395 protein-coding genes, 6 tRNA genes, 3 rRNA genes and 2 pseudogenes (2 of these 406 cut by a window edge) are annotated in these 461373 nt (G+C 32.7%); 181 read left to right on the top strand and 225 right to left on the bottom strand.

Annotated features, from left to right (window positions below; translation table 11 throughout):
* The 6 genes from QWY99_RS21010 to QWY99_RS20985 all read right to left on the bottom strand — a co-directional run.
* Positions 1-75, bottom strand: the 5' portion of a protein-coding gene (locus tag QWY99_RS21010; RefSeq protein WP_290267764.1) for a class IIb bacteriocin, lactobin A/cerein 7B family. The gene continues 60 nt to the left of window position 1, outside the view; 75 of the gene's 135 nt are visible here — the first part of the coding sequence; the start codon lies at positions 73-75; the stop codon falls past the left edge of the window.
* 17 nt (positions 76-92) lie between these two features.
* The gene (locus tag QWY99_RS21005) at positions 93-260 is read right to left on the bottom strand and encodes a hypothetical protein (protein WP_290267762.1); all 168 of its coding nucleotides are present in this window, start codon (positions 258-260) and stop codon (positions 93-95) included.
* 574 nt (positions 261-834) lie between these two features.
* Positions 835-1008: a hypothetical protein gene (locus tag QWY99_RS21000; RefSeq protein ID WP_290267760.1), complete on the bottom strand. Its 174-nt coding sequence runs from the start codon at positions 1006-1008 to the stop codon at positions 835-837.
* Between the two features lie 10 nt (positions 1009-1018).
* Positions 1019-1636, bottom strand: coding sequence for a CPBP family glutamic-type intramembrane protease (locus QWY99_RS20995; RefSeq protein ID WP_290267758.1), 618 nt, complete (start codon positions 1634-1636; stop codon positions 1019-1021).
* Between the two features lie 27 nt (positions 1637-1663).
* Positions 1664-1852 (bottom strand): hypothetical protein, encoded by a 189-nt coding sequence (locus QWY99_RS20990; RefSeq protein ID WP_290267757.1) that lies wholly within the window; start codon positions 1850-1852, stop codon positions 1664-1666.
* A 66-nt stretch (positions 1853-1918) separates the two neighbouring features.
* Positions 1919-2200 carry a hypothetical protein gene (locus QWY99_RS20985; RefSeq protein WP_290267754.1) on the bottom strand — a complete coding sequence of 94 codons (282 nt, stop codon included), beginning with the start codon at positions 2198-2200 and terminating at the stop codon, positions 1919-1921.
* Positions 2201-2580: 380 nt separating this feature from the next.
* On the opposite strand from QWY99_RS20985, the gene rseP reads away from it, so the two are divergent.
* The 4 genes from rseP (at position 2581) to QWY99_RS20965 (ending at position 4745) form a co-directional block, all read left to right on the top strand.
* A complete protein-coding gene (rseP, locus tag QWY99_RS20980) occupies positions 2581-3924 on the top strand; it encodes an RIP metalloprotease RseP (protein ID WP_290267752.1) in 1344 nt (447 codons plus the stop codon).
* An 83-nt stretch (positions 3925-4007) separates the two neighbouring features.
* Positions 4008-4081, top strand: a tRNA-Asn gene (locus QWY99_RS20975).
* A gap of 39 nt (positions 4082-4120) precedes the next feature.
* Positions 4121-4194 (top strand) — tRNA-Asn (locus QWY99_RS20970).
* A gap of 161 nt (positions 4195-4355) precedes the next feature.
* A complete protein-coding gene (locus QWY99_RS20965) occupies positions 4356-4745 on the top strand; it encodes a helix-turn-helix domain-containing protein (RefSeq protein ID WP_290267750.1) in 390 nt (129 codons plus the stop codon).
* A 401-nt stretch (positions 4746-5146) separates the two neighbouring features.
* Here QWY99_RS20965 and QWY99_RS20960 read toward each other — a convergent pair whose 3' ends face one another.
* The 3 genes from QWY99_RS20960 to QWY99_RS20950 form a co-directional block, all read right to left on the bottom strand.
* On the bottom strand, positions 5147-6343 hold the full coding sequence (locus QWY99_RS20960; RefSeq protein ID WP_290267748.1) for a C1 family peptidase: 1197 nt from the start codon (positions 6341-6343) through the stop codon (positions 5147-5149).
* A 206-nt stretch (positions 6344-6549) separates the two neighbouring features.
* Positions 6550-7125: a DUF4136 domain-containing protein gene (locus tag QWY99_RS20955; protein ID WP_290267746.1), complete on the bottom strand. Its 576-nt coding sequence runs from the start codon at positions 7123-7125 to the stop codon at positions 6550-6552.
* Between the two features lie 287 nt (positions 7126-7412).
* On the bottom strand, positions 7413-7748 hold the full coding sequence (locus QWY99_RS20950; RefSeq protein WP_290267744.1) for a single-stranded DNA-binding protein: 336 nt from the start codon (positions 7746-7748) through the stop codon (positions 7413-7415).
* Positions 7749-7924: 176 nt separating this feature from the next.
* Here QWY99_RS20950 and QWY99_RS20945 point away from each other — a divergent pair, with 176 nt between their 5' ends.
* The 3 genes from QWY99_RS20945 (at position 7925) to QWY99_RS20935 (ending at position 12399) form a co-directional block, all read left to right on the top strand.
* Positions 7925-9454: a bifunctional GNAT family N-acetyltransferase/carbon-nitrogen hydrolase family protein gene (locus QWY99_RS20945; protein WP_290267742.1), complete on the top strand. Its 1530-nt coding sequence runs from the start codon at positions 7925-7927 to the stop codon at positions 9452-9454.
* Positions 9455-9640: 186 nt separating this feature from the next.
* Positions 9641-9988 (top strand): hypothetical protein, encoded by a 348-nt coding sequence (locus QWY99_RS20940; protein ID WP_290267740.1) that lies wholly within the window; start codon positions 9641-9643, stop codon positions 9986-9988.
* 14 nt (positions 9989-10002) lie between these two features.
* On the top strand, positions 10003-12399 hold the full coding sequence (locus tag QWY99_RS20935; RefSeq protein WP_290267738.1) for a M20/M25/M40 family metallo-hydrolase: 2397 nt from the start codon (positions 10003-10005) through the stop codon (positions 12397-12399).
* Positions 12400-12464: 65 nt separating this feature from the next.
* Here the strand turns inward: QWY99_RS20935 and QWY99_RS20930 are convergent, their stop codons facing one another.
* Both QWY99_RS20930 and QWY99_RS20925 read right to left on the bottom strand, forming a co-directional pair.
* Entirely contained in the window at positions 12465-13397 is a 933-nt protein-coding gene (locus QWY99_RS20930) for a DMT family transporter (RefSeq protein WP_290267735.1), read from the bottom strand.
* A 174-nt stretch (positions 13398-13571) separates the two neighbouring features.
* The gene (locus tag QWY99_RS20925; RefSeq protein WP_290267733.1) at positions 13572-13967 is read right to left on the bottom strand and encodes a rhodanese-like domain-containing protein; all 396 of its coding nucleotides are present in this window, start codon (positions 13965-13967) and stop codon (positions 13572-13574) included.
* Positions 13968-14114: 147 nt separating this feature from the next.
* Between QWY99_RS20925 and QWY99_RS20920 the strand changes: the two genes are divergently transcribed.
* The 3 genes from QWY99_RS20920 (at position 14115) to QWY99_RS20910 (ending at position 16362) form a co-directional block, all read left to right on the top strand.
* A complete protein-coding gene (locus QWY99_RS20920; protein WP_290267731.1) occupies positions 14115-15014 on the top strand; it encodes a LysR family transcriptional regulator in 900 nt (299 codons plus the stop codon).
* Complete coding sequence (locus QWY99_RS20915; protein WP_290267729.1) at positions 15002-15451, top strand: GNAT family N-acetyltransferase; 450 nt, start codon at positions 15002-15004, stop codon at positions 15449-15451. The genes QWY99_RS20920 and QWY99_RS20915 overlap by 13 nt, the downstream gene beginning before the upstream one ends.
* Positions 15452-15537: 86 nt before the next feature.
* Positions 15538-16362, top strand: a complete 825-nt coding sequence (locus QWY99_RS20910) for a Rossmann-fold NAD(P)-binding domain-containing protein (RefSeq protein ID WP_290267727.1) — start codon at positions 15538-15540, stop codon at positions 16360-16362.
* A gap of 432 nt (positions 16363-16794) precedes the next feature.
* Here QWY99_RS20910 and QWY99_RS20905 read toward each other — a convergent pair whose 3' ends face one another.
* Both QWY99_RS20905 and QWY99_RS20900 read right to left on the bottom strand, forming a co-directional pair.
* Positions 16795-18855 carry a M13 family metallopeptidase gene (locus QWY99_RS20905; RefSeq protein WP_290267726.1) on the bottom strand — a complete coding sequence of 687 codons (2061 nt, stop codon included), beginning with the start codon at positions 18853-18855 and terminating at the stop codon, positions 16795-16797.
* Positions 18856-19223: 368 nt separating this feature from the next.
* A complete protein-coding gene (locus QWY99_RS20900; RefSeq protein ID WP_290267725.1) occupies positions 19224-21284 on the bottom strand; it encodes a M13 family metallopeptidase in 2061 nt (686 codons plus the stop codon).
* Between the two features lie 222 nt (positions 21285-21506).
* Here QWY99_RS20900 and QWY99_RS20895 point away from each other — a divergent pair, with 222 nt between their 5' ends.
* From QWY99_RS20895 to QWY99_RS20880, 4 genes are all read left to right on the top strand, one after another.
* Positions 21507-22172: an SCO family protein gene (locus QWY99_RS20895; RefSeq protein ID WP_290267724.1), complete on the top strand. Its 666-nt coding sequence runs from the start codon at positions 21507-21509 to the stop codon at positions 22170-22172.
* A 183-nt stretch (positions 22173-22355) separates the two neighbouring features.
* Complete coding sequence (locus QWY99_RS20890; RefSeq protein ID WP_129540266.1) at positions 22356-22586, top strand: FeoA family protein; 231 nt, start codon at positions 22356-22358, stop codon at positions 22584-22586.
* Between the two features lie 8 nt (positions 22587-22594).
* Positions 22595-24694 carry a ferrous iron transport protein B gene (gene feoB / locus QWY99_RS20885; RefSeq protein ID WP_290267721.1) on the top strand — a complete coding sequence of 700 codons (2100 nt, stop codon included), beginning with the start codon at positions 22595-22597 and terminating at the stop codon, positions 24692-24694.
* A gap of 6 nt (positions 24695-24700) precedes the next feature.
* Positions 24701-24823, top strand: a complete 123-nt coding sequence (locus QWY99_RS20880) for a FeoB-associated Cys-rich membrane protein (protein ID WP_290267719.1) — start codon at positions 24701-24703, stop codon at positions 24821-24823.
* Between the two features lie 232 nt (positions 24824-25055).
* Here the strand turns inward: QWY99_RS20880 and QWY99_RS20875 are convergent, their stop codons facing one another.
* From QWY99_RS20875 to QWY99_RS20865, 3 genes are all read right to left on the bottom strand, one after another.
* Positions 25056-25709: a metal-dependent transcriptional regulator gene (locus tag QWY99_RS20875; protein WP_290267717.1), complete on the bottom strand. Its 654-nt coding sequence runs from the start codon at positions 25707-25709 to the stop codon at positions 25056-25058.
* Between the two features lie 77 nt (positions 25710-25786).
* Positions 25787-27658 carry an Nramp family divalent metal transporter gene (locus QWY99_RS20870; RefSeq protein WP_290267715.1) on the bottom strand — a complete coding sequence of 624 codons (1872 nt, stop codon included), beginning with the start codon at positions 27656-27658 and terminating at the stop codon, positions 25787-25789.
* Between the two features lie 84 nt (positions 27659-27742).
* Complete coding sequence (locus tag QWY99_RS20865) at positions 27743-28120, bottom strand: Fur family transcriptional regulator (RefSeq protein ID WP_290267713.1); 378 nt, start codon at positions 28118-28120, stop codon at positions 27743-27745.
* Between the two features lie 84 nt (positions 28121-28204).
* On the opposite strand from QWY99_RS20865, the gene QWY99_RS20860 reads away from it, so the two are divergent.
* The 15 genes from QWY99_RS20860 (at position 28205) to QWY99_RS20790 (ending at position 45208) form a co-directional block, all read left to right on the top strand.
* The gene (locus QWY99_RS20860) at positions 28205-28591 is read left to right on the top strand and encodes a MerC domain-containing protein (protein WP_290267712.1); all 387 of its coding nucleotides are present in this window, start codon (positions 28205-28207) and stop codon (positions 28589-28591) included.
* An 18-nt stretch (positions 28592-28609) separates the two neighbouring features.
* The gene (locus QWY99_RS20855; RefSeq protein ID WP_290267710.1) at positions 28610-29518 is read left to right on the top strand and encodes an NAD(P)/FAD-dependent oxidoreductase; all 909 of its coding nucleotides are present in this window, start codon (positions 28610-28612) and stop codon (positions 29516-29518) included.
* 189 nt (positions 29519-29707) lie between these two features.
* A complete protein-coding gene (locus QWY99_RS20850; protein WP_290267708.1) occupies positions 29708-31984 on the top strand; it encodes a TonB-dependent receptor in 2277 nt (758 codons plus the stop codon).
* A gap of 65 nt (positions 31985-32049) precedes the next feature.
* The gene (locus tag QWY99_RS20845; RefSeq protein WP_290267706.1) at positions 32050-32514 is read left to right on the top strand and encodes a thioredoxin family protein; all 465 of its coding nucleotides are present in this window, start codon (positions 32050-32052) and stop codon (positions 32512-32514) included.
* A 159-nt stretch (positions 32515-32673) separates the two neighbouring features.
* Entirely contained in the window at positions 32674-33849 is a 1176-nt protein-coding gene (locus QWY99_RS20840) for a lycopene cyclase family protein (protein ID WP_290267704.1), read from the top strand.
* A gap of 16 nt (positions 33850-33865) precedes the next feature.
* Positions 33866-34663, top strand: coding sequence for a tetratricopeptide repeat protein (locus tag QWY99_RS20835; RefSeq protein WP_290267702.1), 798 nt, complete (start codon positions 33866-33868; stop codon positions 34661-34663).
* Positions 34664-34762: 99 nt separating this feature from the next.
* On the top strand, positions 34763-35173 hold the full coding sequence (locus tag QWY99_RS20830; RefSeq protein WP_290267699.1) for a BrxA/BrxB family bacilliredoxin: 411 nt from the start codon (positions 34763-34765) through the stop codon (positions 35171-35173).
* 1154 nt (positions 35174-36327) lie between these two features.
* Positions 36328-37686, top strand: a complete 1359-nt coding sequence (gene trhO, locus QWY99_RS20825; protein WP_290267696.1) for an oxygen-dependent tRNA uridine(34) hydroxylase TrhO — start codon at positions 36328-36330, stop codon at positions 37684-37686.
* A gap of 6 nt (positions 37687-37692) precedes the next feature.
* A complete protein-coding gene (locus QWY99_RS20820; RefSeq protein WP_290267694.1) occupies positions 37693-38934 on the top strand; it encodes a peptidase U32 family protein in 1242 nt (413 codons plus the stop codon).
* Positions 38934-39164 (top strand): ferredoxin, encoded by a 231-nt coding sequence (locus QWY99_RS20815; protein ID WP_290267692.1) that lies wholly within the window; start codon positions 38934-38936, stop codon positions 39162-39164. The genes QWY99_RS20820 and QWY99_RS20815 overlap by 1 nt, the downstream gene beginning before the upstream one ends.
* Positions 39165-39459: 295 nt before the next feature.
* Positions 39460-40815 carry a PSP1 domain-containing protein gene (locus tag QWY99_RS20810; protein ID WP_290267690.1) on the top strand — a complete coding sequence of 452 codons (1356 nt, stop codon included), beginning with the start codon at positions 39460-39462 and terminating at the stop codon, positions 40813-40815.
* Positions 40799-41278 carry a gliding motility lipoprotein GldH gene (locus tag QWY99_RS20805; RefSeq protein WP_290267688.1) on the top strand — a complete coding sequence of 160 codons (480 nt, stop codon included), beginning with the start codon at positions 40799-40801 and terminating at the stop codon, positions 41276-41278. Before QWY99_RS20810 ends, QWY99_RS20805 begins: the two co-directional genes overlap by 17 nt.
* An 11-nt stretch (positions 41279-41289) precedes the next feature.
* Entirely contained in the window at positions 41290-43593 is a 2304-nt protein-coding gene (locus QWY99_RS20800; protein ID WP_290267686.1) for a penicillin-binding protein 1A, read from the top strand.
* Positions 43594-43765: 172 nt separating this feature from the next.
* Positions 43766-44467, top strand: a complete 702-nt coding sequence (locus QWY99_RS20795) for a CoA transferase subunit A (protein WP_290267684.1) — start codon at positions 43766-43768, stop codon at positions 44465-44467.
* An 84-nt stretch (positions 44468-44551) separates the two neighbouring features.
* Positions 44552-45208, top strand: coding sequence for a CoA transferase subunit B (locus tag QWY99_RS20790; protein ID WP_290267682.1), 657 nt, complete (start codon positions 44552-44554; stop codon positions 45206-45208).
* A 91-nt stretch (positions 45209-45299) separates the two neighbouring features.
* On the opposite strand, the gene QWY99_RS20785 is transcribed toward QWY99_RS20790, so the two are convergent.
* The 7 genes from QWY99_RS20785 to hemB form a co-directional block, all read right to left on the bottom strand.
* A complete protein-coding gene (locus tag QWY99_RS20785; protein WP_290267680.1) occupies positions 45300-46043 on the bottom strand; it encodes a hypothetical protein in 744 nt (247 codons plus the stop codon).
* 135 nt (positions 46044-46178) lie between these two features.
* On the bottom strand, positions 46179-47618 hold the full coding sequence (locus tag QWY99_RS20780; protein WP_290267678.1) for a nucleoside recognition domain-containing protein: 1440 nt from the start codon (positions 47616-47618) through the stop codon (positions 46179-46181).
* Positions 47619-47727: 109 nt separating this feature from the next.
* The gene (locus tag QWY99_RS20775; RefSeq protein ID WP_290267675.1) at positions 47728-48804 is read right to left on the bottom strand and encodes a winged helix DNA-binding domain-containing protein; all 1077 of its coding nucleotides are present in this window, start codon (positions 48802-48804) and stop codon (positions 47728-47730) included.
* A 1227-nt stretch (positions 48805-50031) separates the two neighbouring features.
* The gene (locus QWY99_RS20770; protein ID WP_290267673.1) at positions 50032-50745 is read right to left on the bottom strand and encodes a 3'-5' exonuclease; all 714 of its coding nucleotides are present in this window, start codon (positions 50743-50745) and stop codon (positions 50032-50034) included.
* A 214-nt stretch (positions 50746-50959) separates the two neighbouring features.
* The gene (locus tag QWY99_RS20765; protein ID WP_290267671.1) at positions 50960-51436 is read right to left on the bottom strand and encodes a methylated-DNA--[protein]-cysteine S-methyltransferase; all 477 of its coding nucleotides are present in this window, start codon (positions 51434-51436) and stop codon (positions 50960-50962) included.
* 238 nt (positions 51437-51674) lie between these two features.
* Complete coding sequence (locus QWY99_RS20760; RefSeq protein WP_290267669.1) at positions 51675-52073, bottom strand: c-type cytochrome; 399 nt, start codon at positions 52071-52073, stop codon at positions 51675-51677.
* Between the two features lies 1 nt (position 52074).
* Entirely contained in the window at positions 52075-53067 is a 993-nt protein-coding gene (hemB, locus tag QWY99_RS20755) for a porphobilinogen synthase (RefSeq protein ID WP_290267667.1), read from the bottom strand.
* 229 nt (positions 53068-53296) lie between these two features.
* Here hemB and QWY99_RS20750 point away from each other — a divergent pair, with 229 nt between their 5' ends.
* Both QWY99_RS20750 and QWY99_RS20745 read left to right on the top strand, forming a co-directional pair.
* Positions 53297-53929: a hypothetical protein gene (locus QWY99_RS20750; protein WP_290267665.1), complete on the top strand. Its 633-nt coding sequence runs from the start codon at positions 53297-53299 to the stop codon at positions 53927-53929.
* 5 nt (positions 53930-53934) lie between these two features.
* Positions 53935-55746, top strand: a complete 1812-nt coding sequence (locus QWY99_RS20745) for a hypothetical protein (protein ID WP_290267664.1) — start codon at positions 53935-53937, stop codon at positions 55744-55746.
* 52 nt (positions 55747-55798) lie between these two features.
* Here the strand turns inward: QWY99_RS20745 and QWY99_RS20740 are convergent, their stop codons facing one another.
* From QWY99_RS20740 to hemA, 8 genes are all read right to left on the bottom strand, one after another.
* Positions 55799-56743: a DUF4421 family protein gene (locus QWY99_RS20740; RefSeq protein WP_290267661.1), complete on the bottom strand. Its 945-nt coding sequence runs from the start codon at positions 56741-56743 to the stop codon at positions 55799-55801.
* A gap of 65 nt (positions 56744-56808) precedes the next feature.
* Complete coding sequence (gene tnpA / locus QWY99_RS20735; RefSeq protein ID WP_290267659.1) at positions 56809-57267, bottom strand: IS200/IS605 family transposase; 459 nt, start codon at positions 57265-57267, stop codon at positions 56809-56811.
* Positions 57268-58079: 812 nt separating this feature from the next.
* Complete coding sequence (gene hemF, locus QWY99_RS20730; protein ID WP_290267658.1) at positions 58080-58985, bottom strand: oxygen-dependent coproporphyrinogen oxidase; 906 nt, start codon at positions 58983-58985, stop codon at positions 58080-58082.
* A gap of 137 nt (positions 58986-59122) precedes the next feature.
* Entirely contained in the window at positions 59123-59497 is a 375-nt protein-coding gene (locus tag QWY99_RS20725) for a hypothetical protein (RefSeq protein WP_290267656.1), read from the bottom strand.
* Positions 59498-59597: 100 nt separating this feature from the next.
* Positions 59598-60623, bottom strand: coding sequence for a uroporphyrinogen decarboxylase (gene hemE / locus QWY99_RS20720; protein WP_290267654.1), 1026 nt, complete (start codon positions 60621-60623; stop codon positions 59598-59600).
* A gap of 48 nt (positions 60624-60671) precedes the next feature.
* Complete coding sequence (locus QWY99_RS20715) at positions 60672-61337, bottom strand: uroporphyrinogen-III synthase (RefSeq protein ID WP_290267652.1); 666 nt, start codon at positions 61335-61337, stop codon at positions 60672-60674.
* On the bottom strand, positions 61337-62263 hold the full coding sequence (hemC, locus tag QWY99_RS20710; RefSeq protein WP_290267650.1) for a hydroxymethylbilane synthase: 927 nt from the start codon (positions 62261-62263) through the stop codon (positions 61337-61339). The genes QWY99_RS20715 and hemC overlap by 1 nt, the downstream gene beginning before the upstream one ends.
* Positions 62264-62385: 122 nt before the next feature.
* Positions 62386-63633 (bottom strand): glutamyl-tRNA reductase, encoded by a 1248-nt coding sequence (gene hemA, locus QWY99_RS20705; protein WP_290267648.1) that lies wholly within the window; start codon positions 63631-63633, stop codon positions 62386-62388.
* A 228-nt stretch (positions 63634-63861) separates the two neighbouring features.
* On the opposite strand from hemA, the gene QWY99_RS20700 reads away from it, so the two are divergent.
* The 7 genes from QWY99_RS20700 to QWY99_RS20670 all read left to right on the top strand — a co-directional run bounded on the left by QWY99_RS20700 (position 63862) and on the right by QWY99_RS20670 (position 70441).
* Positions 63862-64734 carry a helix-turn-helix domain-containing protein gene (locus QWY99_RS20700; RefSeq protein ID WP_290267646.1) on the top strand — a complete coding sequence of 291 codons (873 nt, stop codon included), beginning with the start codon at positions 63862-63864 and terminating at the stop codon, positions 64732-64734.
* Positions 64735-64882: 148 nt separating this feature from the next.
* A complete protein-coding gene (gene hemH, locus QWY99_RS20695; protein ID WP_290267644.1) occupies positions 64883-65902 on the top strand; it encodes a ferrochelatase in 1020 nt (339 codons plus the stop codon).
* A 22-nt stretch (positions 65903-65924) separates the two neighbouring features.
* Complete coding sequence (locus QWY99_RS20690) at positions 65925-66473, top strand: CopD family protein (protein ID WP_129540224.1); 549 nt, start codon at positions 65925-65927, stop codon at positions 66471-66473.
* Between the two features lie 75 nt (positions 66474-66548).
* Positions 66549-68021: an ATP-binding protein gene (locus QWY99_RS20685; protein WP_379690424.1), complete on the top strand. Its 1473-nt coding sequence runs from the start codon at positions 66549-66551 to the stop codon at positions 68019-68021.
* 12 nt (positions 68022-68033) lie between these two features.
* Positions 68034-68816, top strand: coding sequence for an enoyl-CoA hydratase/isomerase family protein (locus tag QWY99_RS20680; protein ID WP_290267642.1), 783 nt, complete (start codon positions 68034-68036; stop codon positions 68814-68816).
* A 654-nt stretch (positions 68817-69470) separates the two neighbouring features.
* Complete coding sequence (locus tag QWY99_RS20675) at positions 69471-69872, top strand: hypothetical protein (RefSeq protein ID WP_290267640.1); 402 nt, start codon at positions 69471-69473, stop codon at positions 69870-69872.
* Between the two features lie 83 nt (positions 69873-69955).
* Positions 69956-70441 carry a hypothetical protein gene (locus QWY99_RS20670; RefSeq protein WP_290267639.1) on the top strand — a complete coding sequence of 162 codons (486 nt, stop codon included), beginning with the start codon at positions 69956-69958 and terminating at the stop codon, positions 70439-70441.
* A gap of 183 nt (positions 70442-70624) precedes the next feature.
* On the opposite strand, the gene QWY99_RS20665 is transcribed toward QWY99_RS20670, so the two are convergent.
* From QWY99_RS20665 to QWY99_RS20655, 3 genes are all read right to left on the bottom strand, one after another.
* Positions 70625-71278 carry an HD domain-containing protein gene (locus tag QWY99_RS20665; RefSeq protein WP_290267637.1) on the bottom strand — a complete coding sequence of 218 codons (654 nt, stop codon included), beginning with the start codon at positions 71276-71278 and terminating at the stop codon, positions 70625-70627.
* Positions 71279-71404: 126 nt separating this feature from the next.
* Positions 71405-72397: an acyl-ACP desaturase gene (locus tag QWY99_RS20660; protein ID WP_290267635.1), complete on the bottom strand. Its 993-nt coding sequence runs from the start codon at positions 72395-72397 to the stop codon at positions 71405-71407.
* 11 nt (positions 72398-72408) lie between these two features.
* Positions 72409-73143 (bottom strand): lysophospholipid acyltransferase family protein, encoded by a 735-nt coding sequence (locus tag QWY99_RS20655; protein WP_290267633.1) that lies wholly within the window; start codon positions 73141-73143, stop codon positions 72409-72411.
* 126 nt (positions 73144-73269) lie between these two features.
* Between QWY99_RS20655 and rnpA the strand changes: the two genes are divergently transcribed.
* Positions 73270-73692 carry a ribonuclease P protein component gene (rnpA, locus tag QWY99_RS20650; protein ID WP_290267631.1) on the top strand — a complete coding sequence of 141 codons (423 nt, stop codon included), beginning with the start codon at positions 73270-73272 and terminating at the stop codon, positions 73690-73692.
* Between the two features lie 98 nt (positions 73693-73790).
* Positions 73791-75428, top strand: a complete 1638-nt coding sequence (locus QWY99_RS20645) for a S41 family peptidase (protein ID WP_290267629.1) — start codon at positions 73791-73793, stop codon at positions 75426-75428.
* A gap of 107 nt (positions 75429-75535) precedes the next feature.
* On the opposite strand, the gene QWY99_RS22300 is transcribed toward QWY99_RS20645, so the two are convergent.
* From QWY99_RS22300 to QWY99_RS20575, 15 genes are all read right to left on the bottom strand, one after another.
* Positions 75536-76198 carry a CPBP family glutamic-type intramembrane protease gene (locus QWY99_RS22300; protein ID WP_353960585.1) on the bottom strand — a complete coding sequence of 221 codons (663 nt, stop codon included), beginning with the start codon at positions 76196-76198 and terminating at the stop codon, positions 75536-75538.
* 75 nt (positions 76199-76273) lie between these two features.
* A complete protein-coding gene (locus tag QWY99_RS20640) occupies positions 76274-77176 on the bottom strand; it encodes an alpha/beta hydrolase family protein (RefSeq protein WP_290267627.1) in 903 nt (300 codons plus the stop codon).
* Between the two features lie 54 nt (positions 77177-77230).
* Positions 77231-78232, bottom strand: coding sequence for an acyl-CoA thioester hydrolase/BAAT C-terminal domain-containing protein (locus QWY99_RS20635; protein ID WP_290267625.1), 1002 nt, complete (start codon positions 78230-78232; stop codon positions 77231-77233).
* A gap of 48 nt (positions 78233-78280) precedes the next feature.
* The gene (locus tag QWY99_RS20630) at positions 78281-79207 is read right to left on the bottom strand and encodes an alpha/beta hydrolase family protein (protein WP_290267623.1); all 927 of its coding nucleotides are present in this window, start codon (positions 79205-79207) and stop codon (positions 78281-78283) included.
* A gap of 113 nt (positions 79208-79320) precedes the next feature.
* The gene (locus QWY99_RS20625) at positions 79321-79767 is read right to left on the bottom strand and encodes a GNAT family N-acetyltransferase (protein WP_290267622.1); all 447 of its coding nucleotides are present in this window, start codon (positions 79765-79767) and stop codon (positions 79321-79323) included.
* Positions 79768-79805: 38 nt separating this feature from the next.
* Positions 79806-80783, bottom strand: coding sequence for a DUF4837 family protein (locus QWY99_RS20620; protein WP_290267620.1), 978 nt, complete (start codon positions 80781-80783; stop codon positions 79806-79808).
* Between the two features lie 55 nt (positions 80784-80838).
* Complete coding sequence (locus QWY99_RS20615) at positions 80839-82680, bottom strand: LysM peptidoglycan-binding domain-containing protein (RefSeq protein ID WP_290267618.1); 1842 nt, start codon at positions 82678-82680, stop codon at positions 80839-80841.
* 107 nt (positions 82681-82787) lie between these two features.
* Entirely contained in the window at positions 82788-83975 is a 1188-nt protein-coding gene (locus QWY99_RS20610; protein ID WP_290267616.1) for a phosphoglycerate kinase, read from the bottom strand.
* Positions 83976-84143: 168 nt separating this feature from the next.
* Positions 84144-85118, bottom strand: a complete 975-nt coding sequence (locus QWY99_RS20605; RefSeq protein ID WP_290267614.1) for a PorP/SprF family type IX secretion system membrane protein — start codon at positions 85116-85118, stop codon at positions 84144-84146.
* A 41-nt stretch (positions 85119-85159) separates the two neighbouring features.
* Positions 85160-99781, bottom strand: a complete 14622-nt coding sequence (locus QWY99_RS20600) for a T9SS type B sorting domain-containing protein (RefSeq protein ID WP_290267613.1) — start codon at positions 99779-99781, stop codon at positions 85160-85162.
* Between the two features lie 155 nt (positions 99782-99936).
* Positions 99937-103959, bottom strand: a complete 4023-nt coding sequence (locus tag QWY99_RS20595) for a PorP/SprF family type IX secretion system membrane protein (protein ID WP_290267610.1) — start codon at positions 103957-103959, stop codon at positions 99937-99939.
* A 1-nt stretch (position 103960) separates the two neighbouring features.
* On the bottom strand, positions 103961-105433 hold the full coding sequence (locus QWY99_RS20590) for a gliding motility-associated C-terminal domain-containing protein (protein WP_290267608.1): 1473 nt from the start codon (positions 105431-105433) through the stop codon (positions 103961-103963).
* Positions 105430-105834 (bottom strand): hypothetical protein, encoded by a 405-nt coding sequence (locus QWY99_RS20585; protein WP_290267606.1) that lies wholly within the window; start codon positions 105832-105834, stop codon positions 105430-105432. Before QWY99_RS20585 ends, QWY99_RS20590 begins: the two co-directional genes overlap by 4 nt.
* Before the next feature lie 92 nt (positions 105835-105926).
* On the bottom strand, positions 105927-107216 hold the full coding sequence (locus QWY99_RS20580; protein WP_290267605.1) for a beta-helix domain-containing protein: 1290 nt from the start codon (positions 107214-107216) through the stop codon (positions 105927-105929).
* 171 nt (positions 107217-107387) lie between these two features.
* Positions 107388-107837 (bottom strand): hypothetical protein, encoded by a 450-nt coding sequence (locus tag QWY99_RS20575; RefSeq protein WP_290267603.1) that lies wholly within the window; start codon positions 107835-107837, stop codon positions 107388-107390.
* A 504-nt stretch (positions 107838-108341) separates the two neighbouring features.
* Here QWY99_RS20575 and QWY99_RS20570 point away from each other — a divergent pair.
* The 6 genes from QWY99_RS20570 (at position 108342) to recA (ending at position 113760) form a co-directional block, all read left to right on the top strand.
* On the top strand, positions 108342-109490 hold the full coding sequence (locus QWY99_RS20570; protein ID WP_290267601.1) for a DNA polymerase III subunit: 1149 nt from the start codon (positions 108342-108344) through the stop codon (positions 109488-109490).
* A 4-nt stretch (positions 109491-109494) separates the two neighbouring features.
* Entirely contained in the window at positions 109495-109878 is a 384-nt protein-coding gene (locus QWY99_RS20565; protein ID WP_290267599.1) for a DoxX family membrane protein, read from the top strand.
* Positions 109879-109963: 85 nt separating this feature from the next.
* Positions 109964-110839 (top strand): WG repeat-containing protein, encoded by an 876-nt coding sequence (locus tag QWY99_RS20560; RefSeq protein ID WP_290267597.1) that lies wholly within the window; start codon positions 109964-109966, stop codon positions 110837-110839.
* 148 nt (positions 110840-110987) lie between these two features.
* Positions 110988-111947 (top strand): WG repeat-containing protein, encoded by a 960-nt coding sequence (locus QWY99_RS20555; protein WP_290267595.1) that lies wholly within the window; start codon positions 110988-110990, stop codon positions 111945-111947.
* Positions 111948-112087: 140 nt separating this feature from the next.
* Entirely contained in the window at positions 112088-112597 is a 510-nt protein-coding gene (locus tag QWY99_RS20550; protein WP_290267593.1) for an acyl-CoA thioesterase, read from the top strand.
* A 155-nt stretch (positions 112598-112752) separates the two neighbouring features.
* Complete coding sequence (gene recA / locus QWY99_RS20545; RefSeq protein WP_129541129.1) at positions 112753-113760, top strand: recombinase RecA; 1008 nt, start codon at positions 112753-112755, stop codon at positions 113758-113760.
* Between the two features lie 299 nt (positions 113761-114059).
* On the opposite strand, the gene QWY99_RS20540 is transcribed toward recA, so the two are convergent.
* Positions 114060-114809, bottom strand: coding sequence for a lysophospholipid acyltransferase family protein (locus QWY99_RS20540; RefSeq protein WP_290267591.1), 750 nt, complete (start codon positions 114807-114809; stop codon positions 114060-114062).
* Between the two features lie 146 nt (positions 114810-114955).
* Here QWY99_RS20540 and trpS point away from each other — a divergent pair, with 146 nt between their 5' ends.
* Together trpS and QWY99_RS20530 are read left to right on the top strand one after the other, a co-directional pair.
* Positions 114956-115930, top strand: coding sequence for a tryptophan--tRNA ligase (trpS, locus tag QWY99_RS20535; protein ID WP_290267588.1), 975 nt, complete (start codon positions 114956-114958; stop codon positions 115928-115930).
* Between the two features lie 15 nt (positions 115931-115945).
* Positions 115946-116359, top strand: coding sequence for a hypothetical protein (locus QWY99_RS20530; protein ID WP_290267586.1), 414 nt, complete (start codon positions 115946-115948; stop codon positions 116357-116359).
* Positions 116360-116491: 132 nt separating this feature from the next.
* On the opposite strand, the gene dprA is transcribed toward QWY99_RS20530, so the two are convergent.
* A complete protein-coding gene (gene dprA / locus QWY99_RS20525) occupies positions 116492-117592 on the bottom strand; it encodes a DNA-processing protein DprA (RefSeq protein ID WP_290267585.1) in 1101 nt (366 codons plus the stop codon).
* A 238-nt stretch (positions 117593-117830) separates the two neighbouring features.
* Between dprA and QWY99_RS20520 the strand changes: the two genes are divergently transcribed.
* Both QWY99_RS20520 and QWY99_RS20515 read left to right on the top strand, forming a co-directional pair.
* Positions 117831-118793 (top strand): HU domain-containing protein, encoded by a 963-nt coding sequence (locus QWY99_RS20520; RefSeq protein WP_290267583.1) that lies wholly within the window; start codon positions 117831-117833, stop codon positions 118791-118793.
* Between the two features lie 166 nt (positions 118794-118959).
* Positions 118960-119403 (top strand): hypothetical protein, encoded by a 444-nt coding sequence (locus QWY99_RS20515; protein ID WP_290267580.1) that lies wholly within the window; start codon positions 118960-118962, stop codon positions 119401-119403.
* Positions 119404-119452: 49 nt separating this feature from the next.
* Here QWY99_RS20515 and QWY99_RS20510 read toward each other — a convergent pair whose 3' ends face one another.
* The 7 genes from QWY99_RS20510 to QWY99_RS20480 form a co-directional block, all read right to left on the bottom strand.
* Positions 119453-121720 (bottom strand): helix-turn-helix domain-containing protein, encoded by a 2268-nt coding sequence (locus QWY99_RS20510; RefSeq protein ID WP_290267578.1) that lies wholly within the window; start codon positions 121718-121720, stop codon positions 119453-119455.
* A gap of 160 nt (positions 121721-121880) precedes the next feature.
* Positions 121881-122468: an OmpH/Skp family outer membrane protein gene (locus tag QWY99_RS20505; RefSeq protein WP_290267576.1), complete on the bottom strand. Its 588-nt coding sequence runs from the start codon at positions 122466-122468 to the stop codon at positions 121881-121883.
* A 1065-nt stretch (positions 122469-123533) separates the two neighbouring features.
* Positions 123534-124382: a class I SAM-dependent methyltransferase gene (locus QWY99_RS20500; protein WP_290267574.1), complete on the bottom strand. Its 849-nt coding sequence runs from the start codon at positions 124380-124382 to the stop codon at positions 123534-123536.
* Positions 124383-124482: 100 nt separating this feature from the next.
* Positions 124483-124944 (bottom strand): GNAT family N-acetyltransferase, encoded by a 462-nt coding sequence (locus QWY99_RS20495; RefSeq protein ID WP_290267572.1) that lies wholly within the window; start codon positions 124942-124944, stop codon positions 124483-124485.
* 398 nt (positions 124945-125342) lie between these two features.
* Entirely contained in the window at positions 125343-127214 is a 1872-nt protein-coding gene (gene mnmG / locus QWY99_RS20490; protein WP_290267570.1) for a tRNA uridine-5-carboxymethylaminomethyl(34) synthesis enzyme MnmG, read from the bottom strand.
* 186 nt (positions 127215-127400) lie between these two features.
* On the bottom strand, positions 127401-127820 hold the full coding sequence (ybeY, locus tag QWY99_RS20485) for an rRNA maturation RNase YbeY (RefSeq protein ID WP_290267568.1): 420 nt from the start codon (positions 127818-127820) through the stop codon (positions 127401-127403).
* The gene (locus tag QWY99_RS20480) at positions 127817-131128 is read right to left on the bottom strand and encodes a coiled-coil domain-containing protein (RefSeq protein ID WP_290267566.1); all 3312 of its coding nucleotides are present in this window, start codon (positions 131126-131128) and stop codon (positions 127817-127819) included. The genes ybeY and QWY99_RS20480 overlap by 4 nt, the downstream gene beginning before the upstream one ends.
* A gap of 155 nt (positions 131129-131283) precedes the next feature.
* On the opposite strand from QWY99_RS20480, the gene gltX reads away from it, so the two are divergent.
* On the top strand, positions 131284-132789 hold the full coding sequence (gene gltX / locus QWY99_RS20475; protein ID WP_290267564.1) for a glutamate--tRNA ligase: 1506 nt from the start codon (positions 131284-131286) through the stop codon (positions 132787-132789).
* A gap of 144 nt (positions 132790-132933) precedes the next feature.
* Complete coding sequence (locus QWY99_RS20470; protein ID WP_290267562.1) at positions 132934-133914, top strand: SPFH domain-containing protein; 981 nt, start codon at positions 132934-132936, stop codon at positions 133912-133914.
* 23 nt (positions 133915-133937) lie between these two features.
* On the opposite strand, the gene QWY99_RS20465 is transcribed toward QWY99_RS20470, so the two are convergent.
* From QWY99_RS20465 to QWY99_RS20445, 5 genes are all read right to left on the bottom strand, one after another.
* A complete protein-coding gene (locus QWY99_RS20465; RefSeq protein WP_290267560.1) occupies positions 133938-134192 on the bottom strand; it encodes a DUF6327 family protein in 255 nt (84 codons plus the stop codon).
* A gap of 3 nt (positions 134193-134195) precedes the next feature.
* On the bottom strand, positions 134196-134546 hold the full coding sequence (locus QWY99_RS20460; RefSeq protein WP_290267558.1) for a competence protein: 351 nt from the start codon (positions 134544-134546) through the stop codon (positions 134196-134198).
* Between the two features lie 142 nt (positions 134547-134688).
* Positions 134689-135018, bottom strand: a complete 330-nt coding sequence (locus QWY99_RS20455) for a YtxH domain-containing protein (protein ID WP_129540347.1) — start codon at positions 135016-135018, stop codon at positions 134689-134691.
* Between the two features lie 81 nt (positions 135019-135099).
* Positions 135100-135579 carry a hypothetical protein gene (locus tag QWY99_RS20450; protein WP_290267556.1) on the bottom strand — a complete coding sequence of 160 codons (480 nt, stop codon included), beginning with the start codon at positions 135577-135579 and terminating at the stop codon, positions 135100-135102.
* A 1437-nt stretch (positions 135580-137016) separates the two neighbouring features.
* A complete protein-coding gene (locus QWY99_RS20445) occupies positions 137017-139131 on the bottom strand; it encodes a glutamine--tRNA ligase/YqeY domain fusion protein (protein ID WP_290267555.1) in 2115 nt (704 codons plus the stop codon).
* A gap of 117 nt (positions 139132-139248) precedes the next feature.
* Here QWY99_RS20445 and folB point away from each other — a divergent pair, with 117 nt between their 5' ends.
* Positions 139249-139605, top strand: a complete 357-nt coding sequence (gene folB, locus QWY99_RS20440) for a dihydroneopterin aldolase (RefSeq protein WP_290267554.1) — start codon at positions 139249-139251, stop codon at positions 139603-139605.
* Positions 139606-139713: 108 nt separating this feature from the next.
* A tRNA-Cys gene (locus QWY99_RS20435) sits at positions 139714-139784 on the top strand.
* Positions 139785-140210: 426 nt separating this feature from the next.
* Here the strand turns inward: QWY99_RS20435 and QWY99_RS20430 are convergent.
* Genes QWY99_RS20430 through rnr form a run of 3 tightly spaced genes read right to left on the bottom strand, consistent with a single transcriptional unit; the run spans position 140211 to position 143780 of the window.
* The gene (locus tag QWY99_RS20430; protein WP_290267553.1) at positions 140211-140888 is read right to left on the bottom strand and encodes a LysE family translocator; all 678 of its coding nucleotides are present in this window, start codon (positions 140886-140888) and stop codon (positions 140211-140213) included.
* Between the two features lie 17 nt (positions 140889-140905).
* On the bottom strand, positions 140906-141574 hold the full coding sequence (locus tag QWY99_RS20425; protein ID WP_290267552.1) for a head GIN domain-containing protein: 669 nt from the start codon (positions 141572-141574) through the stop codon (positions 140906-140908).
* 25 nt (positions 141575-141599) lie between these two features.
* Complete coding sequence (rnr, locus tag QWY99_RS20420; RefSeq protein WP_290267551.1) at positions 141600-143780, bottom strand: ribonuclease R; 2181 nt, start codon at positions 143778-143780, stop codon at positions 141600-141602.
* A gap of 198 nt (positions 143781-143978) precedes the next feature.
* Here rnr and QWY99_RS20415 point away from each other — a divergent pair, with 198 nt between their 5' ends.
* Both QWY99_RS20415 and rpiB read left to right on the top strand, forming a co-directional pair.
* A complete protein-coding gene (locus QWY99_RS20415; RefSeq protein ID WP_290267550.1) occupies positions 143979-144212 on the top strand; it encodes a putative signal transducing protein in 234 nt (77 codons plus the stop codon).
* 783 nt (positions 144213-144995) lie between these two features.
* A complete protein-coding gene (gene rpiB, locus QWY99_RS20410) occupies positions 144996-145427 on the top strand; it encodes a ribose 5-phosphate isomerase B (RefSeq protein ID WP_290267549.1) in 432 nt (143 codons plus the stop codon).
* 853 nt (positions 145428-146280) lie between these two features.
* Here rpiB and QWY99_RS20405 read toward each other — a convergent pair.
* A complete protein-coding gene (locus QWY99_RS20405; protein WP_290267548.1) occupies positions 146281-146589 on the bottom strand; it encodes a DUF1294 domain-containing protein in 309 nt (102 codons plus the stop codon).
* 115 nt (positions 146590-146704) lie between these two features.
* Here QWY99_RS20405 and QWY99_RS20400 point away from each other — a divergent pair, with 115 nt between their 5' ends.
* Positions 146705-148828 carry a Tex family protein gene (locus QWY99_RS20400; RefSeq protein WP_290267547.1) on the top strand — a complete coding sequence of 708 codons (2124 nt, stop codon included), beginning with the start codon at positions 146705-146707 and terminating at the stop codon, positions 148826-148828.
* Between the two features lie 76 nt (positions 148829-148904).
* Here the strand turns inward: QWY99_RS20400 and tatA are convergent, their stop codons facing one another.
* Positions 148905-149090: a twin-arginine translocase TatA/TatE family subunit gene (gene tatA, locus QWY99_RS20395; protein WP_129540358.1), complete on the bottom strand. Its 186-nt coding sequence runs from the start codon at positions 149088-149090 to the stop codon at positions 148905-148907.
* Between the two features lie 208 nt (positions 149091-149298).
* Between tatA and QWY99_RS20390 the strand changes: the two genes are divergently transcribed.
* The 6 genes from QWY99_RS20390 (at position 149299) to QWY99_RS20365 (ending at position 156250) form a co-directional block, all read left to right on the top strand.
* A complete protein-coding gene (locus tag QWY99_RS20390; RefSeq protein WP_290267546.1) occupies positions 149299-149817 on the top strand; it encodes a peptidase in 519 nt (172 codons plus the stop codon).
* A gap of 3 nt (positions 149818-149820) precedes the next feature.
* The gene (locus tag QWY99_RS20385) at positions 149821-151308 is read left to right on the top strand and encodes a GH3 auxin-responsive promoter family protein (RefSeq protein ID WP_290267545.1); all 1488 of its coding nucleotides are present in this window, start codon (positions 149821-149823) and stop codon (positions 151306-151308) included.
* Positions 151309-151337: 29 nt separating this feature from the next.
* Positions 151338-153014 carry a DUF6909 family protein gene (locus QWY99_RS20380; protein ID WP_290267544.1) on the top strand — a complete coding sequence of 559 codons (1677 nt, stop codon included), beginning with the start codon at positions 151338-151340 and terminating at the stop codon, positions 153012-153014.
* 135 nt (positions 153015-153149) lie between these two features.
* A complete protein-coding gene (locus QWY99_RS20375) occupies positions 153150-154133 on the top strand; it encodes a UDP-glucuronic acid decarboxylase family protein (protein WP_290267543.1) in 984 nt (327 codons plus the stop codon).
* On the top strand, positions 154134-155486 hold the full coding sequence (locus tag QWY99_RS20370; protein ID WP_290267542.1) for an exopolysaccharide biosynthesis polyprenyl glycosylphosphotransferase: 1353 nt from the start codon (positions 154134-154136) through the stop codon (positions 155484-155486).
* Entirely contained in the window at positions 155486-156250 is a 765-nt protein-coding gene (locus QWY99_RS20365; RefSeq protein WP_290267541.1) for a glycosyltransferase family 2 protein, read from the top strand. Before QWY99_RS20370 ends, QWY99_RS20365 begins: the two co-directional genes overlap by 1 nt.
* Positions 156251-156288: 38 nt before the next feature.
* Here the strand turns inward: QWY99_RS20365 and QWY99_RS20360 are convergent, their stop codons facing one another.
* Both QWY99_RS20360 and QWY99_RS20355 read right to left on the bottom strand, forming a co-directional pair.
* Positions 156289-156816: an ORF6N domain-containing protein gene (locus QWY99_RS20360; protein ID WP_290267540.1), complete on the bottom strand. Its 528-nt coding sequence runs from the start codon at positions 156814-156816 to the stop codon at positions 156289-156291.
* A gap of 6 nt (positions 156817-156822) precedes the next feature.
* The gene (locus QWY99_RS20355) at positions 156823-158166 is read right to left on the bottom strand and encodes a phenylacetate--CoA ligase family protein (RefSeq protein WP_290267539.1); all 1344 of its coding nucleotides are present in this window, start codon (positions 158164-158166) and stop codon (positions 156823-156825) included.
* A gap of 132 nt (positions 158167-158298) precedes the next feature.
* Here QWY99_RS20355 and purD point away from each other — a divergent pair, with 132 nt between their 5' ends.
* The gene (purD, locus tag QWY99_RS20350; protein WP_290267537.1) at positions 158299-159573 is read left to right on the top strand and encodes a phosphoribosylamine--glycine ligase; all 1275 of its coding nucleotides are present in this window, start codon (positions 158299-158301) and stop codon (positions 159571-159573) included.
* Here the strand turns inward: purD and QWY99_RS20345 are convergent.
* Positions 159565-159795, bottom strand: a complete 231-nt coding sequence (locus tag QWY99_RS20345) for a DUF6341 family protein (protein WP_229989216.1) — start codon at positions 159793-159795, stop codon at positions 159565-159567. The two genes, purD and QWY99_RS20345, sit on opposite strands and share 9 nt — an antisense overlap.
* Before the next feature lie 143 nt (positions 159796-159938).
* Between QWY99_RS20345 and QWY99_RS20340 the strand changes: the two genes are divergently transcribed.
* Complete coding sequence (locus tag QWY99_RS20340; RefSeq protein WP_290267536.1) at positions 159939-160868, top strand: DUF6427 family protein; 930 nt, start codon at positions 159939-159941, stop codon at positions 160866-160868.
* On the opposite strand, the gene upp is transcribed toward QWY99_RS20340, so the two are convergent.
* Positions 160863-161516 (bottom strand): uracil phosphoribosyltransferase, encoded by a 654-nt coding sequence (gene upp / locus QWY99_RS20335; protein ID WP_290267535.1) that lies wholly within the window; start codon positions 161514-161516, stop codon positions 160863-160865. The two genes, QWY99_RS20340 and upp, sit on opposite strands and share 6 nt — an antisense overlap.
* Positions 161517-161629: 113 nt before the next feature.
* Here upp and QWY99_RS20330 point away from each other — a divergent pair, with 113 nt between their 5' ends.
* The gene (locus tag QWY99_RS20330) at positions 161630-162235 is read left to right on the top strand and encodes a DUF4254 domain-containing protein (protein ID WP_290267534.1); all 606 of its coding nucleotides are present in this window, start codon (positions 161630-161632) and stop codon (positions 162233-162235) included.
* Positions 162236-162275: 40 nt separating this feature from the next.
* Positions 162276-163283 (top strand): glycosyltransferase family 9 protein, encoded by a 1008-nt coding sequence (locus tag QWY99_RS20325; protein ID WP_290267533.1) that lies wholly within the window; start codon positions 162276-162278, stop codon positions 163281-163283.
* Positions 163284-163500: 217 nt separating this feature from the next.
* Here QWY99_RS20325 and QWY99_RS20320 read toward each other — a convergent pair whose 3' ends face one another.
* Entirely contained in the window at positions 163501-164553 is a 1053-nt protein-coding gene (locus tag QWY99_RS20320) for a ferredoxin--NADP reductase (protein ID WP_290267532.1), read from the bottom strand.
* Positions 164554-164679: 126 nt separating this feature from the next.
* Between QWY99_RS20320 and QWY99_RS20315 the strand changes: the two genes are divergently transcribed.
* From QWY99_RS20315 to atpG, 13 genes are all read left to right on the top strand, one after another.
* Positions 164680-166149, top strand: coding sequence for a DUF5687 family protein (locus QWY99_RS20315; RefSeq protein WP_290267531.1), 1470 nt, complete (start codon positions 164680-164682; stop codon positions 166147-166149).
* 72 nt (positions 166150-166221) lie between these two features.
* Complete coding sequence (locus QWY99_RS20310) at positions 166222-166917, top strand: ABC transporter ATP-binding protein (protein WP_290267530.1); 696 nt, start codon at positions 166222-166224, stop codon at positions 166915-166917.
* An 87-nt stretch (positions 166918-167004) separates the two neighbouring features.
* Complete coding sequence (gene porW, locus QWY99_RS20305; RefSeq protein WP_446681933.1) at positions 167005-169620, top strand: type IX secretion system periplasmic lipoprotein PorW/SprE; 2616 nt, start codon at positions 167005-167007, stop codon at positions 169618-169620.
* 2 nt (positions 169621-169622) lie between these two features.
* On the top strand, positions 169623-170015 hold the full coding sequence (locus QWY99_RS20300) for a bactofilin family protein (protein ID WP_290267528.1): 393 nt from the start codon (positions 169623-169625) through the stop codon (positions 170013-170015).
* On the top strand, positions 169993-170220 hold the full coding sequence (locus QWY99_RS20295) for an AtpZ/AtpI family protein (RefSeq protein ID WP_290267527.1): 228 nt from the start codon (positions 169993-169995) through the stop codon (positions 170218-170220). Before QWY99_RS20300 ends, QWY99_RS20295 begins: the two co-directional genes overlap by 23 nt.
* Positions 170220-170603 carry a hypothetical protein gene (locus QWY99_RS20290; RefSeq protein ID WP_290267526.1) on the top strand — a complete coding sequence of 128 codons (384 nt, stop codon included), beginning with the start codon at positions 170220-170222 and terminating at the stop codon, positions 170601-170603. Before QWY99_RS20295 ends, QWY99_RS20290 begins: the two co-directional genes overlap by 1 nt.
* Positions 170604-170736: 133 nt before the next feature.
* Positions 170737-171867 carry a F0F1 ATP synthase subunit A gene (gene atpB, locus QWY99_RS20285; RefSeq protein ID WP_290267525.1) on the top strand — a complete coding sequence of 377 codons (1131 nt, stop codon included), beginning with the start codon at positions 170737-170739 and terminating at the stop codon, positions 171865-171867.
* Between the two features lie 40 nt (positions 171868-171907).
* Positions 171908-172111 carry an ATP synthase F0 subunit C gene (gene atpE / locus QWY99_RS20280; protein ID WP_039113322.1) on the top strand — a complete coding sequence of 68 codons (204 nt, stop codon included), beginning with the start codon at positions 171908-171910 and terminating at the stop codon, positions 172109-172111.
* 82 nt (positions 172112-172193) lie between these two features.
* Positions 172194-172685 carry a F0F1 ATP synthase subunit B gene (locus tag QWY99_RS20275; protein ID WP_290267524.1) on the top strand — a complete coding sequence of 164 codons (492 nt, stop codon included), beginning with the start codon at positions 172194-172196 and terminating at the stop codon, positions 172683-172685.
* A 4-nt stretch (positions 172686-172689) separates the two neighbouring features.
* Entirely contained in the window at positions 172690-173226 is a 537-nt protein-coding gene (atpH, locus tag QWY99_RS20270; RefSeq protein ID WP_290267523.1) for an ATP synthase F1 subunit delta, read from the top strand.
* Between the two features lie 9 nt (positions 173227-173235).
* Positions 173236-174765: a hypothetical protein gene (locus QWY99_RS20265; protein ID WP_290267522.1), complete on the top strand. Its 1530-nt coding sequence runs from the start codon at positions 173236-173238 to the stop codon at positions 174763-174765.
* Between the two features lie 28 nt (positions 174766-174793).
* Complete coding sequence (gene atpA, locus QWY99_RS20260) at positions 174794-176371, top strand: F0F1 ATP synthase subunit alpha (RefSeq protein WP_290267521.1); 1578 nt, start codon at positions 174794-174796, stop codon at positions 176369-176371.
* Positions 176372-176462: 91 nt separating this feature from the next.
* Positions 176463-177323, top strand: coding sequence for an ATP synthase F1 subunit gamma (atpG, locus tag QWY99_RS20255; RefSeq protein WP_290267520.1), 861 nt, complete (start codon positions 176463-176465; stop codon positions 177321-177323).
* 450 nt (positions 177324-177773) lie between these two features.
* Here the strand turns inward: atpG and QWY99_RS20250 are convergent, their stop codons facing one another.
* Positions 177774-178409: an ATP-binding cassette domain-containing protein gene (locus tag QWY99_RS20250; RefSeq protein WP_290267519.1), complete on the bottom strand. Its 636-nt coding sequence runs from the start codon at positions 178407-178409 to the stop codon at positions 177774-177776.
* Entirely contained in the window at positions 178396-179298 is a 903-nt protein-coding gene (locus tag QWY99_RS20245) for a hypothetical protein (RefSeq protein ID WP_290267518.1), read from the bottom strand. The genes QWY99_RS20250 and QWY99_RS20245 overlap by 14 nt, the downstream gene beginning before the upstream one ends.
* A gap of 286 nt (positions 179299-179584) precedes the next feature.
* On the opposite strand from QWY99_RS20245, the gene QWY99_RS20240 reads away from it, so the two are divergent.
* The 7 genes from QWY99_RS20240 (at position 179585) to QWY99_RS20210 (ending at position 186675) form a co-directional block, all read left to right on the top strand.
* Positions 179585-180028, top strand: a complete 444-nt coding sequence (locus QWY99_RS20240) for a GNAT family N-acetyltransferase (RefSeq protein ID WP_290267517.1) — start codon at positions 179585-179587, stop codon at positions 180026-180028.
* Positions 180029-180127: 99 nt separating this feature from the next.
* A complete protein-coding gene (locus tag QWY99_RS20235) occupies positions 180128-181588 on the top strand; it encodes a lipopolysaccharide biosynthesis protein (RefSeq protein WP_290267516.1) in 1461 nt (486 codons plus the stop codon).
* A gap of 38 nt (positions 181589-181626) precedes the next feature.
* Complete coding sequence (gene dut / locus QWY99_RS20230) at positions 181627-182061, top strand: dUTP diphosphatase (protein ID WP_290267515.1); 435 nt, start codon at positions 181627-181629, stop codon at positions 182059-182061.
* 143 nt (positions 182062-182204) lie between these two features.
* Positions 182205-183221 carry a sugar phosphate nucleotidyltransferase gene (locus tag QWY99_RS20225; protein ID WP_290267514.1) on the top strand — a complete coding sequence of 339 codons (1017 nt, stop codon included), beginning with the start codon at positions 182205-182207 and terminating at the stop codon, positions 183219-183221.
* 47 nt (positions 183222-183268) lie between these two features.
* Positions 183269-184618 (top strand): tetratricopeptide repeat protein, encoded by a 1350-nt coding sequence (locus QWY99_RS20220; protein ID WP_290267513.1) that lies wholly within the window; start codon positions 183269-183271, stop codon positions 184616-184618.
* A 6-nt stretch (positions 184619-184624) separates the two neighbouring features.
* On the top strand, positions 184625-185404 hold the full coding sequence (lolB1, locus tag QWY99_RS20215; RefSeq protein ID WP_290267512.1) for a lipoprotein insertase outer membrane protein LolB1: 780 nt from the start codon (positions 184625-184627) through the stop codon (positions 185402-185404).
* Between the two features lie 23 nt (positions 185405-185427).
* A complete protein-coding gene (locus QWY99_RS20210; protein WP_290267511.1) occupies positions 185428-186675 on the top strand; it encodes a murein hydrolase activator EnvC family protein in 1248 nt (415 codons plus the stop codon).
* Positions 186676-186741: 66 nt separating this feature from the next.
* Here the strand turns inward: QWY99_RS20210 and QWY99_RS20205 are convergent, their stop codons facing one another.
* Positions 186742-187161 (bottom strand): CBS domain-containing protein, encoded by a 420-nt coding sequence (locus tag QWY99_RS20205; protein WP_290267510.1) that lies wholly within the window; start codon positions 187159-187161, stop codon positions 186742-186744.
* A gap of 230 nt (positions 187162-187391) precedes the next feature.
* On the opposite strand from QWY99_RS20205, the gene rbfA reads away from it, so the two are divergent.
* The 3 genes from rbfA (at position 187392) to QWY99_RS20190 (ending at position 190587) form a co-directional block, all read left to right on the top strand.
* On the top strand, positions 187392-187784 hold the full coding sequence (gene rbfA / locus QWY99_RS20200; RefSeq protein ID WP_290267509.1) for a 30S ribosome-binding factor RbfA: 393 nt from the start codon (positions 187392-187394) through the stop codon (positions 187782-187784).
* Between the two features lies 1 nt (position 187785).
* A complete protein-coding gene (locus QWY99_RS20195; RefSeq protein ID WP_290267508.1) occupies positions 187786-188985 on the top strand; it encodes an ABC transporter permease in 1200 nt (399 codons plus the stop codon).
* Positions 188986-189159: 174 nt separating this feature from the next.
* Positions 189160-190587, top strand: coding sequence for an MATE family efflux transporter (locus tag QWY99_RS20190; protein WP_290267507.1), 1428 nt, complete (start codon positions 189160-189162; stop codon positions 190585-190587).
* A 142-nt stretch (positions 190588-190729) separates the two neighbouring features.
* Here QWY99_RS20190 and dusB read toward each other — a convergent pair whose 3' ends face one another.
* The 34 genes from dusB to flxA all read right to left on the bottom strand — a co-directional run bounded on the left by dusB (position 190730) and on the right by flxA (position 224441).
* Positions 190730-191722 carry a tRNA dihydrouridine synthase DusB gene (gene dusB, locus QWY99_RS20185; protein WP_290268265.1) on the bottom strand — a complete coding sequence of 331 codons (993 nt, stop codon included), beginning with the start codon at positions 191720-191722 and terminating at the stop codon, positions 190730-190732.
* 228 nt (positions 191723-191950) lie between these two features.
* Positions 191951-193243, bottom strand: a complete 1293-nt coding sequence (gene flxY, locus QWY99_RS20180) for a flexirubin biosynthesis putative acyl-CoA ligase FlxY (RefSeq protein WP_290267506.1) — start codon at positions 193241-193243, stop codon at positions 191951-191953.
* Positions 193243-194910 carry a C45 family autoproteolytic acyltransferase/hydrolase gene (locus tag QWY99_RS20175; protein ID WP_290267505.1) on the bottom strand — a complete coding sequence of 556 codons (1668 nt, stop codon included), beginning with the start codon at positions 194908-194910 and terminating at the stop codon, positions 193243-193245. The genes flxY and QWY99_RS20175 overlap by 1 nt, the downstream gene beginning before the upstream one ends.
* A gap of 9 nt (positions 194911-194919) precedes the next feature.
* Positions 194920-196437 carry a phytoene desaturase family protein gene (locus QWY99_RS20170; protein WP_290267503.1) on the bottom strand — a complete coding sequence of 506 codons (1518 nt, stop codon included), beginning with the start codon at positions 196435-196437 and terminating at the stop codon, positions 194920-194922.
* Position 196438: 1 nt separating this feature from the next.
* Positions 196439-200122 (bottom strand): MMPL family transporter, encoded by a 3684-nt coding sequence (locus QWY99_RS20165; RefSeq protein ID WP_290267502.1) that lies wholly within the window; start codon positions 200120-200122, stop codon positions 196439-196441.
* A gap of 2 nt (positions 200123-200124) precedes the next feature.
* The gene (locus QWY99_RS20160) at positions 200125-201306 is read right to left on the bottom strand and encodes a DUF2062 domain-containing protein (RefSeq protein ID WP_290267501.1); all 1182 of its coding nucleotides are present in this window, start codon (positions 201304-201306) and stop codon (positions 200125-200127) included.
* Between the two features lie 17 nt (positions 201307-201323).
* The gene (locus QWY99_RS20155) at positions 201324-201809 is read right to left on the bottom strand and encodes a hypothetical protein (RefSeq protein WP_290267499.1); all 486 of its coding nucleotides are present in this window, start codon (positions 201807-201809) and stop codon (positions 201324-201326) included.
* A 2-nt stretch (positions 201810-201811) separates the two neighbouring features.
* A complete protein-coding gene (locus QWY99_RS20150; RefSeq protein ID WP_290267497.1) occupies positions 201812-202183 on the bottom strand; it encodes an ApeI family dehydratase in 372 nt (123 codons plus the stop codon).
* Positions 202184-202194: 11 nt separating this feature from the next.
* Positions 202195-202839, bottom strand: coding sequence for a porin family protein (locus tag QWY99_RS20145; RefSeq protein WP_290267496.1), 645 nt, complete (start codon positions 202837-202839; stop codon positions 202195-202197).
* Between the two features lie 27 nt (positions 202840-202866).
* Positions 202867-203475, bottom strand: coding sequence for a porin family protein (locus QWY99_RS20140; RefSeq protein ID WP_290267495.1), 609 nt, complete (start codon positions 203473-203475; stop codon positions 202867-202869).
* A 32-nt stretch (positions 203476-203507) separates the two neighbouring features.
* The gene (gene lolB2 / locus QWY99_RS20135; RefSeq protein ID WP_290267494.1) at positions 203508-204146 is read right to left on the bottom strand and encodes a flexirubin biosynthesis protein LolB2; all 639 of its coding nucleotides are present in this window, start codon (positions 204144-204146) and stop codon (positions 203508-203510) included.
* Positions 204112-204747, bottom strand: coding sequence for a flexirubin biosynthesis/transport protein LolA2 (lolA2, locus tag QWY99_RS20130; protein ID WP_290267493.1), 636 nt, complete (start codon positions 204745-204747; stop codon positions 204112-204114). Before lolA2 ends, lolB2 begins: the two co-directional genes overlap by 35 nt.
* Positions 204737-205513, bottom strand: coding sequence for a polysaccharide deacetylase family protein (locus tag QWY99_RS20125; RefSeq protein WP_290267492.1), 777 nt, complete (start codon positions 205511-205513; stop codon positions 204737-204739). The genes lolA2 and QWY99_RS20125 overlap by 11 nt, the downstream gene beginning before the upstream one ends.
* Entirely contained in the window at positions 205500-206570 is a 1071-nt protein-coding gene (locus QWY99_RS20120) for a beta-ketoacyl synthase N-terminal-like domain-containing protein (RefSeq protein WP_290267491.1), read from the bottom strand. Before QWY99_RS20120 ends, QWY99_RS20125 begins: the two co-directional genes overlap by 14 nt.
* The gene (locus QWY99_RS20115; protein WP_290267490.1) at positions 206567-207769 is read right to left on the bottom strand and encodes a beta-ketoacyl-[acyl-carrier-protein] synthase family protein; all 1203 of its coding nucleotides are present in this window, start codon (positions 207767-207769) and stop codon (positions 206567-206569) included. The genes QWY99_RS20120 and QWY99_RS20115 overlap by 4 nt, the downstream gene beginning before the upstream one ends.
* Before the next feature lie 107 nt (positions 207770-207876).
* Entirely contained in the window at positions 207877-208134 is a 258-nt protein-coding gene (locus QWY99_RS20110) for a phosphopantetheine-binding protein (protein ID WP_290267489.1), read from the bottom strand.
* A 2-nt stretch (positions 208135-208136) separates the two neighbouring features.
* On the bottom strand, positions 208137-208769 hold the full coding sequence (locus tag QWY99_RS20105; RefSeq protein ID WP_290267488.1) for a 3-oxoacyl-ACP synthase: 633 nt from the start codon (positions 208767-208769) through the stop codon (positions 208137-208139).
* Positions 208769-209908 (bottom strand): beta-ketoacyl-[acyl-carrier-protein] synthase family protein, encoded by a 1140-nt coding sequence (locus QWY99_RS20100; protein WP_290267487.1) that lies wholly within the window; start codon positions 209906-209908, stop codon positions 208769-208771. The genes QWY99_RS20105 and QWY99_RS20100 overlap by 1 nt, the downstream gene beginning before the upstream one ends.
* Complete coding sequence (locus tag QWY99_RS20095; protein ID WP_290267486.1) at positions 209908-210357, bottom strand: acyl-CoA thioesterase; 450 nt, start codon at positions 210355-210357, stop codon at positions 209908-209910. The genes QWY99_RS20100 and QWY99_RS20095 overlap by 1 nt, the downstream gene beginning before the upstream one ends.
* Entirely contained in the window at positions 210332-211615 is a 1284-nt protein-coding gene (locus QWY99_RS20090) for an ABC transporter permease (protein ID WP_290267485.1), read from the bottom strand. The genes QWY99_RS20095 and QWY99_RS20090 overlap by 26 nt, the downstream gene beginning before the upstream one ends.
* Positions 211605-212303 (bottom strand): ABC transporter ATP-binding protein, encoded by a 699-nt coding sequence (locus QWY99_RS20085; protein ID WP_290267484.1) that lies wholly within the window; start codon positions 212301-212303, stop codon positions 211605-211607. Before QWY99_RS20085 ends, QWY99_RS20090 begins: the two co-directional genes overlap by 11 nt.
* A 60-nt stretch (positions 212304-212363) precedes the next feature.
* The gene (darH, locus tag QWY99_RS20080) at positions 212364-213362 is read right to left on the bottom strand and encodes a BtrH-related acyltransferase DarH (protein ID WP_290267483.1); all 999 of its coding nucleotides are present in this window, start codon (positions 213360-213362) and stop codon (positions 212364-212366) included.
* Positions 213362-213766 (bottom strand): flexirubin biosynthesis protein DarG, encoded by a 405-nt coding sequence (gene DarG / locus QWY99_RS20075; protein ID WP_290267482.1) that lies wholly within the window; start codon positions 213764-213766, stop codon positions 213362-213364. The genes darH and DarG overlap by 1 nt, the downstream gene beginning before the upstream one ends.
* A 60-nt stretch (positions 213767-213826) precedes the next feature.
* Positions 213827-214288 carry a hotdog family protein gene (locus tag QWY99_RS20070; RefSeq protein WP_290267481.1) on the bottom strand — a complete coding sequence of 154 codons (462 nt, stop codon included), beginning with the start codon at positions 214286-214288 and terminating at the stop codon, positions 213827-213829.
* Between the two features lie 8 nt (positions 214289-214296).
* Entirely contained in the window at positions 214297-214728 is a 432-nt protein-coding gene (locus tag QWY99_RS20065) for a hotdog family protein (protein WP_290267480.1), read from the bottom strand.
* Positions 214728-215861, bottom strand: a complete 1134-nt coding sequence (gene darB, locus QWY99_RS20060) for a dialkylresorcinol biosynthesis protein DarB (protein ID WP_290267479.1) — start codon at positions 215859-215861, stop codon at positions 214728-214730. The genes QWY99_RS20065 and darB overlap by 1 nt, the downstream gene beginning before the upstream one ends.
* A 10-nt stretch (positions 215862-215871) precedes the next feature.
* Complete coding sequence (locus QWY99_RS20055; RefSeq protein ID WP_290267478.1) at positions 215872-216774, bottom strand: NADPH-dependent FMN reductase family protein; 903 nt, start codon at positions 216772-216774, stop codon at positions 215872-215874.
* A gap of 53 nt (positions 216775-216827) precedes the next feature.
* Positions 216828-218471 (bottom strand): phytoene desaturase family protein, encoded by a 1644-nt coding sequence (locus QWY99_RS20050; RefSeq protein ID WP_290267477.1) that lies wholly within the window; start codon positions 218469-218471, stop codon positions 216828-216830.
* Between the two features lie 62 nt (positions 218472-218533).
* The gene (locus tag QWY99_RS20045) at positions 218534-219421 is read right to left on the bottom strand and encodes a lysophospholipid acyltransferase family protein (RefSeq protein ID WP_290267476.1); all 888 of its coding nucleotides are present in this window, start codon (positions 219419-219421) and stop codon (positions 218534-218536) included.
* Positions 219421-219675 carry an acyl carrier protein gene (locus QWY99_RS20040; RefSeq protein ID WP_290267475.1) on the bottom strand — a complete coding sequence of 85 codons (255 nt, stop codon included), beginning with the start codon at positions 219673-219675 and terminating at the stop codon, positions 219421-219423. The genes QWY99_RS20045 and QWY99_RS20040 overlap by 1 nt, the downstream gene beginning before the upstream one ends.
* Entirely contained in the window at positions 219668-220903 is a 1236-nt protein-coding gene (locus QWY99_RS20035) for a beta-ketoacyl-[acyl-carrier-protein] synthase family protein (protein WP_290267474.1), read from the bottom strand. Before QWY99_RS20035 ends, QWY99_RS20040 begins: the two co-directional genes overlap by 8 nt.
* Before the next feature lie 20 nt (positions 220904-220923).
* Entirely contained in the window at positions 220924-221655 is a 732-nt protein-coding gene (gene flxB / locus QWY99_RS20030) for a flexirubin biosynthesis SDR family reductase FlxB (protein ID WP_290267473.1), read from the bottom strand.
* Positions 221656-221683: 28 nt separating this feature from the next.
* The gene (locus QWY99_RS20025; protein ID WP_290267472.1) at positions 221684-222886 is read right to left on the bottom strand and encodes a WG repeat-containing protein; all 1203 of its coding nucleotides are present in this window, start codon (positions 222884-222886) and stop codon (positions 221684-221686) included.
* 34 nt (positions 222887-222920) lie between these two features.
* Positions 222921-224441, bottom strand: coding sequence for a flexirubin biosynthesis tyrosine ammonia-lyase FlxA (gene flxA, locus QWY99_RS20020; RefSeq protein WP_290267471.1), 1521 nt, complete (start codon positions 224439-224441; stop codon positions 222921-222923).
* Positions 224442-224542: 101 nt separating this feature from the next.
* Between flxA and QWY99_RS20015 the strand changes: the two genes are divergently transcribed.
* Positions 224543-225805: an NAD(P)/FAD-dependent oxidoreductase gene (locus QWY99_RS20015; RefSeq protein WP_290267470.1), complete on the top strand. Its 1263-nt coding sequence runs from the start codon at positions 224543-224545 to the stop codon at positions 225803-225805.
* 13 nt (positions 225806-225818) lie between these two features.
* Here QWY99_RS20015 and QWY99_RS20010 read toward each other — a convergent pair.
* From QWY99_RS20010 to QWY99_RS20000, 3 genes and pseudogenes are all read right to left on the bottom strand, one after another.
* Positions 225819-226428: pseudogene (locus QWY99_RS20010) on the bottom strand (hypothetical protein).
* Positions 226429-226627: 199 nt separating this feature from the next.
* Positions 226628-226816 (bottom strand): annotated as a pseudogene (locus QWY99_RS20005) (sodium:solute symporter family transporter); the annotation flags it as partial.
* A 61-nt stretch (positions 226817-226877) separates the two neighbouring features.
* Positions 226878-227930, bottom strand: a complete 1053-nt coding sequence (locus tag QWY99_RS20000) for an aldose epimerase family protein (protein WP_290267469.1) — start codon at positions 227928-227930, stop codon at positions 226878-226880.
* 165 nt (positions 227931-228095) lie between these two features.
* On the opposite strand from QWY99_RS20000, the gene QWY99_RS19995 reads away from it, so the two are divergent.
* The gene (locus QWY99_RS19995) at positions 228096-228329 is read left to right on the top strand and encodes a hypothetical protein (protein ID WP_290267468.1); all 234 of its coding nucleotides are present in this window, start codon (positions 228096-228098) and stop codon (positions 228327-228329) included.
* 47 nt (positions 228330-228376) lie between these two features.
* On the top strand, positions 228377-228835 hold the full coding sequence (locus tag QWY99_RS19990) for an OsmC family protein (protein WP_290267467.1): 459 nt from the start codon (positions 228377-228379) through the stop codon (positions 228833-228835).
* A gap of 70 nt (positions 228836-228905) precedes the next feature.
* Here QWY99_RS19990 and pyk read toward each other — a convergent pair whose 3' ends face one another.
* From pyk to QWY99_RS19965, 5 genes are all read right to left on the bottom strand, one after another.
* Complete coding sequence (pyk, locus tag QWY99_RS19985; RefSeq protein ID WP_290267466.1) at positions 228906-230336, bottom strand: pyruvate kinase; 1431 nt, start codon at positions 230334-230336, stop codon at positions 228906-228908.
* Positions 230337-230341: 5 nt separating this feature from the next.
* On the bottom strand, positions 230342-230830 hold the full coding sequence (locus tag QWY99_RS19980; protein WP_264286518.1) for an IPExxxVDY family protein: 489 nt from the start codon (positions 230828-230830) through the stop codon (positions 230342-230344).
* 114 nt (positions 230831-230944) lie between these two features.
* On the bottom strand, positions 230945-231685 hold the full coding sequence (locus QWY99_RS19975; RefSeq protein WP_290267465.1) for a ribonuclease III family protein: 741 nt from the start codon (positions 231683-231685) through the stop codon (positions 230945-230947).
* 7 nt (positions 231686-231692) lie between these two features.
* Positions 231693-232946: a beta-ketoacyl-ACP synthase II gene (fabF, locus tag QWY99_RS19970; RefSeq protein ID WP_290267464.1), complete on the bottom strand. Its 1254-nt coding sequence runs from the start codon at positions 232944-232946 to the stop codon at positions 231693-231695.
* A 193-nt stretch (positions 232947-233139) separates the two neighbouring features.
* Positions 233140-233376 (bottom strand): acyl carrier protein, encoded by a 237-nt coding sequence (locus tag QWY99_RS19965; protein WP_007137004.1) that lies wholly within the window; start codon positions 233374-233376, stop codon positions 233140-233142.
* A gap of 175 nt (positions 233377-233551) precedes the next feature.
* Between QWY99_RS19965 and purN the strand changes: the two genes are divergently transcribed.
* Entirely contained in the window at positions 233552-234121 is a 570-nt protein-coding gene (purN, locus tag QWY99_RS19960; RefSeq protein ID WP_290267462.1) for a phosphoribosylglycinamide formyltransferase, read from the top strand.
* Between the two features lie 474 nt (positions 234122-234595).
* On the top strand, positions 234596-235075 hold the full coding sequence (gene rnhA / locus QWY99_RS19955) for a ribonuclease HI (protein WP_290267461.1): 480 nt from the start codon (positions 234596-234598) through the stop codon (positions 235073-235075).
* A gap of 62 nt (positions 235076-235137) precedes the next feature.
* On the opposite strand, the gene QWY99_RS19950 is transcribed toward rnhA, so the two are convergent.
* Positions 235138-235485, bottom strand: a complete 348-nt coding sequence (locus QWY99_RS19950; RefSeq protein ID WP_290267460.1) for a DUF6249 domain-containing protein — start codon at positions 235483-235485, stop codon at positions 235138-235140.
* Positions 235486-235611: 126 nt separating this feature from the next.
* Between QWY99_RS19950 and QWY99_RS19945 the strand changes: the two genes are divergently transcribed.
* The 4 genes from QWY99_RS19945 (at position 235612) to QWY99_RS19930 (ending at position 239695) form a co-directional block, all read left to right on the top strand.
* The gene (locus tag QWY99_RS19945) at positions 235612-236199 is read left to right on the top strand and encodes an RNA polymerase sigma factor (RefSeq protein WP_290267459.1); all 588 of its coding nucleotides are present in this window, start codon (positions 235612-235614) and stop codon (positions 236197-236199) included.
* A complete protein-coding gene (locus QWY99_RS19940) occupies positions 236183-236584 on the top strand; it encodes a hypothetical protein (RefSeq protein WP_290267458.1) in 402 nt (133 codons plus the stop codon). Before QWY99_RS19945 ends, QWY99_RS19940 begins: the two co-directional genes overlap by 17 nt.
* Before the next feature lie 202 nt (positions 236585-236786).
* The gene (locus QWY99_RS19935) at positions 236787-237710 is read left to right on the top strand and encodes a PfkB family carbohydrate kinase (RefSeq protein WP_290267457.1); all 924 of its coding nucleotides are present in this window, start codon (positions 236787-236789) and stop codon (positions 237708-237710) included.
* An 86-nt stretch (positions 237711-237796) separates the two neighbouring features.
* Positions 237797-239695 carry an amidophosphoribosyltransferase gene (locus tag QWY99_RS19930; protein ID WP_290267456.1) on the top strand — a complete coding sequence of 633 codons (1899 nt, stop codon included), beginning with the start codon at positions 237797-237799 and terminating at the stop codon, positions 239693-239695.
* A 456-nt stretch (positions 239696-240151) separates the two neighbouring features.
* Here the strand turns inward: QWY99_RS19930 and QWY99_RS19925 are convergent, their stop codons facing one another.
* From QWY99_RS19925 to QWY99_RS19910, 4 genes are all read right to left on the bottom strand, one after another.
* Entirely contained in the window at positions 240152-240760 is a 609-nt protein-coding gene (locus QWY99_RS19925) for a superoxide dismutase (protein WP_290267455.1), read from the bottom strand.
* A 141-nt stretch (positions 240761-240901) separates the two neighbouring features.
* Complete coding sequence (pth, locus tag QWY99_RS19920) at positions 240902-241540, bottom strand: aminoacyl-tRNA hydrolase (protein ID WP_290267454.1); 639 nt, start codon at positions 241538-241540, stop codon at positions 240902-240904.
* A 383-nt stretch (positions 241541-241923) separates the two neighbouring features.
* On the bottom strand, positions 241924-242538 hold the full coding sequence (locus QWY99_RS19915) for a 50S ribosomal protein L25/general stress protein Ctc (RefSeq protein ID WP_290267453.1): 615 nt from the start codon (positions 242536-242538) through the stop codon (positions 241924-241926).
* A gap of 93 nt (positions 242539-242631) precedes the next feature.
* Entirely contained in the window at positions 242632-243573 is a 942-nt protein-coding gene (locus QWY99_RS19910; RefSeq protein WP_129540445.1) for a ribose-phosphate pyrophosphokinase, read from the bottom strand.
* Positions 243574-243813: 240 nt separating this feature from the next.
* On the opposite strand from QWY99_RS19910, the gene QWY99_RS19905 reads away from it, so the two are divergent.
* The 6 genes from QWY99_RS19905 to QWY99_RS19880 all read left to right on the top strand — a co-directional run bounded on the left by QWY99_RS19905 (position 243814) and on the right by QWY99_RS19880 (position 249320).
* Positions 243814-243893 (top strand) — tRNA-Leu (locus QWY99_RS19905).
* A 108-nt stretch (positions 243894-244001) separates the two neighbouring features.
* Entirely contained in the window at positions 244002-245786 is a 1785-nt protein-coding gene (locus QWY99_RS19900) for a hypothetical protein (protein WP_290267452.1), read from the top strand.
* 361 nt (positions 245787-246147) lie between these two features.
* The gene (locus tag QWY99_RS19895; RefSeq protein ID WP_290267451.1) at positions 246148-246735 is read left to right on the top strand and encodes a hypothetical protein; all 588 of its coding nucleotides are present in this window, start codon (positions 246148-246150) and stop codon (positions 246733-246735) included.
* 271 nt (positions 246736-247006) lie between these two features.
* Positions 247007-247609: a hypothetical protein gene (locus tag QWY99_RS19890; protein WP_290267450.1), complete on the top strand. Its 603-nt coding sequence runs from the start codon at positions 247007-247009 to the stop codon at positions 247607-247609.
* Positions 247610-248195: 586 nt separating this feature from the next.
* Positions 248196-248711: a hypothetical protein gene (locus tag QWY99_RS19885; RefSeq protein ID WP_290267449.1), complete on the top strand. Its 516-nt coding sequence runs from the start codon at positions 248196-248198 to the stop codon at positions 248709-248711.
* Between the two features lie 6 nt (positions 248712-248717).
* Positions 248718-249320, top strand: a complete 603-nt coding sequence (locus tag QWY99_RS19880) for a hypothetical protein (protein ID WP_290267448.1) — start codon at positions 248718-248720, stop codon at positions 249318-249320.
* 280 nt (positions 249321-249600) lie between these two features.
* Here the strand turns inward: QWY99_RS19880 and QWY99_RS19875 are convergent, their stop codons facing one another.
* The 6 genes from QWY99_RS19875 to QWY99_RS19850 all read right to left on the bottom strand — a co-directional run bounded on the left by QWY99_RS19875 (position 249601) and on the right by QWY99_RS19850 (position 254010).
* Positions 249601-250047 carry a hypothetical protein gene (locus tag QWY99_RS19875; protein WP_290267447.1) on the bottom strand — a complete coding sequence of 149 codons (447 nt, stop codon included), beginning with the start codon at positions 250045-250047 and terminating at the stop codon, positions 249601-249603.
* On the bottom strand, positions 250044-250493 hold the full coding sequence (locus tag QWY99_RS19870; RefSeq protein ID WP_290267446.1) for a hypothetical protein: 450 nt from the start codon (positions 250491-250493) through the stop codon (positions 250044-250046). The genes QWY99_RS19875 and QWY99_RS19870 overlap by 4 nt, the downstream gene beginning before the upstream one ends.
* A complete protein-coding gene (locus tag QWY99_RS19865) occupies positions 250490-250906 on the bottom strand; it encodes a hypothetical protein (RefSeq protein WP_290267445.1) in 417 nt (138 codons plus the stop codon). Before QWY99_RS19865 ends, QWY99_RS19870 begins: the two co-directional genes overlap by 4 nt.
* A gap of 1 nt (position 250907) precedes the next feature.
* Positions 250908-251273: a hypothetical protein gene (locus tag QWY99_RS19860; RefSeq protein WP_290267444.1), complete on the bottom strand. Its 366-nt coding sequence runs from the start codon at positions 251271-251273 to the stop codon at positions 250908-250910.
* A 10-nt stretch (positions 251274-251283) separates the two neighbouring features.
* Positions 251284-251970, bottom strand: coding sequence for a type VI secretion system tube protein TssD (gene tssD, locus QWY99_RS19855; protein WP_290267443.1), 687 nt, complete (start codon positions 251968-251970; stop codon positions 251284-251286).
* A gap of 555 nt (positions 251971-252525) precedes the next feature.
* Positions 252526-254010 (bottom strand): hypothetical protein, encoded by a 1485-nt coding sequence (locus QWY99_RS19850; protein ID WP_290267442.1) that lies wholly within the window; start codon positions 254008-254010, stop codon positions 252526-252528.
* Positions 254011-254068: 58 nt separating this feature from the next.
* On the opposite strand from QWY99_RS19850, the gene QWY99_RS19845 reads away from it, so the two are divergent.
* On the top strand, positions 254069-254761 hold the full coding sequence (locus tag QWY99_RS19845) for a DUF3575 domain-containing protein (RefSeq protein WP_290267441.1): 693 nt from the start codon (positions 254069-254071) through the stop codon (positions 254759-254761).
* Between the two features lie 153 nt (positions 254762-254914).
* Here the strand turns inward: QWY99_RS19845 and QWY99_RS19840 are convergent, their stop codons facing one another.
* The 11 genes from QWY99_RS19840 to metG form a co-directional block, all read right to left on the bottom strand.
* Positions 254915-255412 (bottom strand): hypothetical protein, encoded by a 498-nt coding sequence (locus tag QWY99_RS19840; RefSeq protein ID WP_290267440.1) that lies wholly within the window; start codon positions 255410-255412, stop codon positions 254915-254917.
* Between the two features lie 102 nt (positions 255413-255514).
* The gene (locus tag QWY99_RS19835; RefSeq protein ID WP_290267439.1) at positions 255515-255703 is read right to left on the bottom strand and encodes a hypothetical protein; all 189 of its coding nucleotides are present in this window, start codon (positions 255701-255703) and stop codon (positions 255515-255517) included.
* A 65-nt stretch (positions 255704-255768) separates the two neighbouring features.
* On the bottom strand, positions 255769-256287 hold the full coding sequence (locus QWY99_RS19830; RefSeq protein WP_290267438.1) for a ferritin: 519 nt from the start codon (positions 256285-256287) through the stop codon (positions 255769-255771).
* Positions 256288-256379: 92 nt separating this feature from the next.
* Positions 256380-257816 (bottom strand): hypothetical protein, encoded by a 1437-nt coding sequence (locus tag QWY99_RS19825; RefSeq protein ID WP_290267437.1) that lies wholly within the window; start codon positions 257814-257816, stop codon positions 256380-256382.
* Between the two features lie 180 nt (positions 257817-257996).
* On the bottom strand, positions 257997-258638 hold the full coding sequence (locus QWY99_RS19820; RefSeq protein WP_290267436.1) for a chloramphenicol acetyltransferase: 642 nt from the start codon (positions 258636-258638) through the stop codon (positions 257997-257999).
* Complete coding sequence (locus QWY99_RS19815; protein WP_290267435.1) at positions 258638-259345, bottom strand: HAD family hydrolase; 708 nt, start codon at positions 259343-259345, stop codon at positions 258638-258640. The genes QWY99_RS19820 and QWY99_RS19815 overlap by 1 nt, the downstream gene beginning before the upstream one ends.
* 267 nt (positions 259346-259612) lie before the next feature.
* Entirely contained in the window at positions 259613-260497 is an 885-nt protein-coding gene (locus QWY99_RS19810) for a DMT family transporter (protein WP_290267434.1), read from the bottom strand.
* Between the two features lie 24 nt (positions 260498-260521).
* Positions 260522-261208: an RloB family protein gene (locus tag QWY99_RS19805; RefSeq protein WP_290267433.1), complete on the bottom strand. Its 687-nt coding sequence runs from the start codon at positions 261206-261208 to the stop codon at positions 260522-260524.
* Positions 261209-262573, bottom strand: coding sequence for an AAA family ATPase (locus QWY99_RS19800; protein ID WP_290267432.1), 1365 nt, complete (start codon positions 262571-262573; stop codon positions 261209-261211).
* A 278-nt stretch (positions 262574-262851) separates the two neighbouring features.
* Positions 262852-263127, bottom strand: a complete 276-nt coding sequence (locus QWY99_RS19795) for a hypothetical protein (RefSeq protein WP_290267431.1) — start codon at positions 263125-263127, stop codon at positions 262852-262854.
* Between the two features lie 214 nt (positions 263128-263341).
* Entirely contained in the window at positions 263342-265399 is a 2058-nt protein-coding gene (metG, locus tag QWY99_RS19790) for a methionine--tRNA ligase (protein ID WP_290267430.1), read from the bottom strand.
* Between the two features lie 505 nt (positions 265400-265904).
* Here metG and QWY99_RS19785 point away from each other — a divergent pair.
* From QWY99_RS19785 to rrf, 7 genes are all read left to right on the top strand, one after another.
* On the top strand, positions 265905-267035 hold the full coding sequence (locus QWY99_RS19785; RefSeq protein WP_290267429.1) for a DinB family protein: 1131 nt from the start codon (positions 265905-265907) through the stop codon (positions 267033-267035).
* Between the two features lie 193 nt (positions 267036-267228).
* Positions 267229-267456 carry a CDGSH iron-sulfur domain-containing protein gene (locus QWY99_RS19780; RefSeq protein ID WP_129540459.1) on the top strand — a complete coding sequence of 76 codons (228 nt, stop codon included), beginning with the start codon at positions 267229-267231 and terminating at the stop codon, positions 267454-267456.
* Between the two features lie 913 nt (positions 267457-268369).
* Positions 268370-269883, top strand: a 16S ribosomal RNA gene (locus QWY99_RS19775).
* 120 nt (positions 269884-270003) lie between these two features.
* Positions 270004-270077: transfer RNA gene (locus QWY99_RS19770), tRNA-Ile, on the top strand.
* A gap of 88 nt (positions 270078-270165) precedes the next feature.
* Positions 270166-270239, top strand: a tRNA-Ala gene (locus QWY99_RS19765).
* A 200-nt stretch (positions 270240-270439) separates the two neighbouring features.
* Positions 270440-273325, top strand: a 23S ribosomal RNA gene (locus QWY99_RS19760).
* A 155-nt stretch (positions 273326-273480) separates the two neighbouring features.
* A 5S ribosomal RNA gene (rrf, locus tag QWY99_RS19755) occupies positions 273481-273590 on the top strand.
* The 16S, 23S and 5S rRNA genes sit together here with 2 tRNA genes alongside, the layout of an rRNA operon.
* 115 nt (positions 273591-273705) lie before the next feature.
* Here the strand turns inward: rrf and QWY99_RS19750 are convergent.
* The 3 genes from QWY99_RS19750 to QWY99_RS19740 form a co-directional block, all read right to left on the bottom strand.
* On the bottom strand, positions 273706-274434 hold the full coding sequence (locus QWY99_RS19750; RefSeq protein ID WP_290267428.1) for an ISAon1 family transposase: 729 nt from the start codon (positions 274432-274434) through the stop codon (positions 273706-273708).
* Positions 274427-274771, bottom strand: a complete 345-nt coding sequence (locus tag QWY99_RS19745) for an ISAon1 family transposase N-terminal region protein (protein WP_290267427.1) — start codon at positions 274769-274771, stop codon at positions 274427-274429. Before QWY99_RS19745 ends, QWY99_RS19750 begins: the two co-directional genes overlap by 8 nt.
* 121 nt (positions 274772-274892) lie before the next feature.
* Positions 274893-275795, bottom strand: a complete 903-nt coding sequence (locus QWY99_RS19740) for a PhzF family phenazine biosynthesis protein (protein WP_290267426.1) — start codon at positions 275793-275795, stop codon at positions 274893-274895.
* Between the two features lie 493 nt (positions 275796-276288).
* Here QWY99_RS19740 and QWY99_RS19735 point away from each other — a divergent pair, with 493 nt between their 5' ends.
* The 8 genes from QWY99_RS19735 (at position 276289) to proC (ending at position 284093) form a co-directional block, all read left to right on the top strand.
* A complete protein-coding gene (locus QWY99_RS19735; protein WP_290267425.1) occupies positions 276289-276444 on the top strand; it encodes a hypothetical protein in 156 nt (51 codons plus the stop codon).
* Positions 276445-276531: 87 nt separating this feature from the next.
* Positions 276532-277071, top strand: coding sequence for a DMP19 family protein (locus tag QWY99_RS19730; RefSeq protein WP_290267424.1), 540 nt, complete (start codon positions 276532-276534; stop codon positions 277069-277071).
* 365 nt (positions 277072-277436) lie between these two features.
* Positions 277437-278708, top strand: coding sequence for a serine--tRNA ligase (gene serS / locus QWY99_RS19725; protein ID WP_290267423.1), 1272 nt, complete (start codon positions 277437-277439; stop codon positions 278706-278708).
* Between the two features lie 72 nt (positions 278709-278780).
* Positions 278781-280559, top strand: a complete 1779-nt coding sequence (locus QWY99_RS19720) for a tetratricopeptide repeat protein (protein WP_290267422.1) — start codon at positions 278781-278783, stop codon at positions 280557-280559.
* Positions 280560-280640: 81 nt separating this feature from the next.
* On the top strand, positions 280641-280952 hold the full coding sequence (locus tag QWY99_RS19715) for a DUF4286 family protein (RefSeq protein WP_290267421.1): 312 nt from the start codon (positions 280641-280643) through the stop codon (positions 280950-280952).
* A gap of 77 nt (positions 280953-281029) precedes the next feature.
* On the top strand, positions 281030-281809 hold the full coding sequence (gene rsmA, locus QWY99_RS19710) for a 16S rRNA (adenine(1518)-N(6)/adenine(1519)-N(6))-dimethyltransferase RsmA (protein ID WP_290267420.1): 780 nt from the start codon (positions 281030-281032) through the stop codon (positions 281807-281809).
* Complete coding sequence (mgtE, locus tag QWY99_RS19705) at positions 281799-283205, top strand: magnesium transporter (RefSeq protein ID WP_290267419.1); 1407 nt, start codon at positions 281799-281801, stop codon at positions 283203-283205. Before rsmA ends, mgtE begins: the two co-directional genes overlap by 11 nt.
* Before the next feature lie 111 nt (positions 283206-283316).
* The gene (gene proC, locus QWY99_RS19700; protein WP_290267418.1) at positions 283317-284093 is read left to right on the top strand and encodes a pyrroline-5-carboxylate reductase; all 777 of its coding nucleotides are present in this window, start codon (positions 283317-283319) and stop codon (positions 284091-284093) included.
* Positions 284094-284156: 63 nt separating this feature from the next.
* On the opposite strand, the gene nhaA is transcribed toward proC, so the two are convergent.
* Entirely contained in the window at positions 284157-285308 is a 1152-nt protein-coding gene (gene nhaA, locus QWY99_RS19695) for a Na+/H+ antiporter NhaA (protein ID WP_290267417.1), read from the bottom strand.
* A gap of 170 nt (positions 285309-285478) precedes the next feature.
* Between nhaA and QWY99_RS19690 the strand changes: the two genes are divergently transcribed.
* From QWY99_RS19690 to QWY99_RS19680, 3 genes are all read left to right on the top strand, one after another.
* On the top strand, positions 285479-286423 hold the full coding sequence (locus QWY99_RS19690) for a 2-hydroxyacid dehydrogenase (protein WP_290267416.1): 945 nt from the start codon (positions 285479-285481) through the stop codon (positions 286421-286423).
* 198 nt (positions 286424-286621) lie between these two features.
* Entirely contained in the window at positions 286622-286999 is a 378-nt protein-coding gene (locus tag QWY99_RS19685; RefSeq protein WP_290267415.1) for a DUF4234 domain-containing protein, read from the top strand.
* A 52-nt stretch (positions 287000-287051) separates the two neighbouring features.
* The gene (locus tag QWY99_RS19680) at positions 287052-287438 is read left to right on the top strand and encodes a DUF2752 domain-containing protein (protein ID WP_353960593.1); all 387 of its coding nucleotides are present in this window, start codon (positions 287052-287054) and stop codon (positions 287436-287438) included.
* A 65-nt stretch (positions 287439-287503) separates the two neighbouring features.
* Here QWY99_RS19680 and QWY99_RS19675 read toward each other — a convergent pair whose 3' ends face one another.
* Positions 287504-289306: a GNAT family N-acyltransferase gene (locus tag QWY99_RS19675; RefSeq protein ID WP_290267414.1), complete on the bottom strand. Its 1803-nt coding sequence runs from the start codon at positions 289304-289306 to the stop codon at positions 287504-287506.
* Positions 289307-289424: 118 nt separating this feature from the next.
* On the opposite strand from QWY99_RS19675, the gene QWY99_RS19670 reads away from it, so the two are divergent.
* The 3 genes from QWY99_RS19670 to QWY99_RS19660 all read left to right on the top strand — a co-directional run bounded on the left by QWY99_RS19670 (position 289425) and on the right by QWY99_RS19660 (position 292571).
* A complete protein-coding gene (locus tag QWY99_RS19670; RefSeq protein ID WP_290267413.1) occupies positions 289425-290189 on the top strand; it encodes an exodeoxyribonuclease III in 765 nt (254 codons plus the stop codon).
* A 163-nt stretch (positions 290190-290352) separates the two neighbouring features.
* The gene (locus QWY99_RS19665) at positions 290353-291294 is read left to right on the top strand and encodes an OmpA family protein (protein ID WP_290267412.1); all 942 of its coding nucleotides are present in this window, start codon (positions 290353-290355) and stop codon (positions 291292-291294) included.
* Positions 291295-291533: 239 nt separating this feature from the next.
* Positions 291534-292571: an NADP(H)-dependent aldo-keto reductase gene (locus QWY99_RS19660; protein WP_290267411.1), complete on the top strand. Its 1038-nt coding sequence runs from the start codon at positions 291534-291536 to the stop codon at positions 292569-292571.
* A gap of 208 nt (positions 292572-292779) precedes the next feature.
* Here QWY99_RS19660 and QWY99_RS19655 read toward each other — a convergent pair whose 3' ends face one another.
* From QWY99_RS19655 to QWY99_RS19645, 3 genes are all read right to left on the bottom strand, one after another.
* On the bottom strand, positions 292780-294420 hold the full coding sequence (locus QWY99_RS19655) for a DUF4139 domain-containing protein (RefSeq protein ID WP_290267410.1): 1641 nt from the start codon (positions 294418-294420) through the stop codon (positions 292780-292782).
* A 68-nt stretch (positions 294421-294488) separates the two neighbouring features.
* A complete protein-coding gene (locus QWY99_RS19650) occupies positions 294489-295112 on the bottom strand; it encodes a murein L,D-transpeptidase catalytic domain-containing protein (RefSeq protein ID WP_290267409.1) in 624 nt (207 codons plus the stop codon).
* Between the two features lie 30 nt (positions 295113-295142).
* Positions 295143-296303, bottom strand: coding sequence for a vWA domain-containing protein (locus QWY99_RS19645; protein ID WP_290267408.1), 1161 nt, complete (start codon positions 296301-296303; stop codon positions 295143-295145).
* Positions 296304-296507: 204 nt separating this feature from the next.
* On the opposite strand from QWY99_RS19645, the gene QWY99_RS19640 reads away from it, so the two are divergent.
* On the top strand, positions 296508-298322 hold the full coding sequence (locus QWY99_RS19640; protein WP_290267407.1) for a tetratricopeptide repeat-containing sensor histidine kinase: 1815 nt from the start codon (positions 296508-296510) through the stop codon (positions 298320-298322).
* On the top strand, positions 298319-299068 hold the full coding sequence (locus QWY99_RS19635; RefSeq protein ID WP_290267406.1) for a LytR/AlgR family response regulator transcription factor: 750 nt from the start codon (positions 298319-298321) through the stop codon (positions 299066-299068). The genes QWY99_RS19640 and QWY99_RS19635 overlap by 4 nt, the downstream gene beginning before the upstream one ends.
* A 3-nt stretch (positions 299069-299071) precedes the next feature.
* On the opposite strand, the gene QWY99_RS19630 is transcribed toward QWY99_RS19635, so the two are convergent.
* From QWY99_RS19630 to panC, 5 genes are all read right to left on the bottom strand, one after another.
* Positions 299072-301036 (bottom strand): biosynthetic peptidoglycan transglycosylase, encoded by a 1965-nt coding sequence (locus QWY99_RS19630; RefSeq protein WP_290267405.1) that lies wholly within the window; start codon positions 301034-301036, stop codon positions 299072-299074.
* A gap of 24 nt (positions 301037-301060) precedes the next feature.
* Positions 301061-302422 carry a DNA repair protein RadA gene (radA, locus tag QWY99_RS19625; protein ID WP_195738188.1) on the bottom strand — a complete coding sequence of 454 codons (1362 nt, stop codon included), beginning with the start codon at positions 302420-302422 and terminating at the stop codon, positions 301061-301063.
* On the bottom strand, positions 302422-303573 hold the full coding sequence (locus QWY99_RS19620) for an alpha/beta hydrolase (protein ID WP_290267404.1): 1152 nt from the start codon (positions 303571-303573) through the stop codon (positions 302422-302424). Before QWY99_RS19620 ends, radA begins: the two co-directional genes overlap by 1 nt.
* A 181-nt stretch (positions 303574-303754) precedes the next feature.
* Positions 303755-304105 carry an aspartate 1-decarboxylase gene (gene panD / locus QWY99_RS19615; protein ID WP_129540483.1) on the bottom strand — a complete coding sequence of 117 codons (351 nt, stop codon included), beginning with the start codon at positions 304103-304105 and terminating at the stop codon, positions 303755-303757.
* Between the two features lie 14 nt (positions 304106-304119).
* The gene (gene panC / locus QWY99_RS19610; protein WP_290267403.1) at positions 304120-304998 is read right to left on the bottom strand and encodes a pantoate--beta-alanine ligase; all 879 of its coding nucleotides are present in this window, start codon (positions 304996-304998) and stop codon (positions 304120-304122) included.
* A gap of 78 nt (positions 304999-305076) precedes the next feature.
* Between panC and QWY99_RS19605 the strand changes: the two genes are divergently transcribed.
* The 11 genes from QWY99_RS19605 to QWY99_RS19555 all read left to right on the top strand — a co-directional run bounded on the left by QWY99_RS19605 (position 305077) and on the right by QWY99_RS19555 (position 320857).
* Positions 305077-305883, top strand: a complete 807-nt coding sequence (locus QWY99_RS19605; RefSeq protein ID WP_290267402.1) for a glycogen/starch synthase — start codon at positions 305077-305079, stop codon at positions 305881-305883.
* Between the two features lie 21 nt (positions 305884-305904).
* Complete coding sequence (bamH, locus tag QWY99_RS19600) at positions 305905-307551, top strand: BamH family beta-barrel-assembly machinery protein (RefSeq protein ID WP_290267401.1); 1647 nt, start codon at positions 305905-305907, stop codon at positions 307549-307551.
* Between the two features lie 10 nt (positions 307552-307561).
* The gene (gene glmS / locus QWY99_RS19595) at positions 307562-309409 is read left to right on the top strand and encodes a glutamine--fructose-6-phosphate transaminase (isomerizing) (RefSeq protein ID WP_290267400.1); all 1848 of its coding nucleotides are present in this window, start codon (positions 307562-307564) and stop codon (positions 309407-309409) included.
* Positions 309410-309705: 296 nt separating this feature from the next.
* Entirely contained in the window at positions 309706-312513 is a 2808-nt protein-coding gene (locus tag QWY99_RS19590) for a TonB-dependent receptor (protein WP_290267399.1), read from the top strand.
* A gap of 85 nt (positions 312514-312598) precedes the next feature.
* The gene (locus tag QWY99_RS19585) at positions 312599-314068 is read left to right on the top strand and encodes an SGNH/GDSL hydrolase family protein (RefSeq protein ID WP_290267398.1); all 1470 of its coding nucleotides are present in this window, start codon (positions 312599-312601) and stop codon (positions 314066-314068) included.
* A 234-nt stretch (positions 314069-314302) separates the two neighbouring features.
* Positions 314303-315814, top strand: a complete 1512-nt coding sequence (gene atpD, locus QWY99_RS19580) for a F0F1 ATP synthase subunit beta (protein ID WP_290267397.1) — start codon at positions 314303-314305, stop codon at positions 315812-315814.
* 68 nt (positions 315815-315882) lie between these two features.
* Positions 315883-316164 carry a F0F1 ATP synthase subunit delta/epsilon gene (locus QWY99_RS19575; protein WP_290267396.1) on the top strand — a complete coding sequence of 94 codons (282 nt, stop codon included), beginning with the start codon at positions 315883-315885 and terminating at the stop codon, positions 316162-316164.
* A gap of 213 nt (positions 316165-316377) precedes the next feature.
* Positions 316378-317514 (top strand): aminotransferase class I/II-fold pyridoxal phosphate-dependent enzyme, encoded by a 1137-nt coding sequence (locus QWY99_RS19570; protein ID WP_290267395.1) that lies wholly within the window; start codon positions 316378-316380, stop codon positions 317512-317514.
* A 130-nt stretch (positions 317515-317644) separates the two neighbouring features.
* Positions 317645-318262 (top strand): dethiobiotin synthase, encoded by a 618-nt coding sequence (bioD, locus tag QWY99_RS19565; RefSeq protein WP_290267394.1) that lies wholly within the window; start codon positions 317645-317647, stop codon positions 318260-318262.
* Between the two features lie 94 nt (positions 318263-318356).
* Positions 318357-319634: an adenosylmethionine--8-amino-7-oxononanoate transaminase gene (gene bioA, locus QWY99_RS19560; protein ID WP_290267393.1), complete on the top strand. Its 1278-nt coding sequence runs from the start codon at positions 318357-318359 to the stop codon at positions 319632-319634.
* Between the two features lie 53 nt (positions 319635-319687).
* Positions 319688-320857 (top strand): beta-ketoacyl synthase N-terminal-like domain-containing protein, encoded by a 1170-nt coding sequence (locus QWY99_RS19555; RefSeq protein ID WP_290267392.1) that lies wholly within the window; start codon positions 319688-319690, stop codon positions 320855-320857.
* Positions 320858-320962: 105 nt separating this feature from the next.
* Here QWY99_RS19555 and QWY99_RS19550 read toward each other — a convergent pair whose 3' ends face one another.
* A complete protein-coding gene (locus QWY99_RS19550) occupies positions 320963-321439 on the bottom strand; it encodes a regulatory protein RecX (RefSeq protein WP_290267391.1) in 477 nt (158 codons plus the stop codon).
* 439 nt (positions 321440-321878) lie between these two features.
* On the opposite strand from QWY99_RS19550, the gene QWY99_RS19545 reads away from it, so the two are divergent.
* Positions 321879-326525 (top strand): DUF8693 domain-containing protein, encoded by a 4647-nt coding sequence (locus tag QWY99_RS19545; protein ID WP_290267390.1) that lies wholly within the window; start codon positions 321879-321881, stop codon positions 326523-326525.
* A 113-nt stretch (positions 326526-326638) separates the two neighbouring features.
* On the opposite strand, the gene bioB is transcribed toward QWY99_RS19545, so the two are convergent.
* The 3 genes from bioB to QWY99_RS19530 form a co-directional block, all read right to left on the bottom strand.
* On the bottom strand, positions 326639-327724 hold the full coding sequence (gene bioB / locus QWY99_RS19540) for a biotin synthase BioB (RefSeq protein ID WP_290267389.1): 1086 nt from the start codon (positions 327722-327724) through the stop codon (positions 326639-326641).
* 236 nt (positions 327725-327960) lie between these two features.
* On the bottom strand, positions 327961-328398 hold the full coding sequence (locus QWY99_RS19535) for a hypothetical protein (RefSeq protein WP_290267388.1): 438 nt from the start codon (positions 328396-328398) through the stop codon (positions 327961-327963).
* Between the two features lie 115 nt (positions 328399-328513).
* On the bottom strand, positions 328514-329443 hold the full coding sequence (locus QWY99_RS19530; RefSeq protein ID WP_290267387.1) for a bifunctional riboflavin kinase/FAD synthetase: 930 nt from the start codon (positions 329441-329443) through the stop codon (positions 328514-328516).
* A gap of 193 nt (positions 329444-329636) precedes the next feature.
* On the opposite strand from QWY99_RS19530, the gene QWY99_RS19525 reads away from it, so the two are divergent.
* Positions 329637-332318, top strand: a complete 2682-nt coding sequence (locus tag QWY99_RS19525; protein WP_290267386.1) for a reprolysin-like metallopeptidase — start codon at positions 329637-329639, stop codon at positions 332316-332318.
* Positions 332319-332331: 13 nt separating this feature from the next.
* Here QWY99_RS19525 and QWY99_RS19520 read toward each other — a convergent pair whose 3' ends face one another.
* Positions 332332-333015: a ComF family protein gene (locus tag QWY99_RS19520; protein WP_290267385.1), complete on the bottom strand. Its 684-nt coding sequence runs from the start codon at positions 333013-333015 to the stop codon at positions 332332-332334.
* A 98-nt stretch (positions 333016-333113) separates the two neighbouring features.
* Here QWY99_RS19520 and QWY99_RS19515 point away from each other — a divergent pair, with 98 nt between their 5' ends.
* From QWY99_RS19515 to QWY99_RS19495, 5 genes are all read left to right on the top strand, one after another.
* Positions 333114-334655, top strand: coding sequence for a glycine--tRNA ligase (locus QWY99_RS19515; protein WP_290267384.1), 1542 nt, complete (start codon positions 333114-333116; stop codon positions 334653-334655).
* A gap of 350 nt (positions 334656-335005) precedes the next feature.
* Positions 335006-335821, top strand: coding sequence for a LytR/AlgR family response regulator transcription factor (locus QWY99_RS19510; protein WP_290267383.1), 816 nt, complete (start codon positions 335006-335008; stop codon positions 335819-335821).
* Positions 335822-335994: 173 nt separating this feature from the next.
* Positions 335995-336291, top strand: a complete 297-nt coding sequence (locus QWY99_RS19505) for a hypothetical protein (protein WP_290267382.1) — start codon at positions 335995-335997, stop codon at positions 336289-336291.
* A gap of 96 nt (positions 336292-336387) precedes the next feature.
* Positions 336388-338445 (top strand): ATP-binding protein, encoded by a 2058-nt coding sequence (locus tag QWY99_RS19500; RefSeq protein ID WP_290267381.1) that lies wholly within the window; start codon positions 336388-336390, stop codon positions 338443-338445.
* A complete protein-coding gene (locus QWY99_RS19495; protein WP_290267380.1) occupies positions 338435-339127 on the top strand; it encodes a response regulator in 693 nt (230 codons plus the stop codon). The genes QWY99_RS19500 and QWY99_RS19495 overlap by 11 nt, the downstream gene beginning before the upstream one ends.
* A gap of 65 nt (positions 339128-339192) precedes the next feature.
* Here QWY99_RS19495 and thiL read toward each other — a convergent pair whose 3' ends face one another.
* Positions 339193-340239, bottom strand: coding sequence for a thiamine-phosphate kinase (thiL, locus tag QWY99_RS19490; RefSeq protein ID WP_290267379.1), 1047 nt, complete (start codon positions 340237-340239; stop codon positions 339193-339195).
* A 276-nt stretch (positions 340240-340515) separates the two neighbouring features.
* Here thiL and QWY99_RS19485 point away from each other — a divergent pair, with 276 nt between their 5' ends.
* Positions 340516-340995, top strand: coding sequence for a DinB family protein (locus tag QWY99_RS19485; RefSeq protein WP_290267378.1), 480 nt, complete (start codon positions 340516-340518; stop codon positions 340993-340995).
* A 38-nt stretch (positions 340996-341033) separates the two neighbouring features.
* Here the strand turns inward: QWY99_RS19485 and QWY99_RS19480 are convergent, their stop codons facing one another.
* Positions 341034-342002, bottom strand: coding sequence for a helix-turn-helix transcriptional regulator (locus QWY99_RS19480; protein WP_290267377.1), 969 nt, complete (start codon positions 342000-342002; stop codon positions 341034-341036).
* A gap of 285 nt (positions 342003-342287) precedes the next feature.
* Between QWY99_RS19480 and QWY99_RS19475 the strand changes: the two genes are divergently transcribed.
* Entirely contained in the window at positions 342288-342680 is a 393-nt protein-coding gene (locus tag QWY99_RS19475) for a helix-turn-helix domain-containing protein (RefSeq protein ID WP_290267376.1), read from the top strand.
* A 373-nt stretch (positions 342681-343053) separates the two neighbouring features.
* On the opposite strand, the gene lepA is transcribed toward QWY99_RS19475, so the two are convergent.
* Positions 343054-344850, bottom strand: a complete 1797-nt coding sequence (gene lepA, locus QWY99_RS19470; RefSeq protein ID WP_290267375.1) for a translation elongation factor 4 — start codon at positions 344848-344850, stop codon at positions 343054-343056.
* Positions 344851-345102: 252 nt separating this feature from the next.
* Positions 345103-345636, bottom strand: coding sequence for a CvpA family protein (locus QWY99_RS19465; RefSeq protein ID WP_290267374.1), 534 nt, complete (start codon positions 345634-345636; stop codon positions 345103-345105).
* Positions 345637-345803: 167 nt separating this feature from the next.
* Here QWY99_RS19465 and QWY99_RS19460 point away from each other — a divergent pair, with 167 nt between their 5' ends.
* The 3 genes from QWY99_RS19460 (at position 345804) to QWY99_RS19450 (ending at position 348147) form a co-directional block, all read left to right on the top strand.
* Positions 345804-346160: a hypothetical protein gene (locus QWY99_RS19460; protein ID WP_290267373.1), complete on the top strand. Its 357-nt coding sequence runs from the start codon at positions 345804-345806 to the stop codon at positions 346158-346160.
* A 481-nt stretch (positions 346161-346641) separates the two neighbouring features.
* Entirely contained in the window at positions 346642-347661 is a 1020-nt protein-coding gene (gene pheS, locus QWY99_RS19455; protein ID WP_264286499.1) for a phenylalanine--tRNA ligase subunit alpha, read from the top strand.
* Between the two features lie 78 nt (positions 347662-347739).
* Positions 347740-348147 (top strand): hypothetical protein, encoded by a 408-nt coding sequence (locus tag QWY99_RS19450; protein ID WP_290267372.1) that lies wholly within the window; start codon positions 347740-347742, stop codon positions 348145-348147.
* A 93-nt stretch (positions 348148-348240) separates the two neighbouring features.
* Here QWY99_RS19450 and QWY99_RS19445 read toward each other — a convergent pair whose 3' ends face one another.
* The 7 genes from QWY99_RS19445 to QWY99_RS19415 all read right to left on the bottom strand — a co-directional run bounded on the left by QWY99_RS19445 (position 348241) and on the right by QWY99_RS19415 (position 358651).
* Positions 348241-349380: a cytochrome-c peroxidase gene (locus tag QWY99_RS19445; RefSeq protein ID WP_290267371.1), complete on the bottom strand. Its 1140-nt coding sequence runs from the start codon at positions 349378-349380 to the stop codon at positions 348241-348243.
* A gap of 2 nt (positions 349381-349382) precedes the next feature.
* Positions 349383-350948, bottom strand: coding sequence for a DUF6850 family outer membrane beta-barrel protein (locus QWY99_RS19440; RefSeq protein WP_290267370.1), 1566 nt, complete (start codon positions 350946-350948; stop codon positions 349383-349385).
* A 41-nt stretch (positions 350949-350989) separates the two neighbouring features.
* Positions 350990-352297: a DUF4876 domain-containing protein gene (locus QWY99_RS19435; RefSeq protein WP_290267369.1), complete on the bottom strand. Its 1308-nt coding sequence runs from the start codon at positions 352295-352297 to the stop codon at positions 350990-350992.
* Positions 352298-352313: 16 nt separating this feature from the next.
* Positions 352314-354986, bottom strand: coding sequence for a TonB-dependent receptor (locus tag QWY99_RS19430; protein WP_290267368.1), 2673 nt, complete (start codon positions 354984-354986; stop codon positions 352314-352316).
* Between the two features lie 371 nt (positions 354987-355357).
* The gene (locus tag QWY99_RS19425; protein ID WP_290267367.1) at positions 355358-356353 is read right to left on the bottom strand and encodes an NAD(P)H-dependent glycerol-3-phosphate dehydrogenase; all 996 of its coding nucleotides are present in this window, start codon (positions 356351-356353) and stop codon (positions 355358-355360) included.
* A 284-nt stretch (positions 356354-356637) separates the two neighbouring features.
* Positions 356638-357795: an iron-containing alcohol dehydrogenase gene (locus tag QWY99_RS19420; protein WP_290267366.1), complete on the bottom strand. Its 1158-nt coding sequence runs from the start codon at positions 357793-357795 to the stop codon at positions 356638-356640.
* 88 nt (positions 357796-357883) lie between these two features.
* On the bottom strand, positions 357884-358651 hold the full coding sequence (locus QWY99_RS19415) for a type 1 glutamine amidotransferase domain-containing protein (protein WP_290267365.1): 768 nt from the start codon (positions 358649-358651) through the stop codon (positions 357884-357886).
* Positions 358652-358738: 87 nt separating this feature from the next.
* Between QWY99_RS19415 and QWY99_RS19410 the strand changes: the two genes are divergently transcribed.
* Positions 358739-359635, top strand: coding sequence for a LysR family transcriptional regulator (locus tag QWY99_RS19410; RefSeq protein ID WP_290267364.1), 897 nt, complete (start codon positions 358739-358741; stop codon positions 359633-359635).
* 5 nt (positions 359636-359640) lie between these two features.
* Here QWY99_RS19410 and nadD read toward each other — a convergent pair whose 3' ends face one another.
* From nadD to QWY99_RS19385, 5 genes are all read right to left on the bottom strand, one after another.
* Complete coding sequence (gene nadD, locus QWY99_RS19405) at positions 359641-360222, bottom strand: nicotinate (nicotinamide) nucleotide adenylyltransferase (RefSeq protein ID WP_290267363.1); 582 nt, start codon at positions 360220-360222, stop codon at positions 359641-359643.
* A 119-nt stretch (positions 360223-360341) separates the two neighbouring features.
* Positions 360342-360764 carry a DoxX family protein gene (locus tag QWY99_RS19400; protein ID WP_290267362.1) on the bottom strand — a complete coding sequence of 141 codons (423 nt, stop codon included), beginning with the start codon at positions 360762-360764 and terminating at the stop codon, positions 360342-360344.
* A gap of 66 nt (positions 360765-360830) precedes the next feature.
* Positions 360831-361406 (bottom strand): guanylate kinase, encoded by a 576-nt coding sequence (gene gmk / locus QWY99_RS19395; protein WP_290267361.1) that lies wholly within the window; start codon positions 361404-361406, stop codon positions 360831-360833.
* A 71-nt stretch (positions 361407-361477) separates the two neighbouring features.
* Positions 361478-362338 (bottom strand): YicC/YloC family endoribonuclease, encoded by an 861-nt coding sequence (locus tag QWY99_RS19390; RefSeq protein ID WP_290267360.1) that lies wholly within the window; start codon positions 362336-362338, stop codon positions 361478-361480.
* A 57-nt stretch (positions 362339-362395) separates the two neighbouring features.
* Positions 362396-362749: an arsenate reductase family protein gene (locus QWY99_RS19385; protein WP_290267359.1), complete on the bottom strand. Its 354-nt coding sequence runs from the start codon at positions 362747-362749 to the stop codon at positions 362396-362398.
* 74 nt (positions 362750-362823) lie between these two features.
* Here QWY99_RS19385 and QWY99_RS19380 point away from each other — a divergent pair, with 74 nt between their 5' ends.
* Positions 362824-363279 (top strand): DinB family protein, encoded by a 456-nt coding sequence (locus QWY99_RS19380; RefSeq protein WP_290267358.1) that lies wholly within the window; start codon positions 362824-362826, stop codon positions 363277-363279.
* Here the strand turns inward: QWY99_RS19380 and QWY99_RS19375 are convergent.
* The 14 genes from QWY99_RS19375 to uvrC form a co-directional block, all read right to left on the bottom strand.
* The gene (locus QWY99_RS19375; RefSeq protein ID WP_290267357.1) at positions 363272-363781 is read right to left on the bottom strand and encodes a septal ring lytic transglycosylase RlpA family protein; all 510 of its coding nucleotides are present in this window, start codon (positions 363779-363781) and stop codon (positions 363272-363274) included. The genes QWY99_RS19380 and QWY99_RS19375 overlap by 8 nt on opposite strands.
* Positions 363782-363864: 83 nt before the next feature.
* Positions 363865-364287, bottom strand: coding sequence for a hypothetical protein (locus QWY99_RS19370; RefSeq protein WP_290267356.1), 423 nt, complete (start codon positions 364285-364287; stop codon positions 363865-363867).
* 104 nt (positions 364288-364391) lie between these two features.
* Positions 364392-367232, bottom strand: a complete 2841-nt coding sequence (locus QWY99_RS19365; RefSeq protein WP_290267355.1) for a TonB-dependent receptor — start codon at positions 367230-367232, stop codon at positions 364392-364394.
* A 322-nt stretch (positions 367233-367554) separates the two neighbouring features.
* Positions 367555-369198, bottom strand: coding sequence for a glucose-6-phosphate isomerase (pgi, locus tag QWY99_RS19360; RefSeq protein ID WP_290267354.1), 1644 nt, complete (start codon positions 369196-369198; stop codon positions 367555-367557).
* Between the two features lie 172 nt (positions 369199-369370).
* A complete protein-coding gene (locus tag QWY99_RS19355) occupies positions 369371-370591 on the bottom strand; it encodes a M23 family metallopeptidase (protein ID WP_290267353.1) in 1221 nt (406 codons plus the stop codon).
* Between the two features lie 19 nt (positions 370592-370610).
* Positions 370611-371552 carry a tryptophan 2,3-dioxygenase family protein gene (locus QWY99_RS19350; RefSeq protein ID WP_290267352.1) on the bottom strand — a complete coding sequence of 314 codons (942 nt, stop codon included), beginning with the start codon at positions 371550-371552 and terminating at the stop codon, positions 370611-370613.
* The gene (locus QWY99_RS19345) at positions 371552-372319 is read right to left on the bottom strand and encodes a DUF3108 domain-containing protein (protein ID WP_290267351.1); all 768 of its coding nucleotides are present in this window, start codon (positions 372317-372319) and stop codon (positions 371552-371554) included. Before QWY99_RS19345 ends, QWY99_RS19350 begins: the two co-directional genes overlap by 1 nt.
* A 293-nt stretch (positions 372320-372612) precedes the next feature.
* Complete coding sequence (gene hppD, locus QWY99_RS19340) at positions 372613-373773, bottom strand: 4-hydroxyphenylpyruvate dioxygenase (protein WP_290267350.1); 1161 nt, start codon at positions 373771-373773, stop codon at positions 372613-372615.
* A gap of 89 nt (positions 373774-373862) precedes the next feature.
* The gene (locus QWY99_RS22295; protein ID WP_353960592.1) at positions 373863-374009 is read right to left on the bottom strand and encodes a four helix bundle protein; all 147 of its coding nucleotides are present in this window, start codon (positions 374007-374009) and stop codon (positions 373863-373865) included.
* Positions 374005-374157, bottom strand: a complete 153-nt coding sequence (locus tag QWY99_RS22290) for a four helix bundle protein (protein WP_353960591.1) — start codon at positions 374155-374157, stop codon at positions 374005-374007. The genes QWY99_RS22295 and QWY99_RS22290 overlap by 5 nt, the downstream gene beginning before the upstream one ends.
* Before the next feature lie 189 nt (positions 374158-374346).
* Positions 374347-375504, bottom strand: a complete 1158-nt coding sequence (locus QWY99_RS19330) for a homogentisate 1,2-dioxygenase (RefSeq protein WP_290267349.1) — start codon at positions 375502-375504, stop codon at positions 374347-374349.
* Positions 375505-375717: 213 nt separating this feature from the next.
* The gene (locus QWY99_RS19325) at positions 375718-378102 is read right to left on the bottom strand and encodes a patatin-like phospholipase family protein (protein ID WP_290267348.1); all 2385 of its coding nucleotides are present in this window, start codon (positions 378100-378102) and stop codon (positions 375718-375720) included.
* A gap of 73 nt (positions 378103-378175) precedes the next feature.
* Entirely contained in the window at positions 378176-378676 is a 501-nt protein-coding gene (locus tag QWY99_RS19320) for an XAC2610-related protein (RefSeq protein WP_290267347.1), read from the bottom strand.
* A 4-nt stretch (positions 378677-378680) separates the two neighbouring features.
* Complete coding sequence (gene uvrC, locus QWY99_RS19315) at positions 378681-380480, bottom strand: excinuclease ABC subunit UvrC (RefSeq protein ID WP_290267346.1); 1800 nt, start codon at positions 380478-380480, stop codon at positions 378681-378683.
* Positions 380481-380606: 126 nt separating this feature from the next.
* On the opposite strand from uvrC, the gene QWY99_RS19310 reads away from it, so the two are divergent.
* Together QWY99_RS19310 and QWY99_RS19305 are read left to right on the top strand one after the other, a co-directional pair.
* Positions 380607-381587: a succinylglutamate desuccinylase/aspartoacylase family protein gene (locus QWY99_RS19310; protein ID WP_290267345.1), complete on the top strand. Its 981-nt coding sequence runs from the start codon at positions 380607-380609 to the stop codon at positions 381585-381587.
* Positions 381577-382143, top strand: coding sequence for a 5-formyltetrahydrofolate cyclo-ligase (locus QWY99_RS19305; RefSeq protein ID WP_290267344.1), 567 nt, complete (start codon positions 381577-381579; stop codon positions 382141-382143). The genes QWY99_RS19310 and QWY99_RS19305 overlap by 11 nt, the downstream gene beginning before the upstream one ends.
* Before the next feature lie 1042 nt (positions 382144-383185).
* Here QWY99_RS19305 and QWY99_RS19300 read toward each other — a convergent pair.
* The 8 genes from QWY99_RS19300 to QWY99_RS19265 form a co-directional block, all read right to left on the bottom strand.
* Positions 383186-383935 (bottom strand): tetratricopeptide repeat protein, encoded by a 750-nt coding sequence (locus tag QWY99_RS19300; RefSeq protein WP_290267343.1) that lies wholly within the window; start codon positions 383933-383935, stop codon positions 383186-383188.
* 91 nt (positions 383936-384026) lie between these two features.
* Positions 384027-385781: a BatD family protein gene (locus QWY99_RS19295; protein ID WP_290267342.1), complete on the bottom strand. Its 1755-nt coding sequence runs from the start codon at positions 385779-385781 to the stop codon at positions 384027-384029.
* An 88-nt stretch (positions 385782-385869) separates the two neighbouring features.
* Complete coding sequence (locus QWY99_RS19290; RefSeq protein ID WP_290267341.1) at positions 385870-386652, bottom strand: tetratricopeptide repeat protein; 783 nt, start codon at positions 386650-386652, stop codon at positions 385870-385872.
* A gap of 51 nt (positions 386653-386703) precedes the next feature.
* Entirely contained in the window at positions 386704-387738 is a 1035-nt protein-coding gene (locus tag QWY99_RS19285; protein ID WP_290267340.1) for a VWA domain-containing protein, read from the bottom strand.
* A gap of 73 nt (positions 387739-387811) precedes the next feature.
* Positions 387812-388813, bottom strand: coding sequence for a vWA domain-containing protein (locus QWY99_RS19280; RefSeq protein ID WP_290267339.1), 1002 nt, complete (start codon positions 388811-388813; stop codon positions 387812-387814).
* Positions 388813-390444, bottom strand: coding sequence for a hypothetical protein (locus tag QWY99_RS19275; protein ID WP_290267338.1), 1632 nt, complete (start codon positions 390442-390444; stop codon positions 388813-388815). Before QWY99_RS19275 ends, QWY99_RS19280 begins: the two co-directional genes overlap by 1 nt.
* A 148-nt stretch (positions 390445-390592) precedes the next feature.
* Positions 390593-391456 carry a DUF58 domain-containing protein gene (locus QWY99_RS19270; protein WP_290267337.1) on the bottom strand — a complete coding sequence of 288 codons (864 nt, stop codon included), beginning with the start codon at positions 391454-391456 and terminating at the stop codon, positions 390593-390595.
* Positions 391457-391535: 79 nt separating this feature from the next.
* The gene (locus QWY99_RS19265; protein ID WP_129540550.1) at positions 391536-392540 is read right to left on the bottom strand and encodes an AAA family ATPase; all 1005 of its coding nucleotides are present in this window, start codon (positions 392538-392540) and stop codon (positions 391536-391538) included.
* 212 nt (positions 392541-392752) lie between these two features.
* Between QWY99_RS19265 and QWY99_RS19260 the strand changes: the two genes are divergently transcribed.
* The 3 genes from QWY99_RS19260 to QWY99_RS19250 all read left to right on the top strand — a co-directional run bounded on the left by QWY99_RS19260 (position 392753) and on the right by QWY99_RS19250 (position 395762).
* Positions 392753-393625 carry an aldo/keto reductase gene (locus QWY99_RS19260; RefSeq protein ID WP_290267336.1) on the top strand — a complete coding sequence of 291 codons (873 nt, stop codon included), beginning with the start codon at positions 392753-392755 and terminating at the stop codon, positions 393623-393625.
* 75 nt (positions 393626-393700) lie between these two features.
* A complete protein-coding gene (locus QWY99_RS19255) occupies positions 393701-394486 on the top strand; it encodes an SDR family NAD(P)-dependent oxidoreductase (RefSeq protein ID WP_435387558.1) in 786 nt (261 codons plus the stop codon).
* A gap of 130 nt (positions 394487-394616) precedes the next feature.
* On the top strand, positions 394617-395762 hold the full coding sequence (locus tag QWY99_RS19250; RefSeq protein WP_290267334.1) for an ATP-binding protein: 1146 nt from the start codon (positions 394617-394619) through the stop codon (positions 395760-395762).
* Positions 395763-395968: 206 nt separating this feature from the next.
* Here QWY99_RS19250 and QWY99_RS19245 read toward each other — a convergent pair whose 3' ends face one another.
* Positions 395969-396712 carry a DUF3298 and DUF4163 domain-containing protein gene (locus tag QWY99_RS19245; RefSeq protein WP_290267333.1) on the bottom strand — a complete coding sequence of 248 codons (744 nt, stop codon included), beginning with the start codon at positions 396710-396712 and terminating at the stop codon, positions 395969-395971.
* A gap of 104 nt (positions 396713-396816) precedes the next feature.
* Between QWY99_RS19245 and QWY99_RS19240 the strand changes: the two genes are divergently transcribed.
* Positions 396817-397959 (top strand): cystathionine gamma-synthase, encoded by a 1143-nt coding sequence (locus tag QWY99_RS19240; RefSeq protein ID WP_290267332.1) that lies wholly within the window; start codon positions 396817-396819, stop codon positions 397957-397959.
* A gap of 477 nt (positions 397960-398436) precedes the next feature.
* Positions 398437-399780: an NADP-specific glutamate dehydrogenase gene (gene gdhA, locus QWY99_RS19235; RefSeq protein ID WP_290267331.1), complete on the top strand. Its 1344-nt coding sequence runs from the start codon at positions 398437-398439 to the stop codon at positions 399778-399780.
* Between the two features lie 321 nt (positions 399781-400101).
* On the opposite strand, the gene QWY99_RS19230 is transcribed toward gdhA, so the two are convergent.
* The 8 genes from QWY99_RS19230 to QWY99_RS19195 are packed head-to-tail and all read right to left on the bottom strand — an operon-like array spanning position 400102 to position 407671.
* Positions 400102-400236 carry a hypothetical protein gene (locus QWY99_RS19230; protein WP_290267330.1) on the bottom strand — a complete coding sequence of 45 codons (135 nt, stop codon included), beginning with the start codon at positions 400234-400236 and terminating at the stop codon, positions 400102-400104.
* Between the two features lie 12 nt (positions 400237-400248).
* Positions 400249-401043, bottom strand: coding sequence for a DUF7738 domain-containing protein (locus tag QWY99_RS19225; protein ID WP_290267329.1), 795 nt, complete (start codon positions 401041-401043; stop codon positions 400249-400251).
* A 12-nt stretch (positions 401044-401055) separates the two neighbouring features.
* Positions 401056-401844, bottom strand: a complete 789-nt coding sequence (locus tag QWY99_RS19220) for a DUF7738 domain-containing protein (protein WP_290267328.1) — start codon at positions 401842-401844, stop codon at positions 401056-401058.
* 12 nt (positions 401845-401856) lie between these two features.
* Positions 401857-402636: a DUF7738 domain-containing protein gene (locus QWY99_RS19215; protein WP_290267327.1), complete on the bottom strand. Its 780-nt coding sequence runs from the start codon at positions 402634-402636 to the stop codon at positions 401857-401859.
* 12 nt (positions 402637-402648) lie between these two features.
* Entirely contained in the window at positions 402649-403158 is a 510-nt protein-coding gene (locus QWY99_RS19210) for a hypothetical protein (protein ID WP_290267326.1), read from the bottom strand.
* 59 nt (positions 403159-403217) lie between these two features.
* Positions 403218-403439, bottom strand: coding sequence for a DUF7738 domain-containing protein (locus QWY99_RS19205; protein ID WP_290267325.1), 222 nt, complete (start codon positions 403437-403439; stop codon positions 403218-403220).
* Positions 403436-405859, bottom strand: a complete 2424-nt coding sequence (locus QWY99_RS19200; protein WP_290267324.1) for an HET-C-related protein — start codon at positions 405857-405859, stop codon at positions 403436-403438. The genes QWY99_RS19205 and QWY99_RS19200 overlap by 4 nt, the downstream gene beginning before the upstream one ends.
* Positions 405860-405862: 3 nt before the next feature.
* Positions 405863-407671: a type VI secretion system Vgr family protein gene (locus tag QWY99_RS19195; RefSeq protein WP_290267323.1), complete on the bottom strand. Its 1809-nt coding sequence runs from the start codon at positions 407669-407671 to the stop codon at positions 405863-405865.
* A 467-nt stretch (positions 407672-408138) separates the two neighbouring features.
* Here QWY99_RS19195 and porZ point away from each other — a divergent pair, with 467 nt between their 5' ends.
* From porZ to QWY99_RS19175, 4 genes are all read left to right on the top strand, one after another.
* Positions 408139-410427 carry a type IX secretion system anionic LPS delivery protein PorZ gene (porZ, locus tag QWY99_RS19190; RefSeq protein ID WP_290267322.1) on the top strand — a complete coding sequence of 763 codons (2289 nt, stop codon included), beginning with the start codon at positions 408139-408141 and terminating at the stop codon, positions 410425-410427.
* A gap of 96 nt (positions 410428-410523) precedes the next feature.
* Complete coding sequence (gene recO / locus QWY99_RS19185; protein WP_290267321.1) at positions 410524-411237, top strand: DNA repair protein RecO; 714 nt, start codon at positions 410524-410526, stop codon at positions 411235-411237.
* Positions 411238-411423: 186 nt separating this feature from the next.
* Positions 411424-414825, top strand: a complete 3402-nt coding sequence (gene ileS, locus QWY99_RS19180; protein WP_290267320.1) for an isoleucine--tRNA ligase — start codon at positions 411424-411426, stop codon at positions 414823-414825.
* A 7-nt stretch (positions 414826-414832) separates the two neighbouring features.
* Entirely contained in the window at positions 414833-415213 is a 381-nt protein-coding gene (locus tag QWY99_RS19175) for a TraR/DksA family transcriptional regulator (RefSeq protein ID WP_081912418.1), read from the top strand.
* A 122-nt stretch (positions 415214-415335) separates the two neighbouring features.
* Here the strand turns inward: QWY99_RS19175 and QWY99_RS19170 are convergent, their stop codons facing one another.
* Positions 415336-415716, bottom strand: a complete 381-nt coding sequence (locus tag QWY99_RS19170; RefSeq protein WP_290267319.1) for a hypothetical protein — start codon at positions 415714-415716, stop codon at positions 415336-415338.
* A 29-nt stretch (positions 415717-415745) separates the two neighbouring features.
* Positions 415746-416102 carry a roadblock/LC7 domain-containing protein gene (locus QWY99_RS19165; RefSeq protein ID WP_290267318.1) on the bottom strand — a complete coding sequence of 119 codons (357 nt, stop codon included), beginning with the start codon at positions 416100-416102 and terminating at the stop codon, positions 415746-415748.
* 162 nt (positions 416103-416264) lie between these two features.
* Between QWY99_RS19165 and QWY99_RS19160 the strand changes: the two genes are divergently transcribed.
* The 6 genes from QWY99_RS19160 (at position 416265) to QWY99_RS19135 (ending at position 426086) form a co-directional block, all read left to right on the top strand.
* A complete protein-coding gene (locus QWY99_RS19160) occupies positions 416265-416489 on the top strand; it encodes a hypothetical protein (RefSeq protein ID WP_290267317.1) in 225 nt (74 codons plus the stop codon).
* A 90-nt stretch (positions 416490-416579) separates the two neighbouring features.
* On the top strand, positions 416580-417179 hold the full coding sequence (locus tag QWY99_RS19155) for a lipoprotein signal peptidase (RefSeq protein WP_290267316.1): 600 nt from the start codon (positions 416580-416582) through the stop codon (positions 417177-417179).
* An 80-nt stretch (positions 417180-417259) separates the two neighbouring features.
* Entirely contained in the window at positions 417260-420418 is a 3159-nt protein-coding gene (locus QWY99_RS19150) for a UvrD-helicase domain-containing protein (protein WP_290267315.1), read from the top strand.
* A 70-nt stretch (positions 420419-420488) separates the two neighbouring features.
* Positions 420489-421682 carry a glycine C-acetyltransferase gene (gene kbl, locus QWY99_RS19145; protein ID WP_290267314.1) on the top strand — a complete coding sequence of 398 codons (1194 nt, stop codon included), beginning with the start codon at positions 420489-420491 and terminating at the stop codon, positions 421680-421682.
* A 113-nt stretch (positions 421683-421795) separates the two neighbouring features.
* Positions 421796-423256, top strand: coding sequence for an OmpA family protein (locus QWY99_RS19140; RefSeq protein ID WP_290267313.1), 1461 nt, complete (start codon positions 421796-421798; stop codon positions 423254-423256).
* A 64-nt stretch (positions 423257-423320) separates the two neighbouring features.
* Positions 423321-426086, top strand: a complete 2766-nt coding sequence (locus tag QWY99_RS19135; protein WP_290267312.1) for a PD-(D/E)XK nuclease family protein — start codon at positions 423321-423323, stop codon at positions 426084-426086.
* Positions 426087-426147: 61 nt separating this feature from the next.
* Here the strand turns inward: QWY99_RS19135 and QWY99_RS19130 are convergent, their stop codons facing one another.
* Positions 426148-426294, bottom strand: coding sequence for a hypothetical protein (locus tag QWY99_RS19130; RefSeq protein ID WP_290267311.1), 147 nt, complete (start codon positions 426292-426294; stop codon positions 426148-426150).
* 293 nt (positions 426295-426587) lie between these two features.
* Between QWY99_RS19130 and QWY99_RS19125 the strand changes: the two genes are divergently transcribed.
* Both QWY99_RS19125 and QWY99_RS19120 read left to right on the top strand, forming a co-directional pair.
* Positions 426588-426917 (top strand): roadblock/LC7 domain-containing protein, encoded by a 330-nt coding sequence (locus tag QWY99_RS19125; protein WP_290267310.1) that lies wholly within the window; start codon positions 426588-426590, stop codon positions 426915-426917.
* 17 nt (positions 426918-426934) lie between these two features.
* Entirely contained in the window at positions 426935-427309 is a 375-nt protein-coding gene (locus QWY99_RS19120) for a hypothetical protein (RefSeq protein WP_290267309.1), read from the top strand.
* Between the two features lie 79 nt (positions 427310-427388).
* Here the strand turns inward: QWY99_RS19120 and QWY99_RS19115 are convergent, their stop codons facing one another.
* From QWY99_RS19115 to QWY99_RS19100, 4 genes are all read right to left on the bottom strand, one after another.
* A complete protein-coding gene (locus tag QWY99_RS19115; protein WP_290267308.1) occupies positions 427389-428171 on the bottom strand; it encodes an alpha/beta fold hydrolase in 783 nt (260 codons plus the stop codon).
* A 102-nt stretch (positions 428172-428273) separates the two neighbouring features.
* Entirely contained in the window at positions 428274-429566 is a 1293-nt protein-coding gene (locus QWY99_RS19110; RefSeq protein ID WP_290267307.1) for an aminopeptidase P family protein, read from the bottom strand.
* Positions 429567-430196: 630 nt separating this feature from the next.
* On the bottom strand, positions 430197-430610 hold the full coding sequence (locus tag QWY99_RS19105) for a helix-turn-helix domain-containing protein (protein WP_290267306.1): 414 nt from the start codon (positions 430608-430610) through the stop codon (positions 430197-430199).
* Between the two features lie 275 nt (positions 430611-430885).
* Entirely contained in the window at positions 430886-431296 is a 411-nt protein-coding gene (locus tag QWY99_RS19100; RefSeq protein ID WP_290267305.1) for a helix-turn-helix domain-containing protein, read from the bottom strand.
* 208 nt (positions 431297-431504) lie between these two features.
* On the opposite strand from QWY99_RS19100, the gene QWY99_RS19095 reads away from it, so the two are divergent.
* Positions 431505-431972: a GNAT family N-acetyltransferase gene (locus QWY99_RS19095; protein ID WP_290267304.1), complete on the top strand. Its 468-nt coding sequence runs from the start codon at positions 431505-431507 to the stop codon at positions 431970-431972.
* A 54-nt stretch (positions 431973-432026) separates the two neighbouring features.
* Positions 432027-433376 carry a polymer-forming cytoskeletal protein gene (locus QWY99_RS19090; RefSeq protein WP_290267303.1) on the top strand — a complete coding sequence of 450 codons (1350 nt, stop codon included), beginning with the start codon at positions 432027-432029 and terminating at the stop codon, positions 433374-433376.
* A 336-nt stretch (positions 433377-433712) separates the two neighbouring features.
* Here the strand turns inward: QWY99_RS19090 and QWY99_RS19085 are convergent, their stop codons facing one another.
* A complete protein-coding gene (locus QWY99_RS19085) occupies positions 433713-435074 on the bottom strand; it encodes a hydroxymethylglutaryl-CoA synthase family protein (protein ID WP_290267302.1) in 1362 nt (453 codons plus the stop codon).
* Positions 435075-435393: 319 nt separating this feature from the next.
* Here QWY99_RS19085 and QWY99_RS19080 point away from each other — a divergent pair, with 319 nt between their 5' ends.
* The 3 genes from QWY99_RS19080 (at position 435394) to QWY99_RS19070 (ending at position 438909) form a co-directional block, all read left to right on the top strand.
* On the top strand, positions 435394-436059 hold the full coding sequence (locus tag QWY99_RS19080; protein WP_290267301.1) for a succinate dehydrogenase cytochrome b subunit: 666 nt from the start codon (positions 435394-435396) through the stop codon (positions 436057-436059).
* Positions 436060-436070: 11 nt separating this feature from the next.
* A complete protein-coding gene (locus QWY99_RS19075) occupies positions 436071-438071 on the top strand; it encodes a fumarate reductase/succinate dehydrogenase flavoprotein subunit (RefSeq protein ID WP_290267300.1) in 2001 nt (666 codons plus the stop codon).
* 91 nt (positions 438072-438162) lie between these two features.
* On the top strand, positions 438163-438909 hold the full coding sequence (locus tag QWY99_RS19070) for a succinate dehydrogenase/fumarate reductase iron-sulfur subunit (protein ID WP_290267299.1): 747 nt from the start codon (positions 438163-438165) through the stop codon (positions 438907-438909).
* A 70-nt stretch (positions 438910-438979) separates the two neighbouring features.
* On the opposite strand, the gene QWY99_RS19065 is transcribed toward QWY99_RS19070, so the two are convergent.
* Entirely contained in the window at positions 438980-441280 is a 2301-nt protein-coding gene (locus QWY99_RS19065) for a family 20 glycosylhydrolase (protein WP_290267298.1), read from the bottom strand.
* Positions 441281-441498: 218 nt separating this feature from the next.
* Between QWY99_RS19065 and QWY99_RS19060 the strand changes: the two genes are divergently transcribed.
* Positions 441499-442272, top strand: coding sequence for a DeoR/GlpR family DNA-binding transcription regulator (locus QWY99_RS19060; protein ID WP_290267297.1), 774 nt, complete (start codon positions 441499-441501; stop codon positions 442270-442272).
* Here QWY99_RS19060 and QWY99_RS19055 read toward each other — a convergent pair.
* From QWY99_RS19055 to QWY99_RS19010, 10 genes are all read right to left on the bottom strand, one after another.
* The gene (locus QWY99_RS19055) at positions 442269-443339 is read right to left on the bottom strand and encodes a dipeptidase (protein WP_290267296.1); all 1071 of its coding nucleotides are present in this window, start codon (positions 443337-443339) and stop codon (positions 442269-442271) included. The genes QWY99_RS19060 and QWY99_RS19055 overlap by 4 nt on opposite strands.
* Before the next feature lie 15 nt (positions 443340-443354).
* A complete protein-coding gene (locus QWY99_RS19050) occupies positions 443355-444470 on the bottom strand; it encodes a D-TA family PLP-dependent enzyme (protein ID WP_290267295.1) in 1116 nt (371 codons plus the stop codon).
* Positions 444471-444474: 4 nt separating this feature from the next.
* Positions 444475-445125 (bottom strand): bifunctional 4-hydroxy-2-oxoglutarate aldolase/2-dehydro-3-deoxy-phosphogluconate aldolase, encoded by a 651-nt coding sequence (locus QWY99_RS19045; protein WP_290267294.1) that lies wholly within the window; start codon positions 445123-445125, stop codon positions 444475-444477.
* Between the two features lie 18 nt (positions 445126-445143).
* Positions 445144-446175, bottom strand: coding sequence for a sugar kinase (locus QWY99_RS19040; protein WP_290267293.1), 1032 nt, complete (start codon positions 446173-446175; stop codon positions 445144-445146).
* A gap of 11 nt (positions 446176-446186) precedes the next feature.
* Entirely contained in the window at positions 446187-446654 is a 468-nt protein-coding gene (locus QWY99_RS19035; protein WP_290267292.1) for a RidA family protein, read from the bottom strand.
* Positions 446655-446659: 5 nt separating this feature from the next.
* Positions 446660-447979: a GntP family permease gene (locus tag QWY99_RS19030; protein WP_290267291.1), complete on the bottom strand. Its 1320-nt coding sequence runs from the start codon at positions 447977-447979 to the stop codon at positions 446660-446662.
* Positions 447980-447996: 17 nt separating this feature from the next.
* Positions 447997-449526, bottom strand: a complete 1530-nt coding sequence (locus QWY99_RS19025; protein WP_290267290.1) for a SusD/RagB family nutrient-binding outer membrane lipoprotein — start codon at positions 449524-449526, stop codon at positions 447997-447999.
* Between the two features lie 38 nt (positions 449527-449564).
* Positions 449565-452726 carry a SusC/RagA family TonB-linked outer membrane protein gene (locus QWY99_RS19020; RefSeq protein WP_290267289.1) on the bottom strand — a complete coding sequence of 1054 codons (3162 nt, stop codon included), beginning with the start codon at positions 452724-452726 and terminating at the stop codon, positions 449565-449567.
* A 512-nt stretch (positions 452727-453238) separates the two neighbouring features.
* Positions 453239-454741 carry a SusD/RagB family nutrient-binding outer membrane lipoprotein gene (locus tag QWY99_RS19015; protein ID WP_290267288.1) on the bottom strand — a complete coding sequence of 501 codons (1503 nt, stop codon included), beginning with the start codon at positions 454739-454741 and terminating at the stop codon, positions 453239-453241.
* An 18-nt stretch (positions 454742-454759) separates the two neighbouring features.
* Complete coding sequence (locus QWY99_RS19010) at positions 454760-457993, bottom strand: SusC/RagA family TonB-linked outer membrane protein (protein ID WP_290267287.1); 3234 nt, start codon at positions 457991-457993, stop codon at positions 454760-454762.
* Positions 457994-458476: 483 nt separating this feature from the next.
* Between QWY99_RS19010 and QWY99_RS19005 the strand changes: the two genes are divergently transcribed.
* Complete coding sequence (locus QWY99_RS19005; protein WP_290267286.1) at positions 458477-459247, top strand: nitrilase family protein; 771 nt, start codon at positions 458477-458479, stop codon at positions 459245-459247.
* Positions 459248-459250: 3 nt separating this feature from the next.
* Here QWY99_RS19005 and QWY99_RS19000 read toward each other — a convergent pair whose 3' ends face one another.
* Complete coding sequence (locus tag QWY99_RS19000; protein WP_290267285.1) at positions 459251-460930, bottom strand: Ig-like domain-containing domain; 1680 nt, start codon at positions 460928-460930, stop codon at positions 459251-459253.
* A 205-nt stretch (positions 460931-461135) separates the two neighbouring features.
* Here QWY99_RS19000 and QWY99_RS18995 point away from each other — a divergent pair, with 205 nt between their 5' ends.
* Positions 461136-461373, top strand: the 5' portion of a protein-coding gene (locus QWY99_RS18995) for a hypothetical protein (RefSeq protein ID WP_290267284.1). 767 nt of this gene lie beyond the right edge of the window; 238 of the gene's 1005 nt are visible here — the first part of the coding sequence; its start codon is at positions 461136-461138; the stop codon falls past the right edge of the window.

The raw sequence follows: 461373 nt of genomic DNA, 5'->3' as shown, positions 1-461373 counted from the left end.
ATACATTGGTCCAAAACCTCCCTCAATTTCAATTAATTCCTTTTGACTCAACTCTTTTAATTCGATTGTTTTCATAATAATAAAATTAATGATTATTTTCCCGCTAAATATTTACCATAAGCTTCTCCTTTATCGAAAACCCATGCAGCACCTGCGCCACACATTCCTATTATAGTTAAGGCATATGCAAAATTCCCTCCTTCAAATTCCTGTACTTCTTGAGCATTCAGCTCTACTAAATTCAAATTTTCTAAATTCATAACTTTAATTTTAAAACATTGATTAATAAGTCTTTACAAAATATTTGTCTCGAGAACTTTTTTGTTATTACAAAACTATCATAGTTGCGTCCAATAAAATTGGATTAAAATATGATCCATCAAAAATTTCTTTTGTCTCTCCCTCAATAATTATCTTAAGCGAGTAATTTAATTCTATATCAAAAAAGGTTTCATAATAATAATTGTTATCGGGATTCGGGAATATCGATACTATTTTCAGGAATTGTAATACAATAGTAATTGCAAAAAAAATTATATGTCAATTAAGGGAACTGGATTGTATGTATTATAGCTAGAAGGATTTTTTAAACAAGTTAGTAACATAGACTAGCCAAGATTATTTAGATGTATTACCCTAAGAGAAACAAGATACTTGGGTGCTTTTTATTGATATATATAGGAAAATTTAAACTACAAATAAATAGCTATTTAAAATGGCAATAATTAAATAACTAATAAACTTAATTAGTGTAGAATAAACACTTTTGTTTTTCATTCTTTCCTTTTTAAGAAAGCTGATTGTTACTTGTAACAATCAGCTTAACTCTAAAAATTAAATTCCTTGACGACTGTGTGATTTCAAATTAGGATGTGAATTAAAGAAATCGTTTACAGAATTCCACGCTTCGTGCGCAGCAACCCCCATGTCATAAAAAAAGCCTCCCCCAGTAATTTCTTCTAATTCTAAATTACTTAATTCTTCTAAATTTATTTCAATTTTTTTCATAATAATGATTTTAATAATTAAATAATAATGCTAATGACAAAATAAAAAAATTATAGAATGAATGAAAGATAATCGAATTCAAAAAACATGTTTGTAACCTTATTTTAGTTATTATCAAACCTATAACAAATTGAGGAAGAAAAAGCATTAAAAGATCTAAACTACCTAAAGCTCTTAATTCGTTCTCGTTGTAATTATCAAAATGCACGCACAAAAATGTGAGTACAGACAAGACAATAGCAATATCTTTAATTAGATTCGTTTTATTATTAAATTGATGCAAAATTGTAATCCCAATGTATAGTAAACAAATAATTTTTGTTACCATAAAATTAGTTGATAAGAGAAACACCAAACAAAAAACAATACTTAACCAATAATGTTTATTTCTTTTTAATGAAAGCCTAAAACCGACTTCTTCTATTATTGGACTTAAAATTACAGCACTAAAAAAAGCAAAAGTAAAATTAGACAGAAAAGCATCTTTTAGCTTATTACTATCAGGATCTTTAATATCTAGCAAATACCTCACTAATTCTATTCCTAATATAAATACTAAGGCTAAAATTAAATATATAAATAGGTATGCAATATTTTTTTTTGATAAAACTTCCGATTTATAAATCATTTCATTCTGTTAGTTTCTGACTTTAAATTACCAGCTTCCTTGAGCTCCTCGTTGTGTGGATGGAACAGAATTCCATCCTTCTTTAAAATCACTAACTGCATCATAAATTGATGCAAACTCAAGTAAGTATTGTACAGCTCGAAAAATATTACCTCCTTCAACTTCTTGTACTTCTTGAGCATTTAACTCTACTAAATTTAAATTTTCTAAATTCATAATCTCTAAATTTTTAAAATATTAATAAATTCTAACAAAATCTTTGTCTCGAGAACTTTTTTGTTATTACAAAATTATCATAGTTGCGTCCAATAAAATTGGATCGAAATGTGATCCACCAAAAATTTTCTTTGTCTCCTCCACTATAATTATCTTAAGTGAGTAATTTAATTCTATATCAAAAAAGGTTTCATAATAATAACTCTCCCTCTTTTTGCAGTATTTAATAGGAGCATCAAAATCTTTAATCAAATCTAATTCATTATACAGCTGACTTCTGCTCAAGCCTAATTTTCTCGCAAAAGCACTTGGAGTTCCTGTTTTTTCAGTAGTAATTAATCGATGCATTTTTTTGATACGCTCTATATGTTTAATAAAATTCATAACTAGTATTAAATAAAGATAATAGACATTGAAATTTTTAAAATAATATTCCGATTTTTATATTAAAACTAAATTCTATAAAATTTTACAATAAACCGATTGTGATAAATTTAAAAAATATCATGATAAGCCATATCTCGCTTTAAGATTGAACAAAAGCAAAGAACACTACGAGAAATCAATGGCTATTAACCTTTTTCTTCGCAGAAACACTATTAATTAAGCCTAAAACAAATAAGACCAAATTATTAACAAATATTTAAAAACTTAATAGATTATCTTGCGCTACGAATTAAAATAGAAAACGTTACTTTTGTGCGTTATTTAAGAACAAAAACTAAACAATGGATATAGTTATCAAGCTTTCTCAATTTTTATTGAGTTTATCATTACTTATTATTCTTCACGAATTAGGGCATTTTATCCCTGCAAAACTATTTAAAACAAGAGTCGAAAAATTCTATTTGTTTTTTGATGTGAAATTTTCTCTTCTAAAAAAGAAAATCGGAGATACCGAATACGGAATCGGATGGTTACCTCTAGGTGGTTATGTAAAAATCTCTGGAATGATCGACGAAAGTATGGACAAGGAACAAATGGCTTTACCGCCACAACCTTGGGAGTTCCGCTCTAAACCAGCTTGGCAACGTTTAATCATTATGCTTGGTGGAGTTACTGTAAACTTTATCCTTGCATTCATTATATATATAGGAATGGCTTTTGTTTATGGCGAAACCTATGTTGCTAATGCCGATATAAAAGACGGTCTTTTGATTGAAAACCCAGTTATGGTTAAAGCTGGTTTTAAAACAGGCGACAAAATCATTGCTATCGATGGTAAAAAAGTAGAGAACTTTGACAATGAGCTAAACATGAACTTAGTTATGTCAAAACAAGTACTTATTGAAAGAAATGGAGCTGAACAAACTATCAATATGCCTAATGATCTTGTTGACCAATTATCGAAACATGAAAAAAGTCCGCTTGTTTCTATAAGAATGCCATTTGTAATTGGAGCTGTTATAGCTGAGTCTGAAAATACTGCTTTGCAACCAAAAGATTTAATTATTTCTATCAATGGACAACCGGTAAAATATTATGATGAAGTAAGAGCCATCCTAGAAAACAACAAAGGAAAAACTGTTCCTGCAACTGTTTTAAGAAATCAAAAAGAAATTCCAGTTAACCTTATTGTATCTAAAGATGGTAAACTCGGTGTAAATACTGGTGGATTAGGAATGGACTCATTAGAGAAATTAGGTTACTATAAAGTAAGTACTAAAGAATTTAGTTTCCTTGAATCGATTCCTGTTGGAATTGAAAAAGGGAAAGATCAATTAGTAGGTTATGGTAAACAATTAAAAATGATTTTTAATCCAGAAACAAAAGCATACAAACAAGTAGGAGGTTTTGCTGCTATTTACAACATTTTTCCTAGTACTTGGAGTTGGGAAGTGTTCTGGTCTATCACTGCACTTTTATCAATTATGCTTGGAGTTATGAATTTATTACCTATTCCGGCACTAGATGGTGGCCATGTGATGTTTTTATTATACGAAATCATTAGTGGCAAAAAACCAAGCGATAAATTCCTTGAAAATGCACAAATGGTTGGGTTTGTTTTACTTATAACATTGCTTTTGTTTGCTAACGGTAACGATATTTATAAAGCAATTGTTGGGAAGTAAAAATAAATAAAAAAAAGTGCTAAAAAGTTTTTTATAAAGCAAAAAACCTTCTATATTTGCACTCGCTAAAAAGAACAACATCTTCCTCCTTAGCTCAGTTGGTTAGAGCATCTGACTGTTAATCAGAGGGTCCTTGGTTCGAGCCCAAGAGGGGGAGCAACTTTTTTTTAGCAAACATATTTACCTTTAAGGTGATTCCTTCTTAGCTCAGTTGGTTAGAGCATCTGACTGTTAATCAGAGGGTCCTTGGTTCGAGCCCAAGAGAGGGAGCAAAAAAGACTATCAGAAATGATGGTCTTTTTTTTTCACCCACAATCCTTGTCACTCTGAGGAACGAAGAGTCTCCACAAGAAACTAACACAAAGCATTTCTAAAAAGCTTGTATTTTACAACGCATGTAATTTCTCAAAAATTTTAAATATCTTTGAACTATGAGCACAGCAACAAAACCAAAACATATTGGAAGAAACATAAGCCGAATCAGAGAGCTTAAAGGAATGAAACAAGAAGCACTTGCAATAGCAATTGGCACAACGCAACAATCTGTTTCTAATATTGAAGGAAGCGAAATGGTAGATGATGAAAAACTACAAGCAATTGCAGAAGCATTAGGTGTATCTGCAGAAGCTATTAAAAACTTTTCAGAAGAAGCAGTTTTAAATATTATCGGAAACACATTAAATGACAACAGCGTTATTAATGGAAACGCATATAACTGTAATTTCAACCCGCTTGATAAAGTAATAGAGCTTTACGAACGTTTGGTTTTGGCCGAAAAAGAAAAAAATGAATACTTGGAAAAACTATTAAAAAAGAAATAACCAAGAAAAGAAGCAAAAGACTATCAGAAATGATGGTCTTTTTTTTTGCACCCCAATATTACCCCAATATTGTCACTATGAGGAACGAAGAGCCTCCACAAGAAACTAACACAAAGCATTTATAGATTGTCGAGCCACCAACGGAGACTCTTCGTTCCTCATAGTGACAAGACTAGGATTGTTTAACGCGTAAAAAAAACCAATACAAAGCATTTATAGATTGTCGAGCTACTAACAAAGAGTCTTCGTTCCTCAGAGAAACAAGCTTGCGATTGTTTAACATACAAAACAAGAGCTGTAAAGGCATATTCAAACTTTATAACTCAAATGGATAAAACCAAAAAAAAAGCGCTACAAATTAATTGTAGCGCTTTTTCAATATATCTAAAGTGGCAATAAACTTAAACCCCTAATTTTTTAGCGATTTCAGATGGGATTCCACCTTTGTTTACCAACAGTGCAGTAGTTTTATACTTCACGAAATTTTTAGTCACAAACAAGAAGCCTTTGTAGTCGTTTGTTTCTCCCCATGAGTTTTTCACGATATAATATTCTTTACCAGATTGATCTTTTGCTAAACCAATAATGTGCATTCCGTGATCATCTGTTGTTGTATAATTATCAAAAGCAGTCTGACGCATTTCAGCAGTTATTTCTGGCTCCTCTTTTGGTCCGTTAAACATGTTTGCTTTTTCATCTGCAGACATATCATCGAATTTTTTATTTGGTACATAAGCAACTCCGTTTTTCCAACTGAAGCTTTTTTCACTTACATCTGTAGCCCAAGCAACTGTATATCCTTTTTTCAAAGCATTGTCAATAACATCTGTCATATCATTTACTTTTACATTATAAACTTGATCTAATGACCAGTTGTCAGGAACCATCATGGTTGTTTTTTGGTAATATGGAGAAGTTGTAAACGAAGACATTTCTATATATTCATCAGGATTAATTCCTACTACCTCTTTTGCAAAAGATTGTGGTGTATAATTTTTCCCTTTGTAAGCAAAGTTTTCTGGTACTTTTCCTAAGTAAGAATCAATAACTGCAGCATAGGCTTTTTGCCAGTTTGGTGTTAATTCTCCGTTTGGATTCTTAACCACAGCTGTTAAAACTGCTTCGATAAGCGCTCCCATTTCTCCAAATTTATTTTTATCTGTACCGTAGTTTAATCCTGTATAAACTTCTCTAGGTACAGTTCCGTATTTTTTGTACATATTAATTACATCATGCAAAGCACCACCATCACCTAAAGTAATTGCTCCGTGCATACGAACGTAATTCACTCCTTTATCTACATATACATTTCTTGCAGAAAAAATTTGAGACAATTCTACTGGCTGCTTTCCTAAACGAATCATTTCTGACTCAAGAAACGAGTTTGTAGAATAACTCCAACATGTTCCAGATGAACCTTGAGCTTTTACTGATGTTGTTCCTAAGTTAATTACTTCGGTAAATTTAAAGTTCTCTTTGCTTTTTTCGCTAGCGTTTAATTTAAGTGAATTTACTAATACGTCTTGCGCAAAACAGCCACTCACTCCTACCATAAAGGCAGATGCAGCGAATACTGATTTCATTGAAAATTTATACATAATGCTTATTTAATGATTTTAATAAATTAGTAGTGATAATTTATTTTTGTTACAAATCAATTAAATATAAAACAGATTCTTTGGAATTAAACCGTTAATATTTCTATAATTTTTTCATTAAGGAGTAAAAGATTACAAAAGAAAAAGGCTATCCAAAAATTACTTTCCGGACAGCCTTGGGTTTACAACGCTTTTTCTTTAACCAATTATTTAACAACTAATCCTGGAGGGAATCCAGCTAAGATTTTCTTAACAGAAGAGTTTATAAACTCAACTGGGTTATCAGGTCTTTTATCAAGTGCGGTATTACCTATTCCTTGCCAAACTAATTTTTGTGTTTTTGAAGATACAATATCTATGATCAAAGATCCATCTACGTAATCATATGTATTATATGTTGTTGAACCAGATGCCATACCACCTCCCCAAAATCCATAAGGACGATACAAGCCACCATATCCATAGTAGTCGGTATTTGATGTAACCTGTTGTTTATCTTTTAAAATTGTAACTGCATTAACTTTCAAATCAGGATTACTAGTCACTTCTTTAAACCCTTTGTTAATCATTTCTACACGAATTGCATTTGTAACTCGATCTGCATTTAACTGACTCATTTGCCCTTCTAGTGCTTTTAGATCATAAACCGCAAATGTTTTGTATTGTGAAAAATTAACTGAATGATCATAATCAGTTGTCACTTTTACAGTTGGACCGCAGCTGTAAAGTAAACCCAATATCATTATTGGGAGTATAAATAAGGCTTTTCTTCTTGTATTCATTTTATTAAATTTTAAAGTGATTATTAAAAAATTAGTAAGCAATTAAATTCTTAAATAAATGACCAAACTTATAATGGAGGGGATTCCTGCTAATAACACCTGTTTTGTAGGTATAAACATTTACAGATTTACGCGGTATTTTGATTAAAGGTAGCTTTTTTTCTTTAATCAGTAAGACTAAAACGAAATAAATATTTACCATAAAAAACTAAATCGGGACTGATTAGCCTAAAAAAGAAAGTTCCACGAAACGAATGTCATGGAACTTTCTTTATTTTGAATCTATACTATCTGCTTCCTAATAAAAGAAGCTCGGTTATAACCACCTCGGTTATAAATCGTTTTTCTCCATTTTTATCATCATAGCTTCGGTGGGTTAATTTTCCTTCGATAGCTACTTCTTTTCCCTTAACAACATATCTCTCGATAATTTCGGCAGTTTTACCCCAAGCCACAAGACGATGCCATTCTGTTTGCTCTACCTTTTCGCCTTTGTCATTGGTAAACCTATCATTTGTAGCAATTACTAAATTGACTAATTTTTTACCTCCTTCAAATTCTCTAACTTCTGGATCGTTTCCTACGTTTCCAACTAACTGTACTTTGTTTCTTAATGAACTCATGGCTTATACTCTTTAAATGGTTATATATATTGTTGAAATCTCTTTGAAATCAACAGGGCAAAGATGCGACATGAAGCAATCCTTATTCGGTTAGTAACTGCTTACTTTCGACTGTAACTACTTGTAAGCGTTTGTAAATGGATATAATTCATTATATTTGAGGAAAATCGCACATTATGCAGGCAAAAATCAATAAAGTAGAATTACGAAATTTAGAACTTGAAGACTATAAGCAACTCAAGAATTCTATGGTGGAATCTTACCCTGCAATGGTCGACTCGTATTGGAGGATTGAACATATTGAGAAATTACTTGATGTTTTCCCCGAAGGTCAGTTGGTGATTCTAGTAGACGGAATCGTTGTTGGATCGGCATTATCGCTGATTGTAGATGAAAAACTAGTAGACAAAAAACACAACTATCTCCAAATAGTAGGCAACTACACCTTTTCGACTCACAATAAAAACGGTGAAATTTTATACGGCATCGATGTTTTTATACATCCAAATTATCGTGGCTTACGCTTGGGCAGACGTTTATACGATGCTAGAAAAGAATTGTGCGAACAACTGAATTTAAAAGCAATTGTTTTTGCTGGCAGAATTCCAAATTATGCGCAACATGCTAAGAAACTGTCTCCCAAAAATTATATTGATAAGGTAAAACATAAAGAACTGCATGATCCTGTGCTTTCGTTTCAGTTAAGCAATGATTTTCACGTTATCCGAATCATGAAAAATTATTTGGAAGGAGATGAAGATTCTATGGAATTTGCTGTTTTGCTAGAATGGAATAATGTTTATTATGATGAAAGTCCGAAGTTAATAAATCTAGACAAAAGCATTATCCGACTTGGATTAATACAATGGCAAATGCGCCAATTGAATAATGTAGAAGCTCTTTTTGAGCAATCGGAATTTTTTATAGATGTGGTTTCTGGTTACGGAAGTGATTTTGCTTTGTTTCCAGAACTTTTCATTGCCCCGCTAATGGCCGATTACAATCATCTGTCTGAAGCCGAAGCGATACGCGAATTAGCAAGATATTCTGAACCCATTCGTAAACGTTTTCAGGAATTTGCTATTTCTTATAATATCAACATTATTACCGGAAGTATGCCTTATTTAGAAAACGGCAATTTATACAATGTTGGTTTCTTGTGTAAACGTGATGGAACATCCGAAATGTACAGCAAAATACACATAACTCCCAACGAGGTGCAACATTGGGGAATGAAAGGAGGCTCTGAAATTAAAACCTTTGATACTGATTGTGGCAAAATTGGAATTTTGATTTGTTATGATGTCGAATTCCCAGAGGTTTCGAGAATCATGTCTGATGAAGGTATGAATATCTTATTCGTTCCTTTTTTGACTGATACTCAAAATGCTTATGTTAGAGTAAAACATTGTGCTCAGGCCAGAGCTATCGAAAACGAATGCTATGTAGCAATTGCTGGTTGTGTTGGTAACTTGCCAAAGGTAAACAATATGGATATTCAGTATGCTCAGGCGGCTGTTTTTACCCCTTCGGATTTTGCATTTCCTAGCAACGGAATAAAAGCCGAAGCAACGCCTAATACTGAAATGACTTTGATTGTTGATGTTGATTTAAATTTATTGAAGGATATTCACGAACATGGTAGTGTTCGAATTTTAAAAGATCGTCGACATGATTTATATGAAATTAAAAAACTAAAATCTTGATACTATCAGGATGTTACAAACAAAAAAACTATTAACCCTCATTAGCCCTGATAGAGCCGGCATCCTCGCAACCTAGTGGAGAGATAAAGGCGAAAGCAGGAACAATGTCAACAAATAAAAAACTATTAATTCGCTCCAAATAACAAAATAAATTGAGCTGAATTACTATCAAAAAAAAGTAAATCCATGAGAACATGCTTGGAATGCGCTGAAAAAATTGTAGGTCGAGAGGATAAGAAATTCTGCTCGGACAACTGCCGTAATGCTTATAATAACAAAATAAACAAAGACAGTACCAATTTTATGCGCAACGTAAACAACAAGTTGCGAAAGAATTACCGCATATTAGCGGAACTTAATCCCGAAGGAAAAGCAAATACTACAAGAAGTAAGTTGCTAAGTAAAGGATTTGATTTTGAATTTTTTACTAATATCCTGGAAACCAAAACCGGAAACACCTACTATTTTTTATATGATCAAGGATACCGTTCTTTGGAGAACGATTATTTTATGCTTGTTAAGAAAGAACTTTAGCCACCAAATACCACATGAAAAAAAACATCCATTCCGTCTTATCTATTCTAGTCATTATTGCTGTACTAGCTTTTATTTATATAACTCTCAAACCACAATGGGTTTCTAAGGGAGAAGAAGCGCTTGCCGAGTTTTCGACCGACAGGGCTTTGTCTCATGTAAAAGAAATTGCTCAAAAACCCCATTATGTGGGTTCGGCTAATCATGAAGTAGTTGCACAATATCTTGAATCAGAATTAAAGGAACTTGGACTTGAAACTTCTGTTCAAGAAGGTTTCACGATGAGCGACTGGGGAAATCTGGTAAAATCTAAAAATATTATGGCACGTATTAAAGGGTCTAATAACACCAAAGCGTTATTATTACTATCACACTATGATAGCGCGCCTCACTCTTCTTCGCATGGTGCGAGTGATGACGCATCGGGAGTAGCAACGATTCTAGAAGGTGTTCGTGCTTTTTTATACAGCAAGGAAAAACATAAAAATGATATTATTATTCTTTTTACTGATGCCGAAGAATTAGGTCTAAACGGTGCTGCGCTTTTTGTAACAGAACATCAATGGGCTAAAGATGTTGGTTTGGTAATCAACTTTGAAGCACGCGGTACATCGGGCCCTAGCTATATGCTTATGGAAACCAATAGCGGAAACGCCGAACTAGTTAAAGAATTTGCTAATGCTAAAACTACCTATCCTGTATCAAACTCACTTATGTACAGCATTTACAAGATGTTGCCTAACGATACCGATTTGACTGTTTTTAGAGAACAAGGCGACATCCAAGGTTTTAATTTCGCTTTTATAGACGATCATTTTAATTATCATACCCAACAAGATGATCTTGCTCATTTAAATAAAACTAGCCTTACGCATCAGGGAAGCTACTTGATGCCACTGATGAAATATTTTTCGAATACTAACTTAAAGGAAGCTCCAACTAAAGAAGACTTTGTTTATTTTACTGTTCCGTTTACATTTATAAACTATCCTTTTGCATGGGTTCTACCAATGACTCTCATTGCATTAGGTCTTTTTATAGTACTGATTTTTATCGGAAAGGCTAAGAGAATTATCACTTTCAGCGAAATATTCCGAGGGTTTGTTCCTTTACTTGGAGCTATTGTAATTGGTGGTCTTGTTACTTTTTTAGGATGGAAGATTATTTTACAAGTTTATCCTCAGTACAATGACTTACTAAACGGTTTTACCTACAACGGACATGTCTATATTGCCGCTTTTGTATTATTGACAATCGCTATTTGCTTTGCATTTTACAACAGTTTCTCTGATGCAAAATTGACGATGAATCATTTTGTTGCGCCTCTATTTTTATGGATAATCATTAATGCAATTGTTGCATATAGCTTAAGAGGTGCTGGTTTCTTGATTATCCCTGTTTACTTTGGACTGTTTTTATTTGCTATTTATGTAGTTACACAAAAGGCAAATCTAATAATTAGTCTTTTGTTTGGTATCCCTACTTTACTTATTATTGCTCCATTTATTCATATGTTTCCAATTGGTTTGGGACTGAAAGTACTTTTTGGAAGTGCTATTCTAACTGTTCTAGCCTTTGGATTACTACTTCCTGTTTTTGGTTCATTCCTAAAAAAGGGAATTTGGGCTCTAATCTTTTTTGTGGCTTCTATAACATGTTTTGCATGGGGAGGTTATACTTCTGGTTATGAGAACGGAAAAGCAAAATCGAATAGCTTGTTATACGTCTATAATGCAGACAATAACACTTACAAATGGGCAACCTATGATGTTAACTTAGACGAATGGACTAAAAAATATTTAGGTCAGGAGCCAAAAGATGCCATTGCCTTAAATGATCTTCCGCTATTTAGTAAATACAGTTCTGGATTTAGCTACAGCGCCGATGCTCCAAAAATAACTCTAGCTAAACCTACAATTGCCTTTCTTCAAGATAGTATTAGAGGGAATACGAGGTTTTTAAAAATTAAAATTACACCTAACAGAAATGTGAATCGTTACGATATTTTTGGCGATACAAAAATGGATTTCAATAACTTTAAAGCAAACGGAGTAGCGCCCCTTGGACAAAAAGGAAGTCAATTGAAACGTAAAGGAGCTAAAATTTTAAGCTATTATGTTATTAATAACGAACCGCTTATAATGCAATTTAGTATCGATGCTAAAACTGTTTTTGACATGAGTTTGATAGAAAGTTCTTTTGATTTATTGAGTAACACAGCACTTAATGTTCAGAAAAGGGCTTCTTGGATGATGCCAACTCCTTTTGTTTTAAATGATGCTGTTGTTATTAGAGAAAAAATAAAACCTACGAAAGTAGTTTTAGATTCTACTCCAACCGCAAGTGTTGCTCAAGACAGCTTGAATGTAGCAAACGATAGTTTGAAACCAAGCACAATTGTAGTACCATAAAGTATATAAAAATTTAAATAAACAAGAAATCCCATTCTATCAAATTAATAGTTTGGGATTTTTTATTAACTACAAGCTAATGTTCCTTTCTTTATTGTAATCTCTTTTTCTTTCTTTTTATAATTGATAATAAAAACTCCCAAAATAATTAGCGCAGTTGCAATAATAAAATCAACTGTAATTACTTCATCTAGCAATATCCAACCCAAAAACACAGCAATTATAGTATTGATGTAAGACAAAATCGAAATTTGAACTGCCGTTATTCGCTTTATCGCATAATGGTAAGAGAGAAAAGCAATGACCGATCCAAAAACTGACAAATATAAAGCTGCAAAAAAGCTTCTTAAACTCCATGAATTCAAATCTGGATTGGGAGAAAAAAGAAAAGCCAAAACTAACTGAACTACCGTTGCAATAGCAAATTGATAAAATAAATTCAGTACGATAGCATTAGATTTATGAGCCTGTTTTTTGGTATAAAGTGTTCCAAATGCCCATCCAAAAATTGCTAAACTTATAAATATAAGTCCATGTTGATAATTTGAATCCAAAAATGCCCCAAGTCCATCTTTAAATATAAAAACAACTCCCGAAAAGCCAATCACAACCCCAAGAAATCCTCTTATACTTGCTTTTTGCAAACCTATCAGAACGCTACCAATAAAAATAAGTATAGGCGATAATGCAGTCATTATAGAAGCTAACCCACTTGGCAAAGTTTGTTCGGCTATTGTCGTAAATCCATTTGCAATAACAATCATTAATAAAGCTGGAATTAACTGATGTTTGAAACTTGTCCAGCCAATCCATTTTAGTTCTTTTTTAAACAACAGAATGACCAATACTATTAGTCCTGCAAAACCTTGCCGAATAGATGTAACAAACCAAGGAGGAATTGTCTCTACCGCAACTTTAATTCCTAAGAAGGTTGTCCCCCATACAATTCCTACTGTCGCTAAACAGAAAAATAATTTGTAATCTATACGCTGTTTCATTGTAATGAAATTATGTTTTTAAATAAATATTTAGTGTGATTTTCTCCCTAAGACGCAAAGTATATTACGTGTATATGTTTTTCTCTTATGTTAAACGTTTATTAGGTAAAGCGTTGTAGAATATTAATATGCCCACTTTTTATAGGTGCTACCTATTTAAAAATCAATTATTCACTAACAAGCACACTCAAATTTCAATCCCGTTTGTTTTCCATTTATCCCTTCGGTAGCATAACCGTCAAATTTCCACCATTCAATTCCACCAATTAATTCTTTTACTTTAAAACCCAATCTGGTCATATTAAGAGCTCCTTTTGTCGAGGCATTACAACCAATCCCATCACAATAGATTACATATAAAACAGCTACATCGAGATGTTTTGTACTTTCAATAGTCATTTCACGATGCGGAATATTAATTGCACTTGGTATATGTTCGGCTTCGTATCCAAAAAATTTTCTCGCATCCAATGCGATTACTTTTTCTCCATTATTTAAAGCATCGAATAAGTCTGAAGGATCCATTTCGAATGCTAGTTTATTTTCATAATGCTTAATTTGCGTTTCCATTTATAGTATTGTTTTAATTATTAACGATTCAAAATTAGGATAACTGCAACTCCAATAAAAACGAAAAGAATTCATCTATTCCATTACTTTTTTTCATGCAAATTCAAGTATAATTTTTTGTTTCTTTGTGTAAACAAGGCTCAAGAAATGGAAATAAGACATTTACGATTAATAAAAGCAATTGTCGAAGAAGGGAGTATTACCAAAGCAATTGATAAATTACATCTCACTCAATCGGCATTAAGCCACCAACTAAAAGAAGCAGAATATCAATTGGGTACCAAAATATTTTTGAGAGCTAACAAAAAACTGCTTTTAACCAAAGCTGGTGAAAAATTATATGGGATTTCTAATGAAATTCTGAACAAAATATCAAATACAGAACAAGAAATTAAACAAATGGTTTTTGGCGAATATGGCGAAATCCGTATTAGTACCGAATGTTTCTCCAGTTATCATTGGTTACCTTCGGTCTTAAAGCAATTCCATTTTTTATATCCAAATATTGAACTCAAAATTGTAACCGAAGCCACGCAACAACCAATTAGAAAATTACTTGATAATGTAATAGATATCGGCATTGTAAGTGACAACATACAAGATGACAAAATAAAATACCTTGAGCTTTTTCAGGATGAAATGGTGATGGTTGTCTCTGAAAATCATTCATGGGCAGATAAAAAATATGTTGTAGCCGAAGATTTTATCAATGAACATTTAATTATTCATTCCCTACCGATGGAAAGTGTTACAATTCATCAAATGGTTTTGGCTCCTGCTAAAGTATTTCCGAGAAAAGTAACTCCGTTGCCCCTTACCGAGGCCTCTCTTGAGATGATTAAAGCAGATATGGGAGTAATGTCGATGGCAAAATGGGCTTTGCAACCGTATTTAAAAACTAGTCCTTTAAAAGCTGTAAAAATTGGTAGAAACGGTTTAAAAAGAAAACATTTCATCGCTATCCGTCAAAGCAAAGAATATCCAGATTATTTCAATCATTTTATAACTTTTTTGCAAACTGAAATTCACCTTCAATGGAATATATAATACGAGATTGCGAAACTAATGACTTAACGACATTAGTCAAATTATGCCAGAAACATGCCGAATATGAGCAAGCAACTTATAATCAGGATGAAAAAAAGGAACGTTTAACACAGGCTTTATTTTCTAAAAATCCAAAATTATATTGTCTGATCGTAGAAGTAAACACAGCAATTATTGGTTATGCCACTTATACCATCGATTACTCTACTTGGGATGCCGCCGATTTTATGTACATGGATTGTTTATATCTTGAAGATACTGCTCGCGGATTTGGAATTGGCGAAGCAATTATAGAGAAACTAAAACAAATTGCAATTGAGAAAAACTGCATCAACATACAATGGCAAACGCCTACATTCAATACAAGAGCTGTAAAATTTTATAACCGTATCGGCGCGAGCGGAAAAGATAAAGTTCGTTTTTCTTTGACTTTATAATATTTATTATTCTTTTTGGCAAAAACACATAAACAAGGCAAAATCAACTTAAAAAACAAATATAAACTTATTACAAGAAACAATTAATGACAAAAATTAGCATTTTAGGTTGTGGATGGCTTGGATTTCCTTTAGCAAAAGCAATGATAGCAAAAGGATTTTCAATTAACGGTTCTACAACCTCAACAGAGAAAATCTCGATATTAAAAGATTCTGGGATTAATCCGTTTTTAATAAACATCAGTCTCAATGATTCTGATTCGCCTTTCGGCAAAAGTACATCTGCCGAGATTGAAGCTTTTTTAAATGGAAGTTCTGTTTTAATTATCGATATCCCACCCAAATTGCGCGGCGAAAACACGGAAAGTTTTGTAGATAAAATCGCTTTTTTAATTCCGTTTATCGAAAAATCAACTATCGAAAAAGTGCTTTTTATAAGTTCTACTTCTGTTTATGGTGAAAATAATTCACTAATTACTGAAGAAACTAAACCAAATCCTGAAACAGAAAGTGGCAAACAACTATTAATTACCGAAGCTCTTTTGCAAGAAAACAGCAATTTTAAGACTACAATTCTACGTTTCGGCGGTTTAATTGGTGAGGACCGAAATCCTATAAAGTTTCTTGCCGGTAAAGTAAATATTCAGAATCCTGAAGCACCTATTAACTTCATCCATCTAGAAGACTGCATGGCTATCATCCTAAAAATAATAGAATCTAATTCATGGAATGAAACCTATAATGCCGTTGCTCCTTTTCATCCTTCTCGCGAAGAATATTACACTCTAAAGGCTAGAGAAAACAATTTGCCTTTACCTAAATTCAATCACGAAAACACAAGCACAAAAAAGGTAATATCAAGTGATAAAATTGAAAACATATTGGGATATACTTTTACCAGGAAACCGTAGTATTTAGTTTTCAGTCTCGGTTTGCAGTCGCAGGCTTAGTTGCGGTATTCAGTTTGCAGTCTCGGTTTGCAGTCACAGGCTCAGTTTGCGGTATTCAGTTTGCAGTCTCGGTTTACAGTCGCAGGCTCAGTTTGTGGTTATAAATTGCAGTCGCAGTTTGCAGTCGCAGGCTCAGTTTGTGGTATTCAGTTTGTGGTATTCAGTTTGCAGTCTCGGTTTGCAGTCACAGGCTCAGTTTGTGGTTATAAATTGCAGTCGCAGTTTGAAGTCGCAAGCTCAGTTTGCAGTCATAGGCTCAGTTTGTGATTACAAATAACAATAATCAGCAGTGTCATCCTGAGCGAAGTCGAAGGACAGACTCAGTTTTGGTTTTTGAGCAAAAAAAAATAGGCTGCTCACTATGTGAACAGCCTATTTTTATAATATTTGATATTACCAGATTTTTACTCTTTTCTCTGGTTCTACATACATTTTATCTCCTTTTTTAATAGAGAATGCTTCATAAAATGTATCCATGTTTTGAACTGGTACATAAGCACGATACATTCCTGGAGAGTGTGGATCTGTTTTCACCTGATTTTTTAAAGCTTCATCACGGCTTTTGGTTCTCCAAACTGTTGCCCATGATATAAAGAAACGTTGCTCTGGAGTAAATCCGTCGATTAATCCTGGATTCCCGTTTGCTTTTAAATACAATTGTAATCCGTCGTAAGCAGCATTTACACCACCTAAATCTCCTATGTTTTCACCTAATGTAAATTTACCATCTACATGAACTCCCGGAAGTGGTTCTAATGCGCTATATTGAGCTGCAAGTGCGTCTCCTAATTTTGTGAATTCTTTCAAATCATTTTCTGTCCACCAGTCAACAAGATTTCCTTCTGCGTTATAACGCGCTCCAGAATCATCAAAACCATGAGAAATCTCATGTCCAATTACCGCACCGATTCCACCATAATTTACAGCTTCATCTGCTTCATAATTATAAAATGGTGGTTGTAGTATTGCAGCTGGAAATACAATTTCGTTATACGATGGATTGTAATATGCATTTACTGTTTGTGGTGACATTCCCCATTCAGTTTTATCTACTGGTTTATTCAAATCTGAAAGTCCTTTTTCAAAACTCCATTTAGAATAACTTCTCATGTCATCAAAATAAGTTCCTCCTTCTGGAAGACTTTTAACTTGTAAAGCCGAATAATCTATCCATTTGTCTGGATAACCAATTTTTACTGTAATCTTATTTAATTTCTCGATTGCTTTAACTTTAGTATCAGCAGACATCCAAGTTAAATTGTTTATTCTGTTTTGGTACGCTAAGATTACATTTTGAATCATTTTCTGCGCTTTTACTTTCGCTTCAGCTGGAAATAATTTCTCTACATATAACTTTCCTAATGCTTCTCCAATTGTTTGGTTTACTACTTGAAGGGCTCTTTCTTCACGTGGACGTTGTTTAATTGCTCCAGTTAAAGTTTTTCCGTAAAAATCAAAGTTTGCTTTTTCAATTTCTGTAGACAATTGCGATGCTGTTGCGCTCAACAATGACCATTTCATATATTCTTTCCAATCTGCTACTTTGTTTTCTTTAAAAATAGTTTCTAAAGCTTTCATGTATCTTGGTTGTAATACGATAACAGTATCAACTTTTGCCATTCCGATTCCTGAAAGATAATTTTTCCAGTTTATGGTAGGTGTCATTTTTTGCAAATCAGCAATAGCAGTCGGATTGTATTGCAATCTGCTATCTCTACGTTCTACTCTATCTAATCTTGGTTTAGACATTTCGATTTCTAATGCTAATATTTTTGCAGCATTTTGTTTGGCAACTGCAGGAGTTTCACCCACAAATTGCAACATTCTAGCTACATGAAGTACATATTTTTCACGTTTTTCTTTAGAGTCTTTATCCTCTGCTGTGTAATAATCTTTATCTGGCAAACCTAATCCACCTAAACCAAGACTAACCGAATTTTTGGTACTGTTTTTATCATCAGCACTTACATATACCCCGAAAAAACCAATTCCGCCGATAGGTTCCATTTCAATTAAGAACTTCTCTAAATCAGCAACATTTTTTATAGCATCAATCTTTTTAAGATATGGTTTTAATGGCGCTATCCCTTGCTTATTTCTTCCAACAGTATCTAGTATTGCATTAAAAAGATTAATTGCTTTTCCTTGATCTGTATTTGATTTGTATTTAGGATTCTTTGATGCTTCTTTTAAAATAGCTAATGAATTTGCATCGGTTTTCTTCAGCAACTCATTGAAACTTCCCCATGTTGTCCTGTCACTAGGAATTTCAGTTTTAGCCAACCAAGTTCCATTTACATAACGGAAAAAATCTTCGCTTGGCTTAACGTTCTTATCCATTAAAGATACGTCAATACCTGATACTGAAGGTGTCTGACTTTGTGCCTGACACATTGCAAATCCTAACATTGCAGGAATTACAAATAGCAAATTCTTACTATTGTGTTTTTTCATTTTTAAATAAGGTTTTATAGTTCCACAAACTTATTGTTATTATTTTTAATCAAATGCTGTTTTTTGTTAGATTTAAGCTTGCAATTAGATTGGTCTAAATTTAAAAAAAATGTTACATATTTAGAATAAAACTTATAATCAAAGCGATTTGTTTGATTTTTAGACTGCTTAGATCTTTGGATTTTTGGATTTTTAGATCACTCATTTTTTTTTTTGATTTTAAGCACAACAATACTTAATACTTAATACTTAATACTTAATACTTAATACTTAATACTTAATACTTAATACTTAATACTTAATACTTAATACTTAATACTTAAAAAAATGGCTGTCTTAAATAAGACAGCCATTTTTGCATTTATATTTTACCAAATTTTAACTCGTTTAGATGGTTCTATATACATTCCATCACCTGGTTTAATTGAGAAAGCTTCGTAAAAAGCATCTACATTTTGTAACGGTACATAAGCACGGTACATTCCTGGAGCGTGTGGATCTGTTTTAACTTGACTTTTTATAGCTTCATCACGGCTTTTGGTTCTCCAAACAGTAGCCCACGATATAAAGAAACGTTGTTCAGGAGTATATCCATCTATTAATCCAGGGCTTCCATTTGCTTTTAAATATAATTGTAATCCGTCATAAGCAGCATTTATACCACCTAAGTCACCAATGTTTTCTCCTAATGTAAATTTACCATCTACATGAATTCCCGGCAAAGGCTCTAATGCGCTATATTGATTTGCCAATGCAGTTCCTAAAGCTGTAAATTGTTTCAAGTCGTCTGCTGTCCACCAATCAACAAGATTTCCATCTGCGTTGTAACGCGCTCCAGAATCATCAAATCCATGAGAAATTTCATGTCCAATTACAGCTCCAATTCCACCGTAATTTACAGCTTCATCTGCTTGGTAATTATAGAACGGAGGTTGCAAGATAGCTGCTGGAAAAACTATCTCATTATAAGATGGGCTATAGTATGCATTTACCGTTTGTGGCGACATTCCCCATACGGTCTTATCAACAGGCTTTTTGTATTTAGAAATATTATCATTGTAACTCCATTTCGCTAGGTTAAGACTATTATCAAAATAGCTACCACCCTCTTGTACATCTTTAATAACTAAAGCACTATAATCTTTCCATTTATCAGGATAACCAATTTTTATGGCAATTTTATTAAGTTTTTCAACTGCTTTCACTTTAGTTTCGGCAGACATCCATGTCAAATTGTTAATACGGTTTTGGAAAGCCAAAACAATATTTTGGATCATTTTTTCCGCTTTTACTTTTGCTTCAGCAGGAAACATTTTTTCAACATACAATTTACCCAAAGACTCTCCAATAACTTGGTTTATCACCTGAAGCGCTCTTTCTTCACTTGGGCGCTGTTTGATTGCTCCCGTTAATGTTTTTCCGTAGAAATCAAAACTAGCATCTTCTATTTCTGTCGTTAATTGCGAAGTTGCTCTATTTAAAGCACACCATTTTAAATATTCTTTCCAAGCTGGAACTTTATTTTCGGTAAGGATTGTTTGCAATGCTTTCATGTAACGAGGTTGTGTTACAATAATTGTATCTGCTTTTGCCAATCCAATACCTGCAAGATATTTATCCCACTGAATTGCTGGTGTCATCTTTTTAAGATCAGTAACTGCAGTTGGGTTGTATTGTAATCTTCCATCTCTACGTTCAACACGATCTAATCTTGGTGCCGACATAGCTGTTTCTAATGCTAGAACTTGTGCAGCGCTCTCTTTTGCTTTTTGAGGAGATTCGCCTATAAACTGCAACATTCTTGCAATATGAAGTTCATACTTTGCGCGCTTCTCCTTAGAATCCTTATCTTCAGATACATAATAATCTTTATCAGACAATCCTAATCTACCAACACCTAAGCTAAGCGTATTAATATTACTGTTCTTTTTATCGGCGCTAACATAAATACCGAAAAAACCAGCCCCACCTAAAGGTTCCATTTCTATTAAAAAATTCTGTAAATCTGCTACGTTTTTGATAGCGTCAATTTTAGTCAAATAAGGTTTTAGTGGTTTAATTCCCTGCTTGTTTCTTCCAATAGTATCTAGAATTGTATTAAAAAGCGCAATTGCTTTTCCTTGCTCTGTAGTTGAATTATATTTTTTACTTTTTGAAGCTTCCTTTAAAATTGCCAAAGCATCATTATCAGTCTTCTGACGTAGTTCATTAAAACTTCCCCATGCATTTCTATCGCTAGGAATTTCTGTTTTATCTACCCAAGTTCCGTTTACATAACGAAAAAAATCTTGGCTTGGTTTAACGCTTTTGTCCATTAAAGAAACATCAATACCCGATGTCTTAGAAGACATAGTTTGAGCTTGACCCATTGAAAATCCTAACACTGCAGGAATAGCAAACAACAAATGCTTATTAATTTGTCTTTTCATAATTAATTTTGGTTTAGTATTCACAAACTTATTGTTATTATTTTGAATATAATGTTAAGCACAACAAGATTTTTCATTTCAAAACTCAAAAAACTCAAAGATTCTTAAAAAACAAAACAGCCAAATACCTACAACAGAAAAGCATATCCTATAATTTGGTTAAAAAAAACAATGTTACCTTATTTAAAAAGAGGTTTTGTACTTTTGCACCAAATTATTTTTATGAAATCTTTACTTTACAAATACAGGAAATTTTTCTTGGTACTATTCGTATTTTCTGCAATTACAATTTCCTTGTTTTATTCTGCATTAAAACCTAGTAAGACTTTACCAATTTATAATCCAGCCGATGTAAATCCAGAACTGGTTGATAGCACGATGCAATACAAAAGCAAATACCATACAATTGCTGATTTTGCTTTTGTAAATCAAAACGGAGATACGATTACTCAAAAAGATTATGATGGAAAAATATACGTTGCCGATTTCTTTTTTACAACTTGTGGTTCTATCTGTCCTAAAATGACAGCTAATCTTGCCGAAGTTCAAAAAGCAGTTTTAAACAACCCAAAAGTAAAATTACTTTCACATACTGTATTTCCTGAAACGGATAGTGTTCCTGTTCTAAAAGCATATGCTATAAAAAACGGCGTTGTAGACAGCAAGTGGAATCTTGTTACGGGTGACAAAAAAGAGATTTACACCATGGCTCGAAAATCATATTTGGCTGTAAAACTAGGAAGACCTGATCAATTATACGATATGGTGCATACGGAGAACTTTATTTTAGTGGATCAAAAAAGACGCGTTCGTGGTTTTTATGACGGAACTAAAAAGGAAGATATGCAAAAACTAATTGAAGACATTAACTTTTTATGTACGGAATAACTTATCTGTTTTAAAATTCCACGTAAAATAGTTAATTCCATGAATAAACAGTTTTCATTTAACTTTTGAGGAATCTCATTTCATATGTGAATTATATCTTAAAACATTGAAACCGTAGTATAAAAGGGCTTTTAATAAATATTAAATGACTAATATTGCAATATTAATTCAATCTAAATAAACTTGAAACATTCTATCCACTCCCTTAAAAAAGGCGAAAAAGCCACTATCAAAGAATTTGATATTGATCTAGTTCCGTTGAAATTATTAGAAATGGGTTGCTTACCAGGTAACATGGTCGAATTGCTTCAAATTGCTCCTTTTGGAGGTCCTTTATATTTGAATATTAATGGTTCACATGTAGCTATTCGAATAGAAACAGCACGTGTAATTGAAGTAGAAATAATCAAATAGAATTTGCAATGAGTATTCAAAATATAAATGTAGCCTTAATAGGTAATCCAAATACGGGAAAAACTTCAGTTTTTAATCAATTAACAGGTCTTAACCAACAAGTAGGAAACTATCCAGGAATTACTGTTGAAAAAAAGATGGGCTTCTGTAAATTGCCAAACAATATCAAAGCCAACATTCTTGACTTACCAGGAACATACAGTTTAAATGCCAGCTCTATTGATGAGAATATGGTTATTGAACTTTTGCTGAATAAAAACGACAAATTATATCCAGATGTAGCACTTGTTGTTACCGATGTTGAGAATCTAAAACGAAACTTACTTCTTTATACTCAAATAAAAGACCTTGAAATTCCAACGATATTAGTTATTAATATGGCTGATAGAATGGAGTCTAAAGGAATCACTCTAGACATTCCTTATTTGGAAGAACACTTAAAGACAAAAATTGCTTTAATCAGTTCTCGTAAAGGACAGGGAATCGAAGAGCTTAAAAATATAATAGTTGACTACAAAAACATTCCAACTGAACCGTGTTTAAACGCATCGGTTATTGATCCAGAATATTTTAAAAGTTTACAACATGCTTTTCCTAATCAACTATTGTATAAATTATGGTTGGTTATCACTCAAGATGTTAACTTTTTGAATCTTGACAGAAATGAAGTCAGAAGTACGTTTACAAAATCGCACTCTGAATTAAAACGTCTGCAACAGAAAGAAACAATAAAGAGATATCAATTTATAAATGATGTTTTAAAAGAAGGATTAAAAGTAGACCATACAATAGCTACCGATTTCCGTGCAAAACTAGACCAAATATTAACTCATAAAGTATGGGGTTATGCTGTGTTTTTTGCTATATTATTTATTATATTTCAAGCAATATTCCAATGGGCCGCTGTTCCAATGGATTTTATAGATAGTTCATTTGCAACGCTAAGTTCATTAGCATCTGAAAAATTACCAAGTGGTATCTTAACCGATTTAATTTCTCAAGGAATTATCCCAGGAATTGGAGGAATCTTAATATTTATTCCGCAAATTGCCTTCTTGTTCCTATTCATATCTGTACTTGAAGAAAGTGGTTACATGAGCCGTGTTGTTTTCCTTATGGATAAAATAATGCGCAAATTTGGTTTATCAGGAAAGAGTGTTGTCCCTTTAATTTCGGGAACAGCGTGTGCCATTCCAGCAATTATGGCAACACGTAATATCGAAAACTGGAAAGAGCGTTTAATCACTATTTTGGTAACACCATTTACTACCTGTTCGGCTAGATTACCAGTTTATACGATTATCATTGCACTGGTTATTCCAGATGAACGCCTTTTCGGATTCCTTAACCTACAAGGTTTAACCTTGATGTTATTGTATCTTTTAGGTTTTGGAATGGCTATTTTATCGGCTTATGTTTTAAATAAAATTCTAAAAATCAAGAACAAAACATATTTCGTAGTTGAAATGCCAAGCTACAAAACACCATTGTTCAAGAACGTTTTTATTAATGTAGTCGAAAAAACAAAAGCATTTGTTTTGGGTGCAGGAAAAATAATATTAGCAATATCTGTTGTTTTATGGTTTTTAGCCTCGTACGGTCCTGGAGAGAAATTTAATGAAGCGGAAGCTATTGTAACAGAAAGGCACAAAGACAAACCTCTAAGTGAGTTTGAATATGAAGAAGCTGTTGCTTCACAAAAAATAGAGAACTCTTACATTGGAATAATGGGTAAAACTATTGAACCTGTTATTTCACCTTTAGGATACGATTGGAAAATTGGTATTGCAATTATAAGTTCATTCGCTGCTAGAGAAGTTTTTGTTGGTACATTAGCAACCATTTACAGTGTAGGTGGCACAGATGACGAGTCTACTATAAAAAGCAAAATGCAAGAAGAAATTAACCCTCAGACTGGTGAAAAAATCTTCAATTTGGCTTCAGGAATCTCATTGTTACTATTTTATGCGTTTGCTTTACAATGTGCAAGTACAATTGCAATTACCAAAAAGGAAACAAACTCATGGAAATGGCCAATGGTTCAGCTCGTATTAATGAGCGGATTGGCTTATGTCACAGCTTTAGTAGCTTATCAATTCTTAAAATAATGCATTATGGTACAAGAAATTATAGCTTTTGCAATTTTAGCAATAGCAATTGCCTTCTTAATTCGTAAGTTTTTTTGGAAGCCTAAAAACAAGAAAAATTGCGGAGACAATGACTGTGGTTGTCATTAAGAAAAGGCACTGAGGTACTAAGATAAAAAGAAACAAAGGTTCAAAAGTTGCTCCGTTTATTTATAAACTGGACAACCTTTGAACCTTTTAAATTTATATTGAAATTGAAATCTCAGTAATCGAGCCACTACTCTAGACTAAAATAACAAGGCTTGAGAAGTTTTTTCTTAAAAACTGAGAACATACTCAATTACATCCGTTTTCAGGCTTTAATTAAGCTTCTGTGCGTTTCCTAAAGCAACTTGACGAATAAGTTTGAAGCTATTTTATTCGAAATAGTAAGTTCTTGTTCGTTTACTTTAATTTTTAGAGACAAATCGAAGCTTTCTTTTGATAGACATTCTATTTTAGAACCTAAAGCAATTCCTTGTTTATCCAAATATTGTAAAAACTCAGATGAAGTATCTTTTACACCAACACACACTCCAGTTTGTTTTTCACTAAGTTCTGAAAGCAGTTGCTTTTCAACTTTAATAATTCGTCCTTGAGCATCTGGAATTGGATCTCCGTGCGGATCTTCTGTTGGATTACCTAGAAAATCATCCAGCTTATTAATTAATTGTTCCGATTTAATATGTTCCAATTGTTCGGCAATATCATGAACCTCATCCCAAGAGAAATCAAGTTTATCTACTAAAAAAACTTCCCATAAACGGTGTTTTCGAACAATCATTTTGGCAGCTAACTTTCCGTTTTCTGTAAGCGAAACTCCTTGGTATTTTTTATAATTAATCAAATCCTTTTCGGATAATTTCTTAAGCATATCGGTAACCGATGATGCTTTTGTTTCCATCATTTCGGCAATAGCATTGGTACTAACCTCAGCTTCAGAAGAAGTGGTTAAATGATAAATAGCTTTTAGGTAGTTTTCTTCTGAGAAGGTCATTTGTGTATTTTTCAGGTTCAAAGCTTTAAAGATTCTGTGTTTTAAGTTGAAAATCTAGCAACTTAAAACCGCAACAATTATTTTTTAACGATAAACAAAGGTATCGAAATTTTATGACGCAATTTATCGACTGTTGTTCCAAAAACTAAATCTTTAAAGCCAGTATGTCCGTGCGTTCCCATAACCAAAATATCAAAACCTCCTTTGTTTACAATAATCGGAATAATATTGTTTGGCTTACCAAATCCAAGTTCTGTCTCGATCTTAAATCCTTTTGCCGTAAGCATCTCTTTGTATTCTAATAACAGTTTTTCATCGATTGTTGTTTCATGGTCATCAACATTTTGACCATACATAAGTGCGCCAACTGTCTCAACCACATGAATTAAAGTGTAGTTACCATCAATTCCTCCTAATTCGAATGCACTGTTAATAGCTGCTTCATCGGCATTAGAGAAATCTACAGAAATAGCAATGTTCTTTTTACTATATCCTTCTTTTACAGAAAAGCGCAAAGCAAGGCTATGAGGGGAATGATTTTGTATATCAGATTTTGCTCGAGCAATAAATGGTTTAAAAACGATATAAAGTAATAAAACTAAAGCAGCTATTGCCAGAGGAACAACAGTAACCCATAACACAATTGGATTCTCAGAAGCATCTAACCAACCCGTTATTTCATCATACACTAATTTTCCGTTAAGCGATACAATAATCAAAGCAATAACCCATGCTGTAACCTGAGTTAATCTGCTAATATGAAACCCTTTCATCTTTGTTTTATCACTCACAAAATGTATCAATGGTATAATTGCAAATCCTAATTGCAAACTCAGGATTACCTGACTCAGAATAAGCAGTTTTCCTGTGACACTTTCGCCATAAATCATAATAACTACTACGGCGGGAACAATAGCAATTAAACGTGTTATTATTCGACGAACCCAAGGTTGGATTCTTAAATTTAAATACCCTTCCATAACGATTTGCCCCGCTAAAGTTCCAGTAATTGTGGAGCTCTGACCTGCTGCGATTAAAGCAACTGCAAAGAGCACAGGTGCCCACTTGGTTCCTAAAAGCGGTTCTAAAAACTTATGCGCATCCTGAATTTCAGCAACTTCAAACATTCCATTTCGATGAAAGGTTGCAGCAGCAAGAATTAAGATAGCGGCGTTTACAAAAAAGGCGAGATTAAGAGCAATCGTTGAATCTATCAGATTGTATTTTAATGCCTGTTTGATTCCTGCAGGACTTCTATCAAATTTTCTGGTTTGTACCAAAGAAGAGTGCAGATACAAATTATGAGGCATTACTGTTGCTCCGATAATACCGATTGCAATGTATAAAGCTGCAGAATTAGGAAGTGATGGAATCAATCCATACATTACCTTATCTAGTTCAGGTTCAGCAAAAATCATTTCAAAAACAAAAGAAAACCCAATAATAGCAACTAAGACAATAATGAAAGCTTCCATTTTTCGAATGCCTTTATTAATCAAGAAAAGCAATAAAAAAGTATCTAATACAGTAATTAAGACACCCTCAATCAGCGGAATATCAAATAATAAATTAATACCAATTGCCATTCCCAGTACCTCAGCAAGATCACAAGCAGCAATGGCGACTTCGGCAAGAATGTATAATATATAATTGATGAATTTAGAATAGGTTTCTCTTGATGCTTGTGCTAAATCACGTTGGGTTACAATTCCTAATCTAGCACTAAGACTTTGCAATAACAAAGCCATTAAGTTACTCATTAACAAAACCCAAAGTAAAGCATACCCAAATTGGCTTCCACCCGCAATATCTGTCGCCCAGTTTCCTGGATCCATGTATCCAACGCTCACTAAATAAGCAGGACCAAGAAAAGCTAATATTTTTCTAAAAACAGATTTTTTATTTTGCGTTTGAACCGATTGGTTAACTTCTTCTAGAGATTTAGTCATTTCATAAAAATTATTAAAGCAAATATATACAAAAATTGCATTGCTCAAACATTATTTTTAGCCTTGTCTAAATGTTAAAGGAAATTATAAACAATTCGGACACAATCCCGAAAGAGTAAAATTTACATCGTTAACCTTGTAATTACGGGGAATTATATAGCTTGGTTGCACGTTTTCCATGCAAGTAACTTTCAAACATTTTTCGCAACTAAAGTGTACATGATTATGAATATGCACATGATTTGCATGATGACATTTAGCATATTTAATAGTTCCATCAAGATTTACAATTTTATGAATGACATCTTCATTGACCAAACGGTCTAAAATTCTATAAATCGTAACACGATCACATAAATCCTGAGTTAATTTATGAATCTCAGAATGTGACAATGCCGAATCTGAATTAGTAATTAAATCTAGAATGGCTCCTTTGGCCACAGTATTACGGGTAACTTTCATGAATAAAATATTTACGCAACATTGTTGCGTTTAGAATAATTTTCTATATTTGCAACATTATTGCATTAAGCTAATATACACATTATGAAGACAAAAACAACTTTTAATTGGGACATTTTAGGAATTTCAAGCGCAACAATATGCCTCGTGCATTGTTTGGTGTTGCCTATATTAACAATAGTTCCACTTGGTATAACCCATAATCCTATAATCGATTTACTTTTTGCATCCATCGGATTTTTTGCAGTTATAAAAATAGTAAAAAAAGCGACTCTACTTGTAAGTAGTATTCTGCTTTTATCAATAACCCTAATTTTTATAAGCATAATTATAGAAATAATACTAGATGTACACACCGTCCTAATCTTTATTGGTGGAATTGGGATGATAATTGGTCATATTCTAAATTACCTAATTCACAAAAAAATAGATACTAACAAAAAGCTACTCCAAACTAAAAACACTTTGTAACGCTTAAAAACAAAAATCATGAAAAAAAGTAACGAATACGATGTTATAATAATTGGTGGCAGTTATGCCGGCTTTTCAGCAGCCATGGCATTAGGACGTTCGATGCGAAAAGTGTTAATTATAGATAGCGGCAATCCATGCAATCAACAAACTCCATACTCACACAATTTCATAACTCAAGATGGTAAAAAACCGTCCGATATAAATGCTACCGCAAAAAACCAAGTATTAAAGTACCCGACTATAAGTTTTATTGAAGATAAAGCAGTTAAAGCATCTAAAAAAGAAAGTGATTTTGAAATACTAACAGAAAGAAAAGAAGTCTTTATAGCAAGAAAATTAATTTTTGCAACAGGATTGAAAGATATATTTCCAGAAATAAATGGATTCGCAGCATGTTGGGGAATTTCGATATTACATTGTCCTTATTGTCACGGCTACGAAGTAAAAAACGAAAGAACTGGCATTATCGCAAACGGTGATATCGGATATGATTTTACAAAAATGATTTCAAATTGGACAAAAGACCTTACGCTATTTACAAATGGAAAATCATCATTGACCGAAGATCAAACTGCTACACTAAAAAAGAACAACATCGCAACTTTAGAAAATGAAATAGATTATTTCCAACACAATGATGGTAAAATTATAAATATTGTTTTTAAGGACGGAACAAAAACAGCGATTAAAGCACTTTATGCTAGACCTCCTTTTGAGCAACATTCGCATTTACCACAAGAATTGGGCTGCGAAATGACAGAACAAGGCTTAATAAAAGTAGATTCTTATCAGAAAACAACAATCAAAGGAATATATGCTGCAGGTGACAATTCCACATTTGGTCGTTCAGTAGCACTAGCGGTTTCATCAGGATCAGTAGCAGGTGCTTTCATAAATAAGGAACTCATAGAAGAAGATTTCTAGCAGTCGGAAACATAATATATAATCGTATCATTTTATGTTAGTGTAATTGTTTGGTTTACGGTTAAAAACGTAAGCGGTTCATAATAAACCATGAACCGCTTTTTTAATGTAAAAAATACTATTTTTTGAGAAAGAATTTTGTTTGTCGAATATAATTTTTAGATTTGTCTAAAATATAATTTATACAAAATGAAATATTTATTTACAATGCTACTGTTTTCAATACTTCAGGTTGGTTTTTCACAAAATACCTCATCAATTTCAGGAAGAGTATTTATTGAAAATCAAGAAAAGCAACAAGCAAATGTTCAAATACTGAAAACTAATTATAAAACCCAAACGGATAGTTTAGGCTTTTATAAATTAGAAGCTATTCCGTTAGGCAATTATAAAATTCAAGTTTCATCACTTGGTCAAAAGACAATAACAAAAAACATTGTTTTTAAAGAAAATGAGCCTTTGACTTTAGATTTTCAATTAACAAATAATGAAAACGAACTTAACGAAGTCGTAATATCTGGAACATTAAAAGCTGTAAAACGCTTAGAAAGTGCGGTTCCTGTAGAAGTTTACACGCCAGTATTCTTTAAAAAAAATCCAACGGCTAATATTTATGAGGCTTTACAAAATGTGAATGGAGTACGACCTCAACTAAATTGTGGCGTTTGTAACACTGGTGACATTCATATAAATGGTCTCGAAGGCCCTTATACGGCTGTCATGATTGATGGAATGCCAATTGTAAGCAGTTTATCTACAGTTTATGGATTATCAGGAATTCCGAACTCACTTGTAGAAAGAATAGAAATTGTAAAAGGTCCTGCATCTTCTCTTTATGGAAGTGAGGCTGTAGGAGGATTAATAAATATTATAACAAAAAGTGCTACCAATGCACCTGTTTTCTCTGCTGATGTATTTACAACCAGCTGGCTAGAGACAAATGTAGATTTGGGAGTGAAATTAAATGCTGGCAAAAATGCAACAGCTTTACTAGGCGTTAATTATTTTAATTACAACCAAAGAATTGACAATGACAATGATGGCTTTACAGATGTGACGCTTCAGGATCGGGTATCAGTATTTCAAAAATGGTCGTTTAAAAGAAAAGAAAATAGAATATTTACTCTCGCAGGACGCGGTATGTATGAAGATCGTTGGGGTGGCGATATACGCTGGGAAAAAAAATACAGAGGTGGCGATAAAATCTACGGAGAAAGTGTTTACACCAAACGTGCCGAACTTATAGGAAGTTACCAATTACCAACAGATGAAAAACTGATATTTTCTTTCTCTGGGAATGTACATTATCAAGACAGTCGTTATGGAACTACTTCCTATATAGCTAATCAAAAAATTGGGTTTGCTCAACTTACTTGGGACAAAAAAATCAAAAACAATGACTTGCTAGCAGGAATAGCCTCTCGTTATACTTATTACGATGACAATACAACATCGACACAAATACAAGGAAAAAACAATCCAGATAAAACATGGTTACCAGGTATATTTTTGCAAGATGAAATAACATTAACAGAAAAACACAAAATACTTCTAGGGCTACGATACGATTATAACTCTATCCACGGAAATATTGTAACTCCAAGATTTGCCTATAAATTAAAATTTAATGATAACAACATCCTTCGTTTTAATGCCGGAACAGGTTATAGAGTGGTAAATTTATTCACAGAAGACCACGCCGCTTTAACTGGATCTAGAGAAGTTGTTATTGCTAATAATCTGAATCCAGAAAAATCAATCAATGCTAATTTAAACTACATCAAGAAAATATACTTTAACAACGGGACATTTATTGGTATCGAAACTACCGCTTTTCATACCCGATTTAGCAATAAGATAATAGCAGATTATGATACCGACCCGAACAAAATCATTTATGACAACATTGATGGTCACGCTGTAAGTCAGGGAATCAGCACAAACATAGACGTAAACTTCAATAACGGATTAAAACTAATTGCAGGCGCAACAATTATGGATGTTTCGAATATTGAAAACGGAACTCGTGAAAGACCGTATCTAACAGAGAAATTTACAGCAACTTGGAGCGCTTCGTATAAAATTAATCCAATTAATTTAGCAATTGATTATACCGGAAATTTATACAGTCCGATGAAATTACCTCTATTAGGTGATAACGACCCTAGAGACCCAAACTCCCCTTGGTATAGTTTACAAAACATTCAGTTTACTTACACAGGTTGGAAGAATTTTGATTTATACGCTGGAATCAAAAACCTACTTAACTTTACTCCTAAACGAAATAACCCATTCCTTATTTCGAGAACTAACGATCCTTTTGACAAAAATGTTGACTACGATTCAAACGATAAAGTACTTGTAACTCCAAGTAATCCATACGGAATGACATTTGACACAACCTATGTTTATGCGCCAAACCAAGGAATTCGCAGTTTCTTTGGATTACGTTATAATCTGAGATAAATAAAATTTAGTTAAGCCACAGATTTATAAACAACCCTTTAATCTGTGGCAAAAAAAAGTAACAAATGAAAAGTCTACTCATAATATTACTCTTCCTAGGCCTTACTTCAACAGGGTTTTGCCAACTAAAAAGCATTCCGTTTGAAGCTATTGACAGCTTACAGCAAATTCAGAAAAGGAAAGTCATTATTTTTATCCACACCGATTGGTGCAAGTATTGTCAAGCAATGAAGAATTCAACCTTTAAAAACAAAAAAATAATAGAACAACTCAATAACCAATTCTATTTTGTTGATTTTCATGCTGAAGAAAAAAGAACAATTCGGTTTAATAATAAAACATTCAACTACACAACAACCGGAAATAAAACTGGCGTTAATGAATTAGCGATACAATTAGGAACAGTTAATAATCAACTAACCTACCCCATTATTTGTATTTTAAATTCAAAAAATGAAATCCTATTTCAAGATACAAATTATCACAATGCAAAGGATTTTGAAATCATTTTGAACAAACTAATTGATTGAGTGTTTACTCTATATTACTTTTAATACAATCACAACATTGTCAGACTAACACGTAGTCGAAGTCGTTTTAAACAAAAACTATATATTCTTAAATAATTTGATTCCGTGAACCCAACGAATTAAAATTACTATTTTTGATGAAAATAGTATCTCCGAAACATGAAACACTACGATTACATTTTTACAGGAACTGGTTTATCTGCTATGATGACAGTTTACAAGATGATTGTATCTGAGAACTTTATTGGAAAATCTGTTTTGTTAATTGATGAAGATACCAAGAAAACCAATGACAGAACTTGGTGTTTTTGGCAAGAAGGTCCATCAATATGGGAAAGTGTTATTTCAAAAAAATGGGATACTGCTTTATTTGCCAATGAAAACTTCAAGAGAGACTTAGATCTAAACCCCTATAAGTACAACCAAATTCGAAGTTTAGACTTTTACAATTTTGTTTTAAAACTCATTAAGAAACAACAAAACATTACTTTTCTCAATGATAAAGTAACCGACATTAACGAACTCGACACTCATGTTTTTGTAGCGACTTCAACCAATACTTTCACTTGTAACCAACTCTTAAACAGCATTTACAACAAAGGATTAGTAGAGAACCAACAGCGTTATCCTGTTTTACAACAGCATTTTATTGGATGGTTTATTAAAAGTAAAGAGAATGTTCTTAACCCAGAGCAGGTTACTTTCATGGATTTTTCGGTTGCCCAAAAAGGCAATACCCGATTCATGTACGCTTTACCAATATCCAAAAAAGAAGCTTTAATAGAATACACCTTGTTTTCGCATACGCTCTTAGAAAAACAAGAATACGAATCGGAGATTAAAAACTATATTCAGAAATTAGGGATTCAAGATTATGAAATAGTAGAAAAAGAACAAGGTAGCATTCCGATGACCTGCTTTCCCTTTTGGAAAAGGAATACAAAACGCGTACTTAATATTGGTACCGCTGGTGGTTGGACAAAAGCAAGTACAGGATACACTTTTAAAAAATCAGATAAAAAATCAACCCAATTAGTAACGTTTCTACAAACTCAAAACAACAAACCTTCGACACCAATTAAAATGTCCTCGTTCTATAAAAAAAACAAGTTCTGGTTTTATGATTTACTCTTACTAGATATACTCGACAGAAATAACGAGCTAGGAAGTAGCATTTTCTCAGATATGTTTCAAAAAGGAAACCCTGCATTGATTTTTAAGTTCTTAGACGAAGAAACAACCTTTATTGAAGATGTTAAAGTTATTTTAAAATGTCCTAAAACACCATTTATAAAAGCGTTATTTAGAGTGATTTTTCTTCCAAAGAAAACATAACTCTAAACAGTAACCATTGAAAAAAATCATTTTAGGTTTCAGCTTTTTAATTTCCTTTTTCACATTTGCTCAAGTCCCAAAAAACAAGACGCAAGATGCTATTATCAAACAAGCTCTAGATAGTTGTGCTTATAAATACAATTATACTTTTCAAATGCAAGAGTGGCAAAATTGCATTGATGAAGGTTTAAAAAAAGACAGTACAATAGCTTATTTATGGCAACAAAAAGCAATGCCTTATTTTAAATGCAAAAAGTACGAGGTTGGAATGTCATTTTTAGACAAAGCTGTTTTATACAACAAACAAGAATGGCTTCCCTATAGAGGTTTTATAAAATGTATTTTCTCAAAATCATATAAAGATGCCATTACTGATTTAGAAGAATGCATTAAACTTTATGGGAATGGCTATATAATGGATCATACCTACAGTTTTTATATCGGACTTTGCTACTTACAATTGAACGAATATGACAAGGCAGAAAAGGTTCTTGACGATTATGTAACTGACATTTACAAAAACAGGCAACAATTGGAACATCCTACAACATACTTCTATCAGGCGATTGCCAAATATGAACTAAAAAAATACGATGAGGCAATTTCAATTTTAGATAAAGCATTGAAAATATACCCTCAATTCTCGGATGCAAAATACTACAAAGCAATTTGTTGGTTTAAAATAGGTAAACCTAAGGATGAAATTTCAGCTTTAGGGACAGAAGCTAGAAGTGATGCAACAAAAGGTTTTAAGCTAAATGAGGATAATACTATTTACGAAACCTATCCTTATCAAATAAGGTTCACGAAATAACGATTAAACTATAACAAAACTTTATACCTGAATTAAAGTTCTTGTTTTTAAACTTTGTAACTTTGCAAATCGAAAAAGTTAAACTAAAAAAATAAAAATATGTATCCAGAAGAAATGGTAAAACCAATGCAAGCTGAATTAACAACTGCAGGTTTTCAAGATTTACATAGTGCATCAGAAGTTGATAACGCAATCAAATCAGAAGGAACAACACTAGTAGTTGTAAATTCAGTATGTGGATGTGCAGCAAGAAACGCACGCCCAGGAGCAAAAATGAGCTTAGAAGGTGCTAAAAAACCAGACCATTTAATCACTGTTTTTGCAGGAGTTGATAAAGAAGCTGTTGATGCAGCAAGACAACATATGTTCCCTTTTCCTCCATCTTCTCCAAGTATGGCATTATTCAAAAACGGAGAATTAGTTCATATGCTTGAGCGTCACCACATCGAAGGTCGCCCAGCTGAATTAATCGCAGAAAACTTAAAAGACGCTTTCAACGAGTTTTGCTAATATTTAAGGTTCTGAGCTTATAAGGTTCAGAGTTGCAAAGGCACAAAGATTTAAAAAGCACTAAAGTTAATTTAGTGCTTTTTTTGTTTTGAGTCACAGTCTCAGTCTCATTGTTAGCCTACAGTTTATAGTCGAAGTAATCAGCAGTGTCATCCTGAGCGTAGTCGAAGGACAGTCTCAGTTTCTCAGCACCTTAGGACCTAAGAACCTCTTCCCTAAATAGTCTTTACTCTCTCTTCTTTCTTCTCCAATCTTACGAAACCTTTGCCCCTCCGAAACTTTAAAACTCTGCTCCTTTGAACCTTTGTACATCTAGTTATTGGGTTCTCGCAAAGACGCTAAAACGCAAAGCTTTCTTTCTTCTATAATCTTCAATCTTTAAAAACCTTTGCAACTTTGAACCTCTGAACCTCTTTCTAAAATAGTCTTTACTCTCTCTTCTTTCTTCTCCAATCTTACGAAACCTTTGCCCCTCCGAAACTTTAAAACTCTGCTCCTTTGAACCTTTGTACATCTAGTTATTGGGTTCTCGCAAAGACGCTAAAACGCAAAGCTTTCTTTCTTCTATAATCTTCAATCTTTAAAAACCTTTGCAACTTTGAACCTCTGAACCTCTTTCTAAAATAGTCTTTGCTCTCTCTTCTTTCTTCTCCAATCTTACGAAACCTTTGCCCCTCCGAAACTTTAAAACTCTGCTCCTTTGAACCTCTAGTTATTGGGTTCTCGCAAAGACGCTAAAACGCAAAGCTTTTCTTTCTTCTCAAATCTTCAATCTTTAAAAACCTTTGCAACTTTGAACCTCTGAACCTCTTTCTAAAATAGTCTTTACTCTCTCTTCTTTCTTCTCCAATCTTACGAAACCTTTGCCCCTCCGAAACTTTAAAACTCTGCTCCTTTGAACCTTTGTACATCTAGTTATTGGGTTCTCGCAAAGACGCTAAAACGCAAAGCTTTTCTTTCTTCTCAAATCTTTCTTCTCAAATCTTACGAAACCTCTGAACCTTTACATCCAGTCTCAGTCTCTCAGAACCTTAGTAACTCAGTACCTCTAAAAAACCTTTGCAACTCTGAACCTTAGTGCCTCTTTGTTTCTTAAAACCTTTTTCCTACCTTTGCACCTCAAAAATATTCCTCAACTTAAAACTGTTTATAGCATGCAACTGTATAACACTTTGAGCGCAGAAGAAAGAGCCATCATGATTGATGATGCAGGTAAACAACGTCTTACGTTGTCTTTCTATGCGTATGCAAAAATTCAAGATCCCAAAAAATTTCGCGATGATTTATTTCTAGCCTGGAACGCACTCGATGCTTTAGGTCGAATTTACGTTGCCAACGAAGGAATAAATGCTCAAATGAGTATTCCGGAAGAAAATTTAGAAACTTTCAGAGAAACTTTAGAAGTCTATGACTTCATGAAAGACTTACGCTTGAATATTGCTGTTGAGCATGACGATCACTCCTTTTTAAAACTAACCATCAAAGTACGCGATAAGATTGTTGCTGACGGTCTTAATGACGAAACCTTTGATGTTACAGACATAGGCGTTCACCTGAAAGCCAAAGAATTCAATGATATACTTGAAGATCCAAATACAATTGTAGTTGATTTTAGAAATCACTATGAAAGTGAAGTTGGTCATTTTAAAGGAGCCATAACTCCCGATGTTGAAACTTTTAGAGAAAGTTTACCGATAATTAACGAGCAACTTCAAAATCATAAAGAAGATAAAAACCTAGTAATGTATTGTACAGGTGGAATTCGTTGTGAGAAAGCAAGTGCTTACTTCAAACATCAAGGATTTAAGAATGTATATCAGCTGGAAGGCGGTATCATCAATTACAAAAAACAACTTGAAGAAGAAGGTCTAGAAAGTAAATTCATTGGTAAAAACTTTGTATTTGATAATCGTCTAGGCGAAAGAATCACAGATGATATTATTTCACAATGCCACCAATGCGGAAAACCTTGTGATAATCATACCAATTGTGAGAATGACGGATGCCATTTGTTGTTTATTCAATGTGATGAATGTAAATCGGCAATGGAAAACTGTTGCTCTACAGAATGCCTTGAAGTAATACACATGCCATTGGTAGATCAGGTAAGAATGAGAACTGGAAAGCAAGTTGGAAACAAAGTGTTTAGAAAAGGAAAATCAGAAAATTTAAGATTCAAACATTCTGGTGAATTACCCGATACAGCTTTAGCAATTACTGAGAAAGCAGCAGATATTCGTCAAAAAATAAAAGTAAAAAAAGTATTACTTGGAAAAGCAGAGCATTATTATGTAAAAGCACAAGTTGGACTTTTTACTATTGAAAACCACGAACTTAATAGTGGTGATAAAATCTTAATTTCAGGACCAACAACAGGCAACCAAGAATTGGTTTTAGAAAAAATGATGGTTAACGACACTGCAAATACTACTGCCGTAAAAGGAGATAGAGTAACATTTGAAGTTCCCTTTAGAATTAGATTGTCGGATAAAATCTATAAAATTTTAGACTAATCCATCATGACAATAAACAATACAATTGAACTTATGGCTCCCGCAGGGAGCTTTGAGTCGCTTCAGGCTGCGCTTGATAATGGCGCCGATTCAATTTATTTTGGAGTAGAACAACTCAACATGCGAGCACGTTCAACGGTTAATTTTACCATGGATGATCTGCAAGAAATAGCTGCTCGTTGTGCTACCAAAAATGTTCGAAGCTACCTTACGCTAAACACAATAATTTATGACCACGATTTATCGGTTGTAAAAACATTATTGAACAAAGCCAAAGAAGCTAACATTACAGCCGTAATCGCATCTGACCAAGCCGTAATTGCAATGGCAAGAACGATTGGTATGGAAGTGCACATTTCGACACAGCTGAATGTGACCAATATCGAGACAATAAAATTTTACAGCTTATTTGCAGACACAATGGTTTTAAGCCGAGAATTGAGTCTTCGTCAGGTAAAAAGTATTACGGATCAAATTGAGAAAGAACAAATAAAAGGTCCAAACGGAAATTTAATTGAAATCGAAATCTTCGGACATGGTGCTTTATGCATGGCTGTTTCTGGAAAATGCTACTTGAGTTTACATTCAAACAACTCATCGGCGAACCGAGGCGCTTGCAAACAAAATTGCCGTAAAAAATATACTGTCATAGATCAAGAAACAGGTTTTGAAATTGAAGTCGATAACGAATACCTTATGTCACCTAAAGATTTATGTACAATTGATTTTCTAGATCAAGTAATTGATTCAGGAATTAAAGTTTTAAAAATTGAGGGACGCGGTCGTGCTCCAGAATATGTAGCAACAGTAATAAAAACATATCGCGAAGCTATTGATTCTTATTACGATGGTAGTTTTTCTAAAGAAAAAATCACTGTTTGGATGGAAGCTTTAAACACCGTTTATAATCGTGGATTTTGGTCAGGATATTACCTAGGACAAGAATTAGGTGAATGGAGTGACATCCCTGGATCAGCGGCAACTCAGAAAAAAGTTTATGTCGGCAAAGGAACCCATTACTTCCAAAAAGCCGAAGTAGGACAATTCAAAATAGAAGCTTACGACATTAAAATTGGAGATAGAATCCTTGTAACAGGACCAAGTACTGGAGCGCAAGAAATGGTAATCGACGAAATGTATGTAAACGACATCATAGCCGATAAGGCAACAAAAGGCGATGATTGCACCTTCAAAATGCCATTCAGAATCAGAATGTCTGATAAATTATATAAAATAGTTGAGGCGTAATGGTAATCATAACACTACAAAGAGACAAATGCATCGGTTGTAACTACTGCGTAGAAATGGACCCAGTACATTTTCAAATGTCAAAAAAAGACGGAAAATCTGTTCTGATTCATTCGATAAATGCAAAAGGATTTTATACTTTAAAATCTACAAATCATACCATTGTCGAAAGTTGTCAATTGGCAGCAAAAGCTTGTCCAGTAAAAATCATCACAGTTAAAGAAACATAGGATAAATTCTTAATTATTTTTATTTGAATATATTTTTTTTTTAAAAATTTAACTTATTACAATACAATTAAACGAGCCACATCTTATTGATGTGGCTCGTTTATTTTACTGCATTATTAACTACAAAACTTACATTATAAAACCAATCGTATAGCAAAAGACAAAATTTAGATTAAAATTTAATAATTTATTAGCGTTTTCAACCGTTGTTACTTAAAATTAAAAAATACTATCTTTACGCATTAATCTTTTTAAGAACTTAAGTTGCATTGGTTGCAACACTACATATAAAATTATGGCATGTACAAGTTGTTCAACTTCTGATGGTGGCGCACCTAAGGGTTGTAAAAATAATGGGACTTGCGGCACCGATAGCTGCAACAAATTAACCGTTTTTGATTGGCTTTCTAATATGAGTTTACCAAACGGAGAAGCTCCTTTTGATTGTGTTGAAGTACGTTTTAAAAACGGCAGAAAAGAATTCTTTAGAAACGTAGATAAATTAACTTTAAGTATTGGAGATATCGTTGCAACTGTAGCATCTCCAGGACATGATATAGGAATTGTAACTCTTACAGGCGAATTGGTAAAAATTCAAATGAAGAAAAAAGGAGTTAATCCTGCTAGTAACGAAGTTCCTAAAATTTACCGTAAAGCCTCTCAAAAAGATATCGATATCTGGTCGGCTGCACGTGAAAGAGAAGAACCAATGAAAGTTCGAGCACGTGAATTAGCTATTGCTCAAAAACTAGAAATGAAAATCTCCGATATTGAATTTCAAGGAGACGGATCGAAAGCAACTTTTTATTATACTGCAAATGACAGAGTCGATTTTAGACTTTTAATTAAAGATTTTGCTAAAGAATTCAGTACCAGAGTCGAAATGAAACAAGTTGGTTTCCGTCAGGAAGCAGCTCGTTTAGGAGGAATTGGTTCATGCGGAAGAGAATTATGCTGTTCAACTTGGTTAACAGATTTTAGAAGTGTAAATACCTCAGCAGCACGTTACCAACAACTGTCTTTAAATCCACAAAAATTAGCTGGACAATGCGGAAAATTAAAGTGTTGTTTAAATTATGAGCTAGACACTTACATGGATGCTCTTAAAGATTTCCCTGATTATGATACTAAATTAGTAACTGAAAAAGGAGATGCTGTTTGCCAAAAACAAGATATTTTTAAAGGATTAATGTGGTTTGCTTATACCAATAACTTTGCGAATTGGCATGTTTTAAAAATTGATCAGGTAAAAGAAATTGTTGCCGAAAATAAACTCAAAAAGAGAGTTTCTTCACTTGAAGATTTCGCAATAGAAGTTACTCAAGAGCCTGAAAAAGATTTCAATAATGCTATGGGCCAAGAAAGTTTAACTCGTTTTGACCAACCGAAAAGGAAGAAAAAACCAGCTAAAAAACGCAAAACTATTGGTGAAAATGCCGCGGCTGCTACCGCTGCCACTGTTATTACTCCTGCCAACAATCAAGCACCGAGAAGCATTAAACCAAATGGCAACAAACCAAACGGCAACAAACCAAACGGAAATAATAATAATAATAATAATAATAAGCCTAAGAACAATGCTGGAAATGACAAAAAACCAGCAGAACCAAGAAAACCAATAATTATTACAAAAAATGAGAATAAAAAATAGCGGGATTCTTCTTTTAGTGGCTATACTCCTTTTTTCTTGCGATAAAAAAAGAGTATTTGATGAATACAAATCTGTGGGTTCTGCTTGGCATAAAGACAGTATTGTAACATTTGATTTACCAGAATTAGATTCAACAAAACGATACAATCTATTTGTGAACTTGAGAGACAACAATAATTATCCTTACAATAATATTTTTTTAATTGTTGCTCTTGAAACCCAAAGCGGATTCACCAAAGTTGATACTCTTGAGTACCAAATGGCACATCCAGACGGAACTTTAATGGGCAACGGATTCACCGATATAAAAGAAAGCAAACTCTTTTATAAAGAAGATGTTAAGTTTAAAGGAAAATACAAAGTTCATATCAAACAAGCTGTTAGACAATCAGGAAAAGTACCTGGAGTACAACAACTTGAAGGGATTACTGATGTAGGTTTTAGAATTGAAAAAAAAGATTAGAATAGATTTATATGGCTGCAAAAAAAAACAATCCAACAAAAACTGATAAAGACATTAATTACTACAAAAAGACCTTTTGGAAAATTTTTGGTTACGGTTTATTAGGTGTTATTACCTTTTTCTTATTTGCTTCATGGGGAATTTTTGGTTCTATGCCTTCTTTTGAAGACTTAGAAAATCCAGATTCAAATTTAGCTACCGAAATCATCTCTTCGGATGGCGTTGTAATTGGTAAATATTTCCAAACAAACAGATCACAATTAAAATACTCTGACTTGCCTAAAAGCTTAGTAGAAGCACTTATAGCAACAGAAGATGAGCGTTTTTACGAACATTCAGGTATTGACGGACGTGGAACTTTAAGAGCTATTGCTAGTTTAGGAACAAGTGGAGGTGCAAGTACCCTTACGCAACAATTAGCAAAACAACTATTTCACGGAGAGGGATCTAAATTTTTACCTTTTAGAATTGTACAGAAAGTAAAAGAATGGATTATTGCTATTCGTTTAGAAAGACAATACACTAAAAACGAAATCATTGCAATGTATTGCAATGTATATGATTTTGGTAATTACTCGGTTGGTGTTAGCTCTGCTGCACAAACGTATTTCTCTAAAGAACCAAAAGACTTAACAATGGATGAATCGGCTATACTAGTCGGAATGTTCAAAAATTCAGGCTTATACAATCCGGTGAGAAACCCTCAAGGAGTTAAAAATCGTCGTAATGTAGTACTTGCTCAAATGGAAAAAGCAGGTATGATAACTGAGGATCAAAAAAACAAGCTACAAGCACTTCCTATCTCACTAAAGTTCAAACTAGAAAGCCACCGCGAAGGAACTGCAACTTACTTTAGAGAATACCTACGTGACTATATGAAAAAATGGGCTGCTGAGAATAAAAAACCAGACGGTTCGGACTACAACATTTATAAAGATGGTCTAAAAATATATACCACTATTGATTCAAGAATGCAATTACATGCTGAAGAAGCAGTTAGTGCGCACATGAAAAACCTACAAGAAGAATTTTTCTTACAATCAAAAACAAACAAAAATGCTCCTTTCGTTAATATTTCAGAAGCTGAAACACAACGAATTATAAACCAAGCAATGAAATCTTCGTACCGTTGGTCAGTAATGAAAGCTGCCGATAAAAGCGATGAAGAAATCATAAAATCATTTGGCGAAAAAACAAAAATGACTGTATTTACTTGGAAAGGTGAACGAGATACTATTATGACTCCTCTAGATTCTATCCGTTATTACAAACACTTTTTACAAGCTGGTTTAATGGCAATGGAGCCACAAACTGGTAGCATCAAGGCTTGGGTTGGTGGAATCAATTACAAATATTTCCAATACGATCACGTAGGTCAAGGAGCGAGACAAGTAGGTTCTACATTTAAGCCTTTTGTTTACGCTGCGGCAATTGAGCAATTAAATATGTCTCCTTGCGACTCTATTCTTGATGGTCCATTCATGATTCATAAAGGACGCCACAACGTTACCGCAGATTGGGAGCCAAGAAACTCTGACAACAGATACCGCGGGATGGTAACTTTGAAACAAGGTTTAGCAAACTCTATCAATACGGTTTCGGCAAAGTTAATCGACCGTGTTGGTCCAGAAGCAGTAGTTGAACTTGCACATAAATTAGGTGTAAAATCTCAAATTCCAGCACAACCTTCGATTGCATTAGGAGCGGTTGAAATAACGGTTGAAGACATGGTTGCTGCCTACAGTACTTTTGCTAATCAAGGAGTTTATGTAAAACCACAGTTCTTAAATAGAATTGAAAATAAAAGTGGCGAAGTAATCTACGAGCCAATCCCAGAGTCACATGATGTACTAAATAAAGATATTGCCTTTGCAGTAATTAAATTGCTACAAGGAGTTACCGAAAGCGGATCTGGTTCTCGTTTACGTACTGAAGGTGGTGGTAGCGGAGACAAACGTTGGACAGGATATCCATACATGTTCCGTAATCCTATTGCAGGAAAAACAGGAACAACACAAAATCAGTCAGATGGTTGGTTTATGGGTATGGTTCCAAACTTAGTAACGGGTGTTTGGGTAGGTTGTGAAGACCGTTCGGCACGTTTTAAAAGTATTACTTACGGACAAGGTGCAACAGCAGCCTTACCTGTTTGGGGATATTTCATGAAACTTTGTTATGCCGATCCTGCTTTACAAGTATCAAAATCTGAATTCGAAAGACCTGCAAATCTTTCTATAAAAGTGGATTGCTACTCGGCTCCTAAAGTCAAAGACACAACAGACATTGAACAAAACACAGACGAATTCGAACTGTAGTTTAAATTCATTTCTCTAAAATAAAAATATCCTTTTGTTGCTTCTGAAATTCAGAAATGACAAAAGGATATTTTTTTACAATTAGTTTGGCTTTATTTTTAAGAAATCACTATTTTTATAATCTAAAAACGGTGTTTTCATCAAAAACACGTGTCAATATAAGACAAATAATATGATTAGTAAAAAAGTCAACACAGTTCAGGAAGCAATTCAAGGAATCAAAAACGACATGACAATTATGTTTGGCGGATTTGGTTTATGTGGCATTCCAGAAAACACTATTGCCGAATTGGTAAAGAAAGAAACCTCAGGACTTACTTGCATCTCTAATAATGCAGGTGTTGATGATTTTGGTTTGGGATTATTACTGCAAAAAAAGCAAATCAAGAAAATGATTTCTTCTTACGTTGGTGAAAATGCCGAATTCGAACGTCAGATGCTTTCTGGAGAATTAGATGTAGAACTCATCCCACAAGGAACATTGGCAGAACGTTGTCGTTCGGCACAGGCTGGAATCCCTGCTTTTTTTACGCCTGCAGGCTACGGAACAGAAGTTGCCGAAGGAAAAGAAGTTCGCGAATTTAATGGAAAAATGCACATTATGGAAGAAGCCTTCAAAGCTGATTTTGCAATTGTAAAAGCATGGAAAGGCGATGAAGCTGGAAATCTTATTTTTAAAGGAACGGCTAGAAACTTTAATGCTTGTATGGCTGGTGGAGCAACAATCACCATTGCCGAAGTGGAAGAACTAGTACCTGCTGGAACATTGGATCCAAATCAAATTCATATTCCTGGAATTATGGTGCAACGCATCTTTCAAGGAGAGAAATTCGAAAAGAGAATCGAACAACGCACTGTTCGTCAGAAGAAATAGATAATTGAGATGATTTGATAATTACACGTGTTGCTATTAGCAGTATCGAATTATCAAATGGACTAATTAACACACTAAAAAGATATGTTGACAAAAGAAGATATTGCAAAACGAATTGCACAAGAGCTTAAAGACCGTTTTTTCGTGAATTTAGGCATCGGAATACCTACATTGGTGGCAAACTATATTCCCGAAGGAATTGATGTCGAATTTCAAAGCGAAAACGGTGTTTTAGGAATGGGACCTTTCCCTTTTGAAGGTGAAGAAGATGCTGATGTTATTAATGCAGGAAAACAAACCATAACGACATTACCTGGGGCTAGTTTTTTTGATTCGGCTTTTAGCTTTGGAATGATTCGCAGTCAAAAAGTAGATTTAACAATCCTTGGCGCTATGGAAGTTTCTGAAAATGGTGATATTGCCAACTGGAAGATTCCTGGCAAAATGGTAAAAGGAATGGGTGGCGCTATGGATTTAGTTGCTTCTGCCGAAAACATTATTGTTGCCATGATGCATGTAAACAAAGCGGGCGAGTCTAAAATATTAAAAAAATGTAGCTTACCGCTAACAGGAGTAGGTTGTGTGAAGAAAGTCGTTACCGAATTAGCTGTTTTAGAAATAACACCAAAAGGTTTTAAACTATTAGAACGCGCTCCCGGAGTTTCTGTTGAACACATCATCGCTTCAACCGAAGCTGACTTAATAATTGAAGGTGACATTCCTGAGATGATTATCAATTAGATTCCTCAAAAGAATTTCATATAAAACTCAGAGGTCAAAGAATAAAAAAAAGGCTAACATTCATGATGTTAACCTTTTTTTAAACAATTATTTATTCCGTTTGTTGAGGATAGAAATCGTTAAAAGCAATATCTTTTTCCCAATAAACTTTTTCTTTTGGGGTTAGCAATTGCTTTTCCCAACGGTTGTTTTTTAAAATAAACTTGGTTGAATCTAAATGCTGAACTGTTCCCATTTGTTCATCATCTTCTTTACCCATGTAATAAACTGTTTTACAATGAAAAGAAACAGGATTTTTTGAAGGAGTCATTCCTCCAAATTCTACCCAGCCACCCCAGCCGCCGTCACTCATAGAGTCCCATTCGTGTACAAGCTGAAATCGGGTATCTTTTAAATAAAACAAGAAATGCTGTTGATTATAACCACAGGCTTCATAACCAAAACTAATTTTGATAAAAGGAGAAACCTGAGTCTCATAATCTTGAGACAAACCAAAAGAAGCTCCCCAATTCGATCCTTCTGTAAAATTAACAATTGCAACTTTCTCTGAACCTATTTTTCTTTTACTACTATAAAAATCAAGATTATAGTGAACTGTTATTATGCTGTCTTTGTCTATTTTTTTATCTAAAAAAGAGGCTAAAATATGCATATTGCTATCCAATTCTGAAATCCCTGAAATTTCTATAGTATCTACTTTGGGCGTAATTCCTTTAGGTACTGACTTTACAGCTGTTGTTTTTTTATCAGCTTCTATCCATTTTGGACCTTGAGATGGTTCTTTTTTACAACTAATTAGAACCAACAGAAACATTGTAACATAAATTCTATTCATTACAATCACCTAAAATTTAAGCCAATAAGCTCGTAATTAAAAAAAGTAACATTAGTGCAATTGCAATGTATTTTGTGTATTTACTCATTCTCATACTGTTTTATATTTTTATAGTTTATAATTTAAATTTGTATTCTAAAAAAACCAACTTGCCACAAATATAGCTGTAATCACACAAATTACATCTACTAAAAGCATCGTTCCTAAAGCGTAGCGGGTATTTTTTATGTTCACAGAACCAAAGTAAACTGCAATTACATAAAAAGTACTTTCGGCACTACATTGAAAAATACTACTCAATCTTCCAGTCATAGAATCTGCTCCAAAAGTATTCATTGAATCTATAAGGAATCCACGTGACCCTGCTGAACTGAAAGGACGAAGCATTGCCACTGGTAATGCATCTGTGATTTCTTTACTCACACCCATATTGGAGAAAATAAAAGCAATCCAATGACTAATAATTTCAAATAAACCACTGTTTCTGAATAAGGATATAGCAACTAACATTCCTAAAACATAAGGAAATATAGTAACTCCTGTTTTAACTCCATTATTTGCTCCTACCACAAATGCGTCAAAAACAGTTGTGTCTGCCGCGATAAATTTTTTCTCATGTCTAAGTGAGAAAACCAATGTAAACCCAATGATTGCAAATAATATTAATCCCGAAAGATTTGATGTAAAGAAGTTTTTACCGATTAGATCTAAACTATTTACATAAAATAAAAGCCCAACAATTCCAGCAATCATAACCATCAAGCCTAAAACTAAAGAAGCACTTTTGAAATTAATTTTTTGTTTTACTCCAACTATTAAAAAAGCTGCAATTGTCCCGATAAAAGAGGTAATAATACAAGGCAACATTACATCGGCTGGATTTGTTGCACCAGCTGCAGCACGATACCCAATGATAGACGTTGCAATTAATGTAAGTCCTGACGCATGCAAACACATAAACATAATCTGCGCATCACTGGCTTTATCTTTGTCTGGATTAATTTCCTGGAGACTTTCCATGGCTTTAAGTCCAAATGGTGTAGCAGCAGAATCTAATCCCAAGAAATTTGCAGCAAAATTTAAAGTCATATAAGAAATAGAAGGATGATTTTTTGGAATACTTGGAAACACTTTTACAAATACTGGACTCAAGCCTTTAGCTAGTTTTCCCGAGGCACCGGAAATGATTAAAAGCTCCATCAATCCGCAGAAAAAAGCCAAATAAGCAATAAGCGGTAATATTAAATCGACTAAAGTACTTTTACATGTAGGTAATAATCCGTCTGATTTTTGAACACCACTAAAGATCTTTACGGTTTTGTTTTTATATACATAGGTCGTATCAGCATTTGATGCGTCATAATTGATAATTATGGTTTGATCTGGAGCATTCTTGATACTATCTCTAACAAAAGCAGGGATTTGATCGATATATTTTTCTGAGATTAAAATAGGCTCGTCTTTCTTACCATTCAATACATAATCAATAGTATATGTATTACCAGTAAACAAACTGATTACGATAAAAGCAATTGACGAAATAAAAATAGCTAACCAGAATCTACTTAATACCATAATTATAATTTTTTGTAAATGTAATTATTTAGCCATAATATGCACAATCATTTTACTTACCAAAAGAGAAGTATTTGTTTGAAATCTGCTATTTCACTAAAAAAGCATCTTATTCGATAACAATTTTAGTTTCTAAGTAACTCTCAAATGGAGTAATAGCTTTTAAAACAAGGTTCTTTTTATCATCAGATATCGTTTCAAAAAAATTGGTTTCTATCTTTGTATGCTCCTTTTTTAGCGCTCGTTTCCATGTTCCAATAACTTTTTCGTCTTCGATTATTATTGGCCAAAAGATACCATTGTTTGTGAAAGCGTTGGCTTGATGCTCTTTGGCAATGGTGATTTCTCGAGTTTTATAGGAGATTAAAATCTCATCAAAAGAAGGAAGAAAATGAATGCTTTTGGGAGTACTAATTTCTGAAGGAAGTCCTTTTTTAAACCAATACTTTTTACCATCTAATTCAATGGAATCTAGTTCTGATTCTACTGATTGAATAGCCAGTTTTGCTGTTGTAGCAGGAAAACCAGACCACCAAGTAAAATCTATTACTGTTGCTGGTCCGTGGCTTTCAAAATATCGCTTTGCGAGTTTTGCGAGTCCTTCTTCTTTGGTTAGTTTGGTATTTCTTCTTGGAACTTTTTCTTCTAGCAATGAATACGTTAACTGCTTCCCTTTCATTTTTCCGTTACACACTAAACCATCTAGTTCTGCATTCATCATGAAGATGGTACTATTGAAAAAACCTTCTCCCGAATTTTTCTTAACATCCAATTCTTGCATGATTTCATCGCGAGTCAGCGAATTGTTCCCTGCTAATATTTTTTCGATTGATGAATTGACTTTATCCAATTTTTTCTGGTCAAAACCATTTTTTTTAGCTGCCGAAAGAACTATCTTTTTTACCTGTGGTCCCGAAACATCTAGCATCCAGTATATATCTTCATCTGAAACGAAATGCCAAGTTGGACGTAAAATATGTGTTCGGATAATTTTACCTGAATTAATAGCTTCTTCTATGCTTTTTTCTGAAGCATCACATCGCGAACCAATTGCCCATTTTGCCATTGCATAGTCTTGCGCCTGCATAGCTCCTAAATGTTTTACAATTTCTTGTGGTTCATGAAAATCTGTCTTCAGTATTTTTTGTGAAGCCATTCTCAAAAACGCTATTTCTGGATGTGTCATTTTTTTAATTTTGTTAAAACAAATGGGGCATATAAATTCACTTAAATCTTTTTAATTAAGCTATTTAGAAAGATAGTTTGTTTTTTAGTCGTTTCTCGCTAAAACGCAAAGTTTTTCTTTGTTTGTATTTTAACTTTAAACCTTTGAAACTTTGAACCTCTTTTTAATTGGTTCTCGCAAAGACGCTAAATCGCAAAGTCTTTCTTTGTTTGTATTTTAACTTTAAACCTTTGCCCCTCTGAAACTTTAAACCTCTGCTCCTTTGAACCTCTTTTTAATTGGTTCTCGCAAAGACGCTAAATCGCAAAGTTTTTCTTTGTTTGTATTTTAACTTTAAACCTTTGCCCCTCTGAAACTTTAAACCTCTGCTCCTTTGAACCTCTTTTTAATTGGTTCTCGCAAAGACGCTAAATCGCAAAGTTTTTCTTTGTTTGTATTTTAACTTTAAACCTTTGCCCCTCTGAAACTTTAAACCTCTGCTCCTTTGAACCTCTTTTTAATTGGTTCTCGCAAAGACGCTAAATCGCAAAGTTTTTCTTTGTTTGTATTTTAACTTTAAACCTTTGCCTCTCTGAAACTTTAAACCTCTGCTCCTTTGAACCTCTTTTTAATTGGTTCTCGCAAAGACGCTAAATCGCAAAGTTTTTCTTTGTTTGTATTTTAACTTTAAACCTTTGCCCCTCTGAAACTTTAAACCTCTGCTCCTTTGAACCTCTTTTTAATTGGTTCTCGCAAAGACGCTAAATCGCAAAGTTTTTCTTTGTTTGTATTTTAACTTTAAACCTTTGCCCCTCTGAAACTTTAAACCTCTGCTCCTCTGAAACTTTAAACCTCTGCTCCTTTGAACCTCTTTTTAATTGGTTCTCGCAAAGACGCTAAATCGCAAAGTTTTTCTTTGTTTGTATTTTAACTTTAAACCTTTGCCCCTCTGAAACTTTAAACCTCTGCTCCTTTGAACCTCTATTTATTGGGTTCTCGCAAAGACGCTAAATCGCAAAGTTTTTCTTTGTTTGTATTTTAACTTTGAACCTCTGAAACTTTGAACCTCTATTTATTGGATTCTCGCAAAGACGCTAAAACGCTAAGCTTTTTTGTTTGCTATTTATCTTTGAGCTTTTGTTCCTCTGCTCCTTTACGCCTTGAAACTCTGCATCTCTGAGCCTTTGCTCCTCTGAACCTTTACTTCTTTGAAACTTTGAAACTTTGAACCTCTGCAACTAACAAAAGCTAAACATGTATTATCTCGTCCTCTATCAATAAATCTTCACGTCGTAAGCGAAGGAATATTTGCGCAACAGCAATGGTATCTTTTTCGCAATAGGTTACGATTCTATCGATATCTTTCTCTACATAAAAAACATGTCCGACCTGACTTCCGTCTATATCACCTTTTGGCGAAGGGATTCCGAGGATTTTTGTCAATAATTTTAAGGACGTAAAATGCTTATAATCACCAAATTTCCACAATTCAAGTGTATCTAAATGAGGAACTTCCCATGGTTTTTTTCCAAATAGATTCAGCTTGTCTGGAATAGCAATTTGGTTGATAATCATTCGTCTGGCAATAAACGGAATATCGAATTCCTTCGCGTTATGCCCGCACAAAACATGGTACGGTTTGTTGTAATGATTATTCAAGAGATTATTGAAGTCTTTCAGAATTTTCACCTCATCTCCAAAAAATGAAGTGACTCTAAAATTTCGGACATCTCCTTTGATGGTAAAATAACCAACTGAAATACAAACAATTTTACCAAACTCTGCCCAAATTCCTGCTCGGTCATAAAACTCTTCGGCTGTGAAATCTTCTTTTCGCTGATATTGTGTTTTATGTTCCCAGAGTTCTTTCATCTCATCATCGAGTTCTCCAAAATCGGCTGTTTCGGGAACGGTTTCTATATCTAGAAAAAGGATGTTGTTTAGATTTAATTTTTCAATCATTATTTTGTTTTTTAGACAGCTTCCGCTTTTAGACGTCTTAGATTCCTTAGATTGTTAGACTTGTTAGATCCTACAAGACTTTAGAAATCTCTATGGAAACTAAATTTAATCCTTATTCTTCACTCTTTTCTCTTTATTCTTTATTCTTTCCTCTTTATTCTTTCCCCTTTATTCTTTCCCCTTTATTCTTTCCTCTTTATTCTTTAAGCACCAACTAAAATAAACTTTGCTGTTTTATTGGATTTTCATGATCTAGTAACCATTTCTTTCGCCATAATCCTCCGGCGTATCCTGTTAGTGATCCGTCGGTTCCTATTACGCGATGGCACGGAACAACGATCCAAAGCGGATTTTTTCCATTTGCTGATGCAACTGCTCGAATTGCTTTTACATCACCTAGCTTTTTGGACAACTCTAAGTAGCTCATTGTTTTGCCATAAGGTATTTCAAGCAATCCTTTCCAAACGCGTTGTTGAAAGTCTGTTCCTTTGGGATTTAGTTTAAAATCAAAATCGGTTCTTTTACCCAAAAAGTAGTCGTTTAATTGCGTTACAGCTTCTTGCAACTCTGTTGCGATTGCTTCGGGAACCTCATTATCACCTGTGTTACTGACCGTAATCTCTGAGATTCCGTTTTCATCTCCAACAATTTTGGTGATTCCTAGTGGGGAATTGATATATGCTATTTCCATTTTATAAAAGTAAAAAAATAATAGCAGAGATTTACAACAAAGCAGTTATTCATCCTAGATTGGTGATTTGTTACAAGTGATTTCTTGTTTATCAAAAAGACAAAATGGGCTAAAACTGTTGTAAAGTAAAAAACCATTCGCGAATACGAATGGTTTTATTTTTAGCCCTGATAATAGCGGCATCCTTTATGTTTTTTCTTTAAAAACATAAAGATATAGCGAATAGCAGGATTAGCTTCTATTTTATAAAACTAAAGAAATATGTTTCGATTGCTTTAAGTTCTTCGTCGGACATGGCTTGTGTTACTGGAAAATTTGTTTTCATAACTTCAAACTGACTTGGATCAACAATTGGATCTCCATTTCCTTTAAGAAACGCAACCATATCAGCATTTTTGTCTTTGTATATTTTAGCAATTTCTTTGATGCTTGGACCAATAACTTTTTGATCTTCTTGATGACAAGCAAAGCAATTACCCTTCCCTTCAAAAATTGTTTTTCCTAATTCAACGGGGGTCTGAACTGCTGCAGATTCACTCGCTTCAATTGGCATTCCTGAATTATCTATGTTTATTTTTTCTTCTTTTTTACACGAAGTAAACGCAAGTAGTGCAAATGCAAATAATGTGTTTTTCATATTATTTGTTTAGTATTACCGCAGCTTCTTTGGCAAAATAAGTTGAGATTATACTCGCTCCTGCTCTCTTAATGCAATACAGTTGCTCGATCATAATTTTATCATGATCTAGCCACCCTCTTTCTGCAGCTGCCTTAACCATAGCGTATTCGCCCGAAACTTGGTAAACTGCCACTGGAACATGAACTGCATTTTTTACCTCACGAACAATATCTAGATATGCCATTCCTGGTTTTACCATTACGATATCGGCACCTTCTTCTACATCTAACAATGCTTCGCGAATTCCTTCAATTCGGTTGGCATAATCCATTTGGTATGTTTTTTTGTCTTTTGGAACTTCTTGTTGATCTACTGGTGCAGAATCTAAAGCATCACGGAATGGGCCGTAAAATGCCGAAGCGTATTTAGCACTATAGCTCATGATTCCTACATTGTGATGTCCGTTTTCTTCTAATGCTTTTCTGATAGCCAGAACACGACCGTCCATCATATCACTTGGTGCTACAAAATCGGCTCCTGCCTCGGCATGACTTAAACTCATTCGAGTTAGCGCATCTACCGTTGCATCATTTATAACTTGTCCTCTTTCGATTATTCCATCATGTCCGTAAATTGAATAAGGATCAAGTGCTACATCTGGCATTACAATCATTTCTGGAACTGCATCTTTTATGGCACGGATGCTTTGTTGCATTAATCCGTCTTTGTTCCAAGATTCAACCCCTTTATTGTCTTTAAGGTTCTCACTTACTTTTACATAAAGATTTACTGCTTTTATACCAAGTGCCCAAGCTTCTTTTACTTCTTTAATGGTATTGTCTAACGAATGACGGTAGATTCCTGGCATTGATGGGATTTCGATTTTTACATCTTTTCCTTCTGCAATAAACATTGGAAGCATAAAATCGTTTGGACTTAGGGTAGTTTCACGAACTAAAGAGCGAATAGATTCATTAGTTCTTAAACGGCGGTTTCTTTGTAGTGGGAACATATATGATTTTTATATTTTTTAAGAAGAACGCTAATGCAAAAAAAGCTTCGCATCCGTTTTAAAGTTGAAATTAAAATTGTCACGCAAAGTTACAGAAAAATCAACGTAATAAGGCTTTTAGCACCGTTTAGAAAGCGTTAATATTATCTAAAATTTACTGTTTTGCAAATATTCTCTAAGAATCTTCTTATATCATGGTTTTTTAAATATTAAGATTTAAATTTGCCAAATGAAGAAATTTCTCGCTTTATGCTGTTGTTTTCTCTTAACAGGCTGTTTTGAGATAACAGAAAGAATCAAACACCATGATAATCAAAGTGGTGAATACACTCTGATGGTTGATTTTTCGAAATCATGGTTTAAGACAAGATCGGCTATTTGGCTCGAAGAAGTTGATGGTGTAAAAATCCCAAATGAACAGGAAATCACTAAGAAGCTAGCCAATTTTAAAGCCAAAGCTTTAAAAATTGACGGAATTACAGACGTGAACACCAAAACAGATTTCCAGAATTATATCTTCATTATCAAACTGAATTATGCGAATTTAAAAGCACTCAATGCTGTTGTAAATACTATCAACAACCAAAGCGATCAAATACACTTTAGCAGTAGTGCAAAAGGTTTTGAAAGAATTGCTTCTTATCCTGTTCCTGAAAACTTGGTAAAAGACCAAAAGAAAAAGCAAGATTTGGAACAAGCAAATATCATTGCTATTTATACTTTTGACCGCGATATTGCAACGTTTGATAATCCGAACTGTAAAATTTCTAAAAATAAAAAGACCGTTTTTTTAAAACAAAGCATGTACAGCGTACTTAAAAAATCGTCTTTAATGAACAATACAATCCAATTAATTCCTTAGTTACTATGAAGCATTTTTTTACCTGTTTAATTCTATTAACCTCTTTTTTAGTTAATAGCCAAACCAATACAAAGCCATACGATTATTTCATACAGTTTAATGGCGACCAACTTTCTAAAAAAGTAAATATTACAGATGTATTAAACCACTCTTTAATCAACAAATATGCACAAGGCAAACCTGATTTTGACGTTAAACAATATGCTAGTCTTTTTAGATTAGACCAAAAAATGAGCGTTAATGGGAATTTTACTGATAGCATTCCATATTATCAAGTTACAATTCCGATTAAGAGTAGAAATGACATTAAAAAGTTTATGGAAGAGCTAAATGCCAAAAAAGTAGCCGATTCATTACCAACTGCTACAATCGTAGATTTTCCGTTATACAGCCTTCTAACTACTGATGACAAAAGAAATTCTTTGGCATGGAATGACAACTATTTAGTAATTGTAGGGTTTACTAAAAAATATACTTCGAATTTATTTAACACGTCTGAATTTCAAGAAGAAATAGCTGTTGATGAAGCACCAATCGAAGATGTTCAACTTGAAGAACCGCTGATAGAAGAAGAACCTACTCAAATACTACCTCAAGAAGTTACTGAGGAAGCCATCTCATATAGAACGGATGATTATTATAAAAAATACGACCAAGAGCGTCAAGCTTTTGACAGCTTACAAGCGATACAAAGAAATGAGTTTATTAAATCTCTTTTTGAGAAAGGTTTTACTGCTCCATCTTCTGACAAGATAAATGCTACTTCAGCTATTTCTTCTTGGATAAATTACAATTCGGCAATGTCTTCGTTTTACGATGCTTATGCAAGCCTTGCACAGTTTAGCAGTTATAATAAATTTTTCCCTGGACAGAAAAGCTTAGGGAATTTTGTAAAAGGTATAAATCTGGATTTTTATTTTGACAATGATAATGCCCGCGTAGAAGAGGTTATTGAATACTCTAAGCCTTTAGCGGACATTATGAATAAAATAACTAATAGAAAAATCAATAAAAACATTTACAGCTATTTCCCAAACAATAAACCTTTGGGATATATGACGTACCATATCAATACAAAAGAAGCATTAAAAAACATTCCTGCTTTTACATCTGAAATTTTAAACAATATAGCTTTCGTAAAAGACGATGTTACTATTGTTACCGATTTAATTTCGACTATTGTCGATGAAGAGGCAACTGCGACTCTTTTTGATGGTGATTTAAGCCTGTTTTTACACGATGTTAAGAAAGTTGAAGTACTGACTAAATCATACGAGTACGATGATAATTACGAGCAAACTGAAGTTGAAAAAATGGAAACCAAATCTATTCCTCTTTTCACTATGGTATTTACCTCAACACATCCAACGTTTGGTGACAAGCTATTACAATTAGGAATCCGTAAAAAATTTCTAGTACAAAAAGGAGATTATTATGAGATTACTGGAACTCAAGGGAAATATGGTGACTTATTTATCATTAAAGATAAAGATGTTATAGTAATTGGAAATAGCCATGAATACTTTAATACCAATAATGGTTCGTTTGTAAAAGAGGTTAAAAAGGATTTAAAGCAAAGTTACTTTTTAGGAAAAGTGAATATCCCTGAAGCTTCAAGAGCTTATAGCGAAGAAACAAAAAATACAAATTCTAAGAAATTTGAGCAATTTGCTACTCAGTTTAGCGATATTACGCTTCAATCTTCAAAAAAACTGATTGATAATAAGTTGAAATTTGAATTGAGATTAAACTCATTGAAAACAAACAAAAATATTATTTTACAAACGTTAGACTTTATTGAGGAGCTTGGAAAATAGCCTCAATTTGTATCTAAAAAAGGGTAGTCATTTTAAAATGACTGCCCTTTTTTTATAATCCTGTTTTTTGATTTATTGTATCATAAATTTCAGCCACCTTTTTAGGAGCATTAAATCGATACCCTGCTGTAATTTTTATAGTAGAAATAGTATCGTTTAAACCAATACTAGCCGTTTGGCTCTGAATAAAATTTGTGTAGTTTACATTCATAAACACGAAAAAAGAATCTGAATTATATCCTGTTTTCAAACTTGAATCGACTTCATAAAGTAGTTTCGTATCTCCATCAGTAATGTTGATACCCGCCCCAATAGACAATCCCGCAGCAACTAAAACATGTTTTCCCAAAACCAGATTGTAGAAATAAGAGGGTGCCAATGAAAACAGATATGTATCCCCGTCTATCCTATCAGCAGCTGACCTGTATTTGAGATTCGTATAATAAGCTGAAAAATTAGGGATAAAACTTCCAGCACTTTGAGTTTGCCATTCGTTTTGACTAGCAACTGTTCTGTATGAGAATTTTTTATTAAAAACATAAGATGTTGTACCTCCTATTTTTAATGATCGAAAACCAGGGAAAGCAATATTTATATCATCTTGGCTAACATAGAATCCGTTTTGATAAAAATAAGTAACACTTTGCATCCACTGCTTGTGGTATACTCTGGCATTAAAATTTAAAAGCCTTGAATCGGTATTATCTTTATTAGCATTTAAGAATTTTGGAGAAAAACCCAATGATAAATCCACAAACTTAAACGAAAGTGCTCCGCCTAATTGTTCTTTCCGATTCGGAATTAAATCCAATGTTTTTGTTCCTTCGCCCGGAACTGAATAAACAATCTGAAAATTATTTGATGTATCTAGATAATAAATACTTGCTGTTACTTTGTCATCATATGATTTAAAATAGGAATTTTGAAAGGAATCTTTCTGAGCGTAACACCCAGAGAATCCCACAAAAAAAACAATATAAATCAGTTTTAGATCCATTTCATTTTTTATAAACGTTTATCCTAGTATCAGTTAAAGCTTCAGCTAAGCAGTATATTTTGTAATTAAATCTCTTTAAACAAATATTCGCTCTTAAAATCAACATCAAATAGTTTTAGAAATTCAATATATTCATCTTTAAAAGTTTTCACTTTATGATGCTCCTCTTGATTACGAATGTAATTTATAACATTTGTTAGTTGAGAATGACTATATGAAAATGCACCAAATCCAGTTTGCCATTCAAACTTTCCATTAATCCACTTTTTATCATTTATAAATTTAGACGAATTGGCTTTAATATCTCTTACCAAATCCGATAAAGATTTATCAGGTTTTAATCCAACCAAAATATGAATATGATCAGACACGCCATTAATAGCAATTAGTTTCTGCCCTTTGTTTGTAACTATTACTGTAATGTATTTATAAATTTCATCCTTCCTTTTTTTGGAAATTAAATTTTGTCTGCCTTTAACAGCAAAAACAATATGAACGTATAATTGAGAATAGGTGTTTGCCATGTTATCTTTTGTTTATAAAATGTTTATTTTTGAAATAATAAACTTACAAAATAAAAACATATAATCTATAAATATTTCGCACCTATAAAACTAAAACACAAACCAACAAACATTTATACATACAACAATCAATAAATATCCCATCCCGAAGGGATTAATAAAATAAACATGATATATCAATCTATAAATATACCGCCCTGATGGGGCTATTTCAAACTAGCAACTACATATAAATACAATAAATTAATATTCTATAAAGATTACATCCCGATGGGATTAATAAAATAAACATGATATATCAATCTATAAATATACCGCCCCGATGGGGCTATTTCAAACTAGCAACTACATATAAATACAACAAATTAATATTCTATAAAGATTACATCCCGATGGGATTAATAAAATAAACATGATATATCAATCTATAAATATACCGCCCTGATGGGGCTATTTCAAACTAGTGAATATCCACGAATGAAATAGCCATAATCTATAGCTTCAGAGAAGCATAATATCCATAGAATTAATAAAATCAATATGTTAAAGCTCCAGAGGAGCGAATATAGATATTAAACAATAACCCAGTGAGAACAATACAAACTAGCAAATACCATTAAATAGAACATATTAATCTATAGCTCCAGAGGAGCATAATGTTTATAAATTAATGTGATTGCAAATTGAAGCTCCAGGGGAGCGATATATATTAAACAACAACCCGATTAAAACAATACAAACTAGCAAATACAATTAAATAGAACATATTAATCTATAGCTCCAGAGGAGCGATATATTTCACAATTTAAAGCCTAACCAATCCAATCAACTGGGTTTTCCAACACATTTACTAATTGCTCCTCCGCACTTCCTGCTTCTGGGTGATGATCATAAACCCATTGCACATGCGGTGGTAAACTCATCAAGATACTTTCGATTCGACCATTGGTTCTTAGTCCGAACAAAGTTCCTTTATCATGAACCAAATTAAACTCGACATAACGACCACGGCGAATCTCTTGCCATGTTCTCTGTTCGTCTGTATATGATAATGCTTTTCTTTTTTCAACAATTGGAACATAAGCTTCTAGAAAACTATCTCCTACTTCGGTAACAAAATTATACCAATCCTGCATACTCATTTCGTCTGTAGCCTTGCAATAATCAAAGAACAATCCTCCAATTCCTCGGGCTTCATTACGATGTGCATTCCAAAAATAAGCATCACATTGTTTTTTATATTTTGGATAAAACGCTGGATTATGCTTATCACAAGCAGTTTTACAAGTCTGATGAAAATGTTTAGCATCTTCTTCAAACAAATAGTAAGGTGTTAAATCTTGTCCTCCACCAAACCATTGCTGAATCACATTTCCTTCTTCATCATACATTTCAAAATAACGCCAATTAGCATGAACCGTAGGAACCATAGGGTTTTTAGGATGCAAAACTAAACTTAGTCCACAAGCAAAAAAATCCGCTTCGCCTACATTGAACATCTTTTGCATCGCTTCGGGTAATTTACCATGAACTGCCGATATATTGACTCCTCCTTTTTCAAAAACAGCTCCATTCTCGATTACTCGCGTTCTTCCGCCTCCACCTTCTGGACGTTCCCAAATGTCTTCGCGAAATTTAGCCTGTCCATCTACTGCTTCTAATCCTGATACAATAGTATCTTGAAGGCTTTGTATGTATTTATAAAATTGTTCTTTCATTTAAATAATCTGATTTAAGCAATCCAGAATAAACTGTATTTTTTAATATGTCTTCTCCATTTCTGAATTCGTCACCTAAAATTCTCAGGAAGGGTATTTTGGATTCTTCCAATTTTTAATTAATGCTATCTGTTGTTTTATTTTTTTGCAGCCGCTATTTTGCTAATAATTCCAAATGAAAAAGTCTTGCTTTCTTGCTGAACATATTGATAAACAGCAATTGCTTTCCCTGAAAAATCATAGTTTTCTACAATAGAAAATTTAACTAGAAAATCTCCAAATAATTCTAACTGATTCCAATCTAAATGACATCGAAGTAAAAGTGTAATTAAATCATTTTCATTTAGATTAACCAAACTATCGACACTCAATCCAAAGTTCTTAAGCTCATTATCAATAAGACTGGTGTCTTCGATATTCCAAAATTTAGGCAAAAAACCAATAGACATCAACACTTTTAGCGTATTATCAATTCGGGTACTTTCTTCGTCTCGTAATCCTTTGTTTAGCATATTTTTTAGTTTTCGATGGCATTACCGGTTAATAAATCGCGGTTTACTGTTGTCAATAATGAGAACTGTAAACCGCGACTAAATATATAGAAACTAAACTTTAGTTTCCGTATTCTTTTACAGCATCAATAAACGCTTTTGCATGATCTACAGGAATATGAGGTAAAATTCCGTGACCTAAATTTACGATATATTTGTCTTTTCCGAACTCATCAATCATTTCGTGTACCATTTTTTTAATGGTTGGAATTGGAGAAAGTAATCTCGATGGGTCAAAATTACCTTGTAAAGTAATATTTCCACCAGATAAGTAACGTGCATTTCTAGCAGTACAAGTCCAGTCTACTCCTAATGCCGAAGCACGACTTTGTCCCATTTCGCCTAAAGCAAACCAACATCCTTTTCCAAAAACAATAACTGGAGCGTGATCAGCCAAAGCTTCAACGATCTGGTTCATGTATTTCCATGAGAACTCTTGATAATCAACAGGAGAAAGCATTCCTCCCCAAGAATCAAAAATCTGAACAGCATCAACACCAGCTTTTACCTTTTCTTTTAAGTATAAAATCGTTGTGTCTGTAATTTTTTGTAACAATGTATGTGCAGCTGCCGGATTTGAAAAACAAAACCCTTTAGCAGTATCAAAACTTTTAGAACCTTTACCTTCTACTGCATAACAGAAGATTGTCCAAGGAGAACCAGCAAAACCAATCAAAGGCACCTCATCATTCAGCATTTCCTTTGTTAGTTTAATAGCATCCATAACGTAACCAAGGCTTTCTTGAATGTCTGGAATATACACTCTCTGAACATCCTGCATTGTACGAATAGGATTTGGTAAAAACGGACCAAAATTCTCTTTCATCAACACTTCAATACCCATTGCTTGAGGCACTACTAAGATATCCGAGAATAAAATTGCAGCATCTGGAGCAATACGACGAATTGGCTGTACAGTTATTTCTGCAGCTAATTCTGGAGTCTGACAACGAGTGAAAAAATCATATTTATCACGCAAAGCGATAAATTCTGGCAAGTATCTTCCTGCTTGACGCATCATCCAAACTGGTGGACGTTGAACTGTTTCTCCTTTTAGTGCTTTTAAAAATAAGTCGTTTTTTAACATTGTTTTTATTTTAGGTGCAAAGCCACAAAGTGACTGAGTTGCAAAGTTTTATTTATATTCGTTTAAAACATCTTCTATTACATCTTCAACAGTTTGATGATCGGCAATAATGATGTTTTTAGTAATTTTATCTAAAGCTTCTGCGGTGGTTTCTCCAATACAAAAGCATTTTTCATTCTTAATACTGTTCTCTTTCAAATAACTTTCAACTCCCGACGGACTAAAAAATAAAATTCCATCAACCGCATTATTTATTTTCTGAGGTGTTAAAGTAGTTTCATAAACTTTAATCTCGTTGTACTTAACTTTTGCCTCTTTTAAAGCATCTGGCAATGTATCACGGCGTAAATTACCACTGAAAAAAGTATAACTTTCGTTAGCATAAATTAGAGTGATTATCTCAGCCAAATCTGCTGCGTAACCAGTGTATGCAATTACATCAAAACCATTTTCTGCTAATAATGCTTTGGTTTTTAACCCAACACAAAATACCTTCTTTGTTTTTAATGCTTCAATATCTGAATATTCCAAAACACTATGAACAGCATTCTGACTTGTAAATATCAGATTATCGTTTATTTGATTTAATTCGAAAGGTGTTTTTTCTGTAGCAATAAAATCTGCTTCAACTACATTAAAGTTAGCATTAAGCAAATACTGCTTCTGATTGCTCAAAAGTGTTTTTGTAGATAATATTTGAATTGATTTTGCCATTATTTTTTTAAGCTTTCTTTAATCGTTTTCATTAATTCAGCTCCGCCATTTTCTAGGATTTCTTTTGCCATATTATATCCTAATTTCTTCCATTCTTCAATTGGAACGATCTTATCAATTTCCATTTTTACTTTTCCGTCAAGCGAAAACAAAGCTCCTTGAAAATGTAATGTATCTTCTTCGTCATTGTATTTTACTAAAGAACCTATCGGTGCAGTACAGCCTCCTTCTAAGGTTCTTAAAAACTGACGTTCGATATAGGTAACTATTTCTGTTTCAATATCATTAAGTTGTGTAAGCGCGTCCAATGCAAAATTATCGCTCTCCATTGCCACAACAACCATTGCCCCTTGAGCAGGTGCTGGAATCATCCAATCTAGATTGATATAATTTTCAGGCTTTAAACAAATTCTTTCTAGTCCAGCTGCTGCAAAAACAGCACCGCTCCAATCACTTGTATTTAATTTTTGCATGCGTGTATTTACGTTTCCACGTAAATCTACTACTTTATGATTTGGGTATTTATTTAACCATTGTGCTTGTCTTCGTAAACTTCCTGTTGCAATAGTACCTGACTCATTTAAGAAATCTAGATTTCCTTTATGAACTAAGATATCCAATGAGTTGGCTCTTTCTAAAACAGCCGCTTGAACAATACCTTTTGGCAAAGCAGTAGGAACGTCTTTCATAGAATGCACCGCGATATCTATCTCACCATTTATCATGGCAATATCTAAAGTTTTGGTAAAAATTCCAGTGATTCCAAGTTCGTAAAGTGGTTTATCAAGTATGATATCCCCTTGCGATTTAACCGCAATAATTTCAGTTTTATATCCTAAATCGTTTAATTTTTTCTCGACTGTATGTGCTTGCCAAAGAGCCAATTCGCTATCTCGGGTACCTATTCTGATAATTTTGTCTGCCATTTCTATTTTTTAAAACCAAGTTTAATCTTTTCAACCTTTAAGAAATCAAGGTTCATAAAAGTTTGGACTAAATGTTTTTTAAGTTAATTAAAGATTTTTTAATCTATCTTAATCCCTAATGGTTAGGAACTTATTTTGAATACTTTTTCAATCCATTCAATACTCTCATCTACCATTGTATCATCATCTTTTAAGTGATTTGCAAAATGAGTAGTAATTTTTTGAATGATTCTTGCGCTAATGATTTCAGCTTGTTCTTCGTTAAAATCAGCTATTTTTCTACTTTGAAAATCCAATTCTGAATTCTTTATTGCATTCAGTTTCTCTTTCAAAGCATTGATAGTTGGAGCAAATTTTCTTCCTTTTGTCCAGGTTACAAATTCTTCCTTAATTTCTTCGATGATTGCTTCAGCAGCAGGAATGTGTTTTTTACGATTCTCTAATGTTTCATCTGTTAACTGTGACAAGTAATCCATGTGAATTAATGTAACACCTTCTAGTTCTTCAACATTTTCATTCACATTCTTAGGAATCGATAAATCTAAAATCAATAATGGTTTTTTAAGATTTAGAATTGCTTTATCAACCGTAGGGTTTTGTGCACCTGTTGCAACAACGACAACATCGGCTTTTTGTAGTTCAAGATGTAGCTCTGAATAATCTTTTACAATAAGATTTAATTTTCCAGCTAGTTTCTCGGCCTTATCTTTAGTACGGTTAATTAAAGTAATATGTTCGTTTTTAGTATGTTTAACTAAATTCTCACAGGTATTTCTTCCAATTTTACCTGTACCGAATAACAAGATGTTTTTGTTACCGATATCTTCTACATTTTTTATGATATATTGAACCGATGCAAAAGATACCGAGGTGGCACCTGAACTTATTTCGGTTTCATTTTTGATTTTTTTACTAGCCTGAATCACTGCATTTACTAATCTTTCGATAAAAGTATTTGCTAAGCCAAAAGATTTAGACTGTGTGAAGCTATTTTTTATTTGAGCAATAATCTCGAAATCTCCTAGAATCTGACTATCTAAACCAGTTCCTACTCTAAAAAGGTGATTAATTGCTTCATGATTTTTATATACGAAACCCACTCTTTGAAATTCTTCGATAGAACCATTACTGTTTTCGCAAATCAATTTTATAAGTTGAAAAGGGTGCTCGGCAAAGCCGTATATTTCGGTACGATTACAAGTAGATGTAACTATTAAACTTTCAATTCCCTCATTTTTGGCTTGTTCTAGCAGGCGCAATTTTGCATCAGCGTCTAAACTAAACTTACCTCTAATCGCTGCATCAGCTTTTTTATAGCTCAGTCCAACTGAATAAAAATAGTGATGTTTCGATACGTTATTATTTTCCATAGATACCCTTATCATAAAAGTGCAACAAAATTATCATTATAGTATTTATAAAAGTAACGCTCAAAGTACTATTTGTGTCGCTATGTGTTTTTTTAATTCTAATTGGTTGTAATTCTGCAAAAAACGTTATTTTTGCAGCAAAATCAAGTCTTTCGAAATGTTTTATTTAGAGTTATTCTAAATAAGATTTTAGATTAACTTTCGTTTTTAACAAAAAAAAATATCGCTATGAGTTCTCAAGAAATTATAACAATTGAAGACGACTTTACGCTTATTCGTTTTCAGAATGACAGTTCGGAGGTATTTAATGCCCAGCGAGAAATCGGTAGTGGCTTGATACAGTTTCACTTTGGTATAAAAGGAAAAGCAAAATTCCTGTTCAATCAAGGCAATTATGCATTAGAATTACAAGAGGAGAAATCATTGCTTTTATACAATCCTCAAAAAGAATTGCCTCTTCATTTAGAGCTTGCTCCTAATTCTTGGGTGATATCTGTGATTGTTTCTATCAAAAAATTTCACGCTTTATTCTCTACCGAAGCCGATTATATCACTTTTTTAAGTGCCGATAACAAGGATAAAAAATATTATAACGAAGGAAAAATTAGTCCGTCGATGGCAATTGTTCTGAGTCAACTATTTCATTATAACCTACATCCTTCTATAAAAAACTTGTATTACAAGGGCAAAGGCTACGAGCTATTGAGCTTATACTTTAATAGAACCGAAGATCCAAATGCTGAACAATGTCCTTTCTTAATTGATGAAGACAATGTTTTAAAAATACGAAAAGCCAAAGAAATTATTATAGCCAATATGGCCGAACCGCCAGGATTACAAGAGTTGGCTGATGAAATAGGTTTGAATTTGAAAAAACTCAAAATGGGCTTTAAACAAATTTATGGCGATACTGTTTATGGCTTTTTATTTGATTACAAGATGGATTATGCCCGAAAATTGCTTGACAGCGGTTCTTATAATGTAAACGAAGTAGGTTTAAAAATAGGATATAGCACTGGAAGTCACTTTATTGCTGCTTTTAAAAAGAAATTTGCAACGACTCCCAAGAAATATTTGATGTCGATTAATACTAATGTATAAAAACAGTATCAGTTTTCTATATCAAACAATAATTAAAAAATAGTTAATCACAATTTATAAAAAAGCAAGAATCTATACTTTTGCCCAAAATCTCAACAAACTAACGCTTAAAGTCTAAAGCTTAAAGCCTAAAGCAATAAAAACAACAATGAAAGGTGTATTATTAGTAAATCTGGGTTCCCCCGAAAGTCCAACTCCAAAAGACGTAAAACCTTATTTAGATGAATTTTTAATGGATAAATACGTAATCGACGTTCCGTATTTATTGAGAGCATTATTAGTTCGTGGAATCATCTTAAGAAAAAGACCAGAAGAATCAGCACATGCTTACGAAAAAATTTGGTGGGACGAAGGTTCTCCTCTTGTAGTTATATCCGAAAGAATGCAAAAGAAAATACAACCATTAGTAGACATTCCAGTTGCTCTGGCAATGCGTTATGGTAGTATGACAATTGAAAAAGGACTTCAGGAATTACATGAACAAGGAGTTACCGAAGTATTACTTTTTCCTTTATATCCTCAATATGCAATGGCATCGACTTTAACAATTTTAGTTAAAGCGGAAGAAATTCGTAAAAAGAAATTCCCACAGATGACTTTTACTGATGTTCCTGCATTTTACAATAAACCTGATTATATTAAAAACCTTGCCGATTCTATCAAGAAGAATTTGGTTGGTTTTGATTACGATCACTTATTGTTTTCTTACCACGGAATTCCTGAGCGACATATTCGTAAAACTGATATAACTAAATCACATTGTAAAATCGATGGTTCTTGTTGTAACACAGCATCTCCTGCACATGACTTTTGTTACCGTCACCAATGTTACGAAACTACAAGGCAAGTCGTTAAATTATTAGGACTTCCTGCTGACAAATACAGTTTGACTTTCCAATCTCGATTGGCTGGTGATAAATGGCTTGAACCTTATACTGATGTTGAAATTGATAGAATGCCAGCAAAAGGAATTAAGAATCTTGCAGTGGTAACTCCTGCTTTTGTTTCAGATTGTTTAGAAACATTGGAAGAAATCGCTATGCGTGCCAAAGAGGATTTTGAAGCAAACGGCGGAGAAGAATTTTTATCTATTCCATGTTTGAATGATGATGATGAATGGTGTGAAACTGTTGGGAACTGGATTAAAGACTGGCAAAAGAAAAATTAGCAATCGCTTTTAGATACGTTTTATGGAATATTACAATTACCTAAAATCACTGCACCTCATCTTTGTAATCACTTGGTTTGCTGGGTTGTTTTACATTGTTCGTTTATTTGTTTATCAAATAGAAGCCAATGACAAGCCATCTCCTGAGAAAGAAATTTTACAAAAGCAATACAAAATAATGACCTACAGATTGTGGTACATTATCACTTGGCCATCAGCAGTGTTAGCAAGTATTTTTGCTTTTTGGATGTTGCTTTTTACCGATATCGGAAAGGCTTGGCTACAAATGCCTTGGATGCATGTGAAGCTTGGTTTCGTATTTTTATTATATTTATATCACGGAAAATGTCATCAGATATTCAAACAATTGCAAAATGACAATGTAAAATATACTACTAATTTCATGCGTTTATGGAATGAAGGAGCAACAATAATTTTGTTTGCTGTAGTGTTTTTGGTTGTTTTAAAAAATGCAATTAACTGGATTTATGGTGTTATCGGAATATTTTTATTTTCGGTTTTAATCATGCTCGGTTTTAAATTTTATAAAAGATTACGAGAGAAGAAATAAGTTCGCAGTCGCAGTTTTCAGTTTACAATAAGACTGAAAACTGTGACTGAATACCGAGACTGTAAACTAAAAAAAATGTTTAAGAACTTCAAAATGTCGATGCTTTCGTTGCGTGTTAGGATATTCCTTTCGATGATTGTATTGATTGTTGTGGCTTCGGTTTTACTAGCTTCGATTTCTATTATTCAATTTAAGAATGAAGCTAAAGAATACCATCAAGAACGGTTGGAACGCAAAGAAAATGCTGTAAAAGAACATATCAATTATGTTTTATCGACAACAACCTATCCTTTAAAAACAGCCAACTTAGATCTGATTTTTAAAGATAAAATTCATGAATTAGCCCAAATTCATAATATTGAAATCAACATTTATAGCCTTAAAGGAGAACTTCTAAAATCATCCAAAGAATCTTTTGCTGTTGATAAAGTTCCTCCTCCAATCCCTGAATACATCTTAAAACTGGTACGTTCTTCTATCGAGAAACGTTTTGTAGATATAAAAACTCAAGATGGCGTAAAAAACCGATCTTCTTATAGTTTAATCAAAGATGAAAAATTCAAGCCACTTGGGATTTTAAACTTACCATACATTGAAGATGACAGTTATTATGAAAATGAACTGAACACTTTCTTAATTCGTTTGGGGCAGGTTTATTCATTTATGCTTATTGTTGCATTTGCATTGGCTTACTTCCTATCAACATACATCACCAAATCATTAAAAACCATTTCGGATAAACTAAGCGAAACCAATCTGAATCAAAAAAACGAGAAGATTGTTTTAGAGGCCAGCAGCAAAGAGATTAACTTTTTGATAAAGTCTTACAACGGAATGGTGGAAAAGCTTGAAAAAAGCGCCATAAAACTAGCTCAAAGTGAACGTGAGGAAGCTTGGCGCGAAATGGCAAAACAAGTAGCACACGAAATTAAAAATCCGCTTACGCCAATGCGCCTGACGGTACAGAGTTATCAAAGAAAATTTGATCCTTTGGCTCCTGATGCAAAACAAAAACTGAATGATTACTCCGAAACATTAATTCAGCAAATTGATACTATGTCTGCTGTGGCTTCGGCTTTTTCAAATTTTGCTTCGATGCCTGCACAACAAAACGAAACATTAAATGTGGTTGAAGTTGTGGAACTTTCGTTGGATATCTTTAATGAAGAATATCTTGTGTTTGAAAGTGATGAAGAGGAAATTATTTCGAAAATGGATCGAACGCAACTCATCCGAATTATTACCAATTTGGTCAAAAATGCAACTCAAGCCATTCCTGAAATTCAAAACAATAAATCAATTCTAGTTACAGTAAAAAGGAAAGAAGACAATGTTGAAATTACTGTAAAAGACAACGGTATAGGTATTCAAAAGCAAGATATTGAACGTGTTTTTGAACCAAAGTTTACTACAAAAAATAGCGGAATGGGTCTTGGACTCGGAATTATAAAAAACATTATCGAAAATTATAAAGGAACAATTACCTTTGAAACAGAATACGGAAAAGGAACCACATTTACAGTAACATTACCAATCACAAACTCATAAAATAATAGTATTATGAACTACGAAAATATACTAATCTCAATCGAAGAGAAAATTGCAACAGTTACTATTAATCGTCCGACTAAGCTTAATGCTTTAAACAAAAAGACTATTAATGATCTACAAAAAGCTTTTAAACTATTAGGAAAAAACAATGATGTTCGTGTAATTGTTTTAACTGGAAGTGGCGAAAAAGCATTTGTTGCTGGTGCTGATATTTCTGAATTTGCTAATTATACTATCGAAGAAGGAACTGCTTTAGCTGCTGAAGGTCAGGAGAAGTTATTTGATTTTATCGAAAATCTAAAGAAACCTGTCATCGCTGCTGTTAATGGTTTTGCTCTTGGGGGCGGATTAGAATTAGCAATGGCTTGTCATTTTAGAATCGCTTCTGATAATGCTAAAATGGGATTACCTGAAGTTTCATTGGGGCTTATTCCTGGATATGGAGGAACGCAACGTTTACCACAACTTATTGGTAAAGGCCGCGCAATGGAAATGATCATGACTGCAGGAATGCTGAACGCTGAAGAAGCTAAAGAATACGGATTGGTTAATCACGTAGTTCCTCAGGCTGAACTTATTTCTTATTGCAATACTATTGCTGAAAAGATTATTAAGAATGCTCCAATCGCTATTTCTAAAGCAATTAAAGCTATAAATGCTAATTATAAAGATGGAAAAAATGGTTATGAAGTCGAAATAAAGTCTTTCGGTAAATGCTTTGGAACTAAAGATTTTATCGAAGGAACTACTGCATTTTTAGAAAAAAGAAAAGCAGTTTTTACAGGAAAATAGAGTTTTTTTACTGGCAGGCATTGCGTAAAAGGAGATAGATTTTTTACCGCAAGGGTCGCAAAGATTTTCGCAAAGTTCGCAAAGATTTGTCTATATTTTTTTCTTAGTGCATTGATAAAAGGACATAGAAATTTTACCGCAAGGGTCGCTAGGATTTTCGCAAAGTTCGCAAAGCTTTATCTATATTTTTTTTCCTAGCGTACTTTGCGAAAAACTTTGCGAACTTTGCGGTTAAATTAACGGTTAAATCAAAAACAACGAAAAAGCTTTGTCTAGATTTTTCTTAGCGTATTGCGCAAAAGGAGATAGATTTTTTACCGCTAGGGTCGCTAGGGTTTTCGCAAAGTTCGCAAAGCTTTATCTGTATTTTTTTCTTAGCGCACTTTGCGAAAAACTTTGCGAACTTTGCGGTTAAATTAACGGTTAAATCAAAATAACGAAAAGCTTATCTGTTTTTTCCTTGCGTACTTTGCGAAAAACTTTGCGAACTTTGCGGTTAAATTAACGGTTAAATCAAAAATAACGAAAAGCTTTGTCTTTTTTTCCTTGCGTACTTTGCGAAAAACTTTGCGAACTTTGCGGTTAAAACAAAACTTATCTTTTTTTTCCTAGCGAAATTTACGCTTAAACAAATTATAATATTAAAACAACATTATGTCTTACGAACCCATATTAAACGAATTTTGGCAAAAAGTAAAAGAGAGTATCCTAAACGGAACTTTTGCTAAACTAACATTGGCCAAAACAATAGGCGACACTGAGCTAAAAAACATATATTTTCGACTTGTTATCAACGAAAATGACACTTACGGTGTATCGCTGACTTCACGTTACAAAACGGAAGAAATAGAAACTTTTCATACACTTGAAGAAGCTTTTATTGTGTTAGCTCCTTACATCAAAAATCCTTTCTTAACCGCTTTATTATTTACAACCGACGCAGATATTACTTTTAAAGTGAACAAAAAAAATGTGGGGAGTATTATTGAACAAGCACCTACTTTTAAGAATGCATCTCCTGTAATGCTAGAGATGATCGAAAAAGGCATTGTATAAATTATCCTTTAAAATAAATTAACCCATAAATCCCCATGATGAAAACTACCGTAATCTCTTTATTTTTAACAGCTTCTCTTTTTATGAGTACTACAATTTTTGCTCAAACCAAGATGAAAGAGTATAAAGCTGGACATACCTTTAACATAAGCATTCCTGATTACATGAATAAAACTGCTGACTTAAACAGTTCTGCAGCAATACAATATAAAAACGAAGTAAAAGACATTTACGGAATCGTTATTTTTGACACTAAGGAAGAATTAGGACTTCTTGATATGAATTACACATCTGTTAATGAGTTTTATGAAGAGTTCATTAAAGATTTTCTAAAAGATGAAGAAAAAAGAACCGTGTCTAAACCTAAATCTACAAAAAAAGGAGACATTAATTTCATAGAAGCTGATGCTAGCTATTTTGACAAAGAAATAAACAATGAGATTTACTACTTTGTTGGAATCGTAGAAACAAAAAACACTTTCTACAAAGTCTTATCTTGGTCTTCTTTAGCAAATAAAGAGAAATACAAAGCTGATTTTCAAAAAATACTTTATAGTCTAAAAGAATAAAAAAAAAGAGCCAAAGTTTAATCGATAAACTTTGGCTCTCTTTTTTTCAGAAACACATTGCAAGCACTGAAAACTTAAATTGTCCTTCGACTCCGCACAGGATGACACTAAGACTGAAAACTGAGACTGCCACTGAAAACTGTGACTGAAAACTGTGACTGAGACTGAAACCGAGACTAAAAACTACTTCACCCCTTCCCATTCAGCATAAAATTGCGAAAGGAATTTTTCCATAAACAAATGTCTTTCAGCGGCAATTTGCTTACCAGTATCGGTATTCATTTTATCTTTTAACAACAACAATTTTTCATAAAAATGATTTATTGTTGGTGCATTGTTATTCTTATATTCTTCTTTAGTCATATTTGTTATTGGAGCAATACTAGGATCATGAAGTTTTCTATCCTTAAACCCTCCATAATTAAATGCCCTCGCCACTCCAATGGCACCAATAGCATCTAAACGATCTGCATCTTGTACGATATCTAATTCCACAGAGCTAAACTTCTTTTCAAAATTCCCTCCTTTATAAGATATGTTTTCGATGATATTTACAACATGAGCTATAACGTCTTCAGAAACATTTTCAGACTCTAAAAACAAACGGGCTGTTTTAGGCCCTATGGTCTCATCTCCGTTATGAAACTTACTATCGGCAATATCATGTAGCAAAGCACCCAATTTAACCACTGTAACATCACAAGGCGTGTTTTTAGCGATTAAAAGTGCGTTTTTATATACACGCTCAATATGAAACCAATCATGTCCACCTTCGGCATTATTCAGTTTCTCTTTTACAAAAGTGATGGTCTTATTAATAATCTCGTTGTGAATCATGGTTTTTATTTGAAAAAAAAATGTTGATTGAGAGATCCTGTTTAAAGACCTCAACAATCAACATATATTAGTTATTTGTTAAATTCAATTTTATATGAAATTTAAAGCTTTATGGGAATCTGTATGTTACAGTCTAGCTGGTTCAACCCATTTAAAGATATGTGACTCTTGAGGAATAACTAATCTTTCAGAAATTTTAGCCATTCTTCCAGGTAATTTCATCAAGTAATCACGTGCTTTTTCAGCTTCATCTGTTAGCCCACCGATTTTATCAATTTCCCATTTATCGATTAACTTTTGCATGATATCAACATAATCATTAGCAGTGTAAACACCAATACGTTGTGCTGAATCAGAAAATTGTTCGAAAGCAGAACTTATTTTTTGTCCAGATTCTCTCAAGAAATGCGCAGGCATAACGATTTTTGCTTTCATCATATATTGAAAAGCAAGCATCATTTCGCTAGGATCTACTTGAAAAATACGGTTAACAAATTCGCTGTAAGCATGATGATGGCGCATTTCGTCACCAGCAATCATTTTACACATCTTAGACAGTTTATTATCTCCATACTTCTTAGCCATTTGTGCTACTCTGTTATGAGAAACATACGTTGCTAATTCTTGAAAACTTGTATAAACAAAGTTTTTATATGGATCACTTCCAGTTCCAATATCAAAACCATCGTTGATTAAATGCTGTGTAGTCATTTCTATTTCGCGCATGTTTACACGACCAGACAAGTACAAATATTTATTTAGTAAATCACCGTGACGATTTTCTTCACCTGTCCACTGTCTGATCCATTTAGACCATCCGTTTCCACCGTTTTCTACTTGATTAATACCTTCCACATCCATTAACCATGATTCATAAGTAGGCAAAGCCTCTTCAGTAATGGTATCTCCAACTAAAGTTACCCAGAAATCATAAGGTAAATCTTTAGCAATTTCACGTAGCTCTTTTACCTCATCAAAAAAAGTATCACTTTCTGAGTTAGGTAAAAAATCTGACGGCTGCCAAATTTTCTCAACAGGTATCAAATACTGTTCAACGAAGCTGTCTACGTTTTTCTCTAAAAACTGCATTACTTCTAATCGAATGTTTTTTATTGACATTTTATAATAATTTAAATTTTAATTCCTTCTACTACAGCCTTTTCCGACTTCTCCATTATCGTTGCAAAATCATAATCTTTAACTGCCAACGGTTTATGAATGGTAAAGGTAAGGTGATTTCCTAAACCCACAGGAAAAAAGCCATATCTCACCATTTTCCATGAGTTATTAATACTAACAGGTACAACATATGCTGATGGCGCATATTTGCATAATATTTTTAAACCGCTTTGTGCAAATTCCTTTGGTTTCCCGGTTTTACTTCGAGTCCCTTCGGGGAAAATAACAGCTGAACGTTTGTATTTTTCTATATATTCAGACAATCCTTTGATTGTTGGAATGGCTTGCTTAGGGTCTTTTCTGTCAATAAGAACAGATCCTCCATGACGTAAATTATAAGACACACTTGGTATTCCTGAACCTAACTCCTTCTTGCTTACAAATTTACAATGAAAACGACGTAAATACCAAATCATTGCCACAATATCATACATACTTTGGTGATTTGAAACAAAAATAAGAGGAACTCCCTCAGGAATTAGTTCCCTATTCTCAAATTTATACGTTGTTCCTATAATATTGGTGCATTTTACCAAGAAGAAATTAAGGTAATCAACACTTTTTTTATGTGCTTGGTAGCCAAAAACATTAAAACAGATCCATTGTATTGGATGGAAAATTGCTAAGCAAAATCCAAAACACAAATAATAAACAACGGATATGGGATACGAAATTAGTTTTTGCATGCTTAAAAAATTAGCTGCAAAAGTAATAAATATATTTTTAGCTCTAAATAAATCGTAAATAATAATAGGTTTGTTGTTAAATTGTACCTTTGTTGCATAATTCATAGTATTTTCCTAAAACAAAAGATGAGCTTTACTTACCCAAAAAACGAACGCCTTAAAAGCAAAACAATAATTGGACTACTTTTTTCTGAAGGGAAATCAGTGTCTAAATATCCGTTGCGATTGGTTTATTACTCAGGCCCTTTGGAGGAAAATCAGCAAATAAAAGTGGGCGTTTCGGTATCCAAAAAATATTTCAAAAAAGCCGTTGATCGCAATTACTTCAAACGTGTTTTGCGCGAAACGTACCGTTTAAACAAACATATTCTACTTGATAATTTAGACAAGCCATATTCGTTTATGCTCTTTTATCAAACAAAAGACAGGTTGTCTTATCAAGAAATCAATACTAAGACCATTCAATTGTTTGAAAAATTTCTACTTCAAGTAAACCCAAAACCCGAAACGGAAGCTGAAACAGATTTACAAAACGATACCATTCAATAATATTTTGACTTCATAAATCGTGTTTCCCAATAGACACGTGTTAATGTTGCTGAATTATTCTTATTTTAGTACTCTGAAATTAAAGATAAATCACAAACATGGTCACGTTTTTCAAAAAAAAATTCATCATTCCTGTCGCTGCAGCAGGATTTTTATTCGTTGGAACTAGTTTCAAAGATGACTTCTTCGAAATTGCTAAGCAAATAGAAATCTTCACTACCTTATTTAAAGCAGTCAACACCAATTATGTAGACGAAACCAATCCTGGTGATTTAATGGATAAAGCCGTTAAAAGCATGTTGGCGAGTTTAGATCCTTACACGGTTTACTTTAACGAACAAGATGTCATCAATTTTAAAATCAATAATAGCGGAGAATATACTGGTATTGGTGCTATGATTACTCGTAAAGCTGATCGTTTAATTATAAAAGAACAATACAAAGATTATCCTGCCGATAAAGCGGGACTTAAAGCTGGTGACGAAATTATTCAGATTGGCGATGTGCTAATTGCTGATTTTAAAGATGATGCTTCGCAATTGCTAAAAGGAGCTAAAAACACTAAAATCGCTATTAAATATCTTCGTCAAGGAAAAACCAATACTACTACTATTGTTCTGGATGAAATTGATATCAAATCGGTTCCTTTCTTCGGAATGATTGACTCTAAAACCGGATATATTGTTTTGGCTCATTTTAACCGTAAAGCTTCTGCAGAAACTCAAAGTGCTTTGGAGCAACTTAAACGTGATGGAGCTACCCAGATTGTTTTGGATTTGAGAGGAAATCCGGGTGGTCTTCTTAATGAGGCTGTGAATATTTGCAACCTTTTTGTGCCAAAAAATGAGGTTATCGTTACTACGAAATCAAGAATCGAAAAACACAACAACACATACAAAACAACTAAAGAACCAATAGATACACAAATTCCGTTAGCAATTTTAGTCAATGGAAGAAGTGCTTCGGCATCCGAGATTGTCTCAGGGGCACTGCAAGATTTAGATCGTGCTGTTGTTCTTGGAAGTCGTAGTTTTGGAAAAGGACTGGTTCAACGCTCTGTTGATCTTACTTATGGAACTCAGTTAAAAGTAACTATATCACGCTATTACACTCCTTCTGGAAGATGTATTCAAGCATTAGACTATGCTCATAAAGACAAAAATGGTGTTGCTATAAAAACGGATGCTAAAAACTTTAATGCTTTTAAGACCCGAAAAGGAAGAACGGTTTATGATGGTGGTGGAGTTATGCCTGATATTGAATTAGCAGAGGCTAACTTGAGCGCTATCACTAATGCTTTATTAAAAAACGATGGTATTTTTGATTATGCGACGACTTACTATTATAAAAATCCAAATCTAGGAACTCAAATTCCGAACTTAACAGATGCTGATTATAGTAGCTTCAAGCAATTTTTAAAAACGAACCAAATTACTTTTGATACCGAAACTGAAGTAGCACTGAAAAAAACATTGGCTGCTGCCAAAAAAGAAAAAATAGACGAGACTATTACTACCGAATACCAACAATTACTGAATGCTCTTGAGAAAAGTGAAACTACTTTGCTTGACAAAAACCAAAAAGAGATCAAAAATTTGATTTTAGAAGAGTTAATAAAGAGGTACCAATATCAGGAAGGTTTGTATCAATACTACATTAAAAACAACGCTGAAATTAAAAAAGCAGTTGGTGTTTTAAACAATCAAACAGAATATAAATCAATATTAAAGATGTAAGTTATCTTTTAAGGATGCCCTAAACTGATATAATACTCTTTCAATGAGCCTGAGGTCTTCTGTAACAATAACAGCCGTCCCAAATCAATTAATAAATCATAAAAGCTTTATGAAACCATCATATATGCCAATGAATTTATGAACATATGAAATAGTATAGAAGCAATTATTCCAAATTTTAATCTTAAAAGGATAAAAATAAAACCAGCTATAATTTTTGAAAACAAATAGGCTATTACTACAATATCAAATAGAGAACAGTCTTTAAAATTGGGCACATGATATAATCCAAAAAGAAAACATGATATATAAATTAGTAATGACAAATACTTGCTTTTATCTAACTGCCTATTAAGTTTGTAATTAAGTTTTTTAAAGAAAAGAAGTAGTAAAAAAAAACCATTAAATACATAATAAACAACTGTTGACAAGATGTATTTTTCATACAAAACAAAAACTATTAGGAAAACAGAAAATATAATTAAATTAAATTTGTTTACTCTTATCAATAATCGGAATATGATTTCTTCCATGATTGGAGCAAAAACAGCTACTTTTAAAAATAAAATATTTGCTGGCAATACGATGTAAGACTCGCTATTAAAAAAGTATTTAACCCACCCAACAAATATCGACAAGGAAATTAAGAACAAAATGAAGATAAAATAATAGTAAAGGACCAATCTAAAATTAGAAGAAAACCCTAAATACTCTATTGAATTTGGAGAGAAAAAGAGATCTCTAATATCTTTCTTAAAATTTTTAAACATTCCTCTTATTTTTTGTAATTACAAAGCTTCTTCAAACATTATGGGACACAATTTAAGGTTATAGAAATTTCAATTTTAAATTAACTGGGTATTCAGCCAAAGAACAATGTCGCTTATTAACTTTCCAAATTGATTGAATAAACTATGTTCTGAATTTTCAAAAAGAATAAACTCAGACTTAAAACCATTTTTTAAAGTCTTTTCATAAAGCTCTTTACTATCAGATACTGCGACTTTCTCATCCAAATCCCCATGAATAAACAAAAAGCTCTCTTTTTTATTTAGAACTGAATCAATCTGAAATATTGGAGATATTTTATTAGAAAAATAAATAGAGTCTAATGAATAATTTCTAATTCTATTCTTGTAAACTTCGAACATTTCTTTTCGCTTTGTTTTAAGAATATCACTTGGCCCTGCAATGGTAATAGTTGTTCTAATTTTTTTTGTTCTTTTTAATAATTGGAAATTAGTGATACCACCTCTACTCCAGCCTATTTGAGCAATTTTTGTTGTGTCAGCCATTTCGATACTATTGATAATATTAAATAACGACAGTACATCATCGATCTCTTTTCCTCCAAATTCATCTATGCCTTCACTTCCATCTGAACCTCTTAGTTGGGAGCCAATTACGATAAAGCCTCTACTTGCAATTTTGGATAAAAAAGTTACAATATATTGATCGTTGACCATAGCATAACTTCCATTTCCACCTCTGTTATAGATTATTACTGGATATTTTTTTTGATTTTGATTAGGTAGTAGTACAAATCCTTTAACTCTTGTCTTATCAAAAGAAGTATAGGTTAAATCGTAAATGTTTACTTTTTCAAGATGGGAATGGATTTTTTTCATTTTGGCATATTTATCCAAAGGAAATCTATCATTGAGGATATAATCTCTATTTTGTAGTGTAGATTGAGCACTTCCAACAAATACAAAAAACAAAGTCAAAATAAGTAAACAACATTTCATCAAATTGGTTCTTTAATTCTTTACTAATCAACAATCAAGCTTTCATATTTGACCCTATAAAACGAGCCAATTAACGACATCTTTAAATACATCGTCCCAATGGTAACTATCTTCTAATGCGTTTCCGTTAGAATCGATTTCTTTCTTTTCATAATTATGTCCATAATTAGGATAAGCTTTGAGTTTGATGTTGCTTTTAGGTAGTAAGAAAGGTAATAAATCATTGTGTGCTGACCCAATATCGGCTCCACCATAAACGACCAATATTGGATTCTTAAATTTCCCTAGGCTTGTATAACTTGAATTTTCGTTATAACTCAACCAGTTATTAAAATTTACATTATCCTTAAACGCTATTTTATTTACAGAAATATTTTTGTAATCCTCTATTAATTTATCAATTTCTAATTGAGAAGCTTCATCATTATTGGCTCCAAAACCTTTAACTCGCTCTCGCAAAATACTTTCAGATACTCTATTAAAAGGATCTGCTGACATACAAACTAGTTTAGCAATTTTGGTATTGTTCTCTGCCAGTTTACAAGCTACTCTATAGCCTTCTGAATGTCCGATGACGAAGATTGAGTCTTTTTTAAACCTTTTATCAGCATATAAATAGTTAATAACCGCATTAACTTGACTCACTCTGTAGCCTAGATTATTGTTGTCACTGTACTCTTTGGGAACTTCTCCTTTTTCATCAACATACCCATTTGCATCTCTATCATAAGTTCCAATTAAAGGAATTCCTTTTCTTGCAATAATGACAAAATTGAATTTTTGTGAATACTCTTTGATACTAAACGGAATTAAGGAATTCGATCCATCTTGATCATAAAAAAGAATAGGGAGAGGCAATGAACCTTGAAGAAATAAAATTGTAGGTTTTGGTTCTTTAGATTCACTTTTAGACATTAAAAAAACAATCGTGTCGTTCTTTGCCTTTACGGTTAATTTCTCAAAACCTGCTTTTTGCAAATGAAAATTTTCCTCATTTTGCGCGTTTATAAGAAAACAAGAAAAAAATATCGGAATGACATATTTAATAAGGCTCATTTATATGATTTGAAATTGTTTCCATATTCGTACAGAAACAAAGATATACTATAAATATCTTTTTAACCAATCGGTTATTTGATTTAATAAGTTATCGTTAACTATTTCTAAATCATGACCTTCATTTTCATAAACCAATAACCGTGTCGTATACTCTTTTGAGTTTAACTTAGAATAAAAAGTAAACGCATTACTAACATCAACCTTGACGTCTTTATTGCCATGAATAATAAAATGTGAAACTTTTTTATTCTGAATAGAATCGATTGCTAACAAACTAGAACGCGTTTTTAAAACCGAAACGGAATCCTTTGCATAACCCGGAATTCTTTCTCTATAAACGCCAAACATCTCAGGGCGCTTTGTCTCAATTAAATCGGCTTGACCTGCAATTGCAATATTGGTCTTGATACGATTGGTCTTTTTTAGCATTAAAAAATTTGTCATAACGCCACGACTCCAACCAAACACACCAATCCTATTTTTATTGGCATTGGGTAATTGATCAATAATATCAAAAAGGCTTAAAACATCATTGACATCTTTACCTCCAAATTCATCTTCGCCTTCACTTACAGATGTACCTCTGAGCTGCGAACCGATAACTATATATCCTTCGTTGGCTATTTTACTTAAAAACTCAGTTAAAAAAACTGAGTTTACCGCACCAAAATTACCATTACCACCACGATTGTATATTAAAACGGGATAGTTCCCTTTCTTTTTAGGTTCTATCAAAAAACCTCTAAGTTTTAGATTGTCAAAAGACTTGTAGTTGATACTACGGAAATTTAAAGAATCTAGAAATTGATACTCCTTTTTTAAAACTACCTTGTCATTTATCTTTTCTGAAATTATGGGATTAAAAGGGTAATCGGTAACCTTTCTACTTTCTAAAATAAAACTTGGCTTTGATGTTTGTGAAAAAAGGAAATTAAAAAAAAACAGTAACGACAAAAAGGTAATTTTCTTCATGCTGGATTTAAAAATAGATTTATAGGCTCACTTGGATACATATTTACAAACTCAACTTTCTAAGACTAAGTTCTGAAAGGGAAGTATTGAAGCCTTAAAAAAAGACAAAAACCTTAGTTTCTTACCATCTCTATGTGCGGAATATCATCTTCTAGATACATTTCGCTAGTTTGTATAAAACCGTGGCTTTCATAGAATTTTTTTAAATACAATTGCGCTCCAATGGTGATAGCTGTTTTTCCAAAGTGCGATTTGACTCCAGCAATTGCTTCTGTCATTAAATCATGTCCCCATTTTTTATCTCGGTAATCGCCACTTACCACAACTCTTCCTATTGACGCGTTATCAAAACTAATTCCTGCATCAAAAAGGCGCGCATGGGCTACAATTTTACCTTCATATTCGCCTATTAAGTGTAATGCTAGTTTGTCTTTACCATCAATATCCAAATAAACGCAGTTTTGCTCCACGACAAAGACTTCACTTCTTAATTTTAGAGTATCGTATAGTTCATGAACAGTTAATGCCTCAAAAGGCTTTATTTTCCAATTTAGTTTCATCAGTAATAGTATAATGTGGTTTTAATAATAAGAAAATATTATCGGTTGTTAATTTTAACCGATTTGATAATAGCTTCCAGTTCTAACATTGAGTCTCGTTCTTCATGCGAAGGAGAATAACAAAAGCCCTCCAGGACTAATATACGATTATAGGCTTTATCAACAATAGCGTAATTAATGAATGGGCCAGTCATAAAGTCGTTTCTTAAATCCCAAGTTCCTTTAGTTTCGTAAGCTGTTTTTCCGTCAAGGGTAATTTTAGAAAAATAAGGCGCATAGGCTTCTTCTGTAATCATTCGAGTATTGGGTTCTCTGCCTTTTATATATCTTCCTACCGAATCCCGCATTCTCACAATATTGCCCACGATATTAGAACTATTGGTTATGTTATTTATCGGAACTTGATAAATGAGTAAACTAGTGCTTCCACTTGCCATTTCTTTTTTAAGCCAAATAAAATTACGCTTATGCAACACATATTGATATCCCGTTGGAACATCTAATTTGATATGAAACTTGTTATTAAGAATGGCTGGATCCAACAATGATTTACTGTTGATCTTTTGGCATTGAGCAATTTCGGTTTCCCTGATGATTCGAATGATCTGTGGGGTGTGTATTTCAAAAGCATTTAAAATATCCGAAACTGATTTTCCTGATATTCGGAACACATTCTGAGGTGCTGTGTATACATTTTTGGTAATTTCGAATTTATTAACATTCGATTTTTTAACCACAATAATATTTCGCCCATCGGTCATAAAACCTTCTAATAATTTGGCTGGATATTGATTTATGGTAAATAAAGGCTCTTCTTGGATAAGCCCAACAACCGGTGAAGCAAATTTATTTCGGATGCTGTCTCCTACTTCTCCGTACCACAACTGATCATCTATAATAATCGAGATTGTGTTTATTTTACTGCTATTCTTGTGCTGATGTATCCTCTCATTCTTTTTAAGACATGAGAATAACATAAACGGAATTATAAGCAATAAAAAATGGGTTTTATTCATTTTTAATTTTTAGTTAAGTTCTGAAATAAAACCCAAATTTATATACAATTTTTGATTATCCGTTTATTTTAAGTTTCATTCCTGGTTTAATATCACCGTTTTCTATATCATTCCACTTTTTAATATCCGAAATGGTTACCCCTGGATATTTTTTTGCGATGCTATATAGCGAATCTCCTTTTTTTACATAATAATCAATTGCATTATTTTTTGCAGTGGTTCCTTTTTTCTTATAAGTATCAATGCTGTTGGATGCAACTAAAACTTCTGGTTTGTTATCAGACTCTTCTTCTTTCGATTGGATAACTAACTTTTTCATTGGAGTTACCATATCCATGTTCTCAGCTGTTAATCCGTTCCATTCTTTTAAATCAGCAACCGATACATTTAGTTTTCTTGCAATACTACTTAAGTTATCTCCTGTTTGCACTACATAAAGTGATGCTTGTGGTTCTTTCGTATTTTTATCTTCAACAATTGCAATTGCTTCTTCTGTACGTTTTTTATCAACAGCAGGAGCTAATTTCACTTCATTAATGTCTTTCTTAATAATTTTAGTTTCAGAAATAATTTTTAAATTTCTTCCTAAAGCAATGGAGTTACTTTTTAGATTATTCCATTTCTTTAACTGAACAATTGAAACATTGTATTTACTTGCAATTGCTCCTAAATTATCACCTGAACGAACTTTATAAAGTTGTGTTTTTGATACGACTGTTTGTGTCGATCTAGGCGAAGCTACTTTGGTCGAAGCGATTAAGGTTTGTACTTGATTAGATTTCGGACTTGAATCATAATTCAGGTAAGCGTAAATCTTATCTTCATTGGAAGCAAACACAGAAGCTTTTTCTTTTGGCAACCTCAAAAAATGTTCTTCATCTTGATAAAATGGAACTACATTGAGTTTATATGACGGGTTTAAAAGCTGTAATTGTGCTTCGGGAACATCTAGCAAATTGGAGATTTGCTTGAATGTCATCTTCTCTTTAATTCGTATCGTATCTGTTTCAAAATGTTGTACAACAGCTCTATCTGGATTTATACCGTGTTCTTTATGGTATTCATAAAGATACATTGTTGCTAAAAAAGCGGGAACATATCCTTGTGTTTCTTTAGGTAAGTGGTTGCGAATATCCCAATAGGTTTTCTTTCCACCAGAACGACGAATGGCTTTTGATACATTTCCTGGACCTGAATTGTATGAAGCAAGAACTAGTTCCCAATCGCCAAAAATTTTGAACATCTTTGACATATAATCGGCAGCTGCAACTGAGGCTTTTAAAGGATCACTGCGTTCATCGATAAACGAATCTATTTTTAGATTGTATTGTTTACCTGTGTGGTACATGAACTGCCAAAGTCCTGTGGCGCCCATTTTAGAAACTGCTTTAGGGTTTAAAGCAGATTCTACAACGGCTAAATATTTTATTTCTAAAGGAACGTTCTGTTTAGCAAATGCTTCTTCGAACATCGGAAAATAATATTCTGATAAAGCCATTAATCGAGAAAATGATTTTTTACGATTTTTTAAGAATGACTTTATAATATTTTCCAACCCTTGATTATACTGAATGTTAAAGGGTGATTTCTCGTTCATTGCCGCCAATCGTTGTTTGAGCAACTCTGTTGGCAATTCATAATCTACCTTTGCATCTGAATTTATGGTTTGGATATCTTTTGTTAAATCTTCATAAATATCTAAACTCACTAATTCTTTCATCCAAAGACTATCTACGCGACTTGCATATTCATCATTTACGAAAGATTTCTTAACTGAATCTAAATACGAAATTTTGATTTCCGGTTTTACAACGGTATTTGTTTGTGCAACTTCTTGTGCAAACAAGCCCATTGTGGATAACAGGAGTACTGATAATGTGGTATTTTTTACAATCATAATGTATATTTCTACTGGCTATATTTCAAACAATTATAATGCCATTATTTGCAAACTTAATAACTACAATCTAAAATACTCTTTAAAAAGTGTTAAAAATGAGATAGTTAGTCTAAAATAGCTGCTATTCCAGGTAAAACTTTACCTTCTAGCATTTCTAACATTGCACCACCTCCGGTAGATACGTAACTCATTTTTTCTTCGAAACCAAATTGTTTTACAGCAGCTACAGAATCTCCTCCACCTACTAATGAGAAGGCTCCATTTGCTGTTGATGCTGCGATATAATCACCTAAAGCAATTGTTCCTTTGGCAAAAGATTCCATTTCAAAAACTCCTAATGGACCATTCCATAAGATTGTTTTCGAATCCATGATTACTTTTTCAAAGTTTGCTAATGATTTAGGACCTGCATCAAGACCTTGCCATCCATCAGGAATTGCAAATACATCTACTACTTGTGTGTTTGCTGTATTTGAGAAATCATCTGCAGCAATAACATCAACTGGAATATGAATTTGAACACCTTTTTCTTTAGCTAATCTCAAAATTTCAAGTGCTAATTCTAATTTGTCATCTTCACAAATAGAATTTCCTACTTTACCACCTTGTGCTTTAATGAAGGTAAAAGTCATTCCTCCACCAATAATCATATGATCTACTTTGTCTAAAATGTTTTCGATAACTGTAATTTTCGAAGAAACTTTAGAACCACCTAGAACTGCTGTAACTGGTTTTTCACTATTTTTAAGTACTTTATTTAAGCTTTCTATTTCTTTGGCCAATAATGTTCCGAAACATTTTTCGTTAGGAAAAAATTGGGCAATTATTGTTGTCGAAGCGTGTGCTCTATGTGCTGTTCCGAAAGCATCGTTTACATAGATATCACCTAGTGATGCTAATTCTTTTGCAAAAGCAACATCTCCTGCTTCTTCTTCGGCGTGAAAACGTAAATTTTCTAGTAATAAAACTTCGCCTGCTTTTAAATTTGCAGCAGCTTCTTTGGCTACTTCTCCAACACAATTTGTAGCAAACTGTACTGGAACACCTAAGATCTCTGATGCTGTTTTTAAAATATGTTTTAAAGAGTATTTTTCTTCAACTCCTTTTGGTCTTCCTAAGTGTGACATTAAAATCACGCTACCGCCTTGTGCTAAAATTGCATCTATTGTAGGCTTTGCTGCTTCTATACGTGTTGCATCTGTTACATTAAAATTTTCGTCTAATGGCACGTTAAAATCAACACGAATTATTGCTTTTTTATTCTTAAAATCAAAATCTTTTAAAGTTTTCATCAAGGTAAGTTTTTAGTTTTTTTTTGAAAGAATAACAAATATAGAACTTTTAACTTAGTTATAAATTTGATAAAAATAAAAAACACAGCTTTCTATAAACGAAAACGTTGTAATTCGATAATTATTTTAAATAAAACACAAATCTAAAAAAATAGCTAAAATTAATTATTAATCACGAACCGGATTTTGGGTACATGGACAATTACTAATTGCTTGAAGGAAATCGAATCCTATGGTTACAACATGTGTTCCCGAATTATAGGATCCAATACGGTTAAGCGAAGCTTGGTATGAATAACCGAAGTAAAAATCAGACTTCTTGAATCCTGCCATTGGACCAACCATTAATGGCTGAAAAAACTGGTCATTCAAGAATCGATAAGAAACTCCTAACCAATAATAATCTTCGTAACGGTTGTATTGTCTGAACTTAAAGTTGAAATCGGTACTTGAACGACTATCTCCTGCAAATATTTGGTAGTAAACAGAGGGTTCAAACTCGATTCGGTTATTCTCTGCACCTCTAAAAACATAACCTGAATAGATTTGATAATTACGAAGCAAATTAGGCTCTATACCGTCAAATCTATCAATTTCTTTGTTTAGGATGTTACTTGCATTAAGACTTAAATAAAACCCTTTATTACGGTATAAAACCCCTACATCAAAGTTGTTATTAGAAACGAAACGATTATCGGTAATACTTGGATCCGGTAATGGATTCTCGTAGGTTGGAGTAAACTCGTTTATGTTAATCTTAAAATTATTGATGTTATACGAAATACCGAATGATAGGTATTGCTTCGAATAATAATCAAGAATCAAGTGGTGCGCAAATGATATTTTGGCTCCTGTTTGTCTTGTGTAACCATTCTTATCGTTGTAAAGAGAGATTCCCACTCCCGAACGATCTAAAATTCTAAAATCGGCATAAAGCGATTGATTGTCTGGTGCATCCTTGATACCTACCCATTGTGTTAAACCATTGGCACGGATTCTTAAATTGTCACCAATACCTGCAAATGTTGAAGATACTACAAATGGGTTATCGGCTAGATACTGCGTAAAAACTGGCAAGTTTAACTCCTGGCTGTAACCTGTTGTTACAGCCATAAGTAGAAATGATATGATAATTTTTTTCATTGTATTTTTAATTTTAGATAACATAATTATTTTGTTATTAGTTATCTGTAAAGAGTGAAATGTCCAACAAACTCTCTGTCATCTTTTTTGTCATTAAGCTTCAATACATACCAGTAATCACCAGATGGCAATTCGTTACCGTTGTATCTTCCGTCCCATTTTTGACCCAATTTGTACTTGCAAATTACACGACCGTATCTATCAAAAATATCGAATGTTAAATCTTTGTAATTCACTGTACATCCTGGTGCCCAAGTATCGTTTATGCCATCTCCATTTGGAGTAAAGTGATTTGGAATACAAACATCGATGTATTCAAAATATCTTGTTGCTGTAGCTGTACATCCATTTTTATCTGTTACAGTAACTGTGTAAGTTCCTGATTTGTAAATAATGAATTTATTAACTGATCCGTAAGGTTCTCCATCTAGTGCGTATTGGTAGTTACCACCACCACCTGTAGCTGTAGCAACAATTTCATTTAATCCACCATCAGCTAATGTTAATGTTAATGGTTGAACCTCATCAATAATAAATGGTACTGTTGTTTTCTCACAACCATTAGCATGTAATACAGTAACAGTGTGACTACCCTGAGGAACATTTACAAATATGTTGCTAGCTTGAGGAGCAGTTCGGTCTAAAGAATATTTCAAATCCAACGGATTGGTATTTGATTGATCAACAGTAATTGTAACAAAATTAGCACCGAAATTATCCACACAGTCCGTATTGATACTAGCTATAGGATCCAGTTTAACTGATTCTGGGGTTTCAATTTCTTTATCTCTTCCACAATCATTTGCATCCTTGATGTAAACAGTATGTACACCTCCCACTAAACCTATAAAGGTATGCTCATCACCTAAAATTTGCTCATAAGTTCCCTTTTCATCATCTAGAGCTACTCTGTATGGCGCTGTACCTCCAATTATTTTAATTTGGAATGCTCCATTTTTATCATCTACACAGAATTCTGGTAGTATAGTACCTGCTATTAGATTAAAATCTAAAATAGGTGGCTCTTCAATTGTAACTGGAGAAACAACTGGACATCCATTTTCGTCTTCGACTAAAATAATGTAATCACCTGCTGGTAAATTATCAAAAACATTAGATTCAAAGAATTCTTTGAAGTTTGGTGAAATAGCATATCTAAGAGCTCCTGTACCACCTGTTGCATTAACAACTATTTTTCCGTTAGTAGAATTATTACATGTTACATGTGTAGGAACAGCTGTTGCGCTAACACTTGTAGTAGGCTCATTAATTGAAACTGGTACTGAAATAGTTTTACAATCATCACTATTCACTCTCACAAAATAATTTCCTGCCGGAAGGTTATCAAATTGTCCTGGTTTGATTTGTATCGCTGCAGGCTTGATTTCTGCTCCAGCTGCATCTAACAAAGTATAAATATAATTCCCTAAACCACCTGCTGCAGTTACAGTGATACTACCTGTACTCGATCCTTTACAGTTAACATCATCCGAATCAACTTTAGAGAAAACTAATTCCGGAACTGGTGAAAAAGTAAATCTTACAACATCACTTATACAACCTAATGCATCTTGTACGTAGTATATATACTCCGTTTTAACAGTCGTTTCTGGTAATTTAATATCTGTTGATGTCGCAAATGACCCAGAGAAATTATTTCCATCTGTACCATATTTATAAGGTCCTGTTCCTCCTGTTGCACTTAGCGTAACTACAGGCGGTCTATCACAACCTTCGATTGTTTTAATGTTGTAAGAAGCTTTTACTTTGGCTGGGTCTTTAATTTCTATTGAAGAAGAAATACCTTCACAAGTCCAATTATCTGAAACGAAAACCTTGTAACTTGCTGCATCTAAACCTGTAAACACATTAGAATCTTGTGGTCCGTTTTTAGTTACTACTCCATCTGCATATGTAGCTTCTAGAGTATATAAATACTTGCCAGAACCTCCTGTTGCAGTTACTGTAATCGTAGCACCATTATCACCAAAACAAGTTAATTCTAGTTTATCTGGTACAATTGTAGCGGTAATTTCTTTTGGAATTGCTAACGTTACATCTTTAGAAACCTCACATTTACCAAGATCTCTAAGTTTTACAACATAATCACCAGGGCCTAAATCTGTAAAATTATGCATCGTAGTCCATGACCATGGTTCAACTGCTATTCCAGGAGCTCCTTTTAACTCCAATTGGAATTCATATGTCCCATACCAACCACCTGTTGCCCAAGCTGTGATGATTCCATTATTATTTGCTTCACAAGTAATATCTGTATGAAACCCATCTAGTTCCAATGCAGAAATTGGTCCTGCAATTGTAAAATCAGCCTCTACTGGACAAAATGGTGAATCTTTTAAAGTAGCCACTATCTTGTATAAACCTGCTTGCAAATTATCAATTTTAATTGGCCCATGATTTAGACTTGTAGCTGTAATTGGTGTTGCCATTGGCCCAGTAATTACATAATCAAACCCATTAGGTAGAGCAGTTGGAGTTAGTTTAGAATCTACCAAAGTAAATTCAATACTTCCGTCTGCGTTACCAAAACACGTAATATTAACAACATTACTAGCTACTAAGCTAAATGTATTTGGTGCATTTACGCTATGCGGTCTTTGTAAACTACAAAGTGTTTCAGGATTAAATACCGTAATAAGATATTGTCCTACTGGTAAGTCATTAAATACTCCTGTTCCTGTTGGATCAGTTTTTTTGTTACCATTCTCATCAGTGATAGAATACACAAAAGCTGGTGCTACTCCAATTCCTGTTGTAGTTGGAACAACTTTAATATTCTGACCGTTATTGGTACATGTAATTACATCAACCACCGTAATAACAACATCATCGATACTCATAAATGGATTAATCGTTGCTGTAGTACTATCTGAACAGTTATTTTTATCAGAAACAGTTATAGTATAGCTACCACCTGTTAAACCAAGCTCTGTGTACGTATTTTCTTTTCCTGATTGAACAATTATATTGTCTGCAGTCGTAGCACCATTTTTAATAAATACATATTTGTAATCACCATTATCTGGTGTACCATCTGTAGCTGTTACAACGATTGTAGCAGTATTAGACGTATTCGTACCTCCAGTACAAGCAAATTGAGTTACAGCTGGAGTAGAAATTCTAATAGCTGTTGGTTCTTCAACTACTGTTGTTGCAGATCCTTTACAACCTCTACCTGAAATAACTGTTATTGTATAGGTATCTGCTGGTAAGTCTTTAAAGAAAGGACTCGCTTGAGCAATTCTTGTATGACCTTTAACTCCCTCTAAACTAAACTTATAATCAGGGTTATTATTTCCTGCATTTAAAGCAACTGTAATAGTACCATCTGTTCCTCCATTACAAGAAACGTGAGTTGGTGTTAAATCAGCTTTTGCAATAATAATATCAGTTGCTACAGGTATTTCTTTTGTGATACTTGTAGTACAACTTGTGATCATGTCTTTAATCCAAAATGTATGTGTTCCTGGCGAAAGACCTCCAAAGACATTTTTGATATCAAAACTATCAGTACCAATAGCATATTGGTAACTAGTTGTTGGTGAAACTGTACCTCCAGTTCCAGTTAGAGTAATTACTCCTTTATCATCATTACAAGTTGGGTAAGTTGTAATTTCTGCCGATAATCCTAATGGATCCAAGATTGTAAATGCTGCTTTTACGTTATCACTACATCCGTTTGCATCTCTTGCATATACAGTATACTCTCCTGGCGATTTTACAGTTAATGGACTCGGTTTGAAATTAAAACCATCTAAACTATATTCAAAAGGTCCAACTCCATCAGCAGTAACATTTATTACATACTCTTTTGTTATAGGATCTAAAAGATTAAAACACTGACTAGCTACTCTAGCTTTAATGTTTGATGGAATTGGGTCTGCCTTAATAGTTTCTATTTTAGAAACATAACAACCATTCTTATCTCTTACATAAACATCCCATTGCTCAAGTGGAGCCGTTAGTTTTGTTACAGGAATTATTATAGTTGGAACTTCAGAAAAAACAACGTCTTCATAACGAGTACCTCTAGGTGCAAATCCGTATGTATAATCAAGAGTTCCACCAGTAACCGTTTTAACTGTTAGTACCGCTCCTGCAGTATTACAATTTTGGGGAATATTTGTAACTTCAATAAGCTTCAATTCCTCAACTGGTTCAGTAATAATAACCACATTAGAAGTCTTCTCACACGATGGGAATTCAGTTTCTGTTACTACAACTGTGTAGTCTGTACCTGCTGCTAACAAATGAGGAAGTACAAAAGGATTAACATCCGTATGACCTGATCCGCTAAGAACGGTATTCGCTACCCCTCCTACAAGAATTTGGTAATTATAACTTCCTTCATAACCACTAATATCAATAGCTATTTGTCCTGAAAATTCTCCTTTACATCCTACTTGAGTAGATGCATAGGCTACTACTTCTATTTTATTAAATAATGGAACAGATACAATATCAGATAGAATACTACAAGTCGTTTTTATATCAAAAATTTCGAATTGATATGTAGCTCCCGCTGTTTTAGCTAGGTATGTAAATGTGTTTCCAGCTACCGTTTGTCTTGGTGCTGAATCAAGAACACCATTTATATATACTTGGTATTCGAACGGATCTAGAGTATTTGACCCTCCATTTATAGTAACGTCAATTTCTTGCTGTTTGTTAACACAATCTATTAAGGTCGTACTTAACTTAACCGTAGGAGCAGTTAATTTAGGGAATGGAGCAATTGTAATCTCCTTACTAAATACACAATTATTAGCATCTTTTACATAATAAGTAATTGTTTGAGGTGCTTCAGTATCTATAACATTGAATGTGTTGCTATCAACCCAAACATTATTATCCTTACTATATTTATATTTTGTGATATCTCCGTTAGCTGCTCCTCCTTCTGGAGTAATAGTAACGATTATGTCTTTTAATACATTTGTATCACATTTAAACTCATCCTGAACAACTGTTGCAGAAACTGGTGTTGGCGCTTTAATGTTAACTCTGATCGTTTCTGCACAACCTCTTCCAGATTTTACAGTAACGTCATAATCTCCCGCAGCTAGTCCATCAAAGTAACCATGTATGTTCGTTTTAAGTCCTGCTACTGGGTCTGCAACTGGAGTTAGGATATATTTATACTCCGGATTATTGTTAACGGCTTGTAGATTAACTTTAATTGTTCCGTTGCTGTCGTTTCCTTGAGCTGGAACCCCTACAGGATTCGTACAATAAGGTGCTGTTGTAACTATATCTTCTTTTACTAATACTACTAGTGTAGGAAGAGGAAGATCAACATCTACAGATTTATCACAAGTGGTAATTTTATCTATAACAGTAACAGTATAACTTCCGGCAGCTAAATTTTCGAAAATACCTGTTGGTTGAGTTACTTTAATAGTAGGTGTCGCTTTATTTACAAGAATAAACTCGAAATCACCTGATCCATAAGTAGCAACTGCTGTGATTGTACCATCGGCATTTTCACAAACAGGTGGCGTTGTAAAACTTGCTTTAAGGTCTAACGGTTGAAAAATTTCTAATTCAACTTCATTACTGATACAACCATTTAGGTCTTTAACTTTAATTTTGTATTTCCCAGCACCCAAATTAGATATTGTAAATAATGGTGCTGTTTGAGTAGAAACATAATTACCTCCATTTAAACTATACGTATATGGCCCTACACCAAGCGTAGTTATATTTACATTTATCGTATAATTACCATTAGTTGCTGTACATAAACTTGGATCTATATCAGCAGTAATTACAGGTGAAGCGTCTAATTCCACTGTAACTGGTTTAGAGGTAATACAACCATAAGCATCACGAACATATACCAAATAATTTCCTGCTTCAACATTAAAAGTGTTTGATGGATGTGGATCAATATCAAAAGATGCTTCCGAAGGTCTATTATCCTCAGTACCTTCACCTAAAGGTAAATTATCAACAACTATTTGATACAAATAAGGAATCGCTGGTGAAGCTGGAATTGCTGGTTTCGCCGGAATTGCAGGTACTCCCGGTGTAGCTGGTACTCCCGGTATAGCTGGTACAGCAACTACAGCTGCGAAAGTAGTTCCACCTTCTGCGAAAGCTACAACTATACCTTGATTTGGATTACAATTAGCATTTTTAGTTGACTCAGCTTTAAGCTCTAAAGCTGTAACTGAACCTGTTATTTTAAATTTAAGACTAGCTACACTACATGCAGTTTTAATAGGTGAAGTAGTTCTATCTAGAACTTCTGTTACCAAAACAAAGTAATTACCAAATGGAAGATTCCCAAAATTATCTATTTCTAAATACGCTTTTGGTACTGTAGCAGCAGGTACTATACCTGTTCCTATCCCTCCCATTGGTGCTAATGTTAATTCATTGAAAATCTGATAATTAACATCTGTTGGTACTGTATAAGGGCTAGAAACTTTTAACGTTACATTACCATTGTCAGCGCCTAAACAAGTAATATTTTTAGCTTGTAAATTATCTATTTCTAAATCAGAATTAGTAGGGATTTTTTCTTCAGCTGTTTCATAATAATAACATCCACTACCTGTACCACCATGAGCAGCATCACTATCGTATACAATAAAAGTATATTTAACCCCAGGAGTTAAATTATTGAAAGTTGCTTTCTTACTTTTAGGCCCATCTTCAGGCAACCAAGCAAATGCACCAACCGGATCAGGGAAATTTGGTTTACTACCATCATAAATAGCAAAATAAAAAGGGCCATCTCCAGTAATAGTTCCTCCAGTAACAGGCAGGCCAATAGATACGACAGCGCTACCTCCAGTAGAACAATCCGCAGGTGGTGCTTTTACTTCAATATCTAAATCATCCGGAGGAGATGCTACTAATATATCAGATATAACTTTTGAACATCCATTTTTATCTGTGATTGTAATTTCATAGTAACCAAAATCTACAATTTCAAAAAATTCCCCTGAACCATCTTTATCTGGACGCTCTTCGTTATAATTAAGCCCAGTTACATGGTAAGTGTAGTTTTTTGTACCTCCAGTAACACGATCAATAAAAATTTTTCCTAATGAAACCCCATTTGCACCACAAGTAATAGGTGTAACCCTGTATTCTGCAACAATAGGATCCGGTTCCACAATACTAATATCTTCATCCTTTATAAAAGAACAAGATTTTGAATCTGTTACTGTAACCCTATACTCACCAGCAGGAAGCCCTGTTGTTTGTGTAAAATAAGGGGTACTAGTAGTTTTGTTGTAAACATCTATTACATAAGGACCAACTCCAAAATTAGTGTCTATATCTACAGTAATTGAGCCTGAATCAGCACCATTACATAAAATACTAGAATTTGCTGTAGCCGTGAATACAGGATCTGTTTTTGGTTTTACAATAACTGTAGAAGTCGTTATACATCCAATTGCATCCTTTATTTCAAATATATATTCTGTATTACCATTAGCTGTTGTGGCAACAACGTTTGTATACAAGAATTTATTATCGGTTATATCTGTAACACCAGGCTCTGCAACACCATTTACAGATACGGTATAAGTGTAAGGCGCAGTACCTTCAAATACTTCACCTGCAATGATAACATCTGGTGTAGTAGTACAATCAACCTCTTTTGTAACTTTTACTGATGCCGTTAATTGTTTGGCAATTGTCTTAGATGGTAAATCAATTTTACAACCCGTTGCTTTATCCCAAACTCTTACAACATAATCTCCTGGAATTAAATCAGAAAATGTTCCCGAAGGTTGATAATTAATTCCTCCATCAATACTATATACGTATGTTGGAGATGGATCAATAGCTGGTTTTACAACTATAGTTGCTTTATTAACCAAATCATAACATAAGTCTGAAGTAGCATCAATATCAGCTTTAGGCTCAACTATTGGATCTAATGTAAACACACCTGTAACCTCACAACCTTTTGAATTTACTACAAGTACATTATACTCCCCTGTAGCAGTTAAATTTGTAAAAGTGTTACTGTCTTGTGGTCCCACTTTTGTTGTTCCATCAGGTAGTGTAATAGTATATCTATTACCTCCCCAACCTCCTGTTGTATTAACCACAGCTTTACCTAGAGTAATACAAGTTTGTGGTGTAACTGTTGTTGGCGTTATTTTAAATTCATCATCCGGAGCTAAGATTTCCACTTTACCTGAATACGGACAATTTGTTGCTGTAACCGTAAGAGTTAATGTATGCTCGCCTTTTGCTAGATTATCTGCATTTACAATAAGTGTTGTTGATGCTGGAGCAGGAAGTGTTTTTCCTGTAACTACAGTCCCACCATCAATTGTATACGAGTAATCAACATCATTACCCAAACCTGTAATTGTAAATTTTGCCTTACCATTTAATTCTCCTAAACAAGAAACATCTTTAACTACCTCGCCTCTTATAACGGCTGGTACTAAAGGATTAATAGTATGTGGAGCTGAGTAAATACATCCTTTGGCATCTTTAACCATAAATGTATACGTATCTGGAGCTAATTTTTCAAATTTATTCTCTGGTTGCCAACTTATTGTTGCTCCTACTGCTGGCTGTATTGCATATTGAAACGGTAACGTTCCTCCTGTTACACTAGTTATTTCAACTTCTACTTCATTAGATGGACATTTAAGATCTGTATTTTTAATTACCATTGCCGTAGGTGGATCTAACTTTGCGATAGTAACACCAGTTTCGGTAACAGTACATCCTTTGCTATCGCTAATTGTAACTGAATAACTTCCATCAGTTAAATCTTCAAATATACCTGTAGTGTTTGTTTTTGTAGTTGTTACACTATTTCTGGTAATATTTAAAACGTAAGTATAAGTCGTTCCATTACCTCCTGTTGCAGAGGCTGTAATTGTAGCTTTGTGTTCACAAGTATATTGTTCTGATATACGAACCGTAGGTGTTATTACATCCGGTTCAGATAACTCGATGTATTTCACTTCCGAAACACACCCATTAGTATCCATAACCTGATATGGATAACTAACTCCTGCTTTTAAACCAGTATAAATAGTTTCATCAGTAAAACTGGTTGAATTAAATTTATATTTATAACTGCCAGAACCCAATGAACCTAACAATGTTACAGATCCATTGCTTTCACCTTTACATTTTGGGTTTGTTGGTGTTGCTGTAACATCTGGATTTGTAATTGCTGCTACAGTTCCCTCTGCTTTTGTTGTACACCCGTTTTTGTCTGTAATCTCAAACGTATATGTACCTGCAGTACTTGCTTCATATGTGAATTTAGGACCTGGAATAGGTGCTGTACTAGTAGCTACTTGGTTACCAGCACTATTTTTAACTATATAAGTAAATGGACCAGTTCCGTCTTTAATTGTTACTTCAATTACTGCTTTTTTAGGATCAACACATGCTAAAGAAGAAGTCGTAAATGCTTCTGCTGTAAGTATTGGGTTAATTGTTTCACCCACAGCTAAAGCTGTACATCCAAAATTATCGGTAATTAAAAAATCGTATGTTCCTGTAGCATTTGCTTGGTAATTAAATAAAGTCCCGTTTACTTGAATTTTATCACTATATGTTCCTCCATTATATTTAACTTGGTAATAATAAGGATCTACACCATCGGTAATAGTAACTGTTAGCGTTGCTGTACTTCCGTTAAAACATAAACCTGTATTTTGTTCAATTTTTGCTTTTGGAGGTATTGGAGCATCAATAACTAAGGCCGTGTCTTTATTATCTGAACAACCATTAGCATCTACACCTGAAACGATGTAAGTTCCTGGTGCAACTTTAGTTAATATTCCATCACTTGGAAAATTAACTACATTAGGTGGTGTTGCAGAATCTGTTAGTGTAAAAGTGTATGCTCCTGTACCCCCAATTGCGCTTGCGGTAACTTTAGCACCTTCTAAACAATTGGCAGCTGTAGCATTAGCATCAACTACAAACGCATCTGGTGAGCCTATGCTAGGGGTAAAATTAAAATTACATCCAGTTACATCCTTACTGAAACGCACTCTTATATCCTGAGGACCTTCGGCCAATCCTGAAACAATAGTCTCTTGTGTTTTAGAATTAATCCAATTAAGTCCTTTATCTATAGAATATTCAAATCCATTGGTAGTATCAAAATTGTATGCAAATATTGTTACACTTCCGTCTTTATTTCCTTTACATTTTGTGCTAACAATATTTTTAACGGCTGCACTAAATTTTCTATCTGGATCTACAACAACATCAAACACTTGCGTTGATAAACATGATTTTGGTAATTGATATACTTCTATATCATCAACCGCGAAATCTATTCCATCTATCTGAGAAACTTCAAGTCGTAATACAAAGTCCAATGTAGTATTATCACCTGGATCAATCGTTCTGATGTACTCTACCCAACCATCCGTTTTTGGTATTTTACCAGTAGATTGGTGAGATAACGCAACTCCTGCACTATTTTGTAATTCTACTGTAAGAGAAGCATCTGGTTGTGTATTTCCAAATTTTAATAAATTGGTTGCAAAAAATCGAACCTGTATTGGCTGGCCTTTTATTATATCTTTAATTGTTTTTCTATACAGTACGGCATTGTTAGGAATAGCCGTTCCAGCATCAACTGCTAAATATTTACGTAAATGATTGTCCGTAGGCATAGGCTTACTTGGATCGTAATGACTAGCAGGGTTATGCCATCCTGGGTATGGATTATTTTTAAGAGAATTGGTTACTGTATATTCTCCATTTCCAAAGAGTTTATCATTATTACATTTAGTTGCTTCAACTTGTCTCTCAAAACAAAAAGCCTTATTAATACCCGGAGATTGTGTATCTGGAGAATTAATATTTGCTTTAACTCCAAAATCTTCAAGTAATAAATTACTATAAGTTGGTGCTGAAACCAGTTTATAATTAACTGATATTTTATGTGGATTTCCTGGAGTTGAAGGAGGTACGTTAATAAAAACATTCGGTGGATTATTTTTATTTTCTACTCCATTAAATAAATAAACATACTCATATTCATTTCCACCCGTATTGGTAACCGTAACAGTTGTTGATGCATTTCCGTCACAACTAAAAGTAGGTGTTGAAACCTCTATTGTAGGAGCATCTGGTTTTTTCTTTAAAATAATACCTGCCATTGGAAAAACACAACCTGCCGCATCTTTTATATAAAAAGTATATGGAGTTGGTCTAGGGTCAATGTAGGCTTCATTTGAATCTATCCACGTTTTTTGATCATCAAAGCTATATTTGTATAAATTTGGTGCTGCAAAAGGCGTTCCTCCTTCCGCATTTGTAATTCTAACTTTCCCTTGCAACTCATTTCCTTTAGGTCCACAACCTGATAGTTCAGAGATTCCTGCAGCGGCTGTTAAAGCTGAAGTAGAGCCACCTATTGTTATAATTTTAGATTCATCAAAGCAGTCTATATTGTCAAACGTATATTTTACTACAACATCATAATCTCCAACAGGTAAATTTTTTATCGGATTGATTGCACTAAATGGACCAGCTGTACCATTAATACTATATGTTGCAGTATATGGTGAATCAGTAATATCTAAAGAAATTGAAATTTCTCCTGTCTCACTACCAAAACAATCAATATCTTTCTTAGCAATAGTAGCTGTTGGTTTTATATTATCTTTAACTATGATAGTCGGAATTGTAACACTACAACCTTCTCCATCTACAACAACTATATCATACTTTCCTGCTGTAGGCATACTAATAACAGGGTTTGTAAAAGGAGTGGTTATTTCATTAACATAATAATAATAATACGGTGGAGTACCAGCTACTGGTTTTCCTCCTGTTACTACCACAGTAATCTCTCCATCTTCACAAGTAAGTGGTTTTGTAATTGTTGCTGTAGCCTTTAATGTATAATCATTGATTGTAACATTTTTGACTTCCTTACATCCATCTTCCGAAGTAATTTCAACATTATATTTACCTGGAGCAATACCTGTAAAAAGATGAAAGTTTGTAGGATCAGCAATTTGTCCTGAATCTCCTTTTAGATCTCCATTTAAAGAATCAAAAACTCTAAATTGGTAAGCACCGTTTACTCCATTAGCAGTGGCTTTTATTGTACCTAATTCTCCAATACAAAGTGGATCTGTTGTTTCAACAGTAGTTGAGAATTTTAATTCAGAAATTGTAACATCCACTGTATATATACACTTTTCAAATTTATTATCAACAGCGTTTGTTTTTATATGAACTGTGTATCTTCCTTCAGCAACATCATCAAAAACATTTGAATCTTGGTACGTTTTTCCATCCAAACTGTACACATAACCTAATCCGTCATTTGGTTTAGGGTTAGTTACTGTTATACTTCCTTTTGTCCCACAAACAATATCTTCCTTGATAAAAGTAGGATCTAATAAACTTTGGGTCACATTAAAATAATAGGTATTAACACATGAATTACCATAAGTAACAACTAGTCTAAATGTACCTGCTTTGTTAGCTGTATAGGTTGGACCTACTTCTACTTGTTTCCAATTTTGAGCAGTAACGTCTGGACAAAGATCACTTAAACTTGCTGGTGGTGGATCATTCGTTTCTTGCCAAACGATACTAGTTGCACCTGTAATTTCTGTTTCAATAGTTTTAGTTGCGTTTTTACCACATAAAAATATTTTAGGAAATGGTTTTAAATCATTTTTACATATAAAAGGTAATCCAGTATCTGGATCAATATTGTCTGCAAAATTGTTAATAGGATTATTATTAATATTTGCTGCATAATCCTTAACTATAAACTTTTGTTGTATTCCTAAACATGGAGAAGTAGCAGTAGTGACTACTGTATATGTTCCTGACTTAGTAACTGTCACTTCTTGGTTATTCCCACCAAATACGACTCCTTTATCATCTGTCCACACATACGTTTTATATCCCCCTCCTGCTTTTAGTTTAACAGTACCACAAAGGAATAATGTTTGTTCAAATTTACATTTATCAAGTCCGATAAGGAAATTTGTTGCTGAAGGTTCTCCAACATCACATCCTTCTTCTGATGCAAGACTGTCACCTCCAACTTGAGTTGGATTAATTACTCCTTTATACTTTGAACTTGCAGTATTTTTAATAACATTAGAGCAGGCATCTGTTAATGATTCACAATCTTTAATAGTTTTTACTCTAAATTTGATACTACTAATTCCACCTTTTGCCTTAACTAAAATAGGATCAATATTAAATACTATTGTTCTTGTAGCCTTATCATATGAAGCAACTGTTACTCCAGGGCTCTTGTACAAAATATCCTTTTTTTCATCAAAAATAATATTATGTGGCAATACATCTGTAATCGTAAAATTTACAGCATCATCGTTTCCTTTATTTTGAAACTCTATTTCGTATTTTAAATCTTTATCTATCCCAATATTCTTATTGCTAGCGTCATAATCCTTACCATTTTCATCTGTCCCTATTACTTTTTTAACAAGAACAATCCTTGGAGCAATAATCTCTATAGCAAAAGCATTGAAATAATAAAAATAGACATCTCCAGTACTCCCTAAACTTATTTTTGCAGAGGTGTCGCCGTTTTTAATTACATATCCTCCTGGATGTGCTGTGGTTGCAGGATTATTTACTTCGAAGACTCCCGCATCAAAACCTAATGTATTGGAACTATTTGGAGTTCTATTATTAAGAATACTACCTAATGAAGTAACTGTACTATTGAAGAAATTATACTTTTCTGTCCAAACCCAATGCCACTCCCACTTCCCACCAATCCAAAACGGCTTCTCTTCCCATTTCCCATCTACTGTTGGTCTTTCTGGTGGTACCAATGCCACTCCATTAATAGCTAAAAAATCTCCCACTATTGGCAAATCTCCCTCTAATGCTGAAAAAGCAAATTTTGCTCTAACTGGACCATCTTTAATTGCTTTAAATCCAGAAACTTCTATATCTAAATTATTAGAAGCATCAATCGCACTAAATCCATCAAATGAAGTGATTGCTTTTGCTGGCAAAGTTGCATTTTCATATACAATAAATAATGACCATCCTGCAGATAGTCCTGTATTTGTACTACTATTAGAATTAGAACCCTCTGCAGTTGAAACATTGGCTACTGTATAAACTCCCTGAGGGTTTGGCCTAGGTGATTTGGTAAAATAATCTGTAACATTAGCATAAGAAGCATAAGGATAACTAGAACCAATTACTGAGTTTTTTGCATCATAAATAACGGTTCCTTGTATATCAATATAGCTCCCACCAGGCATTTTAAATTTAACCTTATCTATTGGCTTTGGTCTGCTAGTTTTGTCTCTAGTAACAGCACTCCAGTACAATCCAGCGTATACCACTTTAGAACAAGCTGCATCTGGTAAGGCTAATGACGCACTACTTGAATTAAATGTATCAGGATCTCCATCAATATCAATATATTTCATATTAAAATTATGGTTACCGTCCTTCCCCGTATAAGGAACATCTGGACCATCACCACCCCTGCGATCGCTCGTATCTCTATTTAGGATGCTGTTCCCGATCAAAAGGATATCACCTCGCAAATTTTCATTATTGTACCTGGGCGCAAAATCTTTAAAATTTTGAGAATGAGAAATAATACTTTGTAATAATATCAAAGTAAATAAGGCAATCTTTAAAACAGTAGGTTTTTTCATGGTATTTTTCATTTAATAATTTGCACTATTTTTCAGATGGGGTTTAAGAAAAATAGTGCAAACGGCACTCTAAAATATTTATTCAGGAATATAATCTTCAAAAAAACAGAAGCTAATTTACCTGGAACTTTTTATAATTTTATACAATAATTTTTTTATTCGTTTTCAACTTTTACAATAGACATTTTCGCGTTGTATGGCTTATTACCTTTGGCTTCTAAAGCTTTACTCGCTTCTTGCAAATCATCATATTTTTCATAATAAATATAATATCTACTAGAACTTACGTTATAAAAGAAATTAATATTCGATTGACCTGCTGCTACAGTTTTGGTCAAAAATTGATCTCTTTTATCCGTACTATTATGAACTGCAACAATTAAGTAATAACCACTTTCAACATTCTTAATGTTCTTGATAATTTGCATGTTTGACTGCTCATCTCCAAAGTCAAAATCATTTGCCGTCAATGGTGTGCTACTCAGTTTTGTCGTTTCTTTTATACGTTTTAAAGTAGCGATATCTTGTTGGTAACGCCCTTGGTCATTTTCGAACGCAGCACGCTTAATTCTACGTTTTCTTTCTATTTCTGTTTCAAGTTTAATTTTTTCTAAACTTGCAATTAAGTTTGCGTTATCTCTTTCCGCTTTTAATTGTTCCGCTTTTAACGCCTCAATTTTGGTTAAATAACTTTTGTTAAGTGCATCATTTTTATTTGGCACTTTTTTAAGTCTTTCATTGTACAAACTTGTAAGTCTAGCAAGCGCATCTTTTTGTTCCTTATTAACTTGTGCTATTTGAAGTTTTAATGCTTCTAACTCACTGTTCTCAGACGCTACGCTTTTAAAAGGCTTCGGTTCTTTATATATTCCTTTTTCACTTAAATCATTTTCTTCTTTAAGATCATTAAGGTCTTTTTGTTTATTGGCTACTGTTGCGTTCAATTGACTCAATAAATCTGTTTGTGTTTTATAAGAACTATCAAACATATTGGTTAAGTTATCCATTGATTTAGCAAGTGCATCTTTGGCAGCGTTAGCAGCTGCATTAGATGCTGCAAGTGCATCGGCCGCTTGTTTATCTTTTAATGCTTGTTCTTGAGCAAGTTTAGCCTGAAGCGCAATAGCATCAGCTTGCGCTTTTGCGTCAGCTTCTAATTTTGCTTTTGCATCGGCATCAGCTTGCGTTTTTGCATCTGCTGCTAATTTTGCTTGTAAGGCAATTGCATCGGCTTTTCCTTTGGCATCTGCAGCTAATTTAGCTTTCAATTCTGCATCGGCTTTTACTTTTGCTTCAGCAGCAAGTGCATCAGCATCAGCTTTGGCTTTTGCTTTGGCAGCAGCAGTTTCTTTAGCCAATAGTGCTGCAGCAGCAGCATTAGCTTTCGCATCAGCAGCTAACTTAGCTTGTAAAGCAAGTGCATCGGCCTTGGCTTTAATTTTTGCTTCGGCAGCAAGCTTTGCTTGTAAAGCATCTGATTCAGCCTTTGCTTTGGCATCTGCATCAATTATTGCTTTTAAATCTGCAGCTTCTGACTTGGCTTTCTTCTCTGCTTTTATTTTAGCATCTGCATCTAGTTTCGCCTGAATTGCATCTGCATCAGCTTTTGCTTTGGCGTCTGCAAGTAATTTTGCTTGAAGTGCATCGGCATCGGCTTTGGCTTTGGCATCCGCATCAATTTTTGCTTTTAGGGCAGTTGCATCAACTTTAACTTTTGCATCAGCTTCTAAACTTGCTTTCATTGCTTGAACTGCATCAGCTTTCGCTTTTTCATCTGCAACTAACTTAGCTTGAAGTGCATCGGCATCCGCTTTAACTTTAGCATCGGCTTCTAATTTTGCTTTCATAGCTTCTGCAGCATCGGCTTTTGCTTTGGCATCAGCAACTAACTTAGCTTGAAGCGCATCGGCATCCGCTTTAACTTTTGCATCTGCAGCTAACTTCGCTTGAAGTGCATCGGCGTCGGCTTTTGCTTTAGCATCTGCAGCTAGTTTTACTTTAAGTGCTTCGGCAGCATCCGCTTTCGCTTTAGCATCTGCAGCTAATTTAACTTTAAGAGCTTCAGCAGCATCCGCTTTCGCTTTAGCATCTGCAGCTAACTTCGCTTGAAGGGCATCGGCGTCAGCTTTAACTTTCGCATCTGCAGCTAATTTTGCTTTCATTGCTTCTGCAGCATCCGCTTTTGCTTTAGCATCAGCAACTAATTTTGCTTGAAGTGCATCCGCATCAGCTTTTGCTTTGGCATCAGCGGTTAATTTAACTTTGAGAGCTTCAGCAGCATCGGCTTTTGCTTTGGCATCAGCAACTAATTTCGCTTGAAGCGCAGTAGCATCTGCTTTCGCTTTAGCATCTGCAGCTAACTTAACTTTAAGAGCTTCGGCGGCATCGGCTTTTACTTTGGCATCGGCAGCTAATTTCGCTTGAAGCGCAGTAGCATCTGCTTTCGCTTTAGTATCTGCAGCTAACTTAACTTTAAGAGCTTCGGCAGCATCCGCTTTGGCTTTTGCATCGGCATCTATTTTTGCTTTTAGAGCAGTAGCGTCTACTTTCGCTTTGGTATCAGCTCCAAGTTTTGCTTGTAAAGCTGCAGCATCAGCTTTCGCTTTGGCATCAGCAGCCAGTTTTATTTTAAGTGCTTCGGTAGCATCAACATTCGTTTTTCCATCTGATGAAAGCTGTTTCGCTTTAAGTGCTTCAGCATCTGCTTTAGACTTAGCTGCTTCTAATCTTGCTTTCGTTGTAGCATCGGTTTTCGCTTTTGCTTCTACGGCTAGTTTAGCTCTGTTTGCAACAGCATCAGCTCTAGCTTTAGAATCTGCGGCTAGTTTAGCTCTAACAGCTTCAGCATTGGCTTTAGATTGGGCAGCTCTAGCTTGAACCACTTCTAATCTAGCTTGTGTTTCGGCATTAGCTTTGGCTTTATTATCAGCCGCTAATTTAATTCTTGCTTCTGCATCAGCCTTAAGTTTTGCTTGTGCATCTAATCTTGTTTGTGCTACTGATCCATCGGCTTTCGCTTTAGCCTCTGTGGCTGCTTTAAGTTTTTCCTCAGCATCTGCTTTAAGTTTAGCTTGAGCTTCTAGTCTTGCTTTCATTGCAGCAGCATCAGCTTGGGCTTTTGCTTCTCCGGCTAGTTTAGCTTTTTCAGCTCCATCAGTTTTAACAGCTGGTGTTGTAACCTTGGCTGGCGTTATTCTTTTAACCTCAGTAGGTGCAATAAGTGCTCCCTCATCCTCTTCATTATCGCCATAATAGTAACTTTTACTTTTGAATTTATAAGCAATAACAAATTCATGAGAAGCTCCAAAATTCGAAAAGTTACCTGTTCCTTTTTCGTAATTATATTCAATCGCAATTTTTGGTGTTACATTAACACCAAATCCTGCTGACATACCGTATAATGTATTGTAACCTGCTTGTGCCCAGAATCCTTTTGGAATAGAAATCATAGCCAATCCAGAAATTACAGTTTTATCTTTCTTAAATTCTGATTTTATAAGACCTGAAAATTTACTTCTGTCAAAAAATCCATAAGCATCAATATATCCCGTATACATAAGATGTGCTTCAACGGCTTGTTCTGGATTATCTTTCACCATTTCGGATGTGGCAAAATTGTATAACAATAGGTTATTTACAGACAATCCTACGTCTAAAAACGCATTTCCGTAGTTCACCCCTGGATTAATCATAAGCATTGAATTAGAAGGGATATTATCAATGTTAAGATTTGAATCGTTTGTAATAATCTTTCCTTGGTCCAGTCCGCTTTTATAAAATCCAACATTGGCTCCAAAAGTCAAATTGCTGTCTTCTTGAAGCATTACGTTGTGAGCAAAGTTTCCTACAATTCCAAAAGTGGTCATAAGACCATAGTTTTGCTGGAATAAACCAACACCTATTCCTTGATTTTCACTAAATCTTCCTGAATAACTAAACAAATAAGTCTGTGGTGCATTATCAAATTGTACCCACTGACGCTTGTTATAAAAACTAGCATAAGTATTTTGTTCTCTAACAAAACTGAAAGCAGGGTTAATTATATATCTATTAAATTTTAATGAATTTCTGATAGGTATGGAAAATGGAACAACTCCATCCCCTTTGACAGCGTCTTGAGAATAGAGTACTTGTGTTGAGCCGTAAAGAATAGTAATGAATAGTAAAATTTTCTTCATATTATTTAATTACAGTTATAGATCCCTTTTTTTCATCACTACCTTTTTTTATAATGTAATAATAAACTGGATTTATATTTTTGAAATCTTTTATTTCCCATTTAGTAGGATCATAATCCACTCCGTTAAACATCACCTCTCCTTGTGAACTAACAATCATAACATTTGTTTCTGCATTTTTATAATCAGTAGGTAAATCCCAAGTGTTAAATGCGCTACTTAGGCTTACTATATTCGGAATATTTTTGAGATTTGAATTAGTATCTCCTACTACAAAATTAAATTCTTGAGTTGAAGTACAGCCTGTAGTTTGAGCAACAGCAACTTTATAGTTACCAATAGTGTTTATCAAATACGTATCTGTAATTGCATCAGGAATAAGAGTTCCGTTTAAGTACCATTTATAAGAAGGGGCAACGGCATCATTAGTAACGATAACGTTTAATGTCTCGTTAATTTCGGTATCAATTGTATTACTATTTGGTACATTAATACTTGCGGCAAAAGATCCTTCACTTTGCAAATTAATTGAACCGTTTGCAGTACATCCTCCAAAATCAATTTTTACGGTATATAAGCCACTAACGTTTGTATCGTAAGTTGGTTTATCTGATACTAAAACATTGTTACCAGAACTATCTTTTTTAAACCATTCGATTTTTACTCCACCAGAAACACTTAAAGTAGTGCTTCCGCCGTTTGGACAAAATGGATTCCCAAGACTTGATGTTATAGCTGTACTAGAATTTGTAGTAGATTCTGAAACGGTTACTTGATTAGAATAAGAATCCGAACTTAAGATACAAGCACCATAATTAGTTCTAGCATAATACACTCCTGGTTGCGTAACTGTATAGCTACCGTTAGTAGCGGTAGCTACTAATGTTTCAGGCAAAATAAGTCCGTTGTTTTTATACCAATTATAAGTTAATCCAGAATGTTTTAAAGGCGAATCATTAAGTGGTCCTCCAGGATTATCAATAGTTAAAATATAACTACTTCCTGCGCAAAACGCAGCAACAGGAATAAAATTATTTATAGTGAATTGGGAGTTATGAACTCTATAGTATGCTGGAAATTGAATAGAAGGCTGACCAGTAGAAGCTGGAGCAGTAGCTTTTATTCTAAGTCTATATTTTTCTCCTGCCGTATTAGTCGGAAATGGGAATTTCATTTTACCCGGTGATGTCATAATTTCACCAACAGCAGAGGTATAAACTACCGTTGCGTTAGTAAAACTTCCATCAGGAGCAGATAATTCTACTATAAACTGATTAGTCGCCATCAATCCCGCAACTGGTGAAAAATTAAAATTCACTTCGTAGCTGTTATATCCTGGACTAGCACAAGCTGGGTTAAAACTAAACGTCGGTTGCCCAATAGATATTTGTCCGAATACATTTGTGTTGGCGCAGAAAAACACACATAAAAAAAGAAAGATTATGCGAAGATTAGTAGGTAAATCTTTAATCATATTATACGCTCTTTAATTACATCAAGATCAAAAAATAGTAAACTATCTATAAATGTTTCTGAGAAATCATATTTACAGTTTACGTTTAATGCATTTACAGAATTATTCGATGAAATAGACGACGATTGGGGATCGGCATTAATTTCATTTGAACTATTTACTACCGCTGAATTTATAGCAAAGTAATCCATGGGGACAGATTGCTTTACTATAAACTCGTTTGTAGCACTTAATTCTAAAATTGAGGAAGAGCAAAGACTCTCTTCAACAGTTTCGCCATTAGGAAGAAAAGAAACGATAGGTTTTTCGTTTGTTGACTCTTGAGCGAATGTATTATTAGCTGTTATAAGTAATCCTAATAACAACATGTATGGTATTTTTTTACAAAGTGGGGCGGTCATTTTTTATATCTTATATGTTTCCAATTAAAAACTATAACTCTTTTTACGACTAATCAGTTAAAAAATTAAGACTCTAACAAATAGGTAGGTTTCTATTTGCTTGATGCTGTAATTTTACCGATATTAAGTCTAAAGTCAGGTCTTTTTGGATTCGATATATCTATAAAAAATTCATTATTATTACTTTGAGAATAATAGTTAGAGAACATTGTGTTACCGTACCAGTTCTCTAGATCCTCATTGTTAGAATTATATTCTGAAAAAATATTTCCTTTACATTGATTGAAATACATTTCTTCAAATTTTAGTTTCTTCAAATTAGCATCATTTATTTCAATTTTGCTATCTAATACAACCGCTGGATTAAATCCAGAAATCACACTTCTCTTAAGCTCAATAGCTGCATTATTACCAACATAAATAGCTTCTTTTACCAATCCAGATTGAATATCTGCACTAATATTATCACTATCGTTTAACATTGTAATGTTAGAAGCAGTAACCAAAGTTTGCTTTTTAGAAAAGTCTGTTTCTTCTTTTTTATCATAAGATAAAACTTCCATACAACGAGATCCTTCTTTATTACTAGTTAAATAAGAAGATCTAACTGCTAATGAATTGTATACTTTACATTGTGTTCCTTGAGTAAATTTGAAATCGTTATTGATTGTTTTATAAGAAACAAATTTTGTAAGATTTAAATCACCACCAATCATATCAAATGAATCACCTCCTGAGAAGCTAGCCATTACATTTTCTAAAGTTGTTTTGTTTCCAACTCCTGCTAATGTTAAAGCATTGAAGTTTCCATTACCTTTTACTTTTTTACCAGCAAATTCAATTCTAACGTATCTTAAAATACCTGAATTTGATGCAACATTGTCTCCACCATAAGTTGTTAACGATGGATCAAGATCGTAATTAAAAGATGAAATGTTTCCAAATTTGTTTATTGGAGCATCTCCTAAAATTACAATTCCTCCCCAGTCTCCAGCTTTTTTAACTCCTTTGTTTGAAGTAAAAACAATAGGATCAGTTTCTAAACCATCAGCAATTATAGAAGCTCCTTTAGTAATGACTAAAGTACCTTTTGATTCATAATCACCAATTATTAATGTACCTGGCTCTATGGTAAGAACAGCATTGTTTGTTACGTAAACATTACCTTGAAGAACATATACATTCCTCTTTAACAATTTTGTATTTACAGTTATCTTTCCTGCCAAAATTTGATTAGCTTCACTATAATCAACTTTGTTTGGTTTAAATTCAGTCCAGTTGTTCAACCAGTTGCTATAACCCATTATTCCTTTTTCTTGCTGTGCTTGTACGCTACAAAAAGTAAAAAGGGCAATCCCAATAATTTGTAAAGATTTTTTCATCGTGGTATGTTTAAATATTAACAATAATTATTATTAAGTTAATGAAAATTAAAAAAACTCATTTCGGTATTTTCTTGATAAATCAAAGAAAATACCGAAAACGAGTTGCATATATCCTGAATCTCATTCAACAATACGTATAATGCTGAAGAGAATTAAATAGGCAAATAATTATTCTATATTTTCGTTGAATAAATGCAATGATTTTATCGTGTTTTCATAGAATAAAATCCCTGCAATTAAATTATTTTTATCTGAGTAAGGCATCATTTTTCTTTCAAATTCTACAGTTATATCAAGGAATGAATTTGATGCTGCTAATTGAGCGTCTTGGATTTTTTTGTTTTCACTATCTGTAGGTATACCAAGATCAGCCATGGTAACTCCTGGCTTAGTAGCCAATGCAATAAATGGTAATGTTTTCACTAAAACTTTGATACGCTCAATGTATAGTTCTAAAAGCTCACCCTTTTGCATCGTTTTTAATTCCTTTTGATCATGGTATTTTTTGATAATTGCCGATGTACTAATAATACTTTGAGGAGCATTCTTAGCTTGAGATGATACCATCTGTGTTGACAACGTTAAAAAGATGCTTAAAAAAATAATTTTCCCTTTCATAAATTCTATTTTAAAAATTCAATTATAAAAACAAAAATATGTAAATAAACTTAACTCGCAATTTTTATTACCCTTTTTTTAAATAAAAAGAGACAAAATCAAATGAAAAAAAGCCACAAAACGACTAAATATGTTCTTTTATCGGTTTTTTTTGGTCTGTAACTTAAAAACAACTATATAGTACTAAAATGGTTTTTATTAAACTAAATATCAATACATTAAAATAGTTTTAATTAACATATAATCTTCATTTAAAATACAAAAAAACATTGAATTAACAAGAATAAACTGTTTTAATTCCTGTTTGTCTATTATTTGCAAAGATTATCTTATTTATCACAGAAACAAATAAGCAAAAAAAGCCCAAAAAAGGTAAAAATCTATTAAAAACAACTTTTGCAGTCAAATTGTATTTTTTTTATTAACAAATTAAAACTCGGATTAAGGAGGTAAACTTTGTAGATGAAAATTTTCGACTAAATCATTTTCTATTATCTTTGCTTCATGCAATTTTCTGAAATTTTAGGGCAAGACCACATCAAAAACCATTTAATAAAAACTGCTTCTACGGGAAGAATTCCTCATGCACAATTATTTATCGGTCAAGAAGGATCTGGAACTTTACCCACTGCCATCGCATACGCACAATATATATTATGCGGAAATTCTGGTCCTGATAATGAAAACGGGAATACATCCTGTAACTTAAAATTTCAGTCCATATCACATCCCGACTTACATTTTATATATCCAACAGTAACTACCGAGGATGTAAAAACGAAACCTAAAAGTTTAGATTTTATACAAAATTGGCGCAATTTTATTCAAGAGACGCCTTATGGTGGTTTATTTGATTGGTATAAAACCCTTGGCGTTCAAAACAAACAAGGTGAAATTCGGGTAGAAGATGCTCAGGAAGTGTTAAAATCACTTGCATTAAAATCTTATGAAGGCGGTTATAAAATTATGATCATCTGGATGGCAGATAAAATGAACATCGCAGCTTCTAATAAACTTTTGAAACTATTAGAAGAACCATCTGATAAAACTATTTTTATTTTAATATCGGAAAACGAAGAATCTATCATTCAGACCATTCGTTCGCGTTGCCAAGTATTGCATTTTAACGGATTAAGCGAACAGGTAATTGCCGATGCATTAGTTTCTAAAGAAAACTTAGAACCTAATGTAGCATTAAAAATAGCACATCAAGCACAAGGTAACTACAACAAAGCTTTGCATTTGACAAAAAATGATGAGGATGAGTATCCATTTGAACAATGGTTCGTAACATGGGTTCGTGCAGCATTTAAGGCAAAAGGAAACGCAGCCGCAATTCAAGATTTGATTACCTGGAGTGAGCAAATTGCAGGTTTAGGCCGAGAAAGTCAAAAAAAATTCTTGGAGTTCTGCATCGAAATGTTTCGTCAAGCCCTTTTACTTAATTATCAAGCTCCAAGTTTAGTATATATGGAGCCTAAAGTTGAAAAATTTAAACTAGAAAATTTTGCTCCATTTGTAAATGGAAATAACATTAACGATATATTCAAAGAACTATCTGATGCGATGTATCATATTGAGCGTAACGGAAATGCAAAAATTATTTTAACCGATTTATCCATAAAACTAACCCGTTTAATACATAAAAAATAAAAAGATGAACAATATTGCCTCGATTCTAGTTTTAGTTTTCTTAGCTGTAACATTTCTCCAATCTGGTTACGACAAAATTTTTTATTGGAAGGATAATGTAAGCTGGCTTAAAGAGCATTTTGCAAAAACTCAACTGAAAAATCAAGTTCCACTTGCTCTATTTAATATCCTTGTTTTAGAATTGATATCGGGAATACTTTGTATAGTAGGCTCCATTCAATTGTTTACAAATAGCGGTAGAGAATATGGTTTGTATGGCGCAATCTTCTCTTGTATTACCTTGATAATGTTGCTTTTCGGTCAACGATTAGCCAAAGATTATGATGGCGCAAGAACTATTGCTATTTACTTTATCCCTGCGGTTGTAGCGGTATTTTGGCTAACTTAGTCCGGAATACTTAAATCAAATAATAGTATTGAAAACAAACAACACTATTATTTGATTTAAGTGCCAAATTCTATTCTTAAAAAATATGAAACCCTCAAATTTAGAAAAATTATTTTTTCCCATTTTTCTTCTTTTATCACATTACTCTATAGTTACTGCTCAAGAATTTTATGTCGAGGATTGGAAATTTGGATTAAAAGATCCTACGGGAAATATTATTATTACAGCAAAGTATGACACAATGGAATTCATTGAAAATGACCTAATTGTAGTATCTATAAATGAAAAAATTGGTTTGCTGACCCAAAAGGGAATAGAAATTGTCACGCCAAAATACGATTATATTTCTGATTTTAAAGATGGGTTTGCATTTGTAAAACAAAACAAAAAAATCGGTTTTATAAATACATCTGGGACAGAAATTACTCCGATAAAATATAATTCCGTTGTGTATGAATTTCATAATGGATTTGCTGTCCTACGCATAAATGAAAAATGTACATTTATTGACACGACTGGAAGGGAAATCATTTCACCTAAATATCAATCAATTGGAAAATTTGAAGAAGGATATACCTATGTGTTTTCTAATAATAAATTTGGTTTTATAAATTCATTAGGCGCTGAAATAACTCCCCTAAAATATGATATTGTTTATGACTTTAAAAATGGAAATGCTGTAGTTAAAATTAACGGCAAATCAGGATTAATTGATAAATCAGGAAAAGAGATTACTCCACTAATATATAACAATATTTACCCAATTAACAATCTCTTTATAGTTAGTATAGACTCCAAAAGTGGCTTAATAGACAAAAGCGGAGCAGAAATTACAGCTATAAAATATGATCTGATTTATCCAGCTGAAACTATTAATAATACAAAAATTATTCAAGTAGAGATTGATAATAAAAAGGAATTATTAGACGAAAAAGGTATAGAAATTACCCCTGTGAAATAAGATAAAATAAGATACTTCAACAATTATGCTGCGTTCATCATAAATATAGATTTATTAATGAGCGAGCAAAAGAAATAGTTGCTTCAAATTATAATTAAATCGCTCCTTTTACATGGAGAAAAAAAGCATTAAAATAAAACTCAATTTTATGAAAGGTCTAAAATTAACCAAGTACTTACTTTTGCTAACAATAGCATTCGTATTTCAAACAAAAACAAACGCACAAGAAGCATATTTAGATCCCGAAACTATGAAATGGGGCTTAATAGATGATAATTATGATTATATCATAGAACCAAAATATGATAAAATGTTTGCTCCCGAAGAAGGATTCTATATTGTCGTTTCAAATAATAAATATGGATTTATTAACTCTTTAGGTAAAGAAATTTTAACCCCAAAATATGATGAAATTTACTCACCAAAAGACGGTTTCTTTGTTATTAGTGTGGGTGAAAAACGTGGCGTTGTAGATAGTAACGGGAAAGAAATTGTCGCTCCAAAATATGATGACATTTATGTTTATCAAGAAGGGGTAGCTATTGTGGTTTTAAACGAAAAACAAGGTTTAATAAATACAACGGGAAAAGAAATTACTGCGATAAAATACGACAAAATATACGGATCCAAAGAAGGAATATCTATGGTTGTGCTCAACAACAAAACTGGATTTGTAGATAGTAATGGAAAAGAAATTGTAACACTAAAATACGATGATGCCTTTGGTTTTAACAACGGAGTTGCAATAGTTGGAAACAATAACAAATGGGGATTAATTAACACTAAAGGAAAAGAAATAACCCTATTGAAATATGATAAAATTTATGGCCTTGAAGGTGATATTTCTCAAGTTACGCTAAACGGAAAAACAGGCTATCTAGACATAACAGGCAAAGAAGTTGTACCAATAAAATACGATATTATTTATGCTTTCGAAGAAAATTATGCTCCAGCAAGTATTGGGAATAAATGGGGATTAATTAATAGAAAAGGAGAAGTTATCATTCCGTTTAAATACGACTCAATGACCTGTTTTTGTGGAGAAAGAACAGATGTAGAACTTAACGGAGAAACATTTTCAATCAACATTAAAGGAGAACGAATTTAAATATTTGAAGGATTTATGTTAATCTAAAAATCCAAGAAGGCTGCACACAAAAAGCCTAATTATTGATTATATTTGACCCAAATAATAAATTTTAATGTTTAATAATTAAAACATTAAAAATCAACAACATAATAATTACAATGAAACCAAAACATCCTTTAGAGTCTTTAACAATATTAACCGATTTGGTTTTACCGAGCGAAACTAATCCCTTAAACAATCTTTTTGGTGGCGAATTATTAGCCCGAATGGATCGTGCTGCAAGTATTGCTGCTCGAAGACATTCACGCCGAATAGTAGTTACAGCATCTGTAAATCACGTAGCTTTTAATAGAGCTATTTCACTAGGAAGTGTAGTAACTATTGAGGCAAAAGTATCAAGATCGTTCAAAAGTTCAATGGAAGTTTTTATAGATGTTTGGGTAGAAGATCGTGAATCAGGAAATAGAACAAAAGCCAACGAAGCAATTTACACTTTTGTTGCTGTAGATGATAACGGAACTCCTGTTGAAGTACCACCAATTGAACCAGAAACGGAACTTGAAAAACAACGCTTTGAAGCTGCTTTGCGTCGTAAACAACTAAGTTTACTATTAGCTGGTAAAATAAAACCAGAAGATGCTACTGAACTTAGAGCACTTTTTCTATAAAAAAACTATCTCGGTAAGAGAAAATAAATCGAGTTGCAACTTCAAAAAAAAGAAGTAATTTTACGTCGATTACAAGCCAAAACAAATGAAATCAATACGTTATAAATGTATCGATTTAGTATAAAAGAATTATAACAATTTAGATGAAAGAAAAGATGAGTTCAGAGAAAGAAGCCAAATTAAAAGCGCTACAACTTACGCTTGATAAACTTGATAAGACTTACGGAAAAGGAACCGTAATGAAAATGGGCGATAAAGCCATAGTAGAAGTAGAAACAATTTCATCAGGTTCATTAGGAGTAGATTTAGCCTTAGGGGTAAACGGTTATCCTAAAGGAAGAATTATAGAAATATACGGGCCAGAATCTTCTGGAAAAACAACGCTAACATTACACGCTATTGCCGAAGCTCAAAAAGCGGGTGGAATTGCTGCATTTATAGATGCTGAGCATGCTTTTGATAGAAATTATGCTGAGAAATTAGGAATTGATATTGAGAACTTAATTATTTCTCAACCAGACAACGGGGAACAAGCACTTGAAATTGCTGAGAACTTAATTCGTTCAGGAGCTATTGATATTGTTGTAATTGACTCGGTTGCTGCATTAACTCCAAAAAGTGAAATCGAAGGAGAAATGGGAGATTCAAAAATGGGACTTCATGCTCGTTTAATGTCACAAGCACTTCGTAAACTTACAGGAACAATTAGTAAAACAAACTGTACGGTATTCTTCATTAACCAGTTAAGAGAAAAAATTGGTGTAATGTTCGGAAATCCTGAAACAACAACGGGTGGTAACGCCTTGAAATTTTATGCTTCGGTACGTTTGGATATTCGTCGTTCATCTCAAATTAAAGATGGTGACAACGTAATTGGTAACAGAACCAAAGTAAAAATCGTTAAAAACAAAGTGGCTCCACCATTTAAAACTGCAGAATTCGACATTATGTACGGAGAAGGAGTTTCTAAAACTGGAGAAATTTTAGATTTAGCTGTAGAATTTGAAATCGTTAAGAAAGCAGGTTCATGGTTTAGCTACGGTGATACTAAATTAGGACAAGGTCGTGATGCAGTTAAATCACTTATTAAAGATAATCCTGAATTAGCAGATGAGCTAGAAGTTAAGATTAAAGCACATATCAAAGAATTGGCAAGTGCCTAAAAACAAAAAACCCGAAATCAAATTTCGGGTTTTTTTATGCTTTTTACGCAACCTTTTCTAAAAACGACATCTACATAAAGAATTACTGATTTTGAGCCTAAAAAAGCTTGTATGTATTAATTTTTTAAACTTAAACAATGAAAAAGAAACTGGAAACGTTATTCCAACAAAACTGGATAACAAAAAGAAAAATTAGACGAATCATGAATTTTATTTCTCAAAAAATCATTCATCGATAGGATAACAATTACTTTTAGGAATTTATACTTGATTGTTTCTTTTGTAAAATAATGTCTTCTTTAAAAGTTTTTTTTACTAAAAACTAGTAATTGCTTATAAATAAGATCTCTTACCTGATCACGAAGTTCTTTTCTATCTTCTGGGCGTAGGGCTTTTGTTTCTATAAACGAATGAATTTTCACTCTCATTTTCCCTGGGCTACCACTAAAGAAAGTATACGAAAATCGCTTTTTATTGTCAGCATAAGTAATCGGAACAATCGGAATATGATGCTCTATTGCTAAACGGAAAGCACCGTCTTTGAATTCATCCAAAATAATCGACTCATCGTCTGGAACTCCTCCTTCAGGAAAAATACAAATACTTAAACCCTGATTCAAACGTTTCTGAGCACTGTTAAAAACGTCCATTTTGCTTTTTGAAGATTTTCTATCAACCAAAATGCAGGTTCTTTTATAGAAAAACCCAAACAAAGGAATCTTAGAAAGTTCTTTTTTTCCAACAAAAACAAACGGATTTTTAATAATTGCCAACGTCAACATGATGTCTGTCATCGAAGTATGATTAGCAACAATCATATAACTTTTACTAGGATCAAGTGCTTGCTCCTTCTCTACTTTGTAATAAAATCCCATTCCGAAAAGGATAAATTTCGCCCAAATCCTCGCCATTCTAAAGAAATATGGATACCCACTTTCGGTAAGAATCGATAATACTAAAAATGGAAACATTACCAAAATTGGGATGGCCATTAAAACATAGAACCACACGCGCCAAAGAACCCAAAAAACAATTTTTAAACCTTTCATAAATCCAAAAGTAATAAAATGAATGTGATTTAAATTAAAAGAATTCACATTAGGAAAAACTTTGCGAACTTTGCAGTTAATTAAAAATAAAATTTGCAGACTTTGCAAAAAACTTTGCGAACTTTGCAAATAAGAAAAAAATTAGCATGGCAAAAATACTTACAGGCGTACAAAGTACTGGAACGCCGCACTTAGGCAACTTATTAGGAGCAATTATTCCTGCAATCGAATTATCTAACAAACCCGAAAACGAATCATTTTTGTTTATCGCCGATTTACATTCGATTACACAAATAAAAGATGGTAAAACTCTAAGAGATAATACCTTTAGTGTTGCTGCTACCTGGCTTGCATTAGGTCTGGATATTGATCGTGTTACTTTTTACAGACAATCTGATGTTCCACAAACAACAGAATTAAGCTGGTATCTAAGTTGTTTTTTCCCTTTTCAGAGATTAACACTTGCCCATTCTTTCAAAGATAAAGCAGATCGTCTAGATGACGTAAACGCAGGTTTATTCTCTTATCCAATGTTGATGGCTGCCGATATTTTGCTTTATAATGCAGAGTTTGTGCCAGTAGGAAAAGATCAATTGCAACATTTAGAAATTACTCGAGATGTTGCTTCTCGTTTTAACCACCAAATGGGAGAAACATTTGTTATTCCTGAAGCTAAAATTCAAGAAAACAGCATGTTAATTCCTGGAACAAATGGAGGGAAAATGAGTAAATCAGCAAATAATTTTATCAATATATTTCTAGATGATAAAGCATTGCGCAAACAAGTAATGAGTATCGAGACTGATAGTACACCACTTGAAGATCCAAAAAACCCTGATACTTGTAATGCATTTGCAATTTATGCTTTAATGGCTGATGAAAATCAAATTGCCATTATGAGAGCCAATTATTTAGGTGGAAATTACGGTTATGGTCATGCTAAACAAGCTTTGTTTGAGTTGATTACCGAAAAATTTAAAACGGAAAGAGAAAAATACAATTACTACATCAATAACCTTGATGAAGTAGATGCTTTACTTAAAAAAGGAGCCGAAAAAGCAGCAGTTATTGCTAATGAAGTTCTTGAAAGAGTACGAGTTAAACTCGGATTTGGAAAATAAAAATTAACCAAGGACATGACAATTCAAGAAGCAATAGAAGAATTACAGTACCAAAGTGGGAACCATGATAGCTTTGAAAGCGAAAGATGGGAAAATGGTTTTTTAGGTCAATTACGCCCTTACAAAGGCGTTTTACATGAAAAAAATTACCATTTAATCATTCAAGCTATGAAGGTACTCGCACCTGAATTGGAGAAGGATTTTATTGATAAAAACATAATTAACTCACTTTGGGGAATTTGCCATTTAGGCAGAATGTGGGCTATTCATCCAGAAGGTATGTTACAGCGTAATAACCTAATAAACGAACAGCAAACGTCACAAATTGATAATTGGATAGTTGATGTATCTTATGTTGCTTTTTGTTTGCTAAGCGGGACTGGTTCAGATGAAGCTTTTTCAGATTATGATAAAGAATATGATTCCTGATTAAAACATCAACTTACTGCTATTACAAAACAAACTTATTAGAATGAGTTAAACTATAGCTCTAGATAAGATTATAAATACAAACCACACATAATCAAGCCCTTTTAAATAAAATTTAAAAGGGCTTTTTATTTAAATAGCCTCAAATAATTTCCCTGGCAAAGGACGAATTACCCCTTTAAGCTCCATATTAAGCAACAATCCTGAAATTTTGTAAATCGGAAAATCGCATTGTAAAGCAATAATATCCATGAGGTCTTTACCATTATTTAGCAAATAATCATATACAATTTGTTCATCTGATTCTAACTCAACAAACAGCTGTTTTTGAACCGTTTTAGGTTGTTTTTCAATATCCCAATTCAGCATATAAATCAAATCGGCGGCACTACTTAATACATTCGCTTTTTGAGTTTTTATTAAATCATTACAACCCTGACTGTATTTATCTGTCGTTCGACCAGGAACTGCAAAAACATCTCGATTGTAGTCATTTGCCATATTAGCAGTAATAAGTGAACCTCCTTTATCAGCCGATTCAATTACTATTGTGGCTTCACTCAAACCCGCAACAATACGGTTTCTACGCACAAAATTTTCTTTATCCGGATTTGATGAACTCCAAAACTCAGTCATAAAACCTCCATTTTGTTCCACTTTGGCAACATATTTTTTATGCGTTTTAGGATAAATTTGATTTAAACCATGTGCAACTACACCAATAGTCTGAAGGTTATTATCCATTGCTAATTGATGCGCAATAATATCTACTCCATAAGCAAAACCACTAACAATAATTGGATCTAAAGGAGCTAAATCTTCAATTAGCTTTTTACAGAATTCCGTTCCATAAGATGTAATTTGTCGCGTTCCAACGATACTTATGATCTTTTTATCCTTCAAATTGATGTTTCCAGTGCTAAATAATAAAACCGGTGAATCGATACAATGTTTTAAACGATCAGGATAGTTTTTCTCCTCAAAAAACGTTACATTAATGTCATTTGACAGGATAAAATCCAATTCTTTTTGTGCTTTTTCAAATATCAATTTTTCTTTAATATTCTTTAATAAAACAGACCCAACTCCATCAATTAAAGCAAGTTGAGAAGATTTCATCTTAAAAACATCATTAGCTGTACCGCAATGAGACAATAGCCTTTTAGCTAGTATATCTCCCACTCCTTCAACACTTTGTAAGGCCAATAAATAAAATAGATCTTGCTCCGACATTTGGTATAATAATTTAGTAATTCAAATAAAATAAAAGATATAATTCTTAATTACAAATATCGTAATTTAAAGTAAATTCTTGCCAAATAAATATGTTTAAAAAATCACCATCTAAAGCATGAAAAAAACTGACTCTTATAAAAAGTTGATTAATAACTATTTAAATAAAATAGCGAATTGTTAATAAAAATTGTGAATAAAATTTTGATAACTATTTTCCTTGCCTAACTTTGTTACTATGAAAATCGAAACTTACATCGCGCAGTTATTGTATCGTTATCAGTGTGTAACGGTTCCTGGGTTTGGAGCTTTTTTAACCGAAATTCAATCGGCCCAACTTAATGAAGGTTCAAATTCATTTTTTCCACCAAAAAAATTAATTTCTTTCAACCCACATATCAAAAACAATGATGGTTTGTTAGCAAATCACATTGCTCTTACCGAAAAAACATCATACAAATTTGCTGTTAGCGCAGTTCATTTTGAAGTTTTAACTTGGAAAAAGGAATTAGAAGATAATGGTTTTATTTCTATAAAAAACATAGGTGAAATTAGACTGAATGCTGATAAAAACCTAGTGTTTACACCAAATGATCAAAAGAATTATTTGGCTACTTCATTTGGATTAAGTCCATTTGTTTCTCCAATGGCTAAAAGAGAATCTTTTGAAAATCAATTAGAAGCACTAGATCTAGATACAGCACAACAAAAAGAAGCAATCGAATTAGAAACGGAATATAAAGGGTCTAATTCTTATTTAAAATATGCTGCAATTTTTATCCTTGCATTAGGAGTAACAGGAAGCATTGGTTACCCAATGTACCAAAATCAAATTGCTAGTCAAACTGTTCTAGTAGAAACTGCTGTTCAAAAACAAGTACAGAATAAAATTCAAGAAGCTACTTTTTTCATAAAAAATCCATTGCCGGCAGTAACAGTAACTCTTTCTGTAAAAGAAGAGAAGTTATCAATGCCTTATCATATTATGGCTGGTGCTTTTAGAAGCGAAAACAATGCTCAAAAAGCTTACAATAAATTAAAGAAAGCTGGATTTGATGCTAAAATAATTCCTGCTAACAGACATGGACTTTTCCCTGTTGTATACGGTAGCTATGCTACTATGCGCGAAGCAGAAAAAGCACAAAGAGAGATCCAAAAAACTATAAATCCAGAAGCGTGGATTTTAATAGAAACGCTTTAGATTCATAAGAAATACTTACATTTTAGTTACTATTAAAACCATTTTATAACAATTATAAAATGGTTTTTTTTTGTATATTGTAATTATAAACTTAAAAAATCAAGAGCAATTTTCGTATATTGGAATAGTATTTGCAATATTTAAATAAACATTAAAAAATAGTAATATGAAAAACGTATGGAATTTGGCTTTATTAATCTGCCTTTTAATCACCTCACAATCGTTTTATGGACAGGAAACAAACTCAAATAGCGCAAGTCAAGAAATTTTATTAAACAAAGAAAAAGCACACGCAAAGGAACGATTAGATAGTCAGAAAGAATTACAAAAAAGACAAGATCAACTAAAACAGGACCAAAACAAAGCTCAAAAACGTCAAAACAAAATTGAATCTGCTCAAAAGAAAATTGAGCGAACTAAAAAAGATATCAAGAAAAAAGAGGATAAAAAACTAAAATTAGAAAGTGAATTAGCTCTTAATAAACTACCTGAAAATAAAGTAAATCAGAAAAAAATTAGAGCTAAAGAATATGAATTAGAAATACTAAAACTCCAATCTAAACTAACGCTACAAGAACAAAGTTTAAGCAAACTTTTAGATTCGAAATAATATTTAGTTTTACAAAAAAACCTATTCTTTACGAATAGGTTTTTTGTTTTTAATTCAAACTAGCTTTAAACATTCTTAGTTCATCCCAAGAAAATTTTTCTCCATGTTGCTCTTTTAGCCCCGTTAAAGATTCTTCTTTATAAAACTGAAAAGCTTCTGTCAAAGCAGTAATTTTATCTTCAGCCAAGACATCTGAAATCTTGATTTTTTTATCTTGAATCAGTTTTACAAAATGCGATTCAATAGTTTGCGGAGTCAGTTTACGAATAGTTGCAATATCTTTAATAGATTTTTTTTCAAGCCATAATTCGTATGTCTCTTCAATTGTCGATTTTTTAACTGATTTTTCTTTGGCTTCCTTAGGGGAATAACGCCTAATTGGCTCCTCATCATCGATTAAGTCACCATTTTTACTTTTATAATTATCCTGAATTATCGTGGTTTTCTTAGATCTGTAACTTTTGATCTCAGGTGACGTTAATTTCTCTTTTGATATAGTATCACCAGCAACAACCACTTCAATCAGCAAACGTGCCTTCATTAAGCGTAAAACGGCTTTGGTTTGAAGTTCTTCCAACGAATTCAATTCATCATAAAACGCTTTCATTTTTTTGGCGCGCTGAATTTCTTCCATTTTATACAAAAGTTCATAAACCAATTCGTCCATCGGTTTCATAAAATATCCATACGCGGCCTCAATCCGCTCCGATACATGGATTAAATCGACCGTTTGATTATTGAAAATTCTGTTTAACTGAATTATGAATTTTTTGGCAGGATCAATTAAAGATTCAATGATCAGGGTTTGTTGCTTAGCCCATGTCGCGTGCTTTGCTTTTTGTGAATTCTCAGATTTATCGTTGTAACTGTATTGATGGTTACGCCATTCTTGAGCAAGATCTGCCCAATCAAAACTGTTAACCAAATACTTATGAATAAAATTCTTTGTTTCAAAATGCAAAGAGTTCTTTAATAATTCTTCCGAAGCTTTGTTCAAAGCATAATCCATCACATCCTGATCATTAGAAATACCATTCATGCGCAACGGAGAGAGTAAAATAAGCCCATTTAAAGAACGCAAACGTGATAATGCAACATATGCTTGTCCAGGTAGAAAAACTTGCGATACATCGAGCGCAGCTTTGTCAAATGTCAAACCTTGACTTTTATGAACTGTAATTGCCCAAGCCAGCTTGATAGGATATTGAACAAAAGTTCCCAGAACCTCCTCCTCTATTTCTTGAGTCATTTCATCAACTTTGTAGCGAATATTCTGCCACTCGTATTTTTCAACTTCAATAGTCTTATCCTCATCTGGGAAATGAACCATAATTTCTTGGCTAGAAAGGGATTTGATTACGCCCATTTTTCCGTTGAAATAATTTTTATCAAAAGACAAATCATTCTTAACAAACATAATCTGAGCTCCAACCTTTAATTGAAGATTAGGATCAAGCGGATATATTTTTTCAGGAAAATCACCAACGATATCTGGAAAGTAATTATTCATTTTACCTTTTAAATCATTGATTGCCTGATTATTTATAGTATCGGCTTTGGCATTATGCGTTGTAAGTGTAATATATCCTGGATTGTTTTTTAAGTCAAAATCAGGTTGAACATACTGATTCAAACTCTCGATATCTTGTTGCGTGATTTGATTGTTACGCAGATTGTTTAAAACTGAAATAAAGGAATCATCAGTTTGTCTGAAAATTTTAGACAATTCTATGTACAAAGGTGGATTTTGCTGAATTACATGCGAATGAAAAAAAAATTTTCCGCGATAATAGGTTCTCAAAGTTCTCCATTCTTCATCTCGAATTACTGGTGGCAATTGCAATAAATCACCAATAAATAAAACCTGAACTCCTCCAAATGGATAACTATTTTTCCGAACCGTTTGCATCATAAAATCCATTGCATCAAGCAAATCGGCACGGAGCATACTGACTTCATCAATAATCAAAAGCTCCATATTACGGATAACAGCACGCTTAACATTATTCATTTTAAAATGCCTACGCAAAGTTGCTTTCGTTTCAAACTTAGTAGTTTCAGAAAATTGTGGTGATGAATTATCTGGAATAAATCCTGCAAATGGCAGCTGAAACATCGAGTGAATAGTTACACCTCCTGCATTAAGCGCAGCAATACCTGTGGGCGCAACAACAACAGTATTTTTATGCGTTGTTTCAATAATCTCGCGCAATAAAGTAGTCTTTCCAGTCCCTGCTTTTCCGGTAAGAAAAATAGAACGTTGCGTCTGATTAATAAACTGTAATGTGTATGATGCGGCTTCAGAAATGTTTTGCATTTGGCTTGTATTTTATAACTAAAATGAATAGAAATTCGTGTCAGAAAATCATTTTACAAAAATAGAAGAACATATTGAGTAAAAGCCAAGTTGCAACTATTTTATAACAAAAAAAGCCTATATCCAAAAAGATATAGGCTTCAAAAATAGTTTTCTTATATTATTTTTTAACTGCAGCTGAGTCCTTTTCTTTAGCGTCAGTTTTAGTATCTAGTTTAGTACCAGCTTTATAGTTATCGTTTAAAGCTTTAACGATCTCTTTTGTAATGTCATATTTATCTTCTGCATATAAAATCGATGCAGCATCACCAGTACCGTAAATGTAAGAGTACCCTTTTTCTTTACCGTAATTCTTGATGAATTTTTTAACTCCTGTAACTAAAGAGTCCATTTCTGCACCACTTTCTTGTTGCAATTGTTGTGCTAATGCTTGTTGAGCATAACCTAATTGTTGCTCTCTTTTTTGCAACTCAGCACCTCTTTGTTGTGCCCATGCTTGACCATTAGCTTGTGCTTGACTTTGGAAATTAGAAGCATCTTGTTTGAAACGAGTAATCTCCGCTTGAAGCTGTCTACCTTTTTCCTCTGCTTGTGCTTTGTATTTAGCTTCTAAATCTTTTGCTTCAGTGTACTCTTTCATTAAAACTGAAGTGTCAACGTAAGCTGTTTTTACTTCCTTAACTTCTGCTGTTTTATTACAAGCAACTACTGAAATCGAAAGTGCGATAATTACTAATGCTTTTTTCATTTTGTTAATTTCTATTTTTTTAAAGTATGAATGACAAAAATATAAAAAAATCAATAGCATCGACATAAAGTTTAAAAAATGCTCAATTTTTCTAGTATCAATTTTTAATATCAAACTTAGATTATTAATAATTTACTGTTATTAACAATGGGCTCACCAGTTATTCTTTAAGACGTTTTCATAAAAAAGGAATACAAATACATGTTTATTATATAAAATACGTCTTAAATAATCTAAAAATGCGTTTAAATAATTTTTAAAGATATAAATGTGGGGCAAATATTCTAAAGTTCACTTTGCCTTATAATTTGATTATAATTCAATAAAAATACTCTTAGACAATTCATTTTTCATGTACATTTTTTTTTCAGATACATATCTATTTTTTTTAGATTTAATTTCTATTTCTTAAAAAACAAAAAATTGAATTATCACTGCATAAACAACAAAATTTGTCCAAAATTATTCAATTTTTATAGTATCAATTTTTATTATCAAACTTTGATTATGCATAATTTACTACTATTAATAATGACTTTACCAGCTTTTATTTAAGCGATTTTCTAAAAAAAGGGATACGAACACACGATTACTATATAAAAAACTTCTTAAATGGGCTAAAAATACGTTTTACTTATTTTTTTAGACATAAATGAGCGATGAATATTCTAAAGTGTACTTCGTTATACAATTTCGTTTTAATCCAATAAAAAATGCACTTAGGAAGTTAATTTTCATAAGTGCATTTCCAAAAAAGTAAACTCATAAAAATTGAGTCAAATTTGATTGCAAGATTTTTTTTAAGATGATTCGCTGCTTTTTTAAAAAACCGAATTCCTTTTAAAAAAATTCCAAAATTGAACAGACACATCATAAATAGATAAAAAAGTTTAAAAAACACTCAATTTTACTAGTATCAATTTTTATTATCAAACTCAGATTATTTATAATTTACCGCTATTAATAGTAGCTTCACCAGCTTTTATTTAAGCGATTTTCTAAAAAAAGGAATACAAACACACGATTCTTATATAAAAAATGTCTTAAATCGGCTAAAAATGAGTTTTACTTGTTTTTTAAGACATAAATGTGTGATGAATATTCTAAACTACGCTTTGCTTTCCAATTCGATTTTAATCCAATAAAAAATGCAGTTAGGTAATTCATTTTTCCAGTTTTGTATTTTTCAGAAAGTAGACTCACATAAAACGAGTCAAATTTCATTGGAAGAATTTTTTCAAGACGCATATCTACTTTTTCGAAAAGTGACTGAATCGCTTTTTTAGAGAAATGCCAAAAATGAATTGGCACATCATACGCAGCCCAAAAAGTTTTATAATGATTTGCATCGAAAGATTTAAAATTTGGAACTGCTACAATTAACGTTCCAGTTGGTTTTAATAATCGCTTCAATTCTTGTATTTGCAATTCTAAATTTGGAACGTGTTCCAAAACGTGCCACATCGTAATTACGTCAAAAGAATTATTTTCTAAGTCAGCAATTTTATCCACAAAAGAAATTCCTTTTTTTATAGCAATAGACTTTGCTCTTTCGCTTGGTTCTACTCCAACAGTATTCCAACCATTATCTTTAGCAGTTAACAAGAAATCACCAGTTCCTGCTCCTATATCTAAAATTCTACCTTTTTGCGGGTTTTCAGAATTAATCAAATTTAATTTATTCTTAAGTGCAATATTTTTTACAATATGATATGCTTTTTCAAATAACGAACGCTTGTTGTCTGTATGCGAAATATAATCCTCGCTTTCATAATATTTCCCCAAATCATTTTCATTGGGTTGTGGAGATGTAATTAACATATCCAAAGTTTCATCGTAGTACAATTCAAAAATTTCTTTAGAAACCGAGTGATCTTTTACAGTAAGAAAATGTTTTTTGTTTAAAACGTCCATTTTATAATTATTGGTATTTTGGTTTAATTTTATAACAAACCCTAAAAACGAAATTTATCGCTTTTAGGGTTTGCAAATCTTATTTATTTGTTCTTTCTCTTTAATTCTTCCAGTTTATTTTAACTGCGTCTATTTTTTCATTTTCGATTCTAGTTTCTGAACAAACAGTAAACCCATTTTTCAGATAAAAGAATAATGGTGATTTATATGGCTGTTTGTTCTGTTTTATAGCATTTTCATGATCTATAACCCATCCATTCAAATTATCATTATTCATTTTTAATTCTTCAATCAATAACGCACCTTTACCTGTTCCTTGAATTTGACTATCGATTAATATTGCAAACCAATATTCTTCTTCTCTCAGAAAAGTAAACGTCCAACCTTTTATTATATTTTCATCAACAAGTAGCAAATAATGTTTAACATCAGACAATCCATTTAAATATAAATCAAAATCATGAATTGTTGCATAATTTAAACTACCTGGATATTCAGCATTCCAAAGTTGCATTAAGGATTTTTTATCTTCAAACGACAAAACTTCTTTCTGAATAATCATAATACTTTAAAAAATTAAAATCCTAAACTCCTTAATAAAATCAAGGGTTAGGAAAATAGTTTCACGTGGAACAATTTTTTTAGTCGCAGTTTTCAGTTTACACTTTACAGTCGCAGTTTACAGTCACAGTTTACAGTCGCAGTTTGCAGTCGCAGTTTACAGTCACAGTTTACAGTCACAGTTTTCAGTCGCAGTTTTCAGTCGCAGTATTCAGTCGCAGTATTCAGACTTAGTTGTGGTCTCTTCGTTTAAAAGAAAATTTAACTATTTTTAATGATTCATTTTTCTAATTGAGCATATCCCATATTTAAAGTTTAATTACAATACCGGAATTCAATACTCAAACTAAAAAATGAAAAATGAAAAATGAAAAATGAGACTGAAAACTGAATACTAAATTATCTTCCCATATAAATTAGCAACACTGAAATATCACTTGGTGAAACACCGCTGATCCTTGAAGCTTGTGAAATTGTAACAGGACGAATTTTTCCTAATTTTTGCTTTGCTTCTATAGACATCGATTTGATTTTATTATAATCAAAATTTTCAGGAATTTTCACTTCTTCTAATCTCGTTAGTTTATCAGCATTATTTCTTTCTTTTTCGATATAACCTGAATATTTAACTTGAATTTCTGCTTGTTCTAAAATTTCCTGATCCAAATCATTTTCAGCAATATATTCTTTTACTTTCTCAAATTTCTTGATATCCTCCAAATCTATTTGCGGACGAGAGAAAACCTTAAACATTTTATCACCTTGAGAAATCAAAGCCGTTCCTTTAGATTCTAGAATCGGGTTTGCTTCTGCAACCGAAACACTTGTTTCTTTAAAGAACGCAACCATCTTTTCAGATTCTTTTAATTTATGCTCCATTCTACGTAAACGGGTTTCCGAAGCCAAACCAATTTCATATGACATTGGCGTTAATCTAAAGTCAGCATTGTCTTGACGCAACAAAGTTCTATATTCTGCACGAGACGTAAACATACGATACGGTTCTTCTGTTCCTTTCGTAATTAGATCATCTATTAAAACACCAATATATGCTTCATCGCGTTTTAATATTAACGGCGCTTTTTCGTTCACTTTTAAATGCGCATTTATTCCAGCCATCAAACCTTGCGAAGCTGCTTCTTCATATCCTGTCGTTCCATTAATTTGACCAGCAAAATATAATCCTTCGATTAATTTAGTTTCAAGAGTATGCTTTAATTGTGTTGGCGGAAAATAATCATATTCTATCGCATAACCAGGACGGAAGAATTTCACGTTCTCAAAACCTACCACAGTACGCAAAGCTTTAAATTGAATATCCTCTGGCAAAGAAGTAGAAAATCCATTTACATAAACCTCACAAGTATTCCAGCCTTCTGGCTCAACAAATAACTGGTGGCGTTCTTTATCAGCAAAACGATTAATCTTATCTTCGATAGAAGGACAATATCTCGGGCCAATACTTTTTATACGACCGTTGAACATTGGGGAACGATCAAAACCAGATCTCAAAATATCATGCACATCTAAAGACGTATATGTCATATGACAAGATCTTTGGTGAACAAGTGGTGAAGTCACATCTGAATAAGAAAACTTATCCGGTTTAGCATCTCCTTTTTCTTCGTTCATTTTAGAATAATCCAAAGAGCGTCCATCAACTCGTGGTGGCGTTCCAGTTTTCATTCTTCCCGCTTCAAAACCAACTTGAACTAAATCTTCGGTAATTCCGTAAGCCGCACTTTCTCCAGCTCTACCACCACCAAACTGTTTGTCTCCGATATGAATTAAACCATTCAAGAAAGTTCCATTTGTCAAGACAACAGATTTGGAACGAATTTCAACTCCTAACGAAGTTCGAACTCCTTTTACCTTTCCATTCTCAATAATCAAACCCTTTACCATTTCTTGGTAAAAATCAAGATTTGGAGTTCCTTCAAGCATCATTCTCCATTCTTCAGCAAAACGCATTCTATCACTTTGAACCCTTGGAGACCACATTGCAGGTCCTTTTGATTTGTTCAACATTTTAAATTGAATTGCCGTGCGGTCGGAAACAATTCCTGAGTACCCACCTAGCGCGTCAATCTCACGCACAATTTGCCCTTTTGCAATTCCTCCCATAGCTGGGTTACATGACATCTGTGCTATGTTTTGCAAACTCATTGTTACAAGCAAAGTTTTAGATCCAAGATTTGCGGCTGCTGCCGCAGCCTCTGAGCCGGCATGTCCTGCGCCGACAACTATAACATCATATTCTTCTAAAAACATTTCGTTTTATTATTCTCTGAAAACAGTTTAAGGCAGGTTCCAGAATTAACTTTATTTATTTGTTCCACGTGGAACTTGTATTCAAAACCTAAACTAATATTGTTCCACGTGAAACATATAGTCATTTTACACTCTTAAATTAAATCATGTTCCACGTGGAACATGATTTAAAAAAGAGTAATTTAATTATCGTTCCACGTGGAACAATGCTATTTTCTCATCTTCTTTAGAACGCATTAACTCTGCTTCAGAATCTGATTTATCTTTATATCCACAGTAATGTAATATACCGTGGGCTAAGACACGCTTCAATTCATCCTCAAAAGAAACATTAAAATCAAGAGCATTGTCACGTACACGCTCTATAGAAACAAATATATCTCCGTTTAATACATTACCAACTGTGTAATCAAAACTGATAATATCAGTCAAAGTATCATGATTAAGATACTCTACATTGATCTTATGAAGGTATTCATCATCACAAAATATATAACTTATTTCTCCTTCTTTTTTATTCTCTGAAAGAATCACAGCCGATAGCCATTCTTCAAACGCTTCTTCGTTATCTAAAACGAACTCTGTTTCGTAATTAAAATTGATCATTTTGTATTGAAATATTCTTGAACTTTTTGATTAAAATTCGAGCGCAAAGGTAATGATTGTCTATTTAAAATCTCTATGCTATTTAAATAATCTGATAACGACCTTGGCAACGCATTAGATTGATTATTAAATTCTTTCCTGTTTGTTTCAGATTGGCGTTTATTATCTTGACCTTGTTCTTGAACAGCGTTATTCAATTTTAATAATTCTTGTTGAATATTCAATATACGTTGCAAATTTTCATTCTTAAAACCTTTATTTAAAAGTTGCTTTTCTAACTGTTTCATTTGTTCCAAAGTCTTTTCTCCGTTAGGGCCAAGTCCTTGTTTTTCTAATTCTTTTTGCAATGCTTCTCTAAGACGAACTTGTTCTTTGTAAATTTCCATTATTTCTTGAGCATTTCCTTCACCATCTTCACCATTATCTCCATTGGAACCTTTACCTCCAGACTTAGAATCCTTACCATCTTTTCCGCTTTTTCCCTGACCAGGCTCCTGACCTTTCTCCATTCCCTCTTTCATTTTCTTTCCTAATCCTTCTTGCTTTTTTATAATATCAGGTAATTGCATCCCTTCACCTTGTCCTGGTTTTGGTTTTCCAGAACTAGGATTAGCCATAGACATTTGCATGTTACTTAATAAATCACTTAAAAAATCAGCCAATTTATTAGCTGATGAAACAGCATATTGTTGGTGAGATACCCCTTTACGAATTTGAACATCGGTTAAGGTTTCTAGAGCTTTATCCATATTGTACTGAACGTTCCCAATTTCTTTTGTAACATCTTCAGCAATTTTCGGGTTACGCAATGATAAAGCAAACAAGCTATCGTCAATATGTTTGAACTGTAATTTTAGGTTTTGCTGAATTTTAATATTCTTATTAAACACAGATGAGCCAACTTTAATAGATTTAAACTGTAACATAACCGCTTCTTCTGCTAGTGAAAAAGCTAATAGATTATCTAGAATCTGACGCAACGTTTTCACATCTTCTTCTAATTGTTCCTGTTCTGAAGACTGCATGCTTTCTTCCATTTTCTTCGCCATCTCTTTCATTTTCTTGGCTGCATTTTTTTGCTTTGGTTTAGCTCCTGCACTATTATTTTTCTTAAGCTCTTCAGATGCTTTCTTTAAATCATTATCAATTTCATTTTCCTTATTAGCATCAGTTGGTATTTCTAAGGGAGTTTTTAAACTCTTGTTTTCCTCTTTCAAATCTTTTAAATCTTCTTGAAGTTTATCAAATGCTTTATTAATTTCATCTTGCTTTTCAGTTGTGTTCTCTTTTTCTTTGTTAGAAAGTTGTTCTTGTTTGTCTGCTAATTTATCTAGTTTATCTTTTAATTGCTCTGCCTTTTTTGCTACATAGAACCGCTTTGTAAGTTCAACTAATTGCTCTAAGTTTTTAGATTGATTCTTAGAAATTTGTTTAAACTTATCCATCTTATCAAACAACTCTTCATTCTTAATTTTATCATTTAAATCTTTCAGTTCATCCATCAACTTCTGATTTTTCTCTAAGTCTTTCTCAGCATTATCCAAACGCTTTTGTAAATCTTCTACAGTCTGATCTTTCTTTTCAGTCTTGAATTTATCTAAATTCTGATTCATTTTCTCTGCAAATTCTTTCATCATTTGGTCTTGTTGCTTCTGACGTTTGATGAATTCATTTACTTTTTGCTGGTCTTTAAATTCTAAATTATTCTTTTCCTTCCCTACTTGTTGCAGTTTTTCTAATTCAGATATTTGCTTGTCTTTACTTTTTAATGATTTAGAAAGTGCATTGATATTACTATTTTGTTGTTCTAAATCCAGTTCATGAAGTTCTTCATTAGTTGCAACTCTATCAGAAAAAACAGAAGACTTAGCACTTTTAAAATTATGAGGAGCATCATTATCAAAAACCTCAAAGTAATATTCATAAGATACTCCCTGCTCTACTGGGAGATTACTTGGAAATGAAAATACGAATTGATCAAAAACAGTATTCTTAACTGCAATTGTTCCACGTTTGGCAGTGTTGGGTTTGTTGCGTTCGTAGTAAACAATATGCAATTTTGACAAACCATAATCATCTGATAATTGCCCTAACATATAATCTTTGCCAAGCTTCAAACTATCAGGAGCTACACTCACATTGATGGTTGGGAACTGATCTTTAATTACGGAGAGCTGATAATTAAGCTTTTCATAGTTTTTAACCTTATTATTAGATGTAAGAATTTGATATTCTGTATTTTGGCTAATATTTTTTGATAAAACAAAACTATTATCAGCTTTAGTAAAAGGGATTAAAGAATTTCCCTCTTTCCAATCAACATTTTCAGTCGATTTGGTATTCATTTTCCAAGTTACTCGAGTTCCTTCTGGTAGAATTGCATTACCTGTACCGCTAATAGTTTCACCTTTTTTATTTAAATAAGATGGGAAATGTAATTGCATTTCAAAGTCAGCAATAGATGGAACGGTGATAACTTTCAATACATACGAAGGAGAACTAACTTGATTTCCCTCTACATAAAATTCAACATTAGAATTAGGCTTTTCAATCTTAAATTCAAATACTCCAGGTTTTGAAGATTCCATAAAATAACTTTCGTTTTCAATATGAATCATAACATTCTCAGGAATCACTTTTCCCTCTGATTGTACTTGAACAATGAAATCTTTATTCTGTTCCGTTTGCAAATTTGGATTGAGTACAACAAATTTGAAAGGAGCTGGAGGTAAAAATGAAGAATTAAAGTGTACTACTCTATTTAAACTTTGAGATAAAATAGTACTGTTTCCAGAAATATAAAAAACTAAAAGGAATAAAATTGGAATTAAAGCTAGTGGTAAATATTTCTTATTTGCACTAAAATTAATTGCATTACTAAAAGGAATTAACTGTAAAGAATTTGCTTTTTGCTCAATAGAAGCCAACATCAATTCAGACTTTTCAACTTCATTTACTGTAGCAGATAATTGCAAAAAGTTAGTTAGTTTGTCATTTACTTCTGAAAAATGATTCCCAATAATATCCGATGCTTGATTATAATCAATTCCTTTTTGAAGTTTGAATAACTTAAAAAATGGAAACATAATAAAACGAAACAACAGGAATAGTTCAACACAAACAAAAGCACCAAACAATAGTGTTCTTCCTACTGGTTTTAACCAAAGAAAATATTCTATAAATAGGGTAAATAAAAAGTATAACAACCCAAATCCCGTGAAAAGAAGTAAACCTCTAATCAATTCATTGGTGTAATATTTCTTTATAAAATCCTCTAACTTCTGATATATGAATGGAACTGTTTTCAAAATAGTAATCTGTTTTACTTATAACCCCTAAAAGTACTAATTTTAATAATACTATTTAAGATACAAAGCCTAAGAGTAGAAAATCAAAAAAGCTTTAAAACTTTCGACTAATGACTTTTGTGTAAAGTCGTATCTTTGCAACAAAATTTATAAAAATGTCAAAACAAGTTCGTGTGCGTTTTGCACCAAGTCCAACTGGACCTTTACATATAGGCGGTGTTCGTACTGCATTATTTAATTATTTGTTTGCCAAAAAAAACAATGGAGTTTTTTACTTGCGTATTGAAGATACCGACCAAACTCGTTTTGTTCCTGGTGCCGAAGAATACATTATGGAAGCATTGGAATGGTTGGGAATTGCTCCAGATGAAACTGTAGGTAAAAATGAAAAGTTTGGCCCATATCGTCAGAGTGATCGTAAAGAATTGTACCAACAATATGCAGATCAATTGATCAATTCAGGATGGGCATATTATGCTTTTGATACACCAGAATCATTAGATGCGCATAGAAAACAACACGAGGCAGAAGGAAAAACATTTATATACAACCATCATAATCGTGAAAAATTAGATACTTCCCTAGTAATTTCTTCTGATGAAACTGCTAAAAGAATTGCTAATGGAGAACATTATGTAATCCGTTTTAAAACTCCAGTTAATGAAACGTTGCACTTACAAGATATTATTCGTGGTGAAGTGAAGTTTGATACAAACTTATTAGATGATAAAGTTTTGTTTAAAAGTGACGGAATGCCAACATACCATTTGGCAAACATCGTAGATGATCATTTGATGGAAACATCACATGTAATTCGTGGAGAAGAATGGTTACCATCTATGCCATTACACGTTTTATTATACAGAGCTTTTGGTTGGGATGCTCCAGTATTTGCACATTTGCCATTAATTCTGAAACCAATTGGTAACGGAAAATTATCTAAAAGAGATGGTGATAAATTAGGTTTCCCAGTATTTCCATTAGAATGGAAAACAGAAGAAGGGGTTTCATCTGGTTACAGAGAAAAAGGTTTTTTCCCCGAAGCAGTAATTAACTTCCTTGCTTTACTTGGTTGGAACGACGGAACTGATAAAGAAATATTTTCATTAGAAGAATTAGTAGCTTCATTTGATTTGAACAGAGTTCATAAATCAGGAGCTAAATTTGATCCAGAGAAAAACAAATGGTTCAATCACCAACACTTGATAAAAAGAAATAACGAAGATTTAGCTAAAGACTTCTCTCCTATTCTAGAAGAAAAAGGTTTAGATATTTCTAAAGTTGATCTAGTAAAAATCGTTTCTTTAATAAAAGAACGTGCACATTTTGTATCAGAATTTTGGGAACTAAGTGATTTCTTTTTTCAAGCACCAAAATCATATGATGAGAAAGCAACCAAAAACTGGAAAGAAGAAACTCCTGCTTTGATGCAAGAACTAACTTCTGTTCTAGAAAATATTGAAGATTTTAGTTCTTTAAATATTGAAACTATAGTGAAAGATTGGATGACTAAAAATGAAATTGGGATGGGTAAAGTAATGCAACCTTTCCGTTTGAGTTTAGTTGGAGCTCTAAAAGGCCCTCACCTATTTGACATTGTTGAGATGATTGGAAAAGAAGAAACTATCTCAAGAATACAAAAAGCAATAGTGACTTTATAAAAATAAAGCCAATAATCTATAAAAGCGTTAAGAACACCAATCGAGGTATTCTTAACGCTTTTTCATTTTAATTAAAACATAACACATTAAAATGGAAGAAATTTCGTAATTTGACCGCTAATTTTTAAACTAAATTTATCAGTTATGAACATTCCAATTATTATTCTTTTAATCTTCGGATTATTTATTTTCTTATCTTCTTTCTTTACAGTGAAGCAACAAACATCTGTAATTATAGAACGTTTTGGAAAATTTCTTAGTGTAAGAACTTCAGGTTTACAATTAAAAATACCAATGATTGATAGAATTGCTGGACGTGTAAATCTTAAAATTCAACAGCTTGATGTAATCATTGAAACGAAAACTAAAGACAACGTTTTTGTGAAACTTAAAGTATCAGTTCAATTTATGGTTATCAAAGAAACTGTTTATGATGCCTTTTACAAATTAGAATATCCACACGATCAAATCACATCTTATGTATTTGATGTTGTACGTGCCGAAGTCCCTAAATTGAAATTAGATGATGTTTTTGAAAGAAAAGATGATATCGCAATTGCAGTAAAAAGAGAATTGAATGAGGCAATGACTACTTATGGATATACAATTATCAACACATTGGTAACTGATATTGATCCAGATATCCAGGTTAAAAATGCAATGAATAGAATAAATGCAGCTGATAGAGAAAAAACTGTAGCTGAATTTGAAGCTGAAGCATCTAGAATTAGAATAGTTGCCAAAGCAAAAGCTGAAGCAGAAAGCAAGAGATTACAAGGTCAAGGTATTGCAGATCAAAGAAGAGAAATTGCAAGAGGTCTTGTAGAAAGTGTTGATACTTTAAATAAAGTTGGAATCAATTCACAAGAAGCATCGGCATTAATAGTAGTTACTCAACATTATGACACGTTACAAGCAATTGGTGCAGATACGAATTCAAACTTAATTCTGTTACCAAATTCACCACAAGCAGGAAGCGATATGCTAAACAATATGGTGGCTTCATTTAGTGCATCTAACCAAGTTGGCGAAATGATGAAAAAAACTAATAAAAGAATTAAACCAAAAGCAGAAGAAAAACCAGATTATGAAGCTCCAGAAGCTCCAGAAACTGATGAAGAATAAGAATCAAAAAATAAAAAAGAGGCCTAATAGCCTCTTTTTTTGTTCATGAACCATCCTATTAAATAAGGAATCGCTGCTTGAATAATTTTTATATAAGAATTCGAAAGTATCGTTTTATATGAACCAAAGAAACTATTTATAACATTTTGTGGTTCCAAAGATTCTTTAGTTTGTTGAATGCTTAGCACTAACTTCTGATAATTGATTTGTTTTTCCAATTTAAGAATTTCTAATTCTCTTTCAATTTCAGCATAAGAGGAGTATTTTTTGGTTTCCATAATTTAGTCATTAAAAAAGATTTCTGAAAATTTTTCTAAAATTGGTCCTTCAACCATTTTATCTTTTATAAAGAAAATAAGTATTGTTGCTATTAAATACATCCCTCCTACTATAAGGAATCCATAAGTATAACTATCTAAAGCAGTACTAATAGCAAAAGCTAAAGCAACAGATCCAAATACCATAACCATACTAAAACACAGTAAAATTAAAATAAATTTAAAAATTACTGTTGTAGATTTCATTGCAACTTTAAAACCCCATAGCTTGTAATAAGCAAGGTGACTATCAACATAGGCTTTTGCCTGATCTTGAATATTTTCGGTATGTTCTTTTAATTCTTCAAAAGCCATAAGTAACTATTTTAGTTGATTATCTAAAAATACAAAGTACACAATGAAACCAATGTATTGTAATTCTAAAATTAATTAAAATTTTCGGAACAATAACAATTAAAGTTCAATGTGTACTTTGCTGATGCCTAAAAAAGGCTATTTATTTTTGAAGCTTAGCATTTTGAGTTTTCAAATCGGCTAATTTAGTTTCAAGAAAAGAAATTACTTCTTCCGTTTTATGACTCATATTCGAAAGTAAGTTTTCATAAGTTCCATCTAAATCTTCTTTAGCATTTAAAAACTTATCACGTAATCCTTCTGTAGAAGTTTCAAGTTTATGCTTTAAATTATGTTTAGCATCATCGATTCCGTGTTTAATACGTCCTCTTGTTTTTGAACCTTTATCTGGTGCAAACAAAATTCCAATTCCTGCTCCAATAGCTGCTCCAGTAAGAAGTGCTAATATTGTGTTTCCTGTGTTGTTTGACATAACTATAAATTTTAAAGTTAGTAATAAAGATAATCAATTTAATAGAGATAAAATTCTTATAAATAAATCTTTAATATAATTTTAATATACATAAGCAATTGCATGATACATTCCATCTGATTTTTCGACTATAGAAACAAATGGATAACCACTTCCTGCAGACTTTGTTTTGATACGTCTTTCTGTATGTTCCTTCAAAGCCAATGGGGACTCCCCTTTTGTTTTGGTCGATAAACCAGTAAAAGTTTCAACTTCTTTAAGTCCAATAGTTTGACTTGGTTTTAAAACTTTTACGGAATTATACTCACTTTTGTCAGCTATGACAATTTTAGGAGATATTGTTTTTGATTTAGAACTACCGTTTTCATTAAGAGCAGCAACGGCATATTTACTAATTGTTAATTGTTCCTGACTTCCATTTAATGAATAGTAAATTAGATCATTATCTTGTTTGATATAATTTACATCTAACTCTTCACCGTTATGTTTGATTATTTGATGAGTTTGAGAAAATGCAAAACTCGTAAATAATAATCCTAATATTAAAAATTTGATTTTCATAATTTCTGTTTTAAGTTTAACATATAAACTAAACCTAATAAGCAGATTTAAAAATGAAATAAACAATTTGAAAATAATCAAAAAATCAATTTAGGTGATTTTGGTACTCATGAAATAATTTTGAAAAAATACTTAAAAAAATATTATCAAAAATAAATCACAATCAAAATTCAAACGATAAATTAATTTTTAAAATTTCAACTAAAATTATTCAAAAACTAAAATCTAAATAAAATCAAATTTTAAGATTTAATAAATAATTTTATAATCATAGCCCACTCCATTTTTATTTCAAAATGAATAAATTCACTTTCATAAAATTCGCTTAATTGGCTTTTCATAAAAATAATACATTTTAGAACATTTTTATGTTAACAACGCGTTAAACAGACTAAAAATTTTCTAAAAATTAAAATAAAGACTTTTGTTAAACCAAAATAACAAAATAAAGAAAAGATATAACGTAATTTAAATAACGTCTTAAAATCAAGATATGAAAGCTATTTTTAATCTATAAAAACTATATTATTTTGAATTACCATAATTTTTATAAATAATAATATAAAGCAAGATAAATATTATTTTGTATAATTTAAAACTATACTTTAAATTAAGCATAATAATAAGGATCTGTCTCTCAGAAAAAATTAATTTTTTTAAAATTATAACTTTTGTATTTTATAGAATTCAAAAATTATAAATCTGTCTAGAATTGTAATTGGTAAAATTTATCAAGTTGAATTATGTATTTTTAGATCAACTTTAAAAAATGGATTAAAAAAGGGTACTAATAAACATTTCTAGGTTGAGAACCACAAAAAACAATCAAAAGAAGAGCTAAAATTAAAATAAAGATCGCTGTTTAATTATTTTATTAAATATATAATTACTACTAACTCTATTTTAAAAACGTCTTAAAATCAATATATAGAGGTGATTTTTAATCTACAAAAACAATAATAAAATAAAAAATAATAGTTTTTATAAATAATAACATAAAACACATAATAACAGTATTTGAATAATTAAAATCTATATCATTTATTAAGACAAAACAAAAAAAGATACAACAGAAGAAAATTGAATTATGATAGTTATGACTTGGATGTTTGTAAAGGAGAAATTTATCAAGCTCAAATATTGCTTTTTTGACCAAATTTATAAAATGGATTAAAAAGCTACACTTATAAACATTTCTTTGTTGACAACGAGAAAAAGTAACCTAAATAAGACCTAAATTTAAAATAAAGAACGTTGTTTAATCAATTTTTTTAAAACATAAATTGTATCGACTACATTTTTAAATTGCCTTAAAATCAATTTATGGAGGTTAATTTTAATACATAAAAACTATTACTTTAAAATATATAATAGTTTTTACAAATAATAAAAAAAGCGCTTATAAAAAGCGCTTTTTGATAACTAAAATTGATACTATTATTTTAACATTTCTTCCAAAATTTCCTTTTCTCTGTCAGAAGCATTTTTTGGAGGATTTGAATTTAATTTTTGAATTTCTTCTTCAAATTGATTTTTAAAATCTGAAGTTTCTAAATCTCGTAAATTTAAAAGTGCTTTCGAACGAACATAAGTTGATTCACTTCTTAAAGACATAGTATATAATTTTTTAATATCTTCTTCTTCAAAATCTGAAGACTTCAAAATTGAATATTTTAAAATAAATTGAGCAAATAATAATGAACTCTTATTGTTGTTGATATTCTTCTTCAATGAATTTTGTAATAAAGAAAAACTTGAAATTGCAGCAATGTTCTCCCCTATTGCATTTTCAATCGCTAAACGTTCTGGCTTAGTTTCAACTTTGAAATATTTATTAATATCTTTTAAAGAATTGTTGATACTGTTTTCTTCTTTTTTTCCTTTTTCTTCCCAAGCATCTTTTAATCCAACAGTCTTATTAAATACTAGTTTTGAAGTACTTGAATCTTTATCAACAGTGAAATAACCTAAACGTTGAAACTGAAATTTATCTTCATTTTGAGCTGTTGCTAAACTTGGTTCAAGAAATCCAGTAACAATTTCTAAAGAGTTCGGGTTAACAAAATCTAAGAAATTTTTATCTTTATAACTGTCTGGTGCTTCATCAGTAAACAAACGATCGTACAAACGAACTTCTGCTTTTACTGCATGAGGAATAGAAACCCAATGTAATGTTCCAGATACTTTTCTTTGGCTCGCTTCTGTTCCACTTCCGCTTAAAGAATCCGTATCATAAGTAACATGAATTTCAGTAATATTACCTTCTGAATCCTTTATAACACTTTCTCCTTTAATGATATAAGCATTTTTAAGACGTACTTCTTTTCCTAAAGTCAAACGGAAAAACTTAGCTGGAGCTTCTTCTAAAAAGTCTTCTCTTTCTATATATAATTCACGAGAAAATGGAACTTTTCTGAATCCAGCACTTTCATCTTCTTGATTATTTTCTGCTTCTAACCACTCTTCTTTTCCTTCAGGATAATTGTTAATAACCAATTTTACTGGATCTAAAACAGCCATTACTCTTGGAGCAATTTTGTTCAAATCCTCACGAATACAAAATTCTAAAACGGATACACTAATTAAATTATCACGTTTTGCTATACCAATTGTATTAGCAAAATTACGCAATGAAGCAGCTGTATAACCTCTTCTTCTTAACCCAGAAATAGTTGACATTCTTGGATCATCCCAACCATTAACGTGGTGTTCTTTAACTAATTGCTGTAATTTTCTTTTACTTACAACTGTATGTGAAAGATTACGTCTTGCAAATTCTCTTTGTTTTGGACGTAACTTATTATCATCTATAATTTGATCTAAAAACCAATCGTATAATTCACGGTGTGGTAAAAATTCTAGTGTACAAAATGAATGTGAAATTTCTTCTAAGTAATCACTTTGTCCATGTGCCCAATCATACATAGGATAAATCTTCCAGGCATCTCCAGTTCTATGATGATGTCTGTGTAGAATTCTATACATAATAGGATCACGCATCAACATATTAGTTGATTTCATGTCTATTTTAGCACGCAAAATATGAGTTCCTGCTTCAAATTCTCCCAATCTCATTCTTTCGAATAAGTCTAAATTTTCTTCCACTGAACGATTTCTATATGGGCTATCAGTACCTGTGGTTGATGGAGTTCCTTTTTGAATAGCCATATCTTCAGAAGATTGACTATCAACGTAAGCTTTATCTTTTTTAATTAATAAAACTGCCCAATCATATAATTGCTGAAAATAATCGGATGCATAACGTTCTTCTGACCAAGTATAACCTAACCATTCAACATCTTTTTTAATTGCATCTACAAATTCTTGTTCCTCTTTTTCTGGATTTGTATCATCAAAACGTAAATTCACAGGCGATTGATAATCAAGTCCTAATCCAAAATTTAAAGCAATAGAACTTGCATGACCAATATGTAAATAACCATTTGGTTCTGGTGGAAAACGAAAATGAAGCTTATCTTTTGATAACCCTGATTTTAAATCTTCTTCTATGATTTGTTCAATAAAATTGAGTGATTTTTCTTCTGATGCCATTATTTATAGTAATTTTAGCAAAGATAAAAAAGTTTACAGTTTTCGGTTTACAGTTTACAGTTTTCTTTATAAACTTCTCAGTAAATCTGAAACTTAGAACAAAAAATTAAAATAAAAATGGGAATTATTAAACTAAAAAATATCCGTACATTTTCTTACCACGGATGTTTAATCGAAGAAGGAAAAATAGGATCTGAATATGAAGTGAATTTAGAGATTCATGCCAATTTAAGAAAATCTGCAGCATCTGATGATCTTTTGGATACTGTAGATTATGTACATTTAAACAAAATTGTTACCGAAGAAATGGCTATAAGATCCAAATTATTGGAACATGTGGCAAAAAGAATCAATAAAAGGGTACTTGATGAGATTCCAATGATAACAAAATCAATAGTGGAAGTTTCTAAAATCAACCCTCCTATTGGTGGTGATGTTGAGTCGGTTACAATTAAATTAAAAGATAAAAGATAAATATAACTTCATACTAAATTATTTTTCTTTCAAAAATTTAAAAAATAGTTGGCTTTAAGTTTTTAAAATTTAAAGATTATAGTTACTTTTGCCATCCGTTCAATTAACGGCGTCGTGGCCGAGCGGCTAGGCTGGGCTCTGCAAAAGCTCCTACTCCGGTTCGAATCCGGACGATGCCTCAAAAACCTTCAAAGAAATTTGGAGGTTTTTTTTATGCTTAATTTTTTCGCAATAAATATCAAATTGAACAGATTCGAAATAACAAGATTGGAAACTCAAAGCTGAGACTGAAAACTTTTAGTCGCAATCTTGTCTTTCTAAGGAACGAAGAATCTCATCAAGTAGCTCGACAATCTAGAAATACTTTGTGTTAGTTTTTTGTGGAGATTCTTCGTTCCTCAGAAAGACATGATTGTGGTGACGTAGGATGCTAAAAAAAACTGTTATGTGTTAGCTACTAGGTGAGATTACTTCGTCTATTCGCTCGGGTTTTCGTTCCTCTGATAGACAAGATTGTGATTAAAAAAAATTCAAAAATCACACTTAAAACATAAAAAAACCTCTCGTAATGAGAGGTTAAATTTGTATTTTGAAGTTATTAACAACTACTTTTCTATCTTTTCGAAAGCATGTTTTACCATTTCTTTTTCTTTTGGAAACCATCCTTGAACTATTAAAACAAATCCGAAAACCATTAAAACTACACTAATTCCTTTTTTAATTTTAAGAATGTTAGACGGTGTCATTTTAGATTTTAATTGCTTTGCTAAAAGGATTTTTATACAGTCAATTATTAAATAAGTTAATACAACTGTTACAAAAAATGTCATCATTCTAGATGTTTGCATTTCTAATTTTGGTCCAATAGAAATAATTATAGCAACCCAAAAGCCTAATACTCCAATATTAATAACATTTAAGAAAAAGCCTTTTACAAAAAGACTTCCATAATTTCTTTTTATGATATCACGATCTATTTCTTCTAGGTTTATTCGCTCCTCTTTCTTAAGCTGAAGAAACGAAATAATCCCGTAAGCCAACATGATTATACCTCCAAAAATAAAAAGGGCTGGTTTATCTTGTAAACTTTTAATTAATCTATAACTTCCTAAATAAGCAATTGCTATAAAGAAAATATCTCCTAGAATTACACCAAGATCAAAAACCAATGCGGCTCTAAATCCCTTTGTAATACTAGTTTCTAGTAATATAAAAAATACTGGGCCTACCATAAAGCTTAAAAATACTCCCCATGGAATCCCTGCTATAATATCATTTATCATTAAAATACAATTTGGTTTTATTCTTTTTCTTCAATCCTACCGCCTAAAACAGTTTTTTGATTAATTTGTTTCGGTTTACCATAGATGTAAATATAGCCTCCAGCGCTTACTTTTGCATCAACTAAGGTAGTAGCATAGATTTCAGCATTTCCTCCCGCAGAAACGCTTATTGTAGTTTGTGAGGTCTGCAAATCCTTAGCTTTAAGAATTCCGCCTGACCCTAAACTTGCAATTTGAGTTTTTGCTTCACCAGATACTTTTATTGTTCCACCAGAAACTGCTCTAACTTTTGCGTTATCCACATCCAAAATTACATTAATCTCTCCTCCTTCTTTAGAATTTAAATCAATTGATGTTTGCTTAATTTTGTCTTTACTTGAAACAATACTTCCTTCGCTAACATCAATATTTTCAATGTGTTTGTAATATAACTGTATCGAAATATCATCTCCAGATAATAGTTTTGGAAAAGGCATTCTTAGTTTTAATTCGCCGTTTTTATTAACAACTTCTACTTCACTTTCTCTACTTCCTTTTATAACTATCTTATTTTCTGAAGAATGAATTAGTGTAATACTCAATTTATCGAATACTTTAACTTTATCAAAATCTCCTAAATTCTTTGTTACTTGACCAAATGAAGCTTGTACAAATAAAATTGCAACTCCTATTAATAACTTTTTCATGTTTTTCTTTTTTAAATTTTTCTACTTATTCTGCTCTTCTTAAAAAATGAAAATCCAATTGCTTTTTAACTAAATCGGCATTTTTTACTTTAACGTAAATCTCATCGCCTAATTGTAATATCTTATCTGAAGTTGCACCAACTAATGCATATTGTTTTTCATCAAAAGTGTAATAATCATCTTTTATCTCTCTGATTCTTACCATTCCTTCACATTTATTAGACACAATTTCAACATAAATTCCCCATTCAGTTACTCCTGAAATAACTCCCAAGAATTCTTCATCTTTATGATCCTGCATGTATTTAACTTGCATGTATTTAATACTATCACGTTCTGCATTAGTAGCTAAACCTTCCATATTCGAACAATGCAAACACTTTGTTTCGTATGTTTCTTCATCTACAGATTTTCCTCCGTCTAGATAATATTGCAATAATCGGTGCACCATAACATCAGGATAACGACGAATTGGTGAAGTAAAATGGCTATAATAATCAAAAGCTAAACCATAATGTCCAATGTTATCAGTCGAATATTTGGCTTTACTCATACTTCTAATTGCAAGAGTATCAATTAAGTTTTGTTCTTTTTTACCATTAACTTCTTCCATTAAAGCGTTTAATGATTTAGATATATCTCCTTTATTTCGGAAATCTATCTTATAACCAAACTTAGCAATTACAGATTGCATTGCAATTAATTTATCTTCATTTGGCTCATCATGTATTCTATAAACAAACGTTTTCTTTTGTTTACCAATGTATTCAGCAACTTTTCTATTTGCCAAAAGCATAAATTCTTCAATTAAATGATTGGCATCTTTAGAAACTTTGAAATACACACCTTCTGGTTCACCTTCAGCATTTAAATCAAATTTAACTTCTACTTTATCAAAAGAAATAGCTCCATTTGCCATTCTTTTCTTTCTTAAAATCTTAGCTAATTCATCTAGTTTTAAAGTTGCATTAGTTATTTCATCAGAAACAACATAAGAACTTCCAGTAATTGAAGTTGCAGCAGGAATTGTATTGTCTTTTGTTTCAATTATGTACTGCGCTTCTTCGTAAGCAAATCGTTGATCTGAATATATTACTGTTCTACCAAACCATTGGTTAATAACTTGTGCATTTTCTGCTACTTCAAAAACAGCCGAGAACGTATATTTTTCTTCATTAGGTCGTAATGAACATGCAAAGTTAGATAACACTTCTGGAAGCATTGGAACCACTCTATCGACCAAGTATACCGATGTTGCTCGTTGATATGCTTCATCATCTAAAATTGTTCCTTCTTGAAGATAATAAGAAACATCGGCAATGTGAATTCCAATTTCGTAGTTTCCATTTTCTAATTTTTTGAAAGACAGGGCATCATCAAAATCTTTAGCATCTTTTGGATCTATTGTAAACGTAAGCGTATCTCGCATATCACGACGCTTAGCAATTTCACTTTCTTGAATCGAAGTATCTATCTTTTGAGCATATACCTCTACTTCTACTGGGAAATCTGATGGTAAACCATATTCAGCCAAAATAGCATGAATTTCAGTATCATGTTCTCCTGGTTTTCCTAAAACTTTTACTACTGAACCAAAAGGACTATCTGCTCTTTTAGGCCAATCTTCTATCGTAACTAAAACAACATCACCATTTTGTGCTTCTCCTACTTTATCCTTTGGAATAAAAATATCAGTATACATTTTAGGATTTGCTGTAGAAACAAAAGCAAAATTATTCTGAATGTCAATAACTCCAACAAAGTCAGTTTTATTTCTTTCTATCACTTCAATTACTTCTCCTTCAGGACGTTTCCCTTTTCTTCTGTTATAAACGTAAACCTTAACTTTATCTTTATCAAGGGCACGATTTAAATTATTGGTCGGAATAAATACATCCTCTGCAAAGTCTGGACAAATAAAATAAGCCGTTTTACGACTTGTCATATCTATCGTACCTTCGTAATAATCCTGACTAACTGCTTTGATTAAATATTTACCTGGTTCTGATTCAACAATCTTATTTTGAGAAGCAAGAATCTTTAAATCTTTTATAATTTGATTGCGACTTTTAGTATCGTCTAATTCTAACTTCGCTCCTATTTGTTTGTAATTAAATGGTTTATTAGCATGTTGCGATAAAATTTTTATAATCTTACTTGAGAAATCTTTCTCATTTTTTATCGGTTTTCTAATTTTCTTACTCATATATCTTTTCTTATAAGGTTTAAAATTACAAAGAAGATACCAAATATTACTTTTTAGGCTCCACTTTATTAAAAATATAACTTTAAAAAGTAAAAAAGGTACTGATTTTCAATGGTTATTTTCAATTAACCTATTCAAATAAATGCTAACGATAAATCTTTAGTAATGCTCATTTCGTATCTTTACAAAAAGACCTCTATGCAAAGCTTTAAAACAATTGCTATTTTCAATTATCTGCATGAAACAGTTGTTCTAAAACATTTATTGGAACAAGAAGAAATTCCCTATTATCTAGAAAACGAAATGACCCTCTCGGTTGTTCCTTTTTATTCAGCTGCTTTGGGCGGAATCAAACTTAACGTTCATCCAGAGGATTTCGAAAGAGTTCAAGAAATTCTTGACAATCTCAATAGTCCACTTTCAATCGTTTAATTTTTTTTCAATCCAATTCAATCTTCCAATTCAATCTTCCAATTCAATCTTCCAATTCATTTTTTTCTTTTTCAATTTTAATAGTTGTCAACATATATTATATAATACAAAAGAAAAAATTTAAATTTAATTAATTTTTGGTTGTTATTATAGTGTGTTAATATGTCATATAAATATATTTTTAAATGTATTGAAATGAAGTTTGTCTTAGTTATATGGAGTTATCAACATAGTTATATTTTGTTAAAGGATTAGTTACTAAGACTTTTTGTATTTTAATTAACATTGGTTAACAACCTAAAATGAATTCATTTTGTAGATAACTTCATATATTGATTTTTGTTGAAAATGTACTTTTTGGTATTGATAACTTTTCTAAAAATTCTCCAAACTTTATTAGGTTATTAAGTTCCAGTTTTGGATTAGGTTTTTTATTGATACAACCAAAAAAAACTTCTAATTTTCTTTCTATACTTATTAACAAAAGTTGTTAAATTAAAGTTAACTGAATATCAAGCAATTGCGTTTCGCTATTAACAATTTAAAAAATTAACAATATCATTAAATTATTATAACTGATTACCAACTGTTTAAGTTATCTATAAAACGTTAATAACTCTGTAATGTTCTGTTAAAATGGGAGTTACATTTCAGTTAGCTTTTGATGCTTTAAAAACAAAATTAGAATAACACTTTACTGTAGTACAAATAAACAAATGTTAGTAAAGTATATCTAAAATTCTTTGGTTAAATTTGCACTACACAACTTAATATAACTTAAAAATGAAAATTTCAATAGGAAATGACCACGCTGGACCTGAATATAAAAAGGCAATTGTTACTATGCTTAAAGCAAAAGGATATGAAGTAACCAATTACGGTACTGATTCTGAGGATTCTGTAGATTATCCCGATTTTGGTCATCCAGTTGCTACTGATATTACTGAAGGTAAGGCAGATTTTGGAATTGTAATCTGTGGAAGCGGTAACGGTATCGCAATGACTGTTAATAAACATCCGAAAGTGAGAGCTGGATTATGTTGGACTAAAGAAATTGCTGTTTTAACTCGTTTACATAATGATGCTAACATTATTAGTATTCCAGCACGTTTTACATCGATTCCACAAGCTGTAGAGATGGTTGAAGCATTTTTAAGTACCGAATTTGAAGGTGGTAGACACCAAAATAGAGTAAATAAGATTGCTTGTCAATAATATTTTAAAAAACGGGGTGCTTCGCACCTTATATAATTTATAAGCCAGACGGATTTTTATAATTCATCTGGCTTAATTTTTAAAATAATTACTTGATAAATAAGTGTTTACATAGTTGTTAACAATGAAAATACGGTGTTATTTATTAATAGATTATTTACTCAAAAGAGTACTTTCTTTGAGATAAGTATAATTCTATCATTAGATTTCAATACCAGTATATTCTATCGCAAAAGTTTACTTAGCTTTTTGAGTATTAAATAGAACATCGTAATTTTGAATCTCGCATAAATACCAAAAGAATATTAATAAATTTTGATTTTAATTAACTGATAAATAAGTATTTGTAGAGTTGTTAACAATGAAATCATACTATTATTATTTAATAGAATATATGCTAAAATATACTTTATTGAAGGTAACTATAATTCAATCATTAGCTTTCAATACCAGTATATCCTATCGCAAAAGATAACTTAGCTTTTTTGTCTCTTAAATTTAGCATCGTAAATGTGAATCTCACAAAAATATTAAAACCATATTAATAAATGTTGATTTTAATTATCTGATAAACAACTATTTATAGAGTTATTAACAATGAAATTATACTTTTATTTATTTAATAGAATATATGCTCAAAAGAATACTTTTTGGAGATAAGTATAATTCAATCATTAGCTTTCAATACCAGTATATCCTATCGCAAAAGATAACTTAGCTTTTTTGTCTCTTAAATGTAGCATCGTAAATGTGAATCTCACAAAAATATTAAAACCATATTAATAAATGTTGATTTTAATTATCTGATAAACAAGTATTTGTAGAGTTATTAACAATGAAATTATACTTTTATTTATTTAGAACTTACCATAAACCAAATCGCTTTTTCAGTATCATAATTGTACATAAATACAAGGACAGCTATTATAATCTGAAGGAATATAATAGCTGAGAATTTTATCATAAAAGAAGGTTTACTTGTTTTATGTTTAAACAAGAGCATGGCAACTAACATTCCTATACCACCTCCAAGGGCTGTCAATGTAAACAATGTGTTTTCTGGAATTCTGCGTTTATGTTTAACAGCTAAATATTTATCGTATCCGGCTACTAAAAAAGCAATTGTATTTACAACAAAAAAATAGGGTAATAAAACTTTCATTAGCTTAAAATTAAAAACAAAGATATTATTTTAGCAAAATTATTAATTAGTTTTCTATTAAATTTTAATACGTAAATTACACTAATTTATTATTAAGAAATTATTTCATAAAAATATGACTAATATTCAATTTATTACCAAGTCTGTTCAAACAGCACCGATTAACATTCAGAACACAGTTAAATTATTAGATGAAGATTGTACAATTCCGTTTATTTCAAGATACCGAAAAGATACAACAGGAAATCTTGATGAAGTTGTAATTGAGCAAATTGCAAAACTTCAAAAGGAATATGAAGTTATTATAAAACGTAAAGAAGCTGTTCTAAAATCGATAGAAGAACAAAAACTACTTTCACCAGAATTAAAACAAAAAATCGAACAAAGTTTTGATTTACAAGAGATAGAGGATTTTTATCTTCCTTTTAAAAAGAAAAAGAAAACCAAAGCCGATGTAGCACGTGAGAATGGTTTAGAGCCTTTGGCAAAAATTATAATGTCGCAAGGTAATGATGATGTTGATTTCATTTCGACACGATATATTAATGACAATGTTATTAATGAAGAGGCTGCATTACAAGGAGCTCGTGATATCATTGCAGAATGGATTAATGAAAATATCTATGTTCGTAAGCAATTACGTAGGTTATACCAACGCAAATCGACTATTGCAACTAAGGTTGTAAAAACAAAAAAAGACGATGAAAATGCGCAAAAATTCAATCAATATTTTGATTGGTCAGAGCCATTGACGAAAGCACCTTCGCACCGGTTATTAGCTATGCTTCGTGCTGAAAATGAAGGATTTGTAAAAATGAAAGTGGAAGTCGATATTGATGAAGCGTATGATGTTATTGATGAACTGGTAATCAAAGGACAAAATAATACGACGCCACATATACAATTAGCAATTGAAGATAGTTATAAACGGTTGTTGAATCCTGCTATTGGAAACGAAACGCTTCAGGAAGCTAAAGCCAAAGCTGATGCCAATTCTATTCAGGTTTTTGCAAACAACCTAGGACAGTTGTTATTGGCACCGCCATTGGGAGAAAAGCGTATTCTAGCAATTGACCCAGGATTTAGAAGTGGTTGTAAAGTAGTTTGTCTAGATGAGAAAGGTGATTTATTGTACAATGAAACGATTTATCCACATGCGCCACAACATGAAGATGCTATGGCAATGAAAAAAATCCGCTCGATGGTAAACTCTTATAAAATTGATGCTATTTCGATTGGAAACGGAACTGCATCTAGAGAAACGGAATTTTTCATTAAAAAAATCGCGTTTGACAAACCAGTTCAGGTTTTTATTGTTTCTGAGGCTGGAGCGTCGGTATATTCGGCATCCAAAATTGCTCGCGAAGAATTCCCAAGTTATGATGTTACTGTAAGAGGTTCAGTTTCTATAGGAAGACGACTTTCTGATCCGTTGGCCGAATTGGTAAAAATTGATCCAAAAGCAATTGGAGTTGGACAATATCAACATGATGTAGATCAGTCAAAATTAAAAGAAGAGTTGGATAATACAGTAATTCGTTGCGTAAACTCGGTAGGTATTAATATTAATACGGCCAGTAAACATTTACTAAGTTATGTGAGTGGAATAGGAGAGAAGCTTGCTGAAAATATCGTTCAATATCGTTCTGAGAATGGACCATTTGAAGATCGTAAACAGTTAAAAAAAGTGCCTCGTTTAGGCGAAAAAGCATATCAGCAAGGAGCAGCTTTTATTAGAATTACGAATGCTAAAAATCCGTTGGATAATTCGGCTGTGCATCCAGAAGCTTATGGAATTGTTGAAAAGATGGCTAAAGATTTAAAACTAACGGTTAATGATCTTATTGCCAATAAAGAACACACTGCTTTAATAAAACCAGAGAATTATATTACGCCAGAAATTGGGTTATTAACATTGAAAGATATCATTAAAGAGTTAGAAAAACCAGGTCTAGATCCAAGAAAATCAGCTAAGGTTTTTGAATTTGATCCGAATGTAAAAAGCATAAAAGATGTCAAAACCGGAATGATATTACCAGGTATTGTTAATAACATCACCAACTTTGGTTGTTTTGTTGACATTGGTGTAAAAGAAAGCGGTTTGGTTCACATTTCGCAACTTAAAGCTGGTTTTGTAAGCGATGTAAACGAAGTGGTAAAATTGCACCAACATGTTGATGTAAAAGTAACTGAAGTTGATGAGGACAGAAAGCGTATTCAGTTAACGATGATATTATAAAACAAGAAATTCCAAATCCCAATAATATTTTATTGGGATTTGGAATTTATACAACCTATATAATTTATTAAATAAATTAAGCTGGTTTATCTTCTTCTTTTTCTTTCTTATCAGCAGGCTGATCATTGTCTTTAGCAGCGTTTTTGAATTCTTTAATTCCACTACCTAAACCTTTCATTAATTCTGGAATTTTTTTACCTCCAAAAAGTAATAAAACAACTGCTAATATAACAAGGATTTCTGTAACACCTAATCTTCCCATGATTGAATAATTAATTGCCGGAGCAAATTTGTATATAATAAAGGCAAAGGTATACAGAATTAGTTAATAAGAATTAGTTTTATTATAAAATATTTTTTTCTAGCCACGTTAAATATTATATAAAATGCTATTTTTAAGGCTGTCGTATTCTGTTTTGACCGTTTTATCAATACTATAAATTATTATATTTGTCAATTAAAGTACCACAATGACCGAAAAAAGATTAAAACGAATTAAATTCAGAAACAGATTATTTGTCAAAAACAGGTTAGTTATTTTGAATGAGAATACCTTTGAAGAGATTTTTTCTTTAAAGTTAAATCTTATGAATGTTTTTGTAGTTGCAACATTAGGTGCTATTTTTTTGATATTAATTACCACATTTATAATTGCTTTTACACCATTACGCGAGTTTATTCCGGGATATTCATCGACTGAATTGAAAAAAAATGCAACAGAATTGGCTTTAAAATCTGATTCATTAACGGTAGCATTAAAGAAAAATGAAGCTTATATTAAATCCATTCAAAAAGTGCTAACAGGTCAATTAGAATATGCTAAATTTAATAAAGATTCTATTATGGCTAGTGTTGATGAAAAAGGAGAAGAAATAAATTTAGCACCTTCTAAAGAAGAATTACAATTACGCGAAGAAGTGGCTAAAGAAGATAAAAAAGTAAACACTAATTCTATAAAAAAGAATAAAAGTGATAAAAAACAAAAGTAGATAATGTCAATAAAATCAGTCGCTGCAAAAATATTTGCAAGCAAAATTTATAATAAAACGCAGTCTTGGGCCAAAAAACCTGTTGAAACTCAACAGAAAGTTTTTAAGAATTTAATAAAAGCTGCAAAACATACTGAGTTTGGAAAAGACCATCATTTTGATAGAATAAAAACGTTTGAAGATTTTAAAAAGCAAGTACCTGTAAGAGATTATGAAGATTTAAAATCTTATATAGCTAAAGTACAATTAGGCGAGAGCGACATCCTTTGGAAAGGAAAACCGCTTTATTTTGCTAAAACATCAGGAACAACGTCTGGAGCAAAATATATTCCGCTTACCAAAGAATCAATGCCGTATCATATTGAAGCTTCTAGAAATGCAATTTTACATTATATACACGAGACTGGAAAAACAGATTTTGTAGATGGTAAAATGATTTTCTTGCAAGGAAGTCCTGAATTGGTCGAAAAAAACGGAATTAAACTTGGAAGATTGTCTGGAATTGCTGCTCATTTTGTACCTAAATATCTTCAAAAGAACCGCATGCCATCTTGGGAAACCAATTGTATTGAGGATTGGGAAACTAAAATTAATGCTATTGTAGATGAAACGATAGACAAGAACATGACTATTATTTCTGGGATTCCGTCTTGGGTACAAATGTATTTTGAAAGATTAGAAGAAAGAAGTGGAAAGAAGGTGGGTGATTTATTCAAAAACTTCAATCTTTTTATTTACGGTGGAGTTAATTATGAACCTTATCGAGCTAAGTTTGAGAATTTAATAGGCAGAAAAGTGGATAGCATTGAGCTGTTTCCTGCTTCGGAAGGTTTCTTTGCTTATCAAGACTCTCAAAAAGAGAAAGGAATGCTTTTGTTATTGAATTCTGGAATTTTTTATGAGTTTATAAAAACAGAGGAGTTTTTTAATGACAATCCACAACGATTAACAATTGGTGAAGTAGAATTAGGTGTGAATTATGTTTTGATTATTTCTACTAACGCTGGACTTTGGGGTTATAACATTGGAGATACGGTAAAGTTTACTTCATTATATCCGCATCGTGTGATTGTTTCAGGTAGGATTAAACATTATATTTCGGCATTTGGAGAGCATGTTATTGGTAATGAGGTCGAAAATGCTATGAAAGCAGCTATGGAAAATACCGACGTTCGAATTAATGAGTTTACCGTAGCGCCACAAATTAATCCAACAGAAGGATTACCTTATCATGAATGGCTTATAGAATTTGAAAATGAACCAGAAAATATAGTAACTTTCGCAGAAGCTATAGATAATGCAATGCGAAAGCAAAACATTTATTACGATGATTTAATTACTGGAAATATTTTACAAAAGGTAGTAATTACTAAAGTTGCCAAAAATGGTTTTCAGGATTATATGAAATCACAAGGAAAATTAGGTGGACAAAATAAAATTCCGCGACTGTCTAATAACAGAGATATTGCAGACGCATTAAAAAAACAATAAAACGTAAAAGTTTAAAAAATATAATTAGAATGAAAGAATCAAAAAACATTTCGAGATCAAGAGCACAAGAATCATCAGCAGCTATTGAAAAAATGTACATTACAATGCGCCACTTGTTTAACAGAGGTTTTTATAAACCAATGGGAATTTCGGGCGATACATTACGTGAAGCTTTATTAGCTTTACGACCAGAGATTTACGGTAATATTGCCGATGAGAAAGTAGAACTTAACGGACTTTTATATGTTATAGAAAGACTTCCGATAGGAATTGAAGAATGCCGTTATATAAATCTTACTTCAGACGAAGGCTATTCTAAATCACATTTTCAAGCAATTGTTCCTCCAAAAAGAAGAAGAAATTGTTACAGAATAGATGAGGAACAAATGAATGTTGAAATTACACGAGGACGTTCAGATATCTATGATATTTTGACTCACTTGACTTTTATTTTCATCGAATCTCACAAAATTAGAAACAGAGTTTTATTAGATGATGGAGGCGAAGTTTCGCGTGATTGGTTAAAATTGGAGTTAGCAGTAATGCAAACAAAAAAATTACCACTTATAGAGAAAGAAAAGGCAATTTCACATGTTGCAAACATCTTAGGAAGAACATTTGAAGAAGTTCTTAATATTTATGATGCTTTCGGTTCAGATGCCGAACCAGACAGATTTTTACATGTTATTTATTGGTTAGGTAAACTAGCAATTGAAGAAGTTGTTGAAAATAATAAACGTACAATTACATTTAGTCCTATTTTACGAGAGCGTTTAGGACATCATATTCATGGAGAAATTTGGGCAACGAATATCAAGGAGGTTTTAAAGGCAAATTCGCTTTTAGATCGCCCTATTCACGTAATAAGTGCTAATATGCACAGTGTGATGAATTCTATCTTTGCAACACCTTTGTTGAAAACTAAGTTCAAAGACAAATCTGATTTCTTTATTTATGAAGAGTTAAGTAAATCAGGAGCAACAATACGTAAAGACGTTGAAGCACTTGCATTGAAAAACGGAATGATATCGTTACCAGATGCTTCAGGTACCAACATTGATGTTCAAATTTTTGATACAGCTAAGATTGATTGGGCTAAAACGGCATTTCCTAAGGCTGATTTAGACGCAAAGAAACCCGTAATTATTGTTATGGATTATGCGTTTGGTGAGCAAGCTTATGAAACCATCGATGAGTTACTAAAACCATTCAAAAAAGAAACACTGCTTAACGTAAAATCGGTTTCGATTATGGGTAAAGCGGGAATTCTTGAAGGAGGTAAAGGAGATATCATGATTCCAACAGCTCATATAAATGAAGGAACTGCTGATAATTACTATTTCGAAAATGAATTAACAGGAGCAATGTTTGAAGGTAATGATATTGCAGTTTTTGAAGGAGCAATGGTTACCGTATTAGGAACTTCATTACAGAACCGTGATCTATTAAAATTCTTCCATGAATCTACTTGGGGAGTTATTGGGCTTGAAATGGAAGGCTCTTATTACCAAAAAGCAATTCAATCGGCTTCAAAAATTAGAAAAAGTGTACCGCATGATATAAAAGTAAGATACGCTTATTACGCCTCAGATAACCCTTTAGAAACAGGAAGTACATTAGCTTCAGGTGGATTAGGAACAACAGGGGTAAAGCCAACTTATTTGATTACAATTAAAATTCTAGAACAGATTTTTAATGTAAAATAAAAACACAAAAAACACTCTCATTAATCATAATTCAAGTTTATGATTAATGAGAGCACACAAAAAAAAAAACAGATTATAATTTTTAAACAATGTGATTTATATAATTTTTTACATTTATCACATAGAAAAAGCACAATGAAAAGAATACTTATTACAGGAGCCGCAGGATTTTTAGGATCACATCTTTGTGACCGTTTTATAAAGGAAGGTTACTATGTTATAGGAATGGATAATCTGATTACAGGAGATCTAAAAAATTTAGAACATTTATTTAAACTAGAGAATTTTGAGTTTTATCATCATGATATCACCAAGTTTGTGCATGTTCCAGGAGAATTAGATTATATTTTGCATTTTGCTTCACCAGCAAGTCCAATTGATTATTTAAAAATTCCGATTCAAACATTAAAAGTTGGATCATTGGGGACTCATAATTTATTAGGTTTAGCACGCGTAAAACAAGCAAGAATTCTAATAGCTTCAACATCTGAAGTTTATGGCGATCCTTTGGTACACCCACAAACAGAAGAATATTATGGAAATGTAAATACTATTGGACCACGTGGAGTTTATGATGAAGCAAAACGTTTTCAAGAATCTATAACAATGGCATATCATACTTTTCACGGTGTAGAAACTAGAATAGTACGTATTTTTAATACATATGGTCCGAGAATGCGATTGAATGATGGTCGTGTAATTCCTGCTTTTATAGGTCAGGCACTTCGAGGAGAGGATTTAACTATTTTTGGAGATGGAATGCAAACCCGCTCATTTTGTTACGTTGATGACCAAGTAGAAGGAATCTTCAGATTGTTGCATTCAGATTATGTTTATCCTGTTAATATTGGTAATCCAGATGAAATTACTATTAAAGATTTTGCTGAAGAAATTATAAAACTTACAGGAACAAATCAAAAAGTAGTTTATCATCCATTACCGATTAATGATCCATTACAGCGCCAACCAGACACTACAAAAGCAAAAGAATTGCTTGGCTGGGAAGCAAAAGTTAATCGTGCAGAAGGAATGAAAATAACGTACGATTATTTTAAGTCTCTTTCTAAAGAGGAGCTCTCGAAAGAAGAACATAAAGATTTTTCTAATTATATAAGGTAGATGCGAACAAAAACAGGAAGATATTCAGGATATATTCGGCCTTTCTCCTATTTGATAGATTTAATTATCATCAATGTATTTGCGGTTTATATAATTGATTTTCCTGTTAACAATATACTATTTCCTATAATACTGAGTTTTTCTTGGGTGTATATTGCTGCATATTTAGGCTTTTATGAGGTATATCGATATACCAAAGTAATAGCTATTTTAAACTGTGCGCTTAAGCAATATATATTATTTAGTTTAGTCGTTTTTGCATTGGTTTTTTTCTATTCAAAAAGGATAAGTTTACCGGCAATAATTATATTTAATAGTTTATCATTTTTGGTGATATTAACGATTAAATTTTCTATTTATTTTTTCTTAAAAAGATTTAGAGTACTATATGGAGGCAACTCTAGAAGAGTAGTTTTATTAGGGAATAGTGAGAGTGTTGCTCCACTATATAATTTTTTTACTGATAATTTAGATTATGGTTATAAGCTGATACATGTATTTGATATCGACAGTGATAAAGAATGTCAAATCGATCAAATGCTAGATTTTGTTTTACTAAATAAAATTGACGAAATGTATTGCTCTATGGTTGATTTATCACAACAGCAAATGAGTGATCTTATTCATTTTGCTGATAATAATTTGAAGACTATAAAATTTATTCCTGACGATAAACAAGTGTTTTTTAGAAATTTTATGTTCGAATATTATGATTATATTCCAGTTCTTAAGTTAAGAAATATTCGTTTAGATGAAAATTTTAATAAAGTTGTCAAACGTGTTTTTGATATAATTTTCTCTACGATGGTCATAGTTGGAATACTTTCATGGCTAACACCAATCATAGGGATTTTGATAAAATCGGAAACAAAAGGGCCTATTTTTTTCAAACAAAAGAGAAACGGATTGAATAATAAAGTGTTCTATTGTTATAAGTTTCGCTCCATGAGACTAAATGATGAAGCACATTTAAATTTGGCTTCCAAAAACGATGAAAGAATCACTAAAATTGGTAAGTTTATCCGTAAGACCAGTATTGATGAATTACCTCAGTTTTTCAACGTTTTAATGGGGAATATGTCGGTTGTTGGACCTAGACCTCATATGTTAAGCGTAACAGAGGTTTATGCGCTTAAAATTAACAAATTTATGGTACGGCATTTTGTTAAACCTGGTATTACAGGATTAGCACAAACGAGTGGTTTTCGTGGTGAAGTAGAATCCGATAAAGATATTATTAACCGAGTTAAATATGATATTTTTTATATGGAAAACTGGTCTATTTTACTAGATATAAAAATCATTTTTGATACAATCAGTAATACGCTAAAAGGCGACGAAAAAGCATATTAATGGATTTAGTTTCTATTATAATTCCGACCTATAATTGTGAAAAATTCATTGGTGAAGCAATTGAGTCTGTGCAGAATCAGACTTATCGGAATTGGGAAATTATTTTGGTTGATGATGCTTCGACTGATAATACATTTGCTATTATTACACAGTTTTCTGAAAACGATAATCGTATAAAAATTAATCAATTAGATAAAAATTCAGGCAATGGTTTTGCTAGAAATGTGGCTTTGCATAATGCAAGTGGAAGATACATAGCATTTCTTGACGCTGATGATTTATGGAGTTCTTTAAAATTAGAAAAGCAAATAGGATTTCTTAAAACACATCAATTACCCTTTACCTTTAGTTTTTATGATTGTATAGACGAAGAAGGAAATAACCTTAATAGAAGGGTAGAAGCACCATTAAATTTAAACTACAATCAACTATTTTATTGTAATTATGTGGGTAATTTAACTGCAATCTACGATACAGATTTTTTTGGAAAAATTAAAATTGAAGCCACTCAAAAAAGACAAGATTGGCGACTGTGGCTTACGATTTTAAAGCAAGTCAAAACAACAAAACCTATTCCTGAATCTTTAGCCTTCTATAGAATTAGAAAAGATTCTATGTCATCGTCAAAATTTAAATTAATTAGGCACAACTTCTGTGTTTACAGAGAATTTCATGGTTATAATCTTGTGTTTTCTATTTTATTGATGACTCGATTTTTATTTACACAATTGGCTGTTAAACCTCGTTATATAAAATCCAAATAATCTTTTAGTTACAATTCAGAATTTAAATCATTAAGAGTTTATTTTTTGTACCCAATTTTTATTCTTTCCGTATCAGTTTCTTTTTTCTCAGTTAATTCATCCAAATAGGAAAAAACCAATTCGATATTTTTATCATGATTTTCTAACTTTTTTTGTATTTGAAGTATATCTATCTTAATTTCTGTAGTATCCAAAAGCATTTGTCGCACTTTGGTGAAAATACGCATGATTTGAATGTTTGTCTGAATTGCTTTATCACTTTTGAGGACGCTTGACAGCATAAGAACACCATGTTCTGTAAATGCCATTGGGCTATGGCGTAAACCCATCTTATCAGAATTGGAGGTCACAAATTGTGACCTCCAATTCTCAAACTCTATTTTGGTAAGTTCAAACATGAAGTCATCTGGAAATCTTGAGATATTCCTTTTTACTGCTTGTTTTAAAGCCTTAGTTTCGATACCATAAAGTAGCGCCAAATCACGATCTAGCATTATTTTTTGATTGCGAATCAAGTATATTTTGTTTGAAATAGTTTCTTCTGAGAGTATGGATTGATCTGACATAAGTTTTTAATTAAAAAACAAATATAAGATTTTACTTATAATATAAAATGATTTGAACTGTTTTAATTTTCCACGATTGGTTCGTTCCAGATTATTTTTTCTAATGAATAGAAAGTTTAAGTTAGGCTCTAAATATAAAGAAATTGCTTTTTCAATATTTTGTATTTGTTTACTATCTAGTTCTTTTTCACTTACATATTCAATTTCAAAAGTATCTAATAAGGTCTGTTTGATGACAAATTCTTTTACATTTCCATCGTCTTCAATTATACTTTTAGTTATGTAATAAAACGTTAAACCAGGCGATTTTTTACCACTTGGTAAAATTGCGACATCATTTGTTCTTCCAATAAGCTTTTTAAGAATTGGTTTTTGTAAAGTGCTTTTTTTATCGAGAACTCCAATATCACCAACGTCGTATCGAATAAACGGATGTGCTTTGTTGAATAGCGATGTAATTACAATTCTACCTTCAGTTCCATTAGGCACAGGCTGATTATCTTCATTTAAAATTTCTACAAAAAGAGTTTCTGAATTAATTTGCCATTCGCCTTTTGGGTTTTCGAAAGCTATTAAATCAAGTTCAGATGCTCCGTATTCATTAATAATTGGAATACCCAATTGTTTTTCTAAGCACTTTTTATCAGACTCAAAAAGCATTTCGGAAGTGACAAAACAAGCTTTTAATGAGGGACAGATAACTTTTAAAACGATATCTCTTTTTTCTAAAAACTTAGCAAATACAACAATTGAAGTTGTATAACCATTGAGGTAATCGAATTTTTTGGTTCTGAATTTCTGTAAAAACTTTTCTAAAACAGCATCAGACAAATTAAATACAGGAAAACGTAAGCGGTTACTTAAAAAGTCTTTAAACCGTTCTTTTTTATTTCCAATAAAATCCATCGGAATACCATAAAAACGAGCTTGATATGAAGTATTAAAATCGATTCCGTACCAACCAAAACGCATACTGTTTGAAGCCCAAGTTAAAGCGTGACAATATTTATCTTTTGCAAAAACAAAAGGAGTTCCGCTTGATCCCGATGTTTTGTTGCAATAAATGTTTTTAGTATTGTATCCTTTTGAAAGTCGCGCTGAAAGAGGTATTTGTAAATTTTGTTTATTTAAAATCGGTAAATCATCCCAGTTATTGGCATTTATTGAACCAACTAATTCGGCATAAAAAGGATTATTATGCAAATGAAAAGCAACGATTTCTTCTTTTTTATACTTAATAAATTGAGCATGATCTTCTTCAGAAAATTGAATTATTTTATGCAATTCAGCTTTAGCTTCCTGAATAGGAAAGCCGTTTATGAAAAGACTAAGATCAAAAAGTCGAAGCATTTGGAGCATATATTTAATCAAAAATAATACTTACTAACAACTAAAAATGAAGAACCAACAACTTTTTAAAAATTAATTCTGTTTTAAGGTTAAAAGCAATTATTTTTGCACCACAACTAATACAACTATACAATGACAATTTTACTATTGGGTTCAGGAGGAAGAGAGCATGCATTTGCATGGAAAATGATTCAAAGTCCGCTATGCGACAAACTTTTTGTAGCACCAGGAAATGCTGGAACAGCTGCTATTGCTCACAATATAAATATTAGTCCAACTGATTTTGAAGCAATAAAAGCTTTAGTTCTTCAGGAAAATATAGGTATGGTTGTCGTTGGACCCGAAGATCCATTGGTAAAAGGGATTTACGATTATTTTAAAAATGACGAAAGTTTAAAGGATATTCCGGTTATCGGACCATCAAAAATAGGCGCTCAACTTGAAGGAAGTAAAGAGTTTGCTAAAGAATTTTTGATGAAACATAATATCCCAACAGCTGCTTACGATAGTTTTACTGCAGAAACAGTAGAAAAAGGATGTGCGTTTTTAGAAACATTACAACCTCCATTTGTTTTAAAAGCAGATGGTTTGGCAGCAGGAAAAGGAGTTTTGATTATTCAAGATTTAGAAGAAGCTAAAACTGAACTAAGAAACATGTTGGTTCATGAAAAATTTGGTGCAGCAAGTTCAAAAGTTGTTATCGAAGAATTCTTAGACGGAATCGAATTAAGCTGTTTTGTATTAACAGATGGCAAAAGTTATAAAATACTTCCAACTGCTAAAGATTACAAACGTATTGGAGAAGGCGACACAGGCTTAAATACAGGTGGTATGGGAGCAGTTTCTCCAGTTCCTTATGTTGATGCTGTTTTAATGGAAAAAATCGAAACACGCATTGTAAAACCAACTATAGAAGGTTTTCAAAAAGACGGAATTGAGTACAAAGGTTTTGTATTTATTGGTTTAATAAATGTAAATAATGAACCGATTGTAATAGAATACAATGTAAGAATGGGAGATCCAGAAACTGAAGTTGTAGTTCCAAGATTAAAAACAGACTTAGTAGAATTGTTTTTGGCTGTTGCCAATGAAAAACTAGATACAATTTCTTTAGAGGTTGATCCAAGAAGTGCTACAACAATTATGGTTGTTTCAGGTGGATATCCAGAAGATTTTGAAAAAGGAAAAGTAATTTCAGGATTAGAGAATATTTCTGACTCTATTGTTTTCCATGCAGGAACAAAATTAGATAATGGTGCTGTCTTAAGTAATGGAGGTAGAGTTCTTGCTGTAACTTCGTATGGAGATAATTTTCAAGAGGCCATAAAAAAATCTTATCAAAACATAGACAAGCTAAATTTTGATAAGATGTATTTTAGAAAAGATATCGGCTTTGACTTACTTTAAGAAAGAGTGAGCCGTTGTATCTTGATTTTCTGTTCCTTGAGCATCAAAAATGCGTAATTGTTTGATCCAATATACCATTGCAGCAGCACAAATGATCATGAAAATCCAGTTAATTGTATTAGCGCCAAACCATGATACAAGTTCTAATGAACGTAAAAAATCAAGTGGAGCAAATAAAATGTTTACGAATAAGTACTGTATTCCTTCAAAAAAAGTTGTCATAATTTATAAAATTATTTTGTTATTTATTGTTTTGTAACACATTGAAGTTATAAATCCCGATATTCAGAATCTTTATTTCAAGTTGTTGGTTTCCTTTTTAAACAAGTATTATATTTACAGTCACAAAAGTATAAAATATCCTTATGATAACAAGTGTTTTTAAAAAATCTACACCATTAAATTATTCTTTGGTTGTAATTTTGATGCTGGTTTTCTTTTTCATCTTTCAATTTCAAGATATTTCTTGGACCAAATCGGCTATTTCAATTTCTGAAAAAATAAGTTTATTGATAGTTGTTTTAGGATCGATGTTGATAACAAGTTTTGTTGTTAAGAAGAACGGACTTAGTAAAGACAATGGTTACACGATATTTTTTTATTTATTGTTAAGCCTGTTTTTTCCTTCTGCATTTAATAATCCAAACATTTTACTAGCTAATTTCTTTGTTTTATTGGCGCTCCGTAGACTGTTATCATTACAATCCCTGAAAGCATCAAAAGAAAAAATATTTGATGCTTCATTATGGATTTTATTAGCTTCGTTGTTCCAATTTTGGAGTATTTTATTTATGGTATTGGTATTTATATCAATTATTTTTCACGTTGCAGGAGATTATAGAAACTGGATTTTACCATTTATAGCACTCTTTACCATTGCAACACTTTTTTCATTAGTGGCTGTATTATTTAATATCGATATAATTGCATTTTTTCAGAACCGTGTAATAGTTGATTTTAGGATTAACTACTTCACTAATAGTTATCAAAATGGAGCTTTATCTATATACGTTGCAGTTGCATTATTCTTTGTTGTTTCATTGTTAATGACTTTATCAAATAGACCATTATTACTACATTCTTCGTATAAAAAAATCGTAGCTTATTTCTTTATTGGAGTTCTTGTGTTTTTAATATCTCCTAACAAAAGCAATGATTTATTATTGTTTACAGTTGCCCCTTTGGCTATTATGGGGTCAAGTCATATAGAGTTTTCACAAAACAAACTCAGTAATGAAATTGTTTTTGGAGTCTTAATTTTGTGTAGTCTTTTTACTTTTTTCTCACAATTATAACTTATTTCCGTAGGCTAAATCACCAGCATCTCCTAATCCAGGAACAATGTAATTTTTCTCGTTTAAGTTACTATCCAAAGCAGCAATCCATAAATGACAGGAGTCAGGAAGATGTTTTTCTAGATAAGCAACACCTTCTGGAGCAGCAATCACAACAGCAAGATGCATTTCTTTTGGAGCACCATTTTGTATTAATTTCTCATATACAGCAACAATAGATTGTCCAGTTGCAAGCATTGGATCGATTAATAAAACAGTTTTGTTATTGATACTAGATAACGCTTGATATTCAACTAAAATTACAAATTCATCATCGTTGTTTGGGTGATGTCTGCTTGCAGAAACAAAGCCATTTTCGGCTTCATCAAAGTAATTTAAGAAACCTATATGTAAGGGCAATCCAGCACGTAAAATGGAGCATAAAATAAGTTTATCATCAATTTCAGTAGTGCTTTTCGTGCCTAGAGGAGTTTCAATTTCAACATTTTTATAAGAGAGATCTTTACTTATCTCGTACGCCATAATCTCACCGATACGCTCAATATTTCTTCGAAAACGCATACTATCGTTTTGAACTTTTATATTTCGTATCTGACCTAAAAAATGGTTTAATACACTGTTGTTTTCGGATAAATAATGAATCTGCATGTTGGTGTTTTTTAATTTATTTTTAAATCTAAATTTGTGAGAAATAGATTTATGATTGGATATTTTTTTATAAAAGTATAAAAAGTATCTTTGTATCTATAAAATTTAAAGACATGTTTTCAAAATTAGCATATTCTGTATTCGAACAAAGCATCAAAGATTATCATAAATACGATAATGTTGATCAGCCAATAAACAATCCATATCCTAAAGATAAATTTGAACATTTATTATATTTAAAAAACTGGATAGATACCGTACAATGGCATTTTGAAGATATTATTCGTGATCCAAATATTGATCCTGTAGCGGCACTTACTCTTAAAAGAAGAATTGATGCTTCTAATCAAGAGCGTACTGATATGGTAGAATATATCGATAGTTACTTTTTACAAAAATACAGCCATGTTAAAGTAAAAGATGGGGCTAAAATCAATTCTGAAAGTCCAGCATGGGCATTTGACAGACTATCTATCTTGGCTTTAAAAATTTATCATATGAACGAAGAGGCGACTCGTGCAGAAGCTTCACAAGAACATAGAGATAAATGTCAGGAAAAATTAAACGTACTTTTGGAGCAAAGAAGTGATTTGTCGACTGCAATTGATGACTTATTAACAGATATTGAAAATGGAGATAAATTCATGAAAGTGTACAAGCAAATGAAAATGTACAACGACGATGATTTGAATCCTGTTTTATACCAAAATAAAAAATAATTTGGCAGTATTGTCCAATACAATCAAGCATATAGCCGTCATGAGACTTTCCGCAATGGGAGATGTCGCCATGACGGTTCCTGTTTTACGCGCTTTTGTAAAACAGTATCCAGAGGTTCATTTAACGGTGATTTCACGTCCGTTTTTTAAACCTTTTTTTGATGGAATCCCTAACTTAACTTTTTTCGCTTTTGATGATAAAGAGCGTCATAAAGGGTTTTTGGGATTAGTGCGTTTATATAAAGATTTAAAAAAGCTTGATATTGATGCTTTTGCTGATTTGCATAATGTTTTGCGCTCTACAATTGTTCGTAATTTATTCGCTTTAAGCGGAAAAAAAACAGCATTTGTTGATAAAGCAAGAGATGCTAAAAAGGCATTAATGCGTGCTGAAAATAAAATCTTTAAGCAATTACCAACCATGTTTGAACGACATGCTAAAGTGTTTGAAGAGCTTGGATTTTCATTAGATTTATCGAATCCTGAGTTTCCTAAAAAAGCAACTTTAAGTGCCGAAATTACAAACTTGGTAGGAGAAAGTTATCAAAAACTTATCGGAATTGCCCCTTTTGCACAGTATGATTCTAAAGTTTATCCTTTAGATTTAATGCAGGAAGTAATTGCTAAATTGGCTGAAAATAAAGAGCATACAATTTTACTTTTCGGTGGTGGGAAGAAAGAAATTGAAATTTTAGAGTCCTTTTCAAAACCTTATTCTAATGTGATAAATGTAGCTGGAAAAATCAAGTTTCAACAAGAATTAAAGTTGATTAGTAATCTTGATGTAATGCTTTCTATGGACTCCGGAAATGCGCATATTGCTGCTATGTTAGGAGTTAATGTGATTTCACTTTGGGGTGCAACACATCCGTATGCAGGATTTTTACCTTTTAATCAAAAGCTTGAAAACGCATTAGTTTCGGATAGAACAAAATTCCCGTTGTTACCAACCTCTGTATACGGAAATAAAATAGTTCCTGGTTATGAAGATGCCATGCGAACAATTTCACCTGATGAAGTAGTAGCTAAGATTCAGGCGCAGTTGTAAGTTTACAGTTTACAGTTTACAGTTTACAGTTTACAGTTTACAGTTTACAGTTTACAGTTTACAGTTTACAGTTTACAGTTTACAGTTTACAGTTTACAGTTTACAGTTTACAGTTTACAGTTTACAGTTTACAGTTTACAGTTTGTCTTATATAAAAAAAGATTTTGCTTTGCAAAATCTTTTTTTATAACTGTTAACTTAAAACTGAATACTGCGACTAAACATCATCGTAATCTACATAAATAGACTCAGATGTTGGATGTGCTTGACAAGTAAGAATTAATCCGTCTGCAATCTCTTTATCAGTTAAAATTGAGTTCTTTTTCATCTCAGCAGAACCAGAAGTTACACGCGCAAGACAGCTGCTACAGATTCCGCCTTGGCAAGAATAAGGAGCATCAATTCCTTGTTTTAGTGCTGCATCTAGAATAGTTTGTTTTTGTGACATTTCAAAAGAAACTTCCTCATCATCAACAAGAACAGTAATTTTAGAATGTCCTTCTAATGAAGTATCGATTTTATTTTCTTGAGTAGAAGAAGTAAAAAGCTCAAATTTTATAGCAGATTCTTTTACATTTTTCTCTTTTAAAATATCTGAAACGGTATTAATCATTTCTTCAGGACCACACAAATAGAATTTATCAAATTGTAATTCTTTGTGTTTGTTATTCAATACATAATTTACTGCCGATTTATCTATTCGACCAAATAGAGCATTTTCTACTTTAGCTTGACTAAAAACATAATGAACAAATAAACGTCCAACATATTGTAATTGTAGATCGTGTAATTCTTGATAAAAAATGGTATCCTCAGGAGTTTTGTTTCCATAAACCAATACAAATGAGCTTTTTGGTTCACTTTTTAAAACTGATTTTAAGATAGAAAGAACAGGAGTTATTCCGCTTCCAGCAACAAACGCTGCATAGTTTTTTTGTCTTTCAGGATCAGGTTCAAATGTAAATTTACCTTCTGGTTTACCTACTTCAAGAACATCTCCAGCTTTTAGTTTTGTAGTTGCAAATTGTGAAAAGACACCATTTTTTACTGCTTTTACAGCAATACGTAACTCACCACTTTCAGGTGAAGAACAAATAGAATAAGCACGACGAAGTTCTTTATTATCTAGAGTTAATCGTAAATTGATATATTGTCCTGCAACAAAAGTATAGTTCGACTTTAGTTCTTCAGGAACATTAAAAAGTATTGAAACAGCCGAAGCAGTTTCACGTTTTACTTCTTTTATTATTAGTTTTAGGAATGAAGGCATGATATTATTTTTTTGCAAAAATAGCAAACCGCTATTAAATGATTGGTATTTAAAAGCAATATTTTATTTTGTATGTAACGTTTTCTTACATTTACAAACTTATTGACTGACTAAACCAAACAAAAAATGATTAAAAAATTTATTTATCTCGAATGGAAAGCTTTTTCTAGGTCGGCTTCTTTTGGTACTAATGTAGCATTGAAAATTTTAATAGGCTTTCTGGTAGTTTATTTTTCACTTGTTTTTATAGTAGCTGGAGCTGGAGCATTTTATATTCTTAAAAAAATGAATCTAGATCCTTTACTAAGTATTAATAAGTTCTTAGTTTATTACTTTTTGTTCGATTTGGCTATTAGACTAATAATGCAAGCTATTCCAGTACTTAACATAAGACCCTTATTAACACTAAAAATCCAAAAGAAAACGATAGTTCATTTTTCACTAGGTAAAACGGCCTTATCATTTTTTAATATTATCCATGCTTTCTTCTTCCTTCCTTTTACAGTAGTATTACTAGTAGAGGGATATGATATTTTAGGCGTACTCTTTTGGCATTTAGCGATTATAGCATTAATTTATATCAATAACTTCTTGAATATTTTACTGAGTAATATTGATAAATTATTTATTGTATTCCTTGGTTTAATTGCTCTTTTAGGAGGATTACAATATTATGGTTTTTTTGATATTACAAATTATAGTGCTTTATTTTTTGATGGATTATATACAATTAAAGGACTTTTTCTTGTACCAGTTTTGTTTTTGATAGGGCTATACTATATGACTTTCAATTATTTTAAGAGCAATTTATATCTTGATGCAGGACTATCTAGTAAACATGATATTGCTAAAACTGAAGATTTAACGTGGTTAAATCAATTTGGTACATTAGGAACTTTTCTTAAAAATGATATTAAACTTATCAAGAGAAATAAAAGATCAAAGATGACCATTATGATGAGCGTTCTTTTCTTGTTCTATGGTTTATTATTTTTCTCAGGCGGGGTTGAATCCTATAACAGTCCTGTAATGCACATTTTTGCAGGTATTTTTGTTTCAGGTGGTTTTCTTTTTACTTTCGGACAGTTTGTACCAAGCTGGGATAGTTCATATTACCAATTTATGATGACACAAAATATTCCATATAAAGGATATATCACATCCAAATGGTGGTTGATAGTTATCGCAACTATAGTTTCGACGATACTAGCTTCATTTTATCTTTATTTTGGTTGGCAAGTGTATCTTACAATTGTAGTTGGAGCAATTTATAACATCGGAGTCAATTCTCACCTAGTCCTTCTAGGGGGCGCATTTACCAAGACTCCAATAGATTTAACTTCTACCAGCGGTGCTTTTGGAGATAAAAAAGCGTTTAATGTTAATGCTATGCTACTTACCTTGCCTAAATTACTATTACCATTAGGATTGTATTGGATTGGTTTTTCTCTCGGAAATCCTAATATCGGGTTAGCATTGGTTGCTTTGGCAGGGATAATAGGTTTTGTATTTAAAGACAAGGTTTTTTTATTAATCGAAAAAAGATACAAAATCGAAAAGTATAAAACCATAAGTGCTTATAAACAAAAAGGATAACTAACTAACAATAATCAAAAAACGAACGGTAGATTTTTAACTTAAATCGAAATTCAAATATTTAAAATTATTATGATACAAGTAAATCAACTTTCAAAAATATATAAAGAGACTACAGTTTTAAAAATAGAATCTCTTGAAATACCTAAAGGACAAAGTTTTGGATTGGTAGGAAATAATGGAGCAGGAAAGACTACTTTTTTTAGTTTACTATTAGATTTGATTCAGCCATCTACAGGAAATATAATTAATAATGGCATACAAGTAAACAATGATGAGGCATGGAAATCTTTTACCGGTTCTTTCTTAGATGAGAATTTCTTGATAGGCTATTTAACCCCTGAAGAATATTTTTATTTTGTAGGAGATTTACGTGGTCAAAATAAAGCCGATGTTGATGCGTTGCTTTCAAAACATGCAGAATTTTTTAATGGCGAAATTCTAAATAATAAAAAATACCTACGTGATTTGTCAAAGGGAAATCAAAAAAAAGTAGGAATTATAGCTACACTTATTGGTGATCCTGAAGTAGTTGTTTTAGACGAGCCTTTTGCCAATTTAGATCCAACAACAGTAAGTAGATTAAAAAAAATAATCAAAGAACTTGCTGATAATCCGAATGTTACCGTTTTAGTTTCCAGCCATGATTTACAACATACAGTTGAAGTTTGCGATAGAATAGTTGCCTTAAATAAAGGTGAAATTGTAAAAGACATTCAAACTTCAAGAGAAACACTTCAAGAACTCGAGGCGTTTTTTGCCGTTTAAATATAATTATGTCAAAAAGAAGCGTATTTTTACCAGTCATTATACTAAAAAACTTTTTTAGATGTTAAATGTTAAAAGTGTTTCCCATTGAAAAACAATCTATTTAAATACATTTTTCTGTTCTCATTTATCTCCCTTTTGATAGCTTGTTCTACAAAAAGAGATACATTTTTGGCAAGAAATTCTCATGCTTTGAGTACAAAGTATAATATTTTGTATAACGGACAATTAGGTTTTGATAAAGGTATGAAAGCGATAGAAGCTAATTATACCGATAATTTCTGGAAATTATTGCCTGTCGAAAGAATGCAAATTGATGAAGGTAATTCGGATGAAGCGAAAACTAAGAATCCAGATTTTCAACTTGCAGAGACAAAAGCAACAAAAGCCATCCAAAAACACTCGATGAACATTGGGGGACGAGAAAAAAATAGTCAGATTGACGAAGCATATTTAATGCTTGGTCAGGCTCGATATTACGATCAGAGATTCTTACCGGCTTTAGAAGCATTCAATTACATATTATATAAATACCCAACAAGTAGCAACATCAATACCGCAAGAATTTGGCGTGAAAAAACCAATATGCGTTTAGGTAATGATGAGTTGGTTATTAAAAACATCCATAAATTAATCAAAGGCGTTGCATTAAAAGAGCAAGTTTATTCAAATGCAAACGCTTTGTTAGCAGAAGCTTTTATTAATTTGGAGCAAAAAGATAGTGCAATTACAAAACTTAAAATTGCAGAAGAGTTTACGAAAAGAAATCCCGAAAGATCTAGATACCGTTTTATTTTAGGCCAGTTGTATCAGGAAACAAATAAGAGAGATAGTGCACTTTATTTTTATCAATCAGTTATTGATATGAACAGAAGAGCAGAGCGAAAGTATGTAATTCACGCTTACGCGAAAAAGGCTCAGTTATTTGATTATGAATATGGAGATAATGAGCTTTTCATCAAAACATATAATAAATTAGTTAAAGACAGAGAAAACAGACCATTTTTAGACGTAATTTTTTATGAGATGGGAGTCTTTTTTGATAAAAATAAAGACGAAAAAGCAGCATTAGAGTTTTATAATTCTTCTTTAAAAAGAAAATCTAAAGATCCTTATTTGGTTGCTTCTGCTTACCGAAATATTGGGAATATGTACTTTAAAAAAGCAAGTTATACATTGGCAGCAAAGTATTATGATAGTACTTTGGTAAAAATGGATCCTAAAACTAGAGAGTATGTTTACATCCAGAAAACTCGAAAAAATTTAGACGATGTTATAAAATATGAAGGTATTGCACAACGTAATGATAGTATTATACATATTGTAGGACTTTCGGACTCCGCTAGAGTAAACTATTTTGGTGCATATATTGCTAAGCTAAAAACTGCTGATGAAGCAAAACGTATCCTCGAAGAAAAACAAAAAGAGAAGATTGCCAATATCGAACGTAACACAAACGGAGGTGGCTTAGAAACAATAACTGCAAAAGGAGCTTTACCAGGTAATCCTGAAAAAAGTGGAATTCCAAGTCCACCAACAGGAAATGCAGTTGCAAGTGTTTTTTATTTTTATAACCCATCAACAGTGGCTTATGGAAAATTACAGTTTAAAAAACTCTGGGGAAATAGAGAGCTAAACAGCAACTGGAGGTTACCAGCGAGTAAGTCAAATACAAACTCTGATGATAAATCAACAACTGTTGTTGAAAATGACTCAATTAAAACAGATGTAATAGTTGAAAAATATACTACAGATTTTTATTTGAAACAACTTCCCAAAGACAAAAAAGTGATAGACAGCATTGTTCAGGAACGCAATTTTTCTTACTATCAATTGGGTCTTATTTATAAAGAGAAATTCAAAGAATATGAATTGGCTAGTAATAAGTTAGAGCAATTATTGAAGAATAATCCTGAAGAGAAACTGATTTTGCCATCGATGTATAATTTGTATAAAATATATGAGATAATAAATCCAGCAAAAGCAGTTGTGATGAAACTGGATATAACTTCACGTTATCCAAATTCGCGTTATGCTCAAATCATAAATAATAATGGTTTAGACGAGGGAGCAGGAGTTAAAGCACCGGAGAGGGAATATCAAAAGTGGTACAAATTATTCCAAGAAGAAAAATATGCCGAAGTTCTAAATAATATTGATGAACTAATTAATCAGTACTCGGGAGATGAAATTGTATCTAAATTTGAATTACTAAAAGCCAATACGTTAGGAAAGGCAAAAGGATTGGTCGCGTATAAAAAAGCTATCGAAAATGTTGCAGAAAACTATCCTAATAGTGAAGAAGGAAAAAAAGCACAAGATGTTTTAGTTAATCAGATTCCTTATTTAGAGAAACGAGTTTTTACAACGACAGATAACAAGAATTGGAAAATATTGTATAAAATTGGGATTCAAGATGAGAAAGCAAGAAAAACAATTGAGGATATTATCAAAAAATTCTTAGTTGATGAGAATTTCCAAAAGCTAACTTATTCATTTGATAAATATGATTTGGATTCTGGATTTGTAACCATCCACGGTATAAAATCAGAAACATATGCAAATGATGTTGCCAAAGTATTAAAGGAAAATAAAAAGTATAATTTAGTAGAATATCCAGCAGTAATAATATCAAGTGACAATTATAGTATAGTACAAATTAATAAAAATTTAGAAGCGTATTTAGCTCCTAAAACACCTTAAACATGTTTAATAAAGCACCCAAATTTACCACAGAACACTTAGGAAAAACGAATAGAATAGTTGAAGGAACTGTCATAACAGGAGATATTACATCGCTAGCTGATTTTAGATTAGATGGCGAATTAATAGGCAATTTTACTTCAAAAGGAAAAATTGTACTTGGTCCAGCAAGTAAAGTTAAAGGAGACATCATTTGTCAAAATGCCGATATTGAAGGAGAATTCACAGGGAAAATTAAAGTTGCAGAGCTTTTAAATGTAAAAGCAACCGCAAAAATTAATGGAGAAGTAACGACAAGCAAATTATCAGTAGAGCCAGGTGCCGATTTTACAGCGACATGTATAATGGCAACAGACTTAAAAAATGTAATAAATGACGGACAAGGAGCCAAATAAAAACCAAAATAATAATAAATGGTTAGTTTTTATTAACATTCCAATACAGATGGGAGTAATTATATTTTTATTCTCTTATCTGGGTATGTGGCTAGATGAAAAGTATTCAAATGGAGGTTCGTTATGGACAATTATATTGTCTTTGTTTTCTGTTTTCCTAGCCCTTTATAATGTCATCCGACAAGTTAAAAATTTAAATAAATAATGAATAGAGTTGTAGATTTCCTGAAGTATTTTGTTCCTTTTTCGATTGTATTGTTTGTTGTACAATATTTTATAATGCAATCATTATCAGATAAATTAATTTTTTTTTACGCCACGTGGAGTATTTATACATTTAATATTGTAGCCACCTTTTTAGTGTACTTATTTTTAATATATGTACATAAAATTTTCCCAACTTATACAGGGTTTGCTTTTCTTGGAGCAAGTTTTTTAAGAATGATGGCGGCTATTGTTTTCTTGATTCCGCTAATAAAAGCGCATGTAAAAGATCCAATAATTGATCTTGGAGCTTTTTTTATACCTTATTTTTTATTTTTACTATTTGAAACCTATTTTACAGTACGTCTAATAAATAAAAGCTAACAACTTCATTATTAGAGGAATTGATGAAATAAAATGTAATTTTAAAAATTATATATATAAATTTTCAATTTTCAATTTAAAATGTACCTTTGCAAAAAATTTTTGGAACCTAAAATTAGATAAAGATTTAATAATGATATTTTCAAATAAACCAGTTCAGTACTTATTAGTTACTTTATTAGCATTTACTTCGTCAATAAATTATGCGTCAACTAATGTTGATACAGCAGAAGTAAGCGGTCACGGAGAAAGTGTTGGTCACGAGATAGAAAGAGAATTTAATGCTAGTGAATTAATTAATTCACACATTGGTGACGCTCATGATTTTCATATTGCTGACTGGAATGGTCATGCTATTTCTTTTAATTTGCCTGTTATTTTATGGACAAATAACGGATTAGAGATTTTTTCATCTGAAAAATTTCACCATGACAATGCAGGAGAACATGTTGTAGATATCAATGGTCAAAAAGTTGTTCGTTATAAAGAAATAATTTTTTATGCTGACAAATTTGAGCAAATGACAAAAGAAGAAAAAGATAACGGAGCTTTTGCTTTTGATGCAAGACCTTTAGACTTTTCTATAACAAAGAATGTATTTTCAATGTTTATGTCAGTAATAATTTTGTTTTTATTATTCTTCTCTGTTGCGAGATCATATAAAAAGAATCCAAATGCACCAAAAGGATTAGCTGGATTTTTAGAGCCACTAGTTACTTATGTTAGAGATGAAATTGCAATTCCAAATATTGGAGAAAAAAAATCTGGTAAATACATGCCATATCTTTTAACTATATTTTTCTTTATCTGGATAAATAACCTTATCGGATTGATTCCATTCTTTCCTTTTAGTTCTAACTTAACAGGTAATATCTATTTTACATTTGTAATGGCATTTATTACTTTTATCATTACAACTTTAAGTGCAAACAAAAATTATTGGGGACACATTTTCAACACGCCAGGAGTTCCTGTGTGGTTGGCTCCAATTATGATTCCTGTAGAGATTATAGGAATGCTTACTAAACCATTTGCATTGATGATTCGTTTGTTCGCAAACATCACTGCTGGTCACATTATCATTTTAAGTTTAGTTTCTTTGATTTTCATTTTCAAAACTGTTGCTATCGGACCAGTTGCTGGAGCATTCGTATTGTTCATGACTGTATTAGAAATGTTGGTTGCTGCTTTGCAAGCGTATGTATTTACTTTGCTTTCAGCATTATTTATTGGTCAGGCTGTTGAAGAGCACGATCATCATTAATCAGAGTTTTATTAATTATTAACTATATAAATTTATTATTATGGTATTAGCTGGAATCGGAGCTGGATTAGCTGTAATTGGTGCAGGTCTTGGAATTGGAAAAATTGGTGGATCTGCAATGGACGCTATTGCTCGTCAACCAGAAGCTGCTGGAAAAATCCAGACTGCTATGATTATTGCTGCTGCACTTATTGAAGGTGTTGCACTTTTTGCAGTAGTTGTTGCGTTAATTACAAACGCATAATTAAAATCTAAAACTTCCTGTAGCGGTTGGCTTCAGGAAGTTTTTTTAAAAAAAGACAAACAAATTTTAAATATATAATGTTATGCAATTAACTTCACCAGAAAGTTTAATTTTTTGGACAACAACTATCTTTATCATTTTCTTCATTCTTATGGCGAAATTTGCTTGGAAACCTATATTAGGTGCAGTAAAAAGCCGTGAAGAATCTATAAACAATGCATTAGCAGCAGCAGAAGCAGCTCGTAGAGAAATGCAAAATTTAACTGCTGATAATGAGCGTATCTTAAAAGAAGCTCGTGCTGAACGTGACGCAATGTTAAAAGAAGCTCGCGAAATGAAAGAGCAAATTATAGCTGAATCTAAAAATGAAGCGCAAGAGCAAGGACAAAAATTAATTGCCCAAGCTAAAGCAGCTATTGAAAATGAAAAGAATGCAGCTATGGCTGAATTGAAATCTCAAGTTTCAACTTTATCATTAAACATTGCTGAAAAATTATTGAAGGATGAATTATCTAACAAAGAATCTCAAACTAAATTAGTTGAGAAAATGTTAGGTGACGTAAAGCTAAACTAATATTATGGCAAGTACAAGAGCAGCAATTCGTTATGCAAAAGCAATTCTAGACTTAGCAAATTCTAAAAGTGTTGCCGAAGCTGTTAATAACGATATGAAATCAATTGCTTCAACTATTGAAGCAAACGATGAATTGAGTACATTTATTCAAAGCCCAACTATAAAAGTTGAAGTTAAAGAAAGTGCTCTTTTAGAAGTTTTCGCAGCTGTAAATGGTGTAACCAAAGGGTTGTTTCATTTATTGTTTGAAAATAAAAGATTCGAAATTCTAGAAGCAATAGCACTAGAATATGTTAAATTATTTGATGAAAACAATGGTGTTGAAGTAGCTACGGTTACTACAGCAATTCCTATGGATGCTGCTTTAGAAGCTAAAGTTTTAGCTAAAATTGCAACATTCTCAGATAAAAAAATTACGATTATAAATAATGTAGATGCTTCAATTATTGGAGGATTTATTTTAAGAATAGGTGACAAGCAATATAATGCTTCTGTTGCAAACAGATTACAAGTTTTAAAAAGAGAGTTGGCCCAAAATTAAATTTTATTCATGAAGAATTTTATAATTTTATTTGTTTTCTGTACATCTTTTATTTCTTTCGGTCAAAAAATCAAAGAAGATAAAAATCAAATATTTTTCGACGGTACTGCTATTGCAAAAGTTGAAAAAGACAAATCAGGGACACAATTTACGTATACTTCGTTAAACGATTCAAATGGTATTATTGCTAATTTGAAAACACATAAAATTGACGCTCAAAATTCTAAAAGTTGGCTTGTTGTAACAAATTTAGATGGTTCTAAAAAAACAGAAGTAAATTTTGAATTATTATCATTTACGTTAAATTATAAAAAGGCAATTGCTGAACTCCTTGCTAAAAAATACAATGTATTTACTGCAAATGGATTAGAGAATCTTGATACTTTTTTTGCTGAAGAGCGCCCAAGTATCACCGCAGAAATAGATAAATTGAAAGAAGCAGGTAAAGTTGATGAAAAACAACTTTCAGCTCTTAATTATCAAGTTCACTCAACTGAAAAATTAATTTTTTCAGGATTAGTTCCAGAGGATGCTTTTACATCAAAGTATAATGATGCAGAGCGTAAAGAATTTATGTCTAAAGTTGTTGCTAAATATGACATCTCTATGAAGCAAAACAATTCTCCAATGGCTGTCTTGAATGTTGAGATATCATCTTTGAGTGGAAGAGTTCTTGTAAAAGGGGTAGAAAGAGGTGGGAAATTTGTAGTTGCTTTAACTGAATCAAATACTACATTTACTTATGTACCATCTGTAAAATTTGTTGCTAATGATGTAAATTCGACTAAAAGCTTTATTAAAGAGCTAGTTGATAAGACCTATTTAAACGGTCAAAAGTACATGACATTAAGTGAAGCAGAAGTACTTTTAAGTGCTAGACGCGATGATAAAATTGCTAAAACAAATGAAGCAAAATTAAACTCGTCTAACATTTATGATCAAAGAGGATATGTAATTGATAATAAAGGTGTAAAGTTAGAAGGTACACTTTCTATTGATTTCGAAAATATCACTCCAAAATCAAGTAGTAGTGGTATGATTGATTTAGATGCTGCCGGTGACGGAAAAGGTTTAAAGGTTACTGCTAAAAATGAAAAAGGTAATTTTAGAATTTATAATTACAAAGCAAAAGAAAATGTAATGTTTAGTATTATTAATGATGATAATACAGAAACAAAATTTAAAGCACTTTTGGTTAAAATTGAAAATATTGCACCAAAAGATAATAGTGCTCTTGATTTAGGAGCATTAGCTGGAATGTCTTTAGCTTCAGCTTCTTGGAAATATTTCAAAGAAGTAGAGTCAACAGATAAGATGAGTATTTATCAAGATTTGCCTTCAAACAGTTATGTAATTAAAATTCCAACACAGGAAAAAGGATTTCAAGTTTTGGTAAAAAAGGGTAAAGAAGATAAATTCTTAAGTAAGTTAAAAGAATATGTAGGAGCTTCTATAGATAGTAATGAATTAGAAAAAATTGATTACAGTAATTTAGAAGGCTTAAAAAATCTTAGTGATTTATATTCTAATTTTAAATAAAAAATAAAAGTAGGTAAAAAAAATAATTATGGCGGAAATCAAACCTGCTGAAATTTCAGCAATATTAAGAAAGCAAGTAGAAGGTTTTGAATCTGGTGCTACTCTAGAAGAAGTAGGAACAGTACTTCAAGTAGGAGATGGTATTGCTCGTATTTACGGGCTATCAAATGTACAATATGGTGAGTTAGTTGAATTTGAAAACGGACTTGAAGCTATTGTATTGAACCTTGAAGAAGATAATGTTGGTGTGGTACTTTTAGGACCATCAACAGGAATCAAAGAAGGATCGACTGCAAAAAGAACACAACGTATTGCTTCTCTTAAAGTAGGTGAGCAAATGGTAGGACGTGTAGTAAACACTCTTGGTTTTCCAATTGATGGAAAAGGACCAATTGGTGGAACTTTATACGAAATGCCTTTAGAAAGAAAAGCACCAGGAGTTATCTTCCGTCAGCCAGTAACAGAACCATTACAAACAGGTATTAAAGCTGTTGATGCTATGATTCCAGTTGGACGTGGACAACGTGAGCTTGTAATTGGTGACCGTCAAACAGGAAAATCTACTGTTTGTTTGGATACTATCCTAAACCAAAAAGAATTTTACGATGCAGGAAAACCTGTATTTTGTATATATGTTGCAATTGGGCAAAAAGCTTCAACTGTAGCAGGAATTGCTAAAATGTTAGAAGAAAAAGGGGCAATGGCTTATACAGTTATTGTTGCAGCTAATGCTTCTGATCCAGCTCCAATGCAAGTTTATGCTCCTTTCGCAGGTGCTGCAATTGGAGAGTATTTTAGAGATTCAGGTCGTCCAGCACTTATCGTGTATGATGATTTATCTAAACAAGCTGTTGCTTACCGTGAGGTTTCTCTTTTATTAAGAAGACCACCGGGACGTGAGGCTTACCCTGGAGACGTTTTCTACTTACACAGTAGATTATTAGAGCGTGCTTGTAAAGTAATTGCAGATAATGGAATTGCTAAAAACATGAACGATTTACCAGAGTCTATCAAACCAATCGTAAAAGGTGGTGGTTCATTAACTGCTTTACCAATTATCGAAACTCAAGCTGGTGACGTTTCTGCATATATCCCAACAAACGTAATCTCGATTACAGATGGTCAAATTTTCCTTGATGGAGATTTGTTCAACTCTGGAGTACGTCCTGCTATTAACGTAGGTATCTCTGTATCTCGTGTTGGAGGTAATGCACAAATTAAATCAATGAAAAAAGTATCAGGTACTTTAAAATTAGATCAAGCGCAATTCCGTGAATTGGAAGCGTTTGCTAAATTTGGTTCTGATCTTGATTCTGTTACTTTAAACGTAATTGAAAAAGGAAAGAGAAACGTTGAAATCTTGAAACAAGGTTTAAATGATCCTTATACAGTTGAAAACCAAGTAGCTATTATTTATGCAGGTTCTAAAAACTTATTAAGAAGCGTTCCTGTAAATAAAGTAAAAGAATTTGAAGCAGATTTCTTAGCATACCTTAACACTAAGCATAAAGACACTCTTAATGCACTTAAAGCTGGTAAGTTAGATGACAACATTACAGATGTTATCGAAAAAGTAGCAAAAGAAATTTCAGCAAAATATAACTAATAAGACAATTAGACAATTAGATAATTAGAAGAATCAAAGTGTTTTTTTAATTATCTAGTTGGCTGATTTTCAAATTTTCTAATTAGAAAAAATGGCAAATTTAAAGGAAATCCGTAATAGAATTACTTCCGTTTCATCTACGATGCAGATTACATCGGCAATGAAAATGGTTTCTGCTGCAAAGCTTAAGAAAGCACAAGATGCAATCACAGCAATGCGCCCTTATGCCGAGAAGTTAACGGAATTATTACAAAATCTTTCAGCAACACTTGATGGTGATGTTGGAGGAGATTTTACTACACAACGTGAAGTAAAAAAAGTATTACTTGTAGCAATAACTTCAAATAGAGGTTTATGTGGTGCATTTAATACCAATGTAATAAAAGAAGCAAAAGCACGCACAGAATTCTACGCTGGAAAACAAGTTGATATTTTTCCAATAGGTAAAAAAGGAAACGACGTTTTAGCTAAAACTCATAAAGTTCACGGTCATCATAATGCAATTTTTGACCATTTAACTTTTGATAATGTTGCTGCAATTGCTGATAATTTAACTGAAAAATTCTTGTCAGGAGAGTATGATAGAATTGAATTGATTTACAATCAATTTAAAAATGCTGCTACTCAAATTGTTCAAGTAGAACAGTTTTTACCATTAGCTCCAATTAAATCAGATGTAGCTGTTTCAACAGGAGATTATATCTTTGAACCTTCTAAAGAAGAAATTGTGTTGACTTTGATTCCTAAATCATTAAAAACACAATTATACAAAGGTATCCGTGATTCATTTGCTTCAGAGCATGGTGCTCGTATGACTGCAATGCACAAAGCAACTGATAATGCTACTGAATTGAGAAATCAATTAAAATTAACTTATAACAAAGCACGTCAAGCTGCTATTACAAACGAAATCTTAGAAATCGTTGGTGGAGCTGAGGCTTTGAAAGGATAAGAAAAATTTTTTAATTTTTCAAATCTTCAAAATGCAAGGCTTTGAAAGGATAAGAAAAATTTTTTAATTTTTCAAATCTTCAAAATGCAAGGCTTTGAAAGGATAAGAAAAATTTTTTAATTTTTCAAATCTTCAAAATGCAAGGCTTTGAAAGGATAAGAAAAATTTTTTAATTTTTCAAATCTTCAAAATGCAAGGCTTTGAAAGGATAAGAAAAATTTTTTAATTTTTCAAATCTTCAAAATGCAAGGCTTTGAAAGGATAAGAAAAATTTTTTAATTTTTCAAATCTTCAAAATGCAAGGCTTTGAAAGGATAAGAAAAATTTACCTTCAAAATTGTAATTTATTTTAAGGGATTAGTATATAAAAAAGAGCCGACAATGTCGGCTCTTTTTTTTGTCTTTAATTTTGTTACTTCTAAAAGAGTTTATTTCTTACTTAAAGCCAGTTTATTTCATAAAAAGCTCATTTTCAATTTTTAAAAACTCTTGTTTTTCAAATTCTTTAATAGCAGTGTTTTTTATTAGAATAATTTTATCACAATCTTTATATAGAATTTCCAGTATATGTGAAGAAATAAGGATGATACTATTTTTTGATAACTCCCGAATATAATTCATTAGTAGATAATTAGACTCTAGATCTAGCCCATTAAAGGGTTCGTCAAAAATATATATTGAATATTCTTTCTGGAATACGGCATTCATATAAGCCTTCTTTTTCATTCCAGTTGAAAATGTCTTGATGAGTTTATCTTGCGGGACATCAAATAAGTTTTGTTTATTTTCAGCTTTTAGATTTAGTAATTCTTTGTAAAAACTTGAAAACTCATCGACTGTTAGTTCATCATATATAGGAACTTCAGTAGGAAAAAAGGCTATTTCATTGTGCTTTACTGGCTTATTATCATAAGATATAGTTCCTTGAAAGTCTAAAAGCGTTGAGATTATTTTAAAAAAAGTAGTTTTTCCTTCCCCATTCTTGCCTACAACACCATAAATTCCATTACCCGTAATAGATAGATTAATATCTTGTAATACTATTTTGTTTCCAAATGCTTTCTTCTTTATATTAATCTGTAACATATTTCAAGTTGTTTATTGTTTTTATAGCTCTATAGTATAAATAAGGTAAGATTAAAAAAGGTAGGCCAATTGGAATATTTATAATAAATAAAGCCAAAAATAGCTGATGCACTATTTCGTTAGAAAAAAACGAATATTTAAATAGCACATTTATTACAGGAAACACAAAAACAAGCGGTATATATAAAAGTAAATCCCATTTTTTGAATATCATTAAACATATTATAAGAGCAATACTTATTAGTAAAGTGTTATATAATGTAGCTTGAATCTGTTTTAAGAGATAATTTTTAGAATCGAAAGCACTCATTTTAATATGAATTAAATGCTCCCGTTTGAAAGAAGGAATACAGCCGATTAAGGAGACTACAAATAAACTAGCAAGATTTAAATTTTCGTTTTGAGATTCGTTCCCTATGTAATTTAGAAAAACAACTAATGGCATTGCAAGAATAAGCTTGTTCTTTCTGAAGCTTATATGCCAAAAGGGATCTAATAATTTGAATGGATATTTGATTATTTTGTATCCAAATTTACTTATCTGAATTAATAAACTTAGAATGATAAAATGAAGTACAAGAATATCCCATCTTTGATTTATGATGTAGATAATTAAATACGGTGCACTATACACCATATATTCTGTAAAGAGAATAAGGCGGTAGTTTTTGTTTGTTTTTAATAAATCTATATCTTTTCTGCTTTGATGATAAAAGACGAGTTCTAAGACGCTTATTAGGAAGTAATAGCTATATCTAGGAAATAACTGATTTAGAAAATAAATTACAACTACATAAAATGCTAGAAATAAAGTAATTGCCAGATAATCATCTTTTGGTAATATTCTCCTGAATCGTATTAAGATTAAATACTTTACTATTTTGATCATATTTTATTTTTAATCTTAAATAATATCACTTTTAAATTTTGGTTAGTTTAAAGCTATTTTAGTTTCTAAAAATACTGTTTTTAAGAATATTAGAGTTGCTGTTTATTATTTTTTTAAGATTATAAACCTAATTACTATTCAGTTATCAAATAGTTATAATACCTTTTCAAGATAGTATGATATTCTCTTTTTTAATCATGAAAGACTTTTAATTCAAATAGCCATTATTTGTTGTAATGTTATAATCAGTTTTTTTAATTATTTTTGATATATATATTACACTTACATGCAATTTATAATTAAAGAACTATCAACAATAGCAGAAATGGTTGCTCAAATTGCTACCATGCAGTATTTATATCCCAATTTGAGTTTGGAAAAATATGAAGAATACATTTCGGAAATGGTTCCTCATAATTATACTCAAATTGCAGTTTTTGAAAATGATGTTTGTCTCGGAATTTCTGGTTGTTGGTCGTCTACAAAACTTTGGTCAGGGAAATACCTTGAGATTGATAATTTTGTTGTGCATCCTGATCATCGTTCAAAAGGAATTGGGAAATTATTGACAGATTATATTGAAAAAAAAGCACTTGATTTAGGCTGTTCAAATATTGTTTTAGATGCTTTTACATCTAACTTTGCAGCCCACCGTTTCTATTACAATCAAGGATATGGGCCAAAGGGGTTTCATTTTGTGAAAATCCTTGATGAAAACAAGCTGACATAATACAAAATGACATAACATTTTCTTATTGAATCAACAAAAGCGGTATTAAACCAAAGAATTGGTTATTTTTGTTTTATAAATTTTATCACTACAATTATTTTGGGATTATATAAAAATCTTTTTAAACAAACAGCTATTTACGGGCTTGCAACTGTATTGCCACGAATGCTGAGTTTTTTATTAGTACGTTTATACACGGGTATTTTGCCAACTGCAGAATACGGAGAAGTTTCTATTGTACTATCTTGGATGGTATTTTTTAACGTAGTTCTATCTTACGGTATGGAAACTGCCTTTTTTAGGTTTTATAATTCTGAACCTGATAAGAAAAATGTAATTGCAACTTCTACAATTTCTATTTTTTGGTCATCGATTATTTTCCTTTTTGCAGCATTGATTTTTAGAAATACATTGGCAACTCTAGCGGAAGTTGATGTACAATATATTACTTATTCGGTTTGGATTTTAGTTTTAGATGCACTCGTGTTAGTGCCGTTTTCTAAACTTCGTGCCAATCAGCGACCAATGGTTTATGCTGCAATAAAAATTGGAAACGTAGTAGTAAATCTTGTTCTGAATATTTTCTTCTTGATGTACTTACCAACTCTTGCAGCTGAGCATCCTAACTCAGTTTGGGATAATTTATATGTTGAAAATTTCCAAATTGCTTATATCTTCATTGCTAACTTGCTAGCGAGCTTAGCTACTTTCATTGTACTTTCTCCTAATTATCTTTCGCTTGGACGAAAATTTGATCCTGTTTTATGGAAAAAAATGATGAAATATGGTCTGCCAATTTTGGTTGCTGGACTTGCTTTTGCAGTCAATGAGCATTTCGATAAAATCTTATTAGGTTATTTATTGCCGGAGAACATTGCTAAGTCAGAGGTTGGAGCTTACTCAGCCTGTTACAAACTTGGATTGTTCATGGTGTTATTTGCAACAGCATTTAGATTAGGAATAGAACCGTTCTTTTTTAGTCACGCCAAAAATGAAAATGCTCCACAAACCTATGCTGTAATTACAAAGTATTTTGTGATTCTTGGATCTTTGATTTTGTTAGGTGTAATTGTTTTTGCAGATATTTTAAAAATACTTCTATTAGATAATAAATCATATTGGGAAGCTATGAAAGTGGTTCCATTAATCATTCTAGCCAACTTTTTCTTAGGTATTTACAATAACTTATCGGTTTGGTATAAACTAACAGATAAAACAAAAATTGGTGCTTACATATCGATAGTTGGAGCAATATTGACTTTAGTGTTAAACTATTTATTGATTCCAAAATACAGTTACTACGGATCTGCAATTGCAACAATTTCTGCTTACGGAAGCATGATGCTTATTTCATATGTTTTAGGGAACAAATATTATCCAATACCTTACGATATGAAGAAAATCGGATCCTATTTAGGCATTTCGATTCTGTTCTCGATTGTTTCTTTTTACGGATTCAGAGAGAACTATTTTGTTGGGATTCCATTATTACTTGTGTTCGTTTATTTTGTTTACCACAACGAAAAGGAAACTATCAAAGGAATACTTAGTAAAAAATAACAATTTTAAAATTTACATTTAGCTTTAAAAATATAATAATGACAATTAATATTATCAACAAATCACAACACGCTTTACCTAACTACGAAACAATAGCTTCGGCAGGGATGGATTTACGTGCTAACTTATCTGAATCAATAACATTAAATCCTTTAGAAAGAACAATAGTTAAAACGGGACTTTTTATTGAATTACCTATTGGTTACGAAGCACAAGTAAGACCAAGAAGCGGATTGGCTGCTAAAAAGGGGGTAACGGTATTAAATTCTCCAGGAACCGTTGATGCAGATTATAGAGGTGAGATAGGAGTTATTTTAGTAAATTTATCGAATGAACCTTTTGTGATTGAAAATGGAGAAAGAATTGCACAACTAATCATTGCTAAACATGAACGAGCAGAATGGGTTGAAGTAAATGAACTTTCTGAAACATCAAGAGGAGAAGGCGGTTTTGGAAGTACAGGAGTGAAGTAGTTTTCAGTTACAGTAATCAGTTTATATACAGTGGAATTGAATAACCAATGCAATTTACTTTACACTCTTAAAATTAAATGAATATAGCTTAGCAAACTTTGCATAAAACTTTTGTGAACTTTGCGGTAAATAAAAAATAAAATATGAAAATAATTGTTCCAATGGCTGGTCGCGGATCTAGACTAAGACCACATACTTTAACTGTTCCTAAACCATTAATTCCAGTTGCAGGAAAATCAATTGTGCATCGTTTGGTTGAAGACATAGCGAAAATACTTAAAGAACCTATTGAAGAGGTTGCTTTTATATTAGGAGATGAAGCCTTTTTTGGAGAAGAAGTTGTGTTAAGCTTGCAAGAGTTGGCACAAAGTTTGGGTGCAAAAGCATCTATTTATCGTCAAGACATGCCTTTAGGTACAGGACATGCGATTATGTGTGCCAAAGAATCTTTATCAGGACCAGCAGTAATTGCTTATGCAGATACTTTAATTAGAGCTGATTTTGAGTTAGATCCTGCAGCTGATGCTGTAATTTGGGTAAAACAAGTTGAGCAACCAGAAGCATTTGGAGTGGTTAAGTTAAACGCTAATAATGAAATCATTGAATTGGTTGAAAAACCAAAAGAGTTTGTTAGCGATTTAGCAGTTATAGGAATATACTACTTTAAAGAAATAGAGATTCTTAAAAATGAGCTTCAAACGGTTTTGGATAATAACATTCAAAATGGTGGTGAATACCAAATTAATGATGGTATTAAAGCGATGATGGCTAACGGAAAAGTTTTTAAAACTGGTAGCGTAGATGAATGGATGGATTGTGGTAATAAAGATGTTACGGTTGAAACCAACTCAAGAATGTTAGGGTTTTTACATAATGATGGTGAACATCTTGTTGATTATGACGTGAAATTGGAAAATTCTACAATTATTCCACCGTGTTATATTGGTGAAAATGTAGTGTTGAAAAACGCAACTGTAGGTCCAAATGTATCTTTAGGAAAAGGATGTCACGTAATTGATAGCTCAATTAAGAATAGTTTGGTACAAACGTATTCACAAATAAAAAACGCCAATTTAGATAATGCAATGATAGGAAACCACGTTAGTTATGACGGTAAGTTTACAAGTATTAGCATTGGTGACTATTCTGTTTTAGAATAACCAAAAAGGTCAAGGTGTTCGTTTTTACTTAAAACAGTAGTAATAAAATGAAAAAAAGAGTTTTAATAATAGTATTTATGGCTTTGCTTGGCAATCAAGCTTCGATAATGGCTCAAACAGAACCAGAAGATATTGCTATGGCTGCCAATGAATTTCAAGACTCTTTTTATGAATCGTTATTGCAAAAAGGTATCGAAAATTATGATAAAGCAATTTCCGCTTTACAAAAATGCGAGAAACTTCAGCCTAATAATGCAACAGTTCATTTTGAATTAGGTAAAAACTATCTTTTTTTAAAGGATTATAGGAATGCTCAAATTTCGTTTGAAAAAGCAACTCAGTTAAATCCTAATAACAAATGGTTTTGGCTTGGCATTTATGATGTTTGTTATCAGACCAAGAACTATCCTTTGGCAATAGAAACGATTCAGAAGATTATTCCGTTTGATGAAGAGTATAAAGATGATTTAATTTCTTTGTACATGATTACAAATCAATTAGACAAAGCACTTTCATTAATTAATGAAATGAATGATAAGTTTGGAAAATCTAATGAAAGAGATCTATATAAGGCACAGATTTTGTCACAAGGTAAATATCAAGACGTAGAAATACAAAGTCTTTTAGATCTGATTAAGAAAAATCCAAAAGAAGAAATTAATTACATTGCTTTAATTGCTTTGTATGCAAAGAATAATGATGCGGATAGAGTATTAGAAATTACGCAACAATTAGAAAAAGCAATTCCAACATCGGAGTGGGCACAAGTAAGTTCTTTCAAAAGTTATTTAGATCAAAATCAGCCAGAAAAAGCAATTCAGGCAATGAATGTTGTTCTCGCAAATTCTAAAATTGATTCTAAAATAAAACACCGAATTTTAAATGAATTTTTAATCTTCGTGAGTAAGAATCCTCAATTTGTACCAGATTTAGATAAAGCAATTACTTATTTTAAGAATGATCCAGATGTAGATGTCGCAAAAGAAATTGGAAAGTTTTTTAATAGTAAAAATCAATTTGATCAAGCGGTTAAATATTATGAGTTGTCGGTAAATTCCGTTTCAGAAGTAGATATTGAAACGAATTTACTTTTGCTTCAAGCATACACCGAAACGAAACAATACGATCCGATGGCAAAACGTTCAGTGGTAATGATAGAGACATTTCCAACGCAACCACAGTTTTATTTTTATTCCGGTTTGGCTAATAATCAATTGCAACAATTTAAAAAGGCAAAAGACGTTCTAGAAATGGGACTTGATTATGTTGTAGATGATTTAACGTTAGAAGCAAATTTTAACATTCAGTTAGGAGAAGCTTATAATGGTTTAGGGGATATGAAGAAAAAAGAAACGTATTTTGCGAAGGCAAATCAATTATTAAGACAAAAAAAGTAAATTTTGATGAAGAAGTATCTAATGATATTGTTACTCGTTTTTATCGTTTCGTGTAAATCGAAATCGGGTGCAGTACAAGGAAACAATACTAAAGAAGAAGTTAATCTTATTTCTGCAAAGAAAATTATCGACGGACATTACAACAATAAATTACAGTTTTCGACTTTATATATTAAAGCAAGTGCAAAATATTCAGATGATAAACAAAGTCAGAATGTTACTGCTGAGATAAAAATTAAAAAAGACGAACAGATTCTAGTGAGTATTCGTTTTCTGGGTATTACAATGGCAAAGGCTTTGATTACACCAGATTCAGTAAGCTATTATGAAAAAATAGGAGGTACTTATTATGAAGGCGATTTTAGTAGCTTGAGTAAATGGTTGGGTACAGATTTAGATTATGATAAAGTTCAAAACCTTTTATTGGGTCAAGCAATCGATGATTTAAAGAAAGGAAAATATACCGAAACATTAATTGATAGAGTATATCGATTAGATGAAGCAAAGGAGCAGGACATTAAAAAATCATTTTTCTTTGAAGCGGATAAATTCTTGTTAGAAAAAGAACAGATTTCACAAACGTCAAAAAATATCATGATGCAAATAGCATACGGTGATGCCAAAACTTTTGACCAAGGAATACTTCCTAGAGCTATTGCTATAGAAGCTATTCAGCCAAAAGGAAAGACAGAAATCAATTTAAATTACAACACAATTACTTTTAATGAGGAACTTTCTTTTCCTTATAGTGTTCCAAATGGATATAAAAAAATTATAATTAAGTAAGTTTGCAAAAATATATTTTAAAGATGCCAAAATTTCTCCTAAGCCTAATTTTTATTTGCACCACTTCATTGATGTGGGCACAAGATTCGCAACAAGAAAAACTGGAACAACGTAAAGCTCAGATTCAACAAGAAATTAGAGACAATGAGAAAATGTTACAATCTGTAAAGAAGAAAGAAAAATCTGCAGTAAATGAATACATAGTACAGTCTAATAAAATTAAACTTAAAGAAAAATTAATCAATACTACCGAAAAGCAAACGAAGCTTTTGAGTAATGATATGTATATTAATCAAGTAAAAATTAATAAACTTAAGAAAGAGTTAGAGGTACTAAAAGAAGATTATGCCAAAATGATTCTTAAGTCATACAAAAGTCGTTCGGAACAAAGTAGAGCCATGTTCTTGTTGTCTTCAGAAAGTTTTTTGCAAGCTTATAAGCGAGCACAGTATATGAAACAATATACAAATTTCAGAAAAAATCAGGGAGAAGAAATTAAATCAAAATCACTTCAACTAGGGGATTACAACGCGAAACTTGATGGGCAAAGACAAATAAAGAAAAAGATCATTGCCGAAAATGAAAAGGAAAAAATATCTTTAGAGCAAGAGAAGAAAGAACAACAAAAACTCGTTAACTCGATTAAAAAAGATAAGAATAAAATTATTGCGGACACAAGAAACAAACAACAAGAATCGAAAAGAATTGACAGACAAATTGATCGTTTAATTCGTGAAGCTATTGCCGCAGCCAACCGTAAAGCAGCAGCTGAAAAGGAAAAAGCTACTGGAACGAAATCTGTTGCTGTAGTATCTGATACAAAAATTGCATTAACAGCTGAAGCAAAATTACTTGCCGCCGATTTTAAAGCCAATCGAGGAAAATTACCTTGGCCCGTAGAAAAAGGATTTGTATCATTAGGTTACGGAGATCAACCGCACCCTATTTATAATTCACTGGTAATTCATAATAGTGGTGTCGAAATCACGACAGAGTCAGGTTCAAATGCAAGAGCCGTTTTTGAAGGTGTTGTATTTAGTGTTATGGTATTAACTCCGATAAACAAAGCAGTAATGATTCAGCACGGAGATTATTTTACAGTATATCAAAACTTAAGTTCTGTATCAGTAAGTAAAGGAGATAAAGTAAGTGTCAAACAAAGTATAGGTAAGATTAGAACTAGTGGTGAAACTGGAAAAACAACTATTAAATTCTCAATACTTCAAAATACAACTTATAACAATCCGCAGAGCTGGTTGTATAATATGTAATATCAAACGGGACTTATGTCCCGTTTTTTTATAGCCATTTTTGAATTATACACAACGGGTTTAGATTTAATCATATTGTTCTAAAAAGTACCTTACCACATCGGTTGTTGTAACAATACCTTTAAGTTCTCCATTATCGACTACAGGTAATGCATGAAATTCTTCTTTTACAAAAAATTCAGCTAAGTTTCTTATAATCATATCCGATGATACTGTTTTTGGTTTTGAAGTCATAACTTGTGGGATGGTGAGCATATCAAGGATTGCTTCGTCGGCTCCTTCCTGTCCTTCAAATAGAGCACCAAAGGTTAATCGGTTAATATCTGTGCGGCTTATAATACCAACAACTTCTTTTCCTTTAACAATCGGTAGGTGTCTAATAGTATTTTTTCTTAGCTTTTCGACTACATCTCTAAGGCTATCATTTTCGTTTGCCGTTACTACAGTTTTTGTCATTATATGACTTATTGGTTCTCTCTTTTTCATAATAAAGTTTTTTTGTTATATCTTCATTAAAGTTGTAGAATATTTCTGATAAAAAATATGATTTTTATCAGCTTTGTAAATTGAAATAAGGAATGAATAATTATCTCAATTTTGGTTTTTTATTAAAAAAGAGTACCGAAATTTGCGCTAAAGAAAATAAGAGTATAAAAATGCTCTTATTGTTCATTTGAAAATGTATCGATTGACATTTAAAATAGTATTTTTGCATTATGGAAACAAATAGACAGAAAAAAATAGGCGGTGTCATCCAAAAGGATTTGGTTGATATTTTGCAAGGTGAAGTGAGAAAAAACGGAATTAATAATTTAGTAATTTCAGTATCCAAAGTTATGGTCACTTCTGATTTATCGGTGGCTACAGTATATTTAAGTATTTTTCCTCAGGAGAAAGCAAAAGAAACTTTAGAAGGAATTAAATCGAATTCAACTTTAATCAAACATGATTTAGCGCAACGTGTACGTTTACAATTGCGTCGTGTACCAAACTTGGTATTCTTTATTGATGACTCATTAGACTATATTGAAAAAATAGACAATGCTTTGGCAAACAGAGATAACCCAATTGAAAACCGTGATCTTTTAGAAAAAAGAAGAAAATCATAGTTTGAACTTTCCCCTTTACATAGCCAAACGATATATTTTTAGCAAGAGTAAGAACAATGCTATCAATATCATTAATCGTATTGCCAGCCTTGGAATAATTGTTGGTACAATGGCTTTGTTTGTGGTTTTGTCTGTTTTTAGTGGGCTAAAAGTATTCAGTCTTTCTTTTACAAATGAAATAGATCCTGATTTAAAAATTGAAAGTACTTATGGGAAATCATTTTTGGTTACTCCAAGTCAGGATACTCAAATCAAAAAAATTGATGGGATTGCTTCGTACACTAAAATAATCGAAGAGCGCGTTTTGTTTATTTTTAATGGAAAACAACAAGTTACCTACTTAAAAGGTGTGGATAGTAATTATCCAGTTGTCAATGATATTAGAAAAAAACTCTTTAACGGGCAATGGTTAAAACCAGGTACATATCAGGTTGTTGTTGGTTATGGAATTTCCAAAAACTTTTCGATGGGGATATTGGATTTTGAGAATCCATTGCAGGTATTTGCACCTAAACCTGGAAAAGGAACAATCGAAAATCCAGAAGAAGCATTTAGTAAAACAGATGTATTGCCTGTAGGTATATATTCAATAAGTGAGGATTTGGATTCTAAATATGTTTTTGCTGATTTAGGCTTAGTACAAGAACTTCTTGAGTACAAACCCAATCAGATTTCTGGAATTGAATTTAAGCTAAAACCAAATGTCAACGAATCAAAAGTTGATTCTCAATTGCAAGCTATTTTCAGTAATAAAGTAACTACAAAGAACAGAGCACAACTTAATGCGTCTTTGTATAAAATGCTTAATACGGAGAATATTGCAGTCTATTTAATATTTACATTGGTCATTATTGTAGCGCTGTTTAATTTGATTGGAGCATTAATTATGATGATTCTGGATAAAAAAAGTAATTTGAAAACGCTTTTTAATCTAGGAACAGAAATTAAAGATTTGCGAAAAATATTTTTGCTACAAGGAACATTATTAAGTTTGTTTGGTGGTTTGTTAGGTCTTCTTTTAGGGATTATCTTAGTTATGTTACAGCAACAATATGAGCTTATTATGATTACCCCGACACTCGCTTTTCCTGTTGTTTTCAGTCTTGAAAACGTATTTATTGTTTTAGGAACGATTCTTTCACTTGGATTTATAGCTTCCTTGATAGCAAGTACACGCGTAAGTGCAAAATTGCTAGATTAGATTTTATTCTAATTAAATAATAATAATACTTATATTTATAGTCTCAAAAAACGTAATGCTATGATAGTTTCTGCCTAATCCTATTTTATTATTAGAATAATTAGGATGTCTTTAAATTTTTAAGTCCAACCAATAAATGGTCCTGGACAATTTTATCTTATATTCTAAATTATCATGACAGAAACAACAATACAGAAAAGTTTATTTTCTCGAATTTTCTCAACAATAAAACAAGCAATCAAAGGAGATGAATCTTTTGATTATACTTCAGGTAGCATAAAAAAAGCTGTAATTCTGCTAGCTATTCCAATGGTATTGGAAATGCTTATGGAATCTGTTTTTGCATTAGTAGATTTATATTTTGTGGGCCATCTAGAACACAGTAGTTTTGCTATTCAGGCAGTTGGACTTACAGAGTCGGTTATTACAATTGTTTATTCTATTGCAATTGGTATTAGTATGGCTGCAACAGCAGTTGTCGCTCGTCGTATAGGAGAAAAAGATCCTGTTGCCGCCGCAAAAGCAGGGATGCAAGCCATTTTAATAGCCTTTGCAATTAATAGTGTAATAAGCATTCTGGGATTTATTTATGCCAAAGAAATTTTATTACTCATGGGAGCATCAGCAGAAGCTGCTGAATACGGTTATAAATTCACCCAAATTATGATTGGTGGAAGTTTATGTGTCATGCTTTTATTTCTTATCAATGGAATTTTCCGTGGTGCAGGAAATGCAGCTATAGCCATGAAAAGCCTTTGGATTGCTAATATTTGTAACATTATCTTGTGTCCTATTTTAATTAATGGATTTGGACCAATTCCAGCCTTTGGATTAGTTGGAGCTGCGATAGCAACAACTTCGGGAAGAAGCATAGGTGTATTATACCAATTGTATCACCTTTTTAATGGAAGAGGTGTTTTAAAAATCGTTTCATCTTACTTTATCCCAGATTTTAAGCAAATCAAAGCTTTGGTAAAAATAGCAGCTCCTGGAGTATTGCAATTTGTTATAGCCTCTTGTAGTTGGATATTTCTTGCACAACTGGTAGCTACAACAGGAGGAGATCATGGTTCAGCAGGATATCAAACGGCATTGCGTATTATGATGTTTTTTATTCTTCCTGCTTGGGGATTAAGTAATGCTGCCGCTACTTTGGTTGGACAGAATTTAGGTGCCAAACACATTGACCGTGCAGAAAAATCAGTTTTTACTACTGCAAAATACAATGTCATTTTTATGGCAACAATAATGCTCATTACATTCTTTTTTGCAAAATACATAGTTTCATTTTTCACCTATGATATAGTAATTCAGGAAATAGCTGTCGAAGCATTGCAGATTATGAGTTCTGGATATATTTTCTACGGAATCGGAATGGTACTAATTAATACCTTCAATGGCGCTGGAGATACTTGGACACCTACAATGGTTAATTTCGTTGGATTCTGGTTATTGCAGATTCCATTAGCCTATGTTCTAGCAAAACATTTCAAGATGGGACCAACGGGAGTTTTTATAGCAATTCCTGTTGCAGAAACGGCTATTACTTTGGCAAGTATCGTATTATACAGAAAAGGAAAATGGAAACGTATTCAAGTGTAACCATTTTTAAGAAGCTAACATGAATTGCACAAATTGCCACAAATTAATTCGTGGTAATTATACAAGAATAGGAAAACGAAGAATCAATTTATGATTATAAAAAGAAAGACCGTCAATTGACGGTCTTTCTTTTTATATTTTTCTAAACAAATTCATAACCAGCATATACTTCCTGGATTTCATTCATTACATTAAATAATCCTTGAGGATCATCAATTGTAACTAGTTTTTGTTTGTATTCTTTAAACGAATGAATTCCTTTAAAGTAATTGGTATAATGACGACGCATTTCTACAATTCCTAAGCGTTCTCCTTTCCATTCCATCGACCATGTGAGATGGTTTCTAGCGGCTTCTACACGATCACTAACTGTTGGCGCAGGCAAATGCTCACCTGTTTCAAAAAAGTGCTTTATTTCGTTAAAAATCCATGGATACCCTATTGCAGCACGACCAATCATAATACCGTCGATGCCGTATTCATTTTTAAACTTCAATGCTTTCTCTGGGCTATCGATATCTCCATTTCCAAAAATAGGCATTGTAATTCTTGGGTTGTTTTTTACACGAGCAATATGAGACCAGTCTGAATGTCCTTTGTACATTTGTGCGCGGGTTCTGGCATGAATCGTTAAAGCTTGCACTCCAATATCTTGTAAGCGTTCGGCAACTTCATCAATGTTTATGGAGTTATCATCCCAACCCAAACGAGTTTTTACAGTAACAGGTAAATTAGTACTCTCGATAACCGCTTTGGTTAAACGTACCATTAAGTCAACATCTTTTAAAACTCCTGCACCAGCACCTTTACAAACTACTTTTTTTACAGGACAACCAAAATTGATATCAATCAAATCTGGGTTTACGGTAGTAACAATTTTTGAAGACATTGCCATTGCTTCTTCATCTCCACCAAAGATCTGAATTCCAACAGGACGTTCGTAATCAAAAATGTCTAATTTCATTCGGCTTTTAATTGCATCACGAATTAATCCTTCCGAAGAAATAAATTCCGAATACATTAAATCAGCTCCATGTGTTTTGCACAATCTACGGAATGGTGGATCACTCACATCTTCCATAGGAGCGAGTAGTAAAGGAAATTCAGGTAATTCTATGTTGCCAATCTTGACCATCTTCAATATTTTTTGCAAAATTACAACTTTTTTCTTTATAAGGTACAAAGGTTCAGAGGTGCATAGGAACAAAGAAGGTATTCGTCAAATTATTTAACTGCAAAGGACGCTAAGATTTTTATGTTATAGTTTTATATACACAAACACAAAGTTCGCAGAAGCTATGTTATTAAGCTTTGCGAACTTTGTGTAAACCTTTATTACTTTGAGCTTTTGTCCCTTTGAACCTTAGCTAACTCGATTATCAAAAAACCGAATTGGTTTACGACTCATCGGGTTAAAAACTAATGGATTTAATATTTCTTTTGAGGTGAATTCTATTTTTGGAGTTACTCTTAATTTGGCTCTAAAATGATCTTTTATTTCATGTAATAATTCATCCGTTGGATTCTTCACTGCAATTTTAATCAAAATTTCATCCGTTCCTAAATCATTGGTAAATATCTCGATGATATGATTTTCGATAGCATCAAAATCACTTAAAACATCATTCATTGCAGGGGGATAAAGGGTTGTTCCTTTATATTTTATCATTTGCTTTTTGCGTCCAACAACGGGACCTACACGTAATGTATTTCTTCCACAGGCACATGGAGTGTCGTGTAACTGAACGATATCTCCTGTTTTAAAACGCAATAGAGGCATGGCTTCGATACCTAAAGTAGTAAATGTTAGTTCACCAACTTCACCATTTTTTACAGGATTGTTATCTTCATCAAGTACTTCTACAATTATTAATTCAGGATGATGATGTCCTCCATTTTCATGTTCACATTCCGTAAAAGCAGTGCTCATTTCGGTAGAAGCATAAGTAGAATATAATTTAATGTTCCATTTGTCAGTTATTTTTTTAGACAAAATATTCATCGAAAAATCTTGGTTTCTAAGTGGCTCTCCAATACAAATTGCACCTTTTATGCTCGAATTGTTATAATCGATATTATGGTTTTCGGCATATTCAATCAACTTTAATAAAAATGAAGGAACCGTTATTAAATAGGAAGGGTTGTATTTTAAGATAGAATCCCATTGTAGTTCGGGTATTCCTGCGCCAACACGAATTACACCTACTTTTAATTTTCGCAATCCTAAAAAATAAGCCAATCCAGCCATAAACTTACGATCAATTGTGGTCATAAGTTGTACAATATCGCCTTCTTTAATTCCTGCACAATCAAAAGAAATAGCTTCATTATAAGCTAATCTATCCAAATCAGAATCAGTTAAACCAAAAGTTACCGGATCTCCTAAAGTTCCAGAGGTAGTTGCGAAATCAATAATTTTTGTAATTGGAACACATAAAAAATCATCATTATTAGTCTGAAGATCTTCTTTGGTGGTTACAGGTAAAAGTTGTAGATCTTCTAGTGTTTTAATCTTAGAAACATCAATTTTATTTTTCTCAAAAAGGTTTTTATAAAAAGGGGATTTCTGACTTATATATGCCAAAAACTCCACTAATTTTTGCTCTTGAAAATTTTTAATTTCTTCTAAAGAACCTTTTTCTATTTCTGGAATCATTATAACTTGCTTTTGATTTTTTTAATATATTTTTCAACTTTCTGTTTTTCAGGAAGTGTAGTAATTTCTTTTGTTAATGCTTTTTCAAAGTGGTTTTTTGCCAAAGCATATTCTTTTGTTTGATAATAATACAATCCAACTTTATAAAAAACTACCCAGTAATCTGGATTTAAGGATTGATACTCCTGAATAAATTCAGTTGTAATTTTATCTTTATTTTTTAAATAGGAATCAATTTTTTGATCTTCAATCCTGAATTTTTGATACTTTTTAAATTCGGTTGTAGCTAAAAAGGGATCTTTAGAAATATTCAATTCACTTCGAGACAAAGATACAATTGTATCAGTTTGTTCTCGGCTTTTAAATATTTTATTCAGGTCATAACAAACAAACTCTCCTAATTGATATGGATTGGCAGAAACCCATACTAATTTTTCTTTGGGTTTAAAAATCACACCATGATGTGCCATTAACTGGTTTAGCGCCTTTTCGTTGCCATAGCCAAGTTTTATGTTTTCTAACCCATCTTTGTTTCTAAGTATCTCGGCTGCTTTCTTTGGATTTACTTTTGGAGTTTCTTCAAAAAGTTCGATCATTCTGTCATATCTGTATTTTGAATGACTATTCAGAATTTGATTTTTATTTCGCTTGTCGTCTTTTAAAGCATCGCTTTGGAAATGATTGGAACAAATAAGTTGGTCATTATTTGGTACTTCATACACCCCAAATTTATCTGGAGAAACTTCTATTAAAACAGCTTTATTATCATTAGAACTTCCGACCATAATTGATTCAGAAACAAAAACAGTTGTTTTTTTTGCAATAGCAATAGCTTCATCTATGTTGGTTGCGTACTGTAAAATTTCACGAGTAAGAATAGAAATAGGCGTTTTTGCAATTAGTGGTATTTTTGATTTTCCGGCATTGATAGTCACTGTTAATCCTTCTTGATTCATTCCTGAAACTGCCCCGATCATTCCTGGCCAAGTAACCATCATAAATGGATGTCCTGTTTTTGGTTTTATAAAGGCTACTATTTTGTCTTTTGCGAAAGCATCATTTACATAAAAATCGAAATTGCGACCAAGAATTAAATTTTCATCTTCAGATTTTTCTCCCCAAGTAGCAAAAGAGGAACAACCTACCATTGCTAAATCTTGAAGTGCATGTCCAATATCATGAGCGGCATGTAAATATAAACTGCGTAAATATTGTGATGCAATTGCGTCGTAATCATGAGATGTATATTTTGAAACACCGTAAATTTCGGTTTGATATTCTTCGGGAACATTGAGATATAATTTACGATTGTACCATTTTAAAAAATTACGAAGCATTTTTTGCTTGAATTTTGAATGGACTATATCCTGAATTTTAGAGAAAAAAATGCGTTCTTGTTTCTTTAAAAGAGAATCAGTTAGTGCTCCTGAATTGAGGCCAATCTGGTAAGCATCACCTTCTAGATAAAGCTCCCATAGTCCTTGCTTATTTTTTAAGAAGAAGTTGCTTCCAGATGAAAATACCGAATCAGAATGCTTTTTTACAATTGGTAAAGTTGTATCATAATTGGCCGTAATGGGCTGATGATGCATTGATTTTGAAGTGCCACAGGATAGAAACAGCAACAAGAAAATGATTAATGAGGCGATCTGAATTTGCTTTTTCATAATTAAAAATTATTCAGAGGCTTGATTAATTTTAGTTACTAGATATTCTTTTCCAACTATTTCTGAACAAGTAACAACGGCACCAATAGTTACGCCCAAAACACCATGCATATTAATACTTTGTCCTGTTAAGTACAAATTATTTAGTTTAGTTTTGGAAGCAATAAATGATTTCATCGGATTATTTGAATCTTTGATGTAACCATACATATTTCCATTGTGACCACCAATATAATCACGATAAGAAAGTGGAGTAGAAGTATGTATTGATTGAATACAGTCTTTTATTCCTGGAAATTTTATTTCAATCTCGTTTAAGAATTTTGTAGCTTTTCGTGTTTTAAATTCTTCATAACTTTCGCCGCGATCATTTTTTTCGGCAGTAGTATTAAATGTATCTGCCCAAGGGGATAAATCTTCGAATTTCATGTAAGTAATAAAGGTCATACCATCAGCCCATTCTTCCTCTTTTTTGGATGCATTCATTGATGCCATATAGGCTTTAGGCCAAGTATTATCATCGTATTCATGTGCGGTCCAAACTTCATTACTATTTTTAAAATGATAGTAATTATGATTGAGGTATTTAAAAGTATTTGGTTTAAAAACGATGTACAAACTAAATGCCGAGATTACTCCTTCGAGACTTTGGATTCGACTGTAAAATGATTTTCGGAAGTTTTCTTCGCCAACCATTTTTAATGTTGTTTTTGGTTCAATATTTGAAATAAAATAAGTACCAGAAACTTCGGTTCCATCTTTCATTGTAACAGAAGTTACATCATTATTTTCAGTATTAAAACGAACTACTTCTTTGTATTTATAAACTTCTCCGTTATACTTTTTTAATTGTTTGATGAGTTGTTTTGTAATTTGACTACCTCCATTTACGCAACGCCATGAGCTTTGTATGTATGAGTTTACAGATAGCGCGTGGACGTAAAATGGGGATTTATCTTCTATACCTGCATATAAAAAATTAGAACCAGCAAGTACAGCTCTTAATTGCTTATTATCAGTTACAGAATCAATGGTTTGTTTTGCATTTAAAGTCAAAACATCACTATCATATTTCCCTTCCCATTGTAAATTGTACAAAGGGAATGAATCACAAGTAGTTCTTACTTTTTCACAATAATTTTCTATTGCTTCTTTTTCTTCTGGAAAGTGTTTTAATAATTGATTCGCAAAGTTTTCATATCCTTGTGCATGTGGATATTCTTTGTTCTCATCTTCAAATGAGATGATATCAAAACCATCTTCATCCATTTTTTTTAGTTTCAAATTATCCATTATACCTAGATATTTGAAATATTTATACAAATTTTGACCTTCGCTTAATCCTCCAATGTAATGGATTCCAGTATCAAAAATGGTTTTGTCTCTTACAAATGTTTGAAGGTTGCCTCCAAACTGATTATTTTTTTCGAGGACACAAACGCTATATCCTTCTTTGGCAAGAATAATAGCCGAAACTAGACCGCCTAAGCCGCTTCCTACGATAACAACATCATAACGCTCTTTCATGCTATTCTTTTTTTAAGACTATAATTTTGTCATCTTCATTTGTACAATGGTAGCCAAAATTAAGTATTGTGTTTTTTAAACTTGTGCTATTAATTAAAATAATGCTAGAGGTAATGGGAATTATTTTTTCGATTAAAGTACTATGATGTTCATCAGAAATTAAAATCACATCATATTGTTTCTGCAATGCAGGCTCAAGATTTTCTAGATAGTGTATCGTTCTTTTTTTAACGATATAATTGGTTTGTGCAACGGCATATTTTTCTTCATCGGTTGTATAAGAATCTACCTTTCGTTGTGGTTCTTGTAATGTTAGTAGTAAATCTAGTTCACCATAATCGTTGGTTAAATGCAAAATCTTAGCTTTAGGGCTTATGTATTTGTTTAACAGATAATAGGTTTCTAAATTGGTGTTTATATTCTTTTTTACACTGTTTATTATTTCTAATTCTTTGTAGTCAAAACTATTAATAACCATTTTCTTGAAATAATCGGGACCTTCAAGTTTCTCACGAATTTTCTTGAATTCGGTTTTAAAGAAAGCACTTATCAGTTTTGTTCTTTCGGTATAATTTTTTCCAAAAGAAAGATTCTCAGGAGTAATTCGGTCAAGGATAGAAATAGTTATAGCGCTATCGTATATAATGAAGTCTCCTTTTGGTAAAGCTTCTGAAGCGCCGTGAATTACAATAGGAATAATGTCTAGATTAAAATGTTCTGCAAGATAAAAGGCACCTTTATGGAATCGTTTAATTTGATTGCTCTCAGAGCGGGTTCCTTCTGGAAATACCATTAATGAATATCCTTCTTCTATTTTTTGTTGCAAATGTTCTATACCACCTTCAAGTCCCTCGGAAACGGGATAAAAACCTGCTTTTCTTACTGTAGCACCGAATATAGGGGAATTATAAACCCAATCGCTAACTAGGTAAATAATTTTGGGACTAAGCATTCCAACTGCTAGAATATCTAAAAAAGAAGAATGATTGGCAATAAGTACTGCTGGTTTTTCAAATTTTTCATTATTTATATTAATCACTTTTTTATGCATAAAGGGATTGGAATATAAAACGGATTTCATGAATTTTGAAATGAAATATCGGAATGCTTTTATTTTTGTCTTTTCTTTTAATGGTATTATTTTCATAATCGTCAAACTAAATATTGACATTAAAACGCCTCCTGAACCATAATAGAAAAAAGATATTACACCTTGTATGAATGTACGTAGCTGGAAAGGAGCTTTTCCATTTTTAGGACGATTGGACAAGAATAACTTGAATAAAATTGGGTAAAAAATAAATGTAATTATTAGTGCTGCAAATACTCCAATTAATGAGATTGACGAAATAGATTGTAATGCAGGATGTTTGGCAAATATTAATGCGCCAATTCCTAGAATAGTTGTTATTACGGCAAGAATTATAGATGTTCTATAGATTGCAATTTCATTCTTTCCAGTTGTATATTCTTTCTGTAATGCACTTGTCATGAAAATACTGAAATCAACTCCATGCCCAAAAATTAATGTACATACAATCATACTGAAAATGTTCAGTTGGATCCCAAAAAGCCCCATTATTCCGGCAGTTACAATTCCTGTTAATGCAATTGGAATGCAACTTATGATAACCAACTCAATTCTTCGGAAAAAGAAAAAGAGAATAAGTATTACAGCAACAAAAGAATAATTTACAAGGGAATTGAAATCACTATTTAGGGTACTAAAAAAAGTTTCATTCATTTGTTGGCGATCAATTGCCAGTAAATTGTCTTTGGATGAAGCCGTTTTTACAAAGTTATCACGCTGTTGAGGCGTAACTTTTACTAATGTTGAGATTGTGAAAAAGCCATTTTTTTCACTTATAAATTCTTGTAATTGTAAGGCGCTAATTTTTAAATAATCTTGATACGAAATGGGTTTAAAGTTAGCATCAAGATGGTCAAAGAAAGCGGAATATGTTGTAGGTTTAAAACCAAGTTTAGCTCCTTCAGTAATCAATTGGGATTTTAAAAGTTGTTTTTTATTAGCATCCCAAAATGAATTCCATTTATCAACTTTTTGCTTTTGCTCTTTTTGCGAAAGCATAATCCCTCCTACGGAACTGTAATTTAGTATTTTATTTTGCTGTTTGTCTTTTGCTAAAGTATTAAAAAGGAGGCTGTTGTTTTGCAAAACTTCCTCCATACTATTTCCGTAAGAAGCTAGATAAATAGTTTTAGAAGTTAAGCTGGTTGTACTTTCTTCTAATTTTTTTTCGGCAGCCTTAATTTCTTTAGGAACAAAATTTAGCTGTGATAAATCATTATTAAAACCAACATCATTATAGGTGAAACAACAAACGATTGTGATTAGAACGCAAAAACCTATTAAGATTTTATTGTTATGAAATGAAAAATGAGCGAGTTTATCAATCGCATTCTTCTTGTGTTCAAAATTATTTTCTTTTGGTTTGTATAAATGAGGAACAATAAGAAGCGAGAAAATTGCAGATGCCATTACGATTACTGCTGCAAAAATCCCTAGGTCATTTAATGCATCTGATTTTACAAAGAGCAAGCACAAGAAAGCAACAGCAGTTGTAGAACTACTCATAATAACAGGCATTGTAATGTCTTTGTATAGTGTTTTTACATCGCTGTTGTGCTTGTAATGCGTTAGAATATGGATGGAATAATCTATTGTAATACCTAATAGTATAGATCCGATTCCTAGTGAAATTGCCGAAATTTGTTCTTTTACAAAATATAAAAATGCAACGGCAAATAAAGCACCAAATACGGTAGGAAGAAAGATGATTAACGGTATGAAGACTTTTCGATAAAATAAAATCAAAATAAGCATTAACGTAATCATTGCAATAGTTGTAGTAAGTACAATATCGCTTTTAATCTGGTTGGCATTTGCAACTGCAATAAGTGCAGAACCAAAATAGCTTACAGAAGCTTTTGTTTTAAATTGCTTGTTTAAATTGTCTTTTATAGTATTTAGCTTTGCTGCAAAAAGGGAGTTCTTTTCTGTTTCGCTAGAAGGCAAATTAGAAGTAATAAAAAGTAGCAATTTCTTTTTGTCTTTGGTCATCACAAAACCATTATCGAGAGTAAAATCATCACCAACATTTAATTGTTGTAGCTTTTTTAAGGCTATAAATGAAATTCCTAATGGATCTTGTAATATAAAATCTTTGGTAATAAATCCCGAAGGAGAAATTATTGATTTGTAATTTCCTTGTACAGTTGCAGCAATACTGTCTTGTTGTAGTTTGGATTGAATGGTTGCATAGTCTTTATCTTCTAGAAAAAGTGGCACATTGTTGTAAACAAAATCAATTGTTTCTTGAATGTTTTCTTCGTCGATTTTTCCTTGTACAGCTGTTATATACGGTTTGCAAGTTTTGGCAATACTATCAGTAAAAATAGCTGCCATTTCTTTTAATTCATCATCAGTTCCCTCTTTTTCAAGTTGAAAAATTACAGTGATCTTATCTGCAAAGTTAAGTTGTTTCAGTACTTTGGCAGTAACATCGGCCTTATCGTTTGTTGGGATAAGTTTGGTAATATCTTCTTCAAATTTAATTTTTGAAGCAAAGAATCCAAATATAAAGAGCAATGCGATTGCCAAAAAAACCGATAGCGATTTTCTTCGGTTTACAAATAAATGTATGGCGTAGAAATAATGATGCATGCTTATTTTTTAATTTTTTTTGTATTAAATATTGTCAAAATCAAATAGGACGTTAATCCCAGTAATGATGCCATTAAGGTTGCTAAAATAAGACTTCCGACAATATATTGTGTTATGTTGTTGGAAACATCAGAAAGTACCATTGAATCATTTTGTATCAAAGAGGAATTGCTAGATATAAAAAGGCTTCCTGTTTTTAACGACCCATATATTACTAATGGAATTAAAGGAGGTAAACTAACATTTGAAGCTAAAAAAGCAATGACTTTATTGAGTTTGAATACTGTGGCAAAGAAAAGAAGTAATACTGTTTGAAATCCCCAAAATGGAGAAATTCCAATAAATACTCCTAATGCAATTGCAGATGATTTTTTGAAATTAGATTCATCACTTTCTAGAATATCTTCAAGAAGGAATTTTTTAAGGCCTTTTTTTTTTATTTTTCTAACCAAATCTCTTGGTTTGATGTAGACAAGTGCAATAATAACCAGGACTGTATTTAAAATACTAATTCGGGTAAAATCTTTGAACGGTCGAAAATGGGAAACTCTTTCCAACGGATCATAAAGAACTTTAACTGGAATGTTTTTAACTGGAATTCCTTTCCATGCAGCGCGTACAATTACCTCAATTTCGAATTCAAATTTTGGCGTGTAATATCTTTTAGGAATTAGTTGCAATGGGTACAAACGAAATCCGGATTGTGTATCTTCAAGACGAATTCCTGTTTCAAACCAAAACCAGAAGTTTGAAAACTTGTTTCCAAAACTACTTTTTTTAGGCACATTTTCTTGAGTCATATTACGACTTCCAATAAGTAAACTATTCGGTTCGTTTTGAATAAAATTAATAAAGGAAGGAATATCCGAAGCGTAATGTTGTCCATCAGAATCAATAGTTATCGCATATTCATAATTTAATGCAATTGCTTTGTTAAATCCATTTTGTAATGCAATTCCTTTTCCTTGATTTTTTGGATGATGAATTTGAATAAGTTCAGAAAAACTGTCTAAAATTTCACTTGTTTTATCTGTTGATCCATCATTGACTACAATAATATCTTTGGTGTAGACCAAAATAGAATTAAGAACTTTTTCTAATGTTTTGTTGTTGTTGTATGTAGGTACAATAACACAAAAATTAGTTTGACTAAGTTGTTCCTCTTGAGATAAAATAGGTTTCATTTTATGGTGTTCTTTAACTACTGTATCGTTTGTTTTTCTGTAGCAGAGAAACTTTTAGATTGTAGAATAAAGTTTTTTAAGTATTCTTTTAGCGCAGTATTTTGTTCATTATAATGTGCTAGAATAAATTTTTTATCTTCTTTGATGTTTTTCTTATAACCTGTAATTCCAGGAACATTTTCCTGAATGCTTAAACGAATCATTCGTATTTCTATAGACTTAGGTTCTTTGGCAATAGTGCTTTCTAATAATAGCGCCCCTTCTTTGAAACGACTCATCTTTGCAGATATTTTCTTCTCATACTTAGAATCCAATAGGATAGAAGCAGCTTTATAAGCAACTAGAATATTTTCGTCGGTATCAGAAATGCTTGATAACTTAGCGGTAAAACTTTTAGCACTAGTTTCAGAATCTGAAGCTGTTGGGTATATTTTTCTAATTGTAGCAAGATCTGGAGTACTTACTAAATTCACTAATAAAAACAATGAGATAAATAGTTTCATAATTAAGCTTTTTTATAAACGTTACTTAATTTTAAAGCAACAGTTTCGTTAAAATAAGTTGTGTTTTTTACCTTTATTAAATCATCTTCGGTTGTGGTAATATCCAATTCTAAACGTAATTCAGGAGTAACTTCAGGGTTAATTAAAGCCATGAATTTAACATTACTAAGCGTTTGCATCATTAAGCTACTTTTGGTAATTGTTTCCGAAATTTCTTTTATAATCTGTATCATACATACTCCGGGCATTATTGGATTATCTGGAAAATGACCTTTGAAAACATCATGTTTGTCATTCACCATGATAACAGCTTCGTATTTTGAACCACTTGGGTTTTCTAATGAAAGTACTTTATAAAAGTCTTTTAAAACCATAATTGTATTTTTTATTTTGTCTTAAATGTATAAGTTGCACCAAATTGGAATACTAAATTTGTATTATCGTTTCCATATGAATAATCATTGCTATATGAATTTGTTAAGCCTTTTTTGACTCTAGCTTCAAATGAAACTCCATTTTTCAAGCTGTATCCTAATCCTCCAATAATCCCTAAATCGATATCCCCACCTTTGGTAAAACTTCTTTCGTTTCCTTTTGGTTCTACTTTAAAACTATCAGCAACAAGTATATCGAAAAAAGGACCTGCTACGACATAAAAGTTATCATTAAAATTCAGCTTATTAATCGTAATAGCCGAAATATAGTGCAAAGATACATCTACGTTGCCTTGATTGTAAATTGTAATGTAATTATTTGTTGTAGCGTCATAATAACTGGTACTACCCATTTTTTCATTTCCTTTGGCTCCTTGTCTTGAATACGTTAATTCAGGTTGAAGTGTGTAGAACTTTGAAAACTTTAAAGCTCCAAATCCCCCAATATAAAAATCGGTTTTGTTTCCAAGATTTGAATTAGTCAATTTAGAAATGTTAATTCCAGCTTGTATTCCTGGTTTAAAAGTGACTTGAGCTTGCGTTTTTATTACTGTTATAAGAACGAAAACGAGAATTAAAGATATTTTTTTACTCATAATTTATTTAAAATAGTATTAAAAGGATTATTTTCCAAAAGAGTATGAAGCTCCAAGCTGAAACAAAAAATTTGTATTATAATCGCCAAATAAATTGTCATTATTATTTGCAGAATAGTTGTCGTCAAGTACATCAATAATACCCTTTTTAACACGAGCTTCTAATGTTAAACCAGAAGGTAATTTATATCCAATTCCAGCAACAATTGCTAAATCGACATCAGAAAATCTTCGTTTCAAATTATCATTTAAAACAAAATCTAATGTAGGGCCAACTTGTAATTGAAAACCATTTCCAAAAGTAAATTTATTCATTACAGCAGTTGACAAGTAATTTAACTTTAGATCTTTACGTTCTATTTTTTCAGTATTAGTAAAATAATCATAATACGTTTCAGTTACATTGTTTGAACCTTGTTCAGTATAGGTGATTTCGGGTTGTAAAGTGTATCTTTTGGCTAATTTTATCTCACCAAAACCTCCCACATAAAAACCAGTTTTATAAGAAGAATGTGTTTCTGTAAAAGTTGAAAAATTCAAACCTGCTCTTAAACCGGGTTTAAAAGTTACTTGCGCTTGTACTTGAATAATGGTTACACAGGCAAGTATTGAAAATAATAAGTGCTTATAATTCATTTTATTTTTTTGTTGGTAATAATTGGATTTCCTTATTCAGGTTTAAAATAATTCAATTCTATTTTTAACTTTATATTTTGATGTAAAATCTCAATTTTCTCTGCAAAAATATTGTTTTCTGAACTAAAACTAATAGTTATTTTTTCTTTTGTTTGCGAAGCATATACTAGTTTTTCTAATTTTTGATTCTCTTTTGATAAAAATATAAAATTATACTGTTTACCATCTTTTGATTGGTAGATTGTATTTGTTTGATTTTCAAATTGTTCATTAATCAAATAGTTCTTTTTTAGAAGTATTCGAAAATCCTTTTTCAAGGTCGAAATAAGTATTTTTCGGTCCAATTCAGATACAATGGAATTAACTTTAAAGTTAGTTTCCGAAATTTCAAAGTCTAATAATTTATTACCAAATTCAGTAGTAAATACAACGCGATGGGTAGTATCATTTATTTTTTTTGCAATAAATATTCCAGATAATTCATGACCATAAACTGTTATGTTTGCTTTATAGACATAATCAATTTCGGGATTAGAAAAATACGGTGCTTCATAAGATGTTTTTTCTAATGGTTTTGGTGTGAAATTTTTTGTAATTTTTTGACCACAAGAAAACAGAAAAAAAACTAAAAAGCAATTAATTAGTAAAAACGGAGTCGTCGATTTTTGCATTTATCACTTTGTTTTTAAGTACAATTCGGGTATAATCTTCAGATGATTCAAGTAATTTTACTTGAACAACAGTTGCGTCTTCTTTATCGAAAGTCAGTTCTATTTGTTTAATGTATTTTTTTAAAGTTGCATCTTTAGGGATGAATTTTGCAATGTTCTGGTTTTTTGATTTAAAATAACTAATGCTAAATTCTTTATCATCAAACATATCGCCACTTACACTACCAACAATAAGTTTATTGATTCGACCAAAGATTTTGCTATTTCCAATATCTACAACACTTTTCTTGCCTTCGTCATTAATTAAAATTTTACCATTTTTAAAGACAATAGTATAATTATATGGTTTTTTGTATTGCCATTGTAATAGACTTGGTTCTTTAAAAATCATCTTTCCAGATGTTTCAATATCTTTTGATAAGAAGTCTAAATGCTTGTATTGTACAAAATCGGTACTTAATGTTTTGATTTTTTTGGAAACCAGATTAACCGATTGTTTAAAAGTAGCAATTTCTGTATCAGACATTTTTTGCTCCTGAGCAAACAAACTCAAGGTAAACAGATTCAAGAGTATTGCGAATAAATAAATTTTAGTCTTCATATGCTTTAAGATTCAATAGTTTTTCAACCGAAATTACGGTATAATTGTTTTGCTGTAAAAATTGCAAAAACTGTTCCAAGACTAATACTGAATGTTTAGCCGTGTCATGCAAAAGTACAATTCCGCCAGGAGAAACACGTTTTATAATTCGATTGTAAATGACTTCTTGATCTTTAATGCCTCCATCAAGTGATCGAATATTCCAGCCAATTACTTTATGTCCGCTTAACTTTAAAGCCCTACGAATTGATGGGGTTGTTACGCCATACGGAGGCCTGAAGAATTGTATTTTTCTTGAAGTAAATTTTTCAAGAAGCAGATCTGTTCTTTTTAGTTCTTCAAATATTTTTTTAGTATTGTATAAATCAAAAAAATGAGAATGACTGTAAGAATGATTTCCAACTTGATGACCTTCTGATAAAATACGCTCGATAATTTCTGGATGTTTCTCTATGTTTTTTCCAATGCAAAAAAAGGTTGCTTTTACATCGTAATTTTTTAAGACATCTAGGACCTCTAAAGTGATTTCGCTTGGACCATCATCAAAAGTTAATGCGATTTTATTTTCAGTTAATGATGGATTATTACAATATGCCTTTACATGATAGTTCGATTTTATTCGTGACGAATTTATTGCTACAATGCTTAACCAGATTATTCCAATTGCGATAAACCACAAAAAATTGATTGCTATATAAAGTTTCGTAAGAAGCAATAAAAGCAATATGATGATAAAAAACAAACAAGTTTTTTTATGCGTTATCATTTGAAATTAATGTAAAACTATGGTCTTTTCCGTTAAACTGATTGTATAGCAAAATTGTATTGTAGGCTGGCCTTTGTAATGAATTAGCTTTAATAAGTTCTGGGATTGTTTGTGTTTTAATGATTTTAGAACCAACCCATAATCCAAAAGCAGATACTGTATTGTATTCTCCAGATAAATGTTTGTAATAAACCTGTGGCGTATTTGCGAAAGCATTATCTGCCAAATTTTTATAATAAGAGTCAAATTGGATATCACCATTATAACCCAAAACAACAGCGTCTATATCTGAAATTTCTAATTTATTTAATTTTAAAAATTTCTTAATCTCAGCTTCAACTTCATCTTCTTTTAGGATGTTTTTAATTTCTACGTCTATAAGTTGAGCATAAGTTGAGTCTTTTTTTTCATTTTCTAGAACAAAAAAACAAGCTCCTTCGCCATAGATATATCCTTTTGTGGTTTCTTCTAAAAGGTGATAAGGTTCATTTCTATTTTCTTTTATATATCCTGCTAATTTAAAAAGAGATATAGTATAATCACCATTTTCATCAACGCCACCCACTAATACTGAATTGGCTTCGTCTTCATCAATTTGCATTTTGGCATCTAAAAGTGCCGACTCAAAAGAAATAGCGCCATTTACATAAGTAAAATTATATCCTTTGCATTGTAATGTAAGCGCAATCTGTGCTCCAACTGTATTGTGTGTTGATTGAATAAAAGCGGTAGGGGTTAAGAACTCCTCGTTATTATCGATGATTGCTTTTAAGAATTTCTCAGAATCTTCAATGCAACCCATTCCTGTTCCTGTAATAATAGCATCAATATTGTCAATGTTTGCTTCTTTTAGGGCATATGCCGAAGCTACAATTCCGTTTTTGATCCCATTAGCCATTCTTCGGCTTGCAATAGGAGAAATAAAATCTTTGTAATTAGGTTTCTTTAAAAATAAGACATTGTCATTATTATTCCATTCAGCTTCTTCCAAAAAAACAGTATCAAATGTTTTTTGAGCTGAAAGACAACCTGTACCATTTATATATGTTTTTCTCATTCGTTTTTAGAAAATATAAGTGTAGAACAGTTACCACCAAAACCAAAAGAATTTGATAATACGTGTTCGATATTTTTATGTTTTAAAGTTGTTTGTGGTGTTATACTAAACTCCTGCATTGGAGTCTCAAAATTTAAACTTGGAAAAACAACATTGTTCTGAATTGCAAGGACACTATAAACCGCTTCAATAGCAGCAGCGGCAGCAAGAGTATGACCTGTAAAAGGTTTAGTAGAACTAAAATCTGGAACAGGGTTTTCTTTATAAACTCTAAGAATTGCTCTTCCTTCGGATAAATCATTATTAGGAGTTGCTGTTCCATGAACATTGATATAATCGATTTTACTTGGATCTAAAGCAGCAACATCAAATGCTTTTTTCATAGCAAGGTAAGCACCGTCACCATTTTCGGAGGAAGCAGTTTGATGAAAAGCATCATTAGCGTTACCGTAACCTGAAACGCGAGCAAGTACATTTTTGTTTTCTTTTTTTATAATTTCATCAGATTCCAAAACTAAGAATGCAGCAGCTTCACCCAGATTTAATCCTTTACGTTCGTCATCAAAAGGTTTATTATAACCATCAGATAAGATCATTAAAGTTTTAAAACCATTGATCGTAAATTTTGCCAAAGCATCGGTTCCACCAACAATAACTCGGTCTAGTTTTCCAGATTTGATTAATCTTGCGCCAAGCATAATTGCATTTGCTGCCGAAGAACAAGCTGTACTTATTGTAGTTACCATGCCTTTTAATCCAATTTCGTCAGCAATTTTTTGAGCTACATCTCCACAACTATGACTAATAATATATTTTCTTACTTCGGGATTTTCTAAATAATCATAATAATATCTCTCAGTCATATCCATTCCACCAACACTAGTTGCCGAAATTAATCCTGTTTTATATTCGTTAATTGATGTAATTTTCGCATTTGCAACAGCTTCTTTGGCCGCTATTGCACCAAGTAAAGCAGTTCTTGAAAAGTTATTTTCTTCGTCGAGTTGTAATTGAGCGATTAACTCAGCATTGGTTTTCTTTATTTCACCAACTTTAATAAGATCGGCATGAATTGTCGAAATATTCTCGATAGTCGTAATTGCAACCTTGTTATTTATTAATGAAAAATAATTTTCTTCGACCGAATTTCCGATTGAAGATATTATTCCCATACCAGTTATAGCTACTCCTTTTGCCATTTTTTAGACTACTTTTATTTTTAGATTATTTAACTTGATTAGACTGCCTAGATTATTAAATTTTAGTCCATACTCTTATCTAAGCAGTCTAACTAAGTCTAAGAAGTTTATTTAGTTCTGTTTGCCTGGATATAAGCAGCCATTGATTCGATTGATTGGAAAATTACTTTACCTTCTTTCGGGTCAACTAATTTAATTCCGTAATCTTTGTCTAGAATAACGATTAATTCTAAAGCATCGATAGAGTCCAAACCTAAACCATCTCCAAACAGAGGGTCATTATCGTTAATGTCTTCAAGAGTAATATCTTCAAGATTTAATACAGTAATAATTTTATTTTTTAATTCTAATTTTAATGCGTCCATGGTTATTTGTTATATAATGTTTCTATCGTTTCGTTTTGGTATTTTTGATTCTCTTCTTTACCAACCAGACAAAGAAAAGCTTTATATTCTTCATTGAAAAACTCCACCCATCCGCAAAGTACAGTTTCTGCTTTATTAGTCTGCAAAAGTATATTGGCGTAGTTACTTATAAATTCAGGATTGAAGGCGTCAAATATAAAAAAAGAATTTTCACTTTTTAGTTGATGACGGATACTAATTTCTCCTAAGCAAATATTTGGCAAAGTATAAACAAAAACGGCTGGACTTGGGTAATAATCCTCCTTATCGGATATAGATTCCTGATATTTTACATCAGTATCAAGACTTGAGGATTTATTAGCTAAAACCAAGGCTGTATTGTTTTCTATTTCATCTGCTAGTTCGCTATCGCTTGGGTTTGATCTCAAAAGTAATTCGGCTCCTAAAAAGGCTAGTTTACTTAAAGAATCCATTTTGAAAAATTTAGGATAACTTATTTCAAAATTGCGGTACGCTTGTTTCGAAAAGTCTGCAAAATTGGTTGGCTCTATTTTGAAAATAGTAGTTCCGTTCAAAACAATTTCGTTGTTTTCAATTGAGCAATAGGATTGTATGTATGTTTTGTTTGGAGTCATTATTTTACTTTTTCAAAAATCACTGCTGTATTGCAACCTCCGAAACCAGAGGCTGTTTTTAGAAAAGTATCAATGTTTTTCTTTTCATTTTTTTCAATGACATTAATTGGTTGGGTTACTCCCATTTCATCAAAACCTAAGGAAATAAAAAGTGTATCACGAAGGACAGATTCAATTGAAATTACTGTTTCTAATAATCCTGAAGCACCCAATGTATGCCCGTAAAAACCTTTCAAACTATTTACAGGAACCGTTCCCATCTCTAATCGGTTGAAAGCAATAGCTTCCATCTCGTCATTAAAAGGAGTTGCAGTTCCGTGTGCCGAAATATAATCAATATGCTCCGGTTTTATTTGTGCTTCGTTCAAGGCGTTTTGTATACTTCTGAATAAACCTTCGCCTGTTCTTGAAGGACCCGATATATGATTCGCATCGTTTATAGAACTATCTCCGACTATTTTTATTTTTGCATTTTTTAATTCTGCTGAAACTAAAACAGCTGCAGTAGCTTCACCCAGACTTACACCAGTTCTGTTTGCGGAATAAGGCTTGCAAGGCAAACTACTCATTGCTTGAAATGCATTAAAACCAGACAAAACAAATTCTGAAACTTCATCACCAGCAACGATAAAAACGTTGTCATATAGTTCACTTTGTATTATTCTTTTGGCAACCGAAACGGCCAAAATTCCTGATACACAAGCATTAGAAACTACGATAGGTTGCGTTTTAAAATCGAAAAAGGCTGCTACATTTTGTGCCAAGACATTTAAATGAGCATTATGAAAACTCTCGGGAGAATCATTTTTTAAAGCAGTTACATTTCCTTTTGTTGTCGAAAGTATAAAGGCAGTTTTTGAATTTAAATCTACTTCAGAATTTTTGATGATTGGTTCTAAAGCCAAAATCATCATTTTTTCTAATCTCGAATAGTTAGTTTCAGAACTAATCTTTGCGAAAGCAGCATTTAATTTTTCTTCATTTATAATCGAAGCATAAAAAGGATTAGGCATTAAAGATACATCTTCATGCAACTGAATGCCAGATTCACCACAAACAATAGCCTCAATGTTCGACGGAACATCAAATCCTAAGGGAGTGATACAATTGGTTTGGTTTATATAAACGGCTCTTCTCATTATTTTAAAAGACCAACTTTTCGTTTCCATTCTTCGTAAAATGGAGGATTAGTAAGCATTAAATTTCCTTCTTTATTTAAAAATACCTGTACCGTTTCGCCTGTACAGACAATTTCATTACTGGTATTATAAATTTTAAATCTATAAATTATTTTTGCTGCGGGCGTATCTACAATACTTGTTTCTACACGAATGACATCGCCATAGCGCAAAGACAATTTATGCTCACAAGTTGATTTTACGATTGGAGTGGTGTATCCACTAGCAGCGACATCAAGGTAGGTAATCCCATGTTTGCGTCCGAAAGCTTCACGACCATCTTCAAAATAGGTTATATAATAGCCATGCCAAACAATTCCGAGGGCATCGGTTTCGTTAAAGCGTATTCTAACCTCTTCAGTAACTGTTAATGCAATAGCTTCGTTATACTGCTCTTTTCTTCTTATCATATGCTAAGGCAATTGTTGTTGTAATTATAAAAAACAGAAATAATAAACCTATTTCTGGAATGATTTCTAAAAATGTTGCGTTACGTAATAATACATCGTAAAAGGCATTTAATCCCCAGTTCATCGGTGAAGACTTGGCGATAAGCTGCATAATTTTTGGCATTGCAAAAACGGGTACCCAAACACCTCCTATTGCAGCTAGAATAATAACACTTGTTGCACCAAAAGGAGCCGATTGCTCTTGTGTTTTGGCAACGGTTCCTAATAATATTCCGAAACCAATAGCAGCAAATCCAGAGAATAAAGCAACAACGCTCATTAAAAATAAATGGCCTTCTATATTAAGTGATGGTAAACCAATTTCTGGAAATATAAAAACGGCAACACCAACCATCATGTAAAATTGAATCATACAAATTACAGAATATGTAATAGTTTTACCTGTCATAACAATACGATTTGAAACCGGATTTGTTAATAAGCGAACAAAAGTTCCTTGTGTTTTTTCTTTTACAATATTGATCGAAAGTGGAATAACAATAAAAAACATAGCAAAAAGGGTCCATGCAGGAACGTTATGCTGAGTTGAATTTGGTAATACTTCTTTATTGTTTACTCTAGGAATAATTTCCTTGAAAGTAATGAAACTTTTTTGTTCAAAATTAGCGCTTCCTTCTCCCAATTGTTTTTGAAAAGCAGTGTAAATAGAATGGGTTTCTATTTGTGAAATCATTTTATCAATGGAGTTCATGACTGCATTTTTGAAACTCATTTGTACCGCTGGGTCAAAGTATAATCTAACTTCTTTTTGGGTGATTATTTTAGGAGTTTCAGTTTGAGCAATTGTATCAGTTAAACCAATGCTACTTACTATTTTTTGTACATTTTGGTCTATTTTTTCTTGTAAATCTTTACTTAGATTTTCAGGAATAACAATTGCTAATTGGTATTTTCCTTTATAAACAGCTTCTTTAGCGACAGCTTCTGTTAAAGGAATATCTTTGATTTGTGTTACTACTGTAAATAGATTGCTTTTTTGTAAATTATCATAAACTGTTTTGGCTACTGAGCCATTGTCGTTATTTACTAAAAGGATTTCGATTTTAGAATCGCTTACGGTTTTAAATGTACTGTCTTGAATTAAAGTTACCGTAATAACAAGTACAAGAGGCATTACGAATAAAATAATTAATCCTCCTAAATCCCTTTTTAACAATAGGAATTCTTTGACTACAGACATCCATAATTTATATATCATCTCTTAGTTCTTTACCAGTTAATGAAATAAAAACGTCTTCAAGATTTTGTGCGTTTTGTGTATTTGAAATTAATCCAGAAGGAGTGCCTTGAGCATAGATTTTACCTTGGTCAAGAATAGCAATATCTGTACAAAAATCTTGTGCTTCAGATAAATGATGTGAAGTATAAATAATTGTTGTTCCGTTTTTGTTTAAGTGTTTTAGATAATCAATAATAGCATTTTTTGATTGTACATCAACACCAACTGTTGGTTCATCTAGAAATATAATTTTAGGATTGTGTAATATTCCAGCAATTAAATTAATTCTTCTTTTCATTCCTCCAGAAAAGGTTTCGATGCGTTTGTCTGCAAATTTAAGTAACCCCAAAAGATCCAAAGTTTCGATTACTTTGTCTTTTAAATTCTGTCCTTTTAGGCCATACATGCTACCGAAATAATGTAAATTCTCTCTTGCTGTTAGGGTAGGATATAGGGCATATTCTTGAGGAACAACACCTATGAATTGTTTTATTTTGGTAGCATTATTTGCATACGCCATGCCATTAATTGTAAAAGAGCCTGAAGTAGGTTTAACCAAACCACAAAGCATCGAAATTAATGTTGTTTTTCCAGCTCCATTTGGACCTAATAAACCAAAAATTTGACCTTCGTTTATGGTAAGCGTTAAGTCGTTCAAAGAATACATTTCTGCATTTTTGTACTTTTTAGATAGCGATGTTATTTGTATAATAGGATGCAAAATATATTAGCTAATGGCTTTTTTTAGTTTCTTAAAAAATACTTCTTCTCTATTTGCAATGTCCAAAAGTTGGTCAGCAATAGTATTATAAGCATCATTTTTGGCGCTTCGGTTTTTGTATATTCGTGAAGCTTCTACAGCGAAATCACGCCATGAATCTCCAATTTTTGTCATTTCTTTCGATAAGACTTTCAACTCTTCATTATTTAACACAACAGCAGCTTCCTGTAAAAAAGCAGCATATATAAAACGAAATCCTCCACCACCAGTTCCAATTTCCTCTTGCATACGAACTATTTGTGCTAAGTAATGATTGGCTTTTTTGGTTCCGTGTTGAAGTGGCCATTTTCGGATCTTACCTGAAACTAATCTGATTCCTTTAACACCAATAATTGGCATAGGAGCAAGCATGTCTCGGCAAGTGTTTTTTATTCCTTTGATGATTGCATTTTTTAAATCAATATTATCTGGAATATGAATAGGATAATACATTTGTCCTTTTGGAGCAAAAGCACCTTTAGCAAAACGAACCTTGTCTAATTCATCATGGGTAAGTGTTGTAACGGTTTCCATTACTGGGTCACTTATAAGATAATCGGTATCGGTTTTTCCGTAAACCACTAAGTTGTGAGCATTGAAATGAAAGCGATATTCGTCGGGAAAATAACTTAAATTATAAACGCCAACTTGTAATCCTGTTGGGATATTATTTTTTAGATTTTCATCTAAAGCTTGGTTTGCTTTAGAAACTGATGAAAATTTTTGTCTTTTTATTTTTAAATGCAACCTATTAGCAACTCTTCTAAAAATTTGACCAGGTAATGTTCTATAGCTTATCGCAGGAGCATAATTAACTTTTATAAAAGGTAAGTATACGAAAAAGAGTCCTGAACCAATGCCAAAAACCATAGGTTCACTTAAGTTTAAACCATTATTTTTCAGCAAATTTGAAGCTACTCCATTTTCGCAATGTGCCGATTGATGATGTGTAAAAGTGGTTTGCATTAATCTGTTTTAAAATTTTTTAATTCGGATACTGATATCGAAAAGGCATCAGCATATTTTTGTAAAATACGGTCATTTAATTTTGCAAATATAGCAGGTTTAAAATGTCTTTTTATACGCCATTTCCACATGCCTACATAATTGGAAAGAATAAGAAGATCCATTCGGTTCAATTCCATAAAGTAACAAATCGGACTTGCTTCTCCATTTCTTACTTGTGATTTTGCGTCTGCAATACGCTCATTTATCTCATCAATAGAATTTGAAAGAGCAATAGTTTTAGGCTCCCAACCAGTACTTAAAGCAGTTGTATAATCGCCGTTTTCATCGGTTGCATATACAAGTTCTTTCATGTTGTTTTTGGTTAGATTACCATTGTCTTGTGGTACTTTTTCTTTTTCCATGTATTAGTTAATTGAGTAAATTAAAAGCATCAATAGTTAGAACAAAAAAATAATTCAAAATTAATTTTTTACTAACGAATTTGTTTTTTGAATAAACAAATTGATCTCGCATTCTATAAGTTGTACTTCTCCATGAAAGCTTTCGCAATTCATGGTACATAATGTATAATCATCTCCAACAAATTTTGAAACCAAGGATGCTCGTGTAATTATACTATTATTCACTTTTGGTAATTGATATATTTTAAGATTTTTCAGTGTACTGATAAATCCTATTACACTCACATTTTCTTCTTCATCTGTTTTGGCAAAATATTTTTGCGCAACAATAGAGGAGCAGGTTTGTGCTACATTTTCAATTAATCCAGCTTCGATGAAGGTGTTTTTATCAACGAAAATATTATCTTCTTTTATTAAAAAAACAGTTTCTACACTTAGGGCATCTATTGTAAGAATTAAATCGACCATGAGCATAGGCTCACGATGTGGAAGATAATTTCGTATGTCTACTGAAGTGTCCATTTACTATATTATTTGGCTAAAACGGTCTTCATCTGACCGGTTGCGATTTCTTCATTATTTAATGTAGTAACAATATCTACTAGTGTTATTCCAGCAAATTCTTGTAGAATTGTTATTGTCGATTGAATCTCATCGCCAACTTTTGGTAGCTTCTTTATATCAATTTGCTTGATAGAACCAATATAGCCTGTAGGTGCTTTTTCTTGTTTTAAAAAAAAGACATATCCAGTATGTAAAGCCACAGATTGTGCCATGTGTTCTATTAATCCAGCTTCTAGAAAAGTCCCGTTTTCTGAAAAAATATTTTCACTTTGAATTTTTAAGCCAGAGACTAAAGATGTTTCATTGAATGACAACATCTTATCTACCATTACAAAAGGGAACTTTTGTGGTAATAAATTTTCGACAGCTTTTTTTTCTAAGAGTAAAGTTCTTTCCATTAACAAACGGTTAAATAAGCATAGGCAAAAGAGAATCTTCCACTTTCTGGAACTGATAAAAGAATACGATCACCAACTTTTAATTTTCCAGAATTCATTAATTCCTCAACAGCAAGATAAATAGATGCAGAACCTACGTTTCCAACACGAGCAAGATTCATGAACCATTTTTCATCAGCCATTCCAACATTATTTTCTTCAAGGCTTTTCTTTAAACCTTCAACAAAAAAGTGAGAAGAAACGTGTGGTATGAAATAATCAACTTGATCAGCAGTAATGTTATTTTTTTTCATTGCAATACCCATACTTTCTGCTCCTTTTGTTAGGATAAATTGATCTAGTAATTTCACATCCTGTTTGATAGAAAATACAGATTGATTTAACCATTCTTCGGGAGAATAATCGCTCCAAGGTTTTATTTCACCAGTTTCTAATTTCTCTCCTCCAGCATACATACAAGTTTCTAATTCATACGCATATGAAAAAGCTTCCATCCATTCTATTTTTAAAGAGATAGGGCCTCTAGGTTTATTTTCTAATAAAAAAGCACCAGAACCATCAGATAACATCCATCTTAAAAAATCTTTTTTGAAAGCAATTATAGGTAGCTCTTCTAAGTTTTTTAAATTAGAAACTTCAGGACTGTATTTTTCTGACAGGAACCATGATGAAACCTTTTCAGATCCAGTACAAACTGCATTTTTTGAATTCCCTGAACGAATAGAAAGGAAACCATATTTTAATGAATTCATTCCTGCACAACATACTCCTGATGAGGAGTTTAATTCAACAGATTTGTTTTTTAACAATCCATGAACCATTGCGGCATGAGATGGTAAAAATATATCTGGTGTCGAGGTTCCGCATGAAAGAACTTCCATGTCTTGCGGAGTGAAATCGTTATCAAATAATTGTGTTATAGCATTTTTGGTTAGCTCCGCATTGTTATGCGTGCTTTTTCCTTCTTTATCTATTGCGTAATAACGACTTACAATTTTGTTATTGCGTAAAATGATTCTTCTCGCTTTTGAAACGGCATCATTGATAAGTCCCAAATAACTTTCCATTTCATCATTTGTAACAGCTTCGTTTGGCAAATATTTTGCGGCTTTTGTAATATATACTTCAGACATAATATGGTTTCTAAACTCCTTGGTAATATTGAGTTTCTTTTTTGATTTTATTGATTTTAATAGGATATGTAAGAACGTGCAATATATACACTATTGGTGATATTAACCAAATTGCAAGGAATAAATAAACGTAAAATACTTTAAGAAGTACCTTTCTGTTTTTATTATTTCTTGAAATTAACCCAGACCATTTAGTGAAAATTTTATTGGCAGTTTTATCTACTGTTACTAAATAAGGACTAATACGGACAGCATAATTTTCTATTAGTTTGGATTGCAGATCTTTTAAGTTGTTTTCTTTTAAATTTGATGCAATGATATCTCCAAATTTTGAGGATTCTTGAATGTCTTTTTCTGAAACACCTGGCAAAGGAAAAATACCTAAATATTTTTTTTTCACACCAGAGAACATCCATTCTACAATTGTAATTACACTAATTAAGTTTCCTACACGATCTACTAAAGCTACATTCCCAACTAAATTTGCATTGGCTTTTTTTAGTAGGACTTTAACTTTTTCTTGTGCCATGATCCACATATTTCTAGAACCACTTATTGTTACAACAGGAGTGTTGTTTAATATTTTTTGTGCTCCAGGACTTTTTAAAAATGAATTAATAGGTATAGAAGGAGATAGATACCAAACTTGATAATGCAATAACACTAAGTCAAATTTTGTATTTAATATTTCTTGAGGAATTGGTTTTAATCCTGTTGGAATTTGCATAAAGGATTCAGGAAATGCATCAAAAAAAGAATCTTTATCCCAAGGAAACGGAAACGGCTTTTCTAATTGGATTTCATGAAAAGTTACTTTAAACTCATTTGAATCTAAGAAAGGCTTCGCAATTTTTCGCGCTATACTTTCTAGTTGTCCCGATTGAGAATAATAGATAAAAAGGACATTTTTCATTTTGGTTGTGGCTTTTGGTAGTGGTTTCTGGTTTTGGCAAAAGTAATTAATTTTTATGAAACGAATTTTCTTATTTTATCTGTTCGTTTTGTATGGACCCAATCTGGCCAAGTTGACTCATCCTCAGCGTCATAGATTCTTATTTCCTGACTTGCATCTTCGATTAATAAGTCATCGGATGTACAATTCAGAATTTGTGCGGCCGCAGCTACTCCAGAATATGTTGCGCCAGCTACACCATGAGAAAGTGTGCAGGCTCCACAAAGGAATAAATTGTCTATTTCGGATTTGTTTTTATATGAAAAAGGGCCAACCTGATTTAATGTTTTTTCGGTTCCATATACATTTCCTTTCGTTGAATTGATATAAAACTCATTTGTTTTTGGTGTTCCTAATTCAGCTTGAACAATGTATTGTTTTGCATTGGGAATGATTTTCTCAACATTATTCATCAGTTTATTGGTAATCTTTTCTTTGAAGATTTTATATTCTTCGGTATGATAATCTTCTAAACCATTAAAATCTTTTAAGTTATCGTAGTTTATGTAGGTAACGATTTCAAAATTATGATATCTCCCGTTATAACTTGCAGGATCTTTTAAGGTGGTGCAGCTTATAAAAACGGCTGGAAATGAATCGCCAGAAGTGACATCATCATTCATTAAGCTTTCAAAATTAGCATCGTCATTTTCATCTTTCATCATCCATATATTACCAGAATCAATGTTAAATTGAGTGACATCTATGTCTAATGTTAAAAATAAAATTAATGAAGTTACAGAGTATTTAGTTTTCTCTAGCTTCTTAATAAGTGATTTACTTAAGTATTCTTTACCAATTAAATTAAAATAGGTAATTGAAGGGTCAGCATTTGAAACAATATTTTTTGCTAAAATGGTGTTTCCATTCTCGAGCTCAATTCCAACAGCTTTTTTGTTTTGAACAATTATTTTTTTTACATTTTGCTTTACACGAACTTCTCCTCCGTGTCTCTTTATACCATTTGTCATTGCTTTTACAATGCCTCCACCGCCACCCATTGGATAAAATCCGCCATCAAAATAATGCCCCATTACAGAACAATGCACAGGAAAACAAGCTCTATTTGGCGAAAGGCCGTGATCACCGCATTGTATATTAAGTACCGCTTTTAAGATGGGGTCTTTAATATGCCAACCGATTACTTTTTTTAAAGGGAATAAAGCAAACTTACCAAAATGTTTCGTTCTAAAGGGTACAGTTATATTTTGCCAAAAGCCTTTTAGTTTTGGAATTAATAACAATTCAAAACAGACTCTTTGTACTAATGTAAGATATTCGTTTATGTTTTTTTCTTCTTTAGGAAAATGGGCTGTAAGTGTTTGTTTGAGATTAACTACACCTGCAGGTAAGTCGAATGTTTTGTCACCAATTAGACAATGTTCATATGCTTTCTTATTCATTCGAAAAAAAACCATATCATTCGCAATTCCTAGGCCACGATAAAGGTTATTTGTAGAAGCTCCTTTGTCTATAAGCCCTACATAATGTACACCGGGACTAAAACGTTGCCCTTTTAAAGTAAAACTATGACTCCAACCACCTGGAACATAATGTTGCTCAAGAATTAAAACTTTTTGTCCAGCTCTTGCTAAACAAATTCCTGTAGCCAAGCCACCAACTCCTGAACCAATTATGATTGTGTCAAATTCTTCCATGCATTAATTTTAGAATCGTTTAAGTGTAAAGTAAGTCTTATTTAACTTAGGGTAAAGTTGCTTTATTTTTTAGTGCTAAATTGATTCCAAAAATCAAAATAGTTGAACCATTGTAAAGGATACTTTTCGAGCATAGACTCAACGTTTTCTATGTAAGCACTCAGTAATCCCTTTTCGTCACGGTGTTTTACAACGGCTTCGCGAGCATACAAATGATAGTGTAAGTTTGGTTCTTTCATTACGTAAACAAAAACTACAGGAACCTTTAATCGGGAAGCAATTAAAAATGGTCCTGCAGGAAAATTTGCTTCTTGTCCTAATAATTTATCTGATAATGATTTTGTCCCTTCAAAGTAACGATCACCTGTAAAACAGATGAGTTCGTTTCTGTTTAAAGCCGCATTGATTTCAAAAATATGAGACAAATCTTCTTTTATAATTATGAACTTAACTGTTGGTTTTTTGGTAACACTCTCTAGATATTTTTTTATGTCAGAATGTTCCAAGTCGGTAGTGACCAAATTGATTTGAAAATCAATGTCGATTTCTCCAAAGAAATGTTCGGCAATTTCAAAATTTCCAATATGGGCACTAATTAAAACCCCACCTTTTTTTTCGGCAAGTAGTTTTTTTAATGTTTCGATTCCGTCAAATTCATAAGTAAATTGTTCTCTCATTCCAGCAGAAATGGAGATTTTGTCAATTATAGTTTGCCCAAAAGTAAAGTAACTTTTGAAAACCATTCTTTTGGATTTTAAGAACGAGTAACCTAGTCTTTTATTAAAATAATAAAAGATGGCTTGATTACTTTTTTTTAGGAAAAGGAAATAATATGAAGCTACAAAGTACAAAAGGAAATAGGCTACTTTAATCCCCGCTTTTTGTATTAAAAAAACGAATATTCTATAGCCTAAAACGGTACCTTTTGATTTACCATCCCATTTACTCATTAAGCAGCTTTGGCTTTTAGTTTGGTTTCGATAAGGTCATAAAAGTTTTGAAAAGTAGCTATGCCAACGAAATCAACTTCAACTAATTTTACACCAAAATTAGATTCTATTGATACTACTAAATCGACATAGTCTAAACTATCTAATCCTAAAGTATCTTTTAAATTAGCATTTGGTTCAATGTCGTCATTATCAACTTCAAATTCATCTACCAAAAAACCATTAATCTTTTCTATTATCTCTTGCTTATTCATTATTTAATTTAAACTTTTTTACTACCAGTGCAGAATTTGTTCCTCCAAACCCGAAGGAATTGGACAAAAATATATCAATTTTTCTATTTAACGTAGTTTTAACTAAATTTAATTTAGCTGCGGCTTCGTCTGGGTTTTCTAAATTGATGTTTGGGGCAATAAAATCATTTTGCATCATTAGTATAGAATAGATAACTTCGCTTGCGCCCGCCATCCAGCATTCATGCCCAGTCATTGATTTAGTGGAGCTTACTGGGGGATTGCTTTTTCCAAAAATTTCAAAGATTGCTTTTGCCTCGTTTTCATCTCCAACAGGGGTAGAGGTAGCATGCGCATTTATGTAATCAATATCTGACGCATTTAATTTTGCATCATCAAGTGCTCTTTGCATTGCTGTAGATGGTCCTTCAACATTTGGTGTTGAAATATGTCCTCCATTTGATGAAAATCCATAACCAGCAACTTCAGCAATTATAGTTGCTCCGCGTTTTATTGCCGATTCATAGCTTTCTAGGATTAAAGTTGCACCTCCACCGCTAGGAACTAGACCATCTCGACCAGAGTCAAAAGGTCTTGATGCCTTGGTAGGGTCTCCATCTCCGGTAGCAAAAACACCTAAACCATCAAAACTGCTCATGGCATATTTGTTGATTTCTTGTGCTCCACCACAAATTACGGTATCTTGAAATCCGCTTTTTATTAAGAAATAAGCAAGACCTATAGCGTGAGAGCCACTTGCACAAGCTGCGCTTATGGTTAAATTAATACCTCTTAACTTAAAAATTGTTGAAAGGTTCATAGTAACGGTTGAGTTCATCGACTTGAAAATAGCTCCAGAACCAATTAAGGCAGTATCTTTTTTTTCTCGAACAATATCGGTTGCATCGATAATGGCTTTAGAAACGCTATCATTACCATACATTATACCTACTTCATTGTCATCAAAAAAAGAATCATCGATTCCAGCATTTTTCAACGCTTCGATAGTAGCCATATAAGCGTATTCGGTTTCTTCGCCAATGCTCATACGCTGTCTTCGGTTCAATAAACTTTTTAAATCTGGTTTGGGAACCATACCTGTTAAGGCCGATTGAAAACCAAATTCTTTTCTTTCGGCATCAAATTGTATTCCCGATTTCCCATTATATAAGGATTCTTTTACTTCATTTAATGAAGTCCCAATACATGAGTAAATTCCCATTCCTGTAATTACAACTCTCCTATTCATCTTCTTTTTTATAGTAATTTTTAAGAATATATCCCACCGTTTATATTTATAATTTCTCCGGTTATGTAACTTGATTTGTTAGAAACTAAAAAGCTGACCAAATTAGCCACTTCTTCTGCTTCTCCAAAGCGATTGACAGGAATTAATTTTAATAACTCTTTTTCGTCTAATTGACTTGTCATATCTGTTCTTATAAATCCAGGAGCGACGGCATTTACCGTAATATTTCTTTTGGCTACTTCTTGAGCTAATGCTTTGGTTGCAGCTACTATAGCGCCTTTTGCGGCAGAATAGTTAGTTTGACCCGGAGTACCTTTTACTCCCGAAACAGAAACCATATTAACAATACGTCCGTATTTATTACGAAGCATTTTTTGGATAAAAAATTGTGTAACGTTAAAAAAACCACCTACACTTGTATTCATAACACCATTCCAGTCTTCATGTGACATCCACATAAATAACCCGTCTTTTGTAATTCCTGCATTATTTACAATTGCTTCAACGATGGCCTCTGGGTTTGCATCCTGCCATTTGGTTAAAACATTTTGAACGTCTTCAAAATTAGAAACATCAAATTGTATAATTTCTCCAGTTGCGCCTAATTTTACTACTTCTTCAAGTGTTTGTTCGGCAGCGATTTTGTTTGAATGATAATTAATCAGAATGTGGTACTTTGTATCTACAGCTAATTTTTTACAAATAGCACTCCCAATTCCTCTTGAACCACCAGTTACTAATGCACATTTCATATAGGTAAGGTTTGTTTTTTATTGTATGTTATCGCTTTTTTTTATTTACAGCTTTTGGTTTTACCTCGGCTTTTGGCTTATCGGTAGCGACTTCATTTGTTTCTTTTTTTTCTGTTTTTGAAAATAGTTCTGCGTTTTCAAACCATTGGTTGCCTAATACGGTTCCGTCTGGTTTAAGAAACCCCCATTTTCCTTCATTTTTCACTCTTGCAAGACCGTCTATAAATCCCTTGTCTTGTTGCATAAACAGGGAAATGATAAGTCCATTTGCAGTTATACCATATTGAGTTGGTATTGCCAATTTTCCTGTTTCATTTATAAATCCCCAGTTTTTTTCTTTTACAGGAGCCAGTCCATTTGAACTAAAAACTTCGGCATCACTATAAGTTGGCGGAATAATAAATTCTGCTTTTGGGTTAATGAATCCCCATTTTGAACCTATACAAACAGGAGCTAAATTTTTTGAGAATGCTTTTGCTTTATCGTAGATAGGTAAAATTGTCCAATTTCCTTTTAGGTCAATGAATCCAACTTTTCCATTCTTTTTAGCATAAGTTAAATCCTGAGTATCAAAATCCCAAATTTTTTCAGCACCATCAACTGGAATAAAACTTCCAGCACTCACTAAGCCAAAGGTTTTATCTTTTCTTGCCCAAGTTGTATTTTTAAAATAATTGCCTATTTCCTCATATGCAGGTTCTACTAATTCCTTGCCAGAAGTATTAATAATACCCCATTTTTTATTGTTGGCAACTCTTGCAAAGCCATTTTGGAAAGGCTTGATAGCATCATATTTGGGCTCTAAAACAATTGCCATTTTTGGATTGATTAATCCAACTTTGTTTCCTTGTTTTATAAAAGCTACACCATCTCCAAAATCATATAATTTATCTGAAGGTGGTGCAATTTGAATCTCTCCTTTGGTATTGATATATACCCATTTTTTATCTTTGGATACAATACATATACCATCATTAAATTCTTTAACATTATCAAAAGTTGCAGGAATAACCCATGCTCCTTTAGTATCTATAAATCCCCATTTTCCATTATCTTCTACAGCGGCCAAGCCTTGAGAAAAGCTTTTGGCACTTTTGTACATAGGTTCAATACGAAATGTTCCCTCTTTGGTAAGATATCCAAACTTTCCGTTTTTCTTAACTAATGCTAGTTCTTGACTATTAACAAATTGAATAAAGAATAGCAACAAAAAAATAGATGTTTTTTTCATGGTTTTAAGATTCAAGATTAATAATGGAAAAAAATTAATTGTTTATCAGGTAGTCTTTTACTTTTTGAACAAAAGGATACATTACCTGATCTTCTTTAAATTTAGGTATAATTGCTCTAATATCATCATATAATTTTTTAGACACAGATGAGATTTTATCTTTTTGTTCTAAATAATCAATTGCTTGCACAATGGTAATCAGTTCGATAGCTAAAACTTCAAATGAGTTTTCAATAACTTTTGCAGTAATCACGGCAGCATTTGTTCCCATACTAACGATATCTTGATTGTCGTTATTGTTCGGGATACTGTGTACATACATTGGGTTAGATAACATTTGGTTTTCGGCAGTTGTTGAGGTTGCAGTAAACTGAACCCCTTGCATTCCAAAATTAAATCCTAATGTTCCAAGATTTACAAATGGAGGAAGGATTTCATTTATTTTAGAATTCAATAAATAATTTAATTGACGTTCTGCTAGCATTGTAAGTTTAGTCACTACAATTTTTAGCTTGTCCATTTCTAATGAAATGTAATCCCCATGGAAATTACCACCATGATATACATGTTTGTTTTTTACATCTATAATAGGATTATCATTTGCCGAGTTGAATTCGTCTTCTAGGATTGAACTAACATTGTTGATAGTTTCTAAAATAGGACCTAGAATTTGTGGTACACATCTTAAAGAATAATATTCCTGTACTTTTTCTTTGAAGATTTCCTCAGTGTTTTCACCCGTATATAAATGGTCTTCTCTTTTGCGGATTAAAGTACTGTCTGAAAGATTTTTTCTCATTCTTGCAGCTACTTCTTGTTGTCCTTTATGACGTTTTGTTTGATTTAATTCTTCCGAAAAATGATCATCGTACGCTTGTACAATTTCATTGATTGTGCAAGAGAATTTTAAAGACCAGTCTAATAATTTATTAGCATGATGTACATTTACTACACCAATTCCTGTCATTACTGAGGTTCCGTTTATAAGCGCAAGACCTTCTCTTATTTCTACTTGAATTGGAGACAGGTTTTCAATTTCGAAGACATCTTTTGTAGCTCTTCTTTCTCCTTTGTAAAAAACTTCACCTTCGCCTATTAATGTTAGTGCTAAATGAGATAGTTGAACTAAATCTCCACTTGCTCCAACACCTCCATGTTCAAAAATTAAAGGCGTAATATCTTTATTTATAAATTCTTTCATTAAATGGATTACTGATGGATGTACACCAGAATTTCCTAAAGAAAGTGTATTTAGTCGTGCTAAAATTGCTGCTTTTACACAAGCAGCATTTAATGGTTTGCCAGTTCCAGAAGAGTGACTTCTTATTAAATTATATTGTAATTGAATTTGATCTTCATTTTTAATACGATATTGTGCCATTGGCCCAAAACCAGTATTTACACCATATATGACTTTGTTGCCTGAGAATTCTTTCAAGAAAGCAAAACTTTCATTTACTCGATCTAAGACAGCTTCACTGATGTCAATTTTACTATTTCCAAAAATTATGGATTCGAATTCTTTTAAACTTAAATATTCTCCAATTGTGTTCATTTAAACCTTTTTGATTATGCTAAATTAATTTTATTTATTAAAATAAATGTGGTTATTTTGATGGTGGCAAATGTAAGGTAATAATTAATAACAATTCATATATGTTAAAGGAGTTTGTAGATGTTTTAATAATAGGTGCGGGGCCATCTGGATGTGTATCTGCCGCTTATTTACGTAAGAATAATTGCAAAATAAAAGTTGTAGAGAAAACTAAATTTCCTAGGATAGTTGTTGGTGAGAGTTTGATACCGAGAGTAATGGATCATTTTGCAGAGGCAGAATTATTTGATAGTCTTAATGCCATGAATTTTGAAAAAAAATTAGGAGCACGATTTATAAGAGGAAATGAAATTTGTGTTTTTGATTTTTCTGATAAATTTTCTGAAGGTTGGGATTGGACATGGCAAGTGCCTAGAGCTGATTTTGATAATACAATGGCTCAAGAATTAATTCGTAAAGGGATTGATTTGGAATTTGAATCTGAAGTTATTGAAGTTTCTTTTGATGGAAGTAATTCAAAAACAATTGTAAAAGATGCTGATGGAAACTTAAAAGAAATTCATGCCAAGTTTATTATAGATTCAAGTGGTTACGGAAGAGTTTTACCTAGACTTTTAGATTTGGATAAACCATCGGCTTTAGATCCACACTCTTCTATTTTTACACATGTAAAGGATATTAATAGACCAGAGGGTGAAGAGGGGACATTAATTTCATTTGATGTTCTTGAAACTGAAGTTTGGTTATGGGTGATTCCTTTCTCTAACGGGAATACAAGTTTGGGTGTTGTAGGGCCAACAGATTTTATCAATTCACTTTCTGAAAATAAAAATAATAGCGAAGCATTAAAAAACGCAATTCAGCTTTCTGATTATTATATTAAAAGATTTGAAGGAACTGAGTTTTTATTCGAACCTATAAAATTGGAGAATTATTCGCGTTCTGTAAAGAAAATGTATGGAGACGGATTTGCCTTGACAGGAAATAGTACCGAATTCTTGGATCCAGTATTTTCATCAGGAGTTGCTTTTGCTACCGAATCAGGTATGCTTGCTGCGAAATTGTATTTAAAACAGTCGCAAGGTATTGAAGTAAACTGGGAAACAGAATTCACAGAATATATGAAGCGTGGAATTAATGTTTTTACGACTTATGTGAAAGAGTGGTACACAGGGAATTTACAAACTTTGTTTTTCCATCAACCAGAAAATCCAGATGTAAAGCGTAAAATTTGTGCTGTTCTAGCAGGATATGTTTGGGATGAAGAGAATCCATTTGTGAAAAAACACGATAATGTAATTAAAAATATGGCTTATCTTTTGAACATGGAAAGCAAGCAAAAAGAAAACCCTAGTGTAAACTAGGGTTTTTTGTATTTTATTTATATGCCTTCTTCAAAAGTAATTTTGCGAGCGATTTTGCTGTTTTAGCATATCCTTCACCAATTCTTGATTCGTTACTAAAGTTGCTTCCCCATTGATCTCCTGGAGCTTCTTCGCTAGAAATTTCTAGTAATACATTCGATTTTGTTATTTGTTTCAACAAATTTTAGATTAGTAGATACTTTTGCAGGTTGTTTCATTATTGAAGCATCCCAACCTGGATAGATCCAAACAGTTTCAACAATTAATGTGTAAGGAGCATTTGTTAAGCCCTCTTGAAAACTTACTTCTTTACCTTCTTTAGTAAAAATAACGTGCATTAATTCTAAAAACTTAGGAGTCCAAGTTAATTCTTTAGCAGAGTTCCATTTCTTTTTCCAGATGTCGCCAGTTCCTTTTGTCTTTTCATTTAAATCTTTTACTCTGTCTTCAATATACTGTGCTTCTGTTTTTTTGTCTTTCATCACCGTGAATTTGCTGTAGTCAAATTCAACATTGATTTCTTTTTGGTCTTTTAAGAATTTAAAATCTCCAGATACAACTTTCATGTCTTGTGCAGACATTGCGATAGAGAGGAATAAAAAGGCAACGACTAGTTTTTTCATTTTTTTTTTGCTTTGTTTTAAATGGTTAGGTTTGTTTTAATTTGTAGCCAAATGTAATTAAAACCAACTAACAAATGCACTTGTTTATCTTGTTAATTTTTTTGTTTTAATTATTAAATAATTATCCGTAAAGTAGCAAAAATAGGAATGAATTGCGCCCTTACAGTGCTCTTTATTTTATTAATGAATTTGCAAGAACTTCACTACTCATTCCGATAAATTGTTCGGCCGAAATTTTAGATGCGATTAGTGAAGCTCCAATTGCCCGCCAAGTTAAATTACCTTCAGCAAGAAAATACGCTTTGGCATCTCTTTTATCTTTTTTGCGTTTTCGATATATCGTGTAACCATAAGTTGATACTGCAATGAAGTAGATGATAAAAACAATATAATCGGCAAGGTTTTGGTCATGGTTACTAGTTGTATTTCTTGGTTATTGCTATTTGGTTTTAAATAGATTGAAATTTGTAAATCGTTTGATGATGGTATTTGTCTTCTTTTTTAAGTATCGAATTGGGGAAGTTATTCTGATTTGGAGCATCAGGAAAATTTTGAGCTTCAAAGCAGATGCCGCTTAAAGAGTGGTAGATAGCGTTTTCTTTTCCTTTAATTTTATCCGAGCAATTACCGCCTACAAATACATGAACACTTGGTTGGTTGGTATAAACAGTCATTCGCAATCTGTTTAACGGACTATAAAGAGCGGCAGCAATATCATTTTTTGTTTCTATCACAAATGAATCATCAATGTTTGACGGACAGTTTGCAGGAGATCTAAAATCAAATGGATGATCTAAAAGAGTTAGTATATTTCCTGTTGGAATGTTATCGGATGTAGTTTCCAGTATTTTATCAGAGTTTACAATAATTTCTTGATCTGTAACGCTAGAGTCATGTCCGTTAAGATTAAAATAGCTATGATTGGTTAAGTTTATAATTGTATCTGCTGTTGTAGTTGCGTTGTATTCTAGTTGCAATTCATTGTTTTCAGATAAAGTATACGTTAAACTCACAGACAAATCTCCAGGATAGTTTTCTTCATTAGCAGGGCTTAAAATAGACATTGTTATAGACGGGTTTTCGCCATCAGTTCTCTTATCAATCTTCCATTTTTTTTGTGAAAAACCAATAAATCCCCCATGGATAGAGTGATTATTATTGTTCTTGTTTAAAAAGTACGTTTTGTCATTTAAGGTGAAAATTCCATTATTTATTCTGCCAGCATAACGTCCTATCGTAGCACCAAAATAAGGAGAATCTGAAAGCGAGTATGATTTTAAATAGTTATCTAAATTATCAAAACCCAGAACGACATCGATAAGTTTTCCATTCTTAATTGGTATCATCAAAGAAGTAACAGTGGCACCATAGTCAATAATAGTGGCTTGCATACCATTTCTGTTAGTCAATTTATAAGAATGAATAGCGGTGGCGTCTGGTAAAACACCAAAGATTTCTTTTGTGTTTATTTCTGTATAATGTGATTTGTGTTTTATTTTCATTGTTTTTTTGTGAAAAATGAAATTCAAAAATAGGTATATATTGACATGATTCATACCAGCACCTACCAGTTTTTTGTATATTGCATCAAAACCATATTCATGTGAATATAATTTCTATCCAGAATAATCTTGGTATTCCAAAGTACAAAGAAATTATAGCTTCGATTGAGAACAGCATTAATAAGAAAACTTAAAGAAAGGGGATATTATATTAAAAGTGTTGAAATTACTATTAAAGCGCGGATTTTTCTTTTTTTCGATGAACTTAATAATTTTTGTTTGGAAAATGAAGTGATTACTGAGTTTAGAGACAGAGAGGTTAAAGTAGGAGAGGTGTATATAATTCCAAACGATAGGGACTTAGTTCGGGTTATCGAAAAGGCCAAAGTCAAGATTTAAAACTGGGTGTTGATTTTGAGATTGAGGTTTTTAAAATTAATGAAAATATGGGATTTAAACATTTATTCAAAGCAACGGCCCAATGGCAGTCTAATAACAACGAGAAGGGACAGAATTCTAAAAATCATGAGATACAGATTGCAGGCAAACCTGTTTTGAGCATCTCAGCTGCAAAAGCTTTTAAAGGCGATCCAGAACTGTACAATCCAGAAGATATGTTGCTAAGTAGCTTGGTTTCGTGTCACATGATGTCTTATTTCTATGTTTGTAGTCAAAATGGGGTTGAGGTACTTATTTATTCAGATAATGCAGAGGCTATTTTGGAAGTTGAGTTTGATGGAAGCGGACGTTTTACGGAAGTTCGATTAAATCCAAAAGTTACGATTACAGATCCGGACAAAATTGAACTAGCACTAGAATTGCATAAAAAAGCAAACCAATTATGTTTTATAGCCAATTCATGTAATTTTCCAATTTTACACAATGCGACTTGTGAAGCCGTTTAAATTAGTATAAAATAAAAATCCGTCGAGTAAGAATACAAGACGGATTTAATATTTTGAAAAGAAAGTAGTTTTATTCTATTTCTGAAACTCTCACGGTGTTAACCATTCCTTTGTCTTTAATAGGCATTGCTGCTAAGTTGATTAAGTAATCACCTTTTACAACATATCCTTTATCTTTTACGATTTGATTCACATCAATTACAGTGTCGTCTGTACTTACATCTTTGTCATAGTAATAAGATTTAACTCCCCATAAAAGACTCAATTGAGTTAAGATTCTTTTGTTTGAAGTAAATACTAAAATATGAGCAGATGGTCTCCAAGCCGAAATTTGGAAAGCAGTATAACCGCTATTTGTAAGTGTACAAATTGCTTTAGCTTTTATAGTATTAGCCATAATAGCCGCTTGCTGACAAATTGTTTTAGTAATAAAACGTTTTGTTTTAATTTGTGGTGTGTTTTGTGGAACATGAATTAGCGGAGAGTCTTCAACTGCTTCGATAATTTGTGTCATTTTTTGGATAACTTGAACAGGATAATTTCCTGCAGCAGTTTCACCAGAAAGCATTACAGCATCAGCACCATCCATAACAGAGTTAGCAACGTCATTTACTTCAGCACGTGTAGGTGTTAAGCTAGTGATCATTGTTTCCATCATTTGTGTTGCAACGATTACTGGAATACGAGCAGTTTTAGCTCTACGGATTAATTCTTTTTGAACTAATGGTACTTCGTGAGCAGGAAGTTCAACTCCTAAATCTCCACGAGCAACCATTAGAGCGTCGCAATAAGCAACAATCTTATCCATGTTCTCTAATGCTTCAGGCATTTCGATTTTTGCAACGATTGGAATTTTAACATCTGAGTGTTTTGCAATCAACTCTTGTAAGTCTTGTAAGTCACGTGGTGTTTTTACAAATGAAAGAGCGATCCAATCTACTTTTTGTTCAATAGCAAAAATGGCATCAGCAATATCTTTCTCAGTTAATGCAGGTAAAGATATTTTTGTATTAGGAAGATTAACTCCTTTTTTAGACTTTAGTTCACCACCTTGAATAACTACAGCAGTAACCTCAGATTTTTTGTCTGTTGTAAGGATTTCAAAAATAAGTTTTCCGTCATCAAGTAAAATACGCTCTCCAGGATTTACATCATTTGGAAAGTTTTGGTATTTCATGAAAACTTTTTTGGCAGTACCGATGATATCTTCAGCAGTAGTAAAAGTGATTATATCACCATCGTTTACTACAACACCTTCTTCCATAACTCCTACACGAAGTTTAGGACCTTGTAAATCTCCAAGAATAGCTGTGGTATAGCCAAACTCTTCGTTAAGTCCTCTAATGATATTGATTTTCTCCTTTACACCTTCATAATCTGCATGCGAAAAATTAACTCTAAATACGTTCACACCTGCTTCGATCATGTCTTTTATGATCTCTCTAGTACCACATGCAGGGCCAAGTGTGGCTACAATTTTGGTTTTTTTGTTTGTAAGCATTTCTATTAAAAAATTAAATTGTTTTTTGACTTTATTTTATTTGTATCAACTATATAAACCGTTGAGATAGTATCAATGGTATTTAATATTTGTTGTATTTTTAATATATCGAAAGCTTCCTCACTCTTTTCAATCTTTAAAAAATAATCAACTTTTTTAAATTCAGGTAGTAAATATACTTTTGTGGCTACTTCCATCGAAGTGTCTGAAAATAAATCCTGATTGTCATTTGGTGTATTTTGAATGACTTCGTTTTTATTTTGAATTAAATCCCAGTAAAGTTCTTTTTCTTCGTCATAGTAATCAAATCGTGAAAAATGTGTCTCGCCTTCTTTCACATTGATTTGAATTTCATTTTTACTTTTACTTAAAAGAACTGGGAAATTTTGATTGATAAAATATGCCAATCTATAGTCCTCCATTGAAGTATGTATGGCAATCAAATTATAATCAATTTCATCAAATTCGCCTAATTCTAATTTATGAATAGCCATTGCCTGAAAAAATAAGTTGTAAATATACTATTTCTATTGCTGGTTCAATAGTTAAGTTTGGTATGTTTTTGTTAATTTATAAACGAAAACGATATAGTTTTAAGAAAATCGGGTTTATTTTTTATCCATTTTTTCTTGAAAAGCAAAATACGCACGTTGCGATGCCTTCTCTTCTGCTTTCTTTTTGGAAGTAGCTCGTGCTCTTGCGACTACTTTATCATCAATGCTTAATTTGACTCCAAATAGACGTTCACCACCTATGCCATTATCTTCAAAAATATCGTAATGGAATATTTTTTTTTCTTTCTGGCACCATTCGATAACCAAGCTTTTGTAGCTTATTACCTTTCCTTCAAGTCTAGTAATGTCAACATAAGGACTGATTACTCTATTTTGAATAAATTTTTCACAATAGGAATAGCCTCTATCTAGGTAAATAGCTCCGATAAGTGATTCGAAGATATTACCATGAATGTTTTCTCCAAAATGTTGCAAGGGCACTTTACTTTCGATAAATCGAACCAGATTTAAATCCTTTCCAAGATCGTTTAAGTGCTCTCTACTTACGATTTTGGAACGCATTTTGGTTAAGTAACCTTCATCTCCTGCAGGAGCTTTGTCGAATAAATGTGCAGCAATTACAGCGCTTAACATTGCATCACCTAAAAATTCTAGACGTTCATAGTTAATAGGATTTCCATTTTCATCCAAGCGGTTAGAAGAGCGATGTGTAAATGCTTTCTTATAAAACTGAATAGAAATAGGTGGGAATCCAATAATTTGTTGAATAGAATCAAAAAAAATCCCGTCTTCTTGAGAACGGGATTTTGAAAATATTTTTTTGAAAATACTCATATGAAAATTAGTCAACTAATTTTTTAAATAAAACACAAGCATTGTGACCTCCAAAACCGAAAGTGTTACTCATAGCAACATTTACTTCTCTTTCTTGAGGTTTGTTTAGTGTTAAATTTAATGAAGGATCTATTCTCTCGTCAACAACTGTATGATTGATTGTTGGAGGGATAATACTGTGTTTCATTGCTAGGATAGAAGCAATTGCTTCGATAGCTCCAGCAGCACCCAGTAAGTGTCCAGTCATAGATTTAGTAGAGTTGATATTGATGTTTTTAGCATGGTCACCAAAAACAGCGCTAATCGCTTTTAACTCAGCAACATCTCCAAGTGGAGTAGATGTACCGTGCGTATTAATATGATCAACATCTTCAGGTTTCATACCAGCATCACGTAATGTATTGTTCATTACAGCAATAACTCCAAGTCCTTCCGGATGTGGTGCAGTTAAGTGGTACGCATCAGATGACATTCCGCCTCCGCCAATTTCGCAATAAATTTTTGCTCCACGTGCTTTTGCATGTTCGTAATCTTCAAGTACCAATGCTCCAGCTCCTTCACCCAAAACAAAACCATCACGAGTAGCATCAAAAGGTCTTGAAGCAGTCTCAGGGCTTTCGTTTCTAGTTGATAAAGCATGCATAGAGTTAAAACCTCCCATTCCTGCAATTGTAATAGCAGCTTCAGATCCACCAGAGATAATTACATCACACATTCCTAAACGAATGTAGTTGAAAGCATCAATAAGTGCATTGGCAGAAGATGCACAAGCAGAAACAGTTGTATAATTTGGTCCCATATAACCATTTCTCATCGAAATGTGAGCAGGGGCAATATCAGCAATCATTTTAGGAATAAAAAACGGATTGAATTTTGGTGTTCCGTCTCCTTTAGAATAGTACATTACTTCTTCTTGGAAAGTCTCTAAACCACCAATTCCAGCTCCCCAGATTACACCAACTCTTTGTTTGTCGATATTTGTATCTGTAAGTCCAGCGTCTTTTATAGCCTCATCACTTGCAGCAACAGCATATTGTGCAAATTTATCAAGTCTACGTGATTCTTTACGATCCATAAAATCTTCGATGTTGAAGTTTTTTACTTCACAGGCAAATTTCGTTTTATGTTTCTCTGTATCGTAATACGTAATTGGGGCAGCACCGCTTACTCCATTTATAAGCGCGTTCCAATACTCCTGAATGTTATTTCCAATAGGGGTAAGTGCACCTAATCCTGTTACAACAACTCGCCTTAATACCATAAATAATGTGTTTTATTAGCTTTAAACAAATAAAACCCATGCTTTCTTGATTGTATTATATTACAAAAGAACCATGGGTATTACAATATAAATATATTTTTTTGATTGAAAATCAACCCAAAATTTAAATTTTTAATAAAAAATAATAACACCCGACTTTTTATAATTTATAAAAAAATCGGGTGGGAATTTATTATTTTTTAGCTTCTTCGATATAAGAAATAGCTTGACCAACAGTAGCAATGTTTTCTGCTTGATCGTCTGGAATTTGAATATCAAATTCTTTTTCGAATTCCATAATAAGCTCAACAGTGTCTAATGAGTCAGCTCCTAAATCATTAGTGAAGCTTGCTTCTGTTACAACTTCGTTTTCGTCAACACCTAATTTGTCTACGATAATCGCTTTTACTCTTGATGCAATGTCTGACATAATCTTTAATTTTAGAATTTAATTTGTTGGCAAAAATAAAAAACTTTATTTTAAAACCACGATTTAGTTAATAAATGTAACACTAAATTATAAAATTTATTTCAACAAAGGGGTTCGAATGTTATTTATTTTGATTTTTTATTCCGTTTTTTGCAAAAAATAAATCAATTCGACTATGAAAAAAATAATCGTTTTTGCCTCAGGTTCAGGGAGTAATGCCGAAAACATAATAAAATATTTTGCTGAAACACAAATTGCAAAGGTAGTTTCTGTGTTCACTAACAATGCTAATGCGAAAGTAATTGAAAGAGCAAAAAACCATCATATAAACGTCGAAATTTTTACTAAAACAGAATTAATTGAAAGCAATGTACTACAAAAAATAAAACTAATCGACCCGGATTTGATTATCTTGGCTGGTTTCTTGCTTCAATTCCCAAAACACATCATCGAAGCATACCCTAATAAAATAATTAACATCCATCCTGCATTATTACCTAATTATGGGGGAAAGGGAATGTATGGAATGCACATTCACAGGGCAATAGTCGAAAATAATGAAAAAGAAACAGGAATAAGTGTTCATTATGTAAATGAAAATTATGATGAAGGTGCGATTATTTTTCAGGAAAAAGTTGCCTTAACACCTGCTGATACTGCCGAAGACGTGGCCGCTAAGATTCATGAATTAGAACAAGAGCATTTTCCTAAAGTAATTCATAGAGTAATTGATTCCTTGGATTAGTTAGATTGTTAATTTTTTCTAAGTCATTAGAAAGGAAATTATCTAGTAGTTCAGGAGGTTTATAAATCTAACTAATCTAAGAAGTCTAAGGAGAGAAGCTTGTCTAAGTTGTCTAATAATCTAAGAAGCGAAGCAAGTCTAACAATCTAAGAAGTCTAAGGAGAGAAGCGAGTCTGATATGGTCTAACTAATCTAAGAAGTCTAAAAAGCGAAGCTTGTCTAAGCTGTCTAATAATCTAAGCAAGTCTAACAATCTAAGAAGTCTAAGGAGAGAAGCGAGTCTGATATAGTCTAACTAATCCAAGAGGTCTAAAAAGCGAAGCTTGTCTAATCTATCTAATAATCTAAGAAGCGAGCAAGTCTAACAATCTAAGAAGTCTAAGGAGAGAAGCGAGTCTGATATAGTCTAACTAATCCAAGAGGTCTAAAAAGCGAAGCTTGTCTAAGTAGTCTAATAATCTAAGTAGTCTAAAAATGGAACACGAAGTACATATATATACAGATGGTGCGGCTAAGGGAAATCCTGGCAACGGTGGGTATGGAGTGGTTATGGAATTAGTTGGAACACCACATAAAAAAGAATATTATGAAGGGTTTCGACTGACAACAAACAATAGAATGGAGCTTTTGGCTGTAATAGTAGGTCTTGAAAAACTTAAAAAGCCAAATATGAAAGTGCTAGTTATTTCAGATTCAAAATATGTAGTCGATTCTGTTTTGAAAAAATGGGTCTTTGGCTGGGAAAAGAAAAAATTTGTTGCTAGAAAAAACCCCGATTTGTGGAAACGTTTTCTGGTTGTTTATCGAAAACACCAAGTAGATTTTAAGTGGATAAAAGGACATAACAACCATCCACAAAATGAGCGTTGTGATCAATTGGCTGTAATGGCTTCCATGCAAAAGCAACTTTCAATAGACACCTATTATGAAGAGATAGGTTCCAAAGAAGCATAAAAGAAATAACGTGTCTAAGAAAATATATCTCAGACACGTTATTTTTAGAAATCAAGAAAGACTTAATTGTTGTTTAAATCTTTAGATTTATTAAATCCGATAAGTAGCCCGATTCCGGCCATCGTAAAAATAGTAGCAGGATATACAGCGCCATCTTGAAGAGACGTGTAAGTTGTAATAAGCAATGCTATAAAAATTCCAATTCCACTTCCTATTAGCAAAAAAGCGAAATTTAAAACAAGTACTTTCCATGTAGGAGTGTTGTTGTTTTTGCTATTCGAAAAAATACTAGCATCTATACCTTTTTCTATAAGAGCTAAACGTTCTCTGTTTCTGGTAGAAAAAATAAGATAGGCAATTCCAAAGATCATTAGGAAAAGACTAATTGGTATTAACATTTGTGGACCCATAATTTTTAAATTTAATTGATTGATATTCCATATGACGAAAGATGTTTAATGGAGGTTACAGATTTTGCTAAAATATTTTTTTAATTTAGTTGTAACCTTAATGTGATTATAGTCGTCATATGGAATATGGATAAAGTAAATGATCAGTATTATATCAATCAGGTTCTTCTAGGGGAAACCAATATGTTTGCTGTATTGGTTGATCGTTATAAAGATATGATTTTTACTTTGGCTATAAAGATGGTAAAAAACAGAGAAATTGCTGAAGAAGTTTCTCAGGATACTTTCATCAAGATTTTTAATTCTTTGAGTAAGTTTAAAGGGGATTCTAAGTTCTCTACCTGGATTTATAAAATTGCATACAATACATGCTTAGATTATTTGAAGAAGAATAAAAAAGAAGAACACAATGTTGTTATCGATGAACTTAAAGGATGTGTAGTTAAAACAACAACAAATGCTTTAAGTATTTTAGAAGATCAGGAAAGAAAGCAAGATATTCAGTATTGTTTAAATTTGTTACCAAGTGAAGAAAGCTTCTTGCTGACACTTTTTTATTTTGAAGATCAAAATTTAAATGAAATAGGCAAGATTATGGATATTAGTGCTAATAATGTCAAGATAAAATTATATCGAAGCAGAAAAAAATTAGCGGTTATTTTAAAAGAGCAATTAGAACCTGAAATATTAGATTATTATGAAAGAGAGCGATAAATATTATGAAAATCTAGTTGACAAACTAATAGCAGAAAGTACTTTGCAAAAACCTTCTGCTGATTTTACCTCAAAAATCATGTCACAAGTTTTAGTCATAGAGAAAACGAAAAGTATTGTATATAAGCCGTTAATATCAAAACCAGTTTGGGCTGTCATTTTTGGTTGTTTAATTGCATTTATCGGATATGTGGTTTTTATAGCTGATAATGCAGTGGCTAGTGATTTAAGTTTAAGTGCTTTATATTATTCTAAAATAGATAATTTGATTCCGGTGTTTCAGTTTTCAAAAAACACATCTTATGCGGTTTTGATAGTTGTTTTAATGGTTTTAGTTCAGATCTCAATATTGAAGAATTATTATGATAAAAAATATAGATTCTAAGTCGTTTTTTTTAAAAATTATCTATTGATTTATTCTTGATATTGTAAGAAAATGTTAGTTATTTTTAATCTATAATTAATTGATTTTTAATAGGTTTGCTTCTTTTATTTGGTTTTGATTTTTATGAAAATTTTGGTACAACGAACCGTTGCAACTCTGAAACTTATGAAGTATCTTTGCACCTTAATTCGAAATTCATAAAATGAATAAATTACTGATTGTCGGAACGGTTGCTTTCGATGCGATTGAAACCCCTTTTGGGAAAACAGATAAAATATTAGGTGGTGCAGCGACATATATTGGTTTGTCGGCATCGTTTTTCAACCTACAATCGGCTATTGTTTCTGTAGTTGGAGATGATTTCCCTCAAGAACATTTAGATTTGTTAAAGTCAAGAAACATTGATATTTCTGGACTAGAAATTGTAGAAGGAGGAAAAACTTTCTTTTGGAGCGGGCTTTATCATAACGATCTGAATTCAAGAGATACACTAGCAACAGAGCTTAATGTATTGGCAGATTTCCAACCTAAAGTTCCACAAAACTTCAAAGACTCAGATGTTGTAATGTTAGGAAATTTACATCCTTTGGTACAAAGCAGCGTTTTGGATCAAATGGAATCAAAACCAAAATTAGTGGTTTTAGATACAATGAACTTTTGGATGGATTGTGCTTTGCCAGAATTGTTAGACGTTATAAAACGTGTAGATGTAATTACAATCAATGATGAAGAAGCAAGACAACTTTCTGGAGAATACTCATTAGTTAAAGCAGCAGCGAAGATTCATACTCTTGGGCCAAAATATGTGGTAATCAAGAAAGGGGAGCACGGAGCATTGTTATTTCATGATAAAGAGGTGTTTTTTGCACCAGCATTACCTTTAGAAGATGTTTTTGATCCAACAGGAGCAGGAGATACTTTTGCAGGAGGATTTGCAGGATTTATTACACAGAGTGAAAATATTTCATACACCAATATGAAGAACGCTGTGATTTATGGATCGAATTTAGCTTCTTTTTGTGTAGAGAAATTCGGAACTGAAAGAATGGTAGCATTAGATAAAAACGACGTAGTGGCTAGATTGAAACAATTTAAATCACTAACTCAGTTTGATATAGAACTATAAAAGAATTAAGCCTCGTTCACGGGGCTTTTTTAATTTTATTATTATAAAAAGGCACAAACTACAACAACAACACAAACACAAATACAATGAGCGACGCTTTAAAACACGAATGTGGTATAGCTTTGGTTAGACTTCTTAAACCGCTTGAATATTACAAAGAAAAATACGGAACTGCTTTTTATGGGATAGAGAAAATGTATCTTATGATGGAGAAGCAGCACAACCGTGGACAAGATGGGGCTGGTTTTGCAAGCATCAAATTAGATGTAGAGCCAGGACAACGATACATAAGTAGAGTTCGTTCAAATCATTCACAACCAATACGAGATGTTTTTGCTCAAATTAATGATCGTATTAATGAAGAAATGGCAGCACATCCTGAATATGCAGGAAACGTTGCGCTTCAAAAAGAAAATATTCCATATATAGGAGAGTTGTTTTTAGGGCACGTTCGTTATGGAACTTTTGGAAAAAATAGTATAGAAAGCGTACATCCTTTTTTACGTCAAAGTAATTGGATGCACCGTAATCTTATATTGGCGGGTAATTTTAACATGACCAATGTTAAAGAGCTTTTCGAAAACTTAGTTGAGCTAGGACAGCATCCTAAAGAAATGGCGGATACAGTTACCGTTATGGAAAAAATAGGTCACTTTCTTGATAAAGAAGTAATGGCTTTATATCAGGATTGTAAAGAAGAAGGATATTCAAAAAGAGATGCTTCGCCTGTTATTGCAGACCGATTAGATATTGGGAAAATATTAATGCGTTCTGCTAAAAACTTAGATGGTGGTTACGCAATGGCAGGATTATTAGGTCATGGAGATGCCTTTGTTTTTAGAGATCCGGCTGGGATTCGTCCAGCTTATTTTTATCAAGATGATGAGGTTGTAGTTGTAGCATCAGAGAGACCAGTTATTCAAACTGTTTTTAATGTGCCATTTGATAGTGTTCAGGAAATTGAGCCAGGAAATGCGTTAATCATTAAGAAAAGTGGAAAAGTTTCGATGGAAGAAATTTTGACACCAACAGTTAAAAAAGCATGTTCGTTTGAAAGAATCTATTTTTCAAGAGGAAGTGATGCAGAAATATATCAAGAACGTAAAAACTTAGGTAGATTGATTTTACCAGCAGTTTTAAATTCAATTGATAGCGATACAGATAACACTGTTTTTTCTTATATCCCTAATACAGCCGAAACTTCTTTTTATGGTTTAGTTGAAGCTGCTCAGGATTTCTTAAATCAGAGAAAAAATAATTATATAATAGCAAATAGGAATACGCTTACTGCTGAGTCATTGCAAGAATTGCTTGCTGTAAAGATACGTACAGAGAAAGTAGCTATTAAAGATGCTAAATTAAGAACCTTTATTACAGAGGATAGCAGTCGTGATGGTTTAGTTGCTCACGTATACGATGTAACTTATGGAGTTATAAAGCCAACAGATAACTTGGTTATTATTGATGATAGTATTGTTCGTGGAACTACACTTAAAATGAGCATCATAAAAATGATGGATCGTTTAAATCCAAAACGTATTGTAATTGTATCATCAGCTCCACAAATTCGTTTTCCAGATTGTTACGGAATCGATATGGCAAAGCTGGAAGGTTTGGTTGCTTTTAAAGCGGCTTTAGAATTGTTAAAAGAGCGTAATTTATATCACATAGTAGATGAGGTTTATGCTAAGTGTAAAGCACAGGAAAATTATTTAGACGTAGATGTTGTAAATTATGTTACTGCAATTTATGCGCCATTTGAACCACAAGAAGTTTCAGATAAGATCGCAGAAATGTTAAGTTCACCAGAGATTAAGGCAGAAGTTAAGATCATATTCCAAACAGTAGAAGACTTGCACATTGCATGTCCTAAAAACCTTGGTGATTGGTACTTTACAGGTGATTACCCGACACCAGGAGGTAATAGAGTGGTAAACCGTGCTTTTATGAATTTTTACGAAGGAAAAGACGCTAGAGCGTATTAAACCATAATGAAAAGTTAAAATGTGTATTTCATCGATTTTTTTTACCGTTTATCTTAATTGTTTGGAAGAAATGCACTGCTAACATACTTTTGAAGTACCATAACATTAGTAGGTTAAGTTTATGGTAGATTTGGGGCAAAAAGGGTGGAAGTAATTCCACCTTTTTTATTGGAATAAAGTCAAGGATAAGAACGAGACAATAGTTTCCTAGATATGAAATAATACTAATAAACGTTTTTTTTTGTAGTTCAACAGAATTATTTGTTTAAGCTACAATGTCAACATACATTTGAAGAACCATAACATTAGTAGGTTAAGTTTATGGTAGATTTGGGGCAAAAAAGGTGAAAGAAATTTCATCTTTTTTATTATAATAAAACGAGATATTTTACAATAAAAAAAAATCCGATTAATTCATTAATGAATCAATCGGATTTTTATATTTTTCTAAAAAGACTATTTCTCTAGAGCAAATCTTCTAGCAACTTCGGTCCAGTTAATTACATTGAAAAAAGCTTCGATATAATCAGGTCTTCTGTTTTGGTAGTGTAAGTAGTAAGCATGCTCCCAAACATCCATTCCTAAGATTGGAGTTCCTTCGCAACCAACTTCTGGCATTAATGGATTGTCTTGGTTTGGTGTTCCGCAAACATCTAGTTTTCCTCCTTTAACTACACATAACCAAGCCCATCCAGAACCAAATTGAGTAGCACCAGCTTTAGCAAATTTAGCTTTGAATTCTTCAAAAGTTCCAAAAGAAGCCTCGATAGCTGCCAATAGATCTCCTGTAGGTAATCCACCACCGTTTGGTGACATTACTGTCCAGAACAAGTTGTGGTTGTAATATCCACCACCATTGTTACGAACAGCAGCGTTTTTTTTATCTAAATTGATTAGGATGTTCTCTATTGTTTTTCCTTCTAAATCTGTACCAGCAATTGCTGCATTAAGATTAGTAGTATATGCATTATGATGTTTTGTGTGGTGGATTTCCATTGTACGAGCATCAATATGTGGTTCTAATGCGTCATACGCATAAGGTAATTGTGGTAATTCGAAAGCCATAATATTATTGTTTTATGATTTATATTTATAATTAAATTCAAATTTATACATTTAACTTTGGAATAGAAAATACTATTTGACTATAATCAAATTAAATTAATTGATGATTTGATTTCCTAGTACTTATATTTTTAAGAATTTTTACTTCCCATTATAAGTCGTCATTGTATTTTCGAGTCCAGCAGTTCCGAAAGATTTTATGATTTCAGAAGCTACTTCTAAACGTTCAGGAAGTTTTGCTTTTTCTGTTTCATCCCATTCGCCTAATACGTAATCTACCTGTTGTCCTTTTTTAAACTCATCGCTGATTCCAAATCTAAAACGGGTATATTGTTGTGTGTTTAGAACTAAATTTATGTTTTTAAGTCCGTTATGACCTCCATCGCTTCCTTTTGGCTTAATGCGGATTGTACCGAAGGAGAGGTTAAGATCATCGGTAATTACCATAATATTCTCTAGCGGGATGTTTTCTTTATCCATCCAGTATTTTACTGCTTTACCGCTTAGATTCATGTAGGTATTTGGCTTTAAGAGCAAAAATGTTCTTCCTTTGAATTTGTATTCGGCAAGAGCGCCGAGTTTTACAGTTTCAAAAGAGATGTTTTCTTTTCGTGCTAAAAAGTCGAGTATTTTAAATCCGATATTATGTCGAGTGTTAACGTATTCAGCTCCAATATTACCTAATCCTACGATTAAAAATTTCTTCATATAATCTGTTTGCTCTTCTGATTCCTCTTCTGTTTTTGTTGATGAAAACAGGTTTGTTATCCATTTTATCATAAATACAAAAGTACACTTAATTAGACAATCGGGCAATCGGAAATTAGAAAATATGCATTTATAGGTTGCTAGATTGTTGGATTAGTTGAGAGTTGGTAAATCTATTTGTTATCAAGTTGAAGGAGAAGGCAATTGGGGTAATTGTATTTTAATGCTATTTTAAATGGTAGTAGTGTAACAGAGGGAATTAATTGTAGTAAAGTGCTTTGATAGCCCCGATAGGAGTGGTATCCTTTTTCTGGCTTCTTTAGGCAGGAAAAGATAAAGCGGATGGCGGGATTTTTTGGTCTTGTAAAGTTGTAAAGATCTGCTCCAGAAAAGTATTAAACAAAAAAAAACACCAGTTTTGCAACTGATGTTTTCTTGTAATTGTTTGAAAAAAATTATTTTTTCTTTCCTTTTGCAGGAGTAGCTTTTGCAGCTTTTGCAGCTTCTTGAGCAGCTTTCATAGCAGCACGAGAGATTCTTACTTGAGCAACAACAGTGTTGTCTGGGTGCATAATTTTGTATTCTGGTGCACCAACTTTAGTAACATATAATTTGTTACCCATTTCAAGTGGAGTGATGTCAGCCTCAACAAAATCAGGAAGATTTTTTGGTAATGCTTTTACTTTAAGTTTACGAGTGTTTAAACGTAAAACACCTCCAGCAAGAACACCTTTAGATGTACCTGTAACTTTTACTGGAACTTCCATAGTGATTTCTTTGTCATCAAATAATTGGAAGAAGTCAATGTGTAAAATTTTGTCAGATACTGGGTGTACTTGAATGTCTTGTAAAATTGCATTAAATGATTTTCCTTCTCCAAGTTCAATCACAACTGTGTGTGCGTTTGGAGTGTAAACCAAGTTTTTGAACGCTGCAGCGTCTGCTGAGAAGTGTACTGCTTGATTTCCTCCGTATAACACGCAAGGAACCGCTCCAGCATTACGTAAGGCTTTAGTTGACACTTTTCCTACGCTTTCTCTTTCTGATCCTTTAATTGTAATCGATTTCATTGTAAAAATTATATAGTTATTAAAAATATACTTGTTTAGGCCTTAAACACAAGGTTTTAGGCTTTCTTTAAAATGCAAATAAAGCTTACGCTTTTACATAATAAATTTTCCACTAATGGAATTGTTGTGGTGTACCATGTGCATTACTTCAGCAAAAAGAGGTGCACAACTCAACACTCTAATTTTCTTTGATTCTTTTTTTAACGGGATTGAATCGGTTACGATCAATTCGCTTAATTTAGAATTCTCTATTTTCTCGTAAGCATCTCCAGACAAAATAGCATGTGTACAAATAGCTCTAACGCTTAATGCTCCTTTTTCGATCATTAAATCTGCTGCTTTCGCTAAAGTACCACCAGTATCGATCATGTCGTCTACTAATATTACGTTTCTACCTTTTACTTCACCAATTAATTCCATGGTGTCGATAACATTGGCAACTTTTCTTTGTTTGTAACAAATCACTACATCTGATTCTAAAAACTTAGAATACGCATAAGCTCTTTTAGAACCTCCCATATCTGGGGAAGCGATTGTTAAATTCTCTAAGCCTAAACTTTCTACGTATGGTAAAAAGATTGTAGAGGCAAAAAGGTGATCTACTGGTTTTTCAAAGAATCCTTGAATTTGATCTGCATGCAAATCCATTGTCATGATTCTTGTTGCTCCTGCAGCATCTAATAAATTGGCTACTAATTTAGCACCAATCGGTACTCTTGGTTTGTCTTTTCGATCTTGTCTTGCCCAACCAAAATAAGGCACGACAGCTGTAATATGTCTAGCCGATGCACGCTTTGCAGCATCAATCATAAGTAACAATTCCATCAAATTATCTGCAGTTGGAAAAGTTGAACAAACAATAAATACACGTAGTCCTCTGATAGACTCTTCATATGATGGCTGAAATTCGCCATCACTATAAGTTGACATTGTAACCTTACCTAACGGTATTCCGTATTGCGCTGCAATTTTTTCGGCAAGATAAACACTTTTTGAACACGCAAAAATTTTAGCTTCTGGTTCTTGGTGCGACATTATAATTTGTTGTTTTGTAGTTAGTTGTGTGTGTGTCGTTTTAACGAGCTGCAAATTTATGAAATTTATTGAAGATTGAAAGTAAAAAATTAAGTATTTTTAGTAGAAAATGTAAAATTATTTTTTACATTTGCACCGTGTTAAAGGAATAAGCACAGTTATGACATCATAATTACTTATTCTATTGCGTTAAGATAATCAATTTATAATTCATAAAAAGATTGTTTTTTCGTCTGCTAAGCCCGGATGGCGGAATTGGTAGACGCGCTGGTCTCAAACACCTGTGGGAAACCGTGCCGGTTCGACTCCGGCTCCGGGTACAAAAACCTCTTCGAAAAAAGAGGTTTTTTTGGTTTTATAGCTTTTCGTTGAAAAGTAATCCTTTATTAAGCACGTAAATTTTTATTTAATTTTTAATAATTTTCAATATGAAAATAAAACTACTCTTACCATTCCTTTTATTCTCAATTTTCTTAAACGCACAAAAAATAAGATGGGATAACCTTAATGTTAGAAAAGAAATTCAGCCTTCATTATTCTTAAAAGAAAATCCTATTGAAGTTGGGTTTCTTTATAACTCAACAGATCGTGAATTTTTCACAGATCAAACGATGCGTTATTATGTAGCAGATCAAACAATTTTGCACAACGATTTTATTAATAATAATTTAGGATTTCCAAAACTTGTAGCGCTTTTGGAGTACAAGTATCAGCCTGCAACTCTTCATATAGTTAAAAACGATTTAAAGAATAAAGTTGTTGTAGTTTCTCATATTTATGCAAATTTGCTTCTGATTGATCCAGAAAAGGGTGTCTTTGATGTTCATGAAATTAAGTTAGGAGATTGTGATCTTGTCAATCCTGTTGCTAACATAAAAGGGTTTAATTCTAATCTGGCAGGTTTAGATTACCCAAACAATCTAAATACTACGCTTGTATTGTCTGATTTGTCAGATTTTGAAGCAAATCAATACAGAAACCAACAAAACCAAAGTCTTCCCAGAAAATCAGAGATTAAAGTAGTTGATGATATACAACTACTTAAATTGCAGCTTAAAGTTGGTGGTATTCTTAAAAGTAAATTTCTAGCTCACGGCCAATATGTGCAACGTGCTTTTAATTACCTAAAAGAAGATAAAGAATTCAATGGGGATAATTTTAACAAAGCGTCTGAATTAATCAAAACCGGAATCGACCCTGTTGACGCTCTTAAAGTGAATGAGGCTATTGATATCTGGAAAACGGAAGCTAAATCAATCACTAATTTAGAAGACAAAAAGAATAAAAAATACTATATCGCAATACAAGAAAATATTTTACAATCATATAATGTTTTAAGAGATTTTACGACAACTGATGAAATTGCAACTAATCTTAAAAGCATTGATCCTAAAAACGAAATTGCAGATGCTTTAATTTCAAATAAAAAGAAAGCTGCAATATCTGTTGAGAAAAAAGAGATTGTTTACACGCCACTCCCTGCTAGATTTAAAGATACAGATGTTGTTCGTTTTTTAAACAAAAAGAAAAATGAAATCAATTCGCTTAATCATTTACAGCCAGGTAAATATGATGGGAAATTAACGGATATGAGTATTTATAAAGCAGCTTCTTTAGCAATTAAAGAAACTAAACCTAATACACCAAATTTCAATAATTTAGTAAGTCTATTTATTAATATTGCAGATTATGTAAAAAACAGTTCTAATTATGGTCAGTTAAAAAATCTTAATGATGTTCTGGGTAATTACAATACTTTTTGTTTGAAGATTGCTGATGAAACTAAAAAATTTAAAGGTAGTTTTGATTTTAAAAAAGACGCTTTGAATTACCATTCAAAATTACGAGCACATATTTTAAGCCTTCATAAAATAGATGAATTTACCGCTTTCGATGATGCTTTAGCAACTGCAATTATAACAACAATTGCGGAGACAAAACCAGAAAACACTGCTATTGCAAAGGATTTTATAGATTTGGATACTGCAATGACTTTAAAACAATTAACAAACAGTACAAAATATGATGAAACTATCGAAAAAACGACGTCTAATATTTCAGATTTTTTAAATAAAAAATTTCCTGTTCAGCATCAAGAAGTCTTTTTTGAGTTTAAAAATAATTGTAGACTGATTAAAGAAAATAAAAAATTCACCACTTCTGAGATTTCGTATTTTTCTAATACACTAAGACTCTTATATCTTTACTGTTAAAATTCACTTTAGTGGATAAAACAAAAAACCTCTTCGAATGAAGGGGTTTTTTGTTTTATTGCCTTTTTTAGAAATGTTTCTTCCGGTTCCAATTACTTAATTTCGTCTTGTCTTTTTTTGAGTCTACTAGCTTTACAGGAACTCTATTTGGGTACTAGTGCCAATGTTATGATTGTTTCCATGTATCACTCTGAATCATAACAAAGATTTTGCATGCAATAGAAAAACTTTTTCTTAAAGTGTCATTAAATCAAATTTTTAATAACAATCTTCTTATAATTGTTTTAAATGTATACTTTTATTTTTTAAACATAAAAGAGTACCGTAAACCTGTACGTTGGAGGGAATTAATTTTAATGTTATGATTAATAAAGTTTTAATAAATTTAGTGTATTTGCTTTATCCTCGAAATATATGTGCTTATACCGAAAAAGATAAGTATTTCATTACTGAAGAATATAAAAGATTAAATCAAATAGTAAGTGATTTTGATACTGAGGATGTAAAGGTTCTTAGGAAGAGTATTCTTGAAAAATTTGAAAATGACAAAACTTTAAAAAATTTTCAAGACTTCTCATTGTTTAATCAGCAAGATAGATGTATGACGTTTAATTTATCAATCATAGAAGACAGGGAATTATATACAATATCATTGTTTGTAAGTGTAATTGTGCCTTATTATGTGATTAAGGTACAGAAGAATATGATTGAATTGTTTTTTTCCGAATCTGCGATTACAGACTTAGAAAATAAAAATACAGAAACAAGAGAGTTAAATGAATTAGTTTTAGAAATTGAAAATATAATTGAGGATAAATTTCTGTATGGAAAATTTCCACATAAATTACTTAATTACGTCGTTGACGATATCAGTTTTCAAGATTCAATATTTGGGCATTTTACAATGTTTAATGCTTTTTTTAATAATGTAATAATAAAAGAAAATTAATTTTTTAGTATTCTTTATAATTGGTGCCGCTTTACAAGAATTTCAAACTGGTGTTCCAGTTTCTTATGGTGTACAACCAGCTCAGACTTATACTGATTTAGCGTGGGGAGGACTAAAAAACACCCCAGTTTTTGATAAAAAGTTTCCTAATGGAACTACTGAGAGATTAAGAATTGGAAATAGATTAGCATCAGAACAAACAGGAAACCCTGTTGGTTCAGGTACCTCACTAGAACAAAAACCTGTAGGCAAACCTTGTAAATAAGCCAATATGAAAAAGCTGTTATATATCGTTATCATTATTCAATTTCTTCACAGTTGTGCTGTGCAAAAAGACCAACAAGCACCACTTAATGATTATCTGTCAAGTTTAGATTTGAAAAATTCAGATAAGATTATGATTATTCAGGAAAAAATAAATAATAATGTGACGATTGAAATCTTTAAGGGGAAAATCTATTTTGAACCTACCACCAATAAATATGAAAGAGATGAAGGAGTTGATAAGCCTTTATACAATGAAAAGGATTGGGAGAAAATGAAACTTAAGTATGAAAGTAAATACATTAAAGATCAATGGGTTAGGGATGATTTTTGGACTTTAAAAGATTTTAAACATCAGAATATTATTTTCATAAAACAAAAAGACTTCCCTGATCCAGGGAAGTATGAGGAGTTTGATTTTAAAGAAAACTATAAGGTTTTTTCCTTTTCAGATGTAATTTATTACAGGCATAAAAAGTATGCCGTCTTTACTATTAAATCAACCACAACTAATTATAAAGAGATCGACACAACCTCCATATTAATTTTGGTAAAAAGTAAAGGAAAATGGACTGTTATTAAAAAGGTTGGTGATGGGATTTATCGTTAAGACTGACAATACAATTGTTCTAATATTTGTGTCGCCCTAAAAAAACGATACAAATTATTAGGTAAAAATAATAAAATTTGAAAGTTGCAAAATTGATTTTGCAACTTTCAAATTTATATAAAAATACTTTCAATTAAGAAGATTAGAGATATATTTGATTTTCAAGATACCAATATAGTCATTGCCATTTAGCATGATCCCACCATCTTTAATTACTTCACATTTACTAAAATTGGGTATAACTTTTTGGGGGCAGTGCAGAATGAAGGTTTTTTTTGTTTTATTGCCTTTTTTAGAAATGTTTCTTTCGGTTCCAATTACTTAATTTTGTCTTGTCTTTTTTTGAGTCTACTAGCTTTACAGGAACTCTATTTGGGTACTAGTGCCAATGTTATGATTGTTTCCATGTATCACTCTGAATCATAACAAAGATTTTGCATGCAATAGAAAAACTTTTTCTTAAAGTGTCATTAAATCAAATTTTTAATAACAATCTTCTTATAATTGTTTTAAATGTATACTTTTATTTTTTAAACATAAAAGAGTACCGTAAACATGTACGTTGGAGGAAATTAATTTTAATGCTATGATTAATAAGATTTTAATGTATTTGCTTTATCCTCGAAATATATGTGCTTATACCGAAAAAGATGAGTATTTCATTACTGAGGAATATAAAAGATTAAATCGAATAGTAAGTGATTTTGATACTGAGGATGGAAAGGTTCTTAGGAAGAGTATTCTTGAAAAATTTGAAAATGACAAAACTTTAAAAAATTATCAAGACTTCTCATTGTTTAATTGGCAAGATAGATGTATGACGTTTAATGTATTAATTATTGAAGACAGGGAATTATATACAATATCTTTGTTTGTAAGTGTAATTGTGCCTTATTATGTGATTAAGGTACAGAAGAATATGATTGAATTGTTTTTTTCCGAATCTGCGATTACAGACTTAGAAAATAAAAATACAGAAACAAGAAAGTTAAATGAATTAGTTTTAGAAATTGAAAATAGCTTAGTGTCAGAACAAACTGGAAACCCTGTTGGTTCAGGTGCCCCACTAGAACAAAAACCTGTAGGCAAACTTTGTAAATAAGCCAATATGAAAAAGCTGTTATATATCGTTATCATTATTCAATTTCTTCACAGTTGTGCTGTGCAAAAAGACCAACAAGCACCACTTAATGATTATCTGTCAAGTTTAGATTTGAAAAATTCAGACAAGATTATGATTATTCAGGAAAAAATAAATAATAATGTGACGATTGAAATCTTTAAGGGGAAAATCTATTTTGAACCTACCACCAATAAATATGAAAGAGACGAAGGAGTTGATAAGCCTTTGTACAATGAAAAGGATTGGGAGAAAATGAAACTTAAGTATGAAAGTAAATACATTAAAGATCAATGGGTTAGGGATGATTTTTGGACTTTAAAAGATTTTAAACATCAGAATATTATTTTCATAAAACAAAAAGACTTCCCTGATCCAGGGAAGTATGAGGAGTTTGATTTTAAAGAAAACTATAAGGTTTTTTCTTTTTCAGATGTAATTTATTATAGGCATAAAAAGTATGCCGTATTTACTATTAAATCAACCACAACTAATTATAAAGAGATCGACACAACTTCCATATTAATTTTGGTAAAAAGTAAAGGAAAATGGACTGTTATAAAAGAGGTTGGTGATGGGATTTATCGTTAAGACTGACAATACAATTGTTCTAATATTTGTGTAGCCCTAAAAAAGCGATTTCTATCTTCTTTTTTTACTGAATATATGACGAGCCCATTTAACTGCCCTCTTTCTATTTTTTGGGAAACTAATGTATCTTCAACTTTGACGTTAATAATCACACTAGGTTGGCTCATATTACGCCTTGGAGGCTCATAGTATTGCATTAGTTCAATACAAACTATTGGATTGACATTTTTATCTAAATTACAAGAAATTATGAATACTGAAAGCCAAACTATACATTTCCTCATTTTTGACACTTTTTCACCCTTATGGTATCTTTCTCAAATACGAAACCAATATCCCCATCTATTGCTTTTTGGATTTGTTCAGGTGTCCATTTATTTTCTCTTCTTACACCTTTGATATAGATATTTGGATGGAAATATGCCGTTAAAATTTTTAAGATTACAATATTATTATCTGTTTTGGATGGTATTAGATCAGGATACGAATGAAAATCTTCTCGATTTTCTTCTTTTATGGAATACAATATCACACCCTTAAGTTCCTTAAAAGCTAATTTTTCTTGTAAGAAGCCTTCTTTATCTTCAATATAGACATTGATTGCTGATTCAGGTACAAGCATATCTAATTGCGAAATGTATTCTATTTTCGTTACACAAGGATCTTCTTTTTTGGGTTTTAAATTGCATGATACACACAATAAAACTAAAATTATATATTTTCTCATTTTTGACACATTTTTACCCTAATTGTATCTTTTTTGAATACGAAACCAATATCACCTTCTATAGCTTTTTGAATTTGTTCAGGTGTCCATTTGTTCTCTCTTCTTACATCATCTATTAAAATATCTGGACGGAAATAGTTAGTAGAAATCGAAAAAATTATAGTATTATCTTCAACTTTATCTAATATCGATTCAGGAATTGCTATACGAAAATACCTCCTATCTTCTTCTTTTATCGAGTATAATATTACTTCCTTAAGTTTTTTAAAACTGATTTTTTTTTGCAAGTAACCTTCTTTATCGTCAACATATACCACAATCGCTGATTCAGGAACTAGCATGTCCAAAAGAGGAAAGTATTCCATTTTCTGTACACAAGGTTCATCTTTCTTAGATTTTACATTACATGATAAACACAATAAAGCTAAAATTATATATTTTTTCATATTAACTCTTTAAAATAAGGTTCATATTCTGTTTTATGTACATACTGTGAAATTACATACCAAATTTGTTTTTTAAATTCAGGGGTAGTTTTTGTCCAGCTTGGATGATTTATCTGAAACATATAGGCTCGACGCTCGATTTCATGAGGACCAGAGAAAACAGTGTAGATAGTTTCTTTATATTTCATAAGATCCACCATGTGTTGTCCTCTTTCATGAGAAAAAAGATTTATTGCATCCCAACCAGTAATTATATGAGTTCCGAAATGCAAAAGATTTACACTTATATCTTTTTCTCCTTCTCTTAGCTCTTCCGAATGAGGTGTTGCACCTCCCACTCTCGTTAAGGCAAATGTTCCTCCTGGTATTTTGCTGGGAACCTGCGTGATAGTTTTATACTTCAGTTCATTCAAATCATAACCTTGCATCAGTATAATAATGATTCATAATTTTTTTAGCAACGATTAACTGCATATCTCTCAATACATCAGTTATTATAGTCCCGTATTTTGTGCCTGCTCTTAAATTTACAATATTTCCTGTTCCTGTAAAAGAAACTTGTTTATCAAAGAAATCTCCGGGAATGTAACTCATCGAATATGGCATTGCTAAAGAATCACGACCAATAATATAAATTTTTTTTTTGCTATTTTCGGTTGAGCCTAAATAATTTCCTTGCATGTCAAAATAATCTCCATCGACATTTGGGGTGATCTTTAATTGTACGTGTTGGAAGCTTGTATCTCCGTTAACTGATTTAATTCTAAAAATTCTATCCATTTGGTTGTTTTTATACGGTTTGTATTTTTACTTGCTCTTTTAGTTCTGCAATACCCTCAGCATTTACTTTGCCACTATAAGAGATTTCTTTAGTGTTGGTTTTTAGGTCTTTTCCGTCTGCTTCATCAACTATTATAGTTATTGTTTCACCTTGTTTGTAATTTTCAGTTTTGACTAAAAAACTTGTTTTTTCTCCGATGCCTGCTTCATTTATAGAATCCTTCATTTTCCCACACATCCATTTGATTTCAATTATTTTTTTTTCAGGTTCTTGTTGTATTAGTTGTTTAGGTGGAGCAATTTCTTTTTTAGCAATTTCTTGTCTTGATTCGTATATTCTTATCAATTGACGCATGGGTAGCGTTCCGTTAGCTTCAAATATTTCATAATGAGAGATACAATATGCTTTTTTAAATTCAACATCTTTAAATTTGCTCATCGCATCAGCTTTATAAAATATAATTATACCGTCCTTCGCCTCATTGTTAAGAGTCCATTGTAAAAGAGCGGTGCTACTGTCAGATTCAATTGTTAAATCAATTAAGCATCCAGTAGGCTTTCCAGATGGTTTGCCCATTGCGTCGAGTGGTTGTGTAGATTTATAGTTAAATGTGATTAACCTATATTCTACATTGTCTAATTTTAATATTCCTAAAGTAGCCATATTCTTAATTGTATCAATTATTAGTAATGTCAAGTAGCATGTAATGAGTTATCTATATGTAAATATATAATAATTTCTTACAAATAAAGACTTGGTCTAATTAAAACAAATGTAATAACTTACATTTATAGGGGATTTCGAAAAAATACTGAACTAATTTTTTGTCAAATAGTATTAATTTGCTAAGTTAAGGTGTTATGCTATTCTTGGATAAAATTAATTTTGAGACTGTTTCTTACTGTTAAGAAGTGATGTTCTTTATGTCAAAATCAATCTTTTTGTTATTTAATACCCTTTACCATTTTGAATTGTATTAGTACCCTCTCGTTAGTATCGTTTTACTATTGAGTTCAACGACGTTAATAAAAAATAGCTGTTTACTGAAAAGCTTTTTAAGATAGCATGTAATGAATGTAATAGGGAAACAAAGAACATATATAAAAAGGAAAAAACGCCTATTGGCGTTTTTTATGCTGATTTCTAGCGTTAAGATTGAATACTATATTATAAATACCATTATGCTTTACGAGCTTGTGCTTTCTTTTCAGTAAAGTACATAAAATGTATTCTATTAATAAAGTAAGAGATTTATTTGATTTTCAAGATACCAATATAGTCATTGGCATTTAGCATGATTTCACCATCTTTAATTACTTCACATTTACTAAAATTGGATCTAATTTCACTTTTATCATAAGAATATATAATCTCTTTTTTCATTTCACCTTTTGCATTAACCGTAACAAGAAATAAGGAATTATTCTTGTCTCTTGAGAAAATACTAGATGTACTCTTTTTGATTTCTTTATCCGTATTTACGTTGTCATTTTTAGTTTCATCTTCATAGACTACATAGGTTTTGCCTTTGTAAGTAGTAGTTAACAATGATGGGTTTCTCACATCCTGTTGGTATTTAGGAATTTTCACCATTCCTTTTACTTGAGATTTATTATCCAGGTTTATTACCGCAATATCACAATAATAGTATACAAAATAGCCATTTCCTTTATATCCGGAATGATAAACTGCTTTATATTGTTCTGCAACAATAGAGAGGCTACCGTCATTTAGTTCGTGAACTTCTCTAACTTTATAAGGAACATATTCGGACACCTTACTTACTTTCTCTGGATATAATGAGCTAACACTAATTACTTTATTTTCTTTCTCTGCAAGCGTTTTACAATCATTTTTTACGATAAATATTTCATCAGAGACCATCTCTCTCTTTTTACTTTTTAAAAATCCTTTTATAATAGGAGATAAAAATCCAGTACAAATAAGAGTATTATCTTTTGTTATGTTCAAATAATAAGAGTCAATGAATTTGTTTTTATAGTCGCAAGCTATATTTTTAAGTTCATCATTTTTACCATATACAAATACACTATAATAGGTTTCAGATTCTTCTTTCTTTTGCTCTTTTTTTGGTTTAGTTATCTGTGAATTGACATAAAAATTCAGGTAATCATCAATAAGACAATTATAAACTCTCATGTCTTCTGCATTTTGAGGTAAAATTACAGTCTTTTCTTTTAAGACATTTTTTAATTTTGTGTCAAAAATTTTATATTCAATAGAATTAGGTTTGCTTTTCTTTTTTCCTTTTAGCTCTGTCCAAACTACGATTTTGGTAGAATCAGGAGACATTTTTACTCCATATTTTACCATATCCTTGTAGTTTACTTCGCTTAAAACCATTGTTTCATCAATTGGCTCAAAGTCTTTGTTTGTTTTAGAAGCATAAATTGACAATGTTTTCTTCTTTCTTTTGTGTTCCGATAAAATGTGAATAATATCTTTACCTAAAAAATAATTCTTAACATATTCATATTCAATTTTTGCTAATTTAAAATCAGCATCGCTTTCTTTTCTCAAGACAGCTTTGTCATCAAAAGTTTTAAAAATCAAGTTATTATCTTTTGTCGTATTTCGGGTGTAATAATTGCCACTTTTACCACCTACTATAACCTCATTTCCGTTCGATTTAAATTTATCAGACCATCTCAAACTTACATTTTGAGAAAAGCTCTGAACACATACTAGTAAGAAAAGTAAACTAAAATATTTCATTTTTGTATTTTTTTTATCCAAAAATAAGTTATTTTCGCAGTCTTAACCTACTAGTGAAATGAAAAAAATCACCCTTTTATTTACTATTATCCTTGTTAATACTGTTGCTTTTTCGCAATCAACTGAAGAACAAAATGTTGGGAGTTCTGCAATAAAGGTTTATAATGCAGATCAGTCTGAAAAAGATAATTCTGACAATTCCTATCGATGGGCTATAAAGACAGATTTAACCTCTTTAGTTTCTCAAGAGTTTCCTATAATTGTAGAATATCGAATAGCTAAAAAAATAAGTTTAGAGGCTTCGGCGGCTGTTACGTATGCTTATTTTTCAAATGATAATTATTTCGACCAGTTAAAGAATGAAGATTTAGATAAAAAACCCGAAACGGATAATGCTTTTCGTTTTGGTGTGAAATATTATCCTTCTCGCATTACAAATGCATTAGACGGATGGTTTGTAGGTTTACAGGCATTTACAAAAAACACAACAAGAAGTTACGATAGTTCTTATAATTTGGGTGATGATGCATTGGATACAAAAAACAAAAAAGGAATAGCACTACAGGTAGGAAGTCAATTCTTTTCTGACAAGAATTTTCTTTATGAAATTGTATTGGGAATTGGTGTATCTAATAATACGAGAGAATATTACGTTAGAAGTCCAATGTCGGTAATGAAATTTGACAACCTAGAAGAAAAAAACACCGCATTTTATTTTCAGCTTGGCTTAATAATTGGTTTTGGAAACTAGTTAAATTTACAAAAGCTGACATAACAACCAGCATTTACAAAAGAAGTGACTGTATAAAAAAGCCCCTAAAAAGTTAGACACTATTTGGGGGCTTTTTCATGTCAACAAAACAAGTTAAGTAACGAATTAGCCTTTAAGAAGCCAATTCTATTTTTATTTTACTTTTCTGATTTCGTTATATACGTTCAAGATTTCTTCGTAGCTCCAATAAATGGATGTGTTTAAATAGTATTTTGAGTCATCTTCATCTAGAAACTCTAGATAATAAACAGAATTTCTCCTGTACCTTGTTTGCTCTTTAATGCAAATGTCAATCTTTTTGGTGTTTAGTACTACTTCCCATTTTGCATTGTATTTATATCCTCTCAGAGTAATGGTTTTACTGTTTATTTCAACGTCATTTATGAAAATAATTGCTGATCGAAATGCTTTTATGATAGCATATAAGGAAAGTAAAAGAAAACAAAATCCAATAAGGAATATAACATATAGTGAGGTCATTGCTTTACCAATAGTCATAGCTATTTCATAGCTACTGAAAGCGATAAACATTGTAGCAAGAATTAGTTGGCCAAAATAAATCAGGATCATAAAAATGTCTAATCTTTCTATAAACGGAATGTATTTAGACTGTGGACTTTTGTTATTCATATTTCATTAGTTGTTGAAAAGTAAAAAATTAGGAGAACTAGTTTAGTCACAAAAAAAATGCTCTCGATGAAGAGAGCATTTTTATATAGCTAATATATATTGTTAAGCAACTTTTTTGATAAGATCAAACATAGGGCAACGACTGCAACGTTTGCTTTCGCTCTTTTTGTATTTATCACAACAAGAGGATTTACAGTTATCTGCACGCTTTAATTTGTCAAGGATTTCTTTTTTCTTCTTCTTCTTTTTATCCTTTTTCTTGTCCTTGTCTTTTACTTTATCTTTTCCCAATTTGTGTTGAATTATAAAACTGGGACAAATATAAGTTATTTTTATATATTCTAAATAAACTTTAACTATTTAGGATTAATTGCGATTGAACTAGTTACAGTTAATTGTTGAATATCTCTGTCAAATAAGTACAAACCACCTTTATCATCACCAATTAAATTAATTTTATCTAGGATAGATTTAGCAGTAGCTTCTTCTTCAATTTGCTCAGAAACATACCATTGTAGGAAGTTGTGAGTTGCATAATCTCTCTCTGAGAAAGTAATATGAACTAATTCGTTAATAGATTCAGAAACGAAAAGTTCATGTTTGTATAGCTCTTCAAACATTTCTTTAAATGTATCGTAGCTAGTTTTTGGAGCTTTAAGGTCAGTAATTGTAGTTGAACCACCGCGTTCGTTAACATAACGAACTAGTTTTAGCATGTGTGCACGCTCTTCATCAGATTGTGTGTACATAAATTCTGCAATACCTTCTAGACCGTGAGCCTCTGCCCAACAAGCCATTGATAAATAAGTTTGAGAAGATTCTGCTTCTATTCTGATTTGCTTGTTCAGCGCTGTTTCTATATTTTTTGATAACATAATTGTAAGTTTTTTGTAAAGTTAAAAAAAATAATCTAAACCCATTTTTGAAACCTCAAAAGAGCCAACATTTGGATTAATTCTCAATAAAATTAAGGTTTGTCTGCCTTAAAGGGTTTTGAAAAAATCGCTTTGTTTATGATTGGATTCAGTGATTCCTCTGGTGGAAATCCGTCAGTGAATTTTCGCATTAGGTATTGTTTTGTTGTACTGTCATAATAGCCTAAAATGTAAAAATCTTTAAATTTTATGGTAGTAGCTAATAAAGCTTTTTTGTTCTGTTGTAAAAATTGATTGATATTATCAAAAGCATAAGGTTGTTGTTCAAATTGTATAAAATCACCAGTATCATTCAAAGTACTTTCAAAAAAGACACTTTCGGCAGAGGAGCCAAAGTCCCAAGTGTACAATTGATCATTAACGGTATAATATCTTTTTTCAATTTTTGGAACACCACCTACAGTAACCAATGTATTCTGACTGTTTTTAAAAACAGATATGCCAGCATCTAAATTGGAAAGGCGCTGTAAAAACTTGCTTGTGTTCTTTAATTCTCTGGTTCTTTGGTTTTCTCCTTGAACAAGTAGCGGAGAACTTTTAAAACGGATTGTGTCATTTTTCGTGACTTTAAAACTTTTTAGGGTTTCACCAGAGTTGAAATTTTTTATATCAAATACAAGTTCATCTGGACTTGCATTAACCTGATAGATTTTGTCATTATATAAAAAAGAGTTGCTTATTTTTTTCGGATTATTTATAACAGATTGTGTAAATATTTTTTCGACAATATCATTGTTTTCAAGATTGATATCAAACACTTGTGTTTGGGTAGGATTATGATCTAAAGTCAAAATGATATGTTGATCAAACATATAAAGCTTACTCTTTTTTGAACTTTTAAATAAAGGATTATACTCATTTAATTCAATCTTTTCGATAAGGTTTTCAGTAACAACCTGATTAAAAGAGATGCGCTTTGTTTTTTTATCTTGAAAAGTAAAACTAGAAAAATCAAAAAGTTTTTCCTCAACAACACCATTTTTAAAAACATAAACAATTAATGCAGGTGTTGTCAAGTCTTTAGTAATCATGTAGAATAAATTATTCTTCTGAAAAGTTGCTATTATAAACTGGCTTGAAATGGGAGAATTATAACTCAGCATTTTATAGGTTTTAGTCTCTAAATAATATTTGACCACCAAAATACTTTTGTAATCGTCCGTAGCCCAATACAAAGTAGGATTTCCGTCTTCGCTAAAACTGTATCCTATTATAGAATGGTTTTCTAGATTGGTACGGGGAATAGTAAGTTGTTCTGTTAAAAACAAAGCACTGTTGTATTTTAAGATGGTTACGTTGACTGCATTTGTAGCAAAAACAAAAACATCATGTGTTGTTGTATTCTCAACATTCATAATCATATTATATTCATCGTATTTTTTTAAATCCATAGGATATGAGTTCAATACGGTTTGACCTATTAATATTGATTTATGGAATATAAGAAAGAAGAAGAGTATTTTTTTCATGTTATTAGCGATAAAATCATTCCAAATTTATCTCTTTATTTTAGGAATAAAAAATTAAAGAGTTACCGATATACTTGAATCAAGAGCTGGATTAAAGATATAAAAAAAGTCCTTAGGAATGATTTTCTTAAGGACTTGATTTTTAGTACAACCAAAGCTATAAATTATAGTATGTTAAAATTAAATAGTATCTGAGTTATTCATTAATTCTTGAAAACAATCAACAAATTGGCCTACATGCATAGCATCCATTAAACCATGATGAACATGAACAGACATTGTCATGGTTCGTTTTCCGGTTTCAGAAATCATCATTTTACCAAAAGAAACTTTCGGACAACTATCCGGATAACTGTAACTTCTGGCATGCGAAAGCGAAGTAAAATTAATCCAAGGAATAGCCGAAAAATGAATCACATTATCGTTATCAAATGTTCGAGTAAAAAGCCCCGTTGTGTTCTGAATGCGTTTAATTTCGGTTAATGCAATTTGTTCAAAGGCTCTAAAATCAGGATTGTATTCGATTAAAGAAAAACCAAAAGTACCATCTTCACGACCAATCGTTGCCGAAGCATCGACAGTATCCTTTATATATACTTGGTCGTTGTCAATTCGATATCTAAAAGGTTCAATTGTATTTATAGCAACTAATGTTTTGTGCAAGTAATAAATAAAAAAAGAAGCATTTAATCTCTTCGTATTTGCGTAAGCATTCGTACAATCGATTTCTACGGTTATACCAAAGAAAGGTTCTTCCATTTGTTTAAAAAACAAAAAGTGTTCCTTTCTGTTCCAATTCTCTAGATCTAAAAGAGTTTTCATTATATTAATTTGTTTACTACTTCAGTAATTTTTTCAAAAGTAAAAAAGTTTTCATGTTCTACTTTATGATTAATTTTTTCATGTTCCCAAGTGGTATGAAATGGAATATGAACAGCATAGCCTCCAATTCCAAGAACAGGCAATACATCCGATTTTAAAGAATTTCCGATCATTAAGAATTCATCGGCATTGATATCCAAACGTTTTAATAGTTTTTCATAATCAATTTCTTGTTTGTCCGACATTACTTCGATATGGTGGAAATAATGCCCCAAACCAGAACGATGTAATTTGCTGTGTTGGTCTTTCAAATCCCCTTTTGTGGCAACAACAAGTTTGTATTTGCCATGAAGCGCTTGCAAGGTTTCTTCAACGCCATCAAGTAAATCGATAGGTTTCTCGAGTAATTCTTTTCCGTACTCAATAATTTTACCAATAGCTTCAACCGAAATTGTATTGTTCGAAATTAGCATTGCCGCTTCAATCATCGAAAGAATATATCCTTTAATTCCGTAACCATATAAAGACAGGTTCTGAATTTCGGTCTTAAATAATTCTTGAGACAATCCTTGATGCGAAAGATAATCTTCCATCAAGACACAAAATTTTTGTTCCGTTTCCTGAAAGTAAGGTTCATTTACAAATAAAGTATCATCGGCATCAAATGCGATTACTTTAAGTTTTGATATTTTGTCTTTATGTAACATTTAATTTTTTGTTTAAAGTTTGAAGTTTCATGTTTTTTATCACTGCTGTTTTGTAGCGATTCCCAATCTATCAGAATAAATGAGTTTTAAAGATTAAAAAATAAAATCTGCTTAATCAGCTAAATCTGCGTGAAACATTTTTGGTAAGATAATCAAAGATGATTTAAGAAAAATATTTTCACATAGCTTATGTGATTTATTTTAAGTGAAACGCCTTTTTTAGACCTTGCTAAACTATGTTTCTATGTGTGCAAAATTTTAAATTCATTATTTAGCGAATAAATTTTTCAGAGAAATAGTCTTATCATAAAAAGTGATTCTGATTCCGAATAATAAAATAGCTCCACCAATAAGCATTTGAACCGTAATCATTTCATCCAGAAATAACCATGCCAAAATAGAGGTAAGCACAGCCTGACTCAACAAGCTCAAAGAAACCCTTGTAGCGCGCATGTGTTTTGTAGCATAACTAATAGAAAGCCAAGCACACAACTGACAGATTACAGCCTGTAGCACTAATACAAACCAGCCCGTATTAGAAAACCCAGTAAAAGGCTCATCCAAGGCGTAACAAAGAATCCCTAAATAAATGCTCGAAGCCAATAAGGCAATTGTCATAAAGGATAAAACATCCACTTCCGAAAGAACATTTTTACTCACCAATAAATAAATAGAATATAAAATTCCAGATAGCACCGCAAGGAGGAAAGCTTTATCAAAACTTAGATTAATAAAAAAGGAGAACCCAACCAACGTAATCATTCCAAACAAGGCAATACTTGTTCCGATCCAAAAATTGGTTGCAGGTTTTGTTTTTAAAAAGAAATAAGAACCAATACCAACCCAAAGCGGAGACAGATTTGTTAATAAAGAAGCCTGAGTAGCGCTCGATTCCTGAATAGCAATATTCCAAACGGCAACATCCGAAGCAAATAAGACGCCACAAAGCGCAGCTAGAAGCACTAATTTAGTATTCGGAATTTTAAAACTCTTTGTTATAAGCACATAAGGCAAAAGCAGACTTATAGCAAAAGCCATTCTGTAAAAAGCCGAAATTAATCCAGGAGTCAAACGGAGCTTGACCAATATCGGGAAAATCGATATGCAGAGTATTCCACAGATTAAAGCTAATCTAGGTTTTGTAATTTTCATTGTTTTAGTAGTACTTAAATTAGCTTAGATTATTTTGAGATTAATTACTTCTTTATTTATTGTTGAGTATTTAAGAAGTTCTTTCATTAATAAATATACTTTAGTAGATTTTTCTTCAGGAAAATAATTGTCTGGATTTAAATCTGCTTTTTCAGCTCTTTCAATTGCTTTTAATATGTATTCAATGGTTAAATATCCTTTAGGATAGTTTTTTAATTTTGAATCCGTATGTTTTGTTCCAAGTTCTGTTTTAGATTCTTTACTAGTTTTACATAAAATATTTTCTGGTTCATCCAAATGAAATAATAGCCATATCTCGAAACAATAATTACTTATAAATAAATCAGCATCAAATAGACTTTTACAATATTCTTTTAGTTCTGGATATTCTTCTTTTGGATGTTGATCGACATCAAGTACAAACCTAAACTTGTCATCTTGTGATGGAGTAATAGGTAAGTCCTTTGGAGGATTTTCGATAAAAGATCTTGCCCTCTCTATTAATTTTTTTGGTTGAGAACCTTTAACATTAGTATCTTTTTCAAAAACATGTAAAATACTTGCTTTTTTTGGTTCAAAAAATAAATTATTAAAAGTTCCGAAATATTTGGGTTCTTTGTCTTCTCCCTCGTAAACAATAAAGAATCTAGTTGCATCTTTAAATGATTCTTTTTTGTTGTAATCATCTAATGTGTATCTTTTACGCTCCATTTATAAAGGGTTTTCTTCATTAATTAATTTAGAGAAATCACCTAAAAATGGAATTCCACCATATCTTCCTTCTAAATACCCTCTTTCTAAGACTTTATCACCTCTAGGATTGAAGTTGCTTAAAGGATAAAAATCGGTACTACCATCAGATTTTTTTTCTGTAAACCATATTTCATCTCTGCGTAGTAAGTTATCGTCTAATAGATGACTTTCATGTGTGGTAAAAATTAATTGACTATTAGTTTTAGAATTTAATGAAAACATTTTTAAGAGTTCTTTAGCTAATAATGGGTGCATACTTCTTTCTAGTTCATCAATAATATATACAAAGTCATCTTCATATAGTAGTTCTTCAAAAGCGGGAGCGAGTTCAAATAAACGATTTGTACCATCGGATTCTTCATGAAAATCAAACGTTAAATCAGAATTTTCATGTTTTGCACATAGCATAAAAACAAAATAGTTGTTGTTTTTTTTTACAAGAGTGTAAAACTTATTTCTATATCCAAAAACGATTGCTTTTTCCTTTTCTTGCTTATCATTATTTTGAATGCTAGATTCTAATTTATCAATAAGACTGTTTTTGGTATTTATATCATCTAAACCAAAAAACGAATCTGCATCTATCTCTCTCAACACAATTTTTTCAACTCCTGTTTTGCTACTTAGAAGTATTTTATTCGCAAAATCTAGTTTTTTTTCACCTAATAAAACAGATTTGGTAAAATCAATATTTATCGAGTTTGGGAAAACTAAATGAAGTTTTGAAAATGCTTTGCAAATTTTATCTAGAATTTTATTGTTTTCAAATAATAAATAGCAATTATTTAAAACGGTTTCATTTTCTTTAAGTTCTTTTTTTAGAAATTTCTTAGCAAAGGATAAATCGCTTTTGTCTGTAAAGTATTCTCCAAATTCAACATTGTTGTTACTTCTTTTAAACAACAGTTCTTCTTTATCTTTTTTTACAGAGTTTATTAAATAAAGCCATTCTTCTTTTATTTCTCCTTTAAAAATTTCTACAGCATAATCAAAATGGATTCCTTGGTATTCATATTCAATTCTAAAAGTTGAAGGCTTGTCTATATAGGTTTTTTCCAGTCTAAATCTTTTGCTTTGTGGAACCAATAGTTCTACATCATTTACAACAATAGATTTTAAAAATGCAATTGCTTTTATTAGATTACTTTTTCCTGCCGCGTTAGCACCATATATTGCTGCAGTTTTTAAAACGTCAACACCAGATTTTGTCTTTTTTATATGACTTGTAAGCTGACGTGAGCCATTTCCCTTTGCAGGAAGCATATTGAACTCGGTTTCGTCTTTAAAAGACATAAAATTACTGACAACAAATCGGATTAGCATGATTTTACGATTTTTTCGTTAAAAATTAGATTTCTGATGTAAAATAACGAATATAATAAGATATAAAAAACTATTAATCGATTTTTTCGAAAAAATTAACTAAGAGTAAATCTTTTCTTTTCATGTAAACCAAAATAGTAAACACACGAAACCCTCGCTTTAGGTGTGACTAAATATCCTTGCGGATAGATTTAGGGCAGTTTCCTGCTCCAGCACCTTGACGAGGGAATTGCTTATTGTTAACTTATAAAAAGTTTCAAGCCTTTATAACAGAGATGTTAAGCATTGATAATTTTTTCACAAGCCATTCCAATTTCTTCATCCGAAAAAGGCTCAAGTGCTTTTGCCAACATCCGACTGGTTTTTATGCAACCAATCATTTTAGTTCTTAGCTCTAGAGAGTCGCCAATTTCAGATTCCAGGATCATTTCGAAAATTTCGGTTAAATAATCTGGTTGATTTCTAAAATCTCCTTCAAGCCAAAGGGCAGAAAGGAAGTTTGCCACAGCTGGCATTACATCTTCATGTGATGTGTTTTGATTTTCTTTTGTCATATCGAAAATAGTAAACGCACGAAACTCTCGCTTTAGATGTGACAAAATATCCTTACAGATAGATTTTCCCGAGTTTCCATAGGGTCATCATGACGAGAGTTCGTTTATTTTAACTTTTATTAAAGTTTCGGAATGAATTCCGTAAGGTAATTTGTCGGAACAAAAATACGACTAAAACTTAAATAAGTAAGAAAATGCTTCAACCTGAATTCGGTTAATTTACCGTTTCTCCATTTGGAGCATCAGCATCAGGATTTATGAAAACTAATTTTCCTTCAGCATTTGTAGTCATCAAGATCATACCTTGACTTTCAACACCACGTAAAGCTCTAGGAGCTAAGTTTGCTAAAACCGAAACACGTTTTCCAATAATTTCTTCAGGCGTAAAGCTTTCGGCAATTCCAGAAACAATCGTACGAACATCAATTCCAGTATCAACCTTAAGAACCAAAAGTTTATTTGCTTTAGGCATTTTCTCCGCTTCAAGAATAGTTCCAACGCGAATATCCATTTTAGCGAAATCCTCAAACTGAATTAATTCTTTCTGTGGTTCCGGTTGTTTACTCTCAGCAAGGTTTGCCGTTTTAGTAGCTTCTAGTTTGTCTATTTGTCTCTGAATTTCTTCATCCTCAATTTTAGCAAAAAGCAATTCAGCCTCACCAATTTGATGACCAGCAGGAAGTAAATCAGAGTTTTCAGCAATATCACTCCAAGCAAGCTTACCTTCATTTTTCAAAATTCTTGATAATTTGCTAGCAGTAAACGGAAGGAAAGGCTCAGACAAAACACTCAATGCAGCCGCAATTTGCAACGCTACATACATTTGAGTTTTTACACGCTCCGGATTATCCTTCATAACCTTCCAAGGCTCTTCGTCAGCAAGGTATTTATTTCCTAAACGAGCAACATTCATCAATTCGCCCAATGCTTCACGAAATCTGTAACGCTCCACAGAACTAGAAATAACAGCAGGATATGCTTTTAATTCCGTCAAAGTAGCTTGGTCAATCTCAGTTAATTCATTCGGTGTCGGAATAATTCCTTCGTAATATTTATTAGTCAAAACCACAACACGATTAATAAAGTTACCAAAAACGGCAACCAATTCGTTGTTGTTTCTAGCCTGAAAATCCTTCCAGGTAAAATCATTATCCTTAGTTTCAGGAGCATTGGCAGTTAATGCATAACGCAAGACATCTTGTTTCTCCGGAAAATCTTCCAAATATTCGTGCAACCAAACAGCCCAGTTTTTAGAAGTCGAAAGTTTATTTCCTTCCAAATTCAAAAATTCATTAGCTGGAACATTGTCAGGCAAGATATAACTACCTTCAGCCTTAAGCATCGCAGGGAAAATAATACAGTGAAAAACAATATTATCCTTACCAATAAAATGAACCAACTTAGTATCTTCATCCTTCCAATAAGGTTCCCAATCTTTACCTTCACGAGCAGCCCATTCCTTAGTAGACGAAATATATCCAATAGGAGCATCAAACCAAACATATAGTTTCTTTCCCTCGGCACCATCCACAGGAACATCAATTCCCCAATCAAGGTCACGAGTCACAGCACGAGGCTCAAGACCACCATCAACCCAAGATTTAACCTGACCGTAAACATTCGGTTTCCAGTCGTTCTTATGTCCAACCAAAATCCATTCCGTCAAGAAATCAGTATATCTATCCAAAGGTAAAAACCAGTGTTTAGTCGATTTCAGTATTGGAGTTTCACCAGTAATAGTCGATTTCGGATTAATCAAATCAGTAGCATTCAGCGTCGAACCACATTTTTCACATTGGTCACCATAAGCCTCCTCATTACCACATTTAGGACAAGTACCAACCACAAAACGATCCGCAAGAAACTGATTCGCTTTTGCATCATATAATTGTTCCGTTACTTCCTCAATAAAATCACCCTTATCGTATAGTTTTCTAAAAAACTCCGAAGCCGTATCATGATGAATCTTAGCCGAAGTTCTAGAGTAATTATTAAAAGAAATTCCAAAATCTTCAAAAGACTTACGGATAATTCCGTCATATTTATCAATAATTTCCTGAGGCGAAACCCCCTCTTTTTTAGCCTTCATCGAGATAGCCACACCATGTTCATCACTTCCACAAATAAAAGCCACATCTTTTCCCTGCATACGTAAAAAGCGAGAATAAATATCAGCAGGCACGTAAACGCCCGCCAAATGGCCAATATGAATAGGTCCGTTAGTATAAGGTAAAGCAGCAGTAATGGTATATCTCTTAGGATTTTGTAACATAAAATTGATTTTTATTTTTCAGATAAAGCGACCAAACGGCCAACTTTATACATTTTAATATGATAAATTCTGTGCAAAAATAAGCAATAGAATTGAGAGTTTTACTGTTTTTATTAGGAGCAATTTCCAGCTATCCACTTTATCTTTACTTGCCTAAAGAAGGCAAGCAAAGGATGCCGTTCCTATCTGGGCTAAAACCCACCATCTTTGCTACAAGCAGGAACAATAATTTGACGCATTCAGCCCAAGTAAATCAGAGGTTAATTCCTGTAAACAGGTACTGCAAATAGGCAATTAAAGCAAAGTAAAACCCAGAAAAACATTTCGAGTATTTAGGAGATAAAAGCGGAGAGTCAAATAAAAAACATATTAACATAAGTGCTTAATAATAGTAGGATTATAGCGGTTTTTAACAAAATTAAAATAGTGTAAAAAAAACTAAAAAGGAATAAATAGACTCAAAAAAATAGTAATACATTTACCTTTTAGTAATAAAAAACAGACAATGAAAAAAACAGCATTAGTACTATTATTTTTAAGTCATTTATTGACTTATGCTCAAGCGCCAAAGATTGTTTCAAGAGATTGGACATCTTTTACTCAAACTCTAGACATACAAACAGCCACTAAGAAAAAGTTTAAAGTTATTGCTTCAGTAAAAGTAGAAACAAATGATCCATCGGCTTGGGCAGGAGTATGGGCAAGAACAGATACAAAAAATGATGAAGACCGTTTTTTTGATAACATGAGAGATAGACCTATTAAAGAAAAGGAATGGAAATCATACACAGTAGAAGGAACAATAGACTCAAATACAAAATCATTAAACTTTGGCGGACTGTGTTCATATAATGGAAAATTCTATTTTGATAAGTTCGAATTATTTATAGAAAATGACAAAGGGGTACTAGAACCAGTTAAAGTGCTTAATTCAAGTTTCGAAACAGTTGTAAATAATGACGAAATTCCAAAGTGGAATACAGGAATCTCAAAAGGAGAAAAGACAAAAGTTAAAGAATATAAAATCACATCTACCAAAGAAAGTACAGATGGCAATCATGGACTGTTGCTAGAAGGCAGTGGAATAAAACCACCATTAAAAGCACAAATTGGAAATGTCGAAGGCGCTTCTCCACAAATTGGCGCAATGATTTCAATGTTAGAAGATCTCAAAAGACGTGTTGAGAACACAGTTAAGAACATGAACCAATATGAAATAGATTATTTACACGATGCCGAAGCAAACAGAATAGGTTCCTTAATAATGCACCTAGCGGCAGCCGAAGCGTATTATCAAGTTTTTACCTTTGAAAACAGAGGCTTTAATGAAGAAGAAAAGAAAAAATGGGATGTAGCATTGAATTTAGATAAAGGCGGACGCGATGAATTCAAAGGACATGAAGTACAATACTATTTAGATATATATAATGAAGTAAGAGCAAAAACCATAGCAGAACTTAAAAAACGAGATGATGCTTGGTTTGCCGAAGTACAAAAAGAATACGATTGGTCCAATCAATATTGCTGGTTTCATGTTATGGAGCATCAATCAAGCCATTTAGGACAGATCTTGTTTTTAAAGAAACGAATCCCACCACAGAAACAATTAAACCTAGAGCAAAAGATCAAAAACTAAGACAAGCCATTATTACCAAAGTCAAGCCAAATCGAGTCTAGCCTTTGTGTGTTATAGTGAGACAGCTTTTTAGAATGAACTTCATAAAATAGAATAGTTTTAAACTAAGCTTTAGACACGTAAAAACAATGTCTCGATGCAAAACCTTCGAAAATTATTTTGCAATCTTTGAGCAAAAAAAGAAAAGAGCATTATGAGTAAGACAAAGTTGATAATTAATAAAAACGGATCTATAAAGATAGAGGGTGATTTCGAAATAATGGATTCAGAAGGTACAGTGTACGGATTACAAGGAAGAGCAGCATTAGGACTTTGCCGTTGCGGATTGTCATCAAACAAACCATTCTGCGATGGAGCACACCGTAACAATTTCGAACACGAATCAAAAGCGTTCGATTTACCACCAATGAAAACAAACTAAGAATTCTATTCTCAAGCAAATTACAAGAAGCCTTCTCATATTGAGAAGGCTTCTTCTTTATATATACCTATCATATATATAAGGAGACTTTTCTACTTTATATATTTAGGTATCGAAGTATACTATATATAGTATGAAACAATAAAAACTAATAAGCACACCTATTTCTAGGAGCTTTTACCTGCTATGCGCTTCAATCTTGTCCTTTTTAAAGAAAAAAGGGCAAGGATTTCCGCTTCTATCAGGGCTAGGAGGGGTAAAATAGAGGATAAACGACATATTTAACGACAATATAATAAGCTTTGCGTCTTTGCGTCTTTGCGAGAATCCCACTAAAAATGGGCATCACCAAGAAACAGCTACCGAAAATACTCACGAAACTCAAAAACAACCAAATCGTAAATATAGTGTTATCAATACATTAAGAAATAAACTCAAAATAAACGCAAAAACACAAGCGGAAAGTATTGTTTATCTATAAAAAGGTGGTAGTTTTGCACCCGCAACAAACAAGACGTTCACTGAAATACTGACAAGCAAACAATCAAAAATAGAAACGAAAGTTTTAAAAATAAAGATTAAAAAAAGCTTGTGAGTTTGGAAAACGAAAGTTACATTTGCACCCCGCAAAAGAAGCGAAGTTCCTTGAAATACTGCTAAGATTAGAGAAGAAAATTAGAAATAAAAATTTCTAAAAAAAACTTCAAAATTATCTTGCCAGTTAAAAAGGAGTTCATTACTTTTGCACCCGCTTTGAGAAACAAGTGATACAAAAATAAAGAGAAAGTTCTTAGACATATTGAATTGACAGCCGTTTCGAAAGAGATTTCGAAACAAATAATAAAGAGTAATAGAATCGCAAGATTTGAATATAACCGATAGAATCTGAGTCGCAATATAATATAAAAAATATACGATGAAGAGTTTGATCCTGGCTCAGGATGAACGCTAGCGGCAGGCTTAACACATGCAAGTCGAGGGGTATGCTTCTTCGGGAGCAGAGACCGGCGCACGGGTGCGTAACGCGTATGCAATCTACCTTTTACAGAGGGATAGCCCAGAGAAATTTGGATTAATACCTCATAGCATTGCAGAATGGCATCATTCAGCAATTAAAGTCACAACGGTAAAAGATGAGCATGCGTCCCATTAGCTAGTTGGTAAGGTAACGGCTTACCAAGGCTACGATGGGTAGGGGTCCTGAGAGGGAGATCCCCCACACTGGTACTGAGACACGGACCAGACTCCTACGGGAGGCAGCAGTGAGGAATATTGGACAATGGGCGCAAGCCTGATCCAGCCATGCCGCGTGCAGGATGACGGTCCTATGGATTGTAAACTGCTTTTATACAGGAAGAAACCCTGGTTCGTGAACCAGCTTGACGGTACTGTAAGAATAAGGATCGGCTAACTCCGTGCCAGCAGCCGCGGTAATACGGAGGATCCAAGCGTTATCCGGAATCATTGGGTTTAAAGGGTCCGTAGGCGGTTTAGTAAGTCAGTGGTGAAAGCCCATCGCTCAACGGTGGAACGGCCATTGATACTGCTAAACTTGAATTATTAGGAAGTAACTAGAATATGTAGTGTAGCGGTGAAATGCTTAGAGATTACATGGAATACCAATTGCGAAGGCAGGTTACTACTAATTGATTGACGCTGATGGACGAAAGCGTGGGTAGCGAACAGGATTAGATACCCTGGTAGTCCACGCCGTAAACGATGGATACTAGCTGTTGGGAGCAATCTCAGTGGCTAAGCGAAAGTGATAAGTATCCCACCTGGGGAGTACGTTCGCAAGAATGAAACTCAAAGGAATTGACGGGGGCCCGCACAAGCGGTGGAGCATGTGGTTTAATTCGATGATACGCGAGGAACCTTACCAAGGCTTAAATGTAGTTTGACCGATTTGGAAACAGATTTTTCGCAAGACAAATTACAAGGTGCTGCATGGTTGTCGTCAGCTCGTGCCGTGAGGTGTCAGGTTAAGTCCTATAACGAGCGCAACCCCTGTTGTTAGTTGCCAGCGAGTCATGTCGGGAACTCTAACAAGACTGCCAGTGCAAACTGTGAGGAAGGTGGGGATGACGTCAAATCATCACGGCCCTTACGCCTTGGGCTACACACGTGCTACAATGGCCGGTACAGAGAGCAGCCACTGGGCGACCAGGAGCGAATCTATAAAACCGGTCACAGTTCGGATCGGAGTCTGCAACTCGACTCCGTGAAGCTGGAATCGCTAGTAATCGGATATCAGCCATGATCCGGTGAATACGTTCCCGGGCCTTGTACACACCGCCCGTCAAGCCATGGAAGCTGGGGGTGCCTGAAGTCGGTGACCGCAAGGAGCTGCCTAGGGTAAAACTGGTAACTAGGGCTAAGTCGTAACAAGGTAGCCGTACCGGAAGGTGCGGCTGGAACACCTCCTTTCTAGAGCCTTAGTGTTAGCTATATGCACGCTAGGGAATGAAGACGAAAGATACTAAAGGTTCATCTCTAAAGATTATATTACTCTGCTGTTAGTTCAAATAATAAATTTAAGTAAAACAGAGTCTCGTAGCTCAGCTGGTTAGAGTACTACACTGATAATGTAGGGGTCGGCAGTTCGAGTCTGCCCGGGACTACTATTTAAAACTTAAATAAAAGGAAATTTTAGAAGTTGAGCATTTATGAGCGAATTCATAACTCATAATTCATCATCATTTTAAAAATGGGGGATTAGCTCAGCTGGCTAGAGCGCCTGCCTTGCACGCAGGAGGTCAACGGTTCGACTCCGTTATTCTCCACTATCTTTAAGAAGATAGAATATAGAAAAAAAGAATATAGATTAAGTCTATACTCTAATCTCTATTTTCTTAATCTAAAAAGAAAAAGTTCATTGACATATTGAGATAAGAAAATAATAAAAAGTAGAAAGCGTTTTTATTGAGTAACAATACAAAATATAAAAACAAAAAAAAACGGTCATATTAAATTATGATTGGTACAATAAGCAAAATAAGGGCGTATGGGGGATGCCTTGGCTCTCAGAGGCGATGAAAGGCGTGATAAGCTGCGAAAAGCTACGGGGATCGGCACACACGAATTGATCCGTAGATACCTGAATGGGGCAACCCACTATGTTGAAGACATAGTACACCGATAGGTGGGCAAACCCGCTGAACTGAAACATCTAAGTAGGCGGAGGAGAAGAAAACAAAAGTGATTCCGTAAGTAGTGGCGAGCGAACGCGGATTAGCCCAAACCAACCATGTTACGGCATGATTGGGGTTGTAGGACCACGAGATTTCTTGCACAAAGAATTAGAATCTACTGGAAAGTAGAACCATAGAGGGTGATAGTCCCGTATAGGTAATGAGTGTAAAGGATAGTGGTATCCTGAGTAGGGCGGGGCACGTGAAACCCTGTCTGAATTTGGCGGGACCATCCGCTAAGGCTAAATACTCCTGAGAGACCGATAGTGAACCAGTACCGTGAGGGAAAGGTGAAAAGAACCGTGAATAACGGAGTGAAATAGATCCTGAAACCATACGCTTACAAGCGGTCGGAGCCCTTTCGTGGGGTGACGGCGTGCCTTTTGCATAATGAGCCTACGAGTTAACGTTGCTGGCAAGGATAAGTGGTTAAGCCACGGATCCGTAGCGAAAGCGAGTCTGAATAGGGCGCTTTAGTCAGTAGTGTTAGACGCGAAACCGTGTGATCTACCCATGGGCAGGTTGAAGCTGTGGTAACACACAGTGGAGGACCGAACCGGTTGACGTTGAAAAGTCTTCGGATGACCTGTGGGTAGGGGTGAAAGGCCAATCAAACTCGGAAATAGCTCGTACTCCCCGAAATGCATTTAGGTGCAGCGTTGTGCATAAAGTTATATAGAGGTAGAGCTACTGATTGGATGCGGGGGCTTCACCGCCTACCAATTCCTGACAAACTCCGAATGCTATATAATGTTTCACAACAGTGAGGGCTTGGGTGCTAAGGTCCAAGTCCGAGAGGGAAAGAACCCAGACCATCAGCTAAGGTCCCCAAATATATGTTAAGTTGAAAGAACGAGGTTTGTCTGCCCAGACAGCTAGGATGTTGGCTTGGAAGCAGCCATTCATTTAAAGAGTGCGTAACAGCTCACTAGTCGAGCGGACGAGCATGGATAATAATCGGGCATAAACATATTACCGAAGCTATGGATTTACAGCTATGCTGTAAGTGGTAGGGGAGCATTCTAACAGGGTTGAAGGTGTATCGTAAGGTATGCTGGACTGGTTAGAAAAGAAAATGTAGGCATAAGTAACGATAATGCGGGCGAGAAACCCGCACACCGAAAAACTAAGGTTTCCACAGCTATGCTAATCAGCTGTGGGTTAGTCTGGTCCTAAGGCGAACCCGAAAGGGACAGTCGATGGCTAACGGGTTAATATTCCCGTACTACTAATTACTGTGATGGGGTGACGGAGTGATGAAAGCGCCGCGAACTGACGGAATAGTTCGTTGAAGTACCTACCTATAAGCTGTGCAGGCAAATCCACACGGCTTGGGGAAATACGATAGTACTCGGAGACTTCGGTTGAAGAGATAGTGTGCCTAAGGGCTTCCAAGAAAAACCTCTAAACTTCAGGTAATTAGTACCAGTACCGTAAACCGACACAGGTAGTTGAGGAGAGAATCCTAAGGTGCTCGAGAGATTCATGGCTAAGGAATTAGGCAAAATAGACCTGTAACTTCGGGAGAAAGGTCGCCAGCAGCAATGCTGGCCGCAGTGAAGAGGTCCAGGCGACTGTTTATCAAAAACACAGGGCTCTGCAAAATCGTAAGATGAAGTATAGGGCCTGACACCTGCCCGGTGCTGGAAGGTTAAGAGGAGATGTTATCTTCGGAGAAGCATTGAATTGAAGCCCCAGTAAACGGCGGCCGTAACTATAACGGTCCTAAGGTAGCGAAATTCCTTGTCGGGTAAGTTCCGACCTGCACGAATGGTGTAACGATCTGGACACTGTCTCAGCCATGAGCTCGGTGAAATTGTAGTAGCGGTGAAGATGCCGCTTACCCGCAGTGGGACGAAAAGACCCTGTGCACCTTTACTATAGCTTAGTATTGACCTTGGATAAATGATGTGTAGGATAGGTTGGAGACTGTGAAGTGGCGTCGCTAGGCGTTGTGGAGTCATTGTTGAAATACAACCCTTTGTTTATCTGAGGCCTAACCCCGTGATTGCGGGGGACATTGCTTGGTGGGTAGTTTGACTGGGGTGGTCGCCTCCAAAAGAGTAACGGAGGCTTCTAAAGGTTCCCTCAGTACGCTTGGTAACCGTGCGTAGAGTGCAATGGCATAAGGGAGCTTGACTGAGAGACATACAGGTCGATCAGGTACGAAAGTAGAGCATAGTGATCCGGTGGTTCCGCATGGAAGGGCCATCGCTCAAAGGATAAAAGGTACGCCGGGGATAACAGGCTGATCTCCCCCAAGAGCTCATATCGACGGGGGGGTTTGGCACCTCGATGTCGGCTCGTCACATCCTGGGGCTGGAGAAGGTCCCAAGGGTTGGGCTGTTCGCCCATTAAAGTGGCACGCGAGCTGGGTTCAGAACGTCGTGAGACAGTTCGGTCTCTATCTACTGTGGGCGCAAGAAATTTGAGTGGATCTGATTCTAGTACGAGAGGACCGAATTGGACAAACCTCTAGTGTATCTGTTGTTCCGCCAGGAGCACCGCAGAGTAGCTACGTTTGGAAGGGATAAGCGCTGAAAGCATATAAGCGCGAAACCCACCACAAGATGAGATTTCTTTTAAGGATCGTGGGAGATGACCACGTTGATAGGCTATAGATGTAAAGGCAGTAATGTCATAGTCGAGTAGTACTAATAATCCGTAAGCTTATGTACACCCTTTTCCCCACACTACGGTGTGGGGGAGAAACTTTCTAAATAAATTATATTTTTTCTTTATCTCAGTGTGTTAAGATATTGTTCACTTGATAATTAATAATCAACAATTAATAATTAACAATTGAAAAGTTGTCCAAAGCAACTAACGACCTTAAGGTGGTTATTGCGGCGGGGCTCACCTCTTCCCATCCCGAACAGAGTAGTTAAGCCCGCCTGCGCAGATGGTACTGCAGTTATGTGGGAGAGTATGTCGTCGCCTTTCTTTAAAGCCCTGTTTCTAACGAAACAGGGCTTTTTTTTTGCCCAATTTTGTCGTACACAATCTTGTCTTTCTGAGGCACGAAGAATCTCCGCAAGAAACTAACGCAAGACAGTTTTTAAAGAATCCCGTATTGCCTCAATCTTGGATCAAGTGTAAAAGTTGGGGTTAAGCAAAAATATAATTCAAATAATAGCTGTGCTCTAAGGGCTTGTGAAGTCGTCCATTTGTTTGGAGTTTTAAACAATACATATCTAGAGCGTGCTAAAAGCTGTTTTTTAGTATCTCCGTTTGAGAGTAGTTCTGGACTGTATGGTTTTCCTGTATTTTTACTTCTTTCGTATTGAATATTCTCTTGTTCTATAATCTCCCATCTTAATTTTATTCGCTCCTCTTGAACAGCTTGAGTAGCTAGTTTTTGTACATGAAACCTATCAGTGACAATTCGAGATTTAGGGAAACATTTTTTAACTATTAAATTCATGTTTGAAGCCATATCCACAGTTACTTCTTTAACCATGTCTCTTCTAGAGGGAGGTATTCTGTTTAATAGCTCTATTATTACTTCAGCCTTAGTTCCTTTTACAATAGCCACTATAGCTCCTTTTTTTCCTTTAGCTGCTTTATTAGTTAATACAGTATAGAGTTCTCCATTGGAAAGTGAAGTTTCATCTAAACTGAGGTACATTCCTAGGTTTTTACCAAAGAGCAACCATTGTTTAGCATGTTGTTTTTGTGACCAGAGCTTGAAATCACTCAAATGATTTTTATAAAGATATTGCAACTTTTTGCCATCAGTATTGTAATAGCTACCAAATTTACTTGCGCTTACAGGATTTTTATCCAATGATACCTTTTAAAAAAGACGCGAATTCAGCTGTAATTCGTGTTCCTTTGGCAACAATTTCCCAATCTCGTTTAATTATTTCATTGGATTTAATCAATGTCCATCTTCTTCTTTTTATATGTAGCAATACTGATTTACCTCTAAGAGGAAAGTCTTCAACTGTAATTTCTGGTAGAAAACCTTTCGATTTGGCTAATTCTGTTTTGTATTCTTGAGGAAGGACATTTTTTTCTTCAAGATAAAAATGGATCACTTCATTTTCTAGTTTATGCGAAACTATATCAAAATAATCTAGTATTCCTTGAGGTAAAAAATATATAGCTAATTCTAAATCCAAAATAGTTTTTTTTAATGTTGCAAATTTAGCTTTTTAAACATTTGTCCCCAAGTTTTTTGTTTGACCCAAAAAGATTAGATAATCTGAATAAGATGTAATCAATAATTTTCTTCAGTAAATTCTAAATATAAAGTTCTCCACACATTGTTATTGCAGAAGATCCTCCAACCAAAGTATCATTTTCTCTACTCATTACTTCAATTATGGAAGGTTGATTTAATTTTACGCCTTGTAAGATCTTATATTCTTTATTTGGTTGTGTATATTTCTCTTTTGTTAAGAAACCAATTAAAGGGCCAGCAGCAGTTCCTGTTGCCGCGTCTTCATGTATTCCGATTATAGGATTAAAAAAGCGAGCTTCAACAATATTGTCTTCATGTTCTTCGGTAATGGTAAAACAATAAAATCCTTCAAATTGATATTCTTTTGAAATTTCGATTAATAGTGAACTGTCTGGTGTGCAATTGTTGAGTAATTGAGTATTTCGAATTGGAACCATTACGTGTGCAACTTCTGTTTGCACGACCGTTGGAACAAGCATATTAACTTCTAAATCTTCAATTTTGAGACCAAGTGCTATTGCTATTTTATAGGTTGGGATTTGATGTTTAACAACAGCCTTTTTCTGATGCATTTGTACAATAGGATATTGGGTATCCGAATCAAAACTTGCTGTTAATCGTATTGGTGAATGTTTCATGATTGCAAAACGATTGTTTTCATCTTGTTCATCAAAGATTGGTAACTTTTTTAATAATGCTCCACTAACGGCTCCTAGTAAGTTATGCCCTGCACCATCTATTTCAAAACCCATTGGCGTAAACGAACGTACATTCAATGCTTTTTGCTCTTTAGAGTAATAAACAAATGATGTTTCTGAGTATCCAAATTCTTTTGCTATATTTTTATATACTCCTAATTCTAAATCTCCATTAGTAAAAACTACTGATAATGGATTTCCTTTGTAACTTGTATTGGAAAACACATCTAAAACATAATATTCTAATGTTATTCTGTCTTTCATCCCTAGTATTTTATTGATATTTTGTCAAACCAATTATGGTGTTTATATTTATTTGTTTCTTTCCAATAAACATTTATGTCCCGTTAACCTTTTTTTAATCTTTGTGACTCATTTATATAGTCTATTCTGCACAAATTAGTCAAATTAATCGACATTTACTATGAAAGGTTTTTTCTATTCTTTTATTTTGTTGTGAACAGTTGTATTAAGAAAATCGGGTTTGCCTCTTATTGGGATTAAGTTTTAATTTTTGGATTGGTTAATAATGGCTTCGTTGCGTGAGGGATAGTAACGGATAGCCCACAGCCTGACGGAGGAAGTGCGAGGACTTGGAGTGAATAGCCCGACCTGGAGTTTACGAAGGGCACGTCTTGAAAAGTGTATTTATTTAAATTTGTATAACAATGACTAAACTTCATAATTGCGCAGGTTTGTAATTTATCTCTGCTATTTGTTTTTTATCTTTGTAGCACAATTAAGAAGAGTTTATATTATGGCTAAAGGACCTGAGAAAAACACCAAAAACAAGGCTTTGCATACCAAGTTGCTTAATCGTAAAAAGGCTAAAATTCAAGAAGAGAAGAAAGAAAAAGCATTACGATTGAAAGCCTTGGTTGCAAAAATGAACGAAAAGAAGAATAGTGATTAATATAATGTCATATAAATTACATTGTATTTCTTTTCTGTTTTTATTTAACTGAAATTTGCATAACAAAAATCTAAAACACAAAATAAGATGGAATTCGGTAGAATAATAATTTCTGAAACGGCAATGAATAGTGAAAATCTTCAAGATGTAATTCACTCAAATATTTCGGTAATTAATTTAATGCGTGAGGAAAAAATTGATGATGACCTGATTCATGAAGATGCTTTAATGAGTTATTATTTAGATTATTATACTTCACAATATACAGAAGGGAATTTTGCTCAATTTGTATATAATTCAAGTTGGAATGCAGAATTAAATGAATTAATTGAAGAAGGTTTGGCATTGCTAGGTGCCGACAAACATTTGGAGTTATTTCAGCAACAAAGCAAAAAAGTAAAATTAATGAGCAGTGTAAAACTTAATAAATTCTTGAAAGGGAAATTAGAAGGTGTAAACCCAATAAGAGATTTGCTTAATAATGATACTTTTTATGAAATAGAAGAGAATCTGGTCGCACTTAACGCTGGATTTTTAAAATCGCATCCTGATTTAGAAGTTCTTTCGGTAGATGATATGTTTGCTACTTTGGAAGAGTTTGTAGGACACGAAATTAAAAGGGTTTAAGGGAAGGCTCAGAGGTTCAGAGAAGCAAAAGGGGCAAAGATTTTTTGTAGAAGAGAGAAGGCAGATACAAGAAGAAAGAGAGATTTGAGAATAATGATGCTGTAAAGTGATTGGAATTATATTGCTTTAAACTATGTGATCCTTCGACTCGGCTCAGGAGGATTAAGTATTATTTCTCTGTATAACTAAACTTTTGTATGTCTTTGTGTTGTCTTTGTGCAACTAAGTATAGTAACTTTAATCTAATAATTTGTTTTTATAAGTAAGAAATTGTCTTTAGTGTTAAACTTTGTCCAATTCTTAGCAAACATTTCCTTAAATTTGCTTCCTTAATATAAAAATACAATAGTTACAAAATTTAAGCTATGTTACAAATCGCATTTATTAGAGAGAATCAGGAGAAAGTAATCACCGCTTTGGCAAAACGAAATATCGATGCCAAGAGCGCTGTTGAAGAAGTGGTGCAACTAGACGAAAAACGTCGTGCAACTCAAGTTGAGTTGGATAACATTTTGTCTGAATCTAATAAATTATCCAAAGATATTGGTGAATTAATGAAAGCGGGTGAGAAATCTAAAGCCGCTATCTTAAAAGAGAAAACAGTTGTATTAAAAGAAAAAAGTAAAGAGTTAGCAGATAAAGCAGATGTTTTGACGCAAGATTTGACTAACAAACTATATGCATTACCAAATCTTCCAGCGGATATTGTTCCAGCAGGAAAAACTCCAGAAGAGAATTTGAATGTTTTCGAAGAAGGAGAAATTCCAGTGTTGCATGAAGGTGCACAACCACATTGGGATTTGGTAAAAAAATATGATATTATCGATTTTGAGCTTGGTGTAAAAATTGCTGGTGCTGGATTTCCTGTTTATAAAGGAAAAGGAGCCAGATTACAACGTGCCTTAATCAATTATTTTTTAGATAAAAATACTGCTGCTGGATATAATGAAGTGCAAGTACCGCATTTGGTAAATGAGGCTTCAGGTTACGGTACAGGTCAATTGCCAGACAAAGAAGGGCAAATGTATCATTCGACTATTGATGATTTATATTTAATTCCAACTGCCGAAGTTCCTGTAACGAATTTGTTCCGTGATGTTATTTTAACAGAAAATGAATTGCCAGTATTACATACAGCTTATACACCTTGTTTCCGTCGTGAAGCAGGTTCTTATGGAGCGCATGTACGTGGATTAAATCGTTTACATCAATTTGATAAAGTTGAAATTGTACGTGTTGAGCATCCAGATAATTCTTATGCAGCGCTTGACGGAATGGTTGAGCACATAAAAACTATTTTACAAGAATTAAAATTACCATACAGAATTTTACGTTTGTGTGGTGGTGATATGGGTTTCACAGCTGCGCTAACATATGATTTTGAAGTTTTTTCTACAGCACAAGACCGTTGGTTAGAAATTAGTTCAGTTTCTAACTTTGAAACTTTTCAGGCAAATCGTTTGAAATTACGTTTTAAAGATAAAGACGGAAAGAATCAATTAGCACATACATTAAACGGAAGTTCATTGGCATTGCCAAGAGTTCTTGCTGGAATTCTTGAAAATTACCAAACGCCAGAAGGAATCGTAATTCCAGAAGTATTACGTCCATACTGTGGATTTGACATTATAGATTAATTAGTATTTGGTTTTCAGTCGCAGTTTTCAGAGCTGCGACTGTTTACTAAGACTACAACTTAAAAACTGAATATGAAGAATCTTTTTATCTATATCGTTTTGTTGTGGTCTGCTTTTGCCTTTGCTCAAAATGAGCAGTTAGCGCAATACTATTATGATAAAGGTGATTTTGAGAAAGCTAAAATCAGCTATCAGGAATTATTGGATAATTATCCTTCGAATACACAATATTTTTATAGAGCAATTGAATGCTATCAGCAATTACAACAGTTTGATGTAGCAGAAAAAATTATTCAAAACCGTTTTAATAAGTACAAGCAAGGTACTGTTTTAATTGAATTGGGATATAATTTTCAATTGCAAAAAAATGAAGCTAAAGCCAAAAAATACTACGATGAGGCTTTGGATAAGATCATAACAAGTCCGAATGAAGTATTTGGAATAGCTAATTCTTTTGAGAAGAAAGTATTACTAGAATATGCTCTAAAAGCCTATCAACAGGCATCTAAAATTCAGCCGAGTTACAATTTTAATTTTCAAATTGGTTTGTTGTACGGACAAATGGGTAAGACTGATATGATGATTGATACATTATTAGCAGAGTCTTATACCAATCAACAAAACACACCACTTATTCAGAGTCAGTTATCAAGATTTATGGCCGATGAAGTCGATACAACGTTTAACGATGCATTGCGAAAAGCCCTTATTTTAAGAACTCAAAAAGAACAAGATGTTTTTTGGAATCGCTACTTGAGTTGGTTTTATGTGCAACAAAAAGAATTTGGAAAAGCATTTATTCAAGAAAAGGCCATTTATAAACGTAATCCCGAATCACTTTTGAGTATCATTAATCTGGCTCAATTTGCTATTGATGATGATGATCCTGAAGCAGCTAAAGAAATTTTGACTTTTGTTTTAGAAAACACTAAAGATATAGAGATGCTGGTGCAGGCCAATACCTATTTGTATAAAATGAAAATTGAGAAGGCTACCGAAAAAGAATATCCATCGATTAATACGGAACTTCAGGCTTTGCTTACAACTTATGATATAAGTCCCTCTACCTTATCCTTGCAGTTAATTTACGCTCACTTTTTGGCTTTTGACTTAAAGAAACCAGAAGAAGCAAAAGTAATAGTAAAAAAAGCACTTGAATTGCAACTTAATGGCTATCAGCAAGCTCAAGCGAAGATGGAATTGGCTGATATTTTACTTTTTGAAGAAAAATTTAATCAGGCATTAATTTATTATTCGCAGATAGAATTGGATTTAAAAAATGATGTTATAGCTCATGAAGCGAGTTTAAAAGCGGCTAAAACTAGTTATTTTAAAACTGATTTTGCATGGGCTTTAAAACAATTTAAAGCGATTAAAGCTGCTAGTACACAGTTGATTGCAAACGATGCTTTGGAGTATTTTCTATTGATAAATGACAACACTGTAGCAGATTCTACTCAGACTGCTTTGAAGCAATTCGCTAAGGGAGACTATCTTATATACCAAAATAGAAACCAAGATGCAATAGCTCAATTTCAAAATATATTGAAAACTTTTAAAGGACAAGAAATAGAAGCCGTAACTTTGCTTCGATTAGGGCAAATTTACGAAGACTTAGGCGACTATAATTCGGCTTTAAGCCAATATCAATTGATTATCGATCAGCATAGTGACGGAATTTATATTGATGAAGCTTTGTTTTTTTCGGCAGAGATTTATAATAAGAAATTGAAGGATACAGAAAAGGCCAAAGCTTTATACGAGAAAGTAATTTTTAACCATCAGGACAGTATTTATTTTGTAGATGCCAGAAAGAGATATAGGGAATTAAGAGGCGATACTAATTTATAAAGAGAATTATTGGATTGTCAGATTGTTGGGTTTTAAAATTCTGACAATCTAAGGAGTCTAATGATATAAAAATCAAAAAGAATGATTATTTACAACATTACCACAAACATACATGAAAGTGTGCATGACCAATGGTTAAATTGGATGCAACAAAAACATATTCCTGAAGTTTTAGCAACAGGAAAGTTTTCATCTGCAAGAATTGTGAAAGTTTTAGTAGATGAAGAAATGGGGGGAATTACTTATTCGGTTCAATATGTAACTGATAGTAAAGAAACCTTAGACAAATATTATCTTGAAGATGAACTAGATTTTAGTCAGGAGGCATTGCGATTATTCGGAGATAAGATGCTTTCTTTTAGAACAGAATTAGAGTTTATCTCAGATCATTAATAGATTATTTAATTTTTAGATAGTTCGATATTTCGAATAATCTAATGGAGCAATAATCTAAGAATTTAAAAAATACAATGGAAAAAGTAAAAGCCAAAAAACATCTCGGACAGCATTTCTTGAAAGATGAAAGCATCGCTAAGGCAATCGCAGATACGTTAAGTTTAAAAGGATATGAAGAGGTTCTTGAAATTGGACCAGGAATGGGTGTGCTGACAAAATACTTGTTGGAAAAACCAATTAATACTTATGTTATCGAAATCGATACGGAATCGGTAACGTATCTGGATGAGAATTATCCAAAATTAAAAGATAAAATTATTTCAAAAGATTTTTTGAAGTATGATATAAATGAAGTTTTTGAGAAGAAGCAATTTGCTATAATTGGGAATTTTCCATATAACATTTCGACTCAAATTGTTTTTAAAACTCTTGAATACCGTGACCAGATTCCTGAATTTTCTGGAATGTTCCAAAAGGAAGTCGCGCAACGTATTTGCGAAAAGAAAGGATCAAAAGCTTACGGAATACTTTCGGTTTTAGCACAGGCCTTTTATGATACTGAGTACTTGTTTACAGTAGATGAGAATGTATTTATTCCGCCCCCCAAAGTGAAATCGGGTGTTATGAAAATGACCCGAAAAGAAGACTACAGTTTGCCTTGTGGCGAAAAGTTATTCTTTACAGTTGTGAAAACAGCGTTCCAACAACGTAGAAAAACGTTACGTAACAGTTTGAAAACGTTAAATTTATCAGACAAACTAAGAGAAGATACTATCTTTGATTTGCGTCCGGAACAACTTAGCGTGGCAGAATTTATAGCATTAACTCAAAAAATAGAAGCCGATGGAGTTTAAAATCAGCGAAGGTCTAATACAAGAATTAGAAAGACTCATTCAGAGTAAAAACGACAAGCAATTGGAAGTTTTACTGAATGATATTCACCATGCTGATATTGCCGAAATTTTAGATGAATTAGATTTCGATAAAGCAACATACATATTTAAAGTATTAGATAGTGAGAAAACCGCAGAGATTCTTCTAGAATTAGATGAAGATTTGCGTGAGAATATATTAAGTAGGCTTTCGCCAAAAGAGATTGCGGAGGAGCTTGATGAATTAGAGACAAATGACGCAGCTGATATTATTGGTGAGTTATCGAAAGATAGAAAAGCCGAAGTAATATCAGAACTTCAAGACGTAGAACATGCTAAGGGCATTGTTGATTTATTACGTTATGCAGAGGATACTGCCGGAGGTATCATGCACAAAGAGTTAGTAAAAGTCAATGAAAATTGGAACGTACTTACTTGCGTGAAAGAAATGAGAATTCAGGCAGAAAATATTTCTAGAGTGCATTCTATTTATGTAGTTGATGATGAGGATAGATTAAAAGGACGTTTGTCACTTAAAGATTTATTAACTACTTCTACAAGAACTCCAGTTAGTGAAGTTTATATTAAAAAGCTGCATTATGTGGATGTAAGTACTCCAGATGTCGAAGTAGGACGTATCATGGAAAAGTACGATTTAGAGGCAATTCCTGTTGTAGATGAACTAGGACGTTTGGTAGGTCGTATTACTATTGATGACGTTATCGATGTTATTAGGGAAGAAATAGAAAAAAGAGATACAGAGGACATTCAGAAATTTGGAGGTTTAGAAGCGCTTGAATTACCATATGTAGAAACAACTCTTTTTGAAATGGTTAAAAAAAGAGCTACCTGGTTGGTAGTTTTATTTATTGGAGAAATGTTTACTGCATCTGCAATGGGCTTTTTTGAAGGCGAAATAGAGAAGGCAGTAGTTTTAGCATTATTCGTACCACTTATTATTTCTAGTGGAGGTAACTCAGGTTCGCAAGCAGCAACGCTTATTATTCGTGCTATGGCACTAAAAGAATTGACGCTAAAAGACTGGTGGTATGTAATGAAAAAAGAAATTGCTTCTGGATTTTTATTAGGTTCTATATTAGGAATTGTAGGATTTGTAAGGATTATGATTTGGCAAAAATCAGGTTTTTATGAATATGGAGCTCATTGGTTTTTTGTTGCAATGACAGTTTCAATTTCCTTATTATTCATTGTATTATGGGGAACACTTTCGGGTTCGATGATACCATTTATGTTAAAGAAACTTAAGTTGGATCCAGCGACTTCATCGGCACCATTTGTTGCTACATTGGTAGATGTAACGGGATTAGTTATTTATTTTTCGATTGCATCTTTACTATTAAAAGGTAAGTTATTATAAAAATTAGCATGAACTTAAATATAACTAACCACTATATTTATGCTTTTAGAGTTCTAATAAGGCTCAAACTATTGAACCAAAACAACCAAAAAACTATAAATTACAACCAGAATGAAAGTACACATAATAGGAGGAGGGAACCTTGGGGTTTCTATAGCCTTAGGAATTGCAAAATTTTCAAAGAACAATCAAGTTACTATTACCAGAAGAAATACAGCTAATATTTTGTATTTGCAAGAATTAGACATTACGGTTTCATCTGATAATAAATACAACATACAAGAAGCAGATCTGATTGTTCTGACTATAAAGCCCTATCAGGTTGATACAGTTTTGGCTGAAATTCTTCCAGTAATTTCTAATAAAACAATTGCTTCTGCAGTAAGTGGTTTGGCAATAGATGTACTTCAGGATAAAACCAATCAACAACATCATGTGGTTCGAATTATGCCTAATATTGCGGCGCAATTTGGAGAATCGGCTACCTGTATTTCGTTTAGTGAAAAAGACAGAACACAAGCACTGCCTGTTGTTTCTTTATTTGAAGATTTAGGAACTGCTCCAATTATTGATGAAAAATTAATGGATGCAGCAACTGTTTTAGGAGCTTGCGGTACAGCCTACGCGTTGCGATATATTCGTGCTTCGATGCAAGCGGGTATCGAAATAGGATTTGATTCTCAGACAGCATTGGCAATTGCAGCACAAACTGTAAAAGGAGCCGCTAAGATGTTATTAGAAGAGAAAGTACACCCAGAACAGTTAATCGATAGAGTAACTACGCCACAAGGTTGTACGATAGTTGGTTTGAATGAAATGGAACACAATGGTTTTAGTTCATCATTAATAAAAGGTATTAAAACTTCTCTGAAACAAATTAAAGGGTAATCTTTAAAGTAAGACTTATAAAAAAAGGACTTTCGGTTTTAAACTGAAAGTCCTTTTTTGATTTTAAGCGTGTTTCACTTTCTTCTTTGAAAGAGAGAATTTTAGGTAAACGAAGCCTAATAATCCTGCTATGAAAGAGGCAAGCAAAATGGCTATTTTAGAAAAAGTAATTACCTCTGGCTCATCAAAAGCAAGCAAGGTGATAAAGATAGACATTGTAAATCCAATTCCGCCTAGCATCCCAGCACCTATAACATATGACCATTTCAGATCTTTTGGTAGTGTGCAAACTCCTAATGTAACGCCTAAGAGAGCAAATAAGGTTATTCCTAATGGTTTTCCAACTACCAAGCCTATAATAATTCCTAATGCATTAGGATGGCTTAATCCTTCGTGCCAGTCAGAGTTAATAGCGATACAAGTATTGGCCAAAGCAAATAACGGTAAGATAAAAAACGCGACTGGTTTGTGTAAAAAGTGCTGTAGTTTATAAGAAGAAGTATTTTTACTACCATCTCCAAACGGAATTACAAAAGCAAGTAAAACACCTGTTATTGTAGCGTGAACACCAGAATTAAGCATGAAATACCACATGATAACTCCACCAATCAAATAAACAAATAGGTTGTGAACTTTCATTCTGTTAAAAATAAATAACACTCCTAAAACACCAAAAGCAAGAGCTAAGTTTATAAAAGATATGCTTGTAGTGTAAAACAATGCAATAACTATAATAGCACCTAAATCATCGATTACAGCAAGAGCGGTAAGGAAGACTTTAAGCGAAGAAGGTACTTTGTTTCCTAAAAGAGATAAGATTCCGATAGCAAAAGCAATGTCGGTTGCCATTGGGATTCCAGCTCCATTTTGTGTAGCAGTTCCAAAATTTAGTAATAAAAATATTCCAGCAGGAACTAACATTCCGCCTAAAGCACCAAAAATGGGTAAAGAAGCATTTTTTATACTGGTTAATTCACCTTGATAAATTTCACGTTCTAATTCTAATCCTATTAAAAGAAAAAATATAGTCATCAAACCATCATTTATCCAATGAGTTATTGAGTGATGTCCGATATTGGTTTCCCAAAAAGCAATATAGTCCGTTTGAAATATAGAGTTTGCAAGAAAAAGAGAAAGTAGCGTTACGAAAAGTAAGAGCAGCCCACCAGATTTTTCACTTTGAAAAAAGGCTTTAAATGTTTTTGTTAATTTCATTTTTTGGAATAAGGTTAAAAATGCATTATTTTCAAAGTTAAAAAAAATATAACGAATAAAGTAGCAAATATTGGTTTTTAGGGCAGTTTTGGTACGTTCAATTTAATTAGGAAAGGGTATAACCCATATTTTTTTTGTTACTTTGTTTGTCTAATTTAAGTTATAATTTCATGCCAATTAAAGTTTTACATATCGATAGCAATCACCCAATTCTATGGGAACAATTGCAAGAAGCAGGATTCGAAAACCATGCAGATTTTACTTCTACTAAAGAAGAAATTGAAGCAAAAATTCAGGATTATCAAGGGATTGTAATTAGAAGTCGTTTTAAAATAGACAAGCAATTTATTGATAAAGCGACTAATTTGAAATTTATAGCAAGAGTTGGTGCAGGCTTAGAAAGCATTGATTGCGATTATGCCTTATCTAAAGATATTGAACTTATTGCTGCTCCCGAAGGAAACCGCAATGCAGTTGCTGAACACACATTAGGAATGATTCTTTCTCTTTTTAATAAGCTGAATCTTGCTGATAGCGAAATACGCTCGGGACAATGGAATAGAGAAAGCAACCGAGGTCATGAACTTGATGGTAAAACTGTAGGTATTATAGGTTATGGGAATATGGGTAAAGCTTTTGCGAAAAAGCTAAGAGGTTTTGATGTAGAAGTTTTATGTTACGATATTCAAGATAATGTAGGTGATGAAAATGCCAAGCAAGTTTCGTTAAAAGAACTTCAAGAAAAAACCGATGTGTTGAGTTTACATATTCCGTGGACACCAGAAACGGATAAAATGGTAGATGCTACATTTATCAACGGATTCAAAAAGCCAATTTGGATTATCAACACCTCAAGAGGGAAAAACATTGTGACTGCCGATTTGGTAGTTGCTATGGAATCGGGTAAAGTGCTTGGAGCAGGTTTGGATGTTTTGGAATATGAGAAATTATCTTTCGAAACACTATTTCAGGATAAGAATACTCCAGAAGCTTTTCAGTATTTATTAGACGGAAGAAAGGTAATCTTAACGCCACATATTGCTGGTTGGACATTTGAGAGTCATGAACGCTTAGCACAGGTGATTGTTGACAAGATTAAAGCGGTTTGTTTGTAAGGATTTAGTTTTAGTTTTTTTTGAATTTAATAACGAGTTTTTTCTTCTAAATATTGAAATGATAATTAGTTTTTGTTATTAATTTTCAATAATATTGTCGCTGATTTTTTTGAACGAAATACCTTAGGTAGTTTTTTTTAAATTTCAGGAGTAACCGAAAATCCAAAGAGTAGGAATTAACCAATTCAAAAACAAAAAATGGAATTACAAAAAACGTCGAATAATTTTAATGATCCGATCCCTGTGTTTAAAGTAGATCCTATTATGGTATTGCTTTTTAGTTTTTTAACTTGTGGATTATATTTGATTTATTGGAATATAAAAGTAGCTGAAGTTCTTAATGCTGTTTCAGGCAAAGTTGTTATATCGGAGCCTGTTGCAATTTTTGCAGGTTGTTGTATGCCTGTTAATATTTATTTTTATTATCTAGCAGGAAGAGAAGCATTACCTAAAGTTTATGAAAGAACTGGCGAGCCTCAAAAAGATCAATCTATTTTATTAATTTTTTTAGGGTTGGTTTTCCCTATGGTTGCAGCAATGATAGTACAAGGTGATATCAACAAACTATACAATTAATAACAGAACAAAACGTAAGATTTACGGAATTATCGGTGCAGTAATTACACTGATGGTTCCGTTTTTTTTAATGTTAAATAATCATAATGATCATTTAGAAACGGATCAGTCATTTTGTCCCTTTAAGATGCTCACGGGCTTTCCTTGCCCTGGATGTGGAATTACTAAATCATTAGTCTATTTTTACCAAGGAGATCTTTATAAATCGGTTAGTTACCATATATTAGGTCCTTTTGTTATTGCTTTTTGTTGGGTGACTATTATAGTGTTGGTAACTGAGTTAATTACAAAAAAAGAATATTTCAATACGCTTTTATACAATAAAAAGTTGGCTTATGGATTGGGAATCTTTCTAGCGATTTATCATTTTATAAGAATCATTTTTTTTGTAAATAACAATTCTTTCGATTCCATATTGCAACAATCAATTTGGTTTTAAAACATAAAAAATCCCGTTTCAAATTTTATGAAACGGGATTCTTGTTTTTATATATGAGCTAAGATTTAATCGTCTTTCTCAGCTAGCTTTCTTTCCAATTCTATTTGGAATTCTTCGATAACTGGTTTCATAGTGCTTTCAGGAATATCGGCAATACGAATGTACATTAAACCATCGATAGCATTGTTGAATAATGGGTCAACATTAAAAGCAACAACACGTGCATTTTGCTTGATGTATTTTTTAATTAAAACAGGCAAACGTAAATTTCCAGGTTCTAATTCGTCGATAATTTTATCAAACTTATTCAAATCTGATTCAGCTTCATCAAAAATAAAGTCTTTATCAGCATCCTTCAGTTTTACCTTGTATGCTTTTTTAGGGTGAATGTATTGAGCGATATAAGGATCGTAATAATTTGATTTCATAAACTCAATCATCAATGATTTTGAGAAATCAGAAAATTGATTGCTAATACTTACGCCACCAAGTAAATATTTGTGTTCAGGGTAACGTAGCGTTGTATGAATGATTCCTTTCCATAATAAGAAAAGAGGCATTGGTTTTTGTTGGTATTCCTTAATGATAAAAGCACGACCCATTTCGATAGATTTATGCATCATATCATGAAGTTCTGGTTCGAATCTAAAAAGGTCATTTAGGTAAAAACCATCCATTCCGTATTTAGGATAAATCTCAGAACCTAGTCCCATACGGTAAGCTCCAGAAATTTTCTTGGCATCATCATCCCATAAAAACATATGGTGGTAATATTGATCGTATTTGTCAATATCGATAGGCTCATTTGTACCTTCACCAACTTCACGGAAAGTAATTTCGCGTAAGCGTCCAATTTCGTGTAATATATTCGGAATGTTTTTAGCAGAAGCAAAAAAGACTTCGTAGTTTTTACTTTGTAGTAATCTACAATCAGTACTTCTTAAAGCTTCAACCTCGGCATTTATTTTGTTTCCGTTTGCAGGAGTAACAATTTGTTTTGGGCTTTTATGAATTTTTAAGTTGGCAGTATCTAGCAATTTGTGCTCCTTTTCAAAAGGATTAGCTAGCATATATGTTTTCTTTCTTAAAAATTCTGAATAATCTTCAAAAGATTCAATTTCGTTTTGTTCGTTAACCGAAATAGGTTTACCGATACGTACCTTAATAACACGATCTTTCTGAGTAAGCAACTCCGATGGTAATTTTGCTGTACGTAATGTATCATCTATTTTAGAAAGCCAATAGAATAATTTACTGTTTTTGGCATGAAAATATATAGGAACAACTGGAACTTTGGCTTTTCGAATTAATTTAATAGCACCTTCTTCCCAAGGTTTGTCAACGACCAATTTTCCATCTTTATAAGTAGAAACTTCACCGGCAGGAAAAATACCCAAAGGTTTTCCATCACTTAAATGACGAAAAGTTTCTTTAATTCCTACTACGCTTGATTTGGCATCCTTATGATTTTCAAAAGGATTTACAGGCATGATATACTTTTTAAGCGGAACAATACGGTGTAATAAGAAATTGGCAATAATTTTAAAATTAGGCTCTCTTTCAAGCATTAATTTTAGCAATAATATACCATCAATACCACCAAGAGGGTGGTTTGAAATAGTAATATAAGCACCTTCTTTAGGTAATCGTTTTAAATCTTCTTCTGGAATTTCAAATTTGATTTGTAAATCATCTAAAATTCCGTTCAAAAAGGCAACATCTTCCAAATGTTTGTTCCTATCGTATACCTTATTCAAGGTCGATATCTTTAGCACCTTCATGAGGACCCAACCAGAGAAAGTACCTAGAACCCCGTACTTGTCAACATTTATTGCCTTGGCAACTTCTTTCGCGGTAACTAAACCCATGTACAATTTGTTTTTTTAGAGCAGGAAACAAAGATAACAAAAAACTCTACTTTTCCTTATTTCTTACCCAAACTTTCCGCTTTTTTATTACATTTGAAATACATAAAACAAAATTGTAATGAAAATTATTTCTTATAACGTAAACGGAATTCGTGCAGCAATTTCAAAAGGATTTATCGATTGGTTGCAACATGCTAATCCGGATGTTATTTGTCTTCAGGAGATTAAAGCCACAGAAGATCAAATTCCTGTAGACGATATTACCAAAGCAGGTTACCCATATCAGTATTATTATCCAGCTACAAAAAAGGGATATAGTGGCGTTGCCATCCTTTCAAAAATAAAACCAAATAATGTAGTTTACGGAACTGGAATCGAGCACATGGATTTTGAAGGAAGAAACCTTCGAGCAGATTTTGATAGCTGTTCTGTAATGAGCTTATATCTTCCGTCTGGAACAAATATTCAGCGATTAGATCATAAATTTATGTTCATGGATGACTTTCAGACCTATATTAATGAGCTTAAAAAAACAATATCAAACCTTATTATCTGTGGAGATTATAATATCTGCCACGAGGCAATAGATATTCATGACCCAGTTCGTAACAAAACTGTTTCAGGATTTTTACCTGCGGAACGTGCTTGGTTAGATGGTTTCATGAAAACAGGATTTATAGATAGTTTTCGTCATTTTAACAAAGAGCCTCACAATTATTCTTGGTGGAGTTACCGCGCAGGAGCAAGAGGAAACAATAAAGGATGGAGGATTGATTATAATTTAGTTAGCGATACATTGCAACATAAATTAAAACGAGCTGTCATATTACCAGATGCAGTACATTCGGATCATTGCCCAGTTTTAGTCGAAATCGAAGATTAATGGTATCATTATTGTTAGTTATACATCAATTTTAAGCTTATATTGCGATTCTGAGTAAAATTTACTTAGGAGCTATTTACTCCGTCAGTTCGCTTCAATCAGGGCTATTGACTGTAATAACATAAAATAATAGTATCTCAAATAATAAACACCACAATTAAAAATGATTAAAAAAGCCTCAATCGGATTATTGGTATTAGTACTTACAACATCATGTGTATCTAAAAAAATTTACAATGATTTAGAAACAAAATTTGCCGATTTAAAAAAAGAAAACCGTTCAATATCTGATGAAAATGCTGATTTGCTTAAAGCAAAAAATCAATTAGAGTTAGATCGCGACGGATTAAATAAAAGCCTTAGTGCAACCAAAGCAGAATTAGAAAAGCAAAAAGCGGATTATGCTGCTGCACAAAACAAATTAAAAGTTTTACAAGACTCGTACAATGCACTAGAGAAAAATAGTGATGATGCTTTAAAAAACAATATGAATAAAAACCGTGAGTTGTTAGAGCAATTAGAGGCTAAAGGAAAAGCATTGGCAGCAGAACAAGCACGTTTAGATAAAACAGCAAAACGATTAAATGAATTAGAAGCATTAATAGCCGCTAAAGAAGAGGCTATGAAAAAGCTAAAAGAAACCCTTTCGAAAGCATTGAATGGTTTTGAAGGAAAAGGATTGACAGTAGAGCAAAAGAACGGGAAAGTATATGTTTCGATGGAAAACAAATTACTTTTTAATTCAGGAAGCTGGTCAGTAGGAACAGAAGGTAAAAAAGCGGTAGTAGAATTAGGAAAAGTATTAGGAGACAATCCAGATCTTTCAGTACTAATCGAAGGACATACAGATGATGATCCGTATGTTGGTTCAGGAGTAATCGCAAACAACTGGGATTTATCAACCAAAAGAGCAACTGCAATTGTAGCAATCTTGAGTGAAAATAGTAAAATCAACAAACAAAAATTAACAGCTGCTGGTCGTGGAGAATTCTCACCATTGGCAAGCAATGCAACTCCAGAAGGAAAAGCTAAAAACCGTAGAATCGAAATCATCTTAACACCAAGATTAGATGAAATTGCTGATATGTTGAATAGTATTAACTAGAGTCGCTTAGGTTCTAAGAAACAAAGGTTCAGAGTTTTTAGCTTTGGACCTTTTTTTATTGAATAAGCTAGAAAACCTCTTTCCCTTTGTTTCTCTGCAACTTTGAACCTCCTAAACACAACTTTGTACCTTTTTTAACCTTTGTCTTATTTCCTATTCTTTATTCCCTTTGTACCTTTGAGACATTATAATTCGGAAAAGGCAAACTTAGCGCCTTAGCAACTTAGAACCTCATAAAAATGAAATACACCACAATTCCAAACACTGATATTAAAGTAAGTAAAATCAACTTAGGGACGATGACTTTTGGTCAACAAAACACGGAAGCCGAAGGACATGCACAAATGGATTACGCTTTAGAACAAGGCGTTAATTTTTTTGATACTGCCGAGATGTATTCGATTCCTGCAAGTAAAGAAACTTACGGAAGCACAGAGAAAATTATAGGAACCTGGTTTAAAAAATCAGGAAAAAGAGAAGATGTTGTTTTGGCAACCAAAATTGCCGGACCAAATGATAATTTCTCTTATATGCGTGAGAAAATAGATTTTTCACCAGCAAGTTTAAAATATGCATTAGACAAAAGTTTGGAACGATTACAAACGGATTATGTAGATATATATCAATTACATTGGCCAGAACGCAAAACAAATTGTTTTGGACAACGCGGACTTAAAATCCAAGATGACGCATGGGAAGATAATATCCATGAAGTTCTACAAACGATGGAAGGTTTTATAAAAGAAGGTAAGATCAAGCACGTAGGACTTTCTAATGAAAACCCTTGGGGAATTATGCGTTTTCTAGAAGAGAACAAATATAATAATCTGCCACGTATTAAGACAATTCAAAACCCATATTCGTTATTAAACCGCCTTTTCGAGAATGCTTCTGTTGAGGTTTGTATGAGAGAAAACGTAGGTTTGTTGGCTTATTCACCAATGGCATTTGGAGTATTATCAGGTAAGTTCTTATCAGGAGAAAAACATCCAAATTCACGAATAAGTTTATTTCCACAATATACAAGATATAGTAGCGAGCAAAGTACAAAAGCGGCTCGTATGTATCAAGAAATCGCAAACAAACATGGTTTGAATTTTGCACAAATGTCACTGGCTTTTGTTAATCAGCAACCATTTGTTACGAGTACAATAATTGGAGCAACAACAATGGAACAATTAAAAGAAAATATAGATTCTATTAATCTTACCTTATCAGAAGAAGTTATTGCCGAAATCAATGCAGTTCACGCAGTAATTCCAGATCCAGCACCGTAGTTTAGTCTCAGTCTCGGTCTCAGTTTTCCTGCATGTTATAGTTTTCAGTCATAGATTGTCTATAAAGGGACTCGGATAACGCGGTTTTACAAAAGTAATGGCGCTGAAAGAATTTTAAAAATCTTGAGACTATTTTCTATAACAGATTAAAAGTAAAAATCCCGATACACTATTAAATGTGTATCGGGATTTTGTTTTAAAGAGAGCCTTATAAATTTAGCACCATATCTTTGGGGTATTTTACTTTATAGCTAATTCTGATTTTCTTGATTTCGTTGGGCTTCATTTGCAATTGCCAAGTCAAGATTCCAGTTTCGGTATTTACTTTGGCACTGCTACTTTGTAATAATTCAATTTCAATTTCTTTATCAGTGCTTAAAGGATATTGGTCTTTTAATAAAAGTTCAACAGCTTCTTTTTTGTTGTTTCTAACTGTAATATCATAAGTGAAGGTTTGCTCCTTTTTAGTAGATAAAAATTTAGTTCCAGATTTATCAGCTACTTTTTCACGTTTTATAGAAACTTTTTTGTCACGACCCATGCTCAAGTTTAAAGTATCGCTAGTTTGGCTTGGCTCTATAAATGTTTTACCAACATACATTCCTTCAAAAATAATATTGGCTTCTCCTCTTAATAAATTGTATTTGCTATAATCAGCAATTTCAGCAAGAAGGAAGGCTTCGTTCTCAACTCTTGGAGCTGCGTAATATTTGTATGATGCAGGCAATTTTATTTCTTTAAGCGAAACACTATGAACTTTCCCATTTGATAAAATATCATAAGGGATATCAATATCAAAAGAAACATTAAGTTGATTTTCTTCTACAGTTGTATAGTTAGAAACAGATGATCGTACCATTTTTTTTGATGCCGGTAATGCTGTAACAACAACTTCTGACAATGTGTTTTCATCAGCAACTCTACTTTGTAATTGGTTCATTTTGTTTCTTTGACTGTAACCATTTTGATTAAGGTCGTTATTTCTTAAAAACCATGAGCTTAAAATTGGGGCTTGATTATTCTGATTCGGATAGCCACTAGATAAAGTAAGTTTTACTTTTTTCCAATCAATTCCTGTGTTTTGTATTACTTGTGCTTTATACATCATATTAATAGGCGAAGTAACACTTTCGACACGTAGGTCATAAAAAGGAGTCCAAGTTGCATTATTAGTTAAGTACGAAATATCTAATGGTATGGCACCAGCAACATCATTCATAACCTGAACAATTAATTTACCAGATGAGGTTTTTTCCTCTTTGCTAGAATCAACTTCGAGCTTATTGTTTAATTTTTGCAATATTCCATTTAGCTTTTGTTGTTTCTCCGAAAGGGTATTAATCGTATTAGCGATTTCGAGTTGCTTGGTTTTATAATACTCTACCATTTTCATTAATTCGGTTACATTCAAGCCAGAATTAACGCCAGAAATTTGTTGGTTTTTATCCAAAAGCTGAATTGTTTTTGTTTCAGAATTGATTGTATTATTAACTTTCTGAATTTCTTTCTGAACCAAAACGATACTATCTCGTACTCTTTTTAATGCTGGAGATTTAGTATCAACTTCATATTCGGAAATATAATTGTTGGTGAACTGTACAGAAAGCACCGTTACTGATGCTGGAGTTCCTATTTGAATAGAACTTTCATTCAAGTCTACAGCGACATTTTTTATCACAATTTCGCTTGTTCCTAAAGGAAGAGTAATACTTGCGGTTTGCGAAATCTCAGCAGCATTAAAATATACTGTTGCAGCTTTTACTTTAGCTGTTGTAAAGATTGGTTTTTGTGCAAATGCAAATGCTCCAATCAATAATAAGGTTGCTGTTATTATTTTTTTATTTATCATGTGTTTAAAATTTATAGGATCTGTTTAATGTGATGTTAGATTGCAAATAACAAAAATTTGAATGGGTTTTAATGGTAAATAACTAGAATGATTTTTTTATTAGACTTATCAATTATTTTTTGAATTACACCATAAAACTTTTCATTAACCATAGGACAGCCAAGACTGTTGGGAATAGGCTTGTTTTGTTCTTCAAATGGAATGTCCCAATATTTGTGTAAGACTATATTTCGATCAAAGGCATTACTGTTGGACTTGTCTAAACCATATAATTTGTATGCTTTACCAAATGTGCCATTATAAGAATTACCAATTGCATATTTCCCTAACGAGGTGCTATGAGAATCTTTAATATTGCTGAATTTTAGTTTCCCAGGAATCCCAGTTTCAGAACCAGAACCATGTCCAACCAAACCTTTGTCAAGAACTTTATTGTTTTTTAAATCATATATAAAAAAGCGTTTTTTACCCGATGTAATTCCCATGTCCAAAAAGAAACCAACTTCGGTATTGTATTTAGAAGATTTAGTTACAAAGTTTTTAACCTCATTTACTTGATCTTTTAATTTTTCTGTAGAAGAATAAATCGACTTTGAGTTTATAGATGATTGTGTTTTATCTTCTTTACGAATACATGAAAAGCTAGCGCAAAAAGCTCCGATAAATAGCAAAAAGAGAATCTTCTTTTTCATGGTTTTAAATGATTGATTTTATTGTGTTTTTTATTTCTCGACAGTATATCCTTTGATTTTAGCAAAAGCAATAATTGATGTATTTATGGTATTGCCTAGGTCATCTTGTTTCTTGGTTTTTTTTGCTTCTGTATCAATATATTGTTGGCGTTTTTTTGCTAGTTCACCAATTTCTTTCTGAATAGTTTCTCTTTCTTTGGTTTTCTGTGCAACAATTACTTTTAGTTCGGCCGCAGATTTGTTTTGAAACTCTTTTGGTAATTCTTCTTTTTTGATTTTAGAAATAGCAGTTGCATCGTCTTTTACTTTATCAACCAAATCCCAGCTATCATTTTTATAAGCCGCTTTCGATTTACTTACTGCACGCTCGGCGTAATTTGAGACCGAAACTCCTTGAGCATTTCTGTCTTGCACTTCCTGATTCATTTTTTTCTCAGAACCTTTCGAACCATAACCGATGTAGGTTTTGTTTATTTTTTCATTACACTTTGTAATTTCGTCATCATAAGGAGTTGCTATATATCTTACTGTTTGGTTAGAGTCGATATTAAAATATTTTCCTTTCCCGTAATCGGCACCATCTTTCCATAATGTATTGATACCTTCTGTTTTGTTTCCACAAAAAATAGTATTTACATAAATATCATTTTTCAACGCATTACTAATCGCTTCTTTATAGTTGATTCCTCCTTGATTAAATTCTTCATTTCCTGCAATATAAATGAGCTTCATATTGTTGTTGTCTTTTGCCCATTTTAATTGTTTGGTTGCATCTTGGATTACTGCTCCACAATATTCGTTACCGCCATTGGTACTTAAAGAAAATAGTTTTTCTGAAATCAAATCGAGATCTGTAGAAAGAGGAGCAATTTGGCGGATATAATTAGATTGTTTTGATAACCCATCATTGCCATATTCGTACAAAGCAATTTCAATATCTGGTGTTTTTCCATCGTATTTTAAGGTCGTTAGCGTGTTTACAATATTCCAAAGTCTAGATTTTGCCTGATCGATTAATCCGTCCATGCTACTAGAAGTGTCTAATAATAATGCGACTTGTATTTTAGTTTTTGCTACTGTAGCAGTTTTTTCAATTGTAGTATTCTTTTTTGGATTTGCATTTTCGTAATTGCTATTTGCAAAAGAAAATGTGCTTGCCAAAAGTGCTGAGATAAGAATAGCTGTTTTCATGATTTCTTATGTTTTAGATTGTGATTATAGACCAAACTTATAAACTTAAAGAGTTCCTTTTTTGTAGAAATGGTGAAACGGTATTTTCACTTGGTGAAACGAGTTGTAAACGGAACATAAAATACTTTACTTTACAGTATTCTTTTTTAAGGTTATGAGTCGCTAATAAATTAAGCGGTTAAGATTTAAAAAAGGATATACGATATGAGATATTTATTAGCCATTTTTTCTTTATTCATACTGCTGTTATTTCCTGTTGAGGTAGTAGCACAGGATTCTATTGCCAAGAAAAAAGCAATGCCAGTTTCAAGAATGAGCAAAGTATCCAAAGAGTTACAAAAATCTTTAGATATAAATGATGAAACACAAATAGGTCAGAATTATGAGCGTCTAGCTAATGAATTTCTTAATAAAGGAGATAATGCTAAAGCCGAAGAATATTATACAAAAGCATTAGCAAGTTATACTAAACAAAATTTAACGGAGGATAAAACACGAGTAAGAAGAAGTATTGCCAAAGTACAAGAGAATCAGAAAAAGTTTGGATTAGCAATTAAAAATTACGAGGCTGCAGGAGCTATTTCAGAAGGAAAAAATGAAGAGAAAATAAATCTTAACGATGCCAATCGGTTGCGAATGCAGGCGAGTCCAGTTGCGCAAGTCGGATATGTAAATTCAAACATTGAGTTGCTTAAAAAAGAAAATAAAGCTGATGAGGTTGCCGCCGCATACGTTCAAAAAGCGGAGAATTCTTTGCAACAAAAAAATAAAGAAGTTGCAATTGAAAGCTACAATAATGCGCTTACTTACGCAAAAGATAAGCCTGAGGCAATAATTAAAATAAAAAATGAACTAGCCAAAGTTTATGCTTCGGATAATGAGTTTGATAAAGCAATTGGTATCAACGAAAGACTTTTGGCGGAAGCCAAAACCAAACAAGATTATACGACGCAAATAAAACAATTACAATCATTGGCAACGCTTTATTTTAAAAAAGCAGAACCTAAAAAAGCCGTCGTGTCCCTAAAAGAAGCGTATGACTTAGCATCCAATAAAGGAAATTCAACAGAGGCTAAGAAAAGTTTGTCAGCTTTAATCCAATATTATAAAACCAAAGGTGATGATAGGGAAAGTATTGCATTGTACGAACAGTTCTTTACCAATTTTGATAAATTAATCAAATCGGACACAACGCTTATTGATGCAAAAACATTTCAAGTTACAGAAGATAAAATACGTCAGTTAGAAAAAGAAAAGACATTAAAGGATGAATTGATTACTAAGAAAAACACGTTTAATTATTTTCTTTTGGGTTCAATCGTCTTGCTTTTATTGTTGTTCTTATTTATTGTAAAGGCATTGTATTCGATAAAAACTAAAAACAAAGAAATTGCTTTGCAGTCTTTACGAAGAGAAATGAATCCACATTTTATATTTAATAGTTTGAATAGTGTGAATCAATTTATTTCCGAAAACAAAGAATTAGAAGCCAATAAATACCTGACTTCTTATTCTAAGTTAATGCGAAATATGATGGAGAATTCTAATAAGGATTTCATCACATTAGATAAGGAGATTGAACAGCTTAAGAAATATTTAGATTTAGAACATTTGCGTTTTCAGGACAAGTTTGATTTTAAAATTAGTATTGATGAAGCTTTGGATACCGAAACAGTTTTGATTCCTAATATGATTATTCAGCCTCATTTAGAAAATGCGATTTGGCATGGATTACGTTATCTGGATAACAAAGGGTTTCTAAAACTTAATTTTGGCTTTGTAGCAGATAAGGTTGTAGTGACTATAGAAGATGATGGGATTGGTTTAACCAAAAGTCAGGAACTAAAAACAAACAATCAAAAAGTACATGAATCTAGGGGATTGAGCAATACTAAGGAACGAATTAGTTTGCTGAACGAATTGTATAAAAAGAATATTTCTTTCGAAATTATCGAAAAAGAATCGCCAGAGACAGGGACGATTATTCGAATTGTTTTTCCGTTAATAGATAAATTATGATGACTTTTCAAAAGATAAAAAGTGTAATTGTCGAAGATGAACTTGGGGCTCGTGAAGTGCTTAAGAATTATTTAAGCAAATATTGTCCGCAAGTAGAAGTTATTGGTGAAGCACAAAATATAAAAGAGGCAGTTCCGTTGTTGCATGAATTGCAACCGCAATTGGTTTTTCTGGATGTCGAAATGCCATTTGGAAATGCTTTTGATGTCTTGGAAGCTTGCAAGGATTTGCATTTTGAAACAATTTTTGTTACTGCTTTTTCTGAATATTCATTGAAAGCTTTAAACCAAAGTGCTGCTTATTATTTGCTAAAACCTATTAGTATTGAAGAATTGATAGTTGCAGTAAATAAAGTACAGCATCAGGTTATGAACCATGAGATTTTTAATAGAAACAAGATTATCGTTGAAAATTTTAAGGAAACAAAACCAGAGAAACAACAAGTTATTTTACCAACTCTAGAAGGGTTCGAAGTAGTAAAAATGGAAAAAATTGTCCGTTTAAAAGGCAACGGAAACTTCACTGATTTATATTTAAATGATGGAAGTAAAAAAATGGTTTGTCGTTTCTTAAAGCACTTTTCCGAAATTTTGCCTTTGCCATTTATACGAGTTCACAAATCACATATTATCAATATGAATTGTGTAACGTCTTATAATAAAGGAGGGATTATAATGCTAAACGATGGGGCTGAAATTGAAGTTTCTCCAACTTACAAAGAGGAATTCTTAAGAAACTTCAAATAAATCTTAAAGATCAAACTCATCATCAATAGCTATTGAATCAACAGGTACCGCTGTTGAATCTGGCGCTTTTATTCGTAATAGTGAACGAGCGTTACCAGAAACATATACAGGTAATCTATTAATAGTATCCTCGGGAGTTAGGACACCGCGGCGTAACATAATATTGCTAAGGAACTTTTGATTTCGAATAGCATAATCCTTTAAATTACCTTGGTCATTAAATTGATAAGTAAATTTTCGTGGACTTGGAATAATAGTAGCCAAAAATAGACATTCATTTAAGGTTAGTTCCGAAGGACTTTTTTGGAAATAGAAACGGCTTGCTTCTCCAATTCCGTATACATTTGGTCCCCATTCGATAATATTAAAATAAACTTCAAGCATACGTTGCTTGCTTACTACACGATTGTTCTCAAGGATGTAAACGAGTAAGATTTCTTCGAGTTTACGAGACAACGTTTTCTCTCTGGTAAGGAAAACATTTTTCACCAACTGCATACTAATTGTACTTGCGCCACGAGAGAATTTCTTGGTTCGGATATTTTTTAAAATCGACTGTTTGAAAGCTTCATTAATAAAACCACGATGTGAGAAGAACGACGGATCTTCGGTAGTTAACACACATTTTTGAAGATAGGGAGAAATTTGCTCAATAGGAGTATAGTTTGGATTTCCAGAGCCAATTAAGATAGGTCTTTGTAATACATTTTTTATGATGGCACGATATACAAACTCACCGTTTAATTTGTTGAGGTTTGCCTGGCCGTATTTTGTAATTGCAAGGTTTTCTTTGTTTAGTTTGCTATCAAAAACTAAGCTATTCGGTTTGTTTTTGTTGAACTTGAAATCAAGTTTATAATCAAAATTCCCTGTTGCCTCCATGCCTTGGAAATTGGTAAATAAACCATCAGGTAAGGAAACAATAAAGTCTTGTGCTTTCATTTTAGGAATCGCAACTTTTAAGGTGTAAATCGTATCGGACTCTGTGTTGTAAGACACATAAGGGTGTAGTTTAATTTTATTTAACTGAACTGTTGAAGTGCTATCTATCGAGATAAAATCAGACCCCAATAAGAAACGATAATCAAAACGAGCATTTTTTATGATTACATCTTTGCTAGCAATCTTTGCATGGTTGATTTTTAAATTAGTGATAGAAGAATATCCATCAATATGTAGTTCGCTTCCACTTTTTTTGATATTTTCAATATTCAATCGAATAGAGTCAAAGCTAGCAAGCATATTAAAACGATCATCGATATAAGGAACTCGAATGGCTCCTGTATCGAGATTAAAAAATCGAATGTCGGCTTTTTTATTTCTTGGATCAGCAAAACCTTTTATATTCCAGCGTTGGTCGAATGTTTTAGTTTGAACGTGTAAATTGGTTTCTAATTCTTTATCAATTAAGATCAATTTGTTGATTGCAATTTGTGCCTTTTTGCCATTGTCATCAATCTTAAAAATTAAATTTTCCAACTTCATATCAGTAGGAACAAGATTTAATAATTTAGATATAATTCGATAAGCATAAGTAGCGTATTCTCTTTTTTCGCTTTTAGAAGTGTTGGTACTGTCTTTTTTTAAGAAAGCATCAAAGTTCTTGATATTTCCTTTTTTTACTAATTGTATAAAACCTCTATCAATTTTTAAAGTACCAACTTGAATGTCTCCTACCAATAAATGGGATAGACTAATACTGGTTTCTATATTATGAATGTTGCAAAGCGTATCGGCATTTTTTGGTACTAAAATTACATTGGTCAGTTTTATTCCAGAAAGCCCATCAAACGAAGCCGTTTTTACAGAAAACGTACTGTTGTATTCCTTGTTCATTTTATCAGAGACCTTTGCGATAGCTTTATGCAAAAGAGCGTCTCTAAAGAAATAAGCACCAATCAGTACTACAATAAATAGCACGACTACAATTTTGAGAGCCAATACTATTTTTTGTTTTTTTGTTTTCATATAAATTCTTTGATGTAGGTAAGATTATCCAAAAAGAATGCTGGCAACATCTTCTATTTTTGCCACAAGCTCAATTTTGATTCCTGTATTCTTTAACGCAATTTTATTGTACTTTGATACAAAAATAGTCGAAAATCCTAATTTTTCTGCTTCTTGTATACGTTGATCTACTCTATTCACAGGACGAATTTCGCCAGATAAGCCAACTTCACCAGCAAAACAGAATCCTTTGGTTACAGGAATATCTTCATTTGAGGATAAAATAGCAGCTACAACAGCAAGGTCAATCGCAGGATCATCTACAGAAATTCCTCCGGTAACGTTTAGGAAAACATCTTTTGCTCCTAAGCGAAAGCCAGCTCTTTTTTCTAAAACGGCCAAGATCATATTTAATCTTTTGGCATTATAACCCGTTGTGCTTCGTTGAGGTGTTCCGTAAACGGCTGTGCTTACTAACGATTGTATTTCGATCATTAACGGACGCATTCCTTCGAGTGTTGAAGCAATTGCTGTTCCTGATAATTCTTCGTCTTTGTGTGAGATTAATATTTCTGAAGGGTTAGATACTTCTCTTAAACCGCTTCCTAGCATTTCGTAGATACCAAGTTCGGCAGTTGATCCAAAACGGTTTTTTAGTGAACGTAAAATACGATACACATGGTTTCTGTCTCCTTCAAATTGTAGAACAGTATCAACCATATGCTCTAATATCTTTGGACCAGCAATGTTTCCGTCTTTGGTAATATGTCCAATCAGAATTACGGGAATATTGGTTTCTTTAGCAAATTTGATTAACTCGGCAGTGGTTTCTCGAATTTGAGAAATACTTCCAGCAGTAGATTCGATATAATCCGTATGAAGCGTTTGGATAGAATCAATGATTACAATCTCAGGTTGAATCGCTTCTATTTGTTTAAAGATATTCTGAGTTTTGGTTTCGGTAAGAATATAGCAATTGTCACCATTAGGTGTAATTCTTTCGGCACGCATCTTTATTTGCTTCTGACTTTCTTCGCCTGAAACATACAGTGTTTTGTATGGTAATTGTAATGAAACTTGTAGCAAAAGTGTACTTTTTCCAATTCCTGGTTCACCTCCCAAAAGCGTTAGAGATCCGGGAACAATACCACCACCAAGAACACGATTTAATTCGCCATCGGTTGTGTCCATACGAACCTCCTGAGTCGAATCAATTTCGTTTATTCGTAAAGGACGAGGTGCTTTTCCAGTAGGAGTAGGTTCGCTTTTCCAAGCAACCTTTTCTTGTTTCTGAATAATTTCCTCAGCAATGGTATTCCATTCTTTACAAGAATTACATTGTCCTTGCCATTTAGAATATTGGGCGCCACAATTTTGGCAAAAAAAGGTTGTTTTAACTTTTGACATTATTTCTTTTTGATAAGATCATTCATTTCATCTATTTTATCGTACATCAAATCTTTATTCAATTTACCAATAGGTTCCATTTGAGAAGCGTTTTGGTATTTTTTGGAAGCTCTTTTTGGGTCTCCCATTTTTTCGTACATCAGTCCTATTGCATATTCTCCTAACATTGCTTTAGGGTAACTTGTGTTAGCAATTTCAGCTAATATACCTAATTCGTCGTAGGCATTGTTTTTTAAAATAGCAGTTTCAACAGCGATATAGTCATTCATTCTAACAGGCATTTCAACACCTAACGTTTTTGTGATTATATCGTATTTATCTCTTAGATAATCAACGTAACCAGATTTTAGAACAACAATCTTTTCGTTATAATCAGTTATATTTATCGGCTTGTAGGCTTCAAAAATTTGGTTTAAAGCATTTGGTATTGCGTATAAAACAGCAGAATAATAAGTGGTGTTTTTGAATAAATCATATTTATAATTTATCAAAGGGTTGTTTGCTATTTTAATGTTTTGATCTAGTTTTTGAATTGGGTCTTTGGTTTTGTTAATGTCACCATCGGCCACAGATAAATAATAAAACAGCGGTGTTTTTAATTTAGCAAATTTCTCAGGAACACGAACTTCCATTTGTGTAGCAAGCTCAGGACTCATAGAAATATATGCATTAAAGAGAGGTACTTCTTTGTATAAGAAAAAATTCAAATAACCAGCAGTTACTCCATGTCCTGCAATAATTCGGAACGGCGCAGTACGATATTTTTTTTCAATTTTAGGAATTACTTCTCCAGCCACAAATTCAAAAAATTTAGCTCCTTTTTCAAAAGGCAAACCATTAATTCCGTCAAAAGTTGAATCATCTTCACGCTCATCGTCTTTGTTTTGATGAATAGCAACAATTATAGTTTCTGGAAGGTCATCCCAATAAGTACCATATTTTAAAGCACCACTAAATGGATCGAGAAGATACTCTCCGTCGAATAAATAAAGCACTGGATATTTCCGAGTTTTATTAGCTTCGTAAGAAGCAGGTAATTCAACAGTAATCGTTCTTGTTTCTCCGAGTGGTACTGAGTTAATCGTTTCTGTTTTTCTTTGAGCAAAAACGGTAATAGAAATAAATAATAATAGTAGGTAAACCTTTTTCATAATTTGGGATTTCTGAAATTTTAAGTGTAATAAAATAGAGTAGCAATATAGTACTTTATTTTTTTTATTTAATTACAAATGGATATTGCGCTACCAATTTGGTTGACTTATAGATACAAAATTGCCCTTTTTACAAAATTTAACTTTGAAAAAGGGCATTTTTATAAGTCTCGAAATGGATTTATGTTAACGAATTGTCGTTTTCATTAGGGAAAACAATCCATGGCTTGAAGGTTTTTGCTTCTTCAAACTCTAATGTTGCGTAAGAAATAATGATGATGATGTCATCCTTTTGAACTTTTCTTGCTGCAGGACCATTAAGGGTTATTTCGCCTGAATTTCGTTCTCCTTTAATGGCATACGTTTCAAAACGTTCTCCATTATTGATGTTGACAATTGCTACTTTTTCACCTTCAATCATGTTAGAGGCATCTAGTAATGCTTCGTCAATAGTAATGCTGCCAATATAATTAAGATCGGCTCCAGTTACTTTAACGCGGTGTATTTTTGATTTTACTACTTGAATTTGCATGCTACAAAAGTAAATTAATTTAATGAAATAGTATCGATCAACCTAATAGAATTAACAAATACTGCTATAAATGCGCGGTAATTTTTGTCTTTACTTTTGTGATCGATAGGTAATAATGTTGATTCATCAGCAATTACGAAATATTCAAGTTCGAAGTTGTCGTTGTTTTTGAATGAATTTTCTACAAATTCAATTGTTTCTTCGGGGCTTTTTGTTTGAAAGATTTCTTTAGCTTCTGTTAGAATCTTGTAAATCATCGCTGCTTCCTGACGTTGCTCGTTAGTCAAGCGTTCGTTTCTAGAGCTCATTGCCAATTGGTTTGGTTCTCTAAAAATTGGACATCCAACAACATTTACAGGAAGATGGTTTTTTTCGACCATTTTCTTTACAATCTGTAATTGTTGAAAATCTTTTTCTCCAAAATAAGCATTTGTGGGAGCGATGATCTCGAATAGACGTTTTACGATAGTACCAACGCCGTTAAAATGGCCGGGTCTAAATTTTCCTTCCATCTGATTTTCTAGTCCGTCAAAGTCAAAAGATTGAGAAACGGTATGCCCTTCGTAGATATCTTCGACAGTTGGAGCGTATAAAATTATCTTATCGCTTAGACCGCTAATTTTTCTTACATCTTCATCTAGAGTTCGGGGGTATTTTGCTAAATCTTCTTGGTTGTTAAACTGTGTTGGATTCACGAAAATACTTACAACTGTGTTATCATTTTCGTTTAATGATCGTTGCATTAATGCGAGGTGACCTTGGTGTAAAGCGCCCATGGTTGGTACGAAACCAACACTTGAATTTTCGGTTTTAATAGTTTTTAAATAGGCTATTAAAGCAACTTTACCGTTGAAAATATGCATGGTGGTATTATTAAAATTTAATGCAAACATAATATATTAGTTAATAACTGCATAAATTTTTGTAATTTTGCAACGTTTTTATTACCAAAAATTAAGCAAATTACTATTATGAAAGATAAGAGGATATTGTATGTATCATCTGAAGTTGTGCCTTATTTAGCTGAAAATGAGGTTTCTTTAATGTCTTATGATGTGCCAAAGATGATTAACGATCAAGGCGGGCAGATAAGAATTTTTATGCCAAGATATGGGAATATCAATGAAAGAAGACACCAGTTACACGAAGTTATTAGACTTTCTGGGATGAATTTGGTAGTGAACGACTTGGATATGCCATTGATTATTAAGGTAGCATCTATTCCTAAGGAAAGAATTCAGGTTTATTTTATAGATAACGATGAGTATTTTAAAAGAAAAGCCACTTTTACAGATGAAGAAGGTGTAATGTACCCCGATAATGACGAAAGAGCAATTTTCTTTGCTAAAGGAGTTGTTGAAACTGTTAAGAAGTTAAACTGGGTTCCAGATATCATACATGTACATGGATGGATGGCAGCAATGTTACCAATCTATATGAAACATTATTATAAACACGAAGCTTTGTTTTCTGAAACAAAAATTGTTACTTCTGTTTACACGCAATCGTTTAATGAGACATTAGATCCAGAAATGATTAAAAAGGTAAAATTTGATGGAGTTCCACATGAAGCTGTTTCAGATTTAGAAATTCCAAATTACGAAAACATCTTAAAAGCGAGTATTCTTCATTCAGATGGAGTAATAATTGCCTCAAACAATCTGTCTTCAAGTTTAACAAAATTTATAGAATCTTCGGGAAAACCTTTTTTACCTTTCGTCCCAAAAGATGCATTCGCAGAGGCGTATACAAATTTTTATAAAAACGAGGTTCTTTAAAATTTAACTTTTTTATTACACATGCAGAATACTTCTTTTTTTAGGAAAATACTTTTAGTATCAAGCGTTGTCTTTTTATATTCTTGCGACAAGGATTTTAATGCTATAGGCGATGATTTAATTGGTGGTAACCATTTTGATTTGTTAATAAGTGACTCAGAGGTGATAGCTTATAACCAAAAGCTAGGACCAGTACAATCAAATAATTTAAGTTCGAATCAATTAGGGGTTTTTGTTAATTCTGCATTTAGTACAACAACGGCTAGTTTTGTTACGCAGGTGACATTGGCGACGGTTAAGCCTACAATTGGAGAAAGCCCTACTGTAGAAAGTGTTGAACTTGAAATCCCGTATTATAGTCACATAGATAAAGTTGAAAACGGAAAAAATATATACGTTTTAGATTCAATTTACGGGCCTATTGATGGTAAAATAAATCTTAGTATTTATCAATCTGGGTATTATATGCCTAATTTGGACCCAGATGATAACTTTGTAAGTTCAAAGTTATTTTTTACGGATGATAATTCTCTTTTTGATGCTGCAAAAGTAGGTGGGCGTTTAAATAATGGTACTGATGAAAATAATATTGGATTTGGATTCAGTGCTGAAGAGATTACTGAACCAATTAAAGATGATGCAGGAAAAGAAACGGTAGCCAAAAGAATACCCGCAATGAAATTGAAGTTGGAGACAGCTGCTTTTCAAAAATTGCTTGATAATCCATCGAAGTTGGTTACAAATGATGTTTTTAAAGAATTTTTTAGAGGGTTGTACTTTAAGGTAGAAAGTAATGGTGGTGCAAGTAGAATGGCAACTATTGACTTTAAAAAAGGAAAGATTACTATTAAGTATAAAGCAAAAACAGAAATAACAACAGATGATGACTCAATTAAAGAAGATAAAACTTTAGTTCTTAATTTAAGTGATAATTCGGCAAAGTTGCTACAAGAAACGAATATTAACCCAAGTTATAGTACGGCTATAGGGGCTCCGAAAGTAAATGGTGATGAGAGGTTGTATTTAAAAGGTGGTCAAGGTTCAATGGCGATATTAGAGCTTTTTGGTAGAACCGATGTTATTGGATATGATGAAAAAGGGAATTTAAAGGAAGGCCCAAATGGTGTTCCAGATGAATTGGATAGATTAAGAAATCCAGCAGATGGAAAAAAATTGTTAATTAACGAGGCTAATTTGGTTTTTCATGTTGATTCAGATGCTATGAAGAATGTTTCTTCAGAGCCTAATAGAATCTTCTTGTATGATTTTAATAATAGTAGACCTATTGTAGATTATTATAATGATGGAACTCCAAGTGCTACGGACGATGCAAAAAAAATTAAGCAAGTTTTTAACGGTATATTGAATGTTGATCCAGTTACCAAAAAAGGGGCAACATATAAAATTCGACTAACAAACCACATTAGAAATTTAATTAACAGTAAAGATTCAACTAATGTGAGAATGGGGATTGTTGTGACAGAGGATATTTCTGTTGTTGCTACTAACAAGTTGAGAACGCCGGCTGTACCAGTAAAAGGAGATCCATTTAGTAAAGTGCCAAGAGCATCAGTGATGAGTCCTTTGGGAACAGTAATTCATGGAGGAAATTCTTCTGATGTGAATAAGAGATTAAAACTACAGATTTACTACACGAAACCAAATTAATTAAATATATATGTGTGGAATTGTTGGATATATTGGATATAGAGAGGCATATCCTATTGTAATTAAAGGACTAAAAAGACTCGAATATAGAGGTTATGATAGTGCTGGAGTTATGTTATATGATGGAGAGGCAATTAAACTTTGTAAAACAAAAGGTAAGGTTTCAGATCTTGAAGCTAAAGCCAGTGAAGGGTTTACAACAAACGGAAGTATAGGTATTGGTCATACGCGTTGGGCAACCCATGGTGTTCCTAATGATGTGAACTCGCATCCTCACTTGTCTAATTCTGGAGACTTGGCAATAATACATAATGGTATTATTGAGAACTATGCTCCATTAAAAGAAGAATTAAAGAAAAGAGGATACGTTTTTCATTCAGATACAGATACAGAGGTATTGGTGAATTTGATTGAAGAAGTTCAAAAACAAGAAGGTCTTAAATTAGGTAAGGCAGTTCAGGTAGCATTAAATCAAGTTGTAGGTGCTTATGCTATTGCAGTATTTGATAGAAAGAATCCTAATGAAATTGTTGCGGCTAGATTAGGTAGTCCATTGGCAATTGGAGTGGGTGAAGGTGAATATTTTGTTGCATCAGATGCTTCGCCTTTTATCGAGTATACTTCAAATGCTGTTTATCTTGAAGATGGAGAAATGGCTAATATTAGATTACATAAGCCAATTAAAATTAGAAAGATTAAAGATGATTCATTAGTTGATCCTTATATTCAACAACTTCAAATGAATTTGGAGCAAATTGAAAAAGGAGGTTATGATCATTTCATGCTTAAAGAAATATACGAGCAACCTAGTGTTATAAAAGATACGTACAGAGGAAGACTTCATGCAAATGAAGGAATTGTTCAGTTAGCAGGAGTTGAGGATAATTTAGAAAAATTTCTAAACGCCGATAGAATAATTATTGTTGCTTGTGGTACATCATGGCACGCTGGTTTAGTTGCAGAATACATCTTTGAGGAATTTTCCCGAATTCCTGTAGAGGTTGAATATGCATCTGAATTCAGATACCGTAATCCTATCATCAATAAAACTGATGTTGTTATTGCTATTTCTCAATCTGGAGAAACTGCAGATACCATGGCAGCTATTAAATTGGCAAAAGAACACGGAGCATTTGTGTTTGGTGTTTGTAATGTTGTAGGTTCATCTATTTCAAGAGAGACACATGCAGGTGCTTATACACATGCAGGTCCAGAAATTGGTGTTGCATCTACAAAAGCATTTACAACTCAAATTACTGTATTAACGATGATTGCTTTGCGTTTAGCAAAAGCAAAAGGAACATTGTCTACTCCAGATTTTCATAGATATTTACAAGAACTTGAGCTTATTCCAGATAAGGTAAAAGAAGTTTTGGAAACAAACGATGTTGCTAAAGAAATTGCGGCTGCATTTAAAGACTCTCCTAACTGTTTGTACTTAGGAAGAGGTTATAATTTTCCAGTAGCGCTTGAAGGAGCTTTAAAACTTAAAGAGATTTCATATATTCACGCAGAGGGTTATCCTGCAGCAGAAATGAAGCATGGACCAATTGCTCTTATTGATGAGCATATGCCAGTAATTGTAATTGCTCCTAAGCAAGGACATTACGATAAAATTGTAAGTAATATTCAGGAAATAAAATCTAGAAGTGGAAGAATTGTTGCTGTTGTAACAAAAGGAGATACACAAGTACGTGAATTAGCGGACTATGTGATTGAAATTCCTGAAACTTCAGATGCTTTATCTCCATTAATTACTACAATTCCATTACAATTGTTATCTTATCATATAGCTGTTATGAGAGGTTGTAATGTTGACCAACCAAGAAACTTGGCCAAGTCGGTTACTGTAGAATAAAAAAATATAATATTATAAGTATTTGAAAAAGCGAGATTTACATCTCGCTTTTTTTATAACAAAAATTTAAGAATTCATTTTTGTAGAATATTCAGTTTTATCTTCAAAATAATATGTATGCATAGTATATTTCAGTAGGTTAGGGGTTATTTGTTGTCAAAAGTTTAAAAAATGTAAATACATAATATGTATTTTTGTTATTAAAAAGTTATGAAATATCAATATTTCTTAACAAATTTTTAGTAATATGAAAAATATTTGTACTTTGGTGACATAAACCATCTAAAACTAACCAAATGAGAATGTATTTACTTATTTTATCATTGTTCTTTTGCGGGGTATCCTTTGCGCAGAGTACAATTTCAGGTTCCGTTATTGATAACAAAAAACAGGCAATTCCTGGGGCCAACATTAATATTGTTGGAGAGAGCAGTGGTGCGTCTACTGACTTCGACGGTTCGTTTGTTTTAAAGTCATCTAAAGCGCTACCGCTTACTATTAGAATTACAATAGTTGGATACGAAACAAAGAATGTCAATGTTACTTCGGCTACACAAAAAATTATTGTGGCGCTAGTTGAGGAGCAAACAATGTTGAATGAAATTGTGGTTTCGGCTTCGAGAACTCCAGAAAGAGTAATTGAGTCGCCGGTTACAATTGAGAGAATGGGTATTCAAGATGTAAAAAACACTACAGCTCCATCTTTTTACGAAGGTTTGGAAAATCTAAAAGAAGTTGTTTTTAATACAAGTAGTATATCTTTTAAATCAGTAAACACAAGAGGTTTTGCTACAGTTGCAAATACTCGTTTTATGCAATTGGTAGATGGTATGGATAATTCATCTCCAGCATTGAATTTTGTATTAGGAAATCTAATTGGTTTAAATGATTTAGATGTTGCTAGTGTTGAACTTTTGCCTGGAGCATCATCTGCGCTTTATGGTGCAAATGCCTTTAATGGTATTTTGTTTATGAATAGTAAAAGTCCGTTTACTTATCAAGGTGTTAGTACGTATTTTAAATATGGACAAACCTCACAAGATGTGGCAGGAACTAATGATTATGTAGATCTTGGTTTTAGAGCCGCTACTGCATTTACCAAACACTTTGCTGTTAAAGCAAATTTTAATTTTGTTAGAGCAACCGAGTGGATTGCCGATGATTTAAGAAGTTTGACTGGGGGTTCTATAGGACATGCTAATAATCAAAATTATGATGGATTAAATATTTATGGTGACGAGGTTACTACTTTTCTTCCAAACGTTGGGCAGGTAAGTAGAACTGGGTATCATGAAAAAGATTTGAATAATAATAAATCAGAAAGTGTAAAGGCAGATTTTGCGATGCATCTTAAACCTTGGGAAAATGAGACTGAATTTATATTTCAATACAAATTAGGAATTGGTAGTACTATTTATCAAGGAGCCAATAGGTATTCTTTAAAGAACTTCTTTATGGGCCAAACCAAATTAGAGGTAAAAGGAAAAAACTTTTTCGCTAGAGTTTATATGACTAATGAAAATGCTGGAGATTCATACGACATGCGTTTTGCTGGTTGGAACGTCAATAGAGCTGCTAAATCAGATACGAACTGGTTTACAGATTATGCAAGGTCATTTCAATTGTCTTCTGCAGTATTGGGACTTAATGCAAATGATGCAGCAAACTATGCTAGAAGTTTTGCAGATTACAATGTTTCGCCAGGTTTGGGCTTAACACCAAATATTGATCCAGCTAATCCTACTGCTCCAAGATCAGCTCGATTTGAACCTGGTTCTCCACAATTTGTACAAGCTTTTACAGATGTTATTAATAATCCAAATCTAAAAGAAGGAGCTAAGTTTATAGATCATTCTAAATTATATCATTCTGATGTGAATTATAATTTTAAAGACCTTGTTAAGTTTGCTGAAATTCAAGTAGGAGGTTCTTGGAGACAATATGTAATGAACTCTGAAGGAACAATTTTTACAGATTATGACGGTCCGTTAAAATATAAAGAATACGGAGCTTATACGCAGGTTGCTAAAAAATGGATGGACGATAGATTGAAATTTACAGGGTCTATTCGCTATGATAAAAGTCAAAACTTTAAAGGTAATGTATCACCAAGAATTGCTTTTGTTTATTCTGCAGGAGCAAGTAAAGTGCATAATTTTAGACTTTCATATCAAACAGGATTTAGAAATCCTACAACTCAAGATCAATACATTGGTTTAGATTTAGGTCCGTTTGCATTAATTGGTTCTGCTCCAGAAAATTTAGATCGTTTTACTGAGGTTAGAGAAGTGAGTTTGGCGGGTCAAGCGGCAAATAATCCAGCTACGGTAACAATGAATGGGCATAAGGCTTACGAAAATGCATATACAGTGGCTTCTGTGCAGGCATTTGGAGCATCTGGAAACACTGCAGACCTTCAAGTGGCTAATATTGGATTAGTAAAACCGGAAGAAGTGCAAGCTTTTGAAATAGGATATCGTTCTGTGGTAAGAGATTTCTCGATTGATGTTAATGCGTATTACAATATTTATGATAATTTCATGAATACGGCTCGAGTAATTAGCCCGTATTACGGAACTGTGGGTACAAATTTTACAGATGCAGACGTAGCAAAAAGTGCTCAGGCATTAGCGTTTGGAGACAGAAGGGTTTATCAGGTTTATACTAATACAACTGCTCAAGTTGCTTCATTTGGAGTAGGTGTTGGTTTGTCTAAAAAAGTATATAAAGATTTTGAAGTAGGAGTGAACTATAATTATTCACAATTAGATTTTGATCAGTCAAAAGATCCAGGTTTTGTAGCAGGTTTCAATACTCCAAAACATAGAATTAAAGGTTCGTTGGGGAATGCTAAATTGTTTAAAAATTTTGGATTCAATATGAATGTAAGATGGAATAGTGAATATTTATGGGAGGCTTCTTTTGCTGATGGAATGATTCCTGAGAATACGGTTTTTGATGCTCAAATAAATTACGCATTTCCTAAATTGAAATCGGTTATAAAAGTGGGGGCTACAAATCTTTTTGGAAAAGATTATCTACAGGTTATAGGAGCAGGTTTAATAGGGCAACAATGGTTTGCTTCATGGACAATTAACCCATAAATAAATTATTGAATAGGTAATTTATGTACTTCTTAATGAATTTTGGAAGATGGGAAAATGAATATTAATGTAAAAATAACAAATCATGATAAAAAATTTTAAATGGCTATTATTGGTTTCATTGGCCTTTGTAGCATGTAATAATGATGATGAAGATACAACACCTGTTGAAGTTCCAATTACGCCTGGTTCGGCAGTGTTTACAAAATATGTTGCTTTGGGAGATTCATTTGCTGCAGGATATAGTGATAATGCTTTGTTTGCAAAAGGGCAGCAAGGCTCTTATGCTAATGTGTTGTCACAACAGTTTGCTCCTGCGGGAGGTGGAGCTTTTACTACGCCATTAATGCAGGATAATATTGGTGGTCTATTGTTGGGAGGTAATGTGATTCAAGGACCTCGACTTTATTTTAATGGAGTTGGGCCAGTTCCTGTAAGTGGAAAGCCAACAACAGAGGTGACGAATCATTTAACTGGGGAATTTAACAATTTAGGAGTACCTGGGGCAAAAAGTTTTCATCTTTTAGCAGCTGGTTATGGTAATACTGCAGGAGTAGCATCGGGATTGGCAAATCCTTATTATTCTCGATTTTCAAGTTCGACTACAGCTACTATTTTGGGAGATGCGATGGCGCAAAAGCCAACTTTTTTCTCTTTATTTATTGGGGGAAATGATGTTTTGAGTTATGCAATATCTGGAGGAGTAGGAAAAAATCAAAAAGGGAATATGAATCCAGCAACATATGGAAGTAATGATATTACAGATCCAACATTATTTGCTAATGTTTACGGTTCTTTAGTGGCTGGTTTAACAGTAGGTGGAGCTAAAGGAGTAGTGGCAAACTTACCAAATATAAGTACGTTACCTTATTTTACAACGGTTCCTTATAATCCAGCGTCGCTAACAAAAACGTTGGCAGATCAATTAAATGCAGGATATGCTGTTTATAATGGAGGATTGAAAGCTATGGTTACTAATAAATTATTGACAGAAGAAGAGGCAGCTCGCAGAACGATAAAATTTGTGGAAGGAAAAAATGCCGTAGTTATTATTGATAGCTATCTTACAGATCTTTCGGGGTATGGGGTGCCATCTTACAGGCAAGCTACAAAAGCCGATTTTATGGTGCTTACGGCTATGAATTTTATAGGTACTCTTGTTGGTGGAGATCCAACAAAGGTAAATGGACTATCGGTTCCTTTGGCAGATAATTGGGTTTTGTCAAAAGATGAAGTTGCAGAGGTGGTTTTGGCTACCAATGCTTATAATGACGCTATAAAAGCAGTTGCAGACTCAAAAGGGCTTGCATTGGTAGATACAAGAGCGGTTATGGCGCAATTATCTAATGGAGGTGTTAGTTTTGGAAATTTTAATATGACTTCAGCTTTTGTAACAGGAGGAGCTTTCTCTCTTGATGGTATTCATCCAAGTGCTAGAGGATATGCTTTAATAGCAAATATTTTTGTAGATGCTATTAATGCAAAATATAATTCTACATTGCGACATGTTGATTTGGCAAATTATCCAATTCAATATCCAGCAGTTATAAAATAAAGCCAATTTTTTTAGTAAGAAAACCACCCTTTTTTATAAAGCGGTGGTTTTTTTTATTAGGCTGAAAAGATGGACTTTTATGCGATCGATACGCTTATTTTTATTAACTGTAAAAAATATAGTATTTTTATAAAAAAAAGTTATTGATTTTATATTTTAAAAATTATCTTTGCGCACTGAAAAAAGAGGTATTTTCGTTAAACCTAAATAGCTATTTAATAAACACATACAGTAATGTCAAAAGTAATAGGAAAAGTTGCCCAAATCATTGGACCAGTAGTTGATGTCGTTTTTAACGGTAAAGATGTTGAACTTCCAAAAATTTATGATTCATTAGAAATCACTAAAAAAGACGGAACGTTATTAGTTCTTGAAGTACAATCTCACATCGGAGAAAATACAGTTCGTACAATATCAATGGACTCAACAGATGGTTTGAGCCGTGGATATGAAGTAGTTGGAACTGGAAATCCAATCCAAATGCCAATCGGTCCAGACGTATATGGTCGATTATTCAATGTAATTGGAGATGCAATTGATGGTTTAGGGGACTTGCCAAAAACAGGAGAAAATGGATTGTCTATTCACAGACAAGCTCCAAGATTCGAAGATTTATCAACTTCATCTGAAGTATTGTTCACAGGTATTAAAGTAATCGATTTAATTGAGCCTTACTCAAAAGGGGGTAAAATTGGATTGTTCGGTGGTGCTGGTGTTGGAAAAACAGTATTGATTCAAGAGTTGATTAACAATATCGCAAAAGGTCACGGTGGACTTTCAGTATTCGCAGGAGTAGGAGAAAGAACACGTGAAGGAAATGACTTACTTCGTGAGATGTTAGAGTCAGGAATTATAAAATACGGTGATGATTTCATGCACTCTATGGAAAATGGAGGATGGGATTTATCTAAAGTAGATATGCCAGGAATGAGAGAGTCTAAAGCTACTTTCGTTTTCGGACAAATGAATGAGCCACCTGGAGCTCGTGCTCGTGTAGCACTTTCAGGATTATCTATCGCTGAGTATTTCCGTGATGGAGCAGGAACTGATCAAGGTAAAGACGTATTGTTTTTCGTTGATAACATCTTCCGTTTTACACAAGCAGGTTCTGAGGTTTCGGCTCTTTTAGGTCGTATGCCATCTGCAGTAGGATACCAACCAACATTAGCAACAGAAATGGGTGCAATGCAAGAGCGTATTACATCTACAAACAAAGGTTCGATTACATCTGTACAAGCGGTTTACGTTCCTGCGGATGATTTAACTGACCCGGCTCCGGCTACAACTTTTGCTCACTTAGATGCAACAACTGTATTATCTCGTAAAATTGCTGAGTTAGGTATTTATCCTGCGGTTGATCCATTGGATTCAACTTCAAGAATCTTAACTCCTCAAATCTTAGGTGATGAGCACTATGACTGTGCACAAAGAGTAAAAGAAATTCTTCAAAAATACAAACAATTACAAGATATCATCGCGATTCTAGGTATGGAAGAGTTATCTGAAGAAGATAAATTATCTGTATCAAGAGCACGTCGTGTACAACGTTTCTTGTCTCAACCATTCCACGTAGCGGAGCAATTTACAGGTATTCCTGGAGTATTGGTTGACATTAAAGATACTATCAAAGGATTTAACATGATTATTGATGGTGAGTTAGATCACCTTCCAGAAGCAGCTTTTAACTTGAAAGGTTCTATTCAAGAAGCAATCGAGGCTGGAGAGAAAATGTTAGCAGAAGCTTAATCTAGTTTTCAGTATTGGGTCGCAGTAATTTATTGAGACTATTAACTGAAACTGTAAACTAAAAGAAAATGACTTTAGAAATAGTATCACCAGAAGCAAAATTATTCTCAGGAAATGTGACTTCGGTTACTTTGCCAGGAGTTGATGGAAGCTTTCAAATATTGAATCATCACGCTCCTATTGTTTCTATTTTAGAAAAAGGAACTATTAAAATTGTGGCACCTAGCTTCAGTTTTGCTAAAGAAGTAGCGGATAAATTCACGAAAGTAAATGACCAAACTTACACTTTGGAAATTGTGTCAGGTACTATCGAGATGAAAGACAATAAGATAATTGTTTTAGCAGACTAAGACAATTTAAAATAAAGTTGAAAAGCCATTCACAATCGTGAATGGCTTTTTTTATTATGTTCGTTTTATAGAGGCGCACTTTAGAAGCAATTTCCTGCTGTTCACTATATCTTTTTTTGCTTGCAGTGGCCAGCAAAAAAAGGATGCCGTTTCCATCAGGGCTAAAAAATAGAATAGATAATATAACCGGCTTAAATTAATAACTTTGTATTTATGAAATTACCAGAAAACCTTCTTCAAAAGTTAGTAGTAAGAAAGCAAAATAATGCGCTTAGAAAATTACCAGATACTAACCTATTAACTGATTTTACATCTAATGACTATATTGGGTTTTCAAAATCTGCGGTAATTTTTAATAAAACACATAGTTATTTACTAGAAACGAATACTATTCAAAACGGAGCTACGGGCTCAAGATTAATTTCAGGGAATCATTCTCTATATAAAATCACAGAAATCTTTATAGCGCAGTTTCACGAGTCAGAATCGGCTTTAATTTTTAATTCGGGTTATGATGCCAATGTTGGTTTTTTTAGCGCTGTGCCACAGCGCAATGATGTTATTTTGTATGATGAGTTAAGTCATGCTTCTATTCGTGATGGAATTTTAATGTCCAATGCCAAAACATATAAATTTAATCATAATGATTTTGAAGATTTAGAGCGACTCATAGTCAAACATCAAAACGCAATAATTTATATTGTTACCGAAAGTGTTTTTTCTATGGACGGTGATTGTCCGAATCTAGAAGAATTAGTGCTCTTGTCTGAAAAATATAATTGTTACCTCGTAGTCGATGAAGCTCATGCATTAGGAGTTTTTGGAGAAAAAGGCGAAGGCTTATTGCAGTTTTTAGGATTGCACAATAGGGTTTTTGCAAGAATCATGACTTTTGGTAAAGGATTAGGATGTCATGGAGCAGTAATTCTTGGTAATCAAGAATTAAAAGAATACCTCATTAATTTTGCTAGAAGCTTTATTTACACAACAGGATTATCTCCACATTCGGTTGCTACTATTCTTATTGCGTATCAACAATTGGAAATAGAAAAAGAAACTATCGATAAGCTACGTCAGAACATTGTTTACTTCAATCAACAAAAAAAACTTTTAGGATTACAGCCCATGTTTGTTCGAAGCAAATCGGCAATCCAATCGGCGATTATTCCTGGAAATGAAAATGTAAAAGCTGTTGCTAAAAAAATGCAAGAGAAGGGATTTGATGTAAAAGCGATCCTATCACCAACAGTTCCAGAAGGACAGGAGCGACTGCGTTTTTGTATTCATAGTTATAATTTAGAAGAAGAAATTAATGAAGCCTTGTGTTTTTTAGGAAGTAGCCTGTTTTAATTATAGTAAATGCACTACATATTAATTAAACTTTAACTAACTCAAAGGGTAATTAGATAAACACAAAGCCCCTCTTATGATGGGCTTTGTGTTTTTATTGGTATTTTTGTACGCAATAAAAAAAAGGGGAATGAAACTATTTATTACAGGTATTTCTACTGATGTTGGTAAAACAATTGCTTCGACTATAATTGTAGAAGCATTAGAAGCTGATTATTGGAAACCGATTCAGGCAGGAGATTTAGATAACTCAGACACAGGAAAAGTACAATCAAGAATTTCGAATACTAAATCTCAATTTCACAAAAATGCATATGCTTTAAATACGCCAGCAAGTCCTCATTTGGCAGCAGAAATTGACGGAGTAACGATTGATTTAAATGAGATAACGGAACCTAAAACGAATAATCATTTGGTTATTGAAGGTGCAGGAGGGGTTTATGTACCCTTAAATGATAAAGAATTTGTACTTGATTTAATTCAACCAGATCATAAAGTTATTGTAGTTTCTAGGCATTATTTAGGAAGCATTAATCATACCGTGCTAACAATTGAAGCATTGAAGAACCGAAAATTGAATATTGCTGGAATTATCTTTAGCGGAAGCGAAAACAAATCATCAGAAGCAATTATTTTAAATAGTACAGGGGTAAAATGTATAGGACGAATTGATGAAGAACCTTATTTTGACCAGAATGTGATTCGCGAATATGCCGATTTATTTAGAGAGAATCTTTTAGAATTGTAAAATGGTTTTGTGGAAAGTACAATAGATTCCACATCTTGCAGCATACATTTTATAGAAACACATCTTACTTTTACAAACAAACATTTTTCACAAGATGACATTATCAGAAAAAGACAGCCAGTATCTTTGGCATCCTTATACACAACATAAAACAGCAGCAGTTCCTATAGCAATCTCTAGAGGAGAAGGCGCACTACTTTGGGACGAAAATAATAAAGAATATATAGATGCAATTGCCTCTTGGTGGGTAAATCCTTTTGGACATAGTAATCGGTTTATTGCTGATGCTATTTACAAACAGTTAACTACTCTAGAGCACGTTTTGTTTGGTGGATTTACGCATGAGCCAGCAATTGTTCTTGCTGAAAGATTAATCGAAATTTTACCCAAAAACCAACAGAAAATTTTCTTTTCAGATAATGGTTCTACGGCAGTAGAAGTTGGGATAAAAGTGGCTTTACAATATTTCTTCAATAAAGGAGAAAAACGTACTACGATTATTGCTTTTGAAAACGCTTTTCATGGAGATACATTTGCTGCAATGGCTGCAAGCGGAATTTCATTTTATACACAAGCTTTTCAAGGAATGTTTATAGATGTGGTTCGAATTCCTGTACCTGTAAAAGGGCAAGAACAAGAAAGTTTTGATGCATTACGAGCAGTAATAAAAGAGAAGAATTGTGCAGGGTTCATTTTTGAACCATTAGTGCAAGGAGCAGCCGGAATGGTTATGTATGAGCCAGAAGCATTAGCTACTTTAATTCAGATTTGTAAAGAAAATAATGTTCTTACAATTGCCGATGAAGTTATGACAGGTTTTGGTAAAACAGGTAAAACATTTGCAATGGATTATCTAGATGAAAAACCGGATATGATGTGTCTTTCAAAAGCGCTTACTGGAGGAACAATCCCAATGGCGATTACCACTTTTACTCAAGAAGTTTTTGATGCTTTTTATGATGATGATATTAATAAAGCATTGTTTCATGGACATACTTTTACAGCCAATCCTACAGGATGTGCAGCGGCTTTAGCAAGTATAGATTTATTGCAAACGCAAGAAATGCAAAACAATATTGCACGTGTAAATAAGAGCCATTTAAATTTTCAGAATAAAATAAAAAATCACTCGAGTGTTTTAACAACCAGAGTTTTAGGTGTTATTTTTGCATTAGAAATTAAATCTGATTCAGAAGAAAGTTATTACGGATCGATGAGAACAAAGCTTTATAATTTCTTTATTGATAAAGGGGTTATTCTTAGGCCAGTGGGGAATATAGTTTACATATTACCTCCTTATATTATTAGTGACGAGCAACTAGAAAAAGTATACTCAATTATAGAAGAAGCTATAGAGATGGTACAAGCATAGGTACTATAATCTATTCTTCGCTCACTTTATTTATTACAGTTAAATTAATTATTTTGAACATAAACAAAATCGCGATTACTGCCTTTTCTTCTATTTCGCCTTTAGGAAACAATCCAAAAGACGTTTGGGAAAATTATTTAAGTAACAAACATTGTTTTACTTTGCAACAATTGGACAAACAAGAAACTCCAGTTGCAGCACTTGATGCAGATTCGAAACAAATTGTAGATCAGGTTCGTAATTCTGATATTAAATATAAATTTTTAGATAACAGTGTTTTGTTTGCTCTAGCAGCATCACGACAGGCGATAAAAAATTCTGGATGGAATTCAGAATCTGTTTTTGGAATTAATATTGGTTCTTCACGTGGAGCAACCGATTTATTCGAAAAGCATTTTCAGGAATATTTAGAAACTGGAAAGGCACAGACATTGGCCTCGCCAACAACTACACTAGGGAATATATCGTCTTGGATAGCACATGATTTGCAGAGTTCAGGGCCAGAAATATCACATTCTATTACTTGCTCAACAGCATTACATGCTTTATTAAATGGTGTTGCATGGTTAAGAGCAGGAATGGTCGATAAGTTTTTGGTGGGTGGTAGCGAAGCTCCGTTGACTGATTTTACAATTGCACAAATGCGAGCTTTAAAAATTTACTCTCGAGCAGATTTAAATACTGATAAGTGGCCAAATCTTGCATTTGACTTGGATAAGACTCAAAACACAATGGTTTTGGGTGAGGGAGCAGCAGTTTGTTGCCTTGAATCTGGAGAGAAAGAGAATGCGATTGCTTATATTACAGGAGTAGGATATGCTACAGAAGTTTTGGAGCATAATATATCTATTTCGGCAGAAGCAACTTGTTTTCAAAAGTCAATGAAAATGGCTTTAAAAGGTATAAACCCTGAAGACGTAGATGTAATTGTAATGCATGCGCCAGGGACTATAAAGGGAGATTTAACAGAATATAAAGCAATCCAAAAAGTCTTTGATTCTAAGTTTCCTTTGTTGACTACTAATAAATGGAAGATTGGTCATACTTTTGGTGCTTCGGGAATCTTGAGTGTAGAAATGGCAATTTTAATGATGCAACATAATACGTTTATTGGAGTCCCTTTTACCGAAGAGAAACAACAAACGAAACCAATAAAGAAGGTTTTGATTAATGCAGTAGGTTTTGGAGGAAATGCCGTGAGTATTCTAATAGAAAAAGCATAATAAAATAGGCTATCATTTTTTGGTAGCCTATTTGTTTTTATAATGTTTTCCGTCTTGAAATGGTAATACTCTTTAAGTAATTTTGTTCTTTTGTAGACTAGAGAATTACTTTGTTTCGGCTTCTAACTCTTTTACTTTTTCATATACCATATTACTTTCGTAGCCACGGCGTAGGATGTAATCACAAAACTTTTTACGCTTTTTAAGTTGATTATTCTCGTGTAAACTATTCCAATATTTTTGAGTTAGATTTTCAAAAGTTTCCAGATATTCATCATTGTCAATTCCCGCAAGGGCAAGATTAATATTGGTAGAAGTTATATGACGGGCTTTGAGTTCGTTTACAATTCTAATTTTTCCCCATTGTTTTATACGATGTTTTCCCTGAGCATAACTACAAGCAAATCGTGTTTCATTAAGAAAGTTGTCTGTAATGAGTTGTACAATAATAGCGTCTATTTCGTCTGAGGTCATTTTTAGACTATACAATTTTGAAATTACTTCATCATGACAGCGTTCTTGGTAAGCGCAAAAATGTTCTAATTTTTGTAGTGCTTCTTTAGGGGTACAGTCCGATTTCATATAGCCTAGTGTAATTTTAGTATTGAATAAAGAACAAATGTAAAGCTTTAATTTTTTTCTGAGGCCCGTTGTGACTTTTAAGCCTATTTTAGAATTTATTTGCTTAAAAAGGGAATTTACGTACAATTTTCTGGGATATATACTGTAGTGATAAATAGATTTAATTGTAAGGTATTAGTATCTAGTTTGTTAAAAATTTATTAAGAATATAATTTTAGTCGATGTAAAGCATGTCAATATGAATAAAATTTGAGGACTTTTCATTTTTTTTTCATTAAATTTAGTAACGCGTTTTTTAATTATCTTTATATTAGGGCGTTATGTGGTTTTTGATTCTTCTTTTGAGAAAATGTCATACAATTGATATTGTCGCTTTTTCAATAGTACTAATGAACATCGCAAAGAGCTAATTGTCTTTATATTATTAAAACCTACTTTTATGAGACTAAAATTATCTTTTTTTTTCATTTTCACTTGTATCTATTCTTGGTCCCAAACTACTAATACTTTTTCAACAAGTGGTTCGTTTACAGTTCCAGCAGGTTTGACTTTATTAACAGCAGAATGTTGGGGTGCCGGAGGATCTGGTTCCGGCACTAGCACTAGTACTTCAGCAGGAGGAGGAGGAGGAGGAGGTTATAGTGTAGCTTCTATTTCTGTGACCCCCAATAGTTCAATTTCTTATGTTGTAGGTACAGGAACCTTAGGTGCTAATGGAATAGGAGTTAGTGGTACTGCATCTAGTTTTTCAACCGTATCTGCTAATGGTGGAGCTGGAGGAGGAAACTCGGGTGCTGGAGGTCTCGGAGGCGTTGGAACAACTTTTTCTGGAGGAAAAGGGTCTAACGGAAGTCTTGTACTTGGATTAATATTTTCAGGAGGAGGAGGAGGAAGTGCAGGTACGGCTATAAAAGGAAATGATGGGAATAATGGTTCTGGAGGACTTGCTGTTGCAGGTGGAGGTGGAGGTGGTAATGGAGCAACTTTAGCAGGTGCGGGATCTACTGGGATTGTACCAGGTGGAGGTGGAGGTGGAGGTTTGGTTTTATTGGGAATAGGTACTAATAAAGGCGGAAATGGAGCAAATGGAGAGATAAAAATAACTTACACCTGTCCTAGTTACAGTTTTACAGGGATATCAGCTTCCAATATATGTACTTCAGTTGGTAGCACATCTACAATAACATTAAATTCAAGTGCTGCATCATTGCCTGTAGGTAATTATGTAGTCACATATAATACAAATAATCCAAATGCTACTGGCTTGACAGCTAATATGGTGGTTAATGGTGCAGGAATGGGAACTTTTACAGCTACTGGTTTAGTAACAGCGGGTTCTAGTACTATAACAATTACCAAGATTACTTCAGGAACTTGCTCTTCGACTATAATTAGTAATAATACGGTTGTAGTTACAGTATCACTTCCGTCTGTAGGGGGAACTGTGAGCGGAGGTACTACTATTTGTTCAGGAAGTCCGAGTGGTTTGTTAACATTGGGTGGGCATACCGGATCAGTTGTAAAATGGCAGTACGCGATTAGTCCATTTTCTTCATGGATAGATATAGCTAATACTACTAATGCAACTTATACTTCGGGGGGATTAACAGCTACTACTGAGTTTAGAGCCATTGTTCAAAGTGGAACTTGTGTCACAGCAACTTCTGCCGTAACTACGGTAACGGTAAATCCATTGCCAACAATATCGGCATCATCATCGGCTACGAATGTTTGTTTTAGTGCGAGTACTCAAAATACGAGTTTAAGCTATAGTGCAATTGGAGAAATTCCGACTACATATAGTATTGTTTGGAATGCATCTCCTTCAAATAGTTTTGTAGCGATTAACAATGTTGTGTTACCAGCTTCTCCAATACCAATTGCTGTACCAGCTAATACTTCAGGTGGGACTTACACTGGTACATTAACAGTTAAAAATGCAAATGGATGTATTAGTTCTGGTACGCCTTTTACGGTTACGGTAAATCCTTTGCCAACAATAACAGCATCAGCCTCGACGGCCAATGTTTGTTTAAGTGCAAGTTCTCAAAATACGAGTTTAAGTTATAGTGCTACTACAGGAACACCAACTACGTATAGTATTGTTTGGAACGCTTCGCCAACTAATAGTTTTGTAGCAGTTACAAACGCATCATTGCCCGCAAGTCCGATAACAATTGCAGTTCCAGCCAACACTGCAGTTGGTACTTATACGGGAACATTGACTGTAACTAATGCAAATGGATGTATTAGTTCAGGTACACCTTTTACGGTTACGGTAAATCCTTTACCAACAATAACGGCATCAGCTTCGACAGCCAATGTTTGTTTTAGTGCGGGTGCCCAAAATACGAGTTTAGCATATAGTGCTACTACAGGAGTACCAACTACGTATAGTATTGTTTGGAACGCTTCGCCAACTAATAGTTTTGTAGCAGTTACAAACGCATCATTGCCCGCAAGTCCGATAACAATTGCAGTTCCAGCCAACACTGCGGTTGGTACTTATACCGGAACATTAAGAGTTACTAATGCAAATGGATGTATTAGTTCGGGCACGCCTTTTACAGTTACAGTAAATCCTTTACCAACAATAACGGCATCAGCTTCGACAGCCAATGTTTGTTTTAGTGCGAGTGTTCAAAATACGAGTTTAAGTTATAGTGCTACTACAGGAATACCAACTACGTATAGCATTGTTTGGAACGCTTCACCTAGTAATAGTTTTGTAGCAGTTACAAACGCATCATTGCCAGCAAGTCCGATAACAATTGCAGTTCCAGCCAACACTGCAGTTGGTACTTATACCGGAACATTAAGAGTTACTAATGCAAATGGATGTATTAGTTCTGGCACGCCTTTTACGGTAACAATTAATGCTTTACCTACGATTACTACAGCAGGAGTTGTAGGGCAAGTTTGTTCAAGTTCAAGTTTACAAAATACGACAATAGCATACACTGCAACTGGAGGGACTCCTACAGGATATAGCATTGATTGGGATGCTACTGCGAATGCAAATTTCTTAGCAGATCAACTTAATACCTCTTTTAGTTTTTTACCAACTGGAGGAAATATAAATACAATAGTAATCCCTGCAAATACTGTCGCGGGAACTTATTCGGGAATAATGACAATCACGAATGGTATTTGTACTAATGTACAAGCAGTGTCTGTGACGATTAATTCAACAATGCCTCCAGTAATAGGATTGGTTACATCTCTAACATGTGATGTTTCTTATGGGAGTGTTGCTTTAAGTGGTCTGCCTTCAGGTAATTGGTCAATAGTAACTAATCCAGTCACGGTTACCACAACCGGTTCTGGAGCTAATACCGTTATTACCAATCTTGCGCCCAATACCTATACTTTTAGGGTAAGCAATTCAGTTACTGGTTGTACATCTGTGGCTTCGGCAACTGCTACAGTTGGAGGTATAGTGACTAATTATTGGGATGGTTCTGAATGGACAAGCAATACCCCTACTATAAATCAGAATATTGTTTTTGGAGGAAATTATAATTCTCAAGCAGGAAGTGGAGGTGATTTAAACGGATGTACATGTCAGGTGAATTCTGGTGTAAAGGTTGTTTTCAATTCCGGAGCTACATTGTCTATCGTAAAAGCGGTTAATGTAAGTACAGCAGTAGGTACTAGTTTAACCTTTATGAATAATGCAAGTTTGTTTCAAAAAAACAATGTTTCTAATTCTGGCAATGTCATTTATAAACGTACATCGACCGCTATGAATGCATTGGATTATAGTTATTGGTCCTCTCCAGTATCTGGACAAAAATTTAATTTACTATCACCCAATTCAGATCCTCAGAAGTTATATTCATACAATAGTGGTTGGATATCTGAGGCACCAACTAATACTATGAAAATAGGTAAAGGATACATTATTCGGGTTCCAAGAGTTGGTACATGGCCAAATGGTGAGGTGGTTACTTATCCCTATTCACAGCCCGTTTCGTTTGTGGGTACCCCTAATAATGGAAATATTACAGGAGAAACAATTACAGTATTAGATGACTCTTATTTAATAGGTAATCCATATCCTTCGGCAATTGATGCGAAAGCTTTTCTAACAGCAAATAAGCTTATTTTAGAAGGGACGTTATATTTTTGGACACATAACACACCTATTGCTTACGATGGAGCTTTTGAAAAAATTTATACTGCAAATGATTATGCTGTTTACAATTTTACTGGAGGAACGGCAACATCTGCGGCATTAAACCCTGGAATTAATAATGCTGTTCCATTAGGTTTAATAGCTTCGGGACAGTCTTTTTTTGCTTACAGTATAGCTTCAAGTGGTACTATTGTTTTTAATAATGATATGAGGGTAGTGGGAAATAATGCACAGTTTTTTAGATCTTCTAAAGAAACCAAAGAAACGGTGACTAAAGAAGCTCGCTTATGGTTGAATTTAAAAAATACGAATGGTTTTTTTAAACAAGTTCTTATTGGATATATTGATGGAGCAACTAATGAATTTGAAAGTAAATTTGACGGAACTAAATTTGATGTAGAGCAAATGGCAGATTTATACAGTATAGTTTCAGATAGAAAATTAACAATTCAAGGGCGTGCGTTACCTTTTGATGTAAATGATAAGGTTGTGTTGGGGTATAGTTCGGAAATCAATGATAATTATACTATCGCAATTGATCGTTCTGATGGACTGTTGGCAAATCAAGATGTTTATTTAGAGGACAAGACATTAGGTACAATACATAATTTGACACAAACAGGTTATACTTTTTCAACAGCAATAGGGACTTTTGATGATAGATTTACATTGTTCTATTCAAATAAAACATTGGGTACAGCTGAACTGGATACTTCTAAAAAATCAATTTCGGTAGTTGTCGAAAATCAAGAAATTAAAGTAAATGGATTTGACCAAAAGATTGATGAGGTTTTCATTTACGATATGTCAGGTAGATTGATTTATAAGAAAGAAAAAATAGAAAACTCTAAATTGATTATAGAAAATTTAAAATCGAGTAATCAGATTTTATTAGTAAAAGTTATTCTTGATGATAATCGTACAGAAACCAAGAAAGTGATTTTTTAATAGTGTAAGATATTATTTCTAAATCATTTGAAGAAAGACAAATGATTTTCTGAAATGAAAAATCCCCATCAAATTTTAATTCGATGGGGATTTTATATATCGTCTAATTATGATTATTTAGATTTACCTGAAGCTTCTAAGTTTCTTTCGATAGCATGTCCAGGTCTAGACCATTTTGGTTTTTCACCAAGTGGTGCATATTGTGAATCCTCTGCTTCTACAGTTTCAGGTTGAGAAATTTTAGTAAAAGGTTTTTGAGGAATCAATCCTAATAAGTCAAACATTTTCATGTCTTCATGTACATCAGGATTTGGAGTGGTAAGTAATTTATCACCTGCAAAGATTGAATTGGCTCCAGCAAAAAAGCACATTGCCTGTCCTTCGCGACTCATATTAGTTCTTCCAGCCGATAAACGTACTTGAGTTTCTGGCATAATGATTCTAGTTGTAGCAACCATACGAATCATTTCCCAAATTTCAACTGGTTTCTCTTCTTCCATTGGAGTTCCTTCTACAGCAACTAGCGCATTAATTGGCACCGATTCTGGTTGAGGGTTTAAAGTTGAAAGCGCAACTAACATTCCTGCACGATCTTCGACGCTTTCTCCCATACCGATAATTCCTCCGCTACAAACAGTAACATTGGTTTTACGAACATTCTCGATAGTTTGTAAACGATCTTCGAAACCACGAGTCGAAATAACCTCTTTATAATATTCTTCAGATGTATCTAAGTTGTGATTGTAAGCGTATAGACCAGCTTCGGCCAAACGATGTGCTTGGTTTTCAGTTATCATACCAAGAGTACAACATACTTCCATGTCTAGTTTGTTAATGGTACGAACCATTTCTAGAACTTGGTCAAATTCAGGGCCATCTTTTACGTTTCTCCAAGCAGCTCCCATGCATACACGAGATGAACCACCAGATTTTGCACGTAAAGCTTGAGCTTTTACTTGGCTAACCGACATTAAGTCATTTCCTTCTACTCCAGTATGGTAACGTGCAGCTTGAGGGCAATAACCACAATCTTCTGGGCAACCACCAGTTTTGATAGATAACAAAGTAGATACCTGAACTACATTCGGATCATGATTTACTCTGTGAATTGATGCTGCTTCATAAAGCAAATCCATCATTGGTTTATTATATATAGCGATAATCTCGTCTTTCGTCCAATTGTGTTTTGTACTATTCATCTATGCGATTTTTTGATGCTCCAAAAGTAGTTAAATTGTTCTAATGAATCAATGTACTATTCTGTAAAATAAATTGCAGCATTTAAATTCCAGACTGTTAAAAGTTTTTGTAATTATATTTCAAGACATGAGTTTTGAATGCATGTTTGCAATTAAATCTCAAAAACAATAATTTATTCTTTTGAAATCTATCTATTTGTTGAGGATTTTTTTTTAACCAGTTACGAAAAAAAAGATCAATCGGCAGCATATTTATTATTCCAATACAGCATTAATAGCATGGTTACCACCACCGAAGAGGCAATACCTTCAAATAATAAACAGATACAATAAGTGGGTACAGAAGGATTGCCACCAAACATAAAAGTAGCAGATAAGGTTTTTACATAAGCATCTCCACCTTTGGCATAACTGTAAATAAGTAATCCAAGGATGCTCAGACAAACACCAATTACAGATGTCGTCATAGCCGAAATGGCATTAGATACAGCATTGGTTTCTCCTTCGGCAAGATTCATTTTAATAGTTCTGTTTACTCCATAAACTACAAAAGCTACGTTAAGTGCACGTAGGTAAAGTATGTGAGCAAGACCTAAAACATTCATTAATAAAAAATAAACACCGATGCCAAGGAATATGAGAATTCCGTTGTGCAATTCTTTTGAAAGTTTCATAACGATAATTTTAAGAAGTTAGTAGTATTTAATTGATATACAGCACAATGCTTATCAAATTTACTAAAAAAATCACTACGTTGTCATTATGAATGCAACAAAAATAATAGTCGGGTTAGAGTTTATTTATAAAATCTAAAGTTGTTGTTTTATCTTTCTCTAATTGTTCTTTTAAAAGAGCTACAGAGCCAAATTTTTGTTCTTCACGAATGTATTGTAATAATGAAACTGCAATTTCTAAATCGTAAATATCTTCATTAAAATCTAAGAAATGAATTTCGATAGATTGAGCTTGACCACCTACAGTTGGGTTAAGACCAATATTCATCATTCCATAAACTACTTTTTCATTAATCGTAGATTTTACAATATAAACTCCATTTTTAGGAATCAACTTGTATTCTTCTTCAATTTTAAGATTAGCCGTTGGAAAGCCTATGGTTCTGCCTAGTTGTTTTCCTTTTACAACAGTACCGGTTAAGAAATAGTCATAATCTAAATATTCATTAGCCAAATTCATGTCGCCCTCGGTTAATGCCTTTCTAATTTTTGTAGAACTAACAGATACATCTTTAATTTCTTGTGCCGAAATTTGCTCTACTTCAAAGCCGTATTGCTCACCAAAGGCTATAAGATCATTAATATCAGCCGTTCTATTTCTTCCAAAGCGATGATCGTGACCGATGATTATTTTCTGGATATGAAATTGATCTACTAAAATAGAATTTACAAACTCTTCGGCAGTTAATCTTGAGAAACTTTCGTTAAAAGGGTGAATTACAAGATTTTCTATTCCTGTTTTCTCAAGGAGATTTGTTTTTTCGGCAATAGTATTCAGCAATTTGATTTCTGATTTCTCCTGCAAAACCATTCGAGGATGAGGGAAAAAAGTAAGAACTAAACTCTCATATTTTCCGTCTTGGGTATTTTGAGTAATCTTTTCAAGTATTTTTTTATGGCCAATATGAACACCATCAAAGGTGCCAAGAGTTAATATTGTTTTCTTGGTAGACCGAAAATCGTTTATAGAATGAAAGAGCTTCAAAGCAAATAGTTTAAGATGTTGCAAATTTATACTATCTATTTTAAATCTAATAGTAAGGGAATTGAATTTTTATAATGTTGTTAATGATTTAGTGAAAATACCCTTTATTTGACGGTTTTATGTAATTACTTGACGATTAAATAATTTTATTATATTTAATTGAATTAATTTTGAGCTATTAATATTTCTTAACATGAAAAAAACTATACTTCTTTTGTTAATTGCACTTTGTTCAGCCCAAATTAAGGCGCAAAGCAATGAAATGTGGGAAAAAGTTAGTCAAAGTTCTGCTTTAACTACGGCGAAGGGGAATTTAAATTCTCAAGATGGAGAAAAGAGTATTTATAAGCTAAATGAAGTTTTTTTAAGAGAAAAACTCACAAGTACATTGCTTAATACAGCTAAGAAAAATACAGTCGAGATCACTATTCCGAATATTGATGGGGATTTTGAAAAATATACAGTTTGGGAATCGTCAAATTTTGATCCGCAATTGCAGGACAAATATCCAGATATTAGAGCCTATGAAGGAGTAAGTAATAAGGATAAAAAAGCAAGGATACATTTTAGTGTTTCTCCTGCGGGTATTCAAACAATGGTTTTACGAGCAGCTAATGCTTCAGAATTTATAGAGCCTGTAGAGGCAAGTCCAGGTGAATATGTTTTGTTTACTGCCAAAAACAGAGATAATGCGAGTTTACCATTACTATGTGATACAAAAGATGTAGCACTTAATCAAGAGTTAAAATCTAACACAGCAAAATTAACAGCAAATAATAAAGTATTTAAAACTTTGCGATTAGCATTGTCTTGTACAGGAGAGTATACTGCTTTTTATGGTGGTACTGTAGGAGGTGCATTAGCTGGAATGAATGCTACGATGACAAGAGTTAATGGGGTTTTTAATAAAGACTTGGCTCTAAAATTAATTCTAATTGCAAATAATGAAACTCTTATTTATACAAATGCTACAACAGATCCTTATTCGAATGCTTCAGAAGGAGTTAAAGGAAAGTGGAATCAAGAGCTTCAGGCTAATTTAACGAATAGTATTGGTGAAAATGCGTATGATATAGGCCATTTATTTGGAGCTTCAGGAGGCGGAGGTGATGCAGGATGCATAGGTTGCGTTTGTGTAGATTCGTTGAAAGGAAGTGGTTTTACTTCTCCATCAGATAGAAAGCCACAAGGAGATAATTTTGATATTGATTTTGTGGCACACGAAATGGGACATCAATTGGGAGCAAGCCATACCTATTCATATGTTATTGAGGGCACTGGTGTAAATGTAGAACCTGCGAGCGGTACTACAATTATGGGATACGCAGGAGTAATAATTGCAGAAGAGTTTAATATTCAAGATCATTCAGACGATTACTTTGCTTATGCTAGTATTTTGCAGATTCAAAATAACTTAGCTAGAAAATCATGCCCAATAAGTATACCATTAACAAATAATCCACCTACGATTGATGCAGGGCCCGATTATACAATTCCATTTGGTACTGCTTTTGTTTTAAAAGGAACAGGATCAGATAGTAATGGAAATACAATTACCTATTGTTGGGAACAAAATGATTCGGCATCATCATCTTTATCATCAGGAGGATTTAGTGTAGCTAAGCCTGATAAGCCAGATGGGCCTTTGTTTAGGTCTTTTTCGCCAGTAAGTACCCCTATTCGATATATGCCAAGTTTAGATATTGTTCTTTCAGGAAATGTAAGAAGCATATGGGAGTCAGTTCCATCAATTGCACGAACATTACACTTTACTTTAACAGGTCGTGATAATGCGGCGATGGGAACAGCACAAACAAATACAGATGAGGTGATTGTTAATGTAAATGGTAGCGTAGGGCCATTTGTTGTGACTTCTCAAAATAAAGAGGATACTGCATGGTTACATGGAACGAGTCAGATAATTACTTGGGATGTAGCAAAAACGAATACATTGGCTGGTTCTACAAGCGTAAATATAAAACTATCAACAGATGGAGGTTTGACATTTCCGATTGTCTTAGTTTCCAATACACCAAACGATGGATCTCAAACAATTAGCGTTCCATTAGATATAACTGCTACAGATTGCAGAATCTTAATAGAACCTACTGCTAATATTTATTACGCAGTAAATAGTAAATCATTTGCAATTGGATATAGAGTTGAATCTTCCTGTGTTTCATATCCTGTTAATGCTGGATTTGCAATTCCTAATGCAGCATCTTACACAGCGAGAACAATAAATGTTCCGGCAGATTTAGGAACTGTTTCAGATGTAACTGTTTCAGTAGGATTAACACACGCAAGATTCTCTGATGTTGAAATGCAATTAGTAAACCCTCAAGGAACAATAGTGCGATTATTTAATAGAAGTTGTACAGATGGAACAGGAAGTTTAGTGCTTAAATATGATGATGCAGGACAGGCTTTAGATTGCTCTATAACTACCTCACAAACGATAACTCCAGCAGATTTATTAAGTGTCTTTAATAATCAAGATTCAAAAGGAACTTGGATATTCAAAGTTAGAGACGCATTTTCAGGGAGAGATGGTAGGTTAGATTCAGCTTCGATAGAAATTTGCACAAAAAAATACACCTTACAAACAGATGTTATTGTTGAAATAAAAGAACTTACAGTTTCTCCTAATCCTAATAAAGGAGACTTTGATATTGCTTTTAGAAGTGAATCAAATGAGGGAGTAAGGGTTTTTATTTATAATAATTTAGGTAGAGAGGTTTATCAAAATACATTTGAAAGTATGGCAAACTTTAAACAAAATATTCAGTTGAAAAACCAAGTAGCTCCTGGAGTTTATTTCTTAGCTGTTTATGATGGGGACAGAAAAATGGTAAAGAAAGTTGTTTTCGAATAGCAGTAAAAGCCCCTTATGAATGCGCCATTGCCATACAAACGATGCTAATTTTTATACCAGGTATTTTTAGTAATGCGCGGGAACATGCCTCTAGTGTTGCGCCTGTTGTAATTACATCATCGATGAGTAAAATATGCTTATTATGATCTGCATCAGTAAAAGAAACATCAAATATTTCTGCTAATCCTTCGGATCTTCCTAAAAGGGTTTTTTTAGATTGCGTTTTGGAATATCTGGTTCTAAATAATATAGTTTCATTGTAATCAATGTTTAATCCTTCGGAAAGAGCTTGTCCAAAAGTAGTTACTTGATTATAGCCTCTTTCATTGAATTTTTTTCGATGCAAAGGCACAGGGATTATTATATCAAAAGGGGTGTCTAGTTCTAAATCTTTTAAATCTTCAACATACCATTGTCCAAGAAGCGTACCTATATTTTGATAGCCTTTGTATTTTAAATTATGGATGAGGTCCTGAACAATTCCTTTTTTATTAAAAAAAAGAAATGCAGAAACATGTTCTACTTCAATTTTTCCATAAAACTTTTTAAAAGCTTCATTTTTTGGGTTTAAATAATATTGGGTAAGAGGCATTTCATGTCTACAAATGGTACAAATTATAATTTCATTTGCCATTAAAAAAGAGTGACATCCAGCACACGCTTTTGGAAAAAATAGGTTAATAATGTAATTAAACATAAATAGAGAGAATTTATTTACAAAAATAAGCAAATCAATCGTTCAATCTTTGTTATTTTTCTTTTTTATACAAGTACTTTTTATATTTTTGCATCACTATGGCAAAACAAGACGATTTATTTAAGAATGTAGTTTCGCACGCAAAAGAGTACGGATTTATTTTTCCGTCAAGCGAAATATACGATGGTTTAAGTGCAGTATATGATTACGCGCAAAACGGAGTAGAATTAAAGAAAAATATCCGTGAATATTGGTGGAAATCAATGGTTCAGATGAATGAAAATATTGTAGGACTCGATGCTGCAATATTAATGCATCCTACAACTTGGAAAGCTTCAGGTCACGTTGATGCCTTTAATGATCCATTAATTGACAATAAAGATTCTAAAAAAAGATATAGAGCCGACGTTCTAGTAGAAGATTATGCTGAAAAGCTAAATCTAAAAGCTAAAAAAGAAATCGAAAAAGCGAGTGCTCGTTTTGGAGATGCATTCAATGAGCAGGAATTTGTGACTACAAATACCAGAGTAATTGAATATTTGGCAAAAGAAAAAGAAATTAGAGAACGTCTAGGACGCTCTTTAGGCAACGGAGATTTAGAAGATGTTAAAGCTTTAATCGAAGAACTAGAAATTGCAGATCCAGAAACTGGATCTAGAAACTGGACAGATGTAAAGCAATTCAACTTAATGTTTGGTACTAAATTAGGTGCATCTGCAGAATCTGCAATGGATCTATATTTACGTCCAGAAACAGCGCAAGGTATTTTTGTGAATTTCTTGAATGTACAAAAATCAGGACGAATGAAAGTTCCTTTTGGTATTGCGCAAACTGGAAAAGCGTTTAGAAATGAAATTGTTGCAAGACAGTTTATTTTCCGTATGCGTGAGTTTGAACAAATGGAAATGCAATTTTTTGTACGTCCAGGAGAAGAAATGCAATGGTACGAACACTGGAAAACGACACGTTTAAACTGGCACTTATCTTTAGGATTAGGAAAAGAAAACTACCGTTTTCATGATCACGAAAAGTTAGCGCATTATGCTAATGCAGCTGCCGATATTGAGTTTAATTTCCCTTTTGGTTTCAAAGAATTAGAAGGAATTCATTCTCGTACTGATTTTGATTTAAAAGCACACGAGCAATTTTCTGGTAGAAAATTACAGTATTTTGATGCTGAGTTAAACCAAAATTATGTTCCTTATGTTGTAGAAACTTCAGTAGGATTAGACAGAATGTTCTTGGCAGTTTTTGCTACTTCATTAAAAGAAGAAACATTAGAAGATGGTTCAACAAGAACAGTCTTAAAATTACCAGCAGTTCTAGCACCAACAAAAGCAGCAGTTTTACCATTGGTAAAGAAAGATGGATTACCAGAAATCTCTAAAAAAATAATTGAAGATTTAAAATGGGATTTCAATGTTTCTTATGATGAAAAGGATGCAGTAGGAAGACGTTATAGAAGACAAGATGCTTTGGGAACTCCTTTCTGTATTACAGTAGATCATCAAACTATCGAAGATCAAACAGTAACCATTCGTCATAGAGATACGATGAAACAAGACCGTGTTGCTATAGCAGATTTAAGATCGATTATAGAAGACGAAGTGTCTATGAAAAATTGGTTAATGAAAATGTAATAATAATGCGCATTGTTTTGTTTGTTAATTAGTTATATAAAAAAGCTTCTCATTTGAGAAGCTTTTTTTGTTTACAAAGGTTTGTTTTCTATCATAAAAAATAGGAACACTTTATTGTAATAGATTTTACCTAATGTATTTCGTCGGATATATTTGCACTTCGTCCTAGTGCGTTAACATTTGTTTAAAATGTATCAACAATAAAATGTTTAAAAAAAGGAAAATATGTAATTTTAATCACTTAATGAAAATCAAGCATAATATTCTTCTTTTAAGTTCTGTATAAGAGAATAAATTTAAATACCATCATTTTACTTACTAATAAACAATACCACTAATAAACTAAAGCATTGAAAAATTATTTATACATTATTATTGATGATAATCAAGAAAGTGTTCTGAAAACCAAGGAAGTAGCCGATAGTTTTTCAGAACTAATTTTTGTTGCTAGTGCAAATACATATAAACAAGGATTAAATTTAGTTTTAGAGCACAATCCTAATCTTATATTTCTAGAAATTGATCCCGATGACAAGACTAGTAATCTATCATTGATGTTTATTAATGAACTATATCATTATTTGCGAATTGTTCCCAAAATTATAATTACAACAACTAAAAAAGATCTTGCATTTGATGCAATTAAGTATGGAGTAATGGATTATTTACTCAAACCTTTAAAACGAGCTGATTTGCTCAAAACGATGTTGAAATTGGATTTACCTAATCATGAGGTAAATTTAATAAGTAATGAAACAGTTCCCGATTATAAAGGAGCTCTACAGACAGATGTAATAGAACTACAAAAAATTAATCAAGGTTTAATGCTATGCGTTAAGTCATACGGAGATTATCGATACATTCAAGCAAATGATATAACGTATATACAAGCAGATAATAATTCTACAGATATTTATTTGAACACAGGCGAAATGATAACTGCTTTTAAAACCTTAAAGTACTTTGAGGCTATTTTATTGCATCCATTTATACGAATACACAACAGTTATATTATTAACAGAAACCACATTGCGAGAATACATACTGGGAATTCAGTATGTTACATAAAACACTCTACAAAAAAGCTTCCGTTTTCTAAGACTTATAAAAGAAACGTAGAGATAATAATTACCGAATTTGCTAATGGGAACTATATAGAAGTCTAAAAACTAAGTATTTACACGTATTTGACCTACGTACACTACCATTTGGTGGCATTCCACCATATATGGCTTTTTATTGATTTGAAAAGGAGATAACAGTACTAATTTTACATCATGATTTAGCAATAAGCGGTCAATAAAATGTAAAAAAACACTAACAATAAAAATCCCAAATCATGAAAAAGTCATTCACATCAATCGCATTATTTTCTTTAGTAGTATTAGCAACTTCTTTTACTACACCAGAAGTTTCTAACCAATCAGATTCATTCGGTTTAGATATATTTACAGATGGAAATCAATCAGCTGGAGGAGGAAGAAAACAAGATTTCCGTATCCCTACTGATGGAAATCAATCATCTGGAGGAGGAAGAAAACAAGATGTTTATAGTGCAGGTGATCAGGTAGCTATCAGCTTAGGTACTTTTAGCAACAGTAACCAATCTACTGGAAATAGTAGAAAAATAGACTAAATTAAAATTTTAATTTAATAATAAAGCTGTCAATTTTTTTGGCAGCTTTTTTTGTGTCTATAGTTTTAGTATTTTTGATAAAATTCGAAAATACTTTTGAGAAAAAACTACCTTATATTACTCTTACTATTTGTCGTTTTGTCTGGCTGTACCAGCAAAAGTATCAATGATAATGATACAACTTCAGCTATAGATAGTTTACCCATTTATTTATCGTTGGCCAACGATATTAACGTGCCGTTTAAATCCCAACAGAGCTACAACAAGAAAGCATTCAACATAATTATAAATCAGAAAGATGATTCCCTTAATAAAGTAAATTTATTTAAAGTCGCTAACCGATACTATAATATGGGAGATTGGTTAGCTTTTAAGGAAACTTCAAAATTAATTTTAGAAAGATCCAAAAATAGTAATGATTCAATATCTATAGGGAAAGCATATACCTATTTAGGAGATTACTATAGTTTTAAGACAATTTCCGATAGTGCTTTCTTAAACTATTTCAAGGCAGAGAAAGTTTATCTTCGAATTGATGATAAATATAATTTGGCCAAAACATTTTTAAGTAAGGCAAATTTACAATTCGGAGAAGGAGATTTTTTTGAAAGTGAGATTACAGTTTTTAAAACCTTAAGAATTTTAAAGCAACAAAAAAATGTAAATGATTTATTTTATGAATCCTATAACCTTTTAGGAATTTTGTATAATGAAAGAGAAGAGTATAGTAAAGCGTTAGAATTTCATAACAAAGCTTTAACTACTCTTAATGATAAATTAATCTCATCTGATCTTCAACTAAAAGCGACTTCACTTAATAATATTGGTTTTGTATATGTTCGGATGAATGATTACAAACGAGCTCAATTTTTTTTTAATAAAGGTTTGGAAGAAAAAAACCTTTTTAAAGAAAAGACTATATTATATGCCATGTTGTTGGATAATTTGGCCTATTCTAAGTTTAAATTAAAAGAATCAGAAGGACTTCCAGAGCTGTTTTATAATGCTTTAAAGATTAGAGATAGCTTGGGGTTGGATTCAGGAATAATATTAAATAAGATACACTTGTCTGAGTTTTTTGCATATAAAAATGACACTTTAAATGCAGTGAAATATTCTAAAGAAGCGCTTGATTTATCTAGAAATTCAAATAGATTAAGGAATACTCTAGAGTCTCTTAAGCAGATAGCTTTGGTTGATCCTGCAAATGCTTCGGCCTATTCTAAAGAGTATATTCAGATAAATGAAAGAGTACAAAAGGCAGAAAGAAAGATGGGAGAGAAATTTTCTCGAATAGAATATGAGACCAATGAAATAAAAGATAAGAATACGAGTTTAAATATTCAAAATAGAACATTGATATATGTTTTTAGTATTTGTGCTTTACTAGGATTCTTCTTTTATGTTTATATGGCGCAAAAAAACAAAAATAGAGAGCTACTTTTTAAGCAACAACAGCAGGTTGCTAATGAGGATATTTATAATCTGATGATTTCGCAACAAAATGCTATTGAGACAATAAGGTTAAAAGAAAAGAAAAAGGTTGCTCAAGATTTACATGATGGAATTTTAGGTAGAATGTTTGGGGTTAGGATAAGTCTGGATAGTTTGGATAAAATTGATGATGAAACTGTACCTGCGAAGCGTAAAAAATATTTAGCAGATTTAAGAGAAATTGAACAAGATATTCGTGAAATCTCACATGATTTAAATAAAGAAAAATCGGATTTGATTAATAATTTTGTTGTCATTCTTAACAAATTATTGGAGAATCAAAAAAACACTTTTGATTCAGAATTGATTTCAAGTATTGATTCAAGCATTAGATGGGATTTGGTGAGTAACTCGATTAAAATAAATTTATACAGAATTATTCAAGAAGCATTGCAAAATTGTAACAAATATGCAGATGCAAAAACAATAAAAATTGAGCTTAAAAATGAAGTGAATTACTTGTTTTTAGTAATAGCTGATGACGGTGTAGGGTTTAATGTAAACAAAGCTAAAAAGGGAATTGGGTTGCAAAATATTTTGTACCGAACAAATGAATGCAACGGAACTATTGATATTAAATCTAATAAAATAGAAGGAACTAGTATAGTAATTAAAATACCGATTGATCAAAAAATAAACCTACATAATAATGACAATTGATAAAACCTCTGAAGAGAAAATTAAGAATAATATACTAATAGTCGATGACCATCCTTTTATAATCGAAGGGTACAAAAATGCAATTACAAGATACAAACCTGATGAGTATGAATTTTTAATCACTCAGGCCAAAGATTGTAAGTCGGGATATGACATTATCGTAGATCCTGCAATAGCCAGTTTTGATATAGCCTTTTTAGACATAAGTATGCCCGCTTATGAAGAAAAGGAAATATATTCGGGAGAAGATTTGGCTAAGCTTATTATGGAACATATGCCCCACTGTAAAATAATATTGCTGACAATGTATACCGAATTACTCAAAATAAAAACGATTATTAGGACTATAAAGCCTAAAGGATTAATTATAAAAAACGACTTAACATTTGATGAATTGCTGTTTGCTTTTGATAAAGTGATGAAAGACAATACATATTATAGTCAGTCGGTTATAGAAATGTTAGAAGAATCTCCAAAAGACTCGATAGAAATTGATCAGCTAGATGAGCAGATTCTTTTTCATTTATCAAAAGGAACCAAGACAGACGAAATTCCACATTATATTCCAATCTCTTTAAAAGCAACTATTAGAAGAATTGATAATCTGAAAGGACTATTAAACGTAAGCCAAGGAACAGATGATGATTTGGTTAAAGAAGCCCGTATTAAAGGGCTTTTATAAAATACGATTTTACAACAAAAAAAAGACATCCAATAGATGTCTTTTTTTTGTTGTAAGTATGAAGCTTATTCAGTTATAGCGTCCCATCCACGAGCTTTTAAAGCAATTTTTGTATTAGCACGAGTAATCAAGTGAATACCTTCGCTTTCTTGCGTCATATGACCAATAATTGAGAAGTTTGGATTTGCCTTAATTTTTTCGAAATCTTCCATAGCGATAGTAAAAAGTAATTCATAATCTTCTCCACCATTTATAGCTACAGTCGTACTATCAATATTAAACTCTTCGCAAACACTTATAAATTGTGGATCTAGAGGCAATTTGTCTTCGTATAGATTACAACCTACTTTAGATTGCTTACATAAATGAATAATTTCAGAAGATAATCCGTCTGAAATGTCAATCATAGAAGTTGGTTTAATCTCAAGAGCATGTAATAGAGTACGAACATCTTTGCGCGCTTCGGGCTTTAATTGACGTTCAATTAAATAAGTATACGCATCTAAGTCAGGTTGTGAATTTGGATTTACCTGAAAAACTTGTTTCTCTCTTTCCAAAACTTGCAATCCCATGTAAGCTGCTCCAATATCGCCAGTAACAACTAATAAATCAGTTTGTTTGGCACCATTTCTATATACAATTTCATTTTCATCAGCCTCACCAATTGCAGTAATACTAATGATTAAACCTTTTTGAGATGAGGTAGTATCGCCACCAATTACATCTACATTATATTCCTTGGTAGCATGAGTGATACCAGCAAATAACTCTTCAAGCGCTTCAAGCGGAAAACGATTAGAAACAGCCACAGAAACAGTTATCTGTGTAGGTCTAGCATTCATAGCACAAATGTCAGAGATATTAGCTACGACAGCTTTATAGCCTAAATGCTTTAAAGGCATGTAAGCCAAATCAAAATGTACCCCTTCGATTAATAAATCGGTAGAAACAACAACTTTTTTGTCCTTAAAATCTAGTACAGCCGCATCATCTCCAATACTTTTTAAAGTAGATTCCTGAGTAACATCAAAGTTTTTTGTTAAGTGCTCAATTAGACCAAATTCGCCTAATTGCGCTATGCTGGTACGTTGTGGGTTTTTATCTTCAATCATTTTTTTCTAAGTTCCAAAGTTTATTGAGGAGCAAAGGTACAAAGGTTTTTTTTATAAATGGGTTTCTGCTCTTGTAGAGACGCACTGCTGTGCGTCTCTACTGCTGTGCGTCTCTATAAAATGTAATTTAATTGTTGATTACCTTGCGTATTCTCTTTCTGTAGACGCACTGAAGTGCGTCTCTACAAAAAAATAAATTTATTTTTTCCTACTGACAAACTGTTGTCACCGGCTCATTTTACTTTTGAAGTAATAAAAAATCAAACCTTTAAAATTATGAAAACACTAGAAGCGCAAGTTATTACTTCAGAAGATTTATTAAAACATTGGCAAGGGCATCGTGCATTAACACGTCGTGTAATTGAATTGTTTCCCGAAAAAGATTTCTTTGAATTTTCTATTGGCGGAATGCGTACATTTTCAGAATTAACAGCTGAACTTTTGGCAATTGCAGCGCCAGCTTTAAAAAGTATTGTAGAAAGAGAAAGCCAACCTTATAAGGAAGGAGAAGAGAAACTTATATTTAAAGCGCAATATCTTGAAAAATGGGATGAATCTACGGAAGCGATTAATCAGTATTGGGAGAAGTTAACGATAGAAGATTTCAGTGAGACTTTCAATTTGTTTGGACAATATGAGTTTCCAATCGTTCAGAACATATTGTATTTTATCGATAACGAAGTACATCATCGAGGTCAAGGTTATGTTTACTTGAGAGCCCTTGGTGTTGAACCTCCATTTTTTTGGGAAAGATAAAATGGTAAAAACTCCTAAAAATAAGTCTTGTCTTATTTTTAGGAGTTTTTTTCTAGAAGTCTGTTTTTGTTCTTTTCTAGTAATTCTAAAACACGAAATTTTAATCGTTGAGGTTCAATTATTTTAGCATAATCGCCAAACATTAAAAACCAACGAGGAAAACCTTCTTCGATATCGCGTGACATAAAAGTCATTTCTATTTGATTATCTACTTCTATTTCAGAAATGAAACCATGATATTTTCGCTCATAAGATAAATAAGCAGCTATTCTTTTCTCAACACGAATACGTACTTTGGTAGTTAAGATCGTTTCATTTTTACTTAAGTAAGTCTCTAGAGAATCATGCTCTAATGTAAAGTGCTGATCTGTTTTTTTTATTCCGTGTACACGATCTGTTCGAAACTGTCTATAATCGCTACGTAAATGACAATATCCTATAACGTACCAATTGTTATTATCATGAAACACACCAACCGATTCAATATTTCTATCGGTGATTTCATCAGAATTTAAAGCTTTATAGGAAAGAATAACTTGTTTTTTCTCGGCAATACTTTCAAAAAGAACGGCTAAAGTATTGGGTGATTTATCATTAAAAAGTTTTTCGGCAGATTGCATTAAAACGTTCGATTCAATTGTAGAAACCCAATCTTTATCATCGCTCTTAAGTACAGCCTTTAGTTTGTACATCGCCGAAGCATAGTGATTTCCTAAAGCAACATCAGTAAATTTTTGCATTAATTTCTCGGCAGCGATAAAACTGCTGGCTTCTTCTCTAGTAAACATTACAGGAGGTAAGCGATATCCTTCCATTAAAGCATAACCAACTCCAGCTTCACTGTAAATAGGAACTCCAGAAGCTTCAAGAGTGCGAATGTCACGATAAATAGTTCGCAGACTTACCTCAAAACGATTAGCCAATTCCTGTGCTTTTACAATTCTTTTGGATTGTAATTGGATTAGGATAGCCACAATTCGGTCAAATCGTTTAGGAGTTTCGTCCATTTTTTTTCTTTTAAAGATTCAGAGATTCAAAGATACAAAGGTTCGTAGGTTTAGGAAATACAAAAACTGTCCTAAATTGAAATTGATTATTTCTGTTCGGTGTATAGGATGAATATTCTATAATTTTATTTTTTAGCATCTCCTTGTCTGAAAAATTGTATTTTTGTTCAGAACAAAGTTTCGGCAGTTTGTTTGCCGAAAAATGTTTTACTTGTATTGTACCATATAAATCTTGTATGATACGGTTGTCGTAATTTTTTATCCATAATTAGTTATCTTTGAGCTATGAGTATAGTAACAAAACCAAATCATATAGGGCGAAAAATTAGCCGTATTCGTGAATTAAAAGACATGAAACAGGAAGCTTTGGCGCAAGCTTTGGGCACAAGCCAACAAACTGTATCGACAATAGAAAATAGTGAAACTATTGATGAAGATAAATTAATTGAAGTAGCAATAGCACTTGGTGTAACTCCTGAAGCAATTAAAAATTTCTCTGAAGAAGCGGTTTTGAATATTATTGGCAATACGTACCACGATAATGGTATTGTTAATGCTGGAGTTAATCATAACTGTAACTTTAATCCACTTGATAAAGTAATAGAGCTTTACGAGAGATTAGTGCAAGTTGAAAAAGAAAAAAACGAATATTTAGAAAATTTATTAAAGTCTAAATAAATTTTTACGTTTATAAAAACAAAGAAGCTGTCTTATTAGGCAGCTTTTTTTGTTTGCTTTTTTTACCACAATCTTGTCTTTCTGAGGCACGAAGAATCTCAAATAGAATCTCGACAATCTAGGGATACTTTGCGTTAGTTTCTTGCGGAGATTCTTCCTTCGTCAGAAAGACAAGATTGCGGGTAATACAGATTCGGTGAGAAAAATTGTATTGTGTTAACCGTTTTTTGGATTACTTCGTCTATTTGCTAGCTCAGAATTCTAGTTATAACTGAATGTTTACTTTCTCAAATCTAAACAAAAAACCCAACAACTTTCGTCATTGGGTTAGTCTATGTTCTTTGTTCTTTATTCTATTTTCTAAAATAAAAAACTAGTCATTTAATTTAAGTACAGCCATAAAAGCTTCTTGAGGAATCTCAACGTTTCCTACTTGTCTCATACGTTTTTTACCTTTTTTCTGTTTTTCAAGAAGTTTACGCTTACGCGAAATATCTCCACCATAACATTTTGCGGTAACGTCTTTACGTAACGCTTTTATAGTCTCACGAGCAATAATTTTAGCCCCAATTGCAGCTTGAATCGGAATGTCAAATTGTTGTCTAGGGATTAGCTCACGTAGTTTTTCGGTCATTTTTTTACCGATGTTGTATGCGTTGTCTTCGTGAATCAATGCAGAAAGTGCATCAACATTTTGTGCATTCAAAAGAACATCTAGTTTTACTAATTTAGAAGTTCTCATTCCTATTGGAGTATAATCGAAAGAAGCGTAACCTTTAGAAACTGTTTTTAAACGATCATAAAAATCAAATACAATTTCGGCTAATGGCATGTCAAAATTTAATTCAACACGTTCTGTAGTCAAATACGTTTGATTGGTAATTTGACCACGTTTTTCGATACACAAACTCATTACGTTACCAACAAAGTCAGCTTTTGTAATGATTGTTGCTTTAATATAAGGCTCTTCAACTCTGTCTAGTTTAGAAGGCTCTGGTAAGTCAGATGGATTGTTTACTACAAAAGCCGTATCTGGTTCTTTTTTGGTATAAGCCAAATAAGAAACGTTAGGTACAGTAGTAATTACAGTCATATCGAATTCACGCTCTAAACGCTCTTGAATAATTTCCATGTGAAGCATTCCTAAGAATCCACAACGGAAACCAAATCCTAAAGCAGCAGAACTTTCAGGAGTAAAAACTAACGAAGCATCATTTAATTGCAATTTCTCCATAGAAGAACGCAAATCTTCATAATCTTCAGTATCTACAGGGTAAATTCCAGCAAATACCATTGGTTTTACATCCTCAAAACCAGTAATCATATTTGTAGTCGGTGTTTTAGCGTCCGTCAGAGTATCTCCAACTTTTACCTCTTTGGCTTCTTTAATTCCAGAAATTAAATAACCAACATCACCTGCAGAAATTACATTTTTAGGAACCTGATTTAATTTTAATGTTCCAATTTCGTCAGCAAAATATTCATTTCCAGTGGCCATGAATTTAATTTTTTGCCCTTTTTTAATTTGTCCGTTTTTAACACGGAAAATAACCTCAATTCCACGGAACGGATTGTAATGTGAATCGAAAATCAAAGCCTGTAATGGCTCATCAATATTTCCTGTAGGAGGTGGAATTTTTTCAATAATGGCAGCCAAAATATCTTCGACACCAAAACCAGTTTTACCAGAAGCATGAATAATGTCTTCTAATTTACATCCTAGTAAATCAATAATATCATCACTAACTTCTTCAGGATTAGCACTTGGTAAATCGACTTTATTTAAAACTGGAATAATTTCTAAGTCGTTTTCTAGTGCTAAGTATAAATTTGATATGGTTTGAGCTTGAATACTTTGAGCAGCATCAACAATTAATAGCGCTCCTTCGCAAGCGGCAATTGATCGAGAAACTTCGTATGAAAAGTCAACGTGTCCAGGAGTGTCAATTAAATTCAGGATATATTCTTCTCCTTTATAAGTGTACTCCATTTGTATAGCGTGACTTTTTATGGTAATTCCACGTTCGCGCTCCAAGTCCATATTGTCAAGCAATTGGGCCTTTTCTTCACGAGCAGTTACGGTTTGTGTAGCGCCAAGCAAACGGTCAGCAAGTGTACTTTTACCGTGATCAATGTGTGCAATAATGCAAAAGTTACGTATCTTTTTCATTGTTTATTATGTCAATTCTCTAAACGAGTTTAAGTGTTTTTTTGTTGTAATTCTGTGGTGTAGCAAAGCCGTAACACCCCTTCAATAATCTGCAAAGATAATGCAAAGTTTTGGATTCTAGAATCTAGATACATTATTGTTGAGGCTTTAAGAAATAAAAGATGGATTTGGCTGTTTTTTACACTCTTATATGTTTATTCTAAAATCTAAATTTGAATAAAAAACGAGCTTTATCATCTGCTAAAAAATCTCTTATTTGGTGGTTTCAGATTCTTTCTCAGTACTGCTTTTCTTTAAAGTATCGTACCAGTTTTCTATCGAAGGATAAATAAAACTAGCTACTTTTTGTATCGGATTATAAAAGATTGATTTGTCTAAGGTTTCTTTTTTTGCAAAAGTATGATTGAAGTTTATTTTTTCAAAAAGCGTAAAAACGACACTTAATATTAAAACAGTTTTTAGAATTCTAAAAAGACCGCCACCAAGTTTATTAAGCCATCCTAATTGAGCAAAATCGGCAATTCCGGTTAAAAATTTAGCTAATAAATAAACAGCAATGACCACTACGATAAATGTCAATATAAATGCTGTAATCTGAATTGTATTTGGATTCCATGAAACATGTTTTGCGATTATTTCTTTCATTAAAGAAGAAAATTTAATTGCTAAATAAATTCCCAACAATAAAGAGATAAAAGAGGCAACCTCTACAAAAAGACCATTTTTGATACCTTGGTATAAACCGAAAATTAATAAAGCACCCAAAATCATATCGAAAAAACTCATATTCTTATTTTTTGTTTAATGAATGCGCAAATATAAAAGAATTATCAACTACGTATTGTCAAATTTCAAGTTCTTATCTTTGTAAACGGATTTATATTTTTTTAAATCCTATAAAACGTCATCCTGAGCAGAATCGCAGGATACAAATCATAATCAACAATATAAATATGTCAAGAGACACACAACTAAAAGAACGCTGGGAACAGCTTGTAAATATACTTTCTGATCAATTTTCACAAGGAGAAAATTTAGATTTAGATTCCATAATTTATTTAATAGGCGTACAAGAACTAGGGAAATTACATAGAGAATTTAAAAAAGATGAAAAATTAAACCTTATGCATATTGCTATTTGTAGGTTATTAGAACCTTATGGTTTTTATGAATTTGAGTTTTTTGATGAAGAAGGTTGGCCACATTACAAAGTAAAAGAAGAATTACCTCCATTAAAGGCAGGAGAACAATCTGTTTTGATGAAAGAAGCAATTGTAAGTTACTTTTTGGAAAGAAAACTTATTGAGTAGTTTTTTTTAGTATTCAGTATTCAGTCTCGGTATTCAGTCTCGGTATTCAGTCTCGGTATTCAGTCTCGGTATTCAGTCTCGGTATTCAGTCTCGGTATTCAGTCTCAGTATTCAGTCTCAGTATTCAGTCTCAGTATTCAGTCCCAGTATTCAGTCTCAGTATTCAGTCTTGGTTTGCGGTTATAGTTTAGAGTCCCAGTTTAAAGACAAACTAAGTACTGCGACTAAAAAACCGCGATTGTTTAAAGACAAATTAAGTACTGCGACTGCGACTGAAAACCGCGATTTTTTATAGACAAACTAAGTACTGCGACTGTAAACTGAAAACTGTGACTAAAAAAAACTGTGACTAAAAAAAACCGCGACTAAAAAAAAACTGCGACTAAAAATAAGATGATTCTTAAAATTGAAAGGAAACTTTAAATTTTAGACATAATACTTAGAACAAAATCCTTAAATTTGTGGTTTCAAAGTAAGATCGATGATAGATAAGATAAAAGAATATATTGGGGAAGCTCAAGCTTTTTCAACAGAAAATAAAGAAGAATTAGAAGCATTCCGAATTAAATTTCTTGGTAAAAAAGGTGTTTTAAATGATTTTTTTGCTGAATTTAAGACTGTACCAAATGACCAGAAAAAGGAGTTTGGACAAGTTATAAACGCTTTAAAAACAGCTGCTGAAGATAAAGTAAAGGCTATTGTTGAAGCTTTAGAAAGTAAAGAAGAAATTAAAGGTATTTACGGAGATTTAACTCGTGCTGCCGAACCAATAATTATTGGCTCTCGTCATCCGATATCAATCGTGAAGAATCAGATTATTGATATTTTTGCTAATATTGGTTTTAACGTTTCCGAAGGTCCAGAAATCGAAGATGACTGGCATAATTTTACAGCATTAAACCTTCCAGAATATCATCCAGCACGTGATATGCAGGATACGTTTTTTATACAAACAAACCCAGATGTTTTATTGCGTACGCATACTTCATCGGTTCAGGTGCGTTATATGGAAAATCATAAACCGCCTATTCGTACTATTTCTCCAGGACGTGTTTTTCGTAATGAAGCAATTTCGTCACGTTCGCACTGTATCTTTCATCAGGTAGAAGGATTGTACATTGATAAAGATGTTTCGTTTGCCGATTTAAAACAAACCTTACTTTACTTTACAAAAGAAATGTTCGGAAAATCGAAAATCCGTTTACGTCCGTCTTACTTCCCATTTACAGAGCCTAGCGCCGAAATTGATATTTATTGGGGACTAAAAACAGAAACTGATTACCGTATCACCAAAGGAACAGGTTGGTTAGAAATAGGAGGTTGCGGAATGGTAGATCCTAACGTCTTGAAAAATTGTGATATAAATCCAGAAGAATACAATGGTTTTGCATTCGGAATGGGAGTAGAGCGTATTGCAATGTTATTATACCAAATTGGAGATATTCGTATGTTTTACGAAAATGATGTTCGATTCTTAGAGCAATTCAAATCGAATATATAATATAAGTTCAAAGTTATAAAGTCGGAAATTTCAAACTATGGAATTTTCGACTTTATGATTTTATAAGTTTAGACTAATATGAAAAAGGATATAATTATTCCGGAAGTAGAAAATGTGTTTCTGGCAGTTGTTCAAGAATGGAGCGACGATTTTATGGAGAAAGTATGGTATGCTTATCTTATAAATGATAGTGATTTTAATATTGATAGTGTAATGGTAGTTTCAAAAGCTTTTGGAACAATCGATGGTGAAATGAAGAAAACATCGCTTTTGCGTCATGCTTTTGTAGAAATCCCGGCAGTATCAGTAGTAAAAATTGAAATGGTGGAGAAAAGCCTATTGACTTTAAACAACGAATTTATGGTTACTTATTTTATTGGTAACACATTATACGATAAGAAGTTTATTTTTAAAGCACATTCTATTCATGAAGATTTTTCTGAAGAAGTGCCAATTCTATTTGTAGAAGGAATTATGGTAAAATAATTAGGTACGTTTTCTGTATCTTGAAGGATATAAAAGTCCCTTTCTAAAATTTTAGAAAGGGACTTTTTTAGTAGAATCAGATTAAGATTTGAACTATTGTGGTAATTCTGGAGGGCGCATCTTATAATTTCCAGTACTTAAGCTTGTAATGAAAGCTTCTAATGCGACTACCTCAGATTGTTTTAGTTGTAATTTTTGAATAAGTCTTGATGTAGTAGGGAATAAGGAATCATTTTGTTGACTTTCTTTTCGTTTAGGTTGTGGCATTCCAGCATTGTACATGTTTAATACGCCACGTAAATTAGGGAATAGACCATTGTGCATATAAGGAGCATTTTGTGCTACACCTCTTAAAGATTGGGTTTTAAATTCTCCAACATTTTCAGCTTTTCGTGTCACATTATATCTTCCTAAATCTTCATACTCTCTTCCATAATAAGTCAGTCCTATGTTATGAAATTTATTATCAGAGAAATTAGCCGTGTTATGGCAATTTATACAACGCGCTTTTGTTCGAAATAAATGTAAGCCTTCAATTTCTTTGTTGCTAAGTTGCGTTGAATCTCCAGTTATAAATTTGTCAAATCTACTTTTTGGACTAACTAATGTTCTCTCGAAAGTTGCAATTGCTTTTAATATTTCTTCCTGAGTAATTTTCTCTTTACCAAAAGCCTTCTTAAAATAGGATTTGTACCCTTTAATTTTATTCAATCTTTTTGTCGCCAAATCGATATGAAAATTCATTTCTTTAGTGTCTTTTATAGGGAAACTAGCTTGATCTTCTAGAGTAGTTGCTCTTCCGTCCCAAAAGAATATTTTAGTATAAGCGATATTCATTAAACTAGGAGAATTCCTAATACCTTGTAATCTTCCTTCTCCATAAGAAACTCTCCTTGCATCTCCCCAATTTAATTCTGGATCATGGCAATTGGCACAAGAGATTTGTCCTGATTTTGATAATCTAGGATCGAAGAAGAGTATTTTGCCTAAAGTTGCTTTCTCTTCGGTATATAGATTGTTTTCAGGAAATTCGGGTTTGCCTAATGATCCTATATCTTCAAAACCTTGAGCATAAACTAAAGAGTCGACTTCAGGTTTAGGCCATTTTGTGTAATCACCGCTACTATATAGCCGTTTGAGTTCTGTAATAGAAAGGTTTTCGTTTATTTTTGAATACGAAAGTATAACAAATGAAAAGACCATTATGCTAATGGCGATAAACTTTGTTTTCATTTTTAATAATTTAATTGTACACCAAGACGAAGCCAATAAGTGGTATTGGTATTGATAATGGTATTGTAATCATTTTGTTTTTTCAGGGCTAATTTTTCTTTAAAATCCGTAAAAAAGACTACTGTTTTATTTTGAACAGGATAACTATATTCTAATCTCAATTTGGGAGCGAAATAGTTTGTGGTACTAACGGCATAATCGTGTACAATCACTTCATTAAAAAAGGTGCTATTAGTGCTTCCCGAAGTGTCATAATAATCTAACGTAGACGGAAGCGCAAAATACATGTTTAAGTTTACAGTAGCATTTATTTTGCTTTTGGTAAAGGCAAAATCCTTGCTACCAAAAATCCCTGTATTTAATGAATTAATATGCATATTGCTTGTTGCAAGAACATCATTGTAACTGTTCTGTTGGTAATTCACATCAAGACCAAATAAGTAATCGATTTTGGAATTTGTTTTTTTTGAAATAGAAGTTAACCAGTTAATAGTATTCAATGAATTTTTGTAATTATGACCTTTACTCTGTACATCATTATTGATGCTATTGCTAGTATAATATTTAAAAGTAGAATTTATTTCTTTTTGATTCCATTTGTGTAGTGCAAATAACTCCAGATGGTTTGTTGTCGTTTCGTATTTAAATCTAATCTGATCATCTGTAGCAAAAACATTAGTGTAAAAATTGTTATTTGATTTTTGGTGATAATATAGAGCAGTAAAATTACTACTCTTGTTACTAAAAGTATATCCTAAACCAAGTTTGGTAGTTATATCTTTGTAAGTAAATCGAGTAGAGTTGTTGTAATTAGACTTGAAATAATTTAAAATTCGTCCATAACCAGTGTTGAATCGTAAGTAAGTATCAGGATTAGATTCAAAATTTAGATGTTTGTCTTTGTAGATATATGTAAAGTCTTTGTTTCCTGTCGCATAATTTGCTAGAACAAAAATTTTATGTCTTTCTGCTATCTGATAACCAAGCTGAAGTTCTCCAGTTAATTTTCTTGAAATAATTTGTGGTCTGGGATCTACATTTCGGGTATATTTACCTGCATTAAAACTAGCTTTTGTGGCTAGCGATAATTTGCTTGTAATTTCTTTCGAAAATCCGCCATTTGTATTGTAATTCTGACTTGTCCAATCTCCTTTTCGAGGTACAAAAAAATAATGAGGCATTATTACTTCCTGTTCTTCTGATCGATCGTCTGTAAGAACCCAACCTAAATCTTTTTCTTCTTTTTTTATAATGGACATATCACCAAATAGTCTCCATTTAGATTTTGTTGTATAATATCCCCTTGCTAAAAATTGAAAGGTATTTATTTCGTTTGCAGTTTGTGTTCGTGCAAATTCATTTTGTGTATGTTCGTACGATAATTCGGTAAAGGTGAAATCTTTGATATAGGAGTTGGTATATACAACAGGGTAATTGAATATTTGATTTTTAACTTGTAGATCAATAAGATGATTGGATATAATTAGGCTATCCTGTGCTTGTGCTGTATTAGCAAAAAAAGATAACATAAGAAGTAGTACCCAGTTTTCCCAGGCATTACTTCTCATGTTAAAAATTTTAAAAATATTTATTTTCATTAATGAAAATGTTAGTTGAATCCTCTAGGATTTGGAGTTATTTCTACAAAATCGTTTGTAGAATTATTAGTGTCTTGCAAAATTATTCTTCCAGCAATGGTAGTTTTAGTTTTTCTAATTACAGCTTTAGAAGAATATGCTCCAGTCGATAAGTAAGTATTTCCTCCGTCTATTTGAGCTGGTAGTTTCTTAGGAACGTAGCTTGATCCCATATCTTTAGTCAGTTCGACTGCATCTGTCAATACTGTATTTGGAATCTGTAAGTATGAATTCTTATCCCCTTTAGGATTCTTATATTTTTTAAGACTATTTAGTTCAGTAGGATCCATTTTAAAAATAGCAAGAGCCAGTTTTCCACTAGGGTCCAAAACCATATCATTATTACCATTCCCCCAGTATATAATATCTAAATCTGTTACAGCTGGATTTTGAATATCATATTGGTAAAGATCACCTAAATAATTTCCTAAAAAAGATTCAAAATCAGCAGTACTTAAATCTACAGTTAAGTCAGGATTTAGGATGCTTACTGATTTTCCAGTATTGTCTGTATAATTTGATTTATGGTTAATGGCATTTTGAGCAATTACAATGCTTTTTCCTGGCTGTACGGGATACTGAGTACCAGTTCCTGGAATTTTTAAAACATTAGAAGCATAAACATAATTAGTATTGGCAGTATTTCCCATCGTCATTTCAGCAGACTTACTCCAGTCAAATTGTCCAGTAGGTAATGTGTAAGCATAAACAGTCGTGGTACCTGAGCCATATAATTGGGCAATGTACAAACCATCAGCATATTGTACCGTATTTGAATTATTGTAAATCTCTATAAACTGATCTCTAAACGTTGCGCCCTTTTTAACGTCAGAGCCACCATAGTAAATTTGTTTGATTACAAAGTCACCCACTTTTGATGTTTTCATTTCAATTTCAACCGTCGTAGAAGCACTATTTATAACAAGGCTACTTTGAGATCCATTAAAATTAATTTCGGCTTCAGATGGTGTATATCCAAAAGTATCTGCGAATTCTATTGATTGCATTACTTTAGTTGCCGATACCGAATAGATTCCAGGTAATATTTGATTAAACTGAGCAATACCGCTGTTATCAGATTGTACAGTATATTTATTCCCTGTTTCGTTATTTACAATGGTAACAGCAGAATTTTTTGTTACAAGATTGCTAAAGGTTTCGTCATATTTTACAGCAATTGAAAAGTTGATAGGCTGTAATGCTTCGTTTTCATCATTGTTACTGCAGGATTGGATTATTAAGGCCAACAGGGTTATAATTAAAAGGAAATGTTTTTTCATAGTTATTATATTTAGTTTAAAATTCGTATTCAAGTCTGGCACCGAAGGAAAGTGAGGCGATTTTTGCTAATGCTTTTATCCCGGCTTCATCATAGTAATAAGGTTTTAGGTTTAAAAAATTTGTAGCATATACAGAAACACCAAAGCCGTTCAGAAAGTCTTTTGATACACGCAAGTGAAAATTGTGCAATACGTTTTGAATTTTGTTATCAGTTTCTTTTGTGTTCTGCATAAGATGTCCATATTTTTGATTATTCGTTCTGTCCTCAACAGGAATCTCATGATAAACTAATTGGGTGTCTAGATATCCATTTGGAAAATTACCTATTGGGGTTTTTAAAGATTGTAATAATGTGTGTTCACTGGAGATAGAGATTAATAATCCAACTGCAGGAATGTGATAGTTAAAATTTGAGCGTATGGTAAAATTTTCCTGAACGCTAGGTCTTGAGTCAAATACACCATATCTCTCCGGTGTTAAAAGATCAGTAGAAGCTATATAGTTTTTTACAGCTGAAAAATCTTTTGAAGTAACATAAGATGCGTTCATGCTAATATCAAGATTTAATGATTTTATCTTTTTAAAATTTATAAAAATCTCCAAGCCTTTATCTTCTGCTGTACCATTGTTTGTAATACTATTTGTGAAATAGTAAAATTTTTCAGTTCCATTAATCTGATAAGTCGGTATTTCAGTACCAACAACTGTAACCTCTGCTTTAGGAACTTCTTTATATACTGGAATCCTTTCGCCAGAAAAAGCATCGAAAAGTTTGTTGTAGTAACCTGTTAAGTTTATTGAAGCAAACGGGAGATTAGCATCTATTCCGAGTTCCGTTCTGTACGATTTTGTAGGTTTAAGGTTTAAATTGTCACCAGGAGTTATTAAGGTTTGAATCCATGCTTTTTGATAGATGCCGGGGTAAGTATAGATCCCACTGCCAATAAGTCTGTCCAGATAGCGATCTCCTGTGTAAAGTTGATTAAGGGATGGAGCTTTTGAGGATAGACCAAAACCACCTTTCATGTTAAATGTTTTATTAAACTTATAAGAAGAGTTTATTCGTGGTTGAAAGGATTCATTACCAGATTGATTATCATATCTTAGACCTAAGCTTATATTTAATATTTGGTTGTTTTCGAATTTTTTGAATATTTTGTCTTCAATGTAGGCAGAAAATTGAGTCTCTGTTCTTGTATTATTAAAATCATAATCTCTATAGGCTAATTTACTATTTCCTCCTACCGTAAGTGTATAAAGGTTATATAAACCTGTAACGGCATTTTTTCTTCCTTCTCCCTTGTTCATACTGGTTCTTGTAGAAGTACCAAAGGTTAGACTGTGAACCCATTTTGCTTCATTGGTTAAAGTTTTAGTCGTTTCTAAACTAAAATAAGTAGAAATAGGAATCCCTTCTACAGTGCTTATACTTGTATATTGAGAAGGTACGATGATTGCTTCGTGTATGCCTTCTTCATAAGAATCAGTCGCAGCAGATGCAGCTACATTTACCCATCTGTCTCTCCTAGAAAATTGCTTGTCGTAACTAAAACTGGTAGCAGTAGTTATGCCATCAACCCATATGTTTTTTGGTTTCCATTTTAAGTTGTTTGAAATAGAAAAGCCTTTCTTTTCATTTTTAACAACCATAGCAGTAATATCATCAGGATCACTTTTTGCATCGTCTAAATTCATTCTGAAAGAAGCGCTAAGCGTATTTCTTATTGTGCTAGCTTTATTTTTATGTTGCCATGAGATATTTCCATTTATTCTTTCAAAGTCCAAAATATTGTCCCTTGGATCAGCCTTAGAGTCCAAATAACCAAATGATACATTCATTGAGTTATTGGTATTAATATCATAACCTTTTGCCAAGTTTACTTGTGATGTAGCGTCTTTAATAGAAGTAGATATCTTATAGTTACTTCTACCTACTTTATTAGTTATTAATACTAGACCAGAAGTTAAATCGCCATATTTAGCTGACGGAATTCCTTGTATAACTGTTATTTCTTCGATATTATTGGTAGAGATTTCTCTTAGATCGACTCCTTTATCTGTATTTGTAAACGTGTTTATTTTTGTTCCAAAAGAATCTCCTAAACCTGAATTTGGATTATGGGCTTGCATGTTTGCATTATTTGAAATTGGAATGTCGTCTATGACAAAAGCGGTTCCAAATGCTTTGGTTTCATAAGAAAGCGAAGTTTTAGCAGCAGTACGAAAAACAATATTTTTAAACTCGTTTAAATTAAAATTTGTTGTGACTTGGCCAGGTAGCTGTTTTAAAACATCATCTAATGAAAAGGCCTGAACGTTATTAATTGCGTTTGTACCTAATGTTAACTCAGAATATTGTTTTTGTATGTTAGCAGTAACAATGACTTCTTTAAGATGTAACGTATTGTTTTCTAAAGAAACAGTAACAAAGTTTTGATCATTTTTAATCTCAACATTCTTTTCCATTTTCCCCAATAAAGAAAAATTTAGTTCAACATCTTCATAATAGGGAAGTGTTATTATAAACCCTCCTTTACTATCAGAAAAGGACCAACTTTCGGTTTTTATATCTTTTATAAAAACACCAGCTAAAGGAGTAGAAGTATCTTTGTCAGTTATTTTTCCAGAAATTGTTCTTTGTGAAAAGGCAAAGCTTGTAATAAAAAAGAAAAGTAAAATAAAGCGCATTGTTCTTAATTAGAATAAATAAAAATAATAACGCGAATTTATCAATAATCCAAACAGAAGCAACGATTATTTGAATTATTTGTTAAAACGAAAAAGGATTTATTCTGATTATAAGGTTTTTTTTAAAAGATAAGTAGGGTTATTTTGTTTAGGTATTTAGTCTATTATGTTGAATAACAATATTGTAGTTGTTTTTTGTATTTGTTAAGAAAATAAGTATTGACTATTTTATTTACAGCAATTATTTAGTAAACAAATACCCGTTAATTTTTTTAAATTGACATAAAAACCTATGTTAAGAATCAAAAAAAATCAGGTACACTATAAAATAGTATACCTGACTTGTATTATTTTGGATTAAAATTTAAAGTTTAATCTAATAAATCAGTTAATTTCTTAAACACGACTTTAGCATCTTTGCCTTCATATAAAATGCTATATACAGCATCTATAATTGGTGTTTTTGCACCATATCCTTGGTTTAGTTTATAAGCACTTTTGGTTGCATAATAACCTTCAGAAACCATGCTCATTTCCATCATAGCACTTTTTACAGTATGCCCTTTTCCAATCATATTTCCGAACATTCTATTTCTTGAAAAAACAGAATATCCAGTAACCAATAAATCACCTAAATAAGCTGAGTCATTAATGTTACGTTTCATTTTATGCACTTTTTTGATGAATTTTTTCATCTCACGAATAGAATTACTCATGATGACCGATTGAAAATTGTCACCATAACCTAAGCCATGTGCAATTCCAGCAGCTATTGCATAAATGTTTTTAAGCATAGCGGCATATTCAGTACCAATAATATCATCTGAAATTTTGGCTTTAATGTAATTACCTGATAGGTTTTTAGCAACAACGCTAGCTTTATTAGAATCTCCACATGCAATTGTTAAATAAGACAATCTTTCAAGAGCCACTTCTTCTGCATGACAAGGACCAGTAATAACACCAATATTATAATAAGGGATGTCGTATTTTATATGAAAATGCTCTCCAACAATTAAACTCGTTTCAGGAACAATTCCTTTAATAGCAGAGAAGATAATTTTATTTTCTAACGAAACAGTTAGTTTCTCTAACTCAGCATGTAAAAAAGCCGATGGAATTGCAAAAATAATATAATCAGCATATTCAACTGCTTCATTTATATTATTGGTAAGCTTTAGTTTTTGAGTATCAAATTCTACCGAACTTAAATAATTCGGGTTGTGTTTGTATTTATTAATGTGTTCGATAGCAGCGTCATTACGCATGTACCACGAAATTTCAGGAAGATTTACACATAGCATTTTTGCAATGGCCGTTGCCCAACTTCCACCACCGATTACTGCAAATTTTAAATTTTCGCTCATTATATTATAAATTTTCATCAAAAGTACTTAATAATGGAGTAATAACACAAAAAAGAGCCGAATTAATGCGCTGATTTTGGATTAAACACTAAAATTTAGTTTTTTTTACCCCGAATACAATAAGTAGTTGATACTTACGTTATAGTGTTTTATGAATTAGAATTTTAGTTAAATGAGTTTACAATCAATTGAGTTAGTTAGTTTTGTTTTAGTATTTTGAAAAGGCGTCCTTATTTAATTTAAGAACGCCTTTTGTATTTTATTTATATTCCTAATTCAGAAAATTAATAACTCATTTCTACAATTGATTTTACCTTATCTAGGGTAATAAGTTGTTTCTCGCCTAAGCCTTTCCAGCCTCTTTCTTCAAAACGATTTACTATAAAATCGGCTGTTTTATCATAATCATTTGTGTATTGAGACAGTTTGGTATCCATTCCCATTGTATGGAAAAAAGCGACTGTTTGATTGATTGCTTCTTTTGCAACTTCATCATCAGAACCAGTTAGGTTAAAAATACGTCTTCCGTACTGGGCTAGTTTACCTTTTTTAGTTTCAAACATTACAGTGTATAAGCTTGGTCCAACAATTGCAAGTGTTCTTGCATGGTCAATGCCATATAAAGCTGTTAATTCGTGACCAATCATATGCGTAGCCCAATCGCTAGGTACTCCTTTTTGAATTAATCCGTTTAAAGCCATAGTACAACTCCACATAAAGTTTGAAGCCAGCGCATAATCAGTTGGGTTTTCAACAACCTTAGGGCCAATTTCTATTAAAGTTTGCAAGATTCCTTCGGCAATTCGATCTTGTAAATAGCCTTCATGCGGATAGGTTAAGTATTGCTCCATTACGTGCGTATAAGCATCTACTACACCATTTTGTAATTGTCTTTTTGGTAAAGATGCAATTACAGTAGGATCACAAATAGAAAATTTTGGAAACAAAGCACTTCCACCAAAAGCTAATTTTTCTTGAGTAGCTTCGATAGTTACTACTGCACCAGAATTCATTTCGCTTCCAGTAGCAGGTAAAGTCAAAACAGTTCCAAACGGTACAGCATTCTCTTTTATCAACAAACGTTTTTGAAGTATGTCAATTGGATTTCCATCAAAATTAACAGCAGCAGAAATAAACTTCACACCATCAATTACAGATCCACCGCCAACAGCTAAAATGAAATCTATTTTTTCTGCTTTAATAACTGCAACCGCTTTCATTAAAGTTTCAAAATGTGGATTTGGTTCAATTCCACCAAATTCAACAATGTCAAAACCTTTTAAGGTATTGATAACTTGTTCGTGAATTCCATTCTTAAAGATGCTTCCACCTCCATAAGCCAATAATATCTTGGCATCTTTAGGAACAAGATCCTTTAGTTTCTCTATTTGTCCTTTTCCGAAAATTAAGTTCGTCGGATTGTATAATTCAAAGTTTAACATAGTTTTTTTGTTTAAGGTTCTGAGGTACTAAGCTTCTAAGGTACTAAGTCTTTCAAAAAAGACAATAAACCTTAGTAGCTTAACCTCTTTATTTAGAATTTAATTTATGCAATAATTTTTCGGCAACCAGTTTTGATGATGCAGGATTTTGCCCAGTAATTAATAAACCATCTTCAACAGCATAAGGTTGCCAATCTGGACCTTTAGAAAATATAGCTCCATTTTTTTGCAATACATCTTCTAATAAGAATGGAACTATTTTGGTTAAGCCAACAGCTTCTTCTTCTGTATTAGAAAATCCAGTTACTTTTTTCCCTTTTACTAAATAATCACCATTTACTTTCACGTCTTTAAGAACGCCAGGAGCGTGGCAAACAAAGCTTACGGGTTTATTTTGAGTGTAAAATTCCGAAATTAATTTAGCTGAGTTTTTATCTTCGGCTAAATCCCATAAAGGACCATGACCGCCTGGGTAAAAAACAGCATCATAATCTGCTGGATTTACATCGGTTAATTTAATAGTATGTTTTAATTTTTCTAATAAAACGGTATCAGCATCAAATCGTTTAGTGTCTTCAGTTGCCGATGCTGGGTCAGCACTTTTAGGATCAATCGGAGGTTGTCCCCCTAGAGGTGTGGCTATAGTTATTTCTACACCTTTATCAGCAAGAGCATAATAAGGAGCAGCAAGTTCTTCTGTCCAAAATCCAGTTTTTTCGCCCGTGTTACCCAATTTATCATGGCTAGTAACAACAAATAATACTTTTTTCATATTTCTTTTATTTACTTTTTGCGCTGTAGTTTTTACACTGTTTATAGTTAATGCGATAATAACAAATAGAGCAATTTTTTTCATTAGATATTTAATTTCAGACAAAATTAAAGCAATTTAGGTATTAGTAAAAATAAAATAAATTATGTTTGTGATAAAAATATTTATATCATGGTCAATTTAGAATGGTACAGAACGTTTAAATCGGTATATAAAAATGGTAATTTTTCTTTGGCAGCGAAAGAACTTTTTATAAGTCAACCAGCTGTAAGTCAGCAAATATCAATGTTAGAAGCCCATGTTGGTTACAAGCTCTTTAATAGAAAGTCAAAAGGAGTTGAACCAACGGATTACGCTAAGTTACTTAATAATTTGATTATAGATGCGCTTGATCGACTCGAAAATGTCGAGAATGGATTTCGTGCAAAAGCATCTGATGCCAAACGATTAATCTCTGTTGGGATTTCTAAAAATCTATTTGCTTGTTTAGGGAGTGTTTTAATCTCAAAATTCGAATTTATAGATTTCAGTTTCCATGATAGCGATACGCTTTTCGAATTAGTAGACACTAAAAAGCTTGATTTTGCAATCATTACCAAACAATTTGATACGTTTGATACTATTTCTGAAATTGTTGGAAAGATTAAATTGGTTATGGTCTCCTCTCCACAACTTGAGGACAATGGATTTAAGTTAGCATTAAAATCTAAAAATTCTTCGGATATAGAGCATTGGCTTAATGAGCAAAAATGGTATAGTCACGATGCTCGGATTCCGCATATAAAATTGTTTTGGTTGCATGTTTTTAATAAAAAAAGACCAGCAATGGTACCTAATTATATAATTCCCAATGAAAGCGAAATGTTGAGAGTATTGTCTAAAAACGATGGAGTTGGAATAACTTGGAATTGTAATGCTAAAGAATTAATTCAAGAAAATAAGTTAAAGCTATTATGGGATAGCAAAGAAATGCCAAGTATAGATGTCTTTTTATTGTCTGGAAAGAACAATAATCTAGGTTCTATTTTTGAAATTATTGCTACTGAATTAAAGCAGGTTTTAAAATGATTTTATTACTTCTTATAGAAATTATTATGATCGATATATTCCCAAACTTTTTCGGGTAATAAGGGCTGAACATTTTTTCCTTCTTTAATATTGTTACGAATAAAAGTAGAAGATATTTCTACAATAGGCGCATCGATTAAATGGATTTTAGGATGATTTTTTAGTTCTAAGTTTTCTACTTCAGAAGAAATTCTTGGATAAACATAAATGTCATAATCTTGAAGGATTATTTCATAGTTTTTCCACTTATGAAGCGTTTTTAAATTGTCTTCACCCATAATCAAAGAAAATTCATGATTTGGATATTTCTCTTGTAAATGAACTAGAGTATTTACCGTATAATTTGGCTGAGAGAGTTTAAACTCAATATCCGAAGGTTTTAACTTTTCAAAACTATCCGTAGCCAAATGAACCATTTGCAAGCGATGATAATCATCTAGTAATGTATTCTTCTTCTTAAGCGGGTTATGTGGCGTTACTACCATCCAAACCTGGTCTAAATTGGCATGTTCTGCCATGTGATTGGCAATAATAAGATGCCCAACATGAATGGGATTGAAAGTTCCGAAATAAAGACCAATTTTCATAAAAATGGTTATTTTGTTTGATAAATCAAATCGCAATTAACTACAATAATGCTTTAAGTTATAGAGTAGTTAACTTGTTTATGACTCTCAAAAAAGTTCTGAAATAGTAGCCGTTAAGCTTAAAAACGATTCTTTTTACTAATAAGGCTATCTATAGAGAATTTACCACTTCCGGTTACAAGAAGAAGTAGGTAGAATAATAGGTATAGTATTCCCATCTCTTTTGCATCGAGTGGATCAGCGCCATGAATAACAAATACAGCCACTAACATTGTTATTAGTAATGGTATTGATGCAAATCGCGTTCCTAATCCTATTGCAATAAAAAAGGAACAAACAACTTCTGCAAAAACAGTAAGGCATAATGAGAAAGTGCTTCCTACTCCAAGAGGATCTGGAAATTGAATTTCTCCTCCTGCTAAAAGTGTATTTAACTTTGGTAAACCATGAAGAATCATCAATGTAGCAATTGATAATCGAATTACAAGAATAATAAGACTCAGGTTATTTTCGTTTCTTTTTACTTGAAATAATTTAATCATAATGTTTCGTACTGTTTTAATTCTAAAATTAATTTTTCTATATAGCTTTGGGGTGTGTGGGAAACTTTATTCTTTATTAATGAATTCTTTTACCAGTTGATAAGCTTCCTCTTTGGCAGTATCTAAATCGTAATTTTTGATGATTTTGTCAAATTGAGGAGCTGTTGCTAATTCAACAGAAGCTTTTGCAATACGCATATTGATTTTGTCTTCGCTTTCAGTAGAGCGTTTTTTCAAACGTATTTTTAATTCATCAATACTAGGTGGTTTTACAAAAACGGCAAGTGTTTGTTCTGGGAACTTATGCTTGATACGCAATCCTCCAGAAACATCAATGTCAAAAATTACATTTTTTCCTAATGCCCAGATGCGTTCGATTTCACTTTTTAAAGTTCCGTAAAAATTATCACGATAAACTTCTTCCCATTCTAGGAATTCTTCAGCTTTGATATGTTTTTTAAACTGTTCTAATGAAATGAAATAGTAATCTGTTCCATTGATCTCTTCTCCTCGTGGATCACGAGATGCTGCTGAGATAGAAAATTCTAAATTTAGATCTTCTTTGCTTAATAAATGTCTAACGATGGTAGTCTTTCCTGAACCAGAAGGTGCAGAGAATACGATTAATTTTCCTTTTTTCATTGTTTATGCTTTGGGCTTCAAGCAATATGCTTCAAGCGCTTAGTTGGTTTTTTGTTTAAAGCGAATTGCTCTTATAAAACATTTAAAACCTGTTCTTTAATTTTTTCTAGTTCATCTTTCATCATCACGACCAATTTTTGCATTTGTGCATGATTTGATTTTGATCCCATAGTATTAATTTCACGACCCATTTCTTGAGTAATAAAACCTAATTTTCTACCATTGGCTTCGGTACCTTTTATAGTTTCTAAGAAATAGTCAAGGTGATTGGTTAGGCGTACTTTTTCTTCAGTTATATCTAATTTTTCAAGATAATAGATTAGTTCTTGTTCAAAACGGTTTTCATCAACATTTACCTTAAGCTCAGAAATAGCTGTTTGCAAACGGTCTTTTATGGCTTGAACACGTTCTGGATCTAATGCCAAAGCATCAGTCATATATTGACGGATATTGCCTATGCGCAATTGAAATTCTTTTTCAAGAGATTCACCTTCGTCTTTTCTGAAAGTCAAGATGTTTTGTAATGCTTCTTCAATAACAGTTTGAATTTGCTCCCAATCATTTTCATCAATTTCTTCCCTTTCTGTTTTTAATGTGTCAGGCATACGAATAGCCATTTTCATCAATTCAGTCTCGTCAGCTTCAGGATAAACTTCTTTTAATTGGTTGATATAAATTCTCACGATAGGAACATTTACTTTCGTAGATGTTTGCTCAGAAGTGCTTTCGATAAAAATAGAAAAGTCTACCTTACCTCTTTCCAGTTTCAATGCAATCTGATTGCGTAAGCCCAACTCCATTTCTCTGTAAAGTGAAGGCATTCTAACATTGAGGTCTAAACCTTTACTGTTTAACGATTTTACTTCTACAGTAATTTTTTTTGTTGGTAATTGCAAAGAAGCTTTACCGAACCCTGTCATGGATTGTATCATATAATTGGATATAAAGGGGCAAAGATAATGAAATATTTGCTGTAATACAGTTGTAGCTTATTTGGTTAAAGCTCTCATTACCTGTAAGATATTTTGTTGCGTGTTGCCAATGTATATTTTTTCATCAATAATAAAGACAGGGCGGCTCAAGAAAGTGTAATGTTCTAATATGTATTTTTTGTAATCTGCTTCGGTCAATGATTTGTTTTTTAAATCCATTGATTTATACAATTGTGCTTTTTTGCTAAACAAAGCTTCGTAACTACCTGCAAGGCGGTGCATTTCTTCTAGTTCAGTTTCGGTAATTGGGTTTTGCTTAATGTCATGAAATACCAAATCATTATCTTTAGGTAGTCCTTTTATTATTTTGCGACAAGTATCACAAGAAGCGAGGTAGTATATTTTATTCATAGCGTCGGAATTTAGAGTACAAAGAAAACCCTTTTAAATATTTAAAAGGGCTATTTTTATAAAAAAACAAAATCATGGATCAAACATTTGAAATTATTCGAACAAGTAGAAAATTAACATCACAATTTTTAGATAATTATTCTTTAGAACAACTAAATAAAATTCCAGAAGGGTTTAGTAATAATCTAATTTGGAATATTGCGCATATTGTTGTCACACAGCAAATACTGGTTTATAAGTTGTCAGGTTTGCCTATGATGGTTTCGGATGAGTTTGTAGGGAAATATAGAAAAGGAACCAAGCCTGAAGGCGATATATCACAAAAAGAACTTGAGGAAATTAAATCATTACTTTTTGAAACTATAATTAAAACAGAAGCAGATTATAATGAAAAAGTGTTTAATACCTATAATGAGTTCACGACAAGCCTTGGTTTTACTTTTAAAAGCACGGAAGATGCAATAATTTATAATAACTATCATGAAGCACTCCATTTTGGAATCATGATGAGTATTCAAAAATTTATTTAATTTTTTCTATTGTCTCAATAGTTACTTTCATTGCTCCAGCCCCTTTGTTTTTAGCGATGTCCATAAAAGCACGTTTGGATAAATCTATTTCGCGTGTTTTTACAAATGGTCCTCTGTCTGTAATTTCTACAATTACAAATTTTCCATTGGCTTCGTTTGTTACTTTTACTTTGGTTCCAAAAGGAAGTTTTTTGTGAGCGGCAGTATATTTATTGTTGCTGAAACGACTTCCGTTTGCGGTTTTTCGACCATTAAAACGATCAGCATAATAAGAAGCGTGGGCGGTTTTTTTATATAATTTTAATTTGGAATTTTTGTCTATAGTTATAGAGTCATTTTCTTTATTAGTAGGGGAGGCAACTGTTTTGTTTTTTGAATTTTTTAGGGTATCTAGTATTATCTTAGGTTCAGTTGGTTTAGTTTGACTCGTAATATATGAAAAACCACAACTTAAGAAAGTAATGATAAGGATAGAGATAAAGATTGATGTTTTATTACTCATAAATTTATTTTTAAGGTGATAACTTACACAAATAATATGCCGAAATTAAAAAAAGCCCTATAATTAGGGCTTTGTCTGTATTTTTAGAACCATAAGTTCCATGGCAATCTACTTAAAATCAGTACTAATCCTAATCCGTAAAAGATTGAAAAAGTTTTAAATTTTGATTCGCTAGTGATTAAATTTTTATGTTTTGACCATCCAACAGTTATCAAAATGATGGCTATAATGTTAATTAAAGGATGTTCTAACGATGTAAGTCTAAGTGCTGCGTTTGACATTTGCCCAAAAGCTGCTTTACCTAGTGGTGAAACAAAATAAAGAATCAAACCAATTAGTAATTGTGTATGAGTGGCAATTAATGTAAAAAGGCCAATCTTACGATCTGTAGGTGTGAACTCTTTTTTTGAAGCAAAGCCGATGATGGCATTTACAACTGCAACTAATAGAAGGATTAAGACAATATATGCCCATCCAGAGTGGAATTTTTGTATAAAATCGTACATAGAACTTAAGTTTTTTTAACAAATATAAACAAAAATATGGCAAAAAAAAACGGCATTAAGCTAAAAGCCAATGCCGTTTTTGATAATTATTATGATTCTAAATATTAGAAGTTATAACTTAATGTAAAGTTCCAAGTTCTTCCGAAACCAAAGTATACTTGGTTACTTGTTGCTACGCCGTCAAATGTTTTTCCAGCTTGAGCAAAAGTGTTTCCATCTTTTCCGTTAACGAAATCACTAGCAAAAGTATTTGTTCTAGATTCAGCAATATACAATTTGTCTAAAACGTTGTTCACGTTTAATCTAAAGTTCATTGATTTGTCTTTGTCTTTACCTAGTAGCATCTTGTAAGAGAAACCAGCATCTAGTATTCCGTAAGAAGGTAATTCTAATGCTCCTTTGTTTGTTGGAGAAGAAAAATCAATAGGGCTAATTCCTGCGTACAATTTGTCATTAAAGTTGTAGTTAGCGTCTAATGTTACTCTTGTTAGAACTTCATAAGATGCACCTAAAGAAGCAGTAACTTGTGCAGCATCTCCTACTTTTACTTTGTCCATGTAAACTGTAAGTCCAGTATATGCAGGGATTGGAGTGTTATCTGCTTGTAAATAAGCATTTACAGTAGCGTTTCCTTTGTATTCCCAGATTCCGTAAGAGAACATTGCGTTCACTTTTAATTTTTCAGTTATGTTTGAGTTTGCCTCAAATTCAATCCCTGAGTGAACTTCATCAAGTCCAATGTATTCTGTGTAAGTTGTATTTGAAGGGAATTCCGGAGATGTTGGAAGAGCTCTACCTTTTAAGTATCTATCGTTCCAAGTTGTATTGTAAACGTTTACAGTAGCATTGAAATAACGAGAACGGAATCCGTATCCTGCTTCAAAACCAATGATTTTTTCGTTAGTAAGGTTAGGGTTTAATGTAGATTTGTTATTTGGGTAAACAGCGTTAAAGAACGGTTGTTTTGAGTAATAACCAGCATTTACATATACATTGTTTTTTTCGTTAATGTTATAGTTTGCACCCCCTTTAACGTTACCTCCTAGTATGTTTTTGTAAGGTGTAGAAGCTAATTCAGGTTGTGTAGCTGGATCGTAAACGAAGTTGTCTTCTCTTTTGTATCCTTGTTGAGATATAGCTCCTTGAATAAATGCTGTTAAATTGTCTTTAGAATACTCAAGTTGAGTAAAAGCTCCGTACCATCTTACGTTTCCAGTACTGTTAAATGAGATTTTCTCATAGTCAACCTTTTTGAAAGGGTTCCATTGAACGTCTGTTGCGTAAGTAGTAGTAAGGTGTCTTCCGCCTGGTTGTAAGCTTTTGATAGATGTATCGTAAAATTCATCTCCACCTAATAAGTCATTTAGTACAGTAAAGTGGTATCCTTTGTAAGTTCTAGCATCAATTCCGAAATCTAAAGTTAATGTGTTGCTTAATTTTTTATTTAAATTAATTACAGCACCAAACCAGTCATGTGAGTTGATAGAAGCAGTTTGAGAGATTCCAGAAGTTCCAGAGCTTGCAGCTGCAGGAGTGTTTGCGTTAGATCCTGAAGAGAAATTATTTTGGTAACGAAGACCATCAGGAGTGGTAACTTGTTTTCTAGTTTGTAATCCAGTAAAACCATTTATGTATACTGATTGACCAGAGTTGTAAGCTACAATTTTATCATAATCTACTAATCCATTAGCAGTTCTGAATGCAGTAGCATCACTGTAAACTTTTCCTCTAATTCCACCTGAAGCACCTGCTCCAGCACCACGTCCCATAGAAGCGTAAAGTACACTAGAAAGTTTGGTAGTTTCGTTTATTTTGTAATCCCAGTTCAAAGCTGCAATAGGCTTATGGTAGTAGTTTTTTCTGATATTATATGATTCCCCATTTAAATATCCTGCATCTGCATTATATCTTGTGTTTGGGTTTTCAGCAGTACCGTATTTTTGGTAAGTTTCAATTGATATGTTTGAAGATCTTTGGTTGTGCCATTGTGGCGCACCAGTTACAGTAAATTGAAAATCGTGTTTATTGTTTTTTGTAGCGTATCCTAAAGCTACATAGTAATTAGTACCTTCAAATTCTGTTCCGTTGATGTATCCATCTCCACGAGTTTGAGATAATAAAACAGAAGCAGAAAGTCCGTTTTCTAATTTTCCAGTATTGTAAGAACCTTGTAATTTTAAATAATTTGCATTACCAAAACCAGAAGAGAATGAACCACCTTCTTTCATGTCAGAAGCTTTAGTTACAATGTTTATTGTTCCTCCTACAGAAGAAACAGCAAGCTTAGATGAACCTAAACCTCTTTGTACTTGCATAGCAGAAGTTACATCAGCAAGTCCAGCCCAGTTGCTCCAGTAAACTGTTCCACCTTCCATGTCGTTGATTGGCATACCATTTACCATTACAGCAATGTTTTTTTGGTCAAATCCACGAATGTTAATTCTTGAATCTCCGTATCCACCACTACCTTTTGTAGCATATACTGAAGGTGTGTTTCTTAGAATCTCAGGAAATTCTTGAGTTCCTAATTTTGCTTGAATTTCAGCAGCTTTAATTGTAGAAACGGCAACAGGAGTTTTTCTGTCCTTAGCGATATCAACAATTGTGCTTTTGATAACAATCTCGTCTAATTGGTTAGAGTTTGATGTTAAAACGATAGTACCTAAATTAGTTGTTCCTCCTTTAGAAACTGAGAATTTAACCGTTTTAGAATCGTAACCTAAGTAAGAAATAACTATTTCTCCAGATGCAACTGAAGTTGTAATAGTAAATTTTCCATCAAAATCGCTAGAACTAGCATCGGTTGATCCTTTAATAGCAGCATTTGCTCCTGGTAAAGAACTTGAACCATCAGTAATAGTACCGGTGATTTTTCCTTGAGAAAATACGGTTGAAACTATCATGAACAATAGTCCTGTGAGTAACCAATTTTTCATTGTCTTCATTGTGTTATTTAGTTAATTGTTTTTGGCAAAATTATAACATTTTAATCGGATTATGTTATCAAAACGTTAAGAAAATTATGTTTTACGTAATCTCTTGAATATTAATGGGGTTTTATTGATTTATAGTAATAAAATTGTCATTTTTTTGAATTTATGAGTTGATTTTTTGTTAAAATAGCAATGTGTTTTGATGATAAAAAGCGACGTAGTGTTAAATTTTCATGAACTGAATATACTGAAAACTAGTATTATAAGAAAAAGCTTATTGATTGCAATTGAATCAATAAGCTTTTATCTATTGTGCGGTATGTGGTTCTTAAGTTTACTTATTTTTTAAGAAATGGTTTAGTAAGAAAGAAGTAGAGCTGTCGTGATTTTTTACTGTTTTTGTGTTGATTTCTTCAAGTATAGAATTGGCTAATTGCTTGCCTAATTCTACTCCCCATTGATCAAAACTGAATATATTCCATATAATTCCTTGAATGAATATCTTGTGCTCATACAATGCTATTAATGAACCTAACGATTTTGGAGTTAACTTTTGAATCAGTATTGTATTTGTTGGTTTGTTTCCAGTAAATACTTTAAATGGCAGTAAGAATGCTGCTTTGTCAGCTGGAAGACCTTGTTTGTCAAATTCGGCTTGAACCTGTTCTTTGGTTTTTCCGTGCATTAAAGCTTCGGTTTGCGCAAAGAAGTTTGACATCAATTTATTGTGATGATCTTCATTTCCGTATAAAGGTTCAATGTATCCGATAAAATCTGTTGGAATTATTTTTGTTCCTTGGTGGATTAATTGGAAGAAAGCATGTTGTGAGTTTGTTCCTGGTTCACCCCAAATGATAGTTCCAGTTTGGTAGTTAACAGGTTTTCCGTCACGACCAACGCTTTTTCCATTGCTCTCCATTGTTGCTTGTTGCAAGTAAGGAGCAAGTTTTTGTAGATATTGTGTATATGGAATCAAAGCTTCGCTTTCGGCTCCAAAGAAATTGTTGTACCAAACACTTAGTAAAGCTAGGATTACTGGAATGTTTTGGTCAAATTCAGCCGACTTAAAATGTTCGTCCATTTCGTAAGCTCCATTCAATAATTCATCATAATTATCAAATCCAACGGCTAAGCTAATACTTAATCCAACAGCACTCCATAATGAGAAACGTCCTCCAACCCAATCCCACATTGGAAAAACATTATCAGGGTTAATTCCAAATTCAGTAACTTTTTCAATATTAGTTGATACAGCAACGAAATGTTTAGCAATGTCTTCCTGACTAGCCGATTTTAAAAACCATTCTTTTATGGTTTCAGAATTGATTAGTGTTTCTTGAGTAGTGAAGGTTTTGGAAACAATTACAAATAATGTCGTCTCAGGGTTTAATTTTTTGATTACTTCATTAACATGGTCGCCATCTACGTTTGAGACAAAATGAGTTGTTAAATGATTTTTGTAATACTGTAAAGCTTCAACGGCCATTACAGGGCCTAAGTCAGATCCGCCGATACCAATGTTTACAATATCGGTAAAAGCTTTTCCTGTGTATCCTTTTCGCGCACCAGAAGTTACTTCTTGGGTAAATGTTTTTATTTTGTTTTTAACACTATAAACTTCAGGAATTACATTTTCTCCATCTACTTTTATTACAGCCGATTCTTTGGCGCGTAATGCAGTATGTAACACAGCTCTATTTTCGGTCTGGTTAATTAATTCACCATTGAAATAATCACTAATTGCGTTTTTCACACCAATTGTATCGGCTAGCTCAAGTAATAGAGATATAGTTTCTTGATTGATATTGTTTTTAGAGTAATCAATTAAAAAATCATTCCATTTTAAATTAAATTTCTCTGCTCTAGAATTGTCTGCTTGAAACAATTCTTGCATGCTAGTTCCTTGGATGTCTTTATAGTGGTTTTGTAATTTTTTCCACGCTTCGGTCCCTGTTGGGTTTATTGTATTTAAAGCCATTTTTATGTTTAAAATTGTAGTTCGGTTATTAGTAAGCAAAAATACTGAAATTAGTTTTAATAGATTGTCACTTCACAATTATATAACAAATTAAAAGGCTTCACGTATATTGGTGAAGCCTTTTAGTTTAGTTGTATTTTTTGTTGAATTTGTGAATACTAGATGTTAGTTTCTACAAATTTCCAATGCTGTCTAGTTCTCTTTTTAGCGGTTCTATTTGTTTTAAGAATCGTGTTCTGTTGCTGCCAGTTAAAGATTCTCCAGTTGGTAGGTTTAATTTTAAAGCATCTACTTGTACGCCGTTCTTCCAGAATCGGTAACATACATGAGGTCCAGTTGCTAGGCCAGTACTTCCTACTAATCCAATGGTTTGGCCTTGGGTGACACGTTGTCCACGTTTTACCAATATTCGTGACATGTGTAGGTATTGGGTAGAGTACGTTCCGTTGTGTTTTACTTTAACAAAATTACCATTTCCGGCAGTGTAGCCTGTCGTTTCTACAATTCCTGCTGCGGTTGTTGATATTGGTGTTCCTGTAGGTGCTGCGTAATCAGTTCCTTTGTGCGCTTTCCAAGTATGTTGTACTGGGTGAAATCTGTTGCTGGTAAATCTAGATGTGATTCGACTGAATTTAATAGGTGTTTTAAGGAAAAGGTTCTTAAGTGTCTTTCCTTCGTCATCATAATATTCAATTTTCCCAGATGTAGTATCTTGTTCGAAAGGGAAGGCGTAAACAATTTTTCCTTTATATTCAAAAAAAGCAGCTTCTAAGTCTTCAACACCATCATAGATAGAGTCATTTATAAAGCGCTCTTTGAAGATTAAGCCATAACGATCTCCTTTTTTTAATTTAAAGAAGTCAATAGACCAGGCAAATATTTTTGTAATTCGGCTAGCCAGAGCTGCTTCGACGCTTTCGTTTCCTAAAGTTTCTGATAAAGAGCTTTTTAAAACGCCACCTATTATTTTTCGTTTAAGAGTAACGGGTTTTACTTTTTTGTATGCTTTGGCAATGCTATCTCGTAAATCAATTACATAATAGCTTAATGCGTCAGGTTGGTATATGACTGCTAGAAGATCATTTGTTTTGTTCTTTGATCTAATAAGCGTATATGGTTTGTGGTACCGAATGGTTCTAACATTAAAAGAGTCTTTTATTTGTTCAACAATAGTATAAACTTGCTTGTTGCCAATGTTTTGTCCTTGTATTATCGTTCCAAAGGTTTGCCCTTTTTCTATAGTGTCATTAACTACATTGTAGTCAGCATAATTAAATCCAAATTCAATTTTAGATGGTTTTGGTTTGGTTGTTTTAATTTCAATTTTATCCGTTTTTTTATTACATGATATTATTAAAAATAATACTATTATAATTGCTGCTACTTGTTTCAAACTGTTCCTTTTTTGTTAATTAAACTTCTTTTTCATTTCCCCAATTGGCTAATTCTTCTGCGCTCCATAATTCTGGAAAAAATATCCTACGTTGATATTTTGGATGCATGTACTTTTGCCAATCACTTCCTCCTGTTGCTTCTCCGTTTCCTTTGCCGCTCTCGAGGATGTATTTTTTTGCCGTGTTTAAATGTTGCATTACCCAAGTAATATTTACTGTGTGGTCATAATGACGCATTGCTTGAACTAATGTGGGGGTTTTTTGGTCTTCTTGTGGAAGTTGTTTGAATTTTTGCCAAATATTTTTAGTTTGGTATTCTTTCATTTGGGATAGAAATTGAGATTTGTATTTTTTCTCAAATTCTTGTAGTAAATATGATTTTTTTCCTGTTTGGTAATCTTTTCCTGCTGCTTGCCAATACAAATGCTCAAAGCTGGTTTCTAAATCGGTATTTGAATCAAAATTATCTTTATATCTGCGATCTGTTAAATTGATTACATCGGTTGATGAAAATTCTATTAAGCGATATTGTGCACTCTGAAAACCACTGGCCGGAGTCAATGTATTTCTGAATTTCATGTATTGCTCAACTTCCATGCCATTTTCCATGATGCTGAATGAATTAGTTAGCATGTCAAAATAACGAGAGATTCTAGAAAGGCGTTCGCTAAAAAAATCGGTTTGAATGTTTTCTACCTCAGAGATTTGTTCAATTTCCCAAAGGATCATTTTGAATATTAACTCATTTACCTGATGGTACATAATGAATACCATTTCGTCAGGAAGCGTTGTTCTTTGTATTTGTAAACTTAAAAGAGCATCAGTCTGAATGTAATCCCAATATGTAATTGGTTTAGACCAAAGCAGACCTTCTAATTGTACATCTGTTTTTTGGTTAATAGCATGGTATTTTTTGTCAATTTCTTTTAAAATTGATTCTGAATTATCAGTGATATTCATTATTTTTTTACTTTAAGTGGATTTTTTAATCCTTTGAATGCATCTAGATCAGCTTTTATCGATCCAACTGCAAGTTCAGCTTTTACTCGAACAGGTAATTTATTGTTATCGTCTGATATCCATAATGTTACACTTTCTTTTTCTTTAAAAACTCGCCCCGATTGTACTAATGGTTTGAAAATCATAGTCGGAACGGTTCCAAATTTAGTTGTAATATCCTCACGACCTACGAATTTTAACTTAAATTTTGTTGTTTCATTGTCAAAAAACATGTCGATTGTTATTGAATCACCTGATTTTAGTTTGTCTATGTTGGGGTGATTTCTTAAAAAGTAAAATGCAGATATTATATCTTGTACGTTTTTACCAACAGCAACTGTCTTTTCGGTTTTGTGTTTGTAATCTTTTACTAAAACGCGACCCTCTTGGTTGAAGAAACCTTCTTGGTTCTTGGTGTAACCGCCTTCATCTATTTTTCGTACAAATTGATATGGGTTACCAGTTTCTTTGTCAAAATAGCTTTCGTATAAGTCATCTACTTTAAAGAAAAATCGTGACATACCTGTTGTGTATCCTTTGCCAATTGCGTGGAATACCTTCTTATTATTTACAGTAGCTTCTTTAACTTCGAGCGTAGCATATCCAGCATTTATAATGCCGTAATGTATTCTAAACTTAAACCATTCGCCTACGTCGAATGCATCTTCTTTTTGGGTATCGAAGCTAAGTGTGAGAATGACGAATATGGATAGGATTAGTTTTTTCATAAGTTTCTTTGACAATTTATTAAAATAAATGCAAATTCTATTCCAAATGTATTAAAACAAAAAAACTCAGTCAAGGAATGACTGAGTTTTTATGCTATTAACTAACCAAAAAACTATAAATTATGAAATTTATATCAATTTAGGAAGGAAACCACCCCCTCCTGTTTTGCGAGTGCAAAGATAGATACAAACTCTATAAAAATAATAGTAAAAAAGTCAGTTTAACATAACATTTGCAAAAAAAGCATCAGTTTAAAGAGAATTTTTTTGCATAATGCATAAAAAAACCGTTTTTATAGCGTTCCTCGCAATTCTTGTTCTCTTTCAATTGACTCAAAAAGGGCTTTAAAGTTCCCTGCGCCAAATCCTTTAGCTCCCATTCTCTGAATTATTTCAAAAAATAGGGTAGGACGGTCTTGAACTGGCTTAGTAAATATCTGTAATAAATACCCATCTTCGTCTGCATCGACCATAATGGCTAGTTTCTCAATTTCATTTAAATCTTCTTTCATCATTTCCATATGAACTCCTAATCGTTCTGGAATTGCTTGGTAGTAGGTATGTGGTGGAGCTGATAAAAATTCAACACCTCTAGCTTTTAATTCAGATACTGTTTTGATGATATTATCTGTAGCGATAGCAATATGTTGTATTCCTGGTCCGCCATAAAAATCTAAATACTCTTCAATTTGTGATTTTTTCTTTCCTTCTGCTGGCTCATTGATTGGGAATTTAATTCTTCCGTTTCCGTTGCTCATTACTTTACTCATCAAGGCAGAGTATTCTGTATTGATTTGTTTGTCATCAAAGGATAAGAAATTTACAAATCCCATAACGTCTTCATAGAACTTTACCCAAGTATTCATTTCGTTCCAACCTACATTTCCTACCATGTGGTCAATGTATTTTAATCCTGTTGGTTCTGGATTATAGTCAGATTTCCATTCTTTATAACCTGGTAAGAATACGCCATTGTAGTTTTTTCTTTCTACAAAGATGTGTACAGTTTCTCCGTAAGTGTAGATTCCTGAACGGACAACTTCTCCAAACTCGTCTTTTTCGACAGTTGGTTCCATAAAAGAGCGAGCGCCACGTTTCATAGTTTCTTCATAAGCACTTCTTGCATCTTCAACCCAAAGTGCAGCCACTTTTACACCATCCCCATGTTTTTTAAGATGTTCATGAATTGGTGAATCTTGTGTTAGTGGAGTAGTTAAAACAATTCTGATTTTGTCTTGTTTCAACACATACGATGCTTTGTCTTTTACTCCTGTTTCTAATCCTGCATAAGCTAATGATTGATAACCAAAAGCTGTTTTGTAATAATGTGCCGATTGTTTTGCATTTCCTACGTAGAATTCTACATAATCTGTTCCTAATAAAGGAAGAAAGTCTTGTGCTCCTTCAAAGATTTTTTCTAAACCGTATTCTACTGATTTTACTTCTTTTGACATAGTGTGATAATTAGAAAATGAGAAAATGAGATAATTTTGGAATGCAGATAATTAAAAATAATTTTCTAATTAATACATGCTGTAGTTCTCTAATTTTTCATTTTTGATGTTGATATTATTTTATTTAAAATTTTTAATATTTCTGATAAATCATTTAATAAATCTGTGCAATTAGGATAATCTTTATGTGCTTCACATAGAAATAACCAATATTCAGTTTCATCAGCTTCTTTAATTGCTATTTTTTAATTTATGAATGAAATCTGCTTTACTTTCTGCGTTTTGAGATTCTTTAGAATTTGCTCCAATTGATGTTCCGCTTTTTAATAATTGATTTGCAATCACGAATCTCTTTTGCTCTTGTAATTGATTTGTGTAGTCAATTACATTTAATGCAAAATTGAACGTTTTTATTAAAAGAGGATTGCTTTGTATTTTTCGTTAAAAGTCATTTTTATTGGTTTACTAGAGAATGAGACAATTGGATAATTGTTTTTTAATTTTATAAATTATCTAATTATCAAATTGGCACATTACCTTATTAGAACAATGTCGTATTAGAACATTGCCTAATTATTCCGTCCAGGATTTGTAATACTGTCCATCGTCTAGTCCCATTGCTTCTTCGGTTACCATTAACGGACGGAAAGTATCGACCATTACAGCTAATTCATGGGTTTCTTTATGACCAATGCTTCGTTCCATTGCACCAGGTGCCGGACCATGCGGAATCCCTTTTGGGTGTAAAGTAATATGACCTTGTTCTATGTTATTACGGCTCATAAAATCACCATCTACATAATATAGCACTTCATCTGAATCGATGTTGCTATGATTATAAGGAGCAGGTATTGCTTTTGGATGATAATCGTAGAGTCTTGGGCAGAATGAGCAAACAACAAAAGTTGCTGTTTCAAAAGTTTGATGTACTGGTGGTGGTTGATGCACGCGTCCAGTTATAGGTTCAAAGTTATGAATTGAGAATCCGTATGGGAAATTGTAACCGTCCCAACCAATAACGTCAAAAGGATGTGTAGCATAAACAACTTCGTGGATCATGCCTTCTTTTTTGATCTTAATTAAAAAATCGCCTTTTTCATCATGCGTTTCTAATTCATTAGGTAAGATAAAATCACGTTCGCAAAATGGCGAATGCTCTAAGTGCTGACCAGATTCGTTTTTATAACGTTTAGGAGTATAAAATGGCGAGTAGGATTCGACATAAAAAAGACGATTGTCTTCAGTATCGAATTCGATTTGGTAAATAATGCCTCTTGGAATAATTAAGTAGTCGCCATATTCAAAAGGAATGTTTCCTAACATGGTTCTTAATTTTCCTTTTCCTTTATGGATGAAAAGCATTTCATCGGCATCGGCATTTTTATAAAAATAGGTTGTTAGTGATTTCTTAGGAGCCGCTAATCCAATAACGCAGTCTTTATTGACTAACATTGCTTTTCGGCTATCTAGAAAGTCATTTTCAGGTTTTAATTCAAAACCTTTAAATAGCAATGATTTTATGTTTTTTCCGATTGCAATTTTTGGTTCAACAGAGTAGGAGTTTAAAATTTCTTTAACTTGTGTTGGTCTGTGAACATGATAGGATAATGACGAATGCCCATGAAAACCTTCGGTCCCAAATAATTGTTCGTAATAAAGTCCGCCTTCTGGTTTTTCGAACTGTGTATGTCTTTTTTGTGGAAAACTTCCTAGTTTATGGTATAGTGGCATGGCTTTTCAATTAGATAATTTACAAATTAGATAATTAGAAAATAGAATAGGTGCGAACAGATAATTAGCTTATTTTCTAAATTGACCAATTATCACAATTCGAAACCATTATTCTGGATTTCTCTTAATGAGGAATTGAAGATAATCTAATAAACCTGCCCATTTTGTTTTCATTATAACAAATGTCGTAATTTTTATTGAATTAAATTGAAATTAAAACACAAAACCTATTTTGAACCATGTGTAGCCTTTTGTGTTTTCTGGCGACCAAGAATATTTTACTTCTATAGGACCTAGTATCGTTTCTAGTCCGTAACCTACGGCATAGCCTGTGTACTTTGGTACTGATATCCATTCGACACCCTCGAAAATATTGTTGCCAAGGTTTGCAAAGTTTGCAGAGAAATTAATATGGTTTTTTTTGAAAATTTCATAATCAAATGTTATATCCGTTTTTATAAGGCTATTCCCAGAAACACTTAAAAAGTCATATCCGTAGAAATAATTAAAATTATCCAACTTTTGATAGCCATACCCTCCTAATAAGTAATTAAAAAAAGGCACACTTGTTTGACCAAAAGTTAGTCCTGCATTGGCTTTAAGGACTATCGTAGCTTTATTAAATATCGTTTTTGCTATACCAATTTCTGCTTTTGCAGTCGAGAAGGGTTCAAATGCTTTTGTGTAGTTTGAAGAAAATAAATAAGTTTGAACATTACCCGAAAAGCCCCATCCTCTTTTAGGGAAGTCTTTATTGTCATAATTATCGTAATTCAGGTATCCGAACAAACTTAAGTAACTGCTTTTGTCGATATTAGGATCTGTATTGACAGAAGTATTGGAATTTATTTTTAAATATTTATGTTCGACTCCACCACCGATTAGAAATTTTTGAACAAAAATACTTTGAAAATAAGCTTCATTAGTAATGTCAATAAAATCGACATTAACTAAATTTGGATCCAGAATTTTTTTAAGAGGATCACTTAAAGCACTTGATATGTTTCGATTAAACTGTGTCAATCTTGATTTGAAACCAAAACTAATATTAAAACCATTCTCGATGTAATAGTCTAGATTATATCTAAAATTATCTCCTAAAATTATATCTAATGAAGTAATATCATTTTTAAAGAGCGTTTTTTTATGTGTTAGATTTACCAAAATTGCACTTTTGTACAAGCCATCATAGTGTAGCCCAAATTTTAAATAAGTTTTTGTTGGGTTTTCTTTTAAAACTAAATTTAAGTCATCACGAGAATTATTTGAATCTAATGCATAGGAGATGGCGCTAAAGTTTTGAGTAGCATTAATGTTGTTAACTCCTTTTATCAAGTCTTCATAGGTTATTTTTGAACCAGATTTAAAACGCAGTTTACTTGTGATGTATTCTTCAGTATAATTTTCTAAGTGATTGCTGTTTATCTTTTGTATTTCTAGTGTATCTGAGGCTACTTTTAGTGCAGGTTTTTTATAATAACCTTGTTTTTCTACTAATGCTTTTATTTTTTCATAAACTGAAAACGTTGCATCTTCTCCTCTGCGGATAATTTGTTCTCCTTTGTCAAACGAGATTACGCCATATTCTTTAATATCTGGTTTGATATAAATATCGGTGTTTTTTATTTTTCTCTTCATCTTATCGATAGACTGAAGATTGGTAATTTGGACTAATATCCGAGTAGCATCTTTAAGTCTATGTCGGTCTAGTAAATCATCTTGAACATCGACTCCTATGATAATATCTGCGCCTAAATTCCGAACTTCTTTTATAGGATAGTTATTTACAACTCCTCCGTCTACAATAAGTTTTCCGTCTATTTCTACAGGAGAGAATAAGGAAGGAAATGCCGCACTTGCAATCATGGCTTGAGCTAAATTACCTTTGTTTAATAATACTTCCTCACCAGTTTCGATGTTGGTACCAATACATAAAAATGGGGTTGGTAATTTGTTAAAATCTCGAATGTGTCTTACGTTACGAGTTAAACTGCTTAGTAGATTATAATTATACATTCCTTTAGAAAGCGCTTCGGGAATACCAATTTTAAAATTGCTGAATGGTAAAATTACAGCATATAATTCATCATTTCTTTTTTCGTAAAAATTTTTAGATGATCTTGGTATATTATCATTAATTAAATCATCAAAATTGGTTCTTTTAAAAATAGAATCAATCTGAGCAGCATTGTACCCTGATGCATATAAACCACCGATTATTGATCCCATGCTTGTACCGCCTATAAAATCTATTTTTACTCCAGCTTCTTCCAGCACTTTTAGAACTCCTATATGAGCAAACCCTTTGGCGCCACCACCACTTAGTACTAATCCTATTTTTGGACGATAGGAAGGATCATTTTTTGCGTTCTTTAGGGTGTCTTGAGCAAGTTTGTCTTGAGCAAATGTGTGTTGTGTAAATCCAAAGAATACTAATAGGATTAATTTTTTTAAACCCCAGATAGGAATGGAAAATTGGGAGTAGGTTAAAGCTGTTTTTTCTTGCAAAATAAAAGAGACCCTAGAAGCTCCTTTTTTTATAATAGAAAAAAAGTTTTTTAATCGAGTGTTTGTTGTGGACAGCTGGATGAGGCTCATAGAAATAGCTGGTTTGTTTTGTAAAAGTCGGAAATATTATTGAACTTTATGTGTCATTTTTGTTTTAATAGTATTATTTTTTCAATAATATTAAATTTTCGTTTTTATCAAATTTCCAGATATCTGTATACCATCGTGCTCCTCCTCGACAACTTGACTGAAACGTTTTTTCTTTTTTATTTACTTTGATGTCACAAAGCTCATCGCATTTGGGGCTACTGTTTGAGGGAATTCTTAATTTTTTAAATTGTTTGTTTTTAGGATTATAGATGAATATTTGATATATTGTATAAACTCCCATCCCGTCGTCTAGATAATAACAAGCAAAATCGTTATAACCATCAAAATTGTAATCTTCATTAACCAGATGCATTTCTCTTCCTGTTATAGATGTTTCGATACTATCTATAACTTGAGTTCTATTATTGCTTGAATTGGTGATTTCTAATTTTTCAAAATCATTTACAGCTTTTATCTTTATTTGAGTTTTATCTTTTTGATAAAATTCAATGCTATTTTGGCCATAACTATAATTTATAAATAATGTTATGAAGCTAATAATTAGGGTTTTCATTTGCTTATTCCTGCTTGTTATTGTAAAAGCTAGTAATTTTTTTTGCTTTTGATGGGCCTACAACATTTGCTATTTCTTCTTCGGATGCTAATTTTAGTCGTTTAACACTCTTGAAATGTTGTATCAATGCGAGCATTGTTTTTTCGCCAATTCCAGGAATACTTTCGATTGATGAATTTAATGCTGCTTTGCTACGTTTGTCACGGTGAAATGTAATTCCGAATCGGTGTGCTTCGTTTCGTAATTGCTGAATTACTTTTAGTGTTTCAGATTTTTTATCTAAATATAATGGGATCGAATCACCTGGATAAAAAAGTTCTTCAAGGCGTTTAGCGATACCAATTACAGTTATTTTGCCACGTAAGCCTAGCTCATCTATACTTTTTAAAGCCGATGATAGTTGCCCTTTTCCTCCATCAATAATGATAAGTTGGGGTAATGGTTCGTTTTCGTCTAGCAATCGTTTGTAACGGCGGTACACAACTTCGGTCATAGATGCAAAGTCATCTGGCCCTTCGACAGTTTTTATGTTAAAATGGCGATAATCTTTTTTACTTGGTTTACCATCTTTAAAAACAACGCAGGCGGCAACCGGATTTGTTCCTTGTATGTTTGAGTTATCAAAACATTCAATATGACGTGGCTCAACAGGCAAACGTAAATCTTTTTGCATTTGTGCCATTATACGTTTTGTATGACGGTCTGGATCTACAATTTGTAATTGCTTAAGCTGCTCGATTCGGTAAAATTTGGCATTCCTAATTGATAAATCTAGGATTTGTTTTTTATCGCCCAATTGTGGAACAGTTACTTTAATGTTTTCTCCTAAATCGACTTCAAATGGAACAATTATTTCTTTAGATAGTAATTGGAATCGTTCGCGAAGTTCTATTATTGCTAGTTCAAGTAATTCAGCATCAGTTTCATCTAATTTCTTTTTGATTTCTAAAGTATGGGAACGAATAATCGAACCATGAGAAATTTGGAGAAAATTGACATAGGCAGCGCTTTCATCTGAAACTATCGAGAATACATCAATGTTGGTGATTTTTGGATTTATAATCGTTGATCTCGATTGATAATTTTCAAGAACGTCTAATTTTTCTTTTATTTTTTGTGCTTCTTCAAAACGTAATTCTTGTGCCAATTGAGTCATATGACGTTTAAAGTCCTTCATACTTTCTTTAAAGTTTCCTTTAAGGATTTCACGAATGGCATCGACTTGCTTTTGGTAATCTTCTAATGTTTCTAGTCCTTCGCATGGACCTTTGCAATTGCCAATATGATATTCTAAACACACCTTAAACTTACCGCTATTAATATTCGATTGACTCAAATCAAAATTGCAGGTTCTTAGTGGGTAAAGCTCTTTTATAAGATCAAGAATTGTATGTACCGTTTTAAAACTAGTATAAGGGCCAAAATATTCGGAACCATCCTTGACCATTCTGCGCGTTGAAAATATTCGAGCAAAAGGTTCTTTTTTTATACAAATCCAAGGATAACTCTTATCATCTCGTAATAATACATTATAACGTGGCTGTAAGGTTTTTATAAGATTGTTTTCTAATAAAAGCGCATCTGTTTCTGTTGGAACTACAATATGCTTAATAGTTACAATTTTCTTCACCAAAACATTGGTCTTGGCATTGTCATGAATTTTATTAAAATAGGAAGAAACTCTTTTCTTTAAATTTTTGGCTTTACCGACATATAAGATTTTTCCTTCTTTATCATAATATTGATACACGCCAGGATTGTCTGGTAAAGTTTGAATTTGGAGCTCGAGTGGTGTTTTTTGCATTCTGTTTTTATTTCTAAAGTTCAATCGATTTGCCTTAGAAAATATTTTCGATGGCTTGATGTTGAATTAACTTCAAATTTACGAATTCAAAATAATAATCTCTATATTTAGCTTTTATTATTGAATATGAGAAATAGTAAACCGTTGGTGATTTTTGGAGAATCGATTTTACCTGGTGAAAGCAAAACTATCAATGTCGAAATTGCCCGACTGCACACTACAACCAAACTTAATATTCCTGTTATTATAAGACGCTCTAAGATAGAAGGGCCTGTAGTACTTTTTTCCGCAGGAATTCATGGCGATGAAATTAATGGTGTCGAAATTGTTCGCCAGATAATTAGCAAGAGGATAAATCGTCCTAAAAAAGGAACTATCATTTGTATCCCAGTTATAAATATGTACGGTTTTGTAAATAAGGCGCGTGAGTTTCCTGATGGTCGTGATTTAAATCGTGTTTTCCCCGGAAGTAAAAAAGGATCTTTGGCCAGTCGATTTGCATATCATATTGTTAATGATGTTTTGCCTATTCTTGATTATGCTGTTGATTTTCATGCTGGAGGTGCAAGTCGTTTTAATGCCCCTCAGATTAGAATTACTGAAAATAATCCTGATTTGAAAATTCTAGCTGATGTCTTTAGTGCTCCTTTTACGTTGTATTCTAAAAATATTTCGGGTTCGTTTAGAAGCATAAGTGAGAAATTAAAAGTAAAAATGTTGCTTTTTGAAGGCGGAAAATCATTGGATATTAATCACGATATTGCTAATGTTGGTATTGATGGAGTTAAACGCTTACTGTCACATTTAGGAATGTTAGATGTTGGACATGTTGTGGATCCTCCAGAAAAACCTTCTATTTATATTGAGAAATCGGTATGGTTGCGAGCTAAATGTTCGGGTTTATTACATGATTATAATACCATTGGTAAATTTGTTAATAAAGGGACTATTTTGGCAATTATTACCGATCCATTTGGTAAGTTTGAAAGGAAGGTAAAAGCGCCACATGATGGTTATATTATTAATGCAAACCATTCGCCAATTGTGTACGAAGGCGATGCTATTTATCATATGTCGAAAACTAACTTAGATGAAGATGACAACTAAAAAAGAATTACGCTTAGAAAAAAAGGCACTTAGGAAACAGCTTACTGAGGTTGATATAGACGAAATGAGTTTGGTAATTGCTAATAATGTTCTTTCGTTACCAATTTGGGAGAAGACTTATTTTCATGTTTTTTTGCCTATCGTTGAGCATAATGAAGTAAATACTGAGTTTATCTTGCATTTGCTTGCTGGTAAAGACAAAGAAATTGTAATCTCTAAAAGTGATTTTGAAACTCGAAAAATGACCCATTTTTTACTTACTGATAATACTAGAATAAAAAAAAACGAATATAATATCCCTGAGCCTGTAGACGGTTTAGAAGTTCCATCGAGCAAAATTGATGTAGTGTTTGTTCCTCTTTTAGCGTTTGATGCTTCTGGAAATAGAGTAGGATATGGAAAAGGATTTTATGATAAGTTTTTATCGGAATGTAAACCTGAAACTATAAAAATTGGTCTTTCCTTTTTTGAAGCCGATACCACGATCATAGATGTTTTTGAAGGTGATATAAAACTAGATTATTGTGTTACCCCAAAGAAGGTTTATAAGTTCTAATCGATTGCGCTTGGATTTTTAACGCGACGGTTATAAGTCTCTTATTTTGGGTTTTTAACATAAAGATTGGATGTTTCTCTGTTTGGATTTTAGCGCAAAGTTCGCAAAGGAAATACTTTGGTTAATGCTTAGTTAAGGTTCGCAAAGATTGAGAGTTTTTGAGCTTGGGTTTTATCGCAAGGTTCGCAAAGAAAATACTTTAGCTTGCACTTAATTTAGGTTCGTAAAGAGTAAAAGGATCAATGTGAAAACCTGTGTAGTAGTAAGAATTTCTTTTTTTTTAACCACAATCTTGTCCTTCTGAGGTACGAAGAATCTCCGCAAGAAACTAACACAAAGTATTCCTAGATTGTCGGACTACTAGGTGCGATTACTTCGTCTATTCGCTATCGTAAGGATTAAGAGTTTCTCTGTTTGGTTTTTTATCGCAAAGTTCGCAAGGGAATTACTTTAGTTTGTGCTTAGTTAAGGTTAGGAAAGAGTAAAGAATCAATGCAGAAAACTGTGGAGTAGCAAGATTTTCTTTTTTTTTGAAATTTTTTTAACCACAATCTTGTCCTTCTGACGAAGGAAGAATCTCTGCAAGAAACTAACACAAAGTATTCCTAGATTGTCGGACTACTAGGTGCGATTACTTCGTCTATTCGCTATCGCAAAGATTAAAAGTTTCTCAGTTTGGATTTTTTACTGTAAGGTTCGTAGAGATTGAAAGTTTCTCAGTTTAGATTTTTATCGCAAGGTTCGCAAAGAGTAAAAGGATCAATGTGAAAACCTGTGTAGTAGCAAGAATTTCTTTTTTTTAACCACAATCTTGTCCTTCTGAGGTACGAAGAATCTCCGCAAGAAACTAACACAAAGTATTCCTAGATTGTCGGACTACTAGGTGCGATTACTTCGTCTATTCGCTATCGCAAGGATTAAGAGTTTCTCAGTTTTGATTTTTATCGCAAAGTTCGCAAGGGAATTACTTTAGTTTGTGCTTAGTTAAGGTTCGCAAGGATTGAAAGCTTTAGATTTCGTATTTCACTTTTATGGTTAAAAACTATTTCACCTCTTTTACAGCCGATGACTCTATCCAGCCTTCTGTTCCGTCAGTCAATTCAATTTTTTTCCAGTTTTTTAATGACTGTTTTACATATACTTTTGCACCTTCATGAAGAGTCAGAATAGTAGGTCCTGCTTTTTGTGGTTCGCTACGTACTTCAGCAATTTCCGCAAATACGATTGCAGGTCTTTCGTTATCGTAATGACTTTTTTCTAAAAAACCAGATGTTAAACTTACCAGTAAAGCAAGCAATACTAAAAACATACCAATAAAAAAAACTCTTTTAACACGAGTACGTTGTGAGAAATAATATCCAATAAAGAATAATAAAAACAGTACCGAAATGCTTATCGAAATCCATGCCCAAGTATTGTAATGGTATATTCCAGTGAAATTTCGAATAAGTTTTGCAAAACCTACTTTAGGCACTTCTTTTATTTCATCAATGGTTAGTTTTTTTGCAAATTTTATATTGTTTAATGTCTCAATATTATCAGGTTGTAAGACTAGGGCTTTCTCGTAATTATATATCGCAGGAGCTACTTTATTAAGTTTATAATAACAATTTCCTAAATTAAAATACAATTCAGCTGCTTGTTTTTTTTCTGTTTTTATGACATTCTCATATTCTTGGACTGCTTGTTCGTATTGTCCTTTTAGGTACAAAGCATTCCCTTTTTCAAAGCTACTTTGAGCAAAGAAAAGTTGAGACAATAATAAGAATAGATATAAAAGAATATTTTTCATTTTAGTGATATGTAATAAGAATTTTAACTTTGTGAACATTGATTCAGTGTAGGCTAAATAACTTTTTTTGCGCACTTTAAGTTAAAAACCATTAAACAATTTGTTTTTCTAATTCTGAAATTATCAATACTGCTTTATCAAAATCTTGCTGAATAGAAGCACTAGATGCTGGTGCATAGCGTGCAAATTCACAATTTTCTGTTAGATTAATGAAATTCTGAACTGATTCTGGATTTGCCTCTCTAGATAATAAAAGCTCTGTGATATTATCCTTGCTCATTTCTGAAGTTTCAATATGCAATTTGGCTTTTAAGAAATTGTGCATTGCTTTTTCAAGTGCAATATAGAAGGCCTCTTTATTATTGATTTGTTTTTTAGCTTGTGATAAATATCTTTTAGCTAGTTTATTATTCATTCTAATTCGGTTTCCAGTGATATCGCTATCAAGTGCTTCTTTTTTCTTCTTAGCTAAAACAATAATTGGTATGATTATAAAAGGTAAAAACAATAATGCATAATATAAATTAGAACCATAGAAATCATCTTTTACCACTGAGGTAAAATTGCTTTTCATTTTGATGTTTTTGAATTGGTCGTGACCAGATTCTTTGCTTGTTGATGTTGGACCAGATGCTACATTTGCGTCAGCAGGAGTTGGGCCATCAAGAACATTTACCATTATTTCTTGTGAAGTAATCGTTTTGTAGCTTCCAGTATTTAAATCAAAATACGAGAATTGCATTGGTTTTATTGCGTAATCTCCTCTGTATTGTGGGACAATAGTATAGGTATCAGAAATTTTTCCTGACATACCACTAAGGGTTGTGTTTACTTTTTCATCATGTACAGGATCATAGATTTCCAATGCATTTGGTACCACAGGTTTTGGCAGAGAAAATAATTTCATGTTTCCACTACCAGCAGCACTAACGACTAATTCTAAGCTTTCTCCGTTTTTTAATGTTGTTTTAGATGGAGTCACTTTAAAATCAAATCGTCCAACAGCTCCTGAGAATCCTTCGGGTTTGTTAGTTTCTGGAAGTGCTTTTACATAAATTGTTTTAGTACCTGCAGATACACGTTTGTTTCCTTCCGTAATCATAACCTGACCAAACATATTTCTTCTGTTGGTAGGCAATTGTACATCAATATCCAATGATAAAGGTTCGATAGATAATCTACCTGATTTTTGAGGATATAAAACCGCTTTTTTAAGTACTACATAGCGATATTTTTCGCCTTTAAACATACCTTCTTCGGCAACAAGTTGCTTTATATCAATGTTCTGACTCCAGAAATCATTGTATTTTGGTTTGTTTACTTCTTTAAAACCAGAAATACCAATATTATTACTGAAATATAATTTATAAATGACAGTAATTGGTTCATTTACGTAGGGAGTTGTTTTTGAAATGTCTGCTACTAAGTATAAATTATCATCTGCTGATATTTGTTGTGGATCATTTGGGTCTCTCTCTTGAGCCACCGCAGCAGTAACATTTATTTTTATTGGTGAAGTTTTGTATATCTGACCGTTATATTCTATTGCGGCTTGTTTTATAACAAGATTTCCTTTTTGGTTTGGTAATAAAAAATAAGAATAAACTTTTTCGAATGAACTTCTTCCATTTACCCAAGATTGGCTAATTTGTTGACTTGGTCCCGCAACAATTCGAAAACCGTCAAACGAAGGTTGCACAAAGTTATCGCCATCAACATTCATAATGAAGTCAATTCGAAGTCTTTCGTTTAGACCAAGCGTAGTTTTGCTTACTCTGGCTTCAAATTGTACTTGAGCCATAAGCCCTTGGAAACTTAATAGTAATAGAATTAAATATCTTTTCATTACTTGTTTGTCAGTTTTTTTAACCGTTTATTTTTAAAATGTTTTATTGTTTATTGTGTTCTGGTTTTAAAAAGAACACATTATGAGTTTACCAGTCTTTTTCGGTTTTCTTAGGAGCTCCTTTTACTTTTTGAGCATTCACTTTATCTTGAATTTTCTTTTCTTCGTTATTTACTGCGTCTAAGAGATTCTGTAAACGCTCTTTTGATATGCCTCCAGGTGCTGGTTTTGGTTCTCCTTTATTATCTTCTTTTTTTGGATCTCCTTTGTCATCTTTTCCGTCCTTTTTATCTTTATTAGGATCGCCCTTGTCGTCTTTTTTGTCTTTGTCTTTATCGCCTTTGTCGTCTTTCTTATCTTTGTCGCCGTCTTTTTTGTCGTCCTTCTTATCCTTATCCTTATCCTTGTCTTTATTTTTGTCCTTGTTCTTATCTTCTTTAGGAGGATTTTCTTTTAGCATTTTCTTTGCTAAAGCATAGTTGTAACGTGTTTCTTCATCCGAAGGATTGTTACGTAACGCATTTTTATAAGCTTCAACTGCTTGGCCATAATCTTTCTCTTTCATAAAAACATTACCTAGGTTATGAAATGCTTTGTGTTTTTGAGAAGGAGTTTTAGCATTCTTTATGGCTTTCGCGTAAGCAAATTTAGCTTCTCCTGCTTGGTTTTGCTTATAAATAGCATTTCCTAAGTTGTAAGGAGCAACGGTTCGATTTGGAAATTTAGATTGCGAAATTCTATAATTAGCTTCCGCATCTACAAAATTATTCTGTTTATATTCTTCATTAGCTTTTGGCAACGCTTTATCCTTTTCTTGAGCCGAAATGGTCAATGAAAGCGTTAATAAAATATATAGAAGTAAATTTTTCATTCTAATTTTTTTGTTTTTTTGTTTCAAAATGTAGTAACTGTCTTGAAACAATTATTTTTTCTCGTTAAATAAATTCAACTCTTTTATCCAATTTGTTTTTCTTTCCAATAAGAATAGATCAATGAACAATAAAACAAAAGCAATACCAATAAACCATTGAAATTGAGATTGAAAATCGGCCATTTGTGTAGCTTCAAATTCAGTTTTTTGGATGTTGTCTAAAGCATTCTTTACATAATCTAAGACTTCTTTGGTGCTACCGCCGTAGACATAACCACCTTTTGTTGCTTTTGCGATAGCCTTTAAGCCTTCTTGATTTAATTTTGTAATAACTATTTCGTTATTATTATCTCTTTGGTAGCTTTCGACTACACCATTTTTCTTTAATGGAATCGTAGCACCTTTTTCGGTTCCAACACCAATAGTAATGATTTTCATTCCTAATTTATTGGCTTCTTCAGCAGCAACATCGGCTCCTTCTGAATGATCTTCACCATCCGAAATCAAGATCAATAGCTTACTTGTTTTGCTTTTTTCGTCAAAATAAGTCGCTGATAGTTTTATAGCTTCGTCAAGAGATGTTCCTTGTGAGGATACCATATCTGGGGTCATGCTTTGCAAAAACATTTTGGCAACACTATAATCAGTTGTAATTGGCAAAACAGGAAAAGCACTTCCGGCATAGGCAACAATTCCTATACGGTCATTTCCTAATTGTTTTACAATTTGAGAAACCAGTTGCTTACTTTTTTCTAAACGATTTGGAGCAACATCTTCTGCAAGCATACTTTTAGAAACGTCTACTGCAAATACAATATCGATTCCTTCACGTTTTACAGTCTCCATTTTTGTTCCAATTTTCGGATTAACCAATCCTAAAACCAATGCTGCTAAAGCTAAAAGGATAACTCCTAGTTTTAAAAATGGTTTAAAAATAGAATGTTCAGGAGCTAGTTTTTTTACTAATTCTAAATCTCCAAATTCGCGTTGTTTTTTTCTTTTCCAGTACATATTGAAAAAGAAAATGCAAGCCAAAATTGGAAGCAGTATAAGAAGGTATAAATATTTTTTTTCGTCTAATTCCATTTTTTAATTTAAGTTTTCACTCTCAGCCAAGGTCTTCATTACTTATTGAATAGATTGACTGATAACGGTAACATTATATAAAACTCCTGTAAACAGTATTTCGTAATCCAATTTCTAATAAAAGCAATAAACCTGCTAATATCACAAAAGGTCTGAATTTTTCATCGTAATCATAGAATTTTAGTTCTTCGATTTCGGTTGTCTCCAGTTTATTAATTTCATTGTAAATAGAGGCTAATTTTTCATTACTTGTAGCTCTAAAATATTTTCCTCCTGTTTTGTTTGCAATAGTTTTCATCATTTGCTCATCAATTTCTACTTTCATCATTCTGAATAAAAACTGACCATTCGGAGCAATTGCATATGGAAATTCGGCCATTCCGTTAGTTCCAATTCCAATTGTATATACTTTAATTCCGTATTGTTTTGCAATATCAGCGGCTGTGTCTGGTTCAATAAACCCAGCGTTATTTACACCATCTGTCATTAATATAATGACTTTGCTTTTTGCTTTACTGTCTTTAAGTCTGTTTACAGCAGTTGCCAATCCCATTCCTATTCCAGTTCCATCAACTAAAACATTGTCGTATTTTATGCTTTTGATTGCTTCAAGGATAATTGCTTTATCGCTTGTTACAGGTATTTTTGTATAAGCTTCAGATGCATATAAAACGATTCCAATTCTGTCATTTGGTCTTTCGTTTACAAATTCGGCTGCTAATTTTTTAAGGGCTTGCATACGATCTGGTTTTAAATCTCTTGCAAGCATACTTCCAGAAACGTCAATTGACATTACAATATCTATTCCTTTTGTAGTTTTCGTTTTATTGCTTACATCTACTGTTCTAGGTCTTGCAAGCGCAATTATTAATGAGCATAATGCTAAAATTCGAAATACACCCAAAAAAGGTTTTAGTTTGGCTAACAATGATTCTGAAGATTTAAAACCTTGCAATGAACTCATTTTTAGTGTTGCCGATTGCTGCTTTCTTTTCCAGAATAACCAAGCAATTGCAATGGGAATCAAAAGAAACAACCAGAAAAACTCAGGGTTTAAAAAAGTTATTTTATCCATTAATTAGTTGCTTTTTTTAGTTCCACAGAGTTTAATATACGATCTGCAATATCATTTGCATAAGTATCTCCTTCTTCGTGAAAAATCATTATTTGTTGTAATCCGCCTTCTTGACTAAATAAAAGAATCTCATAATACATTTTAGTACTTGATTTGCTTCCCTCATCTATGCTTGAGAAAGTTCCATATCCTTTTATTCCTCGAATTCCTTCCTTAGTTTCAAAATCTTCTTCTTTTACAATCATGTTTCGAGCTCCTTGCGCTTCGATAGTTTTGATGGTAACTTCTAGAGATTTTGATAAATCAATTTGAGTTTCTTGTTTGTATTTTAAAGTCGAAATCATCAATGAGAAGTTATCTACCAAGCTTCCATATCCAAAAGATTGCATTTCTTTAATTAATGCCAAACCTTCTTTAGGTAAGGTTTTGGTTAAATCCATTCGTTTTAAAACCTTTGGAGTTTCAATCAAGATTCCTGGATTTCCGTAATCACTTTTTACCCATTCTCCTTCTAATAGCTCTTTAGATGGATGCCCGATGATATTATCTTTTACATAAGTAAATCCTTTTGTGGCAATGAAATACCCAGTAACTAGAACAATCAGGAATAAAACTGTCGCTACAGATAAAGCAATACGTTTGTTGCGTTTTTTTAGTAATTGAAGTTTTATTTGTTTCTGTCTCTGAGCCTCATTTAATAATGTATCTTCTTCAACAACGACTTCAACAGGAATTGCACTGTCTAGAGTAAGAATTACTTTTTGAATTTTATTTCGGTCTTCCGTAATTTCAAAATCCAATGGTTTAGATTTTGCAAACTTAACTAAATCGGCTTGTTTAAGTACACGTTCAAGGTTTTCTACTGTTTCTGGCGTAAGCGTCATTTTCTTTTTCAAAGAAGCAGCTCTAATACCTTGTATTAATTCAGAAGTTGTGCTTTCCATTGCGGGAATTTCTATAGCTTCCTCTATATAATTTCTAGCAATATCAGTCAATTCACTATAATAAGCTTTGACTTCTCCTTTTTGCCAAAGTTCTTTTTTCTCTAATGTATTAAGCAAGCTTGTTGCTTTTTCGATTGGAGTTTTATAAACTTCTTCTTCTATTTTTTTCTGTTGCCTTTTTTTGATAAACCAATATACCAAAACACCAATTCCTAAAATTAAAATAAGAGCCAAAAGGTATTTCCACCAATCGCCAATTTGATTTTCAACTTTAGTAATGTCTTTAATGTCATACATTTTTTGTTGCAACGTATCAACTTTCACATTAGCAACCTCTACTCGAATAGAATCGGATAGGTAAGGTTTTTTATCAATAAGAATTTGAATACTCGGAATAGTATATCTCCCAGAATCAAATTGTGTTAAACCATATTTTTTAATCAATTCATAACGGTCTTCTTTTTTGACAGTATCAATTGGATAGGATTTAATTACCTCAAGTGGACCAATGTTTTTAAGTTTTGGAAAAACAACTTTCGACTTAGTATCGACCGTAGTTTTAAGTGTTAGTTTAAACTCAGCTCCAATTTTATTTTTAGTAGTATCTATACTAGTCTCAATTTGTTTTTGTTGTGCAAAAACAGTTGCTGATAGTAAGAATAAAAATATGTAAAGTTTTAATTTCATCTGATTAATGATTTTAGATTTTAGTCTAAAATGAATACTTAAAAAAGGACATTGAAGGTACAGATTTAAGCGAATTTTATTTTTTAATTTGTGTCTTCCTAATTTTGTTTAAATCTAACAATCTAAGAAGCCTAATAATCTAATTTCTTTATCTTGATTTAAAATAGCCTAATAATTTGGTGACATAACTTTCGTCGACACGGGTGTTTACCACACCAGCTCCTGATTTACTGAACGTTTCTTTAAAATAATTCACTTTGCTATGATAATGTTTCTCATAGTTTGTGCGTATTGTTTTTGAACTTGTATTGATTAATTGTGTTTTGCCGGTTTCGGCATCAAGCATAGAAACCATTCCGATATTTGGTATTTTTTCTTCTCGAATATCATATACTCGAATGCCTGTAATGTCATGTTTTTTAGAAGCTATTTTTAACGTATGTTCATAATCATCTGACATGAAATCGGAGATTACAAAAACGATAGCTTTCTTCTTTTGTGTACCCGATAAAAATTTAAATGCTTGTGCAATATCTGTTTTATTGCTTTTAGGTTCAAATTCGATTAGTTCACGAATGATACGTAATACATGCGACCTTCCTTTTTTAGGCGGAATATATAATTCGATTATATCCGAAAATAAAATCAACCCAATTTTGTCATTATTCTGTGTTGCCGAGAAAGCCATTGTTGCGGCAATTTCGGTTACGATATCTTTTTTAAATTGACTTTTTGAACCAAAATTTTCAGAACCCGAAATATCCACCATAAGCATCATGGTAAGTTCGCGTTCTTCTTCAAAAACTTTTACGTGAGCTTCATTATAACGTGCAGTTACATTCCAGTCAATAGCACGAATATCATCGCCATATTGGTATTGGCGCACTTCACTAAAAGTCATTCCTCGTCCTTTGAATGAAGAATGGTACTCTCCCGAAAAGATGTGATTACTCAATCTTTTGGTTTTTATTTCTATTTTACGTACTTTTTTTAATAGGTCTTTTGTATCCATTTTTTTAGTTTTCAGTCGCAGTTTTCAGTCTCAGTAAGTCTTAATTTGTTTACTGAGGCTGAAAACCGAAAACTATTTTTTAAGGTACTTCAATTTCATTTACAATTTTATTGATGATGTCTACAGAAGTTATGTTTTCTGCTTCTGCTTCGTAAGTGATACCTACTCTGTGACGTAATACATCATGTACAACTGCACGAACATCTTCTGGAATTACATAACCACGACGTTTGATAAAAGCATAACATTTAGCTGCATTGGCTAAGTTAATACTTCCACGTGGAGATGCTCCGAAACTGATAAGTGGTTTTAAGTCTGCTAATTTATATTTTTCAGGGTAACGTGTTGCGAAAATAATATCTAGAATATATTTCTCTATTTTTTCGTCCATATAAACTTCACGAACAGCTTCTTGTGCGCGTAAAATTTGATCTACAGAAACAACAGCATTAACTTTTTCGTAGCTTCCTTTTAAATTCTGGCGAATTACTAAACGCTCTTCATCCATTTTAGGATAGTCAATCACAGTTTTAAGCATAAAACGATCGACTTGAGCTTCTGGAAGTTGGTATGTCCCTTCTTGTTCAACTGGGTTTTGAGTTGCAAGTACTAAAAACGGACGATCTAGTTTAAATGTAGTGTCTCCAATAGTAACTTGTTTTTCTTGCATCGCCTCCAAAAGTGCCGATTGTACTTTGGCTGGAGCACGGTTAATTTCATCGGCAAGAACGAAATTTGCAAAAATTGGTCCTTTTTTGATAGAAAATTCATTTTGCTTAATGTTGTAAATCATCGTTCCAACAACATCGGCAGGTAATAAGTCAGGTGTAAATTGAATACGGCTGAATGAACCTTGCACTGCTTGTGACAATGTATTTATCGCAAGAGTCTTTGCTAATCCAGGAACTCCTTCTAACAAAATATGGCCTTGACCTAGAAGTCCGATTAACAAACGCTCGACCATATGTTTCTGACCCACAATAACTTTGTTCATTTCCATTGTGAGAAGGTCTATAAAAGCACTTTCTCTTTCAATTTTTTCATTGATCGCTCTAATGTCTAAAGTCGTTGTATTTTCTTCCATATAAATATTTTTAAAACCTTGAATTTAATGCCTTACTTTTGAGAGTGCAAATTGAATATTTTTTGAGAAGTAAGATGTTAAAGAATGGTTAAAACTTCGGGCAAAGCTCTAATTTTAAGGATGAATTGTGAATCTATTTTTATATTTTTAAGAACTTTGATGATTATGCTTTACAAAGCAAGATTTATTACTACAAATAATGTTATATTACCATGAGCAAAACACTATTATCGCCTATAATTGTGGGCACTATGAATTGGGGAGTTTGGGATAAAAATCTAACTCCCAAAGAAATGGAAAATCTTATCCAAATATGTTTAGAAAATAAAATCACCACCTTTGACCTTGCTGATATTTATGGTTCGTATACCACCGAAGCAGATTTTGGGAAAGGATTTGCAGCAAGTAAAATTTCAAGAGAGAAATTACAACTGATTTCTAAGTGCGGCATTCAAATGATTGCTGAAAATAGAAAAAATACAATTAAGCATTATGATTATTCGAAAGAATATATAATTTGGTCTGTTGAGAATTCTTTGAAAAATTTAAAAACAGATTACTTAGATGTTTTTTTATTACACCGTCCAAGCCCTTTAATGCAAGCAGATGAAATTGCTGAAGCTGTTGAAAAGCTAAGAACAGAAGGTAAGATTATTGATTTTGGATTGTCAAATTTTACAACTTCTCAGACTGAATTAATCCGTCAAAAAATTGATGTTAGTTATAACCAAGTACAATTTTCGGCTACAAATTTCGAGCCAATGGTAGATGGTAGTTTTGATTATATGCAAATGCACGGAATTCGTCCGATGTCCTGGAATCCATTAGGAACTATTTTTAGAGAAGATAATAAACAAACACGAAGATTAAAGAAGTTGTTGGCAACTTTGGTTTCTAAATATAGTTTAGGTTCGGATACTATTTTACTAAGTTGGATTTTAAGTCATCCGGCAAAAGTAATTCCAATTGCTGGAACTGTAAACGTAGCTAGAATTCAAGCTTTGACAAAAGCAGTAGAGTTGAAGTTAGAGAAAGAAGATTGGTTTGCTATTTGGACTGAAAGTATGGGAGACGATGTGCCATAATTAGTTTGCACGATTCAGTTCCCTAAATTTTAAATTAAAAATAAGCACATAGAAATATTGTTTTCTAAAAGTGAAATCAATATTTCTATGTGTTATAAACATAAGAGAATGAAAAAAACAGCCTTAATAACTGGTGCTACAAGTGGTATAGGTAAAGCTACAGCGGAAATGTTGGCGAAAAACAATTATAAAGTTATCCTTTGCGGAAGAAGACAAGACCGATTGGCAGCGCTTGAGAAAGAACTAGAAGTATATACAGACGTACATACTTTGGCATTCGATGTTCGTGATAAAAAAGCTGTTTTAGAGCATATTGGTTCGTTGCCAGAGTCGTTTTCTGAGATCGATGTTCTTATCAATAATGCAGGAAATGCACATGGATTAGATCCGATTCAAACGGGTGATTTAGACGATTGGGACGCTATGATTGATATAAACGTCAAAGGGCTTCTGTATGTTTCTAAAGCGATTATACCACAAATGACTGTAAGGAAATCTGGTCATATTATTAATATTGGTTCTACTGCTGCAAAAGAAGTGTATCCTAACGGGAATGTGTATTGCGGTACCAAACATGCTGTTGATGCCATTAGTCAAGGAATGCGAATTGATTTAAATCCGTTTGGAATTAGAGTAGGAGCGATTCACCCAGGAATGGTAGAAACAGAATTTAGTGAAGTGCGTTTTAAAGGAGATTCAAATAAAGCTTCCAATGTTTATAAAGGATTTACTCCATTACAAGCAGAAGATATTGCAGATATTATTCATTTTGTAGTTTCTAGACCGTATCATGTAAATATTGCCGATTTGGTTGTAATGAGTACAGCACAAGCTTCATCGACAATTGTAAAAAGAGATTAATTTAGAGTAACTTAGATTTTTCTTGGAAAGTAAGATTAATTTTAGTTTAAAAAGTCTAAGAAATCTAGTGTCTAAATAGTCTAAAATGTCCAATATCTAAGAAGTCCAAAAATCTTACAAGTCTAATTCTATGATTAACAAGCGCCTTTTAATAAAAAACTTACTTGCTCATAATGATGAGAGTAGTTTTTATGATAAAAAAAGGCAATTGAATTTGCACTCACGTGAAGGGAAAGCCAAGTTTTTGAAGCACATTTGTGCATTGTCTAATTCTAATCCTACCAATAATTCTTATATAGTTGTAGGAGTTGAGGATCATGATAATGAGATTGTAGGAGATGATTTTTTTGATGACAGCCGAATTCAAAATCTAGTCAACGCTTTTCTTGAAAACCCACCAAAAATTCAATATGAAAATGTACCTTTTCCTAATCTTCCAAAGGATAAGGTAGTTGGGCTTGTTACCATTAAGCCAAAAAGGAAAATATCTTATTTTAAAAAAGGAATTCATACTATTACTGCTAATAGTGTTTTTATTAGACGAGGAAGTAATTCGGTTCCCGTTGAAGAAGGAGAGGTAGAGAAAAATTATCAGAATACTGAGACGGTAATCGGGATTGAAAATAATTCACGTAATAGTATTGAATACACATTAGATGGCGTAATTGATTTTATGAATTTTCGACATAAAGATATGTCGCCAAAGTATAAAGTTTTTAAAGAATTATTTGTGATCTGCTGGGCAGGAGTTCCTAAAAAATCGCGTGACAAAACATTTTTATCTCGAGTAGACATCGAATTGATAAACGAGCAAATTAAGTTGTTTTACTCAGCTCAAGATGTGGTTACTATTACTTATAATGAGGATACTTTTACTATTATTGAATACGTTCCGTTAGGATTAAATGATAAAACAAGTTATTATCCTTTGGAGCAACAAACCATTCATTTTTTTGATAATGGGTATTATAAAATTGATAGAGAAATACTTTTTCAGCCACCAGAGTTTAATAGAAAAATGCTATTTCATATTTATAATTCTAATATTGCATTACTTGCCAAACTGCAAAAAGGTACTGTTTTGTCTGATCGTGAAATGATAGATTTAGAGAATTTACCATCTACGTTTATGATTTGTTATCTCAATGGATTTGAAGATGCTAAGCAAAAATTAGTTGATGCTAAGTTGCTTTTAAAGCCTTACACGCAAGTTTATCAGTCTTTTAAAGAAGCTTTGCGAATCTTACGAAAGATGAAATATGATGTTGTTCAGTAAGTTTTTTTAAGGTTCAAAGTTACAAAGGTTCAAAGTTACAAAGGTTTAAAGTTGCAAAGGCTCAAAGTTGCAAAGGCTCAAAGTTACAAAGGCTCAAAGTTACAAAGGCTCAAAGTTACAAAGGCTCAAAGTTACAAAGGTCCAAAGTTACAAAGGTTCAGAGGGACTAAGCTGATTGCATTTTGTTTTTGAAGCTCTTGTAATAATTATTTAAACACTAAATAGTTTTTTATTGTCTCATAAGGCAATAATAACTCTTTTGGGCCATCGGCATACGACGCTACCTCATAAGAGTTATAATATAGAAGAAGGCCTTCTTTTGTGTAAAAAATATTTACAGGCAGATTGAATTTTTCATTTTCAAACATTAAACCTGTTGCGTTGATGCTACTGTTGGCTGGGATTTTATATTTTGTTCTAAATTGTTTTTCTGCGAAAGTTTTAAAATCATTTTCGTTTACAAATAATTGCTTGTTTGTAATTGTTTTTCCTGTTTTAGGATTGAATAATAAAGAACGATATCCTTGGTAGCCATGAGCGCCCCCTGTAAAAGTGTAATGATTAATTTTGATATTTAGTATGCTATCAGACTGGTATTCTACATTGCCTTCGATTTTGGCTTCCCATCCGAATGTGTCTTCAGGAAATTTTTTACGCATTTCTTCATACGAACCAATAAAAGAAGCTGTTAGCTCATTATAATCAGTTGAATCAAAAGGGTTTTCTCCAAAATAAACGATTTCCTTTAAAACAGAAAACACTTTTTTATTGATGCTATCTGATACGATAGGAACATCTTGAGCAATTGGAATTTTTATACTAATTTGTGGGCAATTGCTTTTACAAGGTAAAGTTGATTTCTTTTCAAACGTTTGTTCTTTGAATGAAAGTTCTCTAGTACAACTTGTTAAAATAAAAAGGGTTACGAATAAAAAAGTGTAATTTCTCATCTTGAAAATGTTAATTAATTACAAAGGTATCAACTTGTAACTTGATTAAAATAAATTAAAGGGTAAATTTGTAGAACATTTTAGTGTTACAAAAATATAAAGATATGAAATTCAATACAAAAGTTATACATGGTGGACAACATCATGATCCAAGTACAGGAGCAGTAATGCCTCCAGTGTATCAAACATCGACATTTATTCAAACAAGTCCAGGGCAACCTCTTGGTGATTATGAATATAGTAGAGCTTCAAATCCTACTAGATCAGCTCTTGAGAATGCATTGGCTAGTATTGAAAACGGGACTCGTGGATTGGCTTTTTCTTCTGGATTAGCAGCTACTGATTGTGTTTTACGTTCCTTCAAAGCAGGTGATGAAATCATCGCTATGGACGATTTGTACGGAGGGACATATCGTATGTTTACTCGTATTTATAAAGATTCAGGGATAATATTCCATTTTGTAGATATGAATGATATCGCAAAATTTAAATCTTTAATAAACGAAAACACAAAGTTGGTTTGGGTAGAGACACCAACGAATCCATTAATGAAATTAGCAGACATTGAAGAAATTGCTAAAATCACTAAGGAGAAAAAAATATTGTTTGCAGTAGATAATACTTTTGCAACACCTTATTTACAAAAGCCTCTTGATTTAGGAGCAGATATTGTAATGCATTCTGCAACTAAATATTTAGGAGGACATTCAGATGTTATTGCAGGAGCTTTAATCGTAAAAGATGAAGCTTTGGGTGAGCAATTGCATTTTCAACAATTTGCTACAGGTGCGACTCTAGGGCCAATGGATAGTTTCTTGGTTTTAAGAGGAATTAAAACACTTCACTTACGTGTGCAAAGACATTGTGAGAATGGAGAAAAAGTAGTTGAATTTTTAAGCAATCATCCTAAAATTGCAACAGTTTATTATCCAGGTCTACCTAGTCATCCATTTCATGAAATTGCCAAAAAACAAATGAAAGCTTTTGGAGGAATGGTTTCTTTTACTTTTGTTTCGGGTAAAAAAGAAGATTCAATTGACTTTTTAGAAAAATTAAAAGTATTTACTTTGGCAGAATCTTTAGGAGGAGTAGAATCTCTGGCTAATCATCCTGCTTTAATGACTCACGCTTCAATCCCTGCGGATAAGAGAAAAGAAGTTGGTATAACTGACGATTTAGTTCGTTTAAGTGTTGGTATCGAAGATGCAGAAGATTTAGTTGCTGATTTGAAACAAGCTTTAGCATAATAAAACAAGTTTTTAAAAAATATAAACCCTCAGTATTTGAAAAAATGTTGAGGGTTTCTTTTTTGTGGAAATCTATATATTCCGTAAGTAACCAATTAAACAGTGGTCTAGATTGTACTATTAAGTTGTGAACAATACTAAACATAATTAAACCTGATATTAATGTGTTTTTGATATCGGATTTAATTTTTGGGAACCAGTAAATTATTAAATTTCAAAAAAATAGTATTAGTAAGGAGTGTGTCTTTTTGGCTTTAAAACTATAACGTTTTCGTATAAGTCATTGCGTTAAAAAGATGTATTTTAAAAAATAGGTATTAATAATACAATTCTACTTATAATTTACGAAAATTTAAGCCCAATTTCTTTATTAGATGTATATTTGTGCAAAATAACAAAAGATGACTTTTATGTTAGTTTTTTGTTGTTTGGTTGAGTAAATAATTAAGATTAATTTATTTGATAATTTTTTATAAAATGAAACAAAAAATAAATGAATTTATGACTCTTGTAGAGTCAAAAAATCCAAACGAACCTGAGTTCATTCAAGCAGTTAGAGAATTTGCTGAAACAGTAATTCCATTCATTGCCGAACAGAAAAAATACGATGGGAAGAATTTACTTCTTAGAATTGCAGAGCCAGAACGTTCTATCATTTTTAGAGTGCCATGGGTTGACGATAAAGGAGAAATTATAGTAAATAGAGGATTCAGAATTCAGATGAATTCAGCAATCGGACCATATAAAGGTGGAATTAGATTTCACCATACAGTAAACTTATCAGTTTTAAAGTTTTTAGCTTTTGAACAAGTTTTCAAAAATAGTTTGACAACACTTCCTATGGGAGGTGGAAAAGGAGGAGCTGATTTTGATCCTGAAGGAAAATCTGACGGTGAGATTATGCGTTTTTGTCAATCATTTATGACTGAATTATGTCGTCATATTGGACCAGATCTTGACGTTCCTGCAGGAGATATTGGTGTAGGTGCTAGAGAAATTGGATACTTATTTGGTCAATACAAAAGAATCAAAAATGAGTTTACAGGAGTTTTAACTGGTAAAGGAATTGCTTATGGTGGTTCATTAATCAGACCAGAAGCTACTGGATACGGAGTTGTATATTTTACTGATCAAATGTTGCGTACTATCGGACATGAGATTAAAGGAAAAAGAGTTGCAATTTCAGGTTTCGGAAACGTTGCTTGGGGTGTAGCCTTGAAAATAAATGAATTAGGTGGAAAATTGGTTACAATTTCTGGTCCTGATGGATACATTTATGATGAAGAAGGAATTTCTGGAGAGAAAATCGAACACATGGTCGAGATGAGAGCTAGTGGAAATAACAGAGCAGAAATGTATGTTAAGAAATATCCAAATGCTCAATTTCACAAAGGAAAAAGCCCTTGGGAAGTAAAAGTTGATATTGCTATTCCTTGTGCTACTCAAAATGAATTGAACGAAGAAGATGCTAAGAACTTAATTGCAAATGGAGTTTTATGCGTTACAGAAGCAGCGAATATGCCATGTACTCTTGATGCTATAAAACAATTTGTTGGTAAAAAAGTTCTTTTTGCTCCTGGAAAAGCGGCAAATGCTGGTGGAGTTGCTGCATCTGGATTAGAGATGACTCAAAACTCAATTCGTTTGAACTGGACTAGTGAAGAAGTAGATCTTAGACTAAAAGATATAATGGTAGGAATTCATAACCAATGTAAGAAATACGGTGTTGGTGAAGATGGTTACGTAAATTATGTAAAAGGTGCTAATATCGCTGGATTTGTAAAAGTAGCAGATGCTATGCTTGCTCAAGGTGTAGTGTAGTCTTACTAAATTAATAAAATGCCTCCATTCGAGTTTCGAATGAATTGCCCCCAAAAAGTTAGATGCTATTTGGGGGTATTTTTATGGGGTAAGACCAAGTATAATTGCGAATTTTAACTTTAATGATAAATTATTTAAGTTTCTAATGAGCATGGTCTTACCGATTGTTTTTTTTTATAAAGAAGATTAGGTATTATAAAAATATAGGAAAGAGAGCTTCTTTTTCAAGGGAATAAATACCCAGTAGGAGGCTGTTTTAAGTTAAAGGTTATTCTTTGATGTAAAGAAGGAATCTTTGTCTTTGACGACGGTCTATTTACACTATAATGTTTCTTGGTTTTTGTATGTAATAGAGTGTTCACTAATATAAAAATCGGTTCCTTGCATTGGTTCTTTTTTAGGGCTTTGACATTGTAGCATAATACTACTCAAGATTAATATTACTAATTGTTTCATCTGTGCAAAGAATTAAATTTTAAAATATTCCTGACCTGTATCATGTACAATACGGATGTATTCTATCTCGCCTTCGGTCTGGCGGTACATGATATTATAAAAATTAGCATTTTCTTGCTCTTCGGAAGTTGAAAAACCTTTAAAAGTGGTAAAATAACCATTCGATAAAGTAGTGGTAGAACCGTGTTCATTTTTCCAATTCATATCTTCATCATAATATTTGATCACCGGCAAATTTGCTTTTTTTCGCTCCTTGTTGATTTCAGATACACGCATTCCCGCTTTTACTACTGCGCCCTCAATGTTTAATGGTTTTTCATAAATCTTAAAGGGATAAATAAAGTTTTCTGGAGCATTAGAGCCTCTTGTATTTCTTTCTTCTATTCTTTTATATTTTTCTTTTTTATAATCTTCATCAAGCCAATCTATCTTTTTATCTTTTTCTTTTGTAAATGCCAGAGACATTCTCCCTCTAGCTCTATTAAGTTTCCCCCTCTGTCCTAAAGGGCTATCTAGATTCATAAAAAAGATGTGGAGTTCATTAATTTCTGAATTAATTTCTGATTCAGAAACATATATTCCTAAATCATCCCATATATATATATATATACTTGTATGATATATCCTGCTATACTTACCGAAAATTTTCACCCATTCGGCTACGGGTTTACCAAAAGGTACTTCTTGGTTTTTGTATGTAATAGAGTGTTCACTAATATAAAAATCGGTTCCTTGCATTGGTTCTTTTTTTGAGCTTTGACATTGTAGCATAATACTACTCAAGATTAATATTACTAATTGTTTCATCTGTGCAAAGAATTAAATTTTAAAATATTCCTGACCTGTATCATGTACAATACGGATGTATTCTATCTCGCCTTCGGTCTGGCGGTACATGATATTATAAAAATTAGCATTTTCTTGCTCTTCGGAAGTTGAAAAACCTTTAAAAGTGGTAAAATAACCATTCGACAAAGTAGTGGTAGAACCATGTTCATATTTCCAATTCAAATCTGCATCATAATATTTGATCACTGGCAAATTTGCTTTTTTTCGTTCCTTGTTGATTTCAGATACACGCATTCCCGCTTTTACTACTGCACCCTCTATGTTTAATGGTTTTTCATAAATCTTAAAGGGATAAATAAATTTATCAGGAGCATCGGAACCTCTTGTATTTCTTTCTTCCATTTCAGCATAAATATTTAAATCCGTTTTTTCTGGAAACCATCCGTCTTTATGATTCCGTTCCTTTACAAATTTTAGAGACATTCTCCCTCTAGCCTCATTAAGTTTTCCCATCTGTCCTAAAGGACTATCTAGATTCATAAAAAAAATATGGAGTTCATTAATTTCTGAATTGTAATTTGATTCAGAAACAAATATTCCTAAATCATCCCATATATATACACTTGTGTGATATATCCTGCTATACGTACCGAAAATTTTCACCCATTCGGCTACGGGTTTACCAAAAGGTACTTCTTGGTTTTTGTATGTAATAGAGTGTTCACTAATATAAAAATCGGTTCCTTGCATTGGTTCTTTTTTTGAGCTTTGACATTGTAGCATAATACTACTCAAGATTAAGATTACTAATTGTTTCATCTGTGCAAAGAATTAAAATTTATAATAGTCTTGACCTGTATCATGTACAATACGGATGTATTCTATCTCGCCTTCGGTCTGGCGGTACATAATATTATAAAAATTAGCATTTTCTTGCTCTTCGGGAGTTGAAAAACCTCTAAAAGTGGTAAAATAACCATTCGATAAAGTAGTGGTAGAACCGTGTTCATTTTTCCAATTCATATCTTCATCATAATATTTGATCACCGGCAAATTTGCTTTTTTTCGCTCCTTGTTGATTTCAGATACACTCATTCCCGCTTTTACTACTGCGCCCTCAATGTTTAATGGTTTTTCATAAATCTTAAAGGGATAAATAAATTTATCAGGAGCATCGGAACCTCTTGTATTTTTTTCTTCCATTTCAGCATAATCTTCATCTGAAGTAAACCATCCAGTTTTTTTATCTTTTTCCTTTACAAATTTTACAGACATTCTCCCTCTAGCTCTATTAAGTTTTCCCCTCTGTCCTAAAGGACTATCTAGATTCATAAAAAAAATGTGGAGTTCATTAATTCTTGAATTGTTATTTGTTCCAGAAACATATATTCCTAAATCATCCCATATGTATATAGTAGTATGATATATCCTGCTATACTTACCAAAAATTTTCACCCATTCGGCTACGGGTTTACCAAAAGGTACTTCTTGGTTTTTGTATGTAATAGAGTGTTCACTAATATAAAAATCGGTTCCTTGCATTGGTTCTTTTTTTGAGCTTTGACATTGTAGCATAATACTACTCAAGATTAAGATTACTAATTGTTTCATCTGTGCAAAGAATTAAAATTTATAATAGTCCTGACCTGTATCATGTACAATACGTATGTATTCTATCTCGCCTTCGGTCTGGCGGTACATAATATTATAAAAATTAGCATTTTCTTTCTCTTCGGGAGTTGAAAAACCTCTAAAAGTGCTAAAGTAACCATTCGATAAAGTAGTGGTAGAACCGTGTTCATTTTTCCAATTCATATCTTCATCATAATATTTGATCACCGGCAAATTTGCTTTTTTTCGCTCCTTGTTGATTTCAGATACACGCATTCCCGCTTTTACTACTGCGCCCTCAATGTTTAATGGTTTTTCATAAATCTTAAAGGGATAAATAAAGTTTTCTGGAGCATTAGAGCCTCTTGTATTTCTTTCTTCTATTCTTTTATATTTTTCTTTTTTATAATCTTCATCAAGCCAATCTATCTTTTTATCTTTTTCTTTTGTAAATGCCAGAGACATTCTCCCTCTAGCTCTATTAAGTTTCCCCATCTGTCCTAAAGGACTATCTAGATTCATAAAAAAGATGTGGAGTTCATTAATTTCTGAATTAATTTCTGATTCAGAAACATATATTCCTAAATCATCCCATATATATATATACTTGTATGATATATCCTGCTATACTTACCGAAAATTTTCACCCATTCGGCTACGGGTTTGCCAAAGGGTACTTCTTGGTTTTTGTACGTAATAGAGTGTTCACTAATATAAAAATCGGTTCCTTGCATTGGTTCTTTTTTAGGGCTTTGACATTGTAGCATAATACTACTCAAGATTAATATTACTAATTCTTTCATTTAAAATAATTTAAAATAGCTGTAATTTTTTTGTTACTTATTGTTCTTTGTATCACCTGTTCGGCATGTTCATACACGGTAGCACTTTGGAGTCTTGTAATAATATTTTCGTTATTATCAGCCCAATCATTAACTGCTTTATTAGCCCAATCTGCGTTTTGATAAAGGGGATGAATGGTGTATTTGTTTATTACATATTTGGCAAGCTCCTCTCCTGTAGGGTCACTGCCTGTTTCCCAAATGTCCAAAATTTTTGTTGCAACATCTTTTACTGCTATTTTGGCAAGCTCAGATGCTAACGGATTTAGCGGATGATGCAGTGCATCTTTGGCAATTTGAGTATGAGTGGGATCAGTACCATAATTTTTATTACTATTTTGTGTTTGTTCTATTTTTATATCTTCATCTATTGAGCTTAATAATAAGTTATAGGTTATATGGCTAAATATTGCTAAGGTATCTCCCATATAACTCAATCCTCTGTCTATCGTTCTACCTACCCAGCCAGTATAGGTTAATGCCGCCGCTTTGGTATCAATTAGTTTTAAATAATTTTGATAAAATGTCAAGACCTCCGAACTCTTTATGCCCATGTAAACAGCTTTTTTTTCCTGCCCATCAGACTGTTGCCCATTAGACAAATCTTCTAGAGTCGTAAGTATAAAAGCATCCTGAAATGTTCTGTCTCCAGGTTTTCTTTGCACATAATCTTGTATGCCTATAGGAAACATTTTTTCGGCCACTTTGGGCAGTACGCTTGCCATTGTATCATCTAGTAAAAATTTTCCTGTTACTATGGGTATTGTGCTATAATCTGCTCCTTGCATGCCTTGTACCCACGGATATACGAGTGTTAATTGTTTGCCTAAATCGCTATTTTTATTTTGATCCAGAAGTAAACTTCCCGCTTTTATTAATGCTACTTCTACAAAATTAGTGTGTGAGAAAAAATCTTCAAGTACATGGAAAGCAGCTCCTAAATGCCTAAATCCGTCTTTGTTTTTCCCGTATTGCACTGCCAGTTTTAACTGTTGCCACATGTATCTATCAGAGGTTGGTCTATCAGGATCGGGATTTTCTTTTGTAGAGATGTAATTTTTTATTATAAGATCATTTACCTCCAGCGATTTTGCATTTTCACCCGCATAAAGCTTCTTAGTCGTAAAGTTTCCTTTTGAGTGTTCGTATTGATAAGAAATACTTAGACTGCTAAAATCTTTCAAACCCTTTGGGTTGTCTATGTGCTCTTCTGGTCGGTATATACCCAAAATATCTTTGGTAAGTTTTCCATATTCTTTTTGAAAAGTATTTACATGATTTTTATAATTAGAAGTATATTTATCAGAGCCCAACACAAATTCTTTGGCAGCTACTATTTCTATAAGCTTTACCAAACCATCATGAGAAACTCTGCACGGATTCATTTTTAGCAGACCATTAAGATGCTCAATGCCGCTTTGTTTTATCTTGTCAATATCTGTTTTTTCTAGGCGTATCGTACTTTCTAGTATAATCTGAGAATAATCGCGGAGCCAGTTACCATAGTAGATTTGTTTTACCTCTAAGCTAGTTAGTTTTTTATCTACAACCATCTGGCTTAAAGCTTCTCTCTCAATTCCTCCATGCATTCCTGCCTCAAAACCAGCACCAAAACCGTCTACGTTATCTTTTGGGTTGGCATCATACTGTTTATCCTCTGCTACATAATCTTTAACCTGGGTATGTAGTTCAGAAAAATCTATTATCAAATCACCAGTAAAACTTGGCGTATCGGCTTTAGCAAAATTTAGCTGTGTTTCTTTAAAAATGTCAAAATTGAACAAAGCATAGGCAAACTTTGCTCCTTCATCTATATAATCAGTATCTTCTAGGCCATTGGTTGCGAGTTCTGTTCTCAAGATATTATCGATATGATGCCCATATTCTTCTACCAAAGCCGACATCAATTCAGCTCTAGCCTCATTATCTTTTGCCGCTAAATCAATAAAATGTTCCCACACCAATATCTTTTTTCTATGGTTACTATAATTCGCTTTTCTGCCTCTGACAGGAAACTTTGTAACTACAATTTCTGGTGCACTAATAGATGCATCACTAAGTCCTCTGTATAACTTACTTAGTGCGCTTACTTCAATTTCTTCGCCAAAAACGCCAACCATAAAAAACATAAAAGGCAATTCATCTAATTGTTTTGCCAAAGCCGAAAGTTGTTCATGGGCATAAGTACTTCCAAGTTTATAGTTGCTTTCAACGATTTCTGGGTTAGGTGGGTCTTTGGGTTCTCCATAAGTAATACCTACATCGCTGGTTTCTGTAATTGTCTTACCTGAAGTATAGGTAATAGTCCCCTGAGTGTAAATGTTATGGTCCCCTCCTGTAGTTTTTGTTATTGTACCGCCAACAATTCTTATTCTGCTCATAGCTTAATTAGATTTAGATTTTTCGGTACTATTATTCTGCATTTCTTTTTTAGAATGCTTGGTTATTGCTCCTTCGGCACTTGTATCAATGCCTTTAGTTGCTACTTCTTGTCTTTCTTTCTGTGTATGTGACTTTAAATCTCCTTGAATATTTTCTATGAAGCTCCCTGCTGTATTTATTATATTATCTCTACCAACAGTTGTGTTGAGCATCATTCCTACCGTAGTCGATTTATCGACTCCCGCACTTTCGCTAATGTTCATTGCCGCAGTAGTGGTAATACTTTTTGAAGCGTTTAAATCAATATTCTGCGCATTCACAATAAAATCTTTGATAGCATCTGTAATAACATTTCCTTGGCCATCTTGAAAAATGGTACTTCCTGCTTTATCCTGTGTTAGGATAGAACCCGTTGCATCATTGATAACAATTTTACATCCACTACGGGTTTGTATTACTTTAATATCGTTTTTAGGTGTGGCATGCCCCGAAGATTCCTTACCGTTATATTGTGTTCCGATAACATAAGGATACTGCGCATTGGCACCTTCAAAACCTACTAAAACTTCTTCGCCAATTTCGGGTATAAAGTAAAATCCTTTTCCTGAACCAGAATGGGGTTGTATCATTCGTATCCATGGGCTTACTGCAGTACCACTTGCTCCGTAAAACTCAACCTTAACTCGACCTAATCCTATGGGGTCGTTGTTGTCTTTTATTTGAGCAGGCTGGCTTTCGGCTTTAGCAAAAACATGTACATCAGTATAATGTGGTGCTCCAACATCGGCAGGAATTGCTTTAAACTCACAAGAATAATTTCCGTGTACCTCTGAGTGGTGTGTCACTTCGATGACAATTAATTCATGTTCTATGGTTTGATTTATTATTGTAAATACTTGACCTATTCCTAAAGGCAAATAAGAAACGCCACTATAATACACACTATTGGCATCACTGCCTGCAGTTTGTAGTTTGACCATTTCTTCTATCTCTTCTTTATTCTGGGCATTGGTTGTATAGACTCCAATATTTAAATGAGACTGTGCAACAGTTCCTTGGTTGTACCATACGATAGATGAAAAACTATCTTTACTACCAGAAGCCGTTCTTGCTGCGGCACTACGTATATCATTACTATTATTATAATCGTAACCAGTCAAATAAATTTTATGCGATGCCATATTTGTCTGAATCTTAAAACTATGAAGTGAAGCGCCATTAATTAGTTTTATCTTAGAAGCTTTTGTTTGACCAAACTGCATGCGCATTCCGTCAAAATAAAACCATTGTCCGTAACGCATTGCTAATCTTTTTAAAAAGTCAAAACTAGTTTCGTTGTATTGTGGCATGTATTTAAATTCCTTATCATAAGTCGATCGTATAGAATCTCTTTGATAAAACTCCCCTGGTCCTTCGGCCAAAATGCGCAATACAATATCATCCATTGTGAGTTCGAGATAGTTTCTTGATTTTTTCATATCGTCTAAAACGATAGTGTGACTTATGCCTGTTACGTGTAAACCAACTGGGCTACCATGAAGGTCAATAGAAGACAGTTCGGTAATGATTCCTTTACTCATTAATCTAATACCGGTGAGACCCTTGAAAGTAAAAATTACTTCATCACCCAAATAGCGTCTTAATGCTTTGGCTTGGTCTGCAGGTTTTATTATTGCTTTGCCAGTGTATTGCCAAACAAATGAAAAATGATGATGGTCTGCCATTTTTTGGGATAGCTTTAAATCATAATAAACAACGTTTTGAGTAAAACTTCCTATAGTTACATGTACTTGATCTGAAAATTTTGACATTTTGCATTTTGGTTTTAGTAGGTTATTGAATCTGTTTTTTTTAAGTTTTAGAATAAACTTAATTGTCAAAAAATAACTTAATGGGGAGTAGTTATTTAGAGGGTAATCAATGAAAATTGAAAAAAAGGGAGAGATATTATAATTTTAGATGTGCGAAAAATACGTATTTTAATTAAAAATGTAACAATAAACTTTCAAAATAATTTATTTAACAATAAAAAACACAGCTTTAAAGTTTTATTCTTACTTTTTTGGCAGTGATTTTAATTCTGTTTTTTAAATATTTAGATTTAAGTCACAAGCAGAATAATCAAATACTATCTTTCAATAATCTCGTTAGTTAATAGAATACTTTTCGCTGCTAAGATATAGCCTCGGAAAATTTGAAGACTTTTTATTTATACCTTATCGAAATCCAAATACTGTGGTTTGTATTATATTTGTGAAACCAACTTTAGGTATAGATAATGGAAAGAAAAATTCTTTATGTTTTGGTTTTGTTGCTAATGCAATTTGGTTTTGCACAAAATAAGCTCATGTGGCAAGGGTATTTCTCGTATAATCATATTAAAGATATCTCGGATTCTTCTGTTGGGATTTATGCCGCTACCGATAATGCATTGTTCTCTAAAAATACGGCGACAAATATTGTTAAGACTATAAATACTGTTGATGGTCTTTCGGGGCAAACTATTTCTTCGTTATATCACAGTGAATTATTCCGTAGAACACTTATTGGTTATGAAAACGGATTGATTACGGTTGTCAATGAATCTGATGGAAGTATTGTAAAAGTTGTTGATATTATAAATAAACAACTTCCTGCTAATCTTAAAAAAATAAATCATTTTGTTGAATATGACGGAGTGGTTTATATTTCATGTGATTTTGGAATTGTTCAGTTTAATTTAAAAACATTACAATTTGGAGATACTTATTTCATTGGAGATAACGGAGCGCAGATTAATGTGAGACAAACTACAATTTATAATGGCTTTATTTATGCTGCTACTAATAGTGGTATTAGGAGAGCTAGTGTAGCAAATGCTAATTTAGTTGATTACAGTCAGTGGACTGTTGTTACAGGGGGGGATTGGTCAAGTATAGAGACTAACGATACAAAACTTATCGTAATCAATACTTCTGGATACGTTAGCAATTATGATTCGAGTCAAGATATTTTTGTTGGAGTTATGTCACTTCCTTCACCAGCGAAAGATATGAGAGCTAAAAACCATAATTTGTTTATAACCACTGCAAATACAGTTTATGTATACAACAACCAAATGATTTTATTGCGCCAGATAAACAATAGCGATGTCGCTGCGACAGCTTTAAGTTTTACTTGTGCAACTGCTATTGGCGATGATATATACATAGGTACAGATGAAAATGGACTTTATGTTTCTAAACTTTCTGGAGCTTCAGTTTTTGAGAATACAATGCCAATAGGTCCGTCGCGGAATGATATTTTTGCTATAAATGTTACGCCAAGTGTTCTTTGGGCAGTTTATGGAAATTATAATTCGGTTTATAATCCGTATCCTTTAGATAGTTATGGAATTAGTAAATTCAATACAACAGGGTGGTTGAATATACCATATGAAAAAGTACTTCAGGCTAAATCAATGACAAGGGTTATTGTTAATCCTAATAATGAGAATCAAGTTTATGTGAGTTCATTTTTTTCGGGACTATTAAAAATAGAAAATGATAGCCCTTCAATTTTATACAATCAAGTAAATAGTGGGTTAGAGACTCTGACGTTTTTAGGTCCTGGTTATATAGATGTTAGAATTAATGGAACTGCTTTTGATAAGGCTGGAAATTTATGGGTAACTAATAGTTTGATAAAAAATGGATTAAAGGTGTTGAGAACAAATGGGCAGTGGCAAACATTCCCTATTAGTACGGCTCTTATTAAGGCAGAAGACACAAGTTTTGGTACTATGGTTATTGATAACAATAGTACAAAATGGATGGGTACAAATAGAGATGGTGTAATTGGTTTTAACGAAAGTACAAATACAGTAAAAAAAATGACACAAGGTCTTGATGCAGGTAATTTACCGGCCATAGATGTAAGAGCTGTTGCTGTAGATGCTAAAAATCAGCTTTGGATTGGAACGACAAGAGGACTTCGTGTTTTGAGTAATGTAAATAACTTTAGAACAGAAAATCAACTAAAAGCGAATCCGATAATTATTATGGATGACGGCTTGGCTCAGGAATTACTCTATGAACAATTTATTACTACAATTGTTGTTGATGGGGCAAATAATAAATGGATTGGTACAGCTGATTCTGGTGTGTTTTTTGTTTCACCAAATGGACAAGAGACTAAGTATCATTTTACTACAGATAATTCACCATTGCCGAGTAATCAAATCAATGACATTGGGATAAACAGTACTACAGGAGAAGTTTACATAGCTACAAATAAAGGAATGATTTCTTATAAAGGAATCGCAACTCAAGCCAATGAAAATTTGAACAACGTATATGTGTATCCAAATCCTGTGCGTCCAGAGTTTTTTGGAACAGTAAAAATTGCTGGATTACTTGATAAAGCCAATATTAAAATTACTGATATAGAAGATAATTTGGTATATGAAACAACATCAGTGGGAGGAACAGTTGAATGGGATACAACTGCTTTTGGTAAACACAAAGTAGCTTCTGGAGTATATATGATTATTGTTTCGGCAGAAGATGGTGGTGAAACTAAAGTAAAAAAAGTAATGATTATAAGATAATCATCAGTGTTCGGTACCAGTGTTTACTCTCAGTAATTCATTTTCCGAAAATCTAAAAAACATCTAAGTAAGTCTAAAAAATAGAATCATCAAATTTTGCAAGTAAAAACCAAAGCTATTGTTATTTCGGCTATAAAATTTCAAGAAAAAAGCTTGATTGCTAAGTGCTTTACGCTTTCTCATGGACTCAAAACATATTTTGTTAGAGATGCTTTTTCTACTCGAAAATCAAGCCAAAAAATCGCTTATTTTCAGCCACTAACTATTCTTGAGATTGAGGCTGTGCATAAAAATAAAGGCACATTAGAAAATTTTAAAGAAATCAAAATCGGAATACCTTTTCAGACGATTCATACTGATATTATTAAAAGTACGATTGTAATGTTTGTTTCGGAAATTTTACATTATTCTATTCAGGAAGAAGAGAAGAATGAATCTCTTTTTATTTTCCTAGAAACAGCCTTGTTTTGGCTTGACCAACATGATGAAATAACCAATTTTCATTTGATTTTGATGTTGGAAACTACTAAATATTTAGGCTTTTATCCCGATGTTTCGGATGCAGACCTGCCGTTTTTTGAAATGAATGAAGGTGTGTTTACTCTTTTTCATGGGATGAGTGCGCTTACTGAACATGAAACTACTCTATTTAAGAAGCTCATAGATCTGAAGTTTGATAACGATCAAAAAGTGTTTCATGTTATTGAAAGACAATTGCTTTTAAAGATTTTGATAGACTATTATAGCTTCCATCTTGATGGTTTTAAAAGGCCGAAATCAATAGATGTTTTGAAAGAAATATTTTCTTAAAACAGGATTGTATTTTCATATGATTTGATGTTCGTTTTTAATTTTCGGGAAAATATTTTCGTTTAAATCAATATTTTTTTTGATAAATGCGGAATTATAAATGTATTAACAAATTTAATTAGTGAATTGGTGGCTAAAAAAATCAAAATTCCTTACTTTCGCACTTCGATTTAAGAAAAGGATAAAATGAGCACAAAATTTACTGAATACAAAGGACTTGACTTACCAACTGTAGCGTCTGAAGTACTTGATTTTTGGAAGAAAGAAAATATATTTGAAAAGAGTGTAACTACTCGCGAAGGAGCAGTGCCTTTCGTATTTTTCGAAGGTCCTCCTTCGGCAAATGGATTGCCTGGAATTCACCACGTGATGGCACGTGCAATTAAAGATATTTTTTGTAGATATAAAACTCAAAAAGGCTTTCAGGTAAAACGTAAAGCTGGATGGGATACCCATGGATTACCTGTAGAATTAGGTACTGAAAAAGAATTAGGTATTACCAAAGAAGATATCGGAAAAACAATTTCTATCGAAGAATATAACGAAGCGTGTAAAAAAACCGTAATGCGTTATACTGATGTATGGAATGATTTAACTGAAAAAATGGGATATTGGGTAGATATGGAAGATCCATATGTAACCTATAAACCAAAATATATGGAATCGGTTTGGTGGCTTTTAAAACAAATCTATAATAAAGGTTTGATGTACAAAGGTTATACCGTTCAGCCTTATTCTCCAAAAGCAGGAACAGGATTGTCTTCACACGAAGTAAATCAACCCGGAAGTTATAGAGATGTTACAGATACAACAGTCGTAGCTCAATTTAAAGCGCTAAATGAAACATTACCAAGTTTTCTTCAAGGGTTTGGTGATATTCATATTCTAGCTTGGACAACAACTCCTTGGACATTACCAAGTAATACTGCATTAACAGTTGGTCCAAAAATTGACTATGTTTTAGTTAAAACATTCAATCAATATACATTTGAACCAATCAATGTTGTTTTAGCTAAAAACTTAGTAGGAAAACAATTTAGCAAAGGTTTCTTCGAAAGTACTGATATTGCTGCTTTTGAAAATTTCAAAAGCGGGGATAAAAAGATTCCATATCAAGTGCTTACTGAGTCTAAAGGTTTAGATTTAGTTGGTATTCGTTATGAGCAATTGTTGCCTTTTGTGTTGCCTTATCAAAACGCTGAAAATGCTTTTAGAGTAATCTCAGGAGATTTTGTGACTACCGAAGACGGAACAGGAATTGTACATACTGCGCCTACATTTGGAGCAGATGATGCTAAAGTTGCTAAAGAAGCTAAGCCAGAAATTCCACCAATGTTAGTATTGGACGAAAATGGTAATCCGGTTCCTTTGGTCGATTTACAAGGTAAATTCACTTCGCATGTAGGTGAATACGCTGGTAAATACGTGAAAAATGAATATTATGACGAAGGTACTGCGCCAGAACGCTCAGTAGATGTAGAGATTGCTATTCGTCTTAAAGAAGAAAATAAAGCATTTAAGGTAGAGAAATATGTGCATAGTTATCCACATAGCTGGAGAACGGATGAACCTCTATTATATTACCCTCTTGATTCATGGTTTATAAAAATCACCGATGTTAGAGATAAGATGTTCGATCTTAACGAAACAATCAACTGGAAGCCAAAAGCAACAGGAGAGGGTCGTTTTGGAAATTGGTTAAAAAATGCCAATGACTGGAATTTATCACGTTCACGTTATTGGGGAATTCCATTGCCAATATGGAGAACTGAAGATAAACAAGAAGAAATTCTAATCGGATCAGTAGAAGAATTATACAATGAAATCGAAAAATCTATAGAAGCAGGTTTTCAAACAGAAAATCCGTTTAAAGGTTTTGAAATCGGGAATATGAGCGAAAGCAATTATGATTTAATCGATTTGCATAAAAATATAGTTGACAAGATTACTTTGGTTTCTCCATCAGGAAAACCAATGCAACGTGAAGCTGATTTAATTGATGTTTGGTTTGATTCAGGAGCTATGCCATATGCGCAATGGCATTATCCTTTCGAAAACAAAGATAAAATTGATGGAAATAAAGACTTTCCTGCTGATTTTATTGCTGAAGGTGTAGATCAAACACGTGGTTGGTTTTATACATTGCATGCAATCGGAACATTAGTTTTTGATAAAGTAGCTTACAAAAATGTTGTTTCAAACGGATTAGTTTTAGATAAAAACGGACAGAAAATGTCTAAACGTTTGGGTAATGCAACAGATCCATTTAAAACATTAGAAGAATACGGTCCAGATGCGACGCGTTGGTATATGATTTCAAATGCAAACCCTTGGGATAACTTGAAATTTGATATTGAGGGAATTGCTGAGGTTCGTCGAAAATTCTTCGGAACATTATATAATACCTATTCGTTCTTTTCATTGTATGCGAATATTGATGGATTTAAATATGCTGAAGCAGAAATTCCGTTAAACGAAAGACCAGAAATTGATCAATGGATTATTTCTGAATTAAATTCGCTTATCAAAGAAGTAGATGCTTTTTACGCTGATTATGAACCAACAAAAGCGGCTCGTGCAATATCAGACTTTGTTCAAGAGAACTTAAGTAACTGGTACGTTCGTTTATGTCGTCGTCGTTTTTGGAAAGGGGAGTATGCGCATGATAAAATAGCTGCATATCAGACTCTTTATACTTGTTTGTTGACTATAAGTAAATTAAGTGCTCCAATAGCTCCTTTCTTTATGGATAAGCTTTACAGAGACTTAACAACTTCAACACAGTCAGAAAATTTCGATAGCGTACATTTGGCAGAGTTTCCAAAATACGTTGAAAACTTTGTTAATAAAACGTTAGAGAGTAAAATGCAGAAAGCACAAACGATCTCTTCACTCGTTTTATCACTTCGTAAGAAGGAGATGATTAAGGTACGTCAACCATTGCAAAAGGTAATGATTCCAGTACTTGACGACAATCAGCGTAGTGAAATTGAAGCAGTTTCTGAGCTAGTTAAAGCTGAGGTTAATGTAAAAGAAATTGTCCTTTTAGATGACGCTTCGGGTGTTTTGGTGAAGCAAATTAAGCCTAATTTTAAGGCCTTAGGTCCACGATTTGGTAAAGATATGGGGTTGATTTCCAAGGAGATACAATCTTTTACTGCGCAACAAATCAGTCAGTTAGATAAGGAAGGTTCATTGGATATTGTTATTGCAGGAAAAAGTGTAACTTTATCCTTAGAAGATGTCGAAATCACGTCACAAGATATCGAAGGTTGGTTGGTTGCTAATTCAAACGGAATAACGGTTGCGCTTGATATTACAATCACGGAAGAATTGAAAAATGAGGGTATCGCAAGGGAATTGGTTAATAGAATTCAAAATATCCGTAAAGATTCTGGATTTGAAGTAACCGATAAAATAAAGGTACAAATAAAAAGAAGTGGTATATTAGAAAATGCTATTCTTAAAAACGAAGACTATATCAAGTCTGAGACATTAACTGATAGCTTGGTTTTCTTAGACGAATTAGAAAGCGGCGTAGAAATTGAGTTTGATGATATTAAAACAACGATATTAATTTCAAAATAAATATAAGATGGTAGATGAAATTACAAGATACTCTGACGCTGATTTAGCGGAGTTCAAAGAGATCATTTTAAGCAAAATACAAAAAGCGCAAGCAGATTTAGACTTGATTAAAAGTGCTTATATGAATGATTTAAATAATGGTACCGATGATACATCTCCAACGTTTAAAGCATTCGAAGAAGGAAGCGAAACGATGTCCAAAGAAGCAAACTCGCAGTTAGCTATCAGACAAGAAAAGTTTATTCGAGATTTAAAGAATGCGCTATTCCGTGTAGAAAATAAAACTTACGGTGTATGCAAAGTAACAGGGAAATTAATTGGTAAAGAAAGATTGAAAATAGTTCCTCATGCTACTATGAGTATTGAAGCTAAAAATTTGCAAAGATAATTTTTAAACATAAATGAAAAACGCTCCTATTTTAAGGAGCGTTTTTTTTTGTGATAATAAGAGGAACTAAGATTTTAAAATTAGTTTTGACTTATCTGTATGTAGCTTAATTGAAATAGTAATTATGCTAGGTTTTTTTCTAAATCAGCTTTGTGTTTTCTTAAAACAGCTCTTGTCATCCCTAAGTTGGCTTTTGCTGAGTCAGCAACTAGATAGACCATGAATTTGTTGTTGGGGGAGATGTCGATAATATGAATTTGACTGGTCAGTGTGATCAAAATATCTTCAATGTCTTGATTTAGGTTCAATGCTTTTACTGCGCTTAATTTAGCTTTAACTACCTCAAGATTGTATGCAGAGGCTAATTCAGGATCAAATGCTGAATCAATACTAATGTTGCCATAGCTTAATCCAGTTTCGATTTCGGTTACAGCGACAGCTATAAAACCATTTACGTTTGTTTTCATTTCAGTAAGAAAAACATTTAAAAAGTCGTTGCTCATAATTTTTTTGGGGATTAGTTGATTATTAATTATTTTAATAGACTGATTTTGTTAAGTTGAGTAGCTAATTCATCGATATTACGTAAAAATAACCCGAGGTTGCTACCGTCATTTGAGAAAACGATAATGCTGTGGGAATTGTTTATTTTGTTTGCAACAGCAACGCCATCGGTAGTTTTAAGATATAATTGTTTTAGAGCACCTTTGTCTAAGTCGGATAGGAATTTCTCGCTCATAGATATAATTGCATCGCTCATTGTAGCTACACTATCGCTATAGTCTAAGTGTAAGGAAGTAATTAGTTTTCCTTTTACACCCGATATTAGTGCCGATGTTGATTTGGTTTGAATTAAAAACTCATTTAGGATGGTAGTGATTTCATTCATAGTGAGGATATTTGGGGAGTTGTTAAAAAATAATTTATTTAGCTAATTTAATCAAAATTACTTATGAATTTTACGTATTCAGTTGTTAATAATTAAAATAAATTACGTATTATTGTGAGTAGTGTTGATAATTAGTTAAGTTTTAATTTAATATATGAGTTTATGGCTAAAGTATTGAAGTTTAGAGATGTTAAATCAGATGTTGATGTTAGAATAAAGGATTTTGAAAAGATGCGAATTAAGCTGAATGTTGCTCGTTCGAAAAATAGACAAGCCAATACGGGTAATGCTGGAGAGGTGAAAAAAGAATCAAAAGGATTGTTTAATTCAATCTCAAATTTTTTTTCAGAGGGGTCCAAGCCTGTTAGGAATAATGGTAGGAATTAATGAAACATTTTGTTACGAAATAATTAACGCTCCTAGTGGAGCGTTTTTTTTGATTAAATTGTTACTTTTGCGCCAATAAAAAATTATAAAATGTCACTACGAAAAGCGTATTTACTTATTTTCATCATATTAATTATTGATCAAATTTCTAAAATTTATATTAAGACCAATTTTGTCTTAGGTGAAGAGGTAGAAGTTTTTAAATGGTTTAAGATTCTTTTTATTGAAAATGAAGGAATGGCTTGGGGTACGAAAATACCGGGTGAATATGGAAAACTAATTCTGACTGTGTTTAGGATTTTCGCTGTTTTTGGTATCGGATATTGGTTATACGATTCAGTCAAAAAAAAGAGCTCGACATATTTAATTGTTGCAATCTCCTTAATTTTAGCTGGTGCAGTAGGAAACATCATTGATTCTGTTTTTTATGGTGTGATTTTCGATGATAGTTATAATAATCTAGCGACATTATTTGCTCCAGAGCATTATGGTACATTGTTTCATGGTAAAGTAGTTGATATGTTGTACTTTCCAATATGGGAAGGAAATCTACCAAACTGGTTTCCAATATGGGGAGGACAAAATTTTAAGTTTTTTAATGCAATTTTTAATTTTGCAGATATGGCGATTTCTACAGGTGTTGGGATTTTAATTGTCTTTAACAAAAGAGCATTTAATAAACACGAATAAATTTACTTTCTAGAATTTTAGTTTTTAACAGCCGATAGTTCTCGGGATGTTTTACTTTTACAGTACAAAAAAACTAAAAAATGCAAAGACACTCCTTTTCTATATATGACGCATCTGCTGGTTCTGGTAAAACGTATACATTAGTTAAGGAATATCTTAAAATTATTCTTTCGGCGTCTAAAAATGATGCCTATCGTAATATTCTTGCGATCACATTTACCAATAAGGCGGTGCATGAAATGAAAAGTCGTATTGTGGGGAGTTTGTCTGAGTTTGCAAAAGACGAACCCTCTTCAAAAGCGATTGATCTAATGAACGATTTAGCCCGTGAAACGGGTCTTTCTGTTATTGAATTAAAAACAAAATCACAAAATATCATTAAGCATATTATTCATAATTATGCCGCTTTTGATATATCGACAATTGATAAGTTTACGCATAAAGTCATACGTGCTTTTGCACATGATTTAAACTTACCTATGACTTTTGAGGTAACTCTAGATACCGAAAATTTACTTGTAGAGGCTGTTGATGCGATTATTGCGCAAGCAGGTCAGGACGAAACGTTGACCAAGTTATTGATTGATTTTACGATGGAAAAAACCGACGATGATAAAAGTTGGGATGTTTCTCGTGAAATTCTTGATACTGGAAGGTTAATATTGAATGAGAATAATCGAAATGAGATTACTCATTTTCACGATAAGTCAATTGAAGAATTTGTTGAAATAAAAAAGAAACTTAAGGTTTTGTGTAAAGACCTTGAAGAGGAAAATACTGTTTTTGCTACCAATGCACTTTCGTTAATTGAAAAAAACGGAATTGATTTAAAATCCTTCTCAAGAGGAACTTTTCCGAATCATCTCGAAAGTATTCGTGATGGAAAGTTTAATCCTAAGAATAAAACATTTCATGAGTTTGATGATATTGCAATAAATAAAACAGCAAAAGACAGGGCTTTAATAGAAAATATTATTCCAGAATTACTTCTGATTTTGGATAAGGTATATAAGAATTTTGAGAAAAGAGATTTTTACAAAGCATTCCTTAAAAATATTACCCCACTTTCGTTATTAAACACGGTAAGTAATGAATTGGAAAAAATTCAAAAAGAACAAAATGTTTTGTCTATTTCAGAATTTAATGCAATCATTCATCGTGAGATTCAAAACCAACCTGCGCCTTTTATATATGAACGTTTGGGAGAAAGGTATCGTCATTTTTTTATTGATGAGTTTCAGGATACATCCGAAATGCAATGGCAGAATTTAATTCCCTTGATAGATAATGCGCTTTCAGGTCAAGATGATTATGGAGTAAAAGGAACCTTGATGATTGTGGGAGATCCAAAGCAATCTATTTATCGTTGGAGGGGAGGAAAAGCGGAGCAGTTTATCGAGTTGAGTAAGGATTTGAATCCGTTTACTAATCCAGATAAAATCATAACACATTTAGATACCAATTATCGAAGTTATAGTGAGGTTATTGAATTTAATAATGGTTTTTTTAAATTAATTTCATCAGAGTTTGAAAATGCAGATTACAAAGATCTGTATGAAAATCATAGTCATCAAAAGACAAATCCTAAAAAAGGAGGATATGTAAATATTTCGTTTCTTCCTGCAATTGAAAAAAATGATCAGATTGAAGATGATTCAACACTAGAGAAAACAGATTTGTATGTTTTGGCAACCTTAAATACAATTCAGAAAGTATTGCGTGAAGGGTTTGAGTATAAGGATATTGTTATATTGACTCGTAAGAGGAGTCAAGGTATCGCTGTCGCAAATTATTTAACGGAACAAAAAATCCCGTTATTATCTTCGGAAACATTGATGATTCAGAATGCAACAGAAGTTCGATTGATTGTGCACTTGTTGAAATATTTGAATAATAATGCCGATTTAGAAGCAAAGGCTAATTTTTTACATTTTTTAGCAAAAAATACAGACATCAAAATGCCAATCCATGATTTTATTGCTGAAGGAATGGGGGAGCGAGATGAAATTGCTTTCGAAAAATGGTTAGAAAAATTTGATGTTTTACTTTCGTTTGAGAGTATTCGTAAAAAATCGCTTTATGAAGCAGTTGAAACAATAGTTTCAAAATTTGTACGTCCAGAATATAATAATGCCTATGTGCAATATTTTCTTGATATAGTTTTGGAAAGAGATATCCGAAATCAAGCTGGTATTTCAGATTTTTTAAGTTATTGGGATAAAAATGCTGAGAAATTTAGTATTCCATCGCCAGAAGGGAATAATGCAGTTCGTATAATGACTATTCATAAGTCAAAAGGATTAGAGTTCCCAGTTGTTATTATGCCTTTTGCAGAAGAAGATTACAGTAGGAAACCTAAGGATAAATTGTGGTTAAATGCGGAGGAAGAGGACTTTGGTCTGCCAAAAGTGTTAATAGATAATAGTAGTGCTGTAGCAGGATTTGGAGAAGATGCTGCTTTGGTTTTTAATTCAAAAAAACAAGAAGAGCTACTTGATAATGTAAATGTTTTGTATGTTGCATTGACACGTGCAGAGGAGCAGTTATATGTTATTTCTCAGGAAATAAAGCAACGAAAGGATGGCGAATTCCCTGGTAACATGGCTTCTTTTTTTATAAAATATTTAATTAATCTAGGGGTTTATGAGGAAGGTAAATTGGAGTATGAATTTGGTAATTCGACTAAATTATCTTCGGAAGAGAAGCATTCGTCATCTACAAAAATAATTCCATTGGTTTCAGAGGTTTTAAATCCAAAAAATATTAAAATAGCCCAACGCGAAGCATTAATGTGGGGTACACAACAGCAGGAAGCTATATCTTATGGAAATGTAATACATGAAATATTGGCTTTTGTAAAATATGCGTCAGATATAGATTTGGCAATTGTAAAAGCATTAGAAAGCGGATTAATTACTTTTGATCAAAAAGACATTGTTTTAAAGACAATTCAAGAAATTGTAAATCATCCTGAGATCAGCGTTTGTTTTGAAAACGATAATAGAGTTTTGAATGAAGAAACTATAATTCAAAAAGAGGGAAAAATTTTAAAGCCAGATAGAGTAGCCATTACTCCTGATGGAAAGGCTTATCTTTTGGATTATAAAACAGGTTCTGCTAACCCAAAATACAAGAAACAGTTAGAAGAATATCAATTTGCTATTGAAAATATGGGGTTTAAAGTGTTAAAAAAGGCATTGGTGTATATAGGAACCGATATCGATGTAGTAAATTTGTGAAAAAATTAATCAGTTGTTAAAGGCTGAATTTGGATAACTTGTTAAAGTTTAACATATTAAATACGTAAAAATGTACGGAAAAATTAAAGAGCACTTGCAAAATGAATTGCAAACTATTGAAGAAAACGGAATTTTTAAAAAAGAAAGAATAATAACTTCTGCTCAGGATGCTGAAATAACTATTTCTACTGGAGAGAAAGTTTTGAATTTTTGTGCTAATAATTATTTGGGATTGTCTTCACATCCAGAAGTTGTTCAGGCGGCAAAAGACGCTATGGATACGCATGGTTTTGGAATGTCATCTGTGCGTTTTATATGCGGAACACAAGATATTCATAAAACATTAGAGAAAAAGATTGCCGATTTTTATGGAACAGAGGATACAATACTGTATGCGGCTGCCTTTGATGCTAATGGAGGTGTTTTTGAGCCTTTATTGGGGGAAAATGACGCGATTATTTCGGATAGTTTAAATCATGCTTCGATAATAGATGGGGTTCGTTTGTGTAAAGCGGCTCGTTATCGTTATGAGAATAGCAATATGGAAGATTTAGAACAACAGCTGATTAAAGCCAATGAGGCTGGGGCTCGTTTTAAAATAATTGTTACCGATGGAGTGTTCTCAATGGACGGACTTGTAGCTCCATTAGACAAAATTTGCGACTTGGCAGATAAATATGATGCCATGGTTATGGTTGATGAATGTCACGCTGCAGGGTTTATAGGTGCAACTGGAAAAGGAACTCTTGAGGCTAAAGGAGTAATGGGTAGGGTTGATATTATAACAGGAACTCTAGGTAAAGCTTTAGGTGGTGCCATGGGAGGTTATACTACGGCTAAAAAAGAAATTATTGAATTATTGCGTCAGAGATCAAGACCATATTTATTTTCAAATTCATTAGCGCCAGCAATTGTAGGAGCTTCAATAAAGGTTTTTGAACTTCTTGAAAAAGATACTACACTAAGAGATAAATTAGAATGGAACACTAATTATTTTAAAGATGGTTTAAAGAAAGCAGGATTTGACATAATAGATGGGGACTCAGCTATCGTTCCAGTGATGCTTTATGATGCGAAATTATCGCAAAATATGGCAGATGAGCTTTTAAAAGAGGGTATTTATGTAATAGGATTCTTCTTTCCTGTGGTTCCTAAGGAAAAAGCTAGAATAAGAGTGCAATTGTCTGCGGCTCATACAAAAGAGCACTTAGACAGAGCTTTAGAGGCATTTATTAAGGTTGGAAAACTGTTAAAAGTTGTATAATTCCCACTTTTAGCATTTCTTATTGCTTTTTTTTAACATTTCATTTTGTAGTTAAAAATTTACGCATTACTTTTGTCTATAATTAACTAAATTGTAATTAAATAAATTTAAGTATGAAACATCTTAACAAACTTTTAGTTGCTGTGATGATGGCGATGGGGTTAACTTCTCACGCACAAGACAGTAACAATCCATGGGCTATCTCTTTTGGAGTTAATGCCGTAGACACTAAAACGAGTGCTGGTGGAGGACATAACTGGGCAGATCAACATTTTTCTCAGGCTTTCGCAGCAAAAGACAACTGGAACATTCTTCCTTCAGTATCTTACATCGGTGTATCTAGATACATTGGTGATAATTTCTCTGTAGGATTACAAGGTTCTGTAAATAAAATTGATAGATACGTAAAGTTTGATCCAACTGCACCAGGTCACGATTCTCGTGGTTATGTAGTTTCTAACCCTGGAGATTTAATGTATTATGGTATTGATGCTACACTTAGATATAGCTTCATGTCTTTGATCAAATCTAAAGTAATCGATCCTTCGTTAAGCGTTGGTGGAGGTTATACTTTCTTTGGAGATAGCAGTTATGGTACTGTTAACCCAGGAGCTGGTTTAACTTTTTGGTTCTCTGAATCAATCGGTTTATCTTTAGCTACTACTTACAAAAAATCTTTTGGAGATAGAGAAGATTCTTATGGTATTCCAGACGCTCCATCTCATTTCCAACATTCAGCAGGTCTTACTTTCAAATTTGGAGGTAAAGATACTGACGGAGATGGTATCTACGATAAAGATGATGCTTGTCCAGATGTTGCTGGTTTAAAACAATTCAACGGATGTCCTGACACTGACGGAGACGGTATCGTTGATGCAAGTGATGCTTGTCCAACTGAATTTGGTTTAGCTGCTTTAAACGGTTGTCCAGATAGAGACGGTGATGGTGTTGCTGATAAAGATGACGCTTGTCCAGATACATTTGGTTTAGCTTCTTTAAAAGGTTGTCCAGATGCTGACGGTGATGGTATTGCTGATAAAGATGACAAATGTCCTACTGTAGCAGGTCCTAAAGAAAACGGTGGATGTCCTTGGCCAGACGCTGATAAAGATGGTGTACTTGACAAAGATGACGATTGTCCTACTGTACCTGGTCCAGCTAGTAACAGAGGTTGTCCAGAAGTAACTACTGCTGTATTAGATGATCTTAAAGTTCAAGCTAGAGCAGTATTCTTTGACACTGGAAAAGCTACTTTCAAAAAAGGAGATGCTACTACTCTTGCTAGATTAGATGCTATCAAAGAAATCCTTAAAGCTTATCCAAATGCTAAATTTAGCATCGAAGGACATACTGATAGTACAGGTTCTGCTAAAATCAACAACAAATTATCTGAAGATAGAGCTAATGCTGTAATGAATGCATTAATCGAAAGAGGTGTAAGCCCAGATAATTTAGTTGCTAAAGGATTTGGTTCATCTCAACCAGTAGCAAGTAACAAAACTGCTAAAGGTAGAGCTGAAAACAGAAGAACTGAAATTAGACACATAGGTTCTAAATACGAAGGTAAATTGTAATTTACTTTTCTAAATAATTTTAAAAAGCCATTCTTAATTGAATGGCTTTTTTTATTTTTATACAATGACAGAGATTTACTTTTTAGATAAGATTGCAAAGGTTATTATTGAAGACTATTTAGGTAAATTGGCCGAGACTACAATTGTCTTACCCAATAAAAGAGCCAAAATTTTTCTTGTTGAAGCTTTAAAAAAACAAATTCAAAATACAGTTATTAGTCCCAAGATAATTAGTATCGAAGAATTTATTCAGGACATTGCTTCTGTGCGTTCAATTGACTCAATAGAATTGTTGTTCGAGTTTTATGAAGTGTATTTGTCTATTACAGAGAAAAAAAATCAGCAGTCTTTTGAGTTGTTTGCCAATTGGGCCAAAACATTATTGCAGGATTTTAATGAGATTGATAGGTATTTATTAGATCCATCACATGTACTTTCTTATCTTAAGGATATTGAGGATATTAAAAAGTGGGGAATTGAGGTTGAAAATAAAACACAATTACTAGAGAATTATATTGATTTTTGGAAGTTGCTACCTAATTATTATGAATCTTTATATGCCCATTTATTAAATAAACAAATTGGTTATCAGGGGTTGATATATAGGGAAGCGGTAAATAATATAAATCATTTTACTAATTCTGTTTCAAAGGAGCATTTTGTTTTTGCTGGATTTAATGCATTAAATGCTGCCGAAGAAAAAATTATTCAACATTTAATTGCTTCTGAGCAGGCCAAAATATATTGGGATATTGATAAGACCTTCTTAAATGATCCTTACCACGATGCAGGATTATTTGTTAGACGTTTTAAACAAGATTGGAAACATTATAAAGCCAACCCTTTTGAATGGATATTGGATGATTTCTCTCAATCAAAAAACATTCAAGTTATTGGTACGCCAAAATCTATTGGTCAGGCAAAAATAACAGGGAGTATAATTGAAGAAATTATTACCAATAATCCGGGTTCATCTTTAGATAAAGTTGCAGTAGTATTAGGAGATGAAAATTTACTCGTACCAGTTTTGTATGCTTTACCATCTACCGTGGGAGCTTTAAATATTACAATGGGATATTCAAGCAAGAATAATCCAACTCAAATTTTAATTGCAAAACTTTTCAAAATGCATACTAATGCATTGTCTAGAAATAGTACCTCTTATGTTTTTTATTACAAGGATGTTCTGGATATCTTAACTCATCCTTTGGTCGAGCCTTATGCTAAAGTGAAGGAATTAGTGAAAAAGATAAATCAAAACAATTATACTTTTATAACCCACTCCAAAATTATTGAGCTTAATGAGAATCAAACAGATTTGTTTCAGTTACTTTTTCAAAAGTGGGATTCAGGTTCCGTTGCTGTTTTAAATAACATTTCGGCGCTTTTACTTTTGATAAAAGGTAATCTAAGTAATGATAACGAGGAAGATAAGATTGCAAAAACGTTTGTTTTTGCGATTTTTAAAGTAATTAATAAGTTGATTAATTATTATTTGCAACATCAACATATTGATAAAATAGATACACTTTATGCTATTTATAAGCAAGTTATTGAGGTAGCAGAAGTTTCGTTTGAAGGAGAGCCTTTAAATGGTTTGCAAATAATGGGAGTTTTGGAGAGTCGTGTTTTAGACTTTGATACCGTAATTGTGACTTCTATGAACGAAGGAAAATTTCCAGCGGGTAAATCTATGAATTCATTTATTCCTTACGATGTGAAACGGGAATTAGGTTTGCCAACTTTTAAGGAAAAAGATGCTATATATACTTTCCATTTTTATCATTTGTTACAGCGTGCTAAAAATATTTATTTGCTCTATAACACCGAAAGTGAAGGGTTAGATGCAGGGGAGCGCAGTCGTTTTATAACACAACTAGAAGTCGAAAAACAACCAAAGCATAATTTAACTCACGAAATCTATAATGCGGTTTTACCTGAAACTGCGTATGAGCCCATGGTTATTCCTAAATCTGAAGCTGTGATGGCACGTTTGAAAGAGATTGCCACAGTTGGCTTTTCTCCATCAGCATTAACGAGTTATATTCGGAATCCGATTCAGTTTTATTTTCAGAAAATATTACGAATACGTGAAGTAGAAGAAGTAGAAGAGAATATTGCTTTAAATACTTTAGGAACTATTATTCACGAGACGCTTAAAGCATTGTATGATCCTTTTATTGGAAAATTTATCTCAGAGAGTGATATTCTGAATTGTTTTAAATTGTTGGATAACGAAGTCTTAAAACAGTTTAAATTGGTTTATAAAGAGGGTGAGATCAAGAAGGGACGTAATCTTTTGGCTTTTGAAGTAGCCAAACGTAATGTTACCAATTTCTTGAAAGTAGAACTTGACAGTATCAAGGAAGGAGATGCAATTAAAATTTTGGCAATCGAAGAAACTTTTGGAAGAACATTGACGCATCCAAGTTTGCCTTTTCCTGTTTTGATAAAAGGTAATGTCGATAGAATTGAACAGCGTAATGGTATTATTAGAATTATAGATTATAAAACTGGTAAAGTAGATAAGGCAAATGTTGTTCTTAAGAACTGGGATGGACTTGTAACTGATATAAAAAACGATAAAATTATTCAAGTTCTAGCTTATGCTTTTATGTATGAGAATAATGCTAAAGGATTGCCTATAGAAGCAGGAATTATTTCTTTCAAGAATTTAAAATCTGGGTTTTTGCCTTTTGGATTGAAAGAAGAAAAAGATACTAATACGATTATTACTAGCGAAATAATGAAGGATTACTTAGAGCAGATAGTTTTGCTTTTAAATGAAATCTTAGATATTGAAAAACCTTTTGAAGAAAAGATACTGTAGAATTACTAAAAGATTTATCAAAAGGGGCGGTTTTGATAAAAGCTTTCGTTTGTGAATTATTTTAGCTAAATATTTTTTTGAAAAAACCTTTTTTAGCCTGTTCTTGTTTTTGATCTCCCAAAGTGATCTCTCCGTTTATGAAGCGAAATCTACGGAATTTCATTAGCTTGACATTTAAGTCAAAGCGTAATTCATCAGTTGTTTTCATAGAACTTATTTTTTGCAAATTTATGTAAAAAAAGAGATATAATGATTTGATAATGAGTTTTATCTAATAAAGTCGATTTGCTATATTGTTGTTTGTATTAGGAGTTGTTTTTTTTATGGTAATTATTAGCGGTTATAGTTGTTTTTTCTTATTCAAAACATTTTATTATTGCCAAAAAATTGAACTATAAATAATGGGATGTAAGGTTAGTATGATTAACTTTTATTTAACAAGTGTTTAACTAGGCACTCCTCTATTTTAAAATAACTTTGACCCCACAAAAAAACACACATATGCAAGGAGATATTGATTTAAACGATTTGGTAATAGAGACGGGAGTCGATTCTGGATTGATTTTTAGTATTGACGGTATTTTAATCGAATCGGTTAATTTGGATTACGATGGCAATGTAGCTGCAATGATCGGTATGATTTTAAAAATGTGCTTGGAGTTATCAGAGGATATTGATGTAGGAGGACTTAAACAAGTCATGATTAAAAATGAGGAAGGGATTGTAGTTGCAATTAAAAACCAAGATGATAACTGTGTTGCTTTGCTTTCTAAAGACACAAGTAAAATGGGACTTTTACTTCGTAGAATGGAAACGATTTATAATAATTAATTTTAATTTTAAATAGCATGTCAGATTTTTTACAAAATTTTCAAAATGATTTGAAAGAGAATATTTCAGGTTTTATCGCTGTATCTGTAACAGAAGTTGAAACTGGAATGTCATATTCTTCACTTACTGTCGACCCAAATTTTGATCCAGAATTAGCCTCAGCATATAACTTAGAAGTTGTTAAAGCAAAAATGAAAGCGATTAAAGCTTTAGGTTTAGACCAGAAAATCAATGACATATTAATTACTCTAACGAATCAGTTACATATTATAGATGTTTCTGATGACGAAAAATATTTTATTTATTTAGCAGTAGATTCATCTAAAGCTAATTTAGGTATGACAAGAGCGGTTTTGGCTAGATTTAAAAAAGATATATCTTCTAAATTATAGATTTATTTTTACTCATAAAAAAAAGGCTATTTCTTGTGAAATAGCCTTTTTTGTTGCTTTAGAACTAGATAATGTAGCATTAAATTTTAGCAAAAAAATCTAATAAAACAGTAGTCAATTCTGTTTCGTTCTCGATAGAGCTCATGTGTCCATCATCAAAAGAAACAAGTTTTACTTCTGTATTTTCAATTTGCGAAATACTTTCTTCGTAGTTTAAAACAGGATCTTTTTTTCCTAAAATTAATAGCTTCGGAAAAAGAGTAGTGTGTAAAATCTGTTCTTTGTCTTTTCTTATTTTCATTCCTTTAAGAGACGCTATTATTCCCTGAAGCGGCGTTTTTAAAGCTTCTTCTTTTACTAACTCTATATTTGTAGCAAGCCTTTCGCGGTTGTTTTCGCTAAATAAATTTCCAATCGCTAAACCTATAAAACCAGTGTAGTTTTGTTTGACAGCTTTGATAGCTCTAGTTCGGTTTAGTTTTCGTTCGGCGCTATCGGGTTTAGAAGTAGAATTTAATAAAACCAAACCTTGCATGTTTTCAGAATACAATTCGGCGAAAGCCAAAGCGACATAACCTCCCATAGAATGTCCTATAAAAACAGCTTTTTTTATTTCAAGATGAGACAAAACCTCCTTAACCACATCGGCATTATCTTCCATTGTATGAACATAGCCAAGGGGTTCCGTTTTTCCGTGCCCCAATAAATCAATGGTAACAACACGGTAATTTTTAGAAAATGCATCAACATAATGATTCCACATGGTTTTATTTTCTAAGAAACCATGAAGCAGAACAATTGCAGTACCTTTTCCTGCGTCTGAATAAGAGATGTTGATATTTTTAAAGGAAATATTTTTCAATGAAATGAATTTATGTTGTAAAAAGTAATCTGTTATGAATGGAAAAAGAAAACGGTCTACACATCTGTAAACCGTTTGTCTTTATACTAGAATGAAATGTGTTTAAACATTCATTAAGCTTTCTATTTCATCAGCTTCGATAGGAATATTACGCATTAAGTTAAATGGTTCTCCAGTTTCCTGAACCACAACATTATCCTCAAGTCTAATACCAAAACCTTCAGCAGGAATATAAATACCAGGTTCAACCGTAAAAACCATATTGGCTTTCATTGGTTCATGCAACAATCCATAATCGTGCGTGTCTAATCCCATATGGTGAGACGTTCCGTGCATGAAATATTTTTTATACGCTGGCCAATCAGGATTTTCGTTTTGAACATCGGCTTTATCAATTAGTTTTAAATCTAATAATTCCGAAGTCATAATTTTTCCAACCTCAAGATGGTATTGTTTCCAAAGAGTTCCAGGAGTAAGCATTTTTGTAGCTTCGTCCTTTACACGTAAAACAGCATTGTAAACCGCTTTCTGACGAGCAGTAAATGTACCCGAAACAGGAATTGTACGAGACATATCGCTAGAATAATTAGCATATTCGGCCGCAACATCCAGCAAGATTAAATCTCCAGCCTTACATTGTTGGTTGTTTTCGATATAGTGTAATACGTTAGCATTATTTCCAGAAGCAATAATCGGAGTATAAGCAAAACCTTTAGAACGATTACGGATAAATTCGTGAATAAGTTCAGCTTCAATTTCGTATTCCGTAACATTAGGTTTTACAAAAGACAACAATCTACGGAAACCTTTTTCAGTAATGTTACAAGCTTGTTGAATCAAATCAATTTCTTCGCTTTCTTTAACCGAACGAATGCGTTGTAAAATAGGATTACTTTTAGCAACTTGGTGCGCTGGATATCTTTCCTTCCACCATTTTACAAAACGAGCTTCGCGAGTTTCAGTTTCAACAGTTGCGCGGTAATGTTCGTTAGTATTAATGTACATCGTTTCCGAATAAGTCATCATTTCGTTAAGGACTTTTTCAAAATCTTGCAACCAGTAAACTGTTCTTATTCCAGAAACTTCAAAAGCACGTTCTTTAGTAAGTTTTTCACCTTCCCAAACAGCAATATGGTCGTTAGTTTCTTTTAAAAATAAAATCTCACGTTGGTTTTCGTAAGGCGCATCCGGAAAAAGCAACAAGATACTTTCTTCCTGATCAACACCGCTTAAGTAAAAAATATCTCTATGTTGAGCAAATGGTAATGTGCTATCGGCACTAACTGGGTAAATATCATTAGAATTAAATACCGCTACACTTTTCGGCTTCATTTGAGCCATGAATTTTTCGCGATTTTTTATAAAAAGAGAACTGTTTATTTGATGATATTTCATGTTAATTAGGTTTTATACTTTGAATACTCAAAAATACTAATTTTAGAAATACTAAAAAGGGTTGCTTTATTAAAATTTTCTTATTTGTTTCGGAATTATGTTCCACAAAAATTTAGCAGATTTCTAAACGATATTAACTTAGAATCTTGATAATGGCGTGTCCCTCCGGGTCGGGCTTTCGGCTTTATCTTTTATTCCGCTACGCTCCATAAAAGGATATCGCCTCTATCCCTCACGCAACGTCGTTTTACCTGTCATCCTGAGCGGAGTCGTAGGGCTATTTAGTTTATAGTCTCAGTTTACAATCTTGTCTTTTCGACGCAGGAGAAATCTCCGCAAGTAGCTCCACAAAACAACTCCTCAATTCGTAAGCGCGGATTTGTAATCCGTGCCCACAACAAATGTCTCGTCCTAAAATTCCATAATCTTTGCGGAGCTACTAACAGAGATTCTTCGTTCCTCAGAAAGACAATATTGCGCAGATTTGCAAACAAGAAACTCCACAAAACACTTCCCCAATTCGTAAGCGCGGATTTGCAATCCGTGCCCGCAACAACATTCCGTTTCAACAAAAAAACCGAAGCTTAATTTTAAACTTCGGTTTCTCTATAAATATATTGCTATAAAACTTTATTTCTCACTCAATAACTTCTCCAAAAGAGCAACTTTCTCTTTTTCGGCTTCGACCAATCGTTCGTAAAGTTTTTCATTCTTATCAAAAGCTTCAAGAAGTTTATCTAACGGATTAAAAGTACATCCATAACTAATTGCAGAGCCATTGTTGTTTTCTATATCAAAAGTATTTTCAATAATATTAAAAACAGCTTCTTCCGAAAAGTTTTTTATAACTTCAGCGGGAATGCCTAACGCTTCGGCAATTGCTTTTAGCTTTTCGTCATCAACACTTTCGCTTCCTTCAATATTAGAAATAGATTGTTGGCTTATGCCAATTGCTTGTGCAAGTGCTTCTTGTTTTATTCCTTTAAGCTCTCTGATTCGGCTAATGTTTCTTCCGATATGTCTAGGTTTTGTTTCTGTGCTCATAATTCAAAGATATTTAAAATTCTTTTTACATTTTTGGTTTTGGTAGAAAACAAGCCTGTGTTTGTGAAATACATCTTGTAATTTATTTCCAAGGTCTAAAAATACAATTTTTCTGATAATCCGTGCCCGCAAGTACACAAATAACTCCACAAAACACTCCCCAATTCGTAAGCGCGGATTTGCAATCCGTGCCCACAATAACATTCCGTTTCAATAAAAAAACCAAAGCTTAATTTTAAACTTCGGTTTCTCTATAAATATGTCGTTATATAACTTTATTTCTCGCTCAATAATTTCTCTAAAAGAGCAACTTTCTCTTTTTCGGCTTCGACCAATCGTTCGTAAAGTTTTTTATTCTCCTCAAAAGATTCAAGAAGTTTATCTAATGGATTAAAAGTACAGTTGGAATTGATTGCCGAAGAATTATTATCGATATCAATAGTGTTTCCAATAATATTAAAAACAGCCTCTTCCGAAAAGTTTTTTATAACTTCAGCGGGAATGCCCAACGCTTCGGCAATTGCTTTTAGCTTTTCGTCATCAACACTTTCGCTTCCTTCAATATTAGAAATAGATTGTTGGCTTATGCCAATTGCTTGTGCAAGTGCTTCTTGTTTCATTCCTTTAAGCTCTCTGATTCGGCTAATGTTTCTTCCGATATGTCTAGGTTTTGTTTCTGTGCTCATAATTCAAAGATATTTAAAATTCTTTTTACATTTTTGGTTTTGGTAGAAAACAAGCCTGTGTTTGTAAAATACATCTTGTAATTTATTCCGAAGCCATAAAAATATAACTTTTCTGATAATTATTGATTTTGAAAAGAAAAATAGCAGTTTTTCTCTTCATCGAAATTGCAAGATTGCGTAATATTGTTTGTAGAAACAACCAAAAGTTATGATAATAAAAAAAGCAAACATAACAGATAACGAAATCCTAACAGAAATAACCAAAAAGTCAAAAGCATATTGGGGATATTCGGCAGAACAAATTTTAAGTTGGGATGAAAATTTAACTATTTCTCAGGAATATATAAGAGATCATAATGTTTTTAAATTGGTAAACGAAAATTCAATTATAGGTTATTATTCTTATGTATTCAGAGATGAAAAAAATGTAGAAATGGATAATTTATTTATTTTACCCGAGTATATCGGTAAAGGATTTGGAAAGCATTTGTTTCTTGATTTTTTAAACAGAATGAAAGAAGCTAAAATTGAAAAGATACAACTCGATGCTGAGCCAAACGCCGAGCGCTTTTATTCTAAAATGGGATTTGTAAAAATTGGAGAATTCGAAACTTCAATAAAAAACCGTTTCATGCCAATTATGGAAATGAATCTAAAAGAGAATACAAATAGATAGTATTAACGTATAATACATATCTACTAAAATATATTTAAAATAAGGCATTAGAAAATGAATGAGTTAGTTTTTAAATTAGTTACAATAAAAGAAGTTAAAGTAGCATATCCTTTTTTAATTGAGCGAGAAGGGTTCGATTATTTTGAAGAATGGGACGATCAGGATTTCTTTGTTGTTGCAAATGAAGATGTGAATTTTGATGGTAACTTTTATTTAGATCTTTATGAGGATAAGGAAAAAAAATGGTTAGCCAGTTTATTGAATCTATCCTTAAAAGGGATTGATACGTTACGAATTGAAGGAGTTTTAATAAATGGAAATCTCTCAACAACAGGAACAATAATAAATGCAGAGGGAGATTATGGTCCGTATGTTTTTATAACAGGAAATGTTGCTTGTCAGAGTATGTTATTAGGAGGCTCGTATGTTGAGATAAAAGGCAATGTAAAGGCTCAGGAAGTAGTAATGACATCTTATAATCATGGTAATTTTAAATGCGAAGGTACAATAGAAGTTCCAGTTTTTATAGTCGAGGATCATTATACAACATTTGCAGAGCGAAAGAATGAATTGTTTTATTATAATGATAAAACGGGCGATTCTGACCCAGAAAACAATTCTGTGTACGATGATGTAAGCGGAGAAGATATCATCTCGATTGAATTACGAAAGTTACTAGATAATCCATTAATAGAGACTTTTGAAGAATTTAAACGTGAATTAGAGCTTGGAGAATTAGTCTTAAAGCAAAACAATCCAGCTTCAAAAAATCGCGAATATTGGCATACAAGAGTGCTATCTAATTATAGAGATTTAAAAATAGTTCCACTAGAATTTAAAACTAAAGAATTGTGTGATATTGCTTTGGGAATTTCATTTCATGCATTAGAATATGTTAATCGAGATTTTATTACGAAGGAGCTTTGCGAAAAATTAGTAGCTAAAAACGGCTTTGCTATTCAGAAAATACCAAGAGAGTTTATAACAAAAGAGCTTTGTTTTAAAGCAGGCGAAAGTGGAACGTTGATTTCATTTATTCCAACAGAATTTTATTCAGAAGAACTGATAATATCTGTGTTTAAGAATGGTAAGAATGAACCTAATATTAATGATATTCCTTCGAAATTTGTTACCGAAAGTTTGCTCGAAGAATATCTGAAAATAGGAAAAGGATTGTGGCTTGATAAGGCTTGCAAAGAAAATGGAATTGATAAGTTGATGATATTAAAGCGAGTAATCGATTCGGGAATACAGTATCTTGAAGCTATTTTTGCCAATCATTGTAGTAAAGAAGTTGTCGATTATGCTTCGTCCATTTATAATAATGAAGAACACAAAGAAGAATGGAATGGTTATATTCTGAAATATAAAGTTAAATTTGAGCGTCTAGGTTTAATTTATTAATGAGCAATTCGAAAAATGGAAAGAGGATTTGTTTAGCCTTTTTAAATAATCTTGTTAGATTCACAGTGTAATTTTGTAATTGTTTTTAAGAGAAAAATGAAAGAATTAAACTTAAAGACAGACAAGTAGCTCTATAAAGAAACTCCCCAATCTTGTCTTTTCGACGGAAGGAGAAATCTCCATAAGAAATTCCATAATCTTTGTGGAGTTACTAAGAAAGATTCTTCGTTCCTCGGAAAGACAATATTGCGTGGATTTGAAATCCGTACCCGTAACAAATATTCCGTTTTAATAAAAAAACCGAAGTTTATAATTAAACCTCGGTTTTTGTATAATTTAATCAATCCATTTATAATAACGCGCACCAATTAAAACAGGATTTTCCTTTTCAATTCGGTCTAAAACCCATTCGTTTTTTGGAGTTCGAACGCTTTGTTTTTGTTCTTTTTTGTGAAGTCTTTCGTAAGTCTCAAAATCAATTTCTACACTTTCGCTAAGGTTTTCAAAAAGTTTAACTTGGCTTAAAGTCGATTGCCATTCGGGTTGAATTGTTCCTTCAAAAACTTTCGATTTTGATCCGCTTCCGTAGGCTAGAAATCCAAATTTTGTTCCAGAAATATCTTTTTTAGTATCATAAAAATGAGCTAAAGTCGATAGTAACCCCATGAAAATAGATCCTGTGTAAAGGTTTCCAATTAAAGAAGAAGCTAATTCTGCAGGTTGTAATTTCTCGGTGATAAAAGTTTTGTATGCATCAGATTTTCCAACTTCTTTAATCTTATTTTGATAATCGGCTGGTTCAATATTTTCTGCAATAATTTTTTCTGTACTATCCAAAGCATAGATTTCAGAAAGCATTCTTCTACCTTGAAAAGAATAGGGTAGGTGCATAATAATGCTGTTCCAAGTATTGTATAAAGTAGCTGTAGTATTCTTTAGTTTTTTGAATGAAAAGTAAGCAGCTCGCGTACGATCCATATAACATTGGTTAGAGTATTGACCATCAAAAACAGGTTGGTCTTTATGAATTTCTATCTCAGATTCTAAGTTATCAAACCACGGATTATTGTTTTCGTTTAGAGTGATTGCTTCTTTAGAAATACTTCTATAAGGTTTGAAAAAGTCAAAAACCCCTTTTGTGCTTGTAGCCCAATTTTCGTCAAAAGCAATAATTCTAGGGTTTGAAGTGACTAGCATAGCCAATGCTCCAGCGCCTTGTGTGTATTCTCCAGTTGAATTTAAATCGTATTTGGCAAAATCGGTCGTAACCACAATTGCTTTTTTTGTTGGATTTAGTTTAATGAAATCAACGCAATTTTGCAAAGCATCGACACCACCTATGCAAGCAAAGGTAAAATCGACTACGTCACATTCTGATAAAATATCCTCACCAAATTTTTGTTCCATTAGAGCAATTAAAAACGAACTAATAGGTTTAGAGCTATCAATTGCGCTTTCGGTTCCAACGTAAATTCGGCTTATTTCATTTAGGTTTATTTGATTCTCAGTAATTAGTTTAGTTAGAGCATTTGCACCAAAAACTACGGTATCTTGATAAGTATCTGGGAGAGTCATTTTTATTAAACCCAAGCCTTTTTCTAATTTTTCGGGTTCAATATTTCTAGCAGTTGCCAAAGTTTTTATGGGCAAATGTATGTTGGCTACATCAAAAGATATAGCGTCAATTCCTGTTTTCATTCTGGTTTTTTTGAGGCTATAAAGGTAAAATTAAGCGGTCAGATTTTGGATGTTTTAAATAGATAAAATTTAGCGTTTGGGCACTTTTGAGGAAAACAAAAAAAATAGGCATAAAAAATAACAATTTGGTAATTATACAAAAAGCAAGAATTATAGATGCTATAATTTTTGGGAATCTTATTTTGTTGTTTTTAAATTAATTGCAAAGAAGTCTGCGAAAACTCTTTAAAATGATTATAAATAACGACGAAATGGTTGTAGTTCATTAGTATTTAAGTTATTTTTGTATAATTTTTTAAAACAAACTACTTAAACTATTATGGCACAATCTGCACTATTGAATGCTTCCATCTTAAAGAAAGTTGCTATGGCTCTTTCGGGAATATTCTTAATCACGTTTTTAGCGCTGCATGTTTCCTTAAATTTTATTTCTATTATAAGTGTAGATGTCTTTAATGAGGCTTCTCACTTTATGGGATACAATCCGCTGATTCAATATGTAATGCAACCTGTTTTGGCAATCGGTGTAATTTTTCATTTCGTTATGGGATTTGTATTGACACTTCAGAACAGCGCAGCAAGACCAATTGGTTATGCAAAATACAATGGAGCTGCTAATGCTTCTTGGACATCTAGAAATATGATTATTTCTGGAGCAGTTATTTTAGCATTTTTAGTATTACATTTTTATGATTTTTGGTTTCCTGAAGTTACTTATAAGTATATAGCAGGTACAGCACCAGATGCTACAAGGTATTATGGAGAATTAGTTCATAAATTTGTTGATCCAATTCGTACAGGATTGTACTGTATTTCATTTGTGTTGTTAGGTTTTCACCTTTGGCATGGATTCAGTTCTTCTCTTCAGTCAATGGGGATGAACAACAAGTACTCAAGATCTTTAAGTAGATTCGGTTATGGATTTGCGGTAGTAGTTCCTGCCCTTTTCGTGATAATCGCATTATTTCATCATTTCAATAATTAATATAAATTATAATGGCATTAGATTCAAAAATTCCACACGGCCCAATTTCGGACAAATGGACAGATTATAAAGATCATATTAATTTAGTAAACCCAGCTAACAAACGTAACTTAGATGTTATCGTTGTTGGAACAGGTTTAGCTGGAGGTTCTGCTGCGGCAACTCTTGCTGAATTAGGGTATAACGTAAAAGCATTTTGTTTTCAGGATTCACCACGTCGTGCGCACTCAATTGCAGCACAAGGGGGAATTAATGCAGCAAAAAACTATCAAGGAGATGGAGATTCAGTTTTCCGTTTGTTTTATGATACAGTAAAAGGGGGTGACTACCGTGCGCGTGAAGCAAACGTACACCGTCTTGCCGAAGTTTCAACTAATATTATTGACCAATGTGTGGCTCAAGGAGTTCCATTGGCACGTGAATACGGTGGTTTATTAGATAACCGTTCTTTTGGAGGTACATTAGTTTCTAGAACTTTTTATGCAAAAGGACAAACCGGACAACAATTATTGTTAGGAGCATATTCTGCAATGAACCGTCAAATCGGTCGTGGAAAAATCAAAATGTATAACCGTCACGAAATGCTAGATTTAGTTATCGTAAACGGAAAAGCAAGAGGTATTATTGCTCGTAACTTGATTACAGGAGAAATCGAAAGACACTCAGCTCATGCTGTTGTTATTGGTTCAGGTGGATATGGAAACGTATTTTTCTTATCGACAAATGCGATGGGAAGTAACGCAACTGCTGCTTGGAAAATCCACAAAAAAGGAGCGTTTTTTGCAAATCCTTGTTACACACAAATTCACCCAACATGTATTCCAGTTTCAGGAGATCACCAGTCAAAATTGACTTTGATGTCTGAATCTTTACGTAATGATGGTCGTATTTGGGTACCAAAATCATTGGAAGATGCAAAAGCTATCCGTGAAGGAAAGAAAAAACCAACAGATTTATCTGAAGAAGAAAGAGATTATTACTTAGAAAGAAGATATCCTTCATTTGGAAATTTAGTTCCTCGTGACGTTGCATCTCGTGCTGCTAAAGAGCGTTGTGATGCAGGTTTTGGAGTAAATAAAACAGGTGAAGCAGTTTACCTTGACTTTGCTGCAGCGATACAACGTTACGGTAAAGAACAAGCTTATATTAAAGGTTTAGATGCTAATGATAAGAACCTAGTTATTAAATTAGGAACTGAAGTGGTTGAAAATAAATACGGGAACTTATTCCAAATGTATTTAAAAATCGTTGACGAAAATCCATATGTAACACCAATGATGATTTATCCTGCGGTTCACTACACAATGGGTGGAACTTGGGTTGATTATAATTTAATGACTACAATTCCTGGTTGTTTCTCTATTGGAGAGTCTAATTTCTCTGATCACGGAGCAAACAGATTGGGAGCTTCTGCATTAATGCAAGGTTTAGCTGATGGTTATTTTGTATTGCCATATACTATCGGAGATTATTTATCACCAGATATTAAAATGGGACCTATTTCTACAGATTTACCAGAATTCGTAGAAGCAGAGAAAAATGTAACAGACCAAATCGAAAAATTCCTTAACAATAACGGTACACATTCTGTTGACCATTTCCATAAGAAATTAGGGAAGATTATGTGGGATAAAGTTGGTATGGCTCGTAATGCTAAAGGATTAAATGAAGCTATTGTAGAAATTGCTGCTTTACGTGAAGAGTTTTACAGAGATGTAAAAGTACCAGGAAAAGCAAATGAGTTTAATCAAGAATTAGAAAAAGCGACTCGTGTTGCCGATTTCTTAGAATTAGGAGAGTTGTTTGCGAAAGATGCTTTACACAGAAATGAATCTTGTGGAGGTCACTTCCGTGAAGAATACCAATCTGAGGATGGAGAAGCACAAAGAGATGATGAAAACTTTGCATACGTTGCAGCTTGGGAGTACAAAGGAAAACCTAGCGACGCAGTATTACACAAAGAAGAATTAATTTTCGATAATATTAAATTGGTAACTCGTAGTTATAAATAGCAATTAGTTAAAAGGCAAAAGAACCGAGGTTAAATGACTAAATGTTAAATGACTTTCGACTTTCGACTTTATGACTTTCAAACTAAAAAGTATGAAACTTACATTAAAAATATGGCGTCAGAAAAACGCTGAAGATAAAGGTGGAATCGTAGATTACCCAATCGACGGTATTGAACCAGATATGTCTTTCCTTGAAATGTTAGATGTTCTTAACGAGCAATTAATAAATAAAGGAGACGAGCCAGTTGCATTTGACCACGATTGTCGCGAAGGAATTTGCGGTATGTGTTCATTATTTATTAACGGAGAGGCGCATGGACCAGATAGAGGTGTAACAACTTGTCAATTGCACATGCGTATGTTTAAAGATGGAGATACGATTTTTATCGAGCCATTTAGAGCAAAAGCTTTCCCAGTAATTAAAGATTTAGTTGTTGATAGAACTTCTTTTGATAGAATTCAACATGCAGGAGGATTTATCTCTGTAAATACTTCAGGTAATACAATTGATGCTAATACAATTCCGATTAACAAACATGATGCAGATACAGCTTTTGATGCTGCTACATGTATTGGTTGTGGAGCTTGTGTTGCAACTTGTAAAAACTCATCGGCTATGTTATTCGTTTCGGCTAAAGTGTCTCAGTATGCTTTATTGCCACAAGGACGTGTAGAAGCTACGGATCGTGTTTTAAACATGGTTCACCAAATGGATCTTGAAGGTTTTGGTAACTGTACCAATACTGGAGCTTGCGAAGTAGAATGTCCTAAAGGAATTTCTCTTGAAAATATTGCACGTATGAATCGTGAGTATTTAGCAGCAAGTCTAAAAGGATAATCTGAAATAAAATTCAATTTAGTTATAAAAAACGCATTCACTTTGGTGAATGCGTTTTTTGTTTTGATTCTTATTCGTAATATAATTGAGAAGCATTTATTTCTTGCTTTTCTTTCCCTTCTTGGCGGATAAAGCATTGTAAAGTTGAACTTCCTGCAGCATCAAAATAGCTGATGTTTATTTTATGAAAGCCTTTTTCAAGTTTTGCTGCTCCAAAAGCTTCATTGATCCAGTGTCTTCCGTCGTTATCAACAATGAGTTGGTTGTCGATAAATAATTTGGCACCATCATCTACAATTGTAGAAAATTCATATTGAGCAGTTTCAGGAATGTAGATGTAGCCTTCAAACTTTAAGCCCATGTAGAGATTTTCCTTAGACTTGTATTTCTTCATTTCGATTACACCTTGATGTATTCCAGATTTTGCAAATTTAATAGTGTCTAGTTCTAGTGTTTGTTGTACAAGTTTGTTTGTGTAGGAATATTTCAAGCCATTTTTTGTTGGCTTAATAGTCAATGCAGGTTGTGTTTCGGAGTTTTTAATGGAGATAGTAGTGATTGAACTTCTTCTGCCGCTAGGACTTATTTGTACCACTTTTACATTTCTGAATTCTCCTTTTGGAATATAAACTGTTACTGGTTTTGTGTAGTTACTGCTAGTTTCATCAGGATTATAGCCATCTATAGTATAGAAAATCTGTCCGTTTTTGACTGTTGGTTGCATTTCTAATATGTATTTTGATGCAATAACAGTAGTATCTTGAATTCCAAATGGTGTAGGAACTTTGTACAGCCTTTTTTGAGATTCTAATTTTTCTATATGATGCGGCAATCTCTTTAGCATTAAATTTGAATAATTTTTATTCTTAGTTTCTGTCCAAGCAATTTCTGCAAATGGGAATAATCTTGGGTAGAGCATATAATTTAGCTTAGCAGGACTTGTAACATATTCGGACCAAATATTAGCTTGAACTCCATAAATGTATTTTTGTTGCTCGATTGTTAAACTGTCTACTGGCGTTGGGTTGTAATTATATACTTCGTGAACGGTTGTTAAACGACCAACAGTTAGTGGTTCCTGTAGTGAATATCCTTGGTTGTGATCAAAATAAACATAATCCTCAGGTGTCATAATTACTTTGTGTTTTTCTCTTGCGGCTGCAATTCCTCCAGATTCTCCTCTCCATGACATAACTGTAGCGTTAGGAGCAAGGCCACCTTCTAGGATTTCGTCCCATCCAAAAATTTGTCTTCCGTTTGCATTAAGGAATTTCTCCATGCGTTTTATGAAGTAGCTCTGAAGTTCGTGCTCATTTTTTAGACCTAATTCTTTTATTCTCTTTTGGCAATTTGGACATTTTTCCCATCTTGATTTTGGACATTCATCTCCACCAATGTGAATGTATTCGCTTGGAAATAGTGCCATCACTTCTTTTAAAACATCTTCTAAAAAAACAAAAGTTTCTTCTTTACCCGCGCAAAAAACATCTTCAAAAACGCCCCATGACTCAATCACTTTTAAGTCTGGTGAAGGAAAACAAGCTAAATTTGGATAAGCAGCAACAGCGGCTGATGCATGTCCTGGCATTTCAATTTCTGGAATAACGTTTACAAAATGATCTTCGGCAAATTTCACCACCTCTTTAATTTCTTCTTGTGTGTAATATCCTCCGTATGGAATATTGTCAAAAAATCTTGGGAATCTTTCAAATTTATTTCCAACAAGTGTTTGTGCTCTTTTAGAGCCAATTTCTGTGAGCTTTGGGTATTTTTTTATTTCAATTCTCCATCCTTGGTCATCAGTTAAGTGCCAATGAAAATTATTTAGTTTGTAATAGGACATTTGGGCAATAAAATCTTTTATGACTTCTGTTGAAAAAAAGTGGCGACATACATCCAGGTGGAGGCCTCTATATTGATATCTAGGTTGGTCTATAATTTCAAGAGTTGGTAGTTTTATCTGAGAATCAAATACTTTATTTGGTAAAAGTTGAAGCAAGCTTTGTATTGCATAAAACAAACCTTGTTCTTGACCAGTAACAAAAATTCCTTTTGGGGTAATACTTATTTTATAAGCTTCTTTGTTTGTTTTTTCAGAGGCAGGTTCTGTTGTGAATTGAACCAATAGTGTAGCTTTCTTTTTTTGAGTGTTTTTGTTTATGACAGATTCAAAAAGTTGAGCCGTTTTAAGTTCCTTGGGTGTGTATTTGTTGTTTTTAAAAACAATTTTAATTTGACCATTTATGGTAATGCTATCACCAGTTTCTTTGTAGAAATTGGGTGCTGGGATGATGTTAGTGTTGTTTAATGATTCTTGGGAATTTCCTAAAGAGTAACATAGTATTAGGATGAATAAGAGGGTTTTTTTCATGTTTGGGTTTTGATTGGTTAAAAACAAATTTAAAGGTTATAATGGGATAAGTTCCTTTTATTTGCAAAAAAAATGCAAGAAAAAAAATGAATTTAGCATGTTGTATGTGATAATGTGTCGTTTGTGATAATATTGTGTTATTTATTTGTTTTGTTTTTATTTGAGTTAGCAATTTTATTGCATTAATTGTTTATTTTTGTTCCAATAAAAAGAATCTTATGAATGATAATGAATTGGTAAATTTTACCAAGGAAGAAAGAAAAGCTCATATTTTAAAAGAGATTAATTTGCACACTCGAGTGAGTTTCGATACACTTTCTAATCGATTGTTTGTTTCAGAGGATACTATACGAAGAGATATAAACGAACTGGAGTCTGAATCGTTATTGATAAAAGTGAAAGGTGGGGCTATGACTAAAGCATATCATCATTCGTCTGTATCACAAACTTATGCAGGTGAGTCTAAGCAGATTATTGCAAAAAAAGCTGTTGATTTACTTCATGATGGAATGGTTTTGTTACTTGGTGGAGGAACGACTATTAGGGAGTTTATTCGATTAATTCCTAATGATTTGAATCTTACGATCTTTACTGTTACGGTTTTGTCTGCTGTGGAGCTTTTAGATAAGCCAAACGTTAAAGCCATAATGATTGGAGGTAGCATTTCACATTATAGTCAAATGTGTGTTAGTGGTGATGTTTATAATCAGTTGCAAAGTATTAAAGTTGACTTATTAATTTTAGGAGTAAATGCACTAGATATTGAGGGGGGTCTTTCTGACTCTGATTGGGACACTGTTCAGGTTAAAAAAGCAATGATTCAATCTTCTCGTAAAACGGCCATACTTACTATATCTGAAAAACTGGATACTGTTTTAAAGATGAAAATTGCCAGCCTATCCGATGTAGATTTTGTAATTACTGAAGTAGATCCAGATCATGAAAAACTTAAATCGTATAAGCAGGCAGTTCCAAGCTTAACTTTCGTTTAATTCCAATTTTTCATTAAGAAGTTTATCCAGTTTTGGTGGAATATTTTTTTTAAATCTTCCTCTGTATAACCGTGGCTTCTAAAAATGAAAACTAATTTTTGTAAATCGGCTATGGTGTTTAAGTCATATGGTGTTTGTTCGGTACCAAATGCCCCATCCAGATCTGAACCTATACCAATGTGATTTGCATTTCCTGCTAGTTGACATATGTGATCCATATGTTTAAAAACGGTTTCAAGATTACACTGCATGTTTAGTGGAGTGGAAACGCCTCTTTGCCAGTTGGAAACTAACATCCACGCATCTAAGGCGCCTCCTATTATTGCTCCTCTACTAATAAGTGCTTTAATTTGTTCATCGCTATATTGTCTGTTGTGATCTACCAAGCTTCGGCAATTATTATGGCTTGCCCAGATAGGACCGTTATAATTTTCTAATGCTTGCCAAAAGGCATCATCACATAAATGTGTTGCATCAAGAATAATATTTAAGCGCTCCATTTCTTTAAGCAATTCAATTCCGTTTGCTCCCATCTTTCCAGTTGAATCTGTGCCGTTGGCATAGCGTCCTGGGCCATAATGAGCGGGTCCAATAGCTCTTAATCCATAATTATATGCCTTTTCAACGTAAGAAATGTCAATAATAGAATCGGCACCTTCTAGGCTTAATATATATCCAATAGGTTTTTTATCATTTGGGGTACCATCATTCCATAATTCTATTTGTTTTTGAAGGGATTTCTTGTCAGTAATAGAAAAGAGTTCTCCTTCTTCTTCCATTGTTTTGTACCATGCCACTTGTGCTTGAGTTTGTGCCCAAGCTTGTTGAGGAGAGTTCCATCCTGGAATTTCACTATCCGGTTTAACAAATCTTGCAATTTGAGTAGCTACAACAATACCAATGTTTCCTTTTCTTAAGTCAGGAAACGAAACGGTAGCTTTTTCTCTATCTGGTTTATCATTCATTCCTTTTTCTAAATGGCGTAATGTGGCTACATCATTTCTTAAATCTCTGTTCCATTCCATAGCATTCATGCTTAGGTCAAGATGTGCGTCAAATATGAACATAATGTTGTTGTTGTTTTAGATATTTATTTTTCTATTGCGAGCAAGAACGTCCCATTGGTCGTAAATGTCTTGCTGCCAATTAACTATTTGAACCGTTTCGTATAGCGCACAAGTTGGGCAAATGTGATAAGGGATAGCGTAAATAGTGTCTCCTATGTTGTATGGTTTGTCTCCTTTGTTTTCTAATACTAAATGTTCTTCGGAATGTGATATTGGAATTAATTTGTCATCATTTAAAATAGTTAGACGTTTGTCTAATGGATTTTCTGACGCGACAGATTTATATCCAATATCTATACATAAAGTGTTTTCTGTGGGTTTAGATATTACTGTTCCAATTAAAACAGCTGCAGTTTTGAATTTTTGTTCTGATAAATTAGTTTGATAATTTATATCCCAGAATACAAATGTACCTGGACTACATTCGATGTTTTTTTGACTACTATAAAAAGGGAATGTATTAGATCCACCTGCGACTATCTTTAGTTTTTGACTTAGCTTTTGCTCTACTGCGGAAAGTTTATCGATTATTTGGATAAATGTGTCCGATGCTTCTTTGGTTCTTTGTTCAACTGTGCCTTTTAAATGACCATCGTAAATGTGTAATCCAAGAAGTTCAATATTTGATAAATTAATTATTTCATAGATTAAGTCATCCCAATTGCTTTTATAATTTACGCCAGTTCTATCCATTCCGGCATTTATATCTAAGTAGATGTTTAATGTTATATTGTTTTTTTTGCCTAATTCTGATAATTCTTTTGCAGTCTCAAGGTTATCAACGATAGTAGAGAAAATAAGATTGGGGTATTTTAGCAACAAAGTAATCCAGCGTTGTTGCTTTAATCCTGTGGGTTGATAGGCTAGTAATATATCTAAAACATTGTGAATTGCGCATAATTCTGCTTCAGCAATAGTTGCACATTTAACCTTGTTTATTTGGTATGTTTTGTACAAATCGAGCACTTCACCTAATTTATGCGTTTTTATATGTGGCCTTAATTTATGAATATCGCCTTTCACGGATTTAATTAAATGCTCAATGTTGTATTGAACACGTTCGATATAAAGTGCTAAAAAAGGAGTGTCGATACGTGTTTTTTGATTTATTTCCCACCAATTATTTTCCATGTCTTTATTTTCTAGATTTCTCGACGGTAGCGATTAATTTTTTAAATATTTCATATGATTTGTTATAATCCAATTGAGATAAAATTTCTTTTGGAAATAAATCAGATCCAATTCCAACGCAAACAGCCCCTGCATCAAACCAAGATTTTAAATTGTTTTCGTCTAATGTTACGCCACCACTAGGCATTAATTTTAAATAAGGAAGTGGTGCTTTTATGGCTTTTACATAACTTGGGCCTCCTATTTTATCGGCAGGGAAAAGTTTTACAATTTCGGCGCCTAATTTATTAGCATAAATAATTTCGTTTAATGTCGCTGCAGCAGGAATCCAGTATAGCTTGTTTTTAATGCAGTAATTCCCGATTTCTGGATCGGTATGTGGGCACACAATGCAATTAGCACCTAGCTTATGATACGCTTCGGCATCATTTGCTGTTAAAATTGTTCCTATAGCTATCTCAATATCTAAATTATTTGTTTTTTTAAAATTTAAAATTTTAACAAACATTTCTTTTGCATCTGTTGAGCGTGCTGCAAATTCGATGATTTTAATCCCTGAATCTGAGGCGGATTTTAGTATAATTTCGGCAGCTTTAATTCCAATTTGTGTGGTAATCATAGGAAGTACTCCTTGCTTTTTTAAGATATCGTACATTTTATAATTCTTTTTTTATTATCTATTAATTCTGTTACTTGAGCCATTTTTAATAAAATGATTTATTTCTTCGGGAGTAGTTATAGCAAAATCTCCTGTTATACTCTGTTTAATGACTCCACAAGCCGTTGCCCAATCAATGCAATCTTGTCCAGGTAATTCATTTTTCAGGCTATAGAACAGTCCTGCTGCGAACGCGTCTCCTGATCCAAATTGATCAGTTACCAGATGTATTAGATGCGGCTTTGATTGGTAAATCTTTCCTTTATGTAATAATATTCCAGAATACAGATGAGTCTGACCTTCAGATTTTCTGAAACTCATGGCAAGTGTATTTAGATATGGCATTTTTTCTTTTAACTGCTCGTAAGTTTTTATAAACCGTTCTGAATCTGAATCGTTTTTGTCTGTTTTAATGCCGAAATATATTTCGGTTGAATCTAAATCTGCAATGGTTATGTTGCTGTAATAGAGTAATTCAGGCATAATCTCCGAAGGTTTTTTTCCGTATTGCCATAGTTTAGTACGATAGTTAAAGTCGGAAGAAATTATTATGCCTTTGCTATGAGCTGCTAATATTGCTTTTTTGCATGCTAAATGGGCTTGGTTAGAAACACCAGGGCTAATACCTGACCAATGAAAATGGGTGGTGTTTTCTAGTACTTCGTCCCAATTAATTTCATTATCACTAATTGTTGCAAAAGCGGAATTGCTTCGGTCATAAATCACTTGTGATTGTCTTATTTGGTTTCCGGATTCAATAAAATATAATCCAATTCTATCTCCTCCATAAACACAATCTGTAGTGTCTACTTTGTATTTATGAAGTTCGTTTAATGCAAGTTGCGATAAATCGTTCTTAGGTAAACGAGTGACGTAATTGGTGTTTATACCTAATTGTGACAGTAATACACAAACATTTGCTTCGGCACCGCCTATGTGGACTTGCATTTCTTTGGCTTGAGTAAATCGGTTGCCATGAGCTACACCCATCCGCAATAATAATTCACCAAATGCTGTGATTTTTGTTTTTGAAGATTTTGTTTTCATTTCAAATAGATTTAATATAATTCAAAAATTGCTTCAACTTCTACAGGGATGTTATCAGGTAATGAACCCATTCCGACAGCGCTTCTTACTCCAATTCCGTTTTCTTGTCCCCATACTTCCGAGAATAACTCGCTACAGCCATTGATTACATAAGGATGTCTTAAGAAATCAGAGCTACAATTAACCATTCCGAGTACTTTTACAACTCTTTTTACTGCATTTAGACTGCCAAAATTTGTGACAATGGTAGATAACATTGTTAAACCTACTTGTCTCGCAGCAAGCTTTCCTTCTTCAATGTCCATGTCATCTCCAATACGGCCTATAATTAACGATTTGTCATCTCTTACGGGACCATGTCCAGAAAGGTATAAGTATTTGCCATCTATTAAAAAAGGTTTGTATATCCCGAGCGGCATCGGAGCCGGGGGTAGGGTTAGATTGAGCGTTTCAAATTTTTCTTGAGGTAATAAATTCATTGTAGTTAGTTTATAAAAGTGTTTAATATAAAAATAAAAATAATTCCAAGGATAGAAACGAATGATTCCATTACTGTCCATGATCTAATAGTGTCTTTCATGCTGGTTCCAAAGTATTCTTTGAACATCCAGAATGCGGGATCGTTTACGTGAGAGCACATGAGGCTTCCTGCGCCTATTGAAAGTACTAATAAGTTTGAGTCAAGACCTTCTAGTTGTAATAAGGGCAATAACACGCCCGCCGTCATAAGGCCTGCCGCTGTGGCGGAGCCAACACAAATTCGTATCAATGCAGCGATTAGCCAAGCAAGTAAATAAGGGTGGATGTCTATTTTTATTAAAGAGTCAACAATGGTTTGGCTTACGCCACTTACCATCATAATTTCTTTTAAACTTCCTGCTCCACCAATTATAAGTATTATTAGGGCAACGTCTTTGATAGCGACTGCATATTCATCCATGATTGTTCTCATGTTTTTACCTGTGCGGATGCCTAAAGTGTAGGTGCAAATTAGTAATGAAATTAGCATAATAATACTTGGTTCACCTATGGTTTGACATAGTAAACTAACTTGTTCGTTTTTCCATATTAATGGTAATATTGAAGTAATTGTTAATCCAAAAACCGGAAATAGCGAAGATGTTATGCTGGTAAAAAAACTAGGTTTCGTGTCTAAATTTATAGGTTCTTCGGTTGGTACTATGGCGTCCTTATCGTTTGACTTTATATTTTTAAGTGTGTTTGAAAATAGTAAGCCTGCAATGAGAATAGTTGGAATAGAAACAATGATTCCGTAAGTTAAAACAAGGCCTATGTCTGCATTTAATATATTGCTCAGCGCCATTGGTGAAGGGTGAGGTGGTAAGAAGCCATGTGCTACCGAAAGTGATGCAAGCATTGGAATAGCTATGTAAACTTTAGGTAGTTTGAATTGATTGGCTACAGAAAATATTAAAGGAACCAGAAGAATAAAACCAACACTGTAGAATAAAGGAATTCCAACGATGAATCCCGTAATCATTAAGCCAAGACGAACGTATTTTTCGCCTGTCCATTGCATGACAGTTTTTGCAATTACAGATGCGGCGCCAGAAGAAACGGTGAGTTTACCAATGCAGGTACCAAAAATAATGATTAAGGAAATTGATCCGAGCATGTCGCCCAATCCTTTTTGAACTGTTCCTGTTAGTGTTGTTAGTGGCAGGCCTAACGCGAGGCCTGCTAGTAAAGATGTTATGATAAAGGCTATAAATGGATTTATTTTAAACCATGTTATTTGCAGTACTAAGAAAATAATGCAGGCCGAAAGAATTAATATGCTCATTTAGTTTATTTGTTTTACTATTTATCCCACCATGTTTTTGTTAAAAAAGAATCATTACCTTGGCGTTTTATGGCTTCGGCTAAGTTAGCTGAATTGACAGAATATTCGCTAGTTGGGTATTTGATGCGTCTCGGAATTGTGCCATTTGTAACATTTCCTGGAAAGTTAATAGGAGTTAGTACTGGGTAGCCAGTCCTTCTCCAATTTGAATATACTTCTTGTTCATCAACAAATAATGCAATCCAAAATTGGGTGTGTATTTGGTTCATTTTTTGATCAAATGTCCCACCTGATGTATATGGGTTTTCGGTTAAATAAGGTGTTGTATCTGTTATTGAATATGAAACTCCGTAAATTCCAGCGTTTAGAAAAGAAGCTTTTACTGCTTTTTCGTATAAGCTTTTATCGCTTTCTCCAGTATACCATCCTCTTAAAGCTGCTTCGGCTAGATATAAATTTGTTTCTGTGTTACTAAGCACAATTAGAGGGGAGTCAACCCGCAGAACCGTATTTTGATTTGGTTCGGAGTAGGTGGCTTGTTCAATTGGTGATGGCGCCGTTTTAAGCCCATTTGGAAAGCCTTTCTGTACTTCTGGATTTGTATTTTGGACTCTACCTTGCCAAACTCCTGCATATATGCTGATTCTAGGATCGTTGGTTGACTTTAATACGTCGATAAAGGTTTTGCTAAGTTTTCCGCCTTCGTTATTTGTTTGTCCATAAGATCCTCTTGAATAATCAAGTCGTATTGGATCAAAGGCTGAAGGGTTACGATTAAAATCATTTGGACCATCAGTATATTTCATGATAGCATTGTCGGCTGTGTTAAGAATTACTCCACCAGTAATGGCTTTGTTAACCCAGTTTTTTGAAAGAGCAGGATCGACTTTGGTTAATCTCATTCCTAAGCGAAGCATTAATGAATAAGAGAATTTTTTCCATTTTTCGATATCTCCATTGTAAATTAAGTCGGCTTTATCAAAACTAGGTTTGGAGGCATCCAATGCTAATGCTGCTTCGTCTAGTTCTTTCAGAAGGTCTTTGTATATAAATTCCTGACTGTCATATTTAGGTAGAAATAGATTTTCTGTGCTTCCTTTTGAAGCTTCTGAGTAGGGAACATCTCCGTATAAATCTGTAAGACGATGGTATAAATAGGCTCTCCAGATTCTAGCAATATTTAGTTTGTTGCTATCATTTGGATTGTCTTTTAAAGTGTTTATTACAATCGTTATCTGATTTATTGAATTTGGATACGCTTGGGAGAAGTATGTAGAATAGTAAACTTCATTGTCAAGGTATTTATCCCCAACGCCTGATGCCTCTTTGTAGCTTGAATAATGTTGCATCATTTGACCACACTGAAGAATTGCCGTGAAAAGATAATTGTTATTTAAACCTTCCAGTTGAGATCTACTAAAGATAAAGTTCGGGTTGGGTTTGTTTACGGAGTTTGGATCTGAATTAATTTTTTCAAAATCATTCGTGCAGGCGGATATGATAAGTAAAAGGATGCCTGATATATATATGGATAGTGTTTTTTTCATGTCTTTTAATTTGTTTAAAATCATCATTAAAAATCAGCTTATATTTTAACATTTATACTTAAACCAAAACTTCTTGTTTTTGGCACTCCAAATTGTTCTATACCTTGAGCATTACCAGCGCTAAATACTGATTCAGGGTCTACATTTGGAGTTTTTTTATAAAGAATGAATAGGTTTCTTGCAACAAATGAAATCGATGCTCCTTGTATTTTTGAAAGTCCTTTTATTTGGTTTAGTGGTAATTGGTATCCAATGATAATTTGTCTTAGTTTTATAAAACTTGCATCATATATAAAGGTTGATGATATATTTCTTAGTCCATCATAATAAGTTCTTAGGTTTTCTGGTGTAATAACCATGTCTACTGGAGCGCCATTTGTGTCAACCCCTTTTATAGGTAGTCCGTTTTCACGACCGTCTAAAGTAAGCTTAGTTAATCCCATTCGGGTTCCATATAAGTCAGTTCCAGAATATAGACTTCCACCAAATTTACCGTCTATAAGAAAGCTAAATGTTAGTGCTTTGTATTTGAACTCATTGCTTATTCCTGCTCCCCAAGGGTGTACGCCCTGGCCTAATTCTTCTAGCGGGCCTCTTGCAATAGTAGCTGAGCTACCACTTACATTGTAAACTGTATTTCCATTTGCATCTTTAAGTGGTTTGTATCCTTTTATTATGCTGTAAGGTCTGTTAACATCGTTTGTAATAGTAGAGTAGCCATTTACAGATGTTGCCATTGTTATAGAGCTCAATTGGTCAGTTAGGGCTACAACGGTGTTTTTGTTGTAGGATCCGTTTATAGTCATATCCCATGAGAAATTTCCTGATCTTATGATTTTTCCGTTAATTAAAAGTTCAACCCCTCTGTTTCTCATTTCGCCTAGATTCAATAGCGAAGTTGATGCGCCAGATGCATTGGAGATGGTTGTTTCTACAATGTCATTTGTAGTAGCACGATTATACCAAGCAAAATCAAAATTCAGGCGGTTGTTTAAAAAACCTAAATCGGTTCCTATCTCAAATGTAGTTGAGGTTAAAGGGCTTAGTGTGGCATTGGGTATTCTTGAGTTAGTTGGGCCTTGTAGCTGTTGTCCATTATGTCCGCCCTGAAGCATAGAGTAGGATGTGGTTAAAGCATATGGATCTGGAGTTGCTCCTCCTACTTGTGCCCAAGAGCTTCTTAATTTGGCAAATGAGACCCAGTCAGGTAGTGTTAGTACGTCTGAAAGCATTATACTTGTCCCGATAGAAGGATAAAAAACACTATTGTTTTCTTTTGATAGTGTAGAGAACCAATCTTGACGACCTGTAAAGTTTAAGAAAAGTACATTTTTGTAATCTAAATCTATAGCGCCGTATACAGAGTTAGTTCTTGTTTTTCCGTATGGATAGGTATAGTTTATTGTTGTCAAATTTGTTAGCGAGTAAAAATCGTCTAAAACAAAACCCGAACCTTCTGCTCTCACTTCGTCTCTTAATGTGGTTCGAGAGTTTACTCCTAGTAATGCTGTTAAAGAGATGTCTTTATAGATTTTTTTCTTTGTGTAATTAAGTATTGCTTCAGAGTTTATATTGGATAGTATTACTTTTGAACTTTGTGCATATCCAATCGGATTGTTTAGAGTGGTTTTTGGGATGTATCCAAAAAAATTATAATTAGTATAATCTTGTCCTACTCGTCCTTGTAAAAATAAATCGGGTGTAAAATTTAATTTCATATTCAACATTCCGATGAAACGGTTTTTGGAGTCGTTGTTTTTGATTTTATTAATTACATATTGGGGATTAGTTGCGATAGGAACAGGATTCCAAGCTACTTCTTTTCCATTTTCATCGTATCCTGGAGCCAAATTTCTAATATCTACCGTGTTGGCAATCATGTAGGTTCCCCAGTTAGGATTTGCCTCAGCATCAGATACTGATGGTCTGTTGTTTGATTTTTCAATATTGTATTGTGTTACAATATCAAATTTTAACCAATCAGTTAAGTTTACATTACTGGCTAAATTGATTGTCTTGCGATTAAAGTCGGAGTTAGGTACAATACTTTCATTGTTCATGTCTGAAAAGGAAAGACGTCCGCTGGCATTTTCAGCACCTCCAGTTAATGCAATTGAATTTATAAAGGTAGTTCCTGGTCTGTAGAAGTTTTTTATGTTGTTTTTTTGTGGACTGTATGGTCTCTTTACTCCGTCAAATTGGATTACATCTGTTCCATCCATTTTGGCACCCCATGACCAACGCCCAGCATCTACGGCTTGAGCTTGAGTTAGTGGTTTTTTTCCGTTAGCACCAGATCCATATTCGTATTGCCAATCTGGTGTTACAGCTATCGTCTCCAGTGTAAACGAAGTGCTGTAGTCTATTCCGATTCCTTTTTGAGGGCCACCTCTTTTGGTTTGTATTAAAATAACTCCATTTGCTGCATTTGCTCCATATAAAGCAGCTGCCGTTCCGCCTTTAAGAACGGTAATCGATTTAATATCATCTGGATTTATGAGGGATGTACCGTCTCCTCTATCTACGTTTATTCTTGGTGAGCTTGCACCGTCGCGATTGCCGGTTCCTGGTAAATTGAGTTGTGTGTTGTCTATAGGTAAATCATTTACAACATACATGGGTTGGTTGTTTCCGTTTAATGAGCCGTTTCCTCTTATTATGACTCTGCTAGATCCATTTGGTCCAGTTGCAGTACTGCTTACATTTACACCTGCAATTTTTCCAACTAATGCGTTGGCAATGTTTGCTTCTTTGGCTTTGTTGAATTCGGATCCTTTTAACTCAGTTACAGCATATGTTATAGATTTGCTTACTTTTTTTACTCCTAATGCCGTCACGACAACTTGGTCTAAAACGTTTTCAGCTGGTTTTAGGCTTATGGATAATGGAGTAGTGCCATTTATTTTTGATTCAGCTGTTTCGTATCCCATATAACTAATAACAATATGGTTTTCGTTTTCTGGAATACTTAGTTTAAAATTTCCGTTTTCATCTGTAATTGTTGCTACTTTGGTATTGTTTTTTGCATATACGGTTGCCCCTGCAATAGGGAAGCCGTCATCAAGGCCAATAACTTTGCCGGTGATCTCAATTTGATTAATACTTTGTTCGATGGTTTGCTTTTTAATTGCAAAACCATACGCATTTACTGAAAATAATATTTCTCCAATAATTGCTAAGTAAAATAACTTTTTCCTCATAATTAACTGATTTACATTGGTTTTATGTTTTTGTTAGTTTTTGATTAGCAATCAAATATAAATAATTAATTTTTACAAGTCGCAATATTTTTGCATAATTAATGCAAAAATATTGCAGTATTTTTTTATTTACTGTTTTTTTATTCCCAAAAGACTGATGTTTATTGAGCTGAGTGGCTTTGAGAAAAAAAATGGGATTGAGCTAAAGTCAAAATCATTATAAGTTAAAATTTGGAATACTACTTGGAGTTGAATATCGGTTTTAGTTTTGTGTATTGAAGAAAGTAGATGGTTTTTGTTAAAATGTTTTTTAGTGTGGTTTAGTGAAGGTGATTTTGTATGATTCTGAAGAGTTTTTTAGTTGGTTATTGGTAAAATGAGTAAGATGTTTTTTGTTGGTTAAGGCGGTGTTTTAAAATTATAGTGCCATCCACAATTCAAAATGAATCGTGAACGGCACTGTTTCCTTGTGGTATAAGGGGGGAGTGTTATTTTTTTGAATGACTTTGTTTTTAGTCAATATCCCACCAAACCCTAGCTAGCCAGCTGTTGTCGTCGTATTTCGCACTTGCAGCTTGATAATTGTCTTTATTGCTAGTAGATTCTTCTACCGGATAAGGCATTCTTTTAGGTATAACTCCTCCAGTTTCAGAGTTAGCATTTGTTATTGGGATTAACGTTGGGAAATTGGTTCTTCTGTAATTGCTATAAGCTTCCATTCCGTTTAAAAACAGTGTAAGCCATTGTTGTGTTGCAATTTCTTCTAGTTCTTTTCCAGGAGTAAGACTCTTTGTTGCTACAAAAGCTGTAACCGCATTGTTGTCGATAATGCTTTCGTCTTTAAAGATAGACCATTGTTTAATTCCGGCTTCGATTCCTTTCTTGTACAAATCAGTGGCGTTTCCAGAGTATAGACCTTTAAAAGAAGCTTCTGCTAAAAGTAGCATTGTTTCAGAATAGGTAAGATGTAAATAAGGAGCGTTATTTGCGTATAAATAAGGTTGAAGACTAGATAAAATACCACTTCCTCCTGGGTGATCCCATCTGTAGTTGTTTGGATTTATGCCTTCATATACACCTTTTGAATTGGGTAGAAACCATATTTTTTTTCTAGGATCGTTACCTAATGTATTTAGTAAGATTGTTGTTGGGTGGTCTAGAACATCTCCGTTTCCTTTTAATGCATGAGACATTCCGTTACCATTTGTTAATGCGCCAGCTGTTTCTGATGGAGAAGAATCGTGTTTCATAAAGCAATTGTCTGCGTTGCTAGTAAAAATACCATTAGAAACTGCTTTTTGGATTTGTTCTTTTGCTAGCGCGCTATTTACTTTTGATATTCTCATTGCACAACGCAATCTAAGTGAGTTGATAAATTTTTGCCATTTAACAGCATCACCTGCGTAAAAAAGATCTCCTTTTACTACATCAGTTCCTGATTGCATTTGCGAATATGCTTCGTCTAGAAGTTTAAAGAAATCAGTATAGATATCTTCTTGGTTATCGTATTTAGGGTAATATATACCGCTATAATACCCTAATCCTGCTTGAGTGTACGGAACATCTCCGTATGTATCTGTCAAACGTTGAAAAACCATTACTTTTAAAGTTTTTGCAACAGCATTTATTCTAGTGTATTCCGGTTTTCCATTTGTTCTTTCCAGTACATCAACTAGGTTACGTACAATTCCGCCCCCGTAATTAGAATTCCAAAGAGCACCTTGATACTCGCTACTAGAGATGTAGAACGAACCGTAATTGGAAACAGACCAAGAGCCACCAAGGTGCTGTATGAATCCTTCTCCATAGATAAGATTAGTTCTCCATTGTTCAAACCAACCGCCCGATAGTGCAGCTTCTACTCCAGTAAGTTGAGTAGAAGGATCTATGGTTACAAAAGCTTCAGGATTGGTGTTTGTATCTCTAAAAAGTTCGTCATTAGCACAATTAGTTGAGGTAAGTAGTAAAATTGCACCTAACATGTATAATGGCAATCGTGTTATATATTTTTTCATTTTTATGAAATTAGAATGTTAGAAAGATAATTGTAAGTTAAAACCGTAAGATCTTCTGTATGGTAAAGAACCGTATTCAAAACCTTGTCCGTTACCACTTGTGTAAGTAGATTCAGGGTCTATGTTTGGTACTTTTGAGTAAATAGTCCATAAGTTTCTTGCGATAACAGAAAATTTAAATCTGTCGAATCCTGTTCCTTTTAACCATTTTTTTGGAAAATCATAACCTAATGTAAGTTCTCTTAATTTTGCATAAGAAGCATCGTAAATAAAAGGCTCGGCAGTAGTGGTGTCGCCGTATAAGCTTCTCCAGTAGTTTTGTGGATTAATTGGAGTTGTATTGGTTTCGTATCCTGTTACATTGCCATTACTGTCTTTGATTTCATTAACACCGTCAACAATGAGTCCAGCTGTTGGAATTAATTGTGCTATATCTGCTGGTGTTTTTCCTGCAGCAATTTGGTCTGCGTACCAGCCATTGTATTCGTCTCTTCCTTCTAATGTTAGGTTAGATAGTCCAGTAGCCGCTGCGTTGGCATTGGTCATTGAGTACATTTTTCCTCCAAACTTCATGTCTATGTTGGCTCTTAGACTTATTCCTTTGTATGAGAATTCATTTGTAATTCCGCCAATCCAATCTGGAGCTACTCTTCCTAGGCTTTCGTATGATTGTGTTAGTAAGGCATTTCCATTTGCTCCTATGATAACTTTTCCATCAGGTGATCTTTGAAATTTTCTACCATAAATTTCTGTAGAACTTTCTCCTACTTTAGCAACAATTTGAGCTCCTGCCCATCTTGCATTAGATACTATTTGTATGTCTGTATCGCTTGTTAATTCTAATAATGTGTTTTTATTTTTTGCAAAGTTGAAGGTTATGTCCCAATTAAAACCGTTTGGATTTCTAAATATTCCTGCTTTTAGCAAGGCTTCAAAACCTTTGTTTTCAACTGTTCCAGCATTTGCATTAGCACCTACGAAACCAGATGTTTGTGAAGTGTTTAAAACAATTAATTGGTCTTTTGTTTTTGTATAGTAATAAGATAAGTCTAGTTCTATACGATTTTTGAAGAAACCTAAATCAGCTCCAACTTCGTAGCTAGTAGTGAATTCTGGTTTTAGAGTATTGTTTGGAATAACATTGTTGGCAACCGATCCAATTGGATTTCCTAATAAAGGTTTTGCTTGTATGTTATAAGTAAGTGCTGTTCCGTAAGGTGTTTCTAGTGCTTTTGCAGTTCCTGCCCATGAAGCTCTAATTTTTCCAAAATTTAATACACTACTATTCATGTCTAGACCTTCGGTAAAGATGAAACTTGTTGATACAGAAGGATAGAAGTAGGAGTAATTGTTGTTATAGTCAGAACTAGTAGCAGAGGCAAGAGTTGAGTTCCAGTCATTACGACCTGTAACATCCAAAAATAAATAATTTTTATAATTTGCTCTTAAGTAAGAGTATAGAGATTTTACTAGTATTTCATCATTAGTTTTTGGATTTAAAACACTTGATAAGAAATTAGATTGTTTGTTTTGTCCAATAGAGATCATATCGGTAAGTGTAGTACCAGTATAGATTCTTTGAGAATTTCTTTGGTTGGCACCAACTCCTAGAGATAAATTAAAATCGCCTATTGATTTTTGAGCATTTAACAAACCTTCAACGTTGTATTCTTGAAATGTGATGTTGTTGTTAACTAAAGAGCCATTTTGTCTTCCAGGCCATGTAGATCCTTTGTTTATGAAATCAGAAGTTGAAAAAGTAAATCGATCAATTCCAGCTCTTCCTGTTGCGCTTAACCAATCTGTAATGGCGTAAGTTGCACTAAAATTACCTAGGATTCTGTTTTTTTCTGTTTCGTTTTTGTTTTCATTTAAAACGAAATAAGGATTCAATCGGTATACGTCTGTGTTCCATGGATAGTAATTCCCATTTTCATCCTTATAATTCTTTAGCCATGCTTGATCAATATTAGGAGCTATAGCAGCTACAGATAAACCAAGGTTGCTAGCATCATCTCCTAAAGAAGGTCTGTTATTGGTATCTTCTATAATATAGCTGAATTTAGCATCAATTGTTAGTTTTTTTATCTGAGAATTTACTCCTATTGAGAATGTGTTTCTTTTTAGGTCACTTTTTGGTATAACATCAGTAGCGCTTAGGTTAGAGTAGCTTGCGCGGAAAGTTGTGTTTTCGCCACCACCAGCAAGGCTAAAGCTGTTATTAACAGTAACACCAGTTCTAAAAAAATCTTTTATGTTGTTTTTTACGTGTTGATACGGTTTGTATGAGCCATCAAAGATTCTTACCATAACATCAGGAGATTCGAATTTTGGTCCCCAAGCACTTGTTGTAGCATTTTGGCTATTCTTTATGTCATCTGTTAGAGGTAATCTTCCGTTTGATCCAGTACCATATTGAGTTTGGTAGTCTTCGTATTTAGTGCTAATTTGATCAAATGTCGTTGTGCTGTTCCAATCTGCTTTTAAAGAATTTCTTTTTCCTTTTTTTGTTGTAATAACAATAACTCCATTGGCACCACGTTCTCCGTAAAGTGCGCTGGCAGCTCCTCCTTTTAGAACAGAAATATTTTCTATATCATCAATGTTTATACTTGATAATCCGTCTCCGTTATCTGTTCCTTCGGCATATCTTCCTGATTTAGAATCTGTAATTCCAGCTAATCCTGTGTTTCCTAGCGTAACTCCATCTACAATGTATAGTGGTTGGTTGTCTCCGCTAATAGATCGGTTTCCTCTAATAACAACACGTGAGCTACCACCAATTCCGGCTGTAGTTTGCGAGATATTAACCCCTGCAACTTTTCCGTATAATGATTGAGCGATACTTAGTGTTGGATTGTCTGCTAGTTCTTTTCCTTTTACATCTTGAAAAGAATAACCAAGTTCTTTTTTCTCTCTTTTTATTCCTAAAGCGGTAACTACAACTCCAGAAAGAGCAGTGGCCTCTGCATCTTTTAATTTTACGTTAATAGTGTTGGAGTCGCCTACAACTATACTTTGTGTTTCTTGTCCGAGGAAAGAAACAGTTAATGTCTTTCCTTTTTGTGCTTCGATAGAGAATTTTCCATCAAAGTCGGTAGTTACGCCTCTTTTTTCATCTTTTAAGGTTATTGATGCACCAGGTAGTGTAACGCCGTTAGAGTCGGTTACGGTTCCTGTGATTGTTTTTACTTGCGCTAGGGTTATTTGCGCAGTAAACAAAAACATGATCATTAAAATAGTTTGTTTCATTGTATGGTTTTTTTGTTAGTGTATTATAAATTATTGGTTGTTATATTCTATAATTCTACCTAATAGTATCAATGAGTTTTTTGTTTGATTCTTTTTAGGGGGGTCATGCTATTGGTTCTATAATAGCTTTGCTAAAAAAAGATTATGGCAATGAGTTTAGCCAAGTAATCATTACAATTTTTTGCAAGTTTTTTTGCAGTGTTCAATCGGGGTGATGACTTTAAAAGTTTCAGGCGAGGGTAGTCTTTCTTTCATAAGTTGATGGTTTTTTAGTTTTTATTAATTGCCAAATATATAATTAATTCTTATTCAATGAAATTTTTTTGCAAAAATATTGCGATATTTTTGCAATATTTTTTACGATAATGTATTTTTTTTACCAAAAGACTGATGTTTGTTGGGTTGGGCGTTTATGTTAAATGAGTATTATTTAAATTTGAGTTTGATAAAATGATGTGATTTTAAAAGAGTATTTTTACAAATATGAAAATAGCACTAATTCAATCTGTCCTTTTTTGGGAGAGTCCCGAGAGAAATCGAAATCATTTTGAGCACATAATCAATGGAATAAAAGAAACTGTTGATTTAATTGTAATGCCTGAAATGTTTTCTACGGGATTTACTATGAATCCTTCTGGCGTTGCAGAAACGATGCAAGGAGAAACCGTTTTGTGGATGCAATCATTAGCCAAAGCCAAAAAAACTGCAATTACTGGAAGTTTAGTAATTGAAGATAATGGTAATTTTTATAACAGATTGTTATTTGTTTTTCCTTCCGGAGAATTGCAACATTATGATAAGCGTCATTTGTTTACCTTGGCTGGTGAGGATAAAGTGTATACCAAAGGAACACAGAAATTAATCGTAGATTATCTGGGTTGGAAGATTTGTCCGCTTATTTGCTATGATCTTAGGTTTCCTGTTTTTTCTAGAAATACAGAGTCCTACGATTTAGTTTTGTATGTAGCCAATTGGCCTAAAGTACGCACTAATGCATGGGATACATTGTTAAAAGCGCGTGCTATCGAAAACGTATGTTATTCGATAGGAGTAAATAGAGTGGGGTTTGATGAGCATCAATATGAGCACAATGGGCATTCACAAGCCATCGATTTTCTTGGGGAGTATTTAATAAGTCCTCAAGAAACAGAAGGTGTTTTTATTGTCACATTAGACAAGCAAAAAATGTATGAAACTAGAAAGAAACTTGATTTTCTAAATGACAAGGATAGTTTTGTAATCGAAGGATTATAATTTTTATTTCTTTTTATCGGCGGCTTTCTTCTTGTTTTCTTCCTGTTTCTCAAGATCAGGATTGTAGGGTATGCTTAGGTCAAAAATGTGAGTAGAATCCCAATTTGCTCGAACATCCTTTATTTCCTTTTGGTAATAATTTACCTCTTCAGCATATCTCTTCTCCAAGAAATTTCCCGGATCGTATTGTTTATTTTTATTGTCATCATAAATAACACGAAGTGTAAAATCATTTGGCTCCAAAAGATTAAATTCAAACTTAGTTTTACCTTCAGAATAATCACTGGCAAGAATTTTTTCTCCTTTTTTGTCTGTTAATTCAATAATTATAGGAAAACGTTTTACGTTTTGTAAGTCAAGAGTTAGATTTCCATAATCGGCAGTAGTTTTAGTACTTAAAACATATTTTAGAGTATCGTTTGTTTTTTCATAAAAATCATTTAACGCTCCAGGTAAAAAGGTGAATGAATACTTTTCGGATGGTTCTTTTTTAAAGTCAAAGAATAATTTTTGATTAAGATCATCGTATTCTATTTTGTAAGGAACGGCAGTAGAATCTTTATTTATTAATTTTATTTTAGATTCATCAAAGCGTACCAAAGGAGTGGCACTTTCTAATGTAAATCGGTCTCTAAAATGTAATGTTCCGCTTTGTAATGCAGTAATGTTCAAAGTATCTTTCTTTTGATCTTTTACTTTAAAAGTGTATTTTTTGTTGTAAGACCCTCTGCTTATCTCCATAGATAAGGAGTCAGCTTTTAAAGGTTTATACCATACTTGTAAGGAATCCTTTTTAGGGAATTGAGTAACAATGGAAGGAATAATTTCACCATTGTTTTTCAATGTGATTTTTGGTCTCAAATTTTTGAAATCTTGTTTTCCGTCATATCCTACTATTAATCTGTTTCCAGAAACTTGAGCAGGTTTATATGTTTTTAAAGGGAGTGTTTCTTTAAATAATTCCAATTCGTAAATAGTATCATTAGGAATGGTAATAGGGTGTTTGATGAAACCTATTTTATCATCTTTAGGATTAAATTTGTTATTGTTTCCTTTGTCTTTTAAAGCAACCAGAAGATATTTTCCGGCTTTTAAATTCTCTAATCTAAACGTTTTTAAACTGTCTAATGTATTGGTGATGTATCGCGGGTTTTCTTTATAAACAACAGAATCATTAAAGGTGTCGTTTATTTCGTAAAGCATCACAGATACAAATGAATCAGCTTCTTTGTTGTAAGCATCTTTTATTTTTCCGCCTAGAGCCAAAGAATCAATATAACTTCCCGTAGAGAAGATGTATTTAAATTGGTTGTATGGGTTTCCTTCGTTGTTGTCGGTAATACTTTGTCCAAAATTAAAACTATAAGTCGTGTTCGGTTGTAAGGTGTCGATTATCTTTATGTTGATAAATTTGCTTGCCGAAGTTGGAGTTATAATTGGCTCGTTTTTCATTGGCGGCGAAATTATCAACTGCTTATTTGTGTTTTTTAATTTTACATACTCATCAAAAGTCAGCTTTATAGTATTCCCTTTAAATTCTGTGCTGAAATTTTTAGGAAAACTAGATACTAAAACAGGAGCGAGGGTGTCTTTTAATCCGCCAGTTATACTGCCGCGTTTAGCGCAACTTGCCAGAAGTAAGGTTAATAAAAAGAAAATATATTTAGAGTTGCTTTTCAACATAATGGGTTTGAATTTTGAATCCACAAAATAACAATTATATTTGCTTTAATCGAAACTTTTTATCGAATTATTAGGACTTGTTATTTTATTCGAAAAATGAAAGAGTTGTGCTGTTTTTTTATTTGTTTATATAAAATCTCAACCAGATTTTAAGGATATGATAAAATGTATTCCTACATTTGACATTGATATAATTTAGAATATTTTGAAACTTCGCATTATTTTTTGTCTTTTGTCTTTGTTGTTAATTTCATGTGATAAGCAAGAAAAGCCAGTTGCCGCTTTTTATTATTGGAAGACAATCTTTAAACTGACTGCGCAAGAAAAAGAGGTTTTACAGCAAAATGAAATCCGTAAAATTTATATTCGGTATTTTGATATTGATTTGCATCCCAAAACGCAAGAGCCATTTCCGTTAAGCCCAATCCATTTCGAAAATAAAA

Origin of the sequence: Flavobacterium branchiarum (assembly GCF_030409845.1) — a bacterium.
Lineage (GTDB): Bacteria > Bacteroidota > Bacteroidia > Flavobacteriales > Flavobacteriaceae > Flavobacterium > Flavobacterium branchiarum.
Note: the sequence above shows the minus strand (reverse complement) of the source record. Positions and strands in the feature narration are given on the sequence as shown.

Coding starts and splice junctions, on each gene's coding strand:
- QWY99_RS19210 (WP_290267326.1), bottom strand. CDS start 403,158: ATGAATCTAGATAGTCCTTTAGGACAGATGGGGAAACTTAATAGAGCT.
- QWY99_RS21005 (WP_290267762.1), bottom strand. CDS start 260: ATGAATTTAGAAAATTTGAATTTAGTAGAGCTGAATGCTCAAGAAGTA.
- QWY99_RS19795 (WP_290267431.1), bottom strand. CDS start 263,127: ATGACAAAAGAAAATCAAAACACATCACATGAAGATGTAATGCCAGCT.
- QWY99_RS20310 (WP_290267530.1), top strand. CDS start 166,222: ATGATACAAGTAAATCAACTTTCAAAAATATATAAAGAGACTACAGTT.
- gmk (WP_290267361.1), bottom strand. CDS start 361,406: ATGAAAAAAGGAAAATTAATCGTATTCTCTGCACCTTCTGGTTCAGGA.
- QWY99_RS19390 (WP_290267360.1), bottom strand. CDS start 362,338: ATGATACAATCCATGACAGGGTTCGGTAAAGCTTCTTTGCAATTACCA.
- QWY99_RS19675 (WP_290267414.1), bottom strand. CDS start 289,306: ATGGGTTTAGTTACCGCGAAAGAAGTTGCCAAGGCAATAAATGTTGAC.
- QWY99_RS20150 (WP_290267497.1), bottom strand. CDS start 202,183: ATGGTTTTAAAAGACTTTTATAAAGTACTTTCATTAGAAAACCCAAGT.
- rnhA (WP_290267461.1), top strand. CDS start 234,596: ATGGAACACGAAGTACATATATATACAGATGGTGCGGCTAAGGGAAAT.
- QWY99_RS19175 (WP_081912418.1), top strand. CDS start 414,833: ATGGTAGATGAAATTACAAGATACTCTGACGCTGATTTAGCGGAGTTC.
- QWY99_RS20930 (WP_290267735.1), bottom strand. CDS start 13,397: ATGAAACAGCGTATAGATTACAAATTATTTTTCTGTTTAGCGACAGTA.
- QWY99_RS20880 (WP_290267719.1), top strand. CDS start 24,701: ATGGTACAAGAAATTATAGCTTTTGCAATTTTAGCAATAGCAATTGCC.
- QWY99_RS19895 (WP_290267451.1), top strand. CDS start 246,148: ATGATTAATAAAGTTTTAATAAATTTAGTGTATTTGCTTTATCCTCGA.
- QWY99_RS19840 (WP_290267440.1), bottom strand. CDS start 255,412: ATGAATAACAAAAGTCCACAGTCTAAATACATTCCGTTTATAGAAAGA.
- lolB2 (WP_290267494.1), bottom strand. CDS start 204,146: ATGCAAAAATCGACGACTCCGTTTTTACTAATTAATTGCTTTTTAGTT.
- QWY99_RS19155 (WP_290267316.1), top strand. CDS start 416,580: ATGTCACTACGAAAAGCGTATTTACTTATTTTCATCATATTAATTATT.
- QWY99_RS19330 (WP_290267349.1), bottom strand. CDS start 375,504: ATGCCACTATACCATAAACTAGGAAGTTTTCCACAAAAAAGACATACA.
- QWY99_RS22300 (WP_353960585.1), bottom strand. CDS start 76,198: ATGTTTAAAAATTTTAAGAAAGATATTAGAGATCTCTTTTTCTCTCCA.
- QWY99_RS19055 (WP_290267296.1), bottom strand. CDS start 443,339: ATGTTCATATTTGACGCACATCTTGACCTAAGCATGAATGCTATGGAA.
- atpH (WP_290267523.1), top strand. CDS start 172,690: ATGGCAAGTACAAGAGCAGCAATTCGTTATGCAAAAGCAATTCTAGAC.
- QWY99_RS20100 (WP_290267487.1), bottom strand. CDS start 209,908: ATGAGAAGAGCCGTTTATATAAACCAAACCAATTGTATCACTCCCTTA.
- QWY99_RS20985 (WP_290267754.1), bottom strand. CDS start 2,200: ATGCATCGATTAATTACTACTGAAAAAACAGGAACTCCAAGTGCTTTT.
- QWY99_RS20845 (WP_290267706.1), top strand. CDS start 32,050: ATGAAAAGTCTACTCATAATATTACTCTTCCTAGGCCTTACTTCAACA.
- QWY99_RS19030 (WP_290267291.1), bottom strand. CDS start 447,979: ATGAGCATATTAATTCTTTCGGCCTGCATTATTTTCTTAGTACTGCAA.
- QWY99_RS19095 (WP_290267304.1), top strand. CDS start 431,505: ATGATAATAAAAAAAGCAAACATAACAGATAACGAAATCCTAACAGAA.
- QWY99_RS19940 (WP_290267458.1), top strand. CDS start 236,183: ATGAAAGAGAGCGATAAATATTATGAAAATCTAGTTGACAAACTAATA.
- QWY99_RS20330 (WP_290267534.1), top strand. CDS start 161,630: ATGTTTTCAAAATTAGCATATTCTGTATTCGAACAAAGCATCAAAGAT.
- QWY99_RS19525 (WP_290267386.1), top strand. CDS start 329,637: ATGAAAAAAACTATACTTCTTTTGTTAATTGCACTTTGTTCAGCCCAA.
- ybeY (WP_290267568.1), bottom strand. CDS start 127,820: ATGATCAATTTTAATTACGAAACAGAGTTCGTTTTAGATAACGAAGAA.
- QWY99_RS19990 (WP_290267467.1), top strand. CDS start 228,377: ATGGGATTTAAACATTTATTCAAAGCAACGGCCCAATGGCAGTCTAAT.
- QWY99_RS20945 (WP_290267742.1), top strand. CDS start 7,925: ATGCAGGCAAAAATCAATAAAGTAGAATTACGAAATTTAGAACTTGAA.
- QWY99_RS20900 (WP_290267725.1), bottom strand. CDS start 21,284: ATGAAAAGACAAATTAATAAGCATTTGTTGTTTGCTATTCCTGCAGTG.
- panC (WP_290267403.1), bottom strand. CDS start 304,998: ATGTTTGCATTAAATTTTAATAATACCACCATGCATATTTTCAACGGT.
- QWY99_RS19290 (WP_290267341.1), bottom strand. CDS start 386,652: ATGAAAAATTTACTTCTATATATTTTATTAACGCTTTCATTGACCATT.
- QWY99_RS19320 (WP_290267347.1), bottom strand. CDS start 378,676: ATGAAAACCCTAATTATTAGCTTCATAACATTATTTATAAATTATAGT.
- QWY99_RS20920 (WP_290267731.1), top strand. CDS start 14,115: ATGGAAATAAGACATTTACGATTAATAAAAGCAATTGTCGAAGAAGGG.
- QWY99_RS19225 (WP_290267329.1), bottom strand. CDS start 401,043: ATGAAACAATTAGTAATATTAATCTTGAGTAGTATTATGCTACAATGT.
- QWY99_RS20095 (WP_290267486.1), bottom strand. CDS start 210,357: ATGATAAGAAGAAAAGAGCAGTATAACGAAGCTATTGCATTAACAGTT.
- QWY99_RS20620 (WP_290267620.1), bottom strand. CDS start 80,783: ATGAATAAAACCCATTTTTTATTGCTTATAATTCCGTTTATGTTATTC.
- QWY99_RS19250 (WP_290267334.1), top strand. CDS start 394,617: ATGATTAACAAGCGCCTTTTAATAAAAAACTTACTTGCTCATAATGAT.
- QWY99_RS19715 (WP_290267421.1), top strand. CDS start 280,641: ATGATTATTTACAACATTACCACAAACATACATGAAAGTGTGCATGAC.
- QWY99_RS19655 (WP_290267410.1), bottom strand. CDS start 294,420: ATGATAAATAAAAAAATAATAACAGCAACCTTATTATTGATTGGAGCA.
- QWY99_RS20125 (WP_290267492.1), bottom strand. CDS start 205,513: ATGATAACGCATAAAAAAACTTGTTTGTTTTTTATCATCATATTGCTT.
- QWY99_RS20775 (WP_290267675.1), bottom strand. CDS start 48,804: ATGACACATCCAGAAATAGCGTTTTTGAGAATGGCTTCACAAAAAATA.
- lepA (WP_290267375.1), bottom strand. CDS start 344,850: ATGAAAAAGATACGTAACTTTTGCATTATTGCACACATTGATCACGGT.
- QWY99_RS19925 (WP_290267455.1), bottom strand. CDS start 240,760: ATGGCTTTCGAATTACCACAATTACCTTATGCGTATGACGCATTAGAA.
- QWY99_RS20325 (WP_290267533.1), top strand. CDS start 162,276: ATGAGACTTTCCGCAATGGGAGATGTCGCCATGACGGTTCCTGTTTTA.
- QWY99_RS20655 (WP_290267633.1), bottom strand. CDS start 73,143: ATGCAAAAACTAATTTCGTATCCCATATCCGTTGTTTATTATTTGTGT.
- upp (WP_290267535.1), bottom strand. CDS start 161,516: ATGCAGATTCATTATTTATCCGAAAACAACAGTGTATTAAACCATTTT.
- QWY99_RS20405 (WP_290267548.1), bottom strand. CDS start 146,589: ATGAAAGTTTTATTACCCTATTTTTTTGTTGTAAATACAATTGCTTTT.
- rnr (WP_290267551.1), bottom strand. CDS start 143,780: ATGAGTAAGAAAATTAGAAAACCGATAAAAAATGAGAAAGATTTCTCA.
- rnpA (WP_290267631.1), top strand. CDS start 73,270: ATGAGCTTTACTTACCCAAAAAACGAACGCCTTAAAAGCAAAACAATA.
- QWY99_RS19810 (WP_290267434.1), bottom strand. CDS start 260,497: ATGAAAATTACAAAACCTAGATTAGCTTTAATCTGTGGAATACTCTGC.
- flxA (WP_290267471.1), bottom strand. CDS start 224,441: ATGAACACAATTGGAGAATATTTAAGTTTAAAAGAATTCGAATCCATA.
- QWY99_RS20865 (WP_290267713.1), bottom strand. CDS start 28,120: ATGAAAGTTACCCGTAATACTGTGGCCAAAGGAGCCATTCTAGATTTA.
- QWY99_RS19380 (WP_290267358.1), top strand. CDS start 362,824: ATGGATCAAACATTTGAAATTATTCGAACAAGTAGAAAATTAACATCA.
- feoB (WP_290267721.1), top strand. CDS start 22,595: ATGAGTATTCAAAATATAAATGTAGCCTTAATAGGTAATCCAAATACG.
- gltX (WP_290267564.1), top strand. CDS start 131,284: ATGTCAAAACAAGTTCGTGTGCGTTTTGCACCAAGTCCAACTGGACCT.
- nadD (WP_290267363.1), bottom strand. CDS start 360,222: ATGAAAATTGGTCTTTATTTCGGAACTTTCAATCCCATTCATGTTGGG.
- QWY99_RS20645 (WP_290267629.1), top strand. CDS start 73,791: ATGGTCACGTTTTTCAAAAAAAAATTCATCATTCCTGTCGCTGCAGCA.
- QWY99_RS19040 (WP_290267293.1), bottom strand. CDS start 446,175: ATGAAAACAAAATCTTCAAAAACAAAAATCACAGCATTTGGTGAATTA.
- QWY99_RS19165 (WP_290267318.1), bottom strand. CDS start 416,102: ATGAATGAAATCACTACCATCCTAAATGAGTTTTTAATTCAAACCAAA.
- QWY99_RS19120 (WP_290267309.1), top strand. CDS start 426,935: ATGTCAGATTTTTTACAAAATTTTCAAAATGATTTGAAAGAGAATATT.
- QWY99_RS19105 (WP_290267306.1), bottom strand. CDS start 430,610: ATGAGCACAGAAACAAAACCTAGACATATCGGAAGAAACATTAGCCGA.
- QWY99_RS20870 (WP_290267715.1), bottom strand. CDS start 27,658: ATGACTAAATCTCTAGAAGAAGTTAACCAATCGGTTCAAACGCAAAAT.
- QWY99_RS20320 (WP_290267532.1), bottom strand. CDS start 164,553: ATGCCTTCATTCCTAAAACTAATAATAAAAGAAGTAAAACGTGAAACT.
- porZ (WP_290267322.1), top strand. CDS start 408,139: ATGGAAAGAAAAATTCTTTATGTTTTGGTTTTGTTGCTAATGCAATTT.
- nhaA (WP_290267417.1), bottom strand. CDS start 285,308: ATGAAATTAACAAAAACATTTAAAGCCTTTTTTCAAAGTGAAAAATCT.
- QWY99_RS19450 (WP_290267372.1), top strand. CDS start 347,740: ATGAAAAAGGATATAATTATTCCGGAAGTAGAAAATGTGTTTCTGGCA.
- bioD (WP_290267394.1), top strand. CDS start 317,645: ATGAAACTATTTATTACAGGTATTTCTACTGATGTTGGTAAAACAATT.
- QWY99_RS19365 (WP_290267355.1), bottom strand. CDS start 367,232: ATGAAGACAATGAAAAATTGGTTACTCACAGGACTATTGTTCATGATA.
- lolA2 (WP_290267493.1), bottom strand. CDS start 204,747: ATGAAGACTAAAATTTATTTATTCGCAATACTCTTGAATCTGTTTACC.
- QWY99_RS19800 (WP_290267432.1), bottom strand. CDS start 262,573: ATGCTAATCCGATTTGTTGTCAGTAATTTTATGTCTTTTAAAGACGAA.
- QWY99_RS19690 (WP_290267416.1), top strand. CDS start 285,479: ATGCCAATTAAAGTTTTACATATCGATAGCAATCACCCAATTCTATGG.
- proC (WP_290267418.1), top strand. CDS start 283,317: ATGAAAGTACACATAATAGGAGGAGGGAACCTTGGGGTTTCTATAGCC.
- serS (WP_290267423.1), top strand. CDS start 277,437: ATGTTACAAATCGCATTTATTAGAGAGAATCAGGAGAAAGTAATCACC.
- dut (WP_290267515.1), top strand. CDS start 181,627: ATGACAATTAATATTATCAACAAATCACAACACGCTTTACCTAACTAC.
- QWY99_RS20415 (WP_290267550.1), top strand. CDS start 143,979: ATGCAAAGCTTTAAAACAATTGCTATTTTCAATTATCTGCATGAAACA.
- QWY99_RS20745 (WP_290267664.1), top strand. CDS start 53,935: ATGAAGCATTTTTTTACCTGTTTAATTCTATTAACCTCTTTTTTAGTT.
- QWY99_RS20590 (WP_290267608.1), bottom strand. CDS start 105,433: ATGATTAAAGATTTACCTACTAATCTTCGCATAATCTTTCTTTTTTTA.
- QWY99_RS19420 (WP_290267366.1), bottom strand. CDS start 357,795: ATGTTAAACTTTGAATTATACAATCCGACGAACTTAATTTTCGGAAAA.
- QWY99_RS19285 (WP_290267340.1), bottom strand. CDS start 387,738: ATGGAATTAGACGAAAAAAAATATTTATACCTTCTTATACTGCTTCCA.
- QWY99_RS20265 (WP_290267522.1), top strand. CDS start 173,236: ATGAAGAATTTTATAATTTTATTTGTTTTCTGTACATCTTTTATTTCT.
- QWY99_RS20790 (WP_290267682.1), top strand. CDS start 44,552: ATGTTGACAAAAGAAGATATTGCAAAACGAATTGCACAAGAGCTTAAA.
- QWY99_RS19130 (WP_290267311.1), bottom strand. CDS start 426,294: ATGAAAACAACTGATGAATTACGCTTTGACTTAAATGTCAAGCTAATG.
- QWY99_RS20700 (WP_290267646.1), top strand. CDS start 63,862: ATGAGTTCTCAAGAAATTATAACAATTGAAGACGACTTTACGCTTATT.
- QWY99_RS19550 (WP_290267391.1), bottom strand. CDS start 321,439: ATGAAATCGGACTGTACCCCTAAAGAAGCACTACAAAAATTAGAACAT.
- darH (WP_290267483.1), bottom strand. CDS start 213,362: ATGCAAACCACTTTTACACATCATCAATCGGCACATTGCGAAAATGGA.
- QWY99_RS20055 (WP_290267478.1), bottom strand. CDS start 216,774: ATGAAAAATGTCCTTTTTATCTATTATTCTCAATCGGGACAACTAGAA.
- bamH (WP_290267401.1), top strand. CDS start 305,905: ATGCAGAATACTTCTTTTTTTAGGAAAATACTTTTAGTATCAAGCGTT.
- QWY99_RS19820 (WP_290267436.1), bottom strand. CDS start 258,638: ATGAAAACTCTTTTAGATCTAGAGAATTGGAACAGAAAGGAACACTTT.
- QWY99_RS20500 (WP_290267574.1), bottom strand. CDS start 124,382: ATGGACGTTTTAAACAAAAAACATTTTCTTACTGTAAAAGATCACTCG.
- QWY99_RS20170 (WP_290267503.1), bottom strand. CDS start 196,437: ATGAAAGAGCGTTATGATGTTGTTATCGTAGGAAGCGGCTTAGGCGGT.
- QWY99_RS19660 (WP_290267411.1), top strand. CDS start 291,534: ATGAAATACACCACAATTCCAAACACTGATATTAAAGTAAGTAAAATC.
- ileS (WP_290267320.1), top strand. CDS start 411,424: ATGAGCACAAAATTTACTGAATACAAAGGACTTGACTTACCAACTGTA.
- QWY99_RS20455 (WP_129540347.1), bottom strand. CDS start 135,018: ATGTCAAACAACACAGGAAACACAATATTAGCACTTCTTACTGGAGCA.
- QWY99_RS20450 (WP_290267556.1), bottom strand. CDS start 135,579: ATGAAAATCAAATTTTTAATATTAGGATTATTATTTACGAGTTTTGCA.
- pheS (WP_264286499.1), top strand. CDS start 346,642: ATGATAGATAAGATAAAAGAATATATTGGGGAAGCTCAAGCTTTTTCA.
- QWY99_RS20390 (WP_290267546.1), top strand. CDS start 149,299: ATGACCGAAAAAAGATTAAAACGAATTAAATTCAGAAACAGATTATTT.
- QWY99_RS20505 (WP_290267576.1), bottom strand. CDS start 122,468: ATGAAAAAAGCATTAGTAATTATCGCACTTTCGATTTCAGTAGTTGCT.
- QWY99_RS19845 (WP_290267441.1), top strand. CDS start 254,069: ATGAAAAAAATCACCCTTTTATTTACTATTATCCTTGTTAATACTGTT.
- QWY99_RS20860 (WP_290267712.1), top strand. CDS start 28,205: ATGAAGACAAAAACAACTTTTAATTGGGACATTTTAGGAATTTCAAGC.
- QWY99_RS19720 (WP_290267422.1), top strand. CDS start 278,781: ATGAAGAATCTTTTTATCTATATCGTTTTGTTGTGGTCTGCTTTTGCC.
- QWY99_RS19350 (WP_290267352.1), bottom strand. CDS start 371,552: ATGAATATCACTGATAATTCAGAATCAATTTTAAAAGAAATTGACAAA.
- QWY99_RS20565 (WP_290267599.1), top strand. CDS start 109,495: ATGAACAATATTGCCTCGATTCTAGTTTTAGTTTTCTTAGCTGTAACA.
- QWY99_RS20960 (WP_290267748.1), bottom strand. CDS start 6,343: ATGTATAAATTTTCAATGAAATCAGTATTCGCTGCATCTGCCTTTATG.
- QWY99_RS20225 (WP_290267514.1), top strand. CDS start 182,205: ATGAAAATAATTGTTCCAATGGCTGGTCGCGGATCTAGACTAAGACCA.
- fabF (WP_290267464.1), bottom strand. CDS start 232,946: ATGGTATTAAGGCGAGTTGTTGTAACAGGATTAGGTGCACTTACCCCT.
- QWY99_RS20965 (WP_290267750.1), top strand. CDS start 4,356: ATGAGCACAGCAACAAAACCAAAACATATTGGAAGAAACATAAGCCGA.
- QWY99_RS19230 (WP_290267330.1), bottom strand. CDS start 400,236: ATGAAACAATTAGTAATATTAATCTTGAGTAGTATTATGCTACAATGT.
- QWY99_RS19440 (WP_290267370.1), bottom strand. CDS start 350,948: ATGAGAAGTAATGCCTGGGAAAACTGGGTACTACTTCTTATGTTATCT.
- QWY99_RS19680 (WP_353960593.1), top strand. CDS start 287,052: ATGGTTCCGTTTTTTTTAATGTTAAATAATCATAATGATCATTTAGAA.
- QWY99_RS20635 (WP_290267625.1), bottom strand. CDS start 78,232: ATGAGCCTTATTAAATATGTCATTCCGATATTTTTTTCTTGTTTTCTT.
- QWY99_RS19515 (WP_290267384.1), top strand. CDS start 333,114: ATGGCAAAACAAGACGATTTATTTAAGAATGTAGTTTCGCACGCAAAA.
- QWY99_RS20160 (WP_290267501.1), bottom strand. CDS start 201,306: ATGAAACCTATTTTATCTCAAGAGGAACAACTTAGTCAAACTAATTTT.
- panD (WP_129540483.1), bottom strand. CDS start 304,105: ATGCAAATTCAAGTAGTAAAATCAAAAATACACCGCGTTAAAGTAACT.
- QWY99_RS19830 (WP_290267438.1), bottom strand. CDS start 256,287: ATGTTATCAAAAAATATAGAAACAGCGCTGAACAAGCAAATCAGAATA.
- QWY99_RS19215 (WP_290267327.1), bottom strand. CDS start 402,636: ATGAAACAATTAGTAATCTTAATCTTGAGTAGTATTATGCTACAATGT.
- QWY99_RS20115 (WP_290267490.1), bottom strand. CDS start 207,769: ATGGCAAAAGGAGTAGCTATAACTGGTATGGGAATAATATCTTCAATC.
- QWY99_RS19685 (WP_290267415.1), top strand. CDS start 286,622: ATGGAATTACAAAAAACGTCGAATAATTTTAATGATCCGATCCCTGTG.
- QWY99_RS19245 (WP_290267333.1), bottom strand. CDS start 396,712: ATGAGAAATTACACTTTTTTATTCGTAACCCTTTTTATTTTAACAAGT.
- recA (WP_129541129.1), top strand. CDS start 112,753: ATGAGTTCAGAGAAAGAAGCCAAATTAAAAGCGCTACAACTTACGCTT.
- QWY99_RS20670 (WP_290267639.1), top strand. CDS start 69,956: ATGAGTACTACAATTTTTGCTCAAACCAAGATGAAAGAGTATAAAGCT.
- QWY99_RS19270 (WP_290267337.1), bottom strand. CDS start 391,456: ATGGATACAAAAGACCTATTAAAAAAAGTACGTAAAATAGAAATAAAA.
- radA (WP_195738188.1), bottom strand. CDS start 302,422: ATGTCAAAAGTTAAAACAACCTTTTTTTGCCAAAATTGTGGCGCCCAA.
- QWY99_RS20585 (WP_290267606.1), bottom strand. CDS start 105,834: ATGACCGCCCCACTTTGTAAAAAAATACCATACATGTTGTTATTAGGA.
- QWY99_RS19345 (WP_290267351.1), bottom strand. CDS start 372,319: ATGAAAAAACTAATCCTATCCATATTCGTCATTCTCACACTTAGCTTC.
- rseP (WP_290267752.1), top strand. CDS start 2,581: ATGGATATAGTTATCAAGCTTTCTCAATTTTTATTGAGTTTATCATTA.
- QWY99_RS19850 (WP_290267442.1), bottom strand. CDS start 254,010: ATGAAATATTTTAGTTTACTTTTCTTACTAGTATGTGTTCAGAGCTTT.
- QWY99_RS19620 (WP_290267404.1), bottom strand. CDS start 303,573: ATGAAAAAGGTTTACCTACTATTATTATTTATTTCTATTACCGTTTTT.
- QWY99_RS20550 (WP_290267593.1), top strand. CDS start 112,088: ATGAAACCAAAACATCCTTTAGAGTCTTTAACAATATTAACCGATTTG.
- QWY99_RS19945 (WP_290267459.1), top strand. CDS start 235,612: ATGGATAAAGTAAATGATCAGTATTATATCAATCAGGTTCTTCTAGGG.
- metG (WP_290267430.1), bottom strand. CDS start 265,399: ATGTTACAAAATCCTAAGAGATATACCATTACTGCTGCTTTACCTTAT.
- QWY99_RS20040 (WP_290267475.1), bottom strand. CDS start 219,675: ATGAATAAGCAAGAGATAATAGAAAAGATTAATGGTTTTTTGGTAGAT.
- tnpA (WP_290267659.1), bottom strand. CDS start 57,267: ATGGCAAACACCTATTCTCAATTATACGTTCATATTGTTTTTGCTGTT.
- atpE (WP_039113322.1), top strand. CDS start 171,908: ATGGTATTAGCTGGAATCGGAGCTGGATTAGCTGTAATTGGTGCAGGT.
- QWY99_RS20995 (WP_290267758.1), bottom strand. CDS start 1,636: ATGATTTATAAATCGGAAGTTTTATCAAAAAAAAATATTGCATACCTA.
- QWY99_RS19650 (WP_290267409.1), bottom strand. CDS start 295,112: ATGAAAAAGAAGATTCTCTTTTTGCTATTTATCGGAGCTTTTTGCGCT.
- QWY99_RS20210 (WP_290267511.1), top strand. CDS start 185,428: ATGCCAAAATTTCTCCTAAGCCTAATTTTTATTTGCACCACTTCATTG.
- QWY99_RS20140 (WP_290267495.1), bottom strand. CDS start 203,475: ATGAATTATAAGCACTTATTATTTTCAATACTTGCCTGTGTAACCATT.
- dprA (WP_290267585.1), bottom strand. CDS start 117,592: ATGTCGGAGCAAGATCTATTTTATTTATTGGCCTTACAAAGTGTTGAA.
- QWY99_RS20380 (WP_290267544.1), top strand. CDS start 151,338: ATGAAAGAATCAAAAAACATTTCGAGATCAAGAGCACAAGAATCATCA.
- QWY99_RS20275 (WP_290267524.1), top strand. CDS start 172,194: ATGCAATTAACTTCACCAGAAAGTTTAATTTTTTGGACAACAACTATC.
- QWY99_RS20365 (WP_290267541.1), top strand. CDS start 155,486: ATGGATTTAGTTTCTATTATAATTCCGACCTATAATTGTGAAAAATTC.
- QWY99_RS20675 (WP_290267640.1), top strand. CDS start 69,471: ATGTCTTACGAACCCATATTAAACGAATTTTGGCAAAAAGTAAAAGAG.
- QWY99_RS19780 (WP_129540459.1), top strand. CDS start 267,229: ATGAGTAAGACAAAGTTGATAATTAATAAAAACGGATCTATAAAGATA.
- hemA (WP_290267648.1), bottom strand. CDS start 63,633: ATGGAAAATAATAACGTATCGAAACATCACTATTTTTATTCAGTTGGA.
- mgtE (WP_290267419.1), top strand. CDS start 281,799: ATGGAGTTTAAAATCAGCGAAGGTCTAATACAAGAATTAGAAAGACTC.
- QWY99_RS19065 (WP_290267298.1), bottom strand. CDS start 441,280: ATGAAAAAAACCCTCTTATTCATCCTAATACTATGTTACTCTTTAGGA.
- QWY99_RS20300 (WP_290267528.1), top strand. CDS start 169,623: ATGTTTAATAAAGCACCCAAATTTACCACAGAACACTTAGGAAAAACG.
- QWY99_RS19785 (WP_290267429.1), top strand. CDS start 265,905: ATGAAAAAAACAGCATTAGTACTATTATTTTTAAGTCATTTATTGACT.
- QWY99_RS20175 (WP_290267505.1), bottom strand. CDS start 194,910: ATGAAAAAGCAAATTCAGATCGCCTCATTAATCATTTTCTTGTTGCTG.
- QWY99_RS19435 (WP_290267369.1), bottom strand. CDS start 352,297: ATGAAAAAACATTTCCTTTTAATTATAACCCTGTTGGCCTTAATAATC.
- QWY99_RS19740 (WP_290267426.1), bottom strand. CDS start 275,795: ATGAAAGACAGAATAACATTAGAATATTATGTTTTAGATGTGTTTTCC.
- rbfA (WP_290267509.1), top strand. CDS start 187,392: ATGGAAACAAATAGACAGAAAAAAATAGGCGGTGTCATCCAAAAGGAT.
- QWY99_RS19975 (WP_290267465.1), bottom strand. CDS start 231,685: ATGAGTATTTTCAAAAAAATATTTTCAAAATCCCGTTCTCAAGAAGAC.
- pyk (WP_290267466.1), bottom strand. CDS start 230,336: ATGCTTACAAACAAAAAAACCAAAATTGTAGCCACACTTGGCCCTGCA.
- QWY99_RS20090 (WP_290267485.1), bottom strand. CDS start 211,615: ATGATATATAAATTATGGATGTCTGTAGTCAAAGAATTCCTATTGTTA.
- QWY99_RS19325 (WP_290267348.1), bottom strand. CDS start 378,102: ATGAGCCTCATCCAGCTGTCCACAACAAACACTCGATTAAAAAACTTT.
- trpS (WP_290267588.1), top strand. CDS start 114,956: ATGGCAAAAATACTTACAGGCGTACAAAGTACTGGAACGCCGCACTTA.
- QWY99_RS19915 (WP_290267453.1), bottom strand. CDS start 242,538: ATGAAATCGATTACAATTAAAGGATCAGAAAGAGAAAGCGTAGGAAAA.
- bioA (WP_290267393.1), top strand. CDS start 318,357: ATGACATTATCAGAAAAAGACAGCCAGTATCTTTGGCATCCTTATACA.
- QWY99_RS20220 (WP_290267513.1), top strand. CDS start 183,269: ATGAAAAAAAGAGTTTTAATAATAGTATTTATGGCTTTGCTTGGCAAT.
- QWY99_RS19160 (WP_290267317.1), top strand. CDS start 416,265: ATGGCTAAAGTATTGAAGTTTAGAGATGTTAAATCAGATGTTGATGTT.
- QWY99_RS20045 (WP_290267476.1), bottom strand. CDS start 219,421: ATGAGTAAATGGGATGGTAAATCAAAAGGTACCGTTTTAGGCTATAGA.
- QWY99_RS20910 (WP_290267727.1), top strand. CDS start 15,538: ATGACAAAAATTAGCATTTTAGGTTGTGGATGGCTTGGATTTCCTTTA.
- QWY99_RS20660 (WP_290267635.1), bottom strand. CDS start 72,397: ATGTCAATAAAAAACATTCGATTAGAAGTAATGCAGTTTTTAGAGAAA.
- QWY99_RS19640 (WP_290267407.1), top strand. CDS start 296,508: ATGAGATATTTATTAGCCATTTTTTCTTTATTCATACTGCTGTTATTT.
- mnmG (WP_290267570.1), bottom strand. CDS start 127,214: ATGTTTTTAGAAGAATATGATGTTATAGTTGTCGGCGCAGGACATGCC.
- QWY99_RS20815 (WP_290267692.1), top strand. CDS start 38,934: ATGGTAATCATAACACTACAAAGAGACAAATGCATCGGTTGTAACTAC.
- QWY99_RS19425 (WP_290267367.1), bottom strand. CDS start 356,353: ATGAGCGAAAATTTAAAATTTGCAGTAATCGGTGGTGGAAGTTGGGCA.
- QWY99_RS19485 (WP_290267378.1), top strand. CDS start 340,516: ATGAAAACACTAGAAGCGCAAGTTATTACTTCAGAAGATTTATTAAAA.
- QWY99_RS19885 (WP_290267449.1), top strand. CDS start 248,196: ATGATTAATAAGATTTTAATGTATTTGCTTTATCCTCGAAATATATGT.
- QWY99_RS20375 (WP_290267543.1), top strand. CDS start 153,150: ATGAAAAGAATACTTATTACAGGAGCCGCAGGATTTTTAGGATCACAT.
- QWY99_RS19375 (WP_290267357.1), bottom strand. CDS start 363,781: ATGAGTAATAAAACATCAATCTTTATCTCTATCCTTATCATTACTTTC.
- QWY99_RS20245 (WP_290267518.1), bottom strand. CDS start 179,298: ATGATCAAAATAGTAAAGTATTTAATCTTAATACGATTCAGGAGAATA.
- hemF (WP_290267658.1), bottom strand. CDS start 58,985: ATGAAAGAACAATTTTATAAATACATACAAAGCCTTCAAGATACTATT.
- QWY99_RS19050 (WP_290267295.1), bottom strand. CDS start 444,470: ATGGAAAATAATTGGTGGGAAATAAATCAAAAAACACGTATCGACACT.
- QWY99_RS21000 (WP_290267760.1), bottom strand. CDS start 1,008: ATGAAAAAAATTGAAATAAATTTAGAAGAATTAAGTAATTTAGAATTA.
- QWY99_RS19020 (WP_290267289.1), bottom strand. CDS start 452,726: ATGAGGAAAAAGTTATTTTACTTAGCAATTATTGGAGAAATATTATTT.
- QWY99_RS20425 (WP_290267552.1), bottom strand. CDS start 141,574: ATGAAAAAGTTATTAATAGGAGTTGCAATTTTATTTGTACAAGCTTCA.
- lolB1 (WP_290267512.1), top strand. CDS start 184,625: ATGAAGAAGTATCTAATGATATTGTTACTCGTTTTTATCGTTTCGTGT.
- QWY99_RS20570 (WP_290267601.1), top strand. CDS start 108,342: ATGCAATTTTCTGAAATTTTAGGGCAAGACCACATCAAAAACCATTTA.
- QWY99_RS20950 (WP_290267744.1), bottom strand. CDS start 7,748: ATGAGTTCATTAAGAAACAAAGTACAGTTAGTTGGAAACGTAGGAAAC.
- QWY99_RS20205 (WP_290267510.1), bottom strand. CDS start 187,161: ATGAAAAAGAGAGAACCAATAAGTCATATAATGACAAAAACTGTAGTA.
- gdhA (WP_290267331.1), top strand. CDS start 398,437: ATGAAACAAAAAATAAATGAATTTATGACTCTTGTAGAGTCAAAAAAT.
- QWY99_RS19930 (WP_290267456.1), top strand. CDS start 237,797: ATGAGCGACGCTTTAAAACACGAATGTGGTATAGCTTTGGTTAGACTT.
- QWY99_RS19010 (WP_290267287.1), bottom strand. CDS start 457,993: ATGAAACAAACTATTTTAATGATCATGTTTTTGTTTACTGCGCAAATA.
- QWY99_RS19280 (WP_290267339.1), bottom strand. CDS start 388,813: ATGGATAAAATAACTTTTTTAAACCCTGAGTTTTTCTGGTTGTTTCTT.
- QWY99_RS20345 (WP_229989216.1), bottom strand. CDS start 159,795: ATGACAACTTTTTTTGAAGGAATACAGTACTTATTCGTAAACATTTTA.
- QWY99_RS20145 (WP_290267496.1), bottom strand. CDS start 202,839: ATGAGTAAAAAAATATCTTTAATTCTCGTTTTCGTTCTTATAACAGTA.
- QWY99_RS19505 (WP_290267382.1), top strand. CDS start 335,995: ATGAAAAAGTCATTCACATCAATCGCATTATTTTCTTTAGTAGTATTA.
- QWY99_RS19295 (WP_290267342.1), bottom strand. CDS start 385,781: ATGAAAAGATATTTAATTCTATTACTATTAAGTTTCCAAGGGCTTATG.
- atpD (WP_290267397.1), top strand. CDS start 314,303: ATGTCAAAAGTAATAGGAAAAGTTGCCCAAATCATTGGACCAGTAGTT.
- QWY99_RS19110 (WP_290267307.1), bottom strand. CDS start 429,566: ATGAAATATCATCAAATAAACAGTTCTCTTTTTATAAAAAATCGCGAA.
- QWY99_RS19670 (WP_290267413.1), top strand. CDS start 289,425: ATGAAAATTATTTCTTATAACGTAAACGGAATTCGTGCAGCAATTTCA.
- QWY99_RS20520 (WP_290267583.1), top strand. CDS start 117,831: ATGAAAATCGAAACTTACATCGCGCAGTTATTGTATCGTTATCAGTGT.
- QWY99_RS20360 (WP_290267540.1), bottom strand. CDS start 156,816: ATGTCAGATCAATCCATACTCTCAGAAGAAACTATTTCAAACAAAATA.
- QWY99_RS20605 (WP_290267614.1), bottom strand. CDS start 85,118: ATGAAAAAAATTATCATATCATTTCTACTTATGGCTGTAACAACAGGT.
- QWY99_RS20315 (WP_290267531.1), top strand. CDS start 164,680: ATGATTAAAAAATTTATTTATCTCGAATGGAAAGCTTTTTCTAGGTCG.
- QWY99_RS20340 (WP_290267536.1), top strand. CDS start 159,939: ATGATAACAAGTGTTTTTAAAAAATCTACACCATTAAATTATTCTTTG.
- QWY99_RS19035 (WP_290267292.1), bottom strand. CDS start 446,654: ATGAATTTATTACCTCAAGAAAAATTTGAAACGCTCAATCTAACCCTA.
- folB (WP_290267554.1), top strand. CDS start 139,249: ATGGGAATTATTAAACTAAAAAATATCCGTACATTTTCTTACCACGGA.
- QWY99_RS19575 (WP_290267396.1), top strand. CDS start 315,883: ATGACTTTAGAAATAGTATCACCAGAAGCAAAATTATTCTCAGGAAAT.
- QWY99_RS20750 (WP_290267665.1), top strand. CDS start 53,297: ATGAAGAAATTTCTCGCTTTATGCTGTTGTTTTCTCTTAACAGGCTGT.
- tatA (WP_129540358.1), bottom strand. CDS start 149,090: ATGGGAAGATTAGGTGTTACAGAAATCCTTGTTATATTAGCAGTTGTT.
- QWY99_RS19825 (WP_290267437.1), bottom strand. CDS start 257,816: ATGAAAAAAATACTCTTCTTCTTTCTTATATTCCATAAATCAATATTA.
- QWY99_RS20925 (WP_290267733.1), bottom strand. CDS start 13,967: ATGGAAACGCAAATTAAGCATTATGAAAATAAACTAGCATTCGAAATG.
- QWY99_RS20740 (WP_290267661.1), bottom strand. CDS start 56,743: ATGGATCTAAAACTGATTTATATTGTTTTTTTTGTGGGATTCTCTGGG.
- uvrC (WP_290267346.1), bottom strand. CDS start 380,480: ATGCAAAAAACACCACTCGAGCTCCAAATTCAAACTTTACCAGACAAT.
- flxY (WP_290267506.1), bottom strand. CDS start 193,243: ATGATTCCAGAAATAGAAAAAGGTTCTTTAGAAGAAATTAAAAATTTT.
- rsmA (WP_290267420.1), top strand. CDS start 281,030: ATGGAAAAAGTAAAAGCCAAAAAACATCTCGGACAGCATTTCTTGAAA.
- QWY99_RS20120 (WP_290267491.1), bottom strand. CDS start 206,570: ATGAGAAAAACATATATAAATGGTACAGGTTGTCTTTCAGCTCAAAAA.
- thiL (WP_290267379.1), bottom strand. CDS start 340,239: ATGATTGAAGATAAAAACCCACAACGTACCAGCATAGCGCAATTAGGC.
- QWY99_RS19085 (WP_290267302.1), bottom strand. CDS start 435,074: ATGAAAACAGGAATTGACGCTATATCTTTTGATGTAGCCAACATACAT.
- QWY99_RS19300 (WP_290267343.1), bottom strand. CDS start 383,935: ATGAAAAATATTCTTTTATATCTATTCTTATTATTGTCTCAACTTTTC.
- QWY99_RS19950 (WP_290267460.1), bottom strand. CDS start 235,485: ATGGGTCCACAAATGTTAATACCAATTAGTCTTTTCCTAATGATCTTT.
- atpG (WP_290267520.1), top strand. CDS start 176,463: ATGGCAAATTTAAAGGAAATCCGTAATAGAATTACTTCCGTTTCATCT.
- QWY99_RS19410 (WP_290267364.1), top strand. CDS start 358,739: ATGGTCAATTTAGAATGGTACAGAACGTTTAAATCGGTATATAAAAAT.
- QWY99_RS20795 (WP_290267684.1), top strand. CDS start 43,766: ATGATTAGTAAAAAAGTCAACACAGTTCAGGAAGCAATTCAAGGAATC.
- QWY99_RS20575 (WP_290267603.1), bottom strand. CDS start 107,837: ATGAAAGGGAAAATTATTTTTTTAAGCATCTTTTTAACGTTGTCAACA.
- QWY99_RS19805 (WP_290267433.1), bottom strand. CDS start 261,208: ATGGAGCGTAAAAGATACACATTAGATGATTACAACAAAAAAGAATCA.
- QWY99_RS20875 (WP_290267717.1), bottom strand. CDS start 25,709: ATGACCTTCTCAGAAGAAAACTACCTAAAAGCTATTTATCATTTAACC.
- QWY99_RS20810 (WP_290267690.1), top strand. CDS start 39,460: ATGGCATGTACAAGTTGTTCAACTTCTGATGGTGGCGCACCTAAGGGT.
- bioB (WP_290267389.1), bottom strand. CDS start 327,724: ATGAATAGTACAAAACACAATTGGACGAAAGACGAGATTATCGCTATA.
- QWY99_RS20905 (WP_290267726.1), bottom strand. CDS start 18,855: ATGAAAAAACACAATAGTAAGAATTTGCTATTTGTAATTCCTGCAATG.
- QWY99_RS20780 (WP_290267678.1), bottom strand. CDS start 47,618: ATGGTATTAAGTAGATTCTGGTTAGCTATTTTTATTTCGTCAATTGCT.
- QWY99_RS19090 (WP_290267303.1), top strand. CDS start 432,027: ATGAATGAGTTAGTTTTTAAATTAGTTACAATAAAAGAAGTTAAAGTA.
- QWY99_RS20800 (WP_290267686.1), top strand. CDS start 41,290: ATGGCTGCAAAAAAAAACAATCCAACAAAAACTGATAAAGACATTAAT.
- QWY99_RS19005 (WP_290267286.1), top strand. CDS start 458,477: ATGAAAATAGCACTAATTCAATCTGTCCTTTTTTGGGAGAGTCCCGAG.
- QWY99_RS19535 (WP_290267388.1), bottom strand. CDS start 328,398: ATGAAACTTTCAAAAGAATTGCACAACGGAATTCTCATATTCCTTGGC.
- purN (WP_290267462.1), top strand. CDS start 233,552: ATGAAAAAAATAATCGTTTTTGCCTCAGGTTCAGGGAGTAATGCCGAA.
- DarG (WP_290267482.1), bottom strand. CDS start 213,766: ATGGAAAAAGAAAAAGTACCACAAGACAATGGTAATCTAACCAAAAAC.
- QWY99_RS20025 (WP_290267472.1), bottom strand. CDS start 222,886: ATGAAAAAAACATCTATTTTTTTGTTGCTATTCTTTATTCAATTTGTT.
- QWY99_RS19080 (WP_290267301.1), top strand. CDS start 435,394: ATGGCACAATCTGCACTATTGAATGCTTCCATCTTAAAGAAAGTTGCT.
- QWY99_RS20560 (WP_290267597.1), top strand. CDS start 109,964: ATGAAACCCTCAAATTTAGAAAAATTATTTTTTCCCATTTTTCTTCTT.
- QWY99_RS20770 (WP_290267673.1), bottom strand. CDS start 50,745: ATGATTGAAAAATTAAATCTAAACAACATCCTTTTTCTAGATATAGAA.
- QWY99_RS19075 (WP_290267300.1), top strand. CDS start 436,071: ATGGCATTAGATTCAAAAATTCCACACGGCCCAATTTCGGACAAATGG.
- QWY99_RS20760 (WP_290267669.1), bottom strand. CDS start 52,073: ATGAAAAACACATTATTTGCATTTGCACTACTTGCGTTTACTTCGTGT.
- QWY99_RS19630 (WP_290267405.1), bottom strand. CDS start 301,036: ATGAAAACAAAAAAACAAAAAATAGTATTGGCTCTCAAAATTGTAGTC.
- QWY99_RS19045 (WP_290267294.1), bottom strand. CDS start 445,125: ATGTACGATATCTTAAAAAAGCAAGGAGTACTTCCTATGATTACCACA.
- QWY99_RS19980 (WP_264286518.1), bottom strand. CDS start 230,830: ATGGCTATTCATAAATTAGAATTAGGCGAATTTGATGAAATTGATTAT.
- QWY99_RS20155 (WP_290267499.1), bottom strand. CDS start 201,809: ATGAAACTATTTATCTCATTGTTTTTATTAGTGAATTTAGTAAGTACT.
- QWY99_RS19495 (WP_290267380.1), top strand. CDS start 338,435: ATGACAATTGATAAAACCTCTGAAGAGAAAATTAAGAATAATATACTA.
- QWY99_RS20105 (WP_290267488.1), bottom strand. CDS start 208,769: ATGACTCCAAACAAAACATACATACAATCCTATTGCTCAATTGAAAAC.
- QWY99_RS20015 (WP_290267470.1), top strand. CDS start 224,543: ATGTTAAAGGAGTTTGTAGATGTTTTAATAATAGGTGCGGGGCCATCT.
- QWY99_RS20000 (WP_290267469.1), bottom strand. CDS start 227,930: ATGAAAATAAAACACAAATCACATTATACAGAAATAAACACAAAAGAA.
- QWY99_RS20540 (WP_290267591.1), bottom strand. CDS start 114,809: ATGAAAGGTTTAAAAATTGTTTTTTGGGTTCTTTGGCGCGTGTGGTTC.
- kbl (WP_290267314.1), top strand. CDS start 420,489: ATGTACGGAAAAATTAAAGAGCACTTGCAAAATGAATTGCAAACTATT.
- QWY99_RS19860 (WP_290267444.1), bottom strand. CDS start 251,273: ATGGATAGAATTTTTAGAATTAAATCAGTTAACGGAGATACAAGCTTC.
- QWY99_RS19220 (WP_290267328.1), bottom strand. CDS start 401,844: ATGAAACAATTAGTAATCTTAATCTTGAGTAGTATTATGCTACAATGT.
- QWY99_RS19385 (WP_290267359.1), bottom strand. CDS start 362,749: ATGAATAAAATATACTACCTCGCTTCTTGTGATACTTGTCGCAAAATA.
- QWY99_RS20595 (WP_290267610.1), bottom strand. CDS start 103,959: ATGAAGAAAATTTTACTATTCATTACTATTCTTTACGGCTCAACACAA.
- QWY99_RS19465 (WP_290267374.1), bottom strand. CDS start 345,636: ATGAGTTTTTTCGATATGATTTTGGGTGCTTTATTAATTTTCGGTTTA.
- QWY99_RS19635 (WP_290267406.1), top strand. CDS start 298,319: ATGATGACTTTTCAAAAGATAAAAAGTGTAATTGTCGAAGATGAACTT.
- QWY99_RS20680 (WP_290267642.1), top strand. CDS start 68,034: ATGAACTACGAAAATATACTAATCTCAATCGAAGAGAAAATTGCAACA.
- QWY99_RS19205 (WP_290267325.1), bottom strand. CDS start 403,439: ATGAAAGAATTAGTAATATTAATCTTGAGTAGTATTATGCTACAATGT.
- QWY99_RS20385 (WP_290267545.1), top strand. CDS start 149,821: ATGTCAATAAAATCAGTCGCTGCAAAAATATTTGCAAGCAAAATTTAT.
- flxB (WP_290267473.1), bottom strand. CDS start 221,655: ATGAAATGTGCATTAGTAACTGGTGGTTCAAGAGGAATTGGGAGTGCT.
- QWY99_RS20510 (WP_290267578.1), bottom strand. CDS start 121,720: ATGCAAAACATTTCTGAAGCCGCATCATACACATTACAGTTTATTAAT.
- QWY99_RS20250 (WP_290267519.1), bottom strand. CDS start 178,409: ATGTTACAGATTAATATAAAGAAGAAAGCATTTGGAAACAAAATAGTA.
- QWY99_RS20685 (WP_379690424.1), top strand. CDS start 66,549: ATGTTTAAGAACTTCAAAATGTCGATGCTTTCGTTGCGTGTTAGGATA.
- QWY99_RS20460 (WP_290267558.1), bottom strand. CDS start 134,546: ATGGCTTTTGAAGAATTAAAAGAACATACCGAAAATATTCAAGATCAG.
- QWY99_RS19305 (WP_290267344.1), top strand. CDS start 381,577: ATGACAACTAAAAAAGAATTACGCTTAGAAAAAAAGGCACTTAGGAAA.
- QWY99_RS19000 (WP_290267285.1), bottom strand. CDS start 460,930: ATGTTGAAAAGCAACTCTAAATATATTTTCTTTTTATTAACCTTACTT.
- QWY99_RS19400 (WP_290267362.1), bottom strand. CDS start 360,764: ATGATTAAATTATTTCAAGTAAAAAGAAACGAAAATAACCTGAGTCTT.
- QWY99_RS19570 (WP_290267395.1), top strand. CDS start 316,378: ATGAAATTACCAGAAAACCTTCTTCAAAAGTTAGTAGTAAGAAAGCAA.
- QWY99_RS20190 (WP_290267507.1), top strand. CDS start 189,160: ATGACAGAAACAACAATACAGAAAAGTTTATTTTCTCGAATTTTCTCA.
- QWY99_RS20725 (WP_290267656.1), bottom strand. CDS start 59,497: ATGCTAAACAAAGGATTACGAGACGAAGAAAGTACCCGAATTGATAAT.
- QWY99_RS20895 (WP_290267724.1), top strand. CDS start 21,507: ATGAAATCTTTACTTTACAAATACAGGAAATTTTTCTTGGTACTATTC.
- QWY99_RS19815 (WP_290267435.1), bottom strand. CDS start 259,345: ATGTTACATAAAGACAAAATATCAAAACTTAAAGTAATCGCATTTGAT.
- QWY99_RS19475 (WP_290267376.1), top strand. CDS start 342,288: ATGAGTATAGTAACAAAACCAAATCATATAGGGCGAAAAATTAGCCGT.
- QWY99_RS20665 (WP_290267637.1), bottom strand. CDS start 71,278: ATGATTCACAACGAGATTATTAATAAGACCATCACTTTTGTAAAAGAG.
- QWY99_RS19605 (WP_290267402.1), top strand. CDS start 305,077: ATGAAAGATAAGAGGATATTGTATGTATCATCTGAAGTTGTGCCTTAT.
- QWY99_RS20935 (WP_290267738.1), top strand. CDS start 10,003: ATGAAAAAAAACATCCATTCCGTCTTATCTATTCTAGTCATTATTGCT.
- QWY99_RS19645 (WP_290267408.1), bottom strand. CDS start 296,303: ATGAAAACAGCTATTCTTATCTCAGCACTTTTGGCAAGCACATTTTCT.
- QWY99_RS20065 (WP_290267480.1), bottom strand. CDS start 214,728: ATGGAAAGAACTTTACTCTTAGAAAAAAAAGCTGTCGAAAATTTATTA.
- QWY99_RS19910 (WP_129540445.1), bottom strand. CDS start 243,573: ATGTCGCACCAAGAACCAGAAGCTAAAATTTTTGCGTGTTCAAAAAGT.
- QWY99_RS20630 (WP_290267623.1), bottom strand. CDS start 79,207: ATGAAGAAAATTACCTTTTTGTCGTTACTGTTTTTTTTTAATTTCCTT.
- QWY99_RS20295 (WP_290267527.1), top strand. CDS start 169,993: ATGACGGACAAGGAGCCAAATAAAAACCAAAATAATAATAAATGGTTA.
- QWY99_RS19200 (WP_290267324.1), bottom strand. CDS start 405,859: ATGAGCAGAATAAGAATTGTTGGCGGTACAATAACAAAAACTACAGGA.
- QWY99_RS19735 (WP_290267425.1), top strand. CDS start 276,289: ATGGCTAAAGGACCTGAGAAAAACACCAAAAACAAGGCTTTGCATACC.
- QWY99_RS20610 (WP_290267616.1), bottom strand. CDS start 83,975: ATGAAAACTTTAAAAGATTTTGATTTTAAGAATAAAAAAGCAATAATT.
- QWY99_RS20110 (WP_290267489.1), bottom strand. CDS start 208,134: ATGGACGCATTAAAATTAGAATTAAAAAATAAAATTATTACTGTATTA.
- QWY99_RS19935 (WP_290267457.1), top strand. CDS start 236,787: ATGAATAAATTACTGATTGTCGGAACGGTTGCTTTCGATGCGATTGAA.
- QWY99_RS20515 (WP_290267580.1), top strand. CDS start 118,960: ATGAAAAACGTATGGAATTTGGCTTTATTAATCTGCCTTTTAATCACC.
- QWY99_RS20640 (WP_290267627.1), bottom strand. CDS start 77,176: ATGAAATGTTGTTTACTTATTTTGACTTTGTTTTTTGTATTTGTTGGA.
- QWY99_RS20465 (WP_290267560.1), bottom strand. CDS start 134,192: ATGGAAACCAAAAAATACTCCTCTTATGCTGAAATTGAAAGAGAATTA.
- rpiB (WP_290267549.1), top strand. CDS start 144,996: ATGAAAATTTCAATAGGAAATGACCACGCTGGACCTGAATATAAAAAG.
- hemC (WP_290267650.1), bottom strand. CDS start 62,263: ATGGCAGACAAAATTATCAGAATAGGTACCCGAGATAGCGAATTGGCT.
- QWY99_RS19590 (WP_290267399.1), top strand. CDS start 309,706: ATGAGAATGTATTTACTTATTTTATCATTGTTCTTTTGCGGGGTATCC.
- QWY99_RS20530 (WP_290267586.1), top strand. CDS start 115,946: ATGACAATTCAAGAAGCAATAGAAGAATTACAGTACCAAAGTGGGAAC.
- QWY99_RS19890 (WP_290267450.1), top strand. CDS start 247,007: ATGAAAAAGCTGTTATATATCGTTATCATTATTCAATTTCTTCACAGT.
- QWY99_RS20370 (WP_290267542.1), top strand. CDS start 154,134: ATGCGAACAAAAACAGGAAGATATTCAGGATATATTCGGCCTTTCTCC.
- QWY99_RS19520 (WP_290267385.1), bottom strand. CDS start 333,015: ATGTTTAATTACATTATTAACCTATTTTTTCCAAAAGCGTGTGCTGGA.
- QWY99_RS20915 (WP_290267729.1), top strand. CDS start 15,002: ATGGAATATATAATACGAGATTGCGAAACTAATGACTTAACGACATTA.
- QWY99_RS19545 (WP_290267390.1), top strand. CDS start 321,879: ATGAGACTAAAATTATCTTTTTTTTTCATTTTCACTTGTATCTATTCT.
- QWY99_RS19195 (WP_290267323.1), bottom strand. CDS start 407,671: ATGTCAAAATTTTCAGATCAAGTACATGTAACTATAGGAAGTTTTACT.
- QWY99_RS19240 (WP_290267332.1), top strand. CDS start 396,817: ATGAAATTCAATACAAAAGTTATACATGGTGGACAACATCATGATCCA.
- QWY99_RS19150 (WP_290267315.1), top strand. CDS start 417,260: ATGCAAAGACACTCCTTTTCTATATATGACGCATCTGCTGGTTCTGGT.
- QWY99_RS19310 (WP_290267345.1), top strand. CDS start 380,607: ATGAGAAATAGTAAACCGTTGGTGATTTTTGGAGAATCGATTTTACCT.
- QWY99_RS20430 (WP_290267553.1), bottom strand. CDS start 140,888: ATGATAAATGATATTATAGCAGGGATTCCATGGGGAGTATTTTTAAGC.
- QWY99_RS19460 (WP_290267373.1), top strand. CDS start 345,804: ATGTCAAGAGACACACAACTAAAAGAACGCTGGGAACAGCTTGTAAAT.
- QWY99_RS19430 (WP_290267368.1), bottom strand. CDS start 354,986: ATGCGCTTTATTTTACTTTTCTTTTTTATTACAAGCTTTGCCTTTTCA.
- QWY99_RS20085 (WP_290267484.1), bottom strand. CDS start 212,303: ATGTATTCTTTGAACGACTTAACGCTTACCATAAACGAAGGTCAAATT.
- QWY99_RS20615 (WP_290267618.1), bottom strand. CDS start 82,680: ATGATTGTAAAAAATACCACATTATCAGTACTCCTGTTATCCACAATG.
- QWY99_RS19585 (WP_290267398.1), top strand. CDS start 312,599: ATGATAAAAAATTTTAAATGGCTATTATTGGTTTCATTGGCCTTTGTA.
- QWY99_RS20955 (WP_290267746.1), bottom strand. CDS start 7,125: ATGAATACAAGAAGAAAAGCCTTATTTATACTCCCAATAATGATATTG.
- QWY99_RS19025 (WP_290267290.1), bottom strand. CDS start 449,526: ATGAAAAAAACACTATCCATATATATATCAGGCATCCTTTTACTTATC.
- QWY99_RS20850 (WP_290267708.1), top strand. CDS start 29,708: ATGAAATATTTATTTACAATGCTACTGTTTTCAATACTTCAGGTTGGT.
- QWY99_RS19730 (WP_290267424.1), top strand. CDS start 276,532: ATGGAATTCGGTAGAATAATAATTTCTGAAACGGCAATGAATAGTGAA.
- QWY99_RS19665 (WP_290267412.1), top strand. CDS start 290,353: ATGATTAAAAAAGCCTCAATCGGATTATTGGTATTAGTACTTACAACA.
- QWY99_RS19415 (WP_290267365.1), bottom strand. CDS start 358,651: ATGAAAAAAATTGCTCTATTTGTTATTATCGCATTAACTATAAACAGT.
- hemE (WP_290267654.1), bottom strand. CDS start 60,623: ATGTTAAAAAACGACTTATTTTTAAAAGCACTAAAAGGAGAAACAGTT.
- QWY99_RS20070 (WP_290267481.1), bottom strand. CDS start 214,288: ATGGACACTTCAGTAGACATACGAAATTATCTTCCACATCGTGAGCCT.
- QWY99_RS20715 (WP_290267652.1), bottom strand. CDS start 61,337: ATGGCAAAATCAATTCAAATATTATCTACAAAAACACTTTTGAGCAAT.
- QWY99_RS19070 (WP_290267299.1), top strand. CDS start 438,163: ATGAAACTTACATTAAAAATATGGCGTCAGAAAAACGCTGAAGATAAA.
- QWY99_RS20625 (WP_290267622.1), bottom strand. CDS start 79,767: ATGAAACTAAATTGGAAAATAAAGCCTTTTGAGGCATTAACTGTTCAT.
- QWY99_RS19480 (WP_290267377.1), bottom strand. CDS start 342,002: ATGGACGAAACTCCTAAACGATTTGACCGAATTGTGGCTATCCTAATC.
- QWY99_RS20400 (WP_290267547.1), top strand. CDS start 146,705: ATGACTAATATTCAATTTATTACCAAGTCTGTTCAAACAGCACCGATT.
- QWY99_RS20600 (WP_290267613.1), bottom strand. CDS start 99,781: ATGAAAAAACCTACTGTTTTAAAGATTGCCTTATTTACTTTGATATTA.
- darB (WP_290267479.1), bottom strand. CDS start 215,861: ATGTCTGAAGTATATATTACAAAAGCCGCAAAATATTTGCCAAACGAA.
- QWY99_RS20290 (WP_290267526.1), top strand. CDS start 170,220: ATGAATAGAGTTGTAGATTTCCTGAAGTATTTTGTTCCTTTTTCGATT.
- QWY99_RS19140 (WP_290267313.1), top strand. CDS start 421,796: ATGAAACATCTTAACAAACTTTTAGTTGCTGTGATGATGGCGATGGGG.
- QWY99_RS19015 (WP_290267288.1), bottom strand. CDS start 454,741: ATGAAAAAATATATAACACGATTGCCATTATACATGTTAGGTGCAATT.
- QWY99_RS20240 (WP_290267517.1), top strand. CDS start 179,585: ATGCAATTTATAATTAAAGAACTATCAACAATAGCAGAAATGGTTGCT.
- purD (WP_290267537.1), top strand. CDS start 158,299: ATGACAATTTTACTATTGGGTTCAGGAGGAAGAGAGCATGCATTTGCA.
- QWY99_RS20165 (WP_290267502.1), bottom strand. CDS start 200,122: ATGCATCATTATTTCTACGCCATACATTTATTTGTAAACCGAAGAAAA.
- QWY99_RS19445 (WP_290267371.1), bottom strand. CDS start 349,380: ATGAAAACAAAGTTTATCGCCATTAGCATAATGGTCTTTTCATTTGTT.
- QWY99_RS20050 (WP_290267477.1), bottom strand. CDS start 218,471: ATGGAAGAATTTGACACAATCATAATTGGTTCAGGAGTTGGTGGCTTG.
- QWY99_RS20690 (WP_129540224.1), top strand. CDS start 65,925: ATGGAATATTACAATTACCTAAAATCACTGCACCTCATCTTTGTAATC.
- glmS (WP_290267400.1), top strand. CDS start 307,562: ATGTGTGGAATTGTTGGATATATTGGATATAGAGAGGCATATCCTATT.
- pth (WP_290267454.1), bottom strand. CDS start 241,540: ATGATAAAATGGATAACAAACCTGTTTTCATCAACAAAAACAGAAGAG.
- QWY99_RS20940 (WP_290267740.1), top strand. CDS start 9,641: ATGAGAACATGCTTGGAATGCGCTGAAAAAATTGTAGGTCGAGAGGAT.
- QWY99_RS20765 (WP_290267671.1), bottom strand. CDS start 51,436: ATGGAAATAGCATATATCAATTCCCCACTAGGAATCACCAAAATTGTT.
- hppD (WP_290267350.1), bottom strand. CDS start 373,773: ATGTCAAAAGAAGTAAAATCAGTAGAATACGGTTTAGAAAAAATCTTT.
- QWY99_RS19060 (WP_290267297.1), top strand. CDS start 441,499: ATGAATGATAATGAATTGGTAAATTTTACCAAGGAAGAAAGAAAAGCT.
- QWY99_RS19965 (WP_007137004.1), bottom strand. CDS start 233,376: ATGTCAGACATTGCATCAAGAGTAAAAGCGATTATCGTAGACAAATTA.
- QWY99_RS20990 (WP_290267757.1), bottom strand. CDS start 1,852: ATGAATTTAGAAAATTTAAATTTAGTAGAGTTAAATGCTCAAGAAGTA.
- QWY99_RS20555 (WP_290267595.1), top strand. CDS start 110,988: ATGAAAGGTCTAAAATTAACCAAGTACTTACTTTTGCTAACAATAGCA.
- atpB (WP_290267525.1), top strand. CDS start 170,737: ATGATATTTTCAAATAAACCAGTTCAGTACTTATTAGTTACTTTATTA.
- QWY99_RS19100 (WP_290267305.1), bottom strand. CDS start 431,296: ATGAGCACAGAAACAAAACCTAGACATATCGGAAGAAACATTAGCCGA.
- QWY99_RS20830 (WP_290267699.1), top strand. CDS start 34,763: ATGTATCCAGAAGAAATGGTAAAACCAATGCAAGCTGAATTAACAACT.
- QWY99_RS20495 (WP_290267572.1), bottom strand. CDS start 124,944: ATGATTATTCAGAAAGAAGTTTTGTCGTTTGAAGATAAAAAATCCTTA.
- QWY99_RS19900 (WP_290267452.1), top strand. CDS start 244,002: ATGAAAATAAAACTACTCTTACCATTCCTTTTATTCTCAATTTTCTTA.
- QWY99_RS20470 (WP_290267562.1), top strand. CDS start 132,934: ATGAACATTCCAATTATTATTCTTTTAATCTTCGGATTATTTATTTTC.
- QWY99_RS19260 (WP_290267336.1), top strand. CDS start 392,753: ATGAGCAAAACACTATTATCGCCTATAATTGTGGGCACTATGAATTGG.
- QWY99_RS20445 (WP_290267555.1), bottom strand. CDS start 139,131: ATGGCATCAGAAGAAAAATCACTCAATTTTATTGAACAAATCATAGAA.
- QWY99_RS19125 (WP_290267310.1), top strand. CDS start 426,588: ATGCAAGGAGATATTGATTTAAACGATTTGGTAATAGAGACGGGAGTC.
- QWY99_RS20785 (WP_290267680.1), bottom strand. CDS start 46,043: ATGAATAGAATTTATGTTACAATGTTTCTGTTGGTTCTAATTAGTTGT.
- QWY99_RS19870 (WP_290267446.1), bottom strand. CDS start 250,493: ATGAAAAAATATATAATTTTAGCTTTATTGTGTTTATCATGTAATGTA.
- QWY99_RS19875 (WP_290267447.1), bottom strand. CDS start 250,047: ATGAGAAAATATATAATTTTAGTTTTATTGTGTGTATCATGCAATTTA.
- dusB (WP_290268265.1), bottom strand. CDS start 191,722: ATGGTCAAGATTGGCAACATAGAATTACCTGAATTTCCTTTACTACTC.
- hemH (WP_290267644.1), top strand. CDS start 64,883: ATGAAAGGTGTATTATTAGTAAATCTGGGTTCCCCCGAAAGTCCAACT.
- QWY99_RS19370 (WP_290267356.1), bottom strand. CDS start 364,287: ATGTACGATTTTATACAAAAATTCCACTCTGGATGGGCATATATTGTC.
- QWY99_RS20820 (WP_290267694.1), top strand. CDS start 37,693: ATGACAATAAACAATACAATTGAACTTATGGCTCCCGCAGGGAGCTTT.
- QWY99_RS19275 (WP_290267338.1), bottom strand. CDS start 390,444: ATGAAATTAAAACTTTACATATTTTTATTCTTACTATCAGCAACTGTT.
- QWY99_RS19135 (WP_290267312.1), top strand. CDS start 423,321: ATGACAGAGATTTACTTTTTAGATAAGATTGCAAAGGTTATTATTGAA.
- QWY99_RS20855 (WP_290267710.1), top strand. CDS start 28,610: ATGAAAAAAAGTAACGAATACGATGTTATAATAATTGGTGGCAGTTAT.
- QWY99_RS20580 (WP_290267605.1), bottom strand. CDS start 107,216: ATGAAAAAATCTTTACAAATTATTGGGATTGCCCTTTTTACTTTTTGT.
- QWY99_RS20840 (WP_290267704.1), top strand. CDS start 32,674: ATGAAACACTACGATTACATTTTTACAGGAACTGGTTTATCTGCTATG.
- QWY99_RS20355 (WP_290267539.1), bottom strand. CDS start 158,166: ATGCTTCGACTTTTTGATCTTAGTCTTTTCATAAACGGCTTTCCTATT.
- pgi (WP_290267354.1), bottom strand. CDS start 369,198: ATGGCTTTAAATACAATAAACCCAACAGGGACCGAAGCGTGGAAAAAA.
- atpA (WP_290267521.1), top strand. CDS start 174,794: ATGGCGGAAATCAAACCTGCTGAAATTTCAGCAATATTAAGAAAGCAA.
- QWY99_RS20805 (WP_290267688.1), top strand. CDS start 40,799: ATGAGAATAAAAAATAGCGGGATTCTTCTTTTAGTGGCTATACTCCTT.
- QWY99_RS19170 (WP_290267319.1), bottom strand. CDS start 415,716: ATGAGCAACGACTTTTTAAATGTTTTTCTTACTGAAATGAAAACAAAC.
- hemB (WP_290267667.1), bottom strand. CDS start 53,067: ATGTTCCCACTACAAAGAAACCGCCGTTTAAGAACTAATGAATCTATT.
- QWY99_RS19880 (WP_290267448.1), top strand. CDS start 248,718: ATGAAAAAGCTGTTATATATCGTTATCATTATTCAATTTCTTCACAGT.
- QWY99_RS20035 (WP_290267474.1), bottom strand. CDS start 220,903: ATGAATAGGAGAGTTGTAATTACAGGAATGGGAATTTACTCATGTATT.
- trhO (WP_290267696.1), top strand. CDS start 36,328: ATGCAACTGTATAACACTTTGAGCGCAGAAGAAAGAGCCATCATGATT.
- QWY99_RS19265 (WP_129540550.1), bottom strand. CDS start 392,540: ATGGAAGAAAATACAACGACTTTAGACATTAGAGCGATCAATGAAAAA.